Raw genomic sequence first — 459,363 nt, forward strand, 5'->3', positions numbered from 1 at the left:
CTACAGGATGCGGGCTCTCCAGCTGACGCGCACACGCCATCTCCTTCTGCCTGTGAGACCCCATGCACGATCTGATCGCCGCGGTGTGCCTGGTCGTCGTCTTCGAAGGCCTGATCCTGCTGGTGGCGCCGGAGGCCTGGAAGCGGATGGTGCAGCAGATGTTGGCCATGCCGACCACACAATTGCGGATCGCTGGCGGGGTGGCCCTGGCGGTGGGATTGATCGCCTTGCTGTGGGTTCGCGGCTGACCCCGCATCCCGAGTGCTGCCGTCGGGCAGGTCGCTGAACGCGGCAGCGGAAGGGGTGGTGACCGCCACCCAAAACCCGGATAATGCACAAAAGCCGGCCGGGCCCGCTCCACGCGAGCGTCTCGACCGGCTTTTTCCGTGTATGGGTCTTGCCGCCGCCTGGACGCTCCCCGATGGAGCAACCGCACTGGTGCCGGTCGGTCCCCGCACGGCCACCACATCCGCGTGGCCCCGACGGTCGCGCAGCAAACCAGGAGTTACCCAGCCATGGGTCAGTCAGTTGTCGTGCTCGGCGCCCAGTGGGGCGATGAAGGCAAAGGCAAGATCGTCGATCTGCTCACCGAGGAAATCGGTGCCGTCGTGCGTTTCCAGGGCGGCCACAATGCCGGCCACACCCTCGTCATCAACGGCAAGAAGACCGTCCTGCACCTGATCCCGTCCGGCATCCTGCGCGACGACGCGCTGTGCCTGATCGGCAACGGCGTGGTGATCTCCCCGGCCGCGCTGCGCAAGGAGATCGAGGAGCTGGAGACCTCCGGCGTGGAAGTGCGTTCGCGCCTGAAGATCTCGCCGGCCGCGCCGCTGATCATGCCGTACCACATCGCCCTGGATCAGGCCCGCGAGAAGGCTGCTGGCGGCAAGGCCATCGGCACCACCGGCCGCGGCATCGGCCCGGCCTACGAAGACAAGGTGGCGCGCCGCGGCATCCGCGTCGCCGACCTGCATTACCCGCCGCAGCTGGAAGAGCTGCTGCGCACCGCGCTGGACTACCACAACTTCGTGCTGACCAAGTACCTGGGCGTGGAAGCGGTCGACTTCCAGAAGACCTTCGACGAAGCGCTGGCCTTCGGCGAGTACGTGCAGCCGATGAAGTTCGACGTCGCCGGCATCCTTCACGACCTGCGCAAGCAGGGCAAGCGCGTGCTGTTCGAAGGCGCGCAGGGTGCGCTGCTGGACATCGACCACGGCACCTATCCCTACGTCACCAGCTCCAACACCACCGTTGGTGGCGCGCTGGCCGGCACCGGCGTGGGCGCGCAGGACATCGACTACGTGCTGGGCATCGCCAAGGCCTACGCCACGCGCGTCGGCGGCGGCCCGTTCCCGACCGAACTGGACGACGCGATCGGCCAGGGCATCCGCGACCGCGGCGCCGAGTACGGCGCCTCCACCGGCCGTCCGCGCCGCTGCGGCTGGATGGACATCGTCGCGCTCAAGCGGGCGGTGGCGATCAACGGCATCTCCGGCCTGTGCATCACCAAGCTCGACGTGCTCGACGGCATGGAGAAGCTGAAGGTGTGCATCGCCTACGAATACCGCGGCAAGCGCACCGAGTACGCGCCGCTGGATGCGCAAGGCTGGGAAGAGTGCACCCCGGTGTACCTGGAGTTCCCGGGCTGGAGCGAGAACACCCACGGCATCACCGAGTGGGACAAGCTGCCCGCCGCCGCCCGCGCCTACCTGCGCGCGCTGGAAGAGCTGGCCGGCTGCCCGATCTCCATCGTCTCCACCGGCCCGGACCGCGACCACACCATGGTGCTGCAGGATCCGTTCGCCTGATCCTGGCGCGCGCTGCGGCGTTCACGAAAGCCCCGCCTCGGCGGGGCTTTTTTGCGAGAGGATGGCGGGCTCGCAGCCGCCCCCGCGAGACGCATGCGACGGCGCATTGCGCGCACCCGATTCCAAGGAAGACCGCCGATGTTCAAGGGCCTGTTCGACACGCTGTTCAACCGCAAGCCGCCTGGCCCGGATGCGTTCGCGCGCTTGTTCCTGGAGACGCTGCAGGCGCGCGGCTATGCCGAACCCCTGACGTACCAGCCGGATGCGTTCCGCCTGGTCGGCCAGAACGGCCGCACCATCCACCTGCATAACGCCTACCACGCCTATACCCACGCCGATCGGCGTCGGCGCGACGAGGCGCTGCACAGCTATGTCGCCGCCTTCCTCAACGAGCAGGAGGAGAGCCGCCAGCAGCGTAGCTTCGAGGAACTGCGCGCCACGCTGATGCCGGTGATCCGCAACCGCGGCATGTTCGAGGACCTGCGCCTGGAGCAGCGCTGCGAGAAGGGCATGGACGTGCCGTTTCCCTATGCCTGCCGCGACATCGGCGAGGATTGCGTCGAGCTGCTGGCGCTGGACCTGCCCGATTCGACTTCCACCCTGATCGCCGGGCCGCGGCCGGAGTGGGGCATCTCCCTGGACGAGAGCCTGGCCATTGCCCGCGACAACCTGCGCGACGCCACCGAGGACCGTTTCGCCGAAGTCGCTCCCGGCGTGTTCCGCGGCGCCTGGTACGACGCCTACGACACCAGCCGCGCCTTGCTGCCGGACGTGCTGCATCGCGCGCCGGTGGCGGGGTGCCCGGTGTTCATGCTGCCCACGCGCGATTGCCTGCTGGTGGTCGGCGAGCGCGACAACGTGGCCATGGCCCTCATGCTGGAACTGAGCCTGCAAGCGGCCGAGCATGGCCGCTGCATCTCCTGGCTGGCCTTCACCTACGACGACGCGCGCCGCATCGTGCCGTTCGCGCTGACTGCGCCCGAGCACCGGCAGCGCCAGGCCGACCTGCGGCGGATGCTGGATACACCCGCCTACGCCGGCCAGAAAGCGCTGCTCGACAAGCTGCACGAGGCCAACGACGTGGATGTGTTCGTGGCCTCGTTCAACGTCTACCAGGACCGCAACGACAGCACGCGGCAGGTGTCGGTCGGCACCTGGACCGAGGGCGTGGACACCTTGCTGCCCAGGACCGACCACATCGCCTTCGTCGTCCCGCGCGAGGACGGCGAAGCGGATGTGACCGTCGCGGAGTGGGAGCCGGCGTTCGCCCTGCTCGGTGCGCTGATGGAGCGTCAGCCGACCCTGTATCCGCCGCGCTATCGCGTGCGCAGCTTCCCCAGCGCCGAGCAACTGCGGCAATTGCCCCCGGTTTAGGTACAAGGCGCGGGTCTTCGTCTTCGCGTCGGCGTTGTCGCGACGGATGCTAGAGCGGACATGCGCAATTGGACATAGCGCGTTCTCGCCGCATGCGTAGCACATGTGGGAAGGCAGGCCGCCGCCGATGTTCGGCGGGTGAGGGTGGACGAGCGGGGCTCAAGAAATCGCCAGTGCAGCCGATAGCAGCGCACGGATCGGCGTCGCTGCACATCGGCAGCGACACGCGGGGAACCAGATTGCGCCGGCAGCCGCCGCGCCCAGGACTCCGGCGTGGGCCGTGGCATCTTGGGGGAGAATGCAGTGCGCAGTCGCTTGGTTTGGCAGTCGCTCGGAGCGCTGCTGTGGTGGGGTGTGCTCGCGCCGTGCGCGGTAGCACAGGCGGCGGTAACGCCCGCGTGTGCGCCAGCGCAGGCGTTGCCGGCCTGTGTGGCGGCCGTGCGCGCCGAAGATCCGGCTGCTGCGCTGCGCATGGGCATGCCGGCCTGGGACGCTGCGGCCGATAAGCAGGGCCTGATTCCCCTCGGTCTGGAACTGGTGGACGCGGCGTCCGCCGCCGGCAAGCCGGAGACCGTGGTCGCCCTCGGCTCGGCCCTGCGCACGCAGTCGTTGTCGCCGCAGCAGCGGGTGCGTCTGTTCAAAAAGCTCAACGGCGCCATCTGGCAGCCGCGCGATGCCGCGCGCATTGCCGAACTCGAAGCCGAGATGCGGCGACTGGAGAAGGACCTGCCGGACGAGCCGCTCATCGCCGACTTGTGGCGGCAACTGGCCGCTTGCTATTACCAGATCGGCGCACAGAAAGACGCCTTGCGGGTCGCCCGTATCGCGTTGTCCAGAGTGCGTAAGCATCCCGATCTGGTGGAATACAACGCCAACCAGATCGTGTTCATCGTCTCTTCGCAGCAAGGGCGCATGCCAGACGCAATCGCTGCATTGCTCGAGGCGGAGCGGGTAGGCAAGGCGTTGGGCAAGCCGGACGACGCCATGCTGCTGAACAACGCCACCGGCTTGTTCTGTTATGCCCGCGAATGGGAAAAGGCGATCGCCTATGGCCAACGCGCCTTGGCCGCCTACGACGCCAAGCCGCCCAAGGAACTGTCACGCGCGGCCGTGCTCGACAATGTGGGGTCGGCCTACGACGGAGCTGGCGAACTGCAGCGCGCCGAGGCCATCTACCGGCAGGCATTGGCAGCGGCGCGCGCCGACGACACGGCATCGCTGATCTCCCCGCTGAACAACCTCGCCGATGTCCTGCGTCGCCTGCATCGCCCGCAGGAGGCGTTGCCTTTGTTGCAAGAGGCGGCCGCGATCATGGATAACGCCGCGCAGAGCGGCGATCACGGCGATCACGGTGCAGCGGCCATCATCTATTCCAACCTCGGTACCACCCTGGTGGATCTCAGCCAGCGCGATGCCGCGGCTGCGGCGTTCGCGCACTCGCGGCAGTTGTTCGCGGAATCGGACAATGTGACGCGGCGGCTTGAGCTGTATCCGCCCATGATCGACAACCTCGACGCGCTCGGCCGCGACCGCGAGGCGCTGGCGCTGATGCGCGAATACAAAACGGTCAACGACGAGGCGGTGAACGTCGAATCCAAGACCCGCATCGCGCAGCTCGAATCGGCAGTGGACCTGGCACGCAAGAAGAGCGAGTTGGCCGCGCTCGGCCGCACCCGCGCCGCCGAACAGGCCGCCTACGCGCAACTGCAGGCGCGCGAACAGCGCCAGCGCAGCGTGCTGTATGGCTTGCTGGCCGCACTGCTGGCGCTGGCAGGCTTCTTCCTGCTGAAGGTGCGCGAAGGCCGCATACGCCGGCGCGTCAACGCCGAGCTGGCGCGCAAGAACGACGAGATCCACACCCAGCACCGCGAACTGGAACAGCTCACCGCCACCATCCGCCGGCAGAGCGAGGAGGACGCCCTCACCGGCCTGCGCAACCGCCGCTACGTCACCGCCTGGCTGCAGGCACGCGAGGCCGCGGCGACGCCAGAGCGCACCCAGGAACCGCTGCTGATCGCCCTGCTGGACATCGACCACTTCAAGCGCGTCAACGACCTGCACGGCCACGAAGGCGGCGACCACGCCCTGATGCATCTCGGCGACCTGCTGCGCGACTGCGCGCGCAACTCCGACGTCATCGCTCGGTGGGGCGGCGAAGAGTTCCTGTGGATCTGCCCCGGCGGCACCCTGGCCGACGCCCCGCGCCTGTTCCGCCGCCTACGCGAACGCCTGCAGGCCGACCCCCTGATGCGCCCGGCCGGGCGCATCGCCCTCACCGTGTCGATGGGCGTGAGCCTGTTCCCCGCCCACCCCGGCGGCGACTGGCCACTGAGCCTGCGCATCGCCGACGCCGCCCTGTACCGCGCCAAGCACGCCGGCCGCGACCGTTGGGTGGGGTTGACGCTGGAAGGTGTGGCGACGGATCTCGGCCCCGATGTGTCGCTGGAGGCGCTGGAGGCGGAGGGGCGGCTGCGGCAGAGCGGGGGGGGGTGTGGCGATGGGGTGGTGTTTGTGGCGGGGCAGGGGGTGATGTGAGGGAGTGGCTTAGCGATTCGAGTGGCGCCCACACAAGCTGGTCGAACTCTTAGTTGAAGGCATCGCGTCCGCCTGCCATCATGCGTTGCAATTGCAACGCATGAGGTGTCTCATGAAATCAGCATCCCTACCTTCGCTCCGGGTCGATCCTGCGCTGCGCGAGGCCGCCGAGGCGGTTCTGCAAAAGGGCGAAACCCTGTCCAGCTTCGTCGAGCAGTCCGTGCGTGCCCAAGTTCAGCTGCGACAGCAGCAGGACGCGTTTATCGCGCGCGGCCTGGCATCACGCGATAGCGCCCGGCAGTCGGGCCGCTACATCGATGCGAAAGACGTGCTGGCTGGGCTGCAGTCCCGGCTGGATACGGCCCGGAAGGGCTAAGCCAGCGTGGGATTCACCGTCCGCTTCACGGAGGAAGCGCGCGAAGACCTCTCGCGCCTCTACGACTGGCTGCTGCAACGCGCTGAGGGCGATTTCACCGTGGCCGAGCGTGCGCTGCAGGCTATCCGAGACGGCATCACTGTGCTTGAACTTGCGCCGTTGAGCTGCCGCAAGGCAGGCCTGGGTGATCCTTTTCTGCGCGAGTTGGTGATCGGCTTTGGCGCCAGCGGCTATGTGCTGCTGTTCGAGGTCGAGGACAGCCAATGCGTCACCGTGCTGGCGGTTCGGCATCAGCGCGAAGACGACTATCACTGAATCAAAGCAGGTGGGCTACAACGTTCCCGCCCTGCTACATATTGAAGACTCCGGGAACCAAAGATATGAGCCCGCGGATGCGGAGTTGGGTGGCCGCAGATGCCTTCACTTCGACAGGGCATGTGTCCGGCGAAGCGTGGCCGGAATTTCGCAAGGCGTGAAGGCGGCTATCATGACCCGCGCCCCGCGCCAACACACCGGAGACATGGAAAGCCGATGGCCAACATCACCAAGCGCCGCAAAGGCGAGCTGATCCGCATGCTGTTCCAGATCCTCAAGGCGCAGCCGGAGGGGATGCGGGCCAGCGACGCGCTGGAGATGCTGGCGAAGCAGGTCACGATGACCGAGTACGAGGCGGGGGACTACCAGACCGGCGGCCGCCGTTTCGAGAAGATCGTGCGCTTCAGCACCGTGGCGCCGGTGAAGGCCGGTTGGATGGTCAAGGACAAGGGGATCTGGACGCTGACGCCCGACGGCGAAGCTGCCTTGCAGGCCTACCCCGACCCCGAACAGTTCACCCGCGCGGTCGGCCAGCTCTACCGCAAATGGAAGAGCGCCCAGCCGGACCCCGTCGAGGACGACGAGGGCGAGGAAGAACTCGGCGAGGGCTCGGCCACCATCACCCTGGAAGAAGCCGAGGAGATGGCGTGGACCGAGATCGAGGCGTACCTGGCGGCGATGCCGCCGTACGATTTCCAGGAACTTGTCGGCTCGCTGCTGAAGGCGATGAGCTACCACGTGGCCTGGATCGCCCCGCCCGGCAAGGACGGCGGCACCGACATCATCGCCTACAACGACCCGCTCGGCACCCGCCCGCCACGCATCAAGGTGCAGGTTAAGCGCAACGCCAACTCCCCGCGCATCGACGTGATGGGCCTGCGCAGCTTCATGGCCGTCCTCGGCGAGGGCGACGTGGGCCTGTTCGTGGCCTTGTCCGGTTTCACCAAGGATGCCGACTACGAAGCGCGGCAGTCGCATCGGCGGATCAATCTGATCGATGCGCGCAAGCTGCTGAGCTTATGGACGGCGCACTATGCCCAGCTCGATGACATCGCCCGCGCGCGTCTGCCGCTCAAGCCGGTATGGTTTCTTGCTGGGGGCGAGTGAGGGGTGATTGCTGCCGAAAACCCGTCGCGCGCGCGTCCTCGCGCCACTTCATGACCTACTTGCCTTGTCTCGCCACTGGCGTGGATAAGGCGCTATCGCCTCCCGCCGCCTGTCGCGTTCGGGTAGCCATGTATTCATTGCGAGACATTTGATTCATGCCATTGACTCTTCCCCAACTGGAACGCCATCTGTTCAAGGCCGCCGACATCCTGCGCGGCAAGATGGATGCGTCAGAATTCAAGGAATACATCTTCGGGATGTTGTTCCTCAAGCGTTGCTCCGATGTGTTCGAGCAGCGCCGCGAGCAGGTCATTGCCGAGCGCAAGGATGCGGGCGAAAGCGACGCGCAGGCCAAGGTGTCCGCCGAAAATCCGCGCTGGTACAAGGTGGAGGATGTGGTCTGGGTGCCGCCGAACTCGCGCTACCAGACGCTGCTCAACGATGCCCACCAGAACGTGGGCAACGCGCTGAACAAGGCGCTGTCGGGGATCGAGGACACCAACAACAGCCTCGACGGCGTGCTGGAGCACATCGACTTTACCCGCAAGGTCGGCCAGAGCAAGATCCCCGACATCAAGCTGCGCCAGTTGATCACCCACTTCGGCCTGCACCGCCTGCGCAATGAGGATTTCGAGTTCCCCGATCTGCTGGGTGCGGCCTACGAATACCTGATCGGCGAATTCGCCGATTCCGCCGGCAAGAAAGGCGGCGAGTTCTACACGCCGCGCTCGGTGGTACGGATGATGGTGCAGCTGCTCAAGCCTGAGCAACATCACGACATCTACGATCCCTGCAGCGGGTCGGGCGGTATGTTGATCCTGTCCAAGGACTACATCGACGAACACGGCGGCGACGGCCGCAAGGCCAACCTGTTCGGGCAGGAGTTCAACGGCACGGTCTGGTCGATCTCCAAGATGAACATGCTGCTGCATGGCATCAGCACCGCCGACCTGCGTAACGAGGACACGCTGGCCGAGCCGCAGCATGCCGCCGGTGGCGAGCTGCAGCGGTTCGACCGCGTGCTGACCAATCCGCCGTTCTCGATCAACTGGGGCACCGCCGACAAGAACACCGACGGAAGCCCCGCCTGGGCACCGAAGTTCCCCGAGCGCTTCCGCTACGGCCAGGTGCCGCCGGGCGCGAAGAAGGCCGACCTGATGTTCCTGCAGCACATGGTGGCCGTGACCCGCGACGGCGGCATGATCGCCACGGTTATGCCGCATGGCGTGCTGTTCCGTGGCGGCGACGAGGCGCGCATCCGCGCCGGGCTGATTTCCGACGACCTGCTGGAAGCGGTGATCGGCGTGGCGCCCAACCTGTTCTACGGCACCGGCATCCCCGCCTGCATCCTGGTGTTGCGGCAGCAGGTGCAGCACGGAGGCAACCGCGTCAGCGGCAAGCCGGCGCAGCGCCAGGGCAAGGTGCTCTTCATCAACGCCGACCGCGAGTATTTGGAGGGACGCGCGCAGAACTACCTGCTGCCCGAACACATCGAGAAGATCGTCACGACGTTCGACGAGTTCCGCGCCATCGACGGCTTTTCCGCGATCGTCGACAACGCCACGCTGCTGGAGAACGGCTGCAACCTCAACATCCGCCGTTATGCCGACAACGCCCCGGCGCCGGAACCGCACGACGTGCGCGCGCATCTGGTCGGCGGCGTGCCGAAAGCCGAGGTGCAGGCCAAGGCCACGCTGTTCGCCGCGCATGGCTTGGATCCGCAGGAGCTGTTCGTCGTGCGTGACGCGGCGTATTTCGATTTTGCGCCGATGCTGACCGCTCGCGCCGAGCTAAAGCCTGCCGTCGAAGGCAATCCCGGCCTGCAGGCGAAGGAGGCCGCACTGCGCGACGCGTTCGAGGGCTGGTGGCAGGCGCACGGCACCCGCATCACCGCGCTGGCCGGGCGCCAGAACGATGCCGCCGCACTGGTCGCGCTGCGCCATGAGCTGCTGGCTAGCTTCAGCGAGGCGCTGGAAGCCGTTGGCCTGCTCGATCCGTTCCAGGTGCGCGGCATCATCGCCGGCTTTTGGGTGCAGACCCGCTACGAATTCCAGACCCTGATGGCGCGTGGCGCCCGCGGCGTCATCGACGCCTGGCGCACCAGCATCGTCACCGCACTGGAGGACAAGGCCAGCAAGGACAATCCGCTGGACCACAAGCTGGTGCGCTTCCTGCTGGCCGAGTTCGTCGAAGCCATCGCCGAACTGGAGGCGAAGAAGGCCGAGCTGGACAGCCAGATCAAGGCGGCCGACCCTAAGGCAGCGAAAGACGCCGATGGCGAGGACGGGGATGCCGAACCGGCCGATGCGAATGAGGAGGAGGAGGCCGTGGATGAGGACCAGCTCAGGGGCTGGAAGAAGGACCTGGCTGCGGTGAAGAAGCAGCTCAAGGCGCAGCAAGCCAGCTTCACCGACGAACTCGATCGCAAGGTCGCTGCCCTGGACGAGCCGGCGGCCGCGGCGCTGCTGCTGACCATCCTGCACGACGACATGCGCGCCATCGTCGAGCGCTACGTCGCTGCGCAGCGCAAGGAAGTAGTCGCCGCGTTCGAGACCTGGTGGGACAAGTATCGGGTGACGCTGGCGGATATCGAAGGCAAGCGCGATAAGGCGGCGCGGGCGCTGCAAGGGTTCTTGAAAGGGTTGGGATATGTCTGACTTTAATTTAGTGGTTGATATTCCCAATGCCGCTCTTTGGCCGCTGAAGTCAGCTGATAGCTTGTGCAGCGTGATATCGCGTGGTACGGCCCCTATTTATGTTGAGAAAAGCGAGGTCAGGGCCATTGGACAGCGATGCGTTTCTGCAAAAGGCTTCATTGCGGAGCACGCTCGACCCCACTCAGAAGGCGCGATCAGCGGTGTGCTGCGTCCAGAGAGTGGAGATGTACTCTTAAACTCAACCGGCACCGGAACGATTGGGAGGTCTGCTGTCTTCGATTCGCCAGGGAAGTTTATTGTCGATGGGCACGTGACGGTGCTGCGTCCGCTTAGAGATTCTGCAGACGGTCGCTGGCTGAACTCCGTCCTGCAAACGCCACATGCGCAGCGTCATCTCGAAAGATTCTGCTACGTAGGGTCAACGAATCAGCTTGAGCTAAGCCGGACCCCTCTGCGTCTTAGCCAATTTCCGACGCCCAGTTTGAACGAGCAGGAGATGATTGGCTCAGTTGTCGACACCCTCGATACCGCCATCCACGAAACCGAGGCGCTGATCGCCAAGCTCAAGGCCGTCAAGCAGGGCCTGCTGCACGACCTGCTGACGCGAGGCATCGACGCCAACGGCGAACTGCGCCCGCCGCAGTCGGAAGCGCCACATCTCTACAAGCCTTCACCGCTGGGCTTGATTCCGAATGCGTGGAATGTTGAGCCGTTGTCTCGCTACACCGCATCCGAAATTACATACGGAATCGTCCAGGCCGGCCCTCATATTCCTGGAGGCGTACCATACATTCGGACCGGAGACATGTCAGGTGATTCTTTGATCCGGGAGACGATGCTCTGCACCTCTCGTCGCATCGCTAACAGTTATATGAGATCCAAGGTCCGGGCTGGTGAAGTGGTAATGGCTATCCGTGCGACAGTAGGAAGGGTTCTGCCTGTACCGGACGACTTAGATGGCGCCAATCTCACGCAAGGTACTGCTCGTATATCGCCAAGTATTGATGCCGATGGAGTATTTTTGCTCTGGGCATTGAGGCACACGCGTGCGCTAAAGGCGATCAATCTCGAAGTCAAAGGTACGACATTCGCGGAGATCACGCTCAATGCCTTGAGAAGGATTCCATTGGCTGCGCCACTTGAGCTAGAGGAGCAGATTGAAATAGGGCGTCGCCTTAATGCGATCGATAGAAGCATCATGTTTGAGTGCGAGATACTGGCTAAGCGTCGAGCGCAAAAATTCGGTCTCATGAACGACCTCCTCACCGGCCGCGTCCGCGTCACCCCGTTGCTTGATGCCACCACCGCATGACCCACGCCCTGCCACCTGCCGAATCGCTGACGGTCGAGTTCAAGAGCGACCGCAGGAAGCTGTCCGACACTGAGCTGGCCGAGGCCGTGGTGTGTCTTGCCAACGCGGACGGTGGCGAGCTGTGGCTGGGCGTAGAAGACGATGGCACCGCGACCGGTCTGCATGCCGATCACCGGCGGTTGGCCGGCTTGCCCGGCCTGGTCGCGGCGCGCACGTCGCCGGCCATTGCGGTGCAGGTGGAGGCGGTCGAGATCGATGGTGTGCCTGTCGCGCGGATCGTGGTGCCCAAGGCCGCCACGGTGGTGGCCACCGCCGGTGGCGTCTACCTGCGCCGCCGGCTGAAGCATGACGGCATGCCTGAGTGCGTGCCGATGCTGCCGCATGAGCGCGACAGCCGGCTCGGCCAGCTGGGGCTGGTCGATGCCTCGGCGCAGCCGGTGGCCGGCGCGCAGCTATCGGATTTCGATCCGCTGGAACGCGAGCGCCTGCGCCAGGCAGTGCAGCAGTACGGTGGCGACCGCGTGTTGCTGGAGCTTGACGATGAGGCGCTGGATGGTGCGCTGGGCTTCACTACGCGCCAGCCCGACGGCCGCCGCGTGCCGACACTGTGTGGCCTGTTGGTGATCGGCCGGGTCGAGGCGCTGCGCCAGCATGTGGCCACGCATGAGTTCGCGTTCCAGGTGCTGGCCGAACAGGCGGTGCGCTTCAACGAGTTCCGTCGCGTGCCGCTGCTGCAGGCCATCGACTGGTTGGAGACCAACTTCCGGCCGTACAACCCGGAAGAGGAACTGCAGGTCGGGCTGTTCCGCGTGCCGGTACCCAAGGTCGATCTGGGTGCCTACCGCGAGGCGGTGGCCAACGCGCTGATCCACCGCGATTACCACCGCCTGGGCGCGGTGCATGTGCGACTGGAGAACGAGGCGCTGGTGGTCAGCAACCCTGGCGGTCTGGTCGATGGGGTGACGCTGGACAACCTGCTGACCACCGAGCCGCGCCCACGCAATCGCGCGCTTGCCGATGCGATGAAGCGCATCGGGGTGGTGGAACGCTCGGGGCGCGGGGTCGACACGATCTATCGGGGCCTGCTGCGCTTCGGCCGGCCAGCCCCGGACTATTCCCGCACGGATAGCCACAGTGTGGTGGTGCGGCTGGATACCGGTGCGGCTGATCTCGACTTCGGCCGCATGGTGGTGGAGCAGGAGCGGCGCAGCAATGGCGAACTGCCGATCGACAGCCTGATCGCACTGGCCGCGTTGCGCGAGCTCAAGCGTGTCACCGCCGACGAGTTGGCCGCGCGCATCCAGCGCGACCCGGCCAGCGCCAAGCGCACGCTGGAGGCGCTGACCGAGGCCGGCCTGATCGAGGCGCACGGGCAGACCCGTGGGCGCAGCTACACCTTGTCGGCGGCCGTGTATCAGCGCCAGGGTGAGAAGGCCGCCTATACCCGGCAAGCCGGCTTCACCAGCCTGCAGAACGAGCAGTTGGTGCTGAACTACGTGCAGCAGCACGGGCAGATCCGCCGTGCCGAGGTGATGGAGCTGTGTCGATTGGGTGCCTTGCAGGCCAAGGCGCTGTTGGGGCGGCTAAAAGAGCAAGGGCGGCTGTCCCAACATGGGACACGCCGGGTGGCCTACTACACCCTTGAACCTGACGACTGAAAGGGTGTCGCCAGGCGGACGGGATCCTTTGGAGGTCTTTGGGACTCTTTGGAGGTCTTTGGACATCTTTGGATGTCTTTGGGGTTCTTTGGAGGTCCATGAGAATGTTGGGATGTCCATGGATGCCTGCATCCAGCCAGGGAGATGCTGATGGGTTGGGAGTTGGAAGACGTCGAGAAGCCTTTCGTGACGCAACTGCAGGCGGTCGGCTGGACGCATCTGGCCGGTAGCCTGGACGACCCCGCCGTCACGGAACGCAGCGGCTTCGCCGAGGTCGTTCAGGAAACCCGGCTGCGCGAGCGCCTGCTGGCGCTGAATCCGGGGCCGGAGGGCCAGCCGTGGCTGGATCATGCCCGCCTGGCTGAAGCGGTGGCGGCCATCACGCGCCTGGGCGCACACAAGTTGATGGAGGCCAATCAGCAGGCAACCGAGCTGCTGATCAAGGGCCTGACGGTCGACGGGCTGCCCGGTTGGGAGGGCGGGCGCGGGCAGACGATCCGTTATATCGATTGGGACACGCCGGCCAACAACCGTTTCACCGTGGTCAGCCAGTACCGCGTGGACTGCCCGCCCGGCTTCAACAGCGCCAAGGCGTTCATCGTGCCGGACCTGGTGTTGCTGGTGAATGGCATCCCGCTGGTGGTGGTGGAGTGCAAGAGTCCGTCCATTCCCGAGCCGTTGAGCGAGGCCGTGGACCAGTTGCGCCGCTACAGCAACCAGCGCAAGGCCGCGCTGGAAGTGGACGAGAACGAAGGCAACGAGGCGCTGTTCGCCACCAATCAGCTGCTGGTGGCCAGTTGCGTGGACGAGGCGCGGGTTGCAAGCATCGGTGCGGGCTTCGAGCACTTCGCGCAGTGGAAGACCGTGGTGGGGCCGGACGGTGCAGGATCGGAGGCGGAGGCGGCGCAACGCTTCGGCAAGCAGACGCTCAACGCCCAGGAGCGCTTGGTTGCCGGCCTGCTGGCGCCAGCGAACCTGCTGGATGTGGTGAAGCACTTCCTGCTGTTCATGCAGGTGGGCGGGCAGACCATCAAATCCATGTGCCGCTATCAGCAGTACCGTGCGGTGAACCGTGCGATCGCAAAGCTCAAACGCGGCCAGACCCGGCTGCAGCATGGCGAAAGCGATCAGCGTGGCGGCATCATCTGGCATACCCAGGGCTCGGGAAAGTCGCTGACTATGGTGTTCCTGGTGCGCAAGATGCGCGCCGAGCCGACGCTGCGACGCTTCAAGGTGGTGGTGGTCACCGACCGCAAGGACCTGCAAGGCCAGCTGTCCGTGACCGCAACACTCACAGGCGAACCAGTGGAGGTGGCCGACAGTACGTCAGGCCTGAAAGGCCTGGCGCGTCGCAAGGGGCCGGGGTTGGTGTTCGTCACCATCCAGAAGTACCGCGATGGCGACACGGCCAATGATGCCCCGCTGAAGGCCGAAGATCTCCCGTTTGCTGGACAAGCGGTCAAGGAGGCGCGTGCTGTGTATGGCAAGGCCGAAGTGGCTGCGGAGCAATTCGAGGTGCTCAACGATGACGACGCCATCCTGGTGCTGGTGGACGAGGCGCATCGCACCCAGGCCGGCGACCTGCATGCCAACCTGCTGGCCGGATTGCCCAGCTGCGCGCGGATCGGTTTTACCGGCACGCCGATCATCATGGGCGAGAAGAAGCGGACTCACGAGATCTTCGGCGAGTTCATCGATCGCTACACCATCAAGGAGGCCGAGGCCGATGGGGCGACGGTGCCGGTGCTTTACGAAGGACGTACCGCCAATGGCGCCATCAAGGACGGCGCTAACCTGGACGAACTATTCGAGGATCTGTTTCGCCAGCACACATCGGAAGAGCTGGAAGCGATCAAGCAAAAATACGCCACCAAGGGGCATATTTTCGATGCGCCAGCGCTGATAGCCGACAAGGCGCGCGACATCCTTCGCCATTACGTCGCCAACATCCTGCCCAATGGCTACAAAGCCCAGGTGGTGGCTTATAGCCGGCTGGCCGCCACCCGCTATTTCGCCGCCTTGAAAGCTGCTCGCGACGAGCTGCTGCAGGAGGCCGATGCGCTGAGCCCGCAGGACCAGGCGATGGATGATGAAGCCCTGTGCCTGCGGCCGCCGAAGGTGCGGGCGGTAGTACAGGCGTGGCGCTATCGCGAGGTGCTGGCGCGGATCGAATTCGCGCCGATCATCTCCGGCAGCAACAACGATGATCCCGGCTGGAAGCACTGGACCGACAGTTCCACCCATGAGTCGTTGATCAAGCGCTTCAAGAAGCCGCTGATGCATCCGGATGCGACCAAAGCGGATCCGCTGGCGTTCCTGGTGGTCAAGTCGATGTTGCTGACGGGATTCGATGCGCCGATTGCCGGCGTGATGTACCTGGATCGACCGATTCGCGAGGCGGAGTTGCTGCAGGCCATTGCGCGCGTCAATCGCACTGGCTTTGGCAAGCGCCGCGGCATCGTAGTGGACTATTACGGTGTGGCCCAGCATCTGAAGGAAGCGCTGGCCGCCTACGCCGACGAAGATGTAGTTGGCGCATTGGCGAGTTTGAAGGACGAAGTGCCGGTGCTGCGTGATCGGCATGCGCGGGTGGTTGACCTGTTCCGCGAACGGGGCATCGAATCACTGGCGGACACCGAGGCCTGTGTGGATGCACTAGGTAACGAGAAGCTCAGAGCGGAGTTCGTGGTCAAGCTCAAGGCGTTTCTTGGATCGCTGGACACGGTGTTGCCGCGCCCGGAAGGCCTGCCGTTTTCTGCGGATGCCAAGCGCCTGGCGTATATCCATGCGCGCGCCCGTAATCGTTACAAGGACACGCCGGTGCTTGGGAAGGACGTGGGTGCCAAGGTGCGCAAGCTGATCGACGATCATGTGATCTCTCTGGGCATCGACCCGAAGATTGCGCCGATTCAACTCACGGATGCCCAGTTCGATGCCCATGTGGGCCGGGCCGCGAATGATCGCGCCAAGGCTTCGGAAATGGAACACGCGGTGCGCTCGCATATCCGCAAGCACGCCGACGAGGACCCAGTGCTGTACCGCAAGCTTTCGGAGCGATTGAACGAGATCTTGCGGGCGTTGGGCCAACAATGGAGTGAGTTGGTTGCCCAACTGCAGGCACTGGTCGACGACGTGCGCAACGGCAGCGTCGGTGCCGCCGATACGCCGGCGGGTGTGCCGGAGCATTGCGCGCCTTTTCTTCGCACGGTGATGGACGTGGTCTGCGCAGGGCGCGAGCCGACTCCGGCGGAGCTGCTTCGGTTGATGGACGTGACCGTGGAACTGGTCGAGCTGCTGGTGCAGGAGCTGCAGAGCAACCGCAATATCTGGAGTCCGCACAAGCGCGCGGCACAAGAGCAGCTCAACGGTTTGCTGTTCGACCGTCTGATGCGGCTGCGCCCTCCACTGATGGACGAAGCTGCGGCGGGGCTGCTCACCGACAAGCTGATGGAACAGGCGCGTGCCAGCCATGAGCGGCTGATGCAGGTGTGATGCCATGCGAGCTGCCATGATTGCCCCCAGTCTGCAGGTGGACGATCTGCTGTTCACCGTGCGGCACAGTGCGCGCCGACGGACGATGGAGATCACCGTCGAGCGTGATGGTGCGCTTGTGCTTTCTGCACCACCGGACGTGGCAGAGTCCAGGTTGCGTGCCTTCGTGCAGGAAAAGCGCTTCTGGATCTACACCCGGTTGGCGGAGAAGGATCGCCTGCAACGCCATGCGCCTCGCAAGGAGTTTGTGGGCGGCGAGGGCTTCCTTTACCTGGGGCGAAGCTATCGGTTGAAGATGGTGGCCGACCAGGAAGTACCGTTGAAGCTGTCCGCCGGGCGCTTCTGCCTGGCATCCCATGCATTGCCCGCTGCCAGAGAACAATTCATTCGCTGGTATGGCGAACGTGCCAAGCGCTGGCTGTCGAGTCGCATGCTTGAACACGCGCTGCGTATGGACGTCGCTCCGGTCGGGGTAAAGGTTCAGGACCTTGGCTACCGCTGGGGTTCGTGCGGCAAGGGAGATTGGCTGTACTTCCATTGGAAGACCATTCTGCTGCCGGCTCGCATCGCCGAGTATGTGTTGGTGCACGAGATGGCGCATTTGCACGAGGCGCACCACACGCCTTCATTCTGGCTGCATGTGGAGCGCGCCATGCCGGATTATTTGCAACGCAAGGCTTGGTTGGCGGAAAACGGCATTGATGTCGAAGGGATCTGACGCGCGGCGACAGCGTATGTCGCTTGATGTTTGCCGCATGCCATCATCCGTGGATGAGGCAACTTGACGCGTCACATCGGCGGTAGCAAAATTACTAAACGGAGCCTAGAAACTCCGCAGACAGCGGTACCCACCTCCGACAAACCGGTGGGTTTTTTGTGCCTGCGTGCTTTGCAGGTGCAACCGACGCGACCTCTGCGTCGGGAGGGCGGTGAATACAAGACCCGCAAGGGAAATAAGCCCGCCGGCTGTCTGCGGTTTCTAGCCTCCCGACTTCCCGTCCGCCATTGCGGCGGACGGCCACTTCATGGAAGGAGAGGCGACGATGTCGGAGTACAGAACGGACGATCTTGAAGTGGCGGGTTATTTTCTGCCCGAAGAGAGCCAGTTCCGGCTGGTGCGGCTGGGTGAGTTCATCAGGTTCCTCGCAAGACTGGCAGAGCCACGCAGCGTGGCCGAGGAACGCGAGGCAGCCCCGAAGGTGCGTGCGGGCGAACTGGCGGTGTGCATGGAATTGCTCGCGGAGCAGCTGGACATGGTGCTCCGCGAGGTGTCGTGGCCGGCGCAGCGTCAGTCTCCATATCAGACGCCCGGCCATGACGCCGAGAGCGGGCCGCCCGGGTATCGTCTACCGTAGACACGTCGCCATTCGCCCCATGCGTTGGGTCTTTGATTGAAGGCGACTCCTTTGCTGTGCAACCTTCGCGAGTGGCCAGTGGGACCACCACGGTCGTGCCTACGCCGTGCCAGTAATGGCGCACGGCGGGAGGGCTTGCGGCGTCTACATCGAACGGGCCGGCGTCGCTTGCGTCTGCACAGTGTCGTGCTGTTGGCTGCGCTGCAGTTCATCTGACCTGACTTGCTGCTGCGCCGCCTCCAGTTGCGCGAAGCGCTGTTCCGCCGGTACCGCGAGCGCCTCCTGCATGGGCATGTGCGCTCGGTGCGCGGCGGGGTCGGGCGATGGATGGCCGATGCGCCACAGGTGCACCACCTCGCCGCTGCCCAAGGTGGCGGTGGACGTGTTGGCGGCGATCTTCAGGTCGTCCTTTGCCGTGAACCCCTTTTCGCTAGCCAACAGCAACAGGCTCGCGCTCAGCCGCTCGCTGTTCTCATCCCATGGCTTGCCGGCTTGTTGATCCAGTCCGCGCACGCCATCGCGGATCTTCTCGAACAATGGTGTGTCGGGATGCCCAGGGTCGCCCGGCTGGACGTGTCCTGCCTGCGGAGAGTCGAGCTCGGGGGTTGGACTGATGTGCTGGTGGGAGTCCTGGGTATGCTGCAGCAGGCCGGGTGTTGGCGGGGTGGTGCTGGTATCCCAGAACGCCTGAGGGGTGGTAGCGCTGTCTTGCGGCAAGGTGATGCCGTTGCGCTCCAGCAAGGTCTCGTTGAAGTGCAGGCGTTGCATGTTCAGATGCATTTGCGGCGCGACGCCGTGGACTGAATGCGCGTTTTCTCTGTCGAGCTTGATCGCGCGGCTCAGCGCCAGGGCGCCGTAGTAATTGGGGTAGTCCGAGTCGCCGTGGTAGCCAATGCCGGTTGTCTGGTCCACTGACAGGCCAGGAGTGCCTTTGGGGAGCTTGTCGAAGTAATAATGCCCTTGTGCGGCAATGTTCTCCGGGGTCATCGGGAGTGAACCGTCCGCATTGAAGTTCAGGCCTGGTCGGGCTCTGGCTTGAGCGCGATTGGCTGGGTCGGCTTCGACGAAGTCCTTGATGCGGCTGTTCGGAATGCCTTTCATGGCGGTCAGATCGACCTGAGGGTTGATCTGTCGTTCCCGATCGATCAATGCGTTCCAGCCGGAAATTTGTGCCTTGGCCTCGTCCTCGCGGTTTTTCGCAACCAGGTTTTCGATAGGAACCGTGTAGTCGTTGATCGGGTTGTTGTCTTTGGCGATCGCCTTCACAGCGGAGTCGAATTGACGATACGCATCGACCATGGACACTTGATTGAAGGCGTGTTGGGTCTCGTGACCCAGTACGAATGTCAGATCAGTAGCGCCATTCTGATTGAATCGGCTTGGCGATTGTCCCAGCGTGGTAGGCAGGATGCTCATCGTCTTGTTCGCAGAATTGAAAGTGCCGCCTGCGACAGTTCCGCTAAGAGGTGCAAAATTCTCAAGCAACATGTGCTGTTGCCTGCTATTGCTGGTGTTGTTGTCGAGCGTGGTGACCGCCCGTTTCATTTCAGTTGCCAGGGTGGGCGAGCTGTTGATCGTTGCTTGCAGATTGGTGACCATGTCTTGGGTCACCGCCTGGCTTTGCTGGTGAGCGTCCACATAGGTGCTGTGAGCGAAACGTATGCTCATCTCCTGCAGACGCAGAGCGTCGCGCAAATCTGCTGCGGCGGCGGAGCCGGGTTGAAGTGTGGGAAGGGTGACAACCCCGGACGACTTGTCGTAAGACCCGATCAACGATTGGGAGCCGCTCGGGCTCACTGCGAAGCCGCTCAAATGACCGTTGGCAGCCTCTTGATTGAGGCGCTGCGTAAGGTCCTGATCTGCAGCAATGGTTGAGCGCAACTGCGCCACCTGGTCGGCGGTGACTCCCGGTTGGCTGGCGAATCGCGACAAGGCCTCCTGCAACTGTGCGTTTGCTGCTGGCATCGTCGTCATCCTTCTAGCTTGTGGAGACTGATCGCTTCGATGCATGTCCCACCAGGCGCGTCTGGAGATTTCAGTGCTTTGTTCTGGGGGATGATCTGGAGATAGAGATCGTTGCGCGAATAATAGAAGGAAAGCGCCCAGCCGAACTCGTTGTAGAACGTTGGCTCGGGCTTGAATCCGTGCTTCTTCAGGAATTCATCGTAGTTTTTCAATATCAGGTCGCATGGTGGTGAATTTGCTTCACTTGTGCTTCCTGTTGCGGCTATCTCCAGATTTACATTCGAATATCTTGGAAATTTTTCATTGAAGCTGTAAGTGAGGTTGTATTCCCAGTTGTCTTGGGACTTCAGTACGTAGAATCCGGAATTCTTCGCTTCATCCTTGGTGAAGGGGACGTCCATGAGCCGTTGCACGGACTCGGCGGACAGGTCATCGAACTTGTCGACAGTCCCTATCATCGTTAGGAAGCGATGGCCCAATTCGCCTGGTGTCATTTCGGTGTGCTCCTTCATGTTTCCTGCTTTTCGCTCGTTGGCTGCCAAGCCGGTGGTTGCGCAGGATGTTGATAGAAAGATGATTGCTAAGGCCAATGGAATCGTTGAGGTTGCTCTCACGTTGCATGCTCCTTTTGTGCTGGCCGCGACGCTGGTCTTTCCTGCGCCGAGCAACGCCGCCGACTTCAAGCGTTTGCGTCTGGGCGCCTAGTGGATGCCTTCTTTTTGGTCTGAGCAAGGCACATAGGCATCCACCACTTGCTTTGCATAAGCGTTAACAGCTCGTTGGCTTGCCAATTTTTATAGGGTACTGGGCTACCGAGTCGATGTCGTAGACCAAGGATGTCGCTCGAGCTAACTTCTGTTCAGGGCGTTGTAGCCGATGCTGCGGATCCGCTGCAGCATCGTGTGATCGGGATGGTCGGCACGCGCCGGGGCGGCAGTGGAGGCGGGTGCGCTCTGCCGCTCCTGTTTGTCCGGTGCGTGGTAACGCAGTGCCTCGGTGCGTTCCGGCGACAGCATACGGTTGTCAACGCCCGGTTCGAGGCGTCCATGAAACTTCTGCACGGGCACATCCATCAGCTCGCCGAAGGTGCGGTAGGCGGAGTTGCTGTTGATGGTTTCGCCGAAGACCTTGAAGCCGTAGTTCGGGTAGTCGCGATCCTGCGCGTTGAGTTCTGGTACGGCGCGCACGGCCGTATTCCAGCGCCCCATGATTTCGTTCTTGTCGCCGGTGGCGACCGTGCGTGACGGTTGGTCGTCGCGGATGTAGGTGGTGCTGTCGATCTTCTCGCCGATGGAGCGAGCGTACGCGGGATCGTGCGGGTAATGCCAGGCGCGCAGCGAGTGCCGGGTGTCGTCGGTGCCGATGGGGATGGCCTGGCCGGTCTGGCGGTCGGTGGCCAGGCCATGCAGTTCCGCCACGGCCTTGCCGTGCTCGTCGCGCAGCACCCAGAAGGCGTGGCCGGCGATACCGATCACGCCGAGCGAGCGGGCTTCGATGGCGTAATTGGGCATGGTCGTGTCCTTCCTTGGTCGATGTGAATGCAGCGGCGATCAGAACTGCCGTGTTCCGTTCGTCGGCTCAATGGAGTTGCGTGGCGACGCAGCGGTCCAGTGCGGTCTTGAGGTCGTGCATAGCCTGGTCCACGCCCAGGTCGACGAAATAAGCGCCGGCCCCCTTGAGGGCGAGCCTGGCCTGGTTGGCGCCCGGCGGCCGCTCCAGGCGCAGGCGAAAGCCGCTGCGGTTCGTCTCGGGGAAATCGCCCGATTCCAGGATGCCCTTGGTCGGGTCTTCGCGGGTGACCTTGGGCCACGAGCTGCTGGTCTCGGACAGGGTGGCGATGCTGGATTCGGCGCAATCGAACAGGCGCTGGTTGGGCAGGTCGGCCGGGACGTTCAGCACCGCCGAGGCCATCGGCGTCTTGCGGGCGGCGGCGGGCATGCTGCAGGCGCTGGCGACGAGTGCCAGGCCGGCGAACTGGGCGATGCGGTGCCATGGCGTCATGGGGACGTTCCTTGCGTGGGCGTGCGAGCTTCCTGCTCGGCGCATGATGTCGAATGCGCCTGATGCTGTTGCGCGGTCAGCGCCTTGCGCGCCGCCAGGCGATCAGGGCCACGGCGGCCAGGGCGGCGACGGTGCCGACCGCGGCAACCTGCGCCGCGCGCTTGGCGCGTTGTTCGCGCAGGCGCAGCGCGTCATTGCCGGCGTCATCGGCGGACAACGGCGAGCGGTACACGCTGTGCGCGGCGGCGCGGCCGGAGACGGCGGCGCGGCGCGCCGGCGGGGTCGGGGCGGTGTCGGTGGCGGTGTCGTCCACGGCGTGGGCGGTGTCGGTGATCATGGTGGATTGCATCCTCGGCGCTGCGTTCATGCGTGTGTATCGAGTGGGCGGTAGGTTAGGCAAGACCATCCTATCTTTCCAAGCGCCACGTTAACGCGGTGCGGGGGAAAAGTAATGTGCAGGCGCTGCGGGACGCAGGGACCCTGCCTGGTATCTCTTACCAGCAACCGGTTGCCTACGGCGAGGGCTTCTTGCGTGCGCTGCAGCTGTGTTGTGCGTACAGGTCGCCTTTCAGTGCCAAGTCGGGCACGTCAACCGGGGCGTGGCGATCGAGCGGTCTGCGATGCAGCGCCGGGGCAGGGCAGCTTGAACGGCCGCCGTGCCCGCGCTCGCCTGCACGCGCCTACGCTGGCAAGTTTGGCGATAATGCCGGCCTGTTCCGTCAGGATCGCCGCATGACCGCTCTCACCGAACGTTACGCGCGCGCCGTGGACTACGCGCGCATCGCCCACGCCGGCCAGTTCCGCAAGGGCGGCACGGTGCCGTATCTGAGTCACGTGCTGGGTGTGTCGACGCTGGTGCTGGAGGCCGGCGGCGACGAGGACCAGGCGATCGCGGCGCTGCTGCACGACGTGGTCGAGGATTGCGGCGCCGGCCACGAGGCGGTGATCCGCGCACAGTTCGGCGAGGCGGTGGCCGACATGGTGATGGCCTGCACCGACGCCACCGCAGAGCGCAAGGCCGCGCCCGCGGACGTGCCGGCCAAGCGCCGCGACTGGCGCGTCCGCAAGCAGGCGTATCTGGCGCATCTGGCCGATGCCCCGGACGCGGTGCTGCTGGTGTCGGCCTGCGACAAGCTCTACAACGCGCGCAGCATCGTCGCCGACCTGGAAGACCCGGAGGTCGGCACGACAGTGTTCGAGCGCTTCACCGCCGGCCGTGAGGGCACGCTGTGGTACTACCAGGCGCTGCATGCGATCTACGCCGAGCGCGGCGTGGCGGTGTTGCGCGCTTTCGCCAGTGCGGTGACGCGGATGCAGGCGTTGGCCGCGCGCGACGCGGACGCCGACACGCTGGCGGCGCCCGCGTTGGGTTGAGACCTGCGTCACCGGCGACTGCGTGCCCGTTCTGCGCCGATGAGAGACCGGGCGCGTCGCAGCACAGTCGCCACGACACGCCCATGGCGGCCGAGCGGCTAAGCTTGCGCGCTCCTTCGCGTTGCCGGTCCCGCCCATGTCCACGCCTTCCGCTTTCGCCGCTTCCGGCTTCGTGCGCGTCCGTGGTGCGCGCGAGCACAACCTCAAGGACGTGGACGTGGAGCTGCCGCGCGACGCGCTGGTGGTGTTCACCGGCGTGTCCGGCTCGGGCAAGTCGTCGCTGGCGTTCGGCACGCTGTTCGCCGAGGCGCAGCGGCGCTACCTGGATTCGATCTCGCCGTATGCGCGGCGGCTGATCGATCAGGCCGGCGTCGCCGACGTGGACGCCATCGACGGCCTGCCGCCGGCAGTGGCGCTGCAGCAGCACCGCGGCGCGCCGAGCACGCGCTCGTCGGTGGGCAGCGTCACCACCATCTCCAACTCGTTGCGCATGCTGTATTCGCGCGCCGGCACCTACCCGCCGGGCCAGGGCATCATCCACGCCGACGGCTTCTCGCCGAACACGCCGGCCGGCGCCTGCCCCACCTGCCACGGCCTGGGGCGCATCTACGACGCCACCGAGGCGTCGATGGTGCCGGACCGTTCGCTGAGCATCCGCGAACGCGCGGTGGCGGCGTGGCCGCCGGCCTGGCACGGGCAGAACCTGCGCGACATCCTCACCACGCTCGGCCACGACGTCGACGTGCCGTGGGCGAAGCTGCCGAAGAAGACCCGCGACTGGATCCTGTACACCGACGAGCAGCCGACCGTGCCGGTATATCCCGGCTTCACCCTGGCCGAGACCCAGCGCGCGCTCAAGCGCAAGCAGGAGCCGGCGTACATGGGCACCTTCAGCAGCGCGCGCCGTTACGTGCTGCACACCTTCGCCAGCACGCAGAGTGCTTTCATCAAGAAGCGCGTCGCGCAATACCTGATCAGCACGGCGTGCCCCAGTTGCGACGGCAAGCGGCTGCGCCGCGAGGCGCTGTCGGTGACTTTCGCCGGGCTGGATATCGGCGAACTGTCGCAGCGCCCGCTCGGCGAGGTGGCCGACCTGTTGCGGCCTGCGGCGGAAGGTCGCATGCAGGGCCGTTCGCGGCATCCGGAGCAGGCCCTGGCCGCGCAGCGCATCGCCCAGGATCTGCTGGCGCGGATCCAGGTGGTGGAGGCCTTGGGCCTGGGCTATCTGACCCTGGAACGCAGCACGCCGACGCTGTCGCCCGGCGAACTGCAGCGGCTGCGCCTGGCCACGCAGATCCGCTCGCAACTGTTCGGCGTGGTCTACGTGATGGACGAACCGTCGGCGGGCCTGCATCCGGCCGACACGCAGGCGCTGCTGGGCGCGCTGGATCAGCTCAAGGGCGCGGGCAATTCGCTGTTCGTGGTCGAGCACGAGATCGACGTGATCCGCCATGCCGACTGGATCGTCGATGTCGGCCCGGGCGCCGGCGAGCACGGCGGGCAGGTGCTGTACAGCGGTCCGCCGGCGGGACTGGCGCAGGTGCAGGCCTCGTCCACCCGTCGCTACCTGTTCGCCGAGCCGCAGGCCGCCGCGCACGCGCCGCGCACGCCGGAGGGCTGGCTGCAGTTGCGCGAGGTCAGCCGCAACAACGTGGTCGCGCTGGACGTGGACATCCCGCTGGGCGTGTTCACCACGGTCACCGGCGTGTCCGGTTCGGGCAAGTCCTCGCTGGTCAGCCAGGCGCTGGTGGAATTGCTGGGCACGCAACTGGGGCAGGCACCGGCCGAGGCGGAGGAGGAACTGGATCCGCTGGAGCGGGGTACGCGCGTTGCCACCGACGGCTACATCGCCGACGGCCTGCAGCACGTGCGGCGGCTGGTGCAGGTGGATCAGGCGCCGATCGGGCGCACGCCGCGTTCCAATCTGGCCACCTACACCGGCCTGTTCGACCATGTGCGCAAGCGCTTCGCGGCCACGCCGGCGGCGCGCAAGCGCAAGTACGATGCCGGGCGTTTTTCGTTCAACGTGGCCAAGGGCCGCTGCGAGACGTGCGAAGGCGAGGGCGCGGTGAGCGTGGAACTGCTGTTCATGCCCAGCGTGTATGCGCCGTGCCCGACCTGCCATGGCGCGCGCTACAACGCCAAGACGCTGGAGATCGAACTGCGCGGCCACACCATCGCGCAGGTGCTGCGCATGACCGTGGCGCAGGCGCTGGCGTTCTTCGCCGACGATACGGCGATCGCGCGGCCGCTGCAGGTGCTGGTGGACGTGGGCCTGGGCTATCTGCGGCTGGGCCAGCCGGCGACCGAACTGTCCGGCGGCGAGGCGCAGCGCATCAAGCTCGCCAGCGAGCTGCAGCGTGCGCAGCGCCGCGGCACCGTGTACGTGCTGGACGAGCCGACCACCGGATTGCACCCGGCCGACGTGGACACGCTGCTGCGGCAGTTGCACGGGCTGGTGGAGGCGGGCAACACCGTGGTGGCGGTGGAGCACGACATGCGCGTGGCCGCGGCCAGCGACTGGATCATCGACATGGGGCCGGGTGCCGGCGACGAAGGCGGGGCGGTGGTCGCCGCGGGCGTGCCGGAGGCGGTGGCGCGGCATGCGGGCAGTCGCACTGCGCCGTTTCTGGCGGAAGTGCTGCCAGGGTAGCGGGTCGTCTTGGCCCTGCAGGAGTGGCTTCAGCCGCGACAGGCGTACCGATGGTGCCTGTCGCGGCTGAAGGGCACCTCGAATTAGCCCCCAAAATTTTGATCCAAGCCTTCGTAGGCAATTGATCTGCTTGGTGTGCGATGTTTGCAATCGAGGTTGTTAGACGTGCCCTGAAGCTGCTCCTGCAAGCGCCGCAGGAAGCGCGATGCGCGCCTCAGGCCTGGCTTCCGCGGTCGCACGGACGGCGCGCAAGCGCTGTGGCCACTGCTCGAAGTGGCCCGCGTCGCCCGCGGTCGCGTCGCTAGGCCAAGCCGATTTGGCTCAGGCCTGGTACCACTCCAGCGCATCCAGGAAGTGCGCGGCCTCGGCCGCACTGCCCAGGTACGCCGCCAGGGACGTGGCGACCGCGGTGCGTGCCGTGCCGAGCAGTTCGTCGCTGTCGTCGAACGCATCGTCGCCGAGTTCGGCCATGGTGTTGGCCATGGTCGCCAGGCCGCCGAACGCAGTTTCCAGCGTGGCCGCCAGCCGATGGGGTCGCCACGCGCCGGCACCGTGGAACGCGAACAGGACGTCGCCGCTGGCGGTGTCCAGGATGAACGGATCCGCGCCCTGGTCCGCGATCACCAGCCAGTGATCGCGCCAAGCAGCAATGGGCTTGCCGTCGATCGCGTTCCAGCGATAGCCGGCCTGCAGTGCCCACAGCTTGCACAACGGCGGAATGTCGAGCGGATTGCCGCCGAGTTGCAGCGACAGGCCGGTCGGGCCGACCGCGGCGTCGCGGGTGTCGCCCCATGGCCCCACCCGCGCATAGAAGTCGGCGAGCGCCTGCGGCAGCGGCAACGTGCCCTGCCAGTCGGATGCAGGTTGCGGACGCAGTTCGCCCCAGGGGGCGAGCAGCGTGTGGAGGGCGGCGTAGGACATCGGGCGTGTTTGGGCAGTCGACCTGAGGCGCAGTATGCCCGGTGCGTGTCGCGCGCCGTGTGTGTGACGACGCGCCGGGAGAGCCTGCTCGCGTGCGGCGCTGCGGCCGACGGCGGCTACTGGTCGTCCAGCCCGACGTTCCGCGCCGCGCTGGCCGGCGGGACGTAGACCCGCTCGTGTGGGACCTGTAGCGCCGGCTCGCCGTGCCGCAGGTTCGCCGCCTGCGCGTGCACGAAATCGGTGATGTCGGTGATCGAGATGGCCTGCCGTTCGCCGTACTGGCGCAGCGCCTGGCCGCGCAGCCCCAGTTGCAGTGCGCGACGCGGCAGCGCGCTGCCGTCGGGCGCGTGGTCCGGGTCCCACTGCAGGCGCACGTCGGACTGCTGGACCGCGTCCTTCCATGCAGCATGACTGGCGAAGCGCACCGGATCGAACGTCGACGGGACCGCGGCCCGCAGCAGGTCGTCGAAGAAGACGCGCGGCAGCCGGATCGCCAGGATCCGCTCCTGCCCTTGCTTCTGCGCCCAACCGGCGCGATACATCATCCACAGGAAGTTCGGCTTGATCCAGCTCATCCGCTCGTAGTTGAACTCGCCGCCGAAGCGTTGATGGGCCACCGCGAACTGCGCGATTGCGGGGCGGTAGGCCTGATAGACATCGATCGCGTCGGCGTCGAAGCGCGCCAGGATGTGACGGCCCTGGCGGGGCCAAGTGGGCTGCAAGGCAGCGTAGGGAACGGAATGCATCCGTGCGCAGTCTACGTCGTCGCAACACCGTCGTCGATCTGCTGCCGCGTCTCCCCCGTGTCGGTTGGCTGCGTTCGCGCGTGCGTGCACTGAACCACTCAGCCTGCGCTCGCCTCCAGGCTCGCGCGGTGAGACCGGCACTGGCTACCCTGGTGCGTCCCTCTCCCCGGAGCCCCCATGAGCCGACGTTCCGGCAGCGCCGATCTGCCCCTGCACGGCGGCCGCGTGCCGCACTGGCTGGGCGCGCGCATGACCCGGCTCGGCGCGGTGATGTGCCAGGCCATCGTTCACAGCTATGGCCGCGACGAATTGCTGCGGCGCCTGGCGCATCCGTTCTGGTTCCAGTCGCTGGGCGCGGTGATGGGCATGGACTGGCATTCCTCCGGCATCACCACCAGTGTGCTCGGCGCGCTCAAGCGCGGCCTGGCGCCGCTGTCCGGCGAACTGGGCATCCATGTGTGCGGCGGCCGTGGGCGGCATTCGCGGGCCACGCCGGACGAACTGCAGGTGGTGGGCGAGCGGACCGGTCTGGACGGCGCGGAACTGGCGCGCGTCAGCCGCCTGGTGGCCAAGGTCGACAGCGCCGCGGTGCAGGACGGCTTCGACCTGTACCTGCATGGCTTCATCGTCAGCGACGACGGGCGCTGGGTGGTGGTGCAGCAGGGCATGCACGGCGCGCGCAAGCAGGCGCGCCGCTATCACTGGCTGTCGGAAGGCCTGAGCAGCTTCGTCGATGCGCCGCATGCGGCGATCGATGGCCCGCGCCAGGGCCGGATCGTCAATCTCGCCGATCATCGCGCCGCCGCCGCGCGTGCGGCGCAGGTGGACCTGCTGCAGACGCTTGCTCCGGAGCGCATCGCCCGCGAATACGCCGCGCTGGAGGCGGCGCAGCCGTCGGCGCCAGTTGCCGCAGCGCCGGCGCGCGCCGCGCAGCGGCGGTCCGACACTGCGCTGCCGGCCGATGCGCTGTTCGCCGAGACCGGCGACCTGTTCGCGCCTGCGCCTGCGCCCGCGGTGGCGCCGGAACGCCGGCCGGCCGACCTGCCGCATCTGTCGCTGCCCGACCAACACGATGTGCGCGGCAGCGACGTCGTGGTGCGGCGGCTGCATGGCGCGCTGGCCGCTGCCGCCGAATGCGGGCCGCGCGATTTCGCCGATCTGCTGCAGGTGCCGGGCGTGGGCGCACGCACGGTGCGCGCGCTGGCTCTGGTGGCCGAGGTGCTGCACGGCACGCCGTGCCGCTTCAGCGATCCGGCGCGGTTCTCACTGGCCCATGGCGGCAAGGACCGGCATCCGTTCCCGGTGTCCACGCGGGTCTACGACCACACCATCGGCGTGCTCAAGACCGCGGTGGCGCAGGCCAAGCTGGGGCGCGAGGAGAAGCTGGAGGCGATCCGCCGCCTGGACGTGCAGGCCCGCCTGCTCGAGCCGACCGCGCGTGGTCCGTCGGTGGAGGACTACATCGCCGAGGAGCGTGCGCAATCGCACGCCTACGGTGGGCGCAGCGTGTTCGGCTGGGAGCCGGCGCCGCACGATGTCGCGGAGCGGCGCGCCGCACACGCGAGCTGAGGGGCGCGTGCGGCGGGTGGCTTGCGCCGCACGCTAACGGATCCAGGGTGCCGTGCAGCAGCGGCGACAGGGCGCCTCTGATGATGGCGGGACGTGTTCTGTAGGAGCGGCTTCAGCCGCGATGGGCGTTCCCGGTAAAGCCCGTCGCGGCTGAAGCCGCTCCTACGCGGGGCTCAGGGACTGCCGGCACGCGCAGGGCGGCGGCTGGATCAGTGGCCGCGCTTGTGCCTCCGTCGTGCGCTGCGCACCACGATCCTCCGGTTCCAGCGATCGCCCGTATCATGGCGGCCACGGCGCGCTGCGTCGGTGGCCCCCACGACGCGTACGCCGAAGGACGTTTTCCCCCAGTATGTGGTCTGCCATCAGCAATTTCGGCGACGCAGCGATGACGCTGCCGCTGGCGCTCGTCTGCGCCCTGTGGCTGGCGCTGGGCAGCGGCGGTTGGCGCGCCGCCGGCACCTGGCTGGGCCTGGTGGCGACCGCCGCGGCCCTGGTGGGGGCGACCAAGATTCTCTATGCCGGCTGCGGCGTGGAGCTGCGCGCGCTGCAGTTCCGGGTGATCAGTGGGCACACCATGCTCGCCGCCTGCGTGTGGCCGATGGCCTGCATGCTGTGCCTGCGCGCCCGCCCGCGGCCGCGCCTGGCGGTGGCCTGCGGATTCGCCATCGCCAGCGTGATCGCCATTGCCCGCGTCTACGCACGGGCGCATAGCCTGTCCGAGGTCGCGGCCGGCGTGGTCGTCGGTGCCACGACGACGGCCTGCTACCTGCAGTGGCGCGGCGCGCCGCAGTTGCCTGCTCGCCTGCGCATGTATGCGATCTTGTCTGTCGCCCTGATCGGCGTGCTGATGTACGGACGCCACGCGCCGATCCAGCACGCCATCCAGGCCTATTCGCCGGCGCTGTGCGGTCGCGACGGCTGATCGCACGTGCGTCCGCGTGCACGTACATGCACGCGCGCTTCGCCTGTCGTATGCCTGCTCTTTACCTGTGCGTTGCTACACCCGAAGCCGATGGCCGCCGTGGCCGCGTTCAGGAGACGTCTCGATGCCGGAGCAATCCACCACCACCCGCGCGCGTCGCGCCAAGCGCGAAGGCAAGGCGGGCACCACCCAGGCCGGGGAATTCGTGCGCGAGGAAATCGATCGCGTGCGCGCCGGCAAGACCCAGGTGAAGTCGACCAAGCAGGCGATCGCCATCGGCCTGTCCAAGGCGCGCCGTGCCGGGGTCAAGACCGGCGCGTCTAAGACCGCGTCGAAAGACGCCAAGAAGAAAGTGGCACAGGAAGAGGCCAAGGGCAGCAAGCAGGGCAAGCCCTCGCCGACGCGCTCGCGCGGTGCCAAGAAGGCGCTCAAGACCGCCAGCAAGGGCACGACCGCGCGCAAGACCGTAGGCAGCGAGGCGCTGTCGACGCAGACCAAGCGCGCGGCGAAGAAGCGCAGTGCCAGCAGCCGCTCGGCCGCCGCGAAGAAGGCGGCGCAGACCAAGGGCGCGACGGTGCGCAAGACCGCCGCCAAGAAGGCCGCGCAAACCCGGGCCAAACAAGCCGGTACGCACACCTCCGCCACGAAGAAGGGTACGGCGAAGACCGCCTCGGCCAGGAAGACGACGGCCAGGAAGACGACGGCCAAGAAGGCCGCGAGCAAGAAGGCGGCGAGCAAGACTGCTTCGGCAAAGAAGGCTGCGACGAAGAAGACGGCATCCAGGAAGACAGCGTCGAAAAAGTCGACGGCCAGAACGTCGGCCGCCAGCAAGACGCCAGCGAAAAAGAGCGCCGCCAGCAAGCGCACGACGAGCAAGCGCGCAAGCAAGACGTCGCCGGCGCGCAAGCGCAGTTCGCGCTCGGGCAGCTAGCAGTCCCATGACGCGGCGGCGCATGCCGCCGCCGCACGTCTGGCGCCTCCGCGACCCGCGCGGCTAGCCAGGTGTCCTACAGCTCTGTGTACTTGGTGATGCGGCCCTTGGCGCGCTCCACCGGATACTTAGCGGCGTTGACCAGCATCTTGCGCTGCGCGGCCTCGATCGGGTCGATGTCCAGCTTGTCGCACAACTGCACCAGGTACAGCAGCACGTCGGCGATCTCGCTGCCGACCTGCTGCTTTTTTTCTGCAGACAGTTGCTTGCTCTGCGCATCGTCCAGCCATTGGAAATGTTCCAGCAATTCCGCCGCTTCCACCGACAGCGCCGCGGCGAGATTGCGCGGACTGTGGAACTGACCCCAGTCGCGGGCGTCGGCGAAGGCGCGCTGGGCGGCCTGCAGGTCGTGGAGGCTGTCGGGCATGGCATCGGCTCGCAGTGGGGATGGCGCATGGTAAAGCAGCCGCCGTACATGCATGCGCGGCGGTCGCGACGTCGGACTCACGGCATGGTCACCGACGATGCACGGCCTCGGCAGCGACACTGCGGGACGTGTTCGCAGACGAAAGGAAATGCCCATGCAAGCTCTGACCTATCACGGCACCCGGGATGTGCGCGTGGAAACCGTTCCCGACCCGGTGCTGGTGGAGACCGACGACATCATTTTGCGCGTCACCGCCACCGCGATCTGCGGCTCGGACCTGCATCTGTACCGCGGCAAGATCCCCGACCTGCACACCGGTGACGTGCTCGGGCACGAGTTCATGGGCGTGGTGGAGGAGGTCGGCCCGGACGTGCAGCGGGTGAAGAAGGGGGACCGCGTGGTGATCCCGTTCGTGATCGCCTGCGGCGAGTGCTTCCATTGCCGGCTCACCGAGTACGCCGCTTGCGAGACGACCAACACCGGCAAGGGCGCGGCGCTGAACCAGAAAGGCATCCGGCCGCCGGCGGCGCTGTTCGGCTACAGCCACCTGTACGGCGGCGTGGCCGGCGGCCAGGCCGAGTACGTGCGCGTGCCCAAGGCCAATGTCGGCCCGCTGGTGGTGCCGGACGTGCTGCACGACGAACAGGTGCTGTTTCTCTCCGACATCCTGCCCACCGGCTACCAGGCCGCGGTCAATGCGGGCGTGCGCCAGGGCAGCACGGTGGCGATCTTCGGCGCCGGCCCGGTCGGGCTGATGACCGCGGCCTGCTGCCGCATGCTCGGCGCCGAGCGCATCTTCATGGTCGATCGCTATCCGTACCGTCTGGACTTCGCCCAGCGCACCTACGGCGTGATCCCGCTGAACTTCGAGGAAGTGGACGATCCGGCCGACATCATCGTCGGCCAGACCGACGGCCGCGGCGTGGATGCCAGCATCGACGCGGTGGGCTTCGAGGCCAAGGGCAGCACGGTGGAGACGGTGATGGCCACGCTGAAGCTGGAAGGCAGCAGCGGCACCGCGCTGCGCCAATGCATCGCCGCTACCCGCCGGGGCGGCACCGTCAGCGTGCCCGGCGTGTACGCCGGCTTCATCCACGGCTTCCTGTTCGGCGACGCCTTCGACAAGGGGCTGAGCTTCAAGATGGGCCAGACCCACGTGCAGCGCTTCATGCCGGAACTGCTGGAGCACATCGGCGAAGGCCGGCTGCGCCCGAACGAGATCATCACCCATCGCCTCAGCCTGGCCGAGGCGGCGCAGGGCTATTCCATCTTCGACAAGAAGGAGCAGGACTGCCGCAAGGTGATCCTGACGCCGTAGGCCCGCGCAGCGCCATCGCCTCCGCGCATCGCTGGGGGCGATGGCACCGTGCTGTGGTGAACGCTTCATGCGTGTGCACGCCGCCGCGCGGTGAACACACGCTGGCTGCGCAGGCGGTCTGCTGTGATTGCACGCGGCTTCATCTCGGGCGCTTTGCGCTGCGGCCACCGCCGACGTTGCGTGGCGCTTTCGTACAGAGGATTCGCTTGACCGAACTGCTTTCCCCCACTGCCCTCGGTGACGCCGACGACCTGCGCGGCGCTGCCTTGCATGTCCTCGCGCGCCATCCACACTTGCCACTGCCTGGCGCGGGCGACACCTTGGACCGCTGGCGCATCCTCGCCGAGATCGCCGCGGCCGACGTGTGCCTGGCCAAGGTGCTGGAAGCGCATTACGACGCGCTCGCGATCCTGGCCGAACTCGGCGCGCCGGCGCCGCCGTCCGGACAATTGTTTGCCGTGTGGGCCGCGGAAGCGCCGGACGCGCGTCTGGCGTACCGCGGCGACGCGCGACGCGGCGAGGTCCTTGGCCGCAAGGCGTGGTGCTCCGGTGCCGGCATCGTCGATCAGGCGTTGCTCACCGCGCATGACGCAGAACGGCAGCAGTTGGTGCAGGTGCAGTTGCGCCAGCCCGGCATCGCCATCGACACGCAGGCCTGGGCTGCCGTCGGCATGGCCCGTGTGGTCAGCGGCCCGGTGACGTTTGATGCGGTGCCGGCGGTCGCGGTCGGCGCGCCAGGTCAGTACCTGCAGCGTCCCGGGTTCTGGCATGGCGGTGCCGGCATCGCCGCCTGCTGGTACGGCGCCGCGTGCGCGGTAGCCGAGCGCCTGCGCGCGCATCCCAAACTGCAGCGCGATGCGCATGCGGCGATGCACCTGGGCGTGATCGACCAGCACCTCGGCGCGGCGCGCGCGCTGTTGCGCGAACTGGCTGCCGCCATCGACGCCGCGCCCGACCAGGCGCATCGGCATGCGGTGGTCCGGCTGCGTTCGTTCGTGGAGCGTGCCGCCACCGAGGTGCTCGATCGCGTCGGCCGCGCGCTCGGCCCGGGTCCGCTGTGCAGCGACCGTGAACATGCGATGCGCTGCGCCGACCTTGCGGTGTTCGTGCGGCAGAGCCATGCCGAGCACGACTGGGCCGCACTGGGCCAGGCATTGGGCGAGCAGGTGCAGCCATGGCGGCTGTGAGCGCCGCACGGCCGCAGATCCATGGCGATGGCACGCCGGAATCGGCGTGGCAGCGCTCGCCCTGGCTGGCTGCGTTGCCGCAGCGTCCGATCGAAGCGCTGATCGCGGGCGCCGCGCGGCTGGTGGTGGTGTCGCCGCATCCGGACGACGAAGCGCTGGGCTGCGGCGGCGCGATCGCCTGCGCGCGCCGCATGGGGATGCCAGTGCACCTGGTGGCGGTGACCGACGGCGAGGCCTGCTATCCGCACCACCCCTACTGGACGCCGCAGCGCCTGCGCACGGTGCGCCGCGCCGAGCTGGCCGCGGCCGCGCATTGCCTGGGCGTCGATCCCGCCGCGATCCACCATCTGGGCCTGGCCGACGGCGAGGTCGGCCAGGGTGAGGCGGTATTGAGCGAACGCCTGCAGGCGCACCTGCAGGCGGACGATCTGGTGCTGACCACCTGGCGCCACGATGGCCATCCCGACCACGAGGCCAGCGCGCGCGCTGTGCGGCATGCGGTCGCCGCCAGCGCGGCGCGCACGGTCGAGTTCCCGGTGTGGGCCTGGCACTGGCTGCAGGCCGACGCTGCTGTGCCGCAGGCCTTGCGCGGTGCGCTCCGCTACACCCTGAGCGATGCCGACTGGCAGGCCAAGCAACGGGCGCTGCACTGCTTCGCCTCGCAACTGGGCACCGCACACCCGCCGGTGCCGGCGCCGATCCTGCCGCCGCAGGTCCTGCAACGTTTCGCTCGCCGCTTCGAGGTGTTTGTCGCATGAGCTCGGTCCCGGTCCAGGAATATTTCGGCGCCCTCTACCGCGACGAGGATCCGTTCGGCTATCGCGAGCGCTGGTACGAAGCGCGCAAGCGCGCCCTGTTGCTGGCCAGCCTGCCGCGCGCGCGCTTCGCGCGTGCCTGGGAACTGGGGTGCTCCAACGGCGAGTTGACCGCGGCGCTGGCGCCGCGCTGCGACGCGCTGCTGGCCACCGACCTGTCCGAGCGCGCGGTGGCCCTGGCCAGCCAGCGCAACGCCGGCGCGGCGCATGTGCAGGTGCGCCAGGCCGAACATCCGCGCAGTTGGCCAGCGGGCCGTTTCGATCTGATCGTGTTCAGCGAGGTCGGTTACTACCTGCCGTTGCCGCTGTTGCAGGAGTGCGCCCAGCGCTTGGCCGCTTCGCTGAGCGAGCAGGGCGTGCTGGTCGCCTGCCACTGGCTGCATCCGTTCGCCCAGGCCTGCATGGATGGCCGCGCCGTGCATGCCTGCCTGGCGCAGACGCTCGGGCTGCCGCGGCTGTTGCGCTACGAGGACGACGACGTGCTGCTCGAGGCCTGGAGTGCCACGCCGTATTCGGTGGCCGCGGCGGAGCAGTTGCGATGATCGCGGTGCTGATTCCGGCCCACGACGAGGAACTGTTGATCGGGGCGTGCCTGCGCTCGGTGGCGCTCGCGGCGCAATGCGCGGGTCTGCGCGGCGAGGCGGTGCAGGTGTTCGTCGCTCTGGACCGCTGCAGCGATGGCACCGCCGAGATCGTCGCCGCGCATGGTGCGCACGCCATTGCGCTGCAGACCGGCAACGTCGGCAGCGCCCGCGCGGCGGCGGCGCAGGCGGCGCTGGCCGCTGGCGCGCGCTGGCTGGCCTGCACCGACGCCGACTCCGTGGTGCCGGCGAACTGGCTGTCGGCGCAGTTGGAGTGCGCCAGCGACGCGTTCTGCGGCATCGTCACGGTCATCGACTGGGACGACTACGGCACGCGCTTGCGCGATGCCTACCTGGCCGGCGAATGCCGTCACGACGACCATCCGCACGTGCATGGCGCCAACCTCGGCCTCAGCGCCGAGCTGTATCGGCGATGCGGTGGCTTCCTGCCGCTGGCGGCGCACGAGGACGTGGCATTGGTGGAGGCGATGGTGCGCGTGCAGGCGCGGATCGCGCGGCGCGCGCAACCGGTGGTGACCACCAGCGCGCGCCGCGTGGCGCGCGCATGCGGCGGCTTCAGCGACTACCTCAAACAGATGGAGCGCCGTTTGGCCGCGTCCTTGCTGCCCGTGGTCGACGGCGACGCCCTAGCCTGAGCGTTGGAACGCCGCGTCGGGCGCCTGTGCCATCTGAGCGCTTGCAAAGGCCCCGGCGACTCCAGCTCGGCAGGGGCCGACCCGCTGCCTGAGCATGGTGCAGTGCAGCATGCACAGCCCGATGCTGCCGGTCGGAAAGCCGCGCCAGGCACGGTCACAGAGGGCTCTCGCCGGCGGCGCCAACCGTCCGTCGCGAACGGGTGAAGTTTTCACGTCTCCTTCACCTTGTGTCTTTGTAGACACGTCGCCTCGAGGTTCGGGATAAGTTTTCTTCGGGCCTGGCGCCGGCAGGCTGTGCTGGAGTGGTTTGCCAGCTTCTTGTCAAGTCTGCGACAGGCTTTTTGACAATAAATCAATAACTTAGTTGTTCTGGTGGGGTGAGGGCGCCATCGGCCTCTTGTCCACAGGGGGTGTGGATGACTTCTGCATAAGGTTGTGGATAAGGCCGATGCCGGCCCGTGACACAACACTGTCAAGAGGGGTGGCGAAAAATTGACCAGGCGATGTTCGGGCGGCCGTTGAGCCGACCCGGGGGCCGGTTTCGGACCCTCGTTGGGTGCATCGGGGAACCTGATCGGGTGCAGTGACGCGACTCTAAGTGCAGGATCTTTGTCGTCGCCGTGCCAGTCGCCTGTGCGGCATGGCACGCGTAGCCGAGGCGGGTGGTTAGCCGGAACGCGTGCCCCCAGGTCGACCGCGGCCATCCCAGCGCACTGGATCACGGGCTGGCAAGTGGGGCCGTGACTCCGGCTGGCTCACCGATATCGCCATGGCGCCGCGCCGTGCGGCGCCATGGCGGAAACCGCCGCGTCGCTCAGGCCAGCAGGCGCAGCTTCGGCTCGCGGCTCCACTGCCGGGTCTTGGCGGCGTTGATGAAGCCCTTGCTGTCGCTGGCCTCGACCAACCCGGCATCCTTCTGCACATTGCCGGCCTTCAGCAGCGGCTGCGCGCCAGCGTCGGCGGCGATCGCCTTGAGGTGTGCGAAGGCATTGCTGACGAAGTCGATGGCCGCCGATTCCTTGCTCAGCCGCTTGCCAGCCTCGGCCGACAGCACCACCGCCACCGCGTCGAACACGAACGAGGGCGTGCCGGCGAGCTGGCCGTCGGCGGTCAGGCGCTTGCCGTCGCTGAGCACGGCGCCGCCCAGCTTGGGCGCGACGATCTTGACCGCCGCACCGGCGTCGGTGGCGGCCTTGCGCAACTCGTGCACGGCCTTCGCATCGGATCCCTCGTCGATCAGGATGCCGATCGCGCGACCCTGCAGGGTGGGCTTCATTCGCCCGATCAACTGCAGCGCCGGCGACAGCGGCAGGTCCTGCGGCGCGACCGCGGCCGGCGGTGCCGGCGGCAACCCATCCATGCCCAGGCCGTCGGCCACGCGCTGCGCCAGCTTGGGATCGACATGGCGCAGATGCCCGACCACCGCCGCACGCACGTGCGCGGTGTCGACCTTGGACAGCTCGAACACCAGTGCCGAGGCCACGTGCGCCTGCTCCGGCGGCGTCTGGCTGCGGTAGAACATCCGTGCCTGGCTGTAGTGATCGGCGAAGCTCTCGGCGCGAATGCGGCCCTTGGCGGCGTCCTCGGCCGGCGTGCGATGGCTGACGAAGCCGCGCGCCGTCTCGCGCGGGCTGTCGGCCTGCAGCGAGCTCGGTTCGTAGGCGACGCGGCCCTTGGGCACGCCCATCTGCATGTGGCCGTCGCGCTGCATGTTGGCGAACGGACACTTCGGCGCGTTGATCGGCAACTGGTGGAAGTTCGGTCCGCCCAGGCGGCTGAGCTGGGTGTCCAGGTAAGAAAACAGGCGGCCCTGCAGCAGCGGGTCGTTGGAGAAGTCGATGCCGGGCACGATGTTGGCCGGGCAGTACGCCACCTGCTCGGTCTCGGCGAAGAAGTTGTCCGGCCAGCGGTCCAGCACCATGCGCCCGACGATCTGCAACGGCACCAGTTCCTCCGGGATCAGCTTGGTGGCGTCCAGGTGGTCGAACGGGAAACCGTCGGCCTGTTCCTGGGTGAACAGCTGTACGCCCAGTTCCCATTCCGGGAAGTCGCCGCGCTGGATCGCCTCGAACAGGTCGCGGCGGTGGAAGTCCGAATCGGCGCCGGCCAGCTTCACCGCCTCGTCCCAGATCGTGGACTGCAGGCCGAGCTTGGGCCGCCAGTGGAACTTGACGAAGGTGCTGCGGCCTTCCGCATCGAGCAGGCGGAAGCTGTGGATGCCGAAGCCTTCCATCATGCGCAGCGAACGCGGGATGGTGCGGTCGCTCATCGCCCACATGATCATGTGCAGCGATTCGGGCATCAGCGAGACGAAGTCCCAGAACGTGTCGTGCGCGCTGGCGGCCTGCGGGAAGCCGCGGTCCGGTTCCATCTTCACCGCATGGATCAGGTCGGGGAACTTCAGCGCATCCTGGATGAAGAACACCGGGATGTTGTTGCCCACCAGATCCCAGTTGCCTTCCTTGGTGTAGAACTTGACCGCGAAACCGCGCACGTCGCGCGGCGTGTCCACCGAGCCGGAACCGCCGGCGACGGTGGAGAAGCGGGTGAACACCGGCGTCTTCACTCCGACCTCGGTGAGCAGCGCGGCGGTGGTGTACTTGGCCAGCGATTTGGTCAGTTCGAAATAGCCGTGCGCGGCGCTGCCGCGCGCGTGCACGATGCGCTCGGGAATGCGCTCGTGGTCGAAGTGGGTGATCTTCTCGCGCAGGATGAAGTCTTCCAGCAGCGTCGGCCCGCGTGGGGTGGCGCGCAACGAGTTCTGGTTGTCGGCGACCGGAATGCCCTGGTTGGTGGTCAGCCGCGGATGCGTGCCGCCGGCTTGCTGGTGCAGTTCGTCGCCATGGCCGCGCTGGTCGGCGGGCGCGGCGGTGGAGGCGAGGGCGGTGGACGATGCGGGATCGCTGGGCGTGCGTTTGCGGCTGGCCATGGGGGGTGCTCCGGTGCGTGGCGGAAGAGGCGTCGCAGTGGTGTGCCCGGTGCGTGAAGATACGGGCGCGGCGGAAGTCCCGATCCTGGGCGGCGCGGCGTGAACGAGCCGTGCAACGCACCGCATCGGCACGCACTTGTCTACTGCAGCGCGCGCGATGCGCACACACAAAAAAACCCAGCCTCGCGCGAGGCCGGGTTTCGAATGCAGCGTCGAACGACGACGCGGCTCAGACCACCGCGTCTTCCTTGTACGCATCCACCGGGATGCACGCACACATCACGTTCTTGTCGCCGTACACGTTGTCCACGCGCGCCACCGGCGGCCAGTACTTCTGCTGCTTCAGCGTCGGCAGCGGGAACGCGGCCAGTTCGCGCGGGTAGGCGTGGGTCCACTCGCTGGCGGTCACCTGCGCAGCGGTGTGTGGGGCGTGCTTGAGCGGATTGTCCTCGCGGTCCAGGCGGCCGTCCTCGATCGCGGCGATTTCCTCGCGGATCTGGATCATCGCGTCGATGAAGCGATCCAGCTCATGCTGCGATTCGCTCTCGGTCGGCTCCACCATCAGCGTGCCGGCGACCGGGAAACTCAGCGTCGGCGCGTGGAAGCCGAAGTCGATCAGGCGCTTGGCGATGTCCTCGGCGCCGATGCCGCTGGTCTTCTCCAGCGGGCGCACGTCGAGGATGCATTCGTGCGCGACCAGGCCGTTGCGGCCGGTGTAGAGCGTCTTGTAGTACGGCGCCAGGCGCTTCGCAATGTAGTTGGCGTTGAGCAGCGCGACCTGGGTGGCCTTGCGCAGCCCGCTGTTGCCCATCATGGTGATGTACATCCAGCTGATCGGCAGGATCGAAGCCGAGCCGAAGCTGGCCGCCGAGACCATGCCGACGTCGCCGTCGCCGCCGAGCGTGCGCGGCAGGTACGGCGCCAGATGCGCCTTCACCGCGCACGGGCCGACGCCGGGGCCGCCGCCGCCGTGCGGGATGCAGAAGGTCTTGTGCAGGTTCAGATGCGACACGTCCGAGCCCCACTTGCCGGGCTTGGCCAGGCCGACCAGGGCGTTCATGTTGGCGCCGTCGGTGTAGACCTGGCCGCCGTGCGCATGCACCACTTCGCAGATCGCCACCACGTCTTCCTCGAACACGCCGTGGGTGGACGGGTAGGTGATCATCAGCGCGGCCAGGCGCTCGGAATACTTCTCGGCCTTGGCGCGGATGTCGGCGACGTCGACGTTGCCGTTGCCGTCGCACTTGGTCACCACCACGGTCATGCCGCACATCTGCGCCGAGGCCGGGTTGGTACCGTGCGCCGATTCGGGGATCAGGCAGATGTCGCGATGGCCTTCGCCGCGTGCGCGGTGGTAGGCGCGGATCGCCAGCAGGCCGGCGTACTCGCCCTGCGCGCCGGAGTTCGGCTGCAGGCTGACCGCGTCGTAGCCGGTGCACTCCACCAGCATCGCTTCCAATTCGTCGATCAGCTGCTTGTAGCCCACGCTCTGCTCGGCCGGGGCCAGCGGATGGATCGCGCCGAACTGCGGCCAGGTCACCGGGATCATCTCGGCGGTGGCGTTGAGCTTCATGGTGCAGCTGCCCAGCGGGATCATGGTGCGATCCATCGCCAGGTCCTTGTCGGCCAGCGCGCGCATGTAGCGCAGCAGTTCGTGCTCGCTGTGGTGGGTGTTGAACACCGGGTGCTCCAGGAACGCGCTGTGGCGCAGCAGCTGCGGCGGCAGCGCGTCGGCGGTGGCGGCATCGAGCGCGTCCACGTCGGCCTGCGCGCCGAACAGCTGCGCCAGCGCGACCACGTCGGCGCGGGTGGCGGTCTCGTCCAGGCTGATGCCCAGCGCGGTGCTGTCGATCGCGCGCAGGTTGATGCCGGCCGCACGCGCCTTGGCGTGGATGGCCTCGGCGTCGACGCCGGTGACGTGCAGGGTGTCGAAGAAGCGCTCGCCGACGGCGACGCCGGCGCCGCGCAGCGCCGCGGCCAGGATCGCGGCCAGGCGGTGGGTACGGCGGGCGATGCGCACCAGGCCCTCGGGGCCGTGGTACACCGCGTACATCGAGGCCATCACCGCCAGCAGCACCTGCGCGGTGCAGATGTTGGAAGTGGCCTTCTCGCGGCGGATGTGCTGCTCGCGGGTCTGCAGGGTGAGGCGGTAGGCGGGGTTGCCGGCGGCGTCGATCGACACGCCGATCAGGCGGCCCGGCATCGAGCGCTTGTAGGCGTCGCGGCAGGCCATGAACGCGGCGTGCGGGCCGCCGAAGCCGAACGGCACGCCGAAGCGCTGCGAGTTGCCGACGACGATGTCCGCGCCCCATTCGCCGGGCGCGGCGATCAGGGTCAGCGCGAGCAGGTCGGTGGCGACCGCGACCAGGCCGCCTTGCGCATGCGCGGCGTCGGCCAAGGCCTTGTGGTCACCGATGTGGCCGAAGCTGTCCGGATACTGCAGCAGCACGCCGAAGCATTCGGCCTGCAGCGCTTCCTCCGGCGTGCCCACGCGCAGCACGATGCCCAGCGGCTCGGCGCGGGTGCGCAACAGTTCCATGGTCTGCGGATGCACCGCGTCGTGCACGAAGAAGGTGTCGGACTTGGACTTGGCCGAGCGCTTGGCCAGGGTCATCGCCTCGGCCGCGGCGGTGGCTTCGTCCAGCAGCGAGGCGTTGGCGATCTCCATGCCGGTGAGGTCGGCACACATGGTCTGGAAGTTGATCAGCGCTTCCATGCGGCCCTGCGAGATCTCCGCCTGGTACGGGGTGTAGGCGGTGTACCAGGCCGGGTTCTCGAGGATGTTGCGCAGGATCACCTTCGGCGTGTGGGTGCCGTAGTAGCCCTGGCCGATGAAGCTGCGCAGCACCGTGTTCTTGTCGGCGATGGCGCGGATCTTGGCCAGCGCCTCCTCCTCGGTGATGGCGTCGGGCAGCGCCAGCGCGGCCGCCGACTTGATGTTGCCCGGCACGATGGCGTCGGTCATCGCCTCCAGCGAGTCGTGGCCGACGGTGCGCAGCATGTGCGCGATCTCGGCGTCGTTCGGGCCGATGTGGCGCTCGATGAAAGCCGAGTGGTGTTCGAGGTCGCGCAGCGAAGAGGTGTGAGACATGGCAGTCGTCCGGCTGAGGAAGGCACGAGGAGGCGGGGACGCGCGCAAGGCCGTCGTCGGGCCGCTGTGGCGGGCACGACCGACGGGAAGCGCGCGTCCTCCCAATGCCCCTCTGTCCTTTTGCCTGAGAGTTTGGAAGCGGCGGCTGGCGCTGCGCTTCGTGCCCCTTCGGCGCCGGGTTTGACCGGTCTCTCCAGAGTCTTGGTGCGGGTGGTATCGGGCCTGAGCGATTACGGGCGTTTGCGCCTTCGGCAGCGGGTCGCCCCGCTTCTCCCACCATGCTGCGCGGCGATTATAGCGTGGCCGGCGCCCCCCACGACGGGCCGCGCGCGCCCACACCAGCCTGAATGGGCACGCCGCGGCGGATGCGCGCATGCGGCCGCAGCGCGTATCATGGCCGCACTCCCTTTTCTCGCGCCCGTCCATGCCGGACGGCGCTGTCGCGTGTGCGCCCGCCCTGTGGCCGCCGCGGCCGGCTCTCAGGATGATGTCCCCATGACGCTCCCGTCCGTGTCCACGCGCCGCATGGCCCTGTTGCTGGCCGGGCTGGCGATGTTCGGCCCGTTCTCCATCGACACCATCTTCCCGGCGTTCCCGCAGCTGGCGCAGCGCCTGCACGCCGATCCGGTGGCGATCCAGCAGACGGTGAGCGTGTACCTGTTCGCCTACGCGGTGATGGGCCTGGCGCACGGGCCGTTGTCCGACGCGTTGGGGCGGCGGCGGGTGATCGTCGCCGGCCTGATCGTGTTCATCCTCGCCTCGGCCGGCTGCGCGCTGTCGCGCGACCTGCCGACGCTGCTGACGTTCCGCGCGCTGCAGGGCGTCTCGGCCGGCGTCGGCATGATCGTTGGCCGCGCGGTGATCCGCGATCTGTTCCATGGCGACGACGCGCAGCGGCTGATGAGCCAGGTGTCGATGATCTTCGGCATCGCCCCGGCGATCGCGCCGATCATCGGCGGCTGGATCCTGGGCAGCGGCCGCGGCTGGCCGACGATCTTCTGGTTCCTGGTCGGCTTCTCCTCGCTGCTGCTGGTCGCCACCCTGCGCTGGATGCCGGAGACGCATCCGCCGCAGGCGCGCACGCCGCTGGCGCCGCGCACCCTGCTGCGCGACTACATCGGCATCGCGCTGAATCCGCGCTTCCAGCGCCTGGCCGCGGCCGGTGCGTTCAATTTCGGCGGGGTGTTCCTGTACATCGCTTCGGCGCCGGTGTTCATGATCGAGCTGCTGGGCAAGACCGAGCGCGATTTCGCCTGGCTGTTCATCCCCACCATCGGCGGCATGACCCTGGGCGCGTTCCTGTCCGGGCGCATGGCCGGGCGGCTGGGGCCGATGCGCCAGGTGCGCTTCGGCTTCGTCTGCTGCGGCGTGTCGATGGTCGGCAACATCGCCTACACCGCGCTGGCGCCGGCCATCGCGCTGCCGTGGGCGGTGCTGCCGATCTTCTTCGCGGGCCTGGGCACCGCGCTGATCTTCCCGATCCTGGCGCTGGCGGTGCTGGACATGTATCCGCGCCAGCGCGGGCTGGCCTCGTCGCTGCAGGCCTTCACCCAGTTGATGGTGACCGTGCTGGTGGCCGGCGTGCTGTCGCCGCTGCTCAGCGGCCACGCCCTGCACCTGGCGCTGGGCTCGGGCGCGTTCTTCCTGCTCGGCTGGGGCTTCTGGCGCTGGGAGCGGCGCAGCGGCAAGCGCCTGCCGCGGCCGGATGCGCAGGTACCGCGCCTCGAACCGGCCGACCCGCTGTGAGCATGGCCGCAGTTGGGCTATCGTCGTCGGGTCATCGCTGAGGAAACCGCATGTCCATCGAGTCCAAGCAGCGCCGCGATCTGCGCAAGAAGCTGGCCGAGCGCCTGCGCCACCGCGCCGAGGGCGCCGCGCCGGCCGCGCCCATCGAACCGCACGCGGAGCTGCGCGACCAGCAGCGCACGCTGCTGGCCGGCATCGTGCGCCGCGACGGCGAGTGGGTGCTGGGCATGGACGGGCGCATCGCCGGGCAGAGCGAGAGCGCCGCGCAGGTGCTGTCGCTGATCATGCAGGCGGCAGAATTGCACGAGCGTGCCGGCACGCCGGTGCGGCTGATGTACTCGGACGCGCTGAAGGACGCCGCGCAGGCCGATGCGCAGGCGCAGGGCCTGAGTTTCGACGAGTTCAAGTCGCGGCATGCCCAGGTCATGGGCCGCGACGACGGCGGCGCGGCGGCCCCGGCCTGAGCCCATGGGCCAGAGTGCCGGCCAGGCTGCGCAGGAGGCCGTGTCGCTGGCGCGGGTGCGGCGCCGCGACGGCATCGCGCTGGTCCAGGCGCACCGCGCCAGCGTCGCCCTGCATCACCCGTGGAGCTATCCGTTCACCGACGTGCCCGGCTTCGAGGCCTGGTACGCGCAGACCCTGGACGGCAGCAACATCGCGCTGCTGGCGCGCGAACGCAGCAGCGGCGCGCTCGCCGGCCTGTTCACCTTCAGCCAGGTGATGGGCGGCTGCTTCCAGAGCGCCTATCTCGGCTACCACGCCATGGCCGGCTGCGAAGGCCGCGGACTGATGACGCATGCGCTGCGCCTGTGCGTGGCCTACGCGTTCGGCGAGCTGGGGCTGCACCGCGTGGAGGCCAACATCCAGCCGGACAATGCCCGCTCGCTGGCCCTGGCCAAGCGCGCCGGCTTCCGCCACGAGGGCTATTCGCCGCGCTACCTGCGCATCGGCGGGATATGGCGCGACCACGAGCGCTGGGCGCGGCTGGCCGACGACTGAGCTGATGGCGGCGCCTGCGCTGGCAGTGCTCAGCGCCGGGGCGCTGGCGTCGCCAGGGCGGGCGTGGGAGAAGCGGGGGCGGTGGTTTGTGCCGGCCTCTGCGCCGACGCTTCCCAGCCGCACATGCGGCCCTGGTTCTGTTGCTTGAGCCACTCCTGCATCGGCGCGAAGTACTCCAGCAGTGGGCCGGCGTCGATGCGCTCGCTGCCGGTCAGTTCCTTGAGCGTGGCCTGCCATGGCTGGCTGCCGCCACGCTGCAGCATCGACCAGAACTTCTGCCCGGCTTCCTTGTTGCCGTAGAAGGTGCACTCGTACAGCGGGCCCTTGTAGCCGGCGGCGTCGCACAGGCTCTTGTAGAACTGGAACTGCAGGATGTGCGAGAGGAAGTAACGCGTGTACGGCGTGTTGGCCGGCACGTGGTACTTGGCGCCAGGGTCGAAGAAGTCCTCGCCGCGCGGTGTCGCCGGCGCCACGCCCTGGTACTTGGCCTTCAGCTCCCACCAGGCCTGGTTGTAGCGGTCCGGGGCGATCGAGCCGTCGAACACGCCCCAGCGCCAGCGGTCGATCATCAGCCCGAACGGCAGGAACGCGACCTTGCTCAGGGCCATGCGCATCTGTGCGTTGATCAGCGCTTCGCGGCCGACCTGCGGCGCGTCGACCAGGCCGATCGAATGCAGGTACTGCGGGGTCATCGCCAGCACCACGGTGTCGCCGATGGCTTCGTGGAAGCCGTCGTTGGCGCCGCCCTGGAACAGCGGCGGCAGCGGGTTGTAGGCCAGGTCGTAATAGAGGTGGCCGAGTTCGTGGTAGATGGTGGTGAAGTCCTCTTCGTTCGGCTTGACGCACATCTTGGTGCGCACGTCGCCGGCCATGTCCATGTCCCAGGCGCTGGCATGGCAGACCACGTCGCGGTCCAGCGGCTTGATGAACTGGCTGCGCGTCCAGTAGCTGTCGGGCAGCTTGGGCATCGCCAGCGAGGTGTAGAAATCCTGCGCGCGCTCGGTCATCTGCCGCGCGCTGAGCAACTGCGCCTCGCGCTGGGCCATGAATCGCGCCTCCGCCGAGGTGTCGCCGTTGCGCCGCGCCAGTGCCGCGCTCAAATTGCCCTGGTACTGCCGTTCCAGCGCGTCGGTGATGTCCAGGCTGCCGGCGCCGGGGTAGGGCTGCAGCAGGTCCCACAGGTTGCTCCAGTCCTGCTGCCACATGTTGCCGAGCAGGTGCGCCGGCAGCAGGCCGCCGGCGAGTTCGCCCTTGTCCTTGCCGTATTCGGCGTCGAGCTTGCCGCGCGCGTAGCAGTGCAGCTGTTCGTACAGCGGCTTGACCTGGGTCCAGAGCCGGTCGGTCTCGGCGGCGAGCTGAGCCGGCGGCATGTCGTAGCCGCTGCGCCACAGCGCGCCGGTGTCGGCGTAGCCCATGTCGCGCGCGCCTTCGTTGACCAGCTCGACGAAGCGCTGGTAGTCCTTGCGCATCGGTTGCACGGCGGCGTGCCAGCCTTGCCAGGCATCCAGTTGCTGGTCGTAGTCGCGGCTGCGACGCAGCACGTCTTCCAGTTCGCCCAACTGCCGGCAGCGGCGCGCATCGCCCTCGCCGCTGCAGTAGGAGGCGGCACCGTAAGCGCCTTCCATCTTCGTCGCCAGCGCGGCCAGCTCGGCCAGCCGCGCCGGATCGCGCGGCGCCGGCATCGCGGTCATCTGCTGCAGCAGGCGCAGTGCGCGGGCGCTGTCGGCCGACATCGGCTTGCCGTCGTAGCGCCGTGCCTGCGCGATCCAGCCGTTGAGCGTGGTCAGCCAGCGCGCGTTGGCCTTGGCCGCCAGCCGCTCGCTGTCGCCGTTGATGTAGGTGGCCGACAGCCACTGCGCTGCGGTGAGTTCCGGCAGCAACGCGCGGTATTCCTCGTTGATGCGGGCGACGAACTGGTCGGCGCTCTCGCCCTCGGCCTGGGTCGTGGCGGGGGCGGCGGTCTCGGCCGCGGGTTCCTTGCGGCAGGCGGACAGCATCAGCAGGCTCGCGCCGAGACACAGCGCGAGCAGCGGAGAGCGGTGGTTCACGGCGAATCCTTGCAGGGCGATTGCCCGGAAGGCTAGTGGCCCGCCCGCAACGCCGCAAGTTCGGGCGGCGCGCTCGTGGCCGCGCCGCCGCGTTCCCTCACGCCAGGACCGCGCGTGGGCGCGCGGTCACTGCGGCTTGGCGCATTGCGCGAACAGGTCGCGCGCGTGGTCGTAGACGCCGGTCTTGACCTGCATCAGGCCCAGCACCGACGGGAACAGGTTGTCCTGGTCGGCGTACTTGCGCGAGCGCGCCTGCAGGCAGGCCAGGTCCAGGCCGCGCGCGCTGGCGAAGCCCGGCGAGAACCACATCACCATCGGCACGTGGGTCTGCTCCTGCGGCGCGATCGCGTAGGGCACGCCGTGCAGGTACAGGCCCTTCTCGCCCAGCGACTCGCCGTGGTCGGAGAGGTAGATCATCGCCGTGTCGTAGTCGGGCATCGCTTGCAGCGTGTCGATGGTGCGCGCCAGCAGGTGGTCGGTGTACAGCAGCGAGTTGTCGTAGGCGTTGGTGATCAGCTCGCGGCTGCAGTTGCCCAGGTCGGCGGTGTCGCAGGTCGGGGTGAAGCGGCGGAACCCGGCCGGGTAGCGCTCGAAATAGCTGGGCCCGTGGCTGCCGAGCTGGTGCAGCACCACCACGCGGTCGCCGGGCTTGGCGCGCACCTGCGCGGCTAGGTCCTGCAGCAGGATCTCGTCCATGCAGCGCCCGTCCTTGCACAGCTGCGGATCCTTGGCATCGTCCAGGTGCTGGATCTGCAGGCCGTCGCACACGCCCTTGCAGCCGGACTGGTTGTCGCGCCACAGCGTGGCGATGCCGGCGTGCTCGAGCACGTGCAGCAGCGACTGGTGCTTGCGGATGTTGCTCTCGTTGTAGTCGTGGCGGCCGAACGGCGAGAACATGCACGGTACCGAGACCTCGGTGCTGGTGCCGCAGGAGTGCATGTCGGGGAAGTTGATCACGTCGCGCTTGGCCAGCTCCGGCGTGGTTTGCCGCGCGTAGCCGTTGAGGCCCCAGTTCTGCGCGCGGGCGGTCTCGCCCAGCACCACCACCAGCAGCCGCGGCTTGCTGCCCGGCGCGCGCGCGGTGGCCTTGGCGTCGTGCTCCAGCGGCAGCTTCGGCGCCTTGCGCGTGGGGCTGTCGGACTTGAAGTTCTGTCGCAGCGCGACCAGGTAGTTGATCGGCGTGGCCAGGTAGCGGATCTCGCGATGGTTGCGCATCATCGCCGACAGATCCTGGAACGACAGCATCGCGGCGATACCGCCCAGCGCCAGCATGCCGACCAGGAAGCCAAGGCGGATCGCCAGCGCCTTCAGCGGCGAACGCCGGATCAGCCGCACCCGCCACAGCACCAGGATCGGCAGCACCGCGTAGAACAGCAGTGGCGCGATCAGCGCCGTGGTCATCAGTTCGCGCGATTCCTTGTGGTCGGTGGCCAGCACGTTGCGCAGCATGTCCGCGTCCAGGTAGACGCTGTAGCTGTTCATGTAGTGCGCGGCGAACGCGGTGGTGATCAGCAGCACCGTCAGCACCGGCTTGGCGATGCCGCGCCACAGCAACAGGCCGAGCAACAGGCCGTGCACCGACAGCAGCAGCAGGAACAGCGACAGCGCCAGCTTGATGTCGTCGGCATGGCCGCTCATCGCGCTGCGCCAGAACATGCCGTTGCAGGCCAGGGCGAAGAACGCGCTGGCCGCCAGCGCCAGCATCTCGTTGCTCAACTGCGGGCGCCAGGCCCACCAGCGGGCGCGGGACAGGGTGGACGGCGAGGGCGGGGCGACGGAACGGCTCATGCGGCGGCATCGTTGGTGGTGGAAAGGCGTCGGTCGGCCTGCGGCATCGCGCCCGGCCACAGCATCGCCCGGTACAGGCCCAGTGCCACGCCCCAGCACAGGGCCAGCGTCCACAGGTCGTGCGACATGAAATGCGCGCCGCGCAGCTGTTGGCCGAGACCGAACAGCAGGCCTCCCCCGAGGCCGATCGCCAGCGCTGGCCAGCGCCAGGCCGGCTTGAGCGCCAGCGCGACGAAGTACAGCCCCACCCAGGCATAGCCGGCACTGGAATGACCGGCGGGGAAGCATACCCCGCGCGGCATGCCCACCGGGCGGATCTCGAACAGGCCCACGAAGATCCGATTGCCGCCGTAGCGGAGCAGGTCCCAGGGGCAGTCCATGTCGGTCACCGACTTCAGCAGCGACACCACACCGGTGCTCAGCGCCACCGCCAGCAGCAGGTACAACAGCGGCTGCCGGTAGCGGCGGCCGTCGGGACGGCGCCAGGCCCACACCGCCAGGCCCGCGGTCACCGCCCAGGCCGCGGCGCTCAGTAGCTTGCCATCGTGGTGGATCAGGCCACGGGTCAGCGCCGCATCCTTCAGTGCCCACTGCCCACCTTCCCAGCGGTACAGCAGGTCGGCGATCCAGAAATCGCCGCCCATACCCATCAATACCGTGCTGGCCAGCAGCACCAGGGCCAATGGCACCCACAGATGGGAGAGATAGAAGTGCCGGCGCGCGCCGCTGTAGGGCGCCGCCGCAGCGGACAATCGCAGGGGCGTACTGAGCATGGTCGACGAAGGCGGCCAGGGACGGCGGGAAAGTGGGGGCATGGTCGGGTTGCAGGTGTCGGATAGCTGTCGGAACTGCGGGATGAGAGGGCCCAGGCTTCAGCAAAGCTTGCGCACCGTCGCCGTCATGCAAGCGCCGGGCCATCGGCCTCGGCGACATGGGAACGTGGCGGGGAAACGGCGCGGTCGGGCCTCGGCGGCGGTGTGCGGGGAGGGCAGCCTGACGTCGCCGTGTTGGGATCCTTTCCAGGTTTTATTGAGATTCGATCAAGACACGCCGCCGTTCTGACGGCGTTCCGACATGCTTCCGCTAGCATGGGCGGGTCCGTCCCCCGAATTCGAGCGCGCCCATGCGGCTGCTGGTCATAGAAGACAACCGGAACCTGGTCGCCAACCTGTTCGACTATTTCGAGGTGCGCGGCCACACGCTGGACGCGGCGCCGGACGGCGTCACCGGGCTGCACCTGGCCACCACCCAGCGCTACGACGCGCTGATCCTGGACTGGATGCTGCCGCGGCTGGACGGGCAGCAGGTGCTGCGCGCGCTGCGCGAGGAGCACCATGCCGACGTGCCGGTGATCATGCTGACCGCGCGCGACGAACTGCCGGACAAGATCGCCGGCTTCCGCGCCGGCGCCGACGATTACCTGACCAAGCCATTCGCGCTGCCGGAGCTGGAAGTGCGGCTGGAGGCGCTGCTGGTGCGCGCCAGCGGCCGCGGCCGCAGCAAGCTGCTGCGCGTGGGCGACCTGCAGATGGACCTGTCCACGCTGGAAGTGACCCGTGGCGGGCGCGCCCTGCATCTGTACCCGGCCTGCCGCAAGCTGCTGGAGGTGCTGATGCAGGCCAGCCCGGCCGCGGTCACCCGCGACCGCCTGGAGCAGGCGCTGTGGGGCGACGAGCCGCCGGACGGCGACATGCTGCGTTCGCACATCTACGACCTGCGCCGCAGCGTCGACGGTCCGTTCGCGGCCAAGCTGATCCACACCCTGCCACGCATCGGCTACCGCCTGGCGGTGGTCGGCCCCCACGAGGGCGAGCATGCCGACTAGGGCCGGCCTGCGGCAGCGGCTGACCCTGTGGCTGGTGGGCTACGCGGCGCTGCTGTCGCTGGCGGTGTTCGTGCATGGCTACATCGTCAACGACCAGGCCGAGCAGCTCACCTGGCGTTCGCTGCTGACCTCCGAACTGGACCACTTCCTGGCGCGCAGCGCGGCCGATCCGGACTACCGCTGGATCGACACCCGCACCGTGAGCCTGTACGGCGACGAGGGCGGGGCGCCGTTGCCGCCGGCAGTGGCGGCGCTGGGCCCCGGCCTGCACGACGAAGTACAGCTGGAAGGCAGCGAGAAGGTGGTGCTGGTGCAGGACGTGCGCGGCCGCCGCCTGGCGCTGACGCTGGACATCACCGAACTGCACGACCACGAGGACAACCTGGCGCTGTGGATGTTGGTGTCCAACGCGGTGGCGGTGCTGCTGCTCGGCGCGCTGGTGGCCTGGGGCATGGGCCGGGTGGTGCAGCCGCTGACCGACATGGCCCAGCGCATCGGCAGCCTGCGCCCGGACCGGCCTGGGCAGCGCATCGAGGTGCATCCGCGCGCCAGCGCCGAGCAGGTGGTGATCGCCGAGGCGTTGAACGATTACCTGGCGCGCAACGACCTGTTCGTGGAGCGCGAGCGCGCCTTCATCGACAGCACCAGCCACGAACTGCGCACGCCGGTGGCGGTGATCGGCGGCGCCGCCGAGTTGGCGCTGGAGCAGCACGACGTGCCGCCCAGCGTGCGCAACCAGTTGCTGCGCATCCGCCGCACCGCCAGCGGCGTCGGCCAGTTGATCTCGCTGCTGCTGGTGCTGGCCAAGGACCCGGCGCGGCTGGCGCGCGGCAACGATCTGGTGCGGCTGGACCAGCTGCTGCCGGAGATCGTCGAGGACCATCGTCACCTGTGCGCGGACAAGCGCCTGGAACTGGTGCTGGCACCGCTGCCGCCGTGCGAGGTGCTCACCCCGCTGGCGATCGTGCAGGTGGCGATCGGCAACCTGCTGCGCAACGCCATCGAGAACAGCGACAAGGGCCGGATCGAGATCACCATGCCGGCGCCGGGCGTGGTCTGCATCGACGACCCCGGCCACGGCATGAGCCCGGAAGAGATCAGCGCGATCTACATGCGCATGGCGCGCGGCGGCGGCAGCCGCGAGGGCAGCGGCATCGGCCTGGACCTGATCGCGCGGCTGTGCGAGCACCTGGGCTGGGCGCTGCACCTGGATTCGCCGGCCGGCAGCGGCACCCGCGCGACCCTGGATTTGAGCAGCGCGCTGAAGCGCTCCGGGATGTCGCCGCCGTCGTCTGCGCCGGAGTGACGGGCTAGCGCCTGTCACCAAATCCCAAGCGTGCGCAAAGGGGCGGCCTTTTGGGTTGGCGCGGCAAGGCCATCATCGTCGCGCCACGCGACGCAAACCTGACGGCCTTGGAGGGCCAACGCGGCCTGCCCGGAATGGTGACTAAGCCTGCGCCGGCAGCAGCCCGCGTTGCGCCAGCCAGGCGCGCGCGTCGTCGGCGTCCTGTTCGAACCAGGCGCGGGTGGAGCCGAGCCGGTAGGTGTAGCCCCAGGCGTCCATGTCCGCCATCAGCCGCGCGCGGCCCACGCCGGGCAGGGCGTCGGCCAGCACGATCTGCAGGTAGCAGGTGGCGTCTTCCTCTTCCACCGAGTCGGTGGCGTCGGTATGCACCTGCGCGCGCCGCTGCGGCGGCAGCACGATCAGGTGGCAGGCCTCGTGCAGCAGCGAATGCACCGGCGTGTCGTCGCGCACGTAGACGTCGCTGGCGATCACCCCGGCTTCCGGCTCGCCCCAGTAGCTGCCGGGAATGGCGGCGCCGTCGGCGACGCGGTGCAGGGCCAGCCCGTAGCCGGCCAGCAGCGCGCGCGGCGCGTCCAGGCCGATCGCGCCCACGGTCAGCACCTGGGCGGCGTCAGCGGCAGGGGCGGTATCGGTCTGCATCGGGTGAACTTCGTTGGGACGGAAAGGGCGCGGCGGGCGCGCCCGATCACGGCGGGCACCGCGCCGGCGCGACCGGTGCGTCAGCCGCGGCGCCTGCCGCGGCCGACGCACGGCCTCAGGGCGTCGGGCCTTCCGGCAGGGCCACGGAGATGTCGAGCACGTCGTGCTCGCCGTCCTTGACCAGGTCCACCTTGACCGCGTCGGCGTCGATGTTGACGTACTTCTTGATCACTTCCAGCAGCTCGCGCTGCAGCAGCGGCAGGTAGTCCGGGCCGCCGCGGTGGTTGCGCTCCTGCGCGATGATGATCTGCAGGCGGTTCTTCGCGGTTTCGGCGGTGTTCTTCTTGGTCTTGAGGAAATCGAATAGTCCCATGCTCACCCTCCGAACAACTTGGTGAAGAAGCCCTTCTTCTCCACGGAGATGAAACGCATCGGACGTTCCTCGCCGAGAATGCGCGCCACGGCGTCATCGTAGGCCTGGCCGGCCGGGGATTCGCCGTCCAGGATCACCGGCTCGCCCTTGTTGGAGGCGTTGAGCACGTCGCCGGATTCGGGGATCACGCCGATCGCCTTCAGGCCGAGCACCTCCTCCACGTCGGTGATGCTGAGCATCTCGCCGGTTTCCACGCGCGCCGGGCTGTAGCGGGTCAGCAGCAGGAACGCGGGCAGGCTCTTGCCGTTCTCGGCCTTGTGGGTCTTGGAGTCGAGCAGGCCGAGGATGCGGTCGGAGTCGCGCACCGAGGACACTTCCGGATTGACCACCACCACCGCGCGGTCGGCGAAGTACATCGCCAGGAACGCGCCCTTCTCGATGCCGGCCGGCGAATCGCAGACGATGTAGTCGAAGCCGTCGGCGGCCAGGTCCTTGAGCACCTTCTCCACGCCTTCCTGGGTCAGCGCGTCCTTGTCGCGGGTCTGCGAGGCGGCCAGCACGAACAGGTTGTCGAAGCGCTTGTCCTTGATCAGCGCCTGCTTCAGCGTGGCTTCGTTGTGCACCACGTTGACGAAGTCGTACACCACGCGGCGCTCGCAGCCCATGATCAGGTCGAGGTTGCGCAGGCCCACGTCGAAGTCGATCACCGCGACCTTCTTGCCGCGTCGCGCCAACCCGCAGGCCAGGCTCGCGCTGGTGGTGGTCTTGCCGACGCCGCCCTTGCCGGAGGTGACAACGATAATTTCAGCCAAAGGACTATCTCCTGATACGTTCGTGGTTGGGCCGCGTCAGTCTTGCGCGGCGATCATGATCTGGTCCTGCTCCAGCCAGACCTGGACGGCCTTGCCACGCAGTTCCTTGGGAATATCGTCCAGCACCTTGTAGTGGCCGGCAATGGCGACCAGTTCGGCGTGGAAGTCGCGGCAGAAGATCCGCGCCTCGGTGTTGCCCTGCGCGCCGGCCAGAGCGCGGCCGCGCAGGCTGCCGTAGATGTGGATGCTGCCGTCGGAGATCACCTCGGCGCCGGCGCCGACGGTGGCCACCACGGTCAGGTCGCAATTCTCCGCATACAGCTGTTGCCCGGAGCGCACCGCACTCTTCTGCATGCGCCCGGGTTGCGGCCGTGCCGTGGGAGCGGGTGGCGGCGGAGGCGGGGGCGGCGGCGAGACCGGAGCCGGCGCCGCAGCGGGCGCGCCGCCATCGAACCGCTCGTACTGCGCGCGGAACTTGGCCAGCAGCGGCAGGCCCAGCGCCACCGACAGCTCCTCGATCTCGCGGGTGCCGTAGGCCAGCGCCACCGGCAGTACACCGGCGTCGCGCAGGCCGTCCAGCAGCGCCTGCGCGGTGGCCGTGTCCGGGGTCTGCGCCAGGCCGCCGAAATCGATGATCACCGCGGCACGGCCGAACAGCTTGGGCGCACGTTGTACCCGCTCGCGCATCTCCTGGCTCAGCCGCGCCACGTCCAGCGTGCGCACGCGCAGGTTGGCGATGCCGACCTGACCGATCTTCAGTTCGCCGGCCTGCTCGAAATCCAGATTCACCGACGACACGCTCAGGTCCCGGTCGGGCGCTGCGCCCGCTGCAGACGATGGGCGTGGCCGGCCCAGGGCAGGTCGGGCAGGGTGTCGCCGTAGGTTTCGCGCACCCACGCGTAACTGCACAGATCCTTCAACAGCATGCTCGCACGCACCTCCACTTCGTTCATCGTGTTCTGGCCCACTTCGCGGAAGCCGAAGCTGCCATGGAACAGCAGCGCCGCATCGGCACCGTGATCCAGAAAAACCTCGCACGCCAGTTGCGGGTAGCGCAACTCGGCGTAGCTCTGCACGTCGGCATAGAACGCCCGGCCGACGCCACCACCGCGGCGGCGGCTGGCCACCACGATGCGGTCGATATAGAAAAACTGCGGGTAGCGCTCGCGAAACCAGGCGAAATTGCTGCTGTCGTGGGCGCTGTCGCTACCGAACCCGACCAGGAAGCCGGCCAGGTTGCCGTCGCGCTCGGCGACGCGGAAGTACTCTGCGGTTTCGTAGAAGCGGTGCAGCTTGGCCGAATCCAGCGGCAGGATCGCCAGTCCGGCGTTGTTGTTCAGGGCCAGGACCGAATCGAGCTCGTGCTCGCGCACGTCGCGGATGACGATCGACATTGAGACTCCATTGCTGATGCGCGCGCGGCCCCGTGCGGGCCGCCGGGCCGGATTATCGCACGCGCGACCCGGGCCGGCGAGCCGCGGCGGCATGACTTCCGTGGGAGTGCAATGCGCGCCGTTCATCCTAAGATGGCTGCATGTTGGGATATCTCAGCCACACCCGCGTTCTGCGCTATGCCGGCCTGTTCACCTGGGCGGTCATCTGCATGCCGTTGCTGTACCTGTACTGGGAACCGGTCGAGGAATCGGGACGGATGCCCAGCGGCGAGGTGTGGCTGCTGCTGACCAGCTACCTGGGCTTCGGCGTGGTCTATTTCCTGCTGACCCGGCGCCTGCACAGCGGCGACGGCGTGCGCTGGTACGACCGCGGCATGCTGGTGCTGCTGACCATCTGCGCGCTGGCGGTCGGCTACCTGCACCGCTCCGGCCTGGGCAGCATCCTGATGATGGTGGCGGCCGGGGTGATCCCCTGGCTGCTGCCGGTGCGCGCCGGCGTGGCCTGGCTGCTGCTGAGCCAGTTGGCGGTGCTGCCGGTGTACCTGACCATCGGCTTCCCGCCGTTCGAGGCGCTGATGCAGTCGTTGCTGTACGGCGGCTTCTCCATGTTCATCTTCGTCACCAGCCTGGTCGCGCGGCAGCAGACCCAGGCGCGGGAGGAGCAGCGCCAGCTCAACGCCGAGCTGCGCGCCACCCGCGCGCTGCTGGCCGAGAGCGCCCGGGTCAACGAGCGCACCCGCATCTCGCGCGAACTGCACGACCTGCTCGGCCACCACCTGACCGCGCTGAGCCTGAACCTGGAAGTGGCCGGCCACATCACCGAGGGTCGCGCCCAGGAGCACGTGCAGCAGGCGCATACCCTGGCCAAACTGCTGCTGACCGACGTGCGCGAGGCGGTGAGCCAACTGCGCGACAGCGGTGCGATCGACCTGGCGGCGGCGCTGCGGCCGTTGGCCGAGCGGGTGCCGTCGCTGCAGATCCACCTGCAGGTGGAGGAGCCGCTGACCGTGGAGGATCCCGAGCGTGCGCACGTGTTGCTGCGCTGCACCCAGGAGATCATCACCAACGCGGTGCGCCACGCCCAGGCCGACAATCTGTGGATCGAGGTGCGCCGCGACGGTCCGCAGGTGGTGATCCAGGCGCGCGACGACGGCCGCGGTTGCGAGACCCTGGCCCCCGGCAACGGCCTGCGCGGCATGCGCGAGCGCCTGAGTCAGTATGGCGGCAGCCTGGACGTGGCCGCCGCCCCCGGCGCCGGCTTCCGCCTGCGCGCCGTCGTTCCCGGCGCCGCCACCCTGCTGCCGCCCGCCGTTCCCCAAGGAGTGTTGTGATGATCCGTGTCTGCCTGGTCGACGATCAAACCCTGGTGCGGCAGGGCATCCGCTCGCTGCTGGCGCTGGACGGCGGCATCGAGGTGGTGGCCGAGGCCAACGATGGCCGCCAGGCGGTGGAGCTGATCCCGCAGGTGCTCCCCGACGTGGTGCTGATGGACATGCGCATGCCGTCGATGTCCGGGCTGGAGGCGCTGCAGACGCTGTCGCGCGCCGCGGCGCTGCCGCCGACCATCATCCTGACCACCTTCGACGACGACCAACTGGTGCTGGCCGGGCTCAAGGCGGGGGCCAAGGGCTATCTGCTCAAGGACGTGTCGCTGGAGCAACTGGTCGGCGCGATCCGCACCGTGGCCGCCGGCGGCTCGCTGGTGCAGCCGGCGGTGACCCAGCGCCTGCTGTCGGGCCTGGAGCACATGCGCAACGACTTCGTCAGCCTGGACCGGCCCGACCCGCTGACCGACCGCGAGACCGAGATCCTGCGGCTGATGGCCAGCGGCTTCTCCAACAAGGAGATCGCCAATTCGCTGGGCGTGGCCGAGGGCACGATCAAGAACCACGTCTCCAACATCCTGTCCAAGCTCGGCGTGCGCGACCGCACGCGGGCGGTGTTGAAGGCGTTCGAGCTGCAACTGGTCTGACGGGGCGGGGCGGCCCAGCCTGGCGTCGCGTTTGGTTCGGCCGCGCGCTGCAGTCGGTCTGAACGCGACAGGAGGGCGGCCCGCGAAGGCGGATATCGCGCACGCCGGGCCGGTCCAGCGTGACCGGGCGCTGGGGAAGCGTGCCGGTACGTGGCGGTCGCGCCTGTGCCGCTCGGGGCAGTGGTCTGGCCCGAGTCCGGCCTGCATGCGTCACGCCTGCAGGCCTTGGGGCGCCGCCGTTGCTCGCTTCGATGCAGTCCATGGCCGGGCACGCATGTCTGTCCGATGCCACTGCCAGGACAATGGTCTGGTCGCCCTCGAGGTCGCGCACGCAGCCGTGCGAGGCCGTTGCCGCGCAGGGCGAAGCGGCATTCCGTGATGTGCTGACCACGGACAGCGAAGCCTGCTAGGATGGGCGCTTCGCTTCATCAACCCGGCCGTGGGATCGGCCCCGGAGACCTCCTGAATGACCCGTATTATCGAGTTCCTGATCGCCCTGGGGATCGTGGCTGGCCTGTTCGTCATTGTCGGCGTGGTGCTGCCCTCGGAGCGTCACATGTCCGAAAGCGTCGAGACCAATCGGCGCATGACCATCGTCTATGACACGGTCAACAGCCTGCGTCGGTTCAAGGACTGGAATCCTCTGGTGCTGCGCGACCCGCGCATCGAGCTGAAGCTCTCCGGCCCGGAATCCGGCGTCGGCGCGCGCCTGGACTACAGCTCCAAGGAGGGCTACATCGGCAAGGGTAGCTGGACCATCACCTCGACCGAGAAGAACAAGGACGTGGTCATCGCCATCGAGGACGAGACCAAGGGCAAGGACAAGACCACCAGCTTCAAGCTCGAGCCGACCGGCAAGAACGGCCGCAACGTGAAGATCACCCAGGACTACACCGTCAAGTACGGTTGGGACCTGCTGGGTCGTTACGCCGGCCTGTACGTCAGCCGCCATGTCGGCGACGACATCAAGCTGGGCCTGTCGCGCCTGAGCAACGTGCTGGCCACCGTGCCGAACGTGGACTACCGCTCCGACGACACCCCGTTGAAGGACCTGAAGGTCGTCGACGTCCCGGCCGAGGACCTGCTGGTGGTCAACGCCGGCAACATCGACCGCGACAACGACTCCATCAAGAAGTCCATCAAGGACAACCAGGAGTGGATCAAGCGGGTGATGGACGCCAACGGCCTGGAAGCGGCCGGTCCGGTGCGCATCGTCACCACCGACTTCGGTTCGGACAAGTACGCGTTCGACGTCGCCCAGCCGGTGCGCAAGCGTGCCGGTGGCGCGCCGAAGGACGACGCCAAGAAGGATGAGAAGAAGGACGACAAGAAGGACGACGCGGCTGCCGCGCCGGTCGATGCCACCCCGGTTGCCGCCTCTGGCGAGCCGCTGAAGGTGACCATCCCGCAGGGCGCCCCGGTGACCTACCTGCGCACCGAAGCGCACCGTTCCGCCTTCGCCAGCTACACCGGCCACATGGCGGGCCTGGATGCGGCGCGCAATGCGCTGCGTGCCTGGGCCGCGACCAGCGGCTACGACGTGACCGACCGTCCGTACGAAGCCTGGAAGGGCGGAGTGGACAAGGCGTTCACGCCGGAAGGCACCTACGACATCTACTGGGCGATCAAGTAAGTCCTGCCCTGGTGGACGAGTGAACCGGAACGCGCCGCATCTTGCGGCGCGTTCTGTTTATGGGGGGCGGCAAACGCTGCCGCGCTCCCGGAGGGAACGCACATGCTGACGTTCGATCGCCGTACGCGCGGGCCGTTCTGGCTGTGCAGCGCCGGCGCGCTGCTTGCGGCCGTGGCCATCGGCCTGTCCGCCTATGCCTCGCACGGCGTTGCCGAGCCCCTGGCGCAATCGCACCTGCAGACCGCGGCGCTGTATGCCTTCGGCCACGGCGTGGCGCTGGCGGCGCTGGGCCGCCGCAGCGAACGCCTGCTCGCCCGCAGTGCGCTGTGCCTGCTGCTGCTCGGCACCGTGCTGTTCTCCGGCAGCCTGGCCGGCAACGCGCTGGCGCAGTGGCCGACCCGGCTGGCGCCGATCGGCGGCACCACGCTGATGCTGGGCTGGCTGCTGTGGGCGGTGGATGCGCTGCGGCGCTGAGCCGGAGTCACTTCGGCACAGGGGCGAAGCATGCCAAGCGCAGCAGCGGTAAGTGCGCAAAGGCGTGCTTGAAAACCGTGCAGGAGCGAAGCTGCAGCGGTGCGGCGCGATGCCGTCGCCGCGGCGACTCAGGGTGTGGGCGCTACACGCGCGCTAGCCGTCTTGTCCGCGCTGGTCGGCTCGTGGGTTGGGCCGCGCGCCGCGCTCAGCGGTCGCCGACCAGTTCCACCTGCGTCTTCAACCGCACCCACGCGTCCTGGCTGGGGTCGTTGACCGTGACCTGCACGGTGTAGGTGCCGAGCGGGTCGCTGTCCTCGAAGCGCAGTTGCACCGACAGCGGCGCCAGTTCCAGCAGGCCGGCGGCGGCCGGTGGGCCACCCATGCCCAGTGGCCGCATCGGATCCTGCAGGGTCGTGCTGCCGTCGGGGCCGAGCACGCGCAGGCTCATCTGCGCATCGCAGGCGCCGTCGTTGTTGGGGCTGGGCGCGCAGCCGGAGTACAGCAGCGCCACGCGCAGCAACTGGCCGCGCTGCACGCGCGCGATCGTACGCAACTGCGGCGCGTGCGTGGCGTCGGTCTGCCCCCACTCCTGTGCGAACGCGGCGAAGTCGGCGTCGTCGGCGATCTGCAGCGCGGCGGCGAAGGCCTTGTCGTGCCCGCGCTCGGCGCTGTCGGGCAAGGCCTGGCCCTGCCGGTCGTGCCATTGCGCGGCGGCGCAGGTGGGCAGCGCCAGGGCCAGGAGGGCCAATGCCCGCCAGGCGGCGGTGCCGGCGCGCGGCCGGCGTGTGTCGGAACGGGTCATGCGCAAGCGGCCTCCTGCCAGCACCAGTGCCAGGGTTCGTAGACGATGCCATGCGGGTTGTCCCGCGGATAGCTCATCCGGTAGCCGAAGGCGCCGGCATGTTCGCGCAGCCAGGCGAAGGCCGGCGTGCGCTCGAAGCTTTCCTCGGCCGGCGGCTCGTCGGGCGTGCCGATGTCCAGCGCGTGCCCGCTGTGGTGCTCGCTGAAGCCCGGCGCGGCGTTGACCGCGAGGATCTGCTCCAGGGTCTGCCCGCGGGCGAACTTGCGCGCGAAGATGCCCAGTTGATAGGCGTGGCTGCGATAGCCGGAGACCGCCTCCAGTACCACGCCATCGCGTGCAGCGGCATGGCGCAGCGCGTGCCAGGCGCGTGCGGCACCTGCGCTCAGCCACAACGGGCGTCGGTAGCGGTCGTCGCCGGCCGCGTGCAGGGTGGCCGGTTCCGGCTGCAGCGGCAGGCCGGTGCGCTGCGCGTAGGCATCGGCGGCCAGGCCCAACTGGTCCAGCCGCTCCTGCAGCGCGTGCAGCGGCAACCAGGCCTCGTCCGCGGTTATCGCGCCGCGTGCGGGCAGCGCGTCGAGTCGATCCAGTGCCGCCTCGATGCCGGGTTCGTGCATCAGCCGCGGCACCAGCGCGTGCAGCCCGTGTGCGTTCGCGGTCGCCAGGTAGCGCCCGTCGTGCTTGCGCCGCAGCAGCCAGGTCGCCTGCGCGAGCTGCCGCGCGTCGGCGTTGCTGCGGGCGCGCAATCGCGTGGCCGGCAGCAGTTCGATGGTCTCGGTGTTGAGCAGCAGGCTGGGAACGGTGCGCATCGGCACAGGGTAGAGCCAAGCACCGCGGGCGGCCAGTCGCCGGGGAGTCCAGCCGCGCCCGTGTGGCCGCGCCGCACACTGCGCGGCGCGGCGAGGATGTTCAGAAGAACTCGTCGAGCAACTGGTGGAACTGCAGCCGCGTGAGGTCCGGCGTGGCGATGCCGTACGCGGCGAAGAAGCGGCCGGCGAGCTCCGGGCCGAATTCGTCCAGGCGGTTGGCCAGGATCGCCAAATCCTGGTACGGATCGGCGACCCCGGCGCGGCCGAGATCGATCACGCCGACGACGTGGTCCGGCGCGTCGAGCAGGATGTTGTCCAGCGAATAGTCGCCGTGGCACAGCACGCGCTCGCTGGCCAGCGGCAGCAGCGCGGTCATCGCCTGCCACACCGCGTCCGCCGACCAGCCGGCACGCGCCTCGTCGAAGTCTTCGGTGTCGACCAGACCCGCCTGCAGCCGGCGCTGCGCGATGGCCAGGCGCAGCAGGTGGCTGGTGTCGAACGGACAGGTGGCGATCGGCGTGGCGTGAAAGCCGCGCAGGAACTCGGCCAGCGCCTGCACGATACGCTGGGCCTGTGCGGGTGCTTCCAGCAGCCACTGGTAGGCGGTCTTGCCCGGCAGGGCTTCGCTCAGCAGCCAGGCGCCGGCGGCGTCGGCCTCGAAATGCAGCACGCGCGGCACGCAGCCCATTGCGCGCAGCCAGTGCAGGCGGGCGAACTCGTCCACCACCTCGTCGTGCGCCTCGCCGATGCCGCGCTTGAGGTACAGGTCCGGCGTGCCGGCGCCAGCGAGCCGATAGACCTGGGCGCCGGCTTCGCCGACGAGATTGCGGTGCCAGTGCAGGCCATGCAGCCGCGCGGACAGCGTCGGCGGCAGCGCCGGTGCGGTGGCGGGAATCTCGTGTGGCGCTAAGTCGTCCATCGGGCCGATCCTGGAGGCGTCATGTGGAGGGCGAAGCCGTCGCCGTCGTCGTTACGCACGCGGCTGGCGACGAGGACGAGCGTGGCTGGTGTTCCAGCATATCGCCTCGCATACGCCAGAACGCCCGACTTTGCGTCCTCGACGTATTGGACGCGTGCGAACCGCGAGAACGTGCCGCACCGCGTGCAGCACGTCGTTGCCCTGTGCGGTCGGTCGCGGCAGCGCCCGACGTGGCGACGCGTGTCGGACTCAGGCCAGGCGGCGGGCCGCGCGGCGTGTCTCTTCGCCGCCGGGAGCCTGCGTCGCGAGCGTCTGCCACTCCTGCAGCACCTGCCTGGGGTGTTCGACGCTGAGCAGCAGCCAGCCGCCATCGTGCAGGGGAACGGCCAGCACGCGGTCGCTGGTGATCAGGCAGAACGCCTTGTGCCCGTCGCGGGTCCGGAAGTGGCCGGCGTGGAAACCGGGGTAGCCGAAACCGAACAGCTTCAATGCCGGCTTGAAACCGGTGTGCTCGGACAGCGCGACCACGCGCGCGGCCTGCAGGCGCAGCGTGGTCAGCGGCACGCGCTTGGTCAGGAAGGTCGCGCGTATTTCCACCAGACCGTCGTGCAGCAGCACACGCTGTCGCGCGAAGGTGGCGGTACCGGCCACGCCGATCAGCGCCAGCAGCCCGAAATGCCACCAAAGCGCGCCGGGCTGCGCCGCGTGCAGCGCGAAGCCGCCGATCACCGCGGCCACCAGCAGCAACGGCAACCACAGCCACAACGCCAGACCCAGCCGATGCGCCGGCGCCACCGGATACTGCCGTGCCGGCGAGGGCGAGGTGGATCGCAGCCGGCTCATGGCGCGGCGCCGTGGCTGGCGGGCAGGGCGCGCACCCAGGCGGCGACATCGGCGATCAAGGCCGGGTCGACGTGGCCTGGCGTCGCGTACTCGCCCGGCCCGGGCGCGCCGGTGCCGGCGATGCCCAGGTGATTGAGTTGCGCGTAGCGGTGCATGGTCGCGCGCGGGTCGTCGGCCAGCGCCTGTTGCCACCGCTGCCAGTCCGGCGCGGTGACCTGGAAATCGCGCTCGCCCTGCAGCCACAGCACCGGCTGCCCGAGCGCGCGGACGTCGGCGACCGGGTCGACCTGGTCGAACGCACGCCAGTAGGGGGCGGGTACGTCCAACGGCGAATCGCTGCGCGCGACCTCGCCACTGCCGCGGACCTTGGCCACGCGGCGCTCGATCTCGGCCAGCGCCGCCTGCCGCTGCGGCGACGGCGGATGTTCCTGGCTCAACAGGTAGCGGTTCTGCTCGATCAGCAGGTCCAGCAACGGCCGCGCCGGCGCCGCCCACAGCACGATGCCGGCGGTCTTGCCGGAGCGGTGTGCGATGCGGGCGGCGAGCATGCCGCCCTGGCTGTGGCCCATCACCACGATCCGCGCAGGGTCGATGCCGGGCGTGCGCGCCAGCGCCGCCACCGCGGCGACGGCGTCGTCGGTGGTCTCGTCGTCCATGGTGAACCCCGCGTTGATGCGCCCGGCAAAGCTCTCCGGCAAGGCGAAGGTCCGCTTGTCGTAGCGCAACACCGCGATGCCCTGCGCGGCGAGCCCGCGGGCGACGTCGAGGAACGGACGGTTCGGGCCGATGGTCTCGTCGCGGTCCTGCGGGCCCGAGCCGTGCACCAAGACCACTGCCGGGAACGGGCCCTTGCCCGCCGGCAGCGCAAGCGTGCCCGGCAGTGGACCGACCGCAAACGCCTGTTCGCTGAAGCCGGCGTCGGCTGCGGGCGGCGGAGGCGCCGGCGGCGGTGCGGGCGTGAACAGCAGGCCGGCGATCTTGCCGTCCGCGTCGATCGACACATGCGCCAGCAGTGCGCCGCGCTCGAACTGCAGGCGCTGTTCGATCACGCGCAGCCCGTGCTGCTCGCGTTCGCTGGCCGGGCCGCGCTGCTGCAGCGCACCCAGTTGTGTGGACAGCGTGCGCCAGGCCTGGGCCAGCTTGTCGGGTGGCACCGCCTTGGCCATCGCCGGGGTGAACTCGGCTTCGACCGCGGCCAGGTCGCCGGCCTGCAGGCGATCCAGCAGGGCGCTGGCGGTCTGTTGCGGCGGCGCCGCCAGCGTCGTGAGCGGCGCCAGCAGCGCCGCCAGTGCAGGCGCGAGGAGCCGAGGCCGGCGCATGTCAGGCCTCCCGCTTGAACATCAGCAGCGGCTTGGTGCCTGGCAGCGTGAGCACGCTGACCAGTTCCCAGCCGAGCTTGCCGTGCTTGTTCAGGTCGGCCTGCAGCTCGTCCAGTTTCAGGCCCAGCATCAGGTTGGTCTTGGCCTCGACGGTGAGGTATTCCCAGCGCTTGCTCATGATCCGCGTTCCTTGTCGTCGCCGGGCTTGGGCAGCCGGCCCGCCTTGCGCAGCGCGTCGCGCAGCACGTATTCGATCTGCGCGTTGAGACTGCGCAGCTCGTCGTCGGCCCAGCGCTGCGCCGCCGCCAGCACGTCGGCGTTGATGCGCAGCGGATAGGCCTTCTTCTCGCTCATGACCGCTCCCGCCGCGCGGCGTCGCTGCGCCGCAGGTGCAGCAGCATCGACACGATCAGCGCGTTCACTGTCAGCAGCAGCACGATCGCCACCGCATAGACGCCGGCGCGCTGGCCGCCGGTCCAGTACAGCGCCGCTGCGCCGAGCAGGATCGCCAGGCCGATCAGCGCCCAGCGCAGGCCCAGCCCGCGCGCGCGGTCGTCGTCCTTGCCGCCGACCCAGGCGGCGATGACCAGGGCCGGCAGGCCGGAGAGGGCGAGCGCCAGCGGCGCGATGGCGGCGTGCATCAACATCGACACCTCAGTACAGCGAGCCGGCGTTGACGATCGGCTGGGTGCCGCGGTCCGAGCACAGCACGGTCAGCAGGTTGCTGACCATGTGCGCCTTGCGCTCCTCGTCCAGCTCGACCACGCCGTTCTTCTGCAGTTCGGCCAGGGCCATCTCGACCATGCCCACCGCGCCGGCGACGATGCGCGTGCGCGCGGCGATCACCGCGTTGGCCTGCTGCCGCTGCAGCATCGCCTGGGCGATTTCCGGGGCGTAGGCGAGGTGGCTGATGCGCGCCTCGATCACGTCCACGCCGGCCTGGGTCAGGCGTTCGTCGAGGTGACGCTTGAGCTGTTCGCTGATCTCGTTGGGATGGCTGCGCAGCGAGATCTGCCCGTCCTCGTGCTGGTCGTAGGGATAGCTGGTGGCCATCGCACGCAGCGCCGCCTCGGACTGGATGTGCACGAAGCTCTCGTAGTCGTCGACGTTGTAGACCGCCTCGGACGCATCCATCACCTGCCACACGATCACCGCGGCGATCTCGATCGGGCTGCCGTCCAGTTCGTTGACCTTGAGCCGGCCGCTCTCGAAGTTGCGCACGCGCTGGCTGACCTTGCGCTTGCTGAAGAAGGGGTTGTTCCAGCGCAGGCCCGGATCCTTGACCGTGCCCACATAGCGGCCGAACAGGCTCAGTACCGCCGCCTGGTTGGGTTCCAGCGAGTACAGGCCGACCACCAGGAACAGCGCGACGGCCAGCACCGGGATCGCGACCAGCAGGGTCCACGGCATCGACGACGGCTGCAGCGCGCCGGTGGCGATGATCGCCCCGGCGCCCGCCACGAACACCAGGACCAGGCCCACGATCATCGGAATGCCGGGCAGGGAGGAACGGGGCTGCTCTTTCATGGTGGCGCGTCCTTGGGTGGTTGGGCGAAACGATATCAAATTGATATCAGTTTGCAAGGGGCCGGGATTGGGGATTCGGGAATGGGGAATGGTTGAGAGGCCGGGATTCGGGATTCGGGAGTGGGGATTGGTAAAAGCGAGCATGCGGACGGACCGAGGGGGACGCCTGTGCGCATCCAGCCGGATCGCCGATCTGGCGGTTTCAATGGAACGGCGCTGCGACAGCGAGCAGGCGCGCCCTGGCCGCATTCGCCGAGTGCATGCTGGAAGCACTTGTCCCCAGCCGGCCGAGGGTCGCCGGCACGGCGTCAGACTGACTGCGATCCGCTCTTGCGAATCCCCAATCCCCACTGCCGAATCCCGGCCTTTCGGCGAATCCCCAATCCCGATTCCCGAATCCCGGCCTCTCCGCGACTCCCGCCTCCCCATCCCGGCCGTCGTCGCAGGCAGCCACTCAACCGTTGAGGATCAGCACCGGGCTGCGGAACCCGCTGAGATGGTGAGTGCCGGTGGCGATGTCGCTGCGGTAGCGGCCGGGGACTTCGACCTGGCAGCGTTTGCCGATGCGCACGCCCGGGCCGATGTCCACCTGCCGGCCGAGCGTGGCCTGGGCGCCGACCTGCGCTTCCGCGCCGATCGTCACGCCGGCCTCGATCCACGCCGAGGCGCCGACCTTGACCGCCGATTCCAGCACCGCCGCCGCGCCGATCCAGGTGTTGAAGCCGATGTCGCAGTGCGCATCGACGATGGCGCCGACGCCGATCGCGCAGTTCTCGCCGACGCGCGCGCTGGCGGCGACCTGCGCGCCGCGGCAGAGCAGCGGCGGCATCTTGAAGCCGCGCGCCTTGAGTTCGCCCATCAGCTCCTGGCGGCGGAAGTTGAGGAACTGCGCGTCCCAGGCGACGAAGGCAGTGGCGCCGGTGTCGGCCAGCGCCTGCAGCGCATCCAGGTCGAAGCGGTAGTCCTTGCCCTGTGCCACGTCCACCGGGTGCAGCACGCAGTCCGGCGCCGCCTCGGCCCAGGCGGCGATCGCCCAGCGCAGCCGTGCACCGCTGCCGATCACGTACTTGTCAGAGGACATGGCGGCCCTCCATGACGTCCATGTACCAGCGTTCGATCTGCATGTTGGCGTGCTCGTAATCGCCCAGCACCGCGCGCGGGGCGCCGGCGCGCAGTCCCGACTGCACCTGTTCCATGATCTCGATGTCCTCGCGCAGCACCTTCTCGGCGCCATGCAGGTGCCCCAGCAGCACCGCGTCCGAACCCGGATAGCGATGCTTCTTGCGCGCGGTGACGTAGTAGACCAGCAGGTCGGTGCGCTGCGCCGACACCGGCTGGTGGTGCTCGATGATGAAGGAATAGCCGCCCGAGCCCGAGGCGATGTGCAGGTTCGGGTACAGCAGCCAGTTCAGATACCAGTCGTCGTTGCCGAAGCGGTCGACGTGGGCGTGCCAGGGGTAGTGCGCCATCGCCACCAACGGCTCGTTGAGGCCACCGCTGCTGAACGCGCGCAGGCGCGCCAGATGCGCCTCGCGCGACGCGCTGCCCTCGGCGTGATAACGGCGTGCCTCGGCAATGCCGGCGTCGTCCATCTGCACCTGGAACTTCACCTGCTGCGCCAGGGTGCGTGCATGCACGAAACGCGGGTGCAGCGCATCGCGCAGGTTCTCGTAGGCCAGCTTCCAGTTGAAGTCGGCCTCGAAGGTCGCCACCAGCACTTCGTCGTCGAACTGCTCGGAGGCGGCGCGCAGCATCTCCAACGCTTCCAGCGAGAACTGCGTCTCCAGCGGCATCGGCTCGGCCGACAGGTTCACGAACACCAGCTTGCCGATGCAGGCCACGGCGAAGCGGCGCAGCCGCAGGCAGGCGCGTGCCTCCGGAGCCAGGCGGTAGGCATCGTCCTGGAAGGGAATGTTCTCCACGCTGCCGTCGGCGCCGTAGCGCCAGCCGTGGTAGCTGCAGACCAGCGGGCGCACGCCTTGCGGTTGCTGCTGTAGCGGGTTCTGCCGGTGCAGGCACAGGTTGTCGAAGGCACGCAGTTCGCCGTCGATGTTCTGCACCACCACGTCCACGCCGCAGATCGAGCGGCGCACGAAGGCGTTGGGCTTGTCCAGCAGCATGCGCGGCGCCACGAACTGCCACAGCGGCAGCATCAGCCGGGTGCGCTCGCGGGCGAACCAGGCCTCGTCGATGTAGGCCTCGGCCGGCATCAGCGACTGCATGGGCGCTCCCCGGCGGTGCGGCAGAGCGTGCCGTGGCGGTTTCCGGCGCTGCGTGCGTGCATGGCGACATCCCCAGTGACGCTGCAGAAGATAGCACCTCGCTGCGCGCAGGCGCCTCCGCGCCAGTGCTAGGGGCATTGCAGAATTGCCGATACAGCCGCTGCTACGGCAGCAATACGATGGCACCCGTGCTCGTGCGCGATTCCAGCAATCGGTGCGCATCGGCCGCGCGTTCCAGCGGCAGCCGCGCGCCGATCTCGACCCGCAGCCCGTCCGCCAGCCGTTGCAGCGTGGCCTGCGCCGCTGCGCGATAGCCATCCAGGTCGCGGGCGATGAAGCCCAGCACGCTCGGCCGTGCCAGCGCGATCGAGCGCGCCGGGCCGAGATCGTCGAGGTCCACGCAATGCCGTGCGCCGACCGCGGCGACCTGGCCGATGCTCGCGACCAGGCCGAACGGGCGCACGGCGCCGAGCGTGCTGGTCAGGACCTCGCCGCCGATGCCGTCGATGGCGTAGTCGACGCCGTCGCCACCGCCGAACGCGCGCGCGGCGGCGACGAAATCCTCCTGCCGGTACTCCACCACCGCCTCGGCGCCATGGCGGCGGGCCAGCTCGGCCTTGGCGGCAGAGCCGACCGTGCCGATCACGCGTGCGCCGAGTGCGCGCGCCCACTGCGTCGCCAGCAGGCCGAGCCCGCCGGCCGCGGCGTGCACCAGTAATGTGTCGCCGGCCGCGACCTGGCGAACGCGATGCAGCAGCATGTGCACGGTGATGCCTTTCAATAGCCCGGCAGCGGCCACCTCGTCGCTCAGCGCGTCGGGGAGGGGCAGCACGCGCGCGGCCGGCAGCGTGCGCAGGCTGGCGTAGCTGCCATTGGGCAGGCCCGCATAGGCGACCCGTTGGCCGGGCGTCAGCGTGCGCACGTCGGGACCCACCGCGTCGACCACTCCGGCCGCCTCGATGCCGAGCGCTTCCGGCAGGTGCGGCAAGGCATGCGCGCCGCTGCGGAAATAGATGTCGACGAAGTTCACGCCGATGGCGGTCTGGCGGATGCGGACCTCGCCAGGGCCGGGCGCGGCGACCGGCGCATCGAGTCGGCGCAGCACGTCGGCATCGCCATAGTGGTCGATGCCGATGCGCAGGGCAGTACGGGAAGGGGACATGGCGGTTTCTCGGGGTGGGGAGGAGGGCACCATCATCCGGCTGTGCATAATTCGGCGGAATTCCCTTCTTTCGCCCAGGCGCTGTGCAAAATTCGACCGACACCAGCCCGCTCCCGGCCGCATCTCCCGCGATGAGCTGGGACGATGTCCGCTACTTCCTGGCCGTCCTGCGCGACGGCAGCCTGTCCTCGGCGGCGCGGACCTTGCGGGTCCAGCACTCGACGGTGGCGCGGCGCATCGACGCGCTGGAGGCGACACTGGGCCTGCGCCTGTTCGACCGCCTGCCGCGCGGCTGGCTGCCGACCGCCGAAGCGCTGCAGTTGGCCGAGCACGGCAGGCGTCTGGAAGCGGAGGCGCATGCCTTCGGCCGTGCCGCGCAGGGCGCCACGACGTTGGAAGGCGTCGTGCGGGTCTCGGCCTCGCCGGTGTTCGCCAGCCACTTCCTGGCGCCGCGCCTGGCCCGCGCCCAGCGTGCCTGGCCGGCGCTGCGCATCGATCTGCTGGGCGAGGCGCAGGCGGCCAACCTGTACGCGCGCGATGCCGATCTGGCGGTGCGGCTGTCGCGGCCGCAGGCGCCGGGACTGGTTGCGCGGCGCATCGGCAGCATGCGCTTCGCGTTGTGCGCGAGCCCGGAGTGGGCCCGCGCGGCGCCTGCCAGTTGGTCATTTGTCGGCTATGACGATGCGCTTGCGCACACCCCGCAGCAGCAATGGCTGCAGCGCTTCGCGGGCGGGCGCCGGTTCGCTTTCGTCGCCAACGATCTGGCCGCGCAACTGCATGCCTGCGCGGCCGGGGCCGGCGTGGCGCTGCTGCCGCGATTCCTGCTGGAGGCGACCGCGGCGAGCGCCGGCGGGGCGCTGGTCGAACTGCCCGAGGCGCCACGCTGCGACGTCGAGCGCGAGATCTGGCTGGTCGTGCATCCGGACGTGCGCCGCGCGCCGCGCGTGCAGCGGGTCGCCGAGGCCATCGCCGATGCGGTGCAGGCGGCGGACGGGCGGCTTTAGAATAGCCACCCCCTCTTCGCGCAGGCGCCGCCGCCATGGTCACTCTGGGAACCCCGCTGTCCGCTTCCGCCACCCGTGTGCTGCTGCTCGGCTCCGGCGAACTGGGCAAGGAAGTGGCGATCGAACTGCAGCGCTTCGGCGTGGAGGTGATCGCGGTGGACCGCTATGCCGACGCGCCGGCGATGCAGGTCGCGCACCGCAGTCACGTGGTCGACATGCTCGATGCGATGGCGTTGCGGGAGTTGATCGCGCGCGAGCAGCCGCACCTGGTCGTGCCGGAGATCGAGGCGATCCATACCGAAACGCTGGTGGCGCTGGAGCGCGACCTCGGCCAGCGGGTGATTCCGACCGCGCGTGCGGCACGGCTGACCATGGACCGCGAAGGCATCCGCCGCCTGGCCGCCGAGACCCTGGGCCTGCCGACCTCGCCGTACCGTTTCGTCGACACGCCCGAGCAGTACCGCGAGGCGATCGCCGCGGTCGGGCTGCCGTGCGTGGTCAAGCCGGTGATGTCGTCCTCCGGCAAGGGCCAGAGCACGCTGCGCAGCGCCGCCGACATCGATGCGGCCTGGGAATACGCGCAGACCGGCGGCCGCGCCGGCGCCGGCCGCTGCATCGTCGAAGGCTTCATCGACTTCGACTACGAGATCACCCTGCTGACCGTGCGTCATGCCGGCGGCACCGCGTTCTGCGATCCGATCGGGCACTGGCAGAAGGACGGCGACTACCGCGAGAGCTGGCAGCCGCAGCCGATGTCGGCGCTGGCCCTGCAGCGCGCGCAGGACATCGCCCGCGCGGTCACCGACGATCTCGGCGGCTGGGGCCTGTTCGGCGTGGAGCTGTTCGTCAAGGGCGACGAGGTCTGGTTCAGCGAGGTGTCGCCGCGGCCGCACGACACCGGCCTGGTCACCCTGGTGTCGCAGGAACTGAGCGAGTTCGCCCTGCATGCGCGCGCGATCCTCGGCCTGCCGATCCCGGCGATCCGCCAGAGTGGCCCGTCGGCCTCGTGCGCGCTGCTGGCGCACGGCGAGGGCGTGCCGCGCTTCGGCAACGTCGGCGCCGCGCTGCAGGCGCCCGACACCGCCCTGCGCCTGTTCGGCAAGCCCAGCGTGCATGGCCACCGCCGCGTCGGCGTGACCCTGGCCCGCGGCGCCGATATCGAGCAGGCGCGCCAGACCGCCCGCGACGCCGCCGCCGCCCTCACCATCGATCTCGACGCCTGAAGATTCGGGCACAGGAAAGCGGGCCGCAAGGCGAGCCCGCTTTCATCCCCACTCCCGAATCCCCAATCCCGGCCCCTCAAGCCGGCGGCGCAAACCGTGCCGCCGCCAGGCGGATGCTCCAGACCAGTTCCACCATCGCCAGGTTGTTGAGCAGCGCCTCGCCGCCCAGCACCAGCCAGTAGCCGGCGCCGTCGACCCAGAACGGCACGAACGACCAATCCGGCAGCAACAACTGCGGCTCGCTGTAGAACGCCACGTAGCGGTGCGCGCCGTGCCAGCCGCGCGCGCGTTGGCGCTGGGCGAAGCTTGCGAAGTCTGCCGCGGCCGCGCTCAGTGTCTCGGCCTGTTCCTGGTCCAGCCCGGCATGGCCGAGGCAGAAGCCGCTGTCGGAGGCCAGTACCGCGCGGCGTTCGGCCGATAGCGGGGCGATCACGTGCTGGGCGAAATCGTCCAGGCGGATTTCCGGGCCGGGTACCGCGCGTCGCAGCAACTGCACCCACTGCTGTTCGCGCGCGTCCTGCAGCAGGCGCTGCGCGTCGCCGCCTACGCGCTGGCGCCATTCCTGCAGCGACAGCGCGCCGTGCGCGCCGAGCAGCAGTTGCAGCGCGCGCTGCATGCGGTCGGGCGTGGCGCTGGCGAAGCCGTGCAGCACGCCGGACGGAGTCGGCATCAGCCAGGTCGGTTCGAGGCTGGTCGGTTCGGGGGTGGTCATCGCGGCGCACTCGCGCTGGAAAAGGACAGGGCGTCGACGCTGCGGCCGCCCAGCGGTTCGCGCTGTTGCAGCCAGCGCGCGGTGCTGTCCCAGCGGTCGCCCAGGGCCAGCGCGTGGCGGCGCAGTTCGCGGGTGGCGAGCATGAAGGCGAGCTTGTCCTGGCAACTGATGCAGTAGTCCAGAAACTCGCGTTCGCAGCGCGCCGCGGCGATCGGTGCGCCATCGCACAGCGCGTCCACCACCTCGCGCACCATCCGCCGCGAATGGTCCGGGCTGGCCCGGCGCACCCGCGCCGGCACGTCGGCGGACGGCCGCGCCAGCACGCTCCAGCGCGTGGCCAGGGCGTTGATCGGCAGCAGCGCGTGGCCCTGGCTATGGCGCTGGAATGCCTCGGCCACGTGCGGTGCCAGATGCGCCGCGGCCATCTGCAGCGCCAGCTGGCGCAGGGCGACGTCGTGCCGCGGCATGGCGACGAACAGGTCGGCGAGCACGCCCTGGGTCGGTTCGTTGTCGTGCAGTTGCAGCGCGGCGTGCAGCCGCGCCAGGTGCGCGGCGGCATCGCGCGGGTCGCGCAGCAGGGCGCGGGCGTGGGTGCGCATCACCAGGCGTGCGGGATCGCGGGCGGAAGGCGTGGGCATGGGCGCCTCAGTCCAGCAAGGTGTCGATCAGGTCAATCATGAATTCCGCGTCCTCCGCAGCCATCGCCTCGAAGCCGCGCTCCAGGCCCAGCGCGTCCAGCACCGCCTGGTCGTCGCGGTGCGCGGCATCGCCCAGCGCGAGCAGGGCATCGCGCAGCACCGGTAGTTGCTGGCCCAGGCGCGGATGCGCCAGCAGCACGTGGCCGATGTCGCACAGCGCGCTTTCCACCAGCGGACGCAGTCGCGCGCGGGTCAGCCGCGACAGGCCGTGGTAGGCGGTGGCCAGGAACAGGCCGGCATCGGCTTCGCCCTCCAGCAGCAGTCGTGCCACCGCGGCATAGCTGCTGGCCGGGCGCCAGGCGATGCGCTCCGGCTCCAGGTCGGCCGGTTCCAGCAGGCGCAGGCCGATCAGGCGCACGTCGTGGTTGGCGGTCAGCGCGATACGGCAGCCGTAGGGCAGGTCTTCCACACACCGCGCGGGCGCTTCGGCCGCGGTCGCGATCACCACCTCGTCGGCGTGGCCGCGCGGCCGCGCCAGCGGCAGGTAGCCGCGTTCGCGGATCAAGGCGCTGGCGTCGAAGGGGCTGGCGTACACCAGGTCGACGACGCTGTCGTCCAGCAACTGCCGCTGTTCGGCGGCGTCGGCCGGCATCAGCAGGCGCAGGCCGATGCCGGCACGGCGTTGCAGTACCGTGCTGAGCAGGTACCAGCCGCCGAAGTATTCGGGCGCGAAGTCCGGCGCGACCAGGAACGTGCAGCTCATGCCGGGGCCTGCGCGCGTTCGTCCTGCAGCCATTGCGCGTACAGCGGTTGCAGCGCGTCGATGCGCCGCCGCGAAGGCTTGCGCCGCACCGAGGTGAAGCCGACCACGCGGCCGTCGCGCACGTTCGGCAGTGCGGTGGCGTAGACCCAGTAGCAGGCGCCGTCGCGGCGCAGGTTCTTGACGTAGCCGTGCCACTTCTCGCCGGCCAGCACGGTGTCCCACAACGCGCGGAACGCGCGACGCGGCATCTCCGGGTGGCGCAGGATGCAGTGCGGCGCACCGATCAGCACCTCGCGCGGCCAGCCGCTGAGTTCGACGAAGGCATCGTTGGCGTGAGTGATGACGCCGTCCAGGTCGGTGCGCGAGACGATCAGGCGCCCGTCCGGATAGGCCACCTCGCGTTCGCTCCAGTACACCGTACGGCGGCTGCCGTCGTGGTAGCGCAGCTCGGCGCTGCGGTGCGGTTCGTGCGGCGCTTGCATCGGCGGCAGCGGCATGGCGGCCCCCTACAGGATCTGCTGCAGCGCCTGTGCGGCGCGCTTGATGTCCAGGAACACCAGGCCCAGCCGGGCACTGGGCTTGGCCAGCACGGTGAGCACCGCTTCGCGGCCGGCCGCACTCATGATCACGTAGCCCGACTCGCCCTGGATCAGCACCCGCTCCAGCGCGCCGCGCGCCAGTTCGCGCGCGCTGCGCTCGCCCAGCGCGAGCAGCGCCGCGGACATCGCGCCGACGCGGTCCTCGTCCATGCCCTGCGGCATCGCCGAGGCGATCATCAGCCCGTCCAGGGAGATCAGCGCCGAGGCCTCGATATCGGCGGTGGCGCCGTTGAGCCCCTCCAGCGTCTGTTGCAACTGTTGCGTTCGCATGCTCGCCTTCCGCTTGCGCATCCCGACCGGGTGCGGGAGGCATTGGACCGCGTCGGCGCGATGTTGCCCTTGATCTGGATCAAGGCCGATGGCGGTGCTCGGCGCGGCAGTCGGGTGAACGACGCGGGCTGGCCGTGGAAAGGCGTCGCTGCCGAAGGCGGTGGAGGCACGCGTGGCGGGCTGAAGCCCCTCCCACAACGGTGCTGGCCGCTGCGACGACTGTCGCGTGCTGCGCGGCCGGCGATCCACGCGCAACGCGGGCAATGGTCTGCCAGAAAAACGCGGCGGCCCATGGAGCCGCCGGTGGTGTGCTGCACGGGCCGCGTCGCGACCTGCGCTGTGTTCTTCCGCGCTTACGGTCCTGCGGCGACGTCGACCCAGACCAGATGGTGGTCGCTGCCGTCGGCGATGGCCGCGGAGGGATCATTGGATGCCGGCCAGAACACGCCGCTGTCCAGGTAGCGGAAGTTGCGCGACGGCAGCACGTAATCCAGGCGCATGGTGCCAGCCTTGGGGCCGAAATCGCCGGTGACTTGCTGCGGCGGGCCACGGTGGGCGATGCCGGCGGCCGCATACGCGCGCGTGGTCTCCTCGCCGCCGGCGCTGTGCGGGGTGGGATACTGCAGCACGCGCGGATGCGTCACCAGGGCGCCGATCGCGTCGTGGCGGCCGTCGCCGTCGATCACGTCGTTGTTGAGGTCGCCGAGCATCACGAACTGCGCGTCGGCGGCCAGTCCGCCGCAGCGGCCGGCGTCGTCGCACAGCCAGCGCGCCTTGCCGCTGCCGGCATCGTCCAGGTACTCGCGCCACAGCCGCAGTTCGTCGTGGTTGCGTGCGGCGTTGCGCTTCTCGGCGCCGTCGAACACCGGCGGGGTCGGATGCGACACCAGCGCATGCAGCACGCCCAGCGGGGTGCGCACCGGCACGTCCCAATGCGACTTCGACGACAGCCGCAGCTGCGCCCACACCGCGTCGCTATGGAAGAAGCGGCCGGTGGCCGGATCGACCGGGCGCAGCGCGTCGGGCATCGCGCTCCACTTCAGCAGGCGGAAGCTGCGCACCGCCTTGCTGTCGATCGGGTATCGGGACAGCAGCAGCATGCCGTACTGGCCGGGATGCAGGCCGTAGCCCCAGGCATCGTTGCCGAACGCACGCCCTTGGCCGCCGACGTGGCCGTCGTTGTCCAGGTCCAGGCCGCTGGGCACGCCGGTATTGACCGGCGCCAGGTAGCGGTAGGGATAGCGCAGCGCCGCGCCGCCGTGCGGCTGCGGCACCGCCAGGTAGCGCTGCTCGAACAGGTCGGCGGCGCGATGCGCGTCGTCGTAGTCGAACTCGTTGAGCAGCACAACGTCCGGGCGCACCTGCTGCAGCACCGCGGCGATCTTGCGTGCCTGCGCGCTGTCGCCCTGCAGTGCGGCGATCAGCCCGCCGGCTTCGTCGGCATTGAGCGAGGTGTTGTAGGTGGCCAACCGCAGCGTTTTGGCGGCAGGCGTGGCGGCGTCGGTCATCGGGGTGGAAGTGGGCGCGGTGTGCGCGCAGGCGCCGCACAGCAGGATCAGGGCGAGCAGGAGGAGGCGTGATGTCATGCGCCAAGTTTCGCATGCGCTGCATGTCCGCACGATGGCGCGACGACGCGCGGCGGCACGCTTCGGCAACGCGATGCCAGCCGCTCCGGTCAGCCGCCGAGCTGGCGCAGGTAGTCGTCGAAGTCGCGCCAGTGGCGACCGTCGTAGGCCTGCAGCGGCCGGAAGCGGCGCTTGTAGTCCATTTTCTGGTGGCCGCGGATCCAGTAGCCCAGGTACAGATGGCCCAGGCCTTCGCGTCGCGCCCAGGCGATCTGCTGCAGGATCGCCAGCGTGCCCAGGCCGCGCGCGCCGGCGTCCGGGTCGTAGAAGGTGTAGACCGCCGACAGTGCCTGCGCGGCGATGTCGGTGACCGCCACCGCCAGCAGCGGCCCGCGCCGCCCATCGGGCATGCGTTGCCGCAGCTCCAGGAAGCGCCCATGCGACCAGTGGCCGATCAGGAACTGGTCGAACTCGTGCGCGCCATGATCGTCCATGCCGCCGCCGGGATGGCGATGGCGCAGGTAGCGTTGATACAGCGCTAGCTGTTCCTCGCTGCGCTCGGCAGCGACGATGCGCACCTCGACATCGGCATTGCGCGCCAGGCAGCGGCGCTGGCTGCGATCGGGCACGAAGTCCTGGATCGGGATGCGCACCGCCACGCAAGCGCGGCAGTGATCGCAGTGTGGGCGATAGACCAGATCGCCGGAGCGGCGGAAGCCCCAGCTCAACGCCAGCGGATACAGCGCGCCCAGACGCGGATCGTGCGGATCCAGCACCAGGTCGCGGGCCTGCCGCTCGGGCCAGTAACCGCACGCGTGCTGGCCGGTCTGGAACAGCCGCAGGTCGTCGCTGGCGTCGGAATGGATGGCCATGCGTCGAGCATAGCGCTTCGCCATCGCAGGGGCCGCGACTGTCCCGTCCATGAATACGCCCGGCGGCGGGTCAACCGCGGCGGCGACGGGGCGTTGTCAGCAGGGAAGGCACCGCGGTGCCGGCCCGTGCTGCGGGCCGCTTGCGGCGCCGGACGCCTGCCGTCCCGGCAGGTGCCTCATCATCCTCAGGGAGTGACCCATGAAGTCTCGCAACCCGCTGCTCGCCCTGGCCGTGCTGGCCGTTCTGTCCGGTGCTGCCTACGCCGTTCCGCCGCCGCCGGCCGATCCTGCTGCGCCCGCCGATGCCGGCGGCATCGCCGCGCTCGACAAGAACGGCGACGGCGTCATCGACCGCAGCGAGGCCGCCGCCGATCCGCGCCTGGCCGAACATTTCGACGCGATGGACAAGAACCACGACGGCAAGCTCAGCCGCGACGAGTGGCCGCGGCACGGCCGCCATGGCGGCCCGGGTGGACACGGCGTGCCCGGCGCGATGATGGCCAAGCTGGACACCAACAAGGACGGCCGCATCAGCCGCGCCGAGGCGCAAGCCGATCCGAAGCTCGCCGCGCGCTTCGACAAGATGGACGTGAACAAGGACGGCTACATCGACCGGGCCGACTTCGAGCTGCGCGCCAAGCAGCATCGCGATGCCTGGTTCACCGCGGCCGATACCAACAAGGACGGCATGCTCAGCCGCGCCGAGTTCGATGCGGCGCAGGCCAAGCGCTGGGCGCATCGCCCGGGTGGGCAGCGCGGTGGCGACGCGCCGGCGCCGATGCCGACGCCGGACAGCAACTGAGTCATTCGCCGCGGCCGTGGCCGCGGCGTCATTGCACCAAGGCGCCGATCGACAGCGCCCCTGCGCCTTTCGCGCAGGGGCGTTTTTTGTTTTCTATGAGGACGAAACCTGCTGTGGTGTGCTGGGCGGTGCGGCGGCAGGTACAGCGCGGGACGTGCGTGGTCGTGCGGCGCTCGTCGACCTGGTCGCGGCCGGTTGCGATGTCCGGCATCCGCTACGGCGAGCACCGCGTGCAGGCTGCGATCGCGGTACCGATGGGCACGGTGCCGATCGGATTGCCGTCGCAGCGTGTGGTGCCGCACCGTCGCGCAAGGACGATCGTCGGCAGGACGTCATCGCTGCGGACGATGTCCGCCGGATGCGCGGTCGCTCCGCTCCGCCAGGCTCAGTTGCCGCGCGGTGCCGGCTGCACGCGCACGCGTACTTCGTCGCTGCCGATGTCCTGTGCCGGGGGCGTGGCCGGCTGCGTTGCGGGGGCCTGCGCCGGCGCGGCGGTCGGCGCGCGGTTGTCGCGATGGCGCAGCACCGTGATCAGGGCCACTGCACCGATCGCCAGCAGCAAGGCGATGCGGATACGCCAGGCCCAGCGCTTGCCGGTGTCCGCGTCCACCTGCGAGCGGAACTCGCTCAGATAGGGCGCACGGCCCTGTTCCGGGTCGCGGCGGGTACTGTCGAGCAGGCCGGCGTCGCGCAGCAGTTCGCGTGCGCGCGGCTGGTCGTTGGCATGCACTACCCACACCGTGGGCTGGGCCTGCGCCGCCACCGGATCCAGATAGCTGAACTGGCCGCTGCGGCGAGTCCGGTAGGAGCGGCCGTTGCTCAGGCGCACGTCGATGCCGGCGTCGCGCAGCAGGGCGGCGACGCCTTCTGCGGTTTCCACGCGTTGGCTGCTGAAGATCTGACGCATGTTCGTGTCCTCAGCGCTTTGCCGGCACTTGCGCCGCGGCGTCGGCGTCGGGGACCACGCGGATCAGGCCTTCCTGCGCGGTGCTGGCCACCAGGATGCCGTCGCGGGTGAAGAACTGCCCGCGCGCCAGGCCGCGCGCACCCTGCGCGCTGGGGCTGTCCAGCGAATACAGCAGCCAGTCGTCGGCGCGGAACGGGCGGTGGAACCACAGCGCGTGGTCGAGCGAGGCCATCTGCACGTTCGGCGTGTAGTAGCTGATGCCGTGCGGGAACGTGGCGGTGCCGAGCAGGTGGAAGTCGGAGGCGTAGGCGAGCAGCGCCTGGTGCAGCTCCGGCGCATCGCCGACCGGCTCGCTCAGGCGCAGCCACATCTGCTGGAACGGCGGACGTTTGGGCGGATTCAGTTCGTCGCGCGGATACACGTGGCGGAACTCGAACGGGCCGCCGCGCGAGAGCCAGCGCTGCACCTTAGTCGGCAGCGTCGCCAGCACTTCCGGGCGCGCCGCCGGGGTCGGTTCGATGTCTTCCGGCTGCGGCACTTCCGGCATCTTCAACTGGTGCGTGGCGCCGTCCTCCTGTTCCTGGAACGAGGCCGCGCAGAAGAAGATCACCTTGCCGTGCTGGATCGCGGTGACCCGGCGCACCGAGAAGCTGCCGCCGTCGCGGGTGCGATCCACGTCGTAGACGATGGGGTGCTCGATGTCGCCGGCGCGCAGGAAGTAGGCGTGCAGCGAATGCACGCGGCGCGCGTTCTCCACCGTGGCCTGCGCCGCCGACAGCGCCTGGCCCAGCACCTGGCCGCCGAACACGTACTTGGTGCCGATGTCGCGGCTCTGGCCACGGAACAGGTTGTCCTCCAGCCGCTCCAGCGACAGCAGCTCGATCAGTTCGGAGACGACGGGGGCGGGCTTGGCGGACAAGAGGCGGGGCCTGGCGGCGGACGTGCGCCGATTATAGCGGGCCGTCCGCGCCCGCCCGCGCGCCGGCGCCGCTCAGCCCTTGCCCAGCCGCGCCGCCAGTGCGCGCAGCGCGGCCTGGGTGTCCGGCGCCTGCCAGTCGTCGATCAGCCGCTCCAGCCCGATGTGCTCGTCGGCCAGCGCCACGCGCAGGTCGGCGCGGGCGATGGCACGGGTCTGCAGCATCGGCTGCCGCGGCCGCTTCAGCAATTCCAGCAGCCAGGCCAGCGCACGTGCCACCACCAGGTCGGCGTCGACCAGTTCGTCGACCAGGCCGATCTCCAGCGCGCGCTCGGCACTGACCAGGTCGCCGCCCACAATCAGGCGCTCGGCGCGATGCGCGCCGACCACCCGCCGCAGCAGGCGCTGGATGCCTTCGGGGGCGACCAGGCCGACCTGAGTCTCATTCAGGCCGATCTGCAGCGGATGCGCCGCATCGGGGCTGCGCGCCATCACCCGGTAGTCGCAGCACAGCGCCAGTACGCAGCCGCCGGCGGGGGCGTGGCCGGTCAGCGCCGCCACCACCGGGATCGGGCTGGCGGCCAAGGCACGCGCCGCGCCGAAGAACTGCTGCCAGCTGCCGAGCAGCTTGGCGCGGTCGTCGCCGTGGCTGAGCAGGTGCGGCACGTCCATGCCGGCGGAGAACAGGCGTTCGTTGCCCGACAGCACGATGCCGTGCGCGCCGTCGGCACCGGCCTGCTCGATCGCCTGGATCAGGTGCCGGCACAGCTCGGTGTCCAGCGCATTGACCGGCGGCCGCGCCAGGCGCAGTTCGCGGATGGGGCCGTGGTTGATCACGTCGATGAGCGTCGTCATGCTGCGGTCTGCTTTCGAAGAAGGAACCTCGGCGATGATAACCAAACCATTCGCTGGCGTATTGTTCGTGCTGTGCGTGGCCGCCGCCTCGGCGTCGGCCGCGGAACCGGCCTGCCTCACCCTGGAGCAGGGCTGGGTGCGGTTGCCGCCGAATCCGGCGATGCCGATGACCGCCGGCTACGGCGTGCTCCACAACGGCTGCGGCAAGCCGGTCACGGTCACCGGCGCCAGCAGTTCGAGCTTCGGCGATGTGTCGCTGCACGAGACCACGGTCGTCGCCGGCGTCAGCCGGATGCGCGCGGTCGAGCGGGTGCCGCTGGCGCCCGGCGCGCGGGTCGAACTCAAGCCCGGCGGCATGCACCTGATGCTGATGCAGGGCAAGGGCGCGCTGAGCGAAGGCCAGGCCGTGCCGCTGCAACTGCAATTGGAAGATGGCGGCAAGGCCGATGCGACGCTGACGGTGCGCAAGCAGGCGATGTAAGAAGCAGTTTCCTTGGTACTTCGAAGGAGCGGCTTTAGCCGCGACAGGCATTCACTGCAACGCGTGTCGCGGCTGAAGCCGCTCCTACAAGAGCTGGGGCGCTGCAAAAAGCGGGCGATTGGAGTTGCCTGTAATGCGTGCGTGCATCGCGCGCAGGCGCTTGACTAGGTACGTGCCGCCGGGCGGTCGCGCGCTGCGCCGGCGAATTGATGCCCAAGCGCGAACGCCGCCGGTATTGCGATGGTTTGCCTTGTGCCGGGCCGTGCCCGGCGCAAGCGCAGGCGTCAGCTCGTCGCCTTGCGTACGGCGTCCGGGAGTGGTGCGCTCTTGCCGGTCTGGGTGTCCATCCACACCACTACCACGTTGCCGTCGGAGTACAGCCGGCTCTCGTCCTGCTGGTCGACGATCCGGTGGCCGATGGTCACGCTGCTGGTGCCCAGGCGTTCGACGAACAGCTCGACCAGGATGTCGTTGGGCCATACGATCGGCGCGCGGTAGTTGACGTTGGTCGCCGCCACCACCGGGGCGATGCGGTCGCTCATGGACACGCCTTCCACGCCCAGCATCCAGCGCACGCGCGCTTCTTCCAGGTAGGAGATGTACTTGGCGTTGTTGACGTGGCCCATGCTGTCCATGTCGCGCCAGCGCACGCTGATCGGAATGCGCGCCAGGATCTTGTGTTCGCTGCTCATCAAACGTCCTTCTTCTTCTTGGTGCCGGTACTGGTGGTGCTCTTGCTGGCCTTGTCGCTCTTGGCGGCCACGGCCTTCTTCGCCGGCTTTTCCGGCTTGACCTTGCGCGGCGGGCGCGCATCGGGCTTGTTGGCCATCGCCGCCGGTTGCTCCGGACGCGCGCTGGTGGACGGCAGCATCCGCGCCAGGAACTGGCCGGTGTACGACTGCGGGCAGGCCGCCACGTCTTCCGGCGTGCCGGTGACCAGGATGGTGCCGCCGCGGTGGCCGCCTTCCGGGCCGAGGTCGACGATCCAGTCCGCGGTCTTGATCACGTCCAGGTTGTGTTCGATCACCACCACCGTGTTGCCTTCGTCGCGCAGCTTGTGCAGCACGCCCAGCAGCGCCTCGATGTCGTGGAAGTGCAGGCCGGTGGTCGGCTCGTCGAGGATGTACAGGGTGCGGCCGGTGTCGCGCCGCGACAGTTCCTTGGACAGCTTCACGCGCTGCGCCTCGCCGCCGGACAGGGTGGTCGCGCTCTGTCCGAGCTTGATGTAGCTCAGGCCCACGTCGACCAGGGTCTCCAGCTTGCGCGCGATCGACGGCACCGGCTCGAACAGCTTCAGCGCATCCTCGACGGTCATTTCCAGCACGTCGTTGATGTTGAAGCCCTTGTACAGGATCTCCAGAGTCTCTCGGTTGTAGCGCTTGCCGTGGCAGACGTCGCAGGGTACGTACACGTCCGGCAGGAAGTGCATCTCCACCTTGATCAGGCCGTCGCCCTGGCAGGCCTCGCAGCGGCCGCCGCGCACGTTGAAGCTGAAGCGGCCCGGCGAGTAGCCGCGCGAGCGCGCTTCCGGCACCTGCGCGAACAGTTCGCGCAGCGGCGTGAACAGGCCGGTGTAGGTCGCCGGGTTGGAGCGCGGGGTGCGCCCGATCGGCGACTGGTCGATGTCCACGACCTTGTCGAACAGGTCCAGGTGCTCGATCTCGCGGTACGGCGCCACGCTGTGCGAGGCGCCGTTGATCTCGTTCGCCGCCAGGGTGAACAGGGTGTCGTTGATCAGCGTCGACTTGCCCGAGCCGGACACGCCGGTGATGCAGGTCAGCAGGCCGGCGGGGATATCCAGGTCGACGTTCTTGAGGTTGTTGCCGGTGGCCCCGCGCAGGTGCAGGGTCATCTTCGGGTTGGCCTTGTGGCGCTTGGCCGGGATATCGATGCGGCGCTTGCCCGACAGGTATTGCCCGGTCAGCGAGCGTGGCGCCTTGAGCAGGTCCTGCACGCTGCCGTGGCCGACCACCTCGCCGCCGTGCACGCCGGCGCCGGGGCCGATGTCCAGCACGTAGTCGGCCAGGCGGATCGCGTCCTCGTCGTGCTCGACCACGATCACCGTGTTGCCGAGGTCGCGCAGGCGGGTGAGGGTGCCGAGCAGGCGTTCGTTGTCGCGCTGGTGCAGGCCGATCGACGGTTCGTCGAGCACGTACATCACGCCGACCAGGCCGGCGCCGATCTGGCTGGCCAGGCGGATGCGCTGCGCCTCGCCGCCGGACAGGGTGTCGGCCTTGCGCTCGAGGGTCAGGTAATCCAGGCCGACGTCGACCAGGAAGCCCAGCCGCTCGGCGATTTCCTTGACGATCTTGCTGGCGATCTCGCCGCGCCAGCCGGGCAGGTCGAGCTGGCGGAAGAAGGTCAGCGCGTCGTCGATCGGCAGCACCACCAGGTCCGGCAGCGGACGGTCGGCGACGAACACGTTGCGCGCGGCCTTGTTCAGGCGCGCGCCCTTGCAGTCCGGGCACGGCCGTTCGCTGATGTACTTGGCCAGTTCCTCGCGCACCGCCGGCGATTCGGTCTCGCGGTAGCGGCGTTCCAGGTTGGGGATGATGCCTTCGAAGCGATGCTTGCGCTGGGTGCGGCCGCCGGCGTCGGTGAAGTAGGTGAAGGTGATGGTCTCATCGCCGCTGCCGTACAGCACCGCCTGGCGCACGCTCGCCGGCAGCGACTGCCAGGGCGCGTCGACGTCGAACTTGTAGTGCTTGGCCAGCGAGGCGATCAGCTGGAAGTAGTAGGCGTTGCGCCGGTCCCAGCCGCGCACCGCGCCGGCCGATAGCGACAACTCCGGATGCACCACCACCCGATCGGGATCGAAGAACTCGGCCACGCCCAGGCCATCGCAGCTCGGGCAGGCGCCCATCGGCGCGTTGAACGAGAACAGGCGCGGTTCCAGCTCCGGCAGCGAGTAGTCGCAGACCGGGCAGCTGTACTTGGAGGAGAACAGGTGCGGCGCAGCCGCGGTGTCGTCCAGCGACTGCACCGAGACCATGCCGTCGGCCAGCTTCAGCGCGGTCTCGAAGCTCTCGGCCAGACGCTGCTTGATGTCCTCGCGCGGACGGAAGCGGTCGATCACCGCCTCGATGGTGTGCTTCTGGCGCAGCGCCAGCGCCGGCACCGCGTCGATCTCGTACAGCTCGCCGTCCACGCGCACGCGCACGAAGCCCTGCGCGCGCAACTGCTCGAACACCTGCGCATGCTCGCCCTTGCGCTCGCGGATCACCGGCGCCAGCAGCATGTAACGCTGCTCCGGGTCCAGGGTCAGCACGTGGTCGACCATCTGGCTGACCGTCTGCGCCTCCAGCGGATAGCCGTGATCGGGGCAGCGCGGCTGGCCGACGCGTGCGTACAGCAGGCGCAGGTAGTCGTAGATCTCGGTGATGGTGCCGACGGTGGAGCGCGGGTTGTGCGAGGTCGACTTCTGCTCGATTGCGATCGCCGGCGACAGGCCCTCGATGTGATCGATGTCGGGCTTCTCCATCACGCTGAGGAACTGCCGCGCGTACGCCGACAGCGACTCCACGTAGCGGCGCTGACCTTCAGCGTAGATGGTGTCGAACGCCAACGAGGACTTGCCGGACCCGGACAGGCCGGTGATCACGATCAGCTTGTCGCGCGGCAGGTCGAGGTCGAGATTCTTGAGGTTGTGCGTCCGCGCGCCGCGGATGCGGATGTAATCCATCGCCATGAAGAGATTCCGGAGTGTGCCGGCCGCGGTGGTGCCACTGGCCAGTGTGGGGGCGGAAAGGGGACGGCAATCGATCAGCGTACCCAGCTTGTCAGGTGGGGGCAATTGCCGCGGATCCCAGCGTGGCCGGGCGCCGGCGGCTGGCTGGTTCAGGCAGCCGTGCCGGCCCGCGGGGCTTGACAGTCCGGGCCTGGGTGGGCTTGACCCTGTCGCGCGCGGCGGATTACAATTCCGCTCCTGTCTGCCCGAAACGGCACGATGGGAACGACCACAATAACTACAGAGGAAGTCTGGTCATGTACGCAGTACTGGTCACCGGCGGTAAGCAATACCGCGTCGCGCAGGGCGAAACGCTCCGCGTGGAAAAGCTCGAAGTCGAAGCCGGCAACGAGATCACGTTCGACAACATCCTGATGCTGGGCGACAGCGACGGCATCAAGATCGGCGACGCGCTGAAGGGCGCCGCCGTCACCGCCAAGGTCGTGGCCCACGGCCGCGCCGACAAGGTGCGCATCATCAAGTTCCGCCGCCGCAAGCACCACATGAAGCGTCAGGGTCATCGGCAGCACTACACCGAAATCGAGATCACCGGCATCGCCGGTGGCGACAAGAAGTAAGGAGCAGCAGTCATGGCACACAAAAAAGGCGTAGGTTCCTCGCGCAACGGCCGCGACTCCAACCCGAAGTACCTGGGCGTGAAGATGTTCGGCGGCCAGGCCATCGAAGCCGGCAACATCATCGTGCGTCAGCGCGGCACCCAGTTCCACCCGGGCGCCGGCGTCGGCCTGGGCCGCGACCACACCCTGTTCGCGCTGGTCGACGGCAAGGTCGAGTTCTCGGTGAAGGGCGCCAAGAAGCGCCGCACCGTGAGCGTGGTCACCGAGGCGTAAGTCGCCGGTGTCCAGGGCCTGCGCCCATGGCGCAGGCTTGCTGACGAAAGCCCCGCTTCGGCGGGGTTTTTCGTTGGTGGCGGGGATGTCGGGATTGGGGATTGGGGATTCGCAACGGCGGATTCCATTGGCTCCTTCGATCCCTTACTCCGTTCCTTTGCCGGGGCCGCTAAACTGCGGCGTCCGGTGGTTTTTCCAATCCCGAATCGCGAATCCCGAATCCCATGAAGTTGGTAGACGAAGCGGAAATCCAGGTCACGGCCGGCAATGGCGGCAATGGCTGCATCGGCTTTCGCCGCGAGAAGTTCATCCCGCTGGGTGGGCCTGACGGCGGCGATGGCGGCAACGGCGGCAGCGTGTGGCTGGTCGCCGACGAGAACCTCAATACCCTGGTCGACTTCCGCCACCAGCGCGCGTTCCGTGCGCAGCGCGGCGAGAACGGCATGGGCCGGCAGATGTACGGCAAGGCCGGCGAGGACCTGACCATCACCGTGCCGGTCGGTACCGTGGTGATCAACGTCGAGACCGACGAGGTCATCGGCGACCTGGTCGCGCACGGCGACCGCCTGCTGGTCGCGCAGGGCGGCAAGGGCGGCCTGGGCAACATGCACTTCAAGAGCTCGGTGACCCGCGCGCCGCGCAAGGCCACGCCGGGCGAGGAGGGCGAGGAGCGCACGCTCAAGCTGGAGCTGAAGCTGCTGGCCGACGTCGGTCTGCTGGGCTTCCCCAATGCCGGCAAGAGCACCTTCATCCGTGCGGTCTCCGCGGCCACGCCGAAGGTCGCCGACTATCCGTTCACCACGCTGTACCCGAACCTGGGTGTGGTCAGCGTCGAGGCCTACCGCAGCTTTGTGATCGCCGACATTCCCGGACTGATCGAGGGTGCCGCCGATGGCGCCGGCCTCGGCGCGCAGTTCCTGCGCCACCTGCAGCGCACCCGCCTGCTGCTGCACCTGGTGGATCTGGCGCCCATGGAGGGCGGCGTGGACGGCGTGTCGCCGACCGAGCAGGTGCGGGCGATCGAGCGCGAGCTGCAGAAGCACGATCCGGAGCTGCTGGCCAAGCCGCGCTGGCTGGTGCTGAACAAGGCCGACCTGATGTTCGAGGACGAGGCGCGTGCGCTGGCCGAACAGGTCGTTGCCGAACTGGGCTGGACCCAGCCCTGGTACCTGGTATCGGCGCTGGGCCGCGAAGGCACCTGGCCGATCATGAAGGACGTGATGGCGTTCTTCGACCGCCAGCGCGAGGAGGCGCTGGAGGCGGCCGCCAATGCCTCCTGAGCGCCGCACCGTGCGGCGGCGCACAGGGCGGGGTGGCGCGCACACGAAAAACCCGGCCAAGGCCGGGCTTTTTCGTGGTGCTGCCGGAAGCGCGGGCGCTTCCGGCGTCGACTGCAGCCGATCAGGCGGCGGTCTTGATCGCCTTGATGCGGGCGCTCAGGCGGCTCTTGTGGCGGGCAGCCTTGTTCTTGTGGATCAGGCCACGCGAGCTGAAACGGTCGAGAATCGGCTGGGCGATGGCGAAAGCGGCTTCGGCGCCGGCTGCGTCGTTGGCGTCCAGGGCCTTGATGACCTTCTTGACGGCGGTGCGCAGCATCGAACGCTGAGCCGTGTTGCGCGCGTTGCGCACGACGGTCTGCTTGGCGCGCTTCTTGGCGGACTTGATATTGGCCACGGTGGTGGTTTCCTGGAAAGCTGTGTGGTGGATAAAAACAAGCGGGAGAGTATGAAGCGTCCGAATATTCGCGTCAAGTCAATTGTCAAGAGGGCCGCCGCATGAGCACGCCGCGCATGTTTCGCGGGCTGCTCTCCTTCAGCAGCATGACCATGGTCTCGCGCGTGCTGGGGCTGGTGCGCGACCAGGCCATCACCATTTCCTTCGGCGCCAACGCCACCACCGACGCGTTCTGGGTGGCGTTCCGCATTCCCAACTTCCTGCGCCGGCTGTTCGCCGAAGGCTCGTTCGCCACGGCCTTCGTGCCGGTGTTCACCGAAGTGAAGGAAACTCGCCCGCACGCCGACCTGCGCGCGCTGATGTCGCGGGTGTCCGGCACCCTGGGCGGCGTGTTGCTGCTGGTCACCGCGCTGGGGCTGATCTTCACCCCGCAGGTGGCGATGCTGTTCAACCCCGGCGCCAGCGACGACCCGGCCAAGTTCGGGCTGATCGTCGACCTGCTGCGGCTGACCTTTCCGTTCCTGCTGTTCGTGTCGCTGACCGCGCTGGCCGGCGGTGCGCTCAACAGTTTCCACCGCTTCGGCCTGCCGGCGCTGACCCCGGTGATCCTCAACCTGTGCATGATCGCCGGCGCGCTGTGGCTGGCGCCGCGGCTGCAGGTGCCGATCCTGGCGATGGGCTGGGCGGTGCTGGTGGCCGGCGTGCTGCAGTTGCTGTTCCAGTTGCCGGCCTTGCGCGGCATCGACCTGCTGACCCTGCCGCGCTGGGGCTGGCAGCACCCGGACGTGCGCCGGGTACTGACCCTGATGGTGCCGACCCTGTTCGGCTCCTCGATCGCGCAGATCAACTTGCTGCTGGACACGGTGATCGCCTCGTTCCTGTACGCCGGCTCGCAGAGCTGGCTGTCGCAGGCCGACCGCTTCCTGGAGCTGCCGCTGGGCGTGTTCGGCGTGGCCCTGGGCACGGTGATCCTGCCGGCGCTGTCGCGGCACCACGTCAAGACCGACCGCGCCGGGTTCTCCAGCGCGCTGGACTGGGGCTTGCGCACCACCTTGCTGATCGCGGTGCCGGCGATGCTGGGCTTGATGTTGCTGAGCCAGCCACTGGTGGCGACCCTGTTCCAGTACGGCAAGTTCACCGCCTTCGACACGCGCATGGCGGCGATGTCGGTGTTCGGCCTGAGCTTCGGCCTGCCGGCGTTCGCCCTGCTCAAGGTGTTGCTGCCGGCGTTCTACTCGCGCCAGGACACGCGCACGCCGGTGCGCGCCGGCGTCGCCGCGCTGGTCGCCAACATGGTGCTGAACCTGTTGTTCCTGGCGATCCTGTACCAGCTGTGGGTGCCGGCGGAACTGCGCGCGCAGGGCGTACGCGCGGCGCTGGAGGCGGTGCCGGGCCTGCACCTGGCACTGGGCTTGGCCAGTGCGGTGGCCAGCTACCTCAACCTGTCGCTGCTGTGGCGCTGGCTGCGTCGCGACCAGGTCTACCAGCCCAAGCCGGGCTGGAGCGGCTATCTGCTGCGGCTGGGCCTGGCCTGCGCAGCGATGGTCGCGGTGCTGGTGTTCGGCCTGCACTGGCTGCCGGCGTTCACCACCATGGAAAAATGGCATCGCATCGGCAGCCTGCTGCTGCTGGTGGGCGGCGGTGGCGCGGTGTATCTGGTTGCCTTGTTGGCGCTGGGATTCCGGCCGCGGGATTTGCGGGAGCATTGAAGCCGGGGCCCGGGACTCGGGAGGGACCCGGGACCCGGAAGTCTCCGCGAGTGCTAAGCGCTTGCGATTGCACTGTGGGGAGGGACTTCAGTCCCGACGGGCTTTCCCGGGAAGGCCCGCCGGGCTGAGGCCCCTCCCACAAACGATCACTCTGTTTTTTTCCGGATCGCTTGGCATTGGTTTGGCTCTGGGCGTCGATGCTGCCGTCCCGGGTCCAGGGTCCAGGGTCCAGGGTCCCGGGTCCCGGGTCCCGAGGGCGGGAGCGGGCCGGGGGCCGAACCCGAGTCCCGGGCTGTGGCCCCAGCCGCTATACTCGACGGTTACGCATCATCGACCGGCGCCTCCTGCGCCGGCGCTTCGGACCGAGGAATGAGCAGGCTGTTTAGAGACGTCGAGGGCGGGACCCTGTTCCCGCAGGGAAGCGTGGTCTGCATCGGCGCCTTCGATGGCCTGCACCTGGGCCACCGCGCGCTGGTGCGGCAGGCGATCGCGCGCGCGCGCGCGGCGGACGTACCGGCGGTGGCGCTGAGCTTCGAGCCGCTGCCGCGGGAGTTCTTCGCCCCGGCCGCGCCGCCGCCGCGGCTGACCCTGGCCCGGGCCAAGGTGCAGGGCCTGCACCGGCTCGGCATCGACAGCGTCGGCCTGCTGCGCTTCGACCGGCGCATGGCGTCGATGAGCGCCGAGGACTTCGTGCAGCGCGTGCTGGTCGAGCGCCTGCGCGCGCGCGAGGTCTGGATCGGCCCGGCGTTCCGCTTCGGCCACAAGCGCGGCGGCGACATCGCGCTGCTGCGCGCGCTGGGCGCCCAGCACGGCTTCGCCGCCGACGAGATCGCGCCGGTGCACCTGCGCGAGGAGCGCATCTCCAGCACCCGCATCCGCGAGTTGCTGGTGGCTGGCGAGTTCGCCCATGCCGCCGAGTTGCTCGGTCGCCCGTATGCGATCGGCGGCCGCGTGGTGCGCGGCAAGCAGCTCGGGCGCACGCTCGGCTATCCCACCGCCAACCTGCGCTTCGCCCGCACCCCGGCGCTGTCCGGCATCTACGCCACCTGGGTGCACGGGGTGGCGGCGCAGCCGTGGCCGTCGGTGTCCAGCTTCGGCACCCGCCCGACCGTGCAGGGCGTGGAGCCGCTGCTGGAAGCGCACCTGTTCGATTTCCAGGGCGACCTGTACGGTCGCCACATCGAGGTGGAGTTCGTCGCCAAGCTGCGCGACGAGGAAACCTTCGCCGATCTGCCGGCGCTGACCGCGCAGATGCACCGCGACGCCGCGCTGGCGCGGCAACTGCTCGCCGCGCCGGCCGCCACGGGCCTGCCGCCCGTGTCCGCCGCCCCGCGCGCGGACCTCCCCCTGAAGACCACCGACCGGTAACTGCCCGTGACCCAGGACTACAAAGCCACCCTCCACCTGCCGGCGACCGAGTTCCCGATGCGCGGCGACCTGCCCAAGCGCGAGCCGGACATCCTGGCGCGCTGGGAGAGCGAGGGCCTGTACACGCGGCTGCGCGACAACGCCCAGGGCCGGCCGCTGTTCGTGCTGCACGACGGCCCGCCGTACGCCAACGGCGCGATCCACCTCGGGCATGCGGTCAACAAGATCCTCAAGGACATCATCGTCAAGTCCAAGTACCTGTCCGGCTTCGATGCGCCGTACATCCCGGGCTGGGACTGCCACGGCCTGCCGATCGAGATTGCGATCGAGAAGAAGTTCGGCAAGGTCGGGGTCAAGCTGGATGCGGTGGAGTTCCGGCAGAAGTGCCGCGAATACGCCAACGAGCAGATCGACCTGCAGCGCCGCGACTTCAAGCGCCTGGGCGTGATCGGCGACTGGGACAACCCCTACCGCACGCTGGACTTCCATTTCGAGGCCAACGAGATCCGCGCGCTGGCCCGGATCGTCGAGAACGGCCACCTGACCCGCGGCGTGAAGCCGGTGCACTGGTGCTTCGACTGCGGCTCGGCGCTGGCCGAGGCCGAGATCGAGTACGCCGACAAGCAGTCGCCGACGGTGGACGTGGCCTATCCGGCCCGCGACGGCGCGGCGCTGGCCGCCGCGTTCGGCGCGACCCTGCCGGAAGGCGCCGAGGTCGCGGTGCCGATCTGGACCACCACGCCGTGGACGCTGCCGGCCTCGCTGGCGGTGTCGCTGGGGCCGGAGCTGGTCTATGCGCTGGTCGAAGGCCCGGCCCGCGACGGTCGCCGCCGCTGGCTGGTGCTGGCCGATGCGCTGGCCGAGCGCGCGCTGCAGCGCTACGGGGTGGATGAGGTGGTGGTGCACGGCCGCGTCGCCGGCGCGGCGCTGGAGCACCAGGTGCTGGCGCATCCGTTCTACGACGAGCGCGATGTGCCGGTGATCCTCGGTACCCACGTGTCCGACACCGACGGTACCGGCGCGGTGCACACCGCGCCCGGTCACGGCCAGGAGGACTACGCGGCGGTCAAGCCATACGGGCTGCTGGAGCGCTACGGCGCCGCGCAGATCAACCCGGTGGACGCACGCGGCGTGTACCTCCCGTCGACCCCCGCGGCCGATGGGACGGAACTGGCCGGGCTGCACATCTGGAAGGCCAGCGACGTCATCGCCGACCTGCTGGCCGCGCGCGGGCTGCTGCTGGCGCGCGCCAGCATGGTCCACAGCTATCCGCATTGCTGGCGGCACAAGACCCCGATCGCGTTCCGCGCCACGCCGCAGTGGTTCATCTCGATGGAGCAGGCCAACCTGCGCGCCGACGCGCTCAAGGCGATCGAGGGCGTGCACTGGTACCCGACCTGGGGCCAGGCGCGCATCGCCGGCATGGTCGCCGGGCGCCCGGACTGGACGATCTCGCGCCAGCGCACCTGGGGCGTGCCGATCGCGCTGTTCGTGCATCGCGAGACCGGCGAGCCGCATCCGCGCAGCACCGAACTGATGCGCCAGGTCGCCGACCGGGTCGAGGAGGGCGGGGTGGACGTGTGGTACACGCTCGACGCCGCCGACCTGCTGGGCGAGGAGGCCGCCGACTACGACAAGATCACCGACATCCTCGACGTCTGGTTCGACTCCGGCGTCACCCACGAGGCGGTGCTGACCGAGCGCGGCCTGCCCAAGCCGGCCGACCTGTATCTGGAAGGGTCCGACCAGCACCGCGGCTGGTTCCAGTCCTCGCTGCTGACCGGCGTGGCGCTGGACCACGCGGCGCCGTACCGGCAGTGCCTGACCCACGGCTTCACCGTGGACGAGCATGGCCGCAAGATGTCCAAGTCGCTGGGCAACGGCATCGAGCCGCAGGACATCATGAAGACCCTGGGCGCGGACATCCTGCGCCTGTGGATCGCCTCGGCCGACTACAGCAACGAGATGTCGCTGTCGCAGGAGATCCTCAAGCGCAACGCCGATGCCTACCGGCGCCTGCGCAACACCGCGCGCTTCCTGCTCGGCAACCTGCATGGCTTCAATCCCGCCGTGCACCTGCGGCCGCTGCCGGAACTGGTGGCGCTGGACCGCTGGATCGTGCACCGCGCCAACGAGGTGCAGGAGCAGATCAAGGCGGCCTACGCGCGCTACGACTTCGCCGCCATCGTGCAGGCGCTGCTGAACTTCTGCAGCGTGGACCTGGGCTCGCTGTACCTGGACGTGACCAAGGACCGGCTGTACACGATGGCCGAGGACTCGCTCGGCCGGCGTTCGGCGCAGACCGCGATGTTCCATGTGGCCGAGGCCTTCGTGCGCTGGATCGCGCCGATCCTGAGCTTCACCGCCGATGAGCTGTGGGGCTACCTGCCGGGCGCGCACCTGGGCAATGTGCTGTTCGCGACCTGGTACGAAGGCCTTGCGCCATTGCCGGAGGACGCGGCGCTGAGCGCGGCCGACTTCGAGCAGCTGCTGGCGCTGCGCGAGCAGGTGGCCAAGGTGCTGGAGCCGATGCGCGGCAACGGCGTGATCGGCGCGGCGCTGGAGGCGGAGATCACCGTCGCCGCCGACGCCGCCACCGCGGCGAAGCTGCAGCCGCTGCAGGAGGAACTGCGCTTCCTGTTCATCAGCGGCGACGTGGTGGTACGCGAGGCCACCACCGACGAGATCTTCGTCAGCGCCCAGGCCACCGAAAAGCCCAAGTGCGTGCGCTGCTGGCACTACCGCGCCGACGTCGGCGCCGACCCGGCGCACCCGGAACTGTGCGGCCGCTGCGTCAGCAACATCGAAGGGCCGGGCGAGGAGCGCCACTGGTTCTGAGTCCCGTCCCCGGCCACGCGTCTTGCGCGCTGCCGGGGTCAGCGGCGGCGCCGTTGCGGCGCCGGCCGTCCTTCCTTTCCTCATTCGCCCAAGGCGGACTTGCCGCATGACCGCACGACCCAACCCCTCTGCCCTGATCTGGCTGCTGCTGTCGGCCGTGGTGATCGGCCTGGACCAGTGGAGCAAGGCCTGGGTGCTGTCCAGCCTGCCCGAGTTCACCGCGGTGCCGGTGATTCCCGGCTTCTGGAACTGGTATCGGACCTACAACACCGGTGCGGCGTTCAGTTTCCTGAGCCAGGCCGGCGGCTGGCAGCTCTGGTTCTTCACCGCGCTGGCGGTGGGCATCAGCGCCCTGCTGGCCTGGTGGCTGGCGCGCACTCCGCGCGGCGAGTGGCGCAGCGCGCTGCCGTACGCGCTGGTGATCGGCGGGGCGATCGGCAACGTGATCGACCGGTTGATGCACGGCCACGTGGTCGATTTCATCCAGTGGTACGTGGGCGAGCACTACTGGCCCTCGTTCAACATCGCCGACTCGGCGATCGTCGCCGGCGCCATCGGCATCGCCCTGTTCGGCGTGTTCGACGGCAAGGCGAAGCGAAAAGCGGGATAATCGGTGCCACTCTCCCTGTCGAAGCGCCTGGCCCCCTGCGGCCGGCGGATCTAGCTATGGATGTCCTGCTCGCCAACCCCCGCGGCTTCTGCGCCGGCGTCGACCGCGCGATCGAAATCGTCAAACGGGCCATCGAAACCCTGGGCGCGCCGATCTACGTGCGCCACGAGGTGGTGCACAACCGCTTCGTGGTCGACGACCTCAAGCAGCGCGGCGCGATCTTCGTCGAGGAACTGGACGAGGTGCCCGACGGCAACACGGTGATCTTCAGCGCCCACGGCGTGGCCCAGGCGGTGCGCCAGGAAGCCGAGCGGCGCGGGTTGAAGGTGTTCGACGCGACCTGCCCGCTGGTCACCAAGGTGCATTTCGAGGTGGCACGGCACTGCCGCGCCGGCCGCGACGTGGTGCTGATCGGCCATGCCGGCCATCCGGAGGTGGAAGGCACGATGGGGCAGTGGGACCGCGAATGCGGCACCGGCCGCATCTATCTGGTCGAGGACATCGAGCAGGTCGCCACGCTGGACGTGCAGCAGCCGGAGAACCTGGCCTACACCACCCAGACCACGCTGTCGGTGGACGACACCCGCGGCATCATCGAGGCGCTGCGCGCGCGCTACCCGGCGATGCAGGGGCCGAAGAACGACGACATCTGCTACGCCACCCAGAACCGCCAGGACGCGGTGCGCGACCTGGCCAGGGAGTGCGACCTGGTGCTGGTGGTCGGCTCGCCGAACAGCTCCAATTCCAACCGACTCAGCGAGCTGGCGCGGCGCGACGGGGTGGAGTCCTACCTGATCGACGGTGCCGACGAGATCGATCCGGCCTGGATCGCCGGCAAGCGCCGCGTCGGCCTGACCGCCGGCGCCTCGGCGCCGCAGGTGCTGGTGGACGGGGTGATCGCGCGGCTGCGCGAACTCGGCGCCGACGGCGTGTCCGAACTGGCCGGCGAACCGGAATCGATGGTGTTCGCCCTGCCCAAGGAACTGCGGCTGCGTCTGGTCGATTAGCGGGCGCGTCTAGTCTAGCGGGCGCGTCTAGTTACGCGTTCTTGCAATGGTTTGCTGGGGCTTCGTTGTGATCGTAAGCGCGGCTTCAGCCGCGACGGGCATTTCCGGTAAAGCCTGTCGCGGCTGAAGCCGCTCTTACGACAGTGCAATGCGCAGCAACCACAGCGTGCTGGGGTGCCCTGAAGCCGCCTCGACACGTGGGCCCAAGGCATCCTGGCGGCGATGCCGGTATCGCACATGCTGCGCCCAGCGCTTGGCTGCGCCGCAGCCGCCGCGGCTCACTGGCGCTGCATGCCGTGCGGCCGCCCCTGCGCATCGAAGAGGATGCCCATGGTGACGCGATCGCCTTGCACGCCATCCGGCATCCAGCGCAGGCGCCCGCGCCGGCCGATCAGCACGTAGACGTGATCCACTTTCTCCGGCTTGGCCTGCAGCGCCTCGCCTTGTTCCTTCAGGGCGGTGGCCACCCGATACGCACCCTCGAAATCGATGTCCTGCAGGGCGGCGTTGTCGGTGGCCGGCTTGAGGAACGGTCCGAACATGCCGGGATTGACCGGTTCTTCCTTGTGCCAGCGCTCGTTGTCGAAGCTGTATTCGTCCACGTGGCTCGGCTGCGTGGGGTCCAGCAGCTCGAGCCCGATGCGGTTGTCGTAGAAATGCACCGCATGGAACACGCGCAGGTCGCGGCCCTGCAGCTCGGGCAGGTCCGCCAGCGCCTGCCGCGCCGCGCGTAGCCGCTCCGGATCGAACAGCAGGTTGCCGCGCGGTGCCGGCGGCGGCTCCGGTTCGGGGGGCGCATCGGCAGGGGCGGCCGGGGTCACCGCGAGCGACTGTGGCTTCGAGGTGGTCTGCATGGCGGTCGCCTGCAGGCGCGGTCCCGCCTGCAGGGTGGCGCGGATGGTGTCCCAGGCGCCGCCGGCGAAGGCAATGCCGCCGAGCAGCAGCACCACGCCGGCGAGGACCACTGGGGTGGACGGCGTCTTCATGGCAGCTCCAGGTCGGCGCGGGCGGGGTGTTGCGGGTCGTACAGCACCGACACGGTGTTGCGCGGCAGCTGTCCGACGTCGATCAGCGACACGAACCGCCGCAGCGTCGCCTCGTGCTTGTTGCCCGACGCGTCCTCGAACGCCACGCGGAACTCCACCTGTGGCTGCTCGTTGAGGGTGGTGCCGGTCTGGCGCACGTCCAGCACCCGCGCACGGGCGCGCAGGCCGCGGTACTTCAGGGTCTCGTCGGTGGCGTTGCTGCGGATCACGCGCAGGATCACGCGCAGCGCCAGCACGTAGCCGTTGAGCACCAGCGCACTCATCAGCAGCGGATGGTTGAAGGACAGGAAGGTCCAGCCCAGCCCGCGGTTCTGCAGGCGCCAGGCCACGACGTAGGCCGCGCCGACCAGGGCCACCAGCAGCACGGCACCGGCCGCGCGTCGCCACAGGCTGGCGCGGTCCAGGGCCGGCTCGGCGTCCTCCAGTACGAGGTTCGGAGTGGCGCCCGGCGTCGTGCTCAGCCGCAGCGGCACCGTCCGCCCGGTCTCGAAGCGGCGTTGTGCCGGCTTGCGGTCCACGATCACCTGGGTGTCTTGGATGGGGGTGCCGGACAGGTTGTCGAAGGCCAGGGTCAGCGACAGCTGCGGCCATCCCTTGACCTCGACGCCCGTCGGTGCGGCGCGTTCGATCAGCGCCTCGCGGCGCACGCCGTGGGTGAGGATGTGGCGCACGCGTTGCAGTGCACGTCCGGGCAGTAGCAGCAGCGTGTCCAGGTAGGCGTAGAGCAGGTGCAGCCACAGGCTCAGCGACAGCGCCAGCAGGGTCAGCGCCCACGCGGGCGAACTGGGCTGGGCCAGCACGCGTGGCCAGTCGCTGGCGAAGTAGAGGATGCAGGGGAAGGGGATGGCGAAGAACAGCAGAAATGCGAGCCAGAACCAGGCGAACAACTTCACGATGAGTGGTGGATGCGTACGACGGGGGCGGGAGGGTAACCCATCGGTCGCTGCGCTCGCGCGAAGGCCCGGGCAGCGATTGACCCCGGCCCGGGCCGACGCCTAGAATTGCCAGTTCCGCCGGAATAGCTCAGTCGGTAGAGCGGCGCATTCGTAATGCGTAGGTCGCAGGTTCGACTCCTGTTTCCGGCACCAGTTGCACCCAGAAGGCAGCCGCGAGGCTGCCTTCCTGGTTTCTGCGATGGCTGTTTCTGCGACGCAGGTCCGTGCGCGCGACCGCCTGCGACGTCGTGTCGCAGCCGGGTGCGGCAATGTGTCGCACATAAAAACGCGGCCTGGCGCCCGCCTGGGCTTGTCAATGACTTCCGGAGTTGCGGCACGGCAGCATAAAATGCGTCGTTGATCGCGCATGCCGGCCTGGATGCCGCGGCGGATGCGGGACAGCCCCTTCTACGGCGCCCCGTTTCCCGCTCCCGCGCGGTTCGCATCCCCTACGCAATTGGATCGTTCGATGATTCCGTTGAAACAACTCCGGCGCTCGCTGCGCTCCGGTCTGTTGCTGCTGGCCGCGCTGCTGCTGGCCGGTTGCAACTCGGCCATCCTCAACCCCAAGGGTCAGATCGGCCACGACGAGAAGACGCTGCTGATCACCTCGGTGGTGCTGATGCTGCTGGTGGTGATCCCGGTCATCGTGATGACCCTGGCCTTCGCCTGGCGCTACCGCGCGTCCAACACCAAGGCCCGCTACGAGCCGAACTGGTCGCACTCCACCGCGATCGAGGTGGTGGTGTGGTCGATCCCGTGCATGATCATCCTGGTCCTGGCGGTGCTGACCTGGCGCTCCTCGCATGCGCTGGATCCGTACAAGCCGCTGGATTCCAAGGTCAAGCCGATCACCATCGAGGCGGTGGCGCTGGACTGGAAGTGGATGTTCATCTACCCGGAGCAGGGCATCGCCACGGTCAACGAGATCGCGTTCCCGGTCGATACGCCGCTGAACTTCAAGATCACCTCCGACACGGTGATGAACTCGTTCTTCATCCCGCACCTGGGCACGCAGATCTACGCGATGGCCGGCATGGAGACCAAGCTGCACCTGATCGCCAACGAGCCGGGCGAGATGTTCGGCCTGTCGGCGAACTACAGCGGCCACGGCTTCTCGAAGATGGGCTTCGCCGCGCATGCCACCGACCGCGCCGGCTTCGACGCGTGGGTGGCCAAGGTCAAGGCGTCGCAGAAGACCCTGGACCAGGCCGAGTTCCAGGTGCTGGCGGCCAACCGCAACGACAAGGCCGCCTACCCGGTGACCTACTACGCCTCGGTGCAGGACGGTTTGTTCAAGTCGTTGATCGACAAATACATGATGGGCAAGGGCCACAAGATGGAAGGCCACGACGCTCATCCGGCATCGGCTGCTGAGCCGGTCGCCATGTGCACTTCTGGAGACAAGTGATGCTAGGCAAACTCACGCTCGAGGCGGTTCCGTACCACGAGCCGATCATCATGGCGGCGCTCGGCGGCGCCGGCCTGCTCGGCCTGCTGGTGGTGGCGGCCGTCACCAAGTACAAGCTGTGGGGCTATCTCTGGAAGGAGTGGTTCACCTCGGTCGACCACAAGCGCATCGGCGTCATGTACATCGTGGTGGCGCTGGTCATGCTGCTGCGCGGCTTCGCCGACGCGGCGATGATGCGCACCCAGCAGGCGATCGCGCACGGCGGTAACGAGGGCATCTTCCCGCCGCACCACTACGATCAGATCTTCACCGCGCACGGCGTGATCATGATCTTCTTCATGGCCATGCCGTTCATGACCGGCCTGTTGAACCTGATCGTGCCGCTGCAGATCGGCGCGCGCGACGTGGCGTTCCCGTTCCTGAACTCGCTGAGCTTCTGGCTGTTCGTGGCCGGCGCGGCGCTGGTCAACATCTCCCTGGGCGTGGGCGAGTTCGCGCAGACCGGCTGGCTGGCCTACCCGCCGCTGTCCGGGCTGGAATACAGTCCAGGCGTCGGTGTCGACTACTACATCTGGGCGTTGCAGATCTCGGGCCTGGGCACATTGCTCACCGGCATCAACTTCTTCGTGACGATCATGCGCATGCGCGCGCCGGGCATGACCCTGATGCGCATGCCGATCTTCACCTGGACCGCGCTGATCACCAACATCCTGATCATCGCCGCGTTCCCGATCCTGACCGTCGCGCTGGCGCTGCTGGGTGCGGACCGCTACCTGGGCACGCACTTCTTCACCAATGACGGTGGCGGCAACGCCATGATGTACGTCAACCTGATCTGGATCTGGGGCCACCCGGAGGTCTACATCCTGATCCTGCCGGCGTTCGGCATCTTCTCCGAGCTGATCGCCACCTTCAGCCGCAAGCGCCTGTTCGGCTACACCTCGATGGTGTACGCGACCTCGTGCATCGGCGTGCTGTCGTTCATCGTGTGGCTGCACCACTTCTTCACCATGGGCTCGGGCGCCAACGTCAATGCCTTCTTCGGCATCACGACGATGATCATCTCGATCCCCACCGGCGTGAAGATCTTCAACTGGCTGTTCACCATGTTCCGCGGCCGCGTGCACATGACCGCACCGGTGCTGTGGACCATCGGCTTCATGATCACCTTCACCATCGGTGGCATGACCGGCGTGATGCTGGCGATCCCGGCGGTGGACTTCGTGCTGCACAACAGCCTGTTCCTGATCGCGCACTTCCATAACGTGATCATCGGCGGCGTGGTGTTCGGCTACCTGGCCGGCCTGACCTACTGGTTCCCGAAGGCCTTCGGCTTCAAGCTCAACGAAAAGCTGGGCAAGGCTTCGTTCTGGTGCTGGATCATCGGCTTCTTCGTCGCCTTCATGCCGCTGTACGTGCTCGGCTTCATGGGCATGACCCGGCGCATGAACAGCTACAACCACCCGGAGTGGGCGCCGTGGCTGATGGTGGCCGCGGCGGGTGCGGCGATCATCGGCATCGGCATCTTCCTGAACTTGGTGCAGATCGGCTACAGCATCTGGAAGCGCAAGGAGAACCTGGACCTGACCGGCGACCCGTGGGACGGCCGGACCCTGGAGTGGGCGACCTCCTCGCCGCCGCCGTTCTACAACTTCGCGGTGCTGCCGCACATCGACGACCGCGACCAGTTCTGGGAAGACAAGCTCAAGGGCAAGGGCTGGCCGCGTCCGGCCAAGTACGAACCGATCCACATGCCGCGCAACACGGCGGCGGGTTTCTGGATCGGCGCCTTCAGCATCGTCATGGGCTTCGGTCTGACCTGGCACATCTGGTGGATGGCGGTGATCGGCCTGGTCGGTATGATCGGCAGCTTCATCGCGCGCACCTTCGATGACGACATCGATTACTGGGTCCCGGCGGAGGAAGTGGAACGCATCGAGAACGCGCGTTTCGCCCTGCTGGAACAGCAACACGCGGCCAACGCCGCAAAGGCGGTCTGAACCATGGCTTCCACGACGCTCGATCCCCACGCCGCCCACGCGGGCGGCCACGACCACGACCACGAACATCACGACGCGGGCGGCAACACCGTCTTCGGGTTCTGGGTCTACCTGATGAGCGACTGCCTCATCTTCGCCGGCCTGTTCGCCACCTATGCGGTGCTGGCCGGCGCGACGGTGGACGGCCCGACCGCCAAGGAACTGTTCGACCTGAAGTTCGTGCTGGTGGAAACCTTCCTGCTGCTGTTCAGCAGCCTGGGCTTCGGCCTGGCGATGATCTCGGCGAACAAGCGCAGCATGGGCGGCCTGTACGGCTGGCTGGCGGTCACCGCGGCGCTGGGCCTGGGCTTCCTGGGCATGGAAATCTACGAGTTCCACCACCTGATCGAAGAGGGCGCCGGCCCCGGCCGTAGCGCGTTCCTGTCGGCCTTCTTCACCCTGGTCGGCACCCACGGTCTGCACGTGGCCTCGGGCCTGCTGTGGATGACCGTGCTGGTGATCCAGATCGCCAAGAACGGCCTGACCCCGCGCAATATGACCCGCCTGGCGTGCCTGAGCCTGTTCTGGCACTTCCTGGACGTGATCTGGATCGGCGTGTTCACCATCGTCTACCTGCTGGGAGCGCTGTAATGGCCAACCACCACTCTTCCTCCGACGCGCACGCCGAGCACGGCCATGGCGGCGGCCTGAAGTCCTACCTGGTCGGCTTCGTGCTGGCGGTGATCCTGACCGTGATCCCGTTCGGCATGGTGATGAGCGGGGCGTTCCCGCGCGGCGTCACCGTCATCGTCATCGCGGTGCTGGCCGCGGTGCAGATGCTGGTGCACCTGATCTACTTCCTGCACATGGACCGTTCGGCCGAACAGCGCTCCAACGTGCACGTGGGCCTGTTCTCGCTGCTGATCATCGGCATCGTGGTGGTCGGCTCGCTGTGGGTCATGCACAATCTCAACGTCAACATGATGCACTGAGCGCGCACCGCAGTTGCGTCGCGAAGGCCGCCTCCGGGCGGCCTTTTGCGTTGCGGGGCATAGGCGGGTGCGGCCTTTCTGGATGGGCAGGCGGCCGGTGGACGCGAAAGCGGCGCGCTCGTCCCAGCGTCTTGCCGCACCCTGATCGGCGCACCACGCGTGCGCTCCAACGCCGCTCGCAGTGCGACTCGCGGAAGCGCACTGCGGCGCGTGACCGTTGTCAGCTCCGGCCGAGCCTGCCGGAAAGCTGCAGCAGCACGTCCGCCTCCTCGGCGCTGAGGCGATCCAGCAGCCAGGTTCTGACCGCGGCCGCATGGATCGGCCGCGCCGCGGCGATCTTCTCCTGGCCCAAGGCGGTGATGGCGACGGTCACCACGCGCGGTTCGGCGTCGCTGCGGCGAACGAGGCCGCGTGCCTGCATGCGCGTGAGCTGGTGCGATAGCCGACTCTTGTGCCATCCCATGGAATCGGCGAGCGCCTGTTGGCGCAGTTCGCCCTTGCCCAAATCCATCAGTCGCGACAGCACGCCGAAGTCGCTGCCGGTCAGGCCCGTGTGGTCGGTCAGCTCCTTTTCGACCGCCGCCATCACCGCCTGGCCCATCTGCTTGAAGGCGTGCCAGATCGCTAGTTCGCGGGTGGAAAGGCGTGCTTGGTTCATCGCGGCACCTTAGGCGGATGCGGTTGACGTAGCAACCACGCGGGCGTACTTTTGGTTGACATGACAACCAGGATCTGACGGTTGCGGCGCTTTACGAGCCCGCGACTCAGTCCCGATCTTCCGAAGGCGACCGCGATGACAGCAACGACGTTCGAAGGCGTGGATGTGGTGATCACTGGTGGAAGCGATGGCATCGGCTTCGGCCTTGCCCGGCGCTTCCTGGCGGCAGGCAGCCGGGTGCTGGTCACCGGTCGCGACTCAGGCAAGCTCGAACGTGCCGCGTCGGCGGCGCCCGGCCTGCACACGCTGGTCAACGACATCGGGGTGGCCGAGGAGCGCGAGCGACTCGCGCAGTATCTGCAGGCGCAGTGCCCGGGGTTGCGCGTGGTGGTCAACAACGCAGGTATCCAAAGACGGGTGTCGCTCGCCGACGACCAGGCGCCTTGGGTGGAGCGCCAGCGCGAAATAGAGATCCTGTTTTCTGCCGTCGTGCATCTGAATCATCTGCTGATCCCGCTGTTGCTCAAGCAGAGAGAGCCCTGCCTTATCGCCAATGTATCGTCCGGCGGTGCCTTGATCCCGCAACCATTCGCGCCGGTCTACAGCGCCTGCAAGGCCGCGATCCGTAGCTACACCGCCAACCTCAGGTTCGCGCTGTCGGCGACGCCGGTTCGCGTCGTGGAAATCATCCCGCCCGCCGTCCGCACCGGCCTGGCGGGCACGGGCGTGGCGCATGGCGCGGACCTGGAGGTGTTCTGCGACGCGATCTTCGCCGGGCTCGAGGCAGGGCAGGCCGATGAACTCGGCTTCGGGATGACCGACTCGGCGGAGCTTCGGCAGCGTCTGGCCGTCGACCGCGCCTTGTTCGACGGTTTTTCCGGGCGTTTTCCGGTGCGCACGTATTGAGGCGTGGCATGCGCCGTTGCGACCAGGCCTTCAGGCCTGCCTCGCGCACGCAGCTTCCGTGCGTCGCGCTGTGCCGCGGGCATGACCTATGGCATGGCACGTCGCGGCGCCGCAGGCATAGCATGGGGGTTTGCCTGTTCGCCGCCGTTCCTGCCTGGAGATCCCATGAACAAGTCCACCGCCTGGATGGCGCCGTTGCTGCTGGCCGCCACTGTCGCGTTCCAGGCCTCGGCGCAGACCGCACCGCCGCGCGACGTGCCGTTCGCCGGCACGTTGAAGATCGATGTCGACGCCACCGATCTGGCGCACCGCATTTTCCGCGTGCGCAGCACCATTCCGGCCACGCCGGGGCCGATGACCCTGCTGTATCCGCAGTGGATCCCCGGCAACCATTCCCCGACCGGCCCGATCGACAAGGTGGCCGGGCTGGTGATCAAGGCCAACGGCAAGGTGCTGCCGTGGACGCGCGACCAGTACGACGTCTATGCGTTCAAGATCGACGTGCCCGCCGGCGTCAGCGAGATCGTCGCCGAGTACCAGTTCCTGTCCTCGCAGGGCGACGGCCAGGGCCGGGTGATGATGACCCCGGAGATGCTCAACCTGCAGTGGAACACCACCGCGCTGTATCCGGCCGGGGTGTACGCGCGCAACATCAAGGCGCAGGCCAGCGTGACCCTGCCGGCCGGCTGGAGCTACGCCACCGCTCTGGAGACCGCCGGGCGGACCGGCGACACGGTGACGTTCAAGCCGATCGATTTCGACGACCTGGTCGATTCGCCGATGTTCGCCGGCAAGTACTACAAGCGCATCGTGCTGGACAGCAAGGACAAGGCGCCGGTGGCGCTGAACGTGTTCGCCGACAAGCCCAAGTCGCTGGAGGCCAAGCCCGAGCAGGTGAAGGCGCACGTGGCCCTGGTGCAGCAGATGGACAAGCTGTACGGCGCGCGCCACTTCGACCACTACGAGTTCCTGCTGGCGCTGACCGACAAGCTCGGCGGCATCGGCCTGGAGCACCACCGCTCCAGCGAGAACAGCGGGCCGCTCGACTACTTCACCGAGTGGGACAAGAGCTGGGAGATGCGCGACCTGCTCGCGCACGAGTTCAACCACTCCTGGAACGGCAAGTACCGCCGCGGCGCCGACCTGGCCACGCCCAACTTCAACGTGCCGATGGGCGACAGCCTGCTGTGGCTGTATGAGGGTCAGACCCAGTTCTGGGGCGAGGTGATCGCCGCGCGCGCGGGGCTGTGGACGCAGGATCAGGCCCGCGACATGCTGGCCAACGTCGCCGCGGTCTACCAGCGCGGCCGTCCCGGCCTGGCCTGGCGCGCGCTGCAGGACACCACCAACGACCCGACCATGTCGATGCGCCGGCCGCGCGCCTACCGCAGCTACCAACTGAGCGAGGACTACTACTCCGGCGGGCAGATGCTGTGGCTGGAGGTCAACGCCAAGCTGCGCGAGCTCAGCGGCGGCAAGCGCTCGCTGGACGATTTCGCCAAGGCGTTCTTCGGCATGCACGACGGCGCCTGGGACGTGAACCCCTACACCTTCGACGACATCGTCGCCACGCTCAATGGGATCGCCAAGTACGACTGGGCGACCCTGCTGCGCAGCCGCCTCGACGCGCATGGTTCGCTGGTCGGCGGGATCGAGGCCAGCGGCTGGAGGCTGGTCTATACCGATCAGCCGAACGCGGCCAGCAAGACGTCCGAGTCGCGTAGCAAGAGCCTGGACCTGAGCTATTCGCTGGGCCTGAGCCTGGACCAACAGGGCCAGGTGCAGGCCGTGCTGTGGGACAGCCCGGCGTTCAATGCCGGCCTTATCGCCGGCAACCGCGTGGTCGCGGTCGGCGGCCGCGAGTACAGCGCCGAGGCGCTCAAGGACGCGGTCACCGCGGCCAAGGGCGGCAGCACTCCGCTCGAGCTGCTGGTCAAGCGCGGCGACCGCTACGACACCTTGCGCATCGCCTACTACGGCGGCCTGCAGTATCCGCACCTGGAGCGTATCGCCGGCACGCCGGATCGCCTGAGCGAGTTGTACAAGGCGCGTTGAGAGCGGCGAGCACGATCGCCCGCCCGTGCTTCGGTGCGCCGGGCGGTGCCGGTGCGCGGCGATGGCGTCATCGCGCTGGCGCGCGTCGCTGGAGGGCGATTGAGACGCCGGGTGGTTTGTGTTCGCTGCTTGGTTTCCACCGATGGCGCAGGCCACGCGAAGCCGTTCCTACAGCGAGCACAGCGCGGTGCGGGAGCGGCCGAGGTGGCTGATCTTCTTCCGCGAGGACGAGGTTTAGGCGGTGAAAATCAATGTCGTCGGCACCAGCGCAAGCGGGAAAAGCACGCTCGCCAGGCGGATCGCCAAGGAGCTTGCGATTCCCTATGTCGAAATGGACAGGCTCTACTGGCGCGCGGACTGGCAGGGGACACCGGACGATGCATTCCTGGAAAAACTGGAGCGTGCATTAGCTGCTTCTGCGGACTGGGTGCTGGATGGCAACTACGACCGGACGCGGCCCGTGAAATGGCGCGATGTGGACCTGGTGGTGTGGGTGGACTATGGGTTTGCCCGCACGCTATGCCAGGCTGTCGCCAGAGCGTTCAAACGGGCCTGGCACAAACAGGAATTGTGGCCAGGGACGGGAAATCGCGAGAGTTTTCGCCGCACATTCCTTAGTCGGGAGTCTATCATCGTCTGGATGCTCAAGACCTGGCGCAGCAACCGCGCGCGCTACGAGGCCGATCTGGACAACCCGCAGTACGCGCATATTCGCTTTGTGCGCATTACGCGACGTGATCAGGTGCAACACCTCCTTGTTGCCTTGAAGGCGCGCTGACGACCATCCCCGTCGCGACAAGCAAAGAGGACATCTTCCTGGGCGGCATCCGTCGGACCTGACTTCCCTCCCACACGATGCCTCCGGCTCCCGGCTCCCGGCTCCCGGCTCCCGGCGGCCGTGCGCGGCGGCTTGGGCCACCAGTCGGGGCGAAACGCAGCAGCGCGCCGCCGCGCATCGCCGCCGCTGGCGAGTGCGCGATGCTTTCCCGGCACCGCTTCACCCGGTAGGGGAGCGAGTGCGATGCGCCGCAGGCACCGCGTCGCGGACCTTGAGACCGCCAGCCACTATGCTGATGCATTGTCTGAGCGGACCAACACCAGATGGCGAAAGCGAAAACGGCCTATGTCTGCGGCGAGTGCGGCGCCGAGTACAGCAAGTGGCAGGGCCAGTGCGTCGAATGCGGCGCCTGGAACACGCTGAGCGAGATCGTGCTGGAGAGCGCGGCCACGGCCAAGGCGCCGGCCGCGGCGCGGCGCAGCGGCTGGGCCGGCAAGGCCGAGGCGCCGAAGATCACCGCGCTCAAGGACGTGGAGCATCGCGACCAGGCGCGCGTGTCCACCGGCATCGGCGAGTTCGACCGGGTGCTCGGTGGCGGCCTGGTCGAGGGCGCGGTGGTCCTGATCGGTGGCGATCCGGGCATCGGCAAGTCGACCCTGCTGCTGCAGGCGCTGGCGAAGATGGCCGGTACCCTGCCGGTGCTGTACGTGACTGGCGAGGAATCGCTGGGCCAGGTCGCCGGGCGCGCGGTGCGCCTGGACCTGCCGCTGGACGGCCTCAACGCGCTGGCCGAGACCGGCATCGAGCACATCCTGCAGCATGCCAGCGCGGCGCGGCCCAAGCTGATCGTCGCTGACTCGGTGCAGACCCTGTGGACCGAGGCGCTGACCGCCGCGCCCGGCTCGGTGAGTCAGGTGCGCGAGAGCGCGGCACGGCTGGTGCGTTATGCCAAGGAGACCGGCACCGCGGTGTTCCTGGTCGGCCACGTCACCAAGGAAGGCGGCATCGCCGGCCCGCGCGTACTCGAGCACATGGTCGATGCGGTGCTGTATTTCGAAGGCGAGAGCGGCAGCCGCTTCCGCCTGCTGCGCGCGTTCAAGAACCGCTTCGGCGCGGTCAACGAACTGGGCGTGTTCGCGATGGGCGAGAAGGGGCTGAAGGAAGTCTCCAACCCGTCGGCGATCTTCCTCTCCGGCGGCAGCGCGCACCAGCCAGGCAGTTGCGTGATGGTCACCCGCGAGGGCACGCGGCCGCTGATGGTGGAGGTGCAGGCGCTGGTTGATGCGTCGCCGCTGTCCAATCCGCGGCGCGTGGCGGTGGGACTGGAGCAGAACCGGCTGGCGATGCTGCTGGCGGTGCTGCACCGCCACGGCGGCATCGTGGTCGGCGACCAGGACGTGTTCGTCAACGTGGTCGGCGGCATCCGTGTGCAGGAGACCGCGGCCGACCTGCCGGTGCTGCTGGCGGTGCTGTCGTCGCTGCGCGACCGGCCGCTGGCGGAGAAGACCATCGCCTTCGGCGAGGTCGGCCTGTCCGGCGAGATCCGCCCGGTGCCCAACGGCGAGGACCGGCTGCGCGAGGCGGCCACGCACGGCTTCAAGCGCGCCATCGTGCCCAAGGCCAATGCGCCCAAGACCGGCACGGTCAAGGGCATGGAGGTGATCGCGGTGGAGCGCCTGGCGCAAGCGTTGGAGGCGGCGAGCGAGTAGTTGCCAGCGTTTCCCCTTGGCGGCGTTTATGCCACCATGCCGCCCGCTGCAGTGAGGCAGCGGTTCGAAAAAAAGGAAAATACAATGGAATGGATGTTGATGCCGCTCAAGCGTTACGCGGATTTTTCCGGGCGTTCGCGGCGCAAGGAGTACTGGATGTTCACGCTGTTGAACATCGTCGTGATCACGGTGCTGATGGTGTTGATGGGAATCGGTGGCGGCGTCGGCGGCCAGAATGGCACCAGCATGCTGTCGCTGGTGGCGGTGGTGCTGCTGGGCCTGTACTCGCTGGCCGTGGTGGTGCCGTCGATCGCGGTGCAGGTGCGCCGGTTCCACGATCAGGGCAAGTCCGGCTGGTACGTGCTGCTGGGTCTGATTCCCTGGGTGGGCGGCTTCGTGATCCTGGTCTTCATGTTCCTGGAAGGGGTCAAGGGCGCCAACGCCTACGGTCCGGATCCGAAGCAGGCCTGATCTGCGGTTGGATCCGCCGCGTCGGGTCCGCGACGCGGCTGCTGCCGATGTCGTGGCGTGCAGCGCCGTTTACGGCGAGGGTCGCCTCGGCGTTGAAACCGCGGCACGCGGATCCGGGGAATCGTGATTGGAGGATGTGCGCGACGACGCAGCGGCGTTCGCCGGCATGCTTGCCGCAGGTCGAGCGCACCGACACTCCGCGTCGCTGAAACGGCGCTCGCTTTTGCGAGCGCCGTTCTCGTTTATGCGCGAACGCAGGCGCGAGCGTCCGGCGTGATGCGTCAGTCCTTCCGGTACACCACGCCGAGCTTGTCGATCTCGTCGCCGTCGCGGCCGGTGAAGCCGGCGATGTGCCAGCCGCTGGGCGCGGTGAGCGTGTAGGTCTCGCTGGTCGGCGTGCCGGCGCTCAGGCTGCGGCCCTGGTTGGTGCGCAGGCTCAGCGAGAACAGCCGGGTGTGGCCGTTGTACTGGCCCACGCTCAACGTGGCGGAGGTCAGCCGCTCGTTGGCAGCCAGGCGCAGCGTGACCGCGTCGCCGCCGCTGCCGCCGTGGGCCAGGGTGCTGCCGTTGTCCAGGCCAAGTGCGATCCCGTCCAGGCGCTCGGCGCCACGCAGGGTCACGCTGGCGATGGTGCGTTGCTCGGCGCCCTTGGCGATGTCGTTGAACGGGGTGCCGTGCGGGCCGCCGTACTGGTCGCTGGTGCGCACGGTGGCACCGACCGCCCAGCCGAACTGCGCGGCCAGCGGGTAGTGGTCGGACAGCGGCTTGCCGTCGCTGTCGTAGAAGTGGCCGTCGTCGAGCTTGTAGCGGTTGGCGACCAGGGTCAGCTGCGGCGCGTCGCGGTACAGGATCTTGTCCACCACTTCGCAGTCATTGGTCGGCGGAGTGCCGCACAGCAGCGGCGCGGCGCCGGCGGCCGGCGCGCTGCCCTTGACCAGTTCCACCCACGTATCGGTCAGGCCGTTGCCGGCGATCAGCGTGCGGATGTTGTCGTCGGCGCGGGTGTAGCGGGTGTTGGAGTCCATCATCACCAGCACCGCGTTGCCGGCCGACCAGGTCTGGATGAACTGCGAGAGCTGGCTGATGTTGGCGCGCCGCGCGGCCAGGTCGCCGCTCTCGGTGCCGGCGTTGGGATGGGCGTTGTACACGTCCAGCAGCACGCCGTCGTCCAGGCGCACCCGCATGTAGCTGAAGCCCTTGGGAGTCAGGCAGTCGGTGCCGTTGCACTTGTCCCACTTGACGCGGGTGAAGTCGTCGAAGGGATAGTTGCTCAGCGTGTTGAGGCCGTCGCCGATCGCCGCGCCGCCGCTGGTGGGCGTGCGGTAGGGGTGCTTGTCGCCGGCGTACAACGTGGCGTGGTAGTTGAAATCTTCCTGCACGTTGATCAGGCCGTAGGGCGCCAGCTTCGGTGCGATCTGGGCGGTGTTGGCGGCCGGGTTGCTGCTGGAAATGCCCTGCGGCAGGCCGGCGACGTTGTAGGTGAGCACGTCGAGCACGCCGACGTCCGATTGCGCGTGGACCACGCCGGCGCAGGCCAGGCTCAATCCGATGCCGTAGCTCACGAGGGTGCGTAGATGCTGGATCATGAATCGCCTCTTGCGGGTTGGGAGGAACAGCGGGTGGCGCGAGCGCCAGGGGCGGTGCCGGAAGGCACCGATGCCGCCGCGCGACCGGCCGGGGCCGGCGCACGTGGCGTCATGGGGTCAGGAACTGCGGATCGAGTGCGGCCTCGACCGCGGCGGCGAAGGCCGGCAGCGGGCAGTCGTACGTGGCATCGACGCGGCTGCACTGCGGGATGAACACCGCCGATGCCAACGGCGGCGCCTGCACGGTCAGCGCGCGGCGTTCGCGCAGTTGCGCCAGGCTCTGCGCGGTGTAGCGCAGGCGGATCACTCGCTCGCCGTCGGCGCGGCGCCAGCGCTCGAACACCAGCGCGCCGCCGGGCACGGTCTGGTCGGGCTGGTAGCCGGGCAGCTGCCAGTGCAGGTCGAGCATGCCGGCCAGCAGGGTCAGGGTGCCGTCGTGGCCGGACAGCACCACCAGCCGCGCCGCGCCGCCGATCGGTGCGGCGTGCGTGGCCTGGCCGCTGCCTTCCAGCAACGTGGCCAGCAGCCGCGCCGCCAGCGGTGAGGCCGCCATGCGCGCCACCGCCGGCGCGCGCAGGCGCAGGGCGAACTCGGCCTGGTGCGGAGCGAAGGCGCGCAACAGGCTGGCGGCGTCGACGCCGCGCCAGCCCAGCGCGGCGAAGTCCTGGCCGTCGGCCCAGGCCATCAGCAGGCTTTCGCTGAGGCCGGAGGCGGCCGCGGCCGGGCCTTCGATGCCGGGGATGGATTCGCCGGCGTCGGCCAGCCGCGCCGGTACCGCGTCCAGGCGCTGCTTGCCGTTGCCGGCGTCGGCCGGGCAGGGCCGTTGCGTGCACTGCAGCAGCAGTTGTTGCAGGCTGTCGATGGCGTCGGCCTGGGCCGCGTTCCAGGCCTGCGCATCGCCGCCGATGCGGCCGGCGATGGCCGCGCGCATCTGCGCCACCGCGGCAGGACCGTGCAGCGCGGGCGCGCCGTCGAACAGCGGATCGGAGGCGCCGTCGGCGACGCTGTGCACCGGGTTGGCGCAGCCCGGTGTCAGCGTGCTGGCCAGTGCCTGTGCCGAGGCGAGCGTACGCTGGGTGCGGTTGGCCCAGTAGTAAGCGGCCGCGCAGCCGTCGCCGGCGAACAGCCCCAGCGATGCGTAATGCGCGCGGTAGTAGGTGCCGAACAGCCGTTCCAGTGCCGCGCCGTTCGCGGTGAGATGCCCGGCGGGGACGTCGAAGCGCGGCCACGGGCGCGCCGAGTAGCGCTCCAGTTGTTCCGCGCTGGACATCGCCGCGCGCACGCCGTGGCGCTTGAGGATGACGACTTTTTCCAGCGTCTCTGTCGCGGTCGGTTGCGTGGGTGCCGCGGCGCAGGCCAGCGGCGCGAGCAAGAACAGCGCGAGGGCGGCGAGGTGCGACAGCGATGGCATCGGCAAGCTCCAGGCAGAGGCGGTGCGTCGCGCGGCGGTGCGCGGCGGTGGCCGCGCCCGCGGCCATGCAGGCAGCGGGCGCCGGCTGGCTGCCGCGCGTGGGCGGCAGCGCGACGGATCAGAAACGTGCGCGCAGGCCGACCGACCAGGTGCGGCCGTAATCGGTGTAGCCGCCGAACAGGCGGTCGCCGACGTACTGGCGCTGCACGGCGCCGGTGAGATTGATCGCGTTGACGAACACCGACAGGGTGTCGTTGACCTTCCAGGCCACGTTCGCATCGAGGCTGCCGAACCTGTCGCTGTTGAGCGTGGCGACGTTGGCGGTGCCGACCGCATTGACGATGTCGTCGCTCCAGCCGTAGCTCACCCGCGCCATCAGCGGCCCCTTCTCGTAGAACAGCACCGCGTTGTAGGTGTTCTTGGCCACGCCTTCGAGGCTGTCGGTGAAGCTGCGGCTGCCGTCGCGGTAGGTGGCCTCGCTGTCGGTCCAGGTGTAGTTGAGCTGCATGCCCAGCCCGTCCAGCGGCGCCGGCAGGCCGGCGAAGACCTGCTGGTAGGCCACTTCCACGCCCTTGACGCTGGCCTGGCTGCCGTTGGTCTTGGACGAGAGCAGGTAGGTCTGGCCCTGGTACTGCAGGTTCGACAGCTGGGTCTGGATGAAGCGCGAGATGTCCTTGTAGAACACGCCGCCGGTCAGCGCCGAGGTGCCGTCGATGTACCACTCGAAGGTCAGGTCGTACTGCCAGGCCTCGAACGGGCACAACGACGGATTGCCGCCGCTGGCGGTGAGGATTTCGCCGCTGGAGTTGAAGGTGAGCTTGGACGACAGGTCGGTGAGGTCCGGGCGGGTGATGACCTTGGCCGCGGAGCTGCGCAGCACCATGTCGTCGCGCACGTCCCAGGCGGCATTGAACGAGGGCAGCGCGTTGCTGTAGCTTCGCGCGAAGTGCACCGGTTGCGCGCTGCCGTCGACGTCGGCGTGGCCGTCGGTGGTCTGCTCGGTGCGCACCAGGCGCACGCCGAGGTTGCCGCGCAGTTCGCGTCCGGCCAGTTGGCTGCCGAAGTCGGCCATCGCGTAGGCCGAGCCGATCTTTTCCTTCACCTCGTAGGAGTTCTGCAGGTCGGCGCTGTTGGGCGTGTTGACCAGATCCGCGGCGGTCGGCCAGGTGCCGAAGAAGGTCGATTCGATCGGCGCCAGCCAGTGCCGCGGCAGGTTGCCGTTGGCGTCGGCGAGCATGTCGTCCACCGGCAGCGCGGTGAAGTTGCCGGCCGGGAAGCGCACGCCGGCGATGCTGGTCAGCAGCAGGTCGGCGCGATCGTAGGTGCGCGAGCGCTGCCGGTACTTGGCGCCGAACTTGAGCTCGCGGAAGAAGCCGTCGCCGAGCGCGCGCTTGGCGTCGAACTGCAGCGCGTCCTCCTTGTCGCGCGCGTCGATCTCGCGCCATTCCAGGCGTCGGCCGGCCACGCTGGCCGGGTTGGTCGGATCGAAGCCGTTGGTGAAGCGCCAATCGGGTACGTCATCACCATCGGCCTGCGGCATGTCCACGCGCATCGACAGGTTGGTGCCGCTGCGCAGGCGCGTGCGCCGGATCGGATCGGAGTCGTAACTATGCGCTTGCGAGTGGAACGCCACCGCACCCAGCGTCCACGCATCGCCGCTCCAGGTGCTGGACAGGCGCGCGCTGCGGTTGTCGTCGGTGATGCCGGAGGTCTCGCGCGAGATCTGCACCTGGCCGTTGCGGTAGTCGAAGCCGGCGACGCCGCCGTGCGCCACGCGCAGGTTGCTGAGCTTGGCCAAGCTGTCGAAGCCCACGCCCAGGCTGTATTCGTCGTAGTGCACGGTCTGCTTGGCGTAGAGCAGGTCCAGGTTGGTTTCCCAGGCCGCGCTCGGCTTCCATTGCAGCGAGGCGGCGATGCCGGTGCGCTCGCGCTGCTCCAGTTCCAGCGTCGGACGCAGGCCGGTGGCCACATAGTTGGCGCCGGGCACGCCCGGCACGCCGTCGCGGTAGTAGTCCCAGCTCACTTCGTTGACCCGGTCCTGGCGCAGGCTGCGCTGCGCGTAGGCGCCGGAAAGCAGCAGGCCGAAGGTGCCGTCGGCATTGACCCAGTTGAACAGTCCGGATACGCGCGGATCGTTGGCGTGGGTGCGCTGCGCCTGACTCGATTCCAGCGACACGTTGGTCAGGGGTTTGCCCAGTTCCAGCGGGCGAAAAGTGCGCACGTTGACGATGCCGCCGATCGCGCCTTCGTCCAGGTCGGCGGTGGGGCTCTTGATCACCTCCAGGCCGGCGACCAGTTCCGCCGGCAGGGTGTCGTAGCGGAACTGGCGTCCGGTCTGGCCGGAGGTGCGCACGTTTTCGTTGACCGCCATGGTCTGGCCGTTGAGCGTGGTCACCTGGAAGTTGGGGCCGAGGCCGCGCACGCGCACGTACACGCCTTCGCCGCGGTCGCGCACGATCGACACGCCGGGCACGCGCTGCAGCGCTTCGGCCACGTTCTGCGCCGGCAGCTTGCCGATGTCCTCGGCGGCGATCACGTCGACCACGCTGTCGGCGTAGCGCTTCTCGCGCAGCGCGGCGCTGAGGCTGCCGGCGTAGCTGCCGAGCACCTGGATGCCGTCCAGTTGCTTGACCGGTGCATCCGCAGGCGTTGTCGGTGCCGGCGCTGGGACGGCGGTCATCGTCGCCGGTACGGTAGCGGCGGTTTCGGCCGGCGCGCTCGCTGCCTCGATCGTCACCGTGGTCGGCGTCAGGAAGCGGTAGCGCAGGCCGGTGCCGTCGAGCAGTTGCTGCAGCGCCTGCTCCGGCGCCACGCCGGCGCTGCTGCCATGGGTCTGCGGGTTGCCGGTGCTGCCGGCGGCATAGACGAACTGCAGGCCGGTCTGCCGCGACAGGACATTGAGCGCACGCGCCAGCGGTTGCGCGGGAATCGCATCGACCGCGACGGGTGCGGTCTGCGCGCCGGCGGCGCCGGCATGCAGGGCGAGGGCGATGGAAAGGAACAGGGTGCGGCGCATCGTCGGGTCCTGAGAGAGCGGGGTGGTGGTGCGCGCGGCATCGCCAGTGGGCGGTTGCCTGCGCTGTCCCTGGACTACGAGGTACGACGGCGAAGATCGGGCACCGTTTTTCGATGAATTTTCTGTGACACGTGCGGGGAGTGCTGGCGTCGCGTGCGCGCACGAACGCGTGCGTGCACGCTGCGTGTGACGCGTTGATGGCACGCGACTGCGCGCCGGCCGTCTGGTCTGGACGATGCGTGCGCTGCGCAGTGCGCGCCACGCACCTGCCGCGCTACTGCAGGCGTGCTTGCGTTTGGGGGCGGCTGCGCACGTGGATACCGTTGGCGCTGGTGCGCACCTGCAAGGTCGGCTGCGCATCCAGGAACGCGCGCAATGCGGCGACGTCGTCGCCACGCAGATTGCCGGTCAGCCGCATCGCCCCGGCGTCGGCGTCGTCGATCAGCAGGCGGGTGCGGTTGAGCCGGTTGAAGTCCTCGGCGACGTTGGCCAGCGGTTCGTCGCGGAACACGATGCGGCGTTGCCACCAGGCATGCATGGCCGCGACGTCCTCGTTGCCCAGTTCGACCCGGCCATCGGCGGTGTCGATGCGCGCGCTCTGGCCGGCGCCGAGATCGGCCAGCATCGGCTGCTGCGGCTGGTCCTGGCGCCACACGTGCACGCGGCCGGCCGAGACCTCGATGCGTGCCTGATCCTGGTGCAGGGCGATGTCGAAGGTGGTGCCGATGTCTTCCACGCGCAGGCCGCCGGCCTGCACCTGCAGCGGGCGCCGGTCGGGGGCGACCACGAAACTGGCCTGGCCCTGCAGCAACTGCAGCGTCCGGCTCCAGGGCGTCAGCGTGGCGCGTACCTGGGTCTGCGCGTTGAGCCGCACCGTGCTGCCGTCGGCCAGTTGCACGCTGCGTTGTTCGCCGAGCGCGGTGCGGTAGGTCTGGGCGGTCGGCCAGTTCCAGCCGACCAGCACCGCGACCGCGCACACCGCGGCGGCTGCGGCCAAGCGCCAGCGTGGCGCCGCGTTCGTGCGCGCGGCGCGCGCCGGCGTTGCCGCTGTCGCGCGCCGCGGCAACGGCAGGGCGATCACGTTGCCGGTTGCGGCGGCGGCGTCGTCGCTGGCGAGCAAGGCGTCCACGTCCAGGTCCATGCCGCGCAGCGCCTCGCCGAGTTCGCCGGCCACGCGCTGCATCGCCAGATACTCGCGCAGGTGCTGCGGCGAGGCGGTCAACCAGTCCAGCAACTGCTGTTCCTGTTTCGCATCCAGCGGCTGCATGCGCTGCACCGCATGCCAGTGCGCGGCCTCGGCGATGGCGCTGCGCGACGAGAAGGCGCTGTCGTTCACCAGCGGTCTCCGCTGTCGGCCAGCGCGCGGCGGCAGGCCGACAGGCCGCGCACCACGTGCTTCTTGACCATGTGCGGCGACACGCCCATGCGTTCGGCGATCTGCTTGTAGCTCAGCCCGTCGCGGTACTGCATCACCAGCACCGCACGGGTGCGCGCGGGCAGGTCGGCGAGCAGGGCCTGCAGGTGCTGCTGGCGCTGCCGCTGATGTGCGCTGTCTTCCACGTCGTCTCCCGCTGCCAGCAATTGCGAGAACTGCTCCATCTCGTCGATGCGCAGCGGCGCCTGGCGGCGGCGCGCGGCCTGTTCGCGCGCCAGGTTCTGCGCGACGGTGTACAGATAGGCTTCGGGATTGGCGATGGCCTCGCCCTGCTGCCGATGCGCGCGCAGCAGCCGCAGATAGGTCTCCTGCACCATGTCCTCGGCGTCTTCGCGCGCGCCACGGCGCACGAAGAAGCCGCGCAGCACCGGGCCGTGTTCGGCGAACATGCGCGCCCATGCGCGTTTGGGGTGAGCCGCCACCGAGCCTGCCTTGTTCCTTGGGTGCGGCGCAGGCTAGAAGCTGCTGATGACGGTTCGGTGACGTGGGGTGCGATGCGCGTGGAAGAAGGCGGCCTGCTTCGCGACGCGTGCGGGTGACGTCGCGCGGCTTCCAATCTTCAGAAAAGCGGCATCTGTAGGAGCGGCTTCAGCCGCGACCACGCGTTACCGGTGGCGCCTGTCGCGGCTGAAGCCGCTCCTACGACATCACGGTGATGCGTGGCGAATGCGACGGTTGGAAGTGGCCTGCAGTCGCGACGTGGGCTATCGGGAACGCCTGTCGCGGCTGAAGCCGCTCCTACGAAAGTCGTGGAAGCATCTCGCTGCGGGCGCTAATGCGAATCGCGCGCCACCGCATCGCCGCTGCTACCGACCAGGAAGTCCAGGTCCGCGCCCAGGTGCGCCTGCTGCACGTGCTCCACGTAGAGCTTGCTCCAGCCGCGCGTCGGCGCCGGCGGCGGCGTCCATTCGCTGCGCCGGCGCAGCAGTTCCTCGTCGCTGACTTCAAGGTGCAGCGCGCGGCCGGGGACGTCGAGTTCGATGATGTCGCCGTCGCGCACCAGCGCCAGGGTGCCGCCGGCGGCGGCTTCGGGCGAGGCGTGCAGCACTACGGTGCCGTAGGCAGTGCCACTCATGCGTGCGTCGGAGATGCGCACCATGTCGGTGATGCCGGCGCGCAGCAGCTTCGGCGGCAGCGGCATGTTGCCGACTTCGGCCATGCCCGGGTAGCCGCGCGGGCCGCAATGCTTGAGCACCATGATGCAGTCGGCGTCGATGTCCAGCGCCTCGTCGTCGATGCGCGCCTTGAAATCCTCGATGCTCTCGAACACCACCGCGCGCCCGCGGTGCCGCAGCAGGTGCGGGGACGCGGCCGAGGGCTTGATCACCGCGCCGTCAGGCGCCAGGTTGCCGCGCAGCACGGCGATGCCGGCCTCTGCGCGGACCGGTGCGTCCAGCGGATGGATCACCTCGCGGTTCCAGCACGGCGCCTGCGCCACGTTCTCGCCCACGGTGCGGCCGTTGACGGTGCGTGCGTCCAGCGCCAGTTCGCTGCCGAGCTCGCGCATCACCGCCGGCAGTCCGCCGGCATAGTAGAAGTCTTCCATCAGGTACTGGCCGGACGGTTTGAGGTTCACCAGGCACGGCAGCCGCGAGCCGAGCCGGTCCCAGTCGTCCAGCTGCAGCGGCACGCCCACGCGGCCGGCCAGGGCGAGCAGGTGCAGTACCGCATTGGTGGAGCCGCCGATCGCCGCATTGACCTTGATCGCGTTGGCGAAGGCGTCGGCGGTCAGCACCTGCGACATGCGCAGGTCCTCTTCCACCATCTGCACGATGCGTCGCCCGCTGAGCCGCGCCAGCCGCGCGCGACGCGCGTCCACGGCCGGGATCGCCGCGTTCTCCGGCAGCGACATGCCCAGCGCCTCGACCATGCTGGCCATGGTCGACGCGGTACCCATGGTCATGCAGCTGCCCTTGGAGCGCTGCATGCAGGCCTCGGCCTCGACGAAGTCGTCCTGGCTCAGGGTGCCGGCGCGAACCATCTCCGACATCTCGATCACGCCGGTGCCCGAGCCGAGCGGTTGCCCGCGCCAGTTGCCCGACAGCGACGGCCCGCCGGACACGCCGATGGTCGGCAGGTCCACGCTGGCCGCGCCCATCAGCAAGGACGGGGTGGTCTTGTCGCAGCCCATCAGCAGCACCACGCCATCCAGCGGATTGGCGCGAATCGATTCTTCCACGTCCATGCTGGCCAGGTTGCGGAACAGCATCGCGGTGGGGCGCATCTGCGTTTCGCCCAGCGACATCACCGGGAACTCCAGCGGGAACCCGCCGGCCTCGTACACGCCTTTTTTGACGTGCTCGGCCAGTTCGCGCAGATGGCCATTGCACGGGGTCAGTTCCGACCAGGTGTTGCAGATGCCGATCACCGGGCGGCCATCGAACATGTCGTGCGGATGCCCGGCGCTCTTGAGCCAGCTGCGGTAGTAGAAGCCCTGCTTGCCTTCGCGCCCGAACCACGCCTGGCTGCGGCGCGGCGGTTTGCTGGGTGAGCCCATGTCGGCGGATTCCTCGTGTCCAGGACGCCGGGATCCGCCTGCGCGCAAGCCGCCCCCGGATGCTTTACGTCGGCGATGCTAGCGGGCATATTGATACGTGAAAAATAGCAAATATCTTCGAATGGATATTTGTTTTCATATATCGAAATCCTATCCACCTAGAGCGAAACGGCATGGACAACTCGGCAAGCGCGGCGCCTTCCTCCCTCGGCAACGCAACCTACGGTAGCCTGCGCGGCCGCCGCGTCTTCATCACCGGCGGCGGCTCCGGCATCGGCGCCGCGCTGGTCGAGGCCTTCGCCGCGCAGGGTGCACAGGTGGCCTTCGTCGACGTCGCGGCCGAGGCCAGCGCCGCGCTGGCTGAGCGGCTAGCCGCGGCGGGCCTGACCGCGCCCTGGTGGCGCCGCTGCGACGTCACCGACGTGGCCGCGCTGCAGGCGGCGATCGGCGCGGCGGCGGCCGAACTGGGCGACTTCCACGTGCTGCTCAACAACGTCGGCAGCGACGACCGCCATGCGCTGGAGGCGGTGACGCCGGAGTACTGGGAGCGCTGCGTGTCGATCAACCAGCGTGCGGCGTTCTTCGCGATCCAGGCGGTGGTGCCGGGCATGCAGCGGCTGGGGGGCGGTTCCATCGTCAACCTGGGCTCCACCGGCTGGCAGAGCAAGACCGGCGGCTATCCGGTCTATGCCACCGCCAAGTCCTCGGTGAACGGCCTGACCCGCGGCCTGGCCCGCGACCTGGGCGCGGCGCGGATCCGCATCAACGTGCTGACCCCGGGCTGGGTGATGACCGAGCGCCAGGTCACCCTGTGGCTGGACGAGGCCGGCGAGCGCGAACTGGCGCGCAACCAGTGCCTGCCGGACAAGGTGATGCCGGAGGACATCGCGCGCATGGCGCTGTTCCTGGCCTCGGACGAGGCGCGCGCGATCACCGCGCAGGAGTTCGTGGTGGATGGCGGCTGGACCTGAGCCAGGTCCGGCGGCGGGCGGTGTAGGGATGCCCTGCGGGGTGGCGTCGGCTCGGACAGGGCCATAGCGGAGGAGGTGTCCCGCTTCGCGCGTCGGGGCTGAAGCCCCTCCCACAAACAGCCTGGCGCTGCTGCTGGGAGGCGCGTTGTGGGAGGGACTTCAGTCCCGACGCGATCAGCTGTCCGCAGTCAGCGACGGCGCGGTCGCTGCCACGGCGACGCCGTAGACCGTGGCGGCCGCCTCCTGCAGCGCCTGCAGCACGATCCGCGCGCCGGGCGACAGCAGCCAGTCGCGGCGGGTGATCAGGCCGAAGGCGTCCATGCGGCAGGACAGCGCCACCGGCACGATCGCCACGCTGCCGTGGTCGGCGAAATGCCGGGCCACGTCCTCCGGGACCACTGCGAGCGCGTCGCCATGCCGCAGCAGCTGCGGCAGCACCACCAGCGCCGAGGTCTCGATCACCCGCTTGGGCGCCTCCAGCCCGGCGTTCTGGAACATCAGTTCGAAGCGGTGGCGCAGCACGCTGCCGTCCGGCGGCACGATCCACGGTGCCTCGGCCAGCACGGCCAGTGTCGGCGCCGGCGCCGCCAGCAGCGGATGGCCGGGGCGGGCGATGGCGCAGACCTTTTCCTCGGCCAGCGCCTGGTAGTGCAGGTGGCGCTTGTCGTGCCGCGCGAACAGCCGCGCCACCACGATGTCGAGCTTGTTTTGCGCCAGTTGCTCCAGCAGCACGTCGCTGCCGTCCACGCGCAGGCTCACCCGCAGCAGCGGATGCTGCGCGCCGACCTGGGCCAGGGCCGACGGCAGCAGGCTCATCGCCGGGCCGGCGATCGCGCCGACGGCGACGCTGCCGGCATAGCCGGCCTTCAGCGCCTCGATCTCGGCGCCGGCCTCGCCGAGGCTGGCCAGGGCGATGCGCGCGTGGCGGATCATCGCCTCGCCGTACCAGGTCGCACGCATGCCGCGCGGCAGGCGCTCGAACAGCGGCACCGCCAGCATGTCCTCCAGGTCCTTGAGCAGCTTGGAGGCGGCCGGCTGCGACATGTTCAAGGTCTCGGCGGCGCGGTGGATGTTGCCTTCCTCCTCGATTGCCAGCAGCAGCATCAATTGCCGGGTCTTCAGGCGGGCGCGGACGAACCAGGGCGGGGCGGCGGGCATGGCGCTCACAAAGATACGAATGTTCGTATACGTTAAGCCAAAACCGATATTTGTTGCATATAGGTCGTCCGGCCAGAATAGGACCGGTGCATCGCGTCGCGCGTGTCCCGCGCCGCTCGCTGCGCGCCCGCATTCCGACAGGCGACCGATTCATGCGATTGATCCAGTTGCTCGATGACGCAGGGACCCCCGGCGTCGGCGTGGTGGAGGACGACGGCCGCCAGGTGCGGCTGTTGCGCGAGGTGGATTCGACCTACGCGCTGGCCAACGTGGCGCTGGCCGCCGGCAACCGCCTGGACGCGCAGGCGCAGCTCCTGCGCGGCGAGCGTGTGCTCGACTATGCCGCGCTGCTGGCCGCCGGCCGGGTGCTGCCGCCGCTGACCCATCCGGACCCGGCGCATTGCCGCGTCACCGGCACCGGCCTGACCCACCTGGGCAGCGCCGCGACCCGCGATGCCATGCACCAGAACCTGCAGCAGCAGGCCGAGCAGGGCACGCTCACCGATTCGATGAAGATCTTCCAGCTTGGCGTGGAAGGTGGCATCCCGCGCGACGGCCAGCCCGGCGCGCAGCCGGAATGGTTCTACAAGGGCGACGGCAGCAATCTGGTCGCGCCGGGCGCGCCGCTGCCGTCCCCGGACTTCGCCCTGGACGGCGGCGAGGAACCGGAGTTGGTCGGGCTGTACGTGATCGGCGCCGACGGCGTGCCGTACCGGCTCGGCTTTGCGCTAGGCAACGAATTCTCCGACCACGTCACCGAGCGCCAGAACTACCTGTACCTGGCCCATTCCAAGCTGCGCGCCTGCGCGGTCGGCCCGGAACTGCGCAGCGGCGACCTGCCGCGCGACCTGCGCGGCCACAGCCGCATCCGCCGCGGCGATGCGGTGATCTGGGAAAAGCCCTTCGTCACCGGCGAGGCCAACATGTGCCACTCGCTGGCCAATCTCGAATACCACCATTTCAAGTACGCCGCGCACCGCGTGCCCGGCGACGTGCACCTGCATTTCTTCGGCACCGCCACGCTGAGCTTCGCCGACGGCGTGCAGGCACAGCCCGGCGACCGCTTCGAGATCGAACTGCCCGAGTTCGGCGCGGCGCTGGTCAATCCCTTGCAGCGCGTCGAGAGCGGATTCGCCCTGGGCGGCGTGCGCGCGCTGTAGAACCGCACGGAGGTAGACATGACCCGACGTTTCCAGAGCTACATCGACGGCCGCTGGGTGGCCGGCGATGCGATCGCCCCCGACGAGAATCCGTCCGACCTGTCGGCACCGGTCGGCGAGGCCGGCAATGTCGATGCGGCCACGGTGCGCGAGGCGATCGCCGCGGCCAACGCAGCGCAGTCGGCCTGGGCCGCGACTACGCCGCAGCAGCGCGCCGACGCGCTGGATGCGGTCGGCAGCGAGATCCTGGCGCGCAAGCAGGAACTGGGCGCGCTGCTGGCATCGGAAGAGGGCAAGACCCTGCCGGAGAGCATCGGCGAGGCGGCGCGCGCCGGGCAGATCTTCAAGTTCTTCGCCGGCGAGGCCTTGCGCATTCCCGGCGAGACGCTGGCCTCCACCCGGCCCGGGGTCAACGTCGAAATCACCCGCGAGCCAGTCGGTACGGTCGGCATCATCGCGCCGTGGAATTTCCCGCTGGCGATCCCGGCGTGGAAGATCGCGCCGGCGCTGGCCTACGGCAACACCGTCGTGTTCAAGCCGGCGGAGATCGTGCCCGGTTGCGCCTGGGCGCTGGCCGAGATCCTCAGCCGCGCGGGCCTGCCCAACGGCGCGTTCAACCTGGTGCTCGGCAGCGGCAGCACGGTCGGCCAGGCGCTGGTCGCCGAGCGCGGCATCGATGCGCTGAGCTTCACCGGCTCGGTGCCCACCGGCAACCGGCTGCTGCGCCAGGCCGCCGAGCGCGGGCTGAAGATCCAGTTGGAGATGGGCGGCAAGAATCCGCTGGTGGTGCTGGCCGATGCCGACCTGGACCTGGCGGTGGAGATCGCGGTCAACGGCGCGTACTTCTCCACCGGCCAGCGCTGCACCGCCTCGAGCCGGTTGATCGTCGAACGCGCGGTGCACGATGAATTCGTCGCGCGTGTGCGTACGCGCCTGGCCGCGCTGAAGATCGGCCATGCGCTGGAGCCGGGCGTGGACATCGGCCCGGTCGCCAGCGCCAGCCAGTTCGAACAGGACCGCGACTACCTGCGTATCGCCCGCGAAGAAGGCGCCGAACTGCTGTATGGCGGCGAGGCGCTGGAATGCGCGCACCGCGGCTACTACCTGCGCCCGGCACTGGTCGCCGCGCAGCCGCAGCACCGCATCGCCCGCGAGGAAGTGTTCGGCCCGGTCGCGGCGGTGCTGGTGGCCGACGACTACGAGCACGCGCTGGCCCTGGCCAACGACACCGAGTTCGGCTTGTGCGCCGGCATCGCCACGCGCTCGCTGAAGCACGCCACGCATTTCAAGCGGCACGCGCAGGCGGGCATGGTGATGGTCAACCTGCCCACCGCTGGCGTCGACCCGCACGTGCCGTTCGGCGGGCGCAAGGCGTCCAGCTACGGCCCGCGCGAGCAGGGCCGGTATGCGGTGGAGTTCTACACCACGGTCAAGACCGCCTATACATCCGCACCATGAATTGATCGAACCAGCGCACGCCGGCCTGGGAGGGTGGGCGGTGCGTCGCGGCCTCAGGGCCCGTCCGCCGCCAGCGTGCCATCAACGAGGAGGGGCTATGCAGAAGCACAAGTCGGGAATGCGTGCGCTGGGAATCGTGGCGCTGCTGGGCATGGCGCTGGCCGCCTGTTCCGGCGGCGGCAAGGACGCGGGCAAGGCGCCCGGACAACTGACCGTCGGTTTCAGCCAGGTCGGCGCCGAGAGCGAGTGGCGTACCGCCAACACCGCTTCGATCAAGCAGGCCGTCGCCGATGCCGGCATGAAGCTGAAGTTCTCCGACGCGCAGCAGAAGCAGGAGAACCAGATCAAGGCGCTGCGTTCGTTCATCGCCCAGCGCGTGGACGTGATCGCGTTTTCGCCGGTGGTGGAATCGGGCTGGGAGACCGTGCTGCGCGAGGCCAAGGCCGCGCAGATCCCGGTGGTGCTCACCGACCGCGCGGTGAAGGTGTCCGACGACAGCCTGTACGTCACCCTGATCGGCTCGGATTTCGTCGAGGAAGGGCGCAAGGCGGCGCGCTGGCTGGTCGAGCAGTCGCCGTTGAAGGACGGCGACAAGCCGGTGCGCATCGTCGAGCTGCAAGGCACCGTCGGCTCGGCGCCGGCGATCGATCGCATGAAGGGCTTCAAGGAAATCCTGGCGGCGCATCCGCGCTTCCAGATCGTGCGCTCGCAGAGCGGCGACTTCACCCGTGCCAAGGGCAAGGAAGTGATGGAGGCGTTCCTGAAGGCGGAAGGGCGCAACATCGACGTGCTCTATGCGCACAACGACGACATGGCGATCGGCGCGATCCAGGCGATCGAGGAAGCCGGGCTGAAGCCCGGCAAGGACATCCTGGTGATCTCGGTGGACGGGGTGAAGGGCGCGTTCGAGGCGATGCAGGCGGGCAAGCTCAACGTCACCGTCGAATGCAATCCGCTGCTCGGCCCGCAACTGGTGCAGGCCATCCGCGACCTCAAGGCCGGCAAGACCCTGCCCAAGCGCATCGTGGTGGAGGAGTCGGTGTACACCCAGGACCAGGCCGCGGCCGAACTGCCCAAGCGCAAGTACTGAGGGCGCGCGCATGCATCCGCTGGTGCTGGAGGCGCAGGGACTGAGCAAGGCCTACGCCGGCGTGGCCGCGCTGGAGGACGTGGCGCTGCGCCTGCGCGGCGGCGAGATCCACGCGCTGATGGGCCAGAACGGCGCCGGCAAGTCGACCCTGATCAAGTTGCTGACAGGGGTGACGGCCGCCGACGCCGGGCGCATTGTGCTGGAAGGCGCTGTCGTCGCGCCGGCGTCGCCGCAGCAGGCGCAACGGCTCGGCATCAGCACCGTGTACCAGGAAGTGAACCTGTGCCCGAACCTGTCGGTGGCCGAGAACCTGTTCGCCGGTCGCTATCCGCTGCGCGGCTGGCCGCGGCGCATCGACTGGCGCCGGGTCGAGCGCGATGCCGAGGCCGCGCTGCAGCGCCTGGGCATCGCCATCGACGTGCGTCGCGCGCTGGGCACCTATCCGGTGGCGGTGCAGCAGATGGTGGCGATCGCGCGTGCGGTTAGCGTCTCTGCGCGAGTGCTGATCCTCGACGAACCGACTTCCAGTCTCGACGAGGGCGAGGTGGCCGAGTTGTTCCGGGTGATGCGCGCGCTGCGCGAGGCCGGCATGGCGATCCTGTTCGTCACTCATTTCCTGGACCAGGTGTATGCGGTGGCCGACCGCATCAGCGTGCTGCGCAACGGCCGCCTGGTCGGCGAGGACACGCCCGACGCGCTACCCGCACCGCAACTGGTCGCGGCGATGGTCGGGCGCGCGCTCGACCCGGCCAGCGCCGCAGCCGCCGCGGTGCGCGCCGCCGCGCCCGAGGACGCGGCGCCGCTGCTGCAGGCGCAGGGCCTCGGCCGGCGCGGCCAGCTGCACCCGACCGATCTGCAACTGCGCCGCGGCGAGGTGCTGGGCCTGGCCGGCCTGCTCGGCGCTGGCCGCACCGAACTGGCGCGGCTGCTGTTCGGGCTGGACCGCGCCGATCGCGGCCGCGTGTCGATCGACGGCCGCGACGTGGCCCTGCGCGGCCCGCCCGACGCGATCGCCCACGGCCTGGCGCTGTGCCCGGAAGAACGCAAGACCGAGGGCATCGTCGCCGAGCTGTCGGTGCGCGAGAACATCGTGCTGGCCTTGCAGGCGCGCATGGGCCTGCGCCGGTTCCTGGCGCCGGCCGAGCAGGTGCGCATCGCGCAGGGCTATGTGGACGTGCTGGGCATCAAGGCCGCCAGCCTGGACACGCCGGTGGGGCTGTTGTCCGGCGGCAACCAGCAGAAGGTGGTGCTGGCGCGCTGGCTGGCGACGCGGCCGCGGTTGCTGATCCTCGACGAACCCACCCGCGGCATCGACATCGCCGCCAAGCAGGACATCATGACCCGGATCCTGGCCTTGGCCCGCGAGGGCATGGCGGTGCTGTTCATTTCCGCCGAAGTCGCCGAGATCGCGCGCATCGCCGACCGCATCGCGGTGCTGCGCGAACGCCGTCTGGTCGGCGAACTGCCCGGCGGCTGCGGCGAGCGTGCGATCTTCGACCTGATCGCCGGGAGCGCGGCATGAGCGCCGCCGCCACGCCCGACGCCACCGTGCCGCGCTGGCCGTCGCGGCTGCGCGCGCACCCGCTGTTCTGGCCGCTGGCGACGCTGGCCGTGCTGCTGCTCGGCAACGGCGTGTTCGATCCCGGCTTCCTGAGCCTGCAATGGCGCGACGGCCATCTGTACGGCAGCCTGGTCGACATCGGCAACCGCGCCGCGCCGCTGGCGCTGGTGGCGATGGGCATGACCCTGGTGATCGCGGTGCGCGGCCTGGACATCTCGGTGGGCGCGGTGGTGGCGATCGCCGCGACGGTGGCGGCCTGGATGATCGGTGGCGGCGAACACAGCCGCTTCCCGCTGTGGGCGGTGCTGCTGGCGCCGCTGCTGGTGGCGGCGCTGTGCGGGCTGTGGAACGGGCTGCTGGTGGTCAAGGTCGGCATGCAGCCGATCATCGCCACGCTGATCCTGATGGTGGCCGGGCGCGGTATCGCGCAACTGCTCGGCGACGGACAGATCCTGACCATCTACTACCCGCCGTACTTCTATCTCGGCAACGGCTTCCTGCTCGGCCTGCCGTTCGCCTTGTTCGTGGTCGCTGCGGTGTTCGTGGTGTTGCAGCTGTTGCTGGGGCGCACTGCGCTGGGGCTGTTCGTGCGCGCCATCGGCCACAACCCGCGGGCGGCGCGGGTGGCGGGCGTGCGTGCGCGGTTGATCGCGGTGCTGCTGTACGTGTTCTGCGCGTTCAGCGCCGGCCTTGCGGGATTGCTGATCAGCTCCAACGTCAAGAGCGCCGACGCCAACAACGCCGGGCAGCTGATGGAGCTGGACGCGATCCTGGCGGTCACCCTCGGCGGCACGCTGCTCGATGGCGGCCGCTTCAGCCTGGCCGGCAGCGTGATCGGTGCGCTGATCATCCAGACCCTGACCGCGACCATCTACGCCTTCGGCGTGCCGGCGCAGGTCACCATGCTGATCAAGGCGCTGCTGGTGTTCGCGGTGATGCTGCTGCAATCGCCGGTGTTCCGCGCCAACCTGCGCAACTGGATCAGGCGTTCGCCGCCGCAGGTGCGGCCATGAGCGCGGCGGCGCCGCGCGCGACCGTGTCCGGCCTGCGCAAGGCGGCGGGCACGCTGCAGGGCGCACGCCTGCCGCTGGCGATCACCGTGGCGCTGTTCGTGGCCATGCTCGTGGCCGGCGGCGTGCTCTACGACGGCTTCCTGGCGCCGCAGGTGCTGGCCAATCTGCTGATCGACAACGCCTTCCTCTGCATCGCCGCGGTCGGCATGAGCCTGGTGATCCTCAGCGGTGGGATCGACCTGTCGGTGGGCGCGGTGCTGGCCTTCGCCACGGTGCTGTCGGCGTCGCTGGTCGAACGCCACGGCTGGTCGCCGCTGGCGGCGATCCCGCTGGTGTTGCTGCTCGGCAGCGTCTTCGGCGCCACCATGGGCCTGCTGATCCAGCGCTACCGCCTGCAGCCGTTCGTGGTGACCCTGGCCGGCATGTTCCTGGCGCGCGGCGCCAGCACCCTGATCAGCGTCGACTCGATTTCGATCACCGACCCGCTGTACACCGCGATCGCGCAGGCGCGGCTGCCGCTGGGCGGCGGCGCGTCGCTGTCGGTCGGCGCGCTGATCGCGCTGGCCATGGTGGCGCTGGGCATGTGGCTGACCCAGTGCACCCGCTTCGGCCGCTGCGTGTACGCGCTCGGCGGCAGCGAGGCCTCGGCGCGGCTGATGGGCCTGCCGGTGGAGGCGACGCAGGTGCGCGTCTACGCCTTCAGCGGCTTCTGCTCGGCGCTGGCCGGGGTGGTGTGCACGTTCTACATGCTGTCCGGCTACAGCCTGCATGCGCAGGGCCTGGAGCTGGACGCCATCGCCGCGGTGGTGATCGGCGGCACCCTGCTCGCCGGCGGCAGCGGCTACGTGATCGGCACTTTGTTCGGCGTGCTGATCCTGGGCGTGATCCAGACCTTGATCGTGTTCGACGGCACGCTCAGCTCGTGGTGGACGCGCATCGTGATCGGCGGTTTGCTGCTGCTGTTCTGCCTGTTGCAACGGCTGCTGACCCGGCGCCTGCCGGCTGGGGATGCCATTGCCTGACGAAGGGCAACGCGCGGTGGCGAGCAGCGTGCCGGGCGCACCCGCTAGCGGGGCGCCGACATCGCCGCATCGTCCTGCAGCGGCGTGACCGCGATCCAGTCGATGTCCGGAGCGTACCGCGAGCGCAGCAGGATGTCGGGAGCACGCTGCGAGATGTAGTGGACGCCGTCGGCGTCGGGCATCTCTTCGCCGGAAAGCTGGATGCGATTGCGCCCGGCGTGCAGTTCGACCGGCACACTCAGTTCCCACCAGTTGTTGCGGTGGAAGCTGTGCGGAAAGGTCGCCAGCATTGGCAGTGCCCCGTTGACGCGGATGCGCCCGATGCGGGCCAGCGGATCCGGGTTGTAATGGCTTGCCTTCGACTGTTCGTCGTTGGCGTAACGCAGGGTCAGCATGTACGGGCCGGCGCGCTCGACCATGACCGAGGCGAAGGTGAGCGTATTGCCGTTGCCGGGTTCGCCGCCGATGCCGGTCACCGCTGCGCCGCCGCTGGCGAGGGTGGCCTGGGTGCGATGCGCGCTGCCGACGATGGTCGCCTGTTCGGCTTCGTAGTGCGGGCCGAGCATGGCGCCGGGACCCACCCGCAGGCGATCCAGCACAGGGCGCTCGGCGCTGCCGCCGACCACGATCTTGTTGATCCCGCCCAGCAGGAACACCGCCTGCGTGGGCGTCTGCAGCGGGCGGCCGTTGACGGCGAGCGACAGCGGGCCGGGCGTGGCCAGATCCATCGACAGCGGCGTCATTCCTTCCTGCGGCGCATACACCCAGAAGGTGGCGGTGGCGCCGGCCGGCAGCGCCACCGCGCCGGCGCCGGAGACGTCGTCGCGGTCGTAGCGCGCCTGCGCGCCGCCCGCCAGCGTGGCGAGTTCGGCCTCGTAGACCTGCGTCTCGCTGGCGGGATCGGGCAACGACAGGGTGATGCGGTCGATCAGCGCATTGCCGCGTGTGTGCCGCCGCCCATCCGCGCTTGCGCTGGCGATGCCGAGCACGTGGCGGCCCGCGCTCAGGCGGAGGCGCAGGTCGGCGTGGTCCCACACCACCGGCTTGTAGCCGAGCGGGAGCATTACCTCGCGTTCGCTGGCCGGATCTCCGTCGATGCGCACGAAGACATTGGTCGGCCCCAGCGCAGCGATCAGCGGATCCTGGTTGAAACTGTTGGCGAGGATGCGCAGATCGTAGAGGCCGTCCTGCGGCACCGCGACGGCGAAGTCCAGGCGCACATCGCGGTCGATGGCGAATCCGCCCACGGCGTAACGGCCGGAGGTGAAGAAACGATCGAGCGCCTGCGGCGAGCCTTCCGGGCCGCGCCGTTCGTAGCCGCTGCCCTGATGCGCGGCGTCCTCTGCTTCGTACCGCTGCTGCCAGCGCAGTGCCGGCGGTTGTGCAGGGCCGCCGTGCATGCCCGGCATGACCACCAGGCTGTAGGCCGATTCGGCGCTCAGCGCCGGCAATGCGCCGTGGCCGAACTGCAGATCGATGCGGTCCGCGACCACCGGCACCTGCACGTCCGCGAGCAGGCGCGGCGCGGCGGCGTCGCCGAGCTGTCCGGTCCAGGGGATTTCGCGCACGACCACGCGCACTCGCTTGCCGAACGAGGCGCTCGGAATGTGGGTCAACGCCAGCGTGGCGGGCCCGCTACTGCCGCCGAACAGGACGCGCGCCTGCGTCTGTCGCGGGTCGAGGGCGGCCACCGCCTGCAGGCTGTCGTCCTGCCCGGGATGCGGTGGCGTTACCGCCACGGTGCGCATGCCACGCATCGCCGCATAGGCGTTCAGCAGCCACCACTGGCCGTTGCCGCGATTGGCCTGGACCGCCGAGTCGCTCAGGTTGCCGTCGATGTTCCAGTACGCCAGGTCGGCATCGACCTTGGCCGCTTCGATCGCCGCCGCCCACTGCACGATCTGCCCCGGCACCGAGGTGTGGTAGTTGAACGCGTACTCGTCGATGTTGATCGGCAGGTGCCGGCCGGCCAGCGCGGTGCCGGCGAAGAGTTCCTGTTCCCAGCGGCGGAAGCGGGCCACGCTGCGCGACAGCGAGGCGGGGTTGGTCAGTTCGTGCCAGGTGACCACGTCGGGCAGGGTGCCCGCGCTCAGCGCATGCTGCAGGAAGCCCTTGTCCTGGTCGAACAGAATGCTGGTGTTGGGGCCGGCGATGCGCGCGTCCGGAAGGATGGCGCGGATGCGCCGCCATGCGCGGTCCCAGGCGTCGAAATAGGCGCTCGGGTCGCTGCGCCAATCCACGCCGTTGCAACTGTCCGGACCCGCCTGTCCCGGCGCGGCGGCCTTGGCGAACATATTGCCTTCGGGCTCGTTGAACGGCACGAACACCACGTGCCGGCGGTATTGCGCGGGCAGCGCCTTGACCTGCTCGACCTGGCGCGCGATCTCGTCCAGGTAGTGCGCCACGGACTGCGCGCAGTCGCCCTGGGTCCAACGGTACGGGAAGCCGCGGTGGATGTCGGTCATGTAGATGTAGGTATCGCCGCCGGAGCCGGTGGCGATCGAGCGAATCACCTCGAGCGCATCGGCGCCGGGATGTTGCAGCCCGTCCTGTGCCTTGGTTGCCACGCTGCGCAGGCCCATGCCCTCGACCAGGTTGGGTGACGGCAGGCGCGCGTCGTACAGACCGTAGAGACTGCCGGACGCGCCGCCGTGGAACGGGCCGGTGTCATGGCCCAGGTCGACGGTGAGGCGATCGGCCGCGGTCGCGGTGCCGGCCCAGGTGGCGAGGCAGAGGGCCAGCAGCCGCGGGACGGGGAAACGAACAGATGCGAGCATGGGCGGGATGTCGGCAATGGCACGATGCGGCCGGCGCGTGGTGACACCATCGCCCGCCGGGTCTTGGCGGCAGGATAGGGCCGCCAGCCACCATCGAACAATCGCGTAAATCGGCGCTGCGATATCCGAATTGGGATGAGGTGTCGCCGCTCGCGACGGATCGCGCTGTCGCGGGTGGTTGCGTGGTGGACGCGCATCCTGATCGGCAGTCTGCTGCAGTGCTTCCTGCTGTGGCCGCCTTCCCGACGGCGGCGGGCGGTGCGCGCTTGCACGGCGCTGCGGCGTAGAATCCAGCGAACGCAACCGGAGCGCCGACATGCTGACCATCTGGGGTCGCCACAACTCGAGTAACGTGCGCAAGGTGCTGTGGTGCGCCGAGGAAGCCGGCGTGGCGTACCGATCGATCGAGGTTGGTGGCGCGTTCGGCGGCAACGACGCACCGGCCTATCGCGCGCTCAATCCGAACGGCCTGGTGCCGGCGATCGAGGACGACGGCCTGGCGTTGTGGGAATCCAACGCCATCGTGCGCTACCTGGCCGCGCGCTACGCCCCGGGCACGCTGTACCCGCAGGATCCGGTGTTGCGGGCGCAGGGCGACAAGTGGATGGACTGGACCACCTCGCGCTTCGCCGGCGCCTTCCGCGACCTGTTCTGGGGCGTGCTGCGCACCGCGCCGGAACAGCGCGACGCCGCCAGGATCGCCACCGCGCTGGAACAATCGGCCGAGCTGTTGCGCACCGCCGATGCCACGCTGGCGCAGCAGCCGTGGCTGTCGGGCGATCACTTCGCGATGGGCGACATCCCGCTGGGCAGCTTCGTCTATGCCTGGTTCGAGATGCCGATCGAGCGCCCGGCGCTTCCGCACCTGCACGCCTGGTACCAACGCCTGCAGCAGCGCCCGGCCTACCGCAAGGGCGTGATGACGGCGCTGACCTGAGTGGCATCGTGCACGGCCGGCGCGTCGTCGCGGCCACATGTCTGTGACGTGCGCGCATTTGCGATCCCACTGACGGCAAGGAGCCGCGACCGATGATCGAACCTCCCAAGATCGTTCTCTGCATTCCCGGGTCATGGCCGGATCGCGCCGACCTGCTGGCGCGCATCGTCCAGGACAGTGGCGGTTACCTGTTCGCCGGGCACGTGCTGATGCACATCGACAGCGGTGCGGCGTGCGAATTGCAGCACGAGCCGCACGATGAGCGCATGGCCGACGCGTTCGCCGCCGCCGGACCGCACTGGCGTGGCTCCACGGACATGGCACGCATCGGCACCCATGCGTCGGTCGTGTACCTGATCGGCGCCGGCGGCTCGCGGGTACGCGCCGAGACGATGATGCGTGCGGCCGCGGCGTTGCTGGACGCCGGCGGCCTGGGGGTGAAGGTGGAAAGTAGTGGCGTCGCCCACAGCCCGGCCGACTGGCGCCAACTGTGCGCGGACCTGGCGCTTGGCAGCGCCCATCGCGCCTACGTGCTGAACATCACCGGCGAGCAGGTGCATTCCTGCGGCATGCACCAGTTCGGCATGAAGGACGCGATCGTCGCGGCGCAGGCGGCGACCGAGCCGGTCGGCCTGCTGCACACCTTCACCTCCTATCTGTTCAACGAAGCGCCCGACGTGCGTGAGGGTCATACGTTCTCGGTCGCGGCGGATGCGCCGCGCTACCGTATCCAGGCCGAGGCCAGCAGCCAGTTCCAGCCCGGCGACCTGTTCGCCAATCCCTACGGGTTGTGGCGGCTGACGCCGCTCTGACGGCGCGTTTCTTCTGAGATCCGGGTGTGGCGAGCAGGGCCTGATGAACTGCTCGCCGCGCCTGCGCTGCGTACGGCTGTTTTGCTCAGTGAGCCTGGTCTGCTCCGGATGCGGCGTTGCGACGATGCCCTCGTCGGCGCCTGTGCGCCTCAGGGTCTCCCGCCGGCCACCGCCGGCACCGCGTCGCCAGCTGCGCGGCGCATCACCCAATTGAACAGCGGGGTGGCCATCAGCGTGGAGGTGATGGCCATCAGCACCAGGATCGAGAACAGGCCCTGTTCGATCACCCCGGCCTGCAGGCCGATGTTGATGATGATCAGCTCCATCAGGCCGCGCGCGTTCATCAGTGCGCCGATCGCCATCGCATTGTGGTTGTTCTCGCCGCTGATCCGCGCCGCGGCCCAGCAGGCGATGCCCTTGCCCAGGAACGAGGCCAGCAGCACCACGCCGGCGGCCAGCAGGATTTGCGGGTCCAGCAGCACGCTCAGTTCGGTCTTGAGCCCGGAGAAGGTGAAGAACATCGGCAGCAGGAACACCACCACGAACGGCTGCAATTGCTCGCGCAGCTTCTCGGTCAGCGCGCCCTTGGGCAGGCAGGCACCGAGCAGGAAACCGCCGAACACCGCGTGGATGCCAATGGCGTCCATCGCCCAGGCGCTGACGCAGAACAGCATCAGCACCACCGCGAGCACGCCTGCGCTCAGCGGCTGGTCGGGGCGCACGTGGTCGGCCAGGCGGCGCAGCCAATGGCGGCCGACCAGCATCATGAACAGCGCGTAGCCCACGCCGCCGCCGATCGCCAGATAGGCGCTGCCCCAACTGCCGCCGAAGCTGGCCAACACCACCGCGAGGATGCACCAGGCCGCGGCGTCGTCGACCGCGCCGGCGGTCAGCGCCAGCGTGCCCAGCGGGCTGCCGGTGAGGCCGCGCTCGTGGATGATCCGCGCCAGCATCGGGAACGCGGTGATGGCGATGGCCGCGCCCAGGAACAGCGAGGCCTCCAGCAGCTTGGCCTTGACCGAGAACAGCCCCGGCACGTGCAGCAGCCACGGCGCCAGCACGAAGGCCAGCACGAACGGCACCGCGATGCCGGCCAGCGACACGCCCATCGCGCTGCGGTAGCGCGTGCGGAAGTGCTCGCCACGGAAATCGGTACCGACCAGGAACATGTACAGGCCCACGCCGAACTGCGCGGCCACGTACAGCATGTCCAGGGTCGGCTTGGGAAACAGCGCGTGCTGCAGGTCCGGCAGCAGCGCGCCGAACAGCGACGGCCCCAGCGCGACGCCGGCGATCATCTCGCCGACCACCTGCGGCTGTCCCAGGCGCTTGGCCAGCAGGCCGACCAGGCGGCACGCCAGCAGGATCGCCGCTGCCTGCAGAAAGAAATACACCGACATCTGCGGGGTGGTCATGGGCGGCCGTCCTGGAAGTGTCGGCGGATGATAGGAGGCCGGCGCCGCGAAATCCATGCGGCCGCCGCGCCACGTGGTGGAGCGGGGCGCGTTTGCGGTATGGTGCCTCGCGCGCGCCGCATCGCGCATGACGGCACGCACGCGCGCCGACACCGCAGGACGCACCGGGGAACGAAGCGATGAGCAAGGGATGGACGCGGCGGCAATGCCTGGGCGCCGCTGCCGCAGGCGCCGTGGCCGGCCTGCGGCCCGGGGCCGCCATCGCGGGCGCCGCCACTGCCGATGCGAGCGGCGCCGATGCGCTGTACCGGCGCGCATTGGTGCTGGATGCCAATGCCTTGGCGTCGATCGGGGAGGTGTTCGCTGGCGCGGATGCGCCGCAACTGCTGCAGCAACTGCGCGACTCCGGCGTATCGGTGCTGAAGACCACGCTGGGCGGTGCGGCGGGCGACTTCGAGACCGCCGTGCAGGACATCGCCGCCGCGCAGGCGCTGGTCGAACGCGAGCCGCAGCACTTCCTCAAGGTGCTGCAGCCAGCCGACCTGCGTCGCGCCAAGCGCGAGGGGCGCGTCGCGTTGATCTTCTCCTTCGAGTCGGCGGCGATGCTGGAGGACAAGCCCGCGCGCATCGACCTGTTCCGCCAGCTCGGGGTGCGGGTCATGCAACTGACCTACAACCGCACCACGCCGTTCGGCGTGGGCTGCCTGGACGGCGACGCGGGCGGCGTCACCGCGCTCGGCCGCGACGCGATCGCGCGCATGAACCGGCTCGGGGTGGCGCTGGATCTCAGCCATTGCAACCTGCAGACCACGCGCGATGGCATTGCCCTGTCGCAGCGCCCGCCGGTCATCACCCATGCCGGATGCGCCGCGGTGTTCGCGCATCCGCGCAACAAGCAGGACGCCGAGTTGCGCGCGCTGGCCGACAAGGGCGGAGTGATGGGCGTCTACATGCTGCCGTTCCTGACCGAGGATCGCCGCCAGCCGCAGCTGGCCGACTACATGCGTCACCTGCAGCACGCTCTCGACGTCTGCGGCGAGGATCATGTCGGTATCGGCACCGACTCGCTGTTTTTCCCGATCACCGACGAGGACCGGCGCGCCTTCGCCGCGGACCTGGTGCAGCGGCGCCGCGATGGCATCGGCGCCCCGGGCGAGAACCGTCTGCCCTACCTGCCCGACGCCAACACTCCGCGCAAACTCGAACGCGTCGCCGACGCGTTGCTGCGCCAGGGCTACGGCGCCCGCGTCGCCGAAAAGGTGCTGGGCCTGAACTTCGAGCGGGTCTTCGGCGAAATCTGGAGCGTGTGACGCTGCGCAGTGCGCAGTGCGCAATGGGCCTGGCATAACGCCGCGATAGGTCTAACGTTGCACGCAGCATCTCACACCGTTCCAGCGGCGTTGCAGCGCCCGCATTGACCATATCCCGGCACAGGTTCAGACTTGCGACCACATTTCCACCCGAACCTCCACGCCGCCATGGCCCACGCACCGCTGCTGATATTGCCCAACGCCCTGCGCGTCAGCGCAGGCCGGGTGCGCCTGCCTGAAGGAGTGGTCGACGCCGTGCGCTAACGCCGGCCATCGCCGATCCGACGCAGACAAGCACCCGATGGGTGCTTTTTTATTGCCTGTTTTTTGCTGTTCCACCGTTCCGACACGCCAAGGAGAACGTGCCATGCACTACGCCGCCGAACCCGAAACCTAGCCGCATGCCCGCCTCGCCAACCGGGGCATGCGGCTTCCCCAGTGTTGGCAATGCGGAACCTCTCTCATGAACACGAATACCCTTTCCCGCTGGCGCAATCTCGGCATCATCGCCCACATCGACGCCGGCAAGACCACCCTCACCGAACGCCTGCTGTGGGCCGCCGGTGCGATCCATCGTCTCGGCGAAGTCCACGACGGTGCCGCCACCACCGACTTCTCGGATATCGAGCGCGCGCGCGGCATCAGCATCGGTGCGGCCGCTGTGCAGGTGCAGTGGGCGCCGGCCGGGCAGCCGACGCATCGCCTGACCCTGATCGACACGCCCGGACACATCGATTTCGCGATCGAGGTGGAACGCTCGCTGCGCGTGCTCGACGGCGCGGTCGCGGTGTTCTCCGCGGTCGACGGCGTGCAGCCGCAGTCGGAAACCGTGTGGCGGCAGGCGCGTCGCCACGGCGTGCCGATGCTCGCGTTCGTCAACAAGATGGACCGTGCCGGCGCCTCGTTCGACGGTGTGCTGGCGCAGTTGCGCAGCAAGCTCGACGCGACGGTCTGGGCGGTCGGCGTGCCGATGCCGGGCGACTCTGGTTTCGACGGCTGGAGCGACCTGGTCGGCGGCCGCCTGCTGACCTGGGACGACGAGGGGCAATTGCACACGCGCGCCTGGCATGCCGCCGAGGCAGCCGCGTTCGCGGACGCGCGCGAGCAGTTGATCGCCGCCGTGGCCGAACACGACGAGGCGCTGGCGCAGGCCTATCTCGAGGAACGCGCGATCGACGCCGAGCTGCTGCGCGCCGCCTTGCGCCGGGCCACCCTGGCCGGCGCCGGTGTGCCGGTGCTGGCCGGATCGGCGTTCAAGCGCAAAGGCATCGAGCTGTTGCTGGACGCGATCGTCGACTGGTTGCCGTCGCCGTTGGACCGCCCGCCGGTCGCCGCCCGCCCCGACGCCGACGCCGAGGACGGACACGACACGTTGCTGGCGCCGGATCCGTCCGGTCCGCTGGCGGCGCTGGTGTTCAAGTTCGCGCATACCGCGCAGGGGCCGTTGGCCTTCGTGCGCGTGTATTCGGGCACCTTGCGCGTCGGCGACACGGTGTGGACCTCGCATGCGCGGCGGCCTCGCCGGGTCGGTCGGCTGGCGGTGGTGCAGGCGCAGCGGACCCACGACGTGGACCAGGCCCAGGCCGGCGAGATCGTCGCCGTGCTCGGCTGGAAGGATGCGGTCAGCGGCGAGACGCTCAGCGGCGTGCAGGCGCGGTGGGTGCTGGAGCGCATCCGCATGCAACCGCCGGTGCTGGCGTGGCGGCTCGGCGCGGCCAACGCGGCCGAGCTGGTGCGGCTGGGACAGGGCCTGGCGCGGCTGGCGCAGGAGGATCCCTCGTTCCGCGTCGACAGCGATCCGGAGACCGGCGAAGCGGTGATCTGGGGCATGGGCGAGCTGCACCTGGAGGTGATGGTCGAGCGCCTGCGCAGCGAGTGGCACGTGGACGTGCGCACCGGTGCGCCGCGCGTGGCCTACCAGGAAACGCCGCGTGCGGCCGCGCTGGGCGTGGCGGCACGGCTGTCCAAGCAGAACGGCGGCCAGGGCCAGTTCGCGCAGGTGGTGCTGGATGTGTTGCCGCGTGCGGACGGTGCGGTGACCTTCGTCGACCGCAGCCGCGGCGGCGTGGTGCCGAAGGCCTTCGTCGCCGCCACCGAGAAGGGCGTGCGCGCGGCGCTGGCGCAAGGTCCGCGTGGCTACCCGGTGGTCGGCGTGGAGGTGGTGCTGGTCGATGGTCAGGCGCATGCGGTGGATTCGTCGGACCTGGCGTTCCAGCGCGCGGCCTCGGAAGCGGTGAAGGCGGCGCTGGCGCAGGCCGGCACGCTGCTGCTGGAGCCGGTGATGGCCTTGGCGATCGAGACGCCGGCGCACAGCGTCGGCGACGTGCTCGGCGATCTGCAGCGGCGCGAGGGACGCGTCGTGGCGATCGAAGAGCGCGGCGCCCGTGCCGAGGTGGTCGCGCAGGCGCCGCTGGCGCAACTGCAGGCCTACGCCACCGCGTTGCGCTCGCTGACCCAGGGACGCGCCTCGGCGAGCATGACCTTCGACGGCTATGCGCCGGTCAAGGCCGCGTGAGCCGGATTGCCATCTGGCAATGCGGCAGGAGGACGAGGAGCCGGTTCGCCGGCTCCTCTTTTTTTGCGGCAAGCAACGCCGTGATGCAGCCGCCAAGCGGGCGTGGATGGCGCTCGCAATCCTGGCAACGGCACGCGACATTTTGTTCGCCATGCTGATGCGCACCGCTTGCGTCGACGCCGCGAACCGGGCTTCATAGCCGGCCCCGATCGCCGGAGCCGCCCATGCATCGCCGTCTTGCCCTCCTGACCCTGCTTGCCCTGTCGCCGGCACTCGCCGCGGCGCAGCCGCCGGCATGCGCGACGCCGCTGCAGATGGCCGAGCGCCTGTACAAGGCGCGCGATTTCTACTGGCAGCCGCAGAACCTGGACGGCTTGCTGACGCCGTCCTTCGCGCACGCGCTGCAGGCCGACCAGCGTTGCGCCGCGCGCGAGGGCGTGTGCCGCCTGGACTTCGATCCGTGGACCAGCGCGCAGGACGGCGATATTCAGGGCGCGCCGACCTTCACCCTGGTCTCGGGCGGGTCGCAGGCCACCGTGGTGGAGGTGCGGATGGACTACCGGCTCGCGCTCGGCGGCCGCGCCGCGCGGGCGCGCTCGGTCAAGATCGAACTGCAGCGTCGCGGCAACGGCTGCTGGGCGGTCAGCGACCTGATCGCGCCGGATGGGCAGTCGCTGTTCGCACTGCTGACCGACCCGGAGGGCTAGGCGCGCAGCGCGGCATGTCGCCCAGGAATCCAGATCCTTCTGCTGCGAGAGGGCTGGTGCGCCGTGCGCATTGCCGCATGCCGCCCTCGCTGGGCGGGAGACAATGGATGCGCTGGCAGTTGGGTCTGCTCCGCGCATACGCTATCGATCGGCGGCCGGCGGCCGGCGATTGGGGATGAATGGATGTGCTGCGCGCACAGACCCTCACCCCAACCCCTCTCCCGGCGGGAGAGGGGCTAGCAGCGCGGCAGTGGTCTGGGACTACTGCAGCTTCAGCATCACGATCGCCTTGGCCGGCAACGTCACCTGCAGCGTGCCGCCCTGCAGGCGCGCGCCCTGGAACGCGGCCGGGCGCACCGCCTGCGGCTGCGCGAAGGTGTTGAGCACGTCGATGGTCGGCGCGGTCAGGATCTGCCCGCCCACGCCGCGCGCCTGCACGCCGTCGACCTGGACCGCGACGTCGGCGCTGCGGTTGGGGTCCAGATTGGTCAGCGCCACATACACGTGCCCGTCCTTGGCCCGGACCGCCGAGCCGTGCACCGCCGGCACCGTATAGCCGGCATGCCGGTAGTCCGGCGTGCTGATCTGCAGCGGCAGCGCGGTCGCGTCCTGGTAGGGCTTGTACAGCATGAAGACGTGATAGGTCGGCGTGAGCAGCATCTTGTCGCCGTCGGTGAGGATCATCGCCTGCAGCACGTTGACCATCTGCGCGATGTTGGCCATGCGCACGCGGTCGGCGTGCTGGACGAAGATGTCCAGGTTGAGCGAGGCCACCAGTGCGTCGCGCAAGGTGTTCTGCTGGCGCAGGAATCCCGGGTTCACGTCGGGCAGGCCCTTGTACCAGGTGCCCCATTCGTCGACCACCAGCGCGACCTTCTTGTCCGGGTCGTACTTGTCCATGATCGCGCTGTGCTTGGTGATCAGTTCGTCCATCAGCAGTGTGCGCGACAGCGTCTCGATCCAGGCCGCCTCGTCGAACGCGGTGGACGAGGCGCGCGGCGGCCAGCCGCCGGGGATGGTGTAGTAGTGCAGGCTGAGGCCGTCCATGAACTTGGCGGCCTCGCGCATCATCACCTCGGTCCAGTGGTAGTCGGCATCGCTGGGGCCGGGGGCGATCTTCATGATCTTCTGGTCGGCCGGCGCCTTGACGAAGGTCTGGTAGCGGCGGAACACGTCGGCGGCGTACTCGGCGCGCATGTTGCCGCCGCAGCCCCACAGTTCGTTGCCGACGCCGAAGAACGGCACCTTCCACGGGTCCTGGCGGCCGTTGCGGCGGCGCTGCTCGGCCAGGGTCGAGCGCGTGGGCGCGGTCATGTACTCCACCCACTGCGCCATCTCGTCCGGTGCGGCATCGCCGACATTGCCGGCCACATAGGCCTGCGTGCCGAGCAGTTCGGTGAAGTCCATGAACTCGTGGGTGCCGAAGCTGTTGGGTTCCTCCACGCCGCCCCAGTGGGTGTTGACGCTGGTCGGACGCTGGCTGCGCGGACCGACGCCGTCGCGCCAGTGGTACTCGTCGGCGAAGCAGCCGCCGGGCCAGCGGATGTCGGGCACGTCCAGCGCTTTCAGTGCGGCGACCACGTCGTTGCGGTAGCCGCGGGTATTGGGGATCTTCGAGTCCGGGCCGACCCAGACCCCGCCATAGATGCCGTTGCCCAGGTGCTCGGCGAACTGCCCGAACAGGTGGCGCGACACCGCGGCGCCTGGACGGTCGGCATGCAGGGTGCCACGTACCTCGACGTCGGCGGCCTGCGCCAGCGTGGCGGTCAATGCCAGGCCGATCGTCGCGGCGATCAGCGGCAACCGCCGCCAACACACCGCACGCTGCTTCAGGAAACGGGGCGAACGCATCGGGAACTCCTTGTCGGGTAGGGCGGCGCCGTCGCCAGCGCTGCGTGTGAGTGACGGCCGGCGCGTCGCATTGGCGTGGCGCCAAGGGGATGTCGCCTGCTGGGAGGCAACCTCGACGCGATCGCGTCGGCGCCGCCTCGGTGCGCTGCCCCCGGTTACCGCTGTCTGTCCCCTGGCCCGAGCATAGAAGACACGCGCAGGGTGGACCAATGCGCAAATGCGACGCCGCTATACCGGAATTGCAATGCGCGTACGGCATCCCACCTTGTCCGCGCCCAGAACGTGCGCGGTATCGCACAGCGCAACGCCGATGCCCGTGCAGCGATGGCCGCGTCGCGCCATCGCTGGTTATGCTGCGGACCCCGCGCATGCGCGCACCGCCCAGGCTCCTGCATGTCCTCGCTCTTCGGTCATCTTCCCGACGGTACCGCCATCCAGTGCATGGTCCTGGACAGCGGCGACGGCCTGCGCGCCGAACTGCTGACCTACGGCGGCCTGTTGCGCAGCCTGCGCCTGCGTGGTGCGCACGGCGAGACCGAGCTGGTGCTGGGGCTGCCGACGCTGCAGGACTACCTGCAGGATCCGGCCTACCTGGGCGTGCTGGTCGGGCGCTTCGGCAACCGCATCGCCGGCTCGGCCTTCACCCTCGATGGCCGGCATTACGCGGTCACCGCCAACGAGGGCGCCAATCATCTGCATGGCGGGGCGCTGGGCTTCGGTCGCCGGGTGTGGACGGTGCTGGCACAGACCGAGCGCATGCTGCAGTTGCGCTACGACTCGCCGGCCGGCGAGGAGGGCTACCCGGGCAACGTCTCGGTGGAGGCGACCTACCGCGTCGAAGGCCGCTGCCTGAGCGTGGAGTTCGTCGCCCAGACCGATGCGCCGACCCCGCTCAATCTCACCCATCATCCCTATTTCAACCTGGCCGGCGATGCCGCGGTGCCCGCCGCGGCGCAGTGGCTGCGCGTGCCGGCCGATCGTTATCTGCCAGTCGGCGACGCCGCGCTGCTGCCGCGCGGCGAGGTCGCCAGCGTGGCCGGTACGCCGTTCGATTTCCGCCACGCGCGCGCCATCGCTGACAAGGACATCGCCGCCGATCCGCAACTGTCGATCAGCGCCGGCTACGACCACTGCCTGGTGCTGGCCGACGGCCACGACTGCACCGCCATGCTGTATTCGCCGCACAGTGGCGTGGCCATGCGCATCGTCAGCCCGATGCCGGCCGTGCAACTCTATGAAGGCCAGGGCCTGGACCGGCAGCATCCGGCGCTGGGCCGCGGTATCTGCCTGGAGCCGCAGGGCTATCCGGACGCCCCGAACCAGCCTGGTTTCCCCGACAGCATCCTGCGTCCGGGCCAGGTCTATCGGCACCGCATCGAATACCGCTTCGCCGAGGTCGGCGTCGGCGCCGATTGGGCGGCGGTGGAGGCGGCGTTGGCGGAGCAGGGCGGCGGTTGATGCGGGGGACATCGTAGGAGCGGCTTCAGCCGCGACCGGGTATTCCCAGAAATGCCCGGTCGCGGCTGAAGCCGCTCCTACAAAAAATGCGCTGCGCCAGGCTGGGCGGACTGCGGACTACTGCGCGTGCCCCAGCACCAGCTCGATCACGAACTTGCTGCCGAAGAACGACAGCAGCAGCAACACCATCGCCGCCAGGGTCCAGTGCACCGCCTTGACCCCGCGCCAGCCGTAGCGCCAGCGGCCGAACAGCAGCGCGCCGAACACGATCCACGACAGCACGCTGAGCACGGTCTTGTGCACCAGCCGCTGCGCCAGGAAATCCTGCACGAACAGCACGCCGGTCAACAGGGTCAGGGTCAGCAGGATGAAGCCGACCACGATGGTGCGGAACAGCAGCGTCTCCAGTGCAGTCAGCGGCGGCAGCGCACGCAGCCAGGGATGGAAGTCGCGGCGCCGCAGCGCGCGCTCCTGCAGCCACAGCATCACCGCCAGCAGGGCGGCGATGCCCAGCGTGGCGTAGGCCAGCAGCGCCAGCCAGGCATGCAACTGCAGCCGCCAGTCCAGCACCGGCGCCGGCTCGTGGCCGTAGCCGTGGTAGGCCAGCAGCAGCGCCGCCGACAGCGGGAATACCACCACGCCCAGCGCGGCCATGCGCCCACTGGCGCCGACCAGCGCGGTCATTAGCGCCATGCCCAGGCTGACCAGCGACAGCGCGGCGAAGAAGTGCATGTCCGGGCCGCCGGCGGTGTGCAGGGCGACCTGCACGTGATAGCCCGCATGCAGGGCCACCGCTGGCAGCGCCGGCCACAGCCAGGCCCGGCTGCGGTCCACCCGGTCGCGCACCACCGCGGCGATCAGCAGGCCGCTGGCGGCCAGGTACAGCAGGGTGGCGAGGACGGTGATGAGCATCGGGTCAGTTTCGCATATCGCGCCGGCGGCCGTGACGGCGCCGCCGGGGGATCGCCGGCGCGCCCGGCTATAATCGACGGCCGTTTCCCGTCCGCGACCTGCCCGCATGTTCGAATCCCTCACCCAACGCCTCTCCGGTACCATGCAGCGCCTGCGCGGCCGCGGTCGCCTGACCGAGGAGAACATCCGCGAAGCCACCCGCGAAGTGCGCATCGCGCTGCTCGAGGCCGACGTCGCCCTGCCGGTGGTGCAGGCGCTGATCGAGCGCATCAAGGTGCGCGCGGTCGGCCAGGAAGTGCTCAAGAGCCTGACCCCGGGCCAGGCGCTGATCAAGGTCGTGCGCGACGAGCTGACCGCAGTGATGGGCTCGGCCGCCAGCGACCTCAACCTCAACGTGCCGGCGCCGGCGATCGTGCTGATGGCCGGCCTGCAGGGCGCGGGCAAGACCACCACGGTCGGCAAGCTGGCCAAGCACCTGAAGGAAAAGCGCAAGAAGAAGGTGATGGTGGTGTCGGCCGACGTCTACCGCCCGGCCGCGATCGAGCAGCTCAAGACCCTGGCCGAGCAGGTCGGGGTGCTGTTCTTCCCGTCCGAGGCCTCGCAGAAGCCGGTGGACATCGTCCGCGCCGCCATCGCCGACGCGCGCAAGTCCTTCGTCGACGTGCTGCTGGTGGATACCGCCGGCCGCCTGGCCATCGACGCGGCGATGATGGAGGAGATCAAGGCGCTGCACGCGGCGATCGACCCGGCCGAGACGCTGTTCGTGGTCGACGCGATGACCGGCCAGGACGCGGCCAATACCGCCAAGGCGTTCAGCGAGGCGCTGCCGCTGACCGGCGTGGTGCTGACCAAGACCGACGGCGACGCCCGCGGCGGTGCGGCGCTGAGCGTGCGCTACATCACCGGCAAGCCGATCAAGTTCATCGGCGTCGGCGAGAAGCCCGACGGCCTGGATGTGTTCCATCCCGACCGCCTGGCCAGCCGCATCCTCGACATGGGCGACGTGCTGTCGCTGGTCGAGCAGGTCGAGCACCAGGTCGACAAGGACAAGGCGCAGAAGCTGGCCGAGAAGGTCGCCAAGGGCAAGAAGTTCGACCTCAACGACATGCGCGACCAGCTCGAGCAGATGCAGAACATGGGCGGCCTGTCCGGGCTGATGGACAAGCTGCCGGGCATGGGTCAGATCCCCGAGCACCTCAAGCAGCAGGTCGCCGGCAACAAGGACGTGCCGCGGATGATCGCCATCATCGGCTCGATGACCAAGAAGGAGCGGCGCAACCCGGGCCTGCTCAACGGCTCGCGCCGCGCGCGCATCGCCCGCGGCTCCGGCACCCAGCCGGCCGACGTCAACAAGCTGATGAAGCAGTATCAGCAGATGGAGAAGATGATGAGCAAGATGGCCGGCGGCGGCATGAAGGGCCTGATGCGCGGCATGAAGGGCATGATGGGTGGCATGGGAGGCCGCGGCGGGTTGCCGTTCCGCTGAATCTGGCCACGCGCGGTTTTCCTTCTTGATCGTGCGGTCGCCGTCCGTTCTTTTTTGCAGTGTCAGTTCGATCGCATGGGAAGGGTATGAACCGGCAGATCAAGCACAGCACGCTCGTCTTCGAACGCTCATGTAGGGCTGGCAGCGCGCGCGTCTTCGGCGCTTTTTCCGATTCCACGCAGCGCGCGATCTGGAGCGCCCCGTCCGAGAGCGCGGCATTCATATACGAAGCGGCCGATTTTCGTGAAGGCGGACGGGATGTTTTCCGATGCGGGGACAAGGACGATCCGCAATACACTGGCGTCGTCACCTATGTTTCCATCGTGCCGGACTCCCGGATCGTATGGAGCGAAATCGTGGAATCCGGTGGCCAGCCCCTGGCAGCGCTTCTGATTACGGTATTGCTTGAAGAGCAAGGCGATGGAACGAGGATTCGTATGACGGTTCAGGCGACATCCTTCTGCGGTGATGCGATGATCGAAGGAATCGAAGCCGGTAACAATGCGGCGCTCGACAATCTGGTTGCGTTCGTCGCCCAGTGATTTTCCGCTTGGATCGGCTGCAGATGCATGCTGCGTGGCGCTGCGGCGAATGGTCGCTAAAGCGCTGACCGCAAGCTAAGGGATTGGATTTTCGCGTTGTTTGAAGGGGGCGCCTTGCGACGACCGCTGCCGCTGCCCGTGAGCGCAGCCCTGTCCGCTGCACGGTGGCCTGGATGCGGCGCGGCTACCATGGCGGTTCCCGGATTCGCGGAGAACTCATGATGCAGCGCTTGGCACGTGTGGAGGCCTTCCGGCAGCGCTTCGGCCTGCGCCTGCCGATCCTGCTCAGCCCGATGGCCGGTGCCTGCCCCGTGCCGCTGTCGGCCGCGGTCGCCGCGGCCGGGGGCATGGGCGCGATGGGCGCGGTGCTGTCCGCGCCGCAGGACATCGTGACGTGGATGGACGCATTCCGCGCCGCTGGCGGCGGGCCGGCGCAGATCAATCTGTGGGTGCCGGATCCGCCGCCCGCGCGCGATGCCGCCGCCGAGGCCGAGGTGCGTGCTTTTCTCGGCGCCTGGGGGCCGCCGGTCGAGGCGGCCGCCGGCGATGCGGCGCCGGCCGATTTCGACGCCCAGTTCGAGGCCCTGCTGGCGGCGCGGCCGGCGGTGGCCTCGTCGATCATGGGCCTGTTCCGGCCGGACCAGGTGCAGCGCCTGCAGCAGGCCGGAATCGCCTGGTTCGCCTGCGCCACGACCCTGGACGAGGCGCTGGCCGCGCAGGCCGCCGGCGCCGATGCGGTGGTCGCGCAGGGCGCCGAGGCTGGCGGCCATCGCGGTGCGTTCGAGGCCGGCAGCGCCGAGCGGCAGGCGACCGGGCTGTTCGCCCTGCTGCCGCGGCTGGTCGATCATCTGCAGATCCCGGTGATCGCCGCAGGCGGCATCGGCGACGGGCGCGGCATCGCCGCCGCGCTGGCCCTGGGTGCGAGTGCGGTACAGATCGGCACCGCCTTGCTGCGCAGCCCCGAGGCAGCACTGGCGCCGGCCTGGGCGGCCGCGCTGGCCCAGGCCGAACCCGAGCAGACCGCGCTGACCCGCGCCTTCTCGGGCCGCCTCGGCCGGGCGCTGGTCACCGACTACGTGCGCGCGGCCGCCGCGCCGGAGGCGCCGCCGCCGCGGCCGTACCCGGTGCAGCGCGGGCTGACCGCGCCGATGCGCCAGGCCGCGCAGCGCGACGACCACCTGGCGACGATGCAGGCCTGGGCGGGGCAGTCGGCATGGATGGCGCCGGCCGCGCCTGCCGCGGACCTGCTGGCACGCTGGTGGGCGCAGGCGCAGGACCTGCCGTGAGCGCGCAGGTCTTCCACCACGGGCAGCCTGCGGGCGCAGAACTGCTGGCCGCGGCCGCGCTGGTGAACTACGGGCATTTCAGCACCATGCAGGTCCGCGACGGCGCCGTGCGCGGGTTCGATCTGCATCTGCAGCGGCTGCAGCAGGCCAACGCGGCGCTGTTCGGCAGCGACTTGCCGGCTGCGCGCGTGCGCGACGCGCTGCGTGCGGCGCTGGTCACGTTCGGCAGTGGCGACGCCTCGCTGCGCGTCACCGTGTTCGCGCCGGGTTTCTCGCTGCGCCGGGCCGATGCCGACTGCGCGGTGGAACTGCTCGTGTCGCTGGCGGCGCCTGCGCAGGCCGATCTGGCGCCGCTGCGCCTGCGCAGCGTCGTGTTCGCGCGCGAGGCGCCGCAGTTCAAGCATGTCGGCACCTTCGGCGCATTCCACCAGCGCCGCCTGGCGCTGCAGGCGGGCAGCGACGATGCGCTTTTCGTGGACTCGCAGGGGCAGGTGGCCGAGGGGCCGACCTGGAACCTGGGACTGTGGGACGGGGCCTGCCTGCACTGGCCGCAGGCGCCGGCACTGCGCGGCACCCAGGAGCGGTTGCTGCAGGCCGGGCTCGCCGCGCTGGGCGTGGCGCAGGCCGTGCGGCCGCTGTCGCTCCACGAACTCGGCGCGGACGTGGCCGCCTTCACCTGCAATGCCCGCGGGCAACAGGCGGTCGCGGCGGTGGACGGGCGCACGCTGCGCCCGGCCGAGGAACTGCTGGCGTTACTGGAACAAGCGCTAAGCCCCCAGCCCTGGCAGGCAATCTGAGCGGCGCCGCTTTGGCGAATCCCCAATCCCAAATCCCCAATTCCCTTGCCGCATCAGCGGCAACGACTTGGCAGCGGCGGGGACGGTGGCTATAATCGTCGGTTCACCGCGCCATCCTGGCGACTGGGCAACACCGGAAACTCACCATGGTCAAGATCCGCCTTACCCGTGGCGGCGCCAAGAAGCGCCCCTTCTATCACATCATCGTGTCCGACGTGCGCAGCGCGCGCGACGGCCGCAACATCGAGCGCCTGGGTTACTACAACCCGGTTGCCCAGGGCGCCGAGCCGCGCGTGGTGCTGGACCTGGCCCGCGTCGACCATTGGGTGTCCAATGGCGCGCAGCTGACCGACAAGGTGCGCAACCTGTACAAGGAAGCCACCAAGGCCCAGGCCGTCGCGGCCTGATCCTGCGGGCCGCGCCCCGCGCGCGGCCCTTGCGTTTGCTCCGATGAAAGACAGCCAGCGCCGCATCCTGCTTGGTCGGGTCCTCGGCGCGTTCGGCATTCGTGGCGAGGCGAAGCTCGAGTCCTGGACCGAGCCGCGCCTCGCCATTTTCCGTTATCAGCCCTGGATCGTGCGCAAGCCCGACGGCAGCGAAAGCAGCCTCAACGGCGTGCGCGGCCGCGAGTCCGGCAAGTACCTGATCGCCACACTGCCCGAGGTCACCGACCGTGACGCGGTCGAGGCGCTGCGCGGGACCGAGATCTACGTGGCGCGCAGCAGCCTGCCGCCGCCGCGCCCGGACGAGTACTACTGGGTGGACCTGGAAGGTCTGGACGTGCGCACCGTCGACGGCGTGGCGCTGGGGCAGGTATCGCACCTGTTTTCCACCGGTGCCAATGACGTGATGGTGGTGCGTGGCGACCGCGAACGGCTGGTGCCGTTCGTGCAACCGGACTACGTCAAGTCGGTGGATTTCGAGGCCAACCTGGTCGTGGTCGACTGGGACCCCGAGTTCTGAGCGATGCCGGCCGCACGCCGGCCCCGCTGTCGCTTTGCCGAATCCCCAATCCCGACTCCCCAATCCCCGCCCCATGCGCATCGACGTCATCAGCCTGTTCCCCGAGTTCGTCGCCCAGTGCGCCGGGTTCGGCGTGGTCGGGCGCGCGCAGGAGCGCGCGCTGCTGGACCTGCATGGTTGGAACCCGCGCGACTACGCCACGGGCGGCTACCGCAAGGTCGACGACCGCCCGTTCGGCGGCGGTCCGGGCATGGTGATGATGATCGAGCCACTGCAGGCCTGCCTGCGGGCGGTGCGCGACGCCGATCCGCAGCCGGCGCCGCTGATCTACCTGAGCCCGCAGGGGCGGCCGCTGACCCAGGCCAAGGCCCGCGAATTGGCCGCGCTGCCGCGGCTGCTGCTGCTGTGCGGGCGCTACGAGGGCGTGGACGAGCGCTTCGTCGCCGCCGCGGTGGACGAGGAAATCTCGATCGGCGACTACGTGCTGTCCGGCGGCGAACTGGCCGCCGCGGTGCTGGTGGATGCGGTGACCCGGCTGCAGGAGGGGGCGCTGAACGATGCCGAGTCCGCGGCCCAGGACAGTTTCGAAGGCCCGGACGGTCTGCTCGACTGCCCGCACTACACGCACCCGCGCGAGCACGCGCTGGGCGAGGTGCCGGCGGTGCTGCGTTCCGGCAACCACGCCGCGATCGCCCGCTGGCGGCGCATGCAGGCGCTGGGACGCACCTGGCTGCGGCGCCCGGAGCTGCTGGACGAGGCAGCGCTGAGCGTGGCCGACCGGCGGCTGCTGCAGGAATTTCGCCAGGAACGGGAAGCGGCCGTGGCCGCCGAACAGGAAAATCCACCCAGGCCCTAGCCATGGCCGCCGGGCTGGGTTAAAATGCCCGGCTTTCCGGCCAGTGCGTTCCGTGCTTGGCCCATCCGATATCGTGCAATCGCCGTGCGGCGACTGCCGGACCACCTCACCAGACACAAGCGGTGCCCACCATGAGCAAGCTCAACAAGACCATCCTGGCCGACTTCGAAGCCGCCCAGATCCAGCGCAAGCTGCCGGAGTTCAACCAGGGCGACACCGTCGTCGTCAACGTCAAGGTGAAGGAAGGCAACCGCGAGCGCGTGCAGGCCTACGAAGGCGTGGTGATCGGCACCAAGAACGCCGGCCTGAACTCCTCGTTCACTGTGCGCAAGATCTCGCACGGCTACGGCGTCGAGCGCGTGTTCCAGACCCACAGCGCCACCATCGACTCGGTCGAAGTGAAGCGCCGCGGTAAGGTCCGCGCCGGCAAGCTGTACTACCTGCGTGGTCTGGAAGGCAAGGCTGCCCGCATCAAGGAAGACCTGGCCGCCGCTGCGCAGGCCAAGGTCGCGCGCCAGGCCGCTGCTGCCGCCGCCAAGGCCGAGTAATCCCCGGCGACCTTTGGTCGCTGCCGCAACGGCCGCCTTCGGGCGGCCGTTTGCGTTTGTGGAATGGGCTGGGTGTGCGACGTGGCCTGCGGTGCGATGATTCGCGACGCTGTTGTTTAACCGACGCACGCGCGGGACGCCCTCGTAGGAGCGGCTTCAGCCGCGACCGGGCATTCCCAGAATCGCTCGCCGCCGAGCGCCTGCCTGCGTCTCGATGATGGTCGGCGGGCTGGTCGCGGCTGAAGCCGCTCCTACAAGTGGCGGAGGATTCGGCCGCAAGGCATTGCCGCCGCCAGGCACTCAGCGCGCCGGGTCCTGGGCGACCGCCACGTCGGCGACCGGTGCCGGCGGCTGCGCCGGCACTTCCGCCGGATGCGCCACCGTCTCCGGCGGCGAGGGCGCCAGCATGCGCGCCTTGCGCCAGTTGCCCCAGCGGTAATACGCCAGCGACAGCAGCATCGCGCAGGTGGCGCTGGTCGGGAAACTCCACCACACCGCATCCACGCCCAGTTGCGGCTGTAGCAACTGCGCGAACGGCACGCGGATGCCCCACAGCGACAGCGCCAGGATCAGCAACGGCGGGATCACCGCGCCGGTGGCGCGGACCACGCCGGAAATCACGAAAGTGACGCCGAAGAACAGGAACGACCACACCGCGATGTGGTTGAGATGGCGCGCGATCTCCAGCGCCGCGCTGTGCGGCGGCAGGAACAGCGCCAGGGTCCAGCGATCGAACAGGATCAGCGGCGCGATCAGCGCGCCGGTCAGCAGGAAGTTGAACAGCACGCCCTTGCGCGCGGTCGCCGCCACCCGGTCCCAGCGCTGCGCGCCGACGTTCTGCGCGGCCATCGACGAGCAGGCCGCGCCGATCGCCATCGCCGGCATCTGCAGATAGGCCCATAGTTGCAGCGCCGCGCCGTAGGCCGCGGAGGTGGCGGTACCGTAGCCGTTGACCAGCGCGATCATCACGATCATCGCCAGGGAGATCAGCACCATCTGCAGGCCCATCGGCACGCCCTTGACGATCAGCGCACGCAGGATCGGCAGGTCGAGCCGGAACAGCCGCGCGTCGCGGCGGCCCAGCCACAGCACGTGGCGCTTGTGGCGCAGGTACAGCAGCAAGCCGGTCAGCGCCACCGCCTGCGCGATCAGCGTGGCCCAGGCCGCACCGGCGATGCCCAACTTGGGGAACGGCCCCAGCCCGAACAGCAGCAGCGGATTGAAACCGATGTCCAGCACCACCGACAGCAGCAGGAAGCGGAACGGCGTGCGCGAATCGCCGGTGCCGCGCAGCGCCGCCGACAGGAACGCGAACGTGTACAGCAGCGGCATCGCCAGGAAGATCACCCGCAGGTAGGCCTCGGCCAGCGGCAGCGACGCCGCCGGCGTGCCCATCGCCGCCAGCAGGTGCCGCGCCAGCCACCAGCCGCTGGCGGCGATCAGCACCGAGATGCCGATGAAGAAGGTGGCGCTGGTGCCCATCACCCGCCGCGCCTGGGCCACGTCGCTGCGGCCCATCGCCTGGCCGATCAGGATGGTGGAGGCCATGCCGATGCCGAACACCGAGCCGATCAGGAAGAACATGATGCTGTTGGCGTTGGCCGCGGCGGTGAGCGCGGCTTCGCCGAGATAGCGGCCGATCCACACGGCATTGACCGAGCCGTTGAGCGATTGCGCGATGTTGCCGGCCATGATCGGCAGCGAGAACAGCAGCAACTGGCGGCCGATCGGGCCTTCGGTGAGCACGGCGGGCTTGGGCATCGCGGGTCGGGATCGAGCGTGAGCCGGCCACACTAGCACCGACGGATGGCGGTGGGGGCGATGGGCGGTTGGGCGTCGTGGTCTGGCGCGTTCGCGTGATAGTCGTGCATGGTGCGGGCCTGCGCTGCCGCGCGGCGTGCGGCCTGTGCCGTCGCGTGCGGCGGGCTGTCCTACCCGAGTCGCGCGGTCGCGTGCCTGCGGCGAGGATGGGCGCGCGTTCGGCACAGATCGCATCATGCGCGCCTTGGTGTGGGCGTGGATCGATGCGCGTACCGGCCCGTGACGAACGACCTGGGCAAGCCGCGCCCGGGCGCGTCCGCATCGTGGCCGGTTGCTACCCATCGCCCCATTCTTCCCTGCCAACCCATTCATCCTGGAGGGGCGGGTCCTGGCGGGCGCGGTGCTTGTATTGAAGCGATGGCATCGCCATTTGTGCGGGGAGACATGCGCGCCGGCCCATGTTTCCGGCCGGCGCGGTGTTTCCGTTCCGGCATCGCCTTTGGCTGCCTGCAACCTCCAACGCAAGTGGATGTCGAGCAACGCAATGAATGAATCTGTCGTGCAAGCTGCCGCGGTGCGCCTGGATGTCTGGCTGTGGGCCGCGCGCTTCTTCAAGACCCGCAGCCTGGCCAAGCAGGCGGTGGAAACCGGCAAGGTGGACGTGGCCGGGCAGCGGCCGAAATCTTCGCGCGCGGTGCGCGTGGGCGAGCAGGTGCGCGTGCAGCGCGGCGACGAGGTGTTCGAGATCCAGGTGCTGGGGCTGAGCGATACGCGCGGCCCGGCCAGCGTGGCGCAGACGCTGTACCAGGAGAGCGAGGCCTCGCGCGAACGCCGTGCGCAGTTGCGCGCGCAACGCAGTGCCGAGCGCAACGGCTACCAGGCGCCGGAGGGCAAGCCGGACAAGCGTGCGCGGCGGCTGATCCGCGCGCTGGGGGATCTGGACGCGCTGTAGCCGAGCGCGGTGCGTCGTCGCGCGATTGGCACGACGGCGCGGTATCGATCGCGGCCAGCGGACGGGCTGTGGACCTGCAGGCTGCTCGCGTCGATGGATGCGGCCACGCGTTCGGTGCTGCTAGTGGCGGCTGACGCCGCTCCTACGGCGGTCGGCGCGTCCTGTGCGAGCGACTTCAGTGGCGACGACCGAAGGCGGGAGATTGCCTGGCCCGTCCAGCAGTCGGGACCGAAGTCCCTGCCACACCGAGAGGTTGCGCTCGGCCTGGTCGGCTTGGCTGTCGGAGCGGCTTCAGCCGCGTCGCGCTGAGACGTCGCGCGACCATCCTGTCGTCTCTGCCACACGTTCGGCGCATGGCGGTTGCCATCCACACGCACGACAACGCCCCGGCGAGCGGGGCGTTGTCGTGGCGTGCGCTACGGTCTTCAGGCAGCCAGGTCGAAGCGGTCCAGCTGCATCACCTTCGTCCAGGCGGCCACGAAGTCGCGCACGAACTTTTTCTGCGCGTCGGCGCTGGCGTAGACCTCGGCCACCGCGCGCAGCACCGAGTTGGAACCGAACACCAGATCGGCGCGGGTGCCGGTCCACTTCACGGCGCCGTTCTTGCGGTCGCGGCCTTCGTAGACGTCCTTCATCTCCGAGGTCGCCTTCCACTCGGTGCCCATGTCCAGCAGGTTGGCGAAGAAGTCGTTGCTGAGCACGCCCGGGCGATCGGTGAACACGCCATGCGCGGACTGACCACTGGTGGCGCCGAGCACGCGCAGGCCGCCGACCAGCACGGCCATCTCCGGCGCGGTCAGGGTCAGCAACTGTGCCTTGTCGATCAGCAGCGCTTCGGCCGACAGCGCGTAACGGCGCTTGGCATAGTTGCGGAAGCCGTCGGCGATCGGTTCCAGCACCGCGAACGATTCCACGTCGGTCTGTTCCTGCGAGGCATCCATGCGACCCGGCACGAACGGCACCTCGACGGTCTGCCCGGCCAGCTTGGCCGCCTGTTCCACCGCGGCGGCGCCGCCGAGCACGATCAGGTCGGCCAGCGAGATCTTCTTGCCGCCGCTCTGCGCGCCGTTGAACTGCGCCTGGATGCGCTCCAGCGTGGCCAGCACCTGTGCCAGTTGCGCCGGCTGGTTGACCTCCCAATCCTTCTGCGGGGCCAGGCGGATACGCGCGCCATTGGCGCCGCCGCGCATGTCCGAACCGCGGAAGGTGGACGCCGACGCCCAGGCGGTGGACACCAGTTGCGCCACGCTCAGCCCGGAGTCGAGCAAGGTCTTCTTGAGCGCGGCGACGTCCTGCGCGTCGACCAGCGGATGGTCCACGGCCGGGATCGGATCCTGCCACAGCAGTTCTTCGGCCGGCACGTCCGGGCCGAGATAGCGCGCGCGCGGGCCCATGTCGCGGTGGGTTAGCTTGAACCAGGCGCGGGCGAAGGCGTCGGCGAACTGCTGCGGGTTCTCCAGGAAGCGGCGCGAGATCTTCTCGTAGGCCGGGTCGAAGCGCAGCGCCAAGTCGGTGGTGAGCATGGTCGGCAGGTGCTTCTTCGATGGATCGTGCGCGTCCGGAATCACCGCCTCGGCGTTCTTGGCCACCCATTGGTGGGCGCCGGCCGGGCTCTTGCTCAGTTCCCAGTCGAACTTGAACAGGTGCTCGAAGAACTCGTTGGTCCACTGTGCCGGCTTGGTGGTCCAGGTGACTTCCAGGCCGCTGGTGATGGTGTCGCCGCCCTTGCCGCTGCCGAAGCTGTTGGACCAGCCCAGGCCCTGGCTTTCCAGGTCGGCCGCTTCCGGCTCGGCACCGACGTGGTCGGCCGGGCCGGCGCCGTGGGTCTTGCCGAAGGTGTGGCCGCCGGCGATCAGCGCCACGGTCTCTTCGTCGTTCATGGCCATGCGGCCGAAGGTGTCGCGAATGTCCTTGGCTGCCAGCAGCGGGTCGGGATTGCCGTCGGGACCTTCCGGATTGACGTAGATCAGGCCCATCTGCACTGCGGCCAGCGGGTTCTCCAGGTCGCGGGTGTGGCGCACTTCGCTGTCGTCGTCCTTCACCAGCACGCCGTGCGCTTCGTCCACGCCCGGCGAGCCGTGCGCATAGCGGTCGTCGCCGCCGAGCCATTTGGTCTCGCGGCCCCAGTACACGTCCTGATCCGGCTCCCAGGTATCAGCGCGGCCGCCGGCGAAGCCGAAGGTCTTGAAGCCCATCGATTCCAGCGCGACGTTGCCGGTAAGGATCAGCAGGTCGGCCCAGGAGATGGCCTGGCCGTACTTCTGCTTGATCGGCCACAGCAGGCGCCGCGCCTTGTCCAGGCTGACGTTGTCCGGCCAGCTGTTGAGCGGGGCGAAGCGCTGCTGCCCGCGGCCGCCGCCGCCGCGGCCGTCGCCGGTGCGGTAGGTGCCGGCGCTATGCCAGGCCATGCGCACGAACAGCGGGCCGTAGTGGCCGAAATCGGCCGGCCACCAGTCCTGCGAGTCGGTCATCAGCGCGTGCAGGTCGCGCTTGAGCGCTTCCAGATCGAGTTGCTGGAACGCCTTGGCGTAATCGAACTGCGGGTCCAGCGGGTTGGAGCGGGCCGAATGCTGGTTGAGCAGGTCCACGCGCAACTGCTTGGGCCACCAGTCGCGATTGCTGGTGCCGCTGCCGCTGGCAGCCTGGTGGAACGGGCATTTCGATTCGCTGGTCATGGGAGGCTGCCTTGGCTCTTGGTGGACGAGATGGGGTGGCTCGGCGCCGCGATCATACGGCGGCGATACGGTGAAACTGGAGACACGATAGGCGTAAGCGGCGATATATAGAATTCGAATTCTTCTAATCAATCGATAGTTATTGACTATCGTTCCATTCGATGGCGATGCGTGGTCGCGGAAATATCGGGTGTGTAGCACTGGGCCCGACCAGTGCGCGCCATGCCGGCCGCCGGCTGCGCTCGTTATCCTGTCGCGATGACCCAACGCGCCACCCGTCTGCTGCGCCTGCTCGACGCCCTGCGCGGGCGCCGCCGGCCCGTGGCCGGGGCGCAGCTCGCCGCCGACCTGGGGGTGAGCCTGCGCACGCTGTACCGCGACATCGCCAGCCTGCGCGGGCAGGGCGCCGACATCCTCGGCGACCCGGGCGTGGGCTACGTGCTGCGCCCGGGCTTCCTGCTGCCGGAGCTGAACTTCAGCGAGGACGAGCTGGAGGCGTTGACCCTGGGCGCGCGCTGGGTGGCGAGCCAGGCCGATCCGGAACTGGCGCAGGCGGCGCAGCGCGCCATCACCCGGATCGGGGCGTCATTGCCGGCGCCGTTGCGGCTGGCGCTGGAGACCAGCGGGTTGCTGGTGCCCGCGGCCCCGCCCGCGCAGCCGGCGGCGCCGTGGCTGCCGGTCCTGCGCCGCGGCATCCGCCTGGAGCACGTGCTGCACATGGACTACGCCGATGCCGGCGGCGTCGCCTCGCAACGGCGCATCTGGCCGTTCGCGATGGCCTTCCTGGGCGGCTTCGGCATGATTGCGGCGTGGTGCGAACTGCGCGGCGACTTCCGTCATTTCCGCGCCGACCGGGTGCTGGCGCTGCACGACGACGGCGAACGCTACCCGACGCGGCGGCATCTGCTGATCCGGCGCTGGCGCGCCGCCACCGGACACGGCGTCGGCTCCTGACAGCAGGTGTCAGCAGGGCGCGCGCAGACTGCGTGGCGTCCACCACGGAGTCCGACCATGTCCCACGATCTTGTGCTCTACACCCACCCCATGTCGCGCGGTCGCATCGCGCGCTGGATGCTCGAAGAAACCGGCCTGGCGTACCGCGCGCAGATCCTCGACTACGGCACCGGCATGAAGTCGCCCGACTATCTGGCGATCAACCCGATGGGCAAGGTGCCGGCGCTGGTCCACGGCACCACCACCGTCACCGAGAACGCGGCGATCTGCGCCTACCTGGCCGACCTGGTGCCGGAGCGGCAACTGGCGCCGCCGCTGGGATCGCCGGCGCGGGGCGAGTACTACCGCTGGCTGTTCCTGCTGGCCGGGCCGGCCGAGGCGTTTCTCACCGCCAGGCAGCACGGCACCCTGGCGCCGGCGCACAGTGCGGGCTACGGCCATGGCGAGGATCTGCTGGACATGCTGGAGCAGGGCGTCGCCGGTCGCGAGCACCTGGCCGGCGACCGCTTCAGTGCGGCCGACCTGTATGCCGCCGCGTTCCTCGGCTTCTACACGCGCATCGGCGTGCTGCAGGCGCGGCCGGCGTTCGTCGCCTTCGTGCAGCGGCACATGGCACGGCCGGCGGCGCAGCGTGCTGCGGCCATCGACGATGCGTTGGTGGCCGCGCATCCGAACCCGTTCATGCGGCGCCCGAGCGCTGTGCCGGCGACCGCCTAGCGGAAGGTGGACCACCGCGGTTGGGGGTGCCGTGCGGCAACCCCTCTCCCGGTGGGAGAGGGGCTCGGCGCTTTCCTTCTCCCTCCGGGAGAAGGTGCCCCGCAGGGGCGGATGAGGGTGCGGGGCGCAGCCTCGCATTGCCAGATCAGTGCAGGCGCTGCGCGCCCCGTACCCTCACCCCAACCCCTCTCCCGATGGGAGAGGGGCTAAATCGTACGCCGCCCTACAGCAGCGACTTGAGCCGGTACAGCGCTTCCAGCGCCTGCTTGGGCGTGAGTTCGTCCGGATCCAGCGCGGCCAGCGCTTCCTGTGCCGCGGAGGGCGTGGCCGCGAACAGGCCGAACTGCTGCGGCGCGTCCAGGGCCTGCGGCGCCATCTGCGAGGCATGGCTCTCGCCGCCGCGTTGCTCCAGCTCCGCCAGGCGCCGCCGCGCCTGCGCCACCGTGGTCTTGGGCAGGCCGGCCAGCGCCGCGACCTGCAGGCCGAAGCTGCGGTTGGCCGGACCGTCCTTGACCGCGTGCATGAACACCAGGCGGTCGCCGTGCTCGACCGCGTCCAGGTGCACGTTGGCGATGCCGCTGGGGCCGCCTTCGACCGATTCGTCGGCCAATGCGGTCAGCTCGAAATAGTGCGTGGCGAACAGCGTGTAGCAGCGGTTGTGGTGGGCGAGATGGCGCGCCACCGCATCGGCCAGGGCCAGGCCGTCGTAGGTGGAAGTGCCGCGGCCGATCTCGTCCATCAGCACCAGCGACTGCGCGGTGGCGTGGTGCAGGATGTAGCTGGTCTCGGCCATTTCGACCATGAAGGTGGACTGGCCGCGGGCCAGGTCGTCGCCGGCGCCGATGCGGGTGAGGATGCGGTCGATCGGGCCGATCACCGCGCGCCGCGCCGGCACATAGCTGCCGATGTGCGCGAGCAGCACGATCAACGCGTTCTGGCGCATGTAGGTCGATTTACCGCCCATGTTCGGGCCGGTGATCACCAGCATGCGTCGGTCGGGGTGCAGATCCAGATCGTTCGGTTCGAACGGTTGCTCGCGCACCGCTTCCACCACCGGGTGGCGGCCGCGTTCGATGCGCAGGCAGGCACCGCTGTCCAGCTCCGGCTGGGTCCAGTCCAGCGCCTGCGCGCGTTCGGCGAAGCCGGCCAGCACGTCCAGTTCGCTGAGCGCGGCGGCGGCACGCTTGAGCGGCTCCAGGCGCTCGCCCAGCGTGTCGAGCAGGCCTTCGTAGAGCAGCTTCTCGCGCGACAGCGCACGCTCGCGCGCCGACAGCACCTTGTCCTCGAAGTTCTTCAGTTCCTCGGTGATGTAGCGCTCGGCGTTGGTCAGGGTCTGGCGCCGGCTGTAGTGCACCGGCGCCTTGTCGGCCTGGCCCTTGCTGATCTCGATGTAGTAGCCGTGCACGCGGTTGTAGCCGACCTTCAGCGTGGCGATGCCGCTGCTGGCGCGCTCGCGCGCTTCCAGATCGATCAGGAACTGGTCGGCGTTGGTGCTGAGCCGGCGCAGTTCGTCCAGCTCGGCGTCGTAGTCGGCGGCGATGACGCCGCCGTCGCTGAGCTTGAGCGGCGGCTGTTCGGCGATCGCCGACGCCAGCAGGTGCGCGATCTCGTCGTGCTGGCCCAGCTCCGCCGCCAGTGCCGCCAGCCGCGGCGAATCCAGCGGCGCCAGGATCGCGCGCACCTTCGGCAGCAGGCCCAGGCCGTCGCGCAGGGTGGAGAAGTCGCGCGGACGCGCCGAGCGCAGGGCGACGCGGGTGAGGATGCGCTCGACGTCGCCGAGCGCGCGGAACGCCTCGCGCAGGTCGGCATCGGCGCCGCGGTCGATCAACGTGCCGACCGCGTGGTGACGCTGCACCAGCACCTCGCGCAGGCGCAGCGGACGGTGCAGCCAGCGCCGCAGCAGGCGCCCGCCCATCGGCGTGACCGTGCTGTCGAGCACGCCGAGCAGGGTGTTGCGGGTGTCGCCGTCGACGCGCGTGTCCAATTCAAGATGACGGCGCGTGGCCGCGTTCATCGCGATCGCCTCGCTGGCGGTCTCCATCGCGATCGCGGTCAGGTGCGGCAGGCGTTGCTTCTGGGTTTCCTCCACGTAGCCGAGCAGGGCGCCAGCGGCGGCGGTGGCGCGCGGCTTGTCGTCGATGCCGAAGCCGCTCAGATCGTGCAGCTGGAAGAACGCCAGCAACTGCCGGCGGCCGCTGTCGGCGTCGAACAGCCAAGGCGGACGGCGGCGCACGCCGCGGCGCTCGCGCAGGAATTCCGGCCATTGGTCCTCGTCGGGCACCAGCAGCTCGGCCGGCTCCAGTCGCGCCAGTTCGGCTTCCAGCGCGTCCTCGCTGTCCACCTCGTTGACCAGGAACCGGCCGCCGGCCAGGTCGGCCCAGGCCAGGCCGTAGCCCTGCTTGGTGCGCGCGATGGCCATCAGCAAGGTATCGCGGCGCTCGTCCAGCAAGGCCTCGTCGGTCACCGTGCCCGGGGTGACGATGCGCACCACCTTGCGCTCGACCAGGCCCTTGGCCAGCGCCGGATCGCCGATCTGCTCGCAGATCGCCACCGACTCGCCCAGCGCCACCAGCCGCGCCAGATAGCCCTCGTAGGCATGCACCGGCACCCCGGCCATCGGAATCGGCGCGCCGCCGGAACTGCCGCGCTGGGTCAGGGTGATGTCCAGCAGCCGCGCGGCCTTGCGCGCGTCGTCGTAGAACAGTTCGTAGAAATCGCCCATGCGGAAAAACAGCAGCAGGTCCGGGTACTCGGACTTGGCGGCGAAGAACTGCTTCATGAGCGGGGTGTGTTCGGGGACTTTCTCGGAGGTCATGGCGCCTTCGTGCGGACGTGCGGGGCGGCGGGCGCATGGCGCGCGCCGCCGGTGCGACAGGGCATGGGGCGGCGGGCCGCCCGTGGGGGAGGCAAGTTTAGTGGATTGGGGTTGCGGCTGGTCGGGTGGGTCGCGAGGCCGGAGCGCCGGCGCCGTGCGATCGGGGCGCCGTGGGCATGGGCGATGGAGCCGTCGCGCCGATTGGCGGCCCATGTGAGCCGCTGCATGCGCGGCGACCGCGCGTAGAGCAGGACGGGCGACGGGTCGTGCCGTGCGTGCTGCCGGTTCAGCCGCCGAGAGCAGGCACCTGCTGCATGCGCAGCAAGCGGGCGCGGTCCTTGCCCTCGCGCTTGGCCTGGTACAGCTGTGCATCGGCGGCGGAGAACGCGTGTTCGAAGGCGGCGCGCTCGAAGCGCTCGATGTGGACACCGCCGAGGCTGATGGTCACTTGCGGGAGGCCGCTGCTGCGCTCGTCCGGCTGGCTGCGGACATCGGCGACCAGGCGGTCGCAGGCGATGAGGAAGTCGTCCATCGAGATGTCGGGTAGCGCGATCAGGAACTCCTCGCCGCCCCAGCGCGCCGCGATGCCGGTGGCGTGCGCGCTGCGTTGCAGGACCGCCGATACCATCAGCAGGATGCGATCGCCGACGGCATGGCCGTAGGTGTCGTTGATCTTCTTGAAATCGTCGATATCCAGGACCGCGAGTCCGAGCCTGCTCCCCGGCGGCAGTCGATCGATGGCCTTGACCATGAAGGCGCGGTTGTACAGGCGGGTCAGGCGATCGGTCTCGGCCTGGTAGGTGGTCTTCACCAGCAGGCGGTGCTTCTGACCCAGCAGTTCCGCCATGAACACCACCAGGATCGCCACGATGGCGAATTCGATCCGGTGCGCGAAAATCTCCTGGTAGAAGTTGGCGCTCTTCTGGTAGTTGTTGGTGACCACGTAGAAGTGCACGCGCGACAGCGTCGGCAGGGTCATGCACAGTCCGGTCACCAGCACGGTGCCCTTGAAGTCGAACCGTGCCAGTGCGACGAGGGCAGGAATGGCGGCGATCGAGGTGATCGTCAGCCAGGGGCTGAAGGTCAGCATGAGTTGCGCCAGCACCAGCGCGGCGATCAGCAGGACCGCGGGGCGGTCGTGGCGCCGCCGTTCGGCGCTCCAGTTGCTCCGCACGCCGCCATGGAAGATCAGGGTGACCACCAGGCAGGTGAGGAACTGTTCGCTGATCCAGTCGATGACGACGAAACCGGTCGTGCCGAGGGGAACCAGGCGGTTGAGAAGCAGCCCGACGCACGCTCCCGAGGCAAGGACCGACAGAAGCACCGGCGCGATCAGCAGGGCGGTGCGACGGTAGGGCGCGAACCAGTGCCGGTGCCGCACCACGAGCCGCATCGCAATACCGTAGGAGGCGACATGCAGCGTATCGAACAGACATGCCCAGAATTGCTGCTGCGGCGTCATCGGCTGCGGCACCAGCAGCGAGGTCGCATAATGGCCGGCAAAGAACAGCAGCAAGAATGCGCCATGCCGCAAGGGAGCCCCGCGGCGGTCGCGGCTGCGCCAATGCAGCGCGAGCAGCGCGCCCAGGGCATTGCCGGGCCAGAAGAAGATCAGGCCAACTGCGCTCTGTTCCAGCAGCGCGAGATAGTTGATCAGCGCGCAGGCGAAAAAATAGAAGAGATACCGGCCCAGCATGCCCATCGTTCCGTCCGGGGTTGAGCGTACCGCGGCCATGCCGGCGACCCGTTGCTAAAGTGCTGAAATAGTAATGGTGTCGCGATCGTTACGAGGCAGACGTCGACATTATTGTGGAATGCGCCAGCGGTCGGTCCATTCGTATGTTGTCGGCGCGTCGCGCCTGTTCTTGATAGCGCCCATGACTTGATCGCACCCATGCGCCGACCGTCGCCGCCATTGCCTGTCACGGGATGCTGGGCATCGAGGTGCGCGATCGCTCGCCTTTACTCAACCCAGGTGGCGTGGCTAGACTGCCGAATCGGGGAGGCTGGCGGGCACGCCGCCGGCTGGCCGGTGCCGACTCAGGGGGATAATGATGTTCAAGCGACTGTGCTTGGCCTTAGGGCTGAGCGTTTTCTGTGCGTCTTCGATGGCCCGCGACAATGCGTTGCCGTTGCCATTGGCGTCCGACATGCCGGTCGAGGTGCAACTCACCCAGCAGGAACTGGCGATCGATGTCTCGTCAACCGCGATGGAGATGGGGATGCAGTTCGGGCTGGTCGGTGCCCTGATCGGAACTGCCGTGCAGAACGCGAAGAACAAGAATGCCGAAGCTACCGTGCTGCCGTTGCGCAACATGATGGTCGGCTACGATTTCGAAACGCCGTTGATGCGGTCCCTGCAACGCCGGCTGCCTGGCTCGGGAATCGCCGATCGCCCTGTGATCACGGTCGTTCATGCGCCTTGGGAGGCACGGCAGGATCTGGATGGCATGCCGAAGCATGTCTTGGTCATCAGGCCGCGGTACGCCATGGGCGATGCGATGGGCACGGCCTATGTTCTGCTCAATGTGACGATCGAAGATCGCCAGATAAAGAACGGAACGGTCAAGACCAGGTTCCTGTTCTCGCGTCCTTATGCTGTTCGCTCCAGTTTCCAGTTGCCCGCCCCAGGCGAAAGCAGGCCTTGGCTCGATCTGGGAGCAGCGCGGATGGGCGGGCTGATCGATCAATCGATCGACCAGGCCGTTGCCATGATGGTCTACGACTTTTCTGCAGAAGGTCGCCAGCAATGGGACCAGAAGATCAAGGGGGAATCGGACATTGCCGGACGTAGCGTGTCCGGCCGCATCGAGCGGCGCGAAGGGGACGTGGTGTGGGTGCGTGCTGGCAACACGCGCTTTCAGGCCATCACCGGGTACCAGTGGTTGCGTTCCGACTATCAGCCGGCAACGCTGCCGGTGGCCGTGCCGAACCAGGCGGTTGCTGTCGAAGCAGCCGCATCCCAGGCAGTCGCGCCGACTCCGTCGGGCGCTGACACGTCCATCGTGCAGGTCGCCGCCGCGTCGCACAGCGAACCGGTTCCGAGCGTGGGCGCGTCTGCCGCCGTCGACACACCTGCCCACCCAGTGCAGGCGCCTGCAGAGACGTCCGTATCCACGGAGCCGGGCAAGCGCAAGACCTTCTGGGAAACATACAGGCCGAAGGATCAACCGATTCCTCAAGGCCAAGCGGCCCATCCCTGATGATCCGCATCGCCGCTTCGCTCAGCCTGCTGCTGTCGCTATGCGCATGCGCAGCCCGCATGGAGCGCGCGGAGGTGCTGCATCTGCCGACGACGGTCGATTCCGGTCTGCGCTGCCCCTACCGGCTGGGTCAGATCGTCGATGCGCGATCGACCACGGAGGTGGGAATGCTTGGTAAGCGCACGTATGCCTTCCCTGACATCGCTGCCAGCGTCCGTGAGGCGCTGGGATCGGTAGGCTGGTCGCGCGATGCGGACGCGTCATCGGTGACGATCAGCATTCAGAAGCTCTATCTGAGCGCCTTGCCCGCAACCGTCACCGGGGTGGCGGCATTCGAGATTCGGCCCCACGGCGCCTCGGCGTTCGTCGTGCGCGGGCAGTCGGCCAGAGTCAACTGGAACTCATCCACGTCCGATGCAATGGGGATTCTGGGCGCCGCGGTCGGCGACGCGCGTATGCAACTCGTTGCGCGACTCAACGCCAGTTGCCGCACCCCAGCTACCGCCGGACCCTGACAAACAGCGAACGCCGCCTCGTCGAACCCCGAGCGATGGCAGAGGCTTGCATCGCATACGGATTCCAGGTCATACGGGGCCCGGCCTGGCGATGAAATCGTGGCGTCATCTTCTCCCCGGAAGATCACCTGTTTCCATCTCTGGACGCGGTTGGAGCGGTCGTGAGTGGCGCGAGGGTATGGGAAAAGAGCTATGCGCTGCGGGGGCGCCTGCTGCGTGGCTTCTTCCTGCGCCGCGGCTCGCATGCCGAGGACGTCGAGGATCTTGCGCAGGAGGTCTATCTGCGCCTGTTGCGCAGCACCGGCGAGAACGCCGAAGCCGTCGCCAACCCGGAAGCCTATCTCTATACCGTGGCGGCCAACCTGGCGCGCGAACATGCGCGCTCGCGCGCTGCGCTGCCGCCGCTGGAGGATGTCGAGCTGCTGGCCGAAGTGCTCGAAAGCGAAGAGGACGTGGAGGGCGAGTTCGAACGCCGGCAGCGTTGGAGCGACATCCGCAACACCATCGCGCAACTGCCGCCGGCCACCCGCCAGATGATGGAACTGCACTATCGCGACGGACTGGAGTGCCAGCAGATCAGCGCGCGGATGGACGTGTCCGTGCACATGGTGCGCAAGCACATCGGCAGGGGACTGCAGGCGTGCAGGGCGAGGTTGCGCATCCGGGGTGAGGCATGAACCAACCGCCACCCACCATGGACGGCACCGTGGCCGAGCAGGCGGCGGCCTGGTTCCTGCGTCATCGCGAGGCGCCATTGGGCGAGCCCGAGCGTCTGGCGTTCCTGGAGTGGATGCAGCGTTCGCCCGAACATGTGCGCGAATACCTGCGCGCCTCGCGCCTGCATCGCGAAGTGGGCGAGGCCATGAGCCCGCGGCGGCAGCAGGATGCGGCGGCCGGCCAAGCCGCCGTCGCCGCGCATCCGCCCCGCGCCAAGGTCGTGCCGCTGTTCTCCGGCACGGGACCGCGTGATGCCGTACCGGCCGTCCGGCGTCCGCGCCGACGCTGGCAGGTGGCGATTGCGGCTGCGGCCTGCGTGGCGATCGCCCTGGGCGCCCTGCTGGCGCATCTGCAATCGCCGGAACTGCTGTTGCAGGCCGGGCACGGACAGCTGCGCGCGTTCACCCTGGCCGATGGCAGCCGGGTGCGGCTCAACGCGGACAGCGTGGTGCGCGTCCGGCTGGGATGGCTGGCCCGGCGCGCCGAATTGCTGCGCGGGGAGGCCAGCTTCGACATCGCAGCGGACCGGCGCCCCTTCCAGGTGCAGGTCGACGGGCTGCACATCCGCGACATCGGCACCGTGTTCGACGTCGCGCGCCGGTTGCAGGACACCCGGATCGGGGTGGTGTCCGGTGCAGTGGAGGTCTGCAGCAATGGCGCGAATGCGCGTTGCCTGGCGCGGCTGGATGCCGGTCGGGTGGCCGCGATTGATCACGGCAGCCGCGTGGTGCGGCCGCTGAGCATGCCGGCCTCGATGCTGCTGGACTGGCAGCAGCGCAAGATTTCCTTTCTCGACGAACGCCTGGACGAGGTCGCGCAGGCGTTCAATCGCCACAACACGGTACAGGTGGTGATCGCGGACCAGGCGGCTGCATCGGCGCGCCTGTCCGGCAGCCTGGACGCGCACCGGGTCTCGGCGCTGCAAGCCTTCCTGCAGCGCGACCCGCGCTTGGTGGTGCAGCGCGATGGCGACACGGTGCGCGTCTCCAGCCGCTGAGCATGCCGCGGACGTTGTCAGAAAAAATTCATCGAATCCGCGTTCTCCATTCCGGCGCTTGCCCGCTCTTTCTTAAGGAGAAGCCGCTGTCGTTCCGCGACGCGGCGTCGACATCCTCTCTCCCTCAAGGAACCGTGATGCGGAAGCCGCTCTCCCTGTCGATCGCCCTGGCCATCGTCCTCTCCCATGCCTTCCTCGGCCAGGCCCAGACCGCGACGCCGGATGCGCTGGCCGCGAAGATCACCACGCCGATCGCCGCGCAACCGCTGAGCCGCGCGCTGCAGCAGCTGTCGCGTGAGTCAGGCGTGCAGTTCCTGTACTCGCCCAACGGCTCCCCGCGCACCGGCGGCGCGGTGGCGGCGGGGTCGACGGTCAAGCAGGCGCTGGAGGAACTGCTGGCAGGCACCGGCCTGCGCTATTCGGTGGTGGACGGCAACGTCATCGCGATCGATTCCGCGCCGCCACGCGACGTGCCGCCGGCCGCGCCGCTACCGGGCGCGGAGCAGGGAAGCGCCGCACCGACGCTGGATGCGGTGAACGTGATCGCCGCGCACGAGGTGATCGAGCAGAAGAAGCAATCTCCGGGCATCAAAGACTCGGTGATCTACGACGAGATGGACAGCTACGGCGACGAGACGCTGGCCGAGAGCCTGATGGCCGCGCCGGGGGTGAGCGCGGTGGAGGACGCGGGCGAGCCGCGCTACGTGACCGTGCGCGGCGTGCAGCCCAACCTCAACTACACCACCATCGACGGGATCGCGATCGCCAGCGTGGGCGGCAGCGGCTCGGGCGAGCGCATGAACAACCTGCAACTCATTCCCAGCGACATCGGCACCCGCACCGACATCTACAAGAGCTTCAGTGCGGAGCAGGCGCCGGATGCCATCGGCGGGGTGATCGACATCGTCAGCCGCAGCGCCTTCGATCGCTCGGGCCGCTACGTCTTCGCCGATCTCGCCGGCATCTACTCCACCGCCGAAACCGACGTCGGCCGCAGCGCCGGCGGCGACCACAAGACGCTGGGACACTTCGGCAAGAGCGCCAAGGCGGTGTTCTCCAACCAGTTCGGGGCCGATCAGGAATTCGGGGTCGTAGCGGTGGCGCGCTACGAGCAACGCTCGCGCAACAGCATCAAGCGCTGGGTGGAATCGAACTATTACTTCGACGCCGCAGGCAAGTACCTGACCGACGGCACCATCGATCCCGAGGCGGCTGCCGGCTGGAACGGCCTGCGCGCGCCGGGCAATTTCAGCACCGGCACCTATACCAATTACATCACCAACTTCGGTGGGTCGGCCAAGCTGGAGTGGAAGCCGTCGCAGGATCCGTTCTACGCCTCGTTGCTGCTGTACTCGTACCGGTTCTACGAGAACTCCACGATGAACAAGACCGACCTGTACTCCAATCCGAAGTTCCCGATCCGCAACGCCAGCGAGGACGGCGGCACCACCCAGATCAACAGCATCTACATCAAGAACCGGCACGACCGCTGGGATCGCAGCAACCGCGGCGCCATCGCCGTGTTCGACTGGGACGTGGGCGAGCGCTCGCGGCTCAGCCTGCGCGCCGGTCATACCGAAGAGACGTTCGACAACACCCAGGTGTACTGGGGCGTGCGCGCATATCCGAGCAGGCTGTTCGTCGACTACGCCAACGACGGCAACGGTTTTCCGAACGCGGTCGGCGTGTCCGATCCGAGCCTGCTGACCACCTCGGCGTTCAAGCTCAATCCGGCGCAGGCCTACATCTCTCCGCGCGACGCGCAGGAAAGCATCGACGATGTGCGCGTGGATTTCACCCACAACATCGACGCCGACGCGCGTGGCTTCGGCCTGGCCACCGGCGCCGAGTACCGCCGCCTGGACATCTGGCAGAACATCGACTTCACCTACTACAAGACCAGCGCCACGCTCAATCGCTATCTGTATCCCGGCGCGACCCTGGTCGGCAGCGTGCCGGGCTTTCCGCTGATCGACAACCGCCTGTGGACCGAGCAGCTGCTGCCGACGCTGGGCAACAACAACGCCGCCTACCCGAACGCCAACCTCACCAGCGACTATCGGTACGTCGAGGACATCGGCAATGCCTACGTCTCGGCGCATTATGCGTGGGAGCGGCTGCTGCTGATCGGCGGCCTGCGCTACGACCACACGCGCTTCGACGCGTATAGCCCCTTCAGCGCCGACGGCGGCGCCACCTACAGCGCCGATCTGCGCAAGAACACGGGCGGCTACGCCAATGTGCTGCCATCGCTGAACGCCACCTTCAAGCTCAGCGACGACCAGCGCCTGCGCGCGTCGGCCAGCCGCACGCTGGGCCGGCCGACGCCGAGCAACATCGCCCAGGCGACCCAGACCAACTGCGGCGACGATGGGCAGGGCGGGAACTTCTGCACCATCCAGCAGGGCAACGCCGGCCTCAAGCCGCGCCGCGCCACCAACCTCGACCTGGCCTGGGATCTGTACTTCAACGGCAACAACGGCCTGGTGTCGGTGGCGCTGTTCGACAAGGTCATCCAGGACGACATCTATACCCTGACCACCTACGAGACCATCGGCGACGTCCGCTATCGGGTGACCCAGCCGATGAATACCGACCAGTCCACCCTGCGCGGCATCGAGTTGTCCGTCGCCAACCGCAACCTGCGCTGGGGCAATCAGCACCTGGACATGTATTTCAACGCTACCCGCCTGCAAGGGCGGACCAACTACACCATCACCGACGGCAGCCAGCGCCGCCTGGACCGCCTGCTGTACCAGCCGGACTGGTCGTTGAACGGCTCGCTGATCTGGCGCATGCCCTGGCACAGCGCGCAACTGCGCTTTTCCGGCACCTACCGCAGCCGCATGCTAGTCGACTTCGGCGATACGCAGTGGCTGGATTCGTACTACGACCCGTACATGACCTTCAACCTGGCCTTCAGCCACAGGATCGGCAAGCACGTGACGCTCAAGTACGAGGCCAAGAACCTGTTCAACACGCAGCCGACCTACAGCACCGGCCCGAACGGACGCTTCCGCACCGAGATCGACGACTACGGCCGTTTCTTCTACTTCCATGTGATCTACAACTGAGGCGATCGCCATGAGTACCTTCAATCGCAGGCGTTTTCTCGCCCTGTCCGGCCTTTCCGCGTTCGGCGCCTGGATGCAGACCGCCTCCGCGCTGGCCACGCAGACCGATGCCAAGACCTTGCTCCCCCGCAACCTGCTTGCCTCGCCGCGGTTCGCGACCACGCCGTTCACCCTGGGCGTGGCCTCCGGCGACCCCTCGCCGGAGGGCGTGGTGCTGTGGACGCGGCTGGCGACCGAGCCGTTGGTGTACGGCGGCGGGATGCCGACGCGGCCGATGGTGGTCGACTGGGAGGTGGCGGCCGACGAGGGATTCGCCACGCTGGTGCGACGCGGATCGTCGCTGGCGCATCCGGAACTGGGCCATGCGCTGCACGTCGAACTGGACGGCCTGTCGCCGGGCCGGCCGTACTGGTATCGCTTCAGGATCGGCGATCACGCCAGCCCGGTCGGCCGCACCTGCACGCTGCCGGCGGCCACCGCCAAGGTGGAGCGGGTGCGTTTCGCCGTTGCCGGCTGCCAGCACTACGAGGAAGGCCACTACACCGCATGGCGGTGCATTGCCGAGGAGCCGCTGGATTTCGTCTTCCACTACGGCGACTACATCTACGAAGGCGCCGCGCGGCCCGGCCCGCGCACGATGAACGGCCGTCCGTTCACCAACCTGCGCAATCATGTCGGTCCGGAGATCTACACGCTGGACGACTACCGACGCCGCTATGCGCAGTACAAGTCCGATGCCGACCTGCAGGCGGCGCATGCCGCCGCGCCGTGGTTCGTGACCTTCGACGACCACGAAGTGGACAACAACTGGGCCGGCGCCGAAGACCAGGACGACACCCCCAGCGAGGTGTTCCTGTTGCGGCGCGCGCAGGCGTTCCAGGCGTATTACGAGAACATGCCGTTGCGCCGCACCGCGTTTCCGCGCGACGGCCACATGCAGTTGTACCGGCGCGCCCGCTACGGCACCTTGATGGACCTGCATCTGCTCGATACCCGCCAGTACCGCAGCAAGCAGGTCGACATGACGCAGCGCGACCAGGTGCAGTCGCCGGCGCGCAGCATCATGGGCGAGGCGCAGGAGCAGTGGCTGTTCGACGGCCTGGCCGACAAGGCGCCGCGCTGGCACACCATTGCCCATCAGGTCGCGCTGGGCAACTACGCGATCGAGAAGAACGGCGAGGTGGTGTATTCCGACGACCAATGGTCGGGCTATCTGGCCAGCCGCCGGCGCCTGCTCGACCACATCCAGCGGGTCGGCTTCGGTAACGTGGTCACCACCTGCGGCGACGCGCACCGCCATTTCGCCAGCGACCTGGTGCAGGACGAGGCCGATTCCGGCATCGTGTCCAGTGAGCTGCTGGCCACCTCGATCACCTCCGGCTCCGATGGCCTCGGCGAGGATGCGGTGGCCGAAAACATGCTGCGACACAGTCCGCACCTGAAGGCCAGTACCGACAAGCGCGGCTATCTGCTGTGCGACGTGCGCCGCGACGCGTGGATCGGCGACATGAAGACGCTGGATCAGGTGATGCGGCCGAACGGAACGCTGCAGAGCTGGCGGCGCTACGCCATCGCCCACGGCAAGCCCGGCTTGCAGGAGGCCTGAGGCGCAGCACCTGCGTAGCGCCGGCAGCGGCACCTGCTTGCCGGCGTGTGCTTCGTCGTCGTAGGCGCTCTTCTTGGCCGTGCGCCACCAGGAGAAAGGTGGCGACGCATGACGCTCGACTGGCCGCCGGTATGGCTGGTGATCGTGGCAACGATGGACTGGCGGACGCGTGGAGGCGAGACCGGACGCAGCCGCAAGTCCGCGGCGGCGTCTGGCGCGTTCGCAGCGCGGGCGACAGCTCAGACCGGGAGGTTCACCGTCGCCAGTTGCGCGTTGACCTGGAGGGTCGCGCCCTGCTTGAGAGCGCCGAAGTTCAGCGACACCTTCTTCTCGAACACCACGCACAGCGTCGACCCGCCGTAGCTGAAATAGCCCAGCTCCTCGCCCTTGCTGACGTGCTGGCCATCGGCCACGGTCTGGGTCAGCGAGGAAATCTCGGTGATGCCGATCGGCATGACGAACACCGTGCCGATCCGCGCGTCGTCGGCGGTGATGGCGACGATGCCGCGGTTGTTGACGGCTGCGCCGTACACCTGCGAGGCCACGCCGGCATCTTTATCGAACGTGCTGTCCTCGTTTTCGCTGAACAGCAGTCCGTCCACGTTGCGGTACGCCACTACGCCGTCGACCGGTGCGTGCCAGCGGTGGTAGTCGGCACCGCTCAGGAAGATTTGCACGACGGTGCCGCCGACAAAGCGCTGCAGCGTCGCCGGGTCGGGGTTGGCCAGCATGTCCTGCAAGGAGTAGGCCTTCTCCTTGATCCAGAACACCGCGGTCTGCTGCACGCCGGTGGCGATGCGGTAGACCGTCCCATCGTTCGGCGAGGTGACGATGCCGGGGTTGCCGACGCCGGCGATGGGGCGAACCTTGGACTGGATCTCGCGATGGAAGAACGCGTTGTAGGAGCCGAAGCCGCCGTACTCGGCGTCCCAGTCGATCACGAAGTCGGCGAGCTTGAATTCAGCGATGGCGGCCGTGCCGAGCCAACCGGTCACTGGGTCCGGATTCAGTACCGAGCAACTCGCCGGGCTGTCGAGATAGGCGGCCCAGGTCTCGAGGATGGCGCGGAGGCCTTCGTTGAAGGCGTCGAGACGGAACAGCGCCTTGCCGGCCGGGGTCGCCATCATGTCGACGAACAACGCCGACATGGGAAACAGCACGCGCTTGTTCGGGTTGGCGTTGTACTCGGGCGCGGTGGTGCAGATCAGGTCCAGTTGCGCCAGCATGTCGTCGATGGAGGTGATGTTCGGCGGCTGCTGGACGATCTGGGCGATGGCCTCGGTCACGTACATCCGCACGATCGGGTCGGTCGCGATCAGGTCGGCCAGGCGTTGCACGGCATCGTGCGCATAACCTGGTGCCGTGCCGTCGCGGTGTCGCAGGGCGCGTTCGCGAAACGCGGCATGCCAGTGCCGCAGGCCGCTGCGATCTTCCGGCAAGTAGCCGGCGAGCCAGCCGAAGCTGTTCCGGTAATGCGTGTCGAGCGCACTTTCGTTCATGTCAGTCATGTGCGGTGTCCTTGTCGCGGTGGATGAAAGCGCTGGGGAGGTGCAAAGCCGGCGGTGCGGGCGTGTTGAGCGGTGTCAGCGTCACCAGGCTCGATGCCTGCGCATCGGGCAGCCATAGCGCGAGCAGGGCCAACACCTCGCCCGTATCGCGGCCGGTGCGCCGCGCGGCCGCCTGGGCGCAGGCCTGCAGTGGACGTCGTCCGCGCGCGGCATGGCGCAACGCGAAGAACTGCCAATCGCTCAGCGCTGCGATGGTGGTGCGGAACCGATGGCGGCCAATGCACAGGAAGCTGGGTTGCGCGGGTTCCGGCACCGAGGTCGCGGTGCCGGACAGCCAATCGCGAAACGCGGCGCATGGATAGGACAGCATGGCCAAGCGGGTGGTCGCCGGCACGCCGATGCGGCAAGGCCAGCCGAGCGCGAGCGCAGAGGCGTCGACGGCTGGCGCGTGCGCTTCGGCTTCCAGGCCCTCGGCACGGCTGGCCTCGGCCAGGGTGCGCTCCAGCCACGCCAGTTGCACGGGGAAGCGATCACGCGCCTGGCCCTGGCGGCGCTGGGAAGCGCGCAGGAAGGCGGGAAATCCCGCACCCAGCGTATGCAGCGATGGCGCACGCGGCGGGTGCGCGCTGAGGTAGGCGCGGGCGAAGAAGCCGAACAGGTCGTCGCCGAGCAGGCGGCACAGTGCCGGGAATTCGGCACGCAGCGCCTCGATCAGGCGTTGCCAATAGCCGTTGGCGTAGATCGCCAGTCGCGCCTGCGGATCGGCCCCCTCCGGCAACGTCAGCAGCCTGGCGGCATCCAATCCGTGCAGGTCGCCGGCGTAGCGGAGGCCAGCCGCGAGTCCGCCAGGATGCGTGGTGGCGCTCAGCATCCAGCGCTGCACGTGGGCGAGCGCTGCCGGCGCCGTTCCGATGACGGCGGCGTCAGGCATCGGCAGGTTCCCTTGGTGCGTAGTGCAACGGCGTGGACACGGCGTGCTCGGCGCAGACGGGATCGGCCATGGCCGGCATCGTGCCGGCCATGACGGCGCGTGCCTTGTCCAGTTCTTCCAGCAGGCCGTCGTAGTCCGGCAGCCTGGCGTCCCATTCCAGCAGGGTGGACACGCCGCCGGTGAGTTGCTGCGCGAGCGCATACAGTTCCCAGACGCGGCCAGGCACCGGTTGGTCGTGGGTGTCGATCAGGCAATCGCCGTGGCGGGTGGGGCCGGCCAGGTGCAGTTGCACCACGTGATCGGCGGGCAGGGCGCGCAGGTAGCGCTCGGGATCGAAGCGATGGTTGTGCGCGCTCACGTAGACGTTGTTGACGTCGAGCAGAATGCCGCAGTCGGTGGCATCGGCCAGGCCGCCGAGGAACTCCCATTCGGGCATGGTCGAGGTCTGGAACTGCACGTAGCTGGAGGGGTTCTCCAGCACCAGCGGCCTGCCCAGGATGTCCTGGACCTGCAGCACGCGATCGCGCACATGCGCGAAGGATTCCGCATTGAACGGCAACGGCAGCAGATCGTGCGCATTGTGCGAGCCGAGTCCGGTCCAGCACAGATGGTCCGAGATCCATGCCGCGTCGACGTCGCGCGCCAGGCGCTTGAGCTTGCCGAGATAGTCGTGATCCAGCGGTGCGTCCGATCCGATCGAAAGACAGACCCCATGCATGACGATGGGCGTCTGCTTGGCGAGCGCGTTCAACATCGCGCGCTGGTAGCCGGCGTCCTCGATGTAGTTTTCGGAGATGATCTCGAACCAGTCCACACGCGCTCCCCCGGCCAGAATGGCCGGGAGATGCTGCGGGCGCAGGCCGACGCCGAAGCCCAGGTTCGGCAGGCCCAGACGCGGTGGTGCGGCATTTGGCGCTGCCTGCTGCGGCCGCGCGCGCGTCGGGTCTGCAATGTCCGCCATCGCCTTGCCTCCTCAGGTCGAGGGCGGCAGGGCGACGCGCAGGTCGGTGGGCTTTGGCTGGTCGCCCACCGGCAGTTTGCGCTCGGTCATCACCTTCTTGTATGCCTCCCACGCGATGTCGTAGACCGCATCGCCGACGGCGAACGCCTGCGTCGTCAAGGGCGTCGGGGTGTTGTCCGGGGCGGTGAAGTCGAAGACCTGCATGGTGCCGGCAGCCGGATAGAGTTGCGATGCCGAGATCGGCACGGCACAACCGCCGAAGCCGCCGCACTTGTTGTTGGCTGGCGCGCTGTACAGCGTGGGCGCGCCGCAGGTTCCGCCGACCTGTTCGCCCGCTGCGGCCTTGGCCGCCGCCTGTGCCGCCGCCGCGACGCGCTGACCGCAACCGCCGCCGATGGCCTGCGAGCAATTGCCGCCGCCGTCCACCGATTGCACGAATCCGCAGCCGCCCTGGGTGGCGCAGTGGTTGGAACCCTTGCAGCTGTGATAGATCGCCGGCGCCGCGCAGTCGCCGCCGGATCCATCGAGGGCGAGTCCCTGGCAGGCGTGCAGCAGTGTGCTTGTCGCCTGCGTGCTGCTGGTCACCTTCTGCAAGGTGGGCGCGCTGCCGTAGATCGCCCAGTACAGGCCCAGGCGATCGCCGGAGCCGACCATCGACGGATACGGGAACTGGACATCGGTGGCGCCCCACGACGTGCTCAACACCGTGGTGATGCCGGCGAGCGCGCCTTGCGCGACGTTGTCCAGCGCGGTGGGATCGACCTTTTTCAGCTTGTTGAGTGCGGTGGCCACGTCGTCGGGCTTGGGGATGTTGCTTGGCGCGGTGGTGGGATCGAAATCGGAGGTGGTCAGCATCGCGCCCGTCCAGACGTTGCTCGAAATCGCATGCCATTGGCTCCAGGTCTGCACCTGTCCGACCAGTCCCAGCAGGTTCTCGAAACGCTGGTGGTGGTCCAGGGCGCCATTGGTCGCGCGTGCGTCGGCATCCGTGGAGGTGGCCGATGCGCCGGTGTCGGTATAGGAGGGGTGGTTGTTGGCCATCGCCTCCTTGTCCGGCTGGAACGTCGGAACCACGCTGTTGATCTCGGCCAGGGACATGCCAATCTCCAGCGCACGCGCGTGCAGCATGTTCAGGAACTCGCGGGTGGTCGATGCGTCGATGCCGCCTTCGCCCTGGTCGCAGATGGCGGCCATCATGGTGATCGCCTGCATACCGGCGGTCACCGCGGCCTTGGCGGTGATCTGCGTCGGCATCAGCGGATACTCCCTTTCCGCAGACTTGGCCGTGCTGTTGAACAGGTCCCACTGCCTGACGGGTCCGACGAACAGTTTCTCCCACAGCAGCTGTCCGTCCTCGTACTTGATGGTCATGTACCGGTAAAGGCTGTAGTACATCCATCCGATCGTCCCGAACAGCGGCAGGTCGGTTTCCTTGCTTTGTGCCGTCCAGTCCGCGAACGGGACCTGGGGGAAATACGCATTACCTGGGTCGGACTTGATCCTGGCAAGCGCGGCCGCGTGGTCTTCTTCGATGAGGGTGAACAAGGTGACCTGGTCTTCACTCAGTTCGGATAGCTGCACGGTCAGGTTGCTGCCGACCGAGGGATCTTTCAGGTCGCGCAGATCGATCACGTGCGGAATGACGGTCTGCGTGGGGCCGTAGCAGATCCAGTTGTAGTTGGCGTCCTGCAGCAGCGGGCTGTTGAAATTGGGCTGCACGCCAACGGCGTTGCAGATGTTGGCCGCCATCTGCAGGTGCAGCATCTCGTCGATGAAGACCGAGAACAGCAGGTTGTAGGCGCGCTGTGGTGCAGTCGCGGGCGAGGTGTCGTCGGCAGGCACCACGACGCCGGTCGCCATGCCCGGCCAGACGCGGCCCTTGTAGTAGGAAATGCCGCTGGCGTTGATCGCGTGCGTGCCCTGGATCGACTTCATCGTGCACATGTACAGCGGGATGGTGAACAGCTCCACGTTGACCGCGGCCTGCACCAGAGCCTTCAGCGCGGCGGTGTCGGCGGCCAGTTCGCTCAGTGGCTGTCCGGTGATCTGAATCGGCTGCTTGGGGATGATGCCGCGGATGGCAGGGGCTTGCGATGCGCTCATGAAACCTTCTCCGTGGTGGGCCTGGCGTTGGGCTGGGTGATGAGCAGGCGCGAGCAACTGCACCTGCGTGTTCCACGTGGTGGTGCGGGTGAGGCGTTGAGTCGATACGGATGCTGGGTGCGCGAAGCGGTGTCGCGCGAAAAGTGGCTACGATGCGAGTCGGTGGTGTCGGCATGCCCCCGCATGCCCGCCGTGTGATGCGAGATATAGGCGTCGGCGCAAAGTGCGTCAATTGATCTGCGACACTTGTCTCAAAGTGTCTACTTGACGAGACGCCCGCAGCGTTGTTTCAGAGTTGGTGACGCGACGATGCTGAAGGTATGACGGTGAGATGTCGCGGGACGCGCCTGCGCATCCCACGCATTGCGGTGACGACGCGGTGGCCATCGCGCCATGGACAAGCGCGGGCGTGATGCTGGGCGCATTGACGCCATCCGGCCGGAAGCCGCACGTGCCTCGACTGGCAATGATCAAGGTTGGGGCGCAGGAGGCCGGCAATGATGCCGCCGCCGAAGTGCAGCTGCCCTGTGTCCATCGCCGCACCCTCGCAGCAGCGAAGGCGCCCAGTGCTTACGCCACGAACGGACGCGATCGCGCGCGTTCCACAGGCAACGCCAACCGAGCCGGTGCCAACCCAGGTGCCGTAGCTTCCAACGTCAGCGTGCCCGCCGTGCGCGTGGTCTGCAGCAAGGCCATGCACAGGCCGTTGAAGGCGTGGCGATGGTCGGCCTTGTCGCTCTCGTGGCTGGACGGGTCGCCGTTGCCCACGCCGATCAGGCGGCCAGGGCCGCGGACGGCGAAGCGCACGGCGTCGCTGGCGGTGGGTACGACGCGGCCCTTCGCGTCGACGATTTCCACCGCGACCACGGCGACATCTTCGGCGTCGGCCAGCAGGGTGGCGCGCTCGCAACGCAGGCGCACTGCGGTCGGGGCGCCGACGGTCTCGCGCAGCTGCGTCAGCACCTGCTTGCCGCCGCGGTAGCCGCGCGCTTCGATGCGACCGGGGGCGTAGCGCACGTGCCACTCGACGTGACCGTAGGCCGGCACCTGTTGCAGGCCCTGGCTGACGCCGTTGACCAGCAGTTCCACCGCGTCCAGGTTGCTGTGGCACCACACGTCGACCATGCCGTTGTCGCGCTCGTCCAGCAGGCCGTCCCAGTTCCAGTGCGGGAACAGGTGCAGCACCGGCTCGGCGGTCCACTGCGCGCGGTAGTACCAGTAGTTGTCCTTGGGAAAGCCGCAGCTGTCGAGGATGCCGAACTGCGAGGCCACGTTCGGCCAGCGGTTGTACGGGGTCGGTTCGCCGCGGTAGTCGAAGCCGGTCCAGACGAAGCCGCCGGCGATGTACGGGCGCTGCGCGACATAGCTCCACCAGGCTTCGGCGCTGCTGGCCCACCAGGGGTAGTCGAGGTCGTAGGCGCGGGCGTAGCCGCGCACGTCGTCGGTGCGGTAGTTGCCGCGCACGCCGACGGTGCTGCCGGTTTCGCTGCCGTAGACCGGGATCTGCGGATGGCGCGCATGGAAGGCGTCCATCTGCGTGGTGCGGTAGTTGAAGCCGACCACGTCCACGACCTGGCCGACGCCGTCGTCGAAGCCCTTGTCCATGGCGAAGGTGGTGGGCCGGGTCGGGTCCAGGCGGCGGACCAGACGCTGCATGCGCGCGACGATGCGCGCGCCGCGCGCGGTGACCATCTGCGGCTCTTCGTTGCCCAGCGACCACAGCATCACGCAGGGATGGTTGCGGCCGCGCCGCACCATCGACGTCAGTTCGGCCATGGCCTCGTCGTCGGAGGACATGCGCCGGGTCTCGTCGATCAGCAACAGGCCCAGCCGGTCGCACAGTTCCAGCACGGCGGGCGAGGCCGGGTTGTGCGCGCTGCGGTAGGCGTTGCAGCCCATCGACTTGAGCTGGCGCAGGCGCCATTCGTGCAGGCGGTCGGGAATGGCGGTGCCGACGCCGGCATGGTCCTGGTGGTTGTTGGTGCCGTGCAGCTTGTAGACGGCGCCGTTGAGCAGCAGGCCGCGCTGCGGATCGAACTGCAGGCGGCGCACGCCGAAGTGCGTGGTGGTCGCGTCGCAGGTGCGGCCATCGCCGAGCAGGCGCGTGGACAGGGTGTAGCGCTGCGGGGTTTCCGGCGACCACGGCGCGGGTGTGCCCAGGTCCAGGGTCTGCTGCACGCGCTGCACCACGCCCGGTTCGACCGTGATCGGCGCCGAGCTGGCCTGGGCGACGATGCGCCCGTCGGGGGCGCGGATCACCGACACCACGCTGCACTGGCGCGGCGTCGCGCCGTTGTTGCCGAGTTCGGTTTCCACCATTGCTTGTGCGTCGCCGCCGTCCCAGGCGCTGCGCACGAAGACGCCATCCATCGGCACGTGCAGCGCGTCGGTGGTGCGCAGCCAGACGTGGCGGTAGATGCCGGCGCCTTCGTAGAACCAGCCTTCGCCGAGGGTGGCGTCCACGCGTACGGCGATGATGTTCCTGGCGCCGCAGTCGAGCACGTCGCTGAGGTCGACCTCGAAGCCGCAGTAGCCGCTGCCGTTGCGGCCGACGATGTGGCCGTTGCAGAACACGATGCAGTCGCGGAACACGCCGTCGAATTCCAGGCTGATCCGCTTGCCCAGGTCCTCGGCCGGAATCTCCAGCACGCGCCGGTACCAGCCGATGCTGGTCTGCGGATCGGTGCGGCCCAGCGGCGTGTAGCCATGCGCGGCGGCCGGGTCTTCGCCGTTGACCAGGGTGGAGGTCGGGTCCTTCCGTGGCGGCAGCGTGACTGCCCAGTCGTGCGGCAGGTCGATGCGCTCCCAGTCGCTGTCGTCGAAGCCGAGCAGGGCGGCGTCGGCGGTGTCCTTGCCGGCCTTGGCGTAGGTGCGCTGGAAGGTGCCGAAGTTGAAGTCGCGCGCCGGATCGTCGGCGTGGCCGAGATGGAAGCGCCAGCCGGTATCGCACAGCAGGCGCCGGCGCGGCGCGTCGTCGTCCAGGTCCAGCGACAGCGGTGACGCGGCGCTACCGCTGGCGGGCGTGGCGGCCAGCGCGGCAGGCGCCAGCGCCGCGGCCGCACCGGGCACTGCCACCTGCACGCCGCCGGCGACCAGCGAGCGCAGGAGGTCGCGGCGGCTCAGTTCGATCATGGCCGCGCGTCCTGCGCCGGCGCGTCGGCCTTGCTCGCTGCCGTGGCCGCGGCCGGCCGGTAGGCATGCTGCATGAAGCCGATGCCAGGCAGCAGTTCGTTGCCGTGGCGGAAATCGAAGAAGCTGGCGTTCTCCCACGAGGAACCGACGCCCCAGCGGGTCTTGCACTGGTTGCTGGTCCAGGCCGGCTCCCAGTACACGACGCCGCTGCCATCGTTGTCGACCACCAGCTGGGTGAGGTCGACCAGGTACTTCAGCTGGCCCTGCGGCGTGGCCGGGTAGCCCGGAATCAGCGAGTCGGCGCCGAGCAGGTTGGGCGAGGAATCGCCGCTCTCCAGCGTCCACGGGTAGGCGGTCTCCACCACCATCACCTCGGCCGGATAGCGCTGGCGCAGGCGCTTGATGGTGGCGCCGAGCTGGTCCATGGTCTCGCGCGACCACTTGCGGTAGTAGCTGATGCCGATGAAGTCGAAGTCGCGCACGCCGGCCTTGGCGGCGTCGGCGAACCACGGCTCCACGTTCTCCGGCTGGGCGATATGCAGCATCACCTTCGGTTTGATCGTCGAGCGCGCGCCGGCGTCGCGCACTGCCTGGATGCCGGCGTTGAACAGCTTGGCGTTGCGGGTCCAGTCGATCGGCCGGCGCTTGTCCCAGGGCTGGCTGTCCATCAGGTCGGAATTGCTCTCGTTGCCCACCTGCACCAGTTCCGGCATCAGCCCGGCACGGTCCAGCGCGCTCAGCGTGTCATAGGTGAAGCCGTACAGCGTGCGCGCCAGTTCGTCCTGGTCGGTGATCGAGGCCCAGGCCTTGGGGATCAATTGCTTGTCGCCGTCGGCCCAGTCGTCGGAGTAGTGGAAGTCCAGCAGCACCTGCATGCCCTGCGCACGCGCGCGACGGATGGTCTTCTTGACGTCGCTCAGGTCGCTGTAGCGGGTCCAGCGCGCATCGTTCCACAGGCGCACGCGCACCAGGTTGGCGCCGTGCGCGTGGAACAGCTCGAACGGGTCGCGCACCGTACCGTGCTCGCGGTACTGCACGCCGCAATCTTCCATCTCGTTGACGTAGGACAGGTCGGCGCCCAGGTACAGCGGGCCGGCGCCGGCCATGGGCGCGGCGAGGGCAGCGGCGAGGGCCAGCGCGAGCGCCGGTAGCCAGGTGCGTTTGGATCGCATGCGGGTCTCCACCGGCTCAGAACGTGTAGGTCGCTTCCAGGGCGAAGCGGCGCCCGAACAACTGGTAGCCGCCATCGTCCTGGTTGGCGAGCCGGTTGCGCTTGTTGTCGCTGTAGGCGCGCAGTGGTTCGTTGGTCAGGTTGCCGACCTGGAACTTGAAGCCCAGGTGCTCGCTGTAGCGCCAGGCCAGGCTCAGGTCCACCGTGCCTTCGCTCTCCAGTCGCGCCAGCCGCGCCGCGTTCCAGCCGTACACCACGGTGTAGGGGCTGTGGTACTTGTAGCCGATCCGCGCTTCGAAACTGCCGTTGTTGTACCAGAGGTCCAGCGTGCCGGTGTTGCGCGCCAGGCCGCTGAGCGGCAGCGGATTGTCCGCCGGCGAGAACTCGTGCAGGTTGGACTCCACGTACGAGTAGTTCGAGTAGATGCCGAAGTTCTCCATGTGCGGGATGAAGAAGAACGGGGTCTGGAAGGTCAGCTCGGCGCCGTTGATGTAGCCGCCGCCACCGTTGAACGGCCCGCTGATCAGGTAGTCGCGGCCGTCGATGGTCTCGTGCTGGGTCTTGTAGCCGATGCTCGAATCCACCCATTTGCGGTACAGCGCCAGCGCCGCCAGCGCTTCCTTGTGGAAATACCACTCGTAGGACAGGTCGAGCTGGGTGGCGCGGAACGGGTTGAGTTGCGGGTTGCCGCCGCTGCCGGTGAGCTGGCCGACGGTGGTGTTGGGATCGTCGAGCGCGCGCCCGGTGCGCAGTTCGTCCAACGGCGGCCGCGCCATCACCTTGGCCACCGACACGCGCAGGATGCGCTCGGGGTCGATCAGGAAGTTGACCGTGGCGCTGGGCAGTACGTCGGTGTAGGTCTTGCCGGCGCTGCTCGGCTGCACCACGCCGCCGACGGTGTCGTAGCCATGGCTGTCGGTGTCGGTGTGGACCACGCGTACGCCGGCGTTGCCGGTGACGTCCACGCCGAACCACTGCGCACTGAACACCGCCTTGGCGAAGGCCTCGCGCACGTTCTCCTCGACGTTCCAGTGGTCCAGGCGCTGTTCGGCGGCCAGGCCGGGATCGAAGCCGCCGAAGCCGAGCTTGGCGATCGCGTCCAGGTCGCCGCCGGTCAGCGTCGGCACGTTCAGATCCGGCATCGTTACCGGGTAGATCAGGTTCTGGTAGGCGGAGATCGGCTGGTCGTAGCCGGACTGGAAGCTGGTGAAATGGCGGTTCTGCTTCTCGCGGCGTGCGGCGCGCGCGCCGAACTCCAGCGCGGTGATCGGCGAATCCTCGATCGCGCGGCTGGCGCTCAGTGCCAGCGCGGCGATGCGGTCGCGCAGCGCCTGCGGTTCGGTCTGGCCGCTGATGCCCCATTCCGGCGCATCGGAGCTGGTGCTGATGGTGGGGGTGACGCCATGGCGGAAGTCGAACGACACCGTGTCCGGGTTGCTGCCGAAGCGCACCGCGCGCCAGTCGTTGTCGCGCTTGGCCTGCGAGAACGACAGGTCGCTGCCCAGCGTCCACACGTCGCCGCGCCACTTGGCGTTGAGGCCGCCGGCCGCCAGCGTCTTGACCTCGTTGTAGTTGGCGATGACGTGGTCCACCTGCAGCCTGGAATTGGCCAGGGTGCCGGCGACCACGTCGCCGTCGACGATGGTGTAGGACGAGCCGGGCGTGGTGTACGGGTTGCTGGTCGAATAGATGCTGTAGCCGAGGTTGTTGAACCAGTTCTGGCGCTGGTCCTCGTCGATGCGGATGCGCGAGTACAGCCCGTCGAGCTTGAGTTCCAGGTTGCCCGAGCGCCACTGCACGGTGCCCATCGCGCCGGTGCGGGTCTGCTCGGTCAGCTTGAGCTGGTCGGCCGCGCCCCAGGGCGTGTAGTCGACCTTGCCGTCGCCATCGACGTCGCGCGCGCTGCTGGCGTCGGTGTAACCCCAGGTGCCGATCGAGACGCCGGCGTTCTTCTGCTTCTGGTAGGTGGCGCCGAACGCGACCGCCAGGTTGTCGTTGATGCGGTGGATCCAGCTCGCGCCCAGACGCTGGCCCCACGGCGAGTAGTCGCGTGCGTCCTTGGCCTCGTCGTAGTAGACCGGGCCGGCGGTGGCGACGAAGGTCGGGCCGGTGTGATCGAGCGGGTTGATGGTGGAGATGTCCACGGTGGCGGCGATGCCGCCGGCGATCAGGTCCGCCGAAGGGGTCTTGTAGACCTTGACGGTGGAGACGATCTCGGTGGGGAACACCTCCCAGCGCACCGCGCGGTTGGGTTCGGAGGAGGCGATCTCGCGGCCGTTGACCGTGCCCATGGTCATGCGCGGGCCCAGGCCGCGCACCGTGGCCAGACTTTCGTTGCCGCGGTCGCGAGTGCCGTTGACGCCGGGCAGGCGCACCAGCGCCTCGGCCACGGTGACGTTGGGCATCTGCCCCATGTTGTCGGCGGAGATCACCTCGACCACGTGGTCGTCGAGCTGCTTGGCCTGCACCGCCTGCTCCAGGCTGGCGCGCTGGCCGACCACCATCACGTTGTCCAGGGTGACCGGTTGCTGGCCGTTCTTGGCGTCGGGCGTGGAGGGCGGCGTGGCCGCGGCCGCCGGATCGGCGGTGGCGCTCTGCGCGTGCGCGGCGAAGTTGCCGGACAGGACCAGGACGATGGCCGCGCCCAGCAGGGTGCGGGCGGCAGGACGATGCGCGCGCCGGCCGAGCGGGCGACGGAGCTGTTCCAAAGGCATTTTTGTTCCCTCCCAGGACAAAAAGTGACCGAGCAAGTTGGCATGGGCCGGAAGGGTCCGGTCCTGGGGGCATCGACAGGACGGCGTGCGTGACTGCAGGCTGTCCTGGTCGTTGTCCTCGATGGCGTGTCTGTCGGCGCGGCAGGGCGGGCGTGGCATGTCCTGCGGCGGCGCCGGGGACATCCCCGTTCCGCTGCCTTGGCGCGCGAGAGACCGGGAGCGAGGATAGAAGCGCAAGGCATTCCATTCCAATGAAGCATTTGCCGAGGGCTATCTCGTTTTGGAATGGATGTCGCGCGCCGCGGCGCGTCACCCGGTCTGCGCTGTGCTCAGGCCGTGGCGGATGGGGTCTGCAAGCCGAGCAGGGCCGCCGCCGCCGCGCCCAGGCTGCGTTCGCGGTGGTGCAGCGCATGGAAGGTGCGTTCGCTCAGCGTCACGGCGAGGCGCTGCAGGCGGCCGCTCTCCAGCCAAGGCGCCGCGGCCAGCTCCGAGATCGCCGCCAGGCTGTGCCCGGCCTGCACCGCCGACAGCACCGCTTCGTTGGAGGGCAGGGACAGCGCCACGCGCAGGCGGTCCGGGGCGATGCCGGCGGTGCGCAGCGCCGCCTCGAACGCCGAACGGGTGCCCGAGCCGGGTTCGCGCATGATCCAGGTGCTGTCCGCGACCAGCCGTGCCAGCCCGGGGCGGCGGCGCCCGGCCAGCGGGTGGTCCGGCGCGGCCACCACGCTCAGCCGATCGTGGTCCAGCGGCGAACTCCGCAGTTCTGCGGCCTGCACGCGCCCCTCGACGAAGCCCAATTCGGCGCGCCCCTCGCGTACCGCACGCGCCACGCTGTCGGTGTTGCCCACGCTCAGGCGGATCTCGATCTGCGGATAGCGCGCATGGAACGCCATCAGCCGCGTCGGCAACCAGTAGCTGGCCACGGTCTGACTGGCGTGCAGGTCGAGCGTGCCGCGCAGCACGCCGCGCCATTCGCTCAGCGCCAGCTCGGCGGCGCGGCTGCGCGCCAGGATCGCCTTGGCGTCCTCGCAGAACGCCGCCCCGGCCGCGGTCAGCACTAGGCCGCGGCCGACCCGGTCGAACAGCGCCACCCCGTACCGATGCTCCAGCGCCTTGATCGCGGCGCTGGCGGCCGAGGGCGTGCGATGCGCGGCCTGTGCGCCCAGGGTCAGGTGCTGGCGCTCGGCCACCGCCACGAACAGCGCGAGTTGTTCCAGGGTCATGCGAGGACCGTTCGGATGGATCGAATGAAGTGTGCGTCATTATGCGATGGATCGAAATGGTCAACGGGCGCAATCTGCCGCCACTTCGATCCGGACCGCTCCCATGCGTACGCACTTGCACAGACCTTCGACCTTGCTGCCCGGGCTGGCCCTGGCCATCGCGGTGGCGGCGCTGGCCTGGCTGGCCGAGCGCGCGCAACTGCAGTGGCTGGGTCGGCGCTGGATCGACGCGTTGGTGTTCGCGATCGTGCTCGGCACGCTGCTGCGCACCGCCTGGCGGCTGCCGCCGTCCAGCCACGCCGGCATCGCCTTCGCCGCCAAGCTGCCGCTGGAACTGGCGATCGTGCTGCTCGGCGCCTCGGTCGGCATCGGCGCCATCGGCGCCGCCGGCGGTCTGTTGCTGGGCGCCATCGCCGCGGTGGTGCTGCTGGCGATCGCGCTCGGCTACGGCATCGGCCGCGCGCTGGGGTTGCCGTCGCGGCTGGCCACGCTGGTCGCCTGCGGCAACGCGATCTGCGGCAATTCGGCGATCGTCGCCGCCGCGCCGGTGATCGATGCCGACTCCGACGACGTCGCCGCCTCGATCGCGTTCACCGCCGCCCTGGGCGTGCTGGTGGTGCTGCTGCTGCCGCTGGCGGTGCCGTTGCTGGGGCTGGACCAGCGCCACTACGGCATCCTCGCCGGCATGACCGTCTACGCCGTGCCGCAGGTGCTGGCGGCAACCGTGCCGGTGGGGGCGGTCAGCGCGCAGGTGGGCGCGTTGGTGAAGCTGATGCGGGTGTTGATGCTGGGGCCGGTGATGCTGCTGCTGGGCTTGATCCGCGGCGGATCGCCGGCGCAGCGGCGCCCACTGCATGCGCTGGTGCCGTGGTTCGTGTTCGGTTTCGTCGGCATGATGGGCCTGCGCGCGCTGGGCGTGCTGCCGGCCCCAGTGATCGAGGCGGCGCAAACGCTGTCGCTGCTGTTCACCCTGGTGGCGATGGCGGCACTGGGCCTGTCGGTGAATCTGCGCAGCGTGCTCGCCTCCGGTGGCCGCGTGCTCGCCGCCGGCACGCTATCGCTGCTGGCGCTGGCCAGCCTCAGCGTGCTGCTGCTGCGCTGGTTGCCGTAAGCGCGGTACGACGCGGCGCGTTCGTGGTCAGTCGCCGTGGATGCGGCCGCTCTCGCCAGCGAGGTACAGCGTGCCTTGTGGGTCGCGCGCCGGCTGCGCCTGCCGCTGCTGTTCGCTGCGCAGCGCCGAGAGCCGGTCGGCCAGGCGCGGCAGCAAGTGGGTCATCGCCACGTTGGCGCTGGCCAGCATGCCGACCTTGACATCGCGACCGCCGTGTTCGGCCGCATGCAGGATCGCCTCGGCGACCCGCAGCGGTGCGATCATCGGTTTGGGCAGCGTCGGTTCCTCGCGCAGATAGTTGCGCGCATGCTGCGGATACGGCGTGTTCACCGCGGTCGGCTGGATCAGCACCACCGATATCGGTGCGCCGTCCAGCTGGTCCAGTTCGATCCGCAAGGTGTCGGTAAAGCCCTTTACCGCGTGCTTGGACGCCGCATACATGCCCTGTAGCGGAAGGGCCGCCTCGGAGGCCTCACTGCCCAGATTGATCAGGGTGCCGCGCGAGGCGAGCAGATGCGGCAGCGCCGCCATCGATCCATGCACCACGCCCCAGAAGTTCACGTCGAACAGGCGCCTGCTGTCGCCATCGTCCACATCGGCAAGCTTGCCGTAGATCGCCACGCCGGCGTTGTTCACCCAGGTGTCGACGCGCCCGAAGTGCCGGATCGCCACCGCCGCGGCTTCGTCCAGCTGCGTGCGCTCGGCGACATCGGCGACGACGGCGAGCGCGTCGCCGCCGCCATCGCGGATGGTCTGCACGGTCGCGTCGAGAACGCCCTGGCTGCGCGCCACCAGCACCAGGCGGGCACCGCGTTCGGCGGCCAGGAGTGCGGTACACAGGCCGATGCCGCTGGAGGCGCCGGTGATCACGATCACCTGTTGCGCGAGCGGAAGATGTCGCTGTGCCATGTGCTGTGCTCCGGAGTGGGATAGCCCCAGCCTGGGCCGCGGCGCGTTGGGGGGTGTGAGGTACGGATCGCGGTGGCGTCAATCGTCGCGGGCATTACATAAATCTCTGCAAGCGATGCTGGGTGAGCATTGGTCCCTTTTGCGGCTGCAGCATTTCGCATCGTGTGCACCCACGTTCAACCAGGCGCTCACGAGAGGCGGCAGAGCATGGCTGCACCTGTCATGCAAAGGAAATCGTCATGCGTCCTTCCCGTTCCGTTCTCTCCCTGGCGCTGGTGTCGGTCTTCGGCATCGGCCTGGCCCACGCACAGACCGATACCTCCGGCCAGGCCGGCATGCGCGATCCCGGCGCGATGCAGCAGAACGCCCCGTCGACGACTGCCTCGCCGGCGTCGACCAGCATGCAAGGCGCGCGGACGGCTGCGCTCACCGAAAAGCAGGCGCTCGGCGTGCTGTCGGCGATCAACACCAGCGAGGTCAACGCCGCCAATCTGGCCCTGCAGAAGCAGGTCAAGGGCCCGGTGCGCGACTACGCCATGCAGATGGTGAAGGAGCATTCCGACAACAACGCCAAGATCGCGTCTTGGGGTCCCGACACCAAGGCCGCGCCTGCGCAGCAGCAGATGCAGAAGGCCAAGGCGGAAGCCGGCAAGCTGCAGGCATTGGACGGCGATCGCTTCGAGCAGGCCTACGTGGCGGCGATGGTCAAGGATCACCAGGCCGCCCTGCAGATGCTCGACAGCACGCTGATCCCTGCGGCCAAGACCCCGGAAGTGGCCGCGCATCTGCGCACCACGCGCACGCATGTGGCCGAGCACCTGGCCAAGGCGCAGCAGCTGCAGAGCGCTGGCGCCACGCCGGCCGGTTCCAGCCGCTGAGCCATGCTGCGGGTCGCGGCCGAGCCGCCGCGACCCGCACCGCGAGCGCGGCGTTTCGTTGCGGTCCAGGGCCGTCGCACCGGCGGTGTAATAGTCTCCGCGCAGGCGGCGGCCTAAGGTAGCGGCTATCTTCCTCCGCATCGCCATCGGTCGCCCTATGGGACACGATCACAGCCACGCCCCCACCGAAATCCGTCACGAGCAGCCCCTGTGGTGGGCGCTCGGCCTCACCGCGCTGTTCCTGGTGGTGGAAGTGGCCGGCGCCTTCGTCACCAACAGCCTGGCGCTGTTGTCCGACGCCGCGCACATGGCCACCGACACGCTGGCGCTGATGATCGCCTTGGTGGCGGTGCGGCTGAGCCGGCGCCCGCCCGATGCCAAGCGCAGCTATGGCTATGCGCGGCTGGAGGCGCTGGGCGCGCTGGTCAATGGCGCACTGCTGTTCGTGGTGGCCGGCTACATCCTGTGGGAGGCGGTACAGCGTTTCCGCCAGCCGCAGGAGATCGCCACCGTCGGCATGCTCGGCATCGCCGCGTTCGGCCTGCTGATCAACCTGATCTCGATGCGCCTGCTCAAGGCCGGCAGCGGCGAGAGCCTCAACATGAAGGGCGCCTACCTGGAAGTGTGGAGCGACATGCTCGGCTCGGTCGCGGTGATCGTCGGCGCGCTGGCGATCCGTGTCACCGGGTGGAAGCTGATCGATCCGATCCTGGCGGTGCTGATCGGTCTGTGGGTATTGCCACGGACTTGGGTGCTGCTGCGCGAAGCGGTCAACGTGCTGTTGGAAGGCGTGCCCAAGGGCGTGGATCTGGACGCGGTGCGCGGCTACCTGCAGTCGGCGCCCGGCGTGGCCAGCGTGCACGACCTGCACGTGTGGGCACTGGCCTCCAGCACGCCGGCGCTGACCGCGCACGTGGTGGTGGACGAGGGCGGCGACGCCGATGCGCTGCGCGCTGCGCTGTGCGATGGCCTGCATGCGCAGTTCGACATCGACCACATCACCCTGCAGATGGAAGCCGGCCATTGCGGTGCCACCCCGTGCGGCGCGCCGGCCGCGGCGGGTGAGGGCGGTGGTCACGGTCATCATGGGCATGGTCACGAGGACCACGATCATGGTCATGCTCATCCCACACATGGGCACGGCCACATGCATGGGCATTCGCACTCGTAGGCAACACTGCTGCGTGATGATGTTCGTGCAGGCGCAGCGCGTGTCTTCGGTTCGGAATTGGCTACCCGCGGTTATCGGCAATGCCGGTCGCGGCTGAAGCCGCTCCTACGAATCCTACAAGGGCGTCCGCCTCGACGGCTGCCTAGATGCCGAATCAGCTGCATGCGCTTCACCCAGCGCCGCGAGGCGCTTTCGTAGGAGCGGCTTCAGCCGCGACGCGCTTTCCCAATAGCGCCTATCGCGGTTGAAACCGTGCCTACATGTGAGCGCCTGCGCGCCTCAGGCCACCGGCTCGCGCAACGCCGGCGACTCCCAGCCCGGGCGCGGCGCGAAGCGCTCGCCGTAGCGCGCCTGCAGGGCGCGCAGGCGGGCGAGCAGTACGTCGGCGCCGGCGGCACGGATATGCTGGATCGGGCCGCCGCGGAACGGGGCGAAGCCGGTGCCGAAGATCACGCCGGCATCGAGCAGGTCGGCATCGGCAACCACGCCTTCGTGCAGGCAGGCGACCGCCTCGTTGAGCAGCGGCAGGATCAGGCGGTCCTCCAGATCGTCCGGCGCGTGATAGTCCTTGGGCAGTTCGGGCTTCTTGGCGCGGCCGTTCTCCCACGCGTACAGGCCCTGGCCGTCCTTCTTGCCGCGCTTGCCCGGCTCCACCGTCTGCAGCGCCGCCGGGATCGGCAGGCCCAGGAACGGCGCCAGTTCGGCGCCGACGCCGGCGGCCACGTCCAGGCCCACCGTGTCGATCAGTTCGATCGGGCCCATCGGCATGCCGAACTTGACCGCGGCCTTGTCGATCGCCGGGCCGGGAATGCCTTCGGCGTAGGCGGTGGCCGCTTCCAGCATGTACGGGAACAGCACGCGATTGACCAGGAAGCCGGGCGTGCCGGCGACCGGCACCGGCAGCTTGTCGATCGCCTTGCAGAAGGCGGCCAGCCGCTTCTGGTTCTCCGGCGCCAGGCCGTCGTGGCAGACGATCTCCACCAGCGGCATCTGCGCCACCGGGTTGAAGTAGTGCAGGCCGCCGAACTGCGCCGGGCGCTGGATGTGCTCGCGCAGTTCGGTCAGCGGAATCGAGGAGGTGTTGGTGCTCAGCAGCGCGTTCGGCTGCATGCGCGGCTCCAGCGATTGGTACAGCTCGCGCTTGGCCTGCGGGTTCTCGATGATCGCCTCGATCACTAGGTCGGCGGTCGGCACGCCGTCGCCGGCCAGGTCGCCCTTCAGGCGCGCCGCCACCGCCGGGCGCTTGCTGTCGTCCTTCACCCGCTTGGCGAACAGCTCGCCGGCGCGGCTCAGCGCACCGTCGATGAAGCGCTGCTCGCGGTCCTGCAGGGTCACCTCGAAGCCCTTGTAGGCCGACCAGGCGGCGATGTCGCCGCCCATCACCCCGGCGCCGACCACGTGCACGTGGCGGATGCCGTGATCCTTGCCGCCCAGCGCCTTGAGCCGCTCGGTGAGGAAGAAGATGCGGATCAGATTGCGCGCGGTCGGCGTGCTGGCCAGCTTGACCACCGCCTTGCGCTCGGCATCCAGGCGCGCCTGGATGCCGCTGCCGCCGCTGCGTTCCCACACCCCGATCAGTGCGTACGGCGCCGGGTAGTGTTCCTTGCGCGCTTTGCGCGCCACCTGCTTGCGCATCTGCGACGCCAGCAGCTTGCGCGCCGGCCAAGTGTTGGTGGCCCAGGCGGTGGCGCGCTGCTTGAAGGGACGGGCGCTGCCGGACAGCGCCAGCGCCACCGCGGTATCGGTCAGCACCGCCGGTGCGGCGACCTTGTCGACCAGGCCCATCGCCCGCGCCGCCGAAGCCGACACGGTGCGTCCGGTGAGCATCAGGTCCATCGCCGCAGGCGCACCGATCAGCCGCGGCAGGCGCGCGCTGCCGCCCCAGCCGGGGAAGATGCCGAGCTTGGTCTCGGGCAGGCCGATGCGGGTGGCCGCATCGCTGGAGGCCACGCGGTAGCGGCAGGCCAGGGCGATCTCGGTGCCGCCGCCCATGCAGAAGCCGTGGATCGCCGCGACCGTGGGGCAGGGCAGTTCCGCCAGCTTCTGGAAGGTGGCTTGGCCGCGGCGGATGGCGTCGTTGACGGTGCCGCGGCGGTCGAATTCCTGGAATTCCTTGAGGTCGGCGCCGGCGATGAAGCCGTTGTCCTTGGCCGAGCGGATCACCACGCCCTTGGGCGGATCGATGGCGATGCGCTCGAGCAGGTCGCCCAGCTCCAGCAGCACGTCCTGCGACAGCGCGTTGACGGGCGCGTCCTGGCGATCGAGGCTGAGCACGATCACGCCGTCGCCGCGAAAGTCCGCCTGCCAATGACTGAATCGGAGCCCGTCGAAGCCTGAAAGCATGGGGAGGACCATCCGCTTATGTATGGAGAAGATCGTTATCATCCAGAGGTTGTTTCCGTCGCGTCAAATCCCAATCCAAGGAATTGACGCGCGTCCCGCGACCGCTGGCCTTGCGCCAGCCTAACGGAACGCCGGTTAACGTCGTGGGGCGGCGATCCGCTGAGGGGCGCTGAACTTTTTTCCGAATTGGCGGTCAGAGGGTCCGACGTAGGTTGGGCTGACAGGAGTGCGGCCCGCTATGGCCGATGTCGAAACACCCCAGGAGCTGGACCTGGAACTGGTCCGGCGTGTGCAGCGCGGCGAAAGCGCGGCGTTCGATGTGCTGGTGCGCAAGTACCAACACCGGATCGTCGGCCTGATCGGGCGCTACATCGCCGACTGGAGCGAATGTCAGGACGTGGCCCAGGACACCTTCATCCGCGCCTACCGCGCGATGGGGAGCTTCCGCGGCGACGCCCAGTTCTCCACATGGTTGCACCGGATCGCCGTGAATACCGCCAAGAACTACCTGGTCGCGCACAACCGCAGGCCGCCCACCGACGATGTCGACGTGCTCGATGCCGAGCAGTTCGACAGCGGCACCCGCCTGCGCGACACCGACACGCCCGAGCGCGAGTTGATGCGCCAGGAGCTGGAGCAGACGGTGATGAAGGCGGTGAACGCGTTGCCGGAAGAATTGCGTACCGCCATCACCCTGCGCGAGGTGGAGGGCATGAGCTACGAGGACATCGCGCAGAAGATGGGCTGCCCGATCGGCACCGTGCGGTCGCGGATCTTCCGCGCCCGTGAGGCCATCGACGCCGAACTCCGTCCCCTGCTGGATACCGACAGCGCCACCCGTGAGCGACACCGCGTATGACTGAGAGCACGCCCTTTCCCAAGCCAGTGCCGGCGCCCGACAGCGCCGCGCCGGACAAGTTCGAGTTGCACTACCGGCAGCAACTGTCCGCCCTGATCGACGGCGAACTGCCGGCCGACGAAGCGCGTTTCGTGCTGCGCCGGCTGCAGCACGACGAGGAACTGTCCGGCTGCCACGAGCGCTGGCAGTTGTGCGGCGACATCCTGCGCGGCCGCGTCAGCGTGCCGGCGCCCAGCGATTTCAGTGCCCGCGTGCGCCAGGCGGTGGCCGCCGAAGCGCAGCACGCCGCGCGCGCCGAGGCGGCCAGCGCGGCCGGCAAGCGCCGCACCTGGCGCTGGGGCGGCAGTGCGGCGCTGGCCGCATCGGTCGCCGTGCTGGCCCTGTTCGTGACCCAGCGCCTGCCGCAGACCCCCGAGGCGCTGCCGCCGGCGCAGGTCGCCGATGCCACCGCGCGTGCGCCGACTCCGGCGGCGACCACGCCGCAGGTCCCGACGCCTGCACCTTCGCCGGCCGATCCGCAGGGCGATCTCGCCGCAGCCGTTGCTGCGGCGCCGGCGATGGCGATCGCCGCCAACCGCCGCCAGGACGCCGCGGCGCGACGCGAGGCCACGCGCAGCGAACAGGCCGCGCGCACCCGCAGCGTCCCCGCCGAGCGCGCCTATGCGGCGGCGGCGCCCGCCAAGCCGCACGCCAAGGCGCCGGCGCAGACGCCGTTCGTGGCGCCGGTCGCGCCCCCGACGATGGTCGCGCAACACGCCAGCGATCCGTTCGGGCATCCGGCAACGCCGCTGCAGGCCCGGCCGTGGCCGCGCTCGACCCTGCCGGCCGCCGACGCTGGCAGCGAGTTCACCGCCAGCTTCCCGCACAGCGGCGCGGACCCGGCGGCGTTCTATCCGTTCGAACCCCGATTGCCTGCCGACGCCGCGGCCAACCCGCCGCCGCATCCGCAGCCCTGACCCCGCGCGCCGGCAGGCGTCCGTGCTGCGTCCCGGCGCGTGGTCCCCGTTGCTTCGTCCCTCGTTCTTCCCCTTTCCGAACCGGAGGCTCGCGTCCGATGACTCACCGTATCCGCCACCATCTGTTGGGCCTGCTGGCGCTGACCGTGCCGCTGGCCGCCTGCGCGCAGCAGCCCAGTCCCAGTGCCGCCAGCACCACGCCGCCGGCCGCGCAGTCCGCGCCCGCGCCGCAGCTGGTCGGCAATCTTCCCGACTTCACCCGCCTGGTCGAACAGGTCGGTCCGGGCGTGGTCAATGTCGAGACCACCATCAGCCGCCGCGCCGCGGCCGCGCGCTCCGGCGGCGGCATGCCCGACGACGACCAGATCCCCGAGTTCTTCCGCCGCTTCTTCGGTCCGGACGGCATGCCGGGCATGCCCGGGCAGCCGCGCGGCGGCGCGCCGGATGACGATGGCGGCCCCGCCGGGCGCTCGATGGGCTCGGGCTTCATCATCTCGCCCGACGGCTACGTGCTGACCAACCACCACGTGGTCGACGGCGCCAGCGAGGTCAAGGTCAAGCTCACCGACCGCCGCGAGTTCACCGCCAAGGTGGTCGGCAGCGACCAGCAGTACGACGTGGCCTTGTTGAAGATCGACGGCAAGAACCTGCCGACGGTGCGCATCGGCGACTCCAACCTGCTCAAGCCCGGCCAGTGGGTGGTGGCGATCGGCTCGCCGTTCGGCCTGGACCACTCGGTCACCGCCGGCATCGTCAGCGCCACCGGCCGCAGCAATCCCTACGCCGACCAGCGCTACGTGCCGTTCATCCAGACCGACGTGGCGATCAATCAGGGCAACTCCGGCGGCCCGCTGCTCAACACCCGTGGCGAGGTGGTCGGCATCAATTCGCAGATCTTCTCCGCCTCCGGCGGCTACATGGGCATCAGCTTCGCGATCCCGATCGACCTGGCGATGAGCGCGGTCGAGCAGATCAAGAAGACCGGCAAGGTCACCCGCGCGCAGCTCGGGGTCATGGTCGGCGCCATCGATTCGCTGAAGGCGCAGGGCCTGGGCCTGCCGGATACCCGCGGCGCCCTGGTCAACCAGCTCGTCCAGGGCAGCCCGGCGGCCAAGGCCGGCCTGGAAGTGGGCGACGTGATCCGCACCGTCAACGGCACCGAGATCGGCGCCTCCAGCGACCTGCCGCCGATGATCGGCGCGATGCAGCCGGGTGCCAAGGTGCGCCTGGGCATCCTGCGCGACGGCAAGCCGCGCGAGCTGACCGTGCAACTGACCGCGCTGGCCGACGACGCCCAGGCCAATGCCGGTCCGGTGGTCGGCGACAACGCCGCCCCGGCCACCGGCGCCAACGCGCTGCTCGGCATCGACGTGGCCGATCTGGATGCGGCCACCCGCCAGCAGCTGGGCCTGGAGCCGGGCAAGGGCGTGCGCATCACCGCGGTGACCGGCCGCGCCGCGCGCGAGGCGCAGCTGGTGCCGGGCATGGTGATCCTGCAGGTCGGGCGTACCCCGGTCGGCAGCGTGGCGGCCCTGAACCAGCAGTTGAGCGCCTACAAGAAGGGCGACGTGGTGATGCTGCTGATCCGCGTCCGCGACACCACCAGCTTCGTCGCGGTGCGCGCCGGCGGCTGATCCGCGCGCCCGGCCGAGGCCGGGCACCGTCCCGGGCGCCGATCCAGAGCGGTCGGCGCCCCGGGACGGGGGCGAATCCGGCGGCCGTCACCAGCGGCCGCCGGCCATGCGATAATGGCCCGTTATCCTGACGACGGTCCTGGCCGCCGCCCACCTCATGTCCTCTGATTCGATGCGGAACATCCGCAATTTCTCCATCATCGCCCACGTCGACCACGGCAAATCGACCCTGGCCGATCGCATCATCCAACTCTGTGGCGGCCTGCAGGCGCGCGAGATGGAAGCGCAGGTGCTCGATTCCAACCCGATCGAGCGCGAGCGCGGCATCACCATCAAGGCCCAGTCCGTGTCGCTGCCGTACACCGCGCAGGACGGGCAGGTCTACCACCTGAACTTCATCGACACCCCTGGCCACGTCGACTTCTCCTACGAGGTCAGCCGCTCGCTGGCCGCCTGCGAGGGCGCGCTGCTGGTGGTGGATGCGGCGCAGGGCGTGGAAGCGCAGTCGGTGGCCAACTGCTACACCGCGGTGGAGCAGGGCCTGGAAGTGGTGCCGGTGCTGAACAAGATCGACCTGCCCACCGCCGACATCGACCGCGCCAAGGCCGAGATCGAGGCGGTGATCGGCATCGACGCCACCGACGCGGTCGCGGTCAGCGCCAAGACCGGGCTGAACGTGCGCGACGTGCTGGAGGCGATCGTGCTGCGGATCCCGCCGCCGGTGCCGCGCGATACCGACAAGCTGCAGGCGCTGATCATCGATTCCTGGTTCGACAACTACCTGGGCGTGGTCTCGCTGGTACGGGTGATGCAGGGCGAGATCAAGGCCGGCGACAAGCTGCTGGTGATGTCCACCGGCCGCACCCACCAGGTCGACAGCGTCGGCGTGTTCACGCCCAAGCGCAAGGTGCTGCCGGCGCTGCGCGCGGGCGAGGTGGGCTGGGTCACCGCCAGCATCAAGGACGTGCATGGCGCGCCGGTCGGCGACACCCTGACCCTGGCCGGCGACCCGGCCAGCAAGCCGTTGCCGGGCTTCCAGGAAATGCAGCCGCGCGTGTTCGCCGGCCTGTTCCCGGTGGATGCCGAGGACTACACCAACCTGCGCGAGGCGCTGGACAAGCTGCGCCTGAACGATGCGGCGCTGCGCTTCGAGCCGGAAAGCTCCGAGGCGATGGGCTTCGGCTTCCGCTGCGGCTTCCTCGGCATGCTGCACATGGAGATCGTGCAGGAGCGCCTGGAGCGCGAGTACAACCTGGACCTGATCAGCACCGCACCGACCGTGGTCTACGAAGTGCTGAAGACCGACGGTTCGATCATCAGCATGGACAACCCGGCCAAGCTGCCGCAGTTGAACATGGTCGAGGAGATCCGCGAGCCGATCATCCGCGCCAACATCCTCACCCCCGAGGAATACATCGGCAACATCATCAAGCTGTGCGAGGAAAAGCGCGGCAGCCAGATCGGCATCAACTACCTGGGCAGCCAGGTGCAGATCAGCTACGAGCTGCCGATGGCCGAGGTGGTGCTGGACTTCTTCGACAAGCTCAAGTCGGTCAGCCGCGGCTACGCCTCGCTGGACTACCACTTCGTGCGTTTCGATGCCGGTCCGTTCGTGCGCGTGGACGTGCTGATCAACGGCGACAAGGTCGATGCGCTGTCGCTGATCGCGCACCGCAGCCACGCCGACCGCCGCGGCCGCGAGCTGTGCGAGAAGATGAAGGATCTGATCCCGCGGCAGATGTTCGACGTGGCGATCCAGGCCGCGATCGGCTCGCAGATCATCGCCCGCACCACGGTCAAGGCGATGCGCAAGAACGTGCTGGCCAAGTGCTATGGTGGCGACGTCTCGCGCAAGAAGAAGCTTCTGGAAAAGCAGAAGGAAGGCAAGAAGCGCATGAAGCAGGTCGGCCGCGTGGAAATCCCGCAGGAAGCCTTCCTGGCGGTGCTGCAGATGGACAAATAGCTGGGAATCGTCAATAGGGAATGGGGAATGGAAAGAGCGCATGCTCTTGTCTTCCCGATTTCCCATTCTCCATTCCCGATTCCCATTCCGAAGGAATAAGAATGAAATGGTTTGAAATCGCGCTGGTGGTGCTGACTTTCGCCACCGGCATCATCACCCTGCTGGACAAGCTGTTCTTCGCCAAGCGCCGCGCCGCGCGGGCCGGGTTGCTGGACGCCGAGCCGGTGCTGGTGGACTACTCGCGGGCGTTCTTCCCGGTGCTGGCGGTGGTGCTGATCCTGCGCAGCTTCATCGCCGAGCCGTACAAGATCCCGTCCAGCTCGATGATGCCGAACCTGCTGGTCGGCGATTTCATCCTGGTCAACAAGTTCTCCTACGGTTTCCGCCTGCCGATCACCAACCAGAAGATCATTCCGGTGGGCGAGCCCAAGCGCGGCGACGTGGTGGTGTTCAAGCCGCCGCACAAGCCGGACGAGAACTGGATCAAGCGCGTGATCGGCCTGCCGGGCGACCGCATCGGCTTCCACGGCGACACCCTGTACATCAACGGCACGCCGATGAAGTACAAGGTGATGGGCGAGTACGTCGGCAAGGGCAAGGGCGCGGAAATGACCGGCGCCACGCTGCTTACCGAGTACCTGCCGGGCCGTACCCACACCGAACTGGAATGGATCGACCGCAACAACCCGGCCGGCCAGGGCGACTGGGTGGTGCCGCCGGGCAAGTATTTCGTGATGGGCGATAATCGCGACAACAGCGAGGACAGCCGGTTCTGGACCCAGACCCACTTCCTGCCCGAAGAGAACCTGCGCGGCAAGGCGTTCCTGATCTGGCTCAATTGCGAAGGGTGGTTCTGCAGCGGCAGTTTCGATCCGTCGCGGATCGGAACGGCCATCCAGTGACTGGCGTGAGGGGAAGCGCGATGAAGCACAAGCAAAGTGGCATGACCTTGACCTCGTTCGTGATCGTGCTGGCGGTGGTCGGGTTCTTCGTCTACATCGGCATGAAGCTGTTCCCGATGTACATGGAGTTCTACGCGGTGCGCTCGGCGATGAAGGGCCTGGCGACCGAAACCGGAAGCGCCGAGATTGACCCGTCGCAGGTCAAGGCCTCGCTGTTCCGGCGCCTGGACATCAACAATTCGGACAACGTCAAGCCGAGTGACGTCACCTTCGAGCGCACCGATACCGGCGTGAAGATGCACGTGGCCTACGAAGTGCGCCGCCCGCTGATCGCCAATCTGGACGTGGTCGGCAAGTTCGACGCCACCCAGGACCTGACGACGCGTGGTGGCCAGTAAGACCATCCTGCGCGGCGACCGCATCGGTCACCGCTTCGCCGAACCGCAGCTGCTGGCGCAGGCGCTGACCCATCGCAGCGCCGGTGCGCCGCACAACGAACGCCTGGAATTCCTCGGCGACGGCATCGTCAACCTGCTGATCGCCGAGGCGCTGTACCAGCGCTGGCCCAAGGCCGACGAAGGCGCGCTGACCCGCGCCCGTGCCGAACTGGTGCGCGAGGCCTCGCTGGCCGCGATCGGTCGGCAACTGGAGCTGGGCGAACGCCTGACCCTGGGGCCGGGCGAGATGAAGTCCGGCGGCCATCGCCGCGACTCGATCCTGGCCGATGCGGTGGAGGCCGTGGTCGCGGCGATCTACCTGGACGCCGGCTTCGAGGCCTGTCGCGCCACGATCCTGCCCTGGTTCGAGGCCGCGCTGGCGGCGCTGCCGGTCGGCAAGGTGGAGAAGGACGCCAAGACCCGCCTGCAGGAATGGCTGCAGGCCCGGCAGCGGAGCCTGCCGGCCTATGAACTGATCAGCGAGACCGGCGACGACCACGCCAAAGTATTCCGGGTACGCTGCGTACTCGCCGAGCCCGCCCTGGTCACCGAGGGCGAGGGCACCTCGCGGCGCCTGGCCGAGCAGCAGGCCGCCGCCGCCGCCATCGAGCAACTGGATTCGAGCAAGTGAACGAACAAGCCCCCCCCCCTTACCGCAGCGGCAGCGTGGCCGTGATCGGTCGCCCCAATGTGGGCAAGTCCACCCTGACCAACGCCCTGGTGGGCGCCAAGGTCAGCATCGTCTCCAACCGGCCGCAGACCACCCGGCACCGGCTGCTCGGCATCGCCAGCTTCCCGGCTGGTCAGCTGCTGCTGGTCGACACCCCCGGCCTGCACCGCGAGCAGAAGCGCGCGATGAACCGGGTGATGAATCGCGCCGCGCGCGGCTCGCTGGAAGGCGTGGACGCCGGCCTGCTGGTGATCGAGGCCGGGCGCTGGGACGACGAGGACACGCTGGCGTTCAACGTGCTCAGCGACGCCGGCATCCCGGTGGTGTTGGTGGTCAACAAGGTCGACCGGCTCAAGGACAAGACCGCGCTGCTGCCGTTCCTGCAGCAGGTCAGCGAGGACCGCAGCTTCGCCGCCGTGCATCCGATCTCCGCGCTCAAGCGCAAGGGCCTGGAGGCGCTGGTGCGCGACCTGCTGGCGCTGGTGCCGGAAGCGCCGCCGATGTTCGGCGAGGACGAGATCACCGACCGCAGCCAGCGCTTCCTGGCCGGCGAACTGGTGCGCGAGCAGTTGATGCGGCAGCTCGGCGAGGAACTGCCGTACGCGACCACCGTGGAGATCGAGCGCTTCGCCGAGGACGGCGCGCTGCTGCGCATCGGCGCGGTGATCTGGGTCGAGCGCGAAGGCCAGAAGGCGATCGTGATCGGCAAGGGCGGCACCCGCCTGAAGGACATCGGCGCCAAGGCCCGCCAGCAGATGGAGCGCCTGTTCGGCGCCAAGGTCTTCCTGGAGACCTGGGTGCGCGTGCGCGAGGGCTGGTCCGACGACGAGGCCGCGCTGAAGGCGTTCGGCTACGGGGAGTAAAGCCGGGAAGCCGGGATTGGGGATTCGGGATTGGGGATGACCAGCCTTCGGCTGTTGGAAGCCGGGATTCGGAAGCTCTGCTAGATCAAGGCAAGGATGGCGTTTTTTGTAGGAGCGGCTTTAGCCGCGACGGGCGTCACCGGTAACCGCGGTCGCGGCTAATCCCACAAGAGGGGACAAGAGGCGCACCTACAAAAGGCCCAGCCTTGCTCGACACCGATTCAATTCGATACAGAGTCGTCTCCCGTTTTCCGCTTCTCGCGCACCCGTTCCGCCCCCTGACCGCCGCTCCTGCGAATCCCGAATCCCCACTCCCGAATCCCCGCCTTGATCGAGCACGAACCCGGTTTCGTCCTGCATGCGCGGCCCTGGCGCGAGACCAGCCTGCTGGTGGAGGTGCTGAGCGTGCACCACGGCCGGCTCGGCGTGCTGGCGCGCGGCGTGCAGGGGCCGAAGAAGCAGGCCCTGCGCGCGGCGCTGCAGCCGCTGCAGTCGATCCACTTCAGTGCGCAGCGGCGCGGCGAGCTGGCGCAGTTGCGCGCGGCCGAGGCCGTGGACACGGCGCCGCGGCTCAGCGGCGAAGCGATGCTGGCCGGGTTCTACATCAACGAACTGACCCTGCGCCTGGCGCCGCGCGACGATCCGGCACCGGACCTGTACCTGGCCTACGCGCGGGTGCGCGCGCGGCTGGCCGCCGAGGCGCCGCTGGCCTGGTCGCTGCGCTGCTTCGAGCGCGACCTGCTGGAGGCGCTGGGCGTGGGCTTCGACCTGCGTCATGATGGCGACGGCGACCCGATCGATCCGGCCGCGCGCTACGTGCTGGACGCCGAACACGGGCCGCGGCGGCTGTTGAGCGACCGCGGCCACGACCAGCGCAGCGGCATGGCCACCGGCCGCGCCTTGTTGGCCCTGGCCGACGATACCGAACCGGTCGCCGAGGATCTGCCCGGCCTGCGCCGCGGCATGCGCGTGGTGCTGCTGCACCACCTCGGCGGCCGCGGCCTGAAGTCCTGGGAAATGGTCGAGGACCTGGCGCGCCAGCGCAGCGCCGCCGCCGCGGCGTCGGAGTCGGAGTCGGCAGCGCCCGCGGCGATGCCGGAGCCGGACGCCGAGCTGGATGCGCAACTCGATTCGACGTCGGCGTCCACGCCGGAAGCGCCGTGGTCGCCGTCCTCAGCGGAGTCGTGATCGGGGCGGATCGGCGGCGCGAGTCGGCACGTGGGCCGCGTTCGTCACGCCTCGACCGAATGCAGCTTGCCCCGTAGGAATGACCTCGGTGGTGACATCGCCAGCGCCATTGTGCCGCCGTCGCCGTTAGCGTCGTCGTACCGCGGGATCAATGGGGGATGCGAGGGCGGCCGGCTGAAGGCCGCCATGGCCACGTCTGGGAGCGTGCGCGGGTCGCGCCTCAAGCCGCTCTACGCCGACTCGTGCAGAAGACGGGGATCCATCCCTACTCCCCAATCCCTGCTCTGGGACGGGAGGCCAGATGGGGCGAGGGGGCTGCGGTGGGGCCGCCTTTGGCATATCCGGGTGCGCGCGGGTCGCGGCTGAAGCGTTCCCACACCCATTGCCACAGAAGACCGGGCGTCATCCCCAATCCCAAATCCCCAATCCCAGCGTTCAGTGCAACAACGCCGCCACCGCCTCGCTGAACTGGTGGCGTGCCTGCGAGGAGGCCGGGTCGCCGTGCAGCTGGCGCACGGCACGCGCCAGGCGGGCGGCGCCGACGAAGCCGCAGCTGGCCTGCAACCGGTGCAGGTGGGTGCGCACGGCCTGCTCGTCGCTGAGCTGCAGGGCCGAGGCGACCGCGTCGCGGGTGACCGGCAGTTCGGCCAGGAACAGCTCGCGCAGGGCGATCAGATGCGCGCGCTCGCCGTTGAGTGCGGCCAGCGCGGTGGTCTCGTCCCAGTCCAGGGTCGGCTCGGCACTCCCGGGCGTGCCGCCGAGGCGGCCGCGGGCGAGCAGCCGGCGCACCGATTGCAGTAGCCGTTCGGTGCTGAGCGGCTTGAGCAGCACGTCGGCGAAGCCGGCGTCGAGCAACTGCGCGCGGACCGTGGCGCTGGCGTCGGCGGTATGCGCCAGGCCGAGGGTGCCGGGGCGTTGCCGCTGCAACTTGTGCAGCAGCTCGCTGCCGCTGCCGTCGGGCAGGTTGGCGTCGATCAGCCAGAGGTCGTGCGCCTGCGTCTGCGCGCGGGCGAGGGCGCTGGCGACCGAGTCGGCCAGGTCCACCTGGGCCGGCAGCGACTGCAGTGTCGCGTCGAAGAAGGCGCGGCTGATCGGGTCGTCTTCGACGAGCAGCAGTCGCGTTACCGGGTCCTGGATCGATGCCATGCTATGCCTCCATGCGGCGTGTTCGCATCCCGCGCGGCGGCGCGCGTGCGTCGCGCCACTTTGCCTCGCCGGCGCGGCAATCGCAAGCCGGTCCCGGCCCGGTCCATCTGCGACAATGGCGGCCCTTTTCCGCCCGCAGCCTGTTGCCACGTGGCCCGATCCAGAAACCGTCTCGACCGCACGCCCTTCCAGACCGACATCGCCGACCTCAGCCACGACGGCCGCGGCGTCGCCCGCCGCGAGGGCGACAAGGTCGCCTTCGTCGCCGGCGCGTTGCCCGGCGAGACCGTCCTCGCCGAACCCACCGCACGCAACCGCCACTTCGACGAGGCGCGCACCGTGCAGGTGCTGCAGGCCTCGCCGCAGCGGGTGACGCCGCGCTGTCCGCATTTCGGGGTCTGCGCCGGCTGCGTGCTGCAGCACCTGGCCGAGGACCAGCAGATCGTCGCCAAGCAGCGGGTGCTGACCGAGAACCTGGAGCGCATCGGCCACGTGACCCCGCAGGCGGTGCTGCCGGCGCTGACCGGCGCGCCCTGGGGCTACCGGCGCAAGGGCCGCTTCTCGGTGCGGCGGGTGGAAAAGAAGGACAAGACCCTGGTCGGCTTCCGCGAGCAGGACCCGCGCTTCGTCGCCGACCTTTCGGTGTGCCACACGGTGATCCCGCAGATCGGCTTCAAGGTGACCGCGCTGGCCGACCTGGTCGAAAGTCTGGACGGCAAGCGCGACATCCCGCAGATCGAGTTCATCGCCGGCGACGCCGCGGTGGCGCTGACCTTTCGTCACATGCAGCCGCTGAGCGCGCGCGACCAGGCCGCGCTGATCGCCTTCGCCCAGGAACACGACTTCGCCATCTTCCTGCAGCCCGGCGGCGTGGACAGCGTGCATCCGCTGTATCCGCAGGAGGTGCCGCTGTCGTTCCGGCTGCCGCAGTGGGACGTGGAGCTGGCGTTCCGGCCGCTGGACTTCATCCAGGTCAATGCCGCGCTCAACGAGAAGATGATCGCGCACGCGCTGGCGCTGCTCGACGCGCAACCCGGCGACCGGGTGCTGGACCTGTTCTGTGGCTTGGGCAACTTCACCCTGCCGCTGGCGCGCACCGTGCGCGAGGTGGTCGGCGTGGAAGGCGACGCCGGGCTGGTGGCGCGTGCGCGGGAGAATGCACAGCGCAACGGCCTGAACAACGCCCAGTTCTTCGCCGCGGACCTGACCCAGGACCAGCGCCAGGCGCCGTGGATGCGCCAGGGCTTCGACAAGCTGCTGCTCGACCCGCCGCGCTCCGGCGCGCTGGAGGTGCTGCAGCAACTGCCGCTGAAACAGTTCCAGCGCATCGTCTACGTCAGTTGCCATCCCGGCTCGCTGGCGCGCGACGCCGGCTATCTGGTCAACGAACAAGGCTTCGTGCTCCAGGCCGCCGGCGCGATGGACATGTTCCCGCATACCGCGCATGTGGAGAGCATTGCGGTGTTTGAAAAGCCGGGAATGGGGAATCGGGATTAGGGATTCGTCACGGCGGCTGCGCGCGGTTTAAGATTTTTCCATTCTCCTTTCCCCATTCCCGATTCCCATGGCCATCGAGATCGAACGCAAATTCCTCGTCACCGGCGACGGCTGGCGCGCGGCGGCGCATGCCGTGATTCCGATGGCGCAGGGCTATCTCAACGACCAGGCGGCGCTGGCCAGCGGGGCGCAGAAGGCGTCGGTGCGGGTGCGGGTGCAGGGCGAGGCGGCGTTCCTCAACCTCAAGTCGCGCGAGCTCGGGCACACCCGCCAGGAGTTCGAGTATCCGATTCCGCTGGCCGATGCGCGCGCGCTGCTGGCGCTGTGCGTGGGCGGACTGATCGACAAGCGCCGGCATCTCGTGCAGCACCAGGGCCACCTGTGGGAAGTCGACGAGTTCCTCGGCGACAACGCCGGGCTGGTCGTCGCCGAGATCGAACTGGACAGCGCCGACGAAGCGTTCGTCAAGCCGGACTGGCTCGGCGCCGAAGTCACCGACGACCCGCGGTACTACAACGTGGCGCTGGCAAGCTGTCCATTCTGCGAGTGGCGGGGAGTGGGGATTAGGGATTAGGGATTGGTAAAAGCGTAAAGCCAAACGCCGCACGCGGCCCGCTTTTGCGAATCCCCACTCCCCAATCCCGAATCCCCGCTTCTCGCAGCAATCGGGCTTATGCTTTTGCGAATCCCTAATCACCAATCCCCAATCCCCGCTCATGCGCATCGATATCTGGTCCGACGTGGTCTGCCCCTGGTGCTGGATCGGCAAGCGCCGGTTGCAGCAAGGTCTTGCATCGCTCGGCGCGGATGCGCCGGCGCTGGAGATCCACTGGCATCCGTATCAGCTGGATCCTGACGCCGGCACCGAGCCGGTGCCGTTGCGCGAGGCCTATGCGGCCAAGTTCGGTGGGGCGGCGCGCACCGAGCAGATCCTGGCGCAGACCCAGGCCACCGCGCGTGCCGAAGGCCTGCCGTTCGACTTCGGCCGCGGCCAGGTGCGGGTGACCACGCTGCCGGCGCACCGGCTGCTGTGGCTGGCCGCGCGCGAGGGCAATGTCGACGCGGTGGCCGAAGCGCTGTTCCATGCGCACTTCGCCGAGGGCCGTAATCTGGCCGACCCGCAGACGCTGTGCGATGCCGGCGCTGCGGGCGGATTGCCGGCGGCACGGGTGCAGGCGCTGCTGCAGGGTGACGAAGGGCTGGACGAGATCGAGGCGGAACTGCAGCAGGCGCAGGCCATGGGCATCCGTGCGGTGCCCACCTACGTCATCGATGGACGCCAGGCGCTGCAGGGCGCGCAGCCGCCGGAGGTGATCGCGGCGACCGTGCGCGGTCTGCTCGCCGACGCCCAGGCGGGCCAGGACTGCGGCCCGGACGGATGCGCGGTCTAGGCGCGCGTATGCGGCACAGCGGGACCCACTCGCCGCGTGCGGCGCGCTAGACAGCGAAGTATCAGTGGCGAAGGGGCGGCCCGCGGTGTTGCGCGGGCGTCCCGCCGGCACCGATGCCGGCCCGCCAGGGCCTCTCCCGCATTCTGCACCCGCACGGGCCACGCCAGCCATGGCCGCAAGGCCGCCTGGGCTCGGGGACCGGGCGAACTGCCGCGCGGCCCGGCCCGGATTGCACGGCGCAGCGCTACGCGTGCCGATCTTCAGTGCGTTCATTACCGAGACGTGTCAGCTGGCAGGGGCGCGGCCTGCCGCCAGCGCCGGCATCTGCGACAATGCCGGCCCACAGGCGCCTGAACCGCGCCGGCAGGAGAATCCCCCGCATGCTCGCGATCGGCGTTGCCGGTACCGAACTCACCGCGCAGGAGCGCGACTGGCTGCAGCACGATGCGGTGGCCGGCGTGGTCCTGTTCAAACGCAATTTCGCCTCGCGCGCGCAGGTGACCGAACTGAGCGCGGCGATCCGCGCCGCTACGCCGCGACCGCTGCTGATCTGCGTGGATCAGGAAGGCGGGCGCGTGCAGCGCTTCCGCGAGGGCTACAGCGCGCTACCGCCGCTGCAGGACTTCGGCGCGCTGTATGCGCGCGACCCGGCCGCGGCGCTGGCGCTGGCCGAGCAGCACGCGTGGCTGATGGCCAGCGAGATCCGCGCCAGCGGCGTCGACCTGAGCTTCGCCCCGGTGCTGGACCTGGCCCGCGGCAACCGCGCCATCGGCGACCGCGCCTTCAGCGACGACCCGCAGGTGGTCGCCGCCTTCGCCGCGGCCTACGTGCGCGGCATGCACAGCGTCAGCATGGGCGCCACCCTAAAGCATTTCCCCGGCCACGGCACCGTGCTCGAGGACACCCACGTCGACAACGCCGAGGACCCGCGGCCGCTGGAGACCCTGCGCCGGGAAGACCTGGTGCCGTTCGCCGCCGGCATCGCCGCCGGCGCCGACGCGGTGATGATGGCGCACGTGGTCTATCCGCAGGTGGCGCCGGAGTCGGCCGGCTACTCGCCGCGCTGGATCCAGCAGATCCTGCGCCAGGACCTGGGCTTCCGCGGCGTGGTGTTCTCCGACGACATCGGCATGGCCGCCTCGTTCGCCGCCGGCGGTGTCGCCGCGCGGGTCACCGCGCACCTGGACGCCGGCTGCGACGTGGTCCTGGTCTGCCATCCGGAACTGGTCGACGAATCGCTGCAGGCCGTGCGCGACCGCCCGCTCAACAGCGCCGCGCTGCTCGGCCTGATCGGCCGTGGCGGCCTCGGCTGGGACGGCCTGCTGGCCGACGCCCGCTACGGCCACACCCAATCCCATCTGCTCTCCACCTTCGGAAAAACCGCCTGATGTCCACTCTCACCATCGCCCAGGCCCTGGCCCAGGCCGACCTGCTGGTCGATCGCACCCGCATCGACCAGGCCATCGCCCACATGGCCGACGCCATCGCCGCCGACTACCGCGGCGAAATCCCGGTCTACCTGACCATCATGCACGGCGCGCTGCCGTTCGCCGGCCAGCTGGCGCTGGAACTGGGCAGCCGCGGCCAGGACCTGCAGCTGGACTACCTGCACGCCACCCGCTACCGCGGTGAGACCGTCGGCGGCGAGCTGGTGTGGAAGCACCGCCCGGCCACCGCGCTGTACGGCCGCCGCGTGCTGCTGCTCGACGACATCCTCGACGAAGGCCTGACCCTGAAGGCGGTGCGCGAGTGGTGCCTGGAGCAGGGCGCCACCGACGTGCGCATCGCTGCGCTGACGGTCAAGCGCCACGACCGCTGCGTGCCCGGGGTGAGCGCCGACTACATCGGCGTCGAGGTGCCGGACCGCTACGTGTTCGGCTTCGGCATGGACGTCAACGAGGCCCTGCGCAACCTGCCGGCGATCTACGCGATGAAGGAGTAAGCGGGTAAGCGAGCCAGTCTCGCCGCTCCGCTGCCCATTGCCGGCGCGCATCGCCGGCGCACGCGTCCCTTTCGTTCGAGGATCCGCATGGACAACATCGCATTGGCCGTCATCGGCGGCACCGGCGTCTACAAGCTCGCGCAGCTCGACGACGTGCAGACCCACGAGGTCGAAACGCGCTACGGCGCGCCCTCCGGCCCGGTGCGGGTCGGCACGCTGCTCGGCCACCGCGTCGCCTTCCTGGCCCGCCATGGCGAAGGCCATTCGCTGCCGCCGCACAAGATCAACTACCGCGCCAACCTTGCTGCGTTGCAGCAGATCGGCGCCACGCGGGTGCTGGCGCTCAACACCGTCGGCGGCATCACCGAACGCTTCGGCCCGCGCGTGCTGGCCTGCCCGGACCAGCTGATCGACTACACCTGGGGGCGCATCTCCACCCTGTGCGAAGAGCCGGGCAGCGAGGTGCTGCACGTGGATTTCGGCCATCCGTATTCGCCGCTGCTGCGCAGCAAGATCCTCGCCGCCGCGCGTGTCACCGGCACCGCCCTGGTCGACGGCGGCTGCTATGCCGCCACGCAGGGGCCGCGCCTGGAAACCATCGCCGAGATCGCGCGGCTGCGCCGCGACGGTTGCGACCTGGTCGGCATGACCGGCATGCCCGAAGCCGGGCTGGCGCGCGAGCTGGGCCTGGACTACGCCTGCCTGGCGATCGTGGCCAACTGGGCGGCCGGCTGCGGCGACGCCGAGGAGATCACCCTGGCCGAGGTGCTGGCCAATGTCGAGGCGGCCTCGGTCGGGCTGCCGGAGCTGGTGGGGGAACTGGCGCGCGGGTGATTGTCTTCGCTGCGCAAGCTTTGCATACTCCGCCGGTGCGGCTGCCGCACAACCACCACCCATTCACTGCAAAAGGTCTCGCATCACCATGCCGAACGGTACCGTCAAGTGGTTCAACGACGCCAAGGGATTTGGTTTTATTTCTCCGGAAGACGGTAGCGCCGATGTGTTCGCGCACTTCTCCGCGATCAACTCCAAGGGCTTCCGCAGCCTGCAGGAAGGACAGCGTGTCAGCTACGACGTGACCCAGGGTCCGAAGGGCGCGCAGGCCTCGAATATCACGCCGGTCGAGTAAGCGCTCGCGTTGACTCGGTTGTGCCTTGAACCCCGCTTCGGCGGGGTTTTTTATGGGAGACGCCGTGGTGTCGGCGTCGGCAGGCGGTGGACGCAATGAAGCAAGGACTGCAGATCGGGATCGTCGGTTACGGCACGGCGGGCCAGACGCTGGCGCTGCTGCTGGCGCGCGACGGGCACCGCGTGCAGGTATTCGAGCGTGCGGCGCAGCCCGGGCCGGTGGGTGCCGGCTTCCTGCTGCAGCCGACCGGCCTGCAGGTGCTGTGGCGGATCGGCCTGCTGGAGCAGGCGTTGGCCTATGGTGCGCCGGTGCACCGCCTCTATGGCGAGACCCCGTGCGGACGCGCGGTGATGGACATGCGCTACCGCGACCTGGACGCGCGCCTGTTCGGGCTGGGCCTGCAGCGCGGCGCCCTGTTCGCCCTGCTGGCGCAGGCCTGGGACGGCTACGCCACGCTGCAGCGCGATACGCGTATCGTCGCCATCGACGACACGCTGCGCCGGGTGCAGGACCAGCATGGCCGCTGGCACGGGCCATTCGACCTGGTGATCGCCTGCGACGGCTCGGCCTCGGCGCTGCGCGCGCAGGTGCAGGCGACGCGGCTGGACCGGATGTATCCGTGGGGCGCGCTGTGGTGCCTGTTGCCGCGCGGCGACTGGGCCTTCGCCGACGAACTGCGCCAGCGCTACGTGGCCGCGCGCAAGATGATCGGCCTGCTGCCGGTGGGCACCCGCCCCGGCGATGCCGAGCCGCGGGTGAGTTTCTTCTGGAGCCTGCCGACCGCCGATTTCGATGCCTGGCAGGCGCGCGGCATGCAGCCGTGGCTGGAGGAGATCGCGCAGCTGTGGCCGCAGGCGCGCGAACGCCTGGCGCAGATCGACGCACCCGCGCAGCTGGCCCGCGCCAGCTACCGCGATGCGGTGCAGCGGCACTGGTACCGCGGCCGCCTGGTCCTGGCCGGCGATGCGGCGCACGCGATGAGCCCGCAGTTGGGGCAGGGCGTCAACATGGCGCTGATGGATGCCTGGGCGTTGAGCGAGAGCCTGCGCACCGCCGCGGACATCGACACGGCGCTGGCGCGCTACCAGGCGCAGCGCCAGGCGCACGTGGCGGTGTACCAGTTCTGGAGCCGCTGGCTGACCCCGCTGTTCCAGTCCGAGCGCGACCTGGCGGCGCGGTTGCGCGACGTCGGCATGCGTCCGGCCGGCCGCATGCCTGGCGGCCGCGGGCACATGCTGCGCGTGCTCAGCGGCACCCAGCACGGCTGGTTCGGCACGCTGCCGCTGGCGCCGGAGTTTCTGGAAACGCTGCAGGAGCTGGCAGCACGGACCGCGTCGGTGCAGACCGACGCTGCGCCTTCGTAGCGGAAACGGTAGCGCCGATCCAGCCGAAGGCATTCCTCGCATGCAGCGACGCGCTATCGCAGTGTAGCGGGCCACGACGCCGGTCAGCTGGTCGCGTCGGGACTGAAGTCCCTCCCACAAAAGGCAGTGCACTTGCTGTTTCGGCCGCGCTCATGCATTGCGCGGCGCGATACCGAAGCTTCCCGTGGCAGCGTGGCCACGCACGCACGCACGCACGCACGCATGCACTCACGCAACGCATTGCGATTGCACTGTGGGAGGGGCTTCAGCCCCGACGCCGTGATGGCGGAAGCGTCGGGACTAAAGTCCCTCCCACAAGTGATACGTCCTCAAGGTGTCTATCGCCGATCGGCCAGGCGAAGCCGCACCCGACCTACGTCGCCACAGGCAACACCAACGCCGCGCCTTCGACGCAGGCGACCAGGCGCTCGCCCGGCGCCAGCACCGGGGCGACACCGGCAGTGAAGTGCGAGAACGCCGGCAGCACCGTCATGCCGTCGCGCAGCCAGAACGCCGGCCAGCGCGGCCGCAGGCCGGGCAGCTTGACCAGCGGATGCAGGTGACCGCACAGCACGTGGCGCTGCGTATCCGTGGCCGGATCGTGGCGTAGCACGAACGGGCCGTCCTCCACCTCGGTGCCGAGCAGGGCAATGTTCAGCCCGGCGCCGGCCAGGGCGCGGTCGTGGTTGCCGGCGATCGCCGCCACCCGCAACTGCGGATGCTGCGCGCGCCACGCATGCCATTGGCGTTGCCAGTCGGCATCGGGCGCGGCGCCGTGCAGCACGTCGCCGAGGATCCACAGTTCCGCCGCGTCCTGCGCCTGCAGCAAGGCCGACAGCCGCGCCAGGTCGAGCGCGGTGCCGCCGCTGGGCAGGCCGATGCCGGCGCGGCGGAAGACGTCGGCCTTGCCCAGGTGCAGATCGGCGATCAGCAGGCGCCGCCGCGCCGGCCAGTACAGGCCGCGGTCGCCGAGCAGGCGCATCGGTTCGCCGGCCAGCAGCCAGTCCAGTTCAGCGCGCATGGCGCTGCTCCAGTTGCGCCGCCGCACGCATCACCCGCGCCTTCCAGTCCTCGGTGCTGAGCTGGCCGCGGATGCTCTCGGCCCACAGCGGGAACGCCAATGGCGTGAGGCTGCGTGGGCTGTGCAGCGCCAGCTCGCGCGCGGCGCAATCGTCCAGGGTGGCGGCCAGCCGGGTCAGTTCCATCTGGCCCTGCAGCACCTCGCGCTCGGCCTGCGCGAGCAGCAGATGCTCGGGATCGAAGCGGCTCAGCACGTCGTACAGCAGGCCGCTGGAGGCTTGCAGCTGGCGCAGGCTGCGCGGCAGGCGGCCGGGTAGGCTGGGCGGCAACAAGCCGGCGACGCGGGCGATTTCGCGGAACTGGCGTCGCGCCAGTTCGCCCAGGTTGAGGCTCTCGCGCAGATCCTCGAACAACTGCGCCGGACTCAGCAACTCACGCAATAGCGCCGCGTCGATCGGCGCGTCCTCCGCCGGCGACAGCACGAAGCCATAGTCGTTGGCGGCGAAGCTGAAGGTATTGCGCTGCCGTCGGCCCCAGCGCAGCGCCAGCAGCGCGGCCAGGCCTTCGTGCACCTGGCGTCCGGCGAACGGGTACACGAACAGGTGCTGGCCGTCGCGGGCGCGCACGCGCTCGGCCAGCAGCCGCTGCGGCGCCGGCAGGTCCGACAGCGCGCGCTGCAGGCCGAGCAGCGGGGCAAGCGCGCGCAGTTCGGCCTCGCCGCGCGGATCGGCGAACACCGCCTCCACCTCGCGGCCCAGTTCCGAGGACAGCGGCATGCGCCCGCCCATCCATTTCGGCACGCTGCCGTCGCCGCCCTTGGCCAGGCGCACGTAGGCGGTCATGTCCTCCAGCCGCACCAGTTCCAGCAGGCGCCCGGCGAACTGGAAGCGGTCGCCGCGGCGCAGGCGGCCGACGAACTGCTCCTCCACCGCGCCGAGGCGGCCGCCGCGCAGGAAGCGCACCGCGACGCTGCCGTCGCTGGTGATGGTGCCGATCGACAGGCGGTGGCGCAGGGCGATGCGGCGGTCGTGCACGCGGTACAGGCCGTCCGCGTCCAGCACCACCTTGCGGTAGTCGGGGTACTGCGCCAGCGCGCGTCCGCCCTGCACGACGAACTCCAGCACCGCCTGCCAGGTCGGTGCATCCAGCATGGCGAAGGCGGCGGTGCCGCGCAATTCGGCGTACAGCGCATCGGCAGCGAAGCCGCCGCCCAGCGCGCAGGTGATGCAGTGCTGGGCCAGCACGTCCAGCGACAGCCGCGGCGAGGGCCGCGATTCGATGCGGCCGTGGGCGATGGCGCGGCGCGCGGCGGCGTACTCGACCAGTTCCAGCGCGTGCGAAGGCACGCACAGCACGTGGCCGGCCTCGCCGGGGCGATGCTTGGCGCGGCCGGCGCGCTGCAGCAGCCGCGCCACGCCCTTGGGGCTGCCGACTTGCAGCACTTGGTCGACGGCCGGGAAGTCCACGCCCAGGTCCAGGCTCGAGGTCGCCACCACGCAGCGCAGGCTGCCATCGCGCAGGCCTTGTTCCGCAGCGCTGCGCAGCGCCGGGTCCAGCGAGCCGTGGTGCAGGGCCAGGGTGTGCGCCTCTTCCGGCCACACCGAGGTCAGCGCCTGGTGCCACAGCTCGGCTTGCGCGCGGGTATTGGTGAACAGCAGGCTGGTGCGCACCGCGAAGAGTTTTTCCAGTACCCGCGGCAACTGCGCCAGACCCAGGTGACCGGCCCAGGGGAAGCGCTCGCCGACCGCCGGCGCCAGCGTTTCCAGGGTCAGCGTGCGCGGCTTGACTCCGGCTACGATCGGCGCCTGCGGCAAGTGCGGCAGCAGCACGTCGCGCGCCTCGTCCAGGTTGCCGAGTGTGGCCGACAGGCCCCAGGTGCGCAGCGCCGGTGCCCAGCCGCGCAGCCGCGCCAGACACAGTTGCAGCAGCACGCCGCGCTTGTTGCCGAGCAGTTCGTGCCACTCGTCGACGATCACGCAGCGCAGCGTCGCCAGTTGCGGTGCGGTGTCGGGATAGGACAGCAGCAGCGCCAGCGATTCGGGCGTGGTCACCAGCACATCGAGCTTGCCACTGCGTGCCAGGCGCTTGTCGCGCGCGCTGGCATCGCCGGTGCGCAGGCCGATCTGCCAGTCCAGGCCCAGCGCTTGCGCCGGTTCGCGCAGCGCGCGCACGGTGTCGGCGGCGAGCGCGCGCAAGGGGGTGATCCATAGCACTTTCAGATCGCGCTGCGCCTGCCGGCGCGCGCGCGGCGACGTGGCGGTTTTGGCGGCCTTGGCCGCGGCGCTGGCGTTACTGCCGCCGCGTGCGGGCTTCCTGGTGGCTGCCGCGGCCTGCGCACGCAGGCCCTCCAGCAAGGGGCCGCCGAACGCGGCCAGGGTCTTGCCGCTGCCGGTGGGCGTGTGCAGCAGCCCGGAGCCACCGTCCAGGTAATGCCGCCATAGCGCGCGCTGGAACGGCAACGGTTGCCAGCCCTGCTGCGCGAACCAGGCGTACAGCGGCGCATCGGCCGGGCGCCGGCGCGCCGCCGCTGCGCTCATCGCGCCAGCGCCTGCAGCGTGGTCAAGCGGTCGGCCTCGGCGAACGGCTTGTCGTGGCGCCAGCGCAGGATGCGCGGGAAGCGCACGGCGATCCCGGACTTGTGCCGGCTGCTGCGATTCACCGCCTCGAAGCCGAGCTCGAACACTTGATACGGCGTCACCGCGCGCACCGGGCCGAAGCGCTCGGTGGTGTGCGCGCGGATCCAGCGGTCCAGCGCCAGGATCTCGCTGTCGTCCAGCCCGGAGTACGCCTTGGCCACCGGCACCAGTTGCTCGCCGTCCCACAGGCCGAAGGTGTAGTCGGTGTACAGCGTGCTGCGCCGGCCGTGGCCGGCCTGCGCGTACAGCAGCACCGCGTCGATGGTCAGCGGCGCGACCTTCCATTTCCACCAGTCGCCACGGCGGCGACCGGACTGGTAGGGCGAGGTGGCGCGCTTGAGCATCAATCCTTCCACGCCGCGCACGCGGGAATCCTCGCGCAGCGTCGCTGCCTGTTCCCATGTCGCGGCCTGCACCTGCGGCGACAGGGTCAGGCGCGGATCGGCATGCGCCTCCAGCAATGCCTGCAGCTGCGCGCGGCGCTGCTGCAGCGGCTGCTCGCGCAGATCCTGGCCATCCAGTTCCAATAGATCGTAGGCGAGCACCCGCGCTGGCGTGTCGGCCAGGGTCTTGGCGCCGGGCTTGCGGCGCTGGATACGGGTCTGCAGCGCGGTGAACGGCAGCGGCGCGGTGTCGCCGTCGCGCCAGACCAGCAGTTCGCCATCGATCACCGCATCGCGCGACAGCGTCGCCGCGGCCGCTTCGATCTCCGGGAAGCGCCCGTCCAGGCGCTCCTCGCCGCGCGACCACAGCGCCACCTCGCCGTCGCGGCGGATCAGTTGCAGGCGGATGCCGTCCCACTTCCATTCCAGCAGCCAATCGTCGAGCGCGCCGAGCGTGGTGGCCTCGGCTTCCAGCGGCGAGGCGAGGAAGAACGGGTAGGGCTGCTGGCGGTCGCTGGGCAGCACCTCGTCGGACAGCAACTGTTCCAACGCCTGCGGCGTCGGCGACCACGCGCCGAGCATGCGCTGGGCGATGCGCGCGATGTCGATCCCGGACATCGCCGCCAGCGCCTGCTGCACCAGCCGCTGCGACACGCCCACGCGCAGCGCGCCGGTCAGCAGCTTGTTGAACAGCAGGCGTTCGTCGAAGGCCAGGCTGCGCCAGCCGGCCACGACCGCGGCGCGGCGTGCGGCGTCGTCCTGCGCGGCCACCGGCAGCAGACGGTCTTCGATCCAGTCGCGCAGCGGCGCCGGGTCCGGCGTTTCCGCCGGATCGTCGAGCAGCAGGGTCAGGGTCTCGGCGAGATCGCCGACGTGGTCGTAGCTGTCGTCCACCAGCCAGCCGGGCAGGCCGCTTTCCTGCGCGATCCACTCGCGCAGTTCGCGGGTGTTGGCAATGCGTCGCAGCTTGCCGCCGCTGAGCAGCCAGATCGCCCAGGCCGCATCGGCCGGCGGCGCCTGCTCGAAATACGCGACCAGCGCGGCGCGCTTGTCCAGCGTCGCGGTGCTCTGGTCCAGTTGCCGATACAGCGCGGCGAAGCGCTTCATTCCTCGCCACCGTAGTCGGTGCGGAACGCCTCGGCGGCAACGCCGCGTTCGTTGAGTGCGCGGATGATCGCGTCGGTGTTGCCGTGGGTGGCGATCACCCGGCGTGCGCCGGTTTCATCGATGGTGCGCAGCAGATCGGGCCAGTCGGCATGATCGGACACGACGAAGCCGCGGTCGTAGTTGCGGCGGCGGCGGTTGCCGCGCAGTCGCATCCAGCCCGAGGCGAAGCCGAGTTGCGCGTGGCGGAAACGGCGCAGCCACGGGCTGCCGGCGGCCGACGGCGGCGCCAGCACCAATTGCCCGGCGTAGTCGGCGCGCTTGTCCAGTTCGGACACCGTGCGCGTGTCCAGCATCGCCACGCCAGCCTCGCGGTACACCGCCACGCCGGCCGCCACCGCGCCGTGCAGCAGCGCCGGCTGGTCGTCCCACGGCTGCAGTTCGGCGAGCACGCGCTGTGCCTTGCCCAGCGCGTAGCAGAACAGCACGGCGGCCTCGCCGCGCGCGCCGCACTCGCGGCGCCAGGCGACGATCTCGCGCGCGACATCGCTGGTGTCCGGCCAGCGGTACACCGGCAGGGCGAACGTGGCCTCGGTGATGAAGGTATCGCAACGCACCACCTCGAACGGTGCGCAGGTCGGATCGGGCTGGCGCTTGTAGTCGCCCGAGGCCACCCAGACCTCGCCATCCACCTCGATGCGCACCTGCGCCGAGCCGAGCACATGCCCGGCCGGATGCAGCGAGACCTGCGCCCGGCCCAGCGTGAAGCGGGTGCCGTAGTCGTAGGCGCGATAGGCCTGCTCGCCCAGTCGCCAGCGCAGGATCGGCAGGCCGGCGGCGGCGCAGTGGTACTCGCCCATGCCCGAGCGCGCATGGTCGCCATGGCCGTGGGTGATGACCGCACGCGGCACCGGCCGCCAGGGATCGATATGGAAGTCGCCGGCGGGGCAGTACAGCCCTTCCGGGCGCAGCACCACCAGGTCCTGGGAAGCGGCATTCGGCATGGCCGTCACTGTGTCCAAGCCGGTGTGCAGGAGATGAGAATCCGCCATGCGCGTTCGCGGCGGCGCGACGGATCGGCCACAATGCGCCAAGCGCTTCTGGGAGGGAGATGCATGCACACGGACCTGCCGGCGTTCGCCACGCATACGGTCGACAACCAGCCGCCGCCGTTCGAACCGCGCGATCTGTGGGCCGATGACGCGGTGCTGCGCGCCGCCAGCGCACGCGAAGGCGCCGACGCCTTCGCCGCGGCGCTGGCGCATTACGGTGCGCTCGCCGGCGACACGCTGTACCGGCTCGGCTTCGACGCCAATCGCGACCGTCCGCGGCTGCGCACGCACGACCGCTACGGCCACCGCATCGACACGGTCGAGTTCCATCCGGCCTATCACCAGCTGCTGGACGCGGCCAAGCGCCATGGCGTGGCGGGGCTGTCCTGGCATGCCCCGCAGCCGGGCGCACACGTGGCGCGCGCGGCGCTGAGCTACCTGCACCACCAGGCCGAAGCTGGCACCAGTTGCCCGCTGACCATGACCCACGCCGCGGTCGCGGTGCTGCGCCAGGACCCGGCCTTGCGCGAATGGGCCGACAAGGCCGCCGCGCCGCATTACGACCCACGCGATGTGCCGATCGCCGACAAGGCCGGCATCACCCTGGGCATGGGCATGACCGAGAAGCAGGGCGGCTCGGACGTGCGCAGCAACGCCACCGTCGCCACGCCGCTGGACGACGCCGGCGCGTACAGCCTGGTCGGACACAAGTGGTTCTTCTCCGCGCCGATGTCCGACGGCTTCCTTGTGCTGGCGCAGGCGCCGGGTGGCCTGACCTGCTTCCTGCTGCCGCGGCGCCTGCCCGACGGCAGCCTCAACGCGCTGCGGCTGATGCGGTTGAAGGACAAACTGGGCGACTGGTCCAACGCGTCCAGCGAAGTGGAATTCGCCGGTGCCTGGGCGCAGCGCGTCGGCGAGGAGGGACGCGGGGTGGCGCGCATCATCGGCATGGTGATGCTGACCCGCCTCGACTGCATGCTCGCCGCCGCCGCGCAGATGCGCATGGCCCTGGCGCAGGCGCTGCACCACACGCGGCATCGCATCGCGTTCGGCAAGCGCCTGATCGAGCAGCCGCTGATGCGCAACGTGCTGGCCGATCTGGCGCTCGAATCCGAAGCCGCCACCGCGTTCGCGCTGCGCGTGGCGCGCGCGGTGGACGCGGCCGACACCGACGCGTCGGAAGCGGCGTTCGCGCGCATCGCCACCGCGCTGGGCAAGTACTGGCTGTGCAAGCGCGCGCCGGCCTTCGTCAACGAGGCGCAGGAATGCCTGGGCGGCGCCGGCTACGTCGAGGAGTCGATCCTGCCGCGGCTGTACCGGCAGGCACCGCTGAATTCGATCTGGGAGGGCAGCGGTAACATCCAGTGCCTGGACGTGCTGCGCGCGCTGGCGCGCGAACCCGCCAGCGCGGCTGCGGTGCTGGCGGAGCTGGAGACGGCGGCCGGCACCGACCCGGCCTACGACGCAGCGGTGAACGCATTGCGCCCGCCATTGAGCGGCGCCGCGTCCACCGACGAGTACACCGCGCGCCAGTTGGCCGAACGCCTGACGCTGGCCCTGCAGGCGGCGGTGCTGCTGCGCAGCGCCAGCCCGGCAGCCGCGAGCTTCGTACGCAGCCGCCTTGCCGGCGCGCACGGCCTGGCCTTCGGCACGCTGGAGGCGGGTGTGCCGGTCGAGGAACTGCTGGCGCGCGCCTTGCCGTAGGCGTGCGACATCGCGCCCTCGCCCTGTGGGCACGGACGGCCGGCGCTTCCTTCTCCCTCCGGGACCACGGCTCCCTTTTTGGGGGAAGGTGCACGGAAGCGGCGGATGAGGGGGCGGCAGCCAGCGTTGCCAGGCAGCAAGTGCAGCGATCACAGGCGCTGCGCAGCCGTACCCTCACCCCAACCCCTCTCCCGGCGGGAGAGGGGCTAGGCTTCTACGGTGCTTTAGATGCGCGGCATGGCGGCCCATGGCGCCCTCATCCGCTGGAAGGAAACGGGCCGGCAACTCCTTCTCCCTCCGGGAGAAGGTGCCCCGAAGGGGCGGATGAGGGGGCGACCGTGCGCCATGTCGTTCTGACTGTACGTGGCTGCGCCCGTACCCTCACCCCAACCCCTCTCCCGACGGGAGAGGGGCTAAGCGTCTGCAATGCCATGGGCGTGCGGCATGTCGCCCATCGCGCCCTCGCCAACTCGGAATCGACTGGCTGGCGCTCCCTTCTCCCCTCGGGAGAAGGTGCCCCGAAGGGGCGGATGAGGGTACGACGGCCAGCGCAACCGCACAGCAAGTGCAGCGACCACAGGCGCTGCGCAGCCGTACCCTCACCCCAACCCCTCTCCCGGCGGGAGAGGGGCTAGGCTTCTACGGTGCTTTAGATGCGCGGCATGGCAGCCCATGGCGGCCTCATCCGCTGGAAGGAAACGGGCCGGCAACTCCTTCTCCCTCCGGGAGAAGGTGCCCCGAAGGGGCGGATGAGGGTACGACGGCCAGCGCAACCGCACAGTAAGTGCAGCACCACAGGCGGCGCGCAGCCGTACCCTCACCCCAACCCCTCTCCCGGTGGGAGAGGGGCTAGGCTCCCGCGAATCCCCAATCCCCAATCCCCAATCCCAGCGCCAAAGGCGCTAATGCCTCCCGCGTTTCCCGCCCCGCACCGGCGTTGCCTCGACCGACAGGGTGAAGCTGCGCTCCTCGCCGTCGAGCATGGCGCCGACGCCGACCAGTTGGCGCTTGATCTCCTCGCCGCGGCCGTTGCGGATGCTGACCAGCACGGTGTATTCCCAGGCGCTGCCGTCGTCCGGATGGCGGATGCTGCCCTCCACCCGCAGCGGCACCAGCGCCGACGGCGCCGACTGCTGCAGCACCGCCGAATCGAAGCGCAGGTGGTGCTTGCACGCCGGGCAGACGCTGGCGCTTTCGAGGATGGTGGCCTTGCAGTGCGGGCAGGTCCGGGTCGCCCCCGGACTGCCGGGACGCGGGCTGCTCATGCGCCGGCGTCGGACTCCGCGGGCTTGCCGCCCTTGCGGGCGTGCTTGTCGTCGTCCCAGCCGAAGTCGGCCTGGCCGCGCATGCGCGAGCCGGCGGCCACGGTCAGCGAGCCGGCCTTGACGTCGCCGATCAGTGCGCCGGAAGCGAGCAGCTCCACCCGCGAGGCCGATTCGATGTTGCCCTCCAGCTCGCCGGCGATGACCACCTTGTCGGCGCGCACGCCGCCACTGAGCTTGGCGCCGGTCTCGATGGTGAGATCGCCCTGCACGTTGACGTCGCCCTTGAACTTGCCGGCGATGCGGATGTGGCCGGTGCCCTCGATCTTGCCTTCGATGCTGATGTCGGCGGCGATCAGCGATTCCTTCGCCGCCGGGGCGGGCGCGGGTGCGCGGGCCGCAGGCGCGGCGGCGGCGACCGCGGCGAGCGGTTCGCCGGGGGCGGTGTCGCCCGGCGGGCGCGGCTCCGGCGGCAATGCGCCGTTGCCGGGAACGGGCGGCAGGCCATCCTTGCGCGCGGGACCCTGGTCTTTCCAGATGGACATGGGCTGTCGTCTCCAGTCGGGGGAAGCGCGACTATCGCCGCTCTATCGCGTCGGTTTTGTGACGCTTTCTTCAAAACGGCCGCTGGGCGTGTCGCCGCCGCCGGTTCAGCCCATGCCGTCCAGCGACGCGTCGTAGGCCTGCACCTGGTTGCGGCCGCAGCGCTTGGCCCGGTACAGCGCCGCGTCGGCCTTGCGCAGCAGGGTGGTGGCGACCACGCCGTCGCGCGGATAGCTGGCCACGCCGAGCGACATGGTCACCGCCGGCAGCGCCTTGCCGTCCACGCTGGCGCTCAGTTGCTGGGCGGCGCTGCGGATCTGTTCGGCGATGGCCTGCGCCTGTTCCGTGTCGGTCTCCGGCAGGATCACCGTGAACTCTTCGCCGCCGTAGCGGCAGGCGATGTCTTCGCCGCGCAGCCGTGCCGACAGCATCTGCCCGACCGCGGCCAGCAGGCTGTCGCCGCCGCCATGGCCGTGCAGGTCGTTGAACTGCTTGAAGTGGTCCACGTCCAGCATCAGCAGCGACAGCGGCATCTGCCGGCGCCCGCAGCGGGCCAGTTCGTGGTTGAGCGATTCTTCCAGGTAGCGCCGGTTGAACAGGCCGGTGAGCGGGTCGCGGATCGACTGCAGGCGCAGCGACTCGCGCAGGCGCAGGTTGCTCAGCGCCAGCGACAACTGCTCGGCGGCGGCCTCGGCGATGGCGACGCGCGGCAGTGGGCCAGCGCCGCGCCCGGCCAGGAACACGAAGCCCAGCTGCGTGCCCTGCGCCGACAAGGGGATGCAGGCGGTGCTGGCGCCGGCGGCGTACGGATCCTCGCGCAGATGCGCACAGGCCGAGTCGTGGCCTTGTGCGTGCACGAAGTGGCTCTTGTCGCGGCGCAAGGCCCAGCAATCCTGCGGTGCCACGGCCGGCTCGCTGCCGACCGGCGGCTGGCCCCAGCTGACGATCTGCTCGGCGCGGTCGCGCGAGGCGCGCAGCAGGTAGACGCTGCCGCCGGTGTCGGGCATCAGCGCGGCGAGCAGGCGCGCGGTCACCGTCAGCGCCTCGGCCGGTTCCGCGCAGCTCTGCAGCAGGCCGGTGTAGCGGCTGAGCGCGTTGAGGTCGGCACTGGTGCGCTCCAGTTCGCGGATGCCCGCTTCCATCTTCTCGTTGGCGATCGAGGCGGCCTGCTCGGCGTTGGCGCGGTTGCGCAGTTCGCGGAACAGCAACGCATAGACCACGCCGACGCTGCCCAGGCCGAACGGGATGCCGGCCAGCGCCAGGCCCAGCAGCATGTCCGCGCTGCGCTGACTGGAGCGATCGCGGCTCTGCAACAACTGCAGTTCCGCGTCGGTCATCTGCTGCACCTGGTCGCGGACCGCGGTGGAACTCTGGTAGACGTTCGGCGCCATCGCCCGCTGCAGCGCTTCCAGGCCGTCGCGTTGGTACACGACGAGCATCCGTTGCATCTGCGTGAGGCGCGTATTCACCAGTTGCTGCAGCACCTGCACGTTGGCGATCTGCACGGGGTTGTCGGCGACCAGCTTGCGCAGTTGCGCCAGATGTCGCGGCACCCGCTCGGCGCTGTCGTGATAGGTGGTGAGATAGGCCTGGTTGCCGGTCAACTCGTAGCCGCGCACCGCCGATTCGGTCATCAGCAAGGTGGATTGCACCTCGTCGATGTTGCGCAGCACTTCGTGGGTGTGGGCGACGCGCGCGGCGTCGGAAATCGCGCGTTGCGCCCCGGAGAACACGCCAAAGCCGATCAGCACAAAGACCGCGGCGGAGAAGAGCAGGGCGAGGCGCGTTCTGGCCCGCACGCGAAGAAGGATCGGCATCGGAAAATTCTACTGTGACGCCGCAACAGCCTTGGACCGGCGTCACAAAAAAGCGTGCCGAAACGCAGCAGCGCACGGCACGCGCTGCACGGCGGCTGCCGCTCCCGCACGTGCGGGAGCGGCAGGTGACTCAATGGCGCTCGCGGTCGCCGTTGTGCGGGTCTTCGTTGGCGTTCTCGCGTGCCTTGTCGGCGACCTTCTGCGCCGCATTCGCGGTGGCTTCGCTGGCATCGGCCGCCATTTCCTTGGCCGCGGCCGAGGCGTCCTGCACGGCCTCGGAATTGGCGGCACGGTGCGCGGCGTCGCGCGCGTCGGCGGCGACCTCGCGCCCAGTCTGCGCGACCTGGCCCGCGGCTTCCTTGGCGGCTTCGCCGGTCTGCTCGGCGGCGACCTTGGCGTCGCGTTGCGCCTGCTGCGATTCGGGACCCTGGCAGCCGGCCAGTGCAAGGGCGCCCAGCAGGGCCACGATCGGGGTCTTGTTCATGCGGCTTCTCCGTCCACGGGTGGGTGACGCGGCGCAGCCTAGGCGGGCGCGCATGCAGCCTGCGTCAAGGCGCGCGGGCAAGTGTTCAGGATGGCGGCGCAGGGAGGGACGTGTGGCGTGGGACGGCCCAGCGCGTCCTGTCATGCGCGCGCCATGCGTTCACGGGTGGACGGAGTGGTCGAAATCTTCATCGGCCGATTCGCGGTACTTGGTGCGCCGGCGCGAAGGCGGTACGCGATTCCCGATGGCAGTGTCGGCGAGCCGGGCCCGCCATGCCCCAGCTTGCGGGGAGATTTGCCGCGTGTCGCGCAGTGCGTGCGTGGGCGCCTGCATCGCGGCGGAGCGGCAACCTCACGTTGGCGTGGGTGCGTGCGCGGCATGTGCCGCGGGGAGCGTGTGCGACGACACCGGGCGCGCAGCGCTGCGGCGTCTGCGCGCGTCGCGGCGTGATAGCGCCGCCATTGCGATCGCCCGGAGGCAGCAGCGCGGTGCGGTGCCGATCGCACCCTTTCGTCGTCGCACCCGCCAATCGCCAGGCAAAGAAAAAGCCGCTGGCGGACCAGCGGCTCTTTCAGGACTGCAAAAAGCAAGAAGTGATTACTTCTTGGCTTCCTGAGCAGCGTCCTTGGCCTTGTCGGCGGTGTCTTCCGCAGCCTTGGCGGTGTCGGCAGCCTTGTCGGCAGCGGCATCGGTCGGGGCAGCGGCGGCAGCGGCCGAAGCGTCGGCAGCGGTGTTGGCGGCGGTCGCGGCGGTGTCGGCAGCAGCCTGAGAGGCGTCGGCGGTCGGGGCGCCGGCGGCAGCCGACTGGTCGGCAGCAGCCTGGGCGTCGGTGGCGGCTTCGTTAGCCGACTGCGCGGCGTCCTGGGCCTGCTCCTGCTTCGAGCACGCGGCCAGGGCCAGGCCCAGGGCCATTGCGATCAGCAGCTTGTTGATGCTCATTGTGTCTATCCTCGTCGTTTAGTTAGGCAACGCGCGAATGCGCGCCCTCAACATGATGACAAGCCAAAGTCGGCTGTCAAGCGCACGCGCATTCATTTTTGTGTTTCAGGGGTTAATTCCAGTCAAATCAATTCGATGGCGACCGCTGTCGCTTCGCCACCCCCGATGCACAGGGTCGCGATTCCGCGGCGACCGCCACGGCTGCGCAACGCATTTAGCAATGTCACCAGCAGGCGCGCACCGGAGGCGCCGATCGGATGGCCGAGCGCACAGGCACCGCCGTGGACGTTGATCTTGGCATGGTCCAGGCCCAGTTCCTTGATCGGCACCATGGCCACCACGGCGAAGGCTTCGTTGATCTCGAACAGGTCGACCTGGTCCAGGCTCCAGCCCACCTGATCGAGCAGCTTGCGGATCGCGCCGACCGGTGCGGTGGTGAACCATTCCGGCGCCTGCGAGAAGGTCGCGTGGCCGACGATCCGCGCCAGCGGCGCGACGCCGCGGCGCGCGGCCTCGTCGGCACCCAGCAGCACCAGCGCGGCGGCGCCGTCGGAGATGCTCGAGGAACTGGCCGCGGTGACCGTGCCGTCCTTCTTGAACGCCGGCTTCAGCGCCGGGATCTTGGTCACGTCGGACTTGCCCGGCTGCTCGTCGCTGTCGACCTGCACCTCGCCCTTGCGGGTGGCGACGGTCACGGGGACGATTTCCGCAGCGAAGGCGCCATCGCGCTGCGCGGCCTGCGCGCGGTTCACCGATTCGATCGCGAACGCGTCCTGGTCCTGGCGGCTGAAGCCGAACTTCTCCGCGGTGGCCTCGCCGAACACGCCCATCGCCTGGCCGTCGTCGGGATTGGTCAGGCCGTCCCAGGCCATGTGGTCGACCGCCTGGAAGTTGCCGTAGCGGTTGCCGGTGCGCGAGTTCGGCAGCATGTGCGGCGCGTTGCTCATCGACTCCATGCCGCCGGCGACGACGATGCTGGCCGAACCGGCCTTGATCAGGTCGTGGCCGAGCATCACCGCCTTCATGCCCGAGCCGCAGACCTTGTTGATGGTGGTGGCGCCGGTGCCGTCGGGCACGCCGGCCGCGCGCGCGGCCTGGCGGGCGGGAGCTTGGCCGAGATTGGCCGGCAGCACGCAGCCCATGATGACTTCGGAGACATCCGCGGCGGGGATGCCGGACTGCTCCAGCGCGGCGCGGATGGCCGCGGCGCCCAGCGTCGGCGTGGGTACGCCGTTGAACTGGCCCAGGAACGCGCCGATGGCGGTGCGCTTGGCCGCGGCGATGACGATCTCGGTCATGGCAAACCCTTACGAAAGTGGTTTTCCGATTATCGGCCGCGGCGCGGGTTCTGCCAATCGCAGGTGCCCGGGGTGGCCGTTCCGCGAACGCTGTTTCGGTGTAGATTGGCGTGGGTCATCGCCGTCGCCGACGTCCGATGAATGGAATGGCACCGGTCGGTGCGGCAGATCAAGGTAGAGGGGAAGAACATGCGGGCATTGATGGCACGGTCGCTGCTGGCGGCCGCGGTGGCGGTTGCGCTGACCTCGTGCGGTGGCGGCGGTGGCGGTGGCGGCAATCTGGTCCATGGCAGTCCGCCGCCGACCTCGCCGCCTCCGCCCCCACCGCCGCCGCCGCCCCCTCCGCCGCCGACGTCACCGCCGCCGACCTCGCCACCTCCGCCGCAGCCGGCGTTCGACGCGCATCTGACCCTGACCAATACGCTGGCCGCGCACAGCGCCGGCTACGACGGCAGCGGCTACCGCATCGGCGTGGTCGACACCGGCGTCAACCGCAACCATCCGGCGCTGGCCGGGCGGGTGGTGTCGAACCTGATCTACGTCGATCCGAGCCAGAACAACACCAAGGTCGACGACGTCGACGGCCACGGCACCACCGTGGCGCAGCTGGCGGCGGGCAAGTCGGTCGGGCAGTGGCCGGGCGGCATCGCGCCGGGCGCGCAGATCGTGTCCGCACGCATCATTGCCGATACCCCGCCCAAGGACGACGGCAGCGGCAGCGGCAACCAGGTCAGTGGCGGGCTGGGCCTGACCCAGGTCCACCAGGACCTGATCAATGCCGGCGTCAAGGTGATGAACAACTCCTGGGGCGGCATCTACTGGACCGACCTGAACTCGACCAACGCCATCGCCGCCGAGTACCGCCCGTTCGTGATCGGCAACGGTGGCCTGGTGGTGTTCGCCGCCGGCAACGAATCCAAGTCCACACCCTCGGACATCGCTTCGCTGCCCAGCAAGTCCGGCCCCAACGGTACCCTGCCGGCGGCGGACCTGGAGCGCGGCTGGCTGGTGGTGGCGGCGACGGATTCGAGCACCGGCACGCAGCTGGCCTCGTATTCCAACGCCTGTGGCGCGGCGATGCGCTACTGCCTAGTCGCGCCCGGCACCGAGGTGTTCGTCGATCCCAAGGCCACCTCCGCCAGCAACCCCGACTACTACTACGGCAGCGGCACCTCGTTCGCGGCGCCGCTGGTGTCCGGTGCGGCGGCGCTGGTCTGGCAGGCCTTCCCGTATTTCACCAACGACCTGGTCCGGCAGACCCTGCTCGGCACCGCCACCGACCTGGGCACGCCGGGCGTGGACGCGACCTTCGGCTACGGCCTGCTCAACGTCGGCAAGGCGGTGCAGGGACCTGGCCGCTTCGACTGGGGCGACGTGACCGTGGGCTTCACCGGCAGCTCGACCTGGGCCAACGACATCGCCGGCAGCGGCGGCCTGATCAAGCAGGGCAGCGGCACGCTGACCCTGAGCGGCACCCAGAACACCTATAGCGGCGACACCCAGGTGCAGGGCGGCACACTCAGCGCGGCCAGCCTGGGCAGCTCGAACGTGGCGATCAGCAATGGCGCCACCTTCGTCGGCACCGGCGCGCTCGGCGGCAGCGTCGCCAATGCCGGCACCTTCCAGGTCGGCGCGGCCACCCTGAGCCTGAGCGGCAACTACGTGCAGAGCAGCAACGGCCGGCTGGCCCTGCTGGTCGGCGACAAGCTCTCGGTCGGCGGCAGCGCCGTCCTGCAGGGCGGTTCGCTGTACGTGCTGGGCAAGCGCGACTACGTGGTCAACAACACCGCGTACAGGGTGCTGGAGGCCAACGGCGGGCTCACCGGCACGTTCGCCTCGGTGACCACGCCGTCGAACGTGTTCCTGACCTCGTTCCTGTCCTACGACGCCACCAGCGCCTCGATCACCGTGCAGGCGCTGAGCGTCACCGCCGCCGCGGCCAGTTTCGGCAACATCACTGCGGCGACTCTGGCGTCGGCGACGCGCGTGGATGCGGCGTTCGCGCAGCTCAACACGCAGCTGAGCCACGACCCGGCCACGGTCGACGGCGCCCTGCTCAAGGCGGCCGGCGCAGTGCAGCAGTCGCCGAGCGTGGCGGCGGCGTCGGCGACGCTGCGCAGCCTGTCCGGCGAGGCGCATGCCGCGGCCACCGCGATGACCTTCGACACCATGGACCTGCAGCGGCGCGCGCTGTCCAGCCGCTTCGATACGCTGGTCGAACGACCGCGCGCGGTCGGCGCCTGGAGCCAGCGCCTGGGCGAGACCGGGCAGGGCAGCTTCGCCGGCAGCGAGTTCCAACTCGATGGCTGGCTGATGGGCCAGGACCTGCGCCTGAACGACCATCTCGTCGCCGGCGTCGCCTTCGGCGAGAGCCGCGCCAGCGATGCCGGCAGCCTGGACCGCAGCCGCAACCGCCAGGTGCAGGGCCAGGCCTATCTCGGTGCGATGGCCGGCAATGCCTACGCGCTGGCGCAACTGGGCAGCGGCCAGTACCAGCGCCAGCTCGACCGCAGCCTGCTGCTTGGCGACACCGTCGCCGACGCCTCCAGCCGCTATGCCGGGCGCTTCCTGTCCTCCAGCGTCGAGGTCGGCTATCGGTTCGGGCGCGGCCCGGCGTGGCTGACCCCGTATGCCGGCGCTGACTACAGCCGCATCGACAGCGATGGCTTCCGCGAACAGGGCGGCGATGGCTTCGGGCTGATGGCCGGCGCGGCCAGTTCCTCGCGCAGCCAGGCGCTGGCCGGCCTGCGGGGCGGATTCGGCGGGCGCGGCTGGTCGCTGCAGGGCTATGCCGAGTGGCAGCAGACGCTGGCCACGCAGGGCTTGGAGCGGCAGGCCAGCTTCGTCGGCGTGAACGCGTGGGCGCCGCTGGTGGACCTGCAGCCGGCGCGCTCGGGCGGGCTGTTCGGCGCCAGCCTGCAGACGCGCTGGAACGGCGCGCTGCTGGGCCTGGGCTACGACCAGCGCTTCGGGCCGCGCGGCGACGACCGCGCGGTGTCGCTGAACTATCGCCTGGGCTTCTGAGTCCCGTATCCGTCCGGCGCGTGCTGCGCCGGCTCGGGGTCGATCAGTCAGGCAGGGCCGGGGTGTCCCGGCCCTGCGATCTGTGGCTCTTCCGCCTGCGGCGCAGGCGGCGCGCGGCGTCACTCGCCGCGCAGATGGCCCATCGAGCGCGGTGCGGTGCGGCCCAGCGGCAGCTTGAGCTTGCCGATCGCCTGCATGCGCGCCTCGGCGATGCGGTCGGCGGCCTGTTGCGGCGGAATGTTCTCGCGCTCGGACAGGTCGAAGATCTTGCCGAGGTTGTGGTACATGCTGCGGATCAATCGCATCGCGCGTTCGCGGTTGTAGCCGTCGATCTCCAGCGACACGTTCATCACCCCGCCGGCGTTGACCGCGTAGTCGGGCGCGTAGAGGATGCCGCGGCGGTGCAGTTCCTCGCCGACGGCGGGATTGGCCAACTGGTTGTTGGCGGTGCCGCAGACGATCTTGACCTTGAGCCGCGGCAGCTTGGCCTCGTCGAGCGCGCTCTCCATGGCGCACGGCGCCAGCACGTCGGCGGCGACGTCGTAGATGTCGTCCGGGTCGACCGATTCGGCGCCGTATTCGGCCACGGCGCGCGCGACCAGCGCCGGGTCCAGGTCGGTTACGTACAGCTTGGCGCCGCGTTCCTTGAGCAGCTTCACCAGCTCCATGCCGATGTGGCCCAGGCCCTGCACGGCGATGCTGGTTTTGCCGATCTCCTCGTGGCCGAACTTGCGTTGCAGCGAGGCCATCAGCGCCTGCAGCGCGCCGTAGGCGGTGAACGGGGCCGGGTCGCCGGAGCCGCCGTGTACCTGGTGCACGCCGGTGACGTACTCGGTTTCCAGGTAGATCTGCTCCATGTCGTTGACGTCGGTGCCGACGTCCTCGGCGGTGATGTAGCGGCCGCCCAGCGAATCGACGTAGCGACCGAAGGCGCGGAACAGCGCTTCGGACTTGTCGCTCTTCGGATCGCCGATGATTACCGCCTTGCCGCCGCCGATGTTGAGCCCGGCCAGCGCGTTCTTGTAGGTCATGGTGCGGCTGAGCCGCAGCGCGTCCTGCAGGGCGGACTCGGTGTTGGCGTAGGGGCGCATGCGCACGCCGCCCAGCGCGGGGCCGAGCACGGTGTTGTGGATGGCGATGATCGCCTGCAGTCCCACGTCGCGGTTGTGGCAGAAGACGACCTGTTCGTGGCCGGTGTTGGCTAGCGTTTCGAAAAGCATGGGGGCTCCGCTGGCGTTGCAGGTGTCAGGCACCATGGTCCAGGAACGTGCCTGGTGGGTGGCGCAAAACAAAAACGCGACGGTTCCGGAACAGGCCCTGAGCGTCGCGATGCCGGCATTTTAAAGCAATTGCCGGCTGCCCGCGCGATGACGCCATGGCCCCGCGGTGCGGGCATCTCGCCGTGCTGTGCGACGCAAGGGACGGCAGCGTGCCCGTTTGCCCGGGCCGATGCTGAGATCGCGGACCAGGGCGGCTCTCGGTGGAGGCGGTGCCCGGCGGACGGGGAAGAGCGGGCGAGCGGCGGCGGTCAGTCCCGTGGCGGCCGCCGACAATGCGATTGCATTGTGGGAGGGGCTTCAGCCCCGACGTCTGACAGTCGGCGCCGGGGCTGAAGTCTCTTCGCAGCTGCGCAGCGGGCAGCGGCCGAACGCCGGCACCGCGTGTGTCGCGGTACGCCATGCGGGCCGGCGGCCATGCATCGGTGGGCACGCAGCCGCGCGCGCCGCCAGCATGGCGGTCACGCGCGGCGCTGTGGGGCGATGCATCAGCGGCGGACCCAGTACCCGGCGTGGAAGCGATAGGCGGGGCCGTAGTGCTCCCAGCGCGGGCCGACGTAGACGTAGCCCGGCCGTTCCACCACATAGCGGCCGGCGACCCAGACGTGGTGGTACCCGTTCCACTGCCAGTAGCCGGGCATCCAGACATAGCCGGGACGCACCACCACCCGTTCCACCCGCGGCGGCGGCGGCGCGGCGCGGACCGACAGTTCCACCACCTCGCGCGCCTGCGCGGGCGCGACGGCCATGCCGCCGGCGAGCGCGCCGCCGAGCAGGGAGGCCAGCAACAAGGGACGAGCGAACATGCGATTTCTCCGAAGGCATCGGCGGGGTGCCGACGCCGGAGGAAACGCCGCGGCCCGGGGAGGTGTTGACGCGCTCGGGAGAGCCTATTCATCCGCCGGATAGGCGGGCGCGGCGGCACGCGGCGTGGACGCGCATGCTGCAGCGCAACCTGCCCGTGTCGCGCTGCGCGCCTAGAATCGCGGCATTCTCTTTTCGATGTGCGCACGATGAGCCTTCCCGCGTCCCGCGTTCCGTTGCCGCAGACGGACGCCAGTCCCTTGCGTTTCGTCACCGCCGCCAGCCTGTTCGACGGCCACGATGCGGCGATCAACATCATGCGCCGCCTGATCCAGGCGCAGGGCGCCGAGGTGATCCATCTCGGCCACAACCGCAGCGTCGAGGACGTGGTGCGCGCGGCGCTGCACGAGGATGCCGATGCGATCGCGCTGTCGTCCTACCAGGGCGGCCACGTGGAGTACTTCAAGTACATGGTGGACATGCTGCGCGAGCGCGGCGCCGGCCATGTGCGGGTGTTCGGCGGCGGTGGCGGCACCATCACCCCCGAGGAGATCGCCGAGCTGCAGGCCTACGGCGTGGAGCGCATCTACCACCCCAACGACGGCATGAAGATGGGCCTGGTGGAGATGATCGAAGACGTGGTGGCGCGCGCCGGGCGCGCACGGGACGCGGGACCCGGGACCCGGGACCCGGAACAAGCCGGCACCTCGATTCCCAGCATCGACGACGAGATCGGCATCGGCCGGATGCTGTCGGCCATTGAAGACGGCGTGTTCTCCGAGGCCGAACTGGCCCTGCTGCGCAAGCAGTGGCAAGCCGGCCTGCCTCGCCCTTCCGAGTCCCGGGTCCCGGGTCCCGGGTCCCGCAGCGGGCGCGCAGCGCCCGTACTCGGCCTGACCGGCACCGGCGGCGCCGGCAAGTCCTCGGTCACCGACGAACTGCTCAACCGCTTCCTGGCCAGCTTCCCGCAGATGCGCATCGCGGTGGTGTCGGTGGACCCGAGCCGACGCCGCACCGGCGGCGCGCTGCTCGGCGACCGCATCCGCATGAACGCGCTGCGCAGCCCGCGCGTGTACATGCGCTCGATGGCCACGCGGCGCCAGCACGCCGCCACCAATCGCGTGCTGAAGGACTGCATCGCGCTGCTGAAGGGCATCGGCTACGACCTGGTGATCGTGGAGACCGCCGGCATCGGCCAGAGCGATTCGGAGATCGTCGATCTGGTCGATTTCCCGGTGTACGTGATGACCAGCGACTATGGCGCGCCGAGCCAGCTGGAGAAGATCGACATGCTCGACTTCGCCGAACTGGTGGTGCTGAACAAGTACGACCGGCGCGGCGCCGAGGATGCGTTGCGCGACGTGCGCAAGCAGTGGCGGCGCAACCGCGCGGCATTCCAGCTGGAGGACGAGGCTGTCCCGGTGTATCCCACCATCGCCAGCCAGTTCAACGATCCGGGCGTGAGCTGGATGTTCGTCAATCTGTGCCGCCTGTTGCGCGAGAAGCTCGATGCGCAGACCGAGGCCGCTGCAGGCTCGCCCGGTGCGCAGGCGCACTGCGATTTCCGCCCGCAGCTCGACACCACGCTGAAGGAGCCGCGCGCCACCGTGCTGATTCCCGGCGCGCGCGTGCGCTACCTGGCCGAGATCGCCGAGCAGGGTCGCGCCCTCAATGCCGGCGTGCTGCGCCAGGCCGAAGCGGCCGACCGTGCGCAGGCGTTCTGGCAGGCGTTGCACGAACTGCAGGATCCGCAGTTGCCGGCGCAACTGGAACTGTACGCGGCGCAGGACCTGCTGCCGGCGCCGCGCACGTCCGCCGAGGCCTCCGCTGCCGCCGTCGACGCCAGCCTGCTGTTGCTGCGCCAGCGCTACAACGATGCCTTGCAGTCGCTGTCCAACGAGTCGCTGAAGCTGCTGCGCGAGTGGCCGCAACGGCTGAAGTCGATCACCGATCCGGTCACCGAGTACGCGGTGCGCGGCAAGCCGATCCGGGTGGAGAACTACCGGCAGTCGCTGAGCCATCAGTCCATTCCGAAGATCGCCGCGCCGCGCTACAAGAGCTGGGGCGAACTGCTGACCTTCCTCGGCAAGGAGAACCTGCCCGGCAGCTATCCGTACACCGGCGGCGTGTACCCGTACCGTCGCACCGGCGAGGATCCGATCCGCATGTTCGCCGGCGAGGGCACGCCCGAGCGCACCAACCGGCGCTTCCACTATCTGAGCGTCGGTCAGCCGGCCGCGCGCCTGTCCACCGCTTTTGACAGCGTCACCCTGTACGGCGAGGACCCGGCGCCGCGTCCGGACATCTACGGCAAGATCGGCAACTCCGGGGTCAATATCCCGACACTGGACGACATGAAGAAGCTGTACTCCGGCTTCGACCTGTGCGCGCCGACCACCAGCGTGTCGATGACCATCAACGGCCCGGCGCCGATGATCCTGGCGATGTTCATGAACACCGCCATCGACCAGCAGGTGGAGAAGTACCTCAAGGCCGACGCGCAGCGCTGGGCGCAGGCCGAGCAGACCCTGGCGCGGCTGTTCGAAGGCCGCGAACGCCCGCGCTATCACGGAGAGCTGCCGCCGGGCAACGACGGCCTCGGCCTGGCCCTGCTCGGGGTCAGCGGCGAGCAGTTGGTGGATGCGCGGACCTATACGCAGATCAAGGCGCAGACCCTGTCCAGCGTGCGCGGCACGGTGCAGGCCGACATCCTCAAGGAGGACCAGGCGCAGAACACCTGCATCTTCAGCACCGAATTCGCACTGCGCATGATGGGCGACATCCAGCAGTATTTCGTCGAGCAGAAGGTGCGTAATTTCTACTCGGTGTCGATCTCCGGCTATCACATCGCCGAGGCCGGGGCGAACCCGATCAGCCAGCTCGCCTTCACCCTCAGCAATGGCTTCACCATCGTCGAGTACTACCTGGCGCGCGGCATGCACATCGACGATTTCGCGCCGAACCTGAGCTTCTTCTTCAGCAACGGCATGGACCCGGAATACACGGTGATCGGCCGGGTGGCACGGCGGATCTGGGCGCGGGCGATGCGCGAGCGCTACGGCGGCAACGAGCGCAGCCAGATGATGAAGTACCACATCCAGACCTCGGGCCGCTCGCTGCACGCGCAGGAGATCCAGTTCAACGACATCCGCACCACGCTGCAGGCGCTGTACGCGCTGTTCGACAATTGCAACAGCCTGCACACCAACGCCTACGACGAGGCGATCACCACGCCGACCGAGGAGAGCGTGCGCCGCGCGGTGGCGATCCAGATGATCATCAACAAGGAGCTGGGGCTGAACTTCTGCGAGAACCCCTGGCAGGGCAGCTTCATCGTCGAGCAGCTCACCGATCTGGTCGAGGAGGCGGTGTACAAGGAGTTCGAGGCGATCAGCGAACGTGGCGGCGTGCTCGGCGCGATGGACACCATGTACCAGCGCGGCAAGATCCAGGAAGAGAGCCTGTACTACGAACACAAGAAGCACGACGGCAGCCTGCCGTTGGTCGGGGTCAACACGTTCCTGCCCAAGGAGCACGCCGGCGAGACCGCGACCGAGATCGAGCTGATCCGCTCCACCGAACAGGAAAAGGACCAGCAGATCGGCAACGTGCGCGACTGGCAGCAGCGCCGCAACGCGCTGGCGCTGGCCGCGGAAGGCGCCGGCCTGGGCGCGCTGCAACGCGCCGCGCGCGAGCGCCGCAACGTGTTCGCGGCGCTGATGGAGGCGGTGAAGACCCATAGCCTGGGTCAGATCAGCCACGCGCTGTACGAGGTCGGCGGCGAGTATCGGCGCAACATGTAGCCGTCGCGGCGTCGGGCGCTGCCGGCATGGCGCTTGCATGGTGCGATGGGTGACATGGGCGCCGCGACGCGGCGTGTCGATGCGCGCGCGCGGATCGGCGCAGGACACCCGCACAGCGGGTGCCTGCGGCCGCAGGTCGGTACCGCCGCGCACGAATCGGCGCGGCATGCTTGAATGGCGTTGCGTGCCACGTGGGTGCGCACCGGTGGCTGGGCGCGGGGACCTGGCGATGTTTTGCGGATGACGACGATCGTGCCGATCATGTGGATTGCCATCAGCGCGGCTGCGCTGGTGCTGGGGGCGGGACTCTGGTGGTGGTGGCGCCGTGGCCGTGGCGATGCGGCGGAGGCGCCGCAGGCGCGTGCCGTCGCCGAGGATGCCGATCTGCCCGAGGCGCCGGCAGCGTTTGCACGCGCCGCGCCGGCCGCGCCTGATGCCGCAGCGGAACCGGGCCTCGACCCCTTCGCCGACCCGGCGCTGATCGGCCTGGATCCAGTGCCGGACGCCGCGATCCTGGCGAGCCTGTGCGAGCTGGCGTTCGCTGGCCGGCCGGTGCACGCAGCGGCGGCGGCCGCGCCGGCGGTCATGGCCGATGCCGCCGTGGTGCTGGCGCGCATCGACGCGCATCCGCGCTACACGCCACGGCGTCCGCACCTGCTGCCGCAGCTCACCCGTGCGATCAACGATCCGGCCGCCGGCGCGCATTCCATCGCCACGATCCTGGGCCAGGACCCGGCGCTGGCCGGCAACCTGCTGCGCATCGCCAACAGCGTCGTCTACCGCCGCCATCCCGAGCCGATCGAGAACCTGGAGCGGGCGGTGGCTCTGCTCGGCACCGAGGGCCTGCGCCAGATCGTGCTGGCGGCGCTGCTGCAGCCGGTGATCGTCGACGACGGCAGCGTCTTCGGCCGCTGTGCGGCGGTGCTGTGGGAACACACCCTGCTGTCGGCGCATGCCGCCTCCCAGGTGCCCGATCGCGACGATGCGAACGCCGCGCAGTTGCTGGCGCTGCTGTGCGGGCTGGGCGCGGTCTCGGTGGTGCAGGTGCTGCGCGATGTCCACGCGCGCCACGCCGAGGCAACGCCCACGCCGGCGGCGATGACCGAGATGCTGGAAGCCTGGTCGGCGCACTGCGCCAAGGCCATCTCTGCGGACTGGGGGCTGTCGCCGCGGGTGCAGCGGGCCTTGGAAGAGCAGGCGGGCGATGCCGATGTGGCGACCATGAGTCCGCTCGGCCTTGCCCTGCGCCGGCAGCGCGCCGCGGCGGCCGCGCAGTTGGCGGTGCGCTATCGCCGCTAGTCGCGGCGCGTGGGCGATCGGGCGGCGCCGGCGAACCGTGCAAGCACTTGGCAGATCGCGACAGCAGCAGTGCGGGGCAGGGCGCGATCGCAGTGGGGTGCTGCGCGAGGCGGGGCGAGGTGCGCTCCAACGGGGTGGACGCGGATGAGCGCTATCGACCAAACGCGCACCGCATGGGCCGCACCGCCCTGGCTCGACGCCGTGCTCAAAGGTGTGCGCCTTGTCCTGATCATTGTCGGCAACCTGGCGATGGTCGCCGGCTGCATGGCCCTGGCGCACGTGGTCACGTCGGCGCTGGCGCCCTTTCTGGCGATGCTGCTGATCTTCCCGCTGGCGGTGTTCGCCACGATTGCGATCCACGAAGGCGGACACGCGTTGGCGGCGCGCGCGGTCGGCATGACCGTGTCCATGGTGCGGGTCGGCCCACTGCACCTGCTTGCGCGGCGCCGCGGCTGGCGGGTCCGCTGGCAACGCACGCGGCAAGGCGACAACACGGGCGTCGTGCTGGCGGTGCCGAACCCGTATGCGGCAGTGCGCCGGCAGTATCTGGTGCTGATCGCCGGAGGTCCGCTGGCCAACCTGCTGGTGGCGGCCGGATGCGGATTCCTGGCATGGCGCCTGGGGCTGGGCAGCAGCAGTGGCGCGTTCTGCATCGGCGCAGCCGTGTTCAATCTGGCAGTCGGGTTGGGCAATCTGGTGCCGTTGCAGAGCGCGCTCGGCGGCAGCGACGGCCTGAAGTTGCTGAAGCATGCACGGCGGCGCGATCCGGACGCCCTGGCCGAGGTGCTGGCCGAACTCAATGGCCTCTCGCTGCGCGGCGTCACCGCGGACAAGCTGCCGGCACACCGCCTGGCTCTGCTCGCGGACGGCGACGGCTGGTTTTTCTATGTCTGGTTCACGCTGAAAGCCATGCAGATCCGTGGCGAGTGGGCGCAGATCGCTGCCCTGCAGCCGGTTTTCGAAGAGCAGGTCGCGATGCTGCCTTTGCCGGTCGCCGAAGCCTGGCACACCCTGGTCGCGCTATTGCGCTGCGAACTCGCGTTCTCGCGTGCCATGGCCGGCGCCGACCAGGCCGATCCCCTGGATGCGTCACTGAATGCGGAGATCGATTGGACGAGTCCGGCGTTGCGTCCGCGCTGCCAGGCGCTGATGGCGGCGCAGCGTGGCGACACGGGCGCCGCGTTGTCGGCATTGGCGCGCGCGGAGGCATTGGCCGAGAACGACGTGGATGCCGCCACCCGGCAATGCGAACGCGTGCTGCGCGAGGCGATCCGTCAGCGGCTGCCGCTGACCTCGCGTCCCTGATTGTGCATGGCCAGCCGGCATGCGGCCGGCTGGCGCGCAGTGCCGGCCGGCCGCTCAGCGCAGCGGTACGTCGGCGACCTTGTCCTGGTAGTCGCGCTTGGGGTCGATGCCGAACAACACCTTGATGCCGGCCATCAGGCTGGAGCCGTTGAGCCAGATCTGCGCGTGATCCGGATCCAGGCGCAGCAATGCCAGCTTGGGATCTTCCTTGCCCTCTTCGTACCACGCTGCGACATAGCCGTTCCACAGGCGCTCGATCACGGCCTGGTCGTTGTCGACACTGAGCGTGCCGCTGATGCTGGCGAACAGATCGTGGCCCTTGGCGCTGAACGCGGCGATCACCCGCTGGCTCTGCGCCAGCTTCTGCACCAGCGCGTTGTCCTTGGAGGTGAAGAACCAGATCGGGCCGCCGCTGTCGCCCTCGAACTGTGCGGTCATCGGGCGGGCGTGGCCATCCTCGACGCCGTCCAGGCCCAGCATCACGGTGCGGTCGGACTTCAATGCCTTCCAGAATTTCTCTTCCAGTTCCTGCGGGCTGGCCATGCGGATCTCCGAGCGGGCGACAGTGCCCGCCTGCACTGTGCCGGGAGGCGCGCGCGCGGTCCGTGACGGAACGGTGCAAGCGGTGTGCACAGGCGGTGCCTGCGCGCCCGCATGCGGAGCACTGTAGACAAATACAGCGGTGGCGATGTGCGCTGCGATGCGCATCCAAGCATCATGGTGATCGGCAGTGCTATCAAACCGCACGCTCCGCCCGTGCGGTCATCGCCCGATGGCCGCCGCCGCGTGGCGGACGGACCACGGTTCCGCAGGGAAAGCGTGTGCCGGCTTCCGCGGCGCACGCCGCGCCGCCCGACAGGATGTTTGCCGATGAGTGCGATTCCCGCGACGCAACCGCTGTTGCCGCCGCAACTGACCCTGGCGATGGCCGCCGCCAGCATCGCCGCCTACGCGGCCTACGAAGGCAAGCCGGTGTCGGCGCCGTCCGACTACCGCCTGGTCGCCCGCTGGTCCGGCTGGGACGGCGATCCGCTGGGCGGTAGCGAGGAGCTGTTCGGCCTGTTGTTTCGCTCCACGGTCGCCGCCGGCACCTATCTGTTCGCGTTCCGCGGCACCGATTCGGACCTGGACATCTACGAGGACCTGGACTTCTCCACCACCGCCTTCGTCCCCGCCGCTGGCACGGCCACGCCGGCGCCGCAGGTGTCGGCCGGGTTCTACGGCATCTACAACGCCAGGGGCGGCGCCATGCGCGCCTCGATGCGCGAGCAGTTGTTCGCCCTGCTGGAGCACTTCGCGCCGACCCAGGTCTACGTCACCGGGCACAGCCTGGGCGGCGCGTTGAGCCAGTTGTTCTCGCTGGACCTGGCGCTGAGCCGGCCGGCGCTGCCCAGTCGCAACATCAATTTCTGCAGCCCGATGGTCGGCGACGCGAGCTGGGAGCAGGTCTATGCCGCGCATATTCCTGCAGCCGACAGCACGCGCTGCTACAACTACTGGGACTACGTGCCGTCGCTGCCGCCGTCCACGTTCGGCTATGCGCCGGTGGGGCAGGCGTTCCGGACCGCCTACGACGTCAACGGCGCCTGGTTCCCGCATCTGTTGCCACGGCACTCCATCGCCAACATGCAGGTCGTGTTGCAGCATGCGCTGTGGCAGACGCCGCAGGCCTGGAGCGGCACCTTTGCCGACCAGACCGATCCGCAGCGGCTGATGCGCAGCCAGATCCCGCCCACCACGCCGCATCCGGCCTGGGCGGACATGGCGCTGACCGCGCGTGCGGCCGAGCAGGCGCTGGGCTTTCCGGACGGCGCGCCGACGCCACAGGCAGCCACGCCATGAGCGTCTGCGCCGCCTGGCGGCGCGCCCCGCGTACCTCAGCGCACTGCATGGCGCCGTCGGGTGTGCCACGCCGCCGGGAACGCCCATCGATCGCAAGGAGTTGGCCATGGCCTCGTTCGACCTGTATCTCCCGCAGCTGCTGCGGTTCGAAGGCGGCTTCGTCGACGATCCTGACGATCCGGGCGGTGCCACCAATTACGGCATCACCCTGGCCACGTTCCAGCGCTGCGCGCAGACACTGCTGGGCGAGGCGCCGACCCTGCAGGCGTTGCGCGCGCTGACCGTCGAGCAGGCCGCGACGATCTACCAGCACGAATACTGGGACAGGATCGGCGCCGACCAGATCGCCTCGCAACCCCTGGCCGAACTCGTGTTCGATTTCTACGTCAACGCCGGCGACGTGGCGATCAAGCTGTTGCAGCGCATCCTGCAGCAACTGGGCGCGACGGACTTGGTGATCGACGGGGAGATGGGGCCGACCACCCTAGCGGCCCTGGCCAGCGTGGACACGGCGCAGGTGTATGCGCAGTATCGGCAGCAGCGCATCGACTACTACCAGCGCGTGGTGGCAGAGCGTCCGGTCGACGCCAAGTTCCTCGCCGGCTGGCTGCGCCGCGCGGAATGGTTCCCGGCGAATCTGCCGGCGGATGGGGCGGCGCCGGCGCAGACCGGCACCGCCTGAGCGTCGGTCCCGCGCCGCGCCATGCGTGCACGGCGCGTGTATCCGCGTTTCACCGCCTGCGCATGTCGCGCTGGCTAGTCTCCCGGACGAGCGTCGGCCCTGTGCCGGCGTCATCGCACGTCGTCATGGCGTGCGCCTGTCCTCGTTTCGGGAAGACCGCATCATGATCAAGTGGGCCATCATCATCGCCATCATCGGACTCATCGCCGGCGCGCTCGGCTTCAGCGGCGTGGCGGGCGCGGCGATGGGCGTCGCCAAGTTCCTGTTCTGGGCCGGCATCGCCATCGCCCTGGTGCTGTTCGTGCTGGGCACCATGCTGGCCAAGAAGGTCAGCTGAGCGCAGCACCGGGCATGTCGCGTCGAGGCGGGTGCGTCGCGAGACAGGGTGCCGGTAGACGTCGGTGTTCCGGCGGTCAGCAGGGGCCTGCTGCGCCGCTTTAGGCCTAGGCGTCGCTGGCGGTGTCTGTCGCGTTCGGAGCAGCGGTGTCGTCGTCGGAGGCGGGCTTGGCCGCCGCGGCACGCGCTTCGCGCTTGCGTGCTTCCTTTTCTTCCTGCTGTTTCTTCTTGGCCAGCTCGCGCTGACGTTTCTCGAAGGAGTAGTTGGGCTTGGCCAATGCGCATCTGCCGGTGAGGGGAATGCGTCGAGTGTAGCCGGTGTGCGCCATCGGCGTGCGAAACGGACAGGCCGCCCGTGTGAGACGGCCTGTCCTAGGCGCAGGTGCGGGAGTACGGCCCTCCCGGACCTTGGCTTACGGGCTCAGATATTGCTGGATCGACGAATACACGTCGGCGAAGCGCGAGTAGTAGTCGGGATCGCTCGGCGCGCTGCAGTACGAGGTGCCGCCATACAGGCCACCGCGCAACTGGTAGGTGCCGTTGCTGCTGACGGTGAACAGGCCGGAGCCGGACGAGCCGCCCTCGGTGACGCCGGTGCTCCACTGCACGCGGTACAGCGGCGACTTGCCGTCCGTGGAGGTGGACAGGGCGGTGACCTTGCCCAGCGAGTACTTCTTGACGTCGCCGGCCGGGTGGTGGATGCCTTCGATCGCGGTGCCGGTCGAGCCGATCGCCGAGCTGCTCCAGCCCGCATAGAAGGCGCCGCTGGGCGGGGCGCTCTTGAGCTCAAGCAGCGAGGTGTCGCGGGTGGTGTTGGCGTAGCGCAGGTAGGCACCGCCGCCGAGCGTGGTGTAGTTGGAATTGACCGTGGAGCCGCCGCAGGTGGTGGCGTCGTAGAACCAGTAGGTCTGCAGCGTGTTGGCCACGGTCTGGGTGCTGATGCAGTGCGCCGCGGTCCAGAACATCGCTTTCTTCGGCGAGTTGCTGTTGTTGAGCAAAGTGCCGGTGCACAGGTAGGTGCTACCGCCACTGGTGAAGGTCATGCGCGCCACCGACTTGGCCGCCGAGGTGAAGCCCGAGCTCGGATTGGCGCGGCAGACGATGTCGCGCTCGCACGAATCGCTCTCGCCGATCATCGGCCGCATCATCGTGTCGCTGGCGACCGGGCTGATGTCCAGGTGCGACAGCTGCGGGATCTTCAGCGCGAAGCCCTGCGGATACTGGCCCGCCGGCAGTTCGATCTCCACCACCATGCGCGCGCCGGCGATCACCGCCGACCAGCCGGGCTGGCTGCCGGCGAAATCGGCGCCGCTCTGCTGGAACACGCGGCCGTCCTCGCCGGCGAAGCGCAGCGTCGCCTTGCGCGGATCGCCGGGCTGGGCGCCGCTGCCGCTGAGTTGCAGCGCCGCGCGCAGCGCCTGCGCATCGGTCGAGGCGATTTCGAAACTGGTGACCTGCGCGCCGTTGGGAAGGGTCTGCCACTTCAGCCGGCGCAGGTTGATGTCGGGCTTGGCGACGTCGCGGGAAAAGCCGATCTGCAGCGGCTGGCCGTTCTTGACCTGCTGTCCGCGCGCCTGCTTCATCGCCGCGGCCTTGCTGCTGTCGGGCGCGGCCAGTTCGATCAGGCGCGGTGCGTGCGCGCTGCCCGGGGGAAGGCTGCGCAGTTCCGCGCCACCGAGCGCGGCGGCATCCGGGCGTGCTTCGACCGGGGCGGAGTCCATCTCGGCTGCTGGGGGAGTGGCAGCCATGGCGACGGGGGACATGCCGGCAATGCCGGCGAGCAACGCCACATACAACGCGTGCTTGCGATTCATCGATCTTCCTTCTGCGAAGAGGGACGAGACCATCCGGCAGGGGACCGGATGCGATTCATTGCACCCGAGTTCAGGGTGCCTGCCGAGGCTACGGGCGACGCCACGATGATTGCGTGCCAGACGTCACGCTCGGGCGGCCGGTTTCGTAGACAGCTGCTCACATTGCGTGTGATGGCGCGAGAGAACTACGGGGTCGCCGTGCTGCATCGGCATGGCTCATGGGCGCTGCAGAGCGGGCGCACGGCGCTGCACATCGGCTAGGCGTCGACATCAACGCAGGGTGCGTGGGCAGCCTGATCGACGCGTCGACACCGCTGCCCGGCGATGTTGTTTCGGTCCGGTCACCCGCCGCTGACACGTCCTGCCAAGCCGTATGAAACAGGCCCGGATGTGCCTGCCCAAGACGGTTTCGAAGCGTGGCTACCTTTCTGCAGGCTTTCCGACAAATTTCAGTAGATTCAATTACTTAAATCGAACCTGGGGTGCTGCAGCGCAGCTTGCATCGATTCAAATTCGGCCTATAACGCTGGCGTTACATATATGAACTTCTCGTTCTTGTATGCACCGCCTTGCGGATAGCCCGCGCAAGGCCAGGGGAATCGGGGGGCTTTGCATCACTTCGAACATCGATCGCTCCTGAGGGGGGAGACCAATGAACAGAACCGCTTTCCGGCGTGGACTCATCGCCAGTTCCGTTGCGCTCGCGCTGTGGGCGCCTTCTCTCATGGCGCAATCCGCGCCCGACAGCCCGCCGCCGCCAACCGGCCCCGGCAAGGCCGACAAGCCGGTCGAGCTCAAGGCGGTGACGGTCACCGGGTCGATGATCCCGCGCGTGGAGGTCGAAGGTCCCGCGCCGGTGGTCACCATCACCGGCGAAGAGATCAAGAAGCAGGGCTACACCACGCTGTGGGAATTCCTCGATTCGCTGCCGCAGGTGGGCCAGCAGGTGTCCGATCCGGCCTCGTGGGGCTCCAGTTCGGTCAATGCGCGGTCGGTGAACCTGCGCGGGCTCGGCCCCGGTTTCAGCCTGCTGATGATCGACGGCCATCGCGTGGTCGACTATCCGCAGCCGCTCAACAAGCAGAGCAACTTCCAGAACTTCAACAACATCCCCACCGGGATGATCGATCACATCGAAGTGCTTGCCTCCGGCGCGTCGTCGATCTACGGCTCGGACGCGGTTGCCGGCGTGGTCAACGTGATCCTCAAGAAGAACTACGAGGGCAACCAACTGCAGGTCACCGCGGGCGGCGCGACGCGTGGCGGCCGCGAGTACGGCGACATCAACTACTTCGGCGGCCGTGCCGGCAGCAACTGGCACGTGACCTACAACCTGGAGCACTCCAACCGCAGCGCGCTGTGGGGCATGGATCGGCCCTACCAGGATTCCGTGGCCGATGCGGGCTACGGCGCATGGGGCCCGGCCTCGCGCATGTTCGGCTACCAGTACGATGCCGCCGGCGCGATCGCGCTGTCGGCCACCGACGCCAACGGCCACTACATCACGCCGCCCTCCGGCACCTGCGACAAGTTCACCAATTCGCGCCTGGCCCAGTCGCACTCGGTGACCACCAATGGCGCCCAGATCACCGGCGTCACCGACAACGGCTTCTATTGCGCGCAGCCGGCGCTGTTCCAGAACTGGGTGCTGACCCCGGGCAGCCGCAGCAACAACGGTTATCTGTCGGGCGAATACGACTTCCAGAACGGCCTGCAGTTCTACGGCTCGGCCGCCCTGTACCAGACCGTGGGCATCTCCAACACGCAGCTCAACGTGTTCAGCGCCGGTCCGTTCTACGACCAGACCACCGGGCAGACGGTCAAACAGGTCATCCGCCAGTTGACCCAGAACGAGATTGGCGTCAGCGCCAACACCTACGATCGCGAGCTCAACTGGAACCTGCAGGCGGGCCTGCGCGGCACCGTGTTCGACGGCCGTTTCAACTGGGACCTCAACCTCAACACCCAGAAGTACATCGTCCGCGAGGAATTCACCGGCTACAACGCCCAGGCCACCAACACCTTCTTCCTCGGCCAGCAGCAGGGCACCACCGCGGACGGCCTGCCGATCTACGCGTTCAACTGGCAGCAGTTCTGGAACCCGATCACGCCGCAGCAGTACGACCAGTTCGCGGTGACCGGCGTGAACACCGCTTCGTCCTGGCTCGACCAGGCGCAGCTGCGCGTCAACGGCGACCTGTTCAAGTTGCCGTGGGCCGATCGGTCGGTGGGCTGGGCCGCGGTGCTCGAAGCCGCGCACAACGGCTTCAAGCTGTCGCCGGACCCGCGCGCGGCGGATCCATCCACGTTCCAGAACCCGTTCGGTGCCTATCTCACCGGTGCCGGCACTCGGCAGCGCTTCTCGCTGGGCACGGAGTTCCGCGTGCCGGTGCTGGAGTCGGTGACCTGGACGCTCTCCGGTCGCCTGGACAAGTACAACGACGCCAGCCGCGCCGACATCGCCCGCACCTGGGGCTCGGGCCTGGAGTGGCGGCCGTACGACGGTCTGCTGCTGCGCGGCAGCTACGGCACCAACTTCAAGGCGCCGGACATGCAGGCCATCTACCTGACCGGTTCGACCTCGCCGGTGGGCTTCTACGCCGACCCGCTGCAGTGCGTGAACGCGATCAAGGCCGGTCAGAACAACAACACCTGGTGCAACAGCGTGCAGCGTCCCGGGTCGCAGTACTACACGCTCTACACCAACGGCAGCCGCCTGTTGCTGCCGCAGACCGGACACTCCTGGACCTACGGCTTCGTCTGGCAGGTGCCGGGCGTGCAGGGGCTGTCGGTGTCGGCCGATTACTGGAACATGGGCGTGGACAACGCCATCCAGTACCTCGGCCAGGACACCGTGCTGGCCGACGAAGCGGGTTGCCTGACCGGCGTGAAGCCGAACGGGACCTCGGGCCTGTCGCCGTACACGGCGCACGTGGCCGGATCGGAGTACTGCCAGATGGTCACGCAGATGGTGAAGCGCGACGCCAACGGCCAGATCGTCTCGGTGCAATCGGGCCCGATCAACGAAGCCTCGCTGTACGTGGCCGGTGTCGACGCGTCGCTGGACTACAAGTTCCACACCGACGGCTACGGCGACTTCCGCGCGGGCATCAACTACACCAACAACCTGGCGTACAAGCAGCGCGTGCTGGCCTCGGATCCGCTGCAGAACACCCGCTACCAGAACGTGGCCAGTCGCATGACCTGGATCGCCGACTGGACCAAGGGCCGCTGGAACGTGTCGATCTCCGGCGTGCGCAACGGCCGCATGCGCGCCCCCAACTACGCCGGCTGCGACGTGCTGCCCAACGGCATCCAGCCCGGCATGGTCACGGTGCCTAATGGCGGCGAGTCCGTCTCCACCGGCGTCTGCCAGGTCACCCAGGACGGCAATCAGGTCACCGTGCCCGACACGACCTACCGGGGCCACGTGCCGGCGTGGATCACCTGGAACGGCTCGGTCGGCCTGCAGATCACGCCGGATCTGCACGCAAAGCTCGCGGTGTCGAACATCTTCGACAAGGTCGGCGCGATTCCGTACTACGCCGGCGGCTTCGAGTTCGTCCCCACCGGGCAGACCGCGAGCGAGTACAACGGCCGGGAAATGTTCCTGACGCTGGACTACACGTTCAACTGAGCGGTCAGCCGAGAGATCGGCGGGCGCCGCGGGAAGCGGAGCCCGCCGGATTTTTCATGGGCCTGGCGTTGCGTCGTGCCCTCTCTCGTCGCAGTGCGCACCGTGCGACGCGTACGGACGCCAGGTCGTTCTCGTCTGGTGCCTGGCGCTTCGCGATGCGATGCGCTCGAGCACCGCGCAACAGCCTCTCCCGCTTGCGCAGGAGAGGCATTACGACCGAAGAGTGTGGTCTTCAGCTGCGCTCAGCGGCGCCGGTTCGACGGCACGAACTTGTACAGCTTGTTGACCCCGGTGCCGAAGTTGAAGCGGCTGTAGCCCGCGCCCCAGTACACCGCACCATCGACGATCGCCGGTGCGCTGGACACCGAGCCGCCGGCGTCGAAGCTCCACAGCGTGGCGCCGGTTTTGGCATCGAGCACGGTCATCGCGCCGGACATCGAGCCGGCATAGACCAGGCCCGGCGACGACGCGAGCGGGCCGCGGCCGCCGGCGCCGAATGCGGTCTGCACCGGGTCGGTGCCCGGCACCTTGACCTGCCAGAGGATCTTGCCGCTGGTCGCATCCAACGCGGCCCAGGAGCCGGCGTTCCAGGTCTCGGTGTTGCCCGGCGCCAGCGTGTACGGCGTGTGCTCGTTGTTGTTGATGGCCACGTACACGCGCGCGGCGAACGGATCCACCGACGAGCCCCATTCGATGCCGCCGGCGGTGCCGCCCGGGCCGACCTGGGTCGACCACACGGTCTGCCCGGTGTCGGCATCGAATGCCCAGTAGACGCCGCTCTTCTGGCCGGCACCGACCAGCGCCTGCGGCTTGCCGTTGCGGATCACCGTGAACAGGTTGGCGCCGCCGCCGCTGAAGTCGTAGTCGGGTCCCTGCGGGTCCTGGCACAGGCCATTGGTCGGCGCGACCAGGCACGACAGCGACCAGGCATCGGCGCCCTGCAGGCGACGCGTCCACACCGGCTTGCCGCTGCGCATGTCCAGCGCCAGCACCGAATCGACATAGTTGTCCGGGGCCATGCAGGCCAGTTGCGCGGTCTTGTCGCCGTTGGCGTTCTTGACGCAGGTGGCCACGTCGACCGGCACCGAGTAGTTGTTGCCGGTGGTGGCGTAGACGCGCTGGCGCAGCGGATCGATCGCCAGCGTGCCCCACACCGACGCACCCGTGTAGCCCTCGGGCGTGGTGCGGAAGCTCCACAGCAGCTTGCCGGTCTTCAGGTCCAGCGCGGCGACGCTGCCGCGGAAGGAATATTTGTAGCCCGGCGTCAGGCCACCCCAGTCGCCGGAGGACACGCCGACGTACACGCGGTCGCCGTAGATCACCGGCGAGGCGGTGATGCGCGCCTGCGGGTTGGACTCGACCAGGGTCTTCCACAACAGCTTGCCGGTGTTCTTGTCGATCGCCAGTACGGTGCCGCTGGCCTGGTCGCCGACCAGGATGCTGTCGCGCGCGATCGCCGGGCTGTTGCGCGACAGCGAGCCGGCGATGCCGGTGTAGTCGGCCAGCTTCACCTGCCACACCGCCTTGCCCAGATCGGTGTCGATGCGATACAGCTGGCCGCCCCAGTCCGGCACGTACAGCGCCGTGCCCTGCACGGTCGGGGTGGCCGAGACGTCGCCTTGCGTGGTGAAGGTCCATGCGGTCTTCAGGCGCGCCGCGTTGAACGGGGTGATCTGCCATTCGCCAGGCGCGAAGCGGGTGTTAAGGAAGCCGCCGCCAGCGCTGTCCCAGAGGCTGTGCGTGGCGAACGGCGTGCCGCCGGAGAAGGTGCTGCGCCATTGCGCGCTGGCGGCGCTGGTGTCGGTCGCCGCCGCTGCGGTGCCTGCGGACTGCGCCATCGCCATTGCGCTGAACATCAAGCCGGGAATCAACGCCAGCCGCAGGCGGGAGTGGTTCTGGTGTGCATCACGCGTTTTCATGGATGTCCTTCGGGCTTGGGTGAGGATCCCCCCGTCACGTCCGCGGCCATCCTAGAAGTGAAAATCCTTGCGTGTCATGTACTTACGAAAAAGTTAGGGCGTTCGTAAAAGGTTGCCGCGATAGCGAAAAACGATGGCGGCGGCATCGCCCTGTCATCGTGCCGGCACGCGCGTGACGCATGCCGGTACAGGCTGCGATGGCCGTCGCGGCCGCGTGTTGCCGGGGGGCGACACGGCGCGGCAACGCACACAGCCGGGGGCGTGGCGATATGCTCTGTCGATCTTCACCGCCGGATTCGCAGCGTGAGCGCGGGCTGAATCGCGGTGTCGTCCGACGTGCCTGCAGCGCCGCTGCGGCGATGCCGCATGGGCGCTGCGACCGGTTGGTTACACTGTGCGATCACCGTTGTCCGCACAAGGAATGCCTCGATGAAATGCCCCTCGTTGTTGTCCATCGCCATCGCGCTGTGCGCCACTGCCGCCGGCGCCGTGCAGGCGGCAACGCCCGCGTCCACCGCGGCGCTGGAGGGCAAGGTCGATGCGCTGTACACGCGGGCGCCGGACACGCTCAAGCCCGACGAAGTGAAGGCGATGCAGCAGCGTCTGCTGGACTGGGCGCAATTGCAGCGCTATCGCGCCGACAATGCCGCGCTGCCGGCGCCGGCCGCGGACGCGCCGCGCGTGGTGTTCTACGGCGACTCCATCACCGACGCCTGGGGCCGCCGCGAAGGCACCACCTTCTTCCCCGGCAAGTCCGCCTACGTCAACCGCGGCATTTCCGGGCAGACCACCGCGCAGATGCTGGTGCGCTTCCGCCAGGACGTGATCGACCTGAAGCCGGCGGTGGTGGTGATCCTGGCCGGCACCAACGATCTGGCCGGCAACACCGGGCTGTCCACGCCGGAGATGATCGAGGACAACCTGCGTTCGATGACCGAACTGGCCCAGGCGCACCACATCAAGGTGGTGCTGGCCTCGGTGCTGCCGGTCGCCGACTATCCGTGGCGGCCGGGCCTGAAGCCGGCGCCGAAGGTGCGCGCGCTCAATGCGTGGATGCAGCAATACGCGCAGCAGCAGGGCGCGGTGTACCTGGACTACTACGGCAAGCTGAGCAACCGCGACGGCGGCATGGACAAGACCGTGGCCATCGATGGCGTGCACCCCAACAACGCCGGCTATGCGGTGATGGCGCCGCTGGCCGAGCAGGCGATCCAGCGCGCGCTCGCAAAGCCCTGAGCCGCCGCGCGCATAGCCCCTCTCCCCCCGGGAGAGGGGTTGGGGTGAGGGTACGGCGCGCTGGCAGCAACGATCATCGCCGCAGCGGCGCAACCGCTCAGAAGCGCTCGCCGCTCGGCAGGTAACGCCACTCGCCCGGCGCCAGCTTGCCCAGCGGGATCCGACCGATGCGCAGGCGGCGCAGGCTGATCGCCTCCAGTCCCACCTCGGCGCACATGGCCTGCAACTGGCCGGGCTGCACGTGCTTGATCGCAAAGCGCAGGCGGTCCTCGTTCTGCCAGCTGACCTTGCACGGCGGCAGGCTGCGCTGCTGGTAGACCAGGCCATGCGCCAGCCGCAGCATGCCGTAGGGCCGCAGTTCGCCGCGCACTTCGACCACGAATTCCTGTTCGATCGCACTCGCGTCCTCGGTCAAGCGGCGCAGCACGCGTCCATCCTGGCTCAGCACCAGCAGGCCGCTGGCCGCCGGCTCCAACGGCAGCGGCGCGTTCAGACGCAGGAAGTGGCGTTTCAGGACGCGCACCTCGCTCGTGTCCAGCGCGCTGCGCGTGTCCGGCCCGACCAGCGCCAGCGCCGCGTCGAGATCCAGGCCGGCCGGCTTGTGCAGCAGCAGGGTGGCCGGTTCGACCGCGCCCAGTTGCGCGTCGGCGGCCAGGGTCACCTGCTGCGTCGTCACCGCGGCCTGCGGCTCCTCGACCACCACGCCGTCCACGCTGACCCAGCCGCCCTCGATGTATTGCTGCGCTTCGCTGCGCGAGCACGGCAGCATGGCGGCCACGTATTTGTCGAGGCGGGTGGGGACGGACATCGAAACGCTCGCGATCAGGGCAGCGCAGTGTACGTGCTGCCGCCGCCGCGCTGCCACGCGCGGCGCCGCTCAGCGATCGGCGCCGCCGGCCAGTTCCAACTGGGTCAGGTACAGGCGAAGGTCGAACTCCAGGCGGTGGTAGTCCGGCGCCATGTGCGCGCACAGCTGGTAGAACGCCTTGTTGTGCGCGCTTTCCTTCAGGTGCGCCAGTTCGTGGGCGACGATCATCGGCAGGAACGCCGCCGGCGCATCGCGGAACACGCCGGCGATGCGGATCTCGCGGCTGGCCTTGAGCTTGCCGCCCTGCACGCGCGACACCGTGGTGTGGGTGCCCAGCGCATGCTTCACCGCCTGCAGGCGGTTGTCGTAGATCACCTTGTGCAGCGGCTCGGCGCTGCGCATGCAGCGGTCCTTCAGCGCCTGCGTGTAGTCGTACAACTGGCGATCGGTGCGCACCGCGTTGGCCTCGGGGTAGCGGCTGCGCAACCAGTCGCCCAGGCGTTCGCGCGCGATCAGTTCGCGCACCTGGTCCAGGACCTGGGGCGGGTAGCCGACGAGATAGCGCAGGGTGTCCATCCCGCTACCTTAGCGTGCCGCGCGCGGCGGGACATCCGCCGTGGGCGGCCTTCGCGGGCGTGCGCCGATGCTGCGGGTATCATGCGCCTCCCGATTCCGAGTCCGTGGACGCTTCCGATGCGCAATCCCCTGCAGGAGCAACTGCTCAAGGCCGGCCTGGTGAAGAAGAGCCAGGTGGCGCAGGTCGCGCGCGAGCAGGCCAAGGCGCGCCAGGGCAAGACCCCGCCGCCGCCCAGCGCCGAGCAGCGCGAGAGCGAGCGGCTGCGGCAGGAGCGGGTGGAGCGCGACCGCGCGCTGTCCGCCGAGCGCAACGCCCAGGCCCGTGCGCAGGAGCTGCGCGCACAGGCGCGGCAACTGGTCGAGAGCCACAAGCTCAAGGCCGACGGCGAGATCGACTACCACTTCACCGATGCCGGCAAGATCCAGCGGCTGCGGGTGGATGCGGCCTTGCGCGCGCAACTGATCGCCGGCAGTGTGGTGATCGCGCGGCTGGATGCCGGCTATGTGCCGGTGCCGCGCGCGGTCGTGGAAAGGATCGTCGCCCGGGACCCGGAGACCATCGCGTTCGATGCGCTGGCGGCAGCGCCGGCCAGCGGCGAGGACGATCCCTACTACAGCCAGTTCCAGGTGCCGGACGATCTGATCTGGTGACGGTCGGCGCCGCGCAGGGCCCATGAACATCGCGGGAAGGTGAAGCCGGCGTGCATTGCATTCGCCGGTGCCGGCCGCATCATCCAGGCAAGGCAACAGTGCGGAGACGACCATGGCCACTGGGTGGGCAGGCGACGGCGCGGTGCAGGACCAGATCGATGCGACCGTCGAGGATGCGATCAAGCGGGCGCGCAGCCAATTGCCGCAGGGCTCGGGGTTGAGCCACTGCGAGGACTGCGACGCGCCGATCCCAGAAGCGCGGCGCAAGGCGGTGCCGGGCGTGCGCCTGTGCGTGGCCTGCCAGGAGGCGCAGGACCGCGCGCAGCACGAGCACAGCGGCTACAACCGCCGCGGCAGCAAGGACAGTCAGCTGCGTTGAGGCTCAGCCGGCGCGATCGGCATCCAGCACGGGCTTCGCGTGCAGCGCGATGTTGAGCTGATCGACCACGATCGCCCAGTCGGCGTCTTCCAGGCGTTCCTCGCGCAGCAGCTGCGCCTGCGCCGGTGTCCAGAACGATGCTTCTTCCAGGCGCATGTCATCGGGCAGCGGCGCGTGCTGGGCGATGAACTGGCGGATTTCGCTTTCGCTGTTGGGCAGGCCGAGCTGGGCGAAAAGGTCGGCGAACGGGGGGATGACGGGTTCCATGCAGTACCTGGTCGGGAAGAGAGGAGCGCCGCACGAGGCGGCTGGCGTCGACCATAGCGACTGCGCCATGTGCATGGCGTCAGCGTCGGCCGTCGCCGCTCAACCCAGCCCGGGCGGAACCGGGTGGCCGCGCCAGCGACGCGTGCTGCGTTGGAAGAACAGGCTGTTGGGGATCTGCAGCACGCTCTCGCCGTCGCCTTCGCGTTCCTCGCGCAGGGTGGTGTAGATCAGGTTGATGTCGATCACCTGGCCCTTCAGGCCCGGCTTCTCGCCGTTCTCCAGCAACTCGATGTGGTCGTGCAGGCGGAACGGGCGCGTGGTGAAGATCAGCAGCGTGCAGAAGATGTTGGACAGCACGCTCCAGGCGGCGAAGAACGCCACCGCCGCGACCGCGGCGAATCCGGTGAAGGCGGTCCACAGCACGGTGCCGGACACGCCGAAGCGGTCGAGGATCAGCAGCAGCGCCGCGGCGTAGATCACGAAGCCGCTGCCGCGACGCGCCATCAGCACCAGTTCCGGCGGCAGCGCATGGTGCTCGCCCAGGCGCCGGATCAGCCGCCGCAGCAAGGTCCGCAGCACCCACGCGCCAAGCACGATCAGCACGATCTGCGCACCGGGCACGATCACGTCGAGCCAGCGGTGCGTCCACGGCGGCAGCAGGGTATGGAGCGAGGGCATTGCACATCGGAAAACGCAGGGGAAAGGCGATGGTCGCAAGCGTGGCCGCTGCGGGCAAGTGCGGAAGCGGGCCGCGCGCGGGGCCGCAGCGTGGGATTCAGTCGGCGCGTTCCAGCGCGTCCCACTGTGCCTCGTTGATCTCCGGCAGCGCCTCCAGCGCCGGCTTGGCGAACAGATAGCCCTGGTAGAGATCGATGCCCAACGCGCGCAGTGCGCGGTACTCGGCGGGCGTCTCCACGCCCTCGGCGAGGATGCGGCAGCCCAGCGGCGCGGCCATCGCGACGATGCCGCCGACGATATGGCGGCGCGCGGCGCTACCGTCGATATCGCGGATCAGCGCCATGTCCAGCTTGATCAGGTGCGGCTGGAAATCGGCGAGCAGGTTCAGGCCGGAGTGGCCGGCGCCGAAGTCGTCGATCGCGGTGAGGAAGCCGCGCTGCGCGTAGTCGCGCAGGATGCGCACGACCTTGGGCAGGTCGGCGATGCGTTCGGACTCGCTCAGCTCGAAGATCAGGTCGCCGGTGGGCACGCCGAAGTGCTCGGCCGCCTTCAGGGTCAGGCGGATGCAGGTCGCCGGCTCGTAGACCGCATTGGGAATGAAGTTGATCGACAGCCGCGTACGCAGGCCCAGGCGCGCCGCGGTGGCGATCGCCTGCACCCGGCAGGTCTGGTCGAAGCGATACATCTGCTCCGGGCGCACCCGCGCCAGCACCGCTGCCGCGCCGCTGCCGTCCTCGCCGCGCACCAGTGCCTCGTAGGCGTAGATCGAGCGGCTAGCCGCATCGACGATCGGCTGGAATGCCATGCGCACGGCGAAATCCAGCGGCTCGCCATCGCGACAGTTGCCGCAGGCGGGCTGGCCGAGTTCGGCGGACAGGGAGCGCAGGAGCATGCCGAAGCGAGACCGTGGAAGAGATCGCAGTATGCGCTTCCGGCGTGAAGACGGCGCCGTGCCTGCGGGTTGCCGTGCCTGCGGTTGGCGATGGCGCCCCCCGGTCGGTGCGGCGGCCGATCTCAACCCGAGGCGCCGTCGTCGCTTACCGGGCGCCGAGTCATTGCGCGGGCGTGGACGGGCGTCCACGTCCTCGCGTCTTGCCTGCCGCAGGCACGCGCGATGGCGGCGCGGGCAGGGCGGGCGTCAGCCCGCGTCGGCGACGTCGACCTTCTTCAGCACGCGGGTGGTGCCGAGCACCTCGACGCGGCCGCCGGCCTGGTGGAAGGCGGCCAGGTCGGCCTCGATGCGCTCGCGGCTGAGGCCCTTTTGCGCCTTGTCGGCGGCGCTGGCGCCACGTGCGTTCCTGGCGCTGGGCGAAGCGGTGTTGCTGGTGGGTCGTGCCATGCTGGAACTCCTGCAGTCAGTACATCGTCAGGGGAATGCCACGGGTCAGTTGCTCGTGGTGGGTACGGCGGATCTCGCGGCAGTACGGGCCGGCCATCGCGAACTTGCGGCAGATCGCCGGGCGCTGCGTATAGATCGAGCAGCACATGCGCGCGCCGTCCACCGCCACGCACCAGCCGTCCTCGTCGCGCGCCATCACGTGCAGCCCCTCGCGGGTGTACTCGGTGAGATGTTCGGGGACGTTGTCGTCCGGCATCACCAGCACGGTCAGGCGGCAGCAGATCGCGTCGCAGCGGTCGCAGGCGATGCCGGAGTCGGCGGCTTCCCTCGCGGTCTCGCTCATGCGTCGCCGCCGCGATCGCGACCTGTCGGTCGGTACGGAGGATGGAGCGGCGACGCCAGGCGCTCGGCCTGGAGCGTGGCAGGGGCGGGGGACATGGCGCTCCCGGTGGGTCCGGCCCGAAGCGGGACGGAGGGTGGGGCGAGAAGGGAGCGCGTCGGGCGACAGGAACGGTCGGACGAGACGCGCGTAGAGACGTGACGCTGAAGCGTGCACCTATGCTACGCGAGTCGCGCCTTCACAGTATGAACAACGCAGGCCGAAGGCAGCGCCTCGGCAGGACGCCGCCAGTCGGCGGAGGCCACCGACGCCTGTACTGCCTGTGCCGTGCTAGTCCTGCGCGGCGGCCAGCGCCAGGCCCTGCACCACGCCGAACGAGGGGTCGCCATGGACCAGGCGCGCTTGCGGGAAGGCGGCAGCGACCAGACGCTGCAGGTAGCCGGCGCGCGACATGCCGCCGGTCAGGAACACTGCGGCCGGATCGCCGCCGATGTCCTGGCGCACCTGCGCCAGCAGTTCCTGCAGGGCCTCCAAATAGCTGCGTGCGGCCTGCACCAGTTCCTCGGCCTGCACCTGCACCTGCAGCCCGGCCTCGATGTAGTCCAGCGTTTCTTCGTGCCGCTCGGCGTCGCTGAGGCGGATCTTGCTGCGCTCGACCGCGCGGTACAGGCGCGCGGTGTTGCCGGGTTCCTGCAGCGCTTGCAGACGCGCCTCGTACGGCGCCGGCACCGCGTCGTAGCGGTGCTGGCGGAAATCGCGCTGGCGGGTGGTGTCCTGCACCATCGCCGCCTCGACGTAGTGATGCGAGGGCACGCGGGTGATGCCGCGGCCGAACTGCGGCATGAAGCCGGCCAGGCTCAGCGCCAGGTCGATGTCGGTGCCGCCGCGCGGGATGCCCCAGGCGCGGTGCACCTGCGGCGCGGCGTCGCCACCGACGCTGGCATGGGCGATGTCGGTGGTGCCGCCGCCGATGTCCACCACCACCGCGGCATGGCGCTCGCGGCTGACCGCGTGGTAATGCATCGCCGCGGCGGCCGGTTCCTCCAGGAACGCGACGTCGTCGAAGCCGGCGGTGATCGCGGCGCTGTGCAGGATCTCCAGCGCCTGCGCGTTGCCGGCCTCGCCGATCGAGCTGCGGAACTGCACCGGGCGCCCGAGCAGGGCGCGGCGTACCTGCACGCCCAGTTGCTGCGAGGCGGTCAGGCGGATGTGTTCGAGAATGTGCGCGGCGATGCCGGTAATGGTCTGGCGTGCGCGCGGATGCAGGTTGTAGCCCAGCATCGACTTGGGGCTCTGCACCAGGTTGCCTTCGCCCTCGACGAAGTAGGCGTCCAGCGCGGCATCGCCGTACACGGCGTTCTGCAGCAGCGCCGCGGAACTGCGCGGCTCGCGCATCTGCGTTTCCATCCATTGCCGGCGCACCACCCGGATCGCGTCGCGGCGCAGCGCCTCGTGGCTGCGTTCGCGCCCGGCGGCGAGCGCATCGCGGCGGCCGGAGTCGATCAGCTCGTCCACCTGCCGTTCCAGCGCCGGGGTCAGATCGAACTCGGCCGGGTCGCGCATCACCTCGGGGAAGTACACCGTGGTGCGGAACTGCTGCTGCGCGCCGAAGTCGATCGGCACCACGCGGCCGTCGATCACCGCGGCGGCGGCGGAGTTGCTGGTGCCGAAGTCGATACCGAGGCGCATGACGGTGCCGGGGGCGGGAGGGCCGCGCACTGTGGGGCAAGCCGAAGCGCGACGCAAGCGCGGCCGCAAACGCACGAGGCCCGCATCGGCGGGCCTCGTGGGGGACGCGAAACTGGGCTGCTTACAGGGCGGCGCCGGCGTGGCCCTGGTTCTTTTCCTGCTCGGTGGCCTCGCGCACGCCGGCCACTTCCACCGCGAAATGCAGCACCTGCCCGGCCAGCGGATGGTTGCCGTCGATGGTCACCAGCTCGTCGCCGACGTCGGTGACCGTGACCAGCAGCGGACCCTGGTCGGTCTGCGCCTGGAACTGCATGCCCGGCGCCAGCGACCCGGCATCCGGGAACGAACCGCGCGGCACCTGCTGCACCAGCTGCTCGTGGCGCGGGCCGTAGCCTTCGGCCGGGATCACGTCGGCCTTGACCGATTCGCCGGTGCGCTTGCCGGTCAACGCCTTTTCCAGGCCCGGCACGATGTTGCCGGCGCCGTGCAGGTAGCTCAGCGGATTGTCCGGCGAGGACTGGTCGATCACTTCACCGGCATCGTCGGTGAGGGTGTAGTGGATGGTGGCGACAAGCCCGTTGGCGATCTCCATGGGAAACCTCGTTCAGTGAGTAAGGGGGATACGCCGGCACAGTCACAGCGCGATGAGAGGGTGCTACCCGGCTACCCTAACGAAAAGCGGCGCAGGGCCGCAAGTCGCGCCGGCGTACTGCCATTCAGGGCGCCTGCGGCTGGCGCAGCGCGGTGCGCCGGGCCAGCCAGGTCTCCGGGGTCTGCGGTTTGACGAACAGCGCCTGCAGTTCCGGATGCTCGGCGCGTGCGGTGGCCTCGATGCGCTCGATGCACGCTTCGATCTGCGCGGTGCTGCGCTGGTCCTCGAACTCGGCGCTGAGCGCGGCGACCACCTGGTCCGGCCCCATCTGCATGCTGAGCACGCCGTTGACCGCGCGCACGTCCGGATCGGCGGCGGCGATGCGCCGCAGCGCGTCGCCGAGCGGGCGCGCCGCCGGCTCGCCGATCAGCAGGCCCTTGGTCTCGCGCGCCAGCACGAACGCCGAGCAGGCCAGCACCGCGGCGATGCCGATGGAGGCGACGCCATCCAGTTCCGGCATGTCCAGCCATTGCGCAGCGAGCAGCCCGGTGAGTGCGATCAACAGGCCGATCAACGCCGCGCTGTCTTCCACCAGCACGGTGAACAGGCTCGGATCCTTGCTCTCGCGAAACGCCTGCACGTAGCTCAGGCGGCCCTTGCGCGCGCGGAACTCGCGCAGCGAGATCCACCACGAGCCGCCTTCGAACAACAGCGACAGCCCCAGCACGATGTAGTTGAGGGTGTGGTCGCTGGCCGGCTGCGGATGGCGGATATGGGCGATGCCCTCGTACAGCGATACCCCGGCGCCGAGCGCGAACACCAGCAAGGCGACGATGAAGCTCCAGAAGTACAGCTCGCGCCCGTGGCCGAACGGATGGGTGGCATCGGCCGGGCGCGCGGCGCGGCGCAGGCCGTACAGCAACAACAGCTCGTTGACCGTGTCCACCAGCGAGTGCACGCCTTCGCTGAGCATCGCCGAACTGCCGGAGATCGCCGCGGCGACGAACTTGGCGATGGCGATGGCCAGATTGCCGGCGAGCGCGGCGTAGATCGCGAGGCAGGACCCGGACGAAGCGGACATAGAATTCCTGCGGCTGGCGTGGCCGCACGGCGGCACGGGGTGGGCAGCTACAATAGGCGGCTCGCCGTCGTCGCCGTATCAAGGACTCCCATGCCCGCCGCACCCGCCTGCCCGCAATGCACCCTGGAAAACACCTACGTCGACGGCGCCAACTGGGTGTGCGCGGACTGCGGCCACGAGTGGCCGGCCGCCGCCGAGGCCGCCAACGATGCGGCGACGGTGGTGCGCGACAGCAACGGCAACGTGCTGCAGGCCGGCGACACGGTGGTCGTGATCAAGGACCTGAAGGTCAAGGGTTCGTCGATCCCGCTGAAGCAGGGCACGGTGATCCGCGGCATCCGCCTGGTCGAGGACGATGCCGAACACATCGAAGGCAACTCGGACAAGATCAAGGGCCTGGTGCTGAAGACCTGCTTCCTGCGCAAGGCCTGAGCCGCGCCGCGGGGCCGGCGGCAGGCTGCGGTCGTGCGAGCGCCGACGCCGCGCAGACTTCGACGTTCTAGCGGCGATGCGCGCAGGCCCATGCCGGCAACAGCAGCGCCAGCGCGGTCCAGGGCAGCGCGGCGGCGCCATGCCGTTGCAGCAGTGCGCCGCCGAGCAGGCCGGCGCTGGCGATGGCCAGGTTCCAGCCCGTGACCACCAGCGACTGCGCCAGATCGGCGGCGTCGCCGGCACGGCGGGCGATCGCGGTCTGGAACAGCGTCGCGCAGCCGCCGAACGCCAATCCCCACAGCGCCAGGGCCACCGCCAGCAGCGTCGGCGAGCGCGGCCACAGCGCCAGCGTCAGCGCCGCCAGCGCGAACAAGGCGATGCTGGCCAGCAGCAGGGGCCGCAGCCAGCGATCGATCCACGTCCCGACCACGACGATGCCCAGCAGCGCGGCCACGCCGAACAGCAGCAGAGAGCGATCCACCGCCACCGCGGCGCCGGACCGCGCCAGCAGCGGCGCGACGTAGGTGTAGAGCAGGTTGTGCGCGAGCACGAACAGCAGCATCACCGCCAGCACCCGGGCGATGCCGGGCAGGCGCAGCACCCTGCGCAGCGGCAGCGCCGCATGCGCCGCCTGGCCGGCGAAATCCGGCAGTGCGGCGCGGGCCCAGCCGAGCAGGCCGAGGCTCAGCAAGGACATCGCGCCGAAGCTCCAGCGCCAGCCCACCTGCTGCCCGAGCCAGGTACCCGCCGGCACGCCCAGCGCCAGCGCCAACGGCGTGCCGACCATGGCCACCGCGATGGCGGGGCCCTGCTGGGCCGGCGCCACCATCCGGCTCGCGTAGCCGGCCAGCAGCGCCCACAGCAACCCGGCGCTGACCCCGGCGAGCAGGCGCGCGACCAGGATCGGCGCATAGCGGCTGGACACCGCGGTGACCGTGTTGGCGACGGCGAAGCCGGCGATGGCGAGCAGCAGCAACCGGCGCCGGCGCTGGCGCCGGGTGGCGGCGGTGAGCGGGATGGCCGCCAGCAGCGAGCCCAACGCGTACACGCTGACCAACTGGCCGATCCACGCCTCGCCGACGCCCAGCCGGTCCGCCATTGCCGGCAGCAGCCCGGCCGGCAGCGTCTCGGTGAGGATGGTGACGAAGCCGGCGCAGGCCAGTGCCAGCAATCCGCTCCAGGGCAGGCGTCGCGCCTCGGGCGGGCGCGACGGCGCGCCGCACTCCAGGCCCTGGCCGCTCATGCCGCCCATTCGCGCAGGCTGGCGTAGACCGCGTCGCGCAGCTCGACCACGAACGCGCCGGACATGCCTTCGTACAGCGTGTTGGTCAGCGCCACCACGCTCAGTTGGTGCGCCGGATCGACGAACCAGCTGTGCCCGTACGCGCCACCCCAGCGCCAGGTGCCGGGCGCCTCCGGCGTCGCGGTCGGCGCCGGGTCGCGCAGCACCGCAAAGCCCAGGCCGTAGCTCCAGCCCGGTCCGTCCGGTGGGCCGAAGTCGCCGGTCTGCGCGCGCCCCATCTCGGCGACCAGATCGGCCGGCAACAGCGGCGCGCCGCCGCTGCGCAGCGTCTCCAGCAGGCGTAGCACGTCGCCGGCGCTGCCGACCATGCCGGCGCCGGCCGAGGGAAACGCGGTGCGATCCAGCGCGCGCGAGGGATGGAAGACGATGCCGGCGCCGTCGGCGAACGGCGCGACCACCTCGCCTTCGCCCAGCCGGTGCGGCATCGGCACGTCGCCGACGTAGGGCACTGCCAGGTTGGCGGCGTCCTCGGCATGGAAGGCGGTGGCCTGCATCCCCAGCGGCGCGGTGACCAGATCGTGGACCAACTGCGGCAGCGGCTGCCCGCTGGCGGCCTCCAGCACCGCGCCGGCGACGTCGATCGCCAGCGAGTAGCCCCAGCCGGTGCCCGGCGCGTACTGCAACGGCACTTGGGCCAGGCGGCGCAGGTTCTGCTCCAGGCTCAGGTCGCTGTTGTCCATGCCGTCGGAGACGCCGGCGCGCGCATGCGCACCGTCTTCGGGTTCGAGGAAGCGGTAGCCGAGCCCGGCGCTATGGCTGAGCAACTGGCGCAGGCTGATGTCCGGCACGCGTCCGTCGGGCAGGGCCGGCCTGAACCACGGCAGCCAGCCGGCGATCGGCGCATCCAGCGCCAGGCGGCCCTGCGCGACCAGCGCCAGCGCCGCGGTCGCCACGATCGGTTTGCTGACCGAGGCCAGGCGGAACGTCGTCTCCTGGCGCATCGGCCGTTGCGCTTCGCGGTCGGCCCAGCCGGCGGCGCGGCGATAGATACAGGCGCCGCGATGGGCGACCAGCACCACTGCGCCGACGAGCCGGCGTTCGTGCAGCGCGCGGTCGATCGCGGCATCGAGCGGAGCAGCCTGGCGCGGCGAGAGCATCGGTGCAGGATCGGGGATGGAGGTGGGCATGGGCATCGGCGCTGTGCATGGAGGAGGGAGGTGCAGCGTGGACGCCTGCCGATTGCGGAAAAAGACGGGTAAAGTTCCTCGCTGCGAGGACGGAAATGTCCGCAATCGGTGACGCTGCGATGGACAGTCTGGGGAGCCTGCGTGGCTTCGTGCAGGTGATGGAGAGCGGCGGCTTCGCCGAGGCCGGGCGGGTGCTGGGCCTGTCCGCCTCGGCGATGGCCAAGAGCGTGGCGCGGCTGGAGCAATCGCTGGGCGTGCGTTTGTTCCATCGCAGCACCCGCAGCCTGACCCTGACCGCCGAAGGCCAGCTGTTCCTGCCGCGCTGCCGGCGCATCCTGGCCGAGGTCGAAGCGGCGCGCGGCGAGCTGGGTAGCCTGGCGGCGACGCCGAAGGGGCGGCTGCGGATCAGCCTGCCGATGAACAACAACGTGCTGTTGCCGGTGCTGGGCGACTTCATGCGCGCCTATCCGCAGGTCCAGCTGGACCTGGATTTCGACGATCGCCTGGTGGACGTGATCGAAGAAGGTTTCGATGCCGTGTTGCGCGTGGCCGAGCCGGACGATTCGCGGCTGGCCTCGCGCCGCCTGGGCAGTTTCCGCCGCTGCCTGGTGGCCTCGCCCGACTACCTGCAGCGCTGCGGCACGCCGCTCCAGCCGCAGGACCTGCTGGCCCATCAGTGTCTGCACTACCGTTTCCGCAGCAGCGGGCGCCTGGAAGCCTGGCCGCTGGGTGCGGCGGCGGCTGGCCTGCCGTTGCCGGTGTCGATGGTGTGCAACAACATCGAGACGCGGCTCAGCTTCGCCCTGCGCGGCTGTGGCATCGCGTTCCTGCCGGAGCACTCGGTACGCGCGGAACTGGCGGCCGGCACGCTGCGCACGCTGCTCGACGACTATGTCGACTCCACCGGCACCTTCCATCTGTTGTGGCCGTCGAGCCGGCACATGCTGCCGAAGCTGCGCGTGTTCGTTGATTTCCTCGGCGAGCGGTTGACGTTCTAGAGCGAGCTCTCTGCGCCGGATGCGACGCGGCCCGTGCCTCGATGCGCATCGCGCCCGAGCGCCCGCCGCAGAAGACGGCGCTGCCTGGACGCGAGGCTGGCGGCACTGCGCGGTGCCGCCAGCCCGGGGCAATCAGTCCAGCGTCGGGTAGTCGGTGTAGCCCTTGGCACCGCCGCCGTACAGCGTGTCGGCGTCCACCTGGTTCAAGGGCGCGTCGCGGCGCAGCCGTTCCACCAGGTCCGGGTTGGCGATGAACGGGCGGCCGAAGGCCACCGCGTCGGCGCGGCCGGAGGCCACGGCCTCTTCGGCCAGCGCCTTGTCGTAGCCGTTGTTGACCAGCCACGGGCCATGGAACTTGGCGCGCAGCGCCGCGTAGTCGAAGGCGATGTTGTCGCGCGGGCCGCCGGTGGCGCCTTCGATCACGTGCACGAAGGCCAGGCCCAGCGGATCCAGGCGTTCCACCGCGCGCTCGAACAGCGGCTGCGGGTCGCTGTCGCGGGCATCGTTGGCCGGGGTCACCGGCGACAGGCGCACGCCGGTGCGGTCGGCGCCGATTTCCTGCGCCACCGCTTCCACCACCTCGAACAGCAGGCGGGTGCGGTTCTCGATGCTGCCGCCGTAGGCGTCGTCGCGGTGGTTGCTGCCGTTGCGCAGGAACTGGTCGATCAGGTAGCCGTTGGCGGCGTGCACTTCCACGCCGTCGAAGCCGGCGGCGATGGCGTTGCGGGCGGCGCGGCGGAAGTCCTCGATCAGCCCGGGGATTTCGTCCAGGCGCAGCGCGCGCGGCGCGGAGACATCGGTGAAGCCCTCGGCGGTGAAGGTCTTGGCGTCGGCGCGCAGCGCGCTGGGCGCCACCGGCGCGGCGCCGTCCGGCAGCAGGCTGACGTGCGAGATGCGGCCGACGTGCCACAGCTGCAGCACGATCTTGCCGCCGCGTCGATGCACTTCGTCGGTGACTGTCTTCCAGGCCGCGACCTGCGCGTCGCTGTAGATCCCCGGGGTGTCCTTGTAGCCCTGGCCCATCGGGCTGATCTGGGTCGCCTCGGCGATGAGCAGGCCGGCGCTGGCGCGCTGGCCGTAGTACTCGGCGGCCAGCGGCGAGGGGATGCGGCCTTCGCCTTCTGCGCGGTTGCGGGTCAGGGGTGCCATCACGATGCGGTTGGCCAGTGCGATCGCACCCAGGCGCAGCGGCGTGAACAGCGGGGAAGCGGTATCGGTCATCGGTGGATCTCTCGGTGTGGGGTGGGGCGGGCAACCCTGCAGCGCGGCGCTGCACGGAAGCATGCGTGCAAGACATGGGGACGCACCCGGCGGTTTCGCGGCGGTGCGATGGGACAGTGCGTTGCTGCCGCGGCATCTTCTTCAGGAGGGTGTCGCCGCCTGAGACGCCGCGACCGGCGTACCGCAACGCGGCGTTGCGCGCGTGGGGCTGCAATATTTGCTGCAATGCACAACAATGGGCAGCCCTTCCTCTTGTGGGATGTGCGCATGACCTCATCCGCCACGGCGCCGCTGTCGCGGCGCGGCTACGTGCTGATCCTGTTCGCGCTGGCGATGGGCGGTTTCGCGATCGGCACCAGCGAGTTCTCCACCATGGGCCTGATGCCGTACATCGGCCGTGGCCTGGACATCGATGCGCCGCAGGTCGGGCATCTGATCAGCGCCTATGCGCTGGGGGTGGTGGTGGGCGCGCCGCTGCTGGCGATCCTTGGCGCGCGCTGGTCGCGCCGGCATCTGCTGCTGGCGCTGATGGGCTTCTATGCGTTCGGCAATCTCGCCAGCGCGCTGGCGCCGGACTATCACAGCATGCTGCTGGCGCGCTTCGTCGCCGGCCTGCCGCATGGCGCCTATTTCGGTGTGGCGACCCTGGTGGCCGCGTCCATCGGCCCGCCCGACCAGCGTGGCGCGGCGGTCAGCCGGGTGCTGCTGGGCCTGAACCTGGCGGTGCTGGTCGGCAACCCGCTGGCGACCTGGCTCGGCCAGGTGGCGGAATGGCGCTACGCCTACGCCCTGGTCGCGGCGATCGCGGTGTTGACCGTGGTGCTGGTGTGGCGTCTGCTGCCGGCCGATCCGCAGGAGGCGCGGCCCTCGCCGCTGCGCGAACTGCGCGCCTTCAACCGCACGCAGGTGTGGCTGGCGCTGGGCATCGGCGCGATCGGCTTCGCCGGCATGTTCTGCGTCTTCAGCTATCTGGCGCCGACCCTGATGGAGGTCACCGGCGTGTCCGAACACTGGATCCCGGTGGCGATGGCCGCCTTCGGGCTGGGCGGATTGCTCGGCAATCTGGCCGGCGGCTGGCTGTTCGACCGCATGCAGTTCCGCGCGGTGCCGCTGGTGCTGCTGTGGTCGCTGGCGGTGCTGCTGGTGTTCCCGCTGGCGGCGACCTCGCCGTGGACGGTGCTGCCGGCGGTGGTCGCGGTGGGCAGCATGGGCGCGCTGGCGCCGGTGCTGCAGACCCGCTTGATGGATGTGGCCAGCGACGCGCAGACCCTGGCCGCGGCGTCCAACCACGCGGCATTCAACCTGGCCAACGCGCTGGGGCCGTGGCTGGGCGGGATCGCGATCGGTGCCGGCCTGGGCTGGACCTCCACCGGCTATGTCGGTGCGGCGATGGCGTTGGGCGGCCTGCTGATCTACCTGTGGGCGCGCCAGGCGGCACGGCGCGGCGCCTGCGCGCACGCGGCAGGCTAGCGCGCGTTAGCGCAGCGGTCGCGCGGTCGAGGACAGCCGCCGCAGCGCGTCCAGCTTGCCCTGGTAGCGCGGTTGGGTGGCCGGATCGGCGTGCGCCATGGCCTCACGCAGCGCCACGGTGGCGCGGCGGGTGTCGCCGCTGTGCAGGTAGGCGCGGGCCAGGGCGAAGTACAGCAGGTGGGCGCCGTCGTACAGGTGCAGCGCATGCCGGTAGTAGGCGATCGCCGCGGTGTAGTCCTGGCGCCGCTCGGCCTCGGTGCCGAGCAGATATTGCTGGAACGGATCGCGCTGGCGCACGTGTTCCATCTGCCGCTGCAGTGCGGTCGCGCGCGCGCTGTCGCCCAGGCGCCGGGCCAGGCCGACGGCGTTGGACAGCGCCGGCAGATGCTCCGGATCGATCTCCAGCGCCTTGGCGTAGTCGCGTGCGGCGGCGCCGCTGTCGCCATCGCGCACCGCCAGCACGCCCTGGTTGTTCCAGGCCCCGGCGAAGCGCGGGTCCATCTGCAGCGCCATCGCCAGATGCGCGCGGGCGCCGTCCAGGTCGCCGTCGACCATCAGCTCGGCGCCGCGGTTGTTGTAGTAGTGGGCGAGGGCGCGGCGGTCGGAGATGGGTTGCGGCCCGCGCCGGTCCATCAGCACGCTGCGGTCCAGGTCGATGCTGCCGCGCCCGCTGTCCACGCGCACGCCGGCGTTGACGTGGCCGACGTTGTACAGCGCATCGCCGTCTTCGTACCAAGTCAGCACGCGGCGCACTTCCTGGACCTGCGCCTGCAGCCCGACGTCGCGCGCCATCGCCACGAACAGCAGGGTGAAGGACAGGCAATTGACGTGGCGAGTGGCGTAGCTCTCGGCGACGCTGTGGGTGGCCTTGGGGTCGTACTGCAGGTTCAGCCCCTTGGCATCGAAGGCCAGCGCTACCAGTTGCTGCAGGCGGTGCTCGGGGTCGGCATGGGCATCGATGCGTTGCTGCAGCAGCGCGTGCAGCGCCGGCGGTAGCTGCATGATCTGCTCAGGCGTCGGCGTCGGCGCGGGGGACGTCGCAGGGGTTGGCGGTGTCGCGTCTGCCTGCATCGCCGCTGCCGGGTGCGCTGGCGGCACTGGCAACGCGTGCGGCGACGTGGTGGCCGCAGCAGCGGCGAGCAGGGCGAACGCGGTCCAGGCGAACATGACGCACCTCGCGGTGCCCTGCAGTGGCGAGGGCTCGCCTGCACTATAGGCGCTTGCTGGCGGGGCGCGGGGGACGCCGCGGCGGCGCCGACGAGCGGTCGCGGGCCGACGCGATCGGCGGCGGCCGTCATCCACAATCGCTGTGGACGACCGTGGGGCAACCGTGTGGATAAGTCGCGGCATACCAAGCGCTGCAATGCGCGAAGACAGGATGGTGAAAACTTCAGCACATGCCTGACTGCGCAGTGCGGCCAATGAACGCGTGTTCACCACCGGCAATGCGGCGTGACGAGCGAATGCCGATGGCTCACGTGCGCTTTATGCGCCTGTGCCCAGCATCGCTACCACTACGCAACGCGGCAATCCTTTCGAACGCGCCGTGCGATATCCAGGTTCACCCCCGTGTGCCCGTTGCGCGATATCGCTGGCCTCGCCACAGGAGTTCCCCATGAGCATTCAGAGCAAGACCACCCACAGCCTCAACGACCTCATCGCCATTTCCCGCGACGGCAAGGACTTCTACGAAGAAGCCGCGAAGAAGGTGGGCGACGCCGAGCTCTCCGCGCTGTTCCTGCGCATCGCCGGCGTCAAGGCGGACATCGTCAGCAGCCTGAGTGCGGTGGTGCAGTCGGTCGGCGGCAAGCCGGAAGACCACGGCACCATGGTCGGCAGCATGCAGCAGATGTACGGTAAGGTCCGTGCCGCGCTGGGCGACACCAAGTACGGCTACGTCGCCGAGCTGGAAGAGTCCGAGGATCGCCTGCTGAAGGCCTTCAACGAGACCATCGCCGATGCCGACACCCCGGTCGCCGCGCGCGACGCCGCCACCCGCCTGCTGCCGGAAGTGCGCGCCTGCCACGACGTGATGCGCACCCGCAAGCACGCGATGAAGAACGCGGCGTAATCGCCGCCTGCCGCCGACCCGGAGCGCCGCCATCGCGGCGCTGGCCGGGTCGGCGTGCCGATGGTCTGCAGCGGTAGGGCGTGCTTGCTACCATGCACGCTCGACCGCTGCCCGACCCGATTGCGGCGTTTGCCGCTTCCGCCATGTATCCCGATGCCGCGCCTGCCGGCGCCCAGTTCTCGCTCGGTTTCGACGCGCCCGCCGCGCGCGAAAGCCTGTTCTTTGCCTTGTTGCCGGACGCGCAGACGGCGCAGGCGGTGCATCGCCTTGGTCGGCAGCTTTTCCACGAGCACGGATTGCAGGGACGCGCGCTGCCGCCGGAGCGGCTGCATGTGACCTTGCACTATCTCGGCGAGTACGCCGGGATCCCGCCACGCTTGCTAGAGCAGGCCTGCGCTGCGGGACAGGCGCTTGCGGCCGCACCATTCGCAATGGCGTTCGATCAGGCGTTGACCTTCGATAGCCGCGCGCGCAGCCGACCGCTGGTGCTGCGCGGTGACGGCGAGCCCGCGCCGCTGCTGGCCCTGCGCCAAGCGCTGCAACAGCTGTTGGTTCGACACGGTGTGGCGCCGCGCGCCGACGGCGCCTATCTGCCGCACATGACCCTGGCCTATGTCGACCAGACGCTGGCGCCGCAGCGCGTGTCGGCGTTGCCCTGGCAGGCGGGGTCGCTGCGTCTGATCCGCAGCGTGCAGGGCCAGGGACGCTATCTGCACGAAGCCCACTGGCCTTTGCGCGCCGACCCTGCGCAGCGCAACGCATGAACGCGGCGCCGCTCGCGCTGCCCGATGCGCAATGGACGCAACTGCGGGCCGCCTACGCCGAGCCGCCGCGGGCGTATCACCATTTCGGCCACGTCGAGGCAGTGCTGGCGCATTACGCCGAGGTCGCTGTCGACAGCGGCTGGCAGCAGCCGCGCGAGGTCTACCTGGCCGTGCTCTATCACGATGCGGTGTACCGCGCTGGCCGCGGCGACAACGAAGCGCAGTCCGCGCGCCTGGCCGAGGCGGCGATCGCGCAGTGGCTGCCGGACGTTGGCGTGGATGTGGCGCGGGTGGCTGCGCTGATCGAACTCACCGCGCGTCATGGGCAATTGACCACGGCATCGGTGGATGCGGACGCGGCGCTGTTCCTGGATTGCGACATGGCGATCCTCGGCGCTACGCCCGAGGCCTTTGCCGCCTACGACCGCGCCATTGCCGAGGAGTACCGCGGGGTAGTGCCGGGCTGGTTGTACCGGCGCAAGCGCCGCGCCTTCCTGCGCACCGTGCTGGCGCAGCCGCGCATCTTCCTCAGCAAGCGGTTCCACACGCGCTACGACGCGGCCGCGCGCGCCAACCTGCGCCAGGCCGTCGGCTGACGGAGTAGTGACCGCGGCCAGCACCGCCTTCTTCTACACTGCCGCGCCGGTCCGCCCCGGCCGCTGCCACGGAGCCTCATGTCCGACCCTGCCGCCAACGCCGATCCCCGCCCGCAGGCGCCGCTGCCGCCCGGCCCCAGCGACTGCTGCGATAGCGGCTGCCCGTTGTGCGTCTACGACCTCTACCACGAGGAACTGGAGCGCTATCGGCAGGCACTGGCGGCCTGGCGGCTGCGCCATCCCGGTGCCGACGCGGACGCCTGACGGCCCGCCGATGCAGGGCGATGGCCCAGGTCCGGCGTACCTGGCATGAACCGCAGGGCGCGCCGCGCTTCGCGTCGCCGCCGTTCGGGATTATCTTTAACGCGCCTTTTCAGGATGGCTGGATGATGCAGAAGCGTGGCGGTTGGATGTGGGGATGTGCATTGGGCGGACTGCTCGCGGCCGGCGTCGCCGCCGCAGCGCCTGGCGCTGCGGCCGCTGCCGCACCGCGTGCCGGCGCACCGGCCGCGGCGCCGGAAAAGCTCAGCCACGGCCGCTTCGAGCAGGTGCCGGTGCTGTTGCCCAAGGGCAACGCACAGCGCGTGGTGCTGTGGTTCGCCGGTGGCAAGCACGCCGACGCCGAGCGCACGCGCCAGATCGAGGCGCTGCGGGACGATGGCGCGATGGTCGCGGTGATCGACAGCGCGCACCTGCAGGCGGTACTGGCCAAGATCGACGGCACCTGCGGCTTCTCCGCGGGCGACGTGGAGAACTTCTCGCGCTACGTGCAGGCCTATTTCCACGTGCCGACCTACCACCTGCCGTTGCTGGTCGGCGATGGCGATGGCGCCGCGCTGGCCTACGCGGTTGCCGCGCAGGCGCCCAAACATCTGCTGGCGGGCCTGCTGACCGAGGATTTCTGCCCGGTGCAGGTGCTAGACGACCAGATCTGCGGCGCCGGCATCACCGCGCCGGCGCGTGCGTTGAAGCCGACCGCGCTGCCGGTTCCGTGGCTGGCGGCGCTCGACGCCAAGAGCCGCCGCGACCGCTGCACCCAGCAGAGCGACGCGTTCGTGCAGAAGGTGGCGCAGGCGCGGCAGTTCCGCCGCAGCGCCAGCGGCGATGCGCTGCCTGGGCTGCGCGCGGCGGTGCGTTCGCTGGGCGATCGGCCCGGCGTCAGCCTGCCGCCGACGCCGGCCGACCTGGCCGGGCTGCCGGTGGTCGACGTGCCGGCCGCCGCGGGTGCGGGCGATGCCGACAATGGCAACGTGTTCGCGATCTTCGTCTCCGGCGACGGCGGCTGGGCCGGGCTCGACCAGCAGGTCGCCGGCGCCCTGGCCAAGGCCGGCATCCCGGTGGTGGGCGTGGATTCGCTGCGCTACTTCTGGAGCGAGCGCACGCCGCAGGGCTTCGCTACCGACCTGGACCGCATCTACCGCCACTACAGCCACCTGTGGCAGCGCGGGCGCGTGGTGCTGATCGGCTTCTCGCAGGGCGCCGACGTGCTGCCGGCGGCCTACAACCAATTGCCGGAAGCGATGCGCGACCAAGTGCAGCTCACCGCCTTGCTGTCGGTCGGCAAGACCGCCGACTACGAGTTCCACGTGTCCAACTGGATCAGTTCCGGCGACGACGGCCTGCCGATCGCCCCGGAAGTGGCGAAGATGCCGCCGGCGCAGACCCTGTGCATCTACGGCGAGGACGACGACGACGCGCTGTGCCCGGACCTGCCCAAGGGCGGGCCGCAACTGGTCAAGCTGCCCGGCGACCATCATTTCCAGGGCGATTACGCGACGCTGGCCAAGCAGATCCTGCAGCGCATTCAGTAGACGCCGGGATTGGGGAGTCGGGATTGGGGATTGGTGGGCTGGTTCGCCGGTGCGGACTTGCCTGCTCGCGTCGTCGTAGGAGCGGCTTCAGCCGCGACGCGGACCACTGAAACATCGGTCCTGCAAGGCGGCGAGCGTGGCTGGCCGCCGCCGGGCGCTCCATGGCGGCCGTACCCTCACGCCAACCCCTCTCCCGATGGGAGAGGGGCTTTGCTCTTCCTTCTCCCTGTGGGAGAAGGTGCCCCGCAGGGGCGGATGAGGGTGCGGCGCGCAGCCTCGCAATGCCCCGGCAAACGGGGGCGCCGCGCCAATCCCCAATCCCGACTCCCCAATCCCCGCCTCACTCCGGCTTGCGCGGATCCAGCGAGATCAACCGGGTCACATCCAGCAGGGCGGCGGGCAGGTGCATGCCGCCGGGGGCGGCGAGGTAGCGGGTGCGCCAGCTGGGGGCGAACTTGGACTTGAAGCGGCGCAGGCCGGTGAAGCCGTAGAAGCGTTCGCCGTGGCGCACGATCAGGTTGCCGAAGCGGTTCCAGCGGCCGGCCAGGCGGTGCTGGGCCAGGCCCGACAGCGGCGCCATGCCCAGCGAGAAGCGCTTGTAGCCCTGGTCGCGGCCCCACAGGAACAGCTCGATGAACAGGAAATCCATGGTGCCCTTCGGCGCGTCGGCGATGTGCCGCATCAGGTCCACCGACAGCTCGTGGCCGGCCGGGGCCTGCCACAGGTTGGCGAAGGCCACGACCTTGCCCTCGAACTCCACCACCGCGATCGGGAAGCGGCGCAGGTAGGCCGGGTCGAAGCTGCCCAGCGAGAAGCCCTTCTCGGCGCCGGCCTTGTCCTCAAGCCACTGCTGCGAGACTTCGGCCAGCACCGGCATCAGCGCGTCCACCGCCTCGGTTTCGACGATGCGGAAGCTCAGCCCACTGCGCTTGCCGCGGTTCCAGGCCTGGCGCAGGTCGGCGCGGTCGCGGCCCTCCAGGTGGAAGCCCTCCAGCGACACCATCGCTTCCTCGCCGAGCTTGACCAGGGTCAGGCCCAGGTCCAGGTAGGTCTGCCAGTGCTGCTCGCCGACTTGGTAGAACACCGGGCGCAGGCCCATGCGGTCGGCTTCCTCGCGGAAGCGCCAGATCAGCGCGCGTGCCACCTCCGGCGCGCCGACCGGATCGCCCATCGCCACCAGCGAGCCGCCGTAGCGCTGCATCATCACGAAACCGGGGCCGTCCTCGGCCTGCAGCAGGGCCTTGTCGCCGGTCAGCACCAGGCAGGCCTGGGTGTCGGTGGCCTCGGCCAGCACCGGCGCCAGCGCGTCCAACTGCGCGCCATCGGCCGGCGGCAACGGCGAGCGGGTGCTGTGCAGCAACCGCGCCAGCCCGAACACCACCACCGCCACGCTGACCAGCAGCACCGCGCGCAGCGCGCGCGGCGCATTGGCCGAGGTGGCGAACTCCCACCACAGCTCGTTCTGGTATTCGACGTGGCTGTAGACGAAGAACAGCAGCCAGATCGTGGCGATCAGCACCAGGCCGAGGTTGCGCAGCCACGGCCACGACCAGGCCTCGTCGAGCAGCGCGCCTTCGCGATAGAACTCGCGGCGCGCGCCCCACAGGCCGACCGCCACCACCAGCGAAGACAGCGCCACCGAGACGTGGCCGCCGCGCAGCCAGGCCGGCAACGGCAGCAGCACGCAGATGCCGATCGCCAGCACCCAGGCCGCATGGCTGCGCCGCTGCAGGCCCTGGCCGATCAGCAGCAGCACCACGCCGCCGAGGCTGGCCAGCAGGTGCGAGGTCTCCATGATCGACAGGGGCGCCATGTCCTGGCGGCGCTTGGGGGTGGGCAGGGTGCCGTCGATGACCAGCGCCGCGCCGACCGCGAACACCGCCAGGGCGATGATCTGCGGCAGCCACGGGCGCAGCGTGCGCCAGGCCACGCGCACCCCGCCGGCCCCGGCGACCAGCGGCCGGCGCAGGCCGGACAGCGAGGCCATCAGCACCGACAGCAGCAGCGGCACCACGTAGTAGGTGATGCGGTAGATGAGCGCCGCCGCCAGCACCGCCGCCGGCGCCACGCCGGGCAGCAGCTTGAGCAGGCTCCATTCGAACACGCCCAGGCCGGCCGGCACGGTCGAAACCAGGCCCGCCACCACCGCGACCAGGTACAGGCCGACGAAGCCGATGTACTCGATCCCCGATTCGTTGGGCAGCAGCACGTAGAACGCGGCGCTGGCCAGGCCCAGCTCGACCACGCTCAGCGCGGTCACGCCCAGGGTGGTGCGCCGGTCCGGCAGCCACAACTCATGGTTGCGCCAACGCAGGGTGCGGCCGTCGCGGCCGGCCAGCAGCAGCATCGTGGCGAAGCCGACCAGCAGCGCGATGCCGATCGCGCGCACCGCGGTGGCACCGACCGGCAGCGCCAGCGCCGCCGCGGCCGGCTCCAGGGTCAGGGCCAGCGCCAGCAGCAGCCAGGCGCCGAACACGAAGCCGAGCGTGCTCATCAGCACCACCTGGCCGATCTCGGCCAGGCTCAGCCCGACCCGGCCGTAGCCGCGCAGGCGCACCGCGCCGCCGGTCAGCGCGGCGAAGCCCAGGGTCTGCCCGACCGCATGCGCCAGGAACGCGGTGATGCTGATCCGCATCGGGTGCAGCTTGCGCCCGCTGCGGCGCAGGCCGACGGCATCGAAGCCGATCAGGCAGGCGTAGCTGCTCAGGCCCAGCAGCAGGGTCAGTACGATCTGGCTGAGGCTCAGCTGGTTGAAGGCGTGACGGATCGCACTGTAGCCGTGGGTACTGAACTCCGTGGCCAGCGCATGCAGCGCCAGGGCCAGGATCGCCAGGCTGGCCAGCACCGGCAGCGCACGGCGCCAGCCGGGAGTGGACGCGGGAGCGGAGGGCGTGGCGTCGGTCATTGCAGACGGGCGGCCAGGCACCACGACGCGCGGCGCGCGGTGCGCGACGGAGTCGGAGCGGAACTGCAGGCGGAACGAAGAGCGGAACGAAGAGAGGCCATCGCGATACCGGTTGGGTGAGAGCGTGTAAGGAACATGGAGAAGGCTATGGACAGGTGGTTACGACGCGGTGTGTGAGGTGCCGGAGCAAGGCGGGTTGCCCCGGCCTGTCGCGCAACCCCTCGATGCACGCAACGTGCCACGTCCCGACAGTGGAGCGATCAGCGGCGCGAAGCCGGCCCTGCGCGGGTTGGCTTGGTGCCATCCCTGGCCGCGTGTCGCAGCGCATACCGATCCCTCCATCACCATGCCGCTCCTCTCACCGTGCATCACGCGCTCTAGGCTATACCGGCCACGCCGGCGACGCGCATGATAGTGGAATCGTACGTCGCCACGGCGTCGGGGCCGCGGCAGGGGCCATGGCCGGCGCTTGCGGCGATGGTCTGTGTTGGGTTCCGGAGCCTGTCATGCCGTTGTCCGCATCTCCCTTTCCCGCGCCGCCGCGCTGGACGCGCCTGGCCGGTGCCGCGGCGCTGCTGCTGGCGCTGCTGTTCCTCGGTGTGGCGATGGCGTCGCAGGTCGTGCGCGCCGATCTGCATTGGCAGCAGGCCACGCTCAGCCAGTACCTGCATGGCCCTGGCGGCTTGGTGCTGCGCACTGTCTACGTTTTGCTGGCCGCCGGCGTGATGGCGTTGGCAGCCGGCTTGTATGCGCAGGCGCCGCCACGCGCGCGCAGCGGCGCGCCCGTGCTGCTGTTCGGCTGTGCGGCGCTGGGGTTATGCGGGGTCGCATTCGGCGACAGCTACCTGCCGCAGCGCGCGCCGCTGCTGGCGCCGCTGGTGCACGGGCTATCCGCGCAGACCGCGTTCCTGTGCGTGACCACGGCGATGCTGTTGCAAAGTGTCTGGCTGCGCCGGCAGCAGGCGTGGCAGCGCCGCGCCGGGCCGTTGTTGTTGCTGGCGGTGCTGGCGTTCGTGGCCTTGTGGGTGCATGTGCTGTGGCGCGCGCCGCCGCGCGGCCTGACCCAGAAGCTGGCGATCGTGCTGATCCTGGCCTGGCTGCTGCCGGTGGCGTATCGCCTGTGGCGGCCGGCGCCTGCAGCCGCGGCGCAATCGCGCGACAATGGCGCGGTCTTCCCACTACAGGACAGCGCATCATGATCCAGCGTTTCGATACCGGCCCGCGGATGTCGGAAATGACCGTGCACAACGGCGTGGCCTACCTGGCCGGGCAAATCGCCGAGGACACCAGCGCCGACATCGCCGGCCAGACCCGCGAGGTGCTGGCGGCGATTGATCGGCTGCTGGCGCTCGCCGCCACCGACAAGAGCCGGATTCTGCGCGCCGAGATCTACATGACCGACCTGGCCGAGTTCGCCGAAATGAACAAGGTCTGGGAAGAATGGGTCAGCCCGGGCAACACCCCGGCCCGCGCCACCGTGCAGGCCAAGCTGGCCGACCCGGCCTGGAAGATCGAGATCGTCGTTACGGCGGCCGCTTGAGCGGCCGGGAGTGGTGATTGGGGATTGGGGATTCGTCTTGCCGCCACGACGTCGCTCGCGTATCCCTTGATCTTGGTAGGAGCGGCTTCAGCCGCGACAGGCATCACCGGTAACGCCCCTCGCGGCTGAAGCCGCTCCTACGCGTAGACGATCAGGCGGCAGCAAGCCGCCTTGCCAATCCCCAATCCCCACTCCCCAATCCCGGCGCCTCAGCGCCTCACAAACCGGTAATGCGCCACGCCCCACTGCTGGCCCTGTTCGTAGCCGAACAGTTCCGCGCAGGCCATCCAGAACATGCGCCAGCGTTGCCACCAGATCTTGGCGTCGGCGCCGTAGGTGGCCTGCAGCACCGGCATCAGCGCATCGCGATGGCGGTCCTGGTTGTGCAGCCAGGCGTTGGCGGTCTTCTCGTAGTGCTGGCCGGACAGGAGCCAGCGGCGTTCGATCGCCAGGTCGTCCTGGAACTGCAGCAGGGTGTCGGCCGCCGGCATCAAGCCGCCGGTGAAGAAGTGCCGGCCCATCCAGTTGTCCTCGCCCTGCACCTCGAACGGGTAGGCCAGGTCGCGATGGCAGAAGATGTGCACGAACAGCCGTCCGCCCGGCACCAGCCAGTGGCTGACCCGCTTGAGCAGTTCGCGGTAGTTGCGCATGTGCTCGAACATCTCGATCGAGACCACGCGGTCGTAGCTCTCGGTGGGCAGGGTCAGGGTGTTGGCGTCGTGGGTGATGACCTTGACGTTGCTCAGTCCACGTGCGCGGCACTGCGCTTCGATGTGTTCGCGTTGCGGCCGCGAGTTGGACACCGCGGTGATGCGCGCGCCGGGGAAATGCTCGGCCATCCACAACGTCAGCGAGCCCCAGCCACAGCCCAGTTCGAGGATGCGCTGGCGGTCGCGCAGCTGCGCGCGTTCGGCGTACAGCTGCAGCATGCGCTCTTCCGCCGCGTCCAGGTCCGGCGTGCTCGCATCCCAGTAGCAACTGCTGTACTTCAGGCGCTTGCCCAGGCATAGCTCGAAGAAGCGTGGCGGCACTTCGTAGTGCTGGCGGTTGGCCGCGTCGGTCTCGATGGCGATGGCGCTCTCGCGCAGCGATTCGATCAGCAGGCGCTGGCGTTCCCAGGCCGCGTCGGCGCCGCCGTCGCGCTCGTCGCGCAGGCGCTGCGTGCACAGCCGGCGCATCGCCGCGCGCAGCACGGCGTCGGGCAGCAGGCCGGATTCGGCCAGGCGCGTGGCCAGCGGCTCGGCCGGCGCGGCGGGCGGGGAAGAGGTGGCGAAGGTGCTGGACATCGGCGGATCTCCTGGCGCGGCTCAGTGCCGCGGCGGCATGGGGAAGAAGGCGCTGGTGCTGCGCTGGTAGTCGGCGTAGTCGCGGCCGCGCGAGCGCAGGGCCTGCTGTTCGGTGTAGGGAATGCCGGTGACCCGGTACAGGAAGGCGAACATCAGCGCCGGCCCCAGCGCGGCCACGCCGACCCACAGCGCGCCGCTGCCCACCGCCAGGAACACATAGGCGAACCAGTGCACGAATTCGAAGAAGTAGTTCGGATGCCGCGAATAGCGCCACAGGCCTTGGCGACAGGTCTTGCCCTTGTTCGCCGGGTCGGCGCGGAACGCGGCCAGTTGCCGGTCGGCCAGGCTTTCCCCGCCCACCGCGATCAGCCAGGTCGCCACCGCCAGGGTGGTCCACACGCTCCACTGCGGCTGCGGATTGTGCGCGGCCACCGACAGCGGCACCGCGAACGCAAGCACTACCAGCGCCTGGCCGAGGAAGAACGCCAGGAACTTGCGCTGGTCGCCGCGCCAGTGCTCGCGCAGGGCGCGATAGCGGCCATCCTCGTGGGCATCGCCGAACACGCGCACGCCCAGGTGCCAGGCCAGGCGCGCGCCCCATAGTCCACCCAGCACCGCGGTCAGCACGCGCGGCAGCAGCGCGCCGTCGGCACGCCAGGCGCAGTACACCGCGGTCAGCGCCATGCACGCCGACCACAGCACGTCGACCACGCCGGCGTTGCGGGTCTGCCGCTGCCAGGCCCAGCCGGCGAGCATGACCAGCACGGTGAACACGCCCACATGCAACAGCGGCCAGGCGTTCATCGCGTCGCTCCGGTTGCCGACAGCGCCGGCGTTGCGGCGCTCAGGCGCCGCGTGGCCAGGCTCAGCAGGGTCAGTGCCGCGGCCCAGCCGAGGGCCAGCGCCAGCAGCGCCTGCGGCAATGGCTGCACCAGCGTCACCGCTTGCCAGCCGCGTGCGGCCAGCACATAGCCCAACGGGCCGGCAGTGGCGCCGAACAGCGCTGCGCGCCAGGGATGGCGCATCACCCAGGCCAGCGAATGCTGGAAGGTCAGCGCGAAGCCGGCCCACAGCGCCAGGATCCACAGCGGCGGCCACGGCGATGGCGGCGCGGCGGCGTAGCGCACCCAGTCGCCGGCGCGCATGGCGGCATCGACACCGGCGCCCAGCGGCAGCGCCAGTGCGATCAGCGCGGCGTCGCCGCGGGCACGGCGGTGCGGCCACAACTGGTGCAGCGCGAACAGCGCCAGCGCCGCCGGGCCGGCCCAGGCCAGCCCGTGCGCGGCGCCGACCACCGCGGCCAGCCACAGCCCTTGCAGGGCGAGGTAGTTGATCAGGTTGCTCATGCGTCGCCCGCCAGCGCCGGCGCGAACTGCGCCGGCCGCGCCCGCGGCTTGCTCAGCCACAGGTGCACGTCGCCGATCGAGCGCTCCAGGAAGCCGCCTTCGCAGTAGGCCAGGTAGAACTCCCACATGCGGATGAAACGTTCGTCGTAGCCGAGCGCGCGCACCTGCGGCAACTTGGCCATGAAGCGCTCGCGCCAGGCGCGCAGGGTCAGCGCGTAGCTGGGGCCGATGTCTTCCAGGTTGAACAGGCGCAGGTCGCTGGCGCGGCCGATCGCGCCGGTCATCGCCGCCACCGAGGGAATGAAGCTGCCCGGGAAGATGTGGCGCTTGATGAAGTCCACCGACTTGAGCGCCTGCGCGTAGCGATGATCCTCGATGGTGATGGCCTGGATCAGCGCCTGGCCGTCGTCCTTGAGCAGGCTGCCGACCTTGCCGAAGTAGGTGTCCAGGTACTGGTGGCCGATCGCCTCGATCATCTCGATCGAGACCAGGCGGTCGTAGCGGCCGTCGAGATCGCGGTAGTCGCGCAGCAGCACCTCGACCCGGTCCGACAGCCCGGCGACGGCGATGCGCTGTCGGGCCAGTTCGTACTGCTCGCGCGAGATGGTGGTGGTGGTGACGCGGCAGCCGTGGTGCTTGGCGGCATATAGCGCGAAGCCACCCCAACCGGTGCCGATCTCGACCAGGTGGTGGTGCGGCTGCAGGTCGAGCTTGGCGCAGATGCGCTGCAGCTTGCGTTCGGCCGCGCGCTCCAGCGCAGCCTCGCCCAAGGCGGCGTCGGCGTCGCGAAAGATCGCCGAGGAGTACATCAGGTTGCGATCCAGGAACAGTTCGAACAACTGGTTGCCCAGGTCGTAGTGCGCGGCGATGTTGCGGCGGCTGCCGGCGCGGGTGTTGCGCGCGAACGCGTGCAGGCCACGCATCGCCAGGCCGCCGAGCCGGGCCAGACCGGTTTCCATCGCGTCCAGGCGGTCGCGGTTGCGCACCAGCAGGCGCACCAGCGCAACCAGGTCGTCGCAGTCCCACAGTCCGTCCATGTACGCCTCGCCGACGCCGACGCTGCCGTTGAGCGCGGCCTGGCGGTAGAAGCGCGGGTCGTGGATGCGCAGGTGCGCCTGCAGCGCGTCGGCGCCGGCGCTGGCATCGCCCAGCGTGGTCAGCGTGCCGGCCTCCTCGATGCGCAACTGGCCCTCGCGCAGGCCGTCCAGCGTGGCGAGCAGGCGTTGCCGCAGCAGGCGATCGAGACCGCGCATCGGGGCGGCGGCCGGGGTCAGCGCGGCGGCGGAAGAGGGCGCATGCGGAGCGTTCATCGGCGTTCTCGCGGAAGGGAATGGTCGGGATGGTCGTGCACCGGGTTGCCGCGCAGCCACAGCCGCAGCGCCTGCCAGTGGATCTTGGCCATGACCTGCAGGGTCATCGCCGGATAGCGCAGCAGCGCCTGCGCCAGGCTGGCGCCGTCGAGGGCACGGCGCTCGAGCACCAGGGTGGCGTCGAAGCGCCGCCGCGTCGTCGCCGGCGTGGGATCGAGCACGTCCATGTGCACGCGCAGGTGCGCGCCGGGTTCGCTGAAGCGCCAGGCGTAGGTGTGCGCCATCGCCATGAACGGCGAGACGTGGAAGCGCTTGGCGAAGCGCCAGGCGTGCGTGGCGCCGTGACTGCGCGCCTCGGCCATCGGCAGCACGTAGGCGTGGCGTTGTCGCCACGGCGTGTTGGTGATCTCGGCGACGATGCTGTGCAGCTGCTGCTGCGCGTCGTGGCAGTAGTAGAACGTGACCGGATTGAAGCAGTGGCCGAAGTAGCGCAGGTGGGTGAGCATGCGCACCGGGCCGAGCGGGCGCTCGCCGGTGTGCTGCTGCACACGGTCGCGCACCGCCTCGTCCAGCGGCTGCGCGGGGTCGCCCAGATAGTCGCTGCGGCGGAACTCGGCCACGTTGCGCCGGTTCACTGACCACAGCCAGCGCCGCGCGAACACCTGCTCCAGTTCGTCCAGGTCCAAGTACAGCAGGAACAGCGGATAACGGAACGCCAGCGCCTTGGGCGCATAGCGGCGATGCCGCACCCAGCCGGTGTACACCGCGCTGTGCAGGCCATGCAAGGTCGTGCCCGCCGCCGCCGACGTTGTCGAGACGGCGCCAGCCGGCGGGGCGGGCACGGCAGCACGGCGCATCAGCGTCATGACCAGGGTACCCCCAGTGCCGCGGCCACGTCGACCGCGCTGCGCAGGCCGTCTTCGTGGAAACCGAAGCCCCAGCCGGCACCGGCGAACCAGGTGTTGCGCTGGCCCTGGATCTCGCCCTTGCGCGCCTGCGCCGCCACCGATGCCTGGGTCTGCAGCGGATGCCGGTAGCGCATGCGCCGCAGCACCTTGGCCGGATCGATCGCGTCGCTGCGGTTGAGGCTGACGATGAACGGCTGCGGCGCCTGCAGCGACTGCAGGGCGTTCATCCAGTAGCTGACCGTGCATGGCGCGTCCGGATCGGCCGGCACGTGCGCGTTCCACGCGGCCCAGGCGCGGCGGTCGCGCGGCAGCACGCGCGCGTCGGTGTGCAGCACGGTCTCGTTGTCCTGGTAGCCGATCGCGCCGAGGATCTCGGTTTCGGCCTCGCTGGGATCGGTGAGCAGGCGCAGCGCGTCGTCGGCGTGGCAGGCCAACACCGCATGATCGTATTGCTGGGTGTCGGCATCGCAGGCGATCGCGACGCTGCCGTGCGCGGTCCGCTGCAGCGCGCGCACCGGCGTGCCCAGCCGCTCGCGCACCCGCCAGCGGCTGCGCAGCGCACGCACATAGCTGTTGGAGCCGCCGCGCACCACCTGCCACTGCGGACGGCCGCTGACCTGCAGCATGTGGTGGTTGGCCATGAAGCCGATTAGCTGGCGCATCGGGAAGTCGAGGATCTGCCGCGAGGGCGAGGACCACAGCGCCGAGGCCATCGGCACCAGGTGTGCGTCGCGGAATACCTCGGAGTAGCCGTGGCGCTGCAGGAACTCGCCGAGGGTCAGTTGCGCCAGGGTGACGTCGTGCAGCGCCTGCGGCGCTTCCCGGTAGAACCGCCGCAGATCGCGCAGCATGCGCCAGAAGCGCGGCGACAGCAGATTGCGGCGCTGGCAGAACAGCCCGCCAAGCGTGCCGGCGTTGTACTCCAGTCCGGTGCGCTCCTCGTGCACCGAGAAACTCATCGTGGTCGGCTGCGACGCCACCCCGAGCCGCGCGAACAACGCGCTCAGCAGCGGGTAGTGCTGCGGATTGAACACGATGAAGCCGCTGTCCACCGCGTATTCCACGCCGTCCAGTTCGATCGCATGGGTATGGGTATGGCCGCCGAGATAATCGGCCGCTTCGTACAGCGTCACCTCGTGACGCTGCGACAGCAGCCACGCCGCGCCGAGGCCGGCGATCCCCGAGCCCACCACCGCGATCCGGCTCATCGGGCACGCGCCTGCGCGCGCACCAGCCCGGCCGGCACCGGCTTGAGCTCGCGGATCACGCGGGTCCACGACAGCGCCTTCAGTCCATACCAGGTCAGGTCCAGTTCCCACCAGCGGAAGCCCTGGCGCGCGGCGCCCGGGAAGAAATGATGGTTGTTGTGCCAGCCTTCGCCGAAGGTCAGCAGCGCCAGCCACAGGTTGTTGCGGCTGTCGTCGCGGGTGTCGAAGCGGCGGCTGCCGAAGCGGTGCGCCAGCGAATTGATGGTGAAGGTGGCATGGAACAGCGCCACGGTGGAGACGAAGAAGCCCCACACCAGCAACTGCGGACCATCGGTGCCGAGCTGCGGCACGTGCTGTTGCAGCCACCCGCCGAGCAGGAACAGCGCCAGCGCCAGCAGCACCGGCAGCAGCAGGTCGAAGCGGTCGAGGAAGCGCAGTTCGGGGAAGCGGCGCAGGTCCGGGATCGCTTCCCAATCGGTGCGGAAACCGCGCGGGGTCAGGAACCAGCCGCTATGGCTCCACCAGAAGCCGTGCTGGCGCGGCGAATGCGGATCGGCCGGCGTATCGGTGTGGCGATGGTGGTTGCGGTGGTGCGCGGCCCACCACAGCGGCCCGCGTTGCACGCAGGTGGCGCCGATCGCGGCGAACAGGAACTGCACCGGGCGCGAAGTCTTGAACGCGCGGTGGGCGAAGTAGCGGTGGTAGAAGCCGGTGAGCGCGAACATGCGCACCGCGTACATCGCCACGGCCATGCCGACGGCGAACCACGATACGCCGACCCAGAACACGCCCAGGCACGCCAGGTGCAGGCCGATGTAGGGCGCGGCGCGCAGCCAGTCGATGCGGTCGGCGCGTGCCGGATCCAGCTCGATCTCGGCGCTGGTGTCGAACCAGCGCCGCAAGGTGCGCAGGATGCGGCCAGGCGGCGCAGGCGGGGGTGAGGCAGGGCGGGGTTCCGGAACGGGACTCGGCACAAGCGCGTCTCATTGGGGGACTTGGGGAGCGATACGAGCGAAACCGGAAGACGGATGCACCCGCGTCGGATTTCCCCTGCACAGCTGCTTGCGAGGCATTGCGGCCACGACAGCGCAGCGCAGGCGTTGCGCGAATCGGAAGATCTTGGCTGTCGTGCGGATGCGCGATGGCGGCGTCGATGCTGACGGCAGACGAGTGGTGGGCGGGTGAATGCGCGCCGTGTTTTCCTGGAGGAGCGCGGCACAGCCTGCGGGTGGCACGGCCTGTGCGCGGTGCGTGCAAGGCGCCGAAAGCGCCGAGGCGCTAGCGCCCCTCTCCCATCGGGAGAGGGGTTGGGGTGAGGGTACGGAGCGAAGCGCTCGCGGAATCAGGTCCACGAGGCTTCGCCCGTACCCTCATCCGCCCCTTCGGGGCACCTTCTCCCGAGGGGAGAAGGGAAATTGTCTACGGTGCCAGCTGCAGCGTGCTGATGCCGCCCTTGGCCACGACCGGGCCGGTGGCCACACCGCCGGGCGCGCCGCCGGGCGGTTCCATGGTCACTGCCAGCACGGCGCCGTCGCTGAGCAAGGGCATCAACGCATCGGGAATGCGTGCCACGCGCGCCTTGGCCTCGTCGAACACGCCCATCGAGCGCGCCTTGCCGTCGGCCGGGATCAGCCACAGCTCGGGCACGCGGGCGTTGTCGCGGTTGCCGCCCAGTGGGGTGAGGGTGATGCTGCGCTTGTCGGCGTCCATCAGCGCCACATAGCCGGGCTTGCCGTCGTCCTGCATCAGCGTGGAGGTCATCGCGATGCCGCTGGGCTTGGGCGTGGTGGTGGCGACCGGCGGCGGCTGCGTGGCCGGCGGCGGCACCGGCGCGCGCGCCAGCAGCAGCGCCAGCAGGCAGGCGGTGGCGGTGGCGAAGCCGCCGGCGCTGAGCCAGCGCCAGGTCCGCACGCTGTCCCAGAACCCGGGTGCGGCAGGGCGCGCGCGCGGCGCCGGCGCATCCAGGCCCAGCGAGGCGCGGATGCGCACCCACACACGTTCGGGTACCTCCACCGGGGCGATCTCGTCGGCCAGTGGCATCAGGTGCTGTTGCCACTGCAGCACCGCCGCGGCGAATGCGTGGTCGCTGTCGATGCGCGCCTCGGCGGCACGGCGCTCCTGCGCGTCGAGCACGCCGAGCACGTACTCGCCGGCCAGCACGTCGCGCGGCGGCGGGGTTTCCTGCGGATCGGGCACGGAGGCGTTCATCGTTCCAGGCACGCTTTCAGTTTGGCCAGGCCGCGGCGGATCCAGCTCTTGACCGTGCCCAGCGGCGTGCCGCTGCGCTGGGCCAGTTCCTCATAGGTGATGCCTTCGAAGAACGCGGTGCGGATCAGCTCGCCGCGCGGCGGCTCCAGTTCGCCCATGCACACGTCCAGGCGTCGGCCGGCCACCCGCCACTCGGTGTCGGCGAGCGGATCGCGGCCTTCGTCCTGCAGCTCGCCGGCGTCGTCCAGCGCCACCGACTGCCGCGCAGGCGCGCGTGCGCGCAGATAATCGATGGCCTTGTTGCGGGCGATCATGGTCAGCCAGGTGAGGCCGCGTGCGCGCTGCGGATCGAATTGCGCGGCCTTGCGCCAGACCGCGGAGAACACCTCCTGCAACACGTCCTCGGCTTCGCCGCGCTGCGGCACGATGCGCAGGCACACGCCGAACAGGCGCGAGGAGGTGGTGCGGTACAGGCGTTCGAACGCAGCGCTGTCGCCGGTGGCGGTGGCGACCAGCAATTGTCCTGCTTCGTCGTGATCGGGCGACTCGGTCATGCCTGGAGACGGTGGCGAAGGTCGGCGCGATGCTACAGGCTTTCGCCGCGGGCGTCGCTCAGGCGCGCTGGCGTCGCCACAGGACGACTGCGGCGAGCAGCAGGACGATCTCGAACGCGGCCAGCCCGGTCGTGGTCGGGCCCACCGGCCACAGCCGCAACAGGCTGGCACTGCGGTAGAGCACGATGGGGACGTAGAAGGCCAGCGCCAGGAGCAAGCCGGTGCGCAGTTGCCCGGTGCGGGCGAAGTAGCCGAACAGGAAGGCCATGCCCAGTTGCAGGCCGCCGTAGATGACCAGGTATTCGGACTGGCCGGAGCGGTCCAGGCCGACATAGCCCACCGCCGCGGCGGTTTGCGCCGGCAGCAGCGTGCACCAGACTGCCAGCAGCGCGTACAGCGCAGCGTTGAACCACAGGTAGGCCTTGGCCATGAGGTGTCCTCGTCGATGCGCGAGCGATGCGCAGGCATGGTTGTAGCGGGTGCGGCAGGGGCCGGCGTGAATGCGCTGGTGGCGCGGCTCAGCGCGCGCTGCATTGCGCGACCAGGGGTTGCTGCAGCGCCTGCTCCCACGCGCCGGCGTCGGCCTGGCCGCGCAGGCGTTCGGGAAACTCGATGCGCACGCTCGGGTAGCGGCCGCGTGCGTCGCGGATGTTGCCGACGCCGCGGAACTCCAGCAGGCGCCGGTCCTTGCGCGTGTAGGCGACGCTGAGGTCGGGCAGCAGCGTGCCGTACCAGGCGGCCAGGCTCAGCGTGTAGCGCTGCACCTCGGCATCGGCCGGGCCGGGGGTGATGCGGAAGTCGAGCGTGCGCAGTTCGCTGGGCAGCACGAAGGCGATGCGCTGCGGCGCGCCGCTGCCCAGGCTGTCCCAGCGCTGGCGCAGGTAGGCGTCGAAGCCGGCGTCGATCACCTGCGCCTGGGCGCTCTTCGGCAGCGGCGCGCGGCGTTCGGCCTGGCCCTTGGCCTGGCTGAACATCTCGCGCCCGCTGCCGCTGCGGCGCACGCCCTCGCGGTAGCCGCTGCGCGCATCGACCAGTTCGAAGTCCGGCGCGGCGCTGCCGTCGTCCACGCGCTTGCGCGCGAACGCGGCGCCGTCCGCGCACTGGTACAGCACCAGGCGCGCGCCATCCTCGCGCACCCAGTGGCTTTCGCGGTACAGCACCTGTTTGCCGTCTGCGGCATAGGCGATGCCCTCGTAGTGCAGCATCGCCCGCGCCGGCGTGGCGGCGACCAGGGCGGCGCTGCCCAGAGCCAGGGCCAGCGGCAGGGACGGTCGGGTGAACGGGAAGGCGGCGGTCGACGTCGGCATGCACGGCGCTCCGGTGGGATGACACCAGGACATACGCGGCCGGTGCCGATCCGGATGCGCCCGCCGTGGCGGCCGCGCTGCAGCGGCAGTCTCAGCGCAGGACGATGCAGTCCACCGGGCAGGCCGGCAGGCACAGCGCGCAACCGGTGCACAAGGGCGCCAGTACCGTGTGCATGTGCTTGGCGCCGCCAACGATGGCGTCGACCGGGCAAGCCTGGATGCACTTGGTGCAGCCGATGCAGTCGGCCTCGACCACCCACGCCACCTGCGGCGGCGCGTGCGTGCCGCGGCTGCGGTCATAGGGCAGGGCGGGGACCCCGAGCACCCGCGCCAGGGCGCGCGCGCCGGCATCGCCGCCGGGCGGGCAGCGGTCCACCTGCGCCGTGCCGGCTGCCATCGCCTCGGCGTAGGGACGGCAGCCGTCGAACCCGCACTGGCCGCATTGGGTCTGCGGCAGCAGGCGATCGAGGCGTTCGAGCAGGGTGTCGTGGGCGGGCGTCATGACGGAGGCGGCGCGGCAGCGCACGGCGTGGAGCAGGGGCGAAGAAGCGGAAACGCCGGCGTGGCTGGCCGGCACAGTGTAGCGCGGCCTCGTCGCGGCCCGACCCTAGCGCGCGCTGCTGGTGTTGATCACGACCTGGACCGCCGTGCCCGGTTCCAACGTGGCGGGCGCGGCCTGCGCACGGTCCAGCACGATTCGCACCGGCTGCCGCCGCACGCGCTGGACATGGTTGCCGGCCTGCGCGGCCGTGTCGATCGCCGTGTCCGCGTCCGCGCCGGCACCGATCGCCTGCACGTGGCCAATCCAGGCGATGTCGGCAGCGTCGGCCAGGCGCACCTGCGCGGCCTGGCCGACCCGGATCGCCGGCAGCACGTCCTCGCGGAACCGGGCGATCACTACGGTCGGGTCGTTCGTGGGCGCACGCGTGGAGACGGCGGCCGGCGCGCCGGGCATGGCGCCACCGGGGCGCGGCGCCGGCATCGCCACCCAGGCGTCGTCGCTGCGCGCCGCGGGGTGGATGCGCCAGCCCCACATGCTGACGGCGAATGCGATGCCGAGCGGGATCGCCAGCGCCACGATCGACAAGGCGACGACCGCGCTGCGGTCGCGCGGTGGCGTCGCCTCGGCGTCGCTGCGTGCCGCGGAGGCGGCCACGCGCTGCGTCGCGGGCGGCAGGGGCGGCGGTGTCTGGCGCAGCGTCATCGGCTCAGGCGATCCGGCGCCCGCGGTACCAGCGCTCGTGCGCCAGTGCCAGCATGGGCCGATCCTCGCGGCTGTCGCCATACGCGTAGATGCGCCGATAGGTGCTCAGGTCGTATTGCACGCGGATCAGCGCGGCCTTGCGCGGCCCGCAGTCGCCGTGGCGATAGCGGCCGGTCAGGCGCCCGTCCTGCACTTCCAGGCGATTGCAGATCAGGTGCAGCCCATGCTGCTTGCACCAGGGCTGCAGATACAGATCCAGCGAACCCGAGACCAGCGCCACGGCGTGCCCCTGGTCCTGGTGCCAGGCGATCCGCTGCATCATCTCCGGTCGCAACAGCGACGGCAGCGCCTCCTGCGCATAGTGCTCGGCCTCGCGGGCGATGTCGTCCGCGTCGCGTCCGGCGAACACCAGCCGGGTCACCCGCGTGCGCAGCGCCGCCGCCGACACCAGGCCCAGCCGATAGCCGGCCAGCCAGGGCCCGACCGTCCAGCGCGCCCGCGCCTGCTGCGCCGGCGTGGCCACACGGCGCAGGAACCCCGAATAGGTATCGGCGGTGGTGACCGTGTGGTCGAAGTCGAAGAGCGCGAGGGCGCTGGGATTCGGCATTTGGGATTAGGGATTCGCAACAGCAGTTCATGGGCTCGACTGGGCCGAGGGTGTGCGCTCAACCAATCCCCAATCCCGACTCCCGAATCCCGGCTGTCACCGCACCGGCATGCCCGGTTGCGCGCCGCTGTCGGCGTCGAGCAGGGCCAGGGAACCGCCGTCGAAGCCCGCCGACAGGATCATGCCCTCGCTGAGGCCGAAGCGCATCTTGCGCGGGGCCAGGTTGGCGATGAACACCACGTTGCGGCCGACCAGCTTGTCCGGCTCACCGTAGCTGCCACGGATGCCGGAGAAAATCTGCCGCTTGCCCAGTTCGCCGGCGTCCAGTTCGAAGCGCAGCAGCTTGTCCGAGCCTTCGACGAACTCGCAGACCAGCACCTTGCCGATGCGCAGGTCGAGCTTGGCGAAGTCGTCGATGCCGATGACGCCGGGATTCGGGAGTGGGGATTGGGGATTGGTGGTGGCCTTCGCTTCCTGTTTGGCGGCAGCGGCCGCGGCGGCCGAGGCGGGGGCGAGGGTGTCCTTGGAGGCGTCGGTCATGGCGTCGAGCAGTTTCGGGTCGATACGGGTGAACAAGGGGGTGTAGGGCTGGATCACATGCGCCAGCAGCGGCGCCTGCAGGTCGTCCCAGGCGCCGAGCGGGGCCGACAGGAACGCTTCGGCTTCGGCGCAGGTGCGCGGCAGCACTGGCTTGAGCGCGGCGGCCAGTACCCGGAACAGGTTCAGCCCCTGCGTGCACACCGCCTGCAGGTGCGCCCCGGCGCCGTCCTGCTTGGCCAGCACCCAGGGTTTGTGTTCGTCGATGTACTTGTTGGCCTCGTCGGCCAGGGCCATTGTCTGGCGGATCGCGCTGGCCGGGTCGTTGCGCTCGTAGGCGTCGCGGATCGGCGCCAGCGCGGCGACGAAGCGCGTGTACTGCGCCGGGTCCGGCAGCGCGTCGGCGAGCTTGCCGGCGAAGCGCTTGTCGATGAAGCCGGCGCAGCGGCTGGCCAGGTTGACGAACTTGCCGACCAGGTCCGCGTTGACCCGCGCCACGAAGTCGCCCAGGTTCAGGTCGAGATCGTCGACGCCGCCGGAGGACTTGGCCGCGAAGTAATAGCGCAGCGCTTCCGGCTCCAGGCCCACGTCCAGGTAGGTGCGGGCCATGACGAAGGTGCCGCGCGACTTGGACATCTTGGCGCCGTCGACGGTCAGGTAGCCGTTGACGTGCAGCCGGGTCGGCGCGCGGTGGCCGGTGCCGTGCAGCACCGCCGGCCAGAACAGGCCGTGGAAGTTGACGATGTCCTTGCCGATGAAGTGGTGCAGCTCGGTGGCGGTGCCGGCGGCCAGGTGCGGCTCGAACGCTTCGCCCAGGCTCGCGCACAGGGTCTGGAAGCTGCTCAGGTAGCCGATCGGCGCGTCCAGCCACACGTAGAAATACTTGCCCGGCTGGCCGGGAATCTGGAAGCCGAAGTACGGCGCATCGCGGGAGATGTCCCAGGCGCGCAGGCCGCCTTCGCTGTCCAGCCATTCCATCAACTTGGCCTTGACCCCGGGCAGGGCGACGTCGCCGGCCAGCCACTGCCGCAGGAAGCCGTCGAAGCGGCCGACCTCGAAGAAGAAGTGCTCCGAATCGCGCAGCTCCGGCGTGGCGCCCGAGATCACCGACTTCGGTTCCTTCAGTTCGGTCGGGGAATAGGTGGCGCCGCAGACCTCGCAGTTGTCGCCGTACTGGTCGGCGCTGCCGCAGTTCGGGCAGATGCCCTTGATGTAGCGGTCGGGCAGGAACATGCCCTTGGCCGGGTCGTAGAACTGCGCCACCGAGCGCCGCGCGATGTGGCCGCCGGCCTCGAGCTTGGCGTAGAACGCCTCGGTCAGGGCGCGGTTGGCGGCCGAGTTGGTCGAGTCGTAGTGGTCGAAGGCCACGCCGAACGCGGCGAAGTCGCGCTCGTGGCTGGCCTGGATGGCGGCGATGAAGCTTTCCGGGGTGACCCCGGCCTTCTCCGCGGCCAGCATGATCGGCGTGCCGTGCGTGTCGTCGGCGCACACGAACCAGGTACGGTCGCCGCGCAGCCGCCGCGCGCGCACCCAGATATCGGCCTGGATGTAGCCGACCAGATGCCCCAGATGCAGCGGTCCGTTGGCATAGGGCAGGGCGGTGGTGACGAGAGCGGTGGTCATGGCGGCCGGCGATGCTGGGGGCCGGGGATTATTGCATGGAGCCGGGATTGGGGATTGGGGAGTCGGGATTGGTCAAGCGCTTGGTCGGCGCCTGCAAATCCGCGCGCCCATTAAAAAGGCGCCTGTGCAGGCGCCTTCAATAGAGTGCTTGCAGAACGGAAATCAGGCAGCGGCACCCCTTCTGCGAATCCCCAATCCCGACTTCCGAATCCCGGCTTCTGTCACTCCCTGATCCAGGTCTGCGTCCGGCCCAGCGCTTCGATGCCGATGTAGCCGCGCATCTGCAGCTTCTTGCCGCCGTCGGTGAGGGTGACCTTGGCCTTGTAGGTCTTGCCCTTGGCCGGGTCCAGCACCGAGCCGCCGTCCCACACCGCCGTGCCGTCGGGCTTGAGGCCCCACAGGATGGTCATGCCCTTGATCGGCTTGCCCTTGCGCTCGCCGTCGCACTTGTCGCACATCGGGTTCGGGCCGTGGTTGGACTGCAGGATCTCGACCACCTTGCCGCTCAGCGTGCCGTTGGCGGCCTGTTCGATCTGCACGATCGACTTGGGCTTGCCGGTTTCGTCGTCGATGGTCTGCCAGCGGCCGACCGGCGAGGTGTCGGCGGCGTGCGCCATGAATGCCGCCGCGCTCAGCGGCAGGGCCAGCATCAGGGTCTTGAAGGTCGTGCGCATGTTCCCCTCCCGAGGGATGTTCGGTGCGGCCGGCGCGATAGCCAGCCTGATCCGACTGTATACCCAAGCGTATGGTGCTGGGAATCCGCACTGCGGCATGCGGTTCAGCGTGGCCGGCGGCAGGCGTTCAGCCGCGCTCGTACAGTTCCAGTGGCAGGTCGTCGGGGTCGGCGAAGAAGGTGAAGCGGCGGCCGGTGTACGCGTCCATGCGGATCGGTTCGACCTCCACGCCGTGTGTGTGCAGGTGCGCGACGGCCGCATCCAGGTCGCGCACGCGCAGCGCCAGGTGGCGCAGCCCGCAGGCCTCCGGACGGCTGGGTCGCGGTGGTGGCGCAGGGAAGGAGAACAGTTCGAGTTGGCTGCCATCGGGCAGGGCCAGGTCCAGCTTCCAGGAGTCGCGCGCGTCGCGGTAGACCTCGGCGATCACCGGCAGGCCCAGGATGCGGCTATAGAAGTCCTTGGAGCGCGCGTAGTCGGAGGCGATGATCGCCACGTGGTGCAGGCCGTCCAGGGTCAGGCTCATCGGCACAGCGCCTGGCCGAACTGCAGCAGATGGCCGTCCGGATCGCGGAGCGCGAACTCGCGCATGCCGTAGGCGAAGTCTTGCAGCGGATAGACGATGCGCCCATGTGGCTGCAGCCGCTGCCACCAGGCATCGACCTCGTCGGTGCGGAAGTACAGCGAGGAGGCAGTGCTGGCAGCGGTGGTGTCGGCCTCGGTGTGTTGCGCGGCCAGCATCAGTGCCAGCGGGCCGTGCCGCAGCGACACCCAGCCCGTCGCCACCGCGCCACCGTCGCGGCGAAACGCCAGCGTATCGGTATAGAACGCCAGCGCCGTAGCCAGGTCGGCGCAGCGCAACATCGGGGTCAGTGCAGTGAAGGTCATGGCTTGAGCCGGTGCGAGCGAAATCGAGCGATCCATCTGCGGAGGATAGCGCAGCGTCGCGACCGCATCGCTGTCGTCTGCGACACTGCGCATTCCGTCGCTGCGAGGCCGCGCCATGCCGCACAACCCGCTCGCCGCGCTGCTGGCCGAGGACCGGTGCCTGGTGCTCGATGGCGCGTTGGCCACCGAACTGGAACGGCGCGGCTGCGATCTGCGCGATCCGCTGTGGTCGGCGAAGATCCTATTGGAACAGCCGGACCTGATCCGCCAGGTGCATCAGGACTATTTCGCCGCCGGCGCGCAGTGCGCGATCACCGCCAGCTACCAGGCCACGCCGCAGGGCTTCGCCGCGCGCGGGATCGACCTCGCGCAATCGCAGCGCCTGATCGCGCGCAGCGTGGAACTGGCACAGCAGGCGCGGCAGGCGCATCTCGCGCGGCATCCGCAGGCGGGCACCTTGCTGATCGCCGGCTCGGTCGGTCCGTACGGCGCCTTCCTGGCCAACGGCGCGGAGTATCGCGGCGACTACGTGCTGGCGCCGGCGCGGATGCGTGAGTTCCACCGCCCGCGCATCGCCGCCCTGGTTGCGGCCGGCGTGGATCTGCTGGCCTGCGAAACGCAACCGTCGCTGGCGGAAATGGCAGCGTTGCTGCAGGTGCTGGAAGAATTTCCACAGATTGTCGCCTGGTTCGCCGGCACCTTGCGCGATGCTGCGCATCTCAGCGATGGCACGCCCTTGCGCGAGGCGGTGGCGTTGCTCGACGGGCACCCGCAGGTGGTCGCGCTCGGCGTCAATTGCGTCGCGCCATCGCTCGCCACCGCAGCGTTGCGCCAGCTGGGGACGCTGGCGCGGTTGCCGCTGGTGGTGTATCCGAACGCGGGCGAACACTACGACGCCGAGCGTAAATGCTGGCAGGCCGACAGTGCCGATGCCGGCACCCTGGCCGACCACCTCTCCGACTGGCGTGTGGCTGGCGCTCGCCTGATCGGTGGTTGTTGTCGCACTACGCCGCAGGACATCGCGCAGCTGGCGCGGGGTTTGGCATCGGTGTAGCGATGAGGCCGGTTATCTCGTACTTGACCGCACGACGTCTTCGCTGGTGGTTCAGCGGATGTCGGGGCTGGTCAGTCGCCTCCGGCTTTTGTAGGAGGGACTTCAGTACTGACGCGTTGCAGTGAAAGGCGTCGGGACTGAAGTCCCTCCCACAAGTGGGTTCATGCGCGCCCAATGCCCTGATGGAACTGGCGTGCTGTCCGCACCGAGTGGGATGGGAGCAACGGGAGGGCGATAGCACTAAACGAACGTCGTTGCAGTTCCTGCCGCTGTCGCGGTGCGATTTCAGCGGCTCGGCATGCCGGGGATTGCACTGTGGAAGGGACTTCAGTCCCGACGCGTGGTACTCAACGTCGCCGGGGCTGAAGCCCCTCCCACAATGGGGTATGCACCGTCGCCGGTGTGATGAAATTGGCGTGTTGTGTGGGTCAACCGCGACCAGGCATGACCGCGTGCCCGGTCGCGGCTGAAGCCGCTCCTACAAAAATCCCGCGACGTTTCAGGTCGCATGTTCCGCGGGAGGAGCGGCCTCCCGCTCACCCCTTCTTGCTCGCCACCCAGCGCTCGATCTTTTCCTGCAGGACGTTCAGCGGCACCGAGCCGTCCTTCAGCACTTCGGCATGGAATTCGCGGATGTCGAACTTGGCGCCGAGTTGCGCGCGGGCGTAGTCGCGCAGCTGCATGATCTTCATCTCGCCGATCTTGTAGGACAGCGCCTGGCCGGGGATGGCCATGTAGCGCTCGGCCTCGGCTTCGGCATCGGTGCGGCTGGTGGCCGAGTTCTGCAGCATGTAATCGATCACCTGCTCGCGGGTCCAGCCCTTGCTGTGTACGCCGGTGTCCACCACCAGGCGGATCGCGCGCCACAGCTCGTTCTGCAGGTAGCCGAAATAGTTGTACGGATCCTGGTACAGGCCCAGGTCCTTGCCCAGCGATTCGGCATACAGGCCCCAGCCTTCGATGAAGGCGGTCTCGCCGCCGAAGCGGCGGAACTTGGGCAGGTTGGTCAGCTCCTGCTGCAGGCCGAGCTGGAAGTGGTGGCCGGGAATGGCCTCGTGCAGGTACAGGTCTTCCGCATCCCAGGTCTTGCGGCTGGGCAGGTCGTAGGTGTTGACGTAGAAGATGCCGGGGCGGCCGTCCTCGCTGGAGCGCATGTACGAGCCGCTGGCGGCCGACTGCGCGCGGTACGGTTCGACCGGGCGGATCTCGAACGCGGCCTTGGGCTTGAGCGAGAACATGCGCGGCACCGCCGCGTCGACCCGGCCTTCCAGGCCGCGATAATAGGTCAGCAGCTCGTCTTCGCTCTTGAAGGCGAAGCGCTTGTCGGTCTGCATGAACTTGAAGAACTTCTGCATCGAGCCGCGGAAGCGCACCTGCTTCATCACCGCCTGGATCTGGCCCTGGATGCGCGCCACCTCGTCCAGGCCGATCTGGTGGATCTGCGCGGGGGTCAGGTCGGTGGTGGTGCTTTGGCGCACGTTCCAGGCGTACCAGGCATCGCCGCCGGGCAGGGCGCCGACACCGGCGGTGGTGCGCGTGGCCGGCAGGTACTCGGTGGCGATGAAGCCGCGCAGGGAGCGGTAGGCGGGCATGATCCGGTATTCGATCAGGCGCTTGTACTCGGCGGTGATGCGCTGCTTCTCGGCCTCGGGGATGTCCGCCGGCAGGTTGCGCACCGGACCCCAGAACAGGCTCTCCTCGGCGGTCGGCTTGATGATCGCATCCAGCTGCGGCAGCACCTTCTCCATCAGCGCGCGCGGCTGCACCACGCCGGCCTTCATGCCTTCGCGCATGTTGGCGATGGCCTGGTCGAACAGTGCCGGGATGCCGAGCGCGCGCCGCGACCAGTTGTCGTAGTCCTTGACCGTGCGGAACGGCTGCGCGCCGGTGCCCGAGCCGAGCATCACCATGATGCTGCCGACGTTGTAGAACTGGTTCACCGGCTGCATCCAGCTCGGGTACTTCTCCGCCTCCAGCGCATTGCGCGCGTCGCCGACGAAGATCTCGTAGCTGAGCAGGTCCTGGCCGCTGAGACCGTCCTTGCCGATCGCCTCGGCCTTGCCCAGCCACTCCACGGTGAAGTCGTGCGACTGCTGGCGGAACGCGGCCGAGAGGAAGTTCGGCAACTGGTCGTTGTAGCGGCTGTCGCCCTGGAAGGTGGCCTGCAGCGGATTGAGCTTGAGCGAGGCTTCCCAGTAATCGTCGTACAGCCGGTTCAGTTGCTGCGCCTTGGTCAGCACCACCGGGGCCGGCGCCGGCCGCGCCTTGCGCGCCTTGCTCGCCTTGGCGCGGGTCTGCGCGGTGGTCTGCTTGGTGGTCTTCTTCTTGGCCGCGTCCGCCGGGGCCGCCAGCGACAGGCTCAGGGCGGTAGCGATGGCGAGGGACAGCAGGCGGGAAAAGCGGGGCGGCATTGCGGGCTCCAACGACAAGCGAGCGGGGAGCTTGCCCGATCCGCACCGCGGAGGCCACCCGTGGCCGGTCCCGGCGGGCTCCTGCTGCCCCTGCCGCCAGCCTGTGCCGTGGAGGGGAGGGCCAGGCAGTGCCGGCCTCTGCGGCATTGCACGACGCCGACGCGAACGCCGTGCTGCGCGCTCGCGCGTGTGCCGGCGTTCAGTCGGCGGCGGCTTCCTCGCGCAATTGCTCGGCGCGCTCGGGGGTCAGGTAGTCGGTGATCAGCCGCCGCATCAGGTACAGCAGCGGGATCAGCAGTACGGCCAGCAGCATCTTGCAGATGTAGTTCAGCGTGCTCACCGCCAGGAACAGCTGCATCGACCAGTGCTGCGGGCCGAGCACGAAGGCGATGTAGATCACCACGAAGCTGTCGATCAGCTGCGACACCGCGGTGGAGCCGGTGGCGCGCAGCCACACGTGTTTTTCGCCGGTCACGCTGCGGATGCGGTGGAACACCGCCACGTCGATCAGCTGGCCGGCCATGAACGCAACCAGCGAGCCGGCGATGGTCCACATGCCCTGGCCGAACACCGCGGCGAACGCGGCCTGGTAGTCGGGCACGCCCTGGTTCTGCGCGGCGGTGACCCAGAAGCCGGCCGGGGCCAGCGCGATCGCGGCGAACGCGAACAGAAAGCCATAGCCGATCAGCGCCACCGCCAGCCAGGAGATGAAGCGCACGCCGCGGCGGCCGAAGAACTCGTTGATGGTGTCGGTGAGGATGAACACCAGCGGCCACAGCAGGGTGCCGGCGGTGAAGTTCATCGAGCCGGTCTGCCCGAACAGGTTCCAGTTCAGCGGCGCGATGCCCAGGGTGTCTTCGAAGGCGAAGATCTTGACCCCGATGAACTCGGCCAGCGCGGCATTGACGCAGAAGAACGCCGCCAGGGCGATGAACAGGCGGACGGCGCGATCGTCGAGCGTGCCGCGGCGCATGGGCGTCAGCGGTCCATGGTCCGGGTGAAGGGCACGCTCTCCGGCGCCACCGCACCGCCGGAGATGATGAAGCTCATGGCCTGGTCCACGCTCCAGTCGGTGGGCGTGAGCAGCTCCACCGGCACGATCTCCAGATAGCCGGAGGTCGGGTTGGGCGTGGTCGGCACGTACACCGCGGCCAGTTCGCGGCCGGTGCCCTGTTCCTTGATCACCCGCGTCACCAGGCCCACCGACTTCATGTCCCGGTGCGGGAAGTCGATCAGCACCACGCGCTGGGTGCTGCCGGGCTGGGTCTGCAGGATGTCCACCAGCTTGCGCACGCTGTCGTAGACCACGCTGGCCAGCGGGATGCGGCGCATCACCGCCTCGAACCAGCGCAACAGGCGCTGGCCGATCATGCGTCGGCTGAGGATGCCGACCAGCAGGATCACCGCCAGGGTGGCGATCAGGGCGATGGTGTTCTGCACCCATTGTGCGGTGGCCCAGCCCAGTTCGCGCGGGAACGAGGCGGCGATGCGGACCGACAGCGGTACCACCCAGGGGCTGCTGATGCCCGAGAGCAACACGAACACGAACTTGACCACGACCCAGGTCAGCCAGATCGGCAGCAGGGTCAGCAGGCCGGTGAAGAACAGCCGTTGCAGGGACGGGCGCGGAGCGGGAGCGGGGAGATCGGGCGACATCCGCGTAGTGTAGTGGAGGGCGATGACTGTTGGTGCAGCGCCGCATGGTCTCGCGGCGCGGCCATGCAGCTGCGATTGGGCCGGGGTGTGCGCACGCTGCCCGAGTCGTCGCGCCGCGCACGCTGATGGCGTGCTCGCATTGGCACACGGTGGGTGTCCGTCTGCGCAGATGCAGGTCCGGCCTCGGCGAGCCCCGCTTGCTGCAGGGCGCGCTACCGCGCCGGCTTGCGCTTGACGTACAGCTGCTTGCGCGTCCTCGCCACCACCTCGCCCTGCGCATCGACGACGTCGGTCTCGAACCAACGCAGGTGCTTGTCGCCGCCGGCGGTGGCCGCGCGCAGGTCGTCCAGCAGTGCCTGGTCCAGGTCGAACTGCGCGCTGACCGTGCCGCGGCCTGGGCGCACGAACTCGATGCTGCCAGCCTTGTCCCAGACGTAGTAGTCGCGCCCCAGGTTCTGCATGGTCAGCAGCATCCAGAACGGGTCGGTCATGGCGAACAGGCTGCCGCCGAAATGGGTGCCGACGTAATTGCGGTTCCACGGGCGCATGCGCAGTTCGACCCGGGCGTGACGGTAGTCCGCACTCAGCTCGGTCACATGGATGCCGGCGAACAGGAACGGCGGCCACAGGTTCAGGCCCAGGCGGAACAGCGATGGCTTCATTGCGCGGCGGTGGACGGATCGGTGGGCGGCAGGTTACCAGACGCATGCGTATGGTGTTCTGCCGGGTCGTCGCTCAGCGCATAACCGTCGCGTCCGCCGCGCTTGGCGCGGTACAGCGCGGTGTCGGCCAGTTCGAAGAAGTCGCGCTCGCGGGTGTCCGCGGCGACGCTGGCGCTGTGCACGCCGAGGCTGGCGGTGATGGCGACGCTGCCGTTGGGTGCGCGTAGCGACAGCCCGCGGATCTCCTCGACCAGCGCCGTGGCGATGCGGCCGGCATCGGTGGTGTCAGTGGCGGGAAGGATCATGGCGAACTCGTCGCCGCCGAAGCGCGCGGCGACCTCGCGCGGATGTTGTGCATGCCGCGCCACCGCGGCGGCCACCAGCTTCAGCGCGCGGTCGCCGGTGCGATGGCCCAGGGTGTCGTTGTAGCGCTTGAAATGATCCACATCGACGATGATCAGCGTCAGCGGCCGCCCGCTGCGCCGCGCCTCGTCCAGCGCCTGGGCGAAGGCCTGTTCGAAGCCGTGGCGGTTGACCAGCCCTGTCAGGGCATCGCGATGGGCCTGGCGGCGCCAGTGCGCCGCGTGCAGGCACAACTGGCCGGCCGCGACGATGGCCAGGGCGAGCAGGGCCGCCCCTGGCGCGAACCAGCGGTTGCTGAGCAGCAGCCACAGCAGGCTGCCGCCGGCGACCACCGCCATGCTCGCCAGCGGTGCCAGCCAGCGCCGTCGGTGCCAGCCCGCGCAGTGCGTGCCCAGGCAGGTCAGCAGCACCAGCAGCGCGGACCCGGCCACCTGGCCAGTGCGCGAAGATGGCAGGATCGGGTCGCCGCGCAACAGCATCGCCGCGACGTTGGCCTGGTACTCGGGCGCGCTCATCCAGCGCGCATCGGACATCGGCGTCATCACCCGCTGCCCCAGGCCGGTGGCGGTGACGCCGACGATCGCCAGGCGTCCGCCCAGGGACTGGGGCGGAATCCGGCCCTGTACGACGTCGACATAGGACACCTGCGCGAACGGTGCCGACGGCACGGCGAAACGCAGGCCGACGTAGTCGGCGCGATGCCAGGCATAGGGTGCGTCGGTGGTGGCCGGCGCCGGCGGCAGCGCGCGGCCGGTGAGGGCCGCGGCCAATGCCGGCCAGTGCGCACCGCCGAGCCCGGCGCGCAGGTAGACGCCGCGCGCGACGCCGTCGGCATCGATCGCGATGTCGGTGTGCGCCAGCGCCGCCGCGGCGGTGGCGATGGCGGGGATCGGCAGCAGCTCCTGCGGCATGTCCGCGTCGCTGGCGCTGCCGATCACCGGCAGCACGGTGCGGCCGGTGCGCCGCAGTGCCGCGGCCAGGCGCGCATCGTCGTCCGGGTGTTGCTGGTCGGGTTCGCTGAACAGCAGGTCCAGCGCCACCCGCTCGGTGCCCGCTGCGCTGAGCCGGTCGAGCAGGCGCGCGTGCAGGTCGCGCCGCCATGGCCACTGGCCCAGCATCTGCAGGCTGCGGTCGTCGATCGCGATCAGCAGCAGGCGCGGATCGGCCGGACGCGGCGCCTGCGCGATCGCCGCGTCGTACAACGCGTTGTCCAGTCGTCCGGTGACGTCGCCCAGGCTCAGTGCCGCGGCCAGTGCGGCTGCGGCGAGCGCCACCAGCACGCCCCGCAGCGGCCCGGCGTTCACAACGCCAGCCATAGCAGCAGCGCGCCGCCGGCCGTGCCGAGCTTGCAGTAGCGGCAGGGCAGGTCCAGCGTCTGCGGCGTCGAGAACGGCGCGGCCTCGCCCTCCGCGTCCAGGGTCTGGATGCGCACGTACCAGGTGCCGCGGCGCGGCCGCGGCAGCGCGACCTGTGGCTGCGTCACGGTGCGTTCGAGCAGGCCGCGGCGGAACGCGGGATCGCGCGCCAACTGCACCCGGTAATGGCGCGCGTCCGGATCCGGCTGCCAGCGCAGGGTCAGCGTGCCGCGCTCGGCCTGCGCCGGCGCCAGGCCGGGATCGACCGGCGTATCGCTCAGATGCAGCGTCAGCGCCTGCCCGAACGGGCCTTGCCGGCCTTGCGCATCGCGCGAGGCGAGGCGCCAGAAGTAGGTGCCGGGTGGCAGTGGCTGCGGCGCGCGCAGATGCGTGGCGTCGGTCTCCTGCTCCAGCAGCAGGTCCTGGAACTGCGCATCGCGCGCCAGTTGCAGCACACTGCTGAGCGCCTCCGGGTTGCGGGTCCAGGCGAAGCGCGGCCGCGCGGTGCGCAGTTGCTGCTCGTGCAGCGGCTGCACGGTCAGCGGCGGCAGCGGCGTGGCCGAGACCTGTAGCGGCTGCTCGGCGTCATAGCCTTCCACGCCGGTGGCGGTGATGCCGCGCAGCAGCAGTCGCAGGTCGCCGGCCGGCAGCGTGTCCAGCGCCAGTGCCGTGGCCTCGGTTTCCTGGGCGAGGCGCAGCACCTCGCGTTGCTGCGCGTCCACTGCCTCGAGGCGGTAGCGGCTGGCGCCGGCCAGCGGCGCCCAGGCCAGCAGATAGGGCGGGCGTTGCAGGCGGCTGTGCGCCAGGTCCAGGATCGGCGCCGGCAGCAGCGCTTCCTGCCGCGGCGCCGACCCAGTGGCGACCCGCGCCGCCTCGCCTGGCTGCAGCAGGCGCTGGCCGCCGTGGCCGGCGACGCGCACCGCGCCCTGCAGCACCTCGGTGCTGGCGAACGCGCTGCCGCTGCCGGCGCCGACCCGGAAGCGGGTGCCGCGAACGCTGCTGGTGCTGCTCGGGGTCTGGATGATGTAGCGCGAGGCGGGGCCGGTGGCGGGGATGACGTCGTTGCTGGTGCGGCCCTTCTCCAGCCGCACCCGGGTATCGACCATGCCGGTGGCGCCGTAGCGGACGAGCTGGTCGAAGCGCACCAGGCTGTTCTCACGCACCTGCATGCGCGAGCCGTCGGCGAACTGCACGGTCGCGCTGGCATCGGCGCCGGTCTGCAGGGCGCTGCCGATCGGCAGCGGCATGCCTTGCTGCGCCGATAGCGTCGCCTGGTCGGCGGTCTGCACGCTGATCTGTCCACGCAGGGCGACCAGCCGCGCCGGCGCCGGTTGCATGCGTAGCCAGGCGACCGGAAAACGCAGGCGCGATCCCGGCACCAGCCGCTGCGGATCGGCGACCTGGTTGTGCTGGCCCAACCGCGCCCAGTCCATGCCCGGACGCAGGTACAGCCTGCCGAGATCCCAGAGCGTGTCGCCGGGGCGCACCCGGTAGTGCCAGTCCTGCGCCAGCGCGTTGGGGGCGAACAGCAGGCCGACCCAGCACAGCAGGCCGCCCAGCCTGCGCGCGCCTGACCACGATGTGCGGGTGGGCGAGGCCATACGGCGATCGAACTGGTTCACGGCATACATCCGGCAAAAGATCAGGCCGGCGCTCCTGCGGGGCGGCAGGCAGCGTTCGTCCCTGATCGCGGCATCCTGGGGTCAGGCCGGGGCGCGTCCGTCCGTCGCAGTGGCTGGAGACGCCGTAGTCAGCCGCTGGACCTGAGATTGTAATCTCAGAACAGCAGGGCGGACATCTTGCGGCGGTACTGCCCCACCAGGTCCTCGTCCTCGATGACGCGGAACGCGTCGATCAACGCCTTCTTCGGCAGGCCATCCTCGAACGTGCGGTCCTGGCGCAGCATCTCCAGGAACTGCTCCAGCGCGGCCGCGTCGTCGCCGCCGACCAGGTGGCGCACGCCCAGCAGGTAGCGTGCCTTCAGGTCGCTCGGATCCTGCGCCAGCGTGGCCTGCAGCGTTTCCAGCGGCGGCGCGGCCTGCAGCGCGCCGACGAAGCCTAGTCGCGCCCGGGCGCGCACCGCGCGCTCGTCGGTGGCCAGGTTGGCCGGCAGCGCGTCGATCAGGGTCTCGGCCTCGGCGGCGTCGCCGACCTTGACCAGGGCCAGGGCCAGGTCGAGCTTCAGCTCGTCCTTGTCCGGCTCGGCCGCCACTGCTTCGCGCAGGCGCTGCACCTCGGCGTGCGGGTCCAGCGGCGCCGCCGGCACGTCTTCGGCCGGTTCCTGCGCCGCCAGCGGGGTGATCCCGTGCTGGGTCAGGAACTCGCGCAACTGGCCCTCGGGCAGGGCGCCGGGGAACCCGTCGACCAGTTGCCCACCCTGGACCAGGAACACCGTCGGCACCGAGCGGATCTGGAACGCCGCGGCGATCTGCTGCTCCTGGTCCACGTCGACCTTGGCCAGCACGAAGCCGCCGTTGTACTCGGCCGCCAGCTTTTCCAGGATCGGGCTCAGGGTCTTGCACGGGCCGCACCAGGGCGCCCAGAAGTCCACCAGCACCGGGGTCTGCAGCGAGCGCTGCAGCACCTCGGCTTCGAAGGTCTCGGTCTTGGCGTCGAAAACGTGGGGCGTATCGGACATGGGCGGCGTCATCGCAGGCGAGAGGACGCTCTGTATGGAGGCGCCGCGGCGCCGATGCAAGGGTGGCGGCACCGTGCCATGCGTGCCGGCGGCGGCCGCAGCGGCGACAATGCCCGGCTGTAGGCGCCATCGCGGCGCGAAAGGACGGTAGCGGATGGGCGACGTGAGCGAACGAGTGGTGCGCTGGATCGGGCCGCTGCTGGCGATAGCCGCGGTGGCGGCGATGCTGGGCTTTGGCGCGGTCCTCCCTGGGTATCTGCCGTGGTCGCATCCGCTGGCCTTGCTCGGCGCGCGCGGCATCCCGCATGCCTGGGCGTTCAACCTGCTGGCGTTCGTGCTGCCGGGGTGCCTGGCGATGGGGCTGGCGCTGCGGCTGCTGCGTCGTGCCGGCCGCCACGCGCCCTGGTCGCTGCGGGTCGGCGGGCAACTGCTGCTGTTGGCCGGCCTGGCCTTCGCCGGCATGGGCCTGCTGTCGCTGGACCCGACCGACCTGGAGGCGCGCGCGACCCAGTTGCATGCCAGCGCCTGGTTGCTGTGGGTGGTGGCGCTGGTGGCGGCCGCGGCCCTGCTGGGGCTGGGCGCGCGCCGCGATCCCGCCGCGCGCGGCTGGGCCGCGTTGGCGTTGGCGATGGCGCTGCTGGTGGCGCTGGGCGCGTTCGCGCTGGACCGGTTGCTGTCGCCGGCGCTGGCGCAGCGGCTGGTGTTCCTGCTGTGGTGGGGCTGGCTGGCGTTGCTGGCCTGCTGGCCGGGGCCGCAGGCGGTGCCGCAGCGCGGTTGACCCTGCCGGGCTTGCGCAGTCGGCCGGCGCGGCGGGCTGCGGCGCAGCTGAGATCCGCTGCGTCCGTCCATGGCGCCGATGGCGCTGCAGCCGCGGTTCCCGCGCCTGCCCGGGGGCGCCACGGGGCTGCGCGCCGCTGCCGTCCGTCGCCACGATTGGAGCCGCCTGCTGCGCTGCGGTACCCTTGCCCGCTTTGTTGCCGCCTGGCCCTTGCCCGTTTCCATGTCCGCCGTCGAGCCCACCGCCTACGACCCGCAGCAGGTCGAATCGTCCGCCCAGCAGTTCTGGGACGCCACCCGCGCCTTCGAGGTCGACGAGACCTCCGACAAGCCCAAGTTCTACTGCCTGTCGATGCTGCCGTACCCGTCCGGGGCGCTGCACATGGGCCACGTGCGCAACTACACCATCGGCGACGTGATCAGCCGCTACCAGCGCATGATCGGCAAGAACGTGCTGCAGCCGATGGGCTGGGACGCGTTCGGCCTGCCGGCCGAGAACGCCGCGATCAAGAACAAGACCGCGCCGGCGAAGTGGACCTACGCCAACATCGACCACATGCGCAGCCAGCTCAAGTCGCTGGGCTACGCCATCGACTGGTCGCGCGAGTTCGCCACCTGCCGGCCCGAGTACTACGTGCACGAGCAGCGCATGTTCACCCGGCTGATGCGCAAGGGCCTGGCCTACCGCCGCAACGCGGTGGTGAACTGGGACCCGATCGACCAGACCGTGCTGGCCAACGAGCAGGTCATCGACGGCCGCGGCTGGCGCTCCGGCGCGCTGGTGGAAAAGCGCGAGATCCCGCAGTGGTTCCTGCGCATCACCGACTACGCGCAGGAACTGCTGGACGGCCTGGACCAGTTGCCGGGCTGGCCGGAGTCGGTCAAGACCATGCAGCGCAACTGGATCGGCCGCTCCGAGGGCCTGGAGATCCAGTTCGACGTGCGCGACGCCGACGGCAGCGCGCTGGACCCGCTGCGCGTGTTCACCACGCGCCCGGACACGCTGATGGGCGTGACCTTCGTGTCCATCGCCAGCGAGCATCCGCTGGCGCTGCATGCGGCCAAGTCCAATCCTGCGCTGGCCGCGCTGCTGGCCGAGCTGAAGCAGGGCGGCGTCTCCGAGGCCGAGCTGGAAACCCAGGAAAAGCGCGGCATGGCCACCGGCCTGACCGCGGTGCACCCGATCAGCGGCGAGCAGGTGCCGGTGTGGGTCGCCAACTTCGTGCTGATGGGCTACGGCACCGGCGCGGTGATGGCGGTGCCCGGCCACGACCAGCGCGATTTCGAATTCGCCAGCAAGTACGCCCTGCCGATCCGCCAGGTGATCGCGCTGAAGGCGCCGAAGAACGACGACGAGCGCAGCTACGACCCGACCCGCTGGCAGGACTGGTACGGCGACAAGACCCGCGAGCTGGAGCTGGTCAATTCCGCCGAGTTCGACGGGCTGGACTTCCAGGGCGCGTTCGAGGCGCTGGCCGAGCGCTTCGAGCGCAAGGGCCAGGGCCAGCGCCGGGTCAACTATCGCCTGCGCGACTGGGGCGTCAGCCGCCAGCGCTACTGGGGCTGCCCGATCCCGGTGATCTACTGCCAACGCTGTGGCGCGGTGCCGGTGCCGGAAGACCAGTTGCCGGTGCTGCTGCCGGAGAACGTGGCCCTGAGCGGCACCGGTTCGCCGCTGAAGACCGACCCGGAGTGGCGCAAGACCACCTGCCCGCAGTGCGGCGCGGCGGCCGAGCGCGAGACCGACACCTTCGACACCTTCATGGAGTCGAGCTGGTACTACGCGCGCTATACCTCGCCCGGCGCCAAGGACATGGTCGACAAGCGCGGCAACTACTGGCTGCCGGTGGACCAGTACATCGGCGGCATCGAGCACGCGATCCTGCACCTGATGTACTTCCGCTTCTTCCACAAGTTGCTGCGCGACGCGCGCCTGGTGGACAGCGACGAGCCGGCCACCAACCTGTTGACCCAGGGTATGGTGATCGCCGAGACCTTCTACCGGCAGAACCCGGACGGCTCCAAGGACTGGATCAACCCGGCCGACGTGGACGTGCAGCGCGACGACAAGGCGCGGGTGATCGGCGCGGTGCACAGGGGCGACGGCCAGCCGGTGCTGATCGGCGGCACCGAGAAGATGTCCAAGTCCAAGAACAACGGCGTCGATCCGCAGGCGATGGTCGGCAAGTACGGTGCCGACACGGTGCGCCTGTTCTCGATGTTCGCCGCGCCGCCGGAGCAGTCGCTGGAGTGGAACGAGGCCGGCGTGGACGGCATGGCGCGGTTCCTGCGCCGGTTGTGGGCGCAGGTGCACAAGCACGTCGCCGACGGCGTCGTCGATGAATTAACCAAGCAAGTCGTTTTGTCCAACCCGCTGGACGCCGAGCACAAGGCGCTGCGGCGCAAGACCCACGAGACCATCGGCAAGGTCGCCGACGACTACGGCCGCCGCCACAGCTTCAACACCGCCATCGCCGCAGTGATGGAGCTGACCAATGCGCTGGCCAAGTTCGACGACACCAGCGCGCAGGGCCGCGCGGTGCGCCAGGAAGCGCTGGAAGCGGCGGTGCTGCTGCTCAACCCGATCACCCCGCACGCCAGCCACGCGCTGTGGCAGGCGCTGGGCCATGCGCCGACGCTGCTGGAGGACGTGCCGTTCCCGCAGCCGGACCCGGCCGCGCTGGTGCGCGATGCGGTGACCCTGGCGGTGCAGGTCAATGGCAAGCTGCGCGGCACCATCGAGGTCGGTGCCGACACCCCGCGCGAGCAGATCGAGGCGCTGGCCCAGGCCGAGCCGAATGCGGCCAAGTTCCTGGAAGGGCTGAGCATCCGCAAGATCATCATCGTGCCCGGCAAGATCGTGAACCTGGTGGCGGCGTGAGCCGGCGCGCCGCTCCGGTCGCGCCGCGGCCGCGCGGCGCGGCAGGTCTCAACCCGCGTTCACGCAGCGTGCGGCAGGCTAGCCGCCTGTTGCCGCGCCCAGCCGGCTCCTCCAGACTGTGTCCATGACCCGACTCCTGCTCGCTTTCGTCCTCGCGGCGTCCCTGACCGCCTGCGGTTTCCACCTGCGCAACAAGCTGACCCTGCCGGCCGACACGCCGTCGGTGAAGGTGGTGTCCTCGGCACCGTACAGCGAGCTGGCCAAGCTGCTCGAGCGCGGCCTGCGCGCCGCCGGCGCCGAGATCGCACCCAAGGACGTCAATACCGGCGTGGCCCGCCTGGAAGTGCTGTCCGAGCGCTGGGGCGACCTGCCGATCGCGCTCGACGCCGAGGGCCGTGCCCAGGAATACAGCCTGCGCTACGCGGCGATCTTCGTGTTCCTGCGCGCCGACGGCAGCGTGCTGGTGCCGCAGCAGGTGATCGAACTGTCGCGCGACTACGTGTCGCCGCCGACCGACGCCACCGGTACCTCCACCGAGCGCGAGATCCTCGCCGACGAACTGCGCCGCGAGATGTCGGCGTCGATGCTGCGCCGGATCGACAGCGTGGTGCGGGCGCAGGTGCGCGACGGCAAGGACGTCAACGCCGCGCCGCCGTCCACCGACGGCACGCCGGTCGAAGGGAAGCCGGTCGACGGCAAGCCGGCGACCACGCCGCAGCCTTGAGCGTCCGTCCGCTGCCATCGCCGCCGCCCCGCGCGGGCGCGCGGCGCTCGCCGCATGCGGCCGCCGCAGCGTAGGCTGTCGCCATGGAACTGCGTCCCGAACAACTCGCCACCCAGCCGGCATCGCAGCCGCTGCAGCCGGTCTACCTGATCGCCGGACCGGAAACCCTGCGCGTGCTCGAGGCGGCCGACGCGGTGCGCGCGCGCGCGCGCGCCGCCGGCATCAGTGAGCGCGAGGTGTTCGATGCCGACGGCCGCGATTTCGACTGGGGCCAGCTGTATTCCAGTTTCAATGCGCCCAGCCTGTTCAGCGCGCAACGCCTGATCGAGCTTCGCCTGCCCAGCGGCAAGCCCGGCAAGGAGGGCGGCGAGGTCATCGCTGCGTTCTGCGCCGACCCGCCGCCGGACGTGGTGCTGCTGATCACCTGCAACGAGTGGAGCAAGGCGCACCAGGGCAAGTGGGCCGACGCCGTCGGGCGCATCGGCACCATCGCCGTGGCCTGGGCGATCAAGCCGCACGAACTGGGCGACTGGATCGAGCGGCGCCTGCGCAGCAAGGGCCTGCGCGCCGATGCCGGCGCGGTGCAACGCCTGGCCGAGCGGGTGGAAGGCAACCTGCTGGCGGCGGCGCAGGAGATCGACAAGCTGGCGCTGCTGGCCGACGGCCAGGGCCTGGACGTGGCGGCGATGGAGTCGCTGGTCGCCGATGCCGCGCGCTACGACGTGTTCCGCCTGGCCGAGGCCACCCTCGGCGGCCAGGCGCCGGCGGTGCGGCGCATGCTTGCCGGCCTGCGCGCCGAGGGCGAGGCAGTGGCCGCGCTGCTGCCGATCCTGATCAAGGAACTGCTGCGCACCGCCGCCCTGGCCAAGGTGCAGGCCGCCGGGGGCAACCTGGCGGCGGAGATGAAAGGGCAGGGCATCTGGGAATCGCGGCAGGCGCCGTTCAAGCGCGCCCTGCAGCGGCACGCCGAACCGCGCCGCTGGGAACGCTTCGCCGCCGAGGCCGGTCGCATCGACCGCATCGCCAAGGGCCGCGCCGACGGCGACGCCTGGATCGCCCTGGAGCGCCTGCTGCTGGCGATCGCCGAGGCGCGGGCGGTGCGGTTGTTGGTGGTATGACGGCTGGGATTGGGGAGTCGGGATTGGGGATTGGCAACAGCGGCGATCCCGCGCAGGCGGCTGGTTCATCCCGAATCCCGAATCCCGAATCCCGGCCTCTCACCCTCGTCTACGGCGGCACCTTCGATCCCATCCACAACGGCCACCTGGCGATCGCGCGGGCGGCGCGGGATGCGTTCGGGGTGCCGGTGCGGCTGATGCCGGCGGCCGATCCGCCGCACCGCCCGGCGCCCGGCGCCGATGCGCAGCAGCGCTGCGCGATGCTGGCGCTGGCGATCGCCGACACGCCCGGGCTGCTGCTGGACCTGCACGAGCTGCGCCGCGCGCAGGCCCGGCCCGGCGTGGCGTCCTACAGCATCGACACGGTGCGCGAACTGCGGGCCGAGCTCGGTGCCGACGCGCCGCTGGCGCTGCTGATCGGCAGCGACAGCTTCGTCGGCTTCAGCGGCTGGCGCGAATGGCGGGCGCTGCTCGAGGCCGCGCATCTGATCGTCGCCGACCGCGCCGGCAGTGGCTGGGAGCGGGCGGTGCCGGCGGAACTGGCGCAGGCGGTGGCCGGGCGCTGGGCCGACACGCCGCAGGCGCTGACCCGCGCGCCGGGCGGGCGGCTGTGGTGCCTGCGGCAACCGCTGCGCAGCGAATCGGCCAGCCTGGTGCGCGCGCGCATCGCCGCCGGCGAGGACTGGGCGGCCTTGCTGCCGGCGCCGGTGGCCGCCTACATCCGCGACCATGGCCTGTATGCGCCCGGCGCCGCCCCCGCTGGCTGAATACGTGCCCTGCCGGGGTCGCCTATAATTCGCCCCATTCCATCGAGTTCGCCGCTTTGTCCAGTCAAGCCCACGTCATCAAGACCCAAGTCCCCAATCCGCCGCCGCCGCTGCCGGTCCTGCTCGCCCACGTCCGCGAGGCGGTCGAGGAACTCAAGGCCAAGGACATCGCGGAAATCGACGTGCGCGGCAAGTCCAGCGTCACCGATTACCTGGTCATCGTGTCCGGTACCTCCACCCGCCACGTCAAGTCGATCGCCGACGAAGTGATCAAGTTCGCCAAGCGCCTGGACGTGATGCCGCTGGGCGTGGAAGGCGAGCGCGAGGCCGAGTGGGTGCTCGTCGATCTCGGCGACGTGGTGGTGCACGTGATGCTGCCGCGGGTGCGCGAGTTCTATGCGCTGGAGCGGCTGTGGACGGTCGGCGACCAGCCGCCGGGCGACGACGACGGCGACGACACGGCACGCGATGCCTAAGCGGCAGGACCCCTCGTGCACCACGGCCGGCGATGCGTTGCCGGTCCGTGGCCGCGTCGGCGCCGCCGCATCGACACGCGCGACGCCGGCGCGCAAGCGGTTCGATTCCCTGGTCAAGGGTCTGGAGCGCACCCGCGCCCAGTTGCATGCATGGCAGGACGCATTGCCGCGGTGGGAGCAGCGTTTTCACGAGCAGGTCGATCCCTTGCTGCGAGAGCGCGACGCTGCGCAGGGGCAGTTGCTGCGGGAACTGGATGCGGCGCATGCGGCCTACAAGTTGAGCAAGCGCGATCGCGCCGATCTGTCCGAGCGCATCTGCGAACTGGCCGCGCTGTTGATCGAGGACGGCGACAACGACGCGCTGAAGGACATCTACGATCGCCATAGCCCGATCGGCTTCGAGCAGGGACAGGCCGAATCCGAGGCGCTGTTGAAGTCGGTGGTCGGCGAGGAGTTCGGGCTGACCGAAGAAGAACTGGCGCACATCCAGTCCCCCGAGGCGTTGTATGCGCAGGTCCAGGAGCGTCTGCACGCACAGCAGGCGCATGCGGCCGGGCGCGCCCAGCAGCGCGACAGGCGCCGCCGTGCCGGTGCCGGCAAGGCCACGCAGGTCGCTGCCGACCCGCAACAGGCACGGCGCGCGCTGTATCGCAACCTGGTGGCTGCGCTGCATCCGGACCGCGAACCCGATCCGCAGCAGCGCGCGCGCAAGACCGCCTTGATGCAGCGCCTCAACCAGGCCTATCAGGACGACGATCTGCTGGCGTTGCTGGAACTGCAACTGGAGATCGGTCAGTTGGATCAGGCCGGCATCGCGGCGATGGCGGAGGAGCGCATCCGCGATTACAACAGCCTGTTCGCCACGCAACTGCAGCAGGTCGAGCAGACATTGGCCGGGCTGGTCGATGACTTCATGGGGCGTTACGGTCTTTACGGCGGTCGCGCCCCGCAACCGCAGCGTCTGGATGCGCTGTTGGCGCAGATCAAGCGGCAAGTGCAGGAGGAGAACCGCTCCTGTGCCGATGATCGCGTCGCCGTGCGGAGTGCCGATACGCTCAAGCAATGGTTGAAGCGTGAGCGCGAGCGAGCGCGGCTGGCCGAGCAGGAACTGGACGACGCGATGTACGACGCCATGCTTCTGGACCAGCGCTGGTGATGCGCCGTCGGCGCGCGCGGCGATGAAGGCGCGCCTCATCGCCACCGGCGAGCGTGCTCCGGCCTGGGTGGCGCAGGGCTTCGCCGAGTATCGCAAGCGGCTCTCGCACTGGCTGCCGCTGGATCTGGTCGAGATCGAGCCCGGCCTGCGTGGCAAGGGCCGCGATGCGCAACGCGCCATCGAGGACGAGGGCCGTCGGGTCCTGGCCGCGCTGCCGAAGAACGCGTTGGTGGTGGCGCTGGACGTGCCGGGCAAGCAGCACAGTTCCGAGCAACTGGCGCAACGCATGGAGCACTGGCGTGGGCAGGGGCGCGATCTGGCCTTCCTGATCGGCGGGCCCGAGGGCCATTCGCCGGAAGTGCTGGCGGTTGCCAGCGAATCCTGGTCGCTGGGGCCGCTGACCCTGCCGCACATGCTGGTGCGGCTGGTGGTGGCCGAGCAGCTGTACCGCGCTGCGGCGATGCTGGCCAATCATCCCTACCACCGCGCCTGATCGCTGATCATTGGTCGCTGGTCGCGGACTGCGAGCGCTCGCGCGGCGGCACAGTGCGCGTGAATGCCGATGCGTGTGAGCCGCTCATGCAGAAAAAAAGCCCGGGCTTTCGCCCGGGCTTTTCGTTACTGCAGTGCGACCTTGGCCATCAGTTGAACGTGTACTTCGCGCCCACCGTGAAGTAGCGGCCGATCGCACCGCTGACGTGCAGCGGGTTGTAGTTGACCGCACCGTAGGTGGTCGGATCCAGCGGCGCGATCCGGTCGAACACGTTCTCCACCGACGCGCTCAGTTCGAACGCCTCGGTGATGTTCCAGCGGCCCGACAGATCGAAGGTGGTGAACGAGGCGATCTTCTTGACCGGCGTGCCGTCGGCGTAGAACGCCTGGTACTCGCCGCCGCGGCTGTCCTTGTTCTCGATGCTGTCGATGTAGTTCACCACGCCGCTCACGCTCCAGCTGCCCTGCTTCCAGGTGGTGCCGAAGTTGATGCGGTCCTGCGGCGTGCCGATGCAGTTGGTCACGTCGCAGTTGCCGTGCGTGCCCACGTAGTCGACGGTGCTGCCGCCTTCGGTGCGCTCGAACTTGAGCAGGTGGCTCCACTGCGCGTCCAGCTCCAACTGGCCCGGGCCGATCGCGAAGGTCTGGCGGATGTCGGTGTCGATGCCGCGCACGCGCGAGGAGTTCGCGTTCACGTAACCGGTGTTGACTGCCAGGATGGTGCCGCTGTTGGGGACGCCGCCGATGTTGTTGCTGTCGCGCAGCACGTTGCCGGCAAGGATCGCATCGCGGGTGCTGCTCGGGGCGATCTCGTTGGTGCGTTTGATCTCCCAGCCGTCCACGGTCAGCGAGGTCGTCGATGTCGGCTGCAGCACGAAGCCTACCGAGTAGCTCTTGGATTCCTCGGGCTTCAGCGCCGGGTTCGGGCGGGTGATGATCGCCACCGAACGCGTCCCGCACTCGCTGGCACTGATCGCGCAGCGCACCGGATCGGCCGCATTGGAAAACGCGGCCAGGCCGCCGTTGCCGTTTTCTGCCGGGTTCGGCGCCCGGAAGCCTTCCGCATAGCTGGCGCGCAGCGCGATCCACTCGGCCGGGGTCCACTTCACGCCAAGCTTCGGCGTGGCCTTGCCGTCGCCGCCGTCGTACTTGTCGTAGCGCAGTGCCGCCGACAGTTCCAGTTGTTCCAGCACCGGTGCGGACAATTCGACGTAGCCGGCATAGACGTTCTGGGTGCCGTCGTAGGCCGAATAGCCCAGGCCGATGATGTCGCCGATGTCGGTGTAGGTCTGCGGGGTCAGGCTGTTGCTGGTCTTGCGCCATTCCGCGCCCAGCGCCAGGCCCAGCGGTCCGCCCTTGAGGTCGGCCAGGCTGCGCGAGACGGTGAAGTTGAACATGTCCAGGCCAGACTTGGCACGCGCGTTGATGGTCGGCGAGATGTAGTCGTAGAGCGCCTGCGAGTTCAGGTTGGCGTTGTCGCCGATGCGCCAGGTGCCGGCCGGGCAGGCCGGATTGCCCAGCACGCAACGCACCGCGCTATAGCGCAGGAAGCCGGTGCGCGTGCTGGTCAGGACGGTGCCGGAGTGCAAATAGCCGGTGTCGTAGCTCCAGTCGCCCCAGTTGCCCTTCACGCCGACCAGGAAGCGGTTGAACTCGTTTGTGTTGTCGGTGACGCGCGGACCCACGTCCCAGGCGCTGTAGCGCACGCGCGCGTCGTAGGGCAGCGGGTTGTCCGGATGGCCGGCGTAGAGCACGGTGGCACCGGGGCCGCTGTTGGCGTTGACCGGGCCGCCCGGGTAGCCCCAGCCGCCGGACACGTTGGAGGGGGTATTGGAAAAGACCGTGTTCTTCTTCGAGTAGCCGATCTCGGTGTAGATCTCGCCGCCCTCGCCGAAGGCGAAGCTGGCGCGGCCGAACACGTTGACGTACTTCTCTTCGGGTGACAGGTCGCGGAACTGCTGCACCGGATCCCACAGGCAACCCTGCGCCTGCGAGGTAGCCTCGTTCTGCCCCGGGATGGTGGTCAGGCCGGCGCAGCCGGGCAGCGCGACCAGTTGCCCGCTGGTGTCGAACACCGAGCCGTTCGGGCCGTTCAGGCTGCCGATGTTGGTGCCGCCGCTGCGGTAGGCGCCGCCGAGAAACTGCGCGTCCTGCGCCGCGTAGCCCCAGCGGCGGATGTCGCCGGTGCCGATCCACTTGCGATCCTTGCGGTCGCCGATCTTGATCGCGTCGGTCTTGCCCACGTCCAGGCTGAAGAATGCGTTCCAGCCGTCGCGGGACAGGTCGCCGGTACCGGCGGTCAGGGTCGCCTTGCGCGCATCGCCGTCGCCATCGCCGGAGATGCCGTAGGAGCCGCGCAGGATCGCGCCCTGGAAGTCGCTGCGCAGGATGATGTTGACCACACCGGCGATGGCGTCGGAGCCGTAGATCGCCGAGGCGCCGTCCTTCAGCACTTCGACCCGCTCGACCGCGTCCAGCGGGATCGTGCTCAGGTCGGTGAAGACCTTCTGTCCGTCGTCGGCCAGGCCGTACGTGGCCATGCGTCGGCCGTTCAGCAGTACCAGGGTGGAACCGGCACCCAGGCCGCGCAGCGAAATGCCGGAGCCGCCGCCGGCGAAACCTTGGCCGAAGCTCTTCGGAACCGCACCAGCGCCATTGGCGGTCAGGGTCTGCAGGTACTCGCCCAGCGAGGTCTTGCCGCTGCGGTCGATTTCCTGGCGGCTCACCACCTGCACCGGTGCCGGGGTCTCGGTATTGGTGCGCGGGATGTTGGAACCGGTGACGGTGATGCGGTCGAGATTGGTGGCCGCTTCCTGGGCGAAGGCGGCAGGGCCTGCGAGGGTGGCGAGAACGCCGGCGACGGAGGCACACAGCAGGGTACGGCGGGTTGCACGCCGTTGGGTCGGGGTGTTCACAGTTTCTCTCCTAACTGGAAACGCAGGTTGTGACTTTCTGACGAAAGTGCCGACGTCTTGGTGGCCGGCTGTCTCTCATCTAGGTGTATCTATCGTGAATAATGCGTGAATTTTGGATTAACACGACCGGCCGGCGATGGCGGCCGGTCGTGTCACAGCGCCTCAGCGATCGAGCGAAAAATCGATCGGCACCAACCCATACGCCTGCACCGGCGTGCCGTTCTGCAGCGCCGGCTTGAACGCCCAGCGCTTGAGCACCTGATCGCGCGCCGCCTGGTCCAGCACCGGGTGGCCGCTGCTCTTCTCGACGCTGACCTGCAGCGGTTGCCCGTCCGTGCCGACCAGCACCCGCAGCAGCACGCTGCCCTGCAGGCGGTCGCGCAGCCCGTCGCGTGGATACGGCGGGGCCGGTGCACGCAGGTACTGCAACTGCATGCCCTCCACCGGCGCGCTCACGCTGGCCGGCGGCAGGCTCGGCGCGGCGATGCTGGGTGCGGGGTCGACGCTGGGCGCGGTGTCCAGGGCAACCGGGCTGCTGTCGACCGGCGTCGGGGTCGGCACCGGCACGGGCACGGGCACCGCGGTCGGGGTGCGCGGTTGCGGCGGCGTCTGTTTCTCGGTCACCGGCATGGTCGGCGGCGGAGTGACCGGGACCACCACGGGTTGCTGCCAGCGCGGCTGCACCTGCGCCGGTTCCGGTGGCGCGGTCACGTGCGAGAGCGGAAGCAGCAGCAACAGGGCGGCCAGCAGGTGCAAGGCGAGCGCGGTGCTGTAGGCCAGGACCCGGGACAGGTCGATGCGGAAGGACGGGGCGGGGAGTTGCGTGCGAACCATGGATCCACCTCTGCGATAGGAGTGTCGTGGACTGCGGTACGGCTAAGAGCGGCGAACCAACCTGCTGCGCAACCGCCAGGCGGGCGCGGACGGCAACCGCCTGGCGGTCGCTCGCGACGGTTTGTTCGCCACTCTGAACGCACGGGCGCGGCGGATGGGGTCATCGCGCCCGTTCGCGTTTCGACAGTGCGCCGGTCGTGGGCGCTTTGGCAAGAGGGTGGCCGCGACTGGCGCTGGGTGCGGCAATGAGGGCCGCGGCGCTGCCGAATCCGGAGACGACGACGGCGCCCGCAGGCGCCGTCGTGAGGCGTGGTCCGGGCAGTCGCTTACTTGCCCAGTTCGAATACCACGTCCAGGTTGACCGAGACGCTGCTCTCGCCCGGGGCGACCGGCGTGTCGGCCTCGGCCTTCATCGCCATCGCGCGCATCATCGGCATGGGCGGACGCACCCCGCCGCCGCCGCCCTCGGAAATGCTGACGATGCGCCGCACACGCAGGCCCAGCGCCTTGGCGTAGCTCTGCGCGCGCGCCTGCGCCTTCTTCAGCGCATCGACGCGGGCCTGGTCGTACAGCGGTTCCGGATCGTCGATCTCGAAGGTCGGGCCGTTGATCTGGTTGGCGCCCTGCGCGGCCAGCGCATCGAGCACCTTGCCGAGCTTGGCGATGTCGCGCACCTTGAGGTTCACCGAGTTGTTGGCCTGGTAGCCGGTGATCTGCGGCGCCTGGTTCTCGACATACTTGTACTGCGGGTTGAGGCTGACGCCGCTGGTCTGCACGTCCTTGTCGGCGATGCCGGCGGCGCGGATCGCGGCCAGCACCTTGGTCATCTGCTCGGCGTTCTGGCGCATCGCCGCGGCGCTGTCGGTGGCCTGGGTGACCACGCCGGCCGAGATGGCGGCGACGTCGGGCGCGCGCTTGGCCTCGGCCTGCGCGGCGATGTTGAGCAGGGTGCCGTCGGCGGGCACGGCGTAGCCGGGCGCGGCGGATTGGGCGTGGGCGGTCATCGTGCCTCCTAGGGCGAGGGACAGGGCCAGCAGCAGCGGGCGGACGGACAATGCGCGCATCGATGTTCTCCTTGTGAAGATTGGGCGAGGGTGTTGCCGCGACGATGAACGCGTCGTGATCTTCTTCGGGGTCGACGCGATCGTCCCGTCATTGGCGATCGTTCAGTCAGTCCGCTCGGGTTATCCTTCGGCCATGCTGTATCTCGCGTCCCGTTCCCCTCGCAGAAACGAACTGCTGACCCGCCTCGGCGTGCAATTCCGGATCCTCGATCTCGAGGTGCCGGAAGTGCGCGCGGCGGATGAGTCGGCGCAGGCCTATGTGCGCCGCGTTGCGCTGGACAAGGCCCGCGCCGGCTTGGCGCAACTGGCCGACGCCGCCGACGCGGTGGTGCTAGGCGCCGACACCGAAGTGGTGCTGGACGACCGCGTGTTCGGCAAGCCGACCGACGCCGAGGACGCCGCAGCGATGCTGGCGGCCTTGTCCGGGCGCACCCACCAGGCGATAACCGCGGTGGCGCTGGTCGCCGCCGCCCGCGAGGAGCTGGTGCTGGTGCCGACGGCGGTGACCTTCGCCGACCTGTCCGCGCGCGACATCGCCGACTACGTGGCCAGCGGCGAGCCGATGGGGCGGGCCGGCGCCTATGCGATCCAGGGCGGGGCCGAGCGCTTCGTCAGCCGTCTCGACGGCAGTTATTCCGGGGTGATGGGCCTGCCCCTGCACCAGACCCACCACCTGCTGCGCACCTTCGGAGTGCTGTGATGTCGCAAGAGATCCTGGTCAACGTCACACCACGCGAGACCCGGGTTGCGGTCATCGAGAACGGCATGCTGCAGGAGCTGCACATCGAGCGCGGCTGGCGCCGCGGGGTGGTCGGCAACATCTACAAGGGCCGGGTGCAGCGGGTGATGCCCGGCATGCAGGCGGCCTTCGTCGAGGTCGGGCTGGAGCGCGCCGCGTTCCTGCACGCCAACGACGTGGTGCGGCCGGCGCCGGTCGGCAACGGCGACACCGAGGAAGCGACGCCGCTGCCGGTGTCGGCCGCGGTGCCGATCGTGGAGCTGCTGCGCGACGGCCAGGACATCGTGGTGCAGGTGGTCAAGGACCCGATCGGCAGCAAGGGCGCGCGGCTGACCACGCAGATCAGCATTCCCTCGCGCTACCTGGTGCTGCTGCCGCAGTCGCGGGTGATCGGGGTCTCGGCGCGGATCGAGGACGAGGCCGAACGGCTGCGCCTGAAGACCCTGGTCGCCGACTTGGCCGCCAGCCACGGCGGCTTCGGCTACATCATCCGCACCAATGCCGAGGGCCAGCCGGCCGAGGCCCTGGCCGAGGACATCGCCTACCTGTCGCGGGTCTGGAACGTGGTCGAGCGGCGCGGCCGCGACGGCGCCCCGGCCAGCATCATCTACGAGGACCTGAGCCTGCCGCTGCGCGCGGTGCGCGACCTGATCCGCAAGGACGTGGAAAAGGTCAAGGTCGATTCGCACGAGACCTTCGAGCGGCTGCAGGCCTTCGTCGCCAAGTACATGCCGGTGCTGGCCGAGCGCCTGGAGCTGTACACCGGCGACCGCCCGATCTTCGACCTGTACGGGGTCGAGGACGAGATCGCGCGCGCGCTGGACAAGCAGGTGCCGCTGAAGTCCGGCGGCTACCTGGTCATCGATCAGACCGAGGCGATGACCACCATCGACGTCAACACCGGCTCGTTCCTGGGCCAGCGCAACCTCGAGGAGACGGTGTTCCGCACCAACCTGGAGGCGGCGCAGGCGGTGGCGCGGCAACTGCGGCTGCGCAACCTCGGCGGCATCATCATCATCGATTTCATCGACATGGACGATGCCGAGCATCGCCGCCAGGTGCTGCGCACGTTGGAGAAGGCGCTCTCGCGCGACCATGCCAAGACCACGGTGTACGAGTTCTCGCCGCTGGGCCTGGTGGAGATGACCCGCAAGCGCACCGTGGAGAGCCTCGAGCGGCAGTTGTCCGAGCCGTGCCCGGAATGCAGCGGGCGCGGTTCGATCAAGACCGCCGAGACCGTGACCTACGAGATCTTCCGCGAGATCACCCGCGCGGTGCGCCAGTTCGACGCGGCGCGGCTGCTGGTGATCGCCTCGACCAAGGTGGTGGCGCGCATCACCGACGAGGAATCGGCAGCGGTGGCCGAACTGGAGGAGTTCCTCGGCAAGACCATCCGCTTCCAGGCCGACGAACAATACCTGCAGGAGCAGTTCGACGTGGTGTTGTTGTGAGGCCGGGAGTGGGGAATCGGGAATGGGGAATGGGGGGAAAGCGCGCTGTCGGCGCTGATGCCTGCCTGGATTCTTTTGCCGAATTTCACGTGGCAATGAGCGGTTCGCGTGCTGCTTTTGCGATTCCCCATTCCCGATTTCCCACTCCCCACGCCTGATGCATCCCCCCCTGCGCCGCCGCCTGCGCCTGGCTCGCCGTTTCGCGTTCTACGCGGTGGCGATCGGGCTGGTGTGCGTGGCGCTGGCGGTGGGCGCGTTGAGCCAGGCGCTGCCGTTCGTCGAGCAGCATCCGCAGCAGGTGGCGGCGTGGCTGAGCGAGCGCGCCGGGCGGCCGATCCGCTTCGATCGGCTGGAGACCTCCTGGACCCGGCGCGGCCCGCTGCTGCGCCTGGACGGCCTGCGCATCGGTGCCGGCGACGGTGTGCGCATCGGCCAGGCCGAAGTGCTGGTGTCGATGTATGCGGGACTTTTGCCGGGGCGCTCGTTCACCGAGTTGCGCCTGCGCGGCCTGGCGCTGACCCTGCTGCGCGCCGACGACGGCAACTGGAGCGTGCAGGGCCTGCCGACCTCGGGGCAGGGCGGCGATCCGCTGGATGCGCTGGAAGGGTTGGGCGAACTGCAGGTCATCGATGGCCGCCTGCGTGTACATGCCCCGTCGCTGGGCCTGGAGGCGCAGGTACCGAAGATCGACCTGCGGATGCGCGTGAACGGCGAGCGCCTGCAGGTGGGCGTGCAGGGCTGGAGCGATCTGCAACAGGCGCCGCTGACGGCGGTGCTGGACCTGGACCGCCACCGCGGCGACGGCCAGGCCTACCTGGCGGTGCGCCCGGCGGAGCTGGCCGGCTGGGCCGGCCTGCTGCATGCGGCCGGCATCGAACTGGAGGGCGGTGTCGGCGAAGTCCAGGCCTGGTTGGACCTGCAGCAGCGCCGCGTCGCCGGAGTGACCGTGGATGCCACGCTGCGCGAGCTGCGCCTGCGCGGCGCGCCGCTGGCCGACGGCCGTACCCGGCCGCAACTGGCCTTCACCACTTTCCGCGCGAAGGCGCGCTGGCGCCAGATCGACGGCGGCTGGCGGCTGGATGCGCCGCAGCTGCAGTTCGGCCAGGCCGGACAGCCGCTGCAACGCCTGGACGGGCTGACCGTGGCCGGCGGACGCCGCTTCGCCCTGTACGGCGATCACCTCGACGTGGCGCCGCTGATCGCCGTGGCCGGGCTCAGCGACCGCCTCTCACCAAGCTTGCGCAGTTGGTTGTCCGTGGCGCGGCCGCGCCTGCAGCTGACCCAGGTGGCGGTGAGCGGGGTGCCCGGCGGTCCGCTGTACGGCCAGGGCCGGCTGGCCGACCTGGCGTTCGCGCCGGCCGGGGGCGCGCCCGGGGTGAGTGGGCTGCGCGGCCGCTTCGACGGCGATGGCCAGGCCGGCGAACTGGCGCTGGAGGCCGGCAGTCCGGTGCGCGTCGACTGGCCCAGCGGCTTCGGCGTGGTTCACCAGGTGCAACTGGCCGGGCGCATCGTGGCGTTCCGCGACGGCGACGGCCTGCGCGTGGCGACCCCGGGGCTGCGCGTGCAGGGCAGCGACTACGGCGCCGACGTGCGCGGCGGGCTGCGCTTCCAGGGCGATGGCTCGCGGCCGTGGATCGACCTGGCCGCCGATCTGCAGGACGCGCCGGTGGTGGCGGCGAAGACGTTCTGGGTCCATTCCAAGATGAGCAAGGCCGCCACCGACTGGCTCGACGCCGCGCTGCAGGGCGGGCGCCTGCGCGACGGCCATGCGCTGGTGTCCGGCGATCTGGACGACTGGCCGTTCGCCGACCACAACGGGCGCTTCGAGGCGACCGCGCGGCTGGAGGACGCCAAGGTGCGCTTCCAGCACGACTGGCCGGCGGTGGAGAACGTGGACGCCAGCGTCGCCTTCATCGGCAACGGCTTCGAGGTGAACGGCCGCGGCAGCATGGGAGGCGTACCGGTGGAGCAACTGTCCGCGGCGCTGCCCGACTACAAGGAAGGCCAGCTCAGCGTGCTGGCCAGCACCCGCGCCGAGACCGGCAAGCTGCTGGCGATGCTGCGGCAGAGCCCGCTGCGCGCCCGTTACGGCGACACCCTGGATGCGCTCAGCGCCTCGGGCCCGGCCGACGTCACCTTCGACCTGCTGCAGCCGCTGCGTGCCGACATCGGCACCCACCACCTGCGCGGCACGGTCGACCTGCTCGGCGCGCACATCGCCGACAAGCGCTGGGACCTGGCCTTCGACGACATGCGCGGCAGCGCCAACTACAGCGACACCGGATTCGCCGCGCAGAAGCTGAGCGTGTCCTACCAGGGCCACCAGGGCGAACTGGCATTGCGGGCCGGCGACGGTGTGCAGGATCCGCAACAGGCATTCGAGGCCGCGCTGAGCGCGGCGCTGGATGCGAACGAACTGCTCGACCGGGTGCCGGAAATGGCCTGGCTCAAGCCCTACGTGCAGGGCCGCTCGCGCTGGAACATCGGCGTCGGCCTGCCCAAGACTCCCGACGGTGGCGCGCAGCCGCCGACCCGGCTGCAACTGCGCTCTGACCTGGTCGGCACCGAGCTGTTGATGCCGGCGCCGATGGACAAGGCGCCGGCGACACCGCTGGCGACTTCGGTCAACGTGCCGCTGCCGGTCGGCAGCGGCCGCATCGAGGTGGCCTTCGGCAAGTTGATGGCGCTGGCCGCGCGCAGCCAGGACGGCAAGACCGGCGTGCGCGTGGTGATGGGCAGCGACCACGTTGCCGACGAACCGCCCGCCAGCGGCCTGGTGGTGAGCGGGCGCACCGCCGCGTTGAACGCCATCGACTGGATCGGCGTGGTCAGCCGCCCGGATCCGAACGCCGCCGCGGCCAATGGCGGCGAAGACCCGATGCCGCTGCGTCGCATCGAGATCCTCGCCGACCATCTGCTGTTGCTCGGCGGGGTGTTCGACAACACCCGCCTGCGCCTGCTGCCGCAGGCCGACAGTATCGACGTGCACCTGGACGGCCCGGCCCTGGCCGGCGACCTCAGCGTGCCGACCAAGGACGGCGGCGTGCTCGGCGGGCGCCTGGCGCGGGTGCACTGGCGCTCTGCCACGGCCACGTTGCCGGCGGCGGACGGCACGCCGACGGCGGTGGTCGCCACGCCTGCCGACAGCGGGGTCGCCGGCAGCGCCGGCCCGGTCCCGGCCGGCCCGTTCGCCGACAGCCTGGACCCGGCGGCGATCCCGGCGCTGGCGCTGGACGTGGACGACCTGCGCTTCGGTGCGATGACCCTCGGTGCGGCCTCGCTGCGCACGCGCAAGCTCGCCGACGGCATGCAGGTGGACCAACTGCACCTGCGCTCGGACAAGCAGAAGATCGACATCAGCGGCGACTGGCGCGGCAAGGGCGCCACCGCCCGTACCCAACTCAACGCCAGCGTCGACAGCCGCGACCTGGGCGAGCTGATGCAGAACCTGGACTTCGGCGGGCAGGTGCGTGGCGGCGAAGGTCAGCTGACGCTCAGCGCGGCCTGGCCGGGCACGCCGTCCGGCCTGCAACTGGCCACGGTGCAGGGCCAGCTCGACGTCGCCGCGCGCAACGGCCAGCTGCTGGAACTGAATCCGGGGGCCGGGCGCGTGCTCGGCCTGCTCAGCGTGGCGCAGTTGCCGCGGCGGCTGATGTTCGATTTCCGCGATTTCTTCTCCAAGGGCTTCGCCTTCAACCGCATCGACGGCCAGATCCGCTTCGGCGATGGCGTGGCGCGCAGCGAGGGCATGGTCATCGATGGCCCGGCCGCGGAGATCAAGGTGCGTGGCGAGGCCGACCTGCGCGCCCAGCAGTTCGACCAGACCATCGACGTCAATCCCAAGTCCGGCAACCTGCTGACCGTGGTCGGCGCGGTGGCCGGCGGGCCGGTCGGTGCGGCGGTCGGCGCGGCCGCCAACGCAGTGCTGGGCAAGCCGCTGGGCAACATCGGCGCGCGCACCTACCGGGTCACCGGACCGTGGAAGGATCCCAAGGTGGACGTGATCGAGCGCGAATCCGCGCGCCAGCCGGCGCCGGCCGGTACGCCCTGAGCGGGCGGGGATCGGGGATGACCAGCCTGCGGCTGTTGAAAGCCCGGAATTGGGGATTGGTGGCGGTCGCGCGTGCTGCGGAGTCTGCCGCTTGCGCTGCGCGTCTTCGTCCCCCATGTTGAGCCCATGAACGATCACGCCCTGAGCCTTGCCGAAACCCGCCTGTTGCTTCCCGCCGGCCTTGATGCCCCCAGCCTGGAGCGCGCCTTCGGCACGCTGCTCGGCCCCGGCATCGACTTCGGCGACCTGTATTTCCAGCATTCCCGGCGCGAGAGCTGGAGCGTGGAGGACGGCATCGTCAAGGACGGCGCCCACTCCATCGAGCAGGGCGTGGGGGTACGCGCGATCTCCGGCGAAAAGACCGGCTTCGCCTATTCCGATGACATCCACCGCGATGCGCTGCTGGCCGCCGCGCAGTCGGCGCGGGCCATCTCCCGCGACGGCGGCGCGCAGCCGGCGCAGGCGCTGCAGCGCGGCGGCGGCCGTGCGCTGTACCCGGCGCTGGATCCGGTGGACGCGATGGACAACGCGCACAAGGTGGAGCTGTTGCGGCGGCTGGACCAGTACCTGCGCGCCGCCGATCCGCGCGTGCAGCAGGTGATGGTGAGCCTGTCCGGCGCGGTGGACACCGTGCTGGTGGCGCGCAGCGACGGCGTGCTCGCCGCCGACGTGCGCCCGCTGGTGCGCTTGAACGTGCAGGTGATCGTCGAACAGCAGGGCCGCCGCGAGTCCGGCTATGCCGGCGGCGGTGGTCGCTACGACTACGACACGCTGTTCGCCGACGGCCGCCCGGAAGCCTTCGCCCGCGAGGCGCTGCGCCAGGCGCTGGTGAACCTGGAGGCGGTGCCGGCACCGGCCGGGGTGATGCAGGTGGTGCTCGGCCCGGGCTGGCCCGGCGTGCTGCTGCACGAGGCGGTCGGCCATGGCCTAGAGGGCGACTTCAACCGCAAGGGCACCAGCGTCTACGCCGGCCGCATCGGCCAGCGCGTGGCCTCGCCCGGCGTCACCATCGTCGACGACGGCACCCTGGACGGCCGCCGCGGTTCGCTCAACGTTGACGACGAGGGGACCGCGACCAATTGCACCACCCTGATCGAGGACGGTGTGCTGGTCGGCTACATGCAGGACACGCTCAACGCGCGGCTGATGGGCGTGGCGCCGACCGGCAACGGCCGCCGCGAATCGTTCGCGCACCTGCCGATGCCGCGCATGACCAACACCTACATGCGCGCCGGCCAGCACGACCCGCAGGAGATGATCCGCTCGGTGAAGAAGGGCCTGTACGCGGTCAACTTCGGCGGCGGTCAGGTCGACATCACCAGCGGCAAGTACGTGTTCTCGGCCACCGAGGCCTACCTGATCGAGGATGGCAAGGTCACCGCGCCGGTGAAGGGCGCCACCCTGATCGGCAACGGCCCGGAGACCATGCAGAAGGTGCGCATGATCGGCCACGACCTGGCGCTGGATGAAGGCGTCGGCGTCTGCGGCAAGGACGGGCAGAGCGTGCCGGTGGGCGTGGGCCAGCCGTCGCTGCTGATCGACGGGCTGACCGTGGGCGGGACGGCCTAGGAGCCCGGAGTGGGGATTCGGGAATCGGGATTCGGTAAAGCGGGCGCCGCGGTGCGCTGTGGCGTTGCCGGTCTGGCGGATGGGCTCATCGCGCGCCGCACCCGCTACGGGGCCGGGAATGTGTCGGCGGCCGTGCGCGGCAGCCGACGTTGCCGCGCCTCAGTCGCGCGTGTCGTCGAGCGCCTCGTCGTCGTCGGCTTGTTCGATTCCCGATTCTCCATTTCCCATTGCCGACGCGGCACCCAGGATCAGCTCGCGCAGTTCCCGGAACAACTCGCGATAGGCATGCGGCGGCTTGTTCTTGAGCCGTTCTTCCTTCGCGTTGCGGATCAGTTGGCGCAGGCGCTGGCGGTCGGCGTCGGGGTGGTCGTTCAGCAGTTCGGTCAGCGCGCTGTCGCCATCGGCAAGCAGCCGCTCGCGCCAGTCCTCGACCCGGTGCATGGCCGCCACTTCGCGGCGCGCGCTGTCGCTGTTGACGTCCATCGCCTCGCGGATCGCCTCCAGCACCGCCTCGTCCTCGCGCCGCATCTGCTTGGCCAGGAATGCCAGTTGCCGCTTGTGCGCGATGTGCGCGGTGATGCGCTTGGCTTCCTCGATGTGCGGGATCAGCGACTCGGGCACCGGCAGCTTGGCCAGCTGCGCCGGGGTCAGCGCCACCAGCTTCTCGCCCAGGCTCAGCACTTCCAGCGCCTCGCGGCGTTGCTGGCTGCGGCTTTCGCCGCGGAATTCACCGGTGTCTTCGTCGCGTCCGCGCATGCTCGTACTACTCGATCGGGCTGGAAATCAAATCAACACATCCGGCCAGGACGGCCGGACAGGGGCGAAGGGATTCGCACAACAAGGATAAAGCATTGAACGCGATCACCCCCGATTTGCACCGCGACGACAGCCAGCAGCGCCTGGAGCGCCTGTCCGACATCGCCGAGCGGCTGCTGGCGCGCGCCCGCGCGCTCGGCGCCAGCCAGGCCGAGGTCAGCTGCAGCGAAGACCGCGGGCTGGACGTCAACGTGCGCCTGGGCGCGGTGGAGACCGTGGAGTCCACCCGCGACCGCGGCATCGGCGTCACCGTCTACTTCGGCCAGCGCAAGGGCAGCGCCAGCACCGCCGACCTGCACGAGTCCAGCCTGGAGGCCACCGTGGCCCAGGCCTGCGCCATCGCCCGCTACACCGAGGACGATGTGGCCGCCGGCTTGGCCGAGGCGGCGCTGATGGCACGCGAGCAGCCGGATTACGACCGTTGGCATCCGTGGCCGCTGCAGGCAGAGGAGGCGATCGACTTGGCGCTGGCCTGCGAAGCCGCCGGTCGCGACGCCGATGCGCGGATCAGCAATTCCGACGGCGCCTCGGCCGGCAGCAGCGAGAGCCTGTCGGTCTACGCCAATTCGCACGGCTTCGTCGGCTGCGAGCGCAGCACCCACCATTCGATCGCCTGCACGCTGATCGCCGGGCAGGGCGACGGCATGCAGCGCGACGGCTGGTACAGCAGCGCGCTGGCGCGCGAGGACCTGGAGCGTGCGTCGGCGATCGGCCGCCGCGCCGCCGAGCGCACCGTGGCGCGGCTGCAGCCGCGCTCGCTGCCGACCGGCGAGGTGCCGGTGCTGTTCGCGCCGGAGGTGGCGCGCTCGTTGGTCGGGCATCTGCTCGGCGCGGTGTCCGGCGGCGCGTTGTACCGCCGCACCAGCTTCCTGCTCGACAGCGCCGGCACCCGCCTGTTCCCCGACTGGTTCGCGATCGACGAATTGCCGCATCTGCGCCGCGGCCTGCGCTCGGCCGCCTTCGACGGCGAGGGCGTGGCCACCCGCGACGCGCCGCTGGTGCGCGACGGCGTGTTGCAGCGTTACGTGCTGGGCAGCTACTCGGCGCGCAAGCTGGGCCTGCAGACCACCGCCAATGCTGGCGGGGTGCACAACCTGCAGGTGGCGGCCAACGCAGAGGATCTGCAGGCCATCCTCAAGGGCATGCCGCGCGGCCTGCTGGTCACCGACCTGATGGGCAACGGCGTCAATCCAGTCACCGGCGACTACTCGCGCGGCGCCGGCGGGTTCTGGATCGAGAACGGCGAAATCGCCTATCCGGTGGACGAGATCACCATCGCCGGCAACCTGCGGCAGATGTTCCAGGACATCGAGGCGGTCGGCGCCGACATCGACGTGCGCTCGCACGTGCACATCGGCGCGGTGCTGATCGGCCGGATGACGGTGGCGGGCAACGACTGAGTGCCGCAACGCAGGCAGCGCGCAAGGACGCACAGGCATGCAGGTAACCGACACCGAGAACACGATCACCGACGGCCCCGCCCCCGCGTGGGAGCGCGTGCTGGCGGCATTTGCGCATCTGTCGATGTGGATCGGCTTGTTCGCCGCCTGCAATGTGCACCTGGGCTACGCACTGTGGTGGCTGCTGTTGCTGTGGCTGTTGCCGGGCGCGCAATGGTGGGCGATGCGGGGCAGGCAGCCGTTTGCCGCCGAACACGCGCGCCAGGCCATGCGGATGGGCTTCGGCCTGTCGCTGCTGAGTGCGGTCTTGCTGGCGCCGGCCGTGCTGATCTTCGGTGCCGTGCTCGTGTTCGGGTGGCTGCTGATCCTGATGCTGCTTGTGGCGATGGGCGTCAGCCTGCACGCGGCGGCCAAGGCCATGCTCGGTCGCCGCTAGCGCGATCCGCTGCCGTATGGGGCGACGGATTGGCGCCGCGGTTGCCTGGGGGCGATCCTTGAGCCCGTCGAGGCGTCTTCCCGTCTTGCCGGCCTCGCTTGACAGCGCTGCGCCGGCCGCCGAGAGTGACGCGCCAAACGTCTTGTCCCCTCACCACCAAAGGAACGGAATACCGATGAGCGAATTCGACAACGTCACCGCCCCGCCGCCGCCGCCGGCCTCGGCAGGGCCGCAGGAAGACCGCACGGTCGCGCTGATCACCCATCTGTCGGGGATCTTGCTGGGTTTCATCGTGCCGCTGATCATCTGGCTGGTGAACAAGGACAACCCGGCCAAGTCCTTCCTCAACGACCAGGCCAAGGAAGCGCTGAATTTCCAGATCACCATCGCCATTGCCTACCTGATCTGCGCGGTGCTCACCGTGATCATCATCGGCGGCTTGCTGGCGCCGCTGGTATGGGTGGTGAACCTGGTGTTCTGCATCCTGGCCGGCATCAAGGCCAACGAAGGCGTCGCCTACCGCTACCCGTTCGCGCTGCGTCTGATCAAGTAAGCGCACCTGCGACGCATCCCCGAAGGCCCGGCCGCTGCGCCGGGCCTTTTTTGTGCCCGCGCGCTGCGCCGGCGGGGGACCGCATGACGGCCAAGCGCGACGCCGGCATTTGCCGGTCAACCGCGGCCCGACCGGCGCGTTTGCAAGGCTGTCGCCACCATCGGAGCGCCGCATGATCCGCCGCGAGAGCTTGAGCGCCGCCAACCGTTTCGGCCTGGGCGCCCGTCCTGGCGACCTGGCCGCCATGGGCGAGCCGCGCGCCTGGCTGGCCGCGCAATTGCAGTCGCCGCCGCTGGCGCCGGAGCTGCAGGGCCTGCCCGACAGCCTGGCCTACCTGCGTCGCGAGGCCGATTACCAGCGCGAACGCCGCCAGGCGCGGCGGCAGGCGGCCGGCGATCCGCAGCAGGCCGCCCAGCAGGCGCAGCAGGCCGTGCGCGGGCTGTACCGGCAGGCACAGGCGCAGGAGCTGGCGGCGCGCTACCGAGTCGCGGTCGCCAGCCTGGCCGGGTTCGCCGAGCGCCTGGTGCAGTTCTGGTCCAATCATTTCGCGGTCTCGGTCGACAAGCGCGCCGCCGCGCTGTACGCGGCGCCGATGGAGCGCGAGGCGATCCGTCCGCACTGCATGGGCCGCTTCGCCGACCTGCTGCTGGCGGTGGAGCGGCACCCGGCGATGCTGCGCTACCTGGACAACGCCAATTCGGTCGGCCCCGATTCGCTGCTGGCGCAACGCGCGCAGCGCCGGGCCATGCGCATGGATCCCGACCGTCCTGCGCGCCGCCTGGGTCTCAACGAGAATCTGGCGCGCGAAATCCTGGAACTGCACACGCTGGGTGTGGACGGCGGCTACACCCAGGCCGACGTCACCGAACTGGCGCGCGCCATCACCGGCTGGGGCGTGCCGGCGCCGCGCGATTTCGAGCAGGGCGCGCCCGACCGTGCCTTCGTGTTCCGCGCGCCGGCACACGCCGCCGGCAGCCGGCTGGTGCTGGGCCGGCGCTATGCCGAGGACGGCATGGCGCAGGGCGAGGCGATCCTGGCGGCGCTGGCGCGGCACCCGGCCACGGCGCAGCACGTCTCTCTGAAGCTGGCCCGGCATTTCGTCCGCGACGATCCGCCGCCGGCGCTGGTGCAGCGCATGGCCGAGGCCTGGCGACGCAGCGATGGCGACTTGCGCCACGTCTATGGCGCCCTGATCGACAGCCCGGAGGCGTGGGACGCGCAGGCGCGCAAGTTCAAGCCGCCGCAGGATTTCGTGGTGTCGGCGCTGCGCGCCGGCGGCGACTGGCCGGCGGCGCCGCAGTCGCAGAAGACGGTGCTGACCCTGCTGGCGCGGATGGGGCAGCCGCCGTTCACTCCGCGCTCGCCGGCCGGCTACGCCGACATGGCGGCGGAATGGAACGGCGCCGACGCGCTGTGGAAGCGCGTGCAGGCCGCCGAGGCGCTGGCCGGGCTGGCACCGGGCGATCCGCTGGCGCTGGCCGCGTCCGCGTTCGGCGACGGGCCGGATGCGGACACGCTGACCGCGGTGCGCCGCGCCGAGTCGCCGCGCGAAGGCGTGGCGGTGCTGTTGGCCAGTCCGGCCTTCCAATGGCGCGTCTGAGCGGCGCGCGGTCCGATCCGCAATGGGAGAACCTCCGATGCAACTGACTCGCCGCCGTTTCCTCGCCGCCAGCGGTGCTGCCACCGTGTTGAGCCTGTGGTCCGGCAGCGGCCTGGCTGCGCCGGGTGCCGACACACGCCTGCTGGTGGTGCTGCTGCGCGGTGCGCTGGATGGACTGCACGCGCTGGTGCCGACCGCCGACCCCGACTACGCGCGCCTGCGCGGCGCGCTGGCGCCGCCGCAGACCCTGGCCCTGGATGGCGGCTTCGCGTTGCATCCGGCGCTGGCGTTCGCGCACGAACTGTATGCGCGCAAGCAATGGTTGCCGGTGGTGGCGGTGGCGCCGCCGTACCGCCAGCGCTCGCACTTCGAGGCGCAGGATTGCCTGGAGAACGGCACCGCGCGGCCCAGCGGCGCCTCCAGCGGCTGGCTCAACCGCTGCGCGCTGGCCCTGCATGGCGCCGAGGCGGTGTCGGTGAGCGTGGTGACGCCGCTGATCATGCGCGGCCCGGGCGCGGTGAACAGCTGGTCGCCGCCTCTGCCGAGCGCGGTCAACCCGATCCTGCTGCAGCGCCTGCAGCCGCTGTACGCCGCCGATCCGCAACTGGCCGGCGGCTTCGCGCGCGCGTTGCGCGAGCAGGGCATGCAGGTGGACAGCGTCAAGGGCGGGCAACTGCCGCAGGCGATGAGCGCGGCGGCCAGCTTCATGGCCAAGCCCGACGGGCCGCGGATCGGGTTCGTCGAGGATGCCGGCTGGGATACCCACGGCAACCAGGCCGCGGTGCTGCAGCGCAAGCTGGGCGAACTGGATGCGGGGCTGCGCGCGTTCCACGATGGTGCGCAGGCCTGCTGGTCGCGCAGCGTGGTCGCGGTGGTGACCGAGTTCGGCCGTACCGCGGCGGTGAACGGCACCGGCGGCACCGACCATGGCACCGGCGGCGTGGCCTTCCTGGCCGGCGGCGCGGTGCGCGGCGGGCGCATTGCCGGGGACTGGCCCGGCCTGTCGCCGCGTGCCTTGAACGAGGGCCGCGACCTGCGCGCCACCAGCGACCTGCGCAGCCTGTTCCGGCATGTGCTCGGCGCGCATCTGGGCGTGTCCGAGCGCGCGCTGGACACCCAGGTGTTTCCCGGCAGTGCGGGGCTGTCCAGGTTGGAGGGATTGGTGGCCTAGGACACCACGTGGTCACAACGCGTGCGGCATGGGCCGCACGCGAACCGGGCGCCGACGGTAGGTCGGCGCCCGGGACATCACCGGCGTGCCGGACTCAGTTCTGCGACGGATTGTTCTCGGCGAAGTACTCGTGGCTGTCGGCGTTCTTCACCGCGCGCGCCGGATCGCTCTGGGCCAGGCTCTTGGCCGCGCTCTGCCCGTAGGCGGTGTCCTGGGTGCCGGCGACCACGCTGAAGTGGCTCATTTCGTGGATCAGGGTGCCGGCCTTGGAGTCGGTGCCGGTCAGCGGCGCGCTCCAGAACGCATTGCAGACGTAGATCTGGTACGGCTGATTCGGATACACGTAGGCGTAGGAACTGTCGCTGCAGCCGCAGTTGATGGTGATCTGCCCGTTGTTCTGGTCGATCGCCGAATCGATGTTGACGAAGTTGGAGTTGGCCGTGCTGTAGCGGCTGGCGTTGTAGGCGCCGAACCAGGTGGTGTAGCGCGCGCCGGTGCTGCCGCCGTTGAGATAGGTCTTGGCGTTCTGCGAGTAGGTGCGCGCTGCGTTCACCGCGCTGCCGATGGTGCTGATCTGGCTGGTGCTGCACGAGGCGTAGTTGACGCCGTTGACCACCGCCTGCGGGCCGACCAGCAGATCGTTGCGCACCGCATGGCCGCGGCCGCCGTCCAGCCACACCGTCAGCGGCGCGCTGGACAAGGTCTGCGGCGCGCCGTCGGCGCGCAACATGCGCGCGCCATCGGCGAACGCGGCGCCCTGCAGCGGTGCGTCGAGGCGGATGCTGTAGTTGCCGCTGCGGGTCAGGTCGTAGGCGCGGCTCAAGTCGATCTGCGCCTGCTTCACTTCGCCCGGCTGCAGCACCACCATGTCCTCGGCGCGCGGCGCGGCGCGCTTGACCAGGCGTCCGACGTAATCGACCGGCTTGCCGTCGCGCTGGACCTGGAACAGCGCGTTGTCGAGATCGCCCAGCGGCAGTTCCCACTTGGGCACGCGCGCGACCTGCTCGCCGGTGTTGCGGACGGTCACCGCCATCTGGCCGCGCTGCTGGCCGTCGGCGTCGGCGACCGGCGTCAGTTCGACCTGCAGTGACGCAGGTGCGCGCGTGAGTTGCGATTGCGCGGTAGCCGCCGAGATGATGCCGACCAGGCTGAAGCCGATCGCTGCCGAGATCCGGGATGCGTGTTTCATGCAGTCTCTCTCCGTCGAAAGTGGGCGCCCCATGGACAGGGGCCGAAGCAAACTAGCCCGGTGATGCGCGTGTGCGCGGCGCCGGTGCGTTTGTCTCCGATTTCGTCCAGCGAAGCGCGCGCCAGGTCTCAGTATGGGCACTGCGATCGCACATCACGGCGCGTGACTGGCGCGCTGCAGCGGCATCGCTGCAGTCGTATGCGCTCGATCGAGGGCGGCGCTGCGATTGGCCATGCGGCAATGACGCTCGCGCTGCGCGCTATGTGTGCAGGGCGCGGAGATCGCGCTGGTGGCGAGTTTGCCGAAGGCGATGAGGGTCAGGGATCTTCCTTCGCTGCCGCTGGCGTCAGCGCGATCTGCAGCGGTGCGAGCGGCTTCGGGCTTTTGCGACAACGCGGGTTTGCCGTGGCGCGAGACGTGCCTGGTTGCCTGGTGTGGAAGCCACCTGTCATGCATCCGCGACGACCGGAGTAGCGGACGATCGGACAGTGAAAGCAGTCGGGACTGAAGTCCCTCCCACATTGCCCCCAGACACCTCACCTCAAGCCCCTGTAGGAGCGGCTTCAGCCGCGACAGGCGCTACCGATGACGTGTGTCGCGGCTGAAGCCGCTCCTACGACAGCGCTTCTGGTCATCAAGGGCTGCATGCTGCCAGCGGCATCATCAATCTCTGGTTTCGCGAATGCGGCGCATCGCCTGCGCGGCAATGACGCGTGCGGCCCGGCCGCGGCAATCGCATGCGTCGAGCGCTGCGATCAGTGCGCGCGATCGACCGCGAGCCGTGCCAGCGCCGCCAGCGCATCGGCGGCGGTGCCGTAGCCGTGCAGGCTGTCCTGCATCGCCTGCGCCAGTTCGGCCAGCTTGGCCTTGGCGCCGTCCATGCCCAGCAGGGCAGGGTAGGTGGATTTGGCCTGCGCCACGTCCTTGCCGGCGGTCTTGCCGAGCTGTTCGGAGCTGGCTTCCACGTCGAGGATGTCGTCGCGCACCTGGAAGGCCAGGCCCAGCGCGGTGGCGAAGGTGTCCAGCTGCGCGAGCGCGTCGGCGTCGGCGCCGCCGCCGAGCGCGCCCAGACGCACGCTGGCGCGGATCAGCGCACCGGTCTTGAGCGCATGCATGCGTTGCAGGTCGGGCAGCGCCTGTTCGCGGCCGGTGGCGTCGATGTCCAATGCCTGGCCGCCGCACATGCCGGCCGCGCCGGCGGCTTCGGCCAGGGTCTGCAGCCACTGCACGCGCAGCGTCGCCGCCGCCTCGGCATTGGCCAGCAGCGCGAACGCCAGGCTCTGCAGCGCGTCGCCGGCGAGGATCGCGGTGGCTTCGTCGAAGGCGATGTGCACGGTCGGCTGGCCGCGGCGCAGGGCGTCGTCGTCCATCGCCGGCAGGTCGTCGTGGACCAGCGAATACGCATGGATCAGTTCCACCGCCAGCGCCGGTGCATCCAGCTGCGCATCGTCGGCGCCGAACAGCACGCCGCTGGCGTACACCAGCAGCGGGCGCATGCGCTTGCCGCCGCCGAGGGTGGCGTGGCGCATCGCCGCGTGCAGGCGTTGCGGCGCCAGCGTCGCCGCCGGCAACTGCGCCTGCAGGCCGGCTTCCACCCGTTCGCGCCAGTGCGCGAACGCCGCGTCAGCCGCCATGGGGCGGTACGGGATCGAAGGGTTCGGCGCTGTCGGGCTGCTCGGGATCGCTGAGCAGGCGCACGCGCAGTTCGGCCTGCTCCAGCGCCTGCTGGCATTGCCGGTACAGGCCCACGCCGCGCTCGTAGGCGCTCAGCGACTGTTCCAGGCTCAGGTCGCCGGCTTCCATCTTCTCCACCAGTACTTCCAGCTCCTCGAGCGATTGCTCGAAGCGGGCGACCGGGGAGGTATCGTCTTGGGACTTCTTGGGCATGGCGAAAGTGTGCGCGGCGGCGGCAGCAGGGTCAATGCGACGCGAGTGCCGGCGCTGGCAGCGGATCCAGCGCCAGGCATGCGGCGTGCGCCTGCAGCCAGCTGTGCAATGGCGCGGCCAGCAGGACCGGCCCGGCGGCCAGTAGCTGCGTGGCGTCGAACAGCAGTGGAAGCCGTGCGCGCTGCCAGGGCGGCAGCGCCTGCGTCTGCAGCAGGTGCTTCAGTGCCTGCGACTGCGTCCGCCCTGGCAGGCGCAGGCGTTCGCCGCCGCGGCGTGCGCGCACCAGCAGCGGCGTGTCGAACGCCAGTGTGGTCTCGGCGAGCAGGTGCAATCGGCGGCCATCGGGCAGCGTCAGCGGTGCGCGGCCGTCCCACTGCGCCTGCCAGTCCGCAGGCCATGGCGCGAGGTCGCGCTCGGCATGGAGCCTGTCGCGCCAACTGCGCACGCAGGCGCCATGCCATGCGAACTGCGCCGCGGCATCGGCACGCGCGTTCAGTAGATCGCGTTCGATCGCGGCCAGGCCGGCCGCCGGCAATGGCGGCAGCCCGGCCTGCGCGACCCAGCGCCGCAGCACGCGCGCGCGCCGCGCTGCGGGCAGGGCGCGGAGCGGGGCGAGCGGAAGCGGGGCGCCTGGGGCGTCCTGCAGCGCGTCGAGCGCCGTGCGGTCGTCCGCGTCCAGCAGTGCGCCGGCGTCGGCGCACAGTTGCGCGCTGCGGGCGAGGGCGGCGTCGGCATGCGGCCAGCGCTGGCGCAGCAGCGGCAGCACCTGCAGGCGCAGGAAATTGCGATCGAAGCCGGGATCGGCATTGCTGGGGTCGTCGATCCACTGCAGGCCGTGCTGTTGCGCATAGGCGTGCAGCACGCTGCGTGGTTGCGCCAGCAGCGGCCGCCACAGGCGGCTGCCGGCGAAGTCGGACAGCGCCTGCATCGCCGCCAGGCCATCCGGGCCGGACGCGCGCAACGCACGTAGCAGGAAGGTCTCGGCCTGGTCGTCACGGTGTTGGGCCAGCGCCAGCCATTCGCCGGGCTGCAGCGCCTGCGCAAAGGCGTGGCGCCGCGCCTGCCGCGCCGCTGCTTCCAGGCCATCGCCGCTGTCGCGCGGTACGTGGACACGCACCACCTGCAGCGGCACTGCCAGCGCCGCGCACAGCTGCGCGCACTGCGCGGCCCAGGCGTTGGCGTCGGGATGCAGGCCGTGGTGCACGTGCAGCGCACGCAGGCCGGCGCGACGGTACGACGCCTGCTGCGCCAGCAGGTGCAGCAGCACGGTCGAGTCCAGGCCGCCGCTGAGGCCGAGCAACAGCGGCGCCGGCGCCGGATCGGGCAGTGCGACGGCGAGTGCGGACAACGGGGACGGAGAGGCATGCGGCGGCATCGCGTCACTGTAGACGCAAGCGCACGTCAGCGCGAAGCGTGGCATGGCGACGTCTTTGAGTCCGAACAGCGTTGTGGGAGGACTGCAGTTCCGACACCTTTCAGTTCAATGCGTCGGGACTGAAGTCCCTCCCACAAGAGCAATTGTCGGCACTCGGGACTATCCAGGTTGCTTGTTGAGCCCGGTGCCCGCTCGCTGTCGACCGCCAGCACGCGACCCCCGGCCAGCGCGCGATGGCGCTTGAAGCCGCGCAACGTGAGTGAGCCCTCTGTGCGAGGGACTTCAGTCCCCATGCCTTTCAGTTCAATGCGTCGGGACTGAAGTCCCTCCTACAAGAGCAGTTCTCGGCACTTGGGACTATTCCGATGGCCTGCTCAGCAGGGCGTCTGCTCGGTGTCGGCCGCCAGCACGCCAAGCCCGGCCTGCGGCCAGCGCGCTACGGCGCCTTAGGCAGCGCAAACGTTGGTTAGCCCCCCTGTGGGAGGGACTTCAGTCCCGACGCGGGGATTCTCACCTCGTGGACGATGCGCTTCCCTCGACATCGCGGGCGTTGCGGCAAGAAATGCGTTGCAGAAGAGCGGCCTCGGCGGCGTTCTCCGTGACAACGCCGCCATGCCGCATACGGTCACCTGCTCAGCGCTTCGGCGCCGGCACTTCGCGGTTGTGGCGATCGATGGAGTACCAGCGGCCGCCCTGCATCGGCGTGTGCCCGTCGCCATCGGGCGTACCCGCGCTGCAGCCGTCGCAGACCTCGGCGACGCCGTGCTCGAACGGCCAGGCGAAGTCGTGGACCGGCGCGATCACCTCGCGCAGCTGCCGGTCGTAGAAGCCGATGCGGCCGTGCACGATGCCGCGGGTCAGGCCTTCAGTGAAACCATCCGCGCCGTTGTCCCAGGTGATCACCGGCAGGCTGCGGCCATCGGCGCGCACGTAGTAGAACCGTGCGCCGACGCTCAGCAGCGCCAGGCCGTCGCGATCGAAGTGCAGGCGGCGCAGCGCCTGCGGCGTCAGGACCAGGCGTTCGTCGGCACCGAGCCGGCAGCCCGGCACCACCGGCCGATCGCTGTTCGGGTCGCCCAGCCGGCAGGCGTCGGCGGTCGGTTGCGCCGCGATCGCTGGCACGGTACCGAGCGCGGCCAGCGCAGCGAATAGTGCAACGGCCGCGCGCAGGCGGCCGCCGTGCGGCCGAAGCCGCCTCATTGCGCGGTGGCGGCGCTGGTCATGAACGCCGCCGGCTTGGGCAGCTCCACCGGCACGCCGTCGCCGTTGCAGGTACCGGCCTGGCACAGCCGCGCACGCAGCGTCGGCGTGGCCTGCACGATCACGTGGTAGATCACGTTCTCTTCCAGGCTGCCGCGGAAGGCGTTGCTGCCGGGGCCGCGCGCCCAGATGCCGACGTCGTCGCCGCCATGGGTCTCGGCCTTGGTCGGCACCAGCGCTTCCTGCATGAAGTCCGGGCTTTCGGTGTCGATGTGGGTCAGGTCCGGACGGCCGTTGGCCGGCTCGAAGTTGCTCGGCGCATGCGGGAAGGTCTTGACCCCCGCCGGCTGCTGGTTGCTGGCGCCGGTGTAGCCGGGGCCGTTGGCGTAGCTGAGCGTGGCGTAGGGCTGGCCGTTGCCGTCCAGCGCCAGGTCGCCGGTGTTGGCGTCCTCGCCGCTGGTGCCGCGCACCTTGCCCAGGATCGGGTTGCCGCGCTGCGGGTAGCCGACGAAGTTCAGCGTGTGCGAGTGGTCGGCGGTGACGATGATCAGCGTGTCCTCGGCCGAGGTCGCGTCCGCCGCGGCCTGCACCGCCTGCGACAGGGCGATGGTCTCGTCCAGCGCGCGGTAGGCGTTGCCCGCGTGGTGCGCGTGGTCGATGCGTCCGCCTTCGACCATCAGCACGTAGCCGTTCTTGTCCTGCGACAGGGTGCGGATCGCGGCGCGGGTCATCTCGGCCAGGCTCGGGTCGCCGTTGGCGCTGCGGTCGCGGTCGTGATCGAACTGCATGTGGTCCGGCTCGAACAGGCCCAGCAGCGCCGGTGCGTTCTGCGCCGCTTCCAGTTGCCCGCGGGTCCACACGTAGGCGCCCTGCGGATGGCGCTGGCGCCATTCGCCGACCAGGTCGCGGCCGTCCAGGCGCAGGCCGACCTTGTCGTCGTATTCGGGGTCGCGCTGCTCGACGGTGGTGAACTGGCCGCGGCCGCCGGCCAGCATCACCTGCGGGCCGCGCCCGAAGCGCGCGCCGACCATCTGCTGGGCGATGTCGCGGCAGCCCTCGGCCACCGCCTTCTCCGGCAGGTCGGCATCGCTCTCCCAGTTGCGCTCCGGCACGTGCGCATAGGTCGCGGCCGGGGTGGCGTGGGTCAGCCGGGTGGTGGTGACGATGCCGGTGCCCATGCCGGCGCTGTCGGCCAGTTCCAGCCAGCTCAGCAACTGCTTGCCGAGGCTGTCGGCGCAGGCGTCGCGCTTGCCGGCGGACACGCCGATCGCGCCCATGTGGGTCTTCACCCCGGTGGTGATCGAGGTCATGGTGCCGGCCGAGTCCGGCGTTTGCGAATCGGTGTTGTAGGTCTTGCTCAGCGCGGTGGCCGGGAACGCCTCCCAGGACAGCTGGTTCTCCTCGCCTGAGGCGCCCTTGCGCTGGCCATCGAGGATGCGCGCGGCGGCGACCGTGGTCAGGCTCATGCCGTCGCCCAGGAACAGGATGACGTTCTTGGCCTTGCCGCGCATGGCACCGTTGTTGGCGGCCTTGGCGGCGCCGCTGCGGTACCACCAGTCCGGGGTCTCGCCGGCCGGGTGGGCCACGGCGGGAACGACGATCGGCGCGACGTTGGCGCTGGCGGCCGGCGCGTGCGGCGTGCTGGCGCAGGCACCCAGCAGCAGGGTGGAGGCGGCGGCGAGAGCGGAAACGGGAAGGCGCATATGCGGAACGGGTCCTGAACAACGAAGTCCCCCGCATTATGCCGGCTACGACAAGGCACGCCCATGACACCGTGCCTTTCCAGCCATGGCGTCGTCGTTGCCGCCGGGGTGCGCTATCGTGCGAAACCCCCGAGATTTCTGGACAGCGTCGATGAAACTGGTGACGGCCTGGTTACGCATTCCGTTCTGGCAGCGCGTGGTCGCCGGCTTCGTGCTGGGCGCGCTGGCCGGCTGGGCGCTGGGGCCGACCGCGGAAACCTGGTTCAAGCCGCTGGGCGACCTGTACGTCACCCTGATCAAGATGATCGCGGTGCCGCTGGTGTTCTTCGCCGTCATCAACGCGATCTCGTCGCTGCACGGGCAACAGTCGGTGGCCAAGCTGGGCGGGCGCACGTTCCTGTGGTTCGTGGTCACCGCGGCGCTGGCGGTCGGCGTCGGCCTGGCCGTGGGCACCGTGCTGCAGCCGGGCGCCGGTCATCTGGGCCTGCGGGTGGACAGCGCCTGGAAACCGGGCGATGTGCCCAGCCCGGTGCAGGTACTGCTGGACGTGGTGCCGTCCAACCCGTTCTATGCGCTCACCGGCATCGGCACCAAGACCAATGCCGCCGGCGAGACCGTGCTGGCGGCCGGGCGCGGTTCGATCCTGCCGGTGATCTTCTTCGCCGCGCTGCTGGGCTTTGCCATGGTCAAGCTCGGCGAGCGCGTGGCCGAGGCGCGCAAGCTCACCACGCAGATGAGCGAGATCATGATCCAGGTCACCCGCTTCGTGCTGGAGATGACCCCGCTCGGCACCTTCGGCCTGATCGCCGCGCTGGTCGGCGGCTACGGCTTCGGCAAGCTGCTGCCGTTCGGCAATTTCGTGCTGGCGCTGTACCTGGCCTGCGCGATCCACATCGTGGTGGTCTACAGCGGCCTGTTGCTGGTGCACGGGCTGAACCCGTGGAAGTTCTTCCGCGGCGCCGCGCCGGGCATGCAGGTGGCCTTCGTCAGTTCCTCCAGCTTCGCCGCGATGCCGGTGGCGCTGCGCTCGATCACCCACAACCTCGGCGTCAACAAGGACTACGCCGCGTTCGCGGTGCCGCTGGGCGCCAGCATCAAGATGGACGGCTGCGGCGCGATCTTCCCGGCGCTGTGCGCGGTGTTCATCGCCCAATACACCGGCGTGCCGCTGACCGCCAACCAGTACTTCGTGGTGTTGATCGCCTCGGTGCTGGGCAGTTTCGGTACCGCCGGCGTGCCCGGCACCGCGGTGGTGATGGCCACGGTGGTGCTGAGCGCGGCCAACCTGCCGCTGGAGGTGATCGGCTACCTGTACGCCATCGACCGCGTGCTGGACATGATGCGGACCATGACCAACGTAACCGGGCAGATGCTGGTGCCGGTGCTGGTGGCCAAGGAAACCGGCCTGCTCGACCGCAGCGTGTACGAGGCGGCGCCGAGCAATGTCGGCCTGGAAGATCCGCCGGTCGATAGTTCCGGCCAGGTGCGTTGATGCTCCCGTGAGCGCGCCTGCCGATAGCCTGCGTGCGCAGTTGTTGCGGTTGCCCGGGCTGACGCTCCACGAGGGCGTGCTGGTGCACGACGCGTTGCCGGACGACCCGTTCGAGCAGCGCTACCTGGACGTGCGCCGCCGCGAAGACCGGCTCTACAGCGACGCGCAGGTGCGCACGCTGCCGCAGCCGCCGGGTGCGCTGGGCGCCAGCCACGAATGGCGGGTGCGCGCCGAATCCTGCCAGCGCCTGTTGCGCCATCTGCGCGCGCGCGGTGGCGACGGTCCGCTGCTGGAGCTGGGCTGCGGCAACGGTTGGCTGTCGCATCGATTGGCCAGCGGCCTGCAGCGCGAGGTCTGCGGCGTGGACGTCAACCGCACCGAACTGGCGCAGGCGGCGCGGGTGTTCGCCGACGCGCCGCGGCTGAGCTTCGTCGCCGGCGATATCCTGCGCCTGCCGCTGCCGGCGCAGCGGTTCGATGTGGTGGTGGTGCCGGCCTGCCTCCAGTACTTCGCCGATCCGCGTGCGCTGATCGCGCGTCTGCTGGAGTTGCTGCAGCACGATGGCGAACTGCACATCCTCGACAGCCCGTTCTACGCCGACGCCGCCCGGGCCCGGGCCAGCGCCGCGCGCAGCCTGCGTTACTTCAGCGACCTGGGTTGCGCCGAGCTGGCGCAGCAATACCACCAGCACACCGACGCGGCGCTGTACGGCATCGTGCTGCGCCGGCTGTTCGACCCGCGCCGCCTGTCCGCGCGCTGCCTGCGCGCGCTGCGCTGGCGCCAGCCGCATTTCCCGTGGCTGTGCATCCGCAAGCGCGACAACCTGGCGCTGACCGCGACGTAGCCGACCCACGCGTGCCGCCAGTGCGGCCGCGCCGACAGGTCATTGCGGCGCCGTTGCGATTGGCGGCGTCGGCGCATGGCAGACTGCCGCCTCCTTCCCCTGCATGGACTCCCGATGAGCGGCACCCAACGCGAACTGACCTTCCGCTTCCTGGCCGAGCCGATCGACGTCAACTACGGCGGCAAGGTCCACGGCGGCGTGGTGATGAAGTGGATCGACCAGGTCGGCTACGCCGCTGCGGTGGGCTGGAGCGGCCACTACAGCGTGACCGTGGCGGTGGGCGGCATTCGCTTCGTCTCGCCGATCCGCATCAGCGACATGGTCACGGTCAGCGCCAAGCTGGTCCACACCGGCACCAGCAGCATGCATTTCGCCATCGAGGTGCGCGCACGCGATCCGATGGGCGGCGAGCCGCGCCTGTGCACGCATTGCATCATCGTGTTCGTGGCCCTGGACGGCGTCGAAGGCCGCCCCACCGCGGTACCGGCCTGGCATCCGGACACGCCGGAAGACCATCGCCTGGCCGAGTACGCGCAGAAGGTGATGGAACTGAGCAAGGGCATCGAGGACACCATCGCCCACTACCAGGGCTGAGCGCGCGCCCGCGCGCTGGCTCAGGCGCGCCAGTCCGCAGGCGCGGTGCGGCAATCGCCGTCGAACAGGCGGCCGCCGTGCACGGCCAGTTCCTGTTGTGCCAGCGCCAGCACCGGCGCGCAGTCGGCGCTGGCGAACAGTGCGGCGAAGGCCTGGTCGAAGCGCCCGCCCAGGGCAGGGTCCATGCGTGCCAGCAGGCGCGGGACCCACTTGCCGCTGCCGTACCAGTGGCCGCGTCCGCGCAGCGCCAGTTCCGCCAGGCGCGGATGCAGCAGGGCGCCGATCGCGACGATCTCGGCGGCGCTGCGCTCGCCGCACAGGTCGTCGACCAGGTCGGTGATCTCGTAGCGCAGCGCGTCCCGTTGCGCCTGCGTCAGCGGCGGCGGCCCGGCCTGCAGCCGCGCGGCGATCTGGCCTTGCAGGGTGCGTGCGGACTCGGTCGCGGTGCCGACGAGGGTGCCCTCGGCGATCATGTGCAGCAGGCTGGGGCGACCGCGGGCCGCGTCGTCATCGACGAACCAGGCCAGCGTGCCCGGATCGTGCACGAAGGCTTCGACCGGCACGCCCTCGGCCATGAACGACTCGCGGCGTGCGGCCGGCAGGCTGTCGTAGACCACCACCAGATCGATGTCGGACAGATGCGTACCTTCGCCGCGCAGGATCGAGCCGGCGGCGAAGCCGAAGGCGGCGTCGGCGTAGCGCGTGGACAGCAGCGAGTGCGCGATCGCCAGCGCCTGGGCGGGCGTGGGCAGGGTGGGCGCGGGCGGCATCAGCGCAGCACCTGTCGGCGCGGCCAGGACGCGGCCCGGCCGCGGTGCTCATCGACACGGCAGGACCGCGGGGCAAGCGAGGGGCGTGGTGTCATCGAGGTCCCGGTGACGCGATCGAGGCGGACCAGCGTAGCGTGCCGGCGGGCACTGCGGACGGTCGCGATGAATCTCCAGGCGGGCGGCGCGAACCGCAGCGGCAACACCCGGCCGCACGCAATAAAAAAGGCCGCTGTCGCCAGCGGCCTTTCTTGGTGTCTGCAATCGAAGTGACTTACATCGCCACGCGGCGCGCCTGCACGAACTTCTCGCCCCAGTAGCCGGAGGTCAGCGTGTCCACGCGCACGTCCTTGCCGCGGCTGGGGGCGTGCAGGAAGCGGCCCTCGCCGACGTACAGGCCGACGTGGTCGACGCGGCCCTTGCGGCCGAAGAACACCAGATCGCCCGGCGCCAGCGCGTCGCGGTCCTTGATCAACTGGGCGTTGGCCTCGCGGGCCATCTCGCGCGACACGCGCGGCAGCTCGATGCCCAGCGCGGTGCGGAACACGTAGCCGACCAGGCCGCTGCAGTCGAAGCCCTCGGTGTCCTCGCCGCCCCAGCGGTACGGGGTGCCCAGCAGCGCCATGGCGCGCTTGAGCACGGACTGGACCTTGTCGCCGCCCGGCACCACGCCTTCGCGCGGGACCGGCTGGGACACGTCGTAGTTGGCCAGCAGGCGGCTGATGTCGCCGGCGAACATGGCCGAGCGGTCCATCAGCGGAATGGTGTCGTTGGCGGCCAGGTGCGGCAGCAGGGCGGCCAGCGTGGCGGTGGCGGCGGCGTCGGCCTTGCTGCGCGACGGCGCGGGCGCCTGTGCGGCGGCCGGCTTGGCCGAGGCGGTGGCGGTCGGCGTGCTCGCTGCAGCGGTGTTCGCCACGGTGCTCACCTGTGCGGGAGCGGGAGCGGGGGCGACGGTCGCGATCGCTTCCGGGACGACGGTGTCGGCGGGAGCGGACTGGGCCAGGGCCGGGAGGGCCGTGAAACAGAGCGAGGCGGTGCAAAAGAGGCGGAAAGCGGTCCGGCGGGGAACGGCGGTCTTGCCTGGAGAGGTCTGGGCTTCGGTCGTCACGCTTGGATCACAAAATAAAACGATGGGGGATCATGCCTTGTAGACAGAAATAGGAAGTTCAAATAAGGTTAAATTTTCGTAATTATGAATGTGGGCGAAATCACACATCAGCGCAAAACCCGCTTTGCGCCGGTGTAATGGTCCCGCCAGTAGGCGCCATCCAGGGAATCCAGGCGCACCGTCCCGCCCGTGCTGGGGGCGTGAACGAAACGGCCTTCGCCGACATAAATTCCGACGTGCGTCACATTCCCTGCGCTGCCGAAGAACACCAGGTCGCCGGTGCTCAGGCGCTGCGGGTCGATCTTCGGCCCCTGTACCGCGGCCAGCTCGCGCGAGGTGCGCGGCAGCCGCAGGTCGAGCATGTCGCGATAGACGTAGGCGACCAGGCCGCTGCAGTCGAATCCGGACTCGGGGGTATTACCGCCGTAGCGATAGGGGGTGCCGACCAGGCCCAGCGCGCGCATCAGCACCGCGTTTGCCGCGCCCGGGTCGGCCGGTTGCACCTGCGGCCACTCGCGCACCGCCACCGGCGCCGGCCGGGTGTGGCGGACCTCGTGGCGTCCACAGGCCGCCAGCGCGGCCGCGCACAGCAGCGGAAGCCACCACGGAAACGCGCGGCGGCCGCGCGGCGAAACTGGCGTGTTGTGCATGGAGCCGGGATAATGCGCGACCTCAGAAGGCCGCCATCATGGCGGCGCTCCCGGCGGCCGACAAGCCGCCCATCCCGTCTGCCCCCGGCAGCCACAGCGCAGAGTGCACATGAAGATCGAAAAAGACCGCGTCGTCCGTTTCCACTACACCGTTTCGGAAGTCGGTCAAGAACCGATCGAAAGCTCCAAGGACCGCGATCCGCTGGTGATCCTGGTCGGCCACGGCAACATCATCCCGGGCCTGGAGAACGCGATGATGGACAAGGCGGCCGGCGACAGCTTCGGCGTCGACGTGGCCGCCAAGGACGCCTACGGCGAATACCGCGAGGGCCTGAGCCAGCGCGTGCCGAAGAAGCATTTCGGCGCGGCCAAGCTGCAGCCGGGGAGCCAGGTGGTGCTGCAGACCAACTTCGGCCCGCGCGCGGTGACCGTGCAGAAGGTCGGCATGAGCGTGGTCGACGTCGACCTCAACCATCCGATGGCCGGCAAGGACCTGCACTTCGACGTGGAGATCGTCGACGTGCGCGAGGCCAGCGCCGAAGAGATCGAGCACGGCCACGTGCACGGCGACGGCGGCCACCAGCACTGATGGTCCTGGCCGCGGCACCGGTCGCGCCGGTGCCGTCGGCCCTGGCGCCGCGCGCAGCGGTGCCGTCGCGCCGCCGCGGACGCCGGCGGCCCTCTTGATCGCGGCGAGGGACATCGCCGGCCTTCCGTCCGGTGCCGCCTTGGCCACTTCCGCCCCCGTGTTGCAGCCCGTCGCGCCCGCCGAGCGCATCGCCACCCTGGACGTGCTGCGCGGCTTCGCCCTGCTGGGCATCCTGCTGATGAACATCGAGGGCTTCGTCGGTCCGCTGGACGCGGCGATGACCGGCCTGGATCCGGCGCTGCGCGGCGCCGACCGCATCGCCGACGCGCTGGTCTACATCCTGGTGCAGGGCAAGTTCTACACCTTGTTCTCGCTGCTGTTCGGCATGGGCTTCGCGGTGATGGCGCAGCGCGCCGAGACCGCGCGGCGGCCGTTCGGCGGTTTCTTCCTGCGCCGCAGTGCGGGGCTGTTGCTGATCGGCCTGCTGCATGCACTGCTGCTGTGGTCCGGCGACATCCTGGTCAGCTACGCGCTGCTGGCGTTCATGCTGCTGGCGTTCCGCGAGGCGCCCACGCGCTGGCTGCCCGGCATGGCGCTGGTGGTCTACCTGTTCGCGCCGGCGCTGTGGCTGTTGATCGGCGCGGCCGCCACGGCCGCGCAGGTCGACCCGCACGGTGCGGCGCAGTGGCACCGCGACATGGCCGAGCAGGCGCAGCACAGCGCTGCGGCGCTGGCGCAGCAGCGTGAGGTGTTCGGCCACGGCAGCTATGTCCAGGCCACCGCGCAGCGCGCGCGCGACCTGGTCGAATCGCTGAGTGCATTGCTGTTCAATGCGCCGACCATCTTCGGCATGTTCCTGCTCGGCGCCTGGTGCGTGCGCAGCGGCCTGGCTGCGCAGCCGCAGCGCTTCCCGCGGTTGCTCGCCGTGCTGCGCTGGGGCGTGCTGCCGCTGGGCCTGGCGCTGATGCTGCTGAGCTTCCGGCTGGAGCCGTGGATGGACCCGGCGCGGCTGGATCTGCGCCTGACCTGCGCTTATGCCCTGGCCAGTGTCGCCGGCGGCCTGATGGCGCTGGGCTATGCGGCCTGGCTGGTGCGCGCCGCGCACGCGCTGCAGTGGCTGGCGCCGGCCGGGCGCATGGCGCTGAGCAACTATCTGCTGCAGTCGCTGGTGTGCACGACGCTGTTCTACGGCTATGGCTTCGGCTATTTCGAGCAATTGCCGCGTGCCTGGCAGATCCCGTTCGCGGTCGTGCTGTTCGCACTGCAGGTGGCGCTGTCGCACTGGTGGCTGCAGCGGTTCCGCTTCGGTCCGGTGGAGTGGCTGTGGCGTTCGGCCAGCTATTTGCGCTGGCAGCCCATGCGCCGCCACGCGGTCTGAGCGCAGGCGCGGCGGCGTCCTCACATCTGCCGCGCGGCTGGCCATGGCATGCTCCGCGGCGACCGATGTGATGCGACAGGACCACCGATGGACGATGTCAGAGGCGGACGCATGCCCGCCAGCGATGCCACCCCGCCGCGCGCCGAGCGTGCGCCGTGAGCGCGCCGATCCGCGATTACGACCTGCTGGTGCTGGGCGGCGGTTCCGGCGGCCTGGCCACCGCGTTCCGCGCCGCCAGCCATGGCGCGCGGGTGGCGATCCTGGAGCCGAGTGCGCTCGGCGGCACCTGCGTCAACGTCGGCTGCGTGCCGAAGAAGGCGATGTGGCTGGCAGCGGACCTGGTCGAACGCATCGACCTGGCGCGCGCGGTCGGGTTCGCCATTCCCGAGGCCACGCTGTCGTGGGCGGAACTGGTGGCGCATCGCCAGGGCTACATCGGCGACATCCACGCCAGCTACCGGCGGCGCCTGGATGCCGATGGCGTGGTGCTGATCCCGCGGCGCGGGCGACTGATCGATGCGCACACCGTCGAATGCGACGATGGCGTGCGGGTCAGCGCCAATCACGTGGTGATCGCCACGGGCGCGCATGCGGCGCGGCCGAACATCGAAGGCGCCGAACTGGGCCTGATCTCCGACGATTTCTTCAATCTGTGCGAGGCACCACCGCGCGTGGCCATCGTCGGTGGTGGCTACATTGCGGTGGAACTGGCCGGCCTGCTGCAGGCGCTGGGCAGTCGGGTGGAGTTGTACGTGCAGGGCGAGCGTCTGCTGGAGCGGTTCGACGCGGAACTGGCGCGGCAGCTCGCCGACAATCTGCGCCACCAGGGCGTGCGCCTGCATTTCGGCTACCGCGCCAGCGCCCTGCGTCGCAACGGCGAGGACCTGTGCGTGGTCGATGCGCAGGGACAGGCTGGCGAGACCGTCGACCGGGTGTTCTTCGCGATCGGGCGCCGTCCCAACACGCGCGACCTCGGCCTGGAAGCGCTGGGCGTGCGCCTGGGCGACAAGCACGAGATCGTGGTGGACGCGTACCAGAACACCGACGTGCCGGGGCTGTACGCGATCGGCGACGTGGCCGGCAAGGTCGGCCTGACTCCGGTGGCGATCGCCGCCGGGCGCAAGCTGATGGACCGCGTGTTCGGCGACCGGCCGCAGGCGCGGCTGGATTACGAGAACGTGCCCAGCGTGGTGTTCTCGCACCCGCCGCTCGGCCAGGTGGGGCTGGGCGAGGAGCAGGCGCGCGAGCGCTATGGCGCCGACGCGGTGACCGTGTACCGCAGCAACTTCCGGCCGATGCTGCAGGCGCTGGCCGACTCGCCGCAGCGCAGCCTGTTCAAGCTGGTGTGCGTTGGCGCGGAGGAGCGCGTGGTCGGCATCCACCTGCTTGGCGATGGCGCCGACGAGATCCTGCAGGGCTTCGCGGTGGCGTTGAAGCTGGGCGTGACCAAGCAGCAACTGGAAGACACCGTGGCGATCCATCCGACCTCGGCCGAGGAAGTGGTGCTGATGCGCTGAGGAGGTGAGGCGCTGAGGCGGCGGCGATCCGACGGCTGGCCGACCGTAGCGCCGTAGAATGGCGGCATGCACGTGTCCTCTTCTCCTTGCCGCGGTGCTGCGCGATGAGCGCTCCCGGCGCGCCCACTGCCATCGCCCCCGCCGCCACGCAGGCCAGCCTGGGTGGCGTATTGCTCGCCGCCGGCGGCGCGATCGCGTTTTCCGGCAAGGCCATCATCGTCAAGCTCGGCTACCGCTACGGCGTCGATGCGGTAACCCTGTTGGCCTTGCGCATGCTGGTGGCGCTGCCGTGCTTCGCGGCGATGGCGCTGTGGGCGGCGCGGCGTGCGCCACCGCTGCAGGCGGGTGATCGCTGGCGGATCGTCGCGCTGGGCGTGCTCGGCTATTACCTGGCCAGTTTCCTGGACTTCCTGGGCCTGGCCTACATCACCGCGACCCTGGAGCGGCTGATCCTGTACCTCACTCCGACCCTGGTCCTGCTGATCGGCGTGCTGCTGTGGCGGCGACGGCCGCAGCGGCGCCAGTTGTGGGCGCTGGCGCTGAGCTATCTGGGCGTGCTGCTGGCGTTCGGTCACGACCTGCGCATCGGCGGCGCGCGCACCGCCTGGGGCAGCCTGCTGGTGTTCGGCAGCGCACTGGCCTATGCGGCGTATCTGGTCGGCAGTGGCCAACTGGTGGCGCGGGTCGGCGCGGTGCGGCTGACCGCCTACGCCAGCCTGGTTGCCTGCGCGCTGTGCATCGCCCAGTTCCTGCTGCTGCGGCCGCTGCACGCGCTGGCCTTGCCGGCGCCGGTCTATGCGCTGTCGCTGCTCAACGGCACGCTGTGCACGGCGGTGCCGGTGCTGGCGACGATGCTGGCGGTGCAGCGCATCGGCTCGGCGCTGGCGTCGCAGATCGGCATGCTCGGCCCGGTCTCGACCATCGTGCTCAGCGTGTTACTGCTGGGCGAGGCGATGGGGCCGTGGCAGATCGCCGGCACCGTGCTGGTGTTGGTCGGAGTGCTGCTGGTGTCGCGTCCCGTGCGGGCGCAGCCGGCATGAGTGCACGGCGGTTGCCTGCAGCGGATGCGTCGGCGCCGGTCGCGACGATGGCGGCCGCCGAAGCGCATGCGCGGATCCTGGAGACGATCCGGGCGATTCCTCCGGGGCAAGTGCGCGGCTATGGCGAAGTGGCGATGCTGGCCGGCTTGCCGGGACGCGCGCGCCTGGTCGCACGCCTGCTCGGTGGCAACACCGACGCCACGCTGCCCTGGCACCGGGTGCTGCGCAGCGACGGCCGCATCGCCTTTCCGGAAGGCTCGCCTGGCTACCGCGAACAATGCCAGCGCCTGCGCGCCGAAGGCGTGGTGGTGCAGGGCGGACGGGTGAAGCGTGCGCCGGCGCCGGTGCGCGATCTCGATGCCGAGGTGTGGGGGCCGCGGTAGCGACATCCAGGAGAACTGCGGCGGCCGGCCTCCAAGGGAAAAGGAAGCACTAAGTCCCTCTCCCTGCGGGAGAGGGGTTGGGGTGAGGATCGGAGCGCGAAGCGCATGCGGTGTTTCAACTGCACGAGGCTGCGCCCGTACCCTCATCCGCCCCTTCGGGGCACCTTCTCCCGGAGGGAGAAGGGACGTACAAGCCCCTCTCCCTGCGGGAGAGGGGTTGGGGTGAGGGTCGGGCGCGAAGCGCATGCGGTTTTTCAGCTGCGCGAGGCTTCGCCCGTACCCTCATCCGCCCCTTCGGGGCACCTTCTCCCGACGGGAGAAGGGAGGATACAAGCCCCTCTCCCTGCGGGCGAGGGGTTGGGGTGAGGGTCGGGCGCGAAGCGCATGCGGTGTTTCAACTCCACGAGGCTTCGCCCGTACCCTCATCCGCCCCTTCGGGGCACCTTCCCCCGCAAAAGGGGGCCATGGTCCCGACGGGAGAAGGGAGTACAAGCCCCTTTCCCTCCGGGCGAGGAGTTGGGGTGAGCGTCGGGGTGCGAAGCGCAGGCGATGTTTCGGCAAGGAGTCTCCGGCGAGCGGCTATGATGGGGACAGTTGCCACGGACCCGACCATGTTTCCCAGACTTCCGCCCGTCACCCAAGCGCTGCTGATCGGCAACGTCGTGGTGTTCCTGCTGCAGATGCTGCTCGGCACGGACACGTTCTCGCCCTTCATGCTGTGGCCGATCGGTGCCTTCGATGCGTTCTCGCCGGGGGAGAACTTCCAGCTCTGGCAGTTGCTGACCTACGGCTTCCTGCATGGCAGTTTCTCGCACCTGCTGTTCAACATGCTGGCGCTGTACATGTTCGGCGGGCCGCTGGAGCAGACCTGGGGCAACAAGCGCTTCCTGACTTATTACCTGGTCTGCGTGGTCGGCGCCGGCCTGTGCCAGTTGCTGGTCGGCTGGTGGATGCTCAGCAACGGCAGCGAGCCGTATCCGACCCTGGGCGCTTCCGGCGGCATCTTCGGCCTGCTGCTGGCCTTCGGCATGCTGTTCCCGAACCAGCGGGTGGTGCTGCTGTTCCCGCCGATCCCGATGAAGGCACGGACCTTCGTCATCGTGTTCGGTGCGCTGGAACTGCTGCTGGGCTTCACCGGCTGGCAGCCGGGCGTGGCGCATTTCGCGCATCTGGGCGGCATGCTGTTCGGCTGGCTGATGATCCGCTATTGGCGCGGCCAGCCGCCGTTCGGCAAGCGCAAGCCGCCGCGCCCGCGCATCGTGCGCTGAGCGCAGCGACCGCATCGCGCAAGCGCAACTTCACGCGACGCGCGTGCGGTACCCGAGGTGCAATGGCTTTTTCCTTCTCCCACTGGGAGAAGGTGCCCCGCAGGGGCGGATGAGGGTACGGGCGGAGCCTCGCATTTTTTACCGCAAGGCGTTGCTGCCTGCTGTGCATCGCCGGCACAGCAGCCGATGCATTTCCCGACCACTGAACGCACGACGGCGCGGTTGCCCGCGCCGTCGTGCTGTGTGCCTGGCCGGCGGCTAGCGCCGGCGCCGGCTCACGGCCACAGGTGGATCTGTTCGGCCTCGCTGCGCACCATCGGCTGGCCCGGCTTGCAGGTGAAGGTCGCGGCGAAGGCGGGCAGGTTGGCCAGCGCGCCGTTGGTGCGCCAGCGGCCCGGTGCGTGCACGTCGGCGGTGACCCGCTGCACGGCGTCGGTCGGCGACAGCTGCTGCGCCCACAGGCCGGCCCAGGCCTTGTAGAACGCCTGCTTGCCGGCCTCGCTGGCCGCCGGCTGCGCCGCGCTGTAGGCCTGCCAGGCCAGTTCGACGCTGCCGATGTCGGTCAGGTCCTCGTCCTGGGTCAGCGGGCCGTTGACCTTGGCGCCCTTCACGCCGGGGAAGTCGTAGGCGCCGTACTGGGCGGCGGTACGGGCGGCCAGCGCGTTCCAGGCGCTCTTGTCTTCCGGGGTCCACCAGTTGCGCAACTGGCCCTGCGCGTCGACCAGGCTGCCCTTGCTGTCGATGGCGCCGATCAGCTCGTGCGCGACCATCGCGCCGTAGGCGCCGTACAGCGCCGCGCCGTCGCTGCCGGCCGCATACACGGGCGGCTGCAGCACCGCGGCGGTGACGATCAGACGGTTCTGCGCGAGGTCGTAGGTCAGCGCCGGCTGCTGCGGCAGCACGTCCCAGCGGCGGTCGGCGTTGCCCTTGCCGATGCGCTTCATCTCCTCGCGGTGGCGCCAGGTGGAGGCGATCAGCATGTTGCCGCCGAAGCTGCCGCGGCCCATCGGCTGCAGGGTGTAGTCGAGGTCGCGGCGCGGTGCGCCGATCTCGATCTTCAGCGCGGCCAGCTTGGCCTGTGCCTCGGTGCGCGCCGGCTCGCTCAGCCAGGTGCTGCGCTTGACCGCGGCGATCTGCGCGTCCCGGATCTGGCCGGCGATGGTCTCGGCCTGGCGGCGGGTGTCGGCCGACAGGTAGCGCGCCACGTACTCGCGGCCCAGCATCGGACCGGCGGCGACGTTGATCGCGTCCAGCACCTGCGCCCAGCGCGGCGGCGGCGCGACCTGGCCCTGCAGCACGCGGCCGCGAAACTCGAAGCTGGCGTCGCGGAAGCTCTTGGACAGGTACGGCGCCATCGCATCGCCCACGCGCCAGCGCAGATAGGCCTTCCACTGCTCGGGCTTGATGCTGACGATCATGCCGTCGAGCTGCTTGAACATGTCCGGGTCGGCCATCGACACCAGGTCGTCGTTGACGCCCTGCGCCTTGAGGAAGGCGTCGAGCTGCAGGTTGCGGTACTGCTTGTTCAACTCCTTGGTCGAGATTGGCGCGTAGTTGTTGAACGGGTTGTTGATGCCGGCCAGCGACTTGGCGCTGCGCGCCAGCGCGGTCTCGATCTGCAGCACCGACTGGGCGTCGGCCTCGAGCCGGTCGGCCGGGGTGCCGGTCAGGGTCAGGATCTGCTTGACGTAGGTGCGGTAGCGGCCCATCAGCGCCATGGTGTCGGCGTCGGTGCGGGTGTAGAAGGCCGGGTCGGGCAGGCCCATGCCGCCCTGCATGAAGTAGCCGATGTGGCGGTCCAGCGCCTTCAGGTCGACGTCGGCGCCGAAGTTGAACGCGACCGGGATGCCGATCTGGTGCAGCGCGGCGATCGAGGCCGGCACGTCCTTGGCCTTCTTGATCGCATCGATGCGGCCGAGCAGCGGCGCGATCGGGTTGGACCCGTCCTTCTCCACCGCGGCCTCGTCCAGGCCGCTGGCCCAGAAGTCGCCCAGCGCCTTCTGCACCGCGTTCTGTGGCGACTGCATGGAGGCGTCGAGCAGGTCGCGCTGCTGTTGCTGCGCACGCTCGGCGAGCTGGCCCAGCGCGGTGACCGCGCCGGTCTGCGGCACCGGGTTCTGCTTCAGCCAGTCGGCGTTGGCATCGTCGTAGAAGTCGCTGCAGGCGGCGCTGATCGGCGGGGCCTTGGGCGCGGCGGCGCGCTTCTTCTTGGGCGCGGCATCGGCGGCGGAGGCGAGGGCGATCAGGCCGAGGGCGACGGCGAGGGCAAGCGGACGGGCATTGGGCATCGGGAACGCATCCGGTCAGGATTAAAGTCGGCGGAGTTTAACAAGCCGCGGTGTGCAACTGTGGCGATGACGCGCGTGCAGGTCCCAACCGGATTCAGCGAGAGACGCCGGCAACCACGGGCGCCGGCGGCCCGGTAGGGCGGGCGGCAGCGCGGCCGCTGTCGCAGGCCGGCAGCCACGCAAAGAAAAGGCCCGGACATGCCGGGCCTTTTCGCGAGACGACGGTGACGCTGTCGCTTACCAGATCACCACGCGCTTGTCGCCGCTGCGCACCATCGGCGTGCCCGGCTTGCACTGGAACGCAGTGGCGAAGGCCTCCAGGTTCGACGGCGCGCCGATCGCGCGGAACTGCGCCGGGGCGTGCGGGTCGGTGGTCAGGCGCACCATCGCGTTCTGCGGGGTGTACTTGGTGCGCCACACGGTGGCCCAGTTGATGAAGAAGTTCTGGTCGCGGGTCATGCCGCCGACCTTCGGGTCGTCCTTGCCCTCGGTGGCCTTCTTCATGGCGTCGTAGGCGGTGGTGATGCCGCCCAGGTCGGCGATGTTCTCGCCCAGGGTCAGCTTGCCGTTGACGTGCTTGCCGTCGACCTCGTACCCGTCGAACTGCTGCACCAGCTTGCCGGTGAGCGCGGAGAACTTCTTGGCGTCGGCCGGGGTCCACCAGTTCTCGAAGTTGCCGGTCGGCCCGAAGCGCGCGCCCTGGTCGTCGTAGCCGTGGGTCATCTCGTGGCCGATCACTGCGCCGATGCCGCCGTAGTTGAACGCGTCGTCGGCCTTGGGGTCGAAGAACGGCGGCTGCAGGATCGCCGCCGGGAACACGATCTCGTTCTGCAGCGGGTTGTAGTAGGCGTTGACCGTCTGCGGGGTCATGCCCCACTCGGTCTTGTCCACCGGCTTGCCGATCTTGCCCAGGTTGTACTTGTAGTTGAACGCGGTGGCGGCGCGCACGTTGTCCAGGTAGCTGTCGCGCTGGGTGCTCAGGCTGGCGTAGTCGCGCCACTTGTCCGGGTAGCCGATCTTCGGGGTGAAGGTCTTCCACTTCTCCAGGGCCTTGGCCTTGGTCTCGTCGCTCATCCAGGTCAGCTTCTCCAGGCGCGCCTTCAGCGCCTGGCTCAGGTTCTGCACCAGTTGCTGCATCTTGGCCTTGTCGTCGGCCGAGAAGGCGACCTTGACGTACATCTGGCCCATCGCCTCGCCGGCGCCGTTCTCGATGCTGCCGAGCACGCGCTTCCAGCGCGGCTTCATCTCGGCCTGGCCATTGAGTTCCTTGCCGTAGAAGGCGAAGTTTTCCTGCGCGAAGGCATCGCTCAGGTACGGCGAGGCGCTGTCCACGGTGTGGAAGCGCAGGTAGGCGCGCCACACCGACGGATCGGTGTCGCCCAGCGCCTTGCTCACTTCCTGGTGGAAGGCCGGGATCGCCAGCGAGAACTTCTCCGGCACGGCCACGCCCTGCGACTCGAAGAACTTGGTCCAGGGGAAGTTCGGGGTCAGCTTGTCGGCATCGGCCGGGGTGACCGGGTTGTAGGCCAGTTCGGCGTCGCGCGAGAGCTGCTCGCTGGACTTGGACACCTTGGCCAGGCGGGTTTCCAGCGCCACCACGTCCTGCGCCTGCTTGGCCGCGTCGGCGGCCGGCACGCCGGCCAGTTCCAGCACCTTGGCCACGTGCGCCTGGTAGGCCTTGAGCTTGTCCTGCTTGTCGGCGTCGACGTAGTAGCTGCGGTCGGGCAGGCCGAGGCCGCCCTGCATGGCGTAGGCCATGTTCATCGTCGAGTTCTTGAAGTCGGCCTCGGCGCCGAAGCCGAACAGGCCGTTCTCGCCCTTGGCTGCGCTCTGGCGCAGGTACTCGGCGATCGCCGGGCCGTCCTTGAGGCCGTCGATCGCGGCCAGGTCGGCCTTCAGCGGCTCGATGCCCTGGGCGTTGATCTTGGCTTCGTCCATGCCCGAGGACCAGAAGTCGCCGACGATCTTTTCCACGCCCTTCGGGTTGGCCGCGGCGGCGGCCTGTTCGGCCAGCTGGTGCTGCACGGCCACCGAGCGCTCGTCCAGGATCGAGAACGCGCCCCAGCTGCTGCGGTCCTTGGGAATTTCGTTGGCGGCCAGCCACTTGCCGTTGACGTAGCCGTTGAAGTCGTCGCAGGCGTTCTTGCTGGCGTCCAGGTCGTTGACGCTGAACGCGTTGTAGGCCGGCAGCTTGCTGGTGTCGAGCTTGAGCTCGGCCGGCGCCGCAGCGGCGGCCGGGGCGGCGGTTGCGGGCTTGGCGGCATCGGCTGCGGGGGCGGCATCGTCGTGCTTGCCGCAGCCGCTCAGCGCGGTGCTCACGGCCAGGGTCAACAGCAGCATCTTGGGATTGCGAAGGGTCACAGGCAGGCTCCAGGCCAACGTGGATAAAAGGATGGCCCGCTCGGGCCGTGGCGAGACTCTACGCCGCCGCGGGAGGTTTCAGGGGTGTCGAAGGTCATGGGCGGCCCCGGCATTGGACCATGAGAGGGCATCCCCGCCTGCCGGTCGGCAGGCCCGCCGGCACTGGCTTACCATGCGGCCATGACCCGCGAACCGCCATGCGATGCCCTGATCGTGGGGGCAGGCCACAACGGCCTGGTCTGCGCCGCCTACCTGGCGCGGGCCGGCTGGAAGGTGACCGTGCTGGAGCGGCGCGGTGTGGTCGGCGGCGCCGCGGTCACCGAGGAGTTCCACCCCGGCTTCCGCAACTCGGTGGCGTCCTACACGGTGTCGTTGCTGCAGCCCAAGGTGATCGCCGATCTCGACCTGGCCGGGCACGGCCTGCGCATCGTGCCGCGCCGGCGCAACAACTTCCTGCCGCTGCCGGACGGGCGTTATCTATTGACCGGCGCCGGCCACACCCAGGCCGAACTGGCCAAGTTCTCCGCGCGCGATGCCGCGCGCCTGCCGGCCTACGAGGCGCGGCTGGAGGGCATCGCCGACGTGCTGCGCGCGCTGGCGCTGCAGCCGCCGCCCAACGTCACCGACGGCGGCTGGCTGCAGGCGCTGCCCGAACTGCTGCGCGCCGGCCGCCTCGGCCGCCGCCTGCATGCGCTGGATGCGGAACTGCGCCAGGACCTGCTGGACCTGTTCACCATCTCCGCCGCCGAGTATCTGCAGCGCTGGTTCGAGAGCGATGCGGCGCAGGCGCTGTTCGGCTTCGACGGCATCGTCGGCAACTACGCCAGCCCGTACACGCCGGGATCGGCCTACGTGCTGCTGCACCACGTGTTCGGCGAGAGCAATGGGGTGAAGGGCGCCTGGGGCCATGCGCTGGGCGGCATGGGCGCGATCACCCAGGCCATGGCCCGCGCCGCGACCGCGGCCGGCGCACGCATCCGCACCGATGCCGGCGTGCGCGAGATCCTGGTCGAGGGCGGGCGCGCGGTCGGCGTGGTCACCGAGCAGGGCGAGCGGGTGCTGGCGCGGCACGTGGTCGCCAACGTCAACCCCAAGCTGCTGTACGAACGCCTGCTCGATCCGGCGCACGTGCCGGCCGCCACCCGCGAGCGGATGGCGCACTGGCGCTGCGGTTCGGGCACGTTCCGCATGAACGTGGCGCTGTCGCAGTTGCCCAGCTTCAGTGCGCTGCCGGGACCGGGCGACCACCTCACCGCCGGCATCGTGCTGGCGCCGAGCCTGGACTACATGGACCGCGCGTACCTCGACGCGCGCCGGCACGGCTGGTCGCGCGAACCGATCGTCGAACTGCTGATTCCCAGCACGCTGGACGACAGCCTGGCACCGCCTGGCCAGCACGTGGCCAGCCTGTTCTGCCAGCACGTGGCGCCGCAGTTGCCGGACGGGTGCAGTTGGGACACGCACCGCGACGAGGTCGCCGACCTGATGATCGCCACCGTCGAACGCTACGCGCCGGGCTTCGCCGCCTCGGTGCTGGGCCGGCAGGTGCTGAGTCCGCTGGACCTGGAACGCACCTTCGGGCTGATCGGCGGCGACATCTTCCATGGCGCGCTGAGCCTCAACCAGTTGTTCAGTGCGCGCCCGATGCTCGGCCAGGCGGCGTACCGCGGCGCGATTCCCGGCTTGTTCCTGTGCGGCTCCGGCACCCATCCCGGCGGCGGCGTGACCGGCGCGCCCGGCCACAACGCAGCGATGGCGCTGTTGCGCGGCTGAGCGGCGACCCACCCCCGGCGGCATGGCAAAAAAAAACCCTGGCATGGCGACCAGGGCGAGGGAAAGGCGCAGCGCGTGCAGCGCGCCGCGCAGGCCACGACGGCGCGCCGTGGCGTTGTCTGGGCTCCGGTTCAGGGCGCGCCGGCCTGTGCGGATGCGTCGGATGGTGCCGCGGAACCGCTCAGATGCGCGTCGAAGAACGCCAGCATCCTGGTGTAGAGGTTGAGGTTGTTGTCTTCCTTGTAGAAGCCGTGGCCTTCGCCGGATTGCACGATCACGCCTTCGGGCGGATGCCCGGCGTCCTGCAATGCCTTGGCCAGTGCCTCGGTGTGTTCCGGCGGGCAGCGATCGTCGCGGGCGCCGGCGGCGAGGTAGATCGGCAGCGTCAGCGCCTGCACGTGGTTGATCGGCGACATCCGCTCCTGCTCGGCGCTGCTGCTGCCGAACGCGCGCAGCAGGTAGCGCCTGCCGCTCTCGCTCTTGCTGGTGTCGCTGAGCCGCAACTGGAGCTTGGCGTCGTACATGCCGACGTAGCCGAACGCGCAGCGGAACAGGCCCGGCGCGCGCACGGGCGCCATCATCGCCGCGTAGCCGCCGAAGCTGCCGCCGTAGATGCAGATGCGCGATTTGTCGGCCAGGCCCTGCTGGATCGCGTACTGGGTGCCGTCGACGATGTCGTTGAGGATGCCGCCGTCCCACTGCCCGTAGGCGCGGTCCATGAACGCCTTGCCGAAGCCGCCGGAGCCGCGGTAGTTGAGTTGCAGGGTGGCGTAGCCGCGGCTGGCGAACAGTTGCGCCTCGGAATGGAAGCCCCAGGTGTCGCGCGGCCCCATCGGCCCGCCGTGCACGTTGACGATCAGCGGCAGTTGCTTGGCCTGCGCGCCGGCCGGCACGGTGAGGTAGCCGTGGATGCGCAGCCCGTCGCGGGCGGTGAACTGGATCGGCGTGATCGTGGCCATCTTCGCCGCGTCGATCCACGGCCGGCTCTTCATCAGGAAGCGGGCCTTGCCGGTGGCGCGTTCGTACAGGTACAGCTCGCCCGGATTCTGGTCGCTGCGCACGCTGACCACGATCGTGTCGCCGTTGCGGGTGGCGCTGGCGAAATCGACGTACTGGCCGGGAAAGGCCGCGGCCAGGCTGGCGTACAGCGCCGCATCCGGATGCGCCTCGTCGATCAGCTTGACCTGCGGCGCGCCGGCCTCGGTGACCACCGCCAGCGCGGTGTCCGAGCCGTCGGTGGCGTTGATGGTGCGCGCGACCTCGCTGGTGGGATCCTGGAACAGGGAAACGAAGCCGCCGCTGCGTGGATCCAGGTAGCCGAACGCACCGGGCGCCTTGCCGTCGTCGCGGGTGGCGTAGACGCGGCCGTTGGCGGTGGACCAGGCGATGTCCAGGCGCGCGCCGTCGGCCTTGCTGGCATTGATCAGTTCCCACGTGCCGTTCTTCAGCGCGTACACCTCGCTGTGGCTGTCGTAGCCGGTGGCGGCGTCCTTGTCGCTCTGGCAGGTGGCGAAGGCCGGCTGCTTGGCGGCGTCCAGGGCGATGGAGCAGTTCGCCTTCGGCGCGCGGCCCAATGATGTGCGCCGCCCGCTGAGCGTGTCGATCATCACCACTTCGGTACCGGCGCCTTCCGAGGAGCGCGGGTAGCGCACCTGCATGACCACGTTCTGCTCGTCGTCGCGCAGCGTATCGAGCAGGGCGAAGGATTCGCGGCCCACGCTCTTGCCGCGCTGGGTGACGCCCTGCGTGCCGTATTCGATCAGGGTGCGCGGCTGGCCGCCGTCGGCGTCGACCGCGAACCACTCGCCGGTGCCCATCGGCCGCTCGAACGAACCGACCTTCTTGACCGCGGTGAACAGCAGCCGCTTGCGGCCGGTCCAGTAGAACGCGCCCACGCTCTTGCCGTCCGGCAGTACGTTGACCTTGATCGGCTTGAGGTCGCGCGTGCCGAGCACGGTCAGCACGTCCTGCTCGCCGCGGTCGACGGTCAGCGCCAGGTATTGGCCGTCAGGCGAAATCTTCACCGCGCTGTAGGTGGGGCGCTTGACGAAATCCGCAATGGGCGAAGGAGCGGCTGCGGCGATACCGCCGAGCAGGCACAGGCCCAACGCACAGAAAGCAACGCGTCGTTTCACGAGAATCCCTCTGCATGATTGCACACAGCGAGAGCCCGGATGCCGGGCTCTCGCTGACCTTCCTTGCGGGTGGCGCGGCTCAGCGGAAGCGGTACTGGAACTCCGCCGCCACTTCGCGGCCATACGGGCTGTAGGCGCGCCAGAAGTACGGATACGTGTTGTAGCCGCTGTCCTTCGGGTGGGTCTTGTCGAACACGTTGTTGACGTAGAAGTTGACCGTCAGCTTGTCGGTCAGCTTCTTGCCCACGTTCGCGTTCCAGATGAAGTACGGCGCGATGCGGCCGCTCTCCTGCCAGTTCGGTAGGCTGCCGTAGCGGATCATGAACACCGCTGCCTGCCAGTCGTTCTTCTGCCAGGTCGCGGTGGTGCGGATGCGGCTGCGGAAGTCGAAGTTGCCCAGGTCGTCGCGGTAGTCGAGCACCGGGTCGCCCTTGAACTCGGCCGACTTCTGCTCGAGGGTGTGCGAGTAGCCCACCTGGAAGCGGAAGTCGCCCAACCGGTCGGTGTCGAGGCGGTAGTCCAGCGATGCATCGATGCCCTTGGTGCCGAGGAAGGCGCGGTTGATCGGACCGCGACGGATCTCGGTGATCTGGCCGTCGTTCGGCGTGCCCGGCGCGCTGAGGCGGCTGACCCGCGACAGCATGTCGTTGCAGAACGCCGAGCCCGGCGCACCCAGGGTGAACGGGTTGCGGTTGCGGGTCAGTCCGGTCACGCAGCCGGCTTCGCCGTCGAGGATGTAGGTGGAGGTGATGTCGGCCACCACGTTCTTCAGGCGAATGTCGTAGTAGTCGGCGGTGACCGACAGGCCGTCGATCACGTCCCACACGAAGCCGGCGGTCCACGAAGTGCCGGTTTCCTCGGACAGGGCGGTGGTGCCCTGGCGCACGCCATAGGCGGTGTAGTTCACCGTGGTGTCCGAGGCCGGGCACTGCGCCGCGGCGCGGCCGCTTTCCAGGCAGCGACGGGTGTCGAAGATGCTGGAGAACGTGCCGCTGCGATCGGCGAACACGTAATGCAGGTCCGGCGCGCGGAAGCTGGTGGAGTAGGAGCCTCGGAACAGCAGGTTGTCCAGCGGACGCCATTCCAGGCCGGCGTTCCAGGTCTTGGCGTCGTCCACCGCGGTGACGTCGTCGTACTTGTCCAGACGTCCGGCCAGGTGCGCCTTCAGCGAACTGAGGATCGGAATCGACAGCTCCACGCCCAGCGCATAGCGGTCGCGCTTGCCGCCGCCGCCGGTACCGGTGAGGTTGTACGGACGGTCGGCGCCGGTGTAGTCGGGCAGGATGCGCGGGTCGGCGTTGAGCTTGTACTCCTGCTGCGAGGCTTCGACGATGCCGGCGAAGCCCAGCGCGCCGGCCGGCAGCTCGAACAGGTCGCCGGAGAGGACGAAGCTGCCCTGGTTGACGTGCGAGTTGGCGTCGGTCTTGACCGTGGTGCTCAGCGCCGCGAACTCGTCCGGGGTCAGTGCGCTGTAGTAGCGCTGCTGGTTCAGGCGATACACCGGATAGGAGACGCCGCCGACCACGCGGGTGCCCAGCTGCTGGCCGAGGAAGTAATCGTTGACCGCCGACGCCACCAGGCGCGGCCGGTCGACCTTGACCTTGTACTCGGCGCGCGACAGGGTCAGGTCCCAGTCGAAGCGCTCGCCCCACTTGCCGCGCAGGCCGGCGGCGAAGTCGTAGGACTTCTCCTTGTTGCGCGCCATCAGGTGCTCGACGCCGCCGGCTTCCTGCGGGGCGAACACCCGCTGCGCGTCGACCAGCGCATTGAAGCCGGGATCGAACCACAGCGCGCCACTGGTGCGGCCGGACCAGAACTGGGTGCCCGAGGTGTACTTGGACTCGGACGACCAGGCCTGCAGGCTGGCCCAGCCCTGCATGCCGCCGTCGAAATCGAAGGTGCCGTAGGCGTAGCCGGACAGGTCGTTGTTCTCGTTGCGGATGGTCTGGTAGGCCGGATCCTTGAAGGTGCCGCAGGCCTGGCCGAGGTTGGTGATGGCGCCGGCGGCGCTGGCGCTGCGGTAGTTCCAGCGCACCCACTCGTCGCCCAGCTGTTCGCAGGCGCCGGCCGGCGGCGCGAAGTAGGAGTTGGTGGTCGAGCCGGTACGGCGGCGCACGCGCATGGTGCCGGTCGGCTGGATGCCGACGAAGTCCGGCGGCAACGGATTGTCCAGCGTCGAATCCATGAAGTCGCGCTGGTAGCCGTACAGCGGCTCGCCAGCGGTGTACTCGAAGGCGTAGGTCAGGCTCCAGCGGTCGCCGGTCTTGCCGCCGATCCACTGGAAGTCGCCGGTGTCGCCGCCGCCGCGGGTCAGGGTGCTGCCGCGCAGCTTGACCAGGTCGCCCTCGTAGTTGGTCTTGAGGATGATGTTGACCACGCCGGCGACCGCGTCGGAGCCGTAGATGGCCGAGGCGCCGCCGGCGAGGATCTCGATGCGGTCGACCGCCGCGGCCGGGATGTTGCCGAAGTTGGCGAAGTTGCTCTGGCCGTTGTAGGGCAGCGGGTAGTCCGCGGCGCGGCGGCCGTTGATCAGCAGCAGGGTGCGGCCGGGGCCGAGCCCGCGCAGGTTGATCACGCTGGCGTTGGGGGTGAAGCCGCCCTGGAACAGCTCGTTCTGGGTGGAGCCGGACGCCTGGGTGAGCGTGCTCAGCGCGTCGAAGACGGTGTTGAAGCCTTCGCGCTCGATCTGTGTGGCGGAAATGATGGTGACGGGCGAGGGACCCTCGACCTCGGTGCGCTGGATGCGCGAGCCGGTCACGGTCACCTTGTCCAGCGTATGCGCCTTGGCGCCGGTGGCCTCGGTCAGTTGTTCCGTTTCAGATTCCTGGCTCGGGTTCTGGCTTTGCGCCAGCGCCGGTGCGACAGGCAGGGCCAGAATGGCGGACACAGCAACGACCAGAAGACTCCGCTTGGGAGTCGGTGCTTTGACTGACATTGACAAATTTCCCCTTGATGCATGTGCAGTACCCGGGTCCCTTCCTGGACAGGTACGTGTAGAGAGTGTGAGGTCCGTTTCACGTTTCTTGACCGTAGCATGAACGAATCGGAAAAGTAACGAAAAATTTGCGTTACATGACATGTTTCTGAAGCGGGCTTGCTGTATGGGGAGCCTCGGCGTGTCGCTCGCTTTGGCGACGTGTGGCGCAACCCCTTGTCGTGAGGTGTCTGGACCTGCGCAGGTGTCGTTTCGCACCCCTGCGGCCGCATGCGTCAGTCGTGGGCGGAAGACACTGCACATGCACGCGAATGCTGCGCTGCGGTCATAATCGGAGACTGCCGCGCGCGCCTGCGTGCCGCCGCGGCCAGCCTTCCAGGGGAGATCGGGCGCATCCATGAGCGAACAGGTTCAGCTCTACAACCAGGCCATCGCTGCGCTCAATCGCAGCGACTGGCCGCAGGCGCTGCGGATCGCGCAGTTGCTGCTGCAGGCCTTGCCGCAGCATCCGGGCGTGCATTTCGTCGCCGGTGTGGCGGCGCTGGAGCTGCAGCAGATGCAGGCCGCGGCCGTGCATCTGCACCAGGCGGCGACGCTGAATCCCGAGCGCGCCGACTACGCGGCGCAACTGGCGCGGGTGCTGGCGATGGGCCGGTTCCTGCAGGATGCGCACCGGTTCGCCGATCATGCGATGGCGCTGCAGCCCACCGATGCGCATACCCTGGACACGCTGGGCGTGGTCTACAGCCAGGTCAACGAACACGCCGCCTCGCTGCAGGCGTTCACGCGCGCGGTGCAGGCGGCGCCGCAGCAGGCCAGCTTCCGTTACAACCTGGGGACCTCGCTGCTGTTCTCCGGCAGGCTGCAGGAGGCCGAGGCCGAATACCGCGCCTGCCTCGCGCTGGAGCCGCGCTACTGGAAGGTGTATCTGTCGCTGTCGCAACTGCGCAAGTGGACGCCGGAAGAGAACAATCTGGAGATGCTCGACGCCGCGCTGGCGTCGGCCGGCGACGATCCGGACGCGGTGCTGCATCTGAACCTGGCGCTGGCCAAAGAGCACGAGGACCTTGGCGATTACCGCGCGGCGTTCCGCGGCTATGTGCAGGGAAAGTCGGTGCACAAGCGTGCGCGCGGCTACACCTCCGAGCGCGACGCGCGCCTGTTCGACGCCCTGCAGCGGACCTTCCGCGCCGACGACGCGCCGGTGGCGGGTTTCGAGAGCGAGGAACCGATCTTCGTGATCGGCATGCCGCGCAGCGGCACCACGCTGGTGGACCGGATCCTGTCCAGCCATCCGCAGGTGCATTCGGCGGGCGAGCTGCAGAACTTTTCGGTGGTGCTCAAGCGCCTGACCGGCACGCCGTCGCCGGAGATCCTCGACGAAGCCACGCTGAGCCAGGTGCAGGGACTGGACTGGCGTGCGCTCGGCCGCGGCTATGTCGAATCCACGCGCCCGGGCACCGCACTGAAGCCGCGCTTCGTGGACAAGCTGCCGCACAACTTCCTCTATACCGGCCACATCGCGCGCGCCTTGCCGAAGGCGAAGATCGTGTGCCTGCGGCGCGATCCGATGGACACCTGCCTGAGCAACTTCCGCCAGCTGTTCGCGCTGTCGTCGCCGTACTACGACTATTCCTTCGACCTGATGGACGTCGGCCGCTACTTCCTGATGTTCGACCGGCTGATGGCGCACTGGAACGAGATGCTGCCGCAGCGCATCCTGCAGGTCGACTACGAGGACCTGGTGACCGCGCAGGAGCCGACCACTCGGCGGCTGCTGGACTTCTGCGGCCTGCCCTGGGACGAGGCCTGCCTGCACTTCGAGCAGAACCAGGCGCCGGTGGCCACCGCCAGCGTGGTGCAGGTGCGCACGTCGATGACGCGTTCCTACATGGGCCGCTGGCAGCGCTATGGCGAGGATATGGACGAGCTCAAGGCGCTGTTGTCGGCGTTCTATCCCTAACGGCCGGACCGTACGCCCGGCCAGTCCCTGCCGCTCCGTCACCGGTCGCGATCGCGTCCACGTCCGACGCGCGCCCTTGCGCGCGCTGCACGCAAGGGCGGCATGTTTTGCGTTGCGTTCCTGAGCGCGGCGACGCTGCCGCTACGCGCGTGGCGGGTGTCGCCTAGTCCAGATCGGTCTGGATCCAGGTCGGCGAATGATGGATGTCCATCGTCTGCAGTCGGCCCGGACCCAGGTTCTCGAACCGGTGCGGCACGCCGGCGGGACCGAAGACCACTTCTCCGGCCGCGGCCTCGAGCGTGCTGTCGCCGACGAAGAAGCGCGCACGTCCGACCAGGACCACGAAGGTCTCGTCGTACGGATGGACATGGCGCGGCGGGCCATCGCCGATCGCATCCGTGCCGTAGGTCAGCACGGTGACCGCGCCGCCCAACGCGGCGCCGGCGACGACGCCGTGCCACGGCGGCGGCGTGTCCGCGTCGAACAGCCGTGCCTGCGTGGCCGGCCGCCCATCCGCGATGAAGGTGGCGGGATCGAAGTCGCGACGTGGCATTGGCTGCTCCATGAAACGTAGTGCGCCATCAGGGGATGCCGACGCGGATGCCCCGCGTCGGCGACGATGGATCGGCTGGGCGCGATTACATCATGGGCGATTGGTGCTGGCTGACACGATATCGGAACGCTGCCGTGCGCAAACCGCGCGAGCCTGGCGGAGCTTGTCGAACGCGCAAGATGGAGGGGCGTCTGCACTGGCCTGGTCGGCTGCGCAGGCCGCGAACGCGAGGCAAAAAAAAGCCCACCCTTGCGGGTGGGCTCTGTGATTACCTGCGCGTCGGCTTACTTGCCGAACGAGTAACGCATTTCCAGGTAGTAGGCACGGCCGTACGCATCGAAGTTGTAGTCGTTGTACGCCCACTGCGCACTGCCCGGGTAGGACTTGTCCAGCGGCGGCATCTTGTTGAACACGTTGGTCATCATCAGCGACAGCTCCATGCCCTCGAACGCCTTGTAGGTGACGCTGGCGTTGTGGGTGATGTGCGACGGCAGCTTGCCGGCGCGCGGAGAGGCATAGCCAGCCGGGGCGACGGTCGCCGCGTAGTTCGGGGTCTTGTCGAACCAGCTCGCGTACCAGGTGGTCGAGAACTTGCCGATGTCCCAGGTCAGCGAGGCGTCGGCCTTGCGCTTCGGATCGGTGCTCCAGTACGGATCGTTCAGCAGGTCGACCGGCGTGTCGCCCGTGTAGCGCACGTACTTGTGGCGCAGGTTCTCGCTGTAGCTGGCGATGGTGCTCAGGTCGCCCCAGCGGCCGAAGTCGTAGCCATAGCGGAACGAGGCGGTGACCGCTTCCAGCTTCTGGTTGGAGACGTTGATCTTTGGCGTGTAGATGTTGGTGATCTGGCCGGCCGCATTGCGAGTGACCTGGGCGAACGTGGCCTGGCACAGTGCCGAGGCGGCATCGTCGATGCCGGCACGGCAGCGGTAGTCCTGCAGGCTCAGGCCGTCGGCGCTCTGCTGGGTGACCTCATCGCTGATGTCCCAGTTGAGGTAGTCGACGGTCAGCGCCATGCGGTCGACCGGCGACCACACGAAGCCCGCGCTCCACACATCGGCGTTGATCGGCTTCAGGTCCAGGCTGCCCGACTGCGTGCCGCGGAACTGACGGCTCGAGTACGCCTGCGGGCAGTTATCGGTATTGCCCGGCAGATAGCCGCGCTGCGCGCACTGGTAGTAGTCGACGACGCTGCTGTAGTAGCCGCTCTGGCCCTGGTACAGATCGGACAGGGTCGGCGCGCGGAACGCGGTGCCGTACTTGCCGCGCAGCAGCAGGGTCTCGAACGGACGGTACTCCAGCGAGATGCTGTAGGTCGGCTTGTCGATGGTGCGGCCGCTGGCCTTGAACGCATCGTAGCGACCGGCCAGGGTGATGGTCAGCGGATCGAAGACCGGCATGCGCAGTTCCGAGGTCAGCGCGTAGCGGTCGCGCTGGCCGCCGCCGGCCACCGAGGTCAGGCCCCAGACTTCGCCATTGAGGATCACCGGATCCGGATCGTAGTCCCACTTCTGCTTGCCGTACTCGCCGACCACGGCCAGGCCGGCGTCGCCGCCGGGCAGGCTGAACAGCTTGGCGTTGGTCGCCTGCACGCGAAGCATGCCGTCGGAGGTCTTGCTCTTGTTGGTGGCCTGGCCGGTGAAGCTGGCGAAGTCCGCCTGGCTGATCGGCGAGTAGAACGCCGCATAGTTCGGCGAATACACCGGATAGGCGCCGTACAGCGGATCCAGGCCCTGCTGCGGGCCCAGCACGCGGTTCACGAAGAACTGGTCGATCGCGTTCTTGTAGCGGACCAGCTGGCGCTCCTCCAGCTTGTACTGGGTGTAGGTGACGCCGGCATCGTAGTCCCAGCTCGACTGGCCGAGCTGGCCCTGGGCGCCGAAGGTCACACGCACCGAGTCGCTCTTGTTGCGGCTCATCGTGTCCTTGATGCCGTTGACGCCCATTTCTTCCGGGGCGAACGAGCGCTGCAGGTTCAGCAGGTCGCCGACTTTCGGATCGTAGTAGTAACCGAAGTCGGCGGCGGTGCCCCACCAGATGTAGCTGGAGCCGGAGTTGAACTTGACCTCGTCGTGGCTGTAGAGCACGTCGCCGTACAGCTGCACGTTGTCGTTCAGGTCATGGGTGCCGTGGATATAGGCCTGCAGCGACTTGGTGCCGCTGTCCAGGGTGCGGTAGCCCGGGGTGTACTTGGAGCCGCAGTAGTAGGTGTCGCCGAAGCCCGGACGCTGCTGCTTGGCGATGGTGCCGCCGAACAGGCCGGACACGTTGTTGCAGTTGTTCGGGTCGAGGAACTTGTAGCTGGTGAACGGGCTGTAGACCAGGAAGTCGCGGCTCGGCAGCTGGGCGTTGTAGCCCTGGGTGTTGAACTGCTTGGTCAGGTCGCGCTGGTAGGCCCAGATCGGATCCTTCTCTTCGTACTGCACGCCGCCCAGCACGCTGGTGCGGCCGTCGGCCGAGGTCCAGCCGTCGGCGAAAGTGGTGCGGAAGTTGCTGCCGCCGCCCTCGGAATAGCCGCCGCCGCGGATGCTGAACACCGCGCCGTCCATCTTCTTCTTGAGGATGACGTTGATCACGCCGGCGATCGCGTCGGAGCCGTACAGCGACGACTGGCCGCCCGGCAGGATTTCGATGCGGTCGACCAGGTCGATCGGAATGCCGCTGATGTTGTTGAACGTGTCGCTGCCGTTGTACAGCGCCGGATAGTTCGACATCGGACGGCCGTCGATCAGGTACTTCACGTAGCCCGGCGGCAGGCCGAACAGGCTCACCGTCTTCGCGCCCTGGGTGAAGGTGCCCGAGCTCTGCCCGCCCTGCACGCCACCGGTGGCGAACGAGCTCTTCTGCAGCACGTCGGCGACGGTGCTGAAGCCGCGCGCCTTGATCTCTTCGGCGTTGATCGTGGTGACCGGGGTGGCGGTCTCGATCTCGGTCTGCGGAATCAGCGAGCCGGTGACGGTGATCTTGTCGAGATTCGTCGCCTTGTCGGTCTTGTCATCGGTCGTGGCGTCCTGCGCGAAGGCGGCGAACGCGGCCGGAACAAGCATGGCGGAGGCCAGCGCGGCACTCAGGTGGCTGTGCTTGAAACTACGAGTATGACGAGCAGTCATCTTTCTCTATCCCCGAAAATCAATCGATAAGGCGAGGGGCCTCGTGCCGCGACATGTGCCTTGAAAGTGGGGTCGCATCCTGCGACCAACCCAAACGTAACACGGACTTAACGCAGTTTGTACGTGGCTGTCACTTTTTTCGTCTACAAGCGAAAAGTGCGGCGATCGGGCAGGAAACGTCGGCAAACGCCGGGTCCTGGCGCCCGCGTAGACAAATTTCGCGCTGCTTTGCACCATTACGGGGCGTTGCTGGTACAGGTTTCTGAATGATGTGGCGTCGGCGGTGGCCAGGCGTTGGAAGGCTTACGCCAACTGGGCTGGAGCGACCGCCCGCCGGCGCGGCACAGGCGCCGGCGCACCATTTCGGTGAGTACGTTTCTCCATCGTGGGGCGTGGGACTGCGGGCTGTCCCGTCAGCGGCGTGGTGCGCCTCGATCCTGGCGTCCATGTCGCGGGTGACCATGGCGAGGGCCGCCGAGAGGAGAAAGGCAGGTTGCCGCCGACGCCGGGCGCGATTTGCGCAAAGTCGCCAGCGCTCGCGTCGCCCGCGGTGCGGGACCCTGCACCGGCACACTTGTATAGTCATGTGTCTGTGCGGCCCGCGACGCTGCCGCGGTTCGCGGCCCCGTTCGCGGTCCATGTGTCCTTTTCGTCCCGCGCCCGCCTCGCGTGCGCTGCCGACGCTTCTCTATTGAGTTTCCGATGAACGAACGCCCGCGTCTCCCTGCCCATGCCGTCCAGCCCAAGCTCGCCCCGCATCCCCGCATCCGCAACGTCATCGCCGTCGGTTCCGGCAAGGGTGGGGTGGGCAAGTCCACCACCGCGGTGAACCTGGCGCTGGCCCTGCAGCGCCAGGGCGCGCGCGTCGGCGTGCTGGATGCCGACGTCTACGGCCCCAGCGTGCCGGCCATGCTCGGCCTGAGCGGGCGCCCGGACAGCCCGGACGACAAGAGCATCGAGCCGATGCGTGCCTTCGGCATCGAGGCGATGTCGATCGGGCTGCTGGTGGACCAGGACACGCCGATGATCTGGCGCGGGCCGATGGCGACCTCGGCGCTCACCCAACTGTTCGCCGACACCCTGTGGGACGACCTGGACTACCTGCTGATCGACCTGCCGCCCGGCACCGGCGACATCCAGCTGACCCTGGCGCAGAAGATTCCGGTGGCCGGCGCGGTGATCGTCACCACCCCGCAGGACATCGCCACGCTGGATGCGAAGAAGGCGCTGAAGATGTTCGAGAAAGTCGAGGTGCCGGTGCTGGGCATCGTCGAGAACATGGCGGTGCACACCTGCAGCCACTGCGGCCACGTCGAGCATCTGTTCGGCGAGGGCGGCGGCCAGCGCATGGCGCAGCAGTACGGCGTGCCGCTGCTGGGGTCGCTGCCGCTTGCGATCGCGATCCGCGAGCAGGGCGACGCCGGTACCCCGGTGGTGGCCGCGGCGCCTGAGTCGGCCGCGGCGCAGGCTTACCTGGCCACCGCGCAGCGCCTGACCGAGGAACTGCGCAAGCGCCCGCGCGCCGCCATCCCGATCTCCGCGGCATTGCGCTGAGCGGCGCGTGGCGCCTGCCGCGAACGCCCCGCGACCGGCTAGAATCGCCGGTCATTGCGACCGGCCGCATCCGCCGGCCGCGTTCCCGGCGCCCAGGCTGCGGCCTGCCGCCACCGCATCAGGAAGCCCCATGAGCATCAAGAGCGACCGCTGGATCCGCCGCATGTCCGAACAGCACGGCATGATCGCGCCCTACGAACCGGGCCAGGTCAAGCAGGTCGACGGCCAGCGTATCGTCAGCTATGGCACCTCCAGCTACGGCTACGACGTGCGTTGCTCGCGCGAGTTCAAGGTGTTCACCAACATCAACTCGACCATCGTCGACCCCAAGCACTTCGACCCCAAGAGCTTCGTCGACATCGAGGCCGACGAGTGCATCATCCCGCCCAACAGCTTCGCGCTGGCGCGTACGGTGGAATTCTTCCGCATCCCGCGCGACACCCTGGTGGTGTGCCTGGGCAAGAGCACCTATGCGCGCTGCGGCATCATCGTCAACGTCACCCCGCTGGAGCCGGAGTGGGAAGGGCACGTGACCCTGGAATTCAGCAACACCACGCCGCTGCCGGCGCGCATCTACGCCAACGAAGGCGTGGCGCAGATGCTGTTCTTCCAGTCCGATGCCGACGACGTCTGCGAGACCAGCTACAAGGATCGCGGCGGCAAGTACCAGGGCCAGACCGGCGTGACGCTGCCCAAGACCTGACCTTTCCAACCCCGTTTTCCGACAGCACAAGGAGCGCGCAATGAACGACCCCAATCCCTACCAGGCCCCCGACGCGGCGTTGCCGCCTGCGCTGCCCGGCGCCGCCGACGGCGAGGTCCTCGCCGGCCGCGGCGAGCGCCTCGGCGCGGCGCTGATCGATGGCGTGATCTCGCTGGCGACGTTCCTGCCGGTGGCGGCGCTGACCGGCTACTTCGGCAAGGTCATGGAGGCCGCGCGCAGCGGCGTGCAGGTGTCGTTCCTGACCACGCTCGGCTATGGCGTGCTGGGCATGCTGATCTTCCTGCTGGTGCAGGGCTACCCACTGGCCAAGAGCGGGCAGACCTGGGGCAAGAAGCTGCTGTGGATCCGCATCGCCGACCTGGAGGGTGGGCAGCCGCCGTTCTGGCGCCTGATCGCGCTGCGCTATCTGCCGACCCAGGCGATCTCGCTGGTGCCGATCGTGGGCGGCATCTACGCGCTGGTGGACGCGCTGTTCATCTTCCGCCAGGACAAGCGCTGCCTGCACGACCTGATCGCCGGCACCCGCGTGGTCAACGTCCGCCGCTGAGCCCGCGGTCGCGACAACGCGCCTCGCGCCAAGCGGAGGCGCTCGCGAAAGCCGCGCGCGGCACAGCGGCTGGAGTGGGGAATCGCCCTAGCGAATCCCCACTCCCAAATCCCCAATCCCGGCCCCACCTACTTGCCGCGGCCGAACAACATGCCGACGCCGACCGCGACCAGGATCGCCGGCCACCAGGTGGCGATCAGCCGGCCAAGGCTCAGGTTGGTCCAGCCCAGGTTGTTGGCCAGGAACACCAGGCCGATCACGATCAGCACGATGGCGGCGATCACATTGGATTTCATGGAGGCGCGGCTTCCGCAAAAAGGGCGCCTATCGTAGCCGCTGGCGCCATGCCGCAACACGCGCCTGCAGTTCCTCGGCCGGCAGCCGCTGTGCCGTGCCGCTGCCCCACACCGGGCCAGGCCAGGCGGCATCGCCGGGATGCCGTCCCAGCACGTGCACGTGCAGTTGCTGCACCACGTTGCCCAGCGCGCCGATGTTGAGCTTGTGCACGCCCGGTTCCTGCCGCAGCAGTTGCGAGAGTTGGTTGATCTCGGCCAGCAGCAGGCGCTGCTGGCTGCCGTCCAGGTCGATCCACTCGCTGGCCGCGGCCACCCGCGGCACCAGCAGCAGCCAGGGGAAGCGTGCATCGTCCATCAGCCGCACCTGCGACAGCGGCCCGTCGGCGACGAACGCGCTGTCGGCCTGCAGCCGCGGGTCCAGGACGAACTCGGCCATGCCGCGGCTCAGCCCAGGTGCTCGGCGAGGAACGCCAGGCTGCGTTCGCGGGCGAGCTCGGCGCTGTCGGCGTCGTAATGGTTCGGGTCCACATGGCGGTCGAAACCGTGCCCGGCCGGATACACGAAGGTCTGCATCTGCGGCAGCTTCTCGCGGTGCTGCTGGATCGATTCGGCCGGGATGCTGCCGTCCTGCGCGCCGAAGTGGAACAGCACCGGCGCCTTCGGCGTCTCGTCCAGGAACTGGGTGTTGCGGCCGCCGTAGTAGCTCACCGAGGGCAGGCCCAGGCGCAGCGCCGCCAGCAGCGCGACGCTGCCGCCCCAGCAGTAGCCCAGCGTGCCGACCTTGCCGGCCGGCGCCAGCGCCTGCGCGGCCGCCTGCACGATGTCCAGGGCGCGGTCGAAGCCGAGCGCACCGACCAGTTCCAGGCCCTTGCGCACGCCGTCCTGGTCGTACGCCAGTTGCGCGTCCTTCTCGACCGGATCGAACAGCGCAGGCGCCAGCACTTCGTAGCCGTGCGCGGCGTAGCGGTCGGCGACCTCGCGGATGTAGTCGGTCACCCCGAAGATCTCCTGGATGACGACCAGGCCGCCGCGCGGCGTGCCTTCGGGCAGGGCGTGCCAGGCGGAAACCTGGCCGTGAGCGGTGTCGAGTGTGGTCCAGTGGCCCATGAGCGGCGTCCTGTGGGGTGGGGGAAGCGGCCGATTATCCATCGCCCGGGCTAAGCCGGGGTGAGCGGGCGCACACCGGGCCTCGGCCGCGCCGGCGGCCACGGCCCGGTATACTTCGTGCGCTGTTTTTCTCCCAGGCCCCCGGACCCCGGCCCCAATGTCTCTCGCGCCCCCCAAAGTCGGCTTCGTCAGCCTCGGCTGCCCGAAGGCCCTTGTCGATTCCGAACGCATCCTCACCCAGCTGCGCGTGGAGGGCTATGCGATCGTGCCCAGCTACGACGCGGCCGACGTGGTGGTGGTCAATACCTGCGGTTTCATCGATTCGGCGGTGGCCGAGTCGATGGAGGCGATCGGCGAGGCCATGGCCGAGAACGGCAAGGTCATCGTCACCGGTTGCCTGGGCAAGCGCTCGGAGCAGATCCGTGCGGCCTATCCGGACGTGCTGGCGGTGTCCGGCCCGCAGGACTACCAGAGCGTGATGGAAGCGGTGCATGCGGCGCTGCCGCCGCGCCACGATCCGTTCGTGGATTTGCTGCCGCGTGGCCGTGGCAGCAGCGAGGACGACATCGGCGTCAAGTTGACGCCGCGGCATTACGCCTATCTGAAGATCTCCGAAGGCTGCAATCACCGCTGCAGCTTCTGCATCATCCCGTCGATGCGCGGCGACCTGGTGTCGCGCCCGGTCGACGAGGTGCTGCGCGAGGCCGAACGCCTGGTCAAGGGCGGGGTGCGCGAGTTGCTGGTGGTGTCGCAGGACACTTCGGCCTACGGCGTGGACCTGAAGTACGCCGAGCGCGAGTGGCGTGGCCGCGCCTACCAGACGCGGATGAAGGCGCTGTGCGAGGGCCTGTCGGAACTGGGGGCGTGGGCGCGTCTGCACTACGTGTATCCGTACCCGCACGTGGACGACGTGATCCCGCTGATGGCCGAGGGCAAGCTGCTGCCGTACCTGGACATCCCGTTCCAGCATGCCAGCCCGCGCATCCTCAAGCTGATGAAGCGGCCCGGCGCGGTCGAGCGCACGCTGGAGCGCGTGCAGCGCTGGCGTGCGCTGTGCCCGGAGATCACCCTGCGCTCGACTTTCATCGTCGGCTTCCCCGGCGAGACCGACGCCGAGTTCGAGCAGTTGCTGGAGTTCCTGGACGCCGCGCAGCTCGACCGCGTCGGTGCCTTCGCCTATTCGCCGGTCGAAGGCGCCAGCGCCAACGCGTTGCCGGATCCGGTGCCGGAAGCACTCAAGCAGGAGCGGCTGGCGCGCTTCATGGAGCGGCAGGCGGCAATTTCCGCCGCGCGGCTGGAGGCCAAGATCGGCAGCGTGCAGGAGTGCCTGGTCGACCTGCTGGAGGACGGCATCGCGGTGGCGCGCTCCAAGGCCGATGCGCCGGAGATCGATGGCCTGGTGCATATCCAGAACGGCGGCGAGCTGGGGCTGAAGCCGGGCGACCTGGTGCAGGTGGAGATCACCGACAGCGACGAGCACGACCTGTTCGGCGATGCGTTGCCGGCACCGGCGGCGTCGGCAACGTCGTTGGACCTGCGGGTGCTCTGAGGCCGTAGGCGGCGTGCGTGGCGCCACGGCGCCGCGCGCTTACGGCGCAGCGTAGTCCACCGCCACCACCACGAAGCTGTGGCGGCCGCCGGGCAACTGCGCTTCCACTTCGTCGTCGACGCGCTTCTTCAGCAACGCCCGCGCCAGCGGCGAATCGATGCTGATCCAGCCGCGCGCCGCGTCGGTCTCGTCGGGGCCGACGATGCGGTAGCGGCGCAGTTCGCCGCTGTCGGCATCCTCCAGTTCGATGTGCGCACCGAAGAATACCGCCTGCGGGTCGGACGGCGCCTCGGCGACCACGCGCAGCGCTTCCAGGCGCTTGCTCAGGTAGCGCACGCGGCGGTCGATCTCGCCGAGTTGCTTCTTGCGGTAGGTGTACTCGGCGTTCTCCGAGCGGTCGCCCTCGGCCGCGGCCGCGGCCAGCGCCTTGACCACCTCGGGGCGGCGCACCCGCCATAGCTCCTCCAGCTCGGCCTTGAGCCGGGCATGGCCTTCCGGGGTGATCAGGGCGGTGCTTTTCTCGGGAGGGGGACGCCAGCGGCTCATCGGTGCGACTGCGGTGGAGCGGGGTGGCGATGCTAGCGCGTGCCTGCGGCTTGCGCACCCGCAGGCGATGGCCGAAGCTGGCGCGGCCTTGCACATGGACGTCGTTCGATGTTGATCCTGCCGCTGCACAAGCCGCTGTCGCGGGACAATTTTCCGCTGGTCACGCTGCTGCTGATCCTGCTCAACGTCGTGGTCTACGTCGGCTGGCAGCGCCACGACGGTGCGCCGCTACGGCAGGCGCAACGCGATTATCTGGATTCCGGACTCGGCGCGCTGGAAGCGCCAGCCTATGCGCGCTATCTGCAGCGCAGCGGCCAGCGCGAGGCGCTGGCACGGCTGCAGCAGGTGCCGGCGGCGGAGCGGCCGGCCTTCGTCGGCGCCGCCACCTTGCACGACGTGCGCTTCCTGCAGGCCCTGCGCAGTGGCACGGCGTTCGCGGATGCCGCCACGCAACAGGCCTGGGCGCCGCTGCGCGCGCGCTACGACGCGCTGCTGCAGCGCGTGTTCACCCTGCGCCATGTGCAGCGCAGTTCCGAATGGGCGCCGGCACGCATGCTCACGGCGGCCTTCCTGCATGCCGACGCCCTGCACCTGATCGGCAACATGCTGTTCCTGCTGGCGCTGGGCACCTTGCTGGAAGGCGCGATCGGCGGCTGGCGGTTCCTGGCGGTGTATCTGCTCGGTGCGTTCGGCGCGAGTGCGGTGAGCCTGTGGTGGCGCTGGGGCGAGGCAGGAGCCGGCCTCGGCGCCTCCGGCGCCATCGCCGCGTTGATGGGCGCGTTCTGCGTGGTGTGGGGACGGCGCCCGGTGCGCTTCTTCTACTGGGTGGCGGTGCTGTTCGACTACGTGCGCGCGCCGGCCATCGCCCTGCTGCCGCTGTGGCTGGGCTGGGAGCTGTACAACCTGCTGTTCAACGGCGATGCCGGCATCGGTTTCGACGCGCATGCCGGCGGCCTGGTGGTCGGCGCGCTGCTCGGCGCGGTGCTGGTGGCGACCGAACAGACCCGCGAGGCGTTCCTGCGCGACGATGGCGGCGCAGCGGCCGACGACCGCTGGGCGCGTGCGCTGGCGCATCTGGGGCGGATGGAACATGTCCAGGCTGGCGCGCTGCTGGATGCGCTGGCCGCCGAAGCGCCGCAGCGCTTCGATGTGGCGCTGGCGCGCTACCGCGTGGCGGCCAACGCCGGCCAGGCCGCGACGGCGCGGCTGCGGGCGCTGGCGCTGTTGCGCCTGGCGGCGCCGTCCGTGCCGGAGGCGCGACAGCAGGCCGGACTGCTGCAGGCGGCCGGTGAGCTGGATGCACCGACGCGTGCGGCGTTGTTCGTGCGCTGGATGGCGCTGGGGATGCTGGCCGAGGCCGAGACGCTGCTGGCGCAGGACGCGGTCTCGCCGCGCGAGCAGCAGGCGCAGGCCTGGTTCCGGCTCGCGCTGGGCCATGGAGAACGCCAGGCCACGACGGAGTGGCGGCGCGTGCTTGAGGCGCTGATCGTCCGCTATCCGGACCTGCCGCAGGCGGACAAGGCGCGATTCCTGCTCGCCAACGTCTGAGTGCGCTGCCTGGCGCGTGCGGGGCGCATGCCGCGTCCCGCAGGGACGCGCGCTAGACCGGCGCGATCGTCACCGCGCGCAACGCTGCCTGCAGCTTGCCGCGCTGCACGTCGTCGTCGCAACGGGTCAGGGCATCCTCCAGCAGACGACGCGCCTGCGCGTCCTCGCCGAAGCGCTCGCCCAGCAGCAAGGCGGCCTGCAGCGACCAAGTGCTGCGTTCCGGCGCGGTCGGCCAGGCGCGCAGCGCGGCCTGCAGGCCGTCGGCGGCGAGTCGGAACTGGCCCGCCAGTTGCGCGCGTTCGGCCAGCAGCGTGGCCTGTTCCGGCAGCAGCGGCACGAAGTCGGCGTCGGCATCCAGCGCCTCGCGCTGCAGGGCCAGCGCACGCCGTTCCTGCTTTTCCTGCAGCAGCCGGTGCATGTACTGGCGGGTGTGCTCGCGGCGCTCGTCGTGGCGCGCACTGCCGCGCAGCAGGCGCTGGTACAGCTCGTGCACGCCCAGGCTCACCGCGCGGGTGCGCACTTCGCTGCGCAGCACCTGCAGCGCGTCCTCGGTGTGGCCGTCGCGCACCAGGTGTTCGGCCTCGTCGAGCACGCGCTGGTCCGGGTCGTGGCGGGCGAAGGCGGTGGCCGCATCGGCGGCCGGTTCGTAGCCCAGCACGGCGTGATACTGGTAGACCAGGTAGCCCATCAGGTGGAAGGCCGCGAACAGGCCCCAGATCGTCACCACGGTGACCGCCAGGTCCGCGACCAGCGGCGGCAGGGCGCGCTGCAGCCAGGTGGCGGCGCCCAGCGCGCTGGCCTGGATCACGAACAGCAGGCCGAACGCGGCCAGGTACGGCCAGCCGATGCGCAGCGCCAGGCCGATCGACACGGCCGGGTTCAGCGCGCGGCGCAGGCTGCCGTCCATCGCCAGGGAAATCAGGAAGCCCGGCTGCAGCAATACCACCGCCAGCAGCATCAGCAGGCCGCCGACCGGCCCGGTCAGCAGCAGCGCGGCGAACACCGCCACGCCGAGCAAGATCACCAGCGCCAGCAGCCGCACGACCACGCCGTCGCCGACGTCGAAACCGCGTTCCGGTGCGTCCAGATAGCCGTCGGCGGTGTGCCGCAGGATCTCGAAGGCGTACTTGTAGATCGCCAGGGTGGTGACGATGCCCAGGATCCAGCCGATGCCGGGCAGCATTCCCAGCAGGCTGCACAGGGTCAGTGCGATCAGCGCGTACAGGGCGCCGCCACGCAGCGGATACAGCGCGATGGCGCGGGTGCGCGCCCAGAACGGTTCGGGTGTGCTGCGGTGTGCGCGGCTTGCGCCCGCGCGACGACGGTCTTCCATGACGCCCCCTGTCTACGAAGTGCGACGATTGTGCGGGTCTGTCGCGACGGGTGCAATTGGGCGCTGGCCGTGGCGGCTGTGCGGTCGCCATGGCGGGTTGTGGCACGTGGAGCGCGGCCTGCTGCGCAAAGCGCTACCCCTGTCGCAGCGCCGCCGCGTGCGCTGGCTACACTGCATGGCCGCGCGGCGAGTGCGCGTGTCGGGCATCGTGCCTGCCGCCTTGCCTTCCCTTACAGGAGTTTCGCTTGGACCCTTCTTTCGTTTCCGAAAATCCGCGCGTGCGCGTCACCAATATCGAAGTGCTGTCGGACAACTGGTACGTGTTGCGGAAGGTCAGTTTCGATTTCCAGCGCCACGACGGCAGTTGGCAGGCGCTCACGCGCGAGGCCTACGACCGCGGCAATGGCGCGACCATCCTGCTGTACAGCCGCGCCAAGGGCACGGTGATGCTGACCCGCCAGTTCCGCTTGCCGACCCTGCTCAACGGCAACCCCGACGGCATGCTGATCGAAGCCTGCGCCGGCCTGCTCGATCGCCATGATCCGGAGACCTGCATCCGCAAGGAGACCGAAGAGGAGACCGGCTACCGGATCGAGAACGTGCGCAAGGTGTTCGAGGCGTTCATGAGTCCGGGCTCGGTGACCGAGCGGCTGTACTTCTTCGTGGGTGAGTACGTCGACCGCGACAAGGTCGGTGCCGGCGGCGGCGTGGCGGCCGAGGGCGAGGAAATCGAGGTGCTGGAGCTGGCGCTCGATGCCGCGCTGGCAATGATCGACACCGGCGAGATCGCCGACGCGAAGACCATCATGCTGCTGCAGTACGCCAAGTTGCACGGGCTGTTGGGATAGCGCTGGCGCTGCGGGATGACGCGGATGCCGTAGGAGCGGCTTCAGCCGCGACCGGCATTACCGGGAAAGCCCGGTGGCGGCTAAAGCCGCTCCTACGAGTGCGATGACATACGCGCTGGCCGCGGCAAAGCGCGCTTTGCAGATGCGCTGAAGCCGTTCTGACGGGATGCCCGTGACCTGGACGCCGCGGCGCGCATATCACGCGCGCCGCGCTCAGCGCTTGCCGCCGAAGATGCTGCCGAAGATGCCGCGCACGATCTGCTGGCCGATGCGGTTGCCGATGGTGCGCGAGGTCTGCTTGGCCATCGCCTCCAGCATGCCCTGGCGGCGCTTGGTGCCGAATACCGCGTCCTTGACCGCCTGGCCGAAGCCGCTGTCCTGCGCCTCGTCCTGTTCGCGGGTGCGCGCCGGCGGCGCGGCGCTGCGGTCGGCGCTCTGCTCGACGCGGCGCGCCAGCAGTTCCGCCGCCGATTCGCGATTGACCGGGGTGTCGTAGCGCGTGCCGACCGGGCTGCCGGCGCGCACCTGCGTGCGCTCGGCCTCGGTGATCGCGCCCATGCGGCAGCGCGGCGGCGCGATCAGGGTCTGCTGCACCGGTGTCGGCACGCCCTTGTCCTGCAGCGTGGACACCAGTGCCTCGCCGGTGCCGAGTTGCGAGATGGCCTTGGCCACGTCAAGCTTGGGGTTGGCCACGAAGGTTTCGGCGGCGGTGCGCACCGCCTTCTGGTCGCGTGGGGTATAGGCGCGCAGCGCGTGCTGCACGCGATTGCCGAGCTGGCCGAGGATGCTGTCGGGCACGTCGTCCGGGAACTGCGAGCAGAAGTACACGCCCACGCCCTTGGAGCGGATCAGCCGCACCACCTGCTCGATGCGCTGCACCAGCGCCGGCGGCGCATCGTCGAACAGCAGGTGCGCCTCGTCGAACACGAACACCAGCTTGGGCTTGTCCAGGTCGCCCACTTCCGGCAGCCGTTCGAACAGTTCCGACAGCAGCCACAGCAGGAAGGTCGAGTACAGCCGCGGCTTGAGCACCAGTTGCGCGGCGGCGAGGATGCCGATCACGCCGCGGCCGTCGTGGTCGACCCGCATCAGTTCGGCCAGATCCAGCGCCGGCTCGCCGAAGAAGCCCTCGCCGCCGTCCTGCGCCAGGCGCAGCAGCGCGCGCTGGATCGCGGCCACCGACTGCGCGCTGACCAGGCCGTATTCGGTGGAGATGTCCTTGCGCTCTTCCACCACCAGCGCCAGCAGCGCGCGCAGGTCGTCCAGGTCGAGCAGCAGCAGGCCGCGGTCGTCGGCCAGCTTGAACACGATGTCGAGCACGCCGGCCTGGGTGTCGTTGAGTTCCAGCACGCGCGCCAGCAGGGTGGGGCCCATCTCGCTGACGGTGGTGCGCACCGGGTGGCCGAGCTGGCCGTACAGGTCCCAGAACACCACCGGATTGGCGGCCGGGGCGTAGTCGGCCACGCCGATCTCCCGGGCGCGCTGCAGCACCTTCTCGCTGCCGTCGCCGGGCATCGCCAGGCCGGCCACGTCGCCCTTGACGTCGGCCAGGAACACCGGCACGCCGATGCGCGAAAAGCCTTCGGCCAGGGTCATCAGGGTCACGGTCTTGCCGGTACCGGTGGCGCCGGCGACCAGGCCATGGCGATTGCCCAGGCGCGGTTGCAGCAGCACCGCGATGTCGTCGGTCACGCCTTTGCCTAGCAGGATCGGGTCCATATCGGGGTCCGCAATGAGATGCCGGGATTCTAGAGCGTCTGCGGCCTGGCCGAACGCGCGCAGGGTGCTCCGGGGCGCGCCGCGCTGCCCTGCAGAGGCGGCGCCGACTGCGAGGTCGCCTTTGCATGGTTTGGTCGTTCGCTGGTGCCGCCTGGGCGCGGTGCATCTGCAACAGCGTCGCAGCGGCTGGCGTATGCGGCGCCATGTTGCGGCGCGGGATGGCCGCCGGCGATGAACCTTGGCCCGCCGCGGGCCCGGCCGTAGCCGCGGCGACCTTGCCGCGATGCGACGGCGGGGGCTACCCTGCGGCCTTTCCGTCGCCGCGTCCCACCATGCCCCTTCCGTTCCGCTTCTCCCACGCGTGGCCCGTCGCGGCTGCCGTGGCGCTGACCTGCACCGCTCCTGCCGCCCAAGCCCGCGTGTCCGCCCGCGACCAGGCCGCCATCGCCGTCCTCGACCAGCGCCTGGCCGCCGCCGAGAAGCGCTACAACGACGCCCTGGTGCTGGTCGGCAACAGCGACCCCAAGGGCACCCAGGAAAGCGACGCCGCGCTGGAGGACATCGAGGACGTGATCCAGGCCTGCATCAAGCAGCGCGGCTGCGAGGTCGGTACCTATCTGGGCGCGTACAAGCGCCTGCTGAAGGCCAAGGCCGACGCGCAGGGCCAGGCCAGCGATGCCGATGCCACCGACGACGACTCCGCGCCGCTGCAGGCCGACCCCGACCACATCAGCCCGCTCGCCGCCGACGTGCCGGAAGCGGCGCGCGCGGCGCGCCTGCTCAACGACAAGCGCCACGCCTTCGATTCGATGGTGGAGTACAACCCGGCGGTGCAGGCCGGCATCCGCCGCTGGCTCACCGACATGCGCCCGTCGCTGATGAGCAGCTACGAGAACTACCAGAACCTGCGCGCGATCATGTGGCCGGAGTGGGAGAAGCGCGGCCTGCCGGAAGCGCTGCTGTTCGGCATCATCGCCAAGGAATCCAACGGCCGCGTGCACGCCAATTCGCGGGTGGGCGCCGCCGGGCTGATGCAGTTCATGCCGGCCACCGGGCGCCGCTTCGGCCTGGGCCCGGACGGCACCGGCTTCGATACCCGCTACGACGCGCGCAGCGCCGCTGAGGCCAGCGCCGTCTACATCAACGAGCGCATGGCCGAACTCAACCGCAGCGTGGAACTGGCCCTGGCCGGCTACAACGGCGGCGAAGGTCGCGCGGCGCGCGTGTTCAACCAGATGCAGGGCCGCAGCTTCTGGGATGCGTCGGTGTACAACCAGTTCCCGGCCGAGACCAAGGACTACGTGCCGATGGTGATCGCCGCGGCGTGGATCTTCCTGCACCCGCAGCAGTACGGCGTGGCCTTCCCCAAGATCAATGCGCAGCCGGCCACGCTGCGGCTGGCCAAGTCCACCACCATCTACGAACTGACCATCTGCCTGGGCAGCGACGGCACCCGCGACGGCTACATGCGCGCGCTGCGCAACCTCAACCCGCGCTACGAGCCGGACGGCTGGATCCCGGCCGGGGTGACCATCAACGCCAACACCAAGATCGTCGGCCTGTACAACCGCTATTGCGTCAGCGGCCCGCGCGCCGACCTGGCGCGCGCGCTGATCACCGCCGACGTCACCGCCGCGGTGCGCAGCAGCAGCCCGGCGCCGGCCGCCGACCTCACCGGCAACGTGGCGGTGGGCGACGTCAGCCCGGTCGCCGGCGTGCCGACCACGGTGGCCACCGGCCGTCCCGCGCCGGCCAAGCCCAAGCAGAAGCAAGTGCGCAACTACCGCGTGGCCAAGGGCGACACCCTGGGCCGGATCGCCGACCGTCACGACTGCGATCTGAAGGAACTGGCCAAGGCCAACGGCCTGCGCGCCCCGGGCTATGCGCTGAAGCCGGGACAATCGCTGAAGCTGGTGGGCTGCGAGAAGTAGGCCGGTTCCTTCTCCCCCGGGACCATGGCCCCCTTTTCGGGGGAAGGTGGCGCGCAGCGCCGGATGAGGGTGCGGCGGCCGCAGTATCGGATGGATGGCGTTTCGGCTATCCAGTGAGAGCCTGCGGCCCGTCACCATCAATGCGTCGGGACTGAAGTCCCCCCACAGTGGGGGACTGTGCTTCACCACCGGCTGCAAGACCCAGGCGCGATCCCATTCCTTCTCCCACTGGGAGAAGGTGGCGCGCAGCGCCGGATGAGGGTGCGGCAGCCGCAGTGTCTGACGGATGGCGTTTCTGCCATCCATTGAGAGCCTGCGGCCCGTCACCGTTCATGCGTCGGGACTGAAGTCCCTCTCACAACCGCACTCCCCACAAGGGGCCGCAGCGCGGCCCTGTACGTCTCAGCGCACCAATCGCGCCAGCGCCTGGCCCAGCCGCACCGGCGATTCCGCCTTCAGCGCCGGATCGAACGCGGCCACGCCGGGCGGCAGCAGCACGATCACCGTCGAGCCGTAGTTGAAACGCGCCATCTCCTCGAACCGCTGCAGGGTGATGCCCTTGCCGCGCCAATCCTTGCGGGTGATGCGGTCGGCGTAGCGCGGGATCTCCACGCCGCTCCACACCGTTTCCACGCCGGACACCAGCAGCGCACCGACCATCACCGAGACCATCGGGCCGAAGTCGGTGTCGAAATGGCAGGCCAGGCGCTCGTTGCGCGCGAATAGGCGCGGCACGTTGCGCACCGCGTCGGTGCCGACGCTGAACAGCCGGCCGGGCACGTGCACGGTTTCGCGCAGGGTGCCGGTCCAGGGCATGTGCACGCGGTGGTAGTCGCGCGGCGACAGGTACACCGTGGCGTACAGGCCGTTGGCGAACGGCGCCGCTGCGGTGTCGTCGCCGAGCAGTTCGGCGGCGGTGAACGACTGCCCCTTGGCCTGGAAGATGCGCCCGTCCTCGATCCGGCCGAGCTGGCTGATACGGCCATCGGCCGGCATCAGCAGCGCCTGCGGATCGGGATCGGCGACGCGTGCGCCGGGCTTCAGCGCACGGGTGAAGAAGGCATTGAAGGTCGGGTAGGCGCGCGCATCCGGTTGCGCGGCTTCGCTCAGGTCCACGCCGAAGCGGCGCACCACCGTGTCGATCAGCCACTGCTTCAGGCCGGGCCGCGACGAGTACGCCAGGCGCCGTGCCAGCGAGGACAGCAGCCGGTGCGGCAGCACGTATGTCAGGCGGGTGGTCAGGCTCATGGGGCGGTGGCCTTGGTCAGCGCCTGCAGGTCGGCGGCGATCGCGGCGGCATCGAACGGCGGGCGGATCAGCCCGGCCTGGCGGCCCTGCGGGTCGAGCACCGCGATCGCGGCGGAGTGGTCCATGCTGTAGTCGTTCGGGTTCTCGGCGTAGTGCTTGCCCGGCACCTTCTGGAACACGAAGCCCAGCGCGGTGGCGAAGCGCTCCAGCTCGGGCACGTCGGCGGTGGCGGCGATGGTGTCCTTGTGGAAGGCGTGGGCGTACTCGCCCAGCCGCGGCAGGGTGTCGCGCTGCGGGTCGACCGAGACGAACAGCACGCGCGGGCGCAGCGTGTCCGGCAGCGTCTGCCATTGCTTCTGCGCGCGCGCCAGGTCGGCCAGGGTGGTCGGGCACACGTCCGGGCAGGCGGTGAAGCCCAGGAACACCAAGGTCCAGTGGCCCTTGAGCTCGCCCGGCACCAGCGGCGTGCCGTCGGTCTGGCGCAGGTGGAAGTCGGGCAGGGGCCGCGGCTGCGGGTACATGCGCACCGTGCGGGTCTCCGGCCAGGCCGGGGCGGCGCTGCCGCCGAAGTACTTCTGGGCCAGCAGCAGCCCCAGGCCGGCGGCCAGGGCAACCACCAGGACGATGCCGAAGGTGCGGTTGAACATACTGATTTCCCATGCAACGAACGCTCATCATAGCGGCCGGGCCTCTATAATCGGGGGCCACATTGCCTTGCCTGTTGCCATGACTGCCGACGCGGCCGCCGAACTCCACACGATCATCGACCTGATCCGCTACGGCACCAGCCGTTTCAACGCCGCCGGGTTGAGCTTCGGCCACAGCTACGACAACGCCCTGGACGAGGCCACGCAACTGGTGCTGCACGCGCTGCACCTGCCGCACGACCTCGGCCCGGCCTACGGCAGCGCGCGGCTCACCACGCCGGAGAAGGCGCAGGTGCTGGCGCTGTTCGAGCGCCGCATCGCCGAGCGCATCCCCGCCGCCTATCTCACCGGCGAGGCCTGGTTCGCCGGGCTCAGCTTCAAGAGCGACGCGCGCGCGCTGGTGCCGCGCTCGCCGATCGCCGAGCTGATCGAGGCCGGCTTCGAGCCGTGGCTGGCTGGCCGCCCGGTCGAGCGCGCGCTGGACCTGTGCACCGGTTCGGGCTGCATCGCCATCGCCATGGCCCACTACAACCCGAACTGGCGGGTGGATGCGGTCGACATCAGCGACGACGCGCTGAGCCTGGCCGCGGAGAACAAGGAGCGGCTGCTGGCCGACAACGTCGAACTGGTGAAGTCCGACCTGTTCGCCGGGCTGGGCGGACGCCGCTACGAACTGATCGTGACCAATCCGCCCTACGTCACCCATGCCGAGACCGACGCGTTGCCGCCCGAGTATGCGCACGAGCCGGAGCTCGGCCTGCGCGCGGGCGACGACGGCCTGGACCTGGCGCTGAAGATCCTGCGCGACGCGCCGGCGCACCTGAGCGAGGACGGCCTGCTGATCTGCGAGGTCGGCGAGTCCGAGCGCGCGCTGGCGCAGCTGCTGCCGGAAGTGGACTTCGCCTGGGTCGAGTTCAAGGTCGGGCAGATGGGCATCTTCGCGGTGGAGCGCAGCGAACTGCTGGAGCACCACGCGCGCATCGCCGCGCTGGCCGCGGACCGGTGACGCAAGCGATATGAGCGCGAACAGTTTCGGCACACTGCTGACCGTCACCACCTTCGGCGAATCGCACGGGCCGGCGATCGGCTGCGTGGTCGATGGCTGCCCGCCGGGGCTGGAACTGGACGCCAGCGAATTCGCCCACGACCTGCAGCGCCGCGCCACCGGCAAGAGCCGGCACACCTCGGCGCGGCGCGAGGCCGATGAGATCGAGATCCTGTCCGGGGTCTACGAGGGCCGCACCACCGGCACCCCGATCGGCCTGCTGATCCGCAACACCGACCAGCGTAGCAAGGACTATACCGACATCGCCCGGCAGTTCCGTCCGGGCCATGCCGACTACAGTTACTGGCAGAAGTACGGCATCCGCGATCCGCGCGGCGGCGGGCGCTCGTCCGCGCGCGAGACCACCATGCGCGTGGCCGCCGGCGTGATCGCCAAGAAGTGGCTGGCGCAGCGCTATGGCGTGCGCGTGCGCGGCTACCTGTCGCAGCTCGGGCCACTGCTGCCGCAGGGCTTCGCCTGGGAGGCGGTGGAGGACAACGCGTTCTTCTGGCCGCACGCGCCGCAGGTGCCGGAGCTGGAGGCGTACATGGATGCGCTGCGCAAGTCCGGCGATTCGATCGGCGCGCGGGTCACCGTGGTCGCCGATGGCGTGCCGCCGGGCTGGGGCGAGCCCATCTACGGCAAGCTCGACGGCGAACTGGCCGCGGCGATGATGAGCATCAACGCGGTCAAGGGCGTGGAGATCGGCGACGGCTTCGCCGCGGTCACCCAGAAGGGCACCGACCACCGCGACCTGATCGCGCCGGACGGCTTCCAGTCCAACCACGCCGGCGGCGTGCTCGGCGGCATCGCCACCGGCCAGCCCATCGTCGTCTCGGTGGCGTTCAAGCCCACTTCCAGCCTGCGCCTGCCCGGCGCCACGGTGGACGTGGACGGCCAGGCGGTGGACGTGATCACCACCGGCCGCCACGACCCCTGCGTCGGCATCCGTGCCACCCCGATCGCCGAGGCGATGATGGCGCTGGTGCTGATGGACCAGGCGCTGCGCCACCGCGCGCAGTGCGGCGACGTCGGCACGGTGACGCCGCGCATCCCTGGCGGTGGCGATGGCTGAGTCGCGGCCGCGGGTGTGGGTCAGCCAACCGCTGTTCGACGACGTCGTCGCACGGCTGGGCGCGCATTGCGCGCTGACCACCACCGCGGACGTGACCCGCTATTCGCCGCAGGACCTGGCGAAGGCGCTGGCGCCGCTGGACGGCGCCCTGGTCACCCTCAACGAACGCATCGGCGCCGCCGAGATCGCCGGCGCGCCGCGGCTGCGCGCCATCGCCAACGTCGGGGTCGGCTACAACAATCTGGACCTGGACGCGCTCAGTGCGGCCGGCATCGTCGCCACCAACACCCCCGACGTGCTCACCGAGACCACCGCCGATCTCGGTTTCGCCTTGCTGATGGCCGCCGCGCGGCGCGTCGGCGAGGCCGAGCGCTGGCTGCGCGCGGGGCAGTGGCAGCAGTGGTCGTTCCAGACCATGCTCGGCGCCGATGTCCACGGCAGCACCCTCGGCATCCTCGGCATGGGCCGCATCGGCCAGGCCATCGCGCGCCGCGCCGCCGGCTTCTCGATGCGCGTGCTGTACCACAACCGCAGCCGCCTGCCGGCCGACGTTGAGCATGCGCATCGCGCCGAGTACGTCGGTTTCGACGCGCTGCTGGCGCGCGCCGACCACCTGCTGCTGGTGCTGCCGTACAGCACGCAATCGCACCATGTCATCGATGCCGCCGCGCTGGCGAAGATGCAGCCGACCGCGACGCTGGTGAACATCGCCCGTGGCGGCCTGGTCGATGAGGTCGCATTGGCCGACGCGCTGGCCAACGGCCGCCTGGTCGCGGCCGGACTGGACGTATTCGAAGGCGAGCCGGCGATCCGTCCGGAACTGCTGGCGCTGCGCAACGTGGTGCTGACCCCGCACATCGGCAGCGCCAGCGTGGCCACGCGCCGCGCGATGGTGTCATTGGCGGTAGACAACCTGCTGGCCGCGCTGGGCATCGGCGCCGATGCCGGGCGCCCGCCCAATGCGCTGAACCTGGACGCGATCGCCGCGGCGGGCGGCGCGCGGGCGATCGCGGACAAAAAACGATAGGGAGCCTGCGGCCCTGTGCGCGGCGCGCACGGCAGGTTCCCCGAATCCAAGCGGCAGTGCGGCTGTTCCTCCCCTTTTTTCTTCCTGCGGATCGAATCCTTCCATGAGCAATGCAACCCGTCGTTTCAACGTCGCCGTCGTCGGCGCCACCGGTGCCGTCGGCGAAACCATGCTGAGCATCCTCGCCGAGCGCGGCTTCCCCATCGCCACGCTGTACCCGCTGGCCTCCGAGCGCTCGGCCGGCGGCCAGGTCGAGTTCAACGGCCACAAGGTCACCGTGCTCGACCTGGCGACCTTCGACCCGACCGGCGTGGACATCGCGCTGTTCTCCGCCGGCGGCGGCATTTCCAAGGAATACGCGCCGAAGTTCGCCGCGGCCGGCGCGGTGGTGATCGACAACTCCTCGACCTTCCGCTACGACGACGACGTGCCGCTGGTGGTGTCGGAAGTCAATCCGCACGCGTTGAAGAACCGTCCGCGCGGCATCGTCGCCAACCCCAACTGCTCGACCATGCAGCTGATGCCGGTGCTGGCGCCGATCCACAAGGAATACGGCATCGAGCGCATCAACGTGGCCACCTACCAGTCGGTGTCCGGCGCCGGCCGCTCGGGCATGGAGGAACTGGGCAAGCAGACCGCGCAGCTGCTGGCGTTCCAGGACATCGAGCCGCAGAAGTTCCAGGCGCAGATCGCCTTCAACCTGATCCCGCACATCGACGACTTCCAGCCCAACGGTTACACCAAGGAAGAGATGAAGCTGGTGTGGGAGACGCAGAAGATCCTCGAGGACAGCAGCATCCTGGTGAACCCCACCGCGGTGCGCGTGCCGGTGTTCTTCGGCCATTCGGAGGCGGTCAACATCGAGACCAAGCGCAAGATCACCGTCGAGCAGGCGCGCGCGCTGCTGGGTCAGGCGCCCGGTGTGGAAGTGGTCGACGAGCACAAGGCCGGCGGCTATCCGACCCCGGTGACCCATGCCTCCGGCAAGGATCCGGTGTTCGTCGGCCGCATCCGCGAGGACTTCTCGCACCCGCGCGGCCTCAACCTGTGGGTGGTGGCCGACAACATCCGCAAGGGCGCCGCGCTCAATGCGGTGCAGTTGGCCGAGCTGGTCGCGCAGGAGGGCTGAGATTCGGGAGTCGGGATTGGGGATTCGCAAAGCGCGGCGCAGCGCCGGCTGTTCCAGGGCTGCGTAGTGCGCGATGTCCCGGCAGACACGCAACGGCCAGTGGCGCACGCCCTGGCCGTTGTCGTGTCTGGCGTCCGTGTTGTGCTGCAAAGAGGGGCTGCGCTAGCGCATGTGGGCGCGATGATGACGGGCGCCCTCGTAGGAGCGGCTTCGGCCGCGACGGAGCGTTCCCGGTAAAGCCATCGCGGCTGAAGCCGCTCCTACAGGACGAGCGGCACTGCAGTGCTTGTCGGTCCCTGATCCCGCAAAGGGGGGCGCTCGCGTACCCCGCGCAAGCGCATTCCCCGCCAATGCTGTGCCCGCAACGAATCCCCAATCCCAAATCCCCACTCCCCGCTTCATATATATTGATGTACATGACTCCAAGGGGCAGGGGCGGGATGCGCCTACAACCACATTTGTTCCGTCGCCGCAGCGGCGATGCGGTGCCCGCAGCGCGCGGGTTGCGCCACGTCTGTCGCGCGGCCGCCGCGCTGCTGTTGCTGGCCTGCAGCCAGGCCGCGCTGGCGCTCGGCCTGGGCGATATCCGCGTGCTGTCCAAGCCGGGCGAGCCGTTCCTGGCCGAGATCCCGGTGATCTCCAACGAGCCGGGCGAACTGGAGCGGGCGCGGGTGGCGCTGGCCTCGCCGGCGACCTTCGCGCGGGTCGGGCTGGAGCGCCCGCAGGGCCTGGTCAGCGATCTGCAGTTCCGCTTCACCCAGACCCGCAAGGGCCGCGCGGTGATCCAGGTCAGCAGCCGCATGCCGGTCGAGGTGCCGTCGCTGAGCTTCCTGATCGAGGTCGATTGGGGCCAGGGCCGGCTGATCCGCGAATACTCCGCGCTGATCGATGCGCCCAACACCGCTGCGGCGATCGACGCGCCGGCGATCGATGCACCGGCCGCGGCGCAGCCGTCCGACCGCATCGCCCGCGACGCCTCCACCGCGGCGCCAACTCCGGCGGGCGCCGCCACGTCGGCGACGCCGAGCGCCAGGCCGGCCGCCGCGCCGCGTCCGGCGCCGGCCCCCGCGGCCGCACCCGGCGATGCGCTGGCGCCGGTGCGCGCCGGGCAGACCCTGTCGCAGATCGCCGGGCAGCTCGCGCGCGGCAACGGCCATTCGCTGGACCAGACCATGGTCGCGCTGCTCCGCGCCAATCCCGATGCCTTCATCCGTGGCAACCTCAACCTGCTCAAGCAGGGCGCGGTGTTGCGGACCCCGCGCGAGGAGGACCTGGCCAGCCTGGATGCCGCCGCCGCCGAGGCGGTGGTGCGCGAGCAGGCGGCGCAATGGCGTCAGGCGCGCGCGCCGGTGCCGCAACCCGCACAGGCGCAGCAGGACACGGCGACAGCACAGGCCGCAGCCAAGCCGGCCGCCGCAGCGCCGGCGGCGGCCGCGGCCGGCGCACGGCTGGAGATCGCGCCGGCGGTGCCGGCGACGCGCCGCGAGGCGGGAACCAAGTCCGGCACCGGTGCCGGCGACGAAGGAGACATGGTGGCAGCCCAACAATTGCAGCAGGCGCGCGAAGACCTCGCGGCACGCGATGCCGAGGTCCAGGAACTGCGCTCGCGGGTGGAACAGCTCGAAAAGCTCAAGTCCCAGCAGCAGCAACTGATCGCGCTGAAGGACAGCGACCTGGCCGCGGCGCAGAAGCGCCTGGCCCAGTCCGGGCAGGCGGCGCCGGCCGCCGCGGCCGCGCCGGCGCCGGCCAATGCGGGGTTCCCGCTGTGGCTGTGGGGCGGGGTGAGCCTGCTGGTGCTGGGCATCGGCGCCTGGCTGCTGTCGCGCCGGCGCAAGCCTTCGCCGCTGCCGTCGTTGCCGCGCGATGACGACGCCGCGCTGGCGGCGGGCGCCACGGTGCCGGTGGTCGCGCACCGCGACGTCGATGCGCCGGAACTGCCGCCGCTGGAACCCGCCGAACCGCTGGCCGAGGATGCCACGGCCGCCCGCGACGAGGAGGCATTGGCGGAGTGGGAGCGCCCCGACCACGCCGACCACGCTGCCGACGATCACGCCGATCACCACGTCGCGCTCGACGACGACGCCTTCGAGCGCGTGCTGGCGCAGCAGTCGATGCGCCATGCGCCGGCCGATGCGCCGCTGTCCGCGGGCAACGACGAGGTCCATTCCATCGACACAGCCGACGCCCGTCCGGAGCCCGCACCTGCCGCCGAGTCCGCGGCCGAGGCGGCCTGGCCGCAGCCGTCGCCGCTGTCCGCGGTGCCGAACGTCGACGCCCATGCCGACACCGATGCCGGCGCCGGCCGGCAGGAGCCGACCTGGCACCAGCCCGTCGTACCTGCGCCCGCACCTGCAGCACCCGCAGCACCCGCAGCACCCGCAGCGGCCGAAGCGTCGTCGCCGTATCCGCCGGCGGGCCGCGAGCGGCTGGAGCTGGCGGTGGCGTACATGGATCTGGGCGACAACGAGACCGCACGCACCTTGCTGACCGAGGTCGCGGCCAGCGGCGACCCGGCCGCGCGCGCCGAGGCGCTGCAATTGCTGGGACGGCTGGATTGATGGCGGCAGGCGGCGCGCGGCGCGCTCGCCGCGGCCGTCCGGCCTGGATCGGGACGGCCTTGCGGCAACGCGCCCGTCAGTGGCGGGCGAGCGCAGTTGCGCGCGCGCTCCCGGCCTGGCAGGGGTACTTCCGCTGCGTCTGCTTGTTAACAGGCACGCTGCGCTCGTCCTTTCGCGCGGCGACCGCACAGTACGTCCACCTCGATGGCGCACTGCAGTGGAGGTCACCATGCGCTACGCACTAGGCGTGGAATACGACGGCAGCGAGTTTCAGGGGTGGCAGCAGCTCGGCGAGAGCGGCGGCCCCAGTGTGCAGGCGACGTTGCAGGCGGCGCTGTCGTCGGTGGCCGACGCCCCGGTGAGCGTGGTCTGCGCCGGTCGCACCGATGCCGGCGTGCACGGCGAATGTCAGGTGGTGCATTTCGATTGCGACGCGCCGCGCCCGGCGCGCGGCTGGATGCTGGGCGCCACCGCGCGGCTGCCGCCCTCGGTGTGCGTGCGCTGGTGCGTGCCGGTGGCCGACGACTTCCACGCGCGCTTCTCCGCCCGCGCGCGCCGCTACCGCTACCGCCTGCTCAACCGCCAGGTACGCCCGGCGCTGTACCGGCAGACCCTGAGCTGGGAGCGGCGGCCGCTGCAGGCCGAGGCCATGCATGCGGCGGCGCAGGCCTTGCTGGGCGAGCAGGACTTCAGCGCTTTCCGCAGCGTGCAGTGCCAGGCGCTGCATGCGCGTCGCGAGCTGCAGTCGATCGCGGTGAGCCGCAGCGGCGAGCTGGTCGAGATCCAGGTCCAGGCCAATGCATTCCTTCATCACATGGTGCGCAATATCGTTGGTTCCCTTGTCATGGTGGGGACGGGCGAAAAGCCGGCGTCCTGGATTGGCGAGTTGCTCGCGGGACGCGACCGCCGCGTCGCCGGTCCCACGGCGCCGCCGCAGGGCCTGGTCTTCGTCGGTCCCCTCTATCCCGCCCACTGGACGCTTCCGGACGAGGTCACGCTATGAATCGCACGTTGTATCGCACCCGCATCAAGTTCTGCGGCATGACCCGCGCCGGCGACATCCGCCTGGCAGGCGAGTTGGGCGTGGATTCGATCGGGTTCGTGTTCGCCCATGGCAGTCCGCGGCGGGTGGCACCGGCCGAGGCGCGGGCCATGCGCCAGGCCGCCGCGCCTATGGTGGACGTGGTGGCGCTGTTCCGCGACAACCCCAAGGACGAGGTGCGCGAGGTCCTGCGCACGGTGCGTCCGACCCTGCTGCAGTTCCACGGCGACGAGGACGACGGCTTCTGCCGCAGCTTCAATCTGCCGTACCTGAAGGCGATACCGATGGGCGGCGGCGAGATCAACGCGCGCACCCTGCAGCTGCAGTTTCCCAATGCCGCCGGCTTCCTGTTCGACAGCCACGCCCCCGGCGAGAGCGGCGGCTCGGGCAAGACCTTCGACTGGTCGCGGTTGCCGACCGGCCTGCACCGGCCGTTCCTGCTTGCCGGCGGCATCACTGGCGACAACGTGTTCGACGCGATCATCGGCACCCTGCCGTGGGGCGTGGACGTGTCCAGCGGCATCGAAAGCCAGCCCGGGATCAAGGACGGCCACAAGATGCGCAAGTTCGTCGAGGAAGTGCGCCGTGCGGACTGCCACGAGTTGAACACCAACTGCTGAGCGCGGCGCCACGTCGCGGCTGAAGGCAGGCTGTCGTTGTGCAGCCTGCGCTGCGGCGCCGTCAGCGCTGCAGTTCCTGCGTCAGCCACTGCGCCAGCGCGTCGACCCGCCGATCCTCGACATCGCGGCGCGTGCACAGCGCCCACTGTCCGCCGGTTTCGACAAAGCCCCAAGGCGCCAGTAGGCGGCCATTGGCCAGATCGTCGGCGACCAGCGGTTGCGGCGCGATCGCCACGCCGATCCCCGCCAGCGCCGCTTCCAGCAGGTAGTACAGGTGCTCGAAGCCGGTGCCGTAGCGCAATTGCGCCGGCGCCAGTCCCTGCGCCTCGGCCCAGGCCGGCCACGCCTGCGGCCGCGACACCGTATGCAGCAGTGGCAGTTCCTGCAGCGCCGCCGGCGCGGCCGTGGCCAGTGCCGGCGCCTGCGGCAGGGCGGGGCTGAGCACCGGGCCGATCCGCTCCGGCGCCAGTACGCGGACCTGCCAGTCCGCCGGCCACGGCGCCTGGCCCAGCAGCAGCGCCGCGTCCAGGCCGTCCAGGTCGGCGGCGAAGTCGCCCTCGTGCGCGGACAGGTGCAGGGTCAGCGTCGGCAGGTCGCGCTGCAGCGCCTGCAGCCGCGGGATCATCCAGCGGGCCAGGATGCTGCCCGGGCAGCCCAGCACCAGCGCGGCCGGGCGCGCCGGGCGGCGTAGCTCCGCCACCGCCTCGTGCAGCTGCGCGAACGCGGCGCCGGCGGCCTCGCACAGGCGGGTGCCGGCGGCGGTCGGGCGGATGCCGCGGCCATCGCGCTGCAGCAGCGGCAACCCCAGTTCCTGTTCCAGCAGCCGCACCTGGCGGCTGACCGCGCCATGGGTGACATGCAGTTCCGCCGCCGCGGCGCCGACGCTGCGCAGCCGCGCGGCGGCCTCGAACGCGCGCATGGCGTTGAGCGAGGGCAGGCGGCGCGTGCTAGTCATGTGAGTTTTCCTGACGGATCCATGCAGACTTTATCGGTTTTTCTGCGAGAACGTGTGCGCTAAAGTGCTTGCCTGTCTTGTTGATCCCGGTTGCGCCATGTCCTCTGTCCCCGTCAGCGACTTCCATGCCTATCCCGACGCCGCCGGCCATTTCGGCCGCTACGGCGGTCGTTTCGTCGCCGAGACCCTGATCGGCCCGCTGCAGGAACTGGCCGCCGCCTACGACGCCGCGCGCCAGGATCCGGCCTTCATCGCCGCCTACGACAAGGACCTGACCCACTACGTCGGCCGGCCCAGCCCGATCTACCACGCCGAGCGGCTCAGCCGCGAAGTCGGCGGCGCGCAGATCCTGCTCAAGCGCGAGGACCTGAACCACACCGGCGCGCACAAAATCAACAACACCATCGGCCAGGCGCTGCTGGCCAGCCGCATGGGCAAGACCCGCATCATCGCCGAGACCGGCGCCGGCCAGCACGGCGTGGCCAGCGCCACGGTGGCCGCGCGGCTTGGCCTGGAATGCGTGGTGTACATGGGCGCCACCGACATCGAGCGGCAGAAGATCAACGTCTACCGGATGAAGCTGCTCGGCGCCACGGTGGTGCCGGTGCATTCCGGCTCGGCCACGCTCAAGGACGCGCTCAACGAGGCGATGCGCGACTGGGTGACCAACGTGCAGGACACCTTCTACATCATCGGCACCGTCGCCGGCCCCGATCCGTACCCGCGCATGGTGCGCGACTTCAACGCCATCGTCGGCCGCGAGGCGCGCGAACAGATGCTGCGCGACTACGGCCGCCTGCCGGACGCGATCAGCGCCTGCGTGGGTGGCGGCAGCAATGCCATCGGCCTGTTCCATGCCTTCCTCAACGATGCCTCGGTGAAGATCTACGGCGCCGAGGCCGCCGGCGACGGCATCGGCAGCGGCCGCCACGCCGCCTCGATCGCCGCTGGCCGTCCCGGCGTGCTGCACGGCAACCGCACCTACGTGATCTGCGACGACGACGGGCAGATCGTCGAGACCCATTCGGTGTCCGCCGGCCTGGACTACCCGGGCGTGGGCCCGGAGCACGCGTTCCTGGCCGACAGCGGCCGCGCCATCTACCAGGGCATCACCGACGACGAGGCGCTGGCCGCGTTCCACCTGCTGGCGCATACCGAAGGCATTCTCGCCGCGCTGGAGTCCAGCCACGCCGTGGCGCAGTCGATCAAGCTGGCGCGCGAGTTGCCCAGGGACGCGCTGGTGCTGTGCAACCTGTCCGGCCGCGGCGACAAGGACGTGCACACCATCGCCGCGCGCGAAGGGCTGACGCTGTAACGCTTTGCCCTTCTCCTGCGGGAGAAGGTGGCGCGAAGCGCCGGATGAGGGTACGGGCGCAGCCCCGTGCACTCACGTTCCCTTACCCTCACCCCAATCCCTCTCCCGCTGGGAGAGGGGCGCATAGGTCCCACATGAACCGCATCGCCGATACATTCGCCCGACTTGACTCCCAACGCCGCAAGGCCCTGATCCCCTTCCTCACCGCCGGCGATCCGTCGCTGGAGGCGACCGTGCCGGCGATGCACGCGCTGGTCGAGGCCGGTGCCGACGTGATCGAGCTGGGCGTGCCGTTCTCCGACCCGATGGCCGACGGCCCGACCATCCAGCGCAGCTCCGAGCGCGCGCTGGCGCGCGGCGCCGGCCTGCGCTACGTGCTGGAGACGGTCAGCGCGTTCCGTCGCGACGACGCGACCACCCCGGTGGTGCTGATGGGCTACCTCAACCCGGTGGAGATCCACGGCACGGCGCGCTTCGCCGAGGAAGCGGTGGCTGCCGGCGTGGACGGCGTGCTGCTGGTCGACCTGCCGCCGGAGGAATCGGCCGAAACTCTGGCCATCTTCGCCGAGACCGGGCTGGACCTGATCGTGCTGGCCTCGCCGACCACCAGCGATGCGCGCATCGACCTGTTGTGCGATGCAGCGCGTGGTTATCTGTACTACGTCAGCTTCGCCGGCGTGACCGGCGCCGACCGCCTGGATACCCGCGCCGCCGGCGATCGCCTGCGCCAGCTGCGCGCGCGCTGCGCGGTGCCGGTTGTGGCCGGCTTTGGCATCAAGGACGCCGCCAGCGCCAAGGCCATGGCGGTCGACGCCGACGGGGTGGTGGTCGGCAGCGCGCTGGTCGCGGCGCTGGCCGAGGCGACCAGTCCGCAGGCCGCGCGCGACGCCGCCCTGGCGTTCCTGACGCCGCTGCGGCAGGCACTGGACGCGGGCTGAGCCACGCCTGGTCTGTATGCGAACGCCCGCCTTGCGCGGGCGTTCGCGTTTGCGGCGATGCCGCATCCCGCTGTCCATGCGAATCCTGCGGCGCACGCATGGCGGCTCGGATGGCGCACACGGCCGCTGGTCCGGTCCGGTCGTCGCCTGCCCAGGGTGGCTGCGGCGACGCCGCAGGTCACGCGGTGGGTGAGGCGCGACAGGGCGCCCGGCTGGCGATCCGCGCCGATGCCTGCCGGCCTGGCCGCTCCATGCGCCACCGTCTGCAGGCCAGCGGGGGACCGAGTTAGACTGTCGCCCCTCTGCGGCTCTCGCGGCCGCCCAATGGATCGTCACATCGCATGAGTTGGCTCAGCAAATTGATGCCTTCGGGCATTCGCACCGACAACACGCCCAGCAAGAAGCGCAGCGTTCCTGAAGGTTTGTGGGAGAAGTGCCCCAACTGCAGCGCCGTGCTGTACCGGCCGGAGCTGGAGGAGAACCTAGAGGTGTGCCCGAAGTGCGGCCACCACATGGCGATCCGCGCGCGCGCGCGCCTGGCTGCGTTGTTCGACGCCGACACCGCGCCGACCGAGATCGGTGCGCGCCTGGGCCCGACCGACGCGCTCAAGTTCAAGGACCAGAAGAAGTACGGCGAGCGCATCAAGGCCTCGCAGAAGAGCACCGGCGAATACGACGCGCTGGTGGCGATGCAGGGCCTGCTCAAGGGCCAGCCGCTGGTCGCGGCCTCGTTCGATTTCGCCTTCATGGGCGGTTCGATGGGCTCGGTGGTCGGCGAGCGTTTCGCCCTGGCCGCGGAGACCGCGCTGAAGATCGGCGCGCCGTTCGTGTGCTTCTCCGCCAGCGGCGGCGCGCGCATGCAGGAAGGCCTGTTCTCGCTGATGCAGATGGCCAAGACCTCGGCCGCGCTCGGCCGCCTGCGCGAAGCCGGCCTGCCGTACGTATCGGTGCTGACTCATCCCACCACCGGTGGCGTGTCGGCCAGCTTCGCCATGCTCGGCGACATCAACATCGCCGAGCCGTACGCGCTGATCGGCTTCGCCGGCCCGCGGGTGATCGAGCAGACGGTGCGCGAGACCCTGCCGGAAGGCTTCCAGCGCTCGGAGTTCCTGCTCGAGCACGGCGCCATCGACCAGATCTGCGACCGCCGCGAACTGCGCGACCGCCTGTCCGAACTGCTGGCGCTGATGATGCGGCAGCCGACCCCGGCGAAAACGGAGGTGGCATGAGCGTTGTCAGCTTGCGAGTGCGGCTGCTTGTTGGACTCAACTGGCGACTGCAGCATTTCACGTTCACGCATCTTTGCGTTGTAACTCGCAAAGTTGGTCTTGTTTCGCCGGTGATTGCTGTATGAGCGCTCGTAAGTACTTTGGCACGGACGGTATTCGCGGCCGGGTTGGGCAGGGCGTGATCTCCGCGGATTTCGTGATGCGCCTTGGCAATGCCTTGGGCCGCGTGCTGGCGCATAGCGGCGCCAAGCACCCTACAGTGGTGATCGGCAAGGACACGCGCATCTCCGGCTACATGTTCGAGTCGGCGCTGGAGGCTGGGTTGGTCGCGGCTGGTGCCAACGTGCAGTTGCTCGGGCCGATGCCGACCCCGGCGGTGGCGTTTCTCACGCTCACCCTCGGCGCCGACGCCGGCATCGTCATCAGCGCCTCGCACAATCCGCACTACGACAACGGCATCAAGTTCTTTTCCGCCCACGGCGAGAAGCTCGACGACGCCACCGAGCAGGCGATCGAGGTGGCTTTGGACGCGCCGTTCGCCACGGTCGAGTCCGAGCGCCTCGGCAAGGCGATGCGCGCGCGCGAGGCGATCGGCCGCTACATCGAGTTCTGCAAGGCCAGCGTGCCGCGCGGCTTCGACCTGCGCGGGCTGAAGCTGGTGCTGGACTGCGCGCACGGCGCGACCTACCACATCGCGCCGCTGCTGTTCCGCGAACTGGGTGCGGAGGTGATCGCGATCGGCGCGGCGCCGGACGGACTCAACATCAACGCCGGCGTCGGTTCGATGCACATCGACAACCTTGCCGCCAACGTGCGCGACCATGGCGCGCACCTGGGCATCGCCTTCGACGGCGACGGCGACCGGGTGCTGATGGCCGACGACCAGGGCAACCCGGTCGACGGCGACGGCCTGCTGTACGTGCTGGCCTGCGGCTGGCAGGCCAGCGGCCGCCTGCACGGCCCGGTGGTCGGGACGCTGATGACCAACTACGGCCTGGAACGGGCGCTGGCCGCGTTGCAGGTGCCGTTCCTGCGCGCCAAGGTCGGCGACCGCTACGTGCACCAGGCGCTGGTCGAACAGGGCGGGGTGCTCGGCGGCGAGGCCTCCGGGCACATGCTGTGCCTGGATCGCGCCACCACCGGCGACGCCATCGTCAGCGCGCTGCAGGTGCTGGAAGTGCTCAAGCGCTCGCGGCAGACCCTGCGCCAGGCGCTGGCCGGGCTGCAGAAGGTGCCGCAGCAGACCGTCAACGTGCGCCTGCAGCCGGGCGTGCGCCCGCTCGAGGCCGCCACCGTGAAGGCCGCGCTGGCCGCGGCGCAGGCCGCGGTGCAGGGGCGCGGGCGTGCCTTCCTGCGCGCCTCCGGCACCGAGCCGGTGGTGCGGGTCACGGTCGAGGCCGACGATGCCGCGTTGATGCGGCAGACCCTGGATGCGCTGGCCGAGGCGGTCCGTGACGCGGCGTGAGTCGATCGCCATTGCCCTCTTCGTGATCGTCGCCAAGGCGGTCACGTTCTACCTGCTGTATCGCCTGCTGCGCTGAGCGCGGCGTTTGTCCCCTTCTTATGAGACGACGGTTCCTGCCATGACTGCGCGCATTCCCACCCTCGACATCACCCGCTTCAGCGATCCTTCCAGTGCGCGCGACCGCGACGCCTTCGTCGCCGAACTGGGCGCGGCCTACCGCGAGTGGGGCTTCGCCGGCATCCGCAACCACGGTATCGCCCAGGCGCAGATCGACGCGGCCTACGACGTGTTCAAGGCGTTCTTCGCCCTGCCCGAAGAGACCAAGCGCAAATACCACCTGCCCGGCAGCGGCGGCGCGCGCGGCTACACCGCCTTCGGCGTGGAGACCGCCAAGGACTCCAAACATTTCGACCTGAAGGAGTTCTGGCACATCGGCCGCGAGATCGCCGACGACTCCCCGTACCGCGCGGTGATGCCGCCGAACCTGTGGCCGAGCGAGGTGCCCGGTTTCCGCACCCACGGCTACGGCCTGTACCAGGCGCTGGACCAGCTCGGCGCGCGCGTGCTGTCGGCGCTGGCCCTGCACATCGGCCTGCCCGAGCACTACTTCGTCGACAAGACCGATTCGGGCAACTCGATCCTGCGCCCGATCCACTACCCGCCGATCACCGCCGACGACATCCCCAACGTGCGCGCCGGCGCCCATGAGGACATCAACCTGATCACCCTGCTGGTCGGCGCCAGCGCCGCCGGCCTGGAAGTGAAGTCCAAGCAGGGCGAGTGGGTGCCGTTCACCTCCGACGCCGACACCATCGTGGTCAACATCGGCGACATGCTGCAGCGCCTGACCAACCACGTGTATCCCTCGACCACCCACCGCGTGGTCAACCCGCCGGGCGAGCAGGCACGCCAGCCGCGCTACTCGGTGCCGTTCTTCCTGCACCCGAACCCGGACTTCGTGATCGACGTGCTGCCGTCCTGCGTCAGCACCGACAACCCCAGCCGCTATCCCGAGCCGATCACCGCGCAGGGCTATCTGGAAGAGCGGTTGCGCGAAATCAAGCTGAAGTGAGGCGGGGATTCGGGAGTCGGGATTGGGGATTGGCAAAAGCGGCACACCCGCAATCTGTCATCCCCGCGGGGATTCGGGAGTGGGGATTCGAGAGTGGAAAAGGCGGGGTGACCGTGATCTACCACCCCGCGCAGAACCCCGCTTTTACGAATCCCCAATCCCTAATCCCCAATCCCAGCATTTCTGATCCGTCCCGAGCCCCGGCCCATCAGCCGCAGCAGCAAGGCATTGGGCAGTAGCGCGGTCAGGCCGAGCAGGGCGCGGTAGACCGCGCCGGGGACCACCCGCACCTTGCCGCGTTCGGCGCCGTCGATGCCGGCGCGGGCCACCGCGGCGGTCGGCAGCCAGATCCAGCGCGGTAGCGCGTTCATCTGTTCGCGGTTGCCGGTGACGTCGTGGAACTCGGACCAGGTGAAGCCGGGGCACAGCGCGCAGACGCCGACCCCGCGGTCGGCGTTCTCCAGGGCCAGCGATTCGCTGAAGCGCAGCATGAAGCTCTTCGCCGCCGCGTACAGGGTGTGGCCGTCGGCGCCGGGGACCAGGGCGGCGAACGAGGCGACATTGAGGATGCGGCCGTGGCCGCTGGCGCGCAGCGCCGGCAGCAGCCGCCAGGTCAGTTCGCACACGGCGCCGACCATCACCTGCAGGAACGCCGCGTGCACCGCCCAGTCCTGGGCGATGTAGCGGCCGGGCACGCCGTAGCCGGCGTTGTTGACCAGGATCCGCACCGCCAGCCCGCGCCGTTCGATCTCGGCCACCAGTGCGGCCGGCGCGGCCGGATCGGCCAGGTCGGCGACCAGTACCTCCACCGGCACCTGCGGCCGCAGTTCGGCGGCCAGCGCCTGCAACTGTGCCTCGCGGCGCGCGGTCAGGATCAGCGGCACGCCGCGGCGGGCGTATTCGCGGGCGATCTCGCGGCCGATGCCGCTGGAGGCGCCGGTGATCAGGGCATAGCCGGGGAGGTGGGGCATGGCGGTCTCTGGCATGGAGCAGGCGGCGGGGGAGGGCGGGGCGGCGGGGACGATGCCGGCCCTTGGCGGCGCATCGGCTATCCTCTCGGCACTTTTTCGCCGGAGATGCGCCGATGCGACGCAAGATCGTAGCCGGAAACTGGAAATTGCATGGCACCCGCCACTTCGCCGCCGCCCTGGTGCGGGAGATCGTCGCCGGGCTGCACGCGGCCGAGCACGAGGTGGAGGTGGTGATTTTGCCGCCGCTGCCGTATCTGGGCGACCTGATCGAGAATTTCGAGGACCGGCTGCTGCGCTTCGGCGCGCAGGACGTCAGCAGCAACGAGAAGGGCGCCTATACCGGCGAGGTGTCGGCGGCGATGCTGGTCGACGTGGGCGCCGACTACGGCCTGGTCGGGCATTCCGAGCGGCGCCAGTACCATCAGGAGAGCAGCGAACTGGTCGCGCGCAAGTTCGCCGCCGCCCTGCATGCCGGGCTGGTCCCGATCCTGTGCGTGGGCGAGACCCTGGAACAGCGCGAGGCCGGGCGCACCGAGGCGGTCATCGCCGCGCAACTGGCGCCGGTGCTGGATCTGGTCGGCGCCGAGGGCTTCGCCCGGGCCGTGGTGGCCTACGAGCCGGTCTGGGCGATCGGCACCGGCCGCACCGCCAGCCCGGCGCAGGCGCAGGCGGTGCATGCGTTCATCCGTGGCGAAGTGGCGGCCCGCGATGCTAGAATCGCCGATTCGTTGCCGATCCTGTATGGCGGCAGCGTCAAGCCCGACAACGCGGCCGAGCTGTTCGCACAGCCGGATGTCGATGGCGGGCTGGTAGGCGGCGCCTCGCTGGTCGCCGCGGAATTTCTGGCCATCGTGCGAGCGGCGGCCGCCTGTTGAGCGAACGGCTGCCGGTGGCGGCCGTTCGTCCCCCAAGTCGTACTGTCCGGACGGATTTCGAAATGCTGATGGTCATCCTCAATGTGGTCTACGTGCTGGTGGCGATCGCGATGATCGCGCTGATCCTGATGCAGCGCGGCGCCGGTGCGGCGGCGGGTTCCGGGTTCGGCGCCGGCGCGTCCGGCACGGTGTTCGGATCGCGCGGCGCGTCCAACTTCCTGTCCAAGTCGACCAAGTGGCTGGCGGTGGTGTTCTTCGCCATCAGCCTGTTCATGGCCTGGTACGCCGGCCACAGTGCGCGTCCGGCCGACGCCAACCTGGGCGTGATGTCGCAGTCCGCCTCCCCGGCCCCGGCCGCGCCGGCCGGCGAGCTGACGGTCCCGCAGGCGCCGTCGGCCGCCGCTGCGGCTCCGGCGGCGCCCGCCGCCGCCCCGGCTGCCCAGCAGGCGCCGGAAAAAGCGCAAGAAAAGTCGCCTGCCCCGTCGCAGAAAGACTGAAGACGGTTACAATATGCTGCGCGGCGGGATTGCCGCGCAGGTTTTACGCAAGCCCAGGTGGCGGAATTGGTAGACGCACTACCTTGAGGTGGTAGCGACTTAGGTCGTAGGGGTTCGAGTCCCCTCTTGGGCACCATTGTTTGGCTACGGTTTCTGCGCAAGGGCGTCACGCCTCTGCCCGGAGAATCGTCTATCCCATGCCTGCGCGGCACGCGCGCGGGCACAGGCAAGAGAGAATTGCGAGTGCTGGCCGAATATTTGCCGACCCTGCTGTTTCTGATCGTGGCCACCGGTATCGGCGTCGCGCTGATGCTGGTGGGGCGCTTCCTCGGTCCCCGGCGTCCCGACCTGAAGAAGCTCTCGCCGTACGAGTGCGGCTTCGAGGCCTTCGAGGACGCGCGCATGAAGTTCGACGTGCGCTACTACCTGATCGCCATCCAGTTCATCGTCTTCGATCTGGAAATCATCTTCATCGTGCCGTGGACGCAGGTGTTCATGGACCTGGGCGCTCGCTCCCTGGTCACCATGGGCCTGTTCGTCGGCATGTTGTTCCTCGGTTTTGTCTACGTGTGGAAGAAGGGAGCGCTGGAATGGGAGTGATTCAGACCCTGGATCGCCTGATGACCAACCCGATCCCGGAAGGGCGGGTGGACGACATCCTGCGTCCCGAAGGCGAGAACCCGCTGCTGGAAAAGGGCTATGTCACCACCAGCGTCGACGCGCTGCTGAACTGGGCGCGCACCGGCTCGATGTGGCCGATGACCTTCGGCCTGGCCTGCTGCGCGGTCGAGATGATGCACGCCGGCGCCGCGCGCCTGGACCTGGACCGCTACGGCGTGGTGTTCCGCCCGTCGCCGCGCCAGTCCGACGTGATGATCGTCGCCGGCACCCTGGTCAACAAGATGGCCCCGGCGCTGCGCAAGGTCTACGACCAGATGCCGGACCCGAAGTGGGTCATCTCGATGGGCAGCTGCGCCAACGGCGGCGGCTACTACCATTACTCGTATTCGGTGGTGCGCGGTTGCGACCGCATCGTGCCGGTGGACGTCTATGTCCCCGGTTGCCCGCCGACCGCCGAGGCCCTGGTCTACGGCATCTTGCAGTTGCAGAAGAAGATCTGGCGAACCCAGACCATCGCGCGCTGATTCCTCTTTCCTCGAGAGCACGCCAAGCCCCCATGGCAGAGCAAGCATCTTCCTTTAGCGACCGACTCGGCGCCCGTTTCCCCGGCAGCCAGGTCTTCGTGGCCCTTCCGCGCGGCGAAGTCACCCTGGAAGTGCCGGCCAACGCCTGGCACGCCACCTGCCTGGCGCTGCGCGACGAGTTCGGTTTCGAACAGCTGTCCGACCTGTGCGGCGTGGACTACCTGGGCTACGGCAGCGACGAGTGGGATACCTCGGACGTGTCCTCGCACGGCTTCAGCCGCGGCGTCGAAGGCAAGGCCGTGGGCCGTTTCGCCTGGGGCGAGTTTCCCAGTGGCGAGGCCGCCGGCGGCGCGCAGCCGTTGCCGGTCCCGCAGCAGCGCTACGCCGTGCTGGCGCAGCTGATCTCCTACCGCCACAACCAGCGCCTGCGCGTGCGCTGCTACGCGCCGAACGAAGACCTGCCGGTGGTGGCCTCGGTCACCGACATCTGGCCGGGCGCGAACTGGTTCGAGCGCGAGGCGTTCGACCTGTTCGGCGTGGTGTTCTCCGGTCACCCGGACCTGCGCCGCATCCTCACCGACTACGGCTTCGTCGGTCATCCGTTCCGCAAGGATTTCCCGCTGATCGGCAACGTCGAAGTGCGCTACGACGAAGAGAAGCAGCGCGTGATCTACGAGCCGGTGACCTCGGTGGAGCCGCGCGTGGGCGTGCCGCGCGTGATCCGCGACGATGCGCGCTACCAGACCGCGGCGGGCGAAGCACAGAAGGAGTCCGCCAAGTGAGCGAGTACCACCAGGCGCACGACGGGTTCGCCAGCAATCCTGCAGAAGCCAAGCAGGAGATCCGCAACTACACGATGAACTTCGGCCCGCAGCATCCGGCCGCGCACGGCGTGCTGCGCCTGATCCTGGAGATGGATGGCGAGACCGTGGTCCGCGCCGATCCGCACATCGGTCTGCTGCACCGTGGCACCGAGAAGCTGGCCGAGTCCAAGCCGTTCAACCAGTCGATCGGCTACATGGATCGTCTGGACTACGTGTCGATGATGTGCAACGAGCACGCCTATGTGCGCGCGATCGAGACCCTGATGGGGATCGAGGCGCCGGAGCGTGCGCAGTACATCCGCACCATGTTCGACGAGATCACCCGCATCCTGAACCACCTGATGTGGGTCGGCTCCAACGGCCTGGATCTGGGCGCGATGGCGGTGATGCTGTACGCGTTCCGCGAGCGCGAAGAGCTGATGGACGTGTACGAGGCGGTGTCGGGCGCGCGCATGCACGCGACCTACTACCGTCCGGGCGGCGTCTACCGCGACCTGCCGGACCGCATGCCGAAGTACCAGGAGTCGCGCTGGCACAAGGGCAATGCGCTGAAGCGGCTCAATGCCGCGCGCGAAGGCTCGATGCTCGACTTCCTGGAAGACTTCACCAACACCTTCCCGGGCCGCGTCGACGAGTACGAGACCCTGCTCACCGACAACCGCATCTGGAAGCAGCGCACCGTCGGCATCGGCGTGGTCACGCCGGAGCAGGCCTATGGCTGGGGCATGACCGGGGTGATGCTGCGTGGCTCGGGCATCGCCTGGGATCTGCGCAAGAAGCAGCCCTACGCCAAGTACGACAGCGTCGATTTCGACATCCCGCTCGGCACCAACGGCGACTGCTACGACCGCTACCTGGTGCGCGTGGCCGAGATGCGCGAGTCCAACCGCATCATCAAGCAGTGCGTGCAGTGGCTGAAGGCCAACCCGGGCCCGGTCATGGTCGAGAACTTCAAGGTGGCGCCGCCCAAGCGCGCCGACATGAAGGACGACATGGAAGCGCTGATCCACCACTTCAAGCTGTTCAGCGAAGGCTACTGCGTGCCGGCCGGCGAGACCTACTGCGCGGTCGAAGCGCCGAAGGGCGAGTTCGGCTGCTACCTGATGTCCGACGGCGCCAACAAGCCGTTCCGCGTGCATCTGCGCGCGCCGGGCTTCGCCCATCTGTCGTCGATGGACGCGATCGTGCGCGGCCACATGCTGGCCGACGTGGTGGCGATGATTGGTACCTATGATCTGGTGTTTGGTGAGGTCGACCGATGAAGGCGACAGGTAATTTCGAAGCGGCGCGCGACGTCGATCCGATGGTGGTGCTGAGCGACAAGACGCGCGCGCACATCGATCACTGGCTGGCCAAGTTCCCGCCGGACCGCAAGCGCTCGGCGGTGCTGCAGGGCTTGCACGCGGCGCAGGAACAGAACCAGGGCTGGCTGACCGACGAGTTGATCGCCGGCGTGGCCAAGTACCTGGAACTGCCGCCGGTGTGGGCCTACGAGGTCGCCAGCTTCTACTCGATGTTCGAGACCGAGAAGGTCGGCCGCAACAACGTCGCGTTCTGCACCAACATCAGTTGCTGGCTCAACGGTGCCGAGGACCTGGTCGCGCACGCCGAGAAGAAGCTCGGCTGCAAGCTGGGCCAGTCCACCGCCGACGGCCGCGTCTACCTCAAGCGCGAGGAAGAATGCCTGGCCGGTTGCGCAGGCGCGCCGATGATGGTCATCAACGGCCACTACCACGAGCATCTGACCAAGGACAAGGTCGACGAATTGCTGGACGGGTTGGAGTAACGGCAATGGCACAGCATCCCCACGCTCCCACCGGTCCGGTCGGTCCCGCGCCGCAGCCGCACCAGGTGGTGTACACCACGCTGCACTACGACACCCCGTGGTCCTACGAAAGCTACCTGAAGACCGGTGGCTACGCTGCGCTGCGCAAGATCCTCGAAGAGAAGATCCCGCCGGAGCAGGTGATCGAGATGGTCAAGCAGTCGAACCTGCGTGGCCGTGGCGGCGCAGGTTTCCCGACCGGCCTGAAGTGGTCGTTCATGCCCAAGGGCGCGCCGCAGAAGTACATCCTGTGCAACTCGGACGAGTCCGAGCCCGGCACCTGCAAGGACCGCGACATCCTGCGCTACAACCCGCATTCGGTGGTGGAGGGCATGGCCATCGCCTGCTACGCCACTGGCTCCACCGTGGGCTACAACTACCTGCGCGGCGAGTTCCACCACGAGCCGTTCGAGAACTTCGAGCAGGCCCTGGCCGATGCCTACGCCAATGGCTGGCTGGGCAAGGACATCCTCGGCAGCGGCATCGACATCGACATCTACGGCGCGCTGGGCGCCGGCGCCTACATCTGCGGTGAAGAGACCGCGCTGATGGAGTCGCTGGAAGGCAAGAAGGGCCAGCCGCGCTACAAGCCGCCGTTCCCGGCCAACTTCGGCCTGTACGGCAAGCCGTCGACGATCAACAACACCGAGACCTACGCCTCGGTGCCGGCGATCATCCGCAACGGCCCGGAATGGTTCCTGGGGCTGAGCAAGACCAAGAACGGCGGCCCGAAGATCTTCTCGGTCTCCGGCTGCGTGCAGAAGGGCGGCAACTTCGAGGTGCCGCTGGGCACCACCTTCGACGAACTGCTGGAGATGGCCGGCGGGCTGAAGCCGGGCCGCACCCTCAAGGGCGCGATCCCGGGCGGCGTGTCGATGCCGGTGCTGAAGGCCGAGCAGCTCACGGGCCTGCAGATGGACTACGACACGTTGCGCGCGCTGGGCACCGGGCTGGGCTCGGGCGCGATCGTGGTGCTGGACGACAGCGTGTGCTGCGTGAAGTTCGCCTGCCGCATCTCGCAGTTCTTCCACAAGGAGTCCTGCGGCCAGTGCACCCCGTGCCGCGAAGGCACCGGCTGGATGCACCGCGTGCTGGAGCGCATCGTCGCCGGCAAGGCCACGATGGAAGACCTGCACCAGCTGCGCACCGTCGCCGGGCAGATCGAGGGCCACACCATCTGCGCCTTCGGCGAGGCGGCGGCCTGGCCGATCCAGGGCTTCCTGCGCCAGTTCTGGGACGAATTCGAGTACTACATCGTCAACGGTCATTCGATGGTTGACGGCAAGAAGGTGGAGGCAGCCGCCGCATGAGCGCGCAACCCAACAATCCCGGCGCGACCCCCGCGGTCGTGCCGGAAGGCCATGTGACCGTCGAGATCGACGGCCAGTCGCTGGTCGTGCCGAAGGGCTCGATGATCATCCAGGCCGCCGACAAGGCGGGCATCCCGATCCCGCGCTTCTGCTACCACGAGAAGCTGCCGATCGCGGCCAACTGCCGCATGTGCCTAGTCGACGTCGAGAAGTCGCCCAAGCCGTCGCCGGCCTGCGCCACGCCGGTCATGGACGGCATGAAGGTGCAGACCCGCAGCGACAAGGCGCTGAAGTACCAGCGCAGCGTCATGGAATTCCTGCTGATCAACCATCCGCTGGATTGCCCGATCTGCGATCAGGGCGGCGAGTGCGAGCTGCAGGACGTCTCGCTGGGCTATGGCCGCTCGGTCAGCCGCTTCAACGAGCGCAAGCGCGTGGTGCCGGACGAGGACATCGGGCCGCTGGTCGCCACCGAGATGACCCGCTGCATCCAGTGCACGCGCTGCGTGCGCTTCACCGCTGACATCGCCGGCACCTACGAGCTGGGCGGCATGTACCGCGGCGAGAACCTGCAGATCGGCACCTACGACGGCAAGCCGCTGACCACCGAGCTGTCCGGCAACGTGGTCGACGTGTGCCCGGTGGGCGCGCTGACCAACAAGGTGTTCCAGTTCCGTGCGCGCCCCTGGGAACTGGTGGCGCGCGAGTCGCTGGGCTACCACGACGCGATGGGCTCCAACCTGTTCCTGCACGTGCGCCGCGGCGAAGTGCTGCGCACCGTGCCGCGCGACAACGAAGCGGTCAACGAGTGCTGGCTGTCCGACCGCGACCGCTACTCGCACCAGGGCCTGTACGCCGAGGACCGCGCCCTGCGGCCGATGCGCAAGGTCGACGGGCAGTGGCGCGAGGTGTCGTGGGCCGAAGGGCTTTCCGCCGCGAGCGAGATCCTCAAGGCCAACCGTGGCGACGCGCTGGGCGTGCTCGCGCATCCGTCCACCTCCAACGAGGAGGGCGCGCTGCTGGCGCGCCTGGCCGAGGGCCTGGACAGCGGCAACCTCGATCACCGCGTGTACAACCGCGACTTCTCCGATGCCGCGCTGGTCGAGCCGTTCGCGCTGCCGCTGGCGGAGATCGAGCAGGCCGACGTGGTGGTGATCCTGGGCAGCAACCTGCGCCATGAACTGCCGCTGCTGCATGCACGCCTGCGCAAGGCGCGGATGCAGCGCCAGACCAAGGTGTATTCGATCAATCCGGTCGATTTCGATGTGGCCTTCGACCAGGCCGGCCGCCAGATCGTGGCGCCGTCGAAGTTCGCCGAAGCGTTGGCCGATGGCGCGCTGCGCGAAGCGGTGCAGGGTGCCGGCCGTGCGGTGCTGATCGTCGGCGCGCTGGTCGAGAACCATCCGCAGGCCGCTGCGCTGCGTGCGGCCGCGCGCGACTTCGCCGCCGCCACCGGCGCGGCGCTGTGCCGCATCCCGCAGGGCGCCAACGCGCTCGGCCTGTCGCGCTACGGTGTGCTACCGCGCGGCCGCAACGCCGCGGCGATGCTGGCCGAACCGCGCAGCGCCTATGTGCTGTACGGCCTGGAGCCGGGGCTGGACTTCGCCGACGCCGCGGCCGCGCGCAGCGCGCTGGCCGGTGCCAAGGTGGTGGCGTTCAGCCACTTCGCCTGCGCCTCCACCCGTGACGTGGCCGACGTGATCCTGCCGATCGGCGCGCTGCCGGAAATCGAGGCGACGTTGACCAACCTCAACGGCAGCGACCAGCGCACCCGCGCCGGCGGCAAGCTGCCGGGCGAGGCCCGCGAGGGCTGGCGCGTGCTGCGCGCGCTCGGCGGCGAGCTGGGCCTGCAGGGCTTCGAGTTCATCGACCTGGCCGGGCTGCGCGATGGCCTGCAGCCGCGCGAGGTTGCCGCGGCAAGCTCGGCGCAGCCGGCGCGCCAGGACGAGGGCCTGGAACTGGCCGCCAGTCCGGCGATCTACCGCACCGATGCGGTGGTGCGCCGCGCGCAGGCGCTGCAGCAGCATCCGCTGAACCGCGCGCCGGGCATCGCGCTGCATCCGGACGAGGCGGCGCGCTTGGGCTTGAGCGACGGACAGATGGTCAAGGTCGGCACCGCGGCGGGTAGCGCCACGTTGCCGCTGGCGACGGACAAGCGGGTCGCGCCGGGCGCGGCCTGGATCGAAACGGGCCACGGCGCGACCGCGCCGCTGGGCGCCGGTCGGGTGACGGTGGTGGCTGCATGAACGAGATGCTGTTGAACGTGGTCGACCCGCTGCACCAGTGGTTCCTCGGCCTGGGCGCCTTCGGCGTGGTCCTTTGGATCGTGCTGAAGATCCTGCTGATCGCCATGCCGGTGATCATCTCGGTGGCGTTCTACGTGGTCTGGGAGCGCAAGCTGATCGGCTGGATGCACGTGCGCCACGGGCCGATGTACGTGGGCATGGGCATCTTCCAGGCCTTCGCCGACGTCTTCAAGCTGCTGTTCAAGGAGATCATCCAGCCGAGCAGCTCGCACAAGGCGATGTTCGTGATCGCGCCGCTGATCACCCTGGCGCCGGCCTTCGCCGCCTGGGCGGTGGTGCCGTTCGACGCCAAGCTGGTGCTGTCCAACGCCAACGCCGGCCTGCTGTACCTGCTGGCGATGACCTCGCTGGGCGTGTACGGCATCATCCTGGCCGGCTGGGCGTCCAACTCCAAGTACGCCTTCCTCGGCGCGATGCGCTCGGCGGCGCAGGTGGTCAGCTACGAGATCGCGATGGGCTTCGCCCTGGTCGGCGTGATGATCGCCGCCGGCAGCCTGAACCTGAGCACGATCGTGCAGGCGCAGGCCGGCAGCTCCGGGTTCTTCAGCTGGTTCCTGATCCCGCTGTTCCCACTGTTCATCGTGTACTGGGTGTCCGGCGTGGCCGAGACCAACCGCGCGCCGTTCGACGTGGTCGAAGGCGAGTCTGAAATCGTCGCCGGCCACATGGTCGAGTATTCGGGCGGTGCGTTCGCGCTGTTCTTCCTGGCCGAATACGCCAACATGATCCTGGTCAGCTTCCTGGTCTCGATCTTCTTCCTGGGCGGCTGGCTGAGCCCGATCCAGGGCTGGGTCACCGCGGACGTGTCGCCGTGGGTCAACTGGATCTGGACCGGCGGCTGGCCGTGGCTGTTCGCCAAGGTGGTGTTCTTCATGAGCGCCTACATCTGGTTCCGCGCCAGCTTCCCGCGCTACCGCTACGACCAGATCATGCGCCTGGGCTGGAAGGTGTTCATTCCGTTGACGATCGTGTGGATCGCGGTGACGGCATTGATGGTGTTCTACGGTGTGATCCACAGGGGTGTGTAAGCGATGAATAAAGTCACCCATTACTTCAAGAGCCTGTTGCTGCTCGAGCTGCTCGGCGGCCTGTGGCTGACCTTGAAGTACACGTTCCGTCCCAAGTACACCGTGCTGTACCCGATGGAGAAGTTCCCGCAGTCGCCGCGCTTCCGTGGCCTGCACGCGCTGCGCCGCTATCCCAACGGCGAAGAGCGCTGCATCGCCTGCAAGCTGTGCGAAGCGGTGTGCCCGGCGCTGGCGATCACCATCGACTCGACCAAGCGCGAGGACGGCACCCGCCGCACCACCCGCTACGACATCGACCTGTTCAAGTGCATCTACTGCGGCTTCTGCGAGGAAAGCTGCCCGGTGGATTCGATCGTGGAGACCCAGGTGCTGGAGTACCACTTCGAGAAGCGCGGCGAGAACATCGTCACCAAGCCGCAGTTGCTGGCGATCGGAGACCGGCTCGAGGCCGAGATCGCCGAGCGCCGTGCTGCCGACGCTCCCTTCCGCTGAGGTTCCGAAATGGATTGGGTCAATATCGCTTTCTGGATCTTCGCCACCATCGCCGCGGTCGCCGCCGGCGCGGTGATCAGCGTGCGCAACCCCGTGTACGCGGTGCTGTGCCTGATCCTGACGTTCTTCTCCATCGCCTGCGTGTGGCTGCTGGTGGGCGCCGAATTCCTCGGCGTGACCCTGGTGCTGGTCTACGTCGGCGCGGTGATGGTGCTGTTCCTGTTCGTGGTGATGATGCTGGACATCGACACCGCCCGCATGCGCGAGGGCTGGGTGCGCTACCTGCCGGTCGGCCTGGTGGTCGCGGTGGCGATGCTGGTGCAGATGGTCACCCTGATCGGCGTGAAGGCGCGCAGTGCGGCGCCGTTCCCGGCCGACAACGCCGCGGCCCAGGCTGCCGACACTTCCAACATCACCTGGCTGGCCAAGACCCTGTTCACCCAGTTCCTGCTGCCGTTCGAATTCGCCGCGATCATCCTGACCGTGGCGGTCGTCGCTGCGGTGATGCTGACCCTGCGCAAGCGCACCGGCATCAAGACCCAGAACCCGGGCGAGCAGTCGCGGGTCAAGGCCAGCGACCGCCTGCGCATCGTCAAGATGGACGCCGAGAAGCCCACGCTCCACACTCCGCCGGCATCGCAGGAGGGCCAGCCATGATCTCCCTAGGCCATCTGCTAGCGCTCGGCGCGGTGCTGTTCTGCATCGCCCTGGCCGGCATCTTCCTCAACCGCAAGAACGTCATCGTGCTGCTGATGTCGATCGAGCTGATGCTGCTGTCGGTCAACATCAACTTCGTCGCCTTCTCGCGCGAGCTCGGCGACGCCGCCGGCCAGTTGTTCGTGTTCTTCATCCTGACCGTGGCCGCGGCCGAAGCCGCCATCGGCCTCGCGATCCTGGTGACACTGTTCCGTACCCGCCACACGATCAACGTGGCCGAAGTCGATTCGCTGAAGGGCTGACCTGCAGATGGAAATTACGCTCTCCAAGAGTCTGCTGATCGCGGTGGTGCTGGCCCCGCTGGTCGGCAGCATCATCGCCGGCCTGTTCGGCCGTCAGGTCGGTCGCAAGGGCGCACAGTTCGCCACCATCCTCGGCGTGGCGGTCAGTTGCGCGCTGTCGTGCTGGACCCTGTACCAGTTGGTCGGGCAGGGCGCGTCGCCGTTCAACCAGAACCTCTACACCTTCTTCGAGGTCGGCCACTATTCGGCCCACGTCGGCTTCATGGTCGACCGCCTGACCGCGATGATGATGGTGGTGGTGACCTTCGTGTCGCTGCTGGTGCACATCTACACCATCGGCTACATGGCCGACGATCCGGGCTACCAGCGCTTCTTCAGCTACATCTCGCTGTTCACCTTCTCGATGCTGAGCCTGGTGATGAGCAACAACTTCCTTCAGCTGTTCTTCGGCTGGGAAGCGGTGGGCCTGGTGTCGTACCTGCTGATCGGGTTCTGGTTCAAGCGCCCGACCGCGGTGTTCGCCAACATGAAGGCGTTCCTGGTCAACCGCGTCGGCGATTTCGGCTTCATCCTCGGCATCGCCGGCGTGCTGCTGTGGTTCGGCACGCTGGACTACGCCAGCGTGTTCGCCAACGCCACCGCGGTGCTGGGCAGCGACGCCGCCGGCGGCCTGGCCCAGGTGCAGCTGTTCCAGGGCCATGCCTGGAACGTCTCCACGATCATCTGCGTGTGCCTGTTCATCGGCGCCATGGGCAAGTCGGCGCAGGTGCCGCTGCATGTGTGGCTGCCGGACTCGATGGAAGGCCCGACCCCGATTTCGGCGCTGATCCATGCCGCGACCATGGTCACCGCCGGCATCTTCATGGTGGCGCGCATGTCGCCGCTGTTCGAGTTGTCGCAGACCGCGCTGAACTTCGTGCTGTTCATCGGTGCCACCACCGCGTTCTTCACCGGCCTGATCGGCATCGTGCAGAACGACATCAAGCGCGTGGTCGCCTACTCGACGCTGTCGCAGCTGGGCTACATGACCGTGGCGCTGGGCGTGTCGGCGTACTCGGCGGCGGTGTTCCACCTGATGACCCACGCCTTCTTCAAGGCGCTGCTGTTCCTGGCGGCCGGCTCGGTGATCATCGGCATGCACCACGAGCAGGACATGCGCAAGATGGGCGGCCTGCGCAAGTACATGCCGATCACCTACTGGACCAGCGTGATCGGCACCCTGGCGCTGGTCGGCACCCCGTTCTTCGCCGGCTTCTATTCCAAGGACACCATCATCGAGGCGGCCCAGCACCACGCCGAGGGTGCGCCGTTCTGGAGCATCGCCAGCTACGGCTACTGGGCGGTGCTGGGTGGCGTGCTGATCACCAGCTTCTACAGCTTCCGCTTGCTGTTCCTGACCTTCCACGGCCAGGAGCGCTTCCGCGATGCGCATGCGCACGACGTGCACGCCCACCACGACAGCGCCCACACCGATGCAGAGGCGCAGTCCTACGCACACGATGCGCACGACGCGCATGCGCATGACGACCATCACGGCCATCATGGCGCGCACGAACCGCACGAGTCGCCGTGGGTGGTGACGGTGCCGCTGATCCTGCTGGCGATCCCGTCGATCGCGATCGGCTTCTTCACCATCGGCCCGATGCTGTTCGGCACCGACTGGGCAGGGCACCATGCCGCGGCGGCGATCAAGGGCCAGGCGGTCAGCTTCTTCACCGGCATCGTCGATTTCTACGATCCGGCACGCGACACCGTCGGCGCGCTGGCCGAGGAGTTCCACGGCCCGGTCGCGTTCGCCCTGCACGGCCTGACCCAACCGCCGTTCTTCCTCACCCTGGCCGGTTTCGCCCTGGCCTGGATCCTGTACCTGTGGAAGCCGGAACTGGCGGCGAAGGCGCGCAAGACGTTCTCGCTGCCGGTGTGGATCCTCGAGAACAAGTACGGTTTCGACAAGCTCTGGATCGGCGGTTTCGCCGGCGGCGGCGTGCGCCTTGGCAAGGTGTCGCGCGCGGTGGATACGCATGTCGTGGACGGCGTCATGGTCAACGGCACCGCACGCGTGATCGACCTGGCGGCCAACCTGCTGCGTCGCACGCAATCCGGTTTCCTCTATCACTACGCCTTCGCGATGATCGTCGGTCTCATTGCCCTGCTGGGCGTGCTGATGCATTTCTGGCGTTGACCTGTACGGAATAAGAACACGTGTCGAACTGGCCTCTACTCTCCATCCTGATCTGGCTGCCGATCATCGGCGGCGCCCTGGTGCTCGCCCTGCGTGATGCGCGTGCGGCGCGCTGGGCGTCGCTGCTGGTGGCGTTGCTGACCTTCGCGCTCAGCCTGCCGCTGCTCACCGGTTTCGACTACGCCAGCGACGCGCTGCAGTTCGTCGAGACCCACGCCTGGATCCCGGCGTACGACATCGGCTACAACCTCGGCGCCGACGGCATCGCGGTGGCGCTGATCGTGCTGACCACGCTGGTCACGGTGCTGGCGCTGATCGGCGCGTGGACCTCGATCGACAAGCGCGTCAACCAGTACGTGGCCGCGTTCCTGATCCTGGAAGGCGTCACCGTCGGCATCTTCTCCGCCACCGACGCGATGCTGTTCTACGTGTTCTTCGAGGCGATGCTGATCCCGATGTTCCTGATCATCGGCATCTGGGGCGGCCCGCGCCGCATCTACGCCGCGGTCAAGTTCTTCCTGTACACCTTCCTCGGCTCGGTGCTGATGCTGGTCGGGTTGATCTACCTGTACCTGAAGGGCGGCAGCTTCCAGCTCGCCGACCTGTACCAGCTGTCGCTGACCTCCAAGGAACAGACCTGGCTGTTCTTCGCCTTCCTGATCGCCTTCGCGGTCAAGGTGCCGATGTTCCCGGTGCACACCTGGCTGCCGGACGCGCACGTGGAAGCGCCGACCGCCGGTTCGGTGATCCTGGCGGCGATCGCGCTGAAGATCGGCGGTTACGGTTTCCTGCGCTTCAACCTGCCGATCCTGCCCGACGCCAGCAACGAGTGGGCGTGGCTGGTGATCGCGCTGTCGCTGATCGCGGTGATCTACGTCGGCCTGGTCGCGCTGGTCCAGGACGACATGAAGAAGCTGATCGCCTATTCGTCGATCGCGCACATGGGCTTCGTCACCCTCGGCACCTTCGTCGCCTTCGCCCTGGTCGGCTTCGGCAGCACCGATGCGGCCCGGCTGGGCCTGCAGGGCGCGATGGTGCAGATGATCTCGCACGGCTTCGTGTCCGGCGCCATGTTCTCCTGCGTCGGCGTGCTGTACGACCGCATGCACACCCGCCGCATCGCCGACTACGGCGGCGTGGTCAACGTGATGCCGTGGTTCGCGACCTTCGCGATGCTGTTCTTCATGGCCAATGCGGGCCTGCCGGGCACCAGCGGCTTCGTCGGCGAGTTCATGGTCATCATGGCCAGCTTCCAGGCGCATCCGCTGCTGGCCTTCGGCGCGGCGACCACCCTGGTGATCACCGCCGCCTACACCCTGTGGCTGTACAAGCGCGTGTTCTTCGGCGAAGTCGCCAATGCGCACGTCGCCGAGCTGAAGGACATCAACGGCCGTGAGGCGCTGGTGCTGGGCGTGTTCGCGCTCGGCGTGCTGGCCCTGGGCCTGTATCCGAAGCCCTTGACCGACCTGATGGAGCCCTCGATCGCGAAGCTGGCGGCGCAGATCGCCACCAGCAAGCTGTAAGCGGCCGTCGAGCGTATTGATTCCAGAGATTTGATGATGACCACCCCTGCGCTGCTGCCTCTGACCACCGTCGACCTGCCGCCCCTGCTGCCCGAGCTAGTGCTGACGGCCGGTGCCTTCTTCCTGCTGATGCTCGATCTGTTCATCAGCGAGCGCAACAAGGCCTGGACCCACATCGTCTCGGTGGCGATCCTGGTCGCGGTGTTCGCGATGCTGCTGGCCGGCGTGGGCGGGCAGGGCGAGGTGTTCAACGGCATGTTCGTGCGCGACGCCGCCGCCGACGTGATGAAGACGGTGATCGTCGGCCTCAGCGCGCTGACCCTGATCTATGGCTGGAGCTACCTGCGCGAGCGCAAGCTGTACCAGGGCGAGATCCCGGTGCTGGTGCTGTTCGCCACGGTCGGCATGATGATCCTGGTCTCGGCCGGCAGCCTGCTGATGGTCTACCTGGGCCTGGAACTGCTGGCGCTGTGCTCCTACGCGCTGGTCGCCTCCAACCGCGACAACGGCATGGCCACCGAAGCGGCGATGAAGTACATCGTGCTCGGTTCGCTGGCCTCCGGCCTGCTGCTGTACGGCATGTCGCTGATCTACGGCGCCACCGGCACGCTGAGCCTGAGCGGCATCCACGAAGCGATCGGCAACGGCCGCGAGCACATGCTGCTGCTCACCGGCACGGTGTTCATGATCGCCGGCGTCGCCTTCAAGCTCGGCGCCGCGCCGTTCCACATGTGGCTGCCGGACGTCTACCAGGGCGCCCCGGCGCCGATCGCGCTGTTCATCAGCTCGGCGTCCAAGCTGGCCGCGTTCGGCATGGCCTACCGCCTGCTGGAAGTGGGCGTGGGCCCGCTGGCGGCGCAGTGGCACTGGGTCATCGGCGGCCTGGCGGCGCTGTCGCTGGTGGTCGGCAACCTGATGGCGGTGGCGCAGAGCAACCTCAAGCGCATGCTGGCGTACTCCACGGTCTCGCACATCGGCTTCCTGCTGCTGGGCGTGGCCGGTGGCGGCGAGCGCGGCTATGCGGCGGCGCTGTTCTACGCGATCTGCTACGCGGTGATGTCCACGGCGTCGTTCGGCGCGATCATCGCGCTGTCGCGCAAGGGCTTCGAAGCCGAGAACATCGACGACTTCAAGGGCCTGAACGCGCGCAACCCGTGGATGGCGTTGCTGGTGCTGTGCATCATGGCCTCGCTGGCCGGCGTGCCGCCGTTCCTGGGCTTCTGGGCCAAGCTGGCGGTGCTGGGCGCGGTGGTTGCAGTGCCCGACCAGAACCTGTGGTGGACCGGCCTGGCCGTGCTGTCGGTGCTGTGCGCGGTGATCGGCGCCTTCTACTACCTGCGCGTGATCAAGGTGATGTACTTCGACGAGCCGGTCGGCACGCCGTTGCCGGCCAACGACGACCGCGTGCTGAGTGTGGCGCTGGGCGTCAATGCGCTCGGCCTGCTGGCCTTCGGCCTGGCCTGGAGCCCGCTGATGGCGTGGTGCCAGCGCGCCTTCGCGCACCTGGCCTGATCTCGAAAGGGCGGTTTTCCCGCTGTTTTACGCCAACGCCGCCGCAAGGCGGCGTTGGCTTTTTTGCATTCGGCGATGCGATTGGTGTTTCGTTTTCCATCGCGTGCGGTTATCATGGCGTCCTTCGAACGGCAGCGTCGCTACCGCATCGAGATGAAAATCAGGGCTTGCAATTGACGCACTGATTCTTCATAATTCCGCTTCTGCTGCGGGGTGGAGCAGTCTGGCAGCTCGTCGGGCTCATAACCCGAAGGTCGCAGGTTCAAATCCTGCCCCCGCTACCATATTTGTCTGCAGCGGCAACCAGTCCATCGGTTGTCTGCGGCAGGGAAGTTTGGGCTTCGCGATGACGCATGTTCCCGTCGTCGCAACCGGAATCCAGCGTGACCGGAGTCGTACCGGACAAGGGGCCCAGAGGGCCCTTTGTCGTTTCCGGGGTCCGGGAAATATCACGCAACCGACTCTTCAACCCTTCAGATGCAAGGCAGGCTGTGAGCGACAAGGCAAACGAAATCGCGACGTTGCTGGGCCCGACCGTGGACGCGTTGGGTTTGGAACTGCTGGGCGCCGAATATCTGCCGGCCCCCGGCGGCGCCACGCTGCGCCTGTATATCGACGTGCCGCTGGCCGAGCAGCCCGAGCGCATCGTCAACATCGACGATTGCGAGCGGGTCAGCCGCGAGGTCTCGGCGCAACTGGACGTGGAAGACCCGATCAGCGGCAACTACACGCTGGAAGTGTCCTCGCCGGGCGTGGACCGGCCGCTGTTCAGCGCCGAACAGTTTTCCCGCCACCTGGGCGAATCGGCCAAGGTGGTGTTGAAGTTGCCGCAGCAGGGCCGTCGGCGCCTGCAGGGGCGCATCGTGCGGGCCGACGCGGATGCCGGCCGGATCACTTTCGAGGTCGACGGCGCCGAACTGGCAGTGGACTTCGACAACATCGACAAGGCGCGGATCATGCCCGACTGGGCCGCGTTGGGCCTGGCCCCGACCAAGCCGGGCAAGGGCCCGAAGCCGGCCGGCAAGAACGCAAAATCCAATAAGAAACCATCCAACGAACCGGCGGCCGACGAGGCTGCGCGCGGAGCGAAAGAATGAGCAAGGAACTGTTGCTGGTAGTCGACGCGGTGGCCAACGAAAAGGGCGTGCCGCGCGAAGTGATCTTCGACGCGATCGAGGCCGCATTGGCGTCGGCGGCGAAGAAGCGCTACCCCGACCAGGACGTGCTGACGCGCGTCACCATCGACCACAAGGACGGCAATTACGAAACCTACCGACGTTGGGAAGTGGTGGCCGACGACGTGGTGATGGAATCGCCCGACCGGCAGATCCGCCTGATGGACGCGGTCGACGAGGCCGAGGGCGTGGACGTCGGCGACTACATCGAAGAGCAGATCGAGAATCCGGACTTCGGCCGCATCGCCGCGCAGGCCGCCAAGCAGGTGATCGTGCAGCGCGTACGCGAGGCCGAGCGGCAGCAGGTGGTGGACGCGTGGAAGGATCGCGTCGGCGAACTGGTCACCGGCGTGGTCAAGCGCGCCGAGCGCGGCAACATCTACGTGGACCTGGGCGGCAACGCCGAGGCCTTCATCCCCAAGGACAAGGGCATTCCGCGCGACGTGCTGCGCGCCGGCGATCGCGTGCGCGGCTATCTGGCCGAAGTGCGTTCGGAGCCGCGTGGCCCGCAGCTGTTCATCAGCCGCGCCGCGCCGGAATTCATGATCGAACTGTTCAAGCTGGAAGTGCCGGAAGTGGGCCAGGGCCTGGTCGAGATCAAGGCCTGCGCGCGCGATCCGGGCGACCGCGCCAAGATCGCGGTGCTGGCGCACGACACCCGCACCGATCCGATCGGCGCCTGCATCGGCATGCGTGGTTCGCGCGTGCAGGCGGTGTCCAACGAGCTCAACGGCGAGCGCGTGGACATCGTGCTGTGGAACGACAACCCGGCCAACTTCGTCATCAATGCGATGGCGCCGGCCGAGGTGCAGTCGATCATCGTCGATGAAGAAAAGCACTCGATGGACCTGGCGGTGGCGGAAGATCGCCTGGCCCAGGCGATCGGCAAGGGCGGCCAGAACGTGCGCCTGGCCAGCCGCCTGACCGGCTGGCAGCTCAACGTGATGACCGCCGAGCAGGTCGCGGCCAAGTCCGAGGCCGAGCAGGCCGTGGCCCGCCAGCTGTTCATGGACAAGCTGGAAGTGGACGAGGAAATCGCCGCGATCCTGGTCGCCGAGGGCTTCAACTCGGTCGAGGAAATCGCCTACGTGCCGGTCGGCGAGCTGCTGGCAGTGGAAGGTTTCGACGAGGACATCGTCGAGGAACTGCGTGCTCGTGCCCGCGACGCGCTGCTCAACGAGGCGCTGGCCGCCGAGGAGAGCGACGAGGATGGTGTGCCGGCGGCGGACCTGCTGTCGCTGCCGGGCATGGACGAAGCCACCGCTTACGCGCTGGCCGGCCATGGTGTGCGTACCAGCGAGGACCTGTCGGATCTGGCTGCCGACGAAATCCTCGAGTTCGGCATCGAGGACCTGGACAAGGACCGCGCCGCGGCCCTGATCCTGGCCGCCCGCGCCGAGGAGATCGCCCGCCTGGAGCGCGGCGAATGAGTCAGCGATGAATGCCGCCCTGACCCGATCAGGGCTTAGAATCCGCGCTACCTTCGCACGCGGCGAGGGGGCGCCAACCAGATCATAGGATCCGAATGTCGCAGCAAACCACCATCCGCAAGCTGGCCGAACTGGTGAACACGCCGGTCGAGAAACTGCTGGTTCAACTGGCCGACGCCGGGATGAAGTTCAGCGGTCCCGACCAGGTCGTCACCAGCACCGAAAAGATGAAGCTGCTGGGCTTCCTGCGCCGTACCCACGGCAAGACCGACAAGCCGGTCGAGGAAGAGGCCCAGGCGGCGCCGAAGAAGATCACCCTGAACCGGCGCAAGCTGCAGGAAGTGACGGTCAGCGCCGGGCGCAGCAAGACCACGGTCAACGTCGAGGTCCGGCAGAAGCGCACCTACGTGAAGTCGGCCGAGGACCTGGCCGCCGAGCGTGCGGCGCCGTCCGCGGGCGGACGGGTGGATGACGAGCGCGCCGAGATCCTGCGCAAGCTGGAGGAATCCAAGCAGCGCAACCTGGCCGAACAGCAGAAGCTGGCCGAGCAGGACCGTGCGCGCGCCGAGGAAATCGAGCGCAAGCGCAAGGCCGAGCAGGACGCGCGCGAGCGCGCCGAGGCCGAGCAACGTGCGGCCCAGGCCGCGCTGAACGCCGAGTCGGCGCCGCCGGCGGCGGCACCGTCCGCGCCTGCCGCCGACCGCAGCGCCGCTGCCGCGCCGCGCGCGCCGCGTCCGCCGATGGCACCGCGTCCGGCGGGTGCAGCGCATCCGGCCAAGCCGGCGGCGCCGCGCAGCGACGACCGCAACAATGCCAACAACAAGCACAAGACCCGCGGCTCGCACGTGATGGTCGCCGGGGTCGAGGACGACGACAGCACTAGCCGCTTCGCCGGCCAGCTGCACCTGTCCGCGGCCGATCGCGCGCGCCGTTCCAACGTGCGCGGCAAGCCGCGCGGCGGCAGCCACAGCGGCGGCCGTCGCCAGGCCGAACCGTTGCGCAGCGGCGGCGGCGCGCACGGTTTCGAGCGTCCCACCGCACCGGTGGTGCGCGAAGTGGCGATCGGCGACACCATCACCGTGGCCGACCTGGCGCAGAAGCTCGCGCTGAAGGGCGGCGACGTGGTCAAGGCGCTGTTCAAGATGGGCGTGATGGCCACCATCACCCAGTCCATCGACCACGACACCGCGGCGCTGATCACCGAAGAGCTCGGCCACAAGCCGGTGCGCGCAGGCAGCGCCGACGCCGAGGACGCGCTGCTGGCGCACACCGAGGACGCGCAGGGCGAGAAGCTGTCGCGGCCGCCGGTGGTCACCATCATGGGCCACGTCGACCACGGCAAGACCTCGTTGCTGGACTACATCCGCCGCACCAAGGTCGCCTCGGGCGAAGCCGGCGGCATCACCCAGCACATCGGCGCCTACCACGTCGAAACCGACCGCGGCGTCATCAGCTTCCTGGATACCCCGGGCCATGCCGCGTTCACCTCGATGCGCGCGCGCGGCGCCAAGCTCACCGACATCGTGGTGCTGGTGGTCGCGGCCGACGACGGCGTGATGCCGCAGACGGTCGAGGCGGTCAAGCATGCGAAGGCGGCCGGCGTGCCGCTGATCGTGGCGGTCAACAAGATCGACAAGTCCGGTGCCGATCCGCTGCGGGTCAAGAACGAACTGCTCGCGCAGGACGTGGTCGCCGAAGAATTCGGTGGCGACACCCAGTTCGTCGAACTCTCGGCCAAGACCGGCCAGGGCATCGATGTGCTGCTGGACGCGATCTCGCTGCAGGCCGAAGTGCTGGAACTGCGGGCGGTGGCCGAAGGCCGCGCCAGCGGCGTGGTGATCGAGTCCTCGCTGGACAAGGGCCGCGGCCCGGTGGCGACGGTGCTGGTGCAGCAGGGCGCGCTGAAGAAGGGCGACTACCTGGTGTGCGGCATCCAGTACGGCCGCGTGCGTGCACTGTTCGACGAGACCGGCAAGCAGCCCGATTCCGCGGGTCCGTCGATCCCGGTGCAGGTGCTCGGCCTGTCCGGCGTGCCGGATGCCGGCGACGACTTCGTGGTCGTCGACGACGAGCGCCTGGCCAAGGACGTGGCGCAGCAGCGCGAGACCAAGCGCCGCGAGTCGCGCCTGGTGTCCTCGGCGGGCAGCCGCATGGAAGACATCATGTCGCAGCTCGGCAAGGGCGAAGGCCAGCTGTCGCTGAACCTGGTGATCAAGGCCGACGTGCAGGGTTCGGTGGAAGCGCTGAAGCAGTCGCTGACCGCGCTGTCCAACGAGCAGATCCGCATCAACGTGATCCACTCCGGCGTGGGCGGCATCACCGAGTCCGATGCGAATTCGGCGCTGGCGTCCAAGGCCACGGTGATCGGCTTCAACGTGCGTGCCGACGCCTCGGCGCGGCGCATCATCGAGACCAACGGCATCGACCTGCGTTACTTCTCGATCATCTACGACGTGATCGACCAGGTGAAGCAGGTGGCGTCCGGTCTGCTGGGCGTGGAGATCCGCGAAGAGATCATCGGTGTCGCCCAGGTGCGCGACGTGTTCCGCAGCTCCAAGTTCGGCGCCGTCGCCGGCTGTATGGTCGTGGAGGGCGTGGTCAAGCGCAACAAGCCGATCCGCGTGCTGCGCGACAACACCGTGGTGTTCGAGGGCGAGCTGGAGTCGCTGCGTCGCTTCAAGGAGAACGTCGACGAAGTGCGCAACGGCACCGAGTGCGGTATCGGCGTGAAGGCCTACAACGACGTCAAGGCCGGCGACCAGATCGAGTGCTTCGAGCGCATCGAAGTGCAGCGCACGCTGTAAGAAGCCGGGATTCGGGAATCGGGATTGGGGAATGGGAGGAGCGGGGCGCTGCAGGCGCTTCGCTCGTCCCAGCTCCTTCCGGGTTCCTTTGTTCCGAACAACGAGATTTCCGATATGCCCACCAAATCCTTTCACCGTACCGATCGCGTGTCCGCGCAGATCCGTCGCGACCTCGGCACGATCGTGCACGCGGCCGTGCGCGATCACGGCCTGCCGTCGGTCAGCGTGTCCGACGTCGAGGTCACCCGCGATCTGGCCCATGCCAAGGTGTTCGTCACCGCGCTGATGCAGGAGCGCTCGGCCGAGGCGGTCAAGGGCCTGAAGGAGCTGGCGCCGCAGCTGCGCAGCGAGCTGGCCCGGGCGATGAAGCTGCGCCACGTGCCCGAGCTGCATTTCCACTACGACGATTCGGTCGATCGCGGCGAGCGCATCGACAATCTGCTGCGCGACATGCCGGAGCTGCAGCAAGATCAGGACGACGACAGCCGTGCCGCCGACGACGGCGAAGCATCGCCGCGCAAGGACTGAGTCCGCCGCCGATGCCCCGGCATCGGCGCCTACTGTTTGAACGGACACGTCGAACGCGGACGTTTCGTCTCGGCCGCGATCGCGGCGCTGCCTCATCCGCAACCGGCCCGCTGTTGTGCGTGCCTTCGCTATCTGCCTGTGTCGGTCGCACGCGCCCGGCAGATGCCGGATTCGCCCATCCCGAATCCCCAATCCCAACTCCCCGCCTGCACTCCATGCCTGTCTTCGGTCCGCGTCTGCCCCGTATCGTCTTCCGTCGCCTCGATGGCATCGTGCTGCTCGACAAGCCGATCGGCATGAGTTCCAACGCGGCGCTGCAGGCGGCGCGGCGGCTGTTCCGTGCCGAGAAGGGCGGCCACACCGGCAGCCTGGACCCGCTCGCCACCGGGCTGCTGCCGCTGTGCTTCGGCGAGGCGACCAAGCTGGCCGGGCTGCTGCTCGGCTCGGCCAAGGCCTACGAAGCGGAGGTCGTGCTCGGCGTCACCACCGACAGCGACGATGCCGAGGGTGCGGTGCTGCGGACCCGGCCGGTGCCGCCGCTGGACGCGGCCGCCCTGGAGGCGGCGCTGGCACCGCTGCGCGGGCGCATCCGCCAGCGCGCGCCGATCTATTCCGCGCTCAAGCAGGGCGGCGAGCCGCTGTACGTCAAGGCGCGCCGCGGCGAGGCGATCGAGGCGCCGGAGCGCGAGGTCGAGGTGCATGCGATCGACGTACTGGCCCACGCCGGCGATCGTCTGCGCCTGCACGTGGCCTGCGGGTCTGGCACCTACATCCGCAGCCTGGCCCGCGACCTGGGCGAGGCGCTGGGCTGCGGCGCGCACATTGCCGCGCTGCGGCGGCTGTGGGTGGAGCCGTTCCGCAACCCGCAGATGGTCACCCTGGAGCACCTGCAGCAGTTGGCCGCGCAGGATCCGGCAGCACTGGAGGCGCTGGTGCTGCCGCTGGCCGCCGGCCTGGCCGATTTCCCGCCGGTGCGCCTGGAGCCTGCTGCGGCGCAGCGTTTCCGCATGGGCCAGCGGCTGCGCGATCCGGCCTGGGCGCCCGGCCTGGCTGCGGTGTTCGACGCCGAGGGCGTCCCGCTGGGCCTGGGCCAGGTCGATGCGAGCGGGCTGCTGGCGCCGCAGCGCATGTTCAATCCGTGACCGCGCAGCGGTCGCGCCGGGCGTTACCTGACCGTCGTTCAGTCATGACACCGTCTTAACGCCTTGTTCCTGCAGGCCGGGACCGGTACAATTTCGCGGCCTTTCCGGCACGCTGCGCTCCGGCGCAATCCTTCGCAATCGGCGAGCCAGGCGGTGCGTCCTCTGCACGTTCCTGCCGGCCCCGCATCTCAGAGAAAACATCCCATGTCCATCGACACCCAGAAAGTCATCGAAGAAAACAAGCGCGGCGCTGCCGACACCGGTTCGCCGGAAGTCCAGGTCGCCCTGCTGACCGCCCGCATCGAACTGCTGACCGGCCACTTCAAGACCCACAAGAAGGACCACCACAGCCGCCGCGGCCTGCTGCAGATGGTCAACCGCCGCCGCAGCCTGCTCGACTATCTGAAGAAGAAGGATGGCGAGCGCTACAAGGCGCTGATCGAGAAGCTCGGCCTGCGTCGCTGAGGCAAACGAACCCCGCCGCGGCGCAGTGATGCGCCGCGGTTTTGTTTTGGGTAGTACCGTGGTCCGGAGATTGCTCCGCGCCACCGGCCGGATCCTCCCGGCCACCCGCCAGCGGCATGGGCCGTCAGCGGTCCATTTGCAGACAGCATCATCCAAGGAAACCCCGTGGCAAAAATCACCAAAACCTTCCAGTACGGCAAGCACACCGTCACCCTCGAAACCGGCGAGATCGCACGCCAGGCCGGCGGTGCCGTCATCGTCAAGATGGACGACACCGTACTGCTGGTCACCGCCGTCGCCGCCAAGAGCGCGCGCGAAGGTCAGGACTTCTTCCCGCTGACGGTCGACTATCAGGAGAAGTTCTACGCCGGCGGCCGCATCCCCGGCGGCTTCTTCAAGCGCGAGGGCCGTGCGACCGAGAAGGAGACGCTGATTTCGCGGCTGATCGACCGTCCGATCCGTCCGCTGTTCCCGGAGGATTACAAGAACGAAGTGCAGATCATCGCCACGGTGATGTCGATGAACCCGGACATCGACGGCGACATCGCCGCGCTGATCGGCGCCTCGGCCGCGCTGTCGCTGGCCGGCACCCCGTTCAACGGCCCGATTGGCGCCGCCAAGGTCGGTTACAAGAACGGCGAATACATCCTCAACCCGACCGTGTCGGAGCTGAAGGACTCGCAGCTGGAGCTGGTCGTCGCCGGTACCGCCAACGCGGTGCTGATGGTCGAATCCGAAGCCGCGCTGCTGTCGGAAGAAGTGATGCTGGGCGCGGTCACCTTCGGTCATCGCGAGATGCAGAAGGTCATCAACATCATCAACGAGCTGACCGTCGAAGCCGGCACCAAGCCGTCCGACTGGGTCGCCCCGGCCAAGAACGAGGCCATGATCGCCGCGCTGAAGGAAGCGGTTGGCGATCAGCTGGCGTCGGCCTTCCAGGTGCGCGACAAGCTGCAGCGCCGCGATGCGATCTCGGCGATCAAGAAGGACGTGATGGCGCAGCTGGCGCCGCGCGCCGCTGCCGAAGGCTGGGTCGCTGCCGACCTGTCCAAGGAGTTCGGCGAGCTGGAATACCAGACCATGCGCGGTTCGGTGCTGAGCACCAAGGTGCGCATCGACGGCCGTGCGCTGGACACCGTGCGCCCGATCAGCGTGAAGGCCGGCGTGCTGCCGCGTACCCACGGCTCGGCGCTGTTCACCCGCGGCGAGACCCAGGCGATCGTGGTCACCACGCTGGGCACCGCCCGCGACGGCCAGGTGATCGACGCGGTCTCCGGCGAGTACAAGGAAAACTTCCTGTTCCATTACAACTTCCCCCCGTACTCGGTGGGCGAGTGCGGCCGCTTCGGCGCGCCCAAGCGTCGCGAGATCGGCCACGGCCGCCTCGCCAAGCGCGGCGTGCTGGCAGTGATGCCGACCATGGAAGAGTTCCCGTACACCATCCGCGTGGTCTCGGAAATCACCGAATCCAACGGTTCCTCGTCGATGGCCTCGGTCTGCGGTTCGTCGCTGGCGCTGATGGACGCCGGCGTGCCGGTGAAGGCGCCGGTGGCCGGTATCGCCATGGGCCTGGTGAAGGAAGGCAACGACTTCGTGGTGCTGTCGGACATCCTGGGCGATGAAGATCACCTGGGCGACATGGACTTCAAGGTCGCCGGTACCGCCGAGGGCGTGTCCGCGCTGCAGATGGACATCAAGATCGAAGGCATCACCGAAGAGATCATGAAGCAGGCCCTGGCGCAGGCCAAGGCCGGCCGACTGCACATCCTCGGCGAGATGGCCAGCGCGCTGACCACCCCGCGTGCGGAGCTGAGCGACTACGCGCCGCGCCTGCTGACGATCAAGATCCACCCGGACAAGATCCGCGAAGTGATCGGCAAGGGTGGTTCCACCATCCAGGCGATCACCAAGGAAACCGGCACCCAGATCGACATCCAGGACGATGGCACCATCGTCATCGCCTCGGTCAACGCGATCGCTGCGCAGGCCGCCAAGGCGCGCATCGAGCAGATCACCTCGGACGTCGAGCCGGGCCGCATCTACGAAGGCAAGGTCGCCAAGATCATGGACTTCGGCGCGTTCGTGACCATCCTGCCGGGCAAGGACGGCCTGGTGCACGTCTCGCAGATCTCCAGCGAGCGCGTGGAGAAGGTCGGCGACAAGCTGAAGGAAGGCGACGTGGTCAAGGTCAAGGTGCTGGAAGTCGACAAGCAGGGCCGCATCCGCCTGTCGATGAAGGCCGTCGAGGAAGGCGAGGGCGTGTCGGCCGAATAAGCCGCGCGCGTCCACTGCCGTTCCAGGAAAAAGCGGGCTTCGGCCCGCTTTTTTCTTGCCTGGTGTTTGCGCAGGCGCAGCAACTTGCGAACGTGCCGTGTTGGTCGACGTTCGTGTGGATCAGGGTGGGGGCGGGGCATCGTCTGAGCGGCTTCAGCCGCGACAGCGCGCCACCGGTGACGCCAGGTCGCGGCTGAAGCCGCTCCTGCACAGGATGTCCGTGGCGGGCGTGGCCGGAACGCAACGCTCGATCGCGCGCGGCTCAGCCGCTGCCGTCGCCGATCGCCGGATAGCGCGCCAGGTGCGCCGACAGCGGCCCGGGATGGGCGAGCTGGTAGCCCTGGCCGTAGCGCGCGCCCAGCGCCTGCAGCGTCGCCAGTTCGCTCTCGGTCTCGATGCCTTCGACGACCACGTCTGCATTGGTTTCCGCGGCGAAGGACAGGATCGCCATCGCCAGCCGCTGCCGACGCGGCTCGGCGTCGATGCCGCGGGTCAGGGTCAGGTCCAGCTTGATGATGTCCGGCGCCAAATGCAGCAGGTGGCGCAGGCTGGCGAAGCCGGTGCCGGCGTCGTCCAGGGCGATGCGCAGGCCCTGCCGCTGCAGCAGGCCGATGTGCTCGGACAGGCGCGGATAGTCCGGCGCCTGCAGTTGCTCGGTGATTTCCAGCACGATCCGCGACAGGTCGTGGCCGTGCAGCAGCGCCTGCAGTCGCGGATGCAGCAGCGTGGGCGCGGACACGTTGATCGCCAGGTACAGCGGCGCCGGCAACTGCGCCAACAGTTCCAGTGCCTTGCACGCAGCGGCCAGTTCCAGCTCCAGCCCCAGCCCGACCCGGCTTGCGTCGTCGAACCAGCGCAGCGGCGGCATCGCCGGATTGGCCGGAAAGCGCGATAGCGCTTCCACGCCAACGATGTGCTGCGATGCCAGGGCCAGCACCGGCTGGGTCACGATCTGCAGGCGCGCATCGGCGATGGTTTCGCGGATGCGGGTGGCGATCGCCGCCTTCTCGCGAAATGCGTGTTTCTCCACGTCCTGGCGGCGCGCGATGTCGGTCTGCAGCGCGGCGCGGTCCATGGCCAGCGCCAGCGTCGCCCCGACCAGGGTCGCCAGCAGTTCCAGCGTGCGCACGTCCTGTGCACTGTAGGCGTCGGGTTGTGGCGCCAGTACCTTGAGCACGCCGATGCTGCGGTCGCCGTAGCGCAGCGGCACCACCAGCATCGAGCGCAGGCCGATGCGACGACAGGCTGCGCGATCCACCCGTGGATCGATTTCCGAATCGTCGCAGCGCAATACCTGGCCGCTGCGCATGCACAGGCCGGACAAGCTGCCATTGCTGGGCAGGCGCAGGCCGAGGTGGCGCTCGGCGACGCCGCTGGCCGACCAGTACAGCATGTCGTTGCCGTCGCACATCTCCACCACGGCGCCGTTGGAGCGTGTCAGCTCCTGCGCGCGGTGGGTGACGACATCCACCACCTGCAACGGATCGCTGCCGGCCGCCGCGATCTCGCCCTGCGCCAGGATGATGCGCGACAGCAGCGCCGCGTCGTCTTGCGTCGCGGCGGCGGTGTGCTGGATGAGATCCGAAATGTCGGATGCCTTGGCCATGTCCGCATCATGTGCAATGCGTTGGAGGACGGCAATCGGGCGGCGCGCGCGTGGCGTAGGCAGCGTACGGAACTGATCGCTCCATCACGCTGCACAATCGTCTACGTTCTGTCGCTTGCGTCACCTTTGCGTGGTTTGCCATACAGGCTGCGCAACTCGTCCTTGGCCTGCTCCAGGATCTGGCGGCGCTGCGCCGGCAGCTGATCGCCGGCCCGATTGATGTAGAAGGTCAGCATCGACATGGCCGAGCGATACGGACCGGTGCGGCGGCGTGCATGCAGGTCGGCCGACTGCTTGAGTGCACGTGCGATCGCGGCCGGGTCGTGGCCTTCGAAGACGGCCGGCGCGACGCCGAGCGATTGTGGCGCGTCGCGGTTGCGCTGCTGGCTCGGGTCGTTACTGGTGGTGAGGTACGGTCTGCTCTGTGCCATTGGTGATGCTCCTTGGCGATGGCGGATGGAGTGATACAACGCATACGCAGCCCAGCAATGCAGGACCCGATGGCAGATGCCGCCGCCACCCGCTGCCGTACGCGACAAGGCGACGGCAGTGCGACATCGAAGGGGAACGGTGCGGAGGCGACGCGAACGCACGCCGCCGCAGTCGCGTGCGCAGGTCGTGGAGCGTCCCGCGCACGTGATGGGCGATGCCGTTTTTCGCTGGTGTTGCCGTGCCGCATTCCGTTCCCAGAAGCGAAGCTCGCGTGTGTTTCGCAAACGCTAGGCCGAGATACGTGATGCCGTCGACAACATAACCGCGCTGCGCGGAGCGAGTTGTAGACATTATGTCGTTCGATGAACGCTTAATGGAAAAGCCCCTAAAAAAAGGGCTCGCGTGCAAATGCGCTTGATCGCTTGGATAACGTCACCATTTTCATTGTCGAGGCGATGGCGCGAGACAGTCGCGTGGACAATGCGCACGGGTGGCATCGCCGGCGCGCCGCACGCCGGCGCAATAGGAGATCGCATGTCCTTGGCGCAAACGCGCTTTCATCCTGCCGTTTCCCGCTGGTTCGAACAGCGTTTCGCTGCGCCCACGCCGGCGCAGGCGGCGGCGTGGCCGGCGATCCAGGCCGGACGACACACGCTGGTCGCCGCGCCGACCGGTTCCGGCAAGACCCTCACCGCGTTTCTTGCCGCGCTGGATGCGCTGGTGCGCGAAGGTCTGCGCGAAGGCGGCCTGCAGGACCGCACCCAGGTGCTGTACGTCTCGCCACTGAAAGCGCTTTCAAACGACATCCAGCTCAATCTGGAGGCGCCGCTGCAGGGCATTCGCGCCGAACTGGCGGCGTTGGGTTTGCCGGATGTGCACATTCGCACCGCGGTGCGCACCGGCGACACGCCGCAGCGCGAGCGCGCGCAGGCGCGGCGGCGTCCGCCGCACGTGCTGGTGACCACGCCGGAGTCGCTGTACGTGCTGCTCGGGTCGGTGTCCGGGCGCGAGACGCTGCGCCATGTGCGCACGGTGATCGTCGACGAGATCCATGCGCTGGCGGCGAACAAGCGCGGCAGCCATCTGGCGCTGTCGCTGCAGCGCCTGCAGCAGCTTTGCGAGGTGCCGCCGCTGCGCATCGGCCTGTCGGCGACGCAGAAGCCGATCGATGCGGTCGCGCGCTTCCTGGTCGGCAGCGCGGCGGTGCACGACGGCGAGGCGGACTGCGCCATCGTCGACATCGGCTATGCGCGCGCCCGCGACCTGGCGCTGGAGGTGCCGCCGACGCCGCTCAGCGTGACCATGTCCGCCGACCAGTGGCAGCAGGCGTATACGCGCCTGGCCGAGCTGGTGCGCGCGCACCGCACCACCCTGGTGTTCGTCAATACCCGGCGCATGGCCGAGCGCACCGCCCGGCACCTGGGTGAACTGCTCGGTACGCAGGCGGTGGCGGCGCATCACGGCAGCCTGGCACGCGAGACCCGGCTGCTCGCCGAGCGCCGGCTCAAGGCTGGCGAGCTGCAGGTGCTGGTGGCCACGGCGTCGCTGGAGCTGGGCCTGGACATCGGCGACGTCGACCTGGTCTGCCAGCTCGGTTCGCCGCGTTCGATCGCCGCGTTCCTGCAGCGCGCGGGACGCTCCGGGCATGCGGTGGGCGGCACGCCGAAGGCGCGGCTGTTTCCGCAGTCGCGTGACGACCTGGTCGAATGCGCGGCCCTGCTGGACTGCGTGCGCCGCGGCGAACTGGATGCGCTGCGCATGCTCGACGCGCCGCTGGACGTGCTCGCCCAGCAACTCGTCGCCGAGGTGGCCTGCCAGGAGTGGGAGGAAGACGCGCTGTACGCGCTGGTGCGTGGCGCCTGGCCGTATGCGGCCTTGCCGCGCGCGCAGTTCGACGCGGTGCTGCGCATGCTCAGCGAAGGCTTCAGCACGCGGCTGGGGCCGCGCGCCGGCTACCTGCATCGCGATGCGGTGCATCGCCGCGTGCGCCAGCGTCGCGGTGCGCGGATGGCGGCACTCACCTCCGGCGGCACCATTCCCGAGACTGGCGACTACAGCGTGGTGCTGGAGCCGCAGGCGCAGACCATCGGCACGGTCAACGAGGATTTCGCGGTGGAGAGCCTGGGCGGCGACGTGTTCCAGCTCGGCAACGCCAGCTACCGCATCCTGCGCGTGGAAGCGGGGCGGGTGCGGGTGGAGGACGCGCGCGGCGCGCCGCCCAACATCCCGTTCTGGATCGGCGAAGCGCCCGGGCGCAGCGACGCGCTGTCGCTGGGCGTGTCGCGGCTGCGCGCCGAAGTCGAGCAGGCGCTGGAGCAGGGCGGGACGGCGCAGGCACTGCAGTGGCTGTGCGGTCCGCTGGCGCTGGACGCCGCCGCCGCGCAGCAGATCGTCGACTACCTGGGCCGTGCGCATGCGGCGCTGGGCGCCTTGCCGACCCAGCAGTGCATCGTGCTGGAGCGCTTCTTCGACGCCACCGGCGGCACCCAACTGGTGATCCACAGCGTCTACGGCAGCCGCATCAACCGCGCCTGGGGCCTGGCCCTGCGCAAGCGTTTTTGCCGCACCTTCAATTTCGAATTGCAGGCGGCCGCGACCGAGGACGCGATCGTGCTGTCGCTGTCGACCCGGCACAGCTTCGCCCTGGACGAGGTGGCGCGTTACCTGCGTGCCGCATCGGCGCTGGACGTGCTGGTGCAGGCGCTGCTGGATGCGCCGCTGTTCGGCGTGCGCTGGCGCTGGAACGCCACCAACGCGCTGGCGCTGCCGCGCTTCACCGGCGGGCGCAAGGTCGCGCCGCAACTGCAGCGGATGAAGTCCGAGGATCTGCTGGCCACGGTGTTCCCCGATCAGGTGGCCTGTGCGGAAAACCTGGTCGGCGAGCGCGAGATTCCCGAGCACCCGCTGGTGGCGCAGACCCTGCGCGACTGCCTGGACGAGGCGATGGACAGCGCCGGCTGGCTGCAGCTGCTGCGCGGCATCGAGGCCGGCGAGGTGCGCGTGCTGGCGCGCGAACTGACCGCGCCGTCGCCGCTGGCGGCCGAGGCGCTGGATGCGCGGCCCTATGCCTTTCTCGACGACGCCCCGCTGGAAGAACGGCGAACCCAGGCGGTGCACAGCCGCCGCTATCAGGATCCGGACAGCGCCGACGATCTCGGCCAGTTGGACTCGCAGGCGATCGCCGCGGTGCGCGAGGAGGCCTGGCCGCAGCCGCGCAGCCGCGACGAGATGCACGAGGCGCTGCTCACGCTCGGCGTGGTGAGCGCGGACGAGGCCGCCGCGCAGCCGCAGTGGCGACACTGGTTGGGTGAACTGGCCGCCGATGCGCGTGCCACCTGCCTGCACGGCGTCGACGGCGCCGCCGCGGCGCTGTGGGTGGCGGCCGAAGCACTGGCGGCGGTGGCGCCGCTGTACCCGCGGGCCAGCGCGCAACCGGTCATCGCCGTGCCCGAGGGCTACGCGATCGCCGACTGGGACCGCGACACCGCGTTGCGCGAGTTGCTGCGCTGGCGCTTGGCCGGCCTGGGGCCGGTCACCGCCGAGGCGTTGGCGGCGCCGCTGCAGCTGCCGCTGCGCGAGGTGCAGGCCGGGTTGCTGGCGCTGCAACAGGACGGCTATGTGCTGGGCGGACGGTTCAGCGCCGACGCCGATGCCGAGGAGTGGTGCGAGCGTCACCTGCTGGCGCGGATCCACCGCTACACCCTCGGCCGCCTGCGTCGCGAGATCGAGCCGGTGGCGCCGCGCGACTACGCGCGCTTCCTGTTCCGCTGGCAGCATCTGGATGCGCAGGGCCAGGTGGAGGGCGCCGAGGCGCTGGCCGCGGTGCTGGCGCAACTGGAGGGCGTGGAGGCCGCGGCGCCGCTGTGGGAAGCGGAGCTGTTGCCGGCGCGGGTGCGCGACTACCGCCCGGCATGGCTGGACGAGGCCTGCAGCGCCGGCCGCACGCTGTGGACGCGGCTGCGCCCCGGCGCCGGCGGCGCCGCGCCGACGCTGCGCAGCACGCCGATCCTGTTGCTGCCGCGGCGCAGCGCCGGGCAGTGGTCGCGGCTGTCGCCCGCTCCGGAAGCCGGCGCGCTGGGCTCGCGCGCGCGCAAGGTCGCCGACCATCTCGAGGCGCACGGTGCCTCCTTCTTCGACGAGATCGCCGAAGCCACCCGCCTGCTGTCCACCGAACTGGAGGCGGCGCTGGCCGAACTGGTCGCCGCCGGCCGGGTCCATTGCGACAGCTACGCCGGCCTGCGCGCCTTGCTGGTGCCGGCATCGAAGCGGCCCTCGGCGCTGTCGCGGCGGCGGCCGCGCATGGCGCTGTACGGCGGCATCCAGGACGCCGGGCGCTGGGCGCTGTTGCGGGCCGGCCCCGAGGCCGACGACCCGGCCGCACGCAGCGAGGCGGTCGAGCACGTCGCACGGACCCTGCTGCGCCGCTACGGCGTGGTCTGCTGGCGCCTGCTCGAGCGCGAGGCGGCCTGGTTGCCGCCGTGGCGCGAAGTGTTGCGGGTCTACCAGCGCCTGGAGGCGCGCGGCGAGATCCGTGGCGGACGCTTCATCGATGGCCTGTCCGGCGAACAGTTCGCTCTGCCCGAGGCGATCGGCCTGCTGCGGCAACTGCGCCGCGAGCCCGGCAACGGCACCTGGGTGTGCGTGGCCGCCGCCGATCCGGCCAATCTGCTCGGCAGCGTGCTGTCCGGCACGCGGGTGCCGCGGGTCGCGGGGGCGCGCGTGCTGTACCGCGACGGCGTGCCGATGGCGAGCTGGGCCGGCGAGCGCTTCGAGCCGCTGCAGGACATGGAGGCCGAGGAACTCGCGCGCGCGCAGCGGCTGTTGCGTGGCGGCACTGCGGCGCAACGGCAAACGGTCGCGGCACTGCCGATGGTGTGAAGGCGCTGGGCCATGGACGCGCTCGCGCACGGCGATGGCGGGCATATCGGCGCTGCTTTCACATTCTGTCTACAAATTAAAGGGGTTGGCATCCCACTTCGCCCTTGGTGCAAAACAGGGGTCATCTGCCATTGCAGAAAAACTGCGGCATCCACGCCGTCGGCGCCCGGCGAGCTTCTTCACATGCGTCGAGTGCTGCGGCGCAACGCCTGTTGCGCATTCAGTCAGCGCCGCCGCCGTGCGGCCGATATGCGGAATTCTGCAGTTTTCACGCCTTTTAAAGGCGCCATCAATGACGCCGATAGCTCTCACGCACAGACGTTGCGGCGCAGCGTCCTCGCTCACGAACGAGCGAGTGTGTCCACTCCGCGGGGCGCTGCGGAAGACGGCCGGAGCGCTGCTGGCGCAACCGGACGCAGACAAAGAATCGAGGTACACCATGTTGGGCAATATGAAAATCGGGGTCAGGCTGACGGCGGCATTCCTGATCGTGGCGGCGATCGGCGCCTGTATCGGCTGGATCGGCATCCGCAACTCGGGTCGCATCAACGATTACGCCACGGTGCTGTACGAGCGCGAGTTGCTCGGCCTGTCGCACCTGAAAGAGGCCAACATCAATCTGATCAACGCCGGCCGTTCGCGCGCCAACCTGCAGTTGGCCAGCACGGAGGAAGATCGCGCCAAGCATGTCGCCAGCCTCGACAAGTACACCGCCAAGGTGGTCGAGCACATGGACAAGGCCAGGGCCTCGTTCGACGACCCGGACACGCTGGCCAAGCTGGCCCGCTTCGACCAGGTGTGGAAGACCTATCTGGAGCGGCGCGGCCAGTTCGTCGACTCGGTGATGCGCGAGCCGCTGCCGCAAGGCAATGCGCAGCTGGCGGACCTGTCCAAGGGCGTGCGCAGCAGCTCCGACGAACTGGATGCGCTGATGTCGGAACTGAGCGAGATCAAGGAGGCGAATGCGTCCAAGGCCAACGACGCCACCGATGAGATCTACGCCAGCAGCACCCACACCCTGCTGGCCATCGTGATCGGCGGCGTGCTGCTCGGCGTGGGCCTGGGCGTGTTCATCAGCCGCAGCGTGACCCGGCCGATCGAAAAGGCGGTCAGCGTGGCCAATGCGCTGTCCGAGGGCGACCTGAGCATGTCGATCGACGTGCGCGGCCGCGACGAGACCGCGCAGCTGCTGCTGGCGATGCAGCGCATGGTCGAGAAGCTGCAGCAGGTGGTCGGCGAGGTCAACGCCAGTGCGCAGAGCCTGGCTGGCGCCTCGGAAGAAGTCAGCGCCACCGCGCAGTCGTTGAGCCAGGCCTCGACCGAGCAGGCCGCCGGCGTGGAGGAGACCAGCGCCTCGCTGGAGCAGATGACCGCTTCCATCGCGCAGAACACCGACAACGCCAAGGTCACCGACGGCATGGCCGCGCAAGCCGCCCGCGAGACGCTGGAAGGCGGCCAGGCGGTGGTGGCCACGGTGGCGGCGATGAAGCAGATCGCGCACAAGATCGGCATCATCGACGACATCGCCTACCAGACCAACCTGCTGGCACTGAACGCGGCGATCGAGGCCGCACGTGCCGGCGAGCACGGCAAGGGCTTCGCCGTGGTCGCCGCGGAAGTGCGCAAGCTGGCCGAGCGTAGCCAGGTGGCCGCGCAGGAGATCGGCGAGGTGGCCGGCTCCAGCGTGGAACTGGCCGAACGCGCCGGGCAGCTGCTGGAGACCATCGTGCCCAGCATCAAGAAGACTTCGGATCTGGTGCAGGAAATCACCGCCGCCTCGCAGGAGCAGTCCTCCGGCGTCGCACAGATCAATGTGGCGGTTGTGCAACTGAGCCAGATCACCCAGCAGAACGCCACCGCCTCCGAAGAGCTGGCGGCCACCGCCGAATCGATGAGCACGCAGGCCGTGCAGTTGCAGGACAGCATGGCGTTCTTCCAGTTGTCCGCTGCCACGCGGCGTGCCACGCATATGCCGGACGAAGGCGAGGCGCCGCTGTCGCTGCGTGCGGCCGGCTCGCGCTGGGCGACGCGTGCGCCCTCCGCGGCCGCGCGCCGTCCCGGTGCAGGCAATCGCGACCGCAACGAAGCGCTGCTGGGCCGCGCCTGATCCATTCCCTGGCGGCGCAGGTCGCGCCGCCAGTTCCATGTCGATGTCGTTGTCACAACTGCCCCATTGTCGGGAGAGTGCCATGCTGAAGAATCTGAAAGTCGCAACCAAACTCTACGGCGGCTTCGCCGTGGTCCTGTGCATCCTGCTGGCGCTCGCCGGCGTTGCCTACTTCAACGTCTCCGCGCTGTCGCAGGCCAACTACTGGAACACCCACACCTACAAGGTGATCGCCGAAGTCGATGCGGCGCTCAGCAGCCTGATCAACATCGAGACCGGCACCCGCGGCTTCTCGCTGACCGGCGAGGACACCTTCCTGCAGCCGTATCGCGACGGTGTCGCCAGCTTCGACAGCCACCTGCGCACGGCGCAGGAACTGACCGCGGACAATCCCAAGCAGCAGGAGCGCCTGAACGCGCTGAAGCAGACCCAGGCGCAATGGCTCAGCCAGGCAGTGCATCCGCAGATCGCGCTGCGCAAGAACGTCAACGACGGCCAGGCGACGATGGAGGCGTTGGCCGCCGCGGTGCGTGCCTCCAAGGGCAAGGCCTACATGGATACGATGCGTGATCGCATGGCCGAAGTGCGCCGCGCAGAAAGCGAACTGCTGGCTGTGCGCGCCTCCGAGGCGGAGCAGCTGCAGCAGCGCACCAACCTCACCCTGATCGTCGGCAGTCTGGTCGCGGCGCTGTGCGCGTCGTTTATCGGTTTTCTGATCGCGCGTTCGCTGATGAGCGAACTCGGCGGCGAGCCGAGCACGGTGATGGAAGTGGCCTCGCGGATCGCGCGTGGCGATCTCACCGTGCAGGTGCCGACCCGCCCCAACGACACCACCAGCGCGATGGTAGCGCTGCAGGCGATGGTCGAGCGTCTGGCGGATGTCGTGGGCGAGGTCAACGCCAGCGCGCAATCGCTGGCCGGTTCGTCCGAGGAAGTCAGCGCCACCGCGCAGTCGCTGAGCCAGGCGGCCACCGAGCAGGCCTCCGGCGTGGAGGAGACCAGCGCCTCGCTGGAACAGATGACCGCGTCCATTGCGCAGAACACGGACAACGCCAAGGTCACCGAGGGCATGTCGGCGCAGGCGGCCAAGGAAGCGGTGGAGGGCGGCGAAGCGGTGCTGGCCTCGACCCATGCGATGAAGCAGATCGCGCAGAAGATCGGCATCATCGACGACATCGCCTACCAGACCAACCTGCTGGCGTTGAACGCGGCGATCGAGGCCGCGCGCGCCGGCGAGCACGGCAAGGGTTTCGCCGTGGTCGCGGCGGAAGTGCGCAAGCTGGCCGAGCGCAGCCAGGTGGCCGCGCAGGAGATCGGCGAGGTCGCCGCCAGCAGCGTCGGCCTGGCCGATCGCGCCGGCAACCTGCTCGGCACCATCGTGCCCAGCATCAAGAAGACCTCGGATCTGGTGCAGGAGATCGCCTCGGCCTCGCAGGAGCAGTCCTCCGGCGTCACCCAGATCAACCTGGCGGTGGCCCAGCTCAGCCAGGCCACGCAGCAGAACGCGGCGGCCTCCGAGCAATTGGCGGCGACCGCCGAACAGATGAGCACCCAGGCCGAATCGCTGCAGCAGGCGATGGGCTTCTTCCGCCTCAACCGCGAGCAGGACCTGGCCGCGCCACGCCGCGCCGCGCCGGTGGCGCCCAGGCCGGCGGCCACGCGCCCGCTGCGCAACGCCGGCAAGGCCTTGCGCCCGCGTGCACGCCAGGTGCCGGCCTACGCGCTGGCGGATGCGCCGGACGAAGGCCAGTTCGTCAACTTCTGAAGGGGAAGACCATGCACAACGATCGCATCGATGCCGTCACCGGGCTCGCGCAGCAGAACGCCTGGCAGTTCCTGACCTTTCAACTGGATCGCGAACTGTTCGGGCTCAACATCGCCGGTATCCACGAAATCATCGAGTACCGCCCACCCACGCCGGTGCCGACCATGCCGGCCTGCGTGTGCGGCGTGATCAACCTGCGCGGCGCGGTGGTGCCGGTGGTGGATCTGCAGTCGCGGCTCGGCCGCGGGCCCAGCCAGGTCACCCGCCGCAGTTGCATCGTCATCGCCACCGCCACCAGCGAAGAGGGGGGCGCGGCGCAGTCCTTCGGCCTGCTGGTGGACGCGGTCAACGAGGTGCTGGAATTGCCGCCGCAGCAGATCGAGGCGCCGCCGGCCTTCGGCAGCGATATCCGCCGCGACCTGCTGCAGGGCATGGGCAAGCTGGAGGATCGGCTGGTGATCCTGCTCGACCGCGCGCGGCTGCTGCGCAGCGACGACATCGCCGAGGCCGGCGCACGCGCGCTGGCGGCGTGATGCCTGGCACGCCGTGATCCGTGCATCACGGCGGCCTCGCTAGGGTGGCGGCGAGCGGGCATCCGCCCCAGCGAGGTGCAGACCATGGCAAAAGACGAGACCACCCAGTCCGGCAAGCAGCAGGGCATCCACGAGGGCCAGCAGGACCGTGCCCAGGACGATACCGCCAAGCAGCGGCCCGGCCTGGAAGACCAGAAGCTGCGCGAGGCGCACGAGCGCGGCCCGCGCTCCGGACAGGACGAGGCCGCGCAGGACGACAACAACTGACCGATGATGCGGTGGGGAGCGCGCACTGCGACCGCTTCCCGCCCCATCAGTACGGAAGCCGAGGACCTCCGATCACGCCATCGCCACTGGGCATCGCATGACCGGACCGTCCTGATCGGATGCGCTCAGCTTCAGGAGCGGCCAACAAAAAGGCCAGAGAGCCTGGTGGCTGTCTGGCCTTGTTGCACCGTCGAGGACGGAAAGATGGTGGAGCGGAAGGGGATCGAACCCTCGACCTTCGCATTGCGAACGCGACGCTCTCCCAGCTGAGCTACCGCCCCACATCAGACGCGTAGTGTAACTGGGCACGGGGCCGCGTGCCAAGGGGGCAATGCAACATCCCCGGCGCCCTGCCAGGGGGCCGGCCGAAGGGAAGCGGGAACGCGCTCAGCATTCTGTCTACAGCGCGCGCAGGGAGTCGATATACTCGGCGGCCGAAATCTCCCGCGGTGATTTCGTTCCGGACGAAATAAACCGTCCGCTTCATACCTTTTACTAAAGACGGGTCTTTTACACATGACGGAAGTTCGCAACTTGCAACAGATCGCCGAAGCCAAGGCCAAGCTGCAGGAAGAAATGCGCAAGCTGGAAGAGCAGGAGCGGCAGGCGCGCGAGGGCGAAACCAATGCGGCGCACGCCAACGTGCTGTCGCTGCTGGAGCAGTTCGCCGAGTTCTTCAGCGCCAAGCAGCGCAACGAGATCGCGGCCTACGTGACCAGCGCGGCGTCCAAGCCGGCCAGCAGCAAGTCCGCCGGTGGCCGCAGCGAGGTCAAGCCGAAGTACCAACTGCCGCACACCGGCGAAACCTGGTCCGGCCGCGGCCGCACGCCGAAGGCGTTCGCCGCCTGGGAAGGCACCGCCGCCTACAACGAATGGAAGGCGCGCCATCCGGATCTGAAGTTCCCGCTCGTCAAGTATTGAGCGGACGGAAAAAGGCCAGGATTTCCTGGCCTTTTTTATGCCCGATGGCGTGGGCGTGCATGACGGGGCGATCGCGGCCTGGCCGCGCGGCCGCATGCGTTCAACGTGCGCTGGCGAGCAGCGGCTGCAGGTGCGGCTCCAGTTCGCGTCGGCGCCAGCCGGCCAGCGGCGTGGGCCATTGCGCACTTTCCAGCAGGGCTTTCAGGTGCTTGCGCGAGGCCAGCAGGCCGTCGGGCAGGCCGAGTTCGGCGCTGCGTGCGGCCACCGCGTCCTGCAGTCGCTTCAGCGCTGCCTTGTTGTCGTCGCTGGCGGCCAGCGCCTGCGGCGCGTCGGCTTCGTCGGCCAGCGGCGTGGTCAGCGCCTGCCACAGCGCATCGCTGAGCTTGCGTGGCGCCTTGGGGTGCTTGTCGAACAGCGCCAGCATGGCCGGCTGGTCCTGTGGCGGGAACCGCGCCAGGGTGGCGGCCAGTTCGTTGTCCAGGATCCAGCTGCGCGGCTTGTCGCTGTGCCGGGCCTGGGCGTCGCGCCAGCGCAACAGGCGCAGCAAGCGCAGTTGCGCGGGGCGGTCCATGAATTGCGCCGAGCGCATGCTCAGGTGCGGCCAGCGCTCGCCATCGTCGTGCTCGACGGTGCCGAGCAGGCGTTCGCCGTCCTCGTGCAGCCAGTCGCTGCGCTGCAGGGTCTGCAACCGCGCCTGCAGGTGATCGTGCAGCGCGAACAGATGGCGCACGTCGTCGGCGGCGTATTCCAGCTGCGCCGGCGACAGCGGGCGGCGTAGCCAGTCCGAGCGGGTCTCGCCCTTGGCCAGGTGCACGCCGGTGATCTCCAGCACCAGCTTCTGGTAGCCCATGCCGGCACCGAGCCCCGCCAGGCCGGCGGCGATCTGGGTGTCGAACAGCGGCCGCGGCAGGGTGCCGCAGGCGCACTTGAAGGCGACCAGGTCTTCGCTGGCGCTGTGCATGATCTTGAGGATTCCCGGATCGCTCAGCCACGGCGCCAGCGCCTGCGGCATGCCCGGGATCAGTGGGTCGATCAGCAGGATGTCGTCGCCCACCGCCATCTGCACCAGCGCCAGTTGCGGCCAGTAGGTCCGTTCGCGGACGAATTCGGTGTCCAGGCCGATGCGGGCCGGCCGCTGCGCCAGCCGTTCGCTCAGTTCGGCGGGTTGCTTGATCCAGTAAGGCACGTGATTTCCGTTGACTGCAGGGTTTGCTCAGGCAGGCGAGAATAGCCTAACGTCGCTCCGCCGGCCGCACGGCGCGCCGGGTGGGGCGGCGTCGCAAGGGCGTGTCATCAATCCCCGAGCAATCGCGGCCCTTCGGGTTGGGTCTGACAGGCGCGCGGGCCCAACGCGGCATACTCGGGAATTGGTGACACGGCCCAGGGCCATGGTTCGGAGGAAAGGTGCGCAGCAGCGGCGTTGTGATGGTCTGGAGCATGCTGGCGGCAGTGCTGGTCGGCTGTGCGCGGCAGCCGCCGGCGCCGGCCGCCGATCCCGCGCCTGCGGCCGCCGCTGCCGCCGTGCCGGCGCGGTCGGCGCCGGCCAGGCCGGTGCAGGCGCCCAGCGTGACCATCGGCGGCGAAGACGCAGCCGAGACCGTGGCGCGCTGGCAGCCGCCGTTGCCGACCTTGACCCGCGGCGGCCTGCCGCAGGCGCGGCGCGAGGCGGCGCGCGCGCTGGCCGCCGATCGCCTGTTCGAGGACGCGCAGTCGGCGATTCCGCTGTACCTGGCGATCCGCAGCCTGGCGCCGAACGATCGCGTCGCCCAGGACGGCCTGCGCAAGGCGCGGCGACGCCTGCTGCAGCTGGGCGCGCAGGCGCTGGGCGATCCGGAGCGGTCCGAGCGCACGCTGGAGCAGGCTGCGCGCATCGCGATGGTGGCGCTGTGGCTGGATGCGGACGATCCGGCGGTGCGGCGCCTGCAGCAGCGGGTGGAGACCGCCTCGCGGGTGCTGGCCTACAACCGCGCCGGCGAGGACGACCTGCGTGGTGGCCGCCTGGGCGAGGACGGCAACGGCGCCCTGGCCAATTTCCGCGAGGCGCTGCTGCTGGATGCGGACGATGCGCGCGCGCGGCAGGGCGTGGCGGCGGTGGAGAGCGCGCTGATCCGCCGCGCCGAGACGGCGGCGGCGGCCTCGGATTTCGCCGCTGCCGGCAGCTGGCTGGCGCGTGCGGCGCGGGTGCGCGAGGACGCGCCCACGGTGCGCGATGCGCGCGTGCGCGTGGAGCAGGTGCGGGTGGCGCGCATCGCCGCCTTGCGCGATGCCGGCCTGCGCGATCTGGCCACACCGGCCGGGTTGAAGTCGGCGCGCGAGCGCCTGGGCGACGTGCTGCGCATCGCCGATCCCGGCGATCCGGTGGCGGCGATGCTGCGCGAACGCATCGACCTGGCCACCCATTACGGCAGTTTCCGTCCCGGCCAGGTGTTCACCGACGGCATGCACGACGGTGGGCGCGGCCCGCAGATGATCGTGGTGCCGCACGGCGGCTTTCGCATGGGCGCGGCCGAGACCGAACCCGGCGCCTCGCCGGCGGAGATGCCGCAGCATTACGTGCGCTTCGACCGCGGTTTCGCCATGTCGATCACCGAGGTCACGGTGGCCGAGTTCCGCCGCTTCGTGGAGGCGACCAATGCGCGTCCGCGCGCCACCCGGCGCGGCCATTCCACGGTCTACGACGAGCGCAGTGGCAACTTCGTGCGCCGCAACGGCGTGGACTGGCAGTCCGATTACCAGGGCGCGCGCGCGGCGCCCAACAGCCCGGTGATGCACGTCAGCGTGCGTGACGCCGAAGCCTACGCGGCCTGGCTGTCGCAGCAGACCGGGCGGCACTACCGGTTGCCCAGCGAGGCTGAGTTCGAATACGCGCTGCGCGCCGGCGGCCGCGGCCGCTATCCCTGGGGCAACGCCGGCACGCCGCCGCGCGGCAGCGGCAACTTCACCGGCGGCGGCGACGTCTCGCCCAGCGGTCGGCACTGGCGCAACGCCTTCGTCGGCTACACCGACGGATTCTGGGGGCCCGCGCCGGTGGCCAGTTTCTCCGCCAACGCCTGGGGCCTGCACGACATGGCCGGCAACCTCAGCGAATGGGTCGCCGACTGCTGGCATGCCAGCTATCGCCGCGCCCCGGCCGACGGTGCGGCCTGGTACAACCCGGGCTGCCGCTCGCGGGTGGTGCGCGGCGGCAACTGGGCCAATGCGCCGGAGCAGACGCGCGCGGCCTGGCGGCTGATGCAGGATTCGGACAGCACCAGCGCACGCGTCGGCTTCCGCCTGGTGCGCGGCATTTGACGCCGCCGCGCCGGTGCCGGCGCTAGATTGCCTCACCAGTCAACGAGGGGAACCCGATGAACCAAGTCTTCGGCCGCCAGGGCGGCGAACCGGGCGGTCGCCGTGGGCCGCTGGGCGGGGTGCGCTGGCTGGTGCTGCTGGGCTTTGCCGTGTATGCCGGGTACTACTGGTTCTCCAACCGCAGCGAGGACCCGTACACCGGCGAGCAGGTGCTGATCGACCGCTCGTTGAACGTGGAGGACGAGAAGGCACTGGGTCTGCAGGCGTACCAGGAGATCCTGGCGCAGGAACATCCGGTCGATCCGCAGTCGCAGGTAGCGCAGCAGGTGCGTGCGATCGCGCAGCGGTTGATCGCCAAGGTCGATGTGGTCGAGGACGCGCTGGCCGCCGAGCACGGCATGCAGGCCAAGCATTACGCGCGCGGCTTCGACTGGGACGTCAACGTGATCGAGTCCGAACAGGCCAATGCGTTCTGCCTGCCCGGCGGCAAGATGGCGGTCTACACCGGGCTGCTGCCGGTGGCCAAGAACGCCGATGCGATGGCGGTGGTGATGGGCCACGAGATCGCGCATGCGCTGTTGCGGCATGGCGCGCAGCGCATGGCCCAGCAGAAGCTGACCCAGATCGGGCAGATGGCCGGCGCCGCCGGCGGGCTGGATCCGCAACAGCAGCAGATGGCGATGGCGGCGATGGGGTACGGCTACCTGCTGCCGTACGCGCGCAGCCACGAGACCCAGGCCGACGAAGTCGGGCTGATGCTCGCCGCCGCGGCCTGTTTCGACCCGCGCGAGGCGGTGCCGTTGTGGGAACGGATGAGCGCCAGCAGCGGCGGCCAGGCGCCGCCGGAGTTCGCCTCCACCCATCCCAATCCGGGTACCCGCATCCAGAACCTGCAGGCGCTGATGCCCAAGGCGCTGGAGTACCGGCAGCGCTTCTGCGAGTCGGCGCGCAGTCCCTCGCAGTAAGTGGTGCCATCGCGCCGCGATCGTTGGCTGCCTTGTCGCTGAACGACTCTGCGTGCATACACGGCAGCGTGCACGGTGGCGGGCGCATGATGCGCTCCACACCACCAGGAGCATTGCCATGAAACGCCTGCTGCTGTCCTCCCTCGTCGCCACGGCCGTACTGGCCGGCTGCGCGACCAACCGCCTCAGCGACGACGAGCGTCTCACCCTGTACCGCGCCCACGCCGGTGCGCCGGTGCGCGACTTCCAGTACTTCAACCAGCTCAGCGGCTGGACCGCGCTAGGCGACAGCGCGCTGGCGGTGTGGACGCGTCCGAACCAGGCCTATCTGCTGGAATTCGCCGGCACCTGCCAGGATCTGGATTTCGCCCCCAGCATCGCCATCACCCATTTCGGCAGCCAGGTCTCGGCGAAGTTCGACGACGTGCTGGTGCTCGGCGGCGGTCCGGCCGCGATTCGCCTGCCGTGCCGCATCGACAGCATCCGGCCGCTGGACGTCAAGGCGCTGCGCACCTCGGAGAAGGAACTGCGCGAGGCCAAGGTGCAGGAGCGGGCGCAGCAGGCGCCGGGGAGCTGAGGCAGTGCCGGGATTGGGGATTGGGGATTGGGGATTCGGGATTTGGGATTTGGGATTTGGGATTTGGGATTCGCGAGGCGGCGGCGGGGCGAGTGCGATGTTGCACCGCCACTGCCTGGCGTTACAGGTTGCGCCCTGTCGCGTTAGGTGCGGCTGCACTGCGGTGTGCGGCAAGGCCAAATAGCCGCAGGGCGCACGCGTAGGAGCGGCTTCAGCCGCGAAGGGCGTTCCTGGTAAGGCCTTGTCGCGGCTGAAGCCGCTCTTACGATATCGCGTAAGGCGCGACGAAAGCGGGCGCTTTGCGGAGTCTTAGCGTGGTGCGTGCCGTGACGCCACGACGCGGCGCCGCTCAGGACGCCTGATCGGGTGCCACGTAGCCTTCGGGCTTGTCGGCGCCGCCCTGGAACAGGAATTTTTCCAGCTCCGCTTCGAGAAACGCGCGGTGCTTGGGATCGCGCGGCGACAGCCGGTTCTCGTTGATCAGCATGGTCTGGTGCGCCAGCCACGCCTGCCAGCCGGCCTTGCCGATGTGCGCGAACACGCGCTTGCCGAGCTCGCCGGGATACGGCACGTAGTCGAGCCCTTCGGTGTCGCGTTGCTGGTACTGGCAGAAGACGGTGCGGGACATGGCAATTCCTGGCGATGCGCGCACGGCCCCGCGCTGGTGCGTCAGAGGCCGTCGAGCAGTTTGCGGATCGGTGCGGGCAGGCCCAGCGTCGACAGGTCGGCGCGCGCCACCCAGCGCAGGTCGTCATTGTCGCCCAGCGCATCGCCCATGGCGACCTTGCGCAGGCGTAGTGGCTGCAGGTGCAGGCGGTAATGGCTGAAAGTGTGCACGATCGGCGGCAGCGCTTCGGCGTCGTCGTAGGCGCGCCCGCGCATCCAGCGCGCATACCAGGCGCGCAGTTCGCTGTCGGTGTCGGCCTGCGGCAGCGTCCACAGCGAGGCCCAGATGCCGGTCGGCGGACGCCGCTGCAGCAGCAGTTCGCCGGCGGCGTTCTCCAGCAGCAGGGCCAGCGCTTCGCGCTCGGGCAGGGTCTTGCCCGGCTTGGGCGTGGGCAGCGCCTCGACCAGGCCGTCGCGACGCGCCACGCAGTCGTCCTGCAGCGGACACAGCACGCAGGCCGGGTTGGCGCGGGTGCACAGGGTGGCGCCGAAATCCATCTGCGCCTGGGTGTAGTCGGCCATGCGCCCGTCGGGCACCGCGTCCACATGCGACTGCGCGAGCGCCCACAGCGGCTTTTCCACCGCCGGCAGGCCGGGGTAGCCGGCGATGCCGTGGTAGCGGGTCAGCACGCGCTTGACGTTGCCGTCGAGGATCGGGAAGCGGTCGTTCCAGGCCTGGCTGAGGATCGCGCCGGCGGTGCTGCGGCCGATGCCGGGCAGCGCATGCAGGGCATCGAAATCGCGCGGCAGTTCGCCTCCGTGCAGTTCCACGCAGCACTTGGCGGCGGCGTGTAGATTGCGCGCGCGGGCGTAGTAGCCGAGCCCCGCCCATTGCGCCATCACCGCATCATTGTCGGCGGCGGCCAGCGCCGGCAGGGTCGGGAAGTGCTGCAAGAAGCGCAGGAAGTAGGGGATGACCACCGCCACCTGGGTCTGCTGCAGCATGATTTCCGACAGCCACACCCGGTACGGACTGCGCGGATGCTGCCAGGGCAGGTCGTGGCGCCCGTGGCGATCGAACCAGGCGAGCAGGCGGGCGGGGAAGGTGTCGGAAGGCTGGCGCATGCTGGCAGGAACTCGTGCCTTCTCCCTCCGGGAGAAGGTGGCCCGAAGGGCCGGATGAGGGTACGGGCGAAGCCTGGTGCGGTTGGGGTGGTGCCAGTGCTGGCTTGGCAGGCTCCGCCGCACCCTCACCCCAACCCCTCTCCCGGAGGGAGAGGGGCTTCAGCGGTCAGCCGCCGAGCGCTTCTGGCAGCAACGCGTCGACGAAGGCTTCGGCGTCGAACACGCGCAGGTCTTCGGGGCGTTCGCCGATGCCGGCGAAGCGGATCGGGATGCCGAACTCGCGGGCCAGGGCAAACACCACGCCGCCCTTGGCGGTGCCGTCGAGCTTGGTCACCACCAGGCCGGTGACGCCGACCGCTGCATGGAACTGGCGCAGCTGCGATAGCGCGTTCTGGCCGGTGGTGCCGTCGATGACCATCAGCACCTCGTGCGGCGCGCTGGCGTCGAGCTTGCCGAGCACGCGACGGATCTTGCCCAGTTCGTTCATCAGCCCGGTCTGGGTGTGCAGGCGGCCGGCGGTGTCGGCGATCAACACCTCGGTGCCGCGTGCCTTGCCGGCCTGCAGCGCGTCGAAGGCCACCGAAGCGGCGTCGGCGTTCTGGCCCTGTGCGATCACGCTCACGCCGTTGCGCTCGCCCCAGGCCTGCAACTGCGCCACCGCCGCGGCACGGAAGGTGTCGCCGGCAGCCAGCATCAGGCTGTGGCCTTCGTCCTTGAAGCGCTTGGCCAGCTTGCCGATGGTGGTGGTCTTGCCGACGCCGTTGACGCCGACGGTCAGCACCACGAAGGGCTTGGCGTTGCGATCGATCTGCAGCGGCTTGGCCACCGGCTGCAGGATCGCCAGCAGGTCGGCGCGCAGCGCCTGTTGCAGCGCCCTGGCGTCGACGAACTCGCGCGCCTTCATGCGCTTGCGCAGGTTTTCGATCAGCGCGGTGGTGGCGGGGATGCCGACGTCGGCGGTGATCAGCGCGGTCTCGATCTCGTCGAGCAGGTCGTCGTCGAGCTTGGGATTGCGCGAGAACAGGCTGCCGACGCTGCGCGCGAAACTGCTGTTGCGCAGGCGCTCGCGCCAGCCGGGCTTGCCGGCCGGCGCGGCGGGCAGGGCGTCGCTGCGTACCAGGTCGGCGTCGGCGGCGGGCACGGACGCGGCGTTAGGTGTCGGCGCGGGTACCGCAGCGGGCTGCTGGGCGGGGGCGGGCGTCGGGTGCGGCACGCTCGGTGCCGGCGCGGCGGCTGGCGGTGGCACATAGGCCTGCGGCGGCGGTGTGGGCGCTGCAGCCGGCAGCGGCGTCGGTTGCGGCTGCGGGACAGCGACCGGGGCGGGCGCCTGGACGGGGTGTTCGGCGACCGGCGCGGGCGCTGGCTCCAGAGTAGGAGCGGGTGCTGGGGCGGCAGGCGCCGCCTCAGCGGCAGGCGGCGCCGACGGCGCAGGCGCAGCGGGTTCGGCGCTTGCCGGCTTGGGGAAGGCGGCGGCCAATTCCTCGATGCTGTAGCGCTGCGTGCGGCTCTCGCCGGCGTTGTCCTGGGGCTTGTTGCGGCGGAATAGGCTGACCATGGATGACGCGTGGACCGGAAACGCGGAATGCTACCACTTGCGACCTGAGCGGCCTGTGCAGCGGGGGCGAGCCGGGATGGTCGGCAAGGTGGACTTCGGGCGTCGCGACTGCGTATGCGTGTGTCGCGCTAGGCGCGGTTCCTGGCCCTTTGTGGGATCAGCCGCGACAGGCGGATTCCCACTGAAGCACAGTCGCAGGGTGCAGGTGCGGAATTGGCATGGTTTTTCGACGTAATGGCTCCGCCGTACCCTCACCCCAACCCCTCTCCCGGAGGGAGAGGGGCTCTGCATTCGTAGCGCGGCGATCTCAACGCCCGCATTCAGCCAAAAAACGAATCCCCATTCCCGAATCCCCAATCCCGGCTCTTCACAGCTTGCCCTTCATCGACCGATAGTCGCGCGGGGTCATGCCGACGGTGGCCTTGAACTGGCGGGCGAAGGCGCTCTGGTCGGCGAAGCCGCACAGTTGGCCGATGCTGGCGATGCTGTCGTCGCCGTGCAGCAGGCGCATCGCCGCTTCGATGCGCATCTTGGTCAGCAGTTGCTGCGGGGTCAGCTGGAACACGCGACGGAAATGCCGCTCCAGTTGCGCCACCGACAGCTCGGCCAGGTCGGCCAGGGTCTGCACGCGCAGGTTGTCGCCGTAGTGCGCCTGCATGTGCTCCATGGCGCGGCTGATGCGCTCGTAGGCGGAATGGCGGCTGTCCGGCTGGCCCAGGTCGCGGGAGATGCCGACCACGCCGATCACCTCCTCGCCCTCGCACAGCGGGCGCTTGAAGGTCAGGCACCAGCCCGGGGTGCGGTTCGGGAACAGGTGCACTTCGAGCTGGTTCTCGATCACCTCGCCGCACAGCACCCGACGGTCCTGCATCAGGTAGCTGCCGCCCAGCGGCAGCGGAAACACGTCCGCGGCCGATTTGCCGATCAGGTCGGCGCGGTACTTTTTGCCCAGCCGCCGAACAAGGGTCAGGTTGACGTGGGTGTAGCGGCCGTCGCGGTCCTTCACGAAGAACACCACGTCCGGCAAGGCGTCGAACAGCGTCTGCAGTTCCAGTGCCGAAATCAGAGTGTCCATGGCGTTCACCTGCGGGAGTGGGCGGCGGTGCGGGCGCGCCGCCGCGCGTCCCCCTGAATGCCGATGCTAGCCTAAGTCGGCGCCGTCGGGCGTCGCCGGGTTGTGCGAACTTCCGCATTGGCGACAGGCAAACGCTGCTAGCCGGCGGCGGTGCCGAATGTGAGCATGGCCCCATGCATACACTCGATGTCATCGACTCGCACAGCGCCGGCGAACCGACCCGTGTCGTCGTCTCCGGCTTCCCCGATCTGGGAACCGGTTCCCTGGCCGAGCGCCGCGAGCTGTTCCGCACGCGCTTCGACCGCTGGCGCAGCGCCATCGCCTGCGAGCCGCGCGGCTCGGACACCATGGTCGGCGCCTTGCTGCTGCCGCCGGTGGCCGCCGACGCCTGCGCGGCGGTGATCTTCTTCAACAACGTCGGTTACCTGGGCATGTGCGGCCACGGCACCATCGGCCTGGTGCGCACGCTGGCCGAGCTGGGCCGGCTGAGCCCGGGCACGCACCGGATCGAGACGCCGGTGGGCACGGTCGGCGTGGAACTGCACGCCGACGGCCGCGTGTCGGTCGACAACGTCGAGAGCTATCGCCATGCCACCGGCGTCGACGTGCAGGTGCCCGAGTACGGGCGCGTGCGCGGCGACGTGGCCTGGGGCGGCAACTGGTTCTTCATCACCGAACAGACCCCGTGCGCGCTGGAACTGCGCCACCAGCGTGCGCTGACCGCCTATACCGAAGCGGTGCGGCTGGCGCTGGAGGCGGCGGGCATCCGCGGCGCCGACGGCGGCGAGATCGACCACATCGAGATCAACGGGCCGGCGCCGGACGCCAGCGCCGATGCGCGCAACTTCGTGCTGTGCCCGGGCCTGGCCTACGACCGTTCGCCGTGCGGCACCGGCACCAGCGCCAAGCTGGCGTGCCTGGCCGCCGACGGCAAGCTGGCGGCGGGCCAGGTGTGGCGCCAGCAGGGCATCCTCGGCAGCGTGTTCGAGGGCAGCTATGCGGCCGGCACCCGCGGGGTGCTGCCGCGCATCACCGGGCAGGCCTACATCACCGCGCGTTCGCAATTGCTGATCGATCCGCAGGATCCGTTCGCCTGGGGCATCGGCGCCGCATGAGCGGTTTCGACCTGATCGTCGTCGGCGCCGGCATCGTCGGCGCGGCCTGCGCCGATGCGGCGGCGGCCGCCGGCCTGCGCGCGGCGATCGTCGAGTCGGGCAGCATCGGCGGCGGTTCCACTGCCGCGGCGATGGGCCACCTGGTGGCGATGGACGACGATCCGGCGGAACTGGCGTTGTCGGCGTATTCGCTGCGCCTGTGGGAAGAATTCGCGCCGCTGCCGGAGGCGGAGTTCAGCCGCTGCGGCACGCTGTGGGTGGCGCGCGAGGCGCGCGAGCTGGAGGCGATTCCGGCCAAGATCCAGCGCCTGGCCGTGGCCGGCGTGCAGGCCGAAGCGCTCGATGCGCAGCGGTTGTATCAATTGGAGCCGGCCCTGGTGCCGGGCCTGGCCGGCGGCATGCGCGTGGCCGCCGAGGCGGTGGTGTATCCGCCGCGGATGGCGCGCTATCTGGTCGAGCGCGCCTGCGCCGCTGGCGCGCAGCTGTACGCCGGACGCCGCGCCACCGCGCTGCTCGATGCCGGCGTGCGCCTGGACGATGGCAGCGCGCTGCATGGCCCGGTGCTGGTCGCCACCGGCTGCGCCGTGCCGGAGCTGCTGCCGGAACTGCCGATGCGCGCGCGCAAGGGGCAACTGGTGATCACCGACCGCTATCCGGGCTTCGTCGCCCATCAATTGCTGGAATTGGGCTACGCCGACAGCGCGCATGGCAGCGACGGCAGCAGCGTGGCGTTCAACGTGCAGCCGCGTCCGACCGGGCAGATCCTGATCGGCTCCTCGCGCGAATTCGATGCGACCGACCGCGCGGTGTCGATGCCGATGCTGCAGCGGATGCTGGAGCGCGCCTTCGCGTTCCTGCCCGGCCTGCGGCAACTGCAGGCGATCCGGGTGTGGACCGGCCTGCGTCCGGCCACGCCGGACGGGCGGCCTTACCTGGGCGCAGTGCCGGAGCGGCGCGACGTGTGGGTCGCGGCCGGCCACGAGGGCCTGGGCGTGACCACCGCGCTGGGCAGTGCGCGTCTGCTGCTGGACCAATTGCTGCAGCGGCCCACGGCCATCGACCCGGCGCCGTACGCACCGGCGCGGGCGCTGGCATGAGCGCGCGGATGCTGCGCCTGCAGGTCGACGGACGCGACGTCGAAGTGCTCGACGGCAGCAGTGTCGCCGCGGCGGTGGCGCAGGTCGCCACGCATTTCCGCCGCTCGCGCAGTGGTCAGCCGCGCGCGCCGCTGTGCGGCATGGGCGTGTGCGCCGAGTGCCGGGTACGCATCGACCGCGTCGGTCAGTTGCGCGCCTGCATCACCCCGGCGCGCGACGGCATGCAGGTGTGGACCGATGGCTGAGCCGCGCGCCCACTACGACGTGCTGGTGATCGGCGCCGGCCCGGCGGGGTTGGCGGCGGCGCTGGCCGCGGCCGCGCATGGCCGCCGGGTCGGCCTGGTCGATCTGCAGGCGCGTGCCGGCGGCCAGATCTGGCGCCACGATGTCGCCCACGCGCCGCCACGCCTGGCCGCGCGCGCGCTGGCGCAACTGGCGGCCAGCGCGGTGACCTTCCTGCCGCAGACCCAGGTGCTGCTGGCGCAGGATCGGCAGTTGCTCACCGATGGTCCGGATGGTCCGCGCTGGCTGGGCTACGACGCGCTGGTGCTGGCCACCGGCGCGCGCGAATTGCTGTTGCCGTTCCCGGGCTGGACCCTGCCCGGGGTGACCGGCGCCGGCGGCGCCCAGGCGCTGGCCAAGCAGGGCTGGCCGCTGCGCGGGCGGCGCGTGCTGGTCGCCGGCAGCGGGCCGCTGCTGTTGGCCTCGGCGGCGACCCTGCATCGCCACGGCGCGCAGGTGCTGGGCATCGTCGAACAGGCACCGTGGCGCGCGCTGGCCGCATTCGCCGCACAACTGCCGTTGCGCTGGCCGGACAAGGCGCTGCAGGCGCTGGCGCTGCGCACGCAACTGGCCGGGGTCGGTTACCACGCCGGCAGCGTGGTACTGGCCGCACATGGCGAGGGCCGCGTGCAGGAGGTGGAGATCGACGGCCCGCACGGTCGCCGCCGTCTCGCCTGCGATCAACTGGCGGTGGGCTACGGCCTGGTGCCGAACGTGGAACTGGCGCAACTGCTTGGCTGCCGCCTGGGTCGCAGTGGCGCGCATCCGTGCGTGGCGGTGGACGCGCAACTGCGTACCAGCGTCGACGGCGTGTACGCCGCCGGCGAGGCGCTGGGCATCGGCGGGCGCGATTGCGCGCGGGTGGAAGGCGCCATCGCCGGCCACCTGGCCGCCGGCCAGGACGCCGATGCGCAGGCGCTGCAGCCGCAGCGGCGACGCGCGCGCGCCTTCGCCACGCTGCTGCAGCGGCAGTTCGCGCTGGATCCGCGCATCCATGCGCTGGCCGCGCCGGACACGCTGGTGTGCCGCTGCGAGGACGTGCCGCTGGCCGCGCTGCGCGGCCACACCGACCTGCGCGACGCCAAGCTGGCCTCGCGCTGCGGCATGGGCGCCTGCCAGGGCCGCATCTGCGGCAGTGCGCTGACCGAACTTGGCCTGGCCGCGCGCGCCGACGATTTCTCCGACGACGGCCGCCGGCCGCCGCTGTTCCCGGCGCGGCTGGACGCGCTGGCCCATCCCTGTCCGGGCCCCGGTCCGGACACCGCTTGCGCCGCGCCGTCGCGCGCGGCATCCCTTCGCAACTCTCCACAAGGTGTACATCCATGAGCAAGGCTTCCTTCTGGTACGGCGTGCTGCCGGCCATCACCACCCCGTTCAACGCCGACGGCAGCATCGACCATGCGTTCCTGGCCAAGCATGCGCAGCTGATGATCGAGGCTGGCTGCACCGCGATCGTGCCGCTGGGTTCGCTGGGCGAAGCGGCCACGCTGAGCTTCGACGACAAGCTGGCGATCCTGAAGACCCTGGTGCAGGCGGTCGATGGCCGCATCCCGGTGGTGCCGGGCATCGCCGCGCTGTCCACCGACGAGGCCGTGCGCCTGGCGCAGGCAGCCAAGCAGATCGGCTGCGGTGGCCTCATGGTGCTGCCGCCGTACGTGTATTCCACCGACTGGCGCGAGATGGGTGCGCACATGCGCGCGGTGATCGCCGCCACCGACCTGCCGGCGATCCTGTACAACAACCCGATCGCCTACAAGACCGATTTCAGCCCGGCGCAGATCGCCGAGCTGGCTGCCGAATTCCCGAACCTGCAGGCGGTCAAGGAATCCTCCGGCGACGTGCGCCGCTTCGCCGCGCTGGGCGAACTGCTCGGCGACCGCCTGGTGCTGCTGGTGGGCATGGACGATGCGATCGTCGAAGGCCTGAGCATGGGCGCCAAGGGCTGGATCGCCGGCCTGGTCAATGCCTATCCGAAGGAGTCGGTGAAGCTGTTCGAACTGGCCCGCGACGGCGGCTACCCGGCGGCCAAGGCGCTGTACGACTGGTTCCTGCCGCTGCTGCGCCTGGATACCGTGCCCAAGTTCGTGCAGCTGATCAAGCTGGTGCAGGAGAAGGTCGGCCTGGGCAGCGAGCGCGTGCGCGCGCCGCGGCTGGTGCTGGAAGGCGCCGAGCGCGAGGCTGCGCTGAAGGTCATCGACCACGCCATCGCCACCCATCCCGGGCACTGAGATGAGCATGCAACCGCTGTTGCTGGCCGGCCACTGGCAGGCCTCGCTGGAGGAGCGCGGCAGCTTCCGCGCCGAGGACCCGCGCGACGGAAGCGAGTTCGGTCCGTCGTTCCCGGTTAGCGGCGCCGCCGACCTGGAAGCGGCGCTGAGCGCGGCGGCGCTGAGCGCCGACGCGCTGGCCGCGGCCGCGCCGGAACGCATCGCCGCGTTCCTGGATGCGTATGCGGACGCGATCGACGCCGACGTCGAGCGCTTGGTGGCGCTGGCGCATGCCGAAACCGGCCTGCCGGTGGAGCCGCGCCTGGCCAAGGTGGAACTGCCGCGCGCCAGCGGGCAGTTGCGCCAGGCCGCGCAGGCGGCGCGCAGCCACAGCTGGGCGCAGCCGGTGATCGACACCGCGGCCGGCCTGCGCGCGCAGCTGGGACCGCTGCACAAGCCGGTGCTGGTGTTCGGCCCGAACAATTTCCCGTTCGCGTTCAACGCGGTGGCCGGCAGCGATTTCGCCTCGGCCATCGTCGCGCGCAATCCGGTCATCGCCAAGGCGCACCCTTCGCATCCGGCCACCAGCCAGCGTCTGGCGCAGCTCGCGCACCAGGCGCTGCTGGCCAACGACCTGCCGGCGGCGACGGTGCAGTTGCTGTACCACTTCGACAACACGCTGGGCCTGGAACTGGCCGGCGATCCGCGGCTGGGCGCGATCGGCTTCACCGGCAGCCGCGCCGGCGGGCTGGCGCTGAAGGCCGCCGCCGACCGTGCCGGGGTGCCGGCCTACGTCGAACTGTCCAGCGTCAATCCGGTGTTCCTGCTGCCGGGCGTGCTGGCCGAACGCGGCGCGGCACTGGCGCAGGAGTTCTTCGCCTCCTGCACCATGGGCAGCGGCCAGTTCTGCACCAACCCGGGCATCGTGGTGGTGCCCGAGGGCGAGGCCGGCGATGCCTTCGTCGCCGCGGCCACCGCGCATTTCGCCGCGGCCGCGCCGGCGCTGCTGTTCTCGCGCGGCGTGCTGGAGCATCTGCAGCGCAGCGTGGGCACGCTGCGCGATGCCGGCGCCACGGTGCTGGCCGGCGGTGAGGCCGATGCCGGCCCCGGCTATCGGCATGCGCCGACCCTGCTGGAGGTGTCGGCCGAGGCGTTCCTGCAGCAGCCCGAGGCGCTGCAGACCGAGGCGTTCGGGCCGGTCAGCCTGATCGTCCGCGGCGGTGGGGTGGGGCAGTTGACCGCCCTGGCGCGCAGCTTCGAAGGCAATCTCACCGGGACCCTCTATCGCGCCGCCGATGGCAGCGACGATCCGGCCTTCGCCGTGCTGGCCGCGGCGCTGCGTCCGCGGGTGGGGCGGCTGATCTGCAACAAGATGCCGACCGGCGTGGCGGTGAGCCCGGCGATGAACCATGGCGGCCCTTATCCCAGCACCGGCCATCCGGGCTTCACCGCGGTCGGCATGCCCGCGGCGATCCGTCGCTTCGCGGCGCTGCACAGCTACGACGGCGTGCCCGACGCGCTGTTGCCGGCGCTGCTGCGCGACCGCAATCCTGGCGGCGTGCAGCGGCTGATCGACGGCTGCTGGAGCACGGCCGACGTGGAGCGCAGCGCATGAGCGAGCAGTCCCAGATCGGCGGGCTGACCCTGGAGCAGGCGCACGCGCAACTGGCGCCGTGGCCGCAGCGGGCGCCGGCGATCCAGGAGCCGGAGTACCGGCAACGCCTGGCCAACGCGCGTGCGCTGATGCGCGCGCACGGCGCCGACGCGCTGCTGATCGGCGCCGGTGCCTCGCTGCGCTACTTCACCGGCGTGCCGTGGGGCGCCAGCGAGCGCCTGGTGGCGATGCTGCTCACCGCCGAAGGCGATCCGCTGCTGATCTGCCCGGCGTTCGAGGAAGGCTCGCTGGACGCTGTGCTGTCGGTGCCGGTGCGCAAGCGCCTGTGGCAGGAACACGAGGATCCGCACGCGCTGGTCGCCGAGGCCTTGCTGGAACTGGACGCGCAGAGCCTGGCGCTGGACCCGGGCGTGGCCTTCGCGGTGCATACCGGCTTGGCCGCGGTGCTGGGCCGCATCGCGATCCGCGATGCCGCGGCCATCGTCGACGGCTGCCGCATGCGCAAGTCGCCGGCGGAACTGGCGCTGATGCAGCAGGCCTGCGACATGACCCTGCACGTGCAGCGGCTGGCCGCCGGGCTGATCCGCGAAGGCATCACCACCGCGGAACTGACCCGTTTCATCGACCAGGCGCACCGTGCGCTCGGCGCCGACAACGGCTCGACCTTCTGCATCGTGCAGTTCGGCCACGCCACCGCGTATCCGCACGGCATTCCCGGCGTACAGGCGCTGCGCCCGGGCGAACTGGTGCTGATCGACACCGGCTGCACCGTGCAGGGCTACCACTCCGACATCACCCGCACCTACATCTTCGGCGAGCCCAGCGAGAAGCAACGGCGTATCTGGCAACTGGAGCACGAGGCGCAGGCGGCGGCCTTCGCCGCGGTGCGGCCGGGCGTGGCCTGCGCGGTGGTGGACGAGGCCGCACGCAAGGTGTTGCAGCGCGCCGGGCTCGGCCCGGACTACCAGCTGCCGGGGCTGCCGCACCGCACCGGCCACGGCTGCGGCATGAGCATCCACGAGGCGCCGTACCTGGTGCGCGGCAATGCGCTGGCGCTGGCGCCGGGCATGTGCTGCAGCAACGAGCCGATGATCGTGGTGCCGGGCGAGTTCGGCGTGCGCCTGGAGGATCATTTCTACGTCACCGAAGACGGCGCGCAGTGGTTCACCCCGCCGTCGCCGGCGATCGACCGGCCGTTCGCCTGATGCGCAGGGCGGCCGCCCACGACCCTTGCGCGGCGGCCGCCGCGGCGTGCCACGGGCGCGTGCCGCCCTGCGGAGTTCCTCGATGAAACGCATGCCTCTGCCCGCCGCCGGCGTGCTGCTGCTGAGCCTGCTGGCGGGCTGCCAACCGTCCGCAGCGCCGACGCCCTCCACGTCGGCCGCGGCGGCACCGGCCAAGGCCGCGGTGCCGCCAGCGCAGGCCTTCGCCGCGCTGCTCGATGCGCAATGGCAGTACCAGCTCGCCCACCATCCCGAGTTCGCCAGCATCATCGGCGACAGCCGCTACAACGATCGCTGGAGCGACTATTCGCTTGCCGCGCTGGAGGCCGAACGCCAGGCCACCGCCGGGTTCCTGGCGCGCTTCGATGCGATCGATGCCAAGGCGCTGTCGGCGCAGGAGCGGTTGAGCCTGCAGATGATGCAGCGCCAGTTGCGCGACCGGCTCGAGGCGATCGCGCTGAAGAACGACGAGATGCCGCTGGAGCCGGTCGGCGGCATCCAGGTGGCGCTGCCGGGCTACGCGCAGGCGTTTCCGTTCGCCAGCGTCAAGGACTACGAGGACTACATCAAGCGCCTGCAGGCGATCCCGGCGCTGCTCGACCAGGTGGTGGCGCTGTCGCGCGCCGGCGCCAAGGATGGGCTGGTGCAGCCGAAGTACCTGCTCGAACGCATTCCCGCGCAGGTGCGCGAGATCGCCGCGCCGGCCGGCGCCGACAGTCCGTTCGCGGCGCCGCTGCAGCAGTTCCCGGCGGCGGTGCCGGAGGCGGAGCGGCCGCGCCTGCGCGCGGCGATGATCGCGGCGATCGACCAGCAGGTGCGCCCGGCCTATCGCAAGCTCGCCGATTTCGTCGCCAACGAATATGCGCCGCAGGGCCGCGCCCACGAAGGCCTTTGGTCGCTGCCCGATGGCGCGCACCGCTACCGCTTTGCGATCCATACCCAGACCACCACCGACCAGTCGCCCGAGCAGATCCACCAGACCGGCCTGGCCGAGGTCGCGCGCATCGAAGGCGAGATGGGCGTCATCGCCAAGCAGCTCGGCTACGCCGACCTGCCGGCGTTGCGCCAGGCGGTGGCGCAGCAGCGTCGCTTCTTCGCCAGCTCGCCCGAGCAGATCCTGCAGCGCTACCGCGACGACATCGCGCAGATGCAGCCGAAGCTGCCGACGTTGTTCGGCACGCTGCCGAAGACGCCGCTGGAGGTGCGCGCGATGCCCGCGTTCCGCGCCACCGCGCCCGGCGCCGAGTACTGGCAGAGCGATGCGCAGGGCAGCAAGCCCGGGCTGGTGATGGTCAACACCAGCGACTACGCGCACCGCACCCTGGTCAACATCGAGGCCACCGCGTATCACGAGGGCGTGCCCGGCCATCATCTGCAGATCTCGCTGGCCCAGAGCCTGCCGTTGCCGCCGTTCCGCCAGCAATCCAGCTACAACGCCTACGTGGAAGGTTGGGCGCTGTACGCCGAGCGGCTGGGCAAGGAAGTGGGCTTCTACCGCGACCCGTACAGCGACTACGGCCGCCTGGCCGGCGAACTGCTGCGCGCCAACCGGTTGGTACTGGACACCGGCGTGCACTACAAGCGCTGGACCCGGCAGCAGATGATCGACTTCTTCCACGCGCATCCGTCCGACGACGAACCCAGCATCCAGTCCGAGACCGACCGCTACATCGTCTGGCCGGGCCAGGCGCTGGGCTACAAGCTCGGCGAACTGGACATCCTGGCGCTGCGCGAGAAGGCCAGGCGCGCGCTGGGCGAGCGCTTCGACATCCGCGCCTTCCACGATGCCGTGCTCGGCGGCGGCGCGATGCCGCTGGACCTGCTGGACGCGCGCATCGACGCCTGGATCGCCCAGGTCCAGGCCGGCGCCCCCGCCACTCCGGAGACCCCACGATGATGTCCCGTTCCCGATTGCGCACGGCGCTGGCCCTGGCCATCGTCTGCACCCTGGCCTGGCAGGGCGCTGCCGGCGCCGCGCCGGCACAGGCCTCCACGCCGGCCGCCGCGGCAACCGCCGGCGATGCCGGCACGCGCTTCAAGGCGCTGTACCAGCGCGAGTGGAAATGGCGCCAGGAGCAGTTCGCCGGTGCCGACGACGAAGATGCGCAAGGGCAGGCCGCCGATCACCTGCCCAAGGTCGATCCGGCCACCCAGGCGCAGCGCACCGCGTACTGGCAGCAGGTCCTGCATGACCTGGACGCGATCGACCCGGCGCAATTGTCGGCGCAGGACCAGGTGAACTATCAGGTCTATCGCCAGCAACTGCAGGTGCTGCTCGACCAGCAGCGGTTCCGCGCCTGGGAAATGCCGTTCAACAGCGATACCGCGTTCTGGACCGACCTGGGCTTCACCGCGCGCGCCACCTTGCGTAATCGCGAGGACTACCAGCGCTACCTGGGGCAGCTTGCCGACATCCCGCGCTACTTCGACGAGCAGATCGCCAACATGCGCGCCGGTCTGGCACGTGGTTTCGCGCAGCCGGCGGTGACCCTGCAGGGCCGCGACCAGTCGATCGCCGAGGTCGCGCAGGCGACCGGCGAGAGCAATCTGTTCTATACCCCGTTCAAGAAGATGCCGACGACGATCCCGGCGCCGCTGCAGGCGCAGTTGCGCGCGCAGGCGCGCACGGCGATCGCCCAGCAGGTGGCGCCGGCCTACGCCAAACTGCTGCGTTTCATGCGCGAGGAATACCTGCCCAAGGCGCGCCCGGCGCTCGCCGCCGAATCGCTGCCCGACGGCGCCGCGTACTACCGTGCGCAGATCCGCGAGTACACCACGCTCGATCTCAGCCCCGAGCAGATCCACGCGGTGGGCCTGAAGGAAGTGGCGCGGCTGCGCAAGGAGATGGACCAGGCGATCGTCGACAGCGGCTTCAAGACCCCGCCGGGGCAGCAGACGTTCCCGGCGTTCCTGCACTACCTGCGCACCGATCCGAAGTTCTACGCCAAGACCCCGGAGGAACTGCTCAAGGACGCGGCGTGGATCGCCAAGCGCGTGGACGGCAAGATCGGCGACTACATCGGCCGGCTGCCGCGGCAGCGCTTTGCGATCGAGCCGGTGCCGGCGGACCTGGCGCCGTTCTACACCGGCGGCCGTGGCGGCCCGGGTATCTACCTGGTCAACACCTACGACCTGCCGTCGCGGCCGCTGTATAACCTCACCGCGCTGACCCTGCACGAATCCTCGCCTGGCCATGCGCTGCAGATGCCGCTGGCGGCCGAGCAGCAAGGTCTGCCGGACTTCCGCCGCTATGGCTACATCTCCGCCTATGGCGAGGGCTGGGCGGTGTACTCGGAATACCTGGGGCAGGAGATGGGGATGTACGACACCCCGTACGACCGCTTCGGCTACCTGACCTACCAGATGTGGCGCGCGTGCCGGCTGGTGATCGACACCGGCATCCACCACAAGGGCTGGACGCGCGAGCAGGCGCAGGCGTTCCTGCGCGACAACACCGCGCTCAGCGAGCACGAGGTGACCACCGAGGTCGACCGCTACATCGCCTGGCCCGGACAGGCGCTGTCGTACTACCTGGGCGAGCTGAAGATCCTGGAGCTGCGGCGCAAGGCGGAACAGGCGCTGGGCGAGAAGTTCGACCTGCGCGCGTTCCACGATGCGGTGCTGGAAACCGGCTCGGTGCCGCTGCCGGTGCTGGAGCAGCGCATCGATCGCTTCATCGCCGAGGGTGGGAAGTCGCCTTGGGCGCGGGAGGCGGCGAAGCAATAGCCCCTCTCCCTCCGGGAGAGGGGTTGGGGTGAGGGTCGGGCGCGAAGCGCATGCGGTGTTTCAACTGCACGAGGCTTCGCCCGCACCCTCATCCGCCCCTTCGGGGCACCTTCTCCCGAAGGGAGAAGGGAAGAGCCGGCTTCGGCTGGCTTGCTTGAGCCCCTCTCCCCCGGGAGAGAGGTTGGGGTGAGGGTAGGAAGCATCGCAGATCGTTGATTCGCCAGTGACACCAATCCAGCGGGAGACGCCATGGCCGCACAAGGCAAGTTCCACAAGCGCTTGAGCCTGACCGATCTGACCTTCATCGGTCTGGGCTCGATCTTCGGCTCCGGTTGGCTGTTCTCCGCCAGTCACGTCTCGGCGATCGCGGGGCCGGCCGGCATCGTCTCGTGGATCGCCGGGGGCGTGGCGGTCCTGCTGCTGGGCCTGGTGTACTGCGAACTCGGCGCGGCGCTGCCGCGCGCCGGCGGTGTGGTGCGCTACCCGGAGTACTCGCATGGCGTGCTGCTCGGCTGGCTGATGGGCTTCATCACCCTGATCGCCTTCTCCAGCCTGATCGCGATCGAAGTGGAAGCAGCGCGGCAATACGCGGCGGCGTGGTTCCCCTGGCTCAACCAGGCCGGCAGCACCCATCCCAGCGTCGCTGGCTGGATGCTGCAACTGGCGCTGCTGGTCGCGTTCTTCCTGCTCAACTACTACAGCGTCAAGACCTTCGCCACCGCCAACAACATCGTCAGCGTGTTCAAGTTCCTGGTGCCGGTGCTGGTGATCGTGCTGCTGATGGCGCACTTCGATGCGCGCAACCTGCACGTGCAGGGCTTCGCGCCGTTCGGCGCGGCCGGAGTGGAGGCGGCGATCTCCGCCGGCGGCATCATCTTCGCCTACCTCGGGCTGACCCCGATCGTGTCGGTGGCCAGCGAGGTGCGCGATCCGCAGCGCAATATTCCGATCGCGCTGATCCTGTCGGTGGCGTTGTCCACGGTGATCTATGTGCTGCTGCAGCTCGCCTTCCTCGGCGGTGTGCCGGCGCAGCACCTGGCCAACGGCTGGGGCGGCATCGACAAGGCGTTCTCGCTGCCATACCACGACATCGCCCTGGCGCTGGGCATGGGTTGGCTGGCGGCATTGGTGATCTGCGACGCGATGATCTCGCCCAGCGGCACCGGCAACATCTACATGAACGCCACGCCGCGGGTGGTGTACGGCTGGGCGCGCAGCGGCGGCTTCCTGCCGGTGCTGACCCGTGTCGATGCCGCCTCCGGCATCCCGCGCCCGGCGCTGTGGCTGAGCCTGGGCCTGTCGGTGTTCTGGACTCTGCCGTTCCCGTCGTGGGAGACCCTGATCCAGGTGGTGTCGGCGGCGCTGGTGCTCAGCTATGCGGTGGCGCCGGTGACCGTGGCCGCGTTGCGGCGCAGTGCGCCGGAGTTGCCGCGGCCGTTCCGGCTGCGCGGCATGGCGCTGCTCGGCCCACTGTCGTTCATCGTCGCGGGCCTGATCGTGTACTGGTCGACCTGGAGCACGCTGTCGTGGTTGCTCGGTCTGCAGATCGCGATGTGCGTGCTGTACGTGCTGTATCGGTTACCCAACGCCGCCGGCCGTGCGCGGCTGTGGCGGCAGGTGCGCGGCGTGCTGTGGCTGATCGTGTTCTTCGCCCTGGTCCTGGTGGTGTCGCGCCTGGGCACCTTCGGCGGCAGCGGCTGGATCACGCATCCCTGGGACACGCTGTGCGTGGCGGCGATCGCGTTGGGTTGCTATCACTGGGGCGCCCGCAGCGGCCTGCGCCATGAGGAGTTGGCGCTGGAAGAGGATGACGGGGAATAGCCCGTTGTGGATGTACGTAGGAGCGGCTCTTGTCCCCTTTTGTGGGATTAGCCGCGATAGGCTTTGCTGGTAACGCCGGGTCGCGGCTGAAGCCGCTCCTACAAAAAAAGAAGCGTGCCATCGAAACTCTCGGAAACCGCATGAACAAGTTCGTCGCCTCTCTCATCGTCGCCCTGGCGTGCTGCGCCGGCGCCGCACAGGCCGCGCCCAGCGTCGCCGACTACCAGCGTTCGCTGGGCCTGCGCGAGGCCTGGATCGGCCTGACCGAGAACGTGACCTGGCCGGCGCAGTGGCGCGACGACGGCGCGTTCTACTACCGCAAGACCGTGCCGGGCGGCTTCGCCTTCCTGGTCGAGGACGTGGCCAGCCAGCGCAAGCAGCCGGCGTTCGACCAGCAGCGAGTGGCGCGCGCGCTGAGCGCGGCGACCGGCACCACCTATTCGGCGCTACGCCTGCCGTTCGCACGCTTCGCCTATGCCGCCGAGGGCGGCCAGCCGCAGGCGGCGATCGCCTTCGAGCTCGACGAAGCGCCGTGGCGATGCACCCTCACCACCTACGTCTGCGCCCGCGCCGATAGCGGCCCGCAGCCGCGACCGCGGGGCTTTGGCGTGGTGCGCGACCTCAGCGTGCCGGCCGACGCCACTCCGCGGCGCTCGCCGGACGGACGTTGGGAGGCCTATGTCGACGGCAATGCGGTGATGCTGCGCGCGGTGGCCGACGGGCACACGCTGCGCCTGGCCGACGATGGCCGCAGCGACGATTTCTACGATCCGGAAACCATCGCCTGGGCGCCGGATTCGCAGCGGCTGGCGCTGTACCGGGTGCGGCCCGGCTTCGCCCGCCGCGTCACCCGGGTGGAGGCGGCACCGCCTAGCGGCGGCCAGCCGGTAGTGCGCACCCAACTGTATCCCAAGCCCGGCGACGCGGTGGACATCGAGCGGCCGGTGCTGTTCGACCTCGGCGCGCTGGCAAACGGCGGCGCGCCCAAGCGGCTGGCCATCGACGATGCCTTGTTCGCCAACCCCTACCAGCTCTCGCCGATCCAGTGGCGCCGCGACAGCGCCAGTTTCGTGTTCGATTACGTGCAACGCGGTTTCCAGCGCATGCGCGCGATCGCGGTGGACGCGGCCACGGGCAAGGCGCACGTGGCGGTGGGCGAGGACGCGAAGACCTTCGTCTACGCCGACCGCAGCTACCACCACGATGTCGATGGCCTGGGCAAGGAGATCCTTTGGATCTCCGAGCGCGACGGCTGGCGCCACCTGTACCTGTTCGACGGCAGCAACGGCCGCATCAAGGCGCAGATCACCAAGGGCGAGTGGATCGTGCGCGACGTGCTGCGCGTGGACGATGCGCAGCGGCGCATCTGGTTCACCGCCAGCGGCATGGATGCGGGCAAGGATCCCTATTATCGGCAATTGTTCGCGGTGGATTTCGACGGCAGCCACCTGACCCGGCTGACCGAGGCCGATGCCGACCACGACGTGGCCATCGCCGCCGACGGCCGCCATTACGTGGACGTGTACTCGCGTCCGGACATGGCGCCGGTGATGGAGCTGCATGCCATCGACGGCAAGCTGCTGCAGGTGGTGGAGCGCGGTGACATCCGCAAGCTGCAGGCCGCCGGCTGGCGCGCGCCGCAGACCTTCGTGGCCAAGGGCCGCGACGGCAAGACCGAGATCTGGGGCATGGTGGTGCGGCCGCGCGACTACGATCCGCGCAAGAAATACCCGGTGATCGAGAACATCTACGCCGGCCCGCACGATTCGTTCGTGCCCAAGACCTTCTGGCCGTTCGGCTACCACTCCGGCGGCGACAAGCAGATCGGTATGCAGGCGCAGGCCGACCTGGGCTTCATCGTGGTGATGATCGACGGCATGGGCACCGCCAACCGCTCCAAGGCCTTCCACGACGTGGCCTGGAAGAATCTCGGCGATTCCGGCTTCCCCGATCGCATCGCCTGGCACAAGGCGCTGGCCGCGCAGGATCCGTCCTACGACATCGGCCGTGTCGGCATCTACGGCGCGTCGGCCGGCGGGCAAAGCACCTTGGGTGCGCTGGAGCGGCACCCGGACTTCTACAAAGTGGGCGTGGCCTATGCCGGGTGCTACGACAACCGCATGGACAAGATCAGCTGGAACGAGCAATGGATGGGCTGGCCGGTGGACGCCAGCTATGCGCGCGCCTCCGGCGTGGACAACGCGGCCAAGTTGCGCGGCGACCTGCTGTTGATCGTCGGCGAGCAGGACAGCAACGTCGACCCGGCCTCGACCGCGCAGGTGGTGGACGCCTTGATCAAGGCCGGCAAGGATTTCGACCTGTTGGTCGTGCCTGGCGGCGAGCACACCGTCGGCCGCTCCACCGGTCCCATCGATTACGTCCAGCGGCGGCAGTACGACTTCTTCGTGCGGCATCTGCTTGGAGAGCCGACGCCGGCGTGGAATCGGCTGTAGGGGGCGGGATTGGGGAGTTGGGATTGGGGATTGGCAAAGGCGTGGGATCCCTGCTCCTTCAGGGCTCGGCTTTTCCCTTCTCCCTCCGGGAGAAGGTGCCCCGCAGGGGCGGATGAGGGTGCGGGTGCTGCACCGAGTCCGGAAGCGGCGCGGTGCTCCCGGACCCTCACCCCAACCCCTCTCCCGGTGGGAGAGGGGCTTTGGTCTCCCGCGATGATTCCTTCTCCCTGTGGGAGAAGGTGCCCCGCAGGGGCGGATGAGGGTGCGGGTGGTGCAATGAGCCCGGAAGCGGCGCGGTGCTCCCGTACCCTCACCCCAACCCCCGCTCCGCGCCCCGGCCCGCGCTTGCGGCGCGGGCGCTCCAGGGCTTGCGCGCCAGTGGCGCGCAAGCCGTGCCCCGTCGCCCCGAGGGGAGAGGGGCTTTGGCTATCGGCGCCGATGCATCCGCTCTTGCGAATCCCGAATCCCCACTCCCAAATCCCCAAACTAAAGACCTCGCCAAACCAGCCGATATCCCGGCACGTCTCCCTGCACCCTGGCCCGCCATGACTGCCATCGCTCCCAGTTCCTCGATCGCGCTGTCCGGCATGCGTGCCGCGACGTCCGGGTTGCAGGTGCGCGCCAACAACATCGCCAATCTCTCCACCGATGGCTTCCAGCGTTCCGTGCCGGTGAACCAGGCCACCGCCGGTGGCGGCGTTGTAGGCCAGGTGCAGCAGGCCGACGGGCAGGGCAGCGATCTGGTCGACGACATGGTCGGCACCCTGACCGAGCGCACCGCGTTCCAGGCAAATGCGCGGGTCTTGCGCGCGGCCGACGACACTATCGGCAGCCTGCTCGACGTGCTCGCCTAAGCCGCACCGGTCCATCGCATTCCCGCAGCGCAGCACCGCCGCGACCACGCGGCTATGCGATTTTCCGCACCGATCCTCGGCACAGCGCACAAGACGCTGCGGCGTGCGCAGCGCACGATGCAACGATCGCATTGCATCGGGGACGGTAGATGGATCGGAGAGATTTCCTGCGTCAGGGCCTGGCGGTCGGTGCGGTCGCCGGCGTGGAAGCACTGGCCGGGCGTGCCGCCGCGGCACCGGCGGCGGTCAGCACCACGCGTGCGCCAGCGCCGCCGCAACTGCAGCCATTGGCGGCCGATGCGCTCGCCGGGCATACCTTGCAGTGCCGTTTCGTCGAGGCCGGCGCGACCTGGGAGGTGTACGAAGACCTGCGCCAGCCCGATGGCGATCTGACCCTGCGCGGGCCGGGCGGGGCGCTGGTGCTGGGCAAGCGCACCGAAGCGGTGTTCCCGGCCGCGCAGGCGCCGTACTTCGGCATGGCCCTGGCCGAGGTGGCGATGGCCGATGCCGACCTGCTCGCCGATCGCCTGCTGCGCGACGGCGACCCGCGGGCCGATGAGGTGCGCAACGTCGCGCCGCCGCCGGCCTCGCAACTGGATCCCAAGGACTACAACGGGCGCCTGCCGTGGACCACCTTCGTCGGCACCCGCGAATGCGCCGACACCATGCCGGTGTACCCGGACGGGCGCACCCGCTGTTATCGCGCCATCCAGTCGTTCCCCGAGCTGGGCAAGGACGAACTGGTGCGGCGCCGCAGCGAAGGCCTGCTCGGCGGCTGGATGCCGGCGGTGCGCAAGGTGGTGCCGGCCGGCGAGGGCCGCTACTACGACATCCTGCTGTTCGCCGACGTGCTGGCCGAGGACCGCTTCGTGGTGCAGACCTGGCACCGCAGCGCGCTGGTCGAGCACGGCAAGGTCAGCAAGGTGGTTTACGGCTACAGCTATCCCGACTACCCGCCGCGGCGCGGCCCGCGCAGCGCCGAGGACTTCTACCGCGGCCTGCTCGCCTTCGCCGGTTACTGGCAGGCGCAACTCGCCGACACCGTGCAGGCGCAGACCCCGGACCCGAGCTGGCGCGACATGGCGCGCTTCGCCTTCGCCCGCGAGCTGGTGGTGCGCCCGGGCGGCACCTATCCCAAGTACGGCGCGGTGGATCGCGACTACTACGGCAACGAGTACGACGGCTTCCAGGACACCTTCACCAGTTCGCTGTACGCCAACCTCGAGTGGGGCCGCTTCGCCCAGGCGGCGGCGGTGCTGGACGGCTATTTCAGCGATTTCGTGCAGGCCGACGGCATGGTCAACATGCGCGGCGCGGAGACCGGCCAGTTCGGACTGACCCTGTCGCTGCTGGCGCGCTATCTGCGCTACACCGGCGATGCTGCGCTGCTGCGCAAGCACCGCGACAAGATCGCCGCCACCGCGCAGGTGCTGGCCGAACTGCACGACGCCAGCCTGCGCCTGCCGGCGTCGGCGCCAGGGCACGGCCTGATCCACGGCTGGAACGAATCCGATGCCTGCCTGTTCCCCGATCCGCAGGTGTGGTGGAAGCCGTACTACGCCAACAGCGCGCTGGCGGTGCGCGGCTGGCAGGACCTGGCCGCGGTGTGGAGCGGCATCGCCGGGCCCGGCGCGCAGGCCGCCGCGGCGCAGTGGCAGCGCCGCGCGCAGCAACTGTCCGCGCAACTGCTGCGCACCCTGCGCGGCAACGTCCGCCGCGACCTGCAGCCGCCCTACATCGGCCCGCTGCCCGGGGCGAAGCTCACCTTCCGCCAATCCTTGCAGCAGGAACATCCCAGCGAGCAGGGCTGGCCGCATCGCGCCTACGCCGAACTGCTGCAGGCCGACGTGCTGCCCGACGACCTGGCGAACCTGGTCATCGACTGCGTGCGCGGCCACGGCGGCACCAGCCTCGGCGTGGTCGGCAACATCACCGCGCCGACGCCGGAGGCGCGCGACCTGCTCGGTTTCATCTCCTACGGCTACGCACAGCAGTTGCTGCGCCTGGACCGGATCGAGGAATACCTGCTGTTCCTGTACGCGCACCGCTACCACGTACATACCCGCGGCAGCTGGACCGCGGGCGAGGTCACCGGCATCACCGGCGGCATGCCGCTGTTCTGCATCCCCGCGCAGATGACCATCCCGCTGCTGTTGCGCTGGATGCTGGTGTTCGAGGACAGCGCCGGCGAAGAACTGTTCCTGGCGCGGGCGGTACCGCGCGACTGGCTGGGCAGCGGCGAGACGATCGCGATCGACGCCGCGCCGACCCGCTGGGGTGCGGTGTCGCTGCGCCTGCGCGCCGAACCGGCGCAGCGCCGCATCGAGGGCAGCGTGCGCTTGCCGGCGCAGCGGCCGGCGCGCACCTGGCTGACCCTGCGGGTGCCGGCCGGCACCCGCCTGCAGGAGGTGCGGCTGGACGGGCAGCCGGCGGCGCTGTCCGGGCCGCGCAACGAGCGCGTGCTGGTCCCGGCCGGCAGCGCGGCGACGGTGGCGATTTCGGCCGTCTACGGCTGAGTGGCGAAAAAGTCGGAAACGTCCCGGTCGCGGGCGGGGCAGTGCGGTATTCCGCACGTTTTCCCGATAAATACGACAAGACGCCGCACGCAGCCTACGCGCACATTGTGGCCGTGCAGTGAATGTCCAGGGGGAGATTCCTGCACGCCACCGGGGACGCAGCGCATGAGTCGTGCGCGTCGCCGTGCAGGCGGCGTCGGGATCGTCCCGTCCGGCGGCGCATGCGTGGACACGTCCGTTTTCGTATCCGCCACACGCGCTGGTGACGGAGCGGCCGCCTGGGGAAGGGCGGCGCTCCGGCGATCACCAGGCTGCCGCTCAGGAGATTCCGATGCCGTCTTTGCTCGAACGCGTTGCGCCGCTGCTCCCGTGTTCCTGGCGCGCCGCGCCGCAGCCCGGTCCATTGGCCGCGGCGATCTGTACCGCGCTGGCCCTGCTCGCGCCGGCGGCGCAGGCGCAGGATGCGCCGACCCAGAACACCCAGGCGACCACGCTGGAACGGATCAGCGTCACCGGCAGCCACCTGCGCCGCGTCGATGCAGAGACCGCCAGCCCGGTCATCACCATCGACCGCCAGCGCATCGAGGACAGCGGCCAGGACACGCTCGGCCAGTTGCTGCAGCAGCTGCCGGCGATGGCGGGCAATATGCCCAACGTCGCGCTCAACTCCGGCTTCAGCCACGGCCGTGCGCTGGTGTCGCTGCGCAACCTCGGGCCCGAGCGCACCCTGGTGCTGGTCAACGGCCACCGCATGGCCGGGCCGGCCAGCAGCGTCGCCGCCGCGCCCGGCGTGGACGTCAACGCGATTCCGGCGGCGATGGTCGAGCGCATCGAGGTGCTCACCGACGGCGCCTCCTCGGTGTACGGTTCCGACGCCATCGCCGGCGTCATCAACATCATCCTCAAGGACAAGTACGACGGCTTCGCCGCCACCGCCGACTACGGCCTGAGCACCCACGGCGACGGCAACCGGCGCTCGCTCGGCCTGGAGTGGGGCAAGACCTGGGAGCGCGGCGGGCTGATCCTCGGCGTGAGCCGCAGTTCGATGAACGCGCTGTACGACAGCGATCGCGACTACGCGCGCACCGCGCAGAACTACCTCAACGGCCAGGTGGTGGAGCGCCGCGGCAATGGCACGCGCGCCTTCCTCAGCAATGGCAGCGTGCTGACGCCCAATGCCGACCTGGCGCCGGGCCAGGTGAATGCGGGTGATTTCCACACCTACAATCAGGCGGTGGAAGGCTACGACGCCTACACCGGCCAGTACCTGGTCACCCCCGTACAGCGCACCAACGCCTCCGCGCACGCCAGTTTCGATTTCACCCCGAACGTGCAGGGCTACCTGGACATGTTCTGGACCCGCAGCGAGACCACCTCGCAGCTCACCGCCTACGGCCTGGAGCTGCCCAACGCCGCGCAGAACTACTACAACCCCTTCGGTAGCCAGCTCACCCGCTACCTATTGCGTTCGGTGCCGGCCAACACCCGCGTCTACACCTCGACGATGTACCAGACCAACATTGTCGCCGGGCTACGCGGCAAGTTCGGCGACAGCAGCTGGCAGTGGGATGCGGCGGCCGGCTACGCGCACTACAAGGACACCCTGGTGCGCAACGGCTTCTCCATCACCTCGGCACTGAACAACGCGGTGGGCGCCTCGTTCCGCGACAGCGACGGCACCATCAAATGCGGCACGCCCGGCAACGTGATCGCCGGCTGTACCCCGATCAACGTGTTCAATCCGGACGATCCGGCCACCATCGCCGGCATCAAGGCCACCCAGAGCGCGGTCGACCTGATCGACGAGAGCACGATGAAATTCGCCGAGGCCAGCGTCAACGGCGACCTGTTCGCGATGCCGGCCGGCGCGGTGCAGGCCGCGTTCGGCCTGTCGTTCCGCAGGAACGGCTTCTCGCAGGGCACCAGCAACCCGGTGGCGGCCGCCGATGCGGACGGCAACTGCGACTACAACGACGGCTGCATCATGAACCAGGGCCACGACGAGACCATCAAGGAGGCGTATGCCGAAGTCCTGGTGCCGCTGCTCAAGGGTGTGACCGGTGCGCAGGCGCTGAACCTCAACCTGGGCACGCGCTACTCGCGCTACGACTACTGGGGCAGCACCACCAACAGCAAGGTCGCGCTGGAATGGCGGCCGATCGACAACCTGCTGATCCGCGCCACCGGCTCGCAGGTGTTCCGCGCACCGGCGCTCGGCGACCTGTACGGCTCGCCGTACAACGGCGTGGTCGACGACGTCGGCACCTACACCGATCCGTGCAACGGCTACACCGGCGGCGGCAATCCCGCGGCCTGCGCCAACGTGCCGACCAACGGCAGCTTCGTCAACACCTCTTCCTTCACCGTGCTCACCACCGGCTCGGCCAACGCCGGCTTCGCGATCAAGCCCGAGCAGGGGCGCTCCTACAACATCGGCGCGGTGTACGACCCGGGCTGGGCCGAGGGCCTGTCGCTGAACCTGGACAGCTGGCGCGTCTCCCTGGACGACATGATCAACGGCACCGGCCTGGACCAGGTGCTGCAGAACTGCTACGACGGCCAGAGCGCCTACTGCCCGCTGATCAAGCGCGGCCCCACCGGGCAACTGGTCAGCGTCACCGTGCCGTTCGCGATCAACAGCGGCAAGGTCGACATCCGCGGCGACGACATCGGCATCAAGTACGCGCTGCGCGATACCGCCTGGGGCAACTTCCAGGCCGGCGTGGACGCCACGTTCCTGTCCAGCTACACGTTCAGCGGCGACAGCCACAACTACGTCGGCGAGACCTCCAGCTACGGCAACATGCCGCGCTGGCGCGCCAACCTCAACTTGGGCTGGGACAACGGCCCATGGCATGCCAGCTGGAACACGCGCCTGATCGGCCCGACCACGGTCGGCAGCGCCTACGAGGACTATTGCGTCAACACCGCCGCCGACGGCAGCTGCGTCTACTTCAAGGTCGGCACGGTGACCTACCACGACGTCTCGCTGAGCCGGAAGTTCGAGAGCCTGCACACCACGCTGTCGGCCGGCGCCAACAACGTCGGCAACCGCAAGCCGCCGCAGTACTACGGCTACGCCAGTGCGGCCAATACCGATGCGTATACCTACGACACGCTCGGGCGTTACTTCTGGGCGCGGATCAGGACCGAGTTTTGATTCGTACGCCTGCACCCGGCGGCGCCGCGTCGCGCGTGCGGCGTGGCGCCATCGCCCTGCTTGGCAGCCTGCTGTTCGTTGCCGCTGCGGTGTCGGCAGCGGCCGACGCTGGCGACCCGCTCGACAGCGACGGCGAAGGCCTGCAGCCGAGCAACGCGGCGATCGGCATGCCGCGCTTCAAAGGCGCTGCGCACCCGTTGCCGGACAGTGGCGTGGCGTTCGCGCCGGGACAGGGACAGGGCCAGCTGCAGCGGGTGTTCGCCGCCGATCTGGCGGCGGGCGCCGGCAGCGCGCCCGGTCGCGATTTCTGGATCGATCGCCTGCTGGTGCGGCAGGGCACCGGCGGCGGTTTCGGCGACAGCAACAATTGGCTGTTCACCCGCGGTCGCGCCGCCTACCTGTACACGCACCGGCCGGAGGAGCCCGGCTTCGTCGGCGACGTGGCCTATGTGCACAAGACCGGACACGACGCGCTGTTCCGTCTGCAACTGGAGCGCGACGGCGTGCCGATCGCCCTGGTCGAGGACAGTGCGCAGCGGCGGCAGACGCCGAGCTATTTCAGCAGCGTGTATGCCGGCGCTGGCGTGCGCCTGCAACTGGTCAAGTTCATCAGCGAGCAGAACGTGGCGGTGGCCGAGGCCACCGTGTCCAGTACCGACGGCGTGGCGCACACGCTGACCCTGCGCGCGGTCTCGCCGATGGCCACGCATGCGCAAGGCGCCGAACTGACCGGCGCCTTCGTCACCCACAACGCCATCACCACGCTGTTTCCGCGCCTGTCCGGCGATGGTTTCGCCGTCGATGGCGCGAGCATCGTGCGGCCGCTGGTGGTGCCGGCACGCGCGCCTGCGCCGACCCTGAAGGTGC

Annotated in this window: 386 protein-coding genes, 4 tRNA genes, 3 pseudogenes and 1 riboswitch (1 of these 394 running past the window's edge); of the genes and pseudogenes, 226 read left to right on the forward strand and 167 right to left on the reverse strand. The window is 69.3% G+C overall.

Going from position 1 to position 459,363, the window contains the following annotated elements; genetic code table 11:
• The first annotated feature begins 62 nt into the window (after window positions 1–62).
• The 13 genes from FHR66_RS03455 (at window position 63) to FHR66_RS03515 (ending at window position 17,989) form a co-directional block, all read left to right on the forward strand.
• Window positions 63–248 carry a DUF2065 domain-containing protein gene (locus FHR66_RS03455; RefSeq protein WP_160971067.1) on the forward strand — a complete coding sequence of 62 codons (186 nt, stop codon included), beginning with the start codon at window positions 63–65 and terminating at the stop codon, window positions 246–248.
• A 267-nt stretch (window positions 249–515) separates the two neighbouring features.
• Complete coding sequence (locus tag FHR66_RS03460) at window positions 516–1,808, forward strand: adenylosuccinate synthase (RefSeq protein WP_160971065.1); 1,293 nt, start codon at window positions 516–518, stop codon at window positions 1,806–1,808.
• Between the two features lie 138 nt (window positions 1,809–1,946).
• Window positions 1,947–3,182 carry a hypothetical protein gene (locus FHR66_RS03465; RefSeq protein WP_160971063.1) on the forward strand — a complete coding sequence of 412 codons (1,236 nt, stop codon included), beginning with the start codon at window positions 1,947–1,949 and terminating at the stop codon, window positions 3,180–3,182.
• A 438-nt stretch (window positions 3,183–3,620) separates the two neighbouring features.
• Window positions 3,621–5,717, forward strand: coding sequence for a tetratricopeptide repeat-containing diguanylate cyclase (locus FHR66_RS03470; protein WP_167087328.1), 2,097 nt, complete (start codon window positions 3,621–3,623; stop codon window positions 5,715–5,717).
• A 112-nt stretch (window positions 5,718–5,829) separates the two neighbouring features.
• Window positions 5,830–6,093: a YlcI/YnfO family protein gene (locus FHR66_RS03475; RefSeq protein ID WP_160964325.1), complete on the forward strand. Its 264-nt coding sequence runs from the start codon at window positions 5,830–5,832 to the stop codon at window positions 6,091–6,093.
• A 6-nt stretch (window positions 6,094–6,099) separates the two neighbouring features.
• Window positions 6,100–6,408 (forward strand): type II toxin-antitoxin system RelE/ParE family toxin, encoded by a 309-nt coding sequence (locus tag FHR66_RS03480; RefSeq protein ID WP_160964326.1) that lies wholly within the window; start codon window positions 6,100–6,102, stop codon window positions 6,406–6,408.
• A 216-nt stretch (window positions 6,409–6,624) separates the two neighbouring features.
• On the forward strand, window positions 6,625–7,515 hold the full coding sequence (locus FHR66_RS03485; protein ID WP_160964418.1) for a restriction endonuclease: 891 nt from the start codon (window positions 6,625–6,627) through the stop codon (window positions 7,513–7,515).
• A 155-nt stretch (window positions 7,516–7,670) separates the two neighbouring features.
• Complete coding sequence (locus FHR66_RS03490; protein ID WP_160964327.1) at window positions 7,671–10,172, forward strand: type I restriction-modification system subunit M; 2,502 nt, start codon at window positions 7,671–7,673, stop codon at window positions 10,170–10,172.
• Window positions 10,165–11,484: a restriction endonuclease subunit S gene (locus tag FHR66_RS03495; RefSeq protein WP_160964328.1), complete on the forward strand. Its 1,320-nt coding sequence runs from the start codon at window positions 10,165–10,167 to the stop codon at window positions 11,482–11,484. The genes FHR66_RS03490 and FHR66_RS03495 overlap by 8 nt, the downstream gene beginning before the upstream one ends.
• Window positions 11,481–13,142 (forward strand): ATP-binding protein, encoded by a 1,662-nt coding sequence (locus FHR66_RS03500; protein WP_160964329.1) that lies wholly within the window; start codon window positions 11,481–11,483, stop codon window positions 13,140–13,142. Before FHR66_RS03495 ends, FHR66_RS03500 begins: the two co-directional genes overlap by 4 nt.
• 150 nt (window positions 13,143–13,292) lie before the next feature.
• Window positions 13,293–16,634 (forward strand): type I restriction endonuclease subunit R, encoded by a 3,342-nt coding sequence (locus FHR66_RS03505; RefSeq protein ID WP_160964419.1) that lies wholly within the window; start codon window positions 13,293–13,295, stop codon window positions 16,632–16,634.
• Window positions 16,635–16,638: 4 nt separating this feature from the next.
• Window positions 16,639–17,352, forward strand: a complete 714-nt coding sequence (locus FHR66_RS03510; protein ID WP_208417125.1) for a M48 family metallopeptidase — start codon at window positions 16,639–16,641, stop codon at window positions 17,350–17,352.
• 325 nt (window positions 17,353–17,677) lie between these two features.
• Entirely contained in the window at window positions 17,678–17,989 is a 312-nt protein-coding gene (locus FHR66_RS03515) for an XAC0095 family protein (RefSeq protein WP_237475184.1), read from the forward strand.
• 144 nt (window positions 17,990–18,133) lie between these two features.
• On the opposite strand, the gene FHR66_RS03520 is transcribed toward FHR66_RS03515, so the two are convergent.
• Both FHR66_RS03520 and FHR66_RS03525 read right to left on the reverse strand, forming a co-directional pair.
• Window positions 18,134–19,954, reverse strand: coding sequence for an XVIPCD domain-containing protein (locus FHR66_RS03520; protein ID WP_160964331.1), 1,821 nt, complete (start codon window positions 19,952–19,954; stop codon window positions 18,134–18,136).
• Between the two features lie 5 nt (window positions 19,955–19,959).
• Window positions 19,960–20,466 (reverse strand): hypothetical protein, encoded by a 507-nt coding sequence (locus FHR66_RS03525; RefSeq protein WP_160964332.1) that lies wholly within the window; start codon window positions 20,464–20,466, stop codon window positions 19,960–19,962.
• Here FHR66_RS03525 and FHR66_RS03530 point away from each other — a divergent pair.
• Window positions 20,465–20,659, forward strand: coding sequence for a hypothetical protein (locus tag FHR66_RS03530; protein WP_160964333.1), 195 nt, complete (start codon window positions 20,465–20,467; stop codon window positions 20,657–20,659). The two genes, FHR66_RS03525 and FHR66_RS03530, sit on opposite strands and share 2 nt — an antisense overlap.
• Before the next feature lie 143 nt (window positions 20,660–20,802).
• Here FHR66_RS03530 and FHR66_RS03535 read toward each other — a convergent pair whose 3' ends face one another.
• The 3 genes from FHR66_RS03535 to FHR66_RS03545 all read right to left on the reverse strand — a co-directional run bounded on the left by FHR66_RS03535 (window position 20,803) and on the right by FHR66_RS03545 (window position 22,292).
• A complete protein-coding gene (locus FHR66_RS03535; protein ID WP_237475185.1) occupies window positions 20,803–21,465 on the reverse strand; it encodes a hypothetical protein in 663 nt (220 codons plus the stop codon).
• Window positions 21,466–21,532: 67 nt separating this feature from the next.
• Window positions 21,533–21,955, reverse strand: a complete 423-nt coding sequence (locus FHR66_RS03540) for a hypothetical protein (protein ID WP_160964334.1) — start codon at window positions 21,953–21,955, stop codon at window positions 21,533–21,535.
• A gap of 76 nt (window positions 21,956–22,031) precedes the next feature.
• A complete protein-coding gene (locus FHR66_RS03545; protein WP_237475186.1) occupies window positions 22,032–22,292 on the reverse strand; it encodes a hypothetical protein in 261 nt (86 codons plus the stop codon).
• Between the two features lie 395 nt (window positions 22,293–22,687).
• Here FHR66_RS03545 and FHR66_RS03550 point away from each other — a divergent pair, with 395 nt between their 5' ends.
• Window positions 22,688–23,329, forward strand: a complete 642-nt coding sequence (locus FHR66_RS03550) for an HD domain-containing protein (protein WP_160964336.1) — start codon at window positions 22,688–22,690, stop codon at window positions 23,327–23,329.
• 136 nt (window positions 23,330–23,465) lie between these two features.
• Window positions 23,466–25,982, forward strand: coding sequence for an excinuclease ABC subunit UvrA (locus tag FHR66_RS03555; protein WP_160964337.1), 2,517 nt, complete (start codon window positions 23,466–23,468; stop codon window positions 25,980–25,982).
• A 321-nt stretch (window positions 25,983–26,303) separates the two neighbouring features.
• On the opposite strand, the gene FHR66_RS03560 is transcribed toward FHR66_RS03555, so the two are convergent.
• Both FHR66_RS03560 and FHR66_RS03565 read right to left on the reverse strand, forming a co-directional pair.
• A complete protein-coding gene (locus FHR66_RS03560; protein WP_160964338.1) occupies window positions 26,304–26,903 on the reverse strand; it encodes a hypothetical protein in 600 nt (199 codons plus the stop codon).
• A gap of 116 nt (window positions 26,904–27,019) precedes the next feature.
• The gene (locus tag FHR66_RS03565; protein ID WP_160964339.1) at window positions 27,020–27,649 is read right to left on the reverse strand and encodes a DUF4291 domain-containing protein; all 630 of its coding nucleotides are present in this window, start codon (window positions 27,647–27,649) and stop codon (window positions 27,020–27,022) included.
• Between the two features lie 177 nt (window positions 27,650–27,826).
• On the opposite strand from FHR66_RS03565, the gene FHR66_RS03570 reads away from it, so the two are divergent.
• The 3 genes and pseudogenes from FHR66_RS03570 to FHR66_RS03580 all read left to right on the forward strand — a co-directional run.
• Window positions 27,827–29,218 (forward strand): DUF763 domain-containing protein, encoded by a 1,392-nt coding sequence (locus tag FHR66_RS03570; protein ID WP_160964340.1) that lies wholly within the window; start codon window positions 27,827–27,829, stop codon window positions 29,216–29,218.
• Between the two features lie 349 nt (window positions 29,219–29,567).
• Entirely contained in the window at window positions 29,568–30,140 is a 573-nt protein-coding gene (locus tag FHR66_RS03575) for a phosphatase PAP2 family protein (RefSeq protein WP_160964341.1), read from the forward strand.
• Window positions 30,141–30,264: 124 nt separating this feature from the next.
• Window positions 30,265–30,759: pseudogene (locus tag FHR66_RS03580) on the forward strand (DUF6496 domain-containing protein); the annotation flags it as partial.
• Window positions 30,760–31,147: 388 nt separating this feature from the next.
• Here the strand turns inward: FHR66_RS03580 and FHR66_RS03585 are convergent.
• Window positions 31,148–31,498, reverse strand: coding sequence for a nucleotide pyrophosphohydrolase (locus FHR66_RS03585; RefSeq protein WP_160964343.1), 351 nt, complete (start codon window positions 31,496–31,498; stop codon window positions 31,148–31,150).
• Window positions 31,499–31,652: 154 nt separating this feature from the next.
• On the opposite strand from FHR66_RS03585, the gene FHR66_RS03590 reads away from it, so the two are divergent.
• From FHR66_RS03590 to FHR66_RS03610, 5 genes are all read left to right on the forward strand, one after another.
• Window positions 31,653–32,816 carry a zinc-dependent alcohol dehydrogenase gene (locus tag FHR66_RS03590; RefSeq protein ID WP_160964344.1) on the forward strand — a complete coding sequence of 388 codons (1,164 nt, stop codon included), beginning with the start codon at window positions 31,653–31,655 and terminating at the stop codon, window positions 32,814–32,816.
• Between the two features lie 206 nt (window positions 32,817–33,022).
• Entirely contained in the window at window positions 33,023–34,003 is a 981-nt protein-coding gene (locus FHR66_RS03595) for an acyl-CoA dehydrogenase (protein WP_456361723.1), read from the forward strand.
• The gene (locus FHR66_RS03600) at window positions 33,991–34,761 is read left to right on the forward strand and encodes a PIG-L deacetylase family protein (protein ID WP_160964345.1); all 771 of its coding nucleotides are present in this window, start codon (window positions 33,991–33,993) and stop codon (window positions 34,759–34,761) included. Before FHR66_RS03595 ends, FHR66_RS03600 begins: the two co-directional genes overlap by 13 nt.
• Window positions 34,758–35,360 (forward strand): class I SAM-dependent DNA methyltransferase, encoded by a 603-nt coding sequence (locus FHR66_RS03605; protein ID WP_160964346.1) that lies wholly within the window; start codon window positions 34,758–34,760, stop codon window positions 35,358–35,360. The genes FHR66_RS03600 and FHR66_RS03605 overlap by 4 nt, the downstream gene beginning before the upstream one ends.
• A complete protein-coding gene (locus FHR66_RS03610; RefSeq protein WP_160964347.1) occupies window positions 35,357–36,055 on the forward strand; it encodes a glycosyltransferase in 699 nt (232 codons plus the stop codon). The genes FHR66_RS03605 and FHR66_RS03610 overlap by 4 nt, the downstream gene beginning before the upstream one ends.
• An 814-nt stretch (window positions 36,056–36,869) precedes the next feature.
• Here the strand turns inward: FHR66_RS03610 and FHR66_RS03615 are convergent.
• Together FHR66_RS03615 and gcvP are read right to left on the reverse strand one after the other, a co-directional pair.
• A complete protein-coding gene (locus tag FHR66_RS03615) occupies window positions 36,870–38,984 on the reverse strand; it encodes a catalase (RefSeq protein WP_160964348.1) in 2,115 nt (704 codons plus the stop codon).
• Window positions 38,985–39,213: 229 nt separating this feature from the next.
• Window positions 39,214–42,075, reverse strand: a complete 2,862-nt coding sequence (gene gcvP / locus FHR66_RS03620; RefSeq protein WP_160964349.1) for an aminomethyl-transferring glycine dehydrogenase — start codon at window positions 42,073–42,075, stop codon at window positions 39,214–39,216.
• 102 nt (window positions 42,076–42,177) lie between these two features.
• Window positions 42,178–42,282: riboswitch (glycine riboswitch) on the reverse strand.
• A 288-nt stretch (window positions 42,283–42,570) separates the two neighbouring features.
• Between gcvP and FHR66_RS03625 the strand changes: the two genes are divergently transcribed.
• Genes FHR66_RS03625 through FHR66_RS03635 form a run of 3 tightly spaced genes read left to right on the forward strand, consistent with a single transcriptional unit; the run spans window position 42,571 to window position 44,820 of the window.
• Window positions 42,571–43,821, forward strand: coding sequence for a multidrug effflux MFS transporter (locus FHR66_RS03625; protein WP_237475188.1), 1,251 nt, complete (start codon window positions 42,571–42,573; stop codon window positions 43,819–43,821).
• Between the two features lie 50 nt (window positions 43,822–43,871).
• The gene (locus FHR66_RS03630; RefSeq protein ID WP_160964350.1) at window positions 43,872–44,285 is read left to right on the forward strand and encodes a hypothetical protein; all 414 of its coding nucleotides are present in this window, start codon (window positions 43,872–43,874) and stop codon (window positions 44,283–44,285) included.
• 4 nt (window positions 44,286–44,289) lie between these two features.
• The gene (locus FHR66_RS03635; protein WP_160964351.1) at window positions 44,290–44,820 is read left to right on the forward strand and encodes a GNAT family N-acetyltransferase; all 531 of its coding nucleotides are present in this window, start codon (window positions 44,290–44,292) and stop codon (window positions 44,818–44,820) included.
• Between the two features lie 29 nt (window positions 44,821–44,849).
• Here the strand turns inward: FHR66_RS03635 and FHR66_RS03640 are convergent, their stop codons facing one another.
• The 3 genes from FHR66_RS03640 to FHR66_RS03650 all read right to left on the reverse strand — a co-directional run bounded on the left by FHR66_RS03640 (window position 44,850) and on the right by FHR66_RS03650 (window position 49,429).
• Window positions 44,850–46,868 carry a M2 family metallopeptidase gene (locus FHR66_RS03640; RefSeq protein WP_160964352.1) on the reverse strand — a complete coding sequence of 673 codons (2,019 nt, stop codon included), beginning with the start codon at window positions 46,866–46,868 and terminating at the stop codon, window positions 44,850–44,852.
• A 126-nt stretch (window positions 46,869–46,994) separates the two neighbouring features.
• Complete coding sequence (locus FHR66_RS03645) at window positions 46,995–48,656, reverse strand: phosphoethanolamine transferase (RefSeq protein ID WP_160964353.1); 1,662 nt, start codon at window positions 48,654–48,656, stop codon at window positions 46,995–46,997.
• A complete protein-coding gene (locus FHR66_RS03650) occupies window positions 48,653–49,429 on the reverse strand; it encodes a phosphatase PAP2 family protein (protein ID WP_160964354.1) in 777 nt (258 codons plus the stop codon). Before FHR66_RS03650 ends, FHR66_RS03645 begins: the two co-directional genes overlap by 4 nt.
• Window positions 49,430–49,779: 350 nt before the next feature.
• Here FHR66_RS03650 and FHR66_RS03655 point away from each other — a divergent pair, with 350 nt between their 5' ends.
• The gene (locus tag FHR66_RS03655; protein ID WP_160964355.1) at window positions 49,780–50,481 is read left to right on the forward strand and encodes a response regulator transcription factor; all 702 of its coding nucleotides are present in this window, start codon (window positions 49,780–49,782) and stop codon (window positions 50,479–50,481) included.
• A complete protein-coding gene (locus FHR66_RS03660; RefSeq protein WP_160964356.1) occupies window positions 50,471–51,787 on the forward strand; it encodes a sensor histidine kinase in 1,317 nt (438 codons plus the stop codon). Before FHR66_RS03655 ends, FHR66_RS03660 begins: the two co-directional genes overlap by 11 nt.
• A 141-nt stretch (window positions 51,788–51,928) precedes the next feature.
• Here FHR66_RS03660 and FHR66_RS03665 read toward each other — a convergent pair whose 3' ends face one another.
• The 5 genes from FHR66_RS03665 to FHR66_RS03685 all read right to left on the reverse strand — a co-directional run bounded on the left by FHR66_RS03665 (window position 51,929) and on the right by FHR66_RS03685 (window position 55,005).
• Complete coding sequence (locus FHR66_RS03665; RefSeq protein WP_160964357.1) at window positions 51,929–52,426, reverse strand: hypothetical protein; 498 nt, start codon at window positions 52,424–52,426, stop codon at window positions 51,929–51,931.
• A gap of 115 nt (window positions 52,427–52,541) precedes the next feature.
• On the reverse strand, window positions 52,542–52,799 hold the full coding sequence (minE, locus tag FHR66_RS03670) for a cell division topological specificity factor MinE (protein ID WP_160964358.1): 258 nt from the start codon (window positions 52,797–52,799) through the stop codon (window positions 52,542–52,544).
• Between the two features lie 2 nt (window positions 52,800–52,801).
• Complete coding sequence (minD, locus tag FHR66_RS03675; protein WP_160964359.1) at window positions 52,802–53,611, reverse strand: septum site-determining protein MinD; 810 nt, start codon at window positions 53,609–53,611, stop codon at window positions 52,802–52,804.
• Window positions 53,612–53,647: 36 nt separating this feature from the next.
• On the reverse strand, window positions 53,648–54,409 hold the full coding sequence (minC, locus tag FHR66_RS03680; RefSeq protein WP_160964360.1) for a septum site-determining protein MinC: 762 nt from the start codon (window positions 54,407–54,409) through the stop codon (window positions 53,648–53,650).
• A 2-nt stretch (window positions 54,410–54,411) separates the two neighbouring features.
• Window positions 54,412–55,005, reverse strand: a complete 594-nt coding sequence (locus FHR66_RS03685) for a GNAT family N-acetyltransferase (RefSeq protein WP_160964361.1) — start codon at window positions 55,003–55,005, stop codon at window positions 54,412–54,414.
• A 140-nt stretch (window positions 55,006–55,145) separates the two neighbouring features.
• Here FHR66_RS03685 and FHR66_RS03690 point away from each other — a divergent pair, with 140 nt between their 5' ends.
• The 4 genes from FHR66_RS03690 to FHR66_RS03705 all read left to right on the forward strand — a co-directional run bounded on the left by FHR66_RS03690 (window position 55,146) and on the right by FHR66_RS03705 (window position 59,084).
• Window positions 55,146–56,336, forward strand: coding sequence for a sensor histidine kinase (locus FHR66_RS03690; RefSeq protein WP_160964362.1), 1,191 nt, complete (start codon window positions 55,146–55,148; stop codon window positions 56,334–56,336).
• Entirely contained in the window at window positions 56,336–56,977 is a 642-nt protein-coding gene (locus FHR66_RS03695; RefSeq protein WP_160964363.1) for a response regulator, read from the forward strand. The genes FHR66_RS03690 and FHR66_RS03695 overlap by 1 nt, the downstream gene beginning before the upstream one ends.
• A gap of 466 nt (window positions 56,978–57,443) precedes the next feature.
• Window positions 57,444–58,610 (forward strand): polyketide cyclase, encoded by a 1,167-nt coding sequence (locus FHR66_RS03700; protein WP_160964364.1) that lies wholly within the window; start codon window positions 57,444–57,446, stop codon window positions 58,608–58,610.
• Window positions 58,611–58,712: 102 nt separating this feature from the next.
• Window positions 58,713–59,084 carry a DUF423 domain-containing protein gene (locus FHR66_RS03705; protein ID WP_160964365.1) on the forward strand — a complete coding sequence of 124 codons (372 nt, stop codon included), beginning with the start codon at window positions 58,713–58,715 and terminating at the stop codon, window positions 59,082–59,084.
• Between the two features lie 205 nt (window positions 59,085–59,289).
• Here FHR66_RS03705 and FHR66_RS03710 read toward each other — a convergent pair whose 3' ends face one another.
• The 12 genes from FHR66_RS03710 to FHR66_RS03765 form a co-directional block, all read right to left on the reverse strand.
• On the reverse strand, window positions 59,290–59,886 hold the full coding sequence (locus FHR66_RS03710; protein ID WP_160964366.1) for a hypothetical protein: 597 nt from the start codon (window positions 59,884–59,886) through the stop codon (window positions 59,290–59,292).
• A complete protein-coding gene (locus FHR66_RS03715; RefSeq protein ID WP_160964367.1) occupies window positions 59,883–60,692 on the reverse strand; it encodes a M15 family metallopeptidase in 810 nt (269 codons plus the stop codon). Before FHR66_RS03715 ends, FHR66_RS03710 begins: the two co-directional genes overlap by 4 nt.
• A gap of 100 nt (window positions 60,693–60,792) precedes the next feature.
• Window positions 60,793–61,611 carry an APH(3') family aminoglycoside O-phosphotransferase gene (locus FHR66_RS03720; protein ID WP_160964368.1) on the reverse strand — a complete coding sequence of 273 codons (819 nt, stop codon included), beginning with the start codon at window positions 61,609–61,611 and terminating at the stop codon, window positions 60,793–60,795.
• A 249-nt stretch (window positions 61,612–61,860) separates the two neighbouring features.
• Window positions 61,861–62,454 (reverse strand): PH domain-containing protein, encoded by a 594-nt coding sequence (locus tag FHR66_RS03725; protein ID WP_237475189.1) that lies wholly within the window; start codon window positions 62,452–62,454, stop codon window positions 61,861–61,863.
• Complete coding sequence (locus FHR66_RS03730; RefSeq protein WP_160964369.1) at window positions 62,451–63,773, reverse strand: alpha/beta hydrolase; 1,323 nt, start codon at window positions 63,771–63,773, stop codon at window positions 62,451–62,453. The genes FHR66_RS03725 and FHR66_RS03730 overlap by 4 nt, the downstream gene beginning before the upstream one ends.
• A gap of 1 nt (window position 63,774) precedes the next feature.
• Window positions 63,775–63,951: a DUF4177 domain-containing protein gene (locus FHR66_RS03735; RefSeq protein ID WP_160964370.1), complete on the reverse strand. Its 177-nt coding sequence runs from the start codon at window positions 63,949–63,951 to the stop codon at window positions 63,775–63,777.
• Window positions 63,948–64,127, reverse strand: a complete 180-nt coding sequence (locus FHR66_RS03740; protein WP_160964371.1) for an Arc family DNA binding domain-containing protein — start codon at window positions 64,125–64,127, stop codon at window positions 63,948–63,950. The genes FHR66_RS03735 and FHR66_RS03740 overlap by 4 nt, the downstream gene beginning before the upstream one ends.
• Window positions 64,124–64,414: a hypothetical protein gene (locus tag FHR66_RS03745; RefSeq protein WP_160964424.1), complete on the reverse strand. Its 291-nt coding sequence runs from the start codon at window positions 64,412–64,414 to the stop codon at window positions 64,124–64,126. The genes FHR66_RS03740 and FHR66_RS03745 overlap by 4 nt, the downstream gene beginning before the upstream one ends.
• A gap of 13 nt (window positions 64,415–64,427) precedes the next feature.
• Window positions 64,428–65,300 (reverse strand): SPFH domain-containing protein, encoded by an 873-nt coding sequence (locus FHR66_RS03750; RefSeq protein ID WP_160964372.1) that lies wholly within the window; start codon window positions 65,298–65,300, stop codon window positions 64,428–64,430.
• A 454-nt stretch (window positions 65,301–65,754) separates the two neighbouring features.
• Entirely contained in the window at window positions 65,755–66,381 is a 627-nt protein-coding gene (locus FHR66_RS03755) for a DapH/DapD/GlmU-related protein (protein ID WP_160964373.1), read from the reverse strand.
• The gene (locus tag FHR66_RS03760) at window positions 66,371–67,522 is read right to left on the reverse strand and encodes an aromatic ring-hydroxylating oxygenase subunit alpha (RefSeq protein WP_160964374.1); all 1,152 of its coding nucleotides are present in this window, start codon (window positions 67,520–67,522) and stop codon (window positions 66,371–66,373) included. Before FHR66_RS03760 ends, FHR66_RS03755 begins: the two co-directional genes overlap by 11 nt.
• 163 nt (window positions 67,523–67,685) lie before the next feature.
• The gene (locus FHR66_RS03765) at window positions 67,686–68,684 is read right to left on the reverse strand and encodes a quinone oxidoreductase family protein (protein WP_160964375.1); all 999 of its coding nucleotides are present in this window, start codon (window positions 68,682–68,684) and stop codon (window positions 67,686–67,688) included.
• Between the two features lie 131 nt (window positions 68,685–68,815).
• On the opposite strand from FHR66_RS03765, the gene FHR66_RS03770 reads away from it, so the two are divergent.
• A complete protein-coding gene (locus FHR66_RS03770) occupies window positions 68,816–69,688 on the forward strand; it encodes a LysR family transcriptional regulator (RefSeq protein ID WP_160964376.1) in 873 nt (290 codons plus the stop codon).
• Window positions 69,689–69,723: 35 nt separating this feature from the next.
• On the forward strand, window positions 69,724–70,911 hold the full coding sequence (gene purT, locus FHR66_RS03775) for a formate-dependent phosphoribosylglycinamide formyltransferase (RefSeq protein WP_160964377.1): 1,188 nt from the start codon (window positions 69,724–69,726) through the stop codon (window positions 70,909–70,911).
• A gap of 76 nt (window positions 70,912–70,987) precedes the next feature.
• On the opposite strand, the gene FHR66_RS03780 is transcribed toward purT, so the two are convergent.
• The 7 genes from FHR66_RS03780 to FHR66_RS03810 form a co-directional block, all read right to left on the reverse strand.
• A complete protein-coding gene (locus FHR66_RS03780) occupies window positions 70,988–71,623 on the reverse strand; it encodes a hypothetical protein (RefSeq protein WP_167087330.1) in 636 nt (211 codons plus the stop codon).
• Complete coding sequence (locus tag FHR66_RS03785; protein ID WP_456361724.1) at window positions 71,620–72,261, reverse strand: hypothetical protein; 642 nt, start codon at window positions 72,259–72,261, stop codon at window positions 71,620–71,622. The genes FHR66_RS03780 and FHR66_RS03785 overlap by 4 nt, the downstream gene beginning before the upstream one ends.
• 7 nt (window positions 72,262–72,268) lie before the next feature.
• Complete coding sequence (locus FHR66_RS03790; RefSeq protein WP_167087332.1) at window positions 72,269–73,024, reverse strand: PhnD/SsuA/transferrin family substrate-binding protein; 756 nt, start codon at window positions 73,022–73,024, stop codon at window positions 72,269–72,271.
• The gene (locus FHR66_RS03795) at window positions 73,021–73,521 is read right to left on the reverse strand and encodes a PAS domain-containing protein (RefSeq protein ID WP_167087334.1); all 501 of its coding nucleotides are present in this window, start codon (window positions 73,519–73,521) and stop codon (window positions 73,021–73,023) included. Before FHR66_RS03795 ends, FHR66_RS03790 begins: the two co-directional genes overlap by 4 nt.
• Window positions 73,522–73,530: 9 nt before the next feature.
• Window positions 73,531–73,893, reverse strand: coding sequence for a roadblock/LC7 domain-containing protein (locus FHR66_RS03800; protein WP_167087337.1), 363 nt, complete (start codon window positions 73,891–73,893; stop codon window positions 73,531–73,533).
• 353 nt (window positions 73,894–74,246) lie between these two features.
• Entirely contained in the window at window positions 74,247–75,479 is a 1,233-nt protein-coding gene (locus tag FHR66_RS03805) for an endonuclease/exonuclease/phosphatase family protein (RefSeq protein ID WP_167087338.1), read from the reverse strand.
• Between the two features lie 89 nt (window positions 75,480–75,568).
• On the reverse strand, window positions 75,569–76,330 hold the full coding sequence (locus FHR66_RS03810) for an arginyltransferase (RefSeq protein WP_167087340.1): 762 nt from the start codon (window positions 76,328–76,330) through the stop codon (window positions 75,569–75,571).
• A 199-nt stretch (window positions 76,331–76,529) separates the two neighbouring features.
• Here FHR66_RS03810 and FHR66_RS03815 point away from each other — a divergent pair, with 199 nt between their 5' ends.
• Window positions 76,530–77,132, forward strand: a complete 603-nt coding sequence (locus FHR66_RS03815; RefSeq protein ID WP_167087342.1) for an EF-hand domain-containing protein — start codon at window positions 76,530–76,532, stop codon at window positions 77,130–77,132.
• 28 nt (window positions 77,133–77,160) lie between these two features.
• Here the strand turns inward: FHR66_RS03815 and FHR66_RS03820 are convergent, their stop codons facing one another.
• The 4 genes from FHR66_RS03820 to FHR66_RS03835 form a co-directional block, all read right to left on the reverse strand.
• A complete protein-coding gene (locus FHR66_RS03820; protein WP_167087344.1) occupies window positions 77,161–77,343 on the reverse strand; it encodes a hypothetical protein in 183 nt (60 codons plus the stop codon).
• 174 nt (window positions 77,344–77,517) lie between these two features.
• On the reverse strand, window positions 77,518–78,039 hold the full coding sequence (locus tag FHR66_RS03825; RefSeq protein ID WP_167087346.1) for a DUF2007 domain-containing protein: 522 nt from the start codon (window positions 78,037–78,039) through the stop codon (window positions 77,518–77,520).
• A gap of 10 nt (window positions 78,040–78,049) precedes the next feature.
• The gene (gene tesB / locus FHR66_RS03830; RefSeq protein WP_167087348.1) at window positions 78,050–78,958 is read right to left on the reverse strand and encodes an acyl-CoA thioesterase II; all 909 of its coding nucleotides are present in this window, start codon (window positions 78,956–78,958) and stop codon (window positions 78,050–78,052) included.
• A gap of 72 nt (window positions 78,959–79,030) precedes the next feature.
• A complete protein-coding gene (locus FHR66_RS03835) occupies window positions 79,031–79,810 on the reverse strand; it encodes an enoyl-CoA hydratase/isomerase family protein (protein ID WP_167087350.1) in 780 nt (259 codons plus the stop codon).
• Between the two features lie 34 nt (window positions 79,811–79,844).
• On the opposite strand from FHR66_RS03835, the gene FHR66_RS03840 reads away from it, so the two are divergent.
• Window positions 79,845–80,291: a copper chaperone PCu(A)C gene (locus tag FHR66_RS03840; RefSeq protein WP_167087352.1), complete on the forward strand. Its 447-nt coding sequence runs from the start codon at window positions 79,845–79,847 to the stop codon at window positions 80,289–80,291.
• A 284-nt stretch (window positions 80,292–80,575) separates the two neighbouring features.
• On the opposite strand, the gene FHR66_RS03845 is transcribed toward FHR66_RS03840, so the two are convergent.
• Window positions 80,576–80,983 carry an acyl-CoA thioesterase gene (locus FHR66_RS03845; protein WP_160947640.1) on the reverse strand — a complete coding sequence of 136 codons (408 nt, stop codon included), beginning with the start codon at window positions 80,981–80,983 and terminating at the stop codon, window positions 80,576–80,578.
• Window positions 80,983–83,979 carry an excinuclease ABC subunit UvrA gene (gene uvrA / locus FHR66_RS03850; RefSeq protein WP_167087354.1) on the reverse strand — a complete coding sequence of 999 codons (2,997 nt, stop codon included), beginning with the start codon at window positions 83,977–83,979 and terminating at the stop codon, window positions 80,983–80,985. Before uvrA ends, FHR66_RS03845 begins: the two co-directional genes overlap by 1 nt.
• A gap of 296 nt (window positions 83,980–84,275) precedes the next feature.
• Between uvrA and rplU the strand changes: the two genes are divergently transcribed.
• The 3 genes from rplU (at window position 84,276) to cgtA (ending at window position 86,149) form a co-directional block, all read left to right on the forward strand.
• Window positions 84,276–84,596 (forward strand): 50S ribosomal protein L21, encoded by a 321-nt coding sequence (gene rplU / locus FHR66_RS03855; RefSeq protein ID WP_010341170.1) that lies wholly within the window; start codon window positions 84,276–84,278, stop codon window positions 84,594–84,596.
• A 12-nt stretch (window positions 84,597–84,608) separates the two neighbouring features.
• Window positions 84,609–84,869 carry a 50S ribosomal protein L27 gene (rpmA, locus tag FHR66_RS03860; protein ID WP_010341169.1) on the forward strand — a complete coding sequence of 87 codons (261 nt, stop codon included), beginning with the start codon at window positions 84,609–84,611 and terminating at the stop codon, window positions 84,867–84,869.
• 224 nt (window positions 84,870–85,093) lie between these two features.
• Window positions 85,094–86,149 carry an Obg family GTPase CgtA gene (gene cgtA, locus FHR66_RS03865; RefSeq protein ID WP_152180459.1) on the forward strand — a complete coding sequence of 352 codons (1,056 nt, stop codon included), beginning with the start codon at window positions 85,094–85,096 and terminating at the stop codon, window positions 86,147–86,149.
• Window positions 86,150–86,270: 121 nt separating this feature from the next.
• On the opposite strand, the gene rpsT is transcribed toward cgtA, so the two are convergent.
• On the reverse strand, window positions 86,271–86,543 hold the full coding sequence (rpsT, locus tag FHR66_RS03870) for a 30S ribosomal protein S20 (RefSeq protein WP_010341167.1): 273 nt from the start codon (window positions 86,541–86,543) through the stop codon (window positions 86,271–86,273).
• 116 nt (window positions 86,544–86,659) lie between these two features.
• On the opposite strand from rpsT, the gene murJ reads away from it, so the two are divergent.
• The 5 genes from murJ (at window position 86,660) to ispH (ending at window position 94,075) form a co-directional block, all read left to right on the forward strand.
• Window positions 86,660–88,252, forward strand: a complete 1,593-nt coding sequence (gene murJ, locus FHR66_RS03875) for a murein biosynthesis integral membrane protein MurJ (protein WP_202394516.1) — start codon at window positions 86,660–86,662, stop codon at window positions 88,250–88,252.
• A 369-nt stretch (window positions 88,253–88,621) separates the two neighbouring features.
• A complete protein-coding gene (locus FHR66_RS03880; protein ID WP_160964379.1) occupies window positions 88,622–89,620 on the forward strand; it encodes a bifunctional riboflavin kinase/FAD synthetase in 999 nt (332 codons plus the stop codon).
• A 6-nt stretch (window positions 89,621–89,626) separates the two neighbouring features.
• The gene (gene ileS, locus FHR66_RS03885) at window positions 89,627–92,458 is read left to right on the forward strand and encodes an isoleucine--tRNA ligase (RefSeq protein WP_160964380.1); all 2,832 of its coding nucleotides are present in this window, start codon (window positions 89,627–89,629) and stop codon (window positions 92,456–92,458) included.
• 106 nt (window positions 92,459–92,564) lie between these two features.
• Window positions 92,565–93,068 carry a signal peptidase II gene (gene lspA / locus FHR66_RS03890; protein ID WP_160964381.1) on the forward strand — a complete coding sequence of 168 codons (504 nt, stop codon included), beginning with the start codon at window positions 92,565–92,567 and terminating at the stop codon, window positions 93,066–93,068.
• Window positions 93,069–93,124: 56 nt separating this feature from the next.
• Entirely contained in the window at window positions 93,125–94,075 is a 951-nt protein-coding gene (gene ispH, locus FHR66_RS03895; RefSeq protein ID WP_150409294.1) for a 4-hydroxy-3-methylbut-2-enyl diphosphate reductase, read from the forward strand.
• A gap of 278 nt (window positions 94,076–94,353) precedes the next feature.
• Here the strand turns inward: ispH and FHR66_RS03900 are convergent, their stop codons facing one another.
• Both FHR66_RS03900 and FHR66_RS03905 read right to left on the reverse strand, forming a co-directional pair.
• On the reverse strand, window positions 94,354–95,061 hold the full coding sequence (locus FHR66_RS03900; RefSeq protein WP_160964382.1) for a hypothetical protein: 708 nt from the start codon (window positions 95,059–95,061) through the stop codon (window positions 94,354–94,356).
• A complete protein-coding gene (locus FHR66_RS03905) occupies window positions 95,058–96,014 on the reverse strand; it encodes a hypothetical protein (RefSeq protein WP_160964383.1) in 957 nt (318 codons plus the stop codon). Before FHR66_RS03905 ends, FHR66_RS03900 begins: the two co-directional genes overlap by 4 nt.
• Window positions 96,015–96,133: 119 nt before the next feature.
• Here FHR66_RS03905 and FHR66_RS03910 point away from each other — a divergent pair.
• From FHR66_RS03910 to cyoD, 5 genes are all read left to right on the forward strand, one after another.
• Window positions 96,134–96,209: transfer RNA gene (locus FHR66_RS03910), tRNA-Thr, on the forward strand.
• Window positions 96,210–96,525: 316 nt separating this feature from the next.
• On the forward strand, window positions 96,526–97,467 hold the full coding sequence (gene cyoA, locus FHR66_RS03915) for a ubiquinol oxidase subunit II (protein ID WP_010341159.1): 942 nt from the start codon (window positions 96,526–96,528) through the stop codon (window positions 97,465–97,467).
• The gene (gene cyoB, locus FHR66_RS03920; protein WP_160964384.1) at window positions 97,467–99,467 is read left to right on the forward strand and encodes a cytochrome o ubiquinol oxidase subunit I; all 2,001 of its coding nucleotides are present in this window, start codon (window positions 97,467–97,469) and stop codon (window positions 99,465–99,467) included. Before cyoA ends, cyoB begins: the two co-directional genes overlap by 1 nt.
• Window positions 99,468–99,470: 3 nt before the next feature.
• Window positions 99,471–100,097: a cytochrome o ubiquinol oxidase subunit III gene (cyoC, locus tag FHR66_RS03925; protein ID WP_019796086.1), complete on the forward strand. Its 627-nt coding sequence runs from the start codon at window positions 99,471–99,473 to the stop codon at window positions 100,095–100,097.
• Window positions 100,097–100,438, forward strand: coding sequence for a cytochrome o ubiquinol oxidase subunit IV (gene cyoD / locus FHR66_RS03930; protein WP_019796085.1), 342 nt, complete (start codon window positions 100,097–100,099; stop codon window positions 100,436–100,438). The genes cyoC and cyoD overlap by 1 nt, the downstream gene beginning before the upstream one ends.
• Before the next feature lie 220 nt (window positions 100,439–100,658).
• Here cyoD and FHR66_RS03935 read toward each other — a convergent pair whose 3' ends face one another.
• Window positions 100,659–101,096 (reverse strand): MarR family winged helix-turn-helix transcriptional regulator, encoded by a 438-nt coding sequence (locus FHR66_RS03935; RefSeq protein WP_160964385.1) that lies wholly within the window; start codon window positions 101,094–101,096, stop codon window positions 100,659–100,661.
• 135 nt (window positions 101,097–101,231) lie between these two features.
• Here FHR66_RS03935 and FHR66_RS03940 point away from each other — a divergent pair, with 135 nt between their 5' ends.
• From FHR66_RS03940 to FHR66_RS03960, 5 genes are all read left to right on the forward strand, one after another.
• Window positions 101,232–102,002, forward strand: coding sequence for an SDR family NAD(P)-dependent oxidoreductase (locus FHR66_RS03940; protein ID WP_160964386.1), 771 nt, complete (start codon window positions 101,232–101,234; stop codon window positions 102,000–102,002).
• Between the two features lie 165 nt (window positions 102,003–102,167).
• Window positions 102,168–104,057, forward strand: a complete 1,890-nt coding sequence (locus FHR66_RS03945; protein WP_160964387.1) for a M61 family metallopeptidase — start codon at window positions 102,168–102,170, stop codon at window positions 104,055–104,057.
• 241 nt (window positions 104,058–104,298) lie between these two features.
• Window positions 104,299–104,835 carry a P-loop NTPase family protein gene (locus FHR66_RS03950; protein ID WP_160964388.1) on the forward strand — a complete coding sequence of 179 codons (537 nt, stop codon included), beginning with the start codon at window positions 104,299–104,301 and terminating at the stop codon, window positions 104,833–104,835.
• 323 nt (window positions 104,836–105,158) lie between these two features.
• Window positions 105,159–106,544: a DNA repair protein RadA gene (gene radA / locus FHR66_RS03955; protein WP_160964389.1), complete on the forward strand. Its 1,386-nt coding sequence runs from the start codon at window positions 105,159–105,161 to the stop codon at window positions 106,542–106,544.
• Between the two features lie 84 nt (window positions 106,545–106,628).
• Window positions 106,629–107,015, forward strand: a complete 387-nt coding sequence (locus FHR66_RS03960; RefSeq protein WP_160964390.1) for a DUF805 domain-containing protein — start codon at window positions 106,629–106,631, stop codon at window positions 107,013–107,015.
• A 281-nt stretch (window positions 107,016–107,296) separates the two neighbouring features.
• Here FHR66_RS03960 and FHR66_RS03965 read toward each other — a convergent pair whose 3' ends face one another.
• The 6 genes from FHR66_RS03965 to FHR66_RS03990 form a co-directional block, all read right to left on the reverse strand.
• Window positions 107,297–108,601: a jacalin-like lectin gene (locus FHR66_RS03965; protein WP_160964391.1), complete on the reverse strand. Its 1,305-nt coding sequence runs from the start codon at window positions 108,599–108,601 to the stop codon at window positions 107,297–107,299.
• Window positions 108,602–108,710: 109 nt separating this feature from the next.
• A complete protein-coding gene (locus FHR66_RS03970; protein ID WP_237475191.1) occupies window positions 108,711–110,012 on the reverse strand; it encodes a histidine-type phosphatase in 1,302 nt (433 codons plus the stop codon).
• 118 nt (window positions 110,013–110,130) lie between these two features.
• Window positions 110,131–113,028, reverse strand: a complete 2,898-nt coding sequence (locus FHR66_RS03975) for a TonB-dependent receptor (RefSeq protein WP_160964392.1) — start codon at window positions 113,026–113,028, stop codon at window positions 110,131–110,133.
• Window positions 113,029–113,302: 274 nt separating this feature from the next.
• The gene (locus FHR66_RS03980) at window positions 113,303–114,295 is read right to left on the reverse strand and encodes a FecR family protein (RefSeq protein WP_160964426.1); all 993 of its coding nucleotides are present in this window, start codon (window positions 114,293–114,295) and stop codon (window positions 113,303–113,305) included.
• A 65-nt stretch (window positions 114,296–114,360) separates the two neighbouring features.
• On the reverse strand, window positions 114,361–114,885 hold the full coding sequence (locus FHR66_RS03985; RefSeq protein ID WP_167087356.1) for an RNA polymerase sigma factor: 525 nt from the start codon (window positions 114,883–114,885) through the stop codon (window positions 114,361–114,363).
• Between the two features lie 350 nt (window positions 114,886–115,235).
• A complete protein-coding gene (locus tag FHR66_RS03990; RefSeq protein WP_160964394.1) occupies window positions 115,236–116,960 on the reverse strand; it encodes an IlvD/Edd family dehydratase in 1,725 nt (574 codons plus the stop codon).
• Window positions 116,961–117,133: 173 nt separating this feature from the next.
• Here FHR66_RS03990 and FHR66_RS03995 point away from each other — a divergent pair, with 173 nt between their 5' ends.
• Window positions 117,134–117,931 carry an SDR family NAD(P)-dependent oxidoreductase gene (locus FHR66_RS03995; RefSeq protein WP_160964395.1) on the forward strand — a complete coding sequence of 266 codons (798 nt, stop codon included), beginning with the start codon at window positions 117,134–117,136 and terminating at the stop codon, window positions 117,929–117,931.
• 174 nt (window positions 117,932–118,105) lie between these two features.
• On the opposite strand, the gene FHR66_RS04000 is transcribed toward FHR66_RS03995, so the two are convergent.
• Window positions 118,106–119,089: a LysR substrate-binding domain-containing protein gene (locus FHR66_RS04000; RefSeq protein ID WP_160964396.1), complete on the reverse strand. Its 984-nt coding sequence runs from the start codon at window positions 119,087–119,089 to the stop codon at window positions 118,106–118,108.
• A 152-nt stretch (window positions 119,090–119,241) separates the two neighbouring features.
• On the opposite strand from FHR66_RS04000, the gene araD1 reads away from it, so the two are divergent.
• The 6 genes from araD1 (at window position 119,242) to yjfF (ending at window position 126,393) form a co-directional block, all read left to right on the forward strand.
• The gene (gene araD1 / locus FHR66_RS04005) at window positions 119,242–120,249 is read left to right on the forward strand and encodes an AraD1 family protein (protein ID WP_160964397.1); all 1,008 of its coding nucleotides are present in this window, start codon (window positions 119,242–119,244) and stop codon (window positions 120,247–120,249) included.
• Between the two features lie 18 nt (window positions 120,250–120,267).
• Window positions 120,268–121,707 (forward strand): aldehyde dehydrogenase family protein, encoded by a 1,440-nt coding sequence (locus tag FHR66_RS04010; RefSeq protein WP_160964398.1) that lies wholly within the window; start codon window positions 120,268–120,270, stop codon window positions 121,705–121,707.
• 97 nt (window positions 121,708–121,804) lie between these two features.
• Window positions 121,805–122,797 carry an ABC transporter substrate-binding protein gene (locus tag FHR66_RS04015; RefSeq protein ID WP_160964399.1) on the forward strand — a complete coding sequence of 331 codons (993 nt, stop codon included), beginning with the start codon at window positions 121,805–121,807 and terminating at the stop codon, window positions 122,795–122,797.
• 10 nt (window positions 122,798–122,807) lie between these two features.
• Entirely contained in the window at window positions 122,808–124,319 is a 1,512-nt protein-coding gene (locus FHR66_RS04020; RefSeq protein WP_160964400.1) for a sugar ABC transporter ATP-binding protein, read from the forward strand.
• On the forward strand, window positions 124,316–125,371 hold the full coding sequence (locus FHR66_RS04025; RefSeq protein WP_160964401.1) for an ABC transporter permease: 1,056 nt from the start codon (window positions 124,316–124,318) through the stop codon (window positions 125,369–125,371). The genes FHR66_RS04020 and FHR66_RS04025 overlap by 4 nt, the downstream gene beginning before the upstream one ends.
• Window positions 125,368–126,393, forward strand: coding sequence for a galactofuranose ABC transporter, permease protein YjfF (gene yjfF / locus FHR66_RS04030; protein WP_160964402.1), 1,026 nt, complete (start codon window positions 125,368–125,370; stop codon window positions 126,391–126,393). Before FHR66_RS04025 ends, yjfF begins: the two co-directional genes overlap by 4 nt.
• Before the next feature lie 44 nt (window positions 126,394–126,437).
• Here yjfF and FHR66_RS04035 read toward each other — a convergent pair whose 3' ends face one another.
• The gene (locus FHR66_RS04035) at window positions 126,438–129,170 is read right to left on the reverse strand and encodes a carbohydrate-binding protein (RefSeq protein WP_160964403.1); all 2,733 of its coding nucleotides are present in this window, start codon (window positions 129,168–129,170) and stop codon (window positions 126,438–126,440) included.
• A 316-nt stretch (window positions 129,171–129,486) separates the two neighbouring features.
• Between FHR66_RS04035 and FHR66_RS04040 the strand changes: the two genes are divergently transcribed.
• On the forward strand, window positions 129,487–130,107 hold the full coding sequence (locus tag FHR66_RS04040; RefSeq protein WP_160964404.1) for a glutathione S-transferase family protein: 621 nt from the start codon (window positions 129,487–129,489) through the stop codon (window positions 130,105–130,107).
• A gap of 92 nt (window positions 130,108–130,199) precedes the next feature.
• Window positions 130,200–130,919 (forward strand): hypothetical protein, encoded by a 720-nt coding sequence (locus tag FHR66_RS04045; protein WP_160964405.1) that lies wholly within the window; start codon window positions 130,200–130,202, stop codon window positions 130,917–130,919.
• 149 nt (window positions 130,920–131,068) lie between these two features.
• Here the strand turns inward: FHR66_RS04045 and FHR66_RS04050 are convergent, their stop codons facing one another.
• Window positions 131,069–132,334: a cation:proton antiporter gene (locus tag FHR66_RS04050; protein WP_160964406.1), complete on the reverse strand. Its 1,266-nt coding sequence runs from the start codon at window positions 132,332–132,334 to the stop codon at window positions 131,069–131,071.
• Window positions 132,335–132,513: 179 nt separating this feature from the next.
• Between FHR66_RS04050 and FHR66_RS04055 the strand changes: the two genes are divergently transcribed.
• The 4 genes from FHR66_RS04055 to FHR66_RS04070 all read left to right on the forward strand — a co-directional run bounded on the left by FHR66_RS04055 (window position 132,514) and on the right by FHR66_RS04070 (window position 136,866).
• Entirely contained in the window at window positions 132,514–133,644 is a 1,131-nt protein-coding gene (locus FHR66_RS04055) for a dipeptidase (RefSeq protein ID WP_237475192.1), read from the forward strand.
• 463 nt (window positions 133,645–134,107) lie between these two features.
• Complete coding sequence (gene fusA, locus FHR66_RS04060) at window positions 134,108–136,159, forward strand: elongation factor G (protein ID WP_160964407.1); 2,052 nt, start codon at window positions 134,108–134,110, stop codon at window positions 136,157–136,159.
• Between the two features lie 19 nt (window positions 136,160–136,178).
• The gene (locus FHR66_RS04065) at window positions 136,179–136,358 is read left to right on the forward strand and encodes a hypothetical protein (RefSeq protein WP_160964408.1); all 180 of its coding nucleotides are present in this window, start codon (window positions 136,179–136,181) and stop codon (window positions 136,356–136,358) included.
• Window positions 136,359–136,383: 25 nt separating this feature from the next.
• Window positions 136,384–136,866, forward strand: a complete 483-nt coding sequence (locus tag FHR66_RS04070; RefSeq protein WP_160964409.1) for a hypothetical protein — start codon at window positions 136,384–136,386, stop codon at window positions 136,864–136,866.
• A 261-nt stretch (window positions 136,867–137,127) separates the two neighbouring features.
• Here the strand turns inward: FHR66_RS04070 and FHR66_RS04075 are convergent, their stop codons facing one another.
• Complete coding sequence (locus FHR66_RS04075) at window positions 137,128–138,717, reverse strand: alpha-N-arabinofuranosidase (RefSeq protein WP_237475193.1); 1,590 nt, start codon at window positions 138,715–138,717, stop codon at window positions 137,128–137,130.
• A gap of 393 nt (window positions 138,718–139,110) precedes the next feature.
• Here FHR66_RS04075 and FHR66_RS04080 point away from each other — a divergent pair, with 393 nt between their 5' ends.
• A complete protein-coding gene (locus tag FHR66_RS04080; RefSeq protein ID WP_160964410.1) occupies window positions 139,111–140,175 on the forward strand; it encodes an aldose epimerase family protein in 1,065 nt (354 codons plus the stop codon).
• A 117-nt stretch (window positions 140,176–140,292) separates the two neighbouring features.
• Here FHR66_RS04080 and FHR66_RS04085 read toward each other — a convergent pair whose 3' ends face one another.
• Window positions 140,293–141,087 (reverse strand): cytochrome C assembly family protein, encoded by a 795-nt coding sequence (locus FHR66_RS04085; protein WP_160962916.1) that lies wholly within the window; start codon window positions 141,085–141,087, stop codon window positions 140,293–140,295.
• Window positions 141,088–141,193: 106 nt separating this feature from the next.
• Here FHR66_RS04085 and ffh point away from each other — a divergent pair, with 106 nt between their 5' ends.
• The 8 genes from ffh (at window position 141,194) to rplS (ending at window position 147,565) form a co-directional block, all read left to right on the forward strand.
• On the forward strand, window positions 141,194–142,573 hold the full coding sequence (gene ffh / locus FHR66_RS04090) for a signal recognition particle protein (protein ID WP_160964411.1): 1,380 nt from the start codon (window positions 141,194–141,196) through the stop codon (window positions 142,571–142,573).
• 86 nt (window positions 142,574–142,659) lie between these two features.
• The gene (locus FHR66_RS04095; RefSeq protein ID WP_160964412.1) at window positions 142,660–143,115 is read left to right on the forward strand and encodes an SRPBCC domain-containing protein; all 456 of its coding nucleotides are present in this window, start codon (window positions 142,660–142,662) and stop codon (window positions 143,113–143,115) included.
• Between the two features lie 221 nt (window positions 143,116–143,336).
• Window positions 143,337–144,401 carry an NAD(P)H-dependent flavin oxidoreductase gene (locus FHR66_RS04100; protein WP_160964429.1) on the forward strand — a complete coding sequence of 355 codons (1,065 nt, stop codon included), beginning with the start codon at window positions 143,337–143,339 and terminating at the stop codon, window positions 144,399–144,401.
• Window positions 144,398–145,198 (forward strand): aminotransferase class IV, encoded by an 801-nt coding sequence (locus FHR66_RS04105; protein ID WP_160964413.1) that lies wholly within the window; start codon window positions 144,398–144,400, stop codon window positions 145,196–145,198. The genes FHR66_RS04100 and FHR66_RS04105 overlap by 4 nt, the downstream gene beginning before the upstream one ends.
• A gap of 146 nt (window positions 145,199–145,344) precedes the next feature.
• Window positions 145,345–145,605 carry a 30S ribosomal protein S16 gene (rpsP, locus tag FHR66_RS04110; RefSeq protein ID WP_160964414.1) on the forward strand — a complete coding sequence of 87 codons (261 nt, stop codon included), beginning with the start codon at window positions 145,345–145,347 and terminating at the stop codon, window positions 145,603–145,605.
• A gap of 43 nt (window positions 145,606–145,648) precedes the next feature.
• Entirely contained in the window at window positions 145,649–146,161 is a 513-nt protein-coding gene (rimM, locus tag FHR66_RS04115) for a ribosome maturation factor RimM (RefSeq protein ID WP_160964415.1), read from the forward strand.
• Between the two features lie 73 nt (window positions 146,162–146,234).
• Entirely contained in the window at window positions 146,235–147,017 is a 783-nt protein-coding gene (trmD, locus tag FHR66_RS04120; protein ID WP_160964416.1) for a tRNA (guanosine(37)-N1)-methyltransferase TrmD, read from the forward strand.
• 131 nt (window positions 147,018–147,148) lie between these two features.
• Complete coding sequence (gene rplS / locus FHR66_RS04125) at window positions 147,149–147,565, forward strand: 50S ribosomal protein L19 (RefSeq protein ID WP_010342237.1); 417 nt, start codon at window positions 147,149–147,151, stop codon at window positions 147,563–147,565.
• Window positions 147,566–147,865: 300 nt separating this feature from the next.
• Here rplS and FHR66_RS04130 read toward each other — a convergent pair whose 3' ends face one another.
• Window positions 147,866–149,326 (reverse strand): MATE family efflux transporter, encoded by a 1,461-nt coding sequence (locus FHR66_RS04130; protein WP_167087358.1) that lies wholly within the window; start codon window positions 149,324–149,326, stop codon window positions 147,866–147,868.
• A gap of 544 nt (window positions 149,327–149,870) precedes the next feature.
• Here FHR66_RS04130 and FHR66_RS04135 point away from each other — a divergent pair.
• Window positions 149,871–150,278, forward strand: a complete 408-nt coding sequence (locus tag FHR66_RS04135; protein WP_043091529.1) for an RNA-binding S4 domain-containing protein — start codon at window positions 149,871–149,873, stop codon at window positions 150,276–150,278.
• Window positions 150,279–150,703: 425 nt separating this feature from the next.
• Here the strand turns inward: FHR66_RS04135 and katG are convergent, their stop codons facing one another.
• On the reverse strand, window positions 150,704–152,953 hold the full coding sequence (gene katG, locus FHR66_RS04140) for a catalase/peroxidase HPI (RefSeq protein ID WP_167087361.1): 2,250 nt from the start codon (window positions 152,951–152,953) through the stop codon (window positions 150,704–150,706).
• A gap of 258 nt (window positions 152,954–153,211) precedes the next feature.
• On the opposite strand from katG, the gene FHR66_RS04145 reads away from it, so the two are divergent.
• Together FHR66_RS04145 and FHR66_RS04150 are read left to right on the forward strand one after the other, a co-directional pair.
• Window positions 153,212–153,907 (forward strand): helix-turn-helix transcriptional regulator, encoded by a 696-nt coding sequence (locus FHR66_RS04145; RefSeq protein WP_167087363.1) that lies wholly within the window; start codon window positions 153,212–153,214, stop codon window positions 153,905–153,907.
• Window positions 153,908–153,964: 57 nt separating this feature from the next.
• The gene (locus FHR66_RS04150; protein WP_167087365.1) at window positions 153,965–154,624 is read left to right on the forward strand and encodes a glutathione S-transferase family protein; all 660 of its coding nucleotides are present in this window, start codon (window positions 153,965–153,967) and stop codon (window positions 154,622–154,624) included.
• 223 nt (window positions 154,625–154,847) lie between these two features.
• Here the strand turns inward: FHR66_RS04150 and mutS are convergent, their stop codons facing one another.
• A complete protein-coding gene (mutS, locus tag FHR66_RS04155) occupies window positions 154,848–157,439 on the reverse strand; it encodes a DNA mismatch repair protein MutS (RefSeq protein WP_167087367.1) in 2,592 nt (863 codons plus the stop codon).
• A 286-nt stretch (window positions 157,440–157,725) separates the two neighbouring features.
• Window positions 157,726–159,174, reverse strand: coding sequence for a sensor domain-containing diguanylate cyclase (locus FHR66_RS04160; protein WP_167087369.1), 1,449 nt, complete (start codon window positions 159,172–159,174; stop codon window positions 157,726–157,728).
• Between the two features lie 319 nt (window positions 159,175–159,493).
• Between FHR66_RS04160 and FHR66_RS04165 the strand changes: the two genes are divergently transcribed.
• From FHR66_RS04165 to FHR66_RS04190, 6 genes are all read left to right on the forward strand, one after another.
• Window positions 159,494–160,642 (forward strand): hypothetical protein, encoded by a 1,149-nt coding sequence (locus FHR66_RS04165; RefSeq protein WP_167087371.1) that lies wholly within the window; start codon window positions 159,494–159,496, stop codon window positions 160,640–160,642.
• Window positions 160,642–161,157, forward strand: a complete 516-nt coding sequence (locus FHR66_RS04170; RefSeq protein WP_167087373.1) for a hypothetical protein — start codon at window positions 160,642–160,644, stop codon at window positions 161,155–161,157. Before FHR66_RS04165 ends, FHR66_RS04170 begins: the two co-directional genes overlap by 1 nt.
• A gap of 161 nt (window positions 161,158–161,318) precedes the next feature.
• Entirely contained in the window at window positions 161,319–161,834 is a 516-nt protein-coding gene (locus FHR66_RS04175) for an RNA polymerase sigma factor (protein WP_167087375.1), read from the forward strand.
• Window positions 161,831–162,871 (forward strand): FecR domain-containing protein, encoded by a 1,041-nt coding sequence (locus FHR66_RS04180; RefSeq protein ID WP_167087377.1) that lies wholly within the window; start codon window positions 161,831–161,833, stop codon window positions 162,869–162,871. Before FHR66_RS04175 ends, FHR66_RS04180 begins: the two co-directional genes overlap by 4 nt.
• Before the next feature lie 137 nt (window positions 162,872–163,008).
• On the forward strand, window positions 163,009–165,945 hold the full coding sequence (locus tag FHR66_RS04185) for a TonB-dependent receptor (RefSeq protein ID WP_167087379.1): 2,937 nt from the start codon (window positions 163,009–163,011) through the stop codon (window positions 165,943–165,945).
• A gap of 10 nt (window positions 165,946–165,955) precedes the next feature.
• On the forward strand, window positions 165,956–167,551 hold the full coding sequence (locus FHR66_RS04190) for an alkaline phosphatase D family protein (RefSeq protein WP_167087381.1): 1,596 nt from the start codon (window positions 165,956–165,958) through the stop codon (window positions 167,549–167,551).
• Window positions 167,552–167,790: 239 nt separating this feature from the next.
• Here the strand turns inward: FHR66_RS04190 and FHR66_RS04195 are convergent, their stop codons facing one another.
• The 8 genes from FHR66_RS04195 to FHR66_RS04230 form a co-directional block, all read right to left on the reverse strand.
• Complete coding sequence (locus tag FHR66_RS04195) at window positions 167,791–169,059, reverse strand: phosphatidylserine decarboxylase family protein (RefSeq protein WP_167087383.1); 1,269 nt, start codon at window positions 169,057–169,059, stop codon at window positions 167,791–167,793.
• Entirely contained in the window at window positions 169,052–169,990 is a 939-nt protein-coding gene (locus tag FHR66_RS04200) for an HvfC/BufC family peptide modification chaperone (RefSeq protein ID WP_456361725.1), read from the reverse strand. The genes FHR66_RS04195 and FHR66_RS04200 overlap by 8 nt, the downstream gene beginning before the upstream one ends.
• Complete coding sequence (gene bufB, locus FHR66_RS04205) at window positions 169,983–170,951, reverse strand: MNIO family bufferin maturase (protein ID WP_167087385.1); 969 nt, start codon at window positions 170,949–170,951, stop codon at window positions 169,983–169,985. The genes FHR66_RS04200 and bufB overlap by 8 nt, the downstream gene beginning before the upstream one ends.
• A gap of 12 nt (window positions 170,952–170,963) precedes the next feature.
• Window positions 170,964–173,054, reverse strand: a complete 2,091-nt coding sequence (locus FHR66_RS04210; RefSeq protein ID WP_167087387.1) for a ferritin-like domain-containing protein — start codon at window positions 173,052–173,054, stop codon at window positions 170,964–170,966.
• Between the two features lie 570 nt (window positions 173,055–173,624).
• A complete protein-coding gene (gene galA, locus FHR66_RS04215; RefSeq protein ID WP_167087389.1) occupies window positions 173,625–176,186 on the reverse strand; it encodes a beta-galactosidase GalA in 2,562 nt (853 codons plus the stop codon).
• Window positions 176,183–177,358 (reverse strand): arabinogalactan endo-1,4-beta-galactosidase, encoded by a 1,176-nt coding sequence (locus FHR66_RS04220; RefSeq protein WP_167087391.1) that lies wholly within the window; start codon window positions 177,356–177,358, stop codon window positions 176,183–176,185. The genes galA and FHR66_RS04220 overlap by 4 nt, the downstream gene beginning before the upstream one ends.
• A gap of 16 nt (window positions 177,359–177,374) precedes the next feature.
• Window positions 177,375–180,071, reverse strand: coding sequence for a TonB-dependent receptor (locus FHR66_RS04225; protein ID WP_456361726.1), 2,697 nt, complete (start codon window positions 180,069–180,071; stop codon window positions 177,375–177,377).
• A 329-nt stretch (window positions 180,072–180,400) separates the two neighbouring features.
• Window positions 180,401–181,294 (reverse strand): LysR family transcriptional regulator, encoded by an 894-nt coding sequence (locus FHR66_RS04230; RefSeq protein WP_167087393.1) that lies wholly within the window; start codon window positions 181,292–181,294, stop codon window positions 180,401–180,403.
• A gap of 133 nt (window positions 181,295–181,427) precedes the next feature.
• On the opposite strand from FHR66_RS04230, the gene FHR66_RS04235 reads away from it, so the two are divergent.
• Window positions 181,428–182,405: a putative sulfate exporter family transporter gene (locus FHR66_RS04235; RefSeq protein WP_208417137.1), complete on the forward strand. Its 978-nt coding sequence runs from the start codon at window positions 181,428–181,430 to the stop codon at window positions 182,403–182,405.
• A 27-nt stretch (window positions 182,406–182,432) separates the two neighbouring features.
• Here the strand turns inward: FHR66_RS04235 and FHR66_RS04240 are convergent, their stop codons facing one another.
• Entirely contained in the window at window positions 182,433–183,314 is an 882-nt protein-coding gene (locus tag FHR66_RS04240; RefSeq protein ID WP_167087397.1) for an SDR family oxidoreductase, read from the reverse strand.
• A gap of 401 nt (window positions 183,315–183,715) precedes the next feature.
• On the opposite strand from FHR66_RS04240, the gene FHR66_RS04245 reads away from it, so the two are divergent.
• Window positions 183,716–184,192: a DUF4142 domain-containing protein gene (locus FHR66_RS04245; protein WP_456361738.1), complete on the forward strand. Its 477-nt coding sequence runs from the start codon at window positions 183,716–183,718 to the stop codon at window positions 184,190–184,192.
• Window positions 184,193–184,349: 157 nt separating this feature from the next.
• Entirely contained in the window at window positions 184,350–185,363 is a 1,014-nt protein-coding gene (locus FHR66_RS04250) for a cation diffusion facilitator family transporter (RefSeq protein WP_167087399.1), read from the forward strand.
• A gap of 279 nt (window positions 185,364–185,642) precedes the next feature.
• On the opposite strand, the gene FHR66_RS04255 is transcribed toward FHR66_RS04250, so the two are convergent.
• A complete protein-coding gene (locus FHR66_RS04255; protein WP_167087401.1) occupies window positions 185,643–187,706 on the reverse strand; it encodes a 3-hydroxyacyl-CoA dehydrogenase NAD-binding domain-containing protein in 2,064 nt (687 codons plus the stop codon).
• A gap of 238 nt (window positions 187,707–187,944) precedes the next feature.
• Here FHR66_RS04255 and rpoE point away from each other — a divergent pair, with 238 nt between their 5' ends.
• The 9 genes from rpoE to recO all read left to right on the forward strand — a co-directional run bounded on the left by rpoE (window position 187,945) and on the right by recO (window position 197,178).
• The gene (rpoE, locus tag FHR66_RS04260) at window positions 187,945–188,565 is read left to right on the forward strand and encodes an RNA polymerase sigma factor RpoE (RefSeq protein WP_167087404.1); all 621 of its coding nucleotides are present in this window, start codon (window positions 187,945–187,947) and stop codon (window positions 188,563–188,565) included.
• Window positions 188,562–189,521 carry a sigma-E factor negative regulatory protein gene (locus FHR66_RS04265; RefSeq protein ID WP_167087406.1) on the forward strand — a complete coding sequence of 320 codons (960 nt, stop codon included), beginning with the start codon at window positions 188,562–188,564 and terminating at the stop codon, window positions 189,519–189,521. The genes rpoE and FHR66_RS04265 overlap by 4 nt, the downstream gene beginning before the upstream one ends.
• A 98-nt stretch (window positions 189,522–189,619) precedes the next feature.
• Window positions 189,620–191,155: a DegQ family serine endoprotease gene (locus FHR66_RS04270; protein ID WP_167087408.1), complete on the forward strand. Its 1,536-nt coding sequence runs from the start codon at window positions 189,620–189,622 to the stop codon at window positions 191,153–191,155.
• Between the two features lie 172 nt (window positions 191,156–191,327).
• A complete protein-coding gene (gene lepA / locus FHR66_RS04275) occupies window positions 191,328–193,118 on the forward strand; it encodes a translation elongation factor 4 (protein ID WP_167087665.1) in 1,791 nt (596 codons plus the stop codon).
• Between the two features lie 101 nt (window positions 193,119–193,219).
• A complete protein-coding gene (gene lepB, locus FHR66_RS04280; RefSeq protein ID WP_167087410.1) occupies window positions 193,220–194,020 on the forward strand; it encodes a signal peptidase I in 801 nt (266 codons plus the stop codon).
• A gap of 20 nt (window positions 194,021–194,040) precedes the next feature.
• Window positions 194,041–194,418 carry a DUF4845 domain-containing protein gene (locus FHR66_RS04285; RefSeq protein ID WP_167087412.1) on the forward strand — a complete coding sequence of 126 codons (378 nt, stop codon included), beginning with the start codon at window positions 194,041–194,043 and terminating at the stop codon, window positions 194,416–194,418.
• A complete protein-coding gene (gene rnc / locus FHR66_RS04290; RefSeq protein WP_167087414.1) occupies window positions 194,408–195,088 on the forward strand; it encodes a ribonuclease III in 681 nt (226 codons plus the stop codon). The genes FHR66_RS04285 and rnc overlap by 11 nt, the downstream gene beginning before the upstream one ends.
• Window positions 195,085–195,990 carry a GTPase Era gene (gene era, locus FHR66_RS04295; protein ID WP_167087416.1) on the forward strand — a complete coding sequence of 302 codons (906 nt, stop codon included), beginning with the start codon at window positions 195,085–195,087 and terminating at the stop codon, window positions 195,988–195,990. Before rnc ends, era begins: the two co-directional genes overlap by 4 nt.
• 318 nt (window positions 195,991–196,308) lie before the next feature.
• A complete protein-coding gene (gene recO / locus FHR66_RS04300; protein WP_456361739.1) occupies window positions 196,309–197,178 on the forward strand; it encodes a DNA repair protein RecO in 870 nt (289 codons plus the stop codon).
• Between the two features lie 435 nt (window positions 197,179–197,613).
• Here the strand turns inward: recO and FHR66_RS04305 are convergent, their stop codons facing one another.
• On the reverse strand, window positions 197,614–198,324 hold the full coding sequence (locus tag FHR66_RS04305; RefSeq protein WP_167087420.1) for a response regulator: 711 nt from the start codon (window positions 198,322–198,324) through the stop codon (window positions 197,614–197,616).
• Window positions 198,325–198,474: 150 nt separating this feature from the next.
• On the opposite strand from FHR66_RS04305, the gene rlmD reads away from it, so the two are divergent.
• The 8 genes from rlmD (at window position 198,475) to FHR66_RS04345 (ending at window position 205,647) form a co-directional block, all read left to right on the forward strand.
• Window positions 198,475–199,821 carry a 23S rRNA (uracil(1939)-C(5))-methyltransferase RlmD gene (gene rlmD, locus FHR66_RS04310; RefSeq protein WP_167087422.1) on the forward strand — a complete coding sequence of 449 codons (1,347 nt, stop codon included), beginning with the start codon at window positions 198,475–198,477 and terminating at the stop codon, window positions 199,819–199,821.
• A 67-nt stretch (window positions 199,822–199,888) separates the two neighbouring features.
• Window positions 199,889–200,395, forward strand: coding sequence for a CYTH domain-containing protein (locus tag FHR66_RS04315; protein WP_167087424.1), 507 nt, complete (start codon window positions 199,889–199,891; stop codon window positions 200,393–200,395).
• 142 nt (window positions 200,396–200,537) lie between these two features.
• Window positions 200,538–201,212 carry a DsbA family oxidoreductase gene (locus FHR66_RS04320; RefSeq protein ID WP_167087426.1) on the forward strand — a complete coding sequence of 225 codons (675 nt, stop codon included), beginning with the start codon at window positions 200,538–200,540 and terminating at the stop codon, window positions 201,210–201,212.
• A gap of 380 nt (window positions 201,213–201,592) precedes the next feature.
• The gene (gene nagZ / locus FHR66_RS04325; RefSeq protein WP_167087428.1) at window positions 201,593–202,600 is read left to right on the forward strand and encodes a beta-N-acetylhexosaminidase; all 1,008 of its coding nucleotides are present in this window, start codon (window positions 201,593–201,595) and stop codon (window positions 202,598–202,600) included.
• Window positions 202,600–203,154 carry a hypoxanthine-guanine phosphoribosyltransferase gene (locus FHR66_RS04330; protein WP_167087430.1) on the forward strand — a complete coding sequence of 185 codons (555 nt, stop codon included), beginning with the start codon at window positions 202,600–202,602 and terminating at the stop codon, window positions 203,152–203,154. Before nagZ ends, FHR66_RS04330 begins: the two co-directional genes overlap by 1 nt.
• A gap of 87 nt (window positions 203,155–203,241) precedes the next feature.
• Complete coding sequence (locus FHR66_RS04335) at window positions 203,242–203,988, forward strand: S-methyl-5'-thioinosine phosphorylase (protein ID WP_010342285.1); 747 nt, start codon at window positions 203,242–203,244, stop codon at window positions 203,986–203,988.
• Window positions 203,989–204,076: 88 nt separating this feature from the next.
• Window positions 204,077–204,283 carry a transcription antiterminator/RNA stability regulator CspE gene (cspE, locus tag FHR66_RS04340; protein ID WP_003488188.1) on the forward strand — a complete coding sequence of 69 codons (207 nt, stop codon included), beginning with the start codon at window positions 204,077–204,079 and terminating at the stop codon, window positions 204,281–204,283.
• Window positions 204,284–204,378: 95 nt separating this feature from the next.
• A complete protein-coding gene (locus FHR66_RS04345; RefSeq protein WP_167087432.1) occupies window positions 204,379–205,647 on the forward strand; it encodes an FAD-dependent oxidoreductase in 1,269 nt (422 codons plus the stop codon).
• 373 nt (window positions 205,648–206,020) lie between these two features.
• Here FHR66_RS04345 and pdeM read toward each other — a convergent pair whose 3' ends face one another.
• Genes pdeM through FHR66_RS04365 form a run of 4 tightly spaced genes read right to left on the reverse strand, consistent with a single transcriptional unit; the run spans window position 206,021 to window position 211,794 of the window.
• Window positions 206,021–206,668 (reverse strand): ligase-associated DNA damage response endonuclease PdeM, encoded by a 648-nt coding sequence (gene pdeM / locus FHR66_RS04350; RefSeq protein ID WP_167087434.1) that lies wholly within the window; start codon window positions 206,666–206,668, stop codon window positions 206,021–206,023.
• Window positions 206,658–209,204: a ligase-associated DNA damage response DEXH box helicase gene (locus FHR66_RS04355; RefSeq protein ID WP_167087436.1), complete on the reverse strand. Its 2,547-nt coding sequence runs from the start codon at window positions 209,202–209,204 to the stop codon at window positions 206,658–206,660. The genes pdeM and FHR66_RS04355 overlap by 11 nt, the downstream gene beginning before the upstream one ends.
• Window positions 209,201–210,793, reverse strand: a complete 1,593-nt coding sequence (locus FHR66_RS04360) for an ATP-dependent DNA ligase (protein WP_167087438.1) — start codon at window positions 210,791–210,793, stop codon at window positions 209,201–209,203. The genes FHR66_RS04355 and FHR66_RS04360 overlap by 4 nt, the downstream gene beginning before the upstream one ends.
• Window positions 210,790–211,794 carry a ligase-associated DNA damage response exonuclease gene (locus FHR66_RS04365; RefSeq protein WP_167087440.1) on the reverse strand — a complete coding sequence of 335 codons (1,005 nt, stop codon included), beginning with the start codon at window positions 211,792–211,794 and terminating at the stop codon, window positions 210,790–210,792. The genes FHR66_RS04360 and FHR66_RS04365 overlap by 4 nt, the downstream gene beginning before the upstream one ends.
• Before the next feature lie 96 nt (window positions 211,795–211,890).
• Here FHR66_RS04365 and FHR66_RS04370 point away from each other — a divergent pair, with 96 nt between their 5' ends.
• Complete coding sequence (locus tag FHR66_RS04370) at window positions 211,891–213,546, forward strand: acyl-CoA dehydrogenase family protein (protein WP_456361740.1); 1,656 nt, start codon at window positions 211,891–211,893, stop codon at window positions 213,544–213,546.
• Window positions 213,547–214,448: 902 nt separating this feature from the next.
• Here FHR66_RS04370 and FHR66_RS04375 read toward each other — a convergent pair.
• The 6 genes from FHR66_RS04375 to FHR66_RS04400 all read right to left on the reverse strand — a co-directional run bounded on the left by FHR66_RS04375 (window position 214,449) and on the right by FHR66_RS04400 (window position 219,889).
• Window positions 214,449–214,811 (reverse strand): hypothetical protein, encoded by a 363-nt coding sequence (locus tag FHR66_RS04375; RefSeq protein WP_010342294.1) that lies wholly within the window; start codon window positions 214,809–214,811, stop codon window positions 214,449–214,451.
• Window positions 214,808–215,353 carry a polymer-forming cytoskeletal protein gene (locus FHR66_RS04380; RefSeq protein WP_167087444.1) on the reverse strand — a complete coding sequence of 182 codons (546 nt, stop codon included), beginning with the start codon at window positions 215,351–215,353 and terminating at the stop codon, window positions 214,808–214,810. Before FHR66_RS04380 ends, FHR66_RS04375 begins: the two co-directional genes overlap by 4 nt.
• A gap of 105 nt (window positions 215,354–215,458) precedes the next feature.
• Window positions 215,459–217,168, reverse strand: a complete 1,710-nt coding sequence (locus FHR66_RS04385) for a diguanylate cyclase (protein ID WP_208417127.1) — start codon at window positions 217,166–217,168, stop codon at window positions 215,459–215,461.
• Window positions 217,169–217,298: 130 nt separating this feature from the next.
• Window positions 217,299–217,652, reverse strand: coding sequence for a hypothetical protein (locus FHR66_RS04390; RefSeq protein ID WP_160948353.1), 354 nt, complete (start codon window positions 217,650–217,652; stop codon window positions 217,299–217,301).
• A gap of 597 nt (window positions 217,653–218,249) precedes the next feature.
• Window positions 218,250–218,591 (reverse strand): hypothetical protein, encoded by a 342-nt coding sequence (locus FHR66_RS04395; RefSeq protein WP_167087446.1) that lies wholly within the window; start codon window positions 218,589–218,591, stop codon window positions 218,250–218,252.
• Between the two features lie 122 nt (window positions 218,592–218,713).
• On the reverse strand, window positions 218,714–219,889 hold the full coding sequence (locus FHR66_RS04400; protein WP_167087448.1) for a thiolase family protein: 1,176 nt from the start codon (window positions 219,887–219,889) through the stop codon (window positions 218,714–218,716).
• Window positions 219,890–220,090: 201 nt separating this feature from the next.
• On the opposite strand from FHR66_RS04400, the gene FHR66_RS04405 reads away from it, so the two are divergent.
• Window positions 220,091–222,913: an autotransporter serine protease gene (locus FHR66_RS04405; protein WP_260302656.1), complete on the forward strand. Its 2,823-nt coding sequence runs from the start codon at window positions 220,091–220,093 to the stop codon at window positions 222,911–222,913.
• Between the two features lie 119 nt (window positions 222,914–223,032).
• On the opposite strand, the gene FHR66_RS04410 is transcribed toward FHR66_RS04405, so the two are convergent.
• Window positions 223,033–224,133: a Glu/Leu/Phe/Val dehydrogenase gene (locus FHR66_RS04410; protein ID WP_167087452.1), complete on the reverse strand. Its 1,101-nt coding sequence runs from the start codon at window positions 224,131–224,133 to the stop codon at window positions 223,033–223,035.
• A 545-nt stretch (window positions 224,134–224,678) separates the two neighbouring features.
• Window positions 224,679–224,996: a hypothetical protein gene (locus tag FHR66_RS04415; protein WP_317843524.1), complete on the reverse strand. Its 318-nt coding sequence runs from the start codon at window positions 224,994–224,996 to the stop codon at window positions 224,679–224,681.
• A 207-nt stretch (window positions 224,997–225,203) separates the two neighbouring features.
• Here FHR66_RS04415 and FHR66_RS04420 point away from each other — a divergent pair, with 207 nt between their 5' ends.
• The 3 genes from FHR66_RS04420 to FHR66_RS04430 all read left to right on the forward strand — a co-directional run bounded on the left by FHR66_RS04420 (window position 225,204) and on the right by FHR66_RS04430 (window position 231,401).
• On the forward strand, window positions 225,204–228,797 hold the full coding sequence (locus FHR66_RS04420; protein ID WP_167087454.1) for a methylmalonyl-CoA mutase family protein: 3,594 nt from the start codon (window positions 225,204–225,206) through the stop codon (window positions 228,795–228,797).
• A gap of 261 nt (window positions 228,798–229,058) precedes the next feature.
• Window positions 229,059–230,096 carry an HDOD domain-containing protein gene (locus FHR66_RS04425; RefSeq protein ID WP_456361727.1) on the forward strand — a complete coding sequence of 346 codons (1,038 nt, stop codon included), beginning with the start codon at window positions 229,059–229,061 and terminating at the stop codon, window positions 230,094–230,096.
• Between the two features lie 9 nt (window positions 230,097–230,105).
• On the forward strand, window positions 230,106–231,401 hold the full coding sequence (locus FHR66_RS04430; RefSeq protein ID WP_167087458.1) for a M50 family metallopeptidase: 1,296 nt from the start codon (window positions 230,106–230,108) through the stop codon (window positions 231,399–231,401).
• Window positions 231,402–231,455: 54 nt separating this feature from the next.
• Here FHR66_RS04430 and FHR66_RS04435 read toward each other — a convergent pair whose 3' ends face one another.
• Window positions 231,456–231,944, reverse strand: a complete 489-nt coding sequence (locus FHR66_RS04435; RefSeq protein ID WP_167087460.1) for a pyridoxamine 5'-phosphate oxidase family protein — start codon at window positions 231,942–231,944, stop codon at window positions 231,456–231,458.
• A gap of 327 nt (window positions 231,945–232,271) precedes the next feature.
• Between FHR66_RS04435 and FHR66_RS04440 the strand changes: the two genes are divergently transcribed.
• From FHR66_RS04440 to FHR66_RS04450, 3 genes are all read left to right on the forward strand, one after another.
• A complete protein-coding gene (locus FHR66_RS04440; protein ID WP_167087462.1) occupies window positions 232,272–233,243 on the forward strand; it encodes a lipase family protein in 972 nt (323 codons plus the stop codon).
• Between the two features lie 106 nt (window positions 233,244–233,349).
• Complete coding sequence (locus FHR66_RS04445; RefSeq protein WP_167087464.1) at window positions 233,350–233,925, forward strand: N-acetylmuramidase; 576 nt, start codon at window positions 233,350–233,352, stop codon at window positions 233,923–233,925.
• A gap of 163 nt (window positions 233,926–234,088) precedes the next feature.
• Complete coding sequence (locus FHR66_RS04450) at window positions 234,089–234,262, forward strand: DUF1328 family protein (protein WP_160948036.1); 174 nt, start codon at window positions 234,089–234,091, stop codon at window positions 234,260–234,262.
• A 106-nt stretch (window positions 234,263–234,368) separates the two neighbouring features.
• Here FHR66_RS04450 and FHR66_RS04455 read toward each other — a convergent pair whose 3' ends face one another.
• On the reverse strand, window positions 234,369–234,539 hold the full coding sequence (locus FHR66_RS04455) for a hypothetical protein (RefSeq protein ID WP_167087466.1): 171 nt from the start codon (window positions 234,537–234,539) through the stop codon (window positions 234,369–234,371).
• Between the two features lie 135 nt (window positions 234,540–234,674).
• Window positions 234,675–236,075: a serine protease gene (locus FHR66_RS04460; RefSeq protein ID WP_167087468.1), complete on the reverse strand. Its 1,401-nt coding sequence runs from the start codon at window positions 236,073–236,075 to the stop codon at window positions 234,675–234,677.
• Between the two features lie 724 nt (window positions 236,076–236,799).
• On the opposite strand from FHR66_RS04460, the gene FHR66_RS04465 reads away from it, so the two are divergent.
• Entirely contained in the window at window positions 236,800–239,712 is a 2,913-nt protein-coding gene (locus tag FHR66_RS04465) for a TonB-dependent receptor domain-containing protein (RefSeq protein WP_167087470.1), read from the forward strand.
• A gap of 242 nt (window positions 239,713–239,954) precedes the next feature.
• Here the strand turns inward: FHR66_RS04465 and FHR66_RS04470 are convergent, their stop codons facing one another.
• Window positions 239,955–241,556 carry an outer membrane protein assembly factor BamB family protein gene (locus FHR66_RS04470; RefSeq protein WP_167087671.1) on the reverse strand — a complete coding sequence of 534 codons (1,602 nt, stop codon included), beginning with the start codon at window positions 241,554–241,556 and terminating at the stop codon, window positions 239,955–239,957.
• A gap of 504 nt (window positions 241,557–242,060) precedes the next feature.
• Here FHR66_RS04470 and FHR66_RS04475 point away from each other — a divergent pair.
• On the forward strand, window positions 242,061–242,867 hold the full coding sequence (locus tag FHR66_RS04475; protein ID WP_167087472.1) for an SGNH/GDSL hydrolase family protein: 807 nt from the start codon (window positions 242,061–242,063) through the stop codon (window positions 242,865–242,867).
• A gap of 97 nt (window positions 242,868–242,964) precedes the next feature.
• Here FHR66_RS04475 and FHR66_RS04480 read toward each other — a convergent pair whose 3' ends face one another.
• Window positions 242,965–243,675: an rRNA pseudouridine synthase gene (locus FHR66_RS04480; protein ID WP_167087474.1), complete on the reverse strand. Its 711-nt coding sequence runs from the start codon at window positions 243,673–243,675 to the stop codon at window positions 242,965–242,967.
• Window positions 243,676–243,744: 69 nt separating this feature from the next.
• Window positions 243,745–244,251 (reverse strand): YgjP-like metallopeptidase domain-containing protein, encoded by a 507-nt coding sequence (locus FHR66_RS04485; RefSeq protein ID WP_167087476.1) that lies wholly within the window; start codon window positions 244,249–244,251, stop codon window positions 243,745–243,747.
• A 117-nt stretch (window positions 244,252–244,368) separates the two neighbouring features.
• On the opposite strand from FHR66_RS04485, the gene FHR66_RS04490 reads away from it, so the two are divergent.
• Entirely contained in the window at window positions 244,369–244,902 is a 534-nt protein-coding gene (locus FHR66_RS04490; RefSeq protein ID WP_167087478.1) for a DUF2058 domain-containing protein, read from the forward strand.
• 112 nt (window positions 244,903–245,014) lie between these two features.
• Entirely contained in the window at window positions 245,015–245,281 is a 267-nt protein-coding gene (locus tag FHR66_RS04495; protein ID WP_167087480.1) for a DksA/TraR family C4-type zinc finger protein, read from the forward strand.
• 3 nt (window positions 245,282–245,284) lie between these two features.
• Here the strand turns inward: FHR66_RS04495 and FHR66_RS04500 are convergent, their stop codons facing one another.
• The 8 genes from FHR66_RS04500 to FHR66_RS04535 form a co-directional block, all read right to left on the reverse strand.
• The gene (locus FHR66_RS04500) at window positions 245,285–245,548 is read right to left on the reverse strand and encodes a DUF2789 domain-containing protein (RefSeq protein WP_167087673.1); all 264 of its coding nucleotides are present in this window, start codon (window positions 245,546–245,548) and stop codon (window positions 245,285–245,287) included.
• 99 nt (window positions 245,549–245,647) lie between these two features.
• Entirely contained in the window at window positions 245,648–246,226 is a 579-nt protein-coding gene (locus tag FHR66_RS04505; RefSeq protein WP_167087482.1) for a mechanosensitive ion channel domain-containing protein, read from the reverse strand.
• 97 nt (window positions 246,227–246,323) lie between these two features.
• The gene (locus FHR66_RS04510) at window positions 246,324–247,118 is read right to left on the reverse strand and encodes an EAL domain-containing protein (protein ID WP_167087484.1); all 795 of its coding nucleotides are present in this window, start codon (window positions 247,116–247,118) and stop codon (window positions 246,324–246,326) included.
• A gap of 246 nt (window positions 247,119–247,364) precedes the next feature.
• Window positions 247,365–247,565 (reverse strand): hypothetical protein, encoded by a 201-nt coding sequence (locus FHR66_RS04515; RefSeq protein ID WP_167087486.1) that lies wholly within the window; start codon window positions 247,563–247,565, stop codon window positions 247,365–247,367.
• A gap of 16 nt (window positions 247,566–247,581) precedes the next feature.
• Window positions 247,582–247,908: a YkgJ family cysteine cluster protein gene (locus FHR66_RS04520; RefSeq protein ID WP_167087488.1), complete on the reverse strand. Its 327-nt coding sequence runs from the start codon at window positions 247,906–247,908 to the stop codon at window positions 247,582–247,584.
• 327 nt (window positions 247,909–248,235) lie between these two features.
• Window positions 248,236–249,594, reverse strand: a complete 1,359-nt coding sequence (locus FHR66_RS04525) for an Hsp70 family protein (protein ID WP_167087490.1) — start codon at window positions 249,592–249,594, stop codon at window positions 248,236–248,238.
• Between the two features lie 121 nt (window positions 249,595–249,715).
• On the reverse strand, window positions 249,716–250,186 hold the full coding sequence (locus FHR66_RS04530; protein ID WP_167087492.1) for an FKBP-type peptidyl-prolyl cis-trans isomerase: 471 nt from the start codon (window positions 250,184–250,186) through the stop codon (window positions 249,716–249,718).
• 124 nt (window positions 250,187–250,310) lie between these two features.
• Complete coding sequence (locus FHR66_RS04535; RefSeq protein ID WP_167087494.1) at window positions 250,311–251,267, reverse strand: cation diffusion facilitator family transporter; 957 nt, start codon at window positions 251,265–251,267, stop codon at window positions 250,311–250,313.
• A 90-nt stretch (window positions 251,268–251,357) separates the two neighbouring features.
• Between FHR66_RS04535 and FHR66_RS04540 the strand changes: the two genes are divergently transcribed.
• A complete protein-coding gene (locus FHR66_RS04540; RefSeq protein WP_048490980.1) occupies window positions 251,358–251,699 on the forward strand; it encodes a zinc ribbon domain-containing protein YjdM in 342 nt (113 codons plus the stop codon).
• A gap of 67 nt (window positions 251,700–251,766) precedes the next feature.
• On the opposite strand, the gene FHR66_RS04545 is transcribed toward FHR66_RS04540, so the two are convergent.
• Both FHR66_RS04545 and FHR66_RS04550 read right to left on the reverse strand, forming a co-directional pair.
• Entirely contained in the window at window positions 251,767–252,942 is a 1,176-nt protein-coding gene (locus tag FHR66_RS04545; protein ID WP_167087496.1) for an MFS transporter, read from the reverse strand.
• The gene (locus FHR66_RS04550; RefSeq protein ID WP_167087498.1) at window positions 252,939–254,129 is read right to left on the reverse strand and encodes a serine hydrolase domain-containing protein; all 1,191 of its coding nucleotides are present in this window, start codon (window positions 254,127–254,129) and stop codon (window positions 252,939–252,941) included. Before FHR66_RS04550 ends, FHR66_RS04545 begins: the two co-directional genes overlap by 4 nt.
• A 119-nt stretch (window positions 254,130–254,248) precedes the next feature.
• Between FHR66_RS04550 and FHR66_RS04555 the strand changes: the two genes are divergently transcribed.
• Window positions 254,249–255,127 (forward strand): LysR family transcriptional regulator, encoded by an 879-nt coding sequence (locus FHR66_RS04555; protein ID WP_167087500.1) that lies wholly within the window; start codon window positions 254,249–254,251, stop codon window positions 255,125–255,127.
• 132 nt (window positions 255,128–255,259) lie between these two features.
• Here FHR66_RS04555 and FHR66_RS04560 read toward each other — a convergent pair whose 3' ends face one another.
• Complete coding sequence (locus FHR66_RS04560) at window positions 255,260–256,348, reverse strand: alkene reductase (protein ID WP_167087502.1); 1,089 nt, start codon at window positions 256,346–256,348, stop codon at window positions 255,260–255,262.
• Window positions 256,349–256,615: 267 nt separating this feature from the next.
• On the opposite strand from FHR66_RS04560, the gene FHR66_RS04565 reads away from it, so the two are divergent.
• Entirely contained in the window at window positions 256,616–257,818 is a 1,203-nt protein-coding gene (locus tag FHR66_RS04565; RefSeq protein WP_167087504.1) for an MFS transporter, read from the forward strand.
• A gap of 6 nt (window positions 257,819–257,824) precedes the next feature.
• On the opposite strand, the gene FHR66_RS04570 is transcribed toward FHR66_RS04565, so the two are convergent.
• Window positions 257,825–258,820, reverse strand: a complete 996-nt coding sequence (locus FHR66_RS04570) for a UDP-N-acetylglucosamine-peptide N-acetylglucosaminyltransferase (protein ID WP_167087506.1) — start codon at window positions 258,818–258,820, stop codon at window positions 257,825–257,827.
• Between the two features lie 613 nt (window positions 258,821–259,433).
• Between FHR66_RS04570 and FHR66_RS04575 the strand changes: the two genes are divergently transcribed.
• The 5 genes from FHR66_RS04575 (at window position 259,434) to FHR66_RS04595 (ending at window position 263,060) form a co-directional block, all read left to right on the forward strand.
• Entirely contained in the window at window positions 259,434–259,889 is a 456-nt protein-coding gene (locus FHR66_RS04575) for a PA2169 family four-helix-bundle protein (protein WP_167087508.1), read from the forward strand.
• 143 nt (window positions 259,890–260,032) lie between these two features.
• Window positions 260,033–260,653: a 2'-5' RNA ligase family protein gene (locus FHR66_RS04580; protein ID WP_167087675.1), complete on the forward strand. Its 621-nt coding sequence runs from the start codon at window positions 260,033–260,035 to the stop codon at window positions 260,651–260,653.
• The gene (locus FHR66_RS04585) at window positions 260,650–261,249 is read left to right on the forward strand and encodes an HD domain-containing protein (RefSeq protein WP_167087510.1); all 600 of its coding nucleotides are present in this window, start codon (window positions 260,650–260,652) and stop codon (window positions 261,247–261,249) included. The genes FHR66_RS04580 and FHR66_RS04585 overlap by 4 nt, the downstream gene beginning before the upstream one ends.
• A 78-nt stretch (window positions 261,250–261,327) precedes the next feature.
• Entirely contained in the window at window positions 261,328–261,513 is a 186-nt protein-coding gene (locus FHR66_RS04590; protein ID WP_017908246.1) for an oxidoreductase-like domain-containing protein, read from the forward strand.
• Window positions 261,514–261,659: 146 nt separating this feature from the next.
• Window positions 261,660–263,060 (forward strand): virulence factor family protein, encoded by a 1,401-nt coding sequence (locus FHR66_RS04595; RefSeq protein WP_456361741.1) that lies wholly within the window; start codon window positions 261,660–261,662, stop codon window positions 263,058–263,060.
• Between the two features lie 340 nt (window positions 263,061–263,400).
• Here FHR66_RS04595 and mprF read toward each other — a convergent pair whose 3' ends face one another.
• Entirely contained in the window at window positions 263,401–265,965 is a 2,565-nt protein-coding gene (gene mprF, locus FHR66_RS04600; RefSeq protein WP_167087514.1) for a bifunctional lysylphosphatidylglycerol flippase/synthetase MprF, read from the reverse strand.
• A gap of 506 nt (window positions 265,966–266,471) precedes the next feature.
• On the opposite strand from mprF, the gene FHR66_RS04605 reads away from it, so the two are divergent.
• Window positions 266,472–267,164 carry a DUF998 domain-containing protein gene (locus tag FHR66_RS04605; RefSeq protein ID WP_208417129.1) on the forward strand — a complete coding sequence of 231 codons (693 nt, stop codon included), beginning with the start codon at window positions 266,472–266,474 and terminating at the stop codon, window positions 267,162–267,164.
• The gene (locus FHR66_RS04610; RefSeq protein ID WP_167087516.1) at window positions 267,161–267,505 is read left to right on the forward strand and encodes a RidA family protein; all 345 of its coding nucleotides are present in this window, start codon (window positions 267,161–267,163) and stop codon (window positions 267,503–267,505) included. Before FHR66_RS04605 ends, FHR66_RS04610 begins: the two co-directional genes overlap by 4 nt.
• Window positions 267,506–267,714: 209 nt before the next feature.
• Here FHR66_RS04610 and FHR66_RS04615 read toward each other — a convergent pair whose 3' ends face one another.
• From FHR66_RS04615 to FHR66_RS04700, 18 genes are all read right to left on the reverse strand, one after another.
• Window positions 267,715–268,791 (reverse strand): SAM-dependent methyltransferase, encoded by a 1,077-nt coding sequence (locus FHR66_RS04615; RefSeq protein ID WP_167087518.1) that lies wholly within the window; start codon window positions 268,789–268,791, stop codon window positions 267,715–267,717.
• 21 nt (window positions 268,792–268,812) lie between these two features.
• Window positions 268,813–269,595 (reverse strand): DUF1295 domain-containing protein, encoded by a 783-nt coding sequence (locus tag FHR66_RS04620; protein WP_167087520.1) that lies wholly within the window; start codon window positions 269,593–269,595, stop codon window positions 268,813–268,815.
• Window positions 269,592–270,137 carry a DUF2878 domain-containing protein gene (locus FHR66_RS04625; protein WP_167087522.1) on the reverse strand — a complete coding sequence of 182 codons (546 nt, stop codon included), beginning with the start codon at window positions 270,135–270,137 and terminating at the stop codon, window positions 269,592–269,594. Before FHR66_RS04625 ends, FHR66_RS04620 begins: the two co-directional genes overlap by 4 nt.
• Complete coding sequence (locus tag FHR66_RS04630; protein ID WP_167087524.1) at window positions 270,134–271,447, reverse strand: SAM-dependent methyltransferase; 1,314 nt, start codon at window positions 271,445–271,447, stop codon at window positions 270,134–270,136. The genes FHR66_RS04625 and FHR66_RS04630 overlap by 4 nt, the downstream gene beginning before the upstream one ends.
• The gene (locus tag FHR66_RS04635; RefSeq protein ID WP_167087526.1) at window positions 271,444–272,313 is read right to left on the reverse strand and encodes a DUF1365 domain-containing protein; all 870 of its coding nucleotides are present in this window, start codon (window positions 272,311–272,313) and stop codon (window positions 271,444–271,446) included. The genes FHR66_RS04630 and FHR66_RS04635 overlap by 4 nt, the downstream gene beginning before the upstream one ends.
• Window positions 272,310–273,563, reverse strand: coding sequence for an NAD(P)/FAD-dependent oxidoreductase (locus FHR66_RS04640; protein WP_167087528.1), 1,254 nt, complete (start codon window positions 273,561–273,563; stop codon window positions 272,310–272,312). Before FHR66_RS04640 ends, FHR66_RS04635 begins: the two co-directional genes overlap by 4 nt.
• A complete protein-coding gene (locus FHR66_RS04645; protein WP_184449202.1) occupies window positions 273,560–274,537 on the reverse strand; it encodes an acyl-CoA desaturase in 978 nt (325 codons plus the stop codon). Before FHR66_RS04645 ends, FHR66_RS04640 begins: the two co-directional genes overlap by 4 nt.
• 445 nt (window positions 274,538–274,982) lie before the next feature.
• The gene (locus FHR66_RS04650) at window positions 274,983–275,771 is read right to left on the reverse strand and encodes an anti-sigma factor (protein WP_160968250.1); all 789 of its coding nucleotides are present in this window, start codon (window positions 275,769–275,771) and stop codon (window positions 274,983–274,985) included.
• Window positions 275,768–276,325, reverse strand: a complete 558-nt coding sequence (locus FHR66_RS04655; protein ID WP_160968252.1) for a sigma-70 family RNA polymerase sigma factor — start codon at window positions 276,323–276,325, stop codon at window positions 275,768–275,770. The genes FHR66_RS04650 and FHR66_RS04655 overlap by 4 nt, the downstream gene beginning before the upstream one ends.
• A gap of 58 nt (window positions 276,326–276,383) precedes the next feature.
• Entirely contained in the window at window positions 276,384–276,755 is a 372-nt protein-coding gene (locus FHR66_RS04660) for a DUF4345 domain-containing protein (RefSeq protein WP_160968254.1), read from the reverse strand.
• Window positions 276,756–276,843: 88 nt separating this feature from the next.
• Window positions 276,844–277,632, reverse strand: a complete 789-nt coding sequence (locus FHR66_RS04665) for a hypothetical protein (protein WP_160968256.1) — start codon at window positions 277,630–277,632, stop codon at window positions 276,844–276,846.
• Window positions 277,633–277,723: 91 nt separating this feature from the next.
• Window positions 277,724–278,158, reverse strand: a complete 435-nt coding sequence (gene rnfB / locus FHR66_RS04670) for an Rnf electron transport complex subunit RnfB (RefSeq protein ID WP_326520298.1) — start codon at window positions 278,156–278,158, stop codon at window positions 277,724–277,726.
• Window positions 278,159–278,239: 81 nt separating this feature from the next.
• A complete protein-coding gene (locus tag FHR66_RS04675; RefSeq protein ID WP_160968260.1) occupies window positions 278,240–278,836 on the reverse strand; it encodes an HlyD family secretion protein in 597 nt (198 codons plus the stop codon).
• A 4-nt stretch (window positions 278,837–278,840) separates the two neighbouring features.
• The gene (locus tag FHR66_RS04680) at window positions 278,841–279,443 is read right to left on the reverse strand and encodes an HAD family hydrolase (protein ID WP_160968262.1); all 603 of its coding nucleotides are present in this window, start codon (window positions 279,441–279,443) and stop codon (window positions 278,841–278,843) included.
• 96 nt (window positions 279,444–279,539) lie between these two features.
• Window positions 279,540–281,603, reverse strand: coding sequence for a methionine--tRNA ligase (metG, locus tag FHR66_RS04685; RefSeq protein WP_160968264.1), 2,064 nt, complete (start codon window positions 281,601–281,603; stop codon window positions 279,540–279,542).
• Window positions 281,604–281,824: 221 nt separating this feature from the next.
• Window positions 281,825–282,277: a DUF2147 domain-containing protein gene (locus FHR66_RS04690; protein ID WP_017910211.1), complete on the reverse strand. Its 453-nt coding sequence runs from the start codon at window positions 282,275–282,277 to the stop codon at window positions 281,825–281,827.
• A 127-nt stretch (window positions 282,278–282,404) separates the two neighbouring features.
• Window positions 282,405–282,800 (reverse strand): SMU1112c/YaeR family gloxylase I-like metalloprotein, encoded by a 396-nt coding sequence (gene gloA2 / locus FHR66_RS04695; RefSeq protein ID WP_160968266.1) that lies wholly within the window; start codon window positions 282,798–282,800, stop codon window positions 282,405–282,407.
• Entirely contained in the window at window positions 282,797–283,162 is a 366-nt protein-coding gene (locus tag FHR66_RS04700) for a bleomycin resistance protein (RefSeq protein WP_160968268.1), read from the reverse strand. Before FHR66_RS04700 ends, gloA2 begins: the two co-directional genes overlap by 4 nt.
• Window positions 283,163–283,277: 115 nt before the next feature.
• Here FHR66_RS04700 and mmuM point away from each other — a divergent pair, with 115 nt between their 5' ends.
• Entirely contained in the window at window positions 283,278–284,216 is a 939-nt protein-coding gene (gene mmuM / locus FHR66_RS04705; protein ID WP_160968270.1) for a homocysteine S-methyltransferase, read from the forward strand.
• Window positions 284,217–284,752: 536 nt separating this feature from the next.
• On the opposite strand, the gene FHR66_RS04710 is transcribed toward mmuM, so the two are convergent.
• From FHR66_RS04710 to trxA, 7 genes are all read right to left on the reverse strand, one after another.
• A complete protein-coding gene (locus FHR66_RS04710; RefSeq protein WP_160968272.1) occupies window positions 284,753–286,627 on the reverse strand; it encodes a DUF885 domain-containing protein in 1,875 nt (624 codons plus the stop codon).
• A gap of 199 nt (window positions 286,628–286,826) precedes the next feature.
• Window positions 286,827–287,600 carry a queuosine precursor transporter gene (locus FHR66_RS04715; RefSeq protein WP_160968274.1) on the reverse strand — a complete coding sequence of 258 codons (774 nt, stop codon included), beginning with the start codon at window positions 287,598–287,600 and terminating at the stop codon, window positions 286,827–286,829.
• A gap of 5 nt (window positions 287,601–287,605) precedes the next feature.
• Window positions 287,606–288,283, reverse strand: a complete 678-nt coding sequence (locus FHR66_RS04720; protein ID WP_160968276.1) for a DUF502 domain-containing protein — start codon at window positions 288,281–288,283, stop codon at window positions 287,606–287,608.
• Window positions 288,284–288,495: 212 nt separating this feature from the next.
• Window positions 288,496–288,945 (reverse strand): DUF4442 domain-containing protein, encoded by a 450-nt coding sequence (locus FHR66_RS04725; RefSeq protein ID WP_160968278.1) that lies wholly within the window; start codon window positions 288,943–288,945, stop codon window positions 288,496–288,498.
• On the reverse strand, window positions 288,942–290,624 hold the full coding sequence (locus tag FHR66_RS04730; protein ID WP_202394841.1) for a CHASE2 domain-containing protein: 1,683 nt from the start codon (window positions 290,622–290,624) through the stop codon (window positions 288,942–288,944). The genes FHR66_RS04725 and FHR66_RS04730 overlap by 4 nt, the downstream gene beginning before the upstream one ends.
• Window positions 290,609–292,285 carry a FecR family protein gene (locus FHR66_RS04735; protein WP_343160677.1) on the reverse strand — a complete coding sequence of 559 codons (1,677 nt, stop codon included), beginning with the start codon at window positions 292,283–292,285 and terminating at the stop codon, window positions 290,609–290,611. The genes FHR66_RS04730 and FHR66_RS04735 overlap by 16 nt, the downstream gene beginning before the upstream one ends.
• A 155-nt stretch (window positions 292,286–292,440) precedes the next feature.
• Window positions 292,441–293,301, reverse strand: coding sequence for a thioredoxin (gene trxA, locus FHR66_RS04740; protein ID WP_160968280.1), 861 nt, complete (start codon window positions 293,299–293,301; stop codon window positions 292,441–292,443).
• Window positions 293,302–293,455: 154 nt separating this feature from the next.
• Here trxA and FHR66_RS04745 point away from each other — a divergent pair, with 154 nt between their 5' ends.
• The 8 genes from FHR66_RS04745 (at window position 293,456) to rlmH (ending at window position 301,693) form a co-directional block, all read left to right on the forward strand.
• Window positions 293,456–294,079 carry a DUF998 domain-containing protein gene (locus FHR66_RS04745; protein ID WP_160968282.1) on the forward strand — a complete coding sequence of 208 codons (624 nt, stop codon included), beginning with the start codon at window positions 293,456–293,458 and terminating at the stop codon, window positions 294,077–294,079.
• A gap of 222 nt (window positions 294,080–294,301) precedes the next feature.
• On the forward strand, window positions 294,302–296,959 hold the full coding sequence (gene leuS / locus FHR66_RS04750) for a leucine--tRNA ligase (RefSeq protein WP_160968284.1): 2,658 nt from the start codon (window positions 294,302–294,304) through the stop codon (window positions 296,957–296,959).
• A 124-nt stretch (window positions 296,960–297,083) separates the two neighbouring features.
• A complete protein-coding gene (locus tag FHR66_RS04755) occupies window positions 297,084–297,683 on the forward strand; it encodes an LPS-assembly lipoprotein LptE (RefSeq protein ID WP_160968286.1) in 600 nt (199 codons plus the stop codon).
• Window positions 297,684–297,766: 83 nt separating this feature from the next.
• Entirely contained in the window at window positions 297,767–298,801 is a 1,035-nt protein-coding gene (gene holA, locus FHR66_RS04760) for a DNA polymerase III subunit delta (protein WP_160968288.1), read from the forward strand.
• A gap of 23 nt (window positions 298,802–298,824) precedes the next feature.
• Entirely contained in the window at window positions 298,825–299,568 is a 744-nt protein-coding gene (nadD, locus tag FHR66_RS04765; protein WP_202394842.1) for a nicotinate-nucleotide adenylyltransferase, read from the forward strand.
• Window positions 299,569–299,624: 56 nt separating this feature from the next.
• Complete coding sequence (gene rsfS, locus FHR66_RS04770; RefSeq protein WP_160968290.1) at window positions 299,625–300,044, forward strand: ribosome silencing factor; 420 nt, start codon at window positions 299,625–299,627, stop codon at window positions 300,042–300,044.
• Entirely contained in the window at window positions 300,037–301,200 is a 1,164-nt protein-coding gene (locus FHR66_RS04775; protein ID WP_237475373.1) for a J domain-containing protein, read from the forward strand. The genes rsfS and FHR66_RS04775 overlap by 8 nt, the downstream gene beginning before the upstream one ends.
• A 22-nt stretch (window positions 301,201–301,222) precedes the next feature.
• Complete coding sequence (gene rlmH / locus FHR66_RS04780) at window positions 301,223–301,693, forward strand: 23S rRNA (pseudouridine(1915)-N(3))-methyltransferase RlmH (RefSeq protein ID WP_010340439.1); 471 nt, start codon at window positions 301,223–301,225, stop codon at window positions 301,691–301,693.
• 148 nt (window positions 301,694–301,841) lie between these two features.
• Here rlmH and FHR66_RS04785 read toward each other — a convergent pair whose 3' ends face one another.
• The 3 genes from FHR66_RS04785 to FHR66_RS04795 all read right to left on the reverse strand — a co-directional run bounded on the left by FHR66_RS04785 (window position 301,842) and on the right by FHR66_RS04795 (window position 306,505).
• A complete protein-coding gene (locus FHR66_RS04785; protein ID WP_160968292.1) occupies window positions 301,842–304,607 on the reverse strand; it encodes a TonB-dependent receptor in 2,766 nt (921 codons plus the stop codon).
• Window positions 304,608–304,769: 162 nt separating this feature from the next.
• On the reverse strand, window positions 304,770–305,441 hold the full coding sequence (locus FHR66_RS04790; RefSeq protein ID WP_160968294.1) for an energy transducer TonB: 672 nt from the start codon (window positions 305,439–305,441) through the stop codon (window positions 304,770–304,772).
• A 326-nt stretch (window positions 305,442–305,767) separates the two neighbouring features.
• The gene (locus tag FHR66_RS04795; protein WP_160968296.1) at window positions 305,768–306,505 is read right to left on the reverse strand and encodes an SIMPL domain-containing protein; all 738 of its coding nucleotides are present in this window, start codon (window positions 306,503–306,505) and stop codon (window positions 305,768–305,770) included.
• A 133-nt stretch (window positions 306,506–306,638) separates the two neighbouring features.
• Between FHR66_RS04795 and FHR66_RS04800 the strand changes: the two genes are divergently transcribed.
• The 4 genes from FHR66_RS04800 to tldD all read left to right on the forward strand — a co-directional run bounded on the left by FHR66_RS04800 (window position 306,639) and on the right by tldD (window position 314,315).
• Window positions 306,639–307,205: a Maf family nucleotide pyrophosphatase gene (locus FHR66_RS04800; protein WP_160968298.1), complete on the forward strand. Its 567-nt coding sequence runs from the start codon at window positions 306,639–306,641 to the stop codon at window positions 307,203–307,205.
• The gene (gene rng / locus FHR66_RS04805) at window positions 307,205–308,695 is read left to right on the forward strand and encodes a ribonuclease G (protein WP_160968300.1); all 1,491 of its coding nucleotides are present in this window, start codon (window positions 307,205–307,207) and stop codon (window positions 308,693–308,695) included. The genes FHR66_RS04800 and rng overlap by 1 nt, the downstream gene beginning before the upstream one ends.
• 157 nt (window positions 308,696–308,852) lie before the next feature.
• Window positions 308,853–312,746, forward strand: coding sequence for a YhdP family protein (locus FHR66_RS04810; protein WP_160968302.1), 3,894 nt, complete (start codon window positions 308,853–308,855; stop codon window positions 312,744–312,746).
• 126 nt (window positions 312,747–312,872) lie between these two features.
• Entirely contained in the window at window positions 312,873–314,315 is a 1,443-nt protein-coding gene (gene tldD / locus FHR66_RS04815) for a metalloprotease TldD (protein WP_160968304.1), read from the forward strand.
• A 159-nt stretch (window positions 314,316–314,474) separates the two neighbouring features.
• Here tldD and yjgA read toward each other — a convergent pair whose 3' ends face one another.
• Complete coding sequence (yjgA, locus tag FHR66_RS04820; protein WP_160968306.1) at window positions 314,475–315,071, reverse strand: ribosome biogenesis factor YjgA; 597 nt, start codon at window positions 315,069–315,071, stop codon at window positions 314,475–314,477.
• Window positions 315,072–315,166: 95 nt separating this feature from the next.
• Here yjgA and pmbA point away from each other — a divergent pair, with 95 nt between their 5' ends.
• The 5 genes from pmbA (at window position 315,167) to FHR66_RS04845 (ending at window position 320,291) form a co-directional block, all read left to right on the forward strand.
• A complete protein-coding gene (gene pmbA, locus FHR66_RS04825) occupies window positions 315,167–316,531 on the forward strand; it encodes a metalloprotease PmbA (protein ID WP_160968308.1) in 1,365 nt (454 codons plus the stop codon).
• A 37-nt stretch (window positions 316,532–316,568) separates the two neighbouring features.
• The gene (locus tag FHR66_RS04830; protein WP_160968310.1) at window positions 316,569–316,967 is read left to right on the forward strand and encodes a DUF4870 domain-containing protein; all 399 of its coding nucleotides are present in this window, start codon (window positions 316,569–316,571) and stop codon (window positions 316,965–316,967) included.
• A gap of 175 nt (window positions 316,968–317,142) precedes the next feature.
• The gene (locus FHR66_RS04835; protein WP_160968312.1) at window positions 317,143–317,520 is read left to right on the forward strand and encodes a DUF4870 domain-containing protein; all 378 of its coding nucleotides are present in this window, start codon (window positions 317,143–317,145) and stop codon (window positions 317,518–317,520) included.
• Window positions 317,521–317,692: 172 nt separating this feature from the next.
• Window positions 317,693–319,120: a DUF1800 domain-containing protein gene (locus tag FHR66_RS04840; protein WP_160968314.1), complete on the forward strand. Its 1,428-nt coding sequence runs from the start codon at window positions 317,693–317,695 to the stop codon at window positions 319,118–319,120.
• 37 nt (window positions 319,121–319,157) lie between these two features.
• The gene (locus FHR66_RS04845; protein WP_160968316.1) at window positions 319,158–320,291 is read left to right on the forward strand and encodes a DUF1501 domain-containing protein; all 1,134 of its coding nucleotides are present in this window, start codon (window positions 319,158–319,160) and stop codon (window positions 320,289–320,291) included.
• Between the two features lie 94 nt (window positions 320,292–320,385).
• Here FHR66_RS04845 and FHR66_RS04850 read toward each other — a convergent pair whose 3' ends face one another.
• The 7 genes from FHR66_RS04850 to FHR66_RS04880 all read right to left on the reverse strand — a co-directional run bounded on the left by FHR66_RS04850 (window position 320,386) and on the right by FHR66_RS04880 (window position 327,645).
• Window positions 320,386–321,480 carry a M35 family metallo-endopeptidase gene (locus tag FHR66_RS04850; protein ID WP_160968318.1) on the reverse strand — a complete coding sequence of 365 codons (1,095 nt, stop codon included), beginning with the start codon at window positions 321,478–321,480 and terminating at the stop codon, window positions 320,386–320,388.
• A gap of 153 nt (window positions 321,481–321,633) precedes the next feature.
• A complete protein-coding gene (locus FHR66_RS04855) occupies window positions 321,634–321,873 on the reverse strand; it encodes a hypothetical protein (protein WP_167087530.1) in 240 nt (79 codons plus the stop codon).
• A gap of 362 nt (window positions 321,874–322,235) precedes the next feature.
• Window positions 322,236–323,114 carry a polyprenyl synthetase family protein gene (locus FHR66_RS04860; protein ID WP_160968320.1) on the reverse strand — a complete coding sequence of 293 codons (879 nt, stop codon included), beginning with the start codon at window positions 323,112–323,114 and terminating at the stop codon, window positions 322,236–322,238.
• Window positions 323,104–323,367: an exodeoxyribonuclease VII small subunit gene (locus tag FHR66_RS04865; RefSeq protein WP_160968322.1), complete on the reverse strand. Its 264-nt coding sequence runs from the start codon at window positions 323,365–323,367 to the stop codon at window positions 323,104–323,106. The genes FHR66_RS04860 and FHR66_RS04865 overlap by 11 nt, the downstream gene beginning before the upstream one ends.
• Before the next feature lie 31 nt (window positions 323,368–323,398).
• Window positions 323,399–324,742 (reverse strand): tRNA lysidine(34) synthetase TilS, encoded by a 1,344-nt coding sequence (gene tilS / locus FHR66_RS04870; protein ID WP_160968324.1) that lies wholly within the window; start codon window positions 324,740–324,742, stop codon window positions 323,399–323,401.
• Window positions 324,743–325,375: 633 nt separating this feature from the next.
• Window positions 325,376–325,864, reverse strand: coding sequence for a WG repeat-containing protein (locus FHR66_RS04875; RefSeq protein WP_456361728.1), 489 nt, complete (start codon window positions 325,862–325,864; stop codon window positions 325,376–325,378).
• Between the two features lie 74 nt (window positions 325,865–325,938).
• Complete coding sequence (locus tag FHR66_RS04880; RefSeq protein ID WP_160968326.1) at window positions 325,939–327,645, reverse strand: alkaline phosphatase; 1,707 nt, start codon at window positions 327,643–327,645, stop codon at window positions 325,939–325,941.
• 151 nt (window positions 327,646–327,796) lie between these two features.
• Here FHR66_RS04880 and FHR66_RS04885 point away from each other — a divergent pair, with 151 nt between their 5' ends.
• From FHR66_RS04885 to FHR66_RS04895, 3 genes are all read left to right on the forward strand, one after another.
• The gene (locus tag FHR66_RS04885) at window positions 327,797–329,137 is read left to right on the forward strand and encodes a dicarboxylate/amino acid:cation symporter (protein WP_160968328.1); all 1,341 of its coding nucleotides are present in this window, start codon (window positions 327,797–327,799) and stop codon (window positions 329,135–329,137) included.
• Between the two features lie 7 nt (window positions 329,138–329,144).
• Window positions 329,145–329,981 (forward strand): class I SAM-dependent methyltransferase, encoded by an 837-nt coding sequence (locus FHR66_RS04890; protein ID WP_167087532.1) that lies wholly within the window; start codon window positions 329,145–329,147, stop codon window positions 329,979–329,981.
• 114 nt (window positions 329,982–330,095) lie between these two features.
• Window positions 330,096–330,575 (forward strand): acyl-CoA thioesterase, encoded by a 480-nt coding sequence (locus FHR66_RS04895; RefSeq protein ID WP_160968332.1) that lies wholly within the window; start codon window positions 330,096–330,098, stop codon window positions 330,573–330,575.
• Between the two features lie 20 nt (window positions 330,576–330,595).
• Here FHR66_RS04895 and FHR66_RS04900 read toward each other — a convergent pair whose 3' ends face one another.
• The 3 genes from FHR66_RS04900 to FHR66_RS04910 form a co-directional block, all read right to left on the reverse strand.
• Complete coding sequence (locus FHR66_RS04900; RefSeq protein ID WP_160968334.1) at window positions 330,596–331,345, reverse strand: nucleotidyltransferase domain-containing protein; 750 nt, start codon at window positions 331,343–331,345, stop codon at window positions 330,596–330,598.
• Window positions 331,346–331,616: 271 nt separating this feature from the next.
• Complete coding sequence (locus tag FHR66_RS04905; RefSeq protein WP_167087534.1) at window positions 331,617–332,450, reverse strand: C40 family peptidase; 834 nt, start codon at window positions 332,448–332,450, stop codon at window positions 331,617–331,619.
• Window positions 332,451–332,557: 107 nt separating this feature from the next.
• Entirely contained in the window at window positions 332,558–333,100 is a 543-nt protein-coding gene (locus tag FHR66_RS04910) for a C40 family peptidase (protein WP_167087536.1), read from the reverse strand.
• Between the two features lie 109 nt (window positions 333,101–333,209).
• Between FHR66_RS04910 and FHR66_RS04915 the strand changes: the two genes are divergently transcribed.
• The 6 genes from FHR66_RS04915 (at window position 333,210) to FHR66_RS04940 (ending at window position 339,275) form a co-directional block, all read left to right on the forward strand.
• Window positions 333,210–333,689 (forward strand): FKBP-type peptidyl-prolyl cis-trans isomerase, encoded by a 480-nt coding sequence (locus tag FHR66_RS04915; RefSeq protein ID WP_160968337.1) that lies wholly within the window; start codon window positions 333,210–333,212, stop codon window positions 333,687–333,689.
• A 139-nt stretch (window positions 333,690–333,828) separates the two neighbouring features.
• Window positions 333,829–335,067 (forward strand): DUF418 domain-containing protein, encoded by a 1,239-nt coding sequence (locus FHR66_RS04920; protein ID WP_202394843.1) that lies wholly within the window; start codon window positions 333,829–333,831, stop codon window positions 335,065–335,067.
• Window positions 335,068–335,222: 155 nt separating this feature from the next.
• Window positions 335,223–336,584, forward strand: a complete 1,362-nt coding sequence (gorA, locus tag FHR66_RS04925; protein WP_160968339.1) for a glutathione-disulfide reductase — start codon at window positions 335,223–335,225, stop codon at window positions 336,582–336,584.
• Between the two features lie 104 nt (window positions 336,585–336,688).
• Window positions 336,689–337,624: a DMT family transporter gene (locus FHR66_RS04930; RefSeq protein ID WP_160968341.1), complete on the forward strand. Its 936-nt coding sequence runs from the start codon at window positions 336,689–336,691 to the stop codon at window positions 337,622–337,624.
• Window positions 337,621–338,007, forward strand: a complete 387-nt coding sequence (locus tag FHR66_RS04935) for an MGMT family protein (protein ID WP_160968343.1) — start codon at window positions 337,621–337,623, stop codon at window positions 338,005–338,007. The genes FHR66_RS04930 and FHR66_RS04935 overlap by 4 nt, the downstream gene beginning before the upstream one ends.
• 611 nt (window positions 338,008–338,618) lie before the next feature.
• Window positions 338,619–339,275, forward strand: a complete 657-nt coding sequence (locus tag FHR66_RS04940) for a rhomboid family intramembrane serine protease (protein ID WP_160968345.1) — start codon at window positions 338,619–338,621, stop codon at window positions 339,273–339,275.
• A gap of 275 nt (window positions 339,276–339,550) precedes the next feature.
• On the opposite strand, the gene FHR66_RS04945 is transcribed toward FHR66_RS04940, so the two are convergent.
• Both FHR66_RS04945 and FHR66_RS04950 read right to left on the reverse strand, forming a co-directional pair.
• Window positions 339,551–341,563, reverse strand: a complete 2,013-nt coding sequence (locus FHR66_RS04945) for a M13 family metallopeptidase (RefSeq protein ID WP_167087538.1) — start codon at window positions 341,561–341,563, stop codon at window positions 339,551–339,553.
• 237 nt (window positions 341,564–341,800) lie between these two features.
• Window positions 341,801–343,903, reverse strand: coding sequence for a M13 family metallopeptidase (locus FHR66_RS04950; protein ID WP_202394849.1), 2,103 nt, complete (start codon window positions 343,901–343,903; stop codon window positions 341,801–341,803).
• Window positions 343,904–344,104: 201 nt separating this feature from the next.
• Here FHR66_RS04950 and FHR66_RS04955 point away from each other — a divergent pair, with 201 nt between their 5' ends.
• Window positions 344,105–345,697 (forward strand): phytoene desaturase family protein, encoded by a 1,593-nt coding sequence (locus FHR66_RS04955; RefSeq protein WP_160968351.1) that lies wholly within the window; start codon window positions 344,105–344,107, stop codon window positions 345,695–345,697.
• Between the two features lie 131 nt (window positions 345,698–345,828).
• Here FHR66_RS04955 and FHR66_RS04960 read toward each other — a convergent pair whose 3' ends face one another.
• On the reverse strand, window positions 345,829–347,832 hold the full coding sequence (locus FHR66_RS04960; protein ID WP_343160678.1) for an alpha/beta hydrolase family protein: 2,004 nt from the start codon (window positions 347,830–347,832) through the stop codon (window positions 345,829–345,831).
• A 79-nt stretch (window positions 347,833–347,911) separates the two neighbouring features.
• Entirely contained in the window at window positions 347,912–350,719 is a 2,808-nt protein-coding gene (locus FHR66_RS04965; protein ID WP_160968353.1) for a TonB-dependent receptor domain-containing protein, read from the reverse strand.
• Between the two features lie 445 nt (window positions 350,720–351,164).
• Between FHR66_RS04965 and FHR66_RS04970 the strand changes: the two genes are divergently transcribed.
• Window positions 351,165–352,730 (forward strand): tetratricopeptide repeat-containing sulfotransferase family protein, encoded by a 1,566-nt coding sequence (locus FHR66_RS04970; RefSeq protein WP_160968355.1) that lies wholly within the window; start codon window positions 351,165–351,167, stop codon window positions 352,728–352,730.
• Window positions 352,731–352,893: 163 nt separating this feature from the next.
• On the opposite strand, the gene FHR66_RS04975 is transcribed toward FHR66_RS04970, so the two are convergent.
• Window positions 352,894–353,283, reverse strand: coding sequence for a cupin domain-containing protein (locus FHR66_RS04975; RefSeq protein WP_160968357.1), 390 nt, complete (start codon window positions 353,281–353,283; stop codon window positions 352,894–352,896).
• Window positions 353,284–353,567: 284 nt separating this feature from the next.
• Window positions 353,568–356,327, reverse strand: coding sequence for a TonB-dependent receptor plug domain-containing protein (locus tag FHR66_RS04980; RefSeq protein WP_160968381.1), 2,760 nt, complete (start codon window positions 356,325–356,327; stop codon window positions 353,568–353,570).
• 765 nt (window positions 356,328–357,092) lie between these two features.
• On the opposite strand from FHR66_RS04980, the gene apbC reads away from it, so the two are divergent.
• The 3 genes from apbC (at window position 357,093) to FHR66_RS04995 (ending at window position 359,215) form a co-directional block, all read left to right on the forward strand.
• Window positions 357,093–357,944, forward strand: a complete 852-nt coding sequence (apbC, locus tag FHR66_RS04985) for an iron-sulfur cluster carrier protein ApbC (protein WP_160968359.1) — start codon at window positions 357,093–357,095, stop codon at window positions 357,942–357,944.
• Between the two features lie 130 nt (window positions 357,945–358,074).
• Complete coding sequence (dcd, locus tag FHR66_RS04990; RefSeq protein ID WP_010340509.1) at window positions 358,075–358,647, forward strand: dCTP deaminase; 573 nt, start codon at window positions 358,075–358,077, stop codon at window positions 358,645–358,647.
• A gap of 40 nt (window positions 358,648–358,687) precedes the next feature.
• Entirely contained in the window at window positions 358,688–359,215 is a 528-nt protein-coding gene (locus FHR66_RS04995) for an RDD family protein (RefSeq protein ID WP_160968361.1), read from the forward strand.
• 128 nt (window positions 359,216–359,343) lie between these two features.
• Here the strand turns inward: FHR66_RS04995 and FHR66_RS05000 are convergent, their stop codons facing one another.
• The 3 genes from FHR66_RS05000 to FHR66_RS05010 are packed head-to-tail and all read right to left on the reverse strand — an operon-like array spanning window position 359,344 to window position 360,618.
• Window positions 359,344–359,511 carry a LiaI-LiaF-like domain-containing protein gene (locus FHR66_RS05000; RefSeq protein WP_003467495.1) on the reverse strand — a complete coding sequence of 56 codons (168 nt, stop codon included), beginning with the start codon at window positions 359,509–359,511 and terminating at the stop codon, window positions 359,344–359,346.
• Between the two features lie 28 nt (window positions 359,512–359,539).
• Window positions 359,540–359,947 carry an HIT domain-containing protein gene (locus FHR66_RS05005; RefSeq protein ID WP_160968363.1) on the reverse strand — a complete coding sequence of 136 codons (408 nt, stop codon included), beginning with the start codon at window positions 359,945–359,947 and terminating at the stop codon, window positions 359,540–359,542.
• 8 nt (window positions 359,948–359,955) lie between these two features.
• A complete protein-coding gene (locus FHR66_RS05010) occupies window positions 359,956–360,618 on the reverse strand; it encodes a dienelactone hydrolase family protein (protein WP_160968365.1) in 663 nt (220 codons plus the stop codon).
• Between the two features lie 157 nt (window positions 360,619–360,775).
• On the opposite strand from FHR66_RS05010, the gene rimO reads away from it, so the two are divergent.
• Window positions 360,776–362,167 (forward strand): 30S ribosomal protein S12 methylthiotransferase RimO, encoded by a 1,392-nt coding sequence (gene rimO / locus FHR66_RS05015; protein WP_167087540.1) that lies wholly within the window; start codon window positions 360,776–360,778, stop codon window positions 362,165–362,167.
• A gap of 39 nt (window positions 362,168–362,206) precedes the next feature.
• Here the strand turns inward: rimO and greB are convergent, their stop codons facing one another.
• Complete coding sequence (greB, locus tag FHR66_RS05020) at window positions 362,207–362,713, reverse strand: transcription elongation factor GreB (protein ID WP_160970562.1); 507 nt, start codon at window positions 362,711–362,713, stop codon at window positions 362,207–362,209.
• A gap of 108 nt (window positions 362,714–362,821) precedes the next feature.
• Between greB and FHR66_RS05025 the strand changes: the two genes are divergently transcribed.
• The gene (locus tag FHR66_RS05025; RefSeq protein WP_160970561.1) at window positions 362,822–364,261 is read left to right on the forward strand and encodes a rhomboid family intramembrane serine protease; all 1,440 of its coding nucleotides are present in this window, start codon (window positions 362,822–362,824) and stop codon (window positions 364,259–364,261) included.
• Window positions 364,262–364,313: 52 nt separating this feature from the next.
• On the opposite strand, the gene FHR66_RS05030 is transcribed toward FHR66_RS05025, so the two are convergent.
• On the reverse strand, window positions 364,314–365,594 hold the full coding sequence (locus tag FHR66_RS05030; protein ID WP_160970560.1) for a DUF4013 domain-containing protein: 1,281 nt from the start codon (window positions 365,592–365,594) through the stop codon (window positions 364,314–364,316).
• A 245-nt stretch (window positions 365,595–365,839) separates the two neighbouring features.
• Here FHR66_RS05030 and nudK point away from each other — a divergent pair, with 245 nt between their 5' ends.
• Window positions 365,840–366,442 (forward strand): GDP-mannose pyrophosphatase NudK, encoded by a 603-nt coding sequence (gene nudK, locus FHR66_RS05035; RefSeq protein ID WP_160970559.1) that lies wholly within the window; start codon window positions 365,840–365,842, stop codon window positions 366,440–366,442.
• A 213-nt stretch (window positions 366,443–366,655) separates the two neighbouring features.
• Here nudK and FHR66_RS05040 read toward each other — a convergent pair whose 3' ends face one another.
• Entirely contained in the window at window positions 366,656–368,161 is a 1,506-nt protein-coding gene (locus FHR66_RS05040; RefSeq protein WP_160970558.1) for a helicase HerA-like domain-containing protein, read from the reverse strand.
• Window positions 368,162–368,493: 332 nt separating this feature from the next.
• Here FHR66_RS05040 and FHR66_RS05045 point away from each other — a divergent pair, with 332 nt between their 5' ends.
• Window positions 368,494–370,092: a transglycosylase SLT domain-containing protein gene (locus FHR66_RS05045; protein ID WP_160970557.1), complete on the forward strand. Its 1,599-nt coding sequence runs from the start codon at window positions 368,494–368,496 to the stop codon at window positions 370,090–370,092.
• 402 nt (window positions 370,093–370,494) lie between these two features.
• Here FHR66_RS05045 and asd read toward each other — a convergent pair whose 3' ends face one another.
• Both asd and FHR66_RS05055 read right to left on the reverse strand, forming a co-directional pair.
• Window positions 370,495–371,340, reverse strand: coding sequence for an archaetidylserine decarboxylase (gene asd / locus FHR66_RS05050; protein ID WP_167087543.1), 846 nt, complete (start codon window positions 371,338–371,340; stop codon window positions 370,495–370,497).
• Window positions 371,337–371,987: an SCO family protein gene (locus FHR66_RS05055; protein ID WP_160970555.1), complete on the reverse strand. Its 651-nt coding sequence runs from the start codon at window positions 371,985–371,987 to the stop codon at window positions 371,337–371,339. The genes asd and FHR66_RS05055 overlap by 4 nt, the downstream gene beginning before the upstream one ends.
• Window positions 371,988–372,066: 79 nt before the next feature.
• On the opposite strand from FHR66_RS05055, the gene prmB reads away from it, so the two are divergent.
• From prmB to FHR66_RS05090, 7 genes are all read left to right on the forward strand, one after another.
• Window positions 372,067–372,993, forward strand: a complete 927-nt coding sequence (prmB, locus tag FHR66_RS05060; RefSeq protein WP_160970553.1) for a 50S ribosomal protein L3 N(5)-glutamine methyltransferase — start codon at window positions 372,067–372,069, stop codon at window positions 372,991–372,993.
• A gap of 10 nt (window positions 372,994–373,003) precedes the next feature.
• Window positions 373,004–374,107 carry a chorismate synthase gene (gene aroC, locus FHR66_RS05065; protein WP_160970551.1) on the forward strand — a complete coding sequence of 368 codons (1,104 nt, stop codon included), beginning with the start codon at window positions 373,004–373,006 and terminating at the stop codon, window positions 374,105–374,107.
• Window positions 374,100–375,134, forward strand: coding sequence for a 2-hydroxyacid dehydrogenase (locus FHR66_RS05070; protein WP_160970550.1), 1,035 nt, complete (start codon window positions 374,100–374,102; stop codon window positions 375,132–375,134). The genes aroC and FHR66_RS05070 overlap by 8 nt, the downstream gene beginning before the upstream one ends.
• Window positions 375,135–375,237: 103 nt before the next feature.
• On the forward strand, window positions 375,238–376,263 hold the full coding sequence (locus tag FHR66_RS05075) for an aspartate-semialdehyde dehydrogenase (RefSeq protein ID WP_160970549.1): 1,026 nt from the start codon (window positions 375,238–375,240) through the stop codon (window positions 376,261–376,263).
• A gap of 485 nt (window positions 376,264–376,748) precedes the next feature.
• On the forward strand, window positions 376,749–378,821 hold the full coding sequence (locus FHR66_RS05080) for a FimV/HubP family polar landmark protein (protein ID WP_456361742.1): 2,073 nt from the start codon (window positions 376,749–376,751) through the stop codon (window positions 378,819–378,821).
• Window positions 378,822–379,050: 229 nt separating this feature from the next.
• Entirely contained in the window at window positions 379,051–379,824 is a 774-nt protein-coding gene (gene truA / locus FHR66_RS05085; protein WP_160970547.1) for a tRNA pseudouridine(38-40) synthase TruA, read from the forward strand.
• Window positions 379,821–380,483, forward strand: a complete 663-nt coding sequence (locus tag FHR66_RS05090; RefSeq protein ID WP_160970546.1) for a phosphoribosylanthranilate isomerase — start codon at window positions 379,821–379,823, stop codon at window positions 380,481–380,483. Before truA ends, FHR66_RS05090 begins: the two co-directional genes overlap by 4 nt.
• Window positions 380,484–380,544: 61 nt before the next feature.
• On the opposite strand, the gene FHR66_RS05095 is transcribed toward FHR66_RS05090, so the two are convergent.
• Window positions 380,545–381,438, reverse strand: coding sequence for a LysR family transcriptional regulator (locus tag FHR66_RS05095; RefSeq protein ID WP_167087546.1), 894 nt, complete (start codon window positions 381,436–381,438; stop codon window positions 380,545–380,547).
• 97 nt (window positions 381,439–381,535) lie between these two features.
• Between FHR66_RS05095 and trpB the strand changes: the two genes are divergently transcribed.
• From trpB to FHR66_RS05120, 5 genes are all read left to right on the forward strand, one after another.
• Entirely contained in the window at window positions 381,536–382,753 is a 1,218-nt protein-coding gene (trpB, locus tag FHR66_RS05100) for a tryptophan synthase subunit beta (protein WP_160970544.1), read from the forward strand.
• 134 nt (window positions 382,754–382,887) lie between these two features.
• Complete coding sequence (trpA, locus tag FHR66_RS05105; RefSeq protein WP_167087548.1) at window positions 382,888–383,691, forward strand: tryptophan synthase subunit alpha; 804 nt, start codon at window positions 382,888–382,890, stop codon at window positions 383,689–383,691.
• A gap of 341 nt (window positions 383,692–384,032) precedes the next feature.
• Entirely contained in the window at window positions 384,033–384,920 is an 888-nt protein-coding gene (accD, locus tag FHR66_RS05110; RefSeq protein ID WP_160970542.1) for an acetyl-CoA carboxylase, carboxyltransferase subunit beta, read from the forward strand.
• A 121-nt stretch (window positions 384,921–385,041) separates the two neighbouring features.
• Window positions 385,042–386,385 carry a phosphoglucosamine mutase gene (glmM, locus tag FHR66_RS05115; RefSeq protein WP_160970540.1) on the forward strand — a complete coding sequence of 448 codons (1,344 nt, stop codon included), beginning with the start codon at window positions 385,042–385,044 and terminating at the stop codon, window positions 386,383–386,385.
• 118 nt (window positions 386,386–386,503) lie between these two features.
• Window positions 386,504–387,457 (forward strand): isopenicillin N synthase family dioxygenase, encoded by a 954-nt coding sequence (locus FHR66_RS05120; RefSeq protein WP_160970538.1) that lies wholly within the window; start codon window positions 386,504–386,506, stop codon window positions 387,455–387,457.
• Between the two features lie 161 nt (window positions 387,458–387,618).
• Here FHR66_RS05120 and FHR66_RS05125 read toward each other — a convergent pair whose 3' ends face one another.
• A complete protein-coding gene (locus tag FHR66_RS05125) occupies window positions 387,619–388,428 on the reverse strand; it encodes an SDR family NAD(P)-dependent oxidoreductase (protein WP_160970536.1) in 810 nt (269 codons plus the stop codon).
• Window positions 388,429–388,541: 113 nt separating this feature from the next.
• Between FHR66_RS05125 and tpiA the strand changes: the two genes are divergently transcribed.
• The 25 genes from tpiA (at window position 388,542) to pnp (ending at window position 414,724) form a co-directional block, all read left to right on the forward strand.
• Window positions 388,542–389,303 (forward strand): triose-phosphate isomerase, encoded by a 762-nt coding sequence (gene tpiA / locus FHR66_RS05130; protein ID WP_167087550.1) that lies wholly within the window; start codon window positions 388,542–388,544, stop codon window positions 389,301–389,303.
• Window positions 389,304–389,365: 62 nt separating this feature from the next.
• Entirely contained in the window at window positions 389,366–389,800 is a 435-nt protein-coding gene (gene secG / locus FHR66_RS05135) for a preprotein translocase subunit SecG (protein WP_160969882.1), read from the forward strand.
• 51 nt (window positions 389,801–389,851) lie between these two features.
• A tRNA-Leu gene (locus tag FHR66_RS05140) sits at window positions 389,852–389,936 on the forward strand.
• A 107-nt stretch (window positions 389,937–390,043) separates the two neighbouring features.
• Window positions 390,044–390,400 carry an NADH-quinone oxidoreductase subunit A gene (locus FHR66_RS05145; protein WP_010343005.1) on the forward strand — a complete coding sequence of 119 codons (357 nt, stop codon included), beginning with the start codon at window positions 390,044–390,046 and terminating at the stop codon, window positions 390,398–390,400.
• A complete protein-coding gene (locus FHR66_RS05150) occupies window positions 390,391–390,945 on the forward strand; it encodes a NuoB/complex I 20 kDa subunit family protein (protein ID WP_010343006.1) in 555 nt (184 codons plus the stop codon). The genes FHR66_RS05145 and FHR66_RS05150 overlap by 10 nt, the downstream gene beginning before the upstream one ends.
• Before the next feature lie 32 nt (window positions 390,946–390,977).
• On the forward strand, window positions 390,978–391,727 hold the full coding sequence (locus tag FHR66_RS05155) for an NADH-quinone oxidoreductase subunit C (protein WP_160969880.1): 750 nt from the start codon (window positions 390,978–390,980) through the stop codon (window positions 391,725–391,727).
• Complete coding sequence (locus FHR66_RS05160) at window positions 391,724–393,031, forward strand: NADH-quinone oxidoreductase subunit D (protein WP_160969878.1); 1,308 nt, start codon at window positions 391,724–391,726, stop codon at window positions 393,029–393,031. The genes FHR66_RS05155 and FHR66_RS05160 overlap by 4 nt, the downstream gene beginning before the upstream one ends.
• Window positions 393,028–393,555 carry an NADH-quinone oxidoreductase subunit NuoE gene (gene nuoE / locus FHR66_RS05165; RefSeq protein ID WP_048489486.1) on the forward strand — a complete coding sequence of 176 codons (528 nt, stop codon included), beginning with the start codon at window positions 393,028–393,030 and terminating at the stop codon, window positions 393,553–393,555. The genes FHR66_RS05160 and nuoE overlap by 4 nt, the downstream gene beginning before the upstream one ends.
• A 5-nt stretch (window positions 393,556–393,560) precedes the next feature.
• The gene (gene nuoF / locus FHR66_RS05170; RefSeq protein WP_160969876.1) at window positions 393,561–394,904 is read left to right on the forward strand and encodes an NADH-quinone oxidoreductase subunit NuoF; all 1,344 of its coding nucleotides are present in this window, start codon (window positions 393,561–393,563) and stop codon (window positions 394,902–394,904) included.
• Window positions 394,901–397,150 (forward strand): NADH-quinone oxidoreductase subunit NuoG, encoded by a 2,250-nt coding sequence (gene nuoG / locus FHR66_RS05175; protein WP_160969874.1) that lies wholly within the window; start codon window positions 394,901–394,903, stop codon window positions 397,148–397,150. Before nuoF ends, nuoG begins: the two co-directional genes overlap by 4 nt.
• Complete coding sequence (gene nuoH / locus FHR66_RS05180) at window positions 397,147–398,238, forward strand: NADH-quinone oxidoreductase subunit NuoH (RefSeq protein WP_160969872.1); 1,092 nt, start codon at window positions 397,147–397,149, stop codon at window positions 398,236–398,238. The genes nuoG and nuoH overlap by 4 nt, the downstream gene beginning before the upstream one ends.
• A 3-nt stretch (window positions 398,239–398,241) precedes the next feature.
• Window positions 398,242–398,730 (forward strand): NADH-quinone oxidoreductase subunit NuoI, encoded by a 489-nt coding sequence (gene nuoI, locus FHR66_RS05185; protein WP_010343013.1) that lies wholly within the window; start codon window positions 398,242–398,244, stop codon window positions 398,728–398,730.
• Between the two features lie 9 nt (window positions 398,731–398,739).
• Window positions 398,740–399,387, forward strand: a complete 648-nt coding sequence (locus tag FHR66_RS05190) for an NADH-quinone oxidoreductase subunit J (protein WP_160969870.1) — start codon at window positions 398,740–398,742, stop codon at window positions 399,385–399,387.
• Entirely contained in the window at window positions 399,384–399,689 is a 306-nt protein-coding gene (gene nuoK / locus FHR66_RS05195) for an NADH-quinone oxidoreductase subunit NuoK (protein WP_017908131.1), read from the forward strand. Before FHR66_RS05190 ends, nuoK begins: the two co-directional genes overlap by 4 nt.
• 7 nt (window positions 399,690–399,696) lie before the next feature.
• Entirely contained in the window at window positions 399,697–401,871 is a 2,175-nt protein-coding gene (gene nuoL / locus FHR66_RS05200; RefSeq protein WP_160969868.1) for an NADH-quinone oxidoreductase subunit L, read from the forward strand.
• Between the two features lie 20 nt (window positions 401,872–401,891).
• Complete coding sequence (locus tag FHR66_RS05205; RefSeq protein ID WP_017908133.1) at window positions 401,892–403,394, forward strand: NADH-quinone oxidoreductase subunit M; 1,503 nt, start codon at window positions 401,892–401,894, stop codon at window positions 403,392–403,394.
• Between the two features lie 36 nt (window positions 403,395–403,430).
• Window positions 403,431–404,906: an NADH-quinone oxidoreductase subunit NuoN gene (nuoN, locus tag FHR66_RS05210; RefSeq protein WP_167087552.1), complete on the forward strand. Its 1,476-nt coding sequence runs from the start codon at window positions 403,431–403,433 to the stop codon at window positions 404,904–404,906.
• A gap of 207 nt (window positions 404,907–405,113) precedes the next feature.
• Window positions 405,114–405,190 (forward strand) — tRNA-Met (locus FHR66_RS05215).
• 207 nt (window positions 405,191–405,397) lie between these two features.
• Window positions 405,398–406,003 carry a ribosome maturation factor RimP gene (rimP, locus tag FHR66_RS05220; RefSeq protein WP_160969864.1) on the forward strand — a complete coding sequence of 202 codons (606 nt, stop codon included), beginning with the start codon at window positions 405,398–405,400 and terminating at the stop codon, window positions 406,001–406,003.
• Window positions 406,000–407,511: a transcription termination factor NusA gene (gene nusA / locus FHR66_RS05225; RefSeq protein WP_160969862.1), complete on the forward strand. Its 1,512-nt coding sequence runs from the start codon at window positions 406,000–406,002 to the stop codon at window positions 407,509–407,511. The genes rimP and nusA overlap by 4 nt, the downstream gene beginning before the upstream one ends.
• A gap of 95 nt (window positions 407,512–407,606) precedes the next feature.
• Entirely contained in the window at window positions 407,607–410,315 is a 2,709-nt protein-coding gene (infB, locus tag FHR66_RS05230) for a translation initiation factor IF-2 (protein WP_160969860.1), read from the forward strand.
• Window positions 410,316–410,429: 114 nt separating this feature from the next.
• Window positions 410,430–410,843, forward strand: a complete 414-nt coding sequence (rbfA, locus tag FHR66_RS05235; protein ID WP_160969858.1) for a 30S ribosome-binding factor RbfA — start codon at window positions 410,430–410,432, stop codon at window positions 410,841–410,843.
• 215 nt (window positions 410,844–411,058) lie between these two features.
• Window positions 411,059–411,985: a tRNA pseudouridine(55) synthase TruB gene (truB, locus tag FHR66_RS05240; protein ID WP_160969856.1), complete on the forward strand. Its 927-nt coding sequence runs from the start codon at window positions 411,059–411,061 to the stop codon at window positions 411,983–411,985.
• A 204-nt stretch (window positions 411,986–412,189) separates the two neighbouring features.
• Window positions 412,190–412,450 (forward strand): 30S ribosomal protein S15, encoded by a 261-nt coding sequence (gene rpsO, locus FHR66_RS05245; RefSeq protein ID WP_003467392.1) that lies wholly within the window; start codon window positions 412,190–412,192, stop codon window positions 412,448–412,450.
• Between the two features lie 165 nt (window positions 412,451–412,615).
• Window positions 412,616–414,724 (forward strand): polyribonucleotide nucleotidyltransferase, encoded by a 2,109-nt coding sequence (pnp, locus tag FHR66_RS05250; protein WP_160969854.1) that lies wholly within the window; start codon window positions 412,616–412,618, stop codon window positions 414,722–414,724.
• 262 nt (window positions 414,725–414,986) lie between these two features.
• Here the strand turns inward: pnp and FHR66_RS05255 are convergent, their stop codons facing one another.
• Window positions 414,987–416,330, reverse strand: a complete 1,344-nt coding sequence (locus FHR66_RS05255; protein ID WP_160969852.1) for a sensor domain-containing phosphodiesterase — start codon at window positions 416,328–416,330, stop codon at window positions 414,987–414,989.
• Window positions 416,331–416,431: 101 nt separating this feature from the next.
• On the reverse strand, window positions 416,432–416,761 hold the full coding sequence (locus tag FHR66_RS05260; protein ID WP_160969850.1) for a DUF3175 domain-containing protein: 330 nt from the start codon (window positions 416,759–416,761) through the stop codon (window positions 416,432–416,434).
• Between the two features lie 535 nt (window positions 416,762–417,296).
• Here FHR66_RS05260 and FHR66_RS05265 point away from each other — a divergent pair.
• The 6 genes and pseudogenes from FHR66_RS05265 (at window position 417,297) to FHR66_RS05285 (ending at window position 426,312) form a co-directional block, all read left to right on the forward strand.
• Window positions 417,297–421,640, forward strand: a complete 4,344-nt coding sequence (locus FHR66_RS05265) for a DEAD/DEAH box helicase (RefSeq protein ID WP_202394935.1) — start codon at window positions 417,297–417,299, stop codon at window positions 421,638–421,640.
• A 439-nt stretch (window positions 421,641–422,079) separates the two neighbouring features.
• Window positions 422,080–423,747 (forward strand): methyl-accepting chemotaxis protein, encoded by a 1,668-nt coding sequence (locus tag FHR66_RS05270; protein ID WP_160969846.1) that lies wholly within the window; start codon window positions 422,080–422,082, stop codon window positions 423,745–423,747.
• An 82-nt stretch (window positions 423,748–423,829) separates the two neighbouring features.
• Window positions 423,830–424,360: pseudogene (locus FHR66_RS20995) on the forward strand (CHASE3 domain-containing protein); the annotation flags it as partial.
• A gap of 246 nt (window positions 424,361–424,606) precedes the next feature.
• Window positions 424,607–425,512: pseudogene (locus FHR66_RS21000) on the forward strand (methyl-accepting chemotaxis protein); the annotation flags it as partial.
• Window positions 425,513–425,523: 11 nt separating this feature from the next.
• Window positions 425,524–426,045: a chemotaxis protein CheW gene (locus FHR66_RS05280; RefSeq protein WP_160969842.1), complete on the forward strand. Its 522-nt coding sequence runs from the start codon at window positions 425,524–425,526 to the stop codon at window positions 426,043–426,045.
• 84 nt (window positions 426,046–426,129) lie between these two features.
• The gene (locus FHR66_RS05285; RefSeq protein ID WP_160969840.1) at window positions 426,130–426,312 is read left to right on the forward strand and encodes a hypothetical protein; all 183 of its coding nucleotides are present in this window, start codon (window positions 426,130–426,132) and stop codon (window positions 426,310–426,312) included.
• Between the two features lie 205 nt (window positions 426,313–426,517).
• On the opposite strand, the gene FHR66_RS05290 is transcribed toward FHR66_RS05285, so the two are convergent.
• Window positions 426,518–426,593 (reverse strand) — tRNA-Ala (locus FHR66_RS05290).
• A gap of 235 nt (window positions 426,594–426,828) precedes the next feature.
• Between FHR66_RS05290 and FHR66_RS05295 the strand changes: the two genes are divergently transcribed.
• Window positions 426,829–427,233, forward strand: coding sequence for an H-NS histone family protein (locus FHR66_RS05295; protein WP_160969838.1), 405 nt, complete (start codon window positions 426,829–426,831; stop codon window positions 427,231–427,233).
• A gap of 100 nt (window positions 427,234–427,333) precedes the next feature.
• Here FHR66_RS05295 and rnd read toward each other — a convergent pair whose 3' ends face one another.
• The gene (gene rnd, locus FHR66_RS05300) at window positions 427,334–428,419 is read right to left on the reverse strand and encodes a ribonuclease D (RefSeq protein WP_160969836.1); all 1,086 of its coding nucleotides are present in this window, start codon (window positions 428,417–428,419) and stop codon (window positions 427,334–427,336) included.
• 251 nt (window positions 428,420–428,670) lie between these two features.
• Between rnd and FHR66_RS05305 the strand changes: the two genes are divergently transcribed.
• The 3 genes from FHR66_RS05305 to FHR66_RS05315 all read left to right on the forward strand — a co-directional run bounded on the left by FHR66_RS05305 (window position 428,671) and on the right by FHR66_RS05315 (window position 432,066).
• Entirely contained in the window at window positions 428,671–430,524 is a 1,854-nt protein-coding gene (locus FHR66_RS05305) for a formylglycine-generating enzyme family protein (protein WP_425612959.1), read from the forward strand.
• Window positions 430,525–430,580: 56 nt separating this feature from the next.
• Entirely contained in the window at window positions 430,581–431,489 is a 909-nt protein-coding gene (locus FHR66_RS05310; protein ID WP_160969834.1) for a M48 family metallopeptidase, read from the forward strand.
• Window positions 431,490–431,607: 118 nt separating this feature from the next.
• Entirely contained in the window at window positions 431,608–432,066 is a 459-nt protein-coding gene (locus FHR66_RS05315; protein WP_160969832.1) for a DUF6491 family protein, read from the forward strand.
• Window positions 432,067–432,415: 349 nt separating this feature from the next.
• On the opposite strand, the gene FHR66_RS05320 is transcribed toward FHR66_RS05315, so the two are convergent.
• The 4 genes from FHR66_RS05320 to FHR66_RS05335 form a co-directional block, all read right to left on the reverse strand.
• Window positions 432,416–432,694, reverse strand: coding sequence for an oxidative damage protection protein (locus FHR66_RS05320; RefSeq protein ID WP_160969830.1), 279 nt, complete (start codon window positions 432,692–432,694; stop codon window positions 432,416–432,418).
• A 41-nt stretch (window positions 432,695–432,735) separates the two neighbouring features.
• Window positions 432,736–433,797, reverse strand: a complete 1,062-nt coding sequence (mutY, locus tag FHR66_RS05325; RefSeq protein WP_167087554.1) for an A/G-specific adenine glycosylase — start codon at window positions 433,795–433,797, stop codon at window positions 432,736–432,738.
• A 166-nt stretch (window positions 433,798–433,963) separates the two neighbouring features.
• On the reverse strand, window positions 433,964–435,352 hold the full coding sequence (ftsY, locus tag FHR66_RS05330) for a signal recognition particle-docking protein FtsY (protein ID WP_167087556.1): 1,389 nt from the start codon (window positions 435,350–435,352) through the stop codon (window positions 433,964–433,966).
• Window positions 435,353–435,719: 367 nt separating this feature from the next.
• Window positions 435,720–436,427 carry an AraC family transcriptional regulator gene (locus tag FHR66_RS05335; RefSeq protein WP_017911046.1) on the reverse strand — a complete coding sequence of 236 codons (708 nt, stop codon included), beginning with the start codon at window positions 436,425–436,427 and terminating at the stop codon, window positions 435,720–435,722.
• A gap of 173 nt (window positions 436,428–436,600) precedes the next feature.
• Between FHR66_RS05335 and FHR66_RS05340 the strand changes: the two genes are divergently transcribed.
• The 15 genes from FHR66_RS05340 to FHR66_RS05410 all read left to right on the forward strand — a co-directional run.
• Entirely contained in the window at window positions 436,601–437,542 is a 942-nt protein-coding gene (locus tag FHR66_RS05340) for a 4-hydroxyproline epimerase (RefSeq protein ID WP_167087558.1), read from the forward strand.
• On the forward strand, window positions 437,539–438,639 hold the full coding sequence (locus tag FHR66_RS05345; RefSeq protein WP_167087560.1) for an FAD-dependent oxidoreductase: 1,101 nt from the start codon (window positions 437,539–437,541) through the stop codon (window positions 438,637–438,639). Before FHR66_RS05340 ends, FHR66_RS05345 begins: the two co-directional genes overlap by 4 nt.
• Window positions 438,636–438,884 (forward strand): (2Fe-2S)-binding protein, encoded by a 249-nt coding sequence (locus tag FHR66_RS05350; RefSeq protein ID WP_010343411.1) that lies wholly within the window; start codon window positions 438,636–438,638, stop codon window positions 438,882–438,884. Before FHR66_RS05345 ends, FHR66_RS05350 begins: the two co-directional genes overlap by 4 nt.
• On the forward strand, window positions 438,877–440,247 hold the full coding sequence (locus FHR66_RS05355) for an NAD(P)/FAD-dependent oxidoreductase (RefSeq protein WP_160970914.1): 1,371 nt from the start codon (window positions 438,877–438,879) through the stop codon (window positions 440,245–440,247). The genes FHR66_RS05350 and FHR66_RS05355 overlap by 8 nt, the downstream gene beginning before the upstream one ends.
• Window positions 440,244–441,149, forward strand: a complete 906-nt coding sequence (locus tag FHR66_RS05360; RefSeq protein WP_160970912.1) for a dihydrodipicolinate synthase family protein — start codon at window positions 440,244–440,246, stop codon at window positions 441,147–441,149. The genes FHR66_RS05355 and FHR66_RS05360 overlap by 4 nt, the downstream gene beginning before the upstream one ends.
• A gap of 1 nt (window position 441,150) precedes the next feature.
• Window positions 441,151–442,743, forward strand: coding sequence for an aldehyde dehydrogenase family protein (locus FHR66_RS05365; RefSeq protein ID WP_160970910.1), 1,593 nt, complete (start codon window positions 441,151–441,153; stop codon window positions 442,741–442,743).
• Window positions 442,740–443,948, forward strand: a complete 1,209-nt coding sequence (locus tag FHR66_RS05370; protein WP_160970908.1) for a M24 family metallopeptidase — start codon at window positions 442,740–442,742, stop codon at window positions 443,946–443,948. Before FHR66_RS05365 ends, FHR66_RS05370 begins: the two co-directional genes overlap by 4 nt.
• Window positions 443,949–444,030: 82 nt before the next feature.
• Window positions 444,031–445,863, forward strand: coding sequence for a DUF885 domain-containing protein (locus FHR66_RS05375; RefSeq protein ID WP_160970906.1), 1,833 nt, complete (start codon window positions 444,031–444,033; stop codon window positions 445,861–445,863).
• Window positions 445,860–447,692 (forward strand): DUF885 domain-containing protein, encoded by a 1,833-nt coding sequence (locus FHR66_RS05380; RefSeq protein ID WP_160970904.1) that lies wholly within the window; start codon window positions 445,860–445,862, stop codon window positions 447,690–447,692. The genes FHR66_RS05375 and FHR66_RS05380 overlap by 4 nt, the downstream gene beginning before the upstream one ends.
• A 249-nt stretch (window positions 447,693–447,941) precedes the next feature.
• A complete protein-coding gene (locus FHR66_RS05385) occupies window positions 447,942–449,513 on the forward strand; it encodes an APC family permease (RefSeq protein WP_160970902.1) in 1,572 nt (523 codons plus the stop codon).
• Window positions 449,514–449,653: 140 nt separating this feature from the next.
• Window positions 449,654–451,966, forward strand: a complete 2,313-nt coding sequence (locus tag FHR66_RS05390; protein ID WP_160970900.1) for a S9 family peptidase — start codon at window positions 449,654–449,656, stop codon at window positions 451,964–451,966.
• A 545-nt stretch (window positions 451,967–452,511) separates the two neighbouring features.
• Window positions 452,512–452,820, forward strand: coding sequence for a flagellar basal body protein (locus tag FHR66_RS05395; protein WP_160970223.1), 309 nt, complete (start codon window positions 452,512–452,514; stop codon window positions 452,818–452,820).
• 149 nt (window positions 452,821–452,969) lie between these two features.
• Window positions 452,970–455,336 carry a glucosidase family protein gene (locus FHR66_RS05400; RefSeq protein WP_160970225.1) on the forward strand — a complete coding sequence of 789 codons (2,367 nt, stop codon included), beginning with the start codon at window positions 452,970–452,972 and terminating at the stop codon, window positions 455,334–455,336.
• Between the two features lie 331 nt (window positions 455,337–455,667).
• Window positions 455,668–458,496 carry a TonB-dependent receptor domain-containing protein gene (locus tag FHR66_RS05405; RefSeq protein WP_160970227.1) on the forward strand — a complete coding sequence of 943 codons (2,829 nt, stop codon included), beginning with the start codon at window positions 455,668–455,670 and terminating at the stop codon, window positions 458,494–458,496.
• Window positions 458,496–459,363: the start of an Ig-like domain-containing protein gene (locus FHR66_RS05410; RefSeq protein WP_456361743.1), read on the forward strand. Its footprint extends 3,482 nt past the window's final position; 868 of the gene's 4,350 nt are visible here — the first part of the coding sequence; the start codon lies at window positions 458,496–458,498; its stop codon lies beyond the right edge, outside the window. The genes FHR66_RS05405 and FHR66_RS05410 overlap by 1 nt, the downstream gene beginning before the upstream one ends.

The sequence above is a fragment of the Xanthomonas sp. F4 genome, from assembly GCF_011761895.1.

Coding starts and splice junctions, on each gene's coding strand:
- cyoC (WP_019796086.1), top strand. CDS start 99,471: ATGGCTTCCACGACGCTCGATCCCCACGCCGCCCACGCGGGCGGCCAC.
- FHR66_RS04465 (WP_167087470.1), top strand. CDS start 236,800: ATGGCGCAATCCGCGCCCGACAGCCCGCCGCCGCCAACCGGCCCCGGC.
- FHR66_RS04460 (WP_167087468.1), bottom strand. CDS start 236,075: ATGAATCGCAAGCACGCGTTGTATGTGGCGTTGCTCGCCGGCATTGCC.
- FHR66_RS04040 (WP_160964404.1), top strand. CDS start 129,487: ATGCTGACCATCTGGGGTCGCCACAACTCGAGTAACGTGCGCAAGGTG.
- FHR66_RS04650 (WP_160968250.1), bottom strand. CDS start 275,771: ATGAACGCCTCCGTGCCCGATCCGCAGGAAACCCCGCCGCCGCGCGAC.
- ftsY (WP_167087556.1), bottom strand. CDS start 435,352: ATGGTCAGCCTATTCCGCCGCAACAAGCCCCAGGACAACGCCGGCGAG.
- FHR66_RS03825 (WP_167087346.1), bottom strand. CDS start 78,039: ATGCGTCAGATCTTCAGCAGCCAACGCGTGGAAACCGCAGAAGGCGTC.
- FHR66_RS03715 (WP_160964367.1), bottom strand. CDS start 60,692: ATGCGCACCGTTCCCAGCCTGCTGCTCAACACCGAGACCATCGAACTG.
- FHR66_RS04900 (WP_160968334.1), bottom strand. CDS start 331,345: ATGCCGCCCGCGCCCACCCTGCCCACGCCCGCCCAGGCGCTGGCGATC.
- FHR66_RS04085 (WP_160962916.1), bottom strand. CDS start 141,087: ATGCTCATCACCGTCCTCGCCACCCTGCTGTACCTGGCCGCCAGCGGC.
- FHR66_RS04725 (WP_160968278.1), bottom strand. CDS start 288,945: ATGAAGCCATCGCTGTTCCGCCTGGGCCTGAACCTGTGGCCGCCGTTC.
- FHR66_RS04615 (WP_167087518.1), bottom strand. CDS start 268,791: ATGTCCAGCACCTTCGCCACCTCTTCCCCGCCCGCCGCGCCGGCCGAG.
- FHR66_RS05375 (WP_160970906.1), top strand. CDS start 444,031: ATGAAACGCATGCCTCTGCCCGCCGCCGGCGTGCTGCTGCTGAGCCTG.
- FHR66_RS04380 (WP_167087444.1), bottom strand. CDS start 215,353: ATGTCCATCTGGAAAGACCAGGGTCCCGCGCGCAAGGATGGCCTGCCG.
- FHR66_RS03840 (WP_167087352.1), top strand. CDS start 79,845: ATGATAACCAAACCATTCGCTGGCGTATTGTTCGTGCTGTGCGTGGCC.
- FHR66_RS05095 (WP_167087546.1), bottom strand. CDS start 381,438: ATGACTAGCACGCGCCGCCTGCCCTCGCTCAACGCCATGCGCGCGTTC.
- purT (WP_160964377.1), top strand. CDS start 69,724: ATGGTCACTCTGGGAACCCCGCTGTCCGCTTCCGCCACCCGTGTGCTG.
- FHR66_RS03970 (WP_237475191.1), bottom strand. CDS start 110,012: ATGCCATCGCTGTCGCACCTCGCCGCCCTCGCGCTGTTCTTGCTCGCG.
- FHR66_RS03835 (WP_167087350.1), bottom strand. CDS start 79,810: ATGACGACGCTCATCGACGTGATCAACCACGGCCCCATCCGCGAACTG.
- FHR66_RS04865 (WP_160968322.1), bottom strand. CDS start 323,367: ATGCCCAAGAAGTCCCAAGACGATACCTCCCCGGTCGCCCGCTTCGAG.
- FHR66_RS04210 (WP_167087387.1), bottom strand. CDS start 173,054: ATGAGCGCATCGCAAGCCCCTGCCATCCGCGGCATCATCCCCAAGCAG.
- rlmH (WP_010340439.1), top strand. CDS start 301,223: ATGAAGGCGCGCCTCATCGCCACCGGCGAGCGTGCTCCGGCCTGGGTG.
- FHR66_RS04580 (WP_167087675.1), top strand. CDS start 260,033: ATGTATCCCGATGCCGCGCCTGCCGGCGCCCAGTTCTCGCTCGGTTTC.
- FHR66_RS04555 (WP_167087500.1), top strand. CDS start 254,249: ATGGACAGTCTGGGGAGCCTGCGTGGCTTCGTGCAGGTGATGGAGAGC.
- yjgA (WP_160968306.1), bottom strand. CDS start 315,071: ATGCGCGGACGCGACGAAGACACCGGTGAATTCCGCGGCGAAAGCCGC.
- cspE (WP_003488188.1), top strand. CDS start 204,077: ATGCCGAACGGTACCGTCAAGTGGTTCAACGACGCCAAGGGATTTGGT.
- FHR66_RS04995 (WP_160968361.1), top strand. CDS start 358,688: ATGAACGACCCCAATCCCTACCAGGCCCCCGACGCGGCGTTGCCGCCT.
- galA (WP_167087389.1), bottom strand. CDS start 176,186: ATGATCGAACTGAGCCGCCGCGACCTCCTGCGCTCGCTGGTCGCCGGC.
- FHR66_RS04955 (WP_160968351.1), top strand. CDS start 344,105: ATGACCCGCGAACCGCCATGCGATGCCCTGATCGTGGGGGCAGGCCAC.
- lepB (WP_167087410.1), top strand. CDS start 193,220: ATGAAATGGTTTGAAATCGCGCTGGTGGTGCTGACTTTCGCCACCGGC.
- FHR66_RS04170 (WP_167087373.1), top strand. CDS start 160,642: ATGATCCGCATCGCCGCTTCGCTCAGCCTGCTGCTGTCGCTATGCGCA.
- FHR66_RS04880 (WP_160968326.1), bottom strand. CDS start 327,645: ATGCGCCTTCCCGTTTCCGCTCTCGCCGCCGCCTCCACCCTGCTGCTG.
- FHR66_RS04050 (WP_160964406.1), bottom strand. CDS start 132,334: ATGACCACCCCGCAGATGTCGGTGTATTTCTTTCTGCAGGCAGCGGCG.
- FHR66_RS05370 (WP_160970908.1), top strand. CDS start 442,740: ATGAGCGAGCAGTCCCAGATCGGCGGGCTGACCCTGGAGCAGGCGCAC.
- FHR66_RS03495 (WP_160964328.1), top strand. CDS start 10,165: ATGTCTGACTTTAATTTAGTGGTTGATATTCCCAATGCCGCTCTTTGG.
- FHR66_RS03845 (WP_160947640.1), bottom strand. CDS start 80,983: ATGAGCAGCGAACACAAGATCCTGGCGCGCATTCCGATCAGCGTGCGC.
- FHR66_RS03475 (WP_160964325.1), top strand. CDS start 5,830: ATGAAATCAGCATCCCTACCTTCGCTCCGGGTCGATCCTGCGCTGCGC.
- FHR66_RS03770 (WP_160964376.1), top strand. CDS start 68,816: ATGAGCTGGGACGATGTCCGCTACTTCCTGGCCGTCCTGCGCGACGGC.
- FHR66_RS05345 (WP_167087560.1), top strand. CDS start 437,539: ATGAGCGGTTTCGACCTGATCGTCGTCGGCGCCGGCATCGTCGGCGCG.
- FHR66_RS05320 (WP_160969830.1), bottom strand. CDS start 432,694: ATGTCCCGCACCGTCTTCTGCCAGTACCAGCAACGCGACACCGAAGGG.
- FHR66_RS04345 (WP_167087432.1), top strand. CDS start 204,379: ATGAAGCAAGGACTGCAGATCGGGATCGTCGGTTACGGCACGGCGGGC.
- rplS (WP_010342237.1), top strand. CDS start 147,149: ATGAGCAAGCTCAACAAGACCATCCTGGCCGACTTCGAAGCCGCCCAG.
- FHR66_RS04435 (WP_167087460.1), bottom strand. CDS start 231,944: ATGGCCAGCCCGCAGGAACTGGAAGAGAAATTCTGGAAGGCATTGAAG.
- FHR66_RS04775 (WP_237475373.1), top strand. CDS start 300,037: ATGCCTAAGCGGCAGGACCCCTCGTGCACCACGGCCGGCGATGCGTTG.
- FHR66_RS03735 (WP_160964370.1), bottom strand. CDS start 63,951: ATGAGCAAGCGCTGGGAATACCTCACCGTCGAGGCCAAGACCAACCTG.
- katG (WP_167087361.1), bottom strand. CDS start 152,953: ATGACCAGCGAATCGAAATGCCCGTTCCACCAGGCTGCCAGCGGCAGC.
- FHR66_RS04885 (WP_160968328.1), top strand. CDS start 327,797: ATGAAACTGGTGACGGCCTGGTTACGCATTCCGTTCTGGCAGCGCGTG.
- minE (WP_160964358.1), bottom strand. CDS start 52,799: ATGGGACTATTCGATTTCCTCAAGACCAAGAAGAACACCGCCGAAACC.
- FHR66_RS05010 (WP_160968365.1), bottom strand. CDS start 360,618: ATGGGCCACTGGACCACACTCGACACCGCTCACGGCCAGGTTTCCGCC.
- FHR66_RS03465 (WP_160971063.1), top strand. CDS start 1,947: ATGTTCAAGGGCCTGTTCGACACGCTGTTCAACCGCAAGCCGCCTGGC.
- FHR66_RS03455 (WP_160971067.1), top strand. CDS start 63: ATGCACGATCTGATCGCCGCGGTGTGCCTGGTCGTCGTCTTCGAAGGC.
- FHR66_RS04935 (WP_160968343.1), top strand. CDS start 337,621: ATGAGTGCACGGCGGTTGCCTGCAGCGGATGCGTCGGCGCCGGTCGCG.
- FHR66_RS04720 (WP_160968276.1), bottom strand. CDS start 288,283: ATGTCGCCCGATCTCCCCGCTCCCGCTCCGCGCCCGTCCCTGCAACGG.
- FHR66_RS04795 (WP_160968296.1), bottom strand. CDS start 306,505: ATGCGCGCATTGTCCGTCCGCCCGCTGCTGCTGGCCCTGTCCCTCGCC.
- FHR66_RS04835 (WP_160968312.1), top strand. CDS start 317,143: ATGAGCGAATTCGACAACGTCACCGCCCCGCCGCCGCCGCCGGCCTCG.
- FHR66_RS03740 (WP_160964371.1), bottom strand. CDS start 64,127: ATGAGCGAGAAGAAGGCCTATCCGCTGCGCATCAACGCCGACGTGCTG.
- FHR66_RS04225 (WP_456361726.1), bottom strand. CDS start 180,071: ATGCCTTTGGAACAGCTCCGTCGCCCGCTCGGCCGGCGCGCGCATCGT.
- FHR66_RS05280 (WP_160969842.1), top strand. CDS start 425,524: ATGCACAACGATCGCATCGATGCCGTCACCGGGCTCGCGCAGCAGAAC.
- FHR66_RS04950 (WP_202394849.1), bottom strand. CDS start 343,903: ATGCTGCTGTTGACCCTGGCCGTGAGCACCGCGCTGAGCGGCTGCGGC.
- FHR66_RS05090 (WP_160970546.1), top strand. CDS start 379,821: ATGAATCGCACGTTGTATCGCACCCGCATCAAGTTCTGCGGCATGACC.
- FHR66_RS04015 (WP_160964399.1), top strand. CDS start 121,805: ATGCAGAAGCACAAGTCGGGAATGCGTGCGCTGGGAATCGTGGCGCTG.
- FHR66_RS05070 (WP_160970550.1), top strand. CDS start 374,100: ATGGCTGAGTCGCGGCCGCGGGTGTGGGTCAGCCAACCGCTGTTCGAC.
- FHR66_RS03995 (WP_160964395.1), top strand. CDS start 117,134: ATGGACAACTCGGCAAGCGCGGCGCCTTCCTCCCTCGGCAACGCAACC.
- tldD (WP_160968304.1), top strand. CDS start 312,873: ATGAACGATCACGCCCTGAGCCTTGCCGAAACCCGCCTGTTGCTTCCC.
- FHR66_RS04245 (WP_456361738.1), top strand. CDS start 183,716: ATGCAAGGCGCGCGGACGGCTGCGCTCACCGAAAAGCAGGCGCTCGGC.
- FHR66_RS04790 (WP_160968294.1), bottom strand. CDS start 305,441: ATGGTTCGCACGCAACTCCCCGCCCCGTCCTTCCGCATCGACCTGTCC.
- FHR66_RS04135 (WP_043091529.1), top strand. CDS start 149,871: ATGAATGAATCTGTCGTGCAAGCTGCCGCGGTGCGCCTGGATGTCTGG.
- FHR66_RS04915 (WP_160968337.1), top strand. CDS start 333,210: ATGAAGATCGAAAAAGACCGCGTCGTCCGTTTCCACTACACCGTTTCG.
- murJ (WP_202394516.1), top strand. CDS start 86,660: ATGTTTCGCGGGCTGCTCTCCTTCAGCAGCATGACCATGGTCTCGCGC.
- FHR66_RS04610 (WP_167087516.1), top strand. CDS start 267,161: ATGATCCAGCGTTTCGATACCGGCCCGCGGATGTCGGAAATGACCGTG.
- ispH (WP_150409294.1), top strand. CDS start 93,125: ATGGATGTCCTGCTCGCCAACCCCCGCGGCTTCTGCGCCGGCGTCGAC.
- radA (WP_160964389.1), top strand. CDS start 105,159: ATGGCGAAAGCGAAAACGGCCTATGTCTGCGGCGAGTGCGGCGCCGAG.
- nuoL (WP_160969868.1), top strand. CDS start 399,697: ATGGAAATTACGCTCTCCAAGAGTCTGCTGATCGCGGTGGTGCTGGCC.
- FHR66_RS04690 (WP_017910211.1), bottom strand. CDS start 282,277: ATGCGCACGACCTTCAAGACCCTGATGCTGGCCCTGCCGCTGAGCGCG.
- FHR66_RS04355 (WP_167087436.1), bottom strand. CDS start 209,204: ATGAGCGCAGCGGCGGCGCGCCGGCGCCCGGCCGATGCGCCGCTGTAC.
- FHR66_RS04220 (WP_167087391.1), bottom strand. CDS start 177,358: ATGCGATCCAAACGCACCTGGCTACCGGCGCTCGCGCTGGCCCTCGCC.
- FHR66_RS04860 (WP_160968320.1), bottom strand. CDS start 323,114: ATGGCGGCTGACGCGGCGTTCGCGCACTGGCGCGAACGGGTGGAAGCC.
- FHR66_RS03655 (WP_160964355.1), top strand. CDS start 49,780: ATGCGGCTGCTGGTCATAGAAGACAACCGGAACCTGGTCGCCAACCTG.
- tilS (WP_160968324.1), bottom strand. CDS start 324,742: ATGCCGCCGCATGCCTCTCCGTCCCCGTTGTCCGCACTCGCCGTCGCA.
- FHR66_RS04970 (WP_160968355.1), top strand. CDS start 351,165: ATGAGCGAACAGGTTCAGCTCTACAACCAGGCCATCGCTGCGCTCAAT.
- FHR66_RS04655 (WP_160968252.1), bottom strand. CDS start 276,325: ATGACCGAGTCGCCCGATCACGACGAAGCAGGACAATTGCTGGTCGCC.
- FHR66_RS03695 (WP_160964363.1), top strand. CDS start 56,336: ATGATCCGTGTCTGCCTGGTCGACGATCAAACCCTGGTGCGGCAGGGC.
- FHR66_RS05265 (WP_202394935.1), top strand. CDS start 417,297: ATGTCCTTGGCGCAAACGCGCTTTCATCCTGCCGTTTCCCGCTGGTTC.
- FHR66_RS04240 (WP_167087397.1), bottom strand. CDS start 183,314: ATGGCACAGCGACATCTTCCGCTCGCGCAACAGGTGATCGTGATCACC.
- nuoI (WP_010343013.1), top strand. CDS start 398,242: ATGAATAAAGTCACCCATTACTTCAAGAGCCTGTTGCTGCTCGAGCTG.
- prmB (WP_160970553.1), top strand. CDS start 372,067: ATGACTGCCGACGCGGCCGCCGAACTCCACACGATCATCGACCTGATC.
- FHR66_RS04500 (WP_167087673.1), bottom strand. CDS start 245,548: ATGGAACCCGTCATCCCCCCGTTCGCCGACCTTTTCGCCCAGCTCGGC.
- FHR66_RS04895 (WP_160968332.1), top strand. CDS start 330,096: ATGAGCGGCACCCAACGCGAACTGACCTTCCGCTTCCTGGCCGAGCCG.
- FHR66_RS04130 (WP_167087358.1), bottom strand. CDS start 149,326: ATGCCCAAGCCCGCCGTGCTCACCGAAGGCCCGATCGGCCGCCAGTTG.
- FHR66_RS04560 (WP_167087502.1), bottom strand. CDS start 256,348: ATGACCGATACCGCTTCCCCGCTGTTCACGCCGCTGCGCCTGGGTGCG.
- lspA (WP_160964381.1), top strand. CDS start 92,565: ATGACCGCACGACCCAACCCCTCTGCCCTGATCTGGCTGCTGCTGTCG.
- FHR66_RS03460 (WP_160971065.1), top strand. CDS start 516: ATGGGTCAGTCAGTTGTCGTGCTCGGCGCCCAGTGGGGCGATGAAGGC.
- nuoH (WP_160969872.1), top strand. CDS start 397,147: ATGAACGAGATGCTGTTGAACGTGGTCGACCCGCTGCACCAGTGGTTC.
- FHR66_RS03810 (WP_167087340.1), bottom strand. CDS start 76,330: ATGGCCATCCATTCCGACGCCAGCGACGACCTGCGGCTGTTCCAGACC.
- FHR66_RS04485 (WP_167087476.1), bottom strand. CDS start 244,251: ATGGACACCCTGCGCTATCTCGTCGGCTACCCGCCCCAGGTCCTGGAC.
- FHR66_RS04335 (WP_010342285.1), top strand. CDS start 203,242: ATGGACAACATCGCATTGGCCGTCATCGGCGGCACCGGCGTCTACAAG.
- FHR66_RS03560 (WP_160964338.1), bottom strand. CDS start 26,903: ATGTCCTACGCCGCCCTCCACACGCTGCTCGCCCCCTGGGGCGAACTG.
- pdeM (WP_167087434.1), bottom strand. CDS start 206,668: ATGCGCGCTGAACTGGACTGGCTGCTGGCCGGCGAACCGATGCGCCTG.
- truB (WP_160969856.1), top strand. CDS start 411,059: ATGCCTGTCTTCGGTCCGCGTCTGCCCCGTATCGTCTTCCGTCGCCTC.
- FHR66_RS03990 (WP_160964394.1), bottom strand. CDS start 116,960: ATGGGCTCACCCAGCAAACCGCCGCGCCGCAGCCAGGCGTGGTTCGGG.
- FHR66_RS03520 (WP_160964331.1), bottom strand. CDS start 19,954: ATGCCAGCAGCAAACGCACAGTTGCAGGAGGCCTTGTCGCGATTCGCC.
- FHR66_RS04375 (WP_010342294.1), bottom strand. CDS start 214,811: ATGAGCAGCCCGCGTCCCGGCAGTCCGGGGGCGACCCGGACCTGCCCG.
- FHR66_RS03965 (WP_160964391.1), bottom strand. CDS start 108,601: ATGATCCAGCATCTACGCACCCTCGTGAGCTACGGCATCGGATTGAGC.
- FHR66_RS04200 (WP_456361725.1), bottom strand. CDS start 169,990: ATGCCTGACGCCGCCGTCATCGGAACGGCGCCGGCAGCGCTCGCCCAC.
- tpiA (WP_167087550.1), top strand. CDS start 388,542: ATGCGACGCAAGATCGTAGCCGGAAACTGGAAATTGCATGGCACCCGC.
- FHR66_RS05380 (WP_160970904.1), top strand. CDS start 445,860: ATGATGTCCCGTTCCCGATTGCGCACGGCGCTGGCCCTGGCCATCGTC.
- rpmA (WP_010341169.1), top strand. CDS start 84,609: ATGGCACACAAAAAAGGCGTAGGTTCCTCGCGCAACGGCCGCGACTCC.
- FHR66_RS05355 (WP_160970914.1), top strand. CDS start 438,877: ATGGCTGAGCCGCGCGCCCACTACGACGTGCTGGTGATCGGCGCCGGC.
- nuoK (WP_017908131.1), top strand. CDS start 399,384: ATGATCTCCCTAGGCCATCTGCTAGCGCTCGGCGCGGTGCTGTTCTGC.
- FHR66_RS04660 (WP_160968254.1), bottom strand. CDS start 276,755: ATGGCCAAGGCCTACCTGTGGTTCAACGCTGCGCTGTACGCGCTGCTG.
- FHR66_RS03565 (WP_160964339.1), bottom strand. CDS start 27,649: ATGCATTCCGTTCCCTACGCTGCCTTGCAGCCCACTTGGCCCCGCCAG.
- nuoN (WP_167087552.1), top strand. CDS start 403,431: ATGACCACCCCTGCGCTGCTGCCTCTGACCACCGTCGACCTGCCGCCC.
- rbfA (WP_160969858.1), top strand. CDS start 410,430: ATGCCCACCAAATCCTTTCACCGTACCGATCGCGTGTCCGCGCAGATC.
- FHR66_RS04505 (WP_167087482.1), bottom strand. CDS start 246,226: ATGCCCTCGCTCCATACCCTGCTGCCGCCGTGGACGCACCGCTGGCTC.
- FHR66_RS03625 (WP_237475188.1), top strand. CDS start 42,571: ATGACGCTCCCGTCCGTGTCCACGCGCCGCATGGCCCTGTTGCTGGCC.
- FHR66_RS04590 (WP_017908246.1), top strand. CDS start 261,328: ATGTCCGACCCTGCCGCCAACGCCGATCCCCGCCCGCAGGCGCCGCTG.
- FHR66_RS04585 (WP_167087510.1), top strand. CDS start 260,650: ATGAACGCGGCGCCGCTCGCGCTGCCCGATGCGCAATGGACGCAACTG.
- FHR66_RS04330 (WP_167087430.1), top strand. CDS start 202,600: ATGTCCACTCTCACCATCGCCCAGGCCCTGGCCCAGGCCGACCTGCTG.
- FHR66_RS05025 (WP_160970561.1), top strand. CDS start 362,822: ATGTTGATCCTGCCGCTGCACAAGCCGCTGTCGCGGGACAATTTTCCG.
- gloA2 (WP_160968266.1), bottom strand. CDS start 282,800: ATGAGCCTGACCCTGGACGGCCTGCACCACGTGGCGATCATCGCCTCC.
- FHR66_RS03880 (WP_160964379.1), top strand. CDS start 88,622: ATGAGCAGGCTGTTTAGAGACGTCGAGGGCGGGACCCTGTTCCCGCAG.
- accD (WP_160970542.1), top strand. CDS start 384,033: ATGAGTTGGCTCAGCAAATTGATGCCTTCGGGCATTCGCACCGACAAC.
- FHR66_RS05125 (WP_160970536.1), bottom strand. CDS start 388,428: ATGCCCCACCTCCCCGGCTATGCCCTGATCACCGGCGCCTCCAGCGGC.
- FHR66_RS05055 (WP_160970555.1), bottom strand. CDS start 371,987: ATGTTCAACCGCACCTTCGGCATCGTCCTGGTGGTTGCCCTGGCCGCC.
- FHR66_RS04360 (WP_167087438.1), bottom strand. CDS start 210,793: ATGAAGCGCTTCGCCGCGCTGTATCGGCAACTGGACCAGAGCACCGCG.
- FHR66_RS04000 (WP_160964396.1), bottom strand. CDS start 119,089: ATGCCCGCCGCCCCGCCCTGGTTCGTCCGCGCCCGCCTGAAGACCCGG.
- FHR66_RS04755 (WP_160968286.1), top strand. CDS start 297,084: ATGACCCGACTCCTGCTCGCTTTCGTCCTCGCGGCGTCCCTGACCGCC.
- FHR66_RS04980 (WP_160968381.1), bottom strand. CDS start 356,327: ATGCTTGTTCCGGCCGCGTTCGCCGCCTTCGCGCAGGACGCCACGACC.
- lepA (WP_167087665.1), top strand. CDS start 191,328: ATGCGGAACATCCGCAATTTCTCCATCATCGCCCACGTCGACCACGGC.
- cgtA (WP_152180459.1), top strand. CDS start 85,094: ATGAAGTTGGTAGACGAAGCGGAAATCCAGGTCACGGCCGGCAATGGC.
- FHR66_RS03485 (WP_160964418.1), top strand. CDS start 6,625: ATGGCCAACATCACCAAGCGCCGCAAAGGCGAGCTGATCCGCATGCTG.
- FHR66_RS03650 (WP_160964354.1), bottom strand. CDS start 49,429: ATGCTCAGTACGCCCCTGCGATTGTCCGCTGCGGCGGCGCCCTACAGC.
- FHR66_RS03800 (WP_167087337.1), bottom strand. CDS start 73,893: ATGCGAACGCAACAGTTGCAACAGACGCTGGAGGGGCTCAACGGCGCC.
- FHR66_RS04420 (WP_167087454.1), top strand. CDS start 225,204: ATGAGCCTTCCCGCGTCCCGCGTTCCGTTGCCGCAGACGGACGCCAGT.
- FHR66_RS04665 (WP_160968256.1), bottom strand. CDS start 277,632: ATGCCGACGTCGACCGCCGCCTTCCCGTTCACCCGACCGTCCCTGCCG.
- FHR66_RS04625 (WP_167087522.1), bottom strand. CDS start 270,137: ATGAGCAACCTGATCAACTACCTCGCCCTGCAAGGGCTGTGGCTGGCC.
- FHR66_RS03780 (WP_167087330.1), bottom strand. CDS start 71,623: ATGACCACCCCCGAACCGACCAGCCTCGAACCGACCTGGCTGATGCCG.
- FHR66_RS04630 (WP_167087524.1), bottom strand. CDS start 271,447: ATGAACGCTCCGCATGCGCCCTCTTCCGCCGCCGCGCTGACCCCGGCC.
- FHR66_RS05155 (WP_160969880.1), top strand. CDS start 390,978: ATGGCAGAGCAAGCATCTTCCTTTAGCGACCGACTCGGCGCCCGTTTC.
- nusA (WP_160969862.1), top strand. CDS start 406,000: ATGAGCAAGGAACTGTTGCTGGTAGTCGACGCGGTGGCCAACGAAAAG.
- FHR66_RS04800 (WP_160968298.1), top strand. CDS start 306,639: ATGCTGTATCTCGCGTCCCGTTCCCCTCGCAGAAACGAACTGCTGACC.
- bufB (WP_167087385.1), bottom strand. CDS start 170,951: ATGGCGGACATTGCAGACCCGACGCGCGCGCGGCCGCAGCAGGCAGCG.
- FHR66_RS03980 (WP_160964426.1), bottom strand. CDS start 114,295: ATGCAGCCGCTGGATGCGAAACAGGAACAGCAGTTGCTGGACTGGTTG.
- FHR66_RS04385 (WP_208417127.1), bottom strand. CDS start 217,168: ATGCCGATCCTTCTTCGCGTGCGGGCCAGAACGCGCCTCGCCCTGCTC.
- metG (WP_160968264.1), bottom strand. CDS start 281,603: ATGACCACCGCTCTCGTCACCACCGCCCTGCCCTATGCCAACGGACCG.
- FHR66_RS04230 (WP_167087393.1), bottom strand. CDS start 181,294: ATGACCCTGGAACAACTCGCGCTGTTCGTGGCGGTGGCCGAGCGCCAG.
- trxA (WP_160968280.1), bottom strand. CDS start 293,301: ATGTCCGATACGCCCCACGTTTTCGACGCCAAGACCGAGACCTTCGAA.
- FHR66_RS04395 (WP_167087446.1), bottom strand. CDS start 218,591: ATGAGCATCAACAAGCTGCTGATCGCAATGGCCCTGGGCCTGGCCCTG.
- FHR66_RS03805 (WP_167087338.1), bottom strand. CDS start 75,479: ATGACATCACGCCTCCTCCTGCTCGCCCTGATCCTGCTGTGCGGCGCC.
- holA (WP_160968288.1), top strand. CDS start 297,767: ATGGAACTGCGTCCCGAACAACTCGCCACCCAGCCGGCATCGCAGCCG.
- FHR66_RS05285 (WP_160969840.1), top strand. CDS start 426,130: ATGGCAAAAGACGAGACCACCCAGTCCGGCAAGCAGCAGGGCATCCAC.
- FHR66_RS03660 (WP_160964356.1), top strand. CDS start 50,471: ATGCCGACTAGGGCCGGCCTGCGGCAGCGGCTGACCCTGTGGCTGGTG.
- FHR66_RS03725 (WP_237475189.1), bottom strand. CDS start 62,454: ATGAGCCGGCTGCGATCCACCTCGCCCTCGCCGGCACGGCAGTATCCG.
- FHR66_RS04550 (WP_167087498.1), bottom strand. CDS start 254,129: ATGCCCACCTCCATCCCCGATCCTGCACCGATGCTCTCGCCGCGCCAG.
- infB (WP_160969860.1), top strand. CDS start 407,607: ATGTCGCAGCAAACCACCATCCGCAAGCTGGCCGAACTGGTGAACACG.
- FHR66_RS05260 (WP_160969850.1), bottom strand. CDS start 416,761: ATGGCACAGAGCAGACCGTACCTCACCACCAGTAACGACCCGAGCCAG.
- FHR66_RS04475 (WP_167087472.1), top strand. CDS start 242,061: ATGAAATGCCCCTCGTTGTTGTCCATCGCCATCGCGCTGTGCGCCACT.
- FHR66_RS03550 (WP_160964336.1), top strand. CDS start 22,688: ATGACCGCTCTCACCGAACGTTACGCGCGCGCCGTGGACTACGCGCGC.
- FHR66_RS04480 (WP_167087474.1), bottom strand. CDS start 243,675: ATGTCCGTCCCCACCCGCCTCGACAAATACGTGGCCGCCATGCTGCCG.
- araD1 (WP_160964397.1), top strand. CDS start 119,242: ATGCGATTGATCCAGTTGCTCGATGACGCAGGGACCCCCGGCGTCGGC.
- FHR66_RS03790 (WP_167087332.1), bottom strand. CDS start 73,024: ATGAGCTGCACGTTCCTGGTCGCGCCGGACTTCGCGCCCGAATACTTC.
- FHR66_RS05040 (WP_160970558.1), bottom strand. CDS start 368,161: ATGGACCCGATCCTGCTAGGCAAAGGCGTGACCGACGACATCGCGGTG.
- FHR66_RS04045 (WP_160964405.1), top strand. CDS start 130,200: ATGATCGAACCTCCCAAGATCGTTCTCTGCATTCCCGGGTCATGGCCG.
- FHR66_RS03785 (WP_456361724.1), bottom strand. CDS start 72,261: ATGCCCACGCCTTCCGCCCGCGATCCCGCACGCCTGGTGATGCGCACC.
- FHR66_RS04675 (WP_160968260.1), bottom strand. CDS start 278,836: ATGACGCTGCGCCAGACACCGCCGCCCCTGCCGCCCGCGACGCAGCGC.
- FHR66_RS04185 (WP_167087379.1), top strand. CDS start 163,009: ATGCGGAAGCCGCTCTCCCTGTCGATCGCCCTGGCCATCGTCCTCTCC.
- FHR66_RS05190 (WP_160969870.1), top strand. CDS start 398,740: ATGGATTGGGTCAATATCGCTTTCTGGATCTTCGCCACCATCGCCGCG.
- FHR66_RS05000 (WP_003467495.1), bottom strand. CDS start 359,511: ATGAAATCCAATGTGATCGCCGCCATCGTGCTGATCGTGATCGGCCTG.
- FHR66_RS04320 (WP_167087426.1), top strand. CDS start 200,538: ATGCGCATCGATATCTGGTCCGACGTGGTCTGCCCCTGGTGCTGGATC.
- asd (WP_167087543.1), bottom strand. CDS start 371,340: ATGAGCCTGACCACCCGCCTGACATACGTGCTGCCGCACCGGCTGCTG.
- FHR66_RS04410 (WP_167087452.1), bottom strand. CDS start 224,133: ATGCTTTTCGAAACGCTAGCCAACACCGGCCACGAACAGGTCGTCTTC.
- FHR66_RS04525 (WP_167087490.1), bottom strand. CDS start 249,594: ATGCGCCTCGGTATCGACTTCGGCACCAGCAACTCCGCCGCCGCCGCG.
- FHR66_RS04250 (WP_167087399.1), top strand. CDS start 184,350: ATGGGACACGATCACAGCCACGCCCCCACCGAAATCCGTCACGAGCAG.
- FHR66_RS04910 (WP_167087536.1), bottom strand. CDS start 333,100: ATGCACAACACGCCAGTTTCGCCGCGCGGCCGCCGCGCGTTTCCGTGG.
- mprF (WP_167087514.1), bottom strand. CDS start 265,965: ATGACCGACGCCACGCCCTCCGCTCCCGCGTCCACTCCCGGCTGGCGC.
- FHR66_RS04315 (WP_167087424.1), top strand. CDS start 199,889: ATGGCCATCGAGATCGAACGCAAATTCCTCGTCACCGGCGACGGCTGG.
- fusA (WP_160964407.1), top strand. CDS start 134,108: ATGAACACGAATACCCTTTCCCGCTGGCGCAATCTCGGCATCATCGCC.
- FHR66_RS04535 (WP_167087494.1), bottom strand. CDS start 251,267: ATGTCCGCTTCGTCCGGGTCCTGCCTCGCGATCTACGCCGCGCTCGCC.
- rimO (WP_167087540.1), top strand. CDS start 360,776: ATGTCTCTCGCGCCCCCCAAAGTCGGCTTCGTCAGCCTCGGCTGCCCG.
- FHR66_RS04445 (WP_167087464.1), top strand. CDS start 233,350: ATGGCCTCGTTCGACCTGTATCTCCCGCAGCTGCTGCGGTTCGAAGGC.
- FHR66_RS04095 (WP_160964412.1), top strand. CDS start 142,660: ATGAACCGGCAGATCAAGCACAGCACGCTCGTCTTCGAACGCTCATGT.
- FHR66_RS05075 (WP_160970549.1), top strand. CDS start 375,238: ATGAGCAATGCAACCCGTCGTTTCAACGTCGCCGTCGTCGGCGCCACC.
- rimM (WP_160964415.1), top strand. CDS start 145,649: ATGAAAGACAGCCAGCGCCGCATCCTGCTTGGTCGGGTCCTCGGCGCG.
- FHR66_RS04305 (WP_167087420.1), bottom strand. CDS start 198,324: ATGGCATCGATCCAGGACCCGGTAACGCGACTGCTGCTCGTCGAAGAC.
- ffh (WP_160964411.1), top strand. CDS start 141,194: ATGTTCGAATCCCTCACCCAACGCCTCTCCGGTACCATGCAGCGCCTG.
- FHR66_RS04100 (WP_160964429.1), top strand. CDS start 143,337: ATGCAGCGCTTGGCACGTGTGGAGGCCTTCCGGCAGCGCTTCGGCCTG.
- FHR66_RS03545 (WP_237475186.1), bottom strand. CDS start 22,292: ATGATCACCGACACCGCCCACGCCGTGGACGACACCGCCACCGACACC.
- FHR66_RS04415 (WP_317843524.1), bottom strand. CDS start 224,996: ATGTTCGCTCGTCCCTTGTTGCTGGCCTCCCTGCTCGGCGGCGCGCTC.
- yjfF (WP_160964402.1), top strand. CDS start 125,368: ATGAGCGCGGCGGCGCCGCGCGCGACCGTGTCCGGCCTGCGCAAGGCG.
- FHR66_RS04440 (WP_167087462.1), top strand. CDS start 232,272: ATGAGTGCGATTCCCGCGACGCAACCGCTGTTGCCGCCGCAACTGACC.
- nagZ (WP_167087428.1), top strand. CDS start 201,593: ATGCTCGCGATCGGCGTTGCCGGTACCGAACTCACCGCGCAGGAGCGC.
- FHR66_RS05310 (WP_160969834.1), top strand. CDS start 430,581: ATGAACCAAGTCTTCGGCCGCCAGGGCGGCGAACCGGGCGGTCGCCGT.
- nuoE (WP_048489486.1), top strand. CDS start 393,028: ATGAAGGCGACAGGTAATTTCGAAGCGGCGCGCGACGTCGATCCGATG.
- FHR66_RS05315 (WP_160969832.1), top strand. CDS start 431,608: ATGAAACGCCTGCTGCTGTCCTCCCTCGTCGCCACGGCCGTACTGGCC.
- cyoB (WP_160964384.1), top strand. CDS start 97,467: ATGCTAGGCAAACTCACGCTCGAGGCGGTTCCGTACCACGAGCCGATC.
- FHR66_RS03515 (WP_237475184.1), top strand. CDS start 17,678: ATGTCGGAGTACAGAACGGACGATCTTGAAGTGGCGGGTTATTTTCTG.
- FHR66_RS03585 (WP_160964343.1), bottom strand. CDS start 31,498: ATGCCCGACAGCCTCCACGACCTGCAGGCCGCCCAGCGCGCCTTCGCC.
- FHR66_RS03935 (WP_160964385.1), bottom strand. CDS start 101,096: ATGAACCAAGCACGCCTTTCCACCCGCGAACTAGCGATCTGGCACGCC.
- FHR66_RS04165 (WP_167087371.1), top strand. CDS start 159,494: ATGTTCAAGCGACTGTGCTTGGCCTTAGGGCTGAGCGTTTTCTGTGCG.
- FHR66_RS03690 (WP_160964362.1), top strand. CDS start 55,146: ATGTTGGGATATCTCAGCCACACCCGCGTTCTGCGCTATGCCGGCCTG.
- rpoE (WP_167087404.1), top strand. CDS start 187,945: ATGGCCGATGTCGAAACACCCCAGGAGCTGGACCTGGAACTGGTCCGG.
- FHR66_RS05390 (WP_160970900.1), top strand. CDS start 449,654: ATGAACAAGTTCGTCGCCTCTCTCATCGTCGCCCTGGCGTGCTGCGCC.
- FHR66_RS04715 (WP_160968274.1), bottom strand. CDS start 287,600: ATGCGCCGCGGCACGCTCGACGATCGCGCCGTCCGCCTGTTCATCGCC.
- FHR66_RS03765 (WP_160964375.1), bottom strand. CDS start 68,684: ATGTCCCCTTCCCGTACTGCCCTGCGCATCGGCATCGACCACTATGGC.
- FHR66_RS03815 (WP_167087342.1), top strand. CDS start 76,530: ATGAAGTCTCGCAACCCGCTGCTCGCCCTGGCCGTGCTGGCCGTTCTG.
- FHR66_RS05270 (WP_160969846.1), top strand. CDS start 422,080: ATGTTGGGCAATATGAAAATCGGGGTCAGGCTGACGGCGGCATTCCTG.
- FHR66_RS03945 (WP_160964387.1), top strand. CDS start 102,168: ATGAACAAGTCCACCGCCTGGATGGCGCCGTTGCTGCTGGCCGCCACT.
- FHR66_RS04745 (WP_160968282.1), top strand. CDS start 293,456: ATGGGCGACGTGAGCGAACGAGTGGTGCGCTGGATCGGGCCGCTGCTG.
- FHR66_RS04495 (WP_167087480.1), top strand. CDS start 245,015: ATGGCCACTGGGTGGGCAGGCGACGGCGCGGTGCAGGACCAGATCGAT.
- FHR66_RS05340 (WP_167087558.1), top strand. CDS start 436,601: ATGCATACACTCGATGTCATCGACTCGCACAGCGCCGGCGAACCGACC.
- FHR66_RS04680 (WP_160968262.1), bottom strand. CDS start 279,443: ATGCCGAATCCCAGCGCCCTCGCGCTCTTCGACTTCGACCACACGGTC.
- FHR66_RS03760 (WP_160964374.1), bottom strand. CDS start 67,522: ATGCAGTCGCTGATGCCGGCCGAGGCCTACATCGACGAGGCCTGGTTC.
- FHR66_RS05395 (WP_160970223.1), top strand. CDS start 452,512: ATGACTGCCATCGCTCCCAGTTCCTCGATCGCGCTGTCCGGCATGCGT.
- FHR66_RS04545 (WP_167087496.1), bottom strand. CDS start 252,942: ATGAGCGGCCAGGGCCTGGAGTGCGGCGCGCCGTCGCGCCCGCCCGAG.
- FHR66_RS03490 (WP_160964327.1), top strand. CDS start 7,671: ATGCCATTGACTCTTCCCCAACTGGAACGCCATCTGTTCAAGGCCGCC.
- FHR66_RS04405 (WP_260302656.1), top strand. CDS start 220,091: ATGGCACGGTCGCTGCTGGCGGCCGCGGTGGCGGTTGCGCTGACCTCG.
- FHR66_RS03600 (WP_160964345.1), top strand. CDS start 33,991: ATGGCGGCTGTGAGCGCCGCACGGCCGCAGATCCATGGCGATGGCACG.
- FHR66_RS05150 (WP_010343006.1), top strand. CDS start 390,391: ATGGGAGTGATTCAGACCCTGGATCGCCTGATGACCAACCCGATCCCG.
- FHR66_RS04070 (WP_160964409.1), top strand. CDS start 136,384: ATGCATCGCCGTCTTGCCCTCCTGACCCTGCTTGCCCTGTCGCCGGCA.
- rplU (WP_010341170.1), top strand. CDS start 84,276: ATGTACGCAGTACTGGTCACCGGCGGTAAGCAATACCGCGTCGCGCAG.
- FHR66_RS03635 (WP_160964351.1), top strand. CDS start 44,290: ATGGGCCAGAGTGCCGGCCAGGCTGCGCAGGAGGCCGTGTCGCTGGCG.
- FHR66_RS05045 (WP_160970557.1), top strand. CDS start 368,494: ATGCCCCTTCCGTTCCGCTTCTCCCACGCGTGGCCCGTCGCGGCTGCC.
- FHR66_RS04470 (WP_167087671.1), bottom strand. CDS start 241,556: ATGGCGATGGCGCAGTCCGCAGGCACCGCAGCGGCGGCGACCGACACC.
- FHR66_RS04190 (WP_167087381.1), top strand. CDS start 165,956: ATGAGTACCTTCAATCGCAGGCGTTTTCTCGCCCTGTCCGGCCTTTCC.
- FHR66_RS04540 (WP_048490980.1), top strand. CDS start 251,358: ATGCCCGCCGCACCCGCCTGCCCGCAATGCACCCTGGAAAACACCTAC.
- mutY (WP_167087554.1), bottom strand. CDS start 433,797: ATGCGCCAGCCTTCCGACACCTTCCCCGCCCGCCTGCTCGCCTGGTTC.
- trmD (WP_160964416.1), top strand. CDS start 146,235: ATGCGCATCGACGTCATCAGCCTGTTCCCCGAGTTCGTCGCCCAGTGC.
- FHR66_RS03665 (WP_160964357.1), bottom strand. CDS start 52,426: ATGCAGACCGATACCGCCCCTGCCGCTGACGCCGCCCAGGTGCTGACC.
- FHR66_RS05120 (WP_160970538.1), top strand. CDS start 386,504: ATGACTGCGCGCATTCCCACCCTCGACATCACCCGCTTCAGCGATCCT.
- FHR66_RS03960 (WP_160964390.1), top strand. CDS start 106,629: ATGGAATGGATGTTGATGCCGCTCAAGCGTTACGCGGATTTTTCCGGG.
- greB (WP_160970562.1), bottom strand. CDS start 362,713: ATGAGCCGCTGGCGTCCCCCTCCCGAGAAAAGCACCGCCCTGATCACC.
- FHR66_RS04195 (WP_167087383.1), bottom strand. CDS start 169,059: ATGACTGACATGAACGAAAGTGCGCTCGACACGCATTACCGGAACAGC.
- FHR66_RS03530 (WP_160964333.1), top strand. CDS start 20,465: ATGTTTCCTGCTTTTCGCTCGTTGGCTGCCAAGCCGGTGGTTGCGCAG.
- FHR66_RS04930 (WP_160968341.1), top strand. CDS start 336,689: ATGAGCGCTCCCGGCGCGCCCACTGCCATCGCCCCCGCCGCCACGCAG.
- FHR66_RS03615 (WP_160964348.1), bottom strand. CDS start 38,984: ATGGCCAGCCGCAAACGCACGCCCAGCGATCCCGCATCGTCCACCGCC.
- mutS (WP_167087367.1), bottom strand. CDS start 157,439: ATGACCTCCGAGAAAGTCCCCGAACACACCCCGCTCATGAAGCAGTTC.
- FHR66_RS05405 (WP_160970227.1), top strand. CDS start 455,668: ATGCCGTCTTTGCTCGAACGCGTTGCGCCGCTGCTCCCGTGTTCCTGG.
- FHR66_RS03700 (WP_160964364.1), top strand. CDS start 57,444: ATGACCCGTATTATCGAGTTCCTGATCGCCCTGGGGATCGTGGCTGGC.
- FHR66_RS03605 (WP_160964346.1), top strand. CDS start 34,758: ATGAGCTCGGTCCCGGTCCAGGAATATTTCGGCGCCCTCTACCGCGAC.
- FHR66_RS03500 (WP_160964329.1), top strand. CDS start 11,481: ATGACCCACGCCCTGCCACCTGCCGAATCGCTGACGGTCGAGTTCAAG.
- FHR66_RS04570 (WP_167087506.1), bottom strand. CDS start 258,820: ATGCAGCTACCGCCGGCGCTGCACGCGCTGCTGCAGCAACGCATCGAT.
- FHR66_RS04390 (WP_160948353.1), bottom strand. CDS start 217,652: ATGAACAAGACCCCGATCGTGGCCCTGCTGGGCGCCCTTGCACTGGCC.
- secG (WP_160969882.1), top strand. CDS start 389,366: ATGCTGATGGTCATCCTCAATGTGGTCTACGTGCTGGTGGCGATCGCG.
- FHR66_RS03795 (WP_167087334.1), bottom strand. CDS start 73,521: ATGCCGCTGCCGCCGATGCAAGCGCCGCACGAACCGCACCGCAGCGCC.
- FHR66_RS04055 (WP_237475192.1), top strand. CDS start 132,514: ATGAGCAAGGGATGGACGCGGCGGCAATGCCTGGGCGCCGCTGCCGCA.
- FHR66_RS03730 (WP_160964369.1), bottom strand. CDS start 63,773: ATGCGCCGGCCTCGGCTCCTCGCGCCTGCACTGGCGGCGCTGCTGGCG.
- FHR66_RS04020 (WP_160964400.1), top strand. CDS start 122,808: ATGCATCCGCTGGTGCTGGAGGCGCAGGGACTGAGCAAGGCCTACGCC.
- FHR66_RS05365 (WP_160970910.1), top strand. CDS start 441,151: ATGAGCATGCAACCGCTGTTGCTGGCCGGCCACTGGCAGGCCTCGCTG.
- truA (WP_160970547.1), top strand. CDS start 379,051: ATGCGCTACGCACTAGGCGTGGAATACGACGGCAGCGAGTTTCAGGGG.
- leuS (WP_160968284.1), top strand. CDS start 294,302: ATGTCCGCCGTCGAGCCCACCGCCTACGACCCGCAGCAGGTCGAATCG.
- FHR66_RS05295 (WP_160969838.1), top strand. CDS start 426,829: ATGACGGAAGTTCGCAACTTGCAACAGATCGCCGAAGCCAAGGCCAAG.
- FHR66_RS03710 (WP_160964366.1), bottom strand. CDS start 59,886: ATGACCCGTTCCGACACACGCCGGCCGCGCGCCGGCACCGCCGCCTGG.
- FHR66_RS04810 (WP_160968302.1), top strand. CDS start 308,853: ATGCATCCCCCCCTGCGCCGCCGCCTGCGCCTGGCTCGCCGTTTCGCG.
- FHR66_RS03975 (WP_160964392.1), bottom strand. CDS start 113,028: ATGCGCCGCACCCTGTTCCTTTCCATCGCCCTCGCCCTGCATGCCGGC.
- FHR66_RS04425 (WP_456361727.1), top strand. CDS start 229,059: ATGTGGATTGCCATCAGCGCGGCTGCGCTGGTGCTGGGGGCGGGACTC.
- FHR66_RS04515 (WP_167087486.1), bottom strand. CDS start 247,565: ATGGCACGACCCACCAGCAACACCGCTTCGCCCAGCGCCAGGAACGCA.
- FHR66_RS05255 (WP_160969852.1), bottom strand. CDS start 416,330: ATGGCCAAGGCATCCGACATTTCGGATCTCATCCAGCACACCGCCGCC.
- FHR66_RS04160 (WP_167087369.1), bottom strand. CDS start 159,174: ATGGCCGCGGTACGCTCAACCCCGGACGGAACGATGGGCATGCTGGGC.
- FHR66_RS04025 (WP_160964401.1), top strand. CDS start 124,316: ATGAGCGCCGCCGCCACGCCCGACGCCACCGTGCCGCGCTGGCCGTCG.
- FHR66_RS05360 (WP_160970912.1), top strand. CDS start 440,244: ATGAGCAAGGCTTCCTTCTGGTACGGCGTGCTGCCGGCCATCACCACC.
- FHR66_RS04285 (WP_167087412.1), top strand. CDS start 194,041: ATGAAGCACAAGCAAAGTGGCATGACCTTGACCTCGTTCGTGATCGTG.
- dcd (WP_010340509.1), top strand. CDS start 358,075: ATGAGCATCAAGAGCGACCGCTGGATCCGCCGCATGTCCGAACAGCAC.
- FHR66_RS04145 (WP_167087363.1), top strand. CDS start 153,212: ATGACCCAACGCGCCACCCGTCTGCTGCGCCTGCTCGACGCCCTGCGC.
- trpA (WP_167087548.1), top strand. CDS start 382,888: ATGAACCGCATCGCCGATACATTCGCCCGACTTGACTCCCAACGCCGC.
- FHR66_RS03940 (WP_160964386.1), top strand. CDS start 101,232: ATGACAGCAACGACGTTCGAAGGCGTGGATGTGGTGATCACTGGTGGA.
- FHR66_RS04035 (WP_160964403.1), bottom strand. CDS start 129,170: ATGCTCGCATCTGTTCGTTTCCCCGTCCCGCGGCTGCTGGCCCTCTGC.
- FHR66_RS05385 (WP_160970902.1), top strand. CDS start 447,942: ATGGCCGCACAAGGCAAGTTCCACAAGCGCTTGAGCCTGACCGATCTG.
- rpsP (WP_160964414.1), top strand. CDS start 145,345: ATGGTCAAGATCCGCCTTACCCGTGGCGGCGCCAAGAAGCGCCCCTTC.
- aroC (WP_160970551.1), top strand. CDS start 373,004: ATGAGCGCGAACAGTTTCGGCACACTGCTGACCGTCACCACCTTCGGC.
- uvrA (WP_167087354.1), bottom strand. CDS start 83,979: ATGGCGATGGATTACATCCGCATCCGCGGCGCGCGGACGCACAACCTC.
- FHR66_RS04850 (WP_160968318.1), bottom strand. CDS start 321,480: ATGAAACACGCATCCCGGATCTCGGCAGCGATCGGCTTCAGCCTGGTC.
- FHR66_RS05350 (WP_010343411.1), top strand. CDS start 438,636: ATGAGCGCGCGGATGCTGCGCCTGCAGGTCGACGGACGCGACGTCGAA.
- FHR66_RS03540 (WP_160964334.1), bottom strand. CDS start 21,955: ATGACGCCATGGCACCGCATCGCCCAGTTCGCCGGCCTGGCACTCGTC.
- FHR66_RS03505 (WP_160964419.1), top strand. CDS start 13,293: ATGGGTTGGGAGTTGGAAGACGTCGAGAAGCCTTTCGTGACGCAACTG.
- nuoF (WP_160969876.1), top strand. CDS start 393,561: ATGGCACAGCATCCCCACGCTCCCACCGGTCCGGTCGGTCCCGCGCCG.
- FHR66_RS04845 (WP_160968316.1), top strand. CDS start 319,158: ATGCAACTGACTCGCCGCCGTTTCCTCGCCGCCAGCGGTGCTGCCACC.
- FHR66_RS04840 (WP_160968314.1), top strand. CDS start 317,693: ATGATCCGCCGCGAGAGCTTGAGCGCCGCCAACCGTTTCGGCCTGGGC.
- FHR66_RS05005 (WP_160968363.1), bottom strand. CDS start 359,947: ATGGCCGAGTTCGTCCTGGACCCGCGGCTGCAGGCCGACAGCGCGTTC.
- FHR66_RS04565 (WP_167087504.1), top strand. CDS start 256,616: ATGACCTCATCCGCCACGGCGCCGCTGTCGCGGCGCGGCTACGTGCTG.
- FHR66_RS04940 (WP_160968345.1), top strand. CDS start 338,619: ATGTTTCCCAGACTTCCGCCCGTCACCCAAGCGCTGCTGATCGGCAAC.
- rpsO (WP_003467392.1), top strand. CDS start 412,190: ATGTCCATCGACACCCAGAAAGTCATCGAAGAAAACAAGCGCGGCGCT.
- FHR66_RS04490 (WP_167087478.1), top strand. CDS start 244,369: ATGCGCAATCCCCTGCAGGAGCAACTGCTCAAGGCCGGCCTGGTGAAG.
- FHR66_RS04265 (WP_167087406.1), top strand. CDS start 188,562: ATGACTGAGAGCACGCCCTTTCCCAAGCCAGTGCCGGCGCCCGACAGC.
- FHR66_RS04365 (WP_167087440.1), bottom strand. CDS start 211,794: ATGCCGAATGCCGCTTCCCAGGACCTGGTGGTGCTGCGCCCGGAAGGG.
- nuoG (WP_160969874.1), top strand. CDS start 394,901: ATGAGCGCGCAACCCAACAATCCCGGCGCGACCCCCGCGGTCGTGCCG.
- FHR66_RS04150 (WP_167087365.1), top strand. CDS start 153,965: ATGTCCCACGATCTTGTGCTCTACACCCACCCCATGTCGCGCGGTCGC.
- FHR66_RS03575 (WP_160964341.1), top strand. CDS start 29,568: ATGTGGTCTGCCATCAGCAATTTCGGCGACGCAGCGATGACGCTGCCG.
- FHR66_RS04730 (WP_202394841.1), bottom strand. CDS start 290,624: ATGGCTGGCGTTGTGAACGCCGGGCCGCTGCGGGGCGTGCTGGTGGCG.
- FHR66_RS04595 (WP_456361741.1), top strand. CDS start 261,660: ATGTGGGGATGTGCATTGGGCGGACTGCTCGCGGCCGGCGTCGCCGCC.
- FHR66_RS03820 (WP_167087344.1), bottom strand. CDS start 77,343: ATGCCGGACATCGCAACCGGCCGCGACCAGGTCGACGAGCGCCGCACG.
- cyoA (WP_010341159.1), top strand. CDS start 96,526: ATGATTCCGTTGAAACAACTCCGGCGCTCGCTGCGCTCCGGTCTGTTG.
- FHR66_RS03555 (WP_160964337.1), top strand. CDS start 23,466: ATGTCCACGCCTTCCGCTTTCGCCGCTTCCGGCTTCGTGCGCGTCCGT.
- FHR66_RS03590 (WP_160964344.1), top strand. CDS start 31,653: ATGCAAGCTCTGACCTATCACGGCACCCGGGATGTGCGCGTGGAAACC.
- FHR66_RS04400 (WP_167087448.1), bottom strand. CDS start 219,889: ATGACCGAGATCGTCATCGCCGCGGCCAAGCGCACCGCCATCGGCGCG.
- glmM (WP_160970540.1), top strand. CDS start 385,042: ATGAGCGCTCGTAAGTACTTTGGCACGGACGGTATTCGCGGCCGGGTT.
- FHR66_RS04010 (WP_160964398.1), top strand. CDS start 120,268: ATGACCCGACGTTTCCAGAGCTACATCGACGGCCGCTGGGTGGCCGGC.
- FHR66_RS04075 (WP_237475193.1), bottom strand. CDS start 138,717: ATGCGTTCGCCCCGTTTCCTGAAGCAGCGTGCGGTGTGTTGGCGGCGG.
- cyoD (WP_019796085.1), top strand. CDS start 100,097: ATGGCCAACCACCACTCTTCCTCCGACGCGCACGCCGAGCACGGCCAT.
- FHR66_RS03525 (WP_160964332.1), bottom strand. CDS start 20,466: ATGAAGGAGCACACCGAAATGACACCAGGCGAATTGGGCCATCGCTTC.
- FHR66_RS03750 (WP_160964372.1), bottom strand. CDS start 65,300: ATGAAAGAGCAGCCCCGTTCCTCCCTGCCCGGCATTCCGATGATCGTG.
- FHR66_RS04605 (WP_208417129.1), top strand. CDS start 266,472: ATGCCGTTGTCCGCATCTCCCTTTCCCGCGCCGCCGCGCTGGACGCGC.
- FHR66_RS04255 (WP_167087401.1), bottom strand. CDS start 187,706: ATGCTTTCAGGCTTCGACGGGCTCCGATTCAGTCATTGGCAGGCGGAC.
- FHR66_RS03570 (WP_160964340.1), top strand. CDS start 27,827: ATGAGCCGACGTTCCGGCAGCGCCGATCTGCCCCTGCACGGCGGCCGC.
- FHR66_RS04710 (WP_160968272.1), bottom strand. CDS start 286,627: ATGCCGCCCCGCTTTTCCCGCCTGCTGTCCCTCGCCATCGCTACCGCC.
- FHR66_RS04510 (WP_167087484.1), bottom strand. CDS start 247,118: ATGCTCCTGCGCTCCCTGTCCGCCGAACTCGGCCAGCCCGCCTGCGGC.
- FHR66_RS04065 (WP_160964408.1), top strand. CDS start 136,179: ATGCGGCAGGAGGACGAGGAGCCGGTTCGCCGGCTCCTCTTTTTTTGC.
- FHR66_RS04270 (WP_167087408.1), top strand. CDS start 189,620: ATGACTCACCGTATCCGCCACCATCTGTTGGGCCTGCTGGCGCTGACC.
- trpB (WP_160970544.1), top strand. CDS start 381,536: ATGTCCTCTGTCCCCGTCAGCGACTTCCATGCCTATCCCGACGCCGCC.
- FHR66_RS04520 (WP_167087488.1), bottom strand. CDS start 247,908: ATGAGCGAGACCGCGAGGGAAGCCGCCGACTCCGGCATCGCCTGCGAC.
- FHR66_RS03610 (WP_160964347.1), top strand. CDS start 35,357: ATGATCGCGGTGCTGATTCCGGCCCACGACGAGGAACTGTTGATCGGG.
- FHR66_RS03510 (WP_208417125.1), top strand. CDS start 16,639: ATGCGAGCTGCCATGATTGCCCCCAGTCTGCAGGTGGACGATCTGCTG.
- FHR66_RS03755 (WP_160964373.1), bottom strand. CDS start 66,381: ATGTCCTCTGACAAGTACGTGATCGGCAGCGGTGCACGGCTGCGCTGG.
- FHR66_RS05305 (WP_425612959.1), top strand. CDS start 428,671: ATGCTGGCGGCAGTGCTGGTCGGCTGTGCGCGGCAGCCGCCGGCGCCG.
- FHR66_RS04575 (WP_167087508.1), top strand. CDS start 259,434: ATGAGCATTCAGAGCAAGACCACCCACAGCCTCAACGACCTCATCGCC.
- FHR66_RS03720 (WP_160964368.1), bottom strand. CDS start 61,611: ATGGACGACTTAGCGCCACACGAGATTCCCGCCACCGCACCGGCGCTG.
- FHR66_RS03705 (WP_160964365.1), top strand. CDS start 58,713: ATGCTGACGTTCGATCGCCGTACGCGCGGGCCGTTCTGGCTGTGCAGC.
- gcvP (WP_160964349.1), bottom strand. CDS start 42,075: ATGTCTCACACCTCTTCGCTGCGCGACCTCGAACACCACTCGGCTTTC.
- FHR66_RS04640 (WP_167087528.1), bottom strand. CDS start 273,563: ATGAGCCGGATCGCGGTGGTGGGCTCGGGGATCGCCGGCCTCGGCGCG.
- FHR66_RS03685 (WP_160964361.1), bottom strand. CDS start 55,005: ATGTCGATCGTCATCCGCGACGTGCGCGAGCACGAGCTCGATTCGGTC.
- FHR66_RS04975 (WP_160968357.1), bottom strand. CDS start 353,283: ATGCCACGTCGCGACTTCGATCCCGCCACCTTCATCGCGGATGGGCGG.
- FHR66_RS05030 (WP_160970560.1), bottom strand. CDS start 365,594: ATGGAAGACCGTCGTCGCGCGGGCGCAAGCCGCGCACACCGCAGCACA.
- FHR66_RS04945 (WP_167087538.1), bottom strand. CDS start 341,563: ATGCCCAATGCCCGTCCGCTTGCCCTCGCCGTCGCCCTCGGCCTGATC.
- FHR66_RS03745 (WP_160964424.1), bottom strand. CDS start 64,414: ATGCACGCCGCCATCGCGCCGCTGGCGCTCGCCCTCTCCGGCCTGCCG.
- apbC (WP_160968359.1), top strand. CDS start 357,093: ATGAACGAACGCCCGCGTCTCCCTGCCCATGCCGTCCAGCCCAAGCTC.
- FHR66_RS04830 (WP_160968310.1), top strand. CDS start 316,569: ATGCAGGTAACCGACACCGAGAACACGATCACCGACGGCCCCGCCCCC.
- FHR66_RS04530 (WP_167087492.1), bottom strand. CDS start 250,186: ATGGAGATCGCCAACGGGCTTGTCGCCACCATCCACTACACCCTCACC.
- FHR66_RS05335 (WP_017911046.1), bottom strand. CDS start 436,427: ATGGACACTCTGATTTCGGCACTGGAACTGCAGACGCTGTTCGACGCC.
- FHR66_RS03630 (WP_160964350.1), top strand. CDS start 43,872: ATGTCCATCGAGTCCAAGCAGCGCCGCGATCTGCGCAAGAAGCTGGCC.
- FHR66_RS04635 (WP_167087526.1), bottom strand. CDS start 272,313: ATGACGCTGATGCGCCGTGCTGCCGTGCCCGCCCCGCCGGCTGGCGCC.
- FHR66_RS03535 (WP_237475185.1), bottom strand. CDS start 21,465: ATGCCCAATTACGCCATCGAAGCCCGCTCGCTCGGCGTGATCGGTATC.
- FHR66_RS04700 (WP_160968268.1), bottom strand. CDS start 283,162: ATGACCTTCACTGCACTGACCCCGATGTTGCGCTGCGCCGACCTGGCT.
- FHR66_RS03645 (WP_160964353.1), bottom strand. CDS start 48,656: ATGAGCCGTTCCGTCGCCCCGCCCTCGCCGTCCACCCTGTCCCGCGCC.
- FHR66_RS04450 (WP_160948036.1), top strand. CDS start 234,089: ATGATCAAGTGGGCCATCATCATCGCCATCATCGGACTCATCGCCGGC.
- FHR66_RS04620 (WP_167087520.1), bottom strand. CDS start 269,595: ATGAACGCCTGGCCGCTGTTGCATGTGGGCGTGTTCACCGTGCTGGTC.
- FHR66_RS03900 (WP_160964382.1), bottom strand. CDS start 95,061: ATGAAGACGCCGTCCACCCCAGTGGTCCTCGCCGGCGTGGTGCTGCTG.
- FHR66_RS04080 (WP_160964410.1), top strand. CDS start 139,111: ATGTCCTCGCTCTTCGGTCATCTTCCCGACGGTACCGCCATCCAGTGC.
- mmuM (WP_160968270.1), top strand. CDS start 283,278: ATGCCGCACAACCCGCTCGCCGCGCTGCTGGCCGAGGACCGGTGCCTG.
- FHR66_RS05400 (WP_160970225.1), top strand. CDS start 452,970: ATGGATCGGAGAGATTTCCTGCGTCAGGGCCTGGCGGTCGGTGCGGTC.
- rng (WP_160968300.1), top strand. CDS start 307,205: ATGTCGCAAGAGATCCTGGTCAACGTCACACCACGCGAGACCCGGGTT.
- FHR66_RS04180 (WP_167087377.1), top strand. CDS start 161,831: ATGAACCAACCGCCACCCACCATGGACGGCACCGTGGCCGAGCAGGCG.